Below are 442,827 nucleotides of genomic sequence, written 5' to 3' on the forward strand. Positions count from 1 at the left end.
GGCGAACCTGCAAGAGCTGCCTCGCTAGCTGTGACCCTGCTCCTTGACTGACAAGCTGCAAGACAAGGACCAAGAGTTCGGGCGCGAGCCTGCTGCGATGAGCGTCCGCGGCGCCGCAGTCTGGGCGATGGCCGCACAATACCTGTCGTTCGCAGTCCAGTTCGGGACGTCAGTCATCATTTCCCGCTTTTTCCTGACCCCGGCGGAAGTCGGCCTGTTCTCGATTGCCATGGCCGCTGCACTGGTGGTTTCCGTGCTGCAGGACTTCGGCCTGGCTCGCTACATTTCCGGCCTGCCCGTCATCGATAGCCACGAAGTGGAGCGTTGTGGATCGGTTGCGATCTTGTTCGCCTTGGCCATCGCCGGAACATTGGCGTCGGCCAGCATCCCCCTCGGCCACTTTTACAAGATGGCCGCGCTGGCCCCGGTGCTTCAGGTCATAGCCGTCAGCTATCTATTCGCTCCGCTTTCGATCGTGCCGTTGGCGCTGATGGCCCGCGCGATGCAATTCCGCGGACATTTTGTCGTCAACTTGTCAGGAGCCATCGCACAAGGAGCCGTTGCGCTCGGTCTCGCCGCGTCAGGATCGTCCTCCTTTGCGCTCGCCTGGGCGACCGTCGCTTCGACCCTCGCCCGCGGTATCACCGCACAGATCCTCCGCCCCACCTTGCCCCGCAGACTCCGTCTCGACGGCGTCAGCGGCGTTCTCGGCTTTGGCGCACGATCCACGCTCCTCTACCTATCGGGTGCTTTGGGGACGAGGACGCCCGATCTTATCGTCGGCAAGGCTCTCGGAGCTTTCGCGGTAGGCCTGTTCAGTCGCGCGGCAAGTCTATCCGATCAGTTCCGCATGCTGATCTCTGGTGCGATCGGCAGCGTCTTCTACCCTGCCTTCGCACGCATTCGTGACCGCGGGGATTCGCTCGGGCCTGCCTATCTTCGCGTATGCGCCGGGTATTCCGGCGTGGTCTGGCCGGGAATGGCCGGCCTTGCGCTCGGTTCCGAACCTTTAATTCGTGCTCTTTACGGTCCAGCCTGGGCTGCCACGGCGATGCCTTTGACCATGATCGCCTTGACCGAGATCCTGCTCGTGGCCCTGCCACTGCACATCGATCTTCCGATCCTCGCCGGGAAGCTCAACCCGCTTCTGGCTCGAAACCTCGTCGATACGGCGATGTCGATCGGGTTGCTGGCGATCGGCTGCCATTGGGGCATCGCTGGCGCTGCCGCTTCTCGCCTGGTTTACGGGCTGGCGTGGCTGCTGCTCTACTTCGGCTTCATGCGCAGGATTATCGGCTTCGACGTCAATGCACTTTTCGTGATCTATCTGCGAAGCGCAGCAACGACCGTCGCAGCCTTGGCACCACTTGCGCTTGGCTATGTGCTGTGGCTGCCCCCTTCGCAGATGACATTCTTTGGTCTCGCCCTGTGCTCAGTGGCAGGTGCCTTTACGTGGCTCGGCGCTCTTGCGTTAGTCCGACATCCCGCGCTGCAGGAGATCATCGCGATCGCATCGCATGTACCCCTGCTGGCGCGCCTCACCGCTCGGATCCGATCGTAGACCAAGCACACACAAACCGCATGGCCTTGCGGTGTCCCGAGGCGTATGCTCCCAAGCGGAGAAGGATGCCATGAGCCCACGACCGCACATTGCGGCGGGGTTGTACCTGGTGCTGGTGGCTATTGCCTCAGCCAGCGCACTGGCGCAGCCATTGCCGCCTGCAGATGCCGCGCGAACCGAGACGATCGAACTCGGACGAGACGCAAACCATCGCATGACAATTCCTGTGCGGATCGGAGCAGCGGGTCCTTATGACTTTCTCGTCGACACAGGTGCCGAAAGGACAGTCCTCGCCCGGGACATAGCCACGCGGCTCGGACTCGGGCCTGCGGGAACCGCGCGGATGGTCGGGGTGGCTGGCGTGCAGGATGTCGACCTGGTCGAGGTCGAGGAAATCGGCCTCGGCTCGCGCAGTTTCTATGGGTTGTCCGCGCCGTTGCTGGATGGCGGAAACATTGGTGCTGACGGAATCGTCGGGCTCGACAGCCTTCAAGGCCAGCGCGTCCTGCTGGATTTCGACCGCAACCGCATGGCGGTCGGCGAGGCAGAGGATCTCGGCGGAAACAAGGGGTTCGAGATCACCGTCACTGCAAGGCGAAAATCCGGACAGTTGATCATGACAGACGCCGTACTGGATGGCGTGCGCACGGCCGTTGTGATCGACACCGGCTCGGACGCTTCGATTGGCAATCGCGCCTTGCAAAAGGCGTTGGCGAAGAGACGCCAAGCAGAGCAAACGCGCCTGTTTTCGGTCACCGGGCAAACGATCTTCGCCGACGTGGGCTTTGCCCGCAGGCTCGAGCTCGGACGGTTGGTGCTGGGTAACACCGCGCTCGTATTCGCCGACGCGCCGCCGTTCGATCATCTCGGCTTGGGCCGCAAGCCCGCATTGCTGCTCGGCATGAACCAGTTGCGGCTCTTTCATCGCGTTGCGATAGATTTTGCAGCGCGCCGGATCCTGTTCGACATGCCCGATGGCCTTCGGCCGCTGGACCCGTTGTTCATGCCGCCAGCCTAGCTTGGCTGCATCGGGACTGGCACCGGCGCAGAAACCGCCTATTTGAAGGGCGATGCCACCCGAAACAACCACCGACAGCAACGCCCGCCACGATGGCTGGCGCACGCTGCAGCGCTTTCTCCCGTATCTATGGCCGAGAGACAATCCGGCTCTGCGCTGGCGCATCCTGGTGGCGTGCGGGCTGATCCTCGTTTCAACCGGCGTCCAGCTTGCCTTGCCCTATGCGCTCAAGTGGGCGGTTGACGCCATGAACACCACGGGGCCGCGGGCAATCCAGTTCGTGATGCTGACGGTGCTGGCTTATGGCGCTGGCCGATTTGCCGGCGTCGCGTTCGATAACTTGCGCAACATCGTGTTCGAACGCGTGGGCCAGGATGCGACCAGGCATCTGGCCGAGAACGTATTTGCACGCCTGCACCGGCTTTCGATGCGCTTTCACCTTGCCCGGCGCACCGGCGAGGTGACCAAGGTGATCGAGCGCGGAACCAAGAGCATCGACACGATGCTCTATTTCATGCTGTTCAATATAGCGCCGACCGTACTTCAACTGGTGGTCGTCGCGGTGATCTTCCAGCTGAACTTCGGCTGGGGCCTCGTCGCAGCTACCGGGCTCGCGGTTGTCGCCTATATCTGGGTGACCCGCACGATCACCGAATGGCGCACGCACCTTCGCGAACGCATGAACAAGCTCGACGGGCAGGCGCTTTCGCGCGCAGTCGATTCGCTGTTGAACTACGAAACGGTGAAGTACTTCGGCGCCGAAGCGCGCGAGGAAGCGCGCTATGCCGCCGCCACCCGCGCCTATGCCGACGCGGCGGTGAAGAGCGAGAACAGCCTCGGCCTGCTCAACATCGCGCAGGCGCTGGTGGTGAACCTGTTGATGGCCGGAGCGTTGGCCTATACCGTTTGGGGCTGGGCCAAGGGTCAGTACACGGCCGGCCAACTGGTGTTCGTCCAGACATACCTTACCCAGCTGTTTCGCCCGCTCGACATGCTTGGCATGGTCTACCGCACCATCCGCCAAGGTCTGATCGACATGGCCGAGATGTTCCGCTTGATCGACACCGAAGTCGAGGTTGCCGACGCGCCGGGTGCACCGGCGTTGATCGTGCGCCGTCCTTCCGTGACCTTCGACAACGTCGTGTTCGGCTATGAGCCCGACCGGACGATCCTTCACGGCCTGTCGTTCGAAGTGCCCGCGGGCAGCCGCGTTGCCATCGTCGGCCCCTCGGGCGCGGGCAAGAGCACGATCGCACGGCTGCTGTTCCGCTTCTACGATCCGCAGAGCGGCCGAATCCTCATCGACGGGCAGGATATCCGCCAGGCGACGCAGGCGAGTGTGCGTGCTGCCATCGGCATCGTTCCACAGGATTCGGTGCTGTTCAACGACACGATCGGCTACAACATCGGCTATGGCCGTGAAGGCTCGAGCCAGGGCGAGATCGAGACGGCGGCGCGGAGCGCTGCGATCAGCGACCTGATCGACCGCCTGCCACAAGGCTTCGACACCGAGGTCGGCGAGCGCGGGCTCAAGCTCTCGGGTGGCGAAAAGCAGCGCGTGGCGATTGCGCGCACCCTGCTCAAGAACCCTCCGATCCTGCTGTTCGACGAAGCCACCAGTGCGCTTGATACCCGTACCGAGCAGGAAATCCTGGGCACCATGCGTGACGTCGCGCGCGACCGCACTACCATCTCGATCGCGCACCGCCTGTCCACGATCGCGGATTCGGATGTCATCCTCGTGCTCGATCAGGGCCGCCTTGCCGAACAGGGAAGCCATGCCGAACTGCTGCGCCGGGGCGGTCTCTACGCCGAGATGTGGGCGCGCCAGGCCGCCGAGAGCGACGAGATCAGCGAAGCGGCGGAGTAGGCGGAGTTCACTTCACCACGTCGGCCTCGTGCCACACCACCGCTTGTGCCACCTTCACGCAGTCCATTCCGCCGTCGTAGGTAATCGAGGGGGAGCCATAGAGTCGCCAACCCTGCGCCAGCGCCTCGGACACGCGTTCGCAGAAGGCGCGGTCGTCCTTGCCGGTCAGCAAGCGGTAGATCGGCCGGTCCTCGGGAGTTTGGTAGGTCATTGCACTAGTTCCTGTTGGCGATGATCCGCACTTAGGCGATAGTGCCTCCTACCGCCACGGGGGACTCATCGATGCGCGCGCTTGCCGGACTTGTCATTCTCGCGCTGGCTTCGAGCGCGAGCACCGCAGCGCAGGCAGGAGACCGGCTCGATGCAGCGGCGAGCGCACTCGCCGCCCGGGGCTTCACTGGCGAAGTGCTGTCGGGGACGGGCGAGCGCCACGTCATTGGCGTCAAGGTGCCTAAGCGCTGGGTCCTGGGCTCGGTGACCAAACAGATGGTCTCGGTCGCCGCGGCCAAGCTGGTCGAGGAGGGCAAGACCAGCTGGAACGACACGCTCGCCGCGCGTCTGCCCGCCTTTGCGGGCCATCCTTCGGGTTCGGTCACGCTCAAGGAGCTGTTCCGGCACACCTCGGGCCTTGCGTCTCCGCAAGACGGCGTGGCCGACGATGCCATTCCCCCTTATCTTGCGCGCGGGCGCACAAGCAACGTTCTCGCCCCATGCCTCGCCCCCCCGACAGGCGAACGGGGGCGCTTCCGCTACAACAATTGCGACACGATCGTTGCCGGAGCGATGTTAGAGGCTGCGAGCGGTGAGAGCATCTCCGCTCTGTTGAAACGCACCGTCTTTCGACCGGCTGGCATGACGCACACCCGCTTCGCCCGGCCTGGCGAAATCGTCGCCTACTCGGCCTCGAAGGACAAGATCGACGTCGCCGGCTATGGTGCATCGGGCGGACTGCTCGGGACGGCCTACGACATCATCAGCTTCGACAAGGCGCTGATGGGCGGCAAGCTGGTGGACGAAGCGCAGCGCAAGCTGCTCTGGCAGAGCGAACCATCGCTCGGTTATGTCGCACTTGGCGTCTGGAGCTTCCCGGCGACACTGAAGGGCTGCAAGGGCGAAGTCGCGCTGGTCGAACGGCGCGGCGATGTCGACGGCACGCAAGTGCGCAACATCATCGCACCGGCGCTGGGTCGCTCGCTGGTGATGCTGACGCCCAATCCCGACTTCGACTACGGCGAAATCTGGCAGGGTAGCGGCGCAAGCTTCGAAATGGCCTCCGCCGCCTTCTGCGGATAGACGCGACAAAGCGCTTGCCCAACGCGCCCGTCCCGCTGCACGCTTGCTCGCAGATTGGTGACCGGGGGGAAACCGATGACAGACCAGACGGCTGGCGCAGCGCGGCGATTTTCTCGGCCATCCGCCGGGCCTGTGGGTCCTTGCCGGCACCGAATTCTGGGACCGCATCTCGTTCGCCGGGATGCAGACCATGCTGGTCCTCTACATGACCGGCGACCTGCTGCCGGATGCGCAGCGGACGAGCCGTGTGCTAGGCTTCGCTTTTTACCGTTCGGTCCTCGAGACGATGACCGGGCATCTGAGCGATACTGCCATCGCCACCCAGACTTTCGGGCTATACATGGCGATGGCCACCGGCTTGCCGCTGGTCGGGGGCTGGCTCGGCGACCGGCTGATCGGCCGCAAGATCGCGGTCGGCGCGGGCGCCCTGCTGATGACGTCGGGCCACCTCGCTCTCGCGTTTGATCGACTGTTCCTGCTCGCGCTCGTGCTTCTTGTGGCCGGCGCGGGCCTGCTGCGCGGCAATCTCTCGGCGCAGATCAAGGCGCTCTATGCGGCGGGAGATCGGCGGGAGGAGGCTGCGTTTCAGTACTACTACGTTGCTGTGAATACAGGACTTTTCGTCGCTCCGCTCGTCAGCGGCACGGTAGCGGCGATCTGGGGATAGCATGCAGGCTTCGCCGTCGCGGGACTTGGAATGCTGGTCGGCCTTTTGGTCTATCTTGCCGGCGCACGTCTTCTTCCTGACGAAACCCCTCGCACCCCGAACGGAATTAGCAAAAGCCGCCTCGCAGCGCCCGGGGACCGCCGCAAGGTCGTCGGGCTCCTCTGCGTCTGGCCCTTCATCGCATTGTTCTGGGCGACACAGGCGCAGATCTGGAATGTCTACAGCGTTTGGGTCCGCGATCACGTGGATCTTGAAGTCGGCAGGCTCACCGTCCCCATACCGTGGTTTCAATCGCTCGATGGACTGACCGGTGTCGTCTTCGTGCCCCTGGTCCTCGCCATCTGGCGATGGCAGTCAGCGCGCGGCTTCGAACCCGATCCGCTCGGCAAGATCGCTACGGGTTGCCTGATATTCGGCGCCAGCGTGGTGCTCCTTGCCAGCGGGCCACTGTTCGGTCGCCCGCATGGACTTGCGCCGATCCCTCTGCCAGTCGCCTTCCACTTGAGCAGCGCGATCGGCTACCTCTACGCCGCTCCGGTCAGCATGGCGCTTTTCGCGTCGCGTGCGCCGGCAGCATGGCGCGGCACGCTAATCGGAATCAACGCGCTCGCGATCTCGACCGGCAGCCTGATCAGCGGGCGCATGGGCGGCCTCTACGAGACCTTGCCCGCCCCCCGTTTCTGGCTGCTCGTTGCCGGCATCTGCATCGCGGCGGGACTGGCCCTGCTCGCTGTCGCACCGCGCATCCGCCGCCTGCTCGGCCCGGAAACCGACTAAAGAATGTACTTCGACAGATCCGCGTTCGCTGCAAGGCCGTCGAGCCGCGCGGCGACGTAGGCCTCGTCGACGGTCACCGTCTCGCCCTTGCGGTCTTCCGCGTCGAAGCTCACTTCCTCGAGCAGCTTTTCCATGACCGTCTGCAGCCGCCGCGCGCCGATGTTCTCGACGCTTTCGTTGACCTGCGCCGCCGTGCGCGCGACCGCGCGGATCGCTTCGGGGGTAAAGTCGAGCGTGACCTCCTCGGTCGCGATCAGCGCGCGGTACTGTTCGACGAGGTTGGCGCGCGTTTCCGACAGGATTCGCACGAAGTCGTCTTCGGACAGTGCCTGCAGTTCGACCCGGATCGGCAGGCGGCCCTGCAGTTCGGGCAGCATGTCGCTGGGCTTGGCGACATGGAACGCGCCACTGGCGATGAACAGCACATGGTCGGTCTTCATCGGGCCGTACTTGGTCGCGACCGTGGTGCCCTCGATCAGCGGCAGCAGGTCGCGCTGCACCCCCTCGCGGCTGACCGAGCCACCACGCACATCCGAAACCGCGATCTTGTCGATCTCGTCGATGAACACGATGCCGTTGGTCTCGGCGTTCTGCAGCGCGACGCGCGCCACATCGTCCTGGTCCATGCGCTTCTCGGCCTCTTCGTCGACCAGCTTGTCCCAGGCATCGGCGACGCGCATCTTGCGGCGCTTCATCGCCTGCCGCCCGAAGGCCTTGCCCATCATGTCGGACAGGTTGATCATGCCGATGTTGCCGCCCATGCCGGGGATCTCCATCGGCATCGACGGCGCGTCCTCGACCTCGATTTCCACTTCGACATCGTTCATCGAACCGTCCGAGAGACGCTGCTTGAAGCTCTCGCGCGTCGCCTCGCTGGCGCCATCGCCGACCAGCGCCTTGAGCAGCCGGTCCATCGCCGCCTTGCTGGCCGCCTCGCGCACCGCCTCACGGCGGCGCTCCTTCTCCAGCCGGATCGCCTCCTCGACCAGATCACGTGCGATCTGCTCGACATCGCGGCCGACATAGCCGACCTCGGTGAACTTGGTCGCCTCGACCTTCACGAAGGGCGCGTCGGCGAGCTTTGCCAGACGCCGGCTGATCTCGGTCTTGCCGCAGCCCGTCGGCCCGATCATCAGGATGTTCTTGGGCGAAACCTCGTCGCGCAGGTCGGCGGATAGACGCTGACGCCGCCAGCGGTTACGCAAGGCCACGGCCACGGCCTTCTTGGCGTCGGTCTGACCAACGATATGCTCGTCGAGCGCACGCACGATGGCCTTTGGGGTCAGGGTATCGGTCATTTGATCAGACTTCCTCGACCGTCACGCGGTCGTTGGTGAATACGCAGACTTCGGCAGCAACCTGCATGGCGCGGCGCGCGATCTTTTCAGCGTCGTCTTCGTAATCGGTCAGGGCACGCGCCGCAGCGAGGGCGTAGTTTCCACCCGAACCGATTGCAGCAATCCCGCCTTCAGGTTCAAGCACGTCGCCGTTGCCGGTCAGAACCAGCATGGTTTCCGTATCCGCGACGATCATCAGCGCTTCAAGATTGCGAAGATACTTGTCCGTTCGCCAGTCCTTGGCCAGCTCCACAGCAGCGCGCATCAGCTGGCCGCGATGTTGTTCAAGCTTGCGCTCGAGCCTTTCGAACAAGGTGAAAGCATCGGCCGTGGCTCCAGCAAATCCGGCGACGACCTTGCCGTCACCAATGCGGCGCACCTTGCGGGCGTTCGGCTTCATCACCGTGTTGCCCATCGATACCTGGCCATCGCCGGCGATGACCGTGCGACCGTTCTTCTTCACCCCGATGATGGTGGTGCCGTGCCACTGGATCAGGCCGTGGCTCGCCCTGCTGTCGTCCATGCGTCGCGATATGTGACGCATGGACACGAATTCAAGCGCGCGTCAGCTTCCGTTGGGACCAGACCCGTTCGGGCCGCTGGTGCTGCCAGCCGTGCCGCCCGGAAGAGCGCCAACGGCACCGATGTTGCCGAAAAGGTCCTCGAAGAAGCTGCGATCGCGGCCGAGCGTGGGCGTCTTGTCGCCGTTCGGCTCGATCCGGACGACCTTTTCCATCCCGCCGCGCTGGACACTGGCGACGTTGCCGGCCGGATCGAAATCGATCTTGATGATCTTCTCGTCCCGGGTCCTCGGCCGCATGAACGGAGCCTGCCTCGTATCGATCGACACGTAGTACCAGCTTTGCTTGCCGAACTGGCTTTTGAAGGTCGGCTGGCCAAGCGCGCGTTCGACCGAAAGGCGATTGTCGATGCCCGGCTGGACGGATTCGGTCAGCGCGGGGTCGACCAGGTAGCCGCGATGATCTTTGATGCTCGCACAACCCGAGGCAAGCGCCGCAAGGCCGATAACTGCCACGGCGCGCAAACTGACCTCGGTATTCCGCATTCGTTGCTCCGATCCACTGATCCGGGTGTACACCCGGACAATTGCCATGCGCCCCCGGGTCCCTATATCGCGGCAAGCCTTAGGGCCCAAACGGCATTACCGCAATGGCAGGCTTTCCTGCCAAATGTGGTCTTCGCCCGTTAGACTGCCAGCTTGAATTGGCCCTGAACGGCCGCCTGCCATTGGAAAGGTTTTAGTCCATGTCGCTGCTCGCCCGCCTGTTCGGCCAGACGCAGGACGACCGCGCCGTTGCCCGCCCGCTGTGGCACAAGGTTGTCGAGATCGCCCGCGAGAAGGAGTGGTATCGCGATTGCGGGATTGCCGACAACGTAGCCGGGCGCTTCGACGCGATCACGTTGGTTCTGAGCGTCGTGCTGCTGCGCATGGAAAGGGACAAGGAGCTTATCGAGCCGTCCGTTCGCCTCACCGAGCTGTTCGTCGAGGACATGGATGGGCAACTTCGTGAAAGCGGCGTGGGGGATCTCATGGTTGGCAAGCATGTCGGCAAGCTGATGAGCACGCTGGGCGGTCGCCTCGGCGCCTACAGGGAAGCACTGGCGGCGGGCGAGCAGCCGCTCGCCCAAGCGGTGTCGCGCAATGTCACCTTAGTAGAAGGCGCGGATCCGCTGTTGGTTGCCCAGCGCATCCGTGCCTTCGCAGCAGGTCTGGCGCTTGTCCCGGCGCACCGGGTTCTTTCCGCGGAGATCGGGAAGTGAGCGCGCCTGCCACAGAGTTCAGCCGGGTAATCGATCTGCGCCAGGTTACCGACGCGCCGATCGTGCTGGAGCCTGACGCAGACGAGCGGCGCCGTCTTGCCGCACGCTTCACTATCAGCGCCGTTGATTCGCTGCACGCTGAACTCGTGCTGGTCCGGGAAGGCGAAAACGTTCTCGCTTCCGGCCTTCTTGTGGCCGACATCGTTCAGGCTTGCGCGATTTCCGGTGAGGATTTCAACGTCCACGTCGAAGAGCCGGTGAATCTTCGCTTCGTGCCCCCCGGCCACCATGCGCCCGACGAAGAGCTCGAGATAACTGCGAACGAATGCGATGAGATCGAGTTCGAGGGCCTGACGATTGATCTTGGCGAAGCGATCGCCCAGAGCCTTGCGCTGGCGATCGATCCTTTCGCCGAAGGGCCCGAAGCGGACCGCGCGCGGATCCAGCATAATCTGGCCGGCGATCCATCCAGCGGCCCCTTTGCGGCGCTGGCTGCACTGACCAGAAAGGGCTGACCCTATGGACGCCCCGGCAGCCACTCCCGTTCGCGCCGGGCATCGAGACCTGACGCGCGGCCCCATTCTGCGCACCCTCATCGCATTTTCGGCTCCCACGCTGCTTTCGAACGTGCTGCAGTCGCTCAATGGCTCGGTCAACGCGATCTGGGTGGGCAGGTTGCTGGGTGAAAATGCCCTTGCCGCCACGGCCAACGCCAATGTGATCATGTTCCTGGTGTTTGCCGGCGTGTTCGGCTTCGGGATGGCCGCCACGATCAAGGTCGGTCAGGCCTTTGGTGCCGGGAACATCGATGCGGCGCGCCGCACTTTCGGCAGTGCGTTGGGACTATGCGTCGGCTTGGCGATCATCGTGGCATCGGCGGGCTGGATGCTGGCACCTTCACTTTTGCGCGCGATGGCTACACCGCCGGAGGTCTTTCACTACGCGCTTGATTACCTGCGCGTGATCTTCATCTCGATGCCGGCATCGATGATCACGCTGATGATCGGAATGGGCCTGCGCGGTGCAGGAGACGCCCAAACGTCGCTGCGCTTCATGATACTTTCGGTCGCGCTGGACGTGGGGCTCAATCCCCTTCTGATAGGCGGAATCGGGCCATTTCCAAAGCTTGGAATCGCGGGATCAGCGGTCGCAACGACGATTGCGTCGATCGTGTCGATGGTGTCGCTCCTTGTCTATGTCTACGCGCGCAACCTGCCGTTGCGGTTGCGACAAGCCGAGATCGGCTATCTGATCCCTCAGCCGAGCGAGTTACGCTACATCATCGGGAAAGGCCTGCCGATGGGCGCCCAGATGCTGATCATTTCGGTGGCGGGGATCGTCATGGTCGGCCTGGTGAATCGCGAGGGAGCCACTTTCAGCGCGGCGTATGGAGCGTCGCTGCAATTGTGGAATTACGTGCAGATGCCAGCCATGGCGATTTCGGCCGCCGTATCGGCCATGGCAGCGCAGACCATCGGTGCGGGGCTTACCCAGCGGCTCGGGAAAATCACCAGGGCAGGAATCGTCCTCAACCTTGCAATGACCGGCACGCTGACGGCCCTTATCCTGCTCTTCGATCGCCCCGTTCTGGGCCTGTTTCTCGGCGCGAGCAGCCCGGCTGTGGAACTGGCACGGCACATCCAGTACCTGGCGATCTGGACCTACATCCTGTTCGGCGTCACGATCGTGCTTTTCGGAACCATGCGAGCAGGCGGGGTGGTTTTCGCACCGCTCATCATTCTGACGATCAGCATGTACCCGGTACGGCTCGGTTTCTATGCACTGGCCCGCGGTGCGTTGGGATCGGATGCCTTGTGGCTGTCCTTCACGGTGGGATCCACAATATCGATGATCCTTGCCTTCATCGCTTATCGGCGATCTGGCTGGCGAGCGCAGGCAAGAGCGGTTGCCCCGGAAAAATGCGCCGAGGAAACCCACGTCGATGGCGACAGCGCCGGGCGGATGGCTCCAGCGGTCTAGGTCTTTGTTATCGGGACTGTGCGCGCCAGCGCTGAACTGTCCGCTCGACCGAGGCCTCCTCGCCACCGCTCTTGCACCAGAGCTGTGCGAACGACGGATCATCCGATGCTGGCCGCAGCGGTGCATCGAGTTCGTCGAAAGTGACGCGGACAGGGATCGAGACGCCCTCGCCGCAGATGATGCATTCCCGATTCTTCAACGCGGGAATGGAATCGAGGAATCCGCGCGCCCCTTCGGGCATGGCGGCGCGCACGAAAGCCTGATCTCGCTCGTTGTTGAGGCGCATAGCGATGATCGTGCCGCACTGGGAAAGCACGCCCTCGGCCAGGTCGGATGGTCGCTGGGTTATCAGCCCCAGGCTGACGCCGTACTTGCGGCCCTCCTTGGCGATGCGGGAGAGGATCCGACCGACGGAAGAACCGTCTGCATTCTTCTCGTTGGGCACATAGCGGTGCGCTTCTTCGCAAACCAGCAGCACCGGCCTCGTCTCTTCGTCCCGCGACCAGATTGCGTAGTCGAAGACAAGCCGGCTAAGGACCGCCACGACCGTCGACACAATGTCGCTGGGCACGCCGGAAACGTCGATGATCGAAATGGGACGACCATCGGCTGGAAGGCGGAAGACACGCGAGATGAACTCGCTCATCGTGTCTCCCACAAGCATGCCGGAGAACATGAACTGGTAGCGCGGGTCGTTCTTGATCTCGTCCAGCTTGGACTTGATCCGCATGTAGGGGATCGAATTCGTGCCCTTGTCCAGCTTGCCCATCTCGTTGGACAAGATCTGGGCCAGGTCCGACAGCAGGTAGGGAATCGGGCTGTCGACGGTGATCTTGCCGATCTGTTCGGCAAGGCGATTGCGCTGGCGTGCGGCCAGAAGGCACTTCCCCAGAATGTCCGCATCGATTTGCCGGTCCGCGCCGCTCGTGGTGAGGAATATCTCGCAATGCTCCTCGAAGTTCATCAACCAGTACGGCATTTGCAGGTTCGACACGTCAAGCAGCTGCCCGATGCCGCGAAATGCTTGCCCGTATTCGCCGTGCGGGTCGATCATCACGACATGGCCCTGCGGGGCAGTCTCACAGATGCGATGAAGGATGAGCGATGCGCTCGTCGATTTGCCCGTACCGGTCGAACCCAGCAACGCGAAGTGCTTGCCGAGCAGGGCATCGACGTAAAGCCCGGCGCGGATGTCACGACTAGGAAAAACCGTCCCGATCGACACGTTGGCCCGGCCATCACTGGCGTAGATCTGACGCAAGTCCGCACTGGTGGCGGGATAGACCAGAGAGCCTGGGATCGGATAGCGGGTCACGCCACGACGGAAAGCAAAGATCCGCCCCGTCAGGCGCTCTTCCTCGCCCTCCCCAAGGAAATCGACCCGCGCAACGATGCAGTCGCTCATGCCACTTTCGTGACGCTGCGTCCGGACGCTGGCCAGAAGCCACGAATTTCCGACCCGGATCTTGATCTGGCTGCCCACTTGGCCAGAAATCGACACCGAAGGATCGGCGTCTGCCATGCATTCCTCAAGACGCTTCAAATCTAACGCAATTTGGCTGCCGGACCCGGCGACATCGATCACCGAACCGATTGGCTGGCGGGCATTGTCCTCGCTCGCGGCTGTGGCAGTGAAGCCCTGCACGATCATCTCGGTCATTGGTAAGCCCTGCCCCTTGCGCGCGCAGGCACGCTGTTACCGGCCTAGGCTAGTCCAAGCAGGGTTAACAACCGGCTAAATTTGCCCCTCGCACCCGGTCAGACCAGCGCGAACAATCGTCCCGCGAGCCATCCCATTCCGACAGACAGCAGGACCGCAAATAGCCCGTATATCAGTCCGTTGTTCTCCGCGTTCAGGGCCACGAAGCGCTCGAACCCCTCCTTCTTCACCTCGACCCGGGTTATGGCGGACGCCACCACCTTCCCGTTCCGTATGGCGAAGGTTTCGGCGGTGTATGTTCCGGTCTGCACGCTGGATGGCAGAGATATACGCGCCTGATACAGCACGTCGCCGCTGGTGTGCACGGCGCCATCGTCTTCCTGATAAAGCCCCTGCCGCCGCATCAGGTCCACCAAACCAGCCGCAAAACGCTGCTGTTCGCTGGGATCAATTACGCCAATCGGCGAAAGCTGGAGCCACTTGAGCCCCAGTTCGTAGATTGCCGCAGTCTTGTCATCTACGATCTGCGAAATTGGCCGGGTTGCTGCAACCGCAAAGAACGTCGGAGCTGAGCGGAACTCGGTGCTGTCGGCGTTGACCCAGATGCCCGCAACCTTCTGCTTTTCACGCAATACGATGGAGCGGGCCGGCCCCTCGAGCACGACGACGATATCCGTCCCTTGTGCGGCACGGGTGCCTTCTGGCGACAGAATGGCGCCGAAGAGCAAAAGGTCTGCGCCCGTAAAGCCTTGCCTGACTTGTATCTCGTGCTGGGATATCTCGGGTACGAGCACAGGTTCTCGCGCTCCACCGAGCAGGACAAGGATCAGCAGCAGGAATGCGCACCGCATCACAGCGGCACCAGCGTGTAGATTTCATCCGGCCGATAACCGAGCCCAAGCGCCATGCGGACTGCAACGCCCAGGACAATGATCGCCAGGATCAACCGAAGCTGTTCTGGCTTCGCCTTCTGCGCAAATTGAGCGCCGATCTGCGCCCCGGACACCGAACCGAGCAGGAGAAGCGAGGCGAGAACGATGTCGACAGCCCGCGTCGTCAGGGCGTGCATCATCGTCGTTGCCATCGTGACGAACAGGATCTGGAATAGTGACGTGCCGACGACAACGCTTGCCCCCATGCCGAGAATATAGAGCATGGCTGGCACGAGGATGAAGCCGCCGCCTATGCCCATCAGCATCGTCAAAATGCCGGTGGCCATGCCCAGCAGCAGCGGCGCGAGAGGCGATATGTACAGGCCGGAACGGTAGAACCGCCAACGTAGCGGCAGGCTCGCCACAAGCGGATGATGACGCCGCTTTCTTGCTGGCACCGGAACGCCGAGTCGCTGCGCACGGAGCGCGGCAACGCTTTCATGGGCCATCAGTCCCCCGATTCCACCCAGCAGCAGGACGTAAAGGATATTGATGACCGTATCGATTTGGCCAAGTGCCTGCAACAAACGGAAGAGCAGGGCACCGAAGCCGGTTCCGATCACGCCGCCCGCAACAAGCACCGCGCCCATCTGGTAGTCGATGCCGCCGCGCCTGGCGTGGGCAAATGCGCCCGAAACGCTGGCCCCTGTCACCTGGCTGGCTGCCGATGCTGCAGCGACCGTGGGTGGAACGCCGTAGAAAATGAGGAGGGGCGTCGTTAGAAAGCCGCCCCCGACACCGAACATGCCGGAAAGCAGGCCGGTCAGCGCGCCCAGCCCGATAATCACCAGGCCATTGACGGCAAGGTTGGCGATGGGAAGGTAGACATCCATCTCCCCCCTTCGCTAGCGCAGCCGGGCGTCCAAGGAAACGCCGGAGCCGGTTCTTTTTCGCACCCGCCGGCCTAGAACCCGGTCGAAAGCGTCAAGGCGAGGCCGGATCCGGGCCGCGCATCGCCTGCCACTCGAAACCGCCAATCGAGTGCCGCCTGAAGTGGCACGCCAGCGACTCTCGATCTGAGCGCAGCCCTCGGCCCAATATCGAGCCGCGCCGCGCCGCGCTGCCCGCCGGTCCAGACACCGCCCCCCAGGCGCAACTCAGTATCCTTCGCGTCGAGCGGAAAAGGCTTTTCCACGTTGGCCTGCGCGTCGAAGAAGGGGGTTGCATTTCGACCGCCGACCCAACCACCCTGTGCGTAGATCGTCGCCTCCAATCCGAGCGGCATCCCGACGGGCGGAATCTCGCTCACCGCTGCCAGTGCGGGTCTCACGCGGGAGGCATCTTGCTCCTTCTGCAGGCGCGCCTCTGCCAGGAAAGCTATGGGCAACCCAGCCGAAGGCCGAAGACCAAGACCTGCTGCAGCCTGGCCATCTTCACCTGTCGTGGCACCTGCGATGCGCAAATAAGCAAAGGCAGCACCACGAGGTCCAGGGCCGAAGCTTCGGCGAACAACCACGCCGAACTGACTTGCACCGTAAGAGGGCAGAAGAGATGCCAATGCCCCTTCACGACCACCGCCACCTCGAAGGAAAAGCCACGCATCGCCAGACCATCTTTGGCCGGACGCGGATGCGCTGCCAGCGAGCTTCGGCCAAATGTCGCCAACGCGTTCGCAATTGGCCGGCGTGTCGCTGCGGCAAGTCCCATCTCCGATCAAGGCTGATCGGGGCCCGGTTTCGGTCTCTGCGGCTACGGACGAAGAATTGGCAAGCTTTGGTGGCAGTTCGAAAATGGTCGCCGATGGTGTTCTCTGCCTTTCCCGGAAATGCGTCGATCCAGGCGCATGGCCCTCGAGGTGATGGATGTCGCTCAGCATTGCGGCAGGCGGCCGTCGAACACTTGGCGCACTTCGGCGCTCGAAACCTCGCTTAGGCAAAAAACCGGCCTCCTCGGCGCTGGAAGCAATGAGGACAGCGCGCATTCCCACCCAAAGCGCGATGATCGCCAGCAGCGCCAGCAAGGGCTGCCCCCGTCGTCGCGATGGACTGACCGCGATCGTTGCAATCACTGCGCGGAAACCGACGAGATCGAAGGGTGACCGATGTGGGTGGTATGGTCCCACGTGACCGCCCCACTTCGCAGCGTAGCGACGTAGGCCGATAGGGCCCGTCGCCCCGCCATGATCGCCACGACGTTTGCGAGCGGCATCCGCAAGATGGCGCAGAGCCCCTCATGCAAGCCGTATTCCCGAGTCGTGAAGGCAACCCGCATTCCCACTCGCCAAGCGAGAGCGGCAAAGTTGAAAATGAGAAGGGCTCGGATGGCTGGATCAACCGGAGGTGGCGTCCACAGGCCGCTCCACGCTGCCAGCATTGTCACCGGCGCAAGGACGCAAAGCAGATAGCCGACGGCGAGCACCATAGCCGTCAGCGGCCCGCGCCGATCGCGCAATCGCATCCACAACTCAAGCGGCCGTGCGCTCCATCCCAGTCTTTCCCATCCCTGATAGGCTATGCCGTGAAGCCAGCGGGTCTTCTGACGCACGGCGCTGACCAATGTCCCGGGAAAGAACTCACGCGTCGCAACAAGCGCACCGTCGGCATCGCGCAGACGCAAGAACTTTGCTCGCTTCCCGATTTCACCGACAAGGAGACCGAATTCGTAATCTTCGGTGAGGCATTCGGCAGCAAAAGGTTCAGCTGCTCCGCGCCGGGTTGCAATCGCTTCAATGGCGTCGCGCCTGAAGGCACAGCCAACGCCAGCTGCCGGAAGGCCAACTCCAAGCCAGTCGCGGACCACCATGCCCTTGCCGTGGCTTTCTGCAAACTCGTCACAATAGTGACCCGCGATCCATCGCGATCCAGCCTGCGGTTCGGGCCGAACGGGCAACTGCGCAAAGTCGGCTGTGTCCAAGGCCCTGTCCAGTGCAACGAGTGCATCCGGATGGACCATGTCCTCGGCATCATGAAGGATGACGCTTCGAACGTTTGGAGCGCCCCGCGCCTCGTCCTCGCGCATGGCGGCATACAGCCGGTTCAGGCAATCGGCCTTGGTCGTCGGACCATCCTGATCGTGCACTACAATGCGCAGGCGGGGATCGTGCCCGACGTTGACAATGGCCATCACCGTCTCGGCATCGTTGCGATAGCATCCGGCGTAGATCACCAGTTCTCGCTGGGGCCAGACGGCGAGGCAATGCGACAACATCGCGCCGACAACATTGGATTCATGCCACGCGGGCACTAGCACGGCAGCTACTCCGCGCAGTGGCGCACTGCTCGGCTCGCGTACCCTTCCCGTTCCGACCCGCCCCGTCAGCCGAAGCCAGAGCCAAAGTATATCCACGCCCCATTCATCGATGGCGCCCACGGCAAACCAGACGCCAGCAAAAAGCAGCAGCTCATGCTGGATCCTGCCCAGCAAGTCGAAGGCCATGGTCAACGGCGTCATTTCGTGGGCCCCTGCCGTTTGACGACATTCGTACAAGCCTGCAAGTATGCCCGCAGATGGCGCAATGACAACGCAAGCTTAACGAGGATTTGGTTCGAATATGGCAGAAAACCAAAAGTCTCGAAGCGGGATGGAAATAATTTTGGCAAGCGAGGCAGCTCCCGGCCTCGTTCTGATGGCATGCGCAGCCATTGCGCTCGGTCTCGCCAACTCGCCCCTGTCCCATGAATGGCACGAGTTGCTGCATCATGCCCTGCCTTGGACGCCCATCGCAAAGCTCAACACCATCCATCTTTGGATCAACGATGCTTTGATGGCCGTGTTTTTTTTCGTGGTGGGGCTCGAAATCAAGCGTGAGGTCATCACTGGCGCCTTGGCAAACCCACAGCGGCGGCGCCTCCCGGTGATTGCTGCCATTGCCGGCATGGCTGTGCCGGCGCTGGTCTATCTGACCGTGACCTACGACCGACCCGACCTGCACGCCGGATGGGCCATCCCGGCTGCAACGGATATTGCCTTTGCAATGGGCGTCCTCGCGCTCGTCGGAAAGCGTATCCCGCCTTCCGTGCGCCTATTCCTGCTGACGGTCGCCATCGTCGATGACCTTGGCGCGGTTGCAGTCATCGCCTTGTTCTATACCGCCAAGATCAGCCTTATCTGGCTGGGCTGGGCAGCCGTGGTGCTGATGGCCTTGATCGCCCTGAATCGTTCAGGGGTGCGTCGAACTTGGCCCTTCATTGTGCTTGCCGTTGTTCTTTGGTTTGCTGTGCTCCATTCGGGCATCCACGCAACGGTTGCCGGAGTGCTTGCCGCACTGACCGTACCAATGGCCTTGAATGCGGAGCATGACAGTCCGCTCCTGCGCCTGGAGCACGCATTGGTCGCTCCGAACGGCTTCATCATCGTCCCGCTGTTCGGGCTCGCAAACGCAGGCGTTTCCCTGATCGGTGCGGGTGCTGGATCTGCGCTGGCCCCTCTGCCGCTGGGCATCGCCGCAGGCCTGTTCATCGGCAAGCAGGTTGGCGTGCTGATGGCGTTGCTGGTCTCGGAAAAGCTGGGCATCGCCTCTCGGCCGGCCGGAACCAGCCTTATGCACCTTTGGGGCATGGCCGTTCTGTGCGGCATAGGGTTCACGATGAGCCTGTTTATCGCCGGACTAGCATTCCCGGAACATCCAGACCTCGCAGAAGAGGCAAAAATCGGGATTCTGGCCGGATCCGTTTTGTCGGCAGCTATGGGAGCCTTGCTCCTGAGGATTGCTAAACCTGTTCCCTGATTGAAACTGCCGATCAGTGCCATCCGCCATTTGCATGAAACCTTTCTGCGCCGACGGCGTATAACCGGCCGACCACAGCAAGGCCCAATCATGCAAAGGGGATTATCATGCCGGGTGACAATGCCAAGAAGGCCCTGATCGACAGCCTCAACGGGCTGCTGGCCGACTATTTCGCGCTCTATCTGAAGACGAAGAACTATCATTGGCATGTCGCCGGCCCACAGTTTCGCGACCTGCATCTCTTGTTCGACGAGCAGTCGGCCGAGCTGTTCGGCCTGACCGACATCATCGGCGAGCGCGTCCGCAAGAACGGCGGGACGACCCTGACCTCGATCGGCGCAATTGCCGACAAGACCGTGATCAAGGATGACGATCGCGCCAAGGTCGATGCACTCGCGATGGTCAAGTCGCTGCGCGACGACAATGCCACGCTCGTCGAGCGCATTCGCGCCGTGAAAGCAGCCGCCGGTGAGGCGGGCGACAATGCGACCGAAGGTATGGCCGACGACTGGACCGACCAGGCAGAAAAGCGCGTCTGGTTCCTGACAGAGATTGCGAGCTGATATAGCGCTAGAATTTGCCGCTCGCCCGCATCACCATATCGGTCGAACCGGGGCGAGCGGCAAAGCCGCTCTTGGCCAGCTGCGCTTGGACTTCTCCCGATATCCCTGCAACAGCCAAGTCGCCCTGCCACCGGCCATCAGGCAAGATTCGCAGATCAAGTCGCTCCATTCCGCCTGCGCCGCGCAGCGGAATGACAAGGTCCCTTCCCGAACAGTGCGCGCTACCTGACAGATCAAGCTTTGTGCTGCCGGGGATGGCAACCGAAATTGAGAGCATGCCGCCAGCGCGTTGACATCCGTTCGCGTCGAACACGGCGCCAAATTCCGAGAACGAGGCGCTGTCGATCGGCAGCCCTGAAAGTCCGCCTGCCAGCGGAAGCGTGCCGTCGAGGTCGGCGAGCCCTGTTGGTCCGACCTTTCCCTTGAACGCCCAGGATGCTTCGAGACTGCGAGTTGCGATAGCAAGCTCCAGCTTTCCAGCGAGGAGCGGGAGCGGTCGCAAGTGAACTTCGAGCGTATCCGCCGCGAATGGTCCAATCCGAGCTTCGCGAAGAACGCCGTGCCACACGCTGCCTTCCGCTTCGCGCGCGGAAAGACCCGGCACCGCCCCCGCGACAAGCCGGAGCGGCAGCGCGAGGACGAGAGAGAAAGCGACCAGGACCGCGATCCCTGCCACTGCGCCGCGCGGCATGCGTCGATCCAGCAAGACAACAAGGCGCCCGATCATGGTCGATCGATAACAAGATCAAGCACGACCGTACCATCGTTGGCAGGTCGTACTGCAAGATTGACGATTCGAAGCCCGTCGCCATCCAATCGAACCAGCCATGACAGCGCCATCGCCGAATTTGCCCCGACAAGGCTGGCGTGTACCTGCCCGCTGCCCTGTCTGTCATTGGATTGGATCATCAGCCCTGCAGCCTGTGCCGACCGAGACAGAGCCTGATCAAGATTTGGCGCGCCGCGCTGCAATCTGTGGGGCTTTCGATCGATCGCATCGACCTCCTCGAGGAGCTTCGCGCTCCTGCGAACCGCATCGGTGTGCCGCGTCGCTGCTGCGTCGAAGCCTGCGCCAACGGGAAGCACGATGCCATAAACCAGCACGACTAGCGCCGTGAGTGCCACCGCGAAGTCGATCAGCCGCTGCTCGCGCCGCGTAAGCTGCGACCTCCATTGCCTGACTCCTGCCAGCATCATTCCGCCCTCAGTGTGATTGCGGCCACTGTTGCGCCCGTGGGATCCGGCGCCAGACTGGGCGGCACGGTGACCTTCCAGCCCTGATGCTGCAACGTCCGGAGCACCGTGTTGATATCCTCCGCCCTTGCTGCTGCCGCCGTAAATCTGAGCGATCCGAGCCCATCGAATGCGATATCGCGGACCGCCACACCCGGCACAGTGGAAATGGCTGACAACAACGCCGCCATCGGCGCCGAAAAACTTTGGGCTCCCGCGCCCTGCCGCGCCGAAGCAGCGGTCACCAGCCGCTCGGCCGTGTCCAGATTGACTGCCGATGGAAAGCGCTGCTGCACTTTCGCAACGGCCTGCTGCTCCCGTGCCGATGCATCAAGGTCAAGACGGACGATGATCGTCAACATTGCCAGCAGCGCCAGAAGCGCAGCGTTGGCGGCCAGCCTGGCTAGAGGCAGCCAGTCAGCGACCGTGAAGTAGGAAACACGCCGGGGGGCGTAACGCCCTTGCCGCAAGTCCAGCGCGGGTGAAGCGTGTAGTGCGAGAAGCGCGGCCTCGATCTCGTTGGCGGACATGGCACGCAGCTGATCCGCCAGGGCGTCGATGAGCGCAGCTTCTCCTGTAAAAGCAGCGTGCGGTGTTCGAACAAGGGTCTGACCGCCCAGTTCCGCGATGAGCGCTCCTTCGTCGGGGCGCGGCAAGCAAAGTGCGGCAGGGACAATCGCTCTGGGCGCGAGACCGCTCGCGATCAGGGTGGCGAGCCAGCCGTCCATGAGATCCGGGCTCGTGACGGCAGTCAGAAGCCGCCCGTCTTGTGCGGCCACCGCGACATGTCGATCCTCTTCTAGCTCACCCCTTCCGGCAGAAATGCGGGCTGCAGCCAGAGCCTGCGCAACGGGCAAGTCCGGCAACTGGCTATCGGTGACCGGCGCCATCTCCGCCGGAACCAGTGCTGTGGCCTGGGTTCCCCCTTCCCACGGCACGTCCTCACCTGGGGCCCACTGACGCTCTTCGCCCAGTGCGCCTGCTGCGACGGCACACCAATGCCAGGGCGCCCCGGGCACCGCAGGCAGCAGGACGATCACGCCATCAGGAGCGGGCACGGGAATTGTGTCAGTCCTTCCTTGCGGTCACGTCGGCGTCGAGCCCGGATCCTCCAGGCTGACCATCAGCGCCAAGCGAAAAGACTTCGAACGGCCGGCCTTCTTCACCAGGCACCTTGTACTGGTAAGGGTGCCCCCAGGGATCGTTGGGCAAGTCCTTGATGTAGCCCCCACTGCGATAATCCTGAGGGCTTGCGAGCCCTGCCGGCGGTTGACGCAATGCGGCCAGTCCCTCTCCCTGCGAAGGATACGTACCGAGGTCGAGTCGATACATCTCGAGCGACTGGTCGAGCGTGGCGATGTCTGCACGGGCGGCAACGACCTTCGCCTTGTCGCCCACCGGGATCACGTTGTACGCAACCACAGCGGCCAGCAGCGCCATGATGAACAGGACGACCATCAGTTCAACAAGGCTGAATCCCTGCTCGCTGCTCATATGCGCTGAAGCTTGAGCAGCGGACTCTCTGCGATTGACTGGCAGTTTCGCTGTGGCGGCGTCAGTTCGTGCGTACATGATCATAGTCCGGTAAGGTTCTGGAGCTGCAGGATCGGCAGCAGGATCGCAAGAATGATGAGCGCGACGACGACCCCCATGACGACAATGATCGCAGGTTCCAGCAGCGCCATGGCGGTTGCCGTAAAACTTTCGAACTCCCGTTCGAGGTAATCGGCGGCACGCTCGAGCATCAGCGCGAGTTGTCCGGCAGACTCTCCGCTCGCTGCAAGATATACCATCAAGGGGGGAAAGGTCCCTGCCTCGCGCAAGGCTGTCGAAAGGGCCCCGCCGGCCCGCACTTTTTCGGTGATGATCCCGAGTGCATTTCGCTGAACCGTGTTGGAAGCCGTGCGCGTTGCCAATCGCAAACCGTCGACCAGCGGCAGGCGCGCCTCGATCATCGTGGCGAGTGTTCGCGCAAGTCCGGCTGCGTGCACGTCGCGGACCAAGCGGCCGACAAAGGGCAAGCCCAACACGGCGGCATCGACCCGAAGCCGGAAGCCTGGCTGCTGCAAGCCCCGCAGAAAGCCGGCGCCACCAACGGCCAAAGCGAGCAACATGGCCCACCACCAGTTGGCCATCGCTTGCGAAAGCGCGATGACGGTTTGCGTCAGCAAAGGCAGCTGCCGGCTGGCGTTGTCGAACTGCTCGACCACCCGCGGCACGACCGAGATCATCAGGCCGGAAACCACCGCGATAGCGACGAGAGAAAGCACCAATGGATAGGCAAGTGCCGCCACGATCTTCGCACGTACCGTTGCCTGCCGCTCCAGCATATCTGCCAGCCGCATCGCGATCGATGGCAGACTGCCCGAGCTTTCTCCCGCTGCGATCATCGCGCGATAGACCGGGGGGAAACTCGGCTCCTCGCGCCGCAGCGCTTCGGCCAAAGGCAAGCCTTCGACGATACCGGCATGGACGTTGCCGAGTATGAAGCGAGCTTTCTCCTTCTCGGTCTGCCGCGCAATGGTCCTCAGCGATTCCTCGAGCGGAGCCACCAGCATCAGCGAAGCAAATTGGCGCGTAAACAGAGCCAGCTGCTTCGCAGAGAGGCGACGCGCCAACCAGCGAGAACCGTTCGTGCGCGATGAGGCGTCGTGGACGTAGGATGCCGTATCGGCCCTGATGGAAAGAACATGCCATTGCCGCTGGCCCAGCTTGGCAATGGCGCCGGGCTCGTCCTGAGCGTCGACCGCTCCGCGGCGCTCTTGTCCTTTCACATCGATGGCGTGATAGGCAAAGCGCGCCATCACCCCTCCTGCCGCAGGATGCGGGCAGCTTCGGCCGGGCTGGTCAGCCCTTCTTTGACGAGCCGCCGGGCCGACTTGGCGAGCTTTGGCGCGTCCGCGAAAACGTGACGCGAGATGGCTTGCTCGCTTTCTCCCGCCAGGATCATGCGGCGCAGTTGGTCGTCAACCCGCAGAGCTTCGAACACGCCGATTCGCCCGGAAAATCCGGTGTTGTCGCAGGCGTCGCAGCCGACGGCATCGCGTACCAGGCGGCCTTCCTTCAGCCCCAGCAAGTTTGCAAGACTTGGATCGAGTGGACGCTCGCAGCTGCAATGATGACAGAGCCTGCGCACAAGTCTTTGCGCCAAGACGGCGCGAAGTGTCGATGCGAGCAGAAACGCTTCAACCCCCATGTCCCGCATCCGGGTGACCGCGCCCACCGCATCGTTGGTATGAACGGTCGACAGCACCAGATGGCCCGTGAGGGCTGCCTGAACTGCAATTTCCGCCGTTTCGCGATCGCGGATTTCCCCGACCATGACCACATCAGGATCCTGTCGGAGTATTGCGCGCAAACCTGCTGCGAACGTCAGGCCGACTTTTCCGTTCACTTGCGTTTGCCCAACGCCATCGACGGCATATTCGACCGGGTCTTCCACCGTAAGGATGTTGCGCGCACCATCGTTCAGCAGACGCAGGGCGGCATAAAGGGTGGTTGTCTTGCCCGACCCGGTCGGGCCGGTGACGAGAATGACGCCATTGGGCTCGGCAAGAGCGCGGGTCAGGACGTCGCGACTGTGCCCATCGAGTCCGAGATGCGCGAGATCGAAACCTGCGTTTTCCTTGTCGAGAAGCCGTAGGACCACCCGTTCGCCAGCGCGGCTGGGCAACGTCGAAACGCGCACATCGATCAGCCGGCCACCGAGAGAGAGGGAAATGCGCCCGTCCTGCGGCACGCGCCGTTCAGCAATGTCGAGCCGGGCCATGACCTTGATACGGCTGACGAGAACCGGTGCGACATGCGCAGGCATGCGCAGCTTTTCAGCCAGAACACCGTCCATCCGCATGCGCACGACGAGCGCCTGTTCATAGGGTTCGACATGGATATCCGAGACCCCCTGCCTTAAGGCTTCCGCGATGAGCCCGTTAATGAGGCGGATTGCGGGCGCATCATCGGCACTGTCGAGCAGATCCTCCGCACTGGGGAGGTCGAGAGCGGCGCTGTCCCGGCCGATCCCGAGATCGCCAGCCATTGCTGCCGCGGTTCCGTCCACGGCATAGACAGTTGCCAGCAACTTCTCGAATTCGGCCAAGGAAACCTGACGAACGGACAGCGGTCGCCCCAGAACCCGCCGAAGCTCGAGCAGAGGTAGCGGATCGGTGCCTTCGAGACGCACCACGTGGGCAAAAGCATCGTCGCCGCCTTCTACAAGCAACCCTCGATCCCGAGCGAAGGCATAAGGCACCGACGGTATGGCTGGAGACACGGCGATATCGAGCCCAGTGGCTAACGACAGGCCCGGCGCAATCTCGGTCAGATCGGCCATCTCCGACTCCATGGCGTCAGGGCTTGCCCGCACCGGGCGCAATGACAGCATCCCCCGGTGCAGATGTCGGGACGGCGGGCAGCGCAGCGCCCATGTAGTCGACGATCAGTTCATCGATGTTGGGCTCGCGCTTGGGATCGAAGGTGCTTTGGGCATTGCGGATCACCCCGTACCGCCGGGCGGTGAGTGCCGCGCGGTCCGCACCATTGCGCATGATTGTTGGGCGGATGAAGACCATCAGGTTGGTCTTCACGTGGCTCTTGCCGCGTGACTTGAACAGTTCGCCCAGAAGAGGGACATCGCCCAGCAACGGAACCTTCTCGATCGTGCGGCGCTCATTGTCGTCAAGCAGACCACCAAGCACGACGATCTCACGGTCGCCGACAGTTACTGTCGTCTTGATCTCGCGCTTGTTGATGATCAGTTCGCTGTTGGACGACGAGACCGGCCCCGCAATCGAACTTACCTGCTGGCGCAAGTCCAGCCGGATCTGGTTTCCAGCGTTGATCTGCGGGGTGACGTCGAGTTCGATGCCCACGTTCTGGCGCTGGATGGTCCGGAAAGTGTTGCTGTAGTTTGCACTCGACAGCGCCTCGCCGGTGGCCACCGGGATCTCCTTGCCGAACAGGATCGAGGCGGGCACGTTATTGTTGGTCGTTATGTGCGGCGTCGAGAGAATGTTCGAATTCGTGTCGGACTGAACTGCGTTGATCAGTGCGCCCAGGACGCCATCCTTGCCAAGATCGGTCACGAACCCGCCGAAACCGCCTTGCGCGCCCAGGATCGCATTGGCTGCGTTCTGGCGAAGCAGATCACCGGTCGTCGAATTGGTCGTGGTGGTAACGGTGCTCCCATTGATCACCGTGGTGGTGGAATCGAGCTTGTCCGCGTAAAGTCCGCCGGCGATGTCGATGATGTTCGGCGACACGTTCGAGTAGTTCGTGACCGCAAATGGCATGTTCTTGCCACCAAGCAGCATCTGAACGCCCAGTTGCCTTGCCACGTCGTTCGAAATCTCGACGATGATCGCCTCGACCAGCACCTGTTCTTGCGGCACGTCGAGCTGGCGGACCAGCTCGGTCAGTCGGCGTTGTTCATCCGCAGGCGCAGCGATGATCACGGCGTTCGCGCCGGGATACCGGGTGATCGTCGCGGTTCCGCGGCCACCTTCCAGCTTGATCGGACCGGAACCCAGCCCGCCGGTCGTTCCACCGGTGGGGTTCACGCCTTGCGCGCCTGCAGCCTGTCCACCCGCGGGGGTTGTCGAACCTTGCGTTCCCCCCGTCGACGTGCTGGATCCGCCGACGCCGCCCAATGACACCGGTGCCTGCGAGCCCGATGCGACTTCACTACCGCCCGTGCCACCCACCAGGCGCTCCAGGACCGGAACGAGCACGGCCGCATCAGCATAGTCGAGCCACAGAACCTTGATTTCGCCGCCATGTGCGGCCCGGGCGTCAAGCTGCCGGGCCATCGCTTCAAGGCGACCAATGGTGGCCGCATCCCCGCGCAGAAGCAGTGCGTTGGAACTGTCGACAGCAACCACGCTCGCCAATGACCTGCCCCCTTCGCCCCCCGCGGGAACAAGCTGGGCCAGCGCGGTGGCAATTTCGCGAGCACCGGCGTGATCGAGCATTACCGTGCGTGTCGATGACTGATCGCGATCGATCGAACGGACAAGCGCGCGGATCCGCGCGATGTTATCGGCGTAATCGACCACCACCAGCGAGTTACCAGCCTTGTTGGCCGTGATCGAACCGTCCTTGCTGACGAGTGGTCGCAACGTCTCCACCGCCTGCGGTGCATCGATCGTCGACAGGCGGACAATCTCGGTCACCATCTGGTTCCGCGCGGCACCACGGCTGCCGATGCGCATCGGCTGGCTCGCCGCGCCCTCCACCGGCTGAATCCGGAAAGCGCCATTGCCGGTGGGCACTGCGACCAGGCTGTTGGCCCGCAGGGTCGAAAGGAAGACCTCGAAATACTCCGATCGCGATAGCGGCCGGTCGCTGACCACGCTGACCTTGCCCTGCACGCGCGCGTCGACGATGAAAGTACGACCGGTGACTTCGGCAGCATCTGCGATGAAGGCGCGAATGTCCGCCTCACGTACGTTGAGGGTGTATTGCGCGCACGCGACGCCCGGGACGAGCAAGGCGCTTGCCGAAAGGGCGATGAAGAAATGTCGCAGGTTCATTGTCTGAGCTTGATCGCAAGGGGAAGCTGGCGGCCGCCGCGCTGAACGGTGATCGTCACTGTCGAACCGGGCTGCAGCGCGCCGACCAGCAGGGCAGTGTCTCCAGCACCCCGGACAGGCTGACCGTTTACCGCCGTGACCAGATCGCCGGGTTGGAATCCCGCAGTCCGGAACACATTGCCATCACCTTGTGGCATCACTTCAAGGCCCACGACGCGGCCACCGGCGGCGCGCGGACCGAAGCCGATCCCGCTACGCACGCTCTGCACCGTGATCGGAGCGCCGGCAGCATCCGCCTGCTGCATGCCCGTCGCCTTCACCGGATTGGCCGCAACCACTGCAGTCGCGGTGGGAGCAGATCCAGACTGGTCGAGATACAGCATTTCGCGTGCACCATTGTGGGTGAGGATTACGTGGTCGAAGGCCACCGCAACTAGCTTGATCCCAGGTTGCACTTCGGTTCCCACTTGGACCACCGTCTGCACACCGTCGCTGCCAGCGAGAATCGCGCTACCGCCTCCGCCCGGCATTGCGCGTGTCGCATAAAGCGTCAGAGCAAGGCTTGTCACCGCAGCAGTGTCAGATCCGACCGCAGCGTTCGTGGTCCGATTGAATGGATCGACGGTTGCAAAAAGTGCGGCCCGTTCCGCCAGCGAAGGCATGCGTACCGCGGACGGACGCCATTGCCCGACTGGCGAAAGCGGAGTGATCAAGGTCCAGAAGAGGATCGCGCCGAACAGCGCATTTAGTGAAACCAGCAACCACCACAGAAGATCGCGCAAGGCTGGCGGGCGAAGCCGCGCAACCTTTATCGTGCGTACAACGCGTACGATGCTTGCCGCCTGCGCCAAGCTGCCTGTTCCCCGCTCGTGGCGGCACACCTGCACCGCCCCTCCACACCTCAAGCCATAACGGGGCGGAACGGAATTACAAACGCTGGCTTATGCTTGCAGCCCGTCAGGAGCGCGAAACTGTGTCCGGCTCAAAACATTCGCCAAGCCGCTTCTCGAGCAGAGCCTGCGCATCTGCGGGACTGGCGCTGCTGACAATCTGCCGTGCCAACGCCTCGGTTGCGCTTTCGAAGCGAGCCGCGAACGAGGGCTGGGACGTTCGTGCCAGCCAGTTGCGTGCGCGTGAACGGAACAACGCTGCGTCTTCGCGATCGGCCGAACTCGCGTCTGCAGAGGTCTCGAGCATTGCAGCCAGAACCTCGTTGGAGGCAGCGCAGCGCAGGGCCTGCTCGTCGGAGGGCCGGGCCTCGGCGCGCTGCTTGGGCTGGGCGGGCGACGAAACGATGATCGTGGCGGCAAGGAGCGACGTGATGAGCATGACAAGACCTTGTGCGGGCGCACGCTGCGCGTCGAGGACGTTAACCAATCGAAAACCATGATGTTTCGTGCCGGCACAGACTTGTGTCGAGCCCGCGTACAGCACAGGGTTGCCCATGCTCTCTCGCCTTCCCGCACCGCTACACAGGCTGCTCCTGCGCATGGCACAGCCGCTGCGTCTGCGGATATGGGGGATGCTCAAGCTCAGAGTTCGCGGGGCCAGCGTGCTCGTGTTCGATTCGGCTGGCCGGGTACTCCTCGTCCGGCACAGCTACCATCGGCCCGACTGGTGGATGCTGCCGGGTGGAGGGATAGGGCGCGGTCAGGATCCTGAACAGGCCGCAAGGCGCGAGCTGCAGGAGGAAACCGGCTGCGTGCTCGAGAATGCCATATGGTTCGGCACGCACCCGAATCTGACAGCGCAGGGGTGGACCAATGTGACGGAGCTCGTCGCCGGGACCACAGCCGATGCCCCACAGATTGATGACAGAGAATTGAAGGAGGCGCGATTCTTTGCGCTCGATGCTCTGCCTGAACGCACTTGTGAAGGGCCACTCCACTATATCGGTATGTGGCACGCTTGGCGTTCGGATCAGAACGGAAGCTCAGCCTGAGGCGAGCTCGGAACTGGCGCTGCTGCCGATCCGCCAACCTCATCCGCATCTTCCGCTCCCTCCAATGCGGAGAGTGTCAGCCCCATCAGCCGGATCGGCTGGGGCAGTGGCAACATCGAGTCCAATATGGCGCGAGCCATCTGCGCAAACTCAGCCTTTTCGGCCACTGCATGCGCGGCCGAACGTGCACGGGTCATCGATTGAAAGTCGACGAACTTGACCTTGAGCGTGACTGTCCGCCCCCGCGCCCCGCTGCGTTCGATGCGATCCCAGACGATATCGATGATTGTCTCGAGCGTTTCTCGGAGCACGGTCCCCGACGACAGATCGCGGTCGAACGTCCTTTCTCCGCCCACAGACTTGCGTGGACGGTCCGCGCGCACAGTCCGCAAGTCGATCCCTCGCGCGGCGCGATAGAGATAATCGGCAAAGCTGCCGAAATGACCGCGCAGCGTGGCTAAATCGAATGCCAGCAGGTCGGCACCAGTCTGGATCCCCAGGCGCTCCATCTTTTCGGCTCCACGCGGGCCCACTCCGTGAAAGCGTTTGACAGGAAGCGCCGCAGCGAACGCAGCGCCCTCTCCCGGCCTGATGACGCATAGGCCGTCCGGCTTGTTCTGATCGCTGGCCAGTTTCGCCAGGAACTTGTTGTAGGAGACACCAGCGCTGGCAGTAAGGCCGGTGTCCGTGCGGATCCGCGCTCGAATGAGTTCGGCTATCCTCGTCGCCGACCCGACGCCCTTCAGGTCTTCCGTCACGTCCAGATAAGCTTCGTCCAGCGAGAGTGGTTCGACGTGCGGCGTGTAATCGAGAAAAATCGAACGGATCTGCTGGCTGACGGCGCGGTAGACATCGAATCGCGGCTTGCAGAATATCAGGTCCGGACAAAGGCGAACTGCGCGAACCGAGGGCATGGCCGAGCGGACGCCGAACTTCCGCGCCTCATAGCTTGCGGCCGCAACCACTCCACGGCCAGACGATCCCCCCACCGCGACGGGCTTGCCTCTCAATGACGGATCATCGCGTTGCTCGACACTGGCGTAGAATGCATCCATGTCCACGTGGATGATCTTGCGCAGTCCGCTGGCCTCTGCCTCGCGCTGGGAATCACCGATATCGCCATCGCTAACTTCGGCCATGCGCTTACATACAGCAGGTCGCGGTGCAGCATAAGGGCTTGGCTTGGCGAGAGTTCGCTGATTAAGGCCTGGCCAATGCTCATGCAGAATCACAATGGAGCCTCGGCAAGAAGCGCGATGGGCTATCGCGAATTCATCGCCATGATGGCCATGATGATGGCTCTGCAGGCGCTCGCCATCGATACGATGTTGCCTTCGCTTGGCCAGATTGCCGCCGATCTCCACGTAAGCGATCCAAATCGCCGGCAGTTGATTGTCGGCAGCTATCTTCTTTCGACGGGGATCGGGTCTCTTGTGCCCGGAGCACTGGCCGATCGATTCGGACGCCGGGCTGTGGCGCTTGTCTGCCTGGCCATCTATGTCGTGCTCTCCGTGGCTTGCGCTCTGGTCACGGATTTTACAGCGCTATTGGTATTGCGCGTGCTTCACGGCTTTGCATGCGCCGGCCTTACCGTCGTTCCGAGTGCGATCATCCGCGACCGGCACGATGGAGATCGCATGGCGCGCATGCTGTCTACCGTCTCGATGGTCTTCATGATCGTGCCGATCCTTGCACCGTTGCTGGGTCAGACCATTCTGCTGTTTGCAGGTTGGCGCTTCATCTTTGCGACACTGGCAGTGCTGTCGAGCATTATGGGTGTGTGGGTGTGGCTGCGGCTTGAGGAAACGCTTCACAGCGAGTTCCGCCAACCGATCCAGCCCAGGACTATTGCTGCCAATATGAGCCGCGCTGCGACCACGCGGGCTTCAATCGGATACGTGCTCGGATCCAGCCTCGTGCTGGCTGGCATGTTCGGCTACGTCAATTCGGTCCAGCAACTCGTCGGCGAGCACTTCGGCGCGGGGGATATGATGCCAATCTGCTTCGGCATCACCGGCACTGCCCTGGCGTTTGCAAACTTCTCCAATTCGCGAATTGTCGAACGGTTTGGCGCACGGCGGGTCTCCCACACAGCGCTTCTGGCGTTCATCGTCACGGCCAGTCTGCAGGTCTGGCTGGCGCTTCAACCTGACGAAACTCTTTGGCAGTTCCTGCCCGTGATGGCTCTGAACGTCTGCCTGATGGGCTTCATCGGGGCAAACTTCAGTTCGATCGCCCTTCAGCCCTTCGCCGACATGGCTGGCGCGGCCAGCTCAGTTCAGGCCTTCTTGCGCATGGCGATCGCCTCATTCGTCGGCATGCTGGTCGGGCAAGCCTACGACGGAACCGCTGTGCCGCTGGCCCTGTCCCTGCTTGTGGGAGGCTCGTTGTCTTTGGTTCTGGTGCTGTGGAGCGAGCACGGGCGACTGTTCCGGCGCGTACTTCCAACCGGCTCTCCACGCGAGACGGTCATCGACTTCCATTGACCAAGCCGGGTCCGTTCAGGCCACCTCGCGCCGGGTAACCGCCAACGCTTCGGAAATCGTGGCCGGGCGACCGAAATGATACCCCTGCATCAGCCGAATGCCGAGCGCGCGAGCGGCAGCGACTTGCTCTTCGCTCTCTACGCTCTCGAGAATGCAGTCTATTCCCAGTTGCCAGGACAATGACACGATCATTCCGACAATGGCACACGCGCCAGGATCGGAAGGCAACGCCGCCGTGAGAGCACGGTCGAGCTTCACCATGTCGAGCGGAAGATCGCGCAGCTGCGAAAGGCTGGACCAACCCGCCCCAAAGTCATCCAGCGCGATGCGGAAGCCGAAATCGCGAAACGCACGCAACTGCAAGGCTGCACGCCGCGGATCCGCCAGAATCGCCCGCTCGGTAACCTCCAGCGTTACACTTTGCGGTGACGCACCCGCGTTCCTGACGATCGCGGCGATGTTCGCAGCAACGCCTTCGCGCACGACATCGCGCGGGGAGAGGTTGACCGATATGCCGACCCCCGTCTCCGCCGGGCGGCATTCCTCGAGAGCGCGCGCCAGCACAAGCCGGGTCAGCTCCCCGGTTCGCCGCGTCGCTTCGGCAATCGCCAGGAAAGTGGCGGGGCTTTGCCATGTCACACCATCTGGCGACCAACGCGCGAAAGCCTCAACCGCGACGATGCGTCCATCCGGCACGTCGAAGATCGGCTGGTAAAGCAACTTCAGCCGGTCCTCGAGCGCGCAGTCGTTGAACCTGCGCGTTGCATCGATCCTTGCCTGCAAGGCCGCTTCATCCTCAGGCCCGAACAGCATGACGGAACCGTCTCCACGATCCTTCGCCTTGTAGAGCGCGGCATCTGCCCGCTCTAGCGCACCGCTGACCCCTTCATGGCTCAGACGATGAAGGCCAACCGATGCGCTAAGGCGAAGACTTGCGCCATTGTGCGGAATCTCGGTCCGTATCGTGCCCACGAGGCCGCAAGCTGCCTCTGCGACATCCGGCCCTTCGAGTCCGGAATCGAAGATCACGGCGAACTCGTCACCGCCTAGACGTCCATGAGCGAGGATGAACGGCAGTTCGCCGATACGCCGCGAAATCGTCTTCAACGCCTCATCGCCAGCAGCGTGGCCGTACGTATCGTTGACGTGCTTGAAGCCATCCAGGTCAATCAGGGCAAGCCAAGGCCTGGCCTCGCCGGACTTTGAATGAGACGCTTCCCGGTCAAGTCGATCGAGAATGGCACGGCGATTGAGGCCGCCCGTCAGCGGATCGATTGTCGCCAGCATATGAGCCTCGCTGGCGAGCGCCGCCGTCTGGCGTTCGCGGCGCATGAGTTGTTGGCGCGACAGTTCAAGCCGGACGAAATCACGATGGTGGCCGTAGGTCACGGAAAGCAGGATGACCGTCACCATGACCTGCACCAACGAAACATAGACAGCGTTGGGGTGCCCGGCGAGCAGGAAGAACAGGCTGCTTGGCACAACGATCGAAAGTGCGATTCGCAGCGCGGTCTGCGGCGCATGGGCGAGGCCGAGGACACCCGATATGGTCGTGACCGCAAGCAGGTAGTGAATCAGGCTTCGGGCGTTGCTGTCTCCGTAGGGATAGAGCGAAAGCCCCCATCCTACAAACAGAAGACCAGCGAAGCCGCCGATCCGCCCCATGCGGGCCAAGTCGTGGCGGAGCTGCTCGATTGTGCGGCGGCCGACGCGGTTCGGCATCCAATAGATTGCCCGCGACGCGCCAAACACACCAAGCGCTGGCCCGAACGCGGTCAGCACTAGCGGGGCACGATCGTAGAATCGCCAAGCTAGAAGCGCCAGATCGATGACCACCACCAAGTACAGCAGTGGTAACCGGCGAGACAGCGACAACGCGTAGGCACGCGTGAACGCGTCTCCCTGGTGCTGACGAAAAGAAATGCGCAGACGGTTCAGAAGACGGCGCAAATCAACGCGCCGAGCCGCAGCCACGGACTGCCTCCGGCTTGCCTCCTTCTCCTTATACGCCTCGTCCATATGGCGTGATTAGGACCATCTAGGTTAACGGCAAGTCAAGAATTGACTTCAATTTGTCGCAGGGATCGGGTGGATCAAGCGGCTGACAAAGCTTCGATAAGGGCTTTGACCTTCTTTTGCCGCCATTGTGGCAGGGGTGCGACAAGCCAGTACCCCTTGCGGCTGGCTTCCGAATGGCCTGTCGCAACAACCCGACCCGAGTCGATTGCTCCCTGGGCAAGTAGCAAAGGAACACGAGCGCGCCCAAGGCCCGCAGCGGCCGCGCTTATCGCGGTGCCGGCGTCACCGACCGAGAACTGGACATCACGCGCTTCGCCGTCCGGTGCGGGATCACCCGGCCAGCCGATCCAGGGCGCGTCGGCTGAAGCGTCATGCGCGCTGACGACAACCGTGTCGGAGACTCCCAAGGGTATACCCTCGAGTTCCCCCGGCCCCTCTGCCCAGCGCACCGCCAGATCCAGATTGGCTTCCGTGAAATCGACGTCTCCATCCCCGCCGACGAGGAAGAAACGCAGTTGCGGGTGTTCGACACGGAACGCAGCGAGGCGCGGCGAAAGCCACGCTGCAAAGAAATCCCGTGGGCAAGCGATCGTGTAGACGTGGCTGGATTGCCCAGCCTGCATCGCCTGCACGCCCTCTTCGAAGCGCAGGAAGCCCTCCCGAATGGCGTCGAGGCCGGCTGCGGCTTCGTCGGTCAGCTCAAGCCCCTTGGATGTGCGCCGAAAAAGCACCACCCCAAGAAGGTCCTCCAAGGCTCGGATCTGCTGTCCTACGGCTGCGGGCGTCACGGCAAGCTCGTCCGCGGCGCGGGTGAACGACAGATGACGCGCTGCTGCATCGAGCACGCGAAGGCCATTGAGAGGCAGATGCGTCCGCTTCATGGCGCCTCCCTTCCGGTGCCGCGCCGTGCTTGTCAATCCGTCAGGCGCAGGTCCGTTGCAGCACGATCAACTGGCCGTAGCCGGAGCTGCCAGCGGAAAGAACGGAATGGCGACTTCCAGCAATGTCCCATCGGCACGCTGCATCGTGTAATGGCCCTGCATGCTGCCCTGCGGCGTGCCGAGCGGGCAACCGGACACATAGTCGTGCGATTGTCCCGGGCGAAGCAAGGGCTGCTCACCCACCACGCCGTCCCCATCGACGAAGTTGACGAGACCGCGCCCATCGGTGATGCGCCAATGCCGGGTCAACAGCTGGATCGGTTGGTCGCCATCATTCTCGATACGGATGTGGTAAACCCAGAACCACTTTCCCGCATCGACGCGCGACTGCTCGGGAAGGAAGTTTACCGCGACCCGCACGATTACCCCTTCCGTCACCGCGGCATGCTGGAAAAGCTGTTTCATGGCTGCCAAACTACTCCACAAGGCCCCGCGTTCCAAAGACATAAATTGTCGGGCTTGCCACCGTTCCCGATCAAACGCACAGCGGTGCAATGAACCTTCGCGCCCTTGCGATCTTGTGTTCGGTGCGCGCGCATGGCGAGCATGGGGCAATTGTACGGCTTCTTACCTCCGAGCAAGGCTTGCAGGCGGCATATATACCCGGCGCGAAGGGACGAGACCTGCGCCCGGTGCTGATCCCCGGAAATATCGTCGATGTCGAGATACGAACCAGAGCGGCCAGCCAACTTCCAACAGCGCGGCTCGAGCTTGTCACGAGCCGCGGCCCCTGGCTAGGCGAACCGCTGGCGAGCGGCGGGATCAGCTGGGCCACCGCCCTAACCGCTGCCGCCCTGCCCGAGGGGCACCCTTATGCTGCGTTGTATGAAGCGCTTGCCGCGTTGCTCGATGCGATTTGCCATGCTCCCTCGGCACGGGGCTGGGCCCGCGCTCTCGTTGGGTATGAAGCCCTGCTCCTGCGCGAGGTCGGGTACGGCCTTGCCGGCATGCCGCCGACAGAAGAATCGTGGTCTCAACTAATCGAGCGGCTTGATCGACAAGGCAGGGCGATCGGGAACCGGCTTCTTGCCGATCGAACCGGCGATGTTATGGGGCTGCGCACGATTCTGCTCGATCGCCTGAGGCGCATCGAGCGCTAGCGAGGGGTTTTTCCATGAAGGTTGCGGTTCTGCCAGGCGACGGCATCGGTCCCGAAGTCACGCGGGAAGCGGTTCGGGTGATCGAAGCGTTGGACCTTGGCATTTCGCTTCAGGAAGCTCCTGTCGGGGGCGCTGCCTACAAGGCGCATGGTCACCCGCTTCCTTCGGCCACGCTCGACATTGCACGGGATTCGGATGGCATCCTGTTCGGCGCCGTAGGGGATCCAGACTGTGACGCGCTTGAACGTCACTTGCGGCCGGAGCAGGCCATCCTGGGCCTGCGCAAGGAGCTGACCCTTTTCGCCAATCTGCGACCGGCAAAGGTGTTCAAGGGACTGGAAGACCACTCCGCGCTTCGGCCCGAAGTGGCCTCGGCAATCGACCTGCTGATCGTGCGCGAACTCAACGGCGACGTCTATTTTGGCGAGAAGGGCTTTCGCACCGCGCCGGACGGTTCGCGCGAAGGCTATGACATCATGTCCTACAGCGAAAGCGAAGTGCGCCGGATCGCCCACGTCGCCTTCCGCGCCGCACAGGGTCGAGGCAAGCGTCTCTGCTCGGTCGACAAGGCCAATGTCCTCGAGACGAGCCAGCTTTGGCGCGATGTCGTGATCGAAACGGCCGCGGACTATCCGGATGTGACGCTGACGCACATGTATGTCGACAACGCCGCGATGCAGCTGGTGCGCAATCCCGGACAGTTTGACGTGGTTGTGACTGGCAACCTCTTCGGCGATATTCTTTCGGACCAAGCAAGCATGTGCGTCGGTTCGATCGGCATGCTCGCCTCGGCATCCCTCGGCGAACGGCAGACGGCTCACGGAACTTTCGGCTTGTACGAGCCGATCCACGGATCTGCCCCGGACATCGCCGGCAAGGGCTTCGCCAACCCGATGGCTACCATCCTCTCTGCGGCTATGTTGCTGCGCCATTCGCTCGGCAAGTCAGCGGAGGCAGACCGAATCGAGACTGCTGTCGGCAAGGCGCTCGAAGACGGCGTCCTGGGACGGGACCTCGGCGGTTCGGCCGGAACGACGGAAATTGGTGACGCGGTGCTCGAACGCCTGTAAGCGCGCGCGTCATGCTGCAACTCGCCGTCATTTTGCCGACCTACAACGAGCGCAAGAACATCGCGCTCATGGTCGAACGCCTCGATTCCGCGCTCGCCGGCATTGTCTGGGAAGCGATCTTCGTCGACGATCACAGCCCCGATGGCACCGCGGACGAGGCACGGCGCTTGTCGCTGACTGATCCCCGCATCCGCGTTATCGAGCGCATTGGTCGCCGTGGCCTCGCGTCTGCCGCCATCGAGGGCATGTGCGCGACGGCGGCGCCCGTGGTGGCGGTGATGGACGCCGACGGACAGCACGATCCCAAGCTGCTGCCCGAGATGCTTGCCGCCGTCACCGGCGGTGATTGGGACGTCGCCTATGCGAGCCGCTTTGCAGAGGGCGCCAGCACCGAAGCTTGGGGCCGCCCCGATCGGGTCAAGGCGTCGGGCATGGCCAATCGGCTTGCACGACGGGTCACCGGTGTCCAGCTGTCTGACCCGATGAGCGGCTTCTTCATGCTGCGCGCCGAGACGTTGCGCGCGGACGCACACCGCCTTTCGGGTGTGGGCTTCAAGATCCTTCTCGATATTCTCGCCACCGTCGATGCGCCGCTGCGCGTGAAGGAATTCCCGCTCAACTTCGCTGCACGAATGGAAGGCGAGTCTAAGCTCGATCGCACCGTCGTCTTCGAATTCCTGATCGGCCTTTACGACAAGTGGCTTGGCCGGATCATTCCCACCCGGTTTGCCCTTTTCGGCACGGTCGGCGCACTGGGCGTCGCCGTCCAGATGGGCATGCTCTACCTGCTCCTGCGCGTTCTGCTGGGCGAGAGGTTCGTTTATGGTCACTGGTCCGGCGAGACCACGTTCAACATCGCTAATACCCTTGCCGCCATCGTGGCGATGACCTTCAATTTCGTGCTCAACAACGAGCTGACCTATTCGGACAAGCGCTTGCGCGGCTTTGCTCCACTCATGCGCGGCTGGGCCAAGTTCGCCATGACGTGCTCGCTCGGGCTTCTGACGAATGTCGGATCCGCCGCAGCACTGAAGGCAATGGGTTTCCACGATTTCGTTGCCGTGATCATCGGCATCGTGCTCGGGTCGGTCTGGAACTTCGCACTTTCCAGCAAGTTCGTCTGGGGCAAGTACGGTTGATGATCTTCCCCTTCCGATGACCTATCGCCAGCTCTTCAACCAGGCGTAGTCGACATATGAGTTGGCGCGCGGAAGGGCTCCGGCGGACAGGATCGGGTAGAAGCCTATAAAAAGTGCGAACGCGAGGCCGGCCCCGAGGTAGGCCGGCCACCGTCGGCCCGCTTCCCACCACTCTGCCAGCACAATGGACAGCGCAGCGACCAGGAACACGCTGGCCAAGGCATAGTGATAATAGAATTGTACGGGCTTGCCGTTCAGCGCCCAGAACACCAACGCAAGTATGTATAGCAGGACGATGCCGCGCCGCAGGCGATCGCCGCGCATTCCATCCCAGGCGCAGAATGCCAGCGCAGGCAATCCGGCGAGCATCGTGAACGGATTACCCAGCATCAGCACGCCACGCTGCGCGCCGTCGACGTTTTCGTAAAGAAACCAGATCGGCCGAATATTGAACACCCATTGCCACCACCGGCTCATGTAGGTGTGCGGCTTCACCACGCTGTCCTGAAGCTGCAGCATATAACCCTGCCACGGGATCAGACCCCCCAGCGTCAAGGGCTGCACCTTGTAGAAGAACGCGGGCGCGAAGGTCGCCAGGTACACGACAGCAGGAAGCAGGCCGAGCCAAAGCCCCGCCTCAAGCAACGAAACGCCGAACACCGGTCCCGCCTTTGGGGCCGTTAGAAAATACCGGCGCTCAGATCCCTTCAGCGCCTGCCAGCGCTCCCAGGCGAACAGCAAGCCCGGCGCAACAAGCAAGGGCGCGCCGTTCCACTTGGCCCCGAGAGAAAGGCCAAGGAAAACGCCGCACAGGATCAGATGAAGCCGTCCATTCGTGCGCTGGTCATTTCGAAACGCGAGCGCCCACTGCCAGAATGCCAGCGCCATCATCGCCAGCATCGTCATGTCCAGCATCGCGATACGGCTGAGGATGAACCAGATGAAGTTTGTTGCCAGAAGGATCGCGAACAGAATTGTCGCACTACGCGACCGGCTCGCCCACCACATCGCGCGCGTCGCTGCAAACAGGCCGATGGTGCCCAGCACAGCGTTCGGGAAGCGCCAGCCAAAGGCATTGTCGCCAAAGGCACGGATACCAAGCGAAATCATTTCCTTGGCCAGCAGCGGATGTTCCGGATTGTACCTGCGCGTCAGGTCGATCAGGCGTCGAGCCGCCGGGAGGTAGTGAATTTCATCGAACATTGTCTTGGACGGAATCGCGATGCGATGCAGCGCCAGCGCGAAAAAGGCCACGGTGATCGCCAGAAGCCACGGCAGGGGATCGCGCTGCTGCGCCGATTTGGGGGAAACCGTCATGTTGTTGGGCAGATAGGCGATGACCGTACCACGGCGCAATCCCGCCCGCTTGGCGTCAGGTTCTCGCGCGCTTGCGCGCGGGGTCGCGCGAAACTAAGGCACAGATCATGAAGCGCACCACAGGTCAGGACAGATCGATCACCGCCAGTTGGCGTCCCGCAACCCAGGCGATACGCGCAGGAACGTGGCGTTCGGAGATGGGCGAAACGAGCGAGGCGCTGTTCCTGACGTCTGGCTACACATATGACGATGCTGCCACCGTCGCCGCGCGGTTTGCAGGTGAAGAGGACGGGATGACCTACTCCCGCCTGCAAAATCCGACCGTGCAAATGCTCGAAGAGCGGATCGCCATCCTCGAAGGGGCGGAAGCATGCCGTGCGCAGGCGAGCGGCATGGCGGCGATGACCACCGCGCTCCTCTGCCAGCTTTCCGCCGGTGACCATGTTGTGGCCGCCAAGGCTGCGTTCGGCTCGTGCCGCTGGCTCGTCGACAACCTGCTGCCCCGCTTCGGCATTTCGGGAACAACCATCCACGCGAGCGACAACGCTGCCTGGGAAGCTGCGATCAAGCCGAACACCAAGGTGTTCTTCTTTGAAAGCCCGGCCAACCCCACAATGGATGTGGTGGATCTCGAATTCGTCTGCGCGCTTGCCCGCAAGCACGGTATCATCACCTTGGTCGACAACGCCTTTGCCACCAGCGCGCTGCAACGCCCGCTCGACTTCGGCGCAGACGTCGTAGCCTACTCGGCGACCAAGATGATGGACGGCCAGGGCCGCGTTCTCGCCGGGGCGGTCTGCGGTTCGCAGGACTTCATCGACAACGTGCTGCTGCCGTTCCAGCGCAACACGGGCCCAAACTGCGCGCCGTTCAACGCTTGGGTCGTGCTCAAGGGGCTCGAAACACTGGATCTGCGCATCCACCGCCAGAGCGAGAATGCGCTGAAAGTGGCGACTTTCCTCGAGGCTCGCGTGCCGCGCGTCCTCTACCCCTTCCTCGAAAGCCATCCGCAGTTTGCACTGGCCAAGAAGCAGATGAAGGCTGGCGGCGGAATCCTGTCCATCGAACTCGACGGTGGTCGCAAGCAGGCTCACGCACTTCTCGATGCGTTGCAGCTCGTTGATATCTCGAACAATATCGGGGATTCGCGTTCGCTGATGTGCCATCCGGCCTCGAGCACGCACCATGGCGTGGGGGCCGAAACCCGTGCTGACATGGGCGTGGGCGAAGGCATGCTGCGGCTCAACGTCGGGCTTGAAGATCCCGAAGATGTGATCGCGGACCTGGATCAGGCGCTCGCTGCCGTTGGGCTTTAACAATCTGGCAAATAAGTATTATTTAAAACATTGCATCGCCCCCGCCGCAGCGTAGACTGCGTGCGGGCGGGGTTGATTGGAGCACGCGCATTGCTGGCGGAAGCTCATCTTTCGGCGATCGTCCAGTCTTCCGACGACGCCATCATCAGCATGCAGCTGGATGGAACCGTCATCAGCTGGAATCCGGCTGCAACCATCATCTTTGGCTGGGCCGAAGACGAGATGATCGGGCAGTCCATCCGCAGAATTATTCCTCCGGATCGCGAGGGAGAAGAGAACGACATTCTGGCACGGATCGCTCGCGGCGAGCGGGTCCGCAGCTTCGAGACGATCCGCATGCGCAAGGATGGCACGGTGCTCGAAGTTTCATTGACGGTTTCGCCCATCCTGGCACCCGATGGGCAGATCATTGGCGCCAGCAAGATCGCGCGCGACGTGACCGATCGGCACCGGGTCGAAGCCGCGCGCGACGAAAGCGAACTCAAGTTCCGCATGCTTGCGGACAATATCTCGCAGCTGGCATGGATCGCCGAACCCGATGGAAGCCTGATCTGGTATAATCGCCGCTGGTACGATTACACTGGCACCACATTCCAGCAGATGAAGGGCTGGGGCTGGACTGCCGTGCACCACCCTGATCACGTTGGGCGCGTGCGCGAACATTTCAGCACCTGCATCGGCCTGGGCAAGACTTGGGAAGACACCTTCCCGCTGCGCGGCGCCGATGGCCAATTCCGCTGGTTTCTCTCTCGAGCAAAGCCGATCCACGACAACAATGGCGACATCGTCAACTGGTTTGGCACGAACACCGACGTGACGGAGATGCTCGAGAAGGAAGAGCAGATCCGTGTCCTGCTGATGGAGGTCAATCACCGCTCCAAGAACATGCTGTCAGTCGTTCAGGCGCTCGCCAGGCGGTCGGGTGCCGGAGACGGCACGTTTCTGGAGCGGTTTGAGAACCGCCTTGCCTCGCTTTCGGCAAATCAGGACCTTCTGGTCAAACGTGGTTGGGCAACGATCCCTATTGCCGATCTAGTGGACGCCCAATTGGCGATCCTTGGGCGCGAGAGCCGCAGCTTCGTGAAGACATGCGGAGCCGACTTCGACCTTTCCCCGCGCAGCGCGGAAATTATCGGCATGGCGCTGCACGAACTTGCCACGAACGCTCTGAAATACGGCGCCTTGTCGCAGCTGGGCGGCGAAGTCTGGCTATCGTGGGAGCGGACCGACAATGATCGGCTCTGGATCGAATGGCGGGAAACCGGCGGACCAGCCGTCGATAGCGCGCCCGAAGGGTCGGGATTTGGCACCACGCTGATCCGGCACATCCCCATGCGGAGCCTGAAGGCGGATGTGTCGATGAATTACGAGCCGAGCGGGCTCGTCTGGCGGCTGGAGTGTGATGGCGCCATCGCTCGTTCCTTGTCGAGCTGAGAAGACAACTTGCTGCAAAAAGGTCCCACCAGAGCGATTTGCGATCGCGCTCGATCAAGGCATACCTATCGGCCCTGCCCCAAGGTCTAAACACGCGACCGGGGCCTCCAGCACATGAGGAGACCCCTACCTTCCGCCGATCGAGATATTTCCCGCCTGCGCGGATGGCCGAACCTTCAGCCTACCGCCGTGTCGCTCGCGCTCTCGGCAGGGTCCGATGAAGCCGCGGCACCTTCCAGCTTGGCAAGACGCTCCTTCAGCGTCTCTACTTCCTCACGAGCCGTCGCCGCCATCTCCTTCACAGCGTCGAACTCTTCGCGACTGATGAAGTCAAGGCCGCCCATGGCCTCCCGCAGCTTCTCGCGCGCGGTCGCGCCTGCTTCGCGGCTCATCCCGGCAAAGGTCCCGGCCGCACCGTTCAGCAACTTGACGAAATCGGCGATCAGCGGGTTATCGCTCTGCATTCTCTTGCCCTTCGCAACGTTCTCGGCCGTGCCAAAAGCTGGCGCAGCGCTTTCGCTTCCTTAAATGGTCTCGTGCCCCTGCATCCGCAAGACGCTCAGAGCTCGACGCGGACCGCCGCCCCCGAATTCTTTATCTGCTCGGAGTCGGGATTGAGCACCACGAACTGCCAGTTGAGAAAGGCAGCAAAGCATATCCAAGCGAGATAAGGCGCCAGCAGCAGCCCAGCGATCGGCCGGATGCGGAAGAAGATGAAGAGTGTCGCCAGCACCAGCGGAATCATGGCGAGGATGATCCACAGGGCAAGCGTCGTCTGGTGCAGGCCGAAGAACACAGGGCTCCACGAAAGATTGAGCAGCAACTGCACAGCGAAGAAGATGATCGCGACAGTCCGGCCGCGTGCACCCCACGCCGAGATGATCATCGCCAGGGCCACCCCCATCAGAACATAGAGGACGCTCCACACGATCCCGAACGTTGCCGGCGGGGGATAGAGCACTGGCTTGTTCAGCACCGCGAACCACGCGTTGGCAGGACCACTCCCGGCCGCGATGCCCGAAAGCATGCCAAGCCCGAGTACCAGCGGAACGGTGAACAGCGACCAGCGCAGAAGGCTGGCGCGCAACTGCGCAGGAGAAGCGAGATATCTCATGGTACCCGAACTGCGACCCCCAATCGATTCGTAGGTTCGAGCCGGCCGACGCTGGCGCAGCTCCATTCACCGCACAATTCCGCCGACAATCCGCGCAAAGTCAATCGTGCGTCGCAGAAATCAGGAACTCGACGTTGCCTTCCGGTCCGGTGATCGGGCTTTCGACGACCCCCTGCACCGCCCAGCCCTCTTCCTGCAGCCATTCCCGCACTTCGTTGCAAACGCGGGTGTGCAATGCAGGGTCGCGTACGACTCCGCCCTTGCCGACCTCGCTTCGCCCGACTTCGAACTGGGGCTTGATCAGGGCCACGAGCTGCGTCGGACGTGTCGCCAACGCCAGCGGCACCTCGAGCACCTTGCGCAGGCTTATGAAACTTGCATCGCAAACCACCCAGCTTGCCGCTTGATCGATGTGCGCGGCGGTAAGGATGCGCGCGCTGGTCTGCTCAAGCACCGTCACCCGCGCGTCCTGCCGCAGTTTCCAGGCGAGCTGGTTTGTCCCGGAGTCCACCGCGAACACATGGCTGGCGCCCTTCTGCAGCAGGACGTCGGTGAATCCGCCCGTCGAGCTGCCGATATCCATCGCCACGATACCGTCGGGATCGAGACCGAAATGATCGATCGCGTGGGCAAGCTTGATTCCGCCGCGCGAAACCCATGGATGGTCCCGCCCACGCACTTCAAGCGGTGCCTCGGCGGAAACTGGCTGCCCCGCCTTGGCGATCTTGGTTTCCCCCGAAAACACGACGCCGGCCAGGATCAGAGCCTGCGCGCGGGTGCGGCTTTCAGCCAGCCCTCTGTCAACCAGCATCTGGTCGACGCGCTGCTTCGCTCCGGCTGGGCTCTTCGGGGGACGGGTTGAGGTCACCCGGTCTCTCTTCCATAAGCCGGGCATGAAGATCAACCGCACAGGCCTGCCGCTGCTCCTTTCCGTCGCATTGGCGGGATGCGTCGCCGCGCCCGTCCCGCCTCCCCCGGCAGCACCGGCGCCAAAACCGACTCAAGCGCCGCCTCCCTCTAAAATCGCAGAAAGAGCCGCTCCGAAGGATTGGCGTGATGCTGTCCAGACGCCCGGTGATTGGGTCTATGCTCCGCTCGGAAACGGCAGCGAGGCTCGGTTCGTCTCGAACGGGGGCGCGACGCTGGCGTTGCTGCGCTGCGATCGGCCTAATGCAACGGTGACCTTTTATCGCAACGGTTCGGCCTCGGCCCCCGTCCCCGCGTCGATCGCCACCTCAAGCGAGACGCGCAATACAAGCGCCGTGCCGGTCAGCGGCGGCGCCGTGCCGATGCTGGCGATCGCAATTGCAAGGAATGATCGACTGCTTGATGCTTTCGCCTTCAGCCGTGGCCGCTTTGCAATCGATATCAACGGCTTGCCCACGCTGTACCTGCCTGCCTGGGCAGAGATCGGGCGGGTCGTCGAAGATTGTCGAAAAGCGTGAGGAGAGGCCATCTGGCCATCGGCGCGAAGCGGCTATCCTGACGGCAAAATAATTTCACGCAAGACTTGTTGTTGGCGACTGGATGAATCACATTGAGTTCAAGATCGAGGCGATGACGTGGTGCTTCGATCCAGCCGCGAGAGCGGCGACTTTGGCTCAACAGCGCGAAAGGAGGTGATCCGATGTCTCATGGTTCAGCAGAGAGGTCGGTACAGTCCCGCGCGAGGCATTATCGCTGAGTTTCGATTAAGCGATAAAGGCTTCGTGGGCGGCACTTCCGGCCGCTGACCATGCGAAGGGCCGCTCCGGATTGACCGGCGCGGCCCTTCACATTTATTACATTATGCTTGCGTCTTGCGCAATAATCGTTCACGGAGCGCGCTCCATTACGATTCCAGCAAGGACATCCGAGCGATGGCGACCGACGCCGAAACCAGCCAGACCTTCACGCGCCACCCGCATCCCGCCCCGCTTGCGGTGGATGCGCGGACTGCCGTGCTGGCGGACCCGGGGTTCGGTCGCGCCTTCACCGACCACATGGTCGAGATCGACTATACCGAAGGGCGCGGCTGGCACGACGCCCGGATCGTGCCCTATGGTCCGATCCCGCTCGATCCTGCCGCTGCCGTGCTGCACTATGCGCAGGAGATCTTCGAAGGGCTGAAGGCCTACCGCCTGGCCGACGGCGGCATCGCGCTTTTCCGCCCCGAAGCCAATGCCGCTCGCTTCAATGCCTCGGCCCGGCGCCTGGCCATGCCAGAGCTGCCGGAAGACCTGTTCGTCGAAGCCGTCCGCCAGCAGGTGCTTGTCGACAAGGACTGGTTCCCGACTGTCGATGGCGGCTCGCTTTATCTGCGCCCGTTCATGTTCGCATCCGAAGCCTTCCTCGGCGTGCGGCCGTCGAAGCAGTACAAGTTTCTCGTCATCGCAAGCCCGGCTGGCAACTACTTCAAGTCAGGCGCGCCAGCAGTCTCGATCTGGGTTTCGGACTATACCCGCGCGGCCCCTGGCGGAACCGGGGCGGCCAAGTGCGGCGGCAACTACGCGGCAAGCCTCGTCCCCACCGCCGAAGCTTTCGAGCGTGGCCATGATCAAGTTCTGTTCCTCGATGCTGCCGAGCACAAGTGGGTCGAGGAACTGGGCGGGATGAACCTGTTCTTCGTGTTCGACGACGGCTCGGTGCTGACCCCGGAGCTGACCGGCACCATCCTGCCCGGCATCACGCGGGAAAGCCTGCTCAAGTTGGCTGCCGAGGAAGGCCTGACCGTTCGCGAGGGCCGCTACAGCCTCGACCAGTGGAAGGCGGATGCCGCATCGGGCAAGCTGCTCGAAACCTTCGCCTGCGGCACGGCCGCGGTGGTGACCCCGGTCGGAAAGGTTGCCAGCCGCGATGGCGAATTCGTCATCGGCTCGGGCGGACCCGGCCAGCTCACGCAGAAGCTGCGCCAGCGCCTCGTCTCGATCCAGCGGGGCGAAGCGGCCGACACGCACGGGTGGGTCAAGCGTATCGCCTGATCCGCCCGGCGCACAGGTTCAGTAATTCCACTGGATCTGGGTGCGCAGGACGTTGCCCTCGGCCCGGCCAAGGCGGCGTTCGTCAGCCTCGGAGCGCCTCATCCGTGCGTAAGCGAGGGTGAGTTCGAGCGCCTTCATCGCCTGCCATTCGAGGCCGACCTCGATCTCGTCGGTCTCGACTCTCGGCGCGTTGAGCGCGACCTTCCAGCCGCCGCGATAGTGTTGCCAGCGGGCATAGGGCCACAGCGTGCTGCCGCCTTCGGTGGCAAAGCGTCCCATCACTTGAACGTAGCCGCCGTTCAGCTTCTTTTCCTTGATCGTCCCGCTGGCGCGGTCGAATTCGGGGCCCTTGCCCCAGTTCCATTCGGCCTGCACGCCGATCGGGCGGGGATAGAGCATGGCGTGCACGCCGATGCGGTCGTCAGCATAGCCCTTCGCGCTGACGCCGCCGCTGCGCAGTTCGGGGCGGAAGTGGTTGCGCATAGCCGACGCGCCAACCTCTAAGATCTGGTCGCCAACGCGGAACGGCAGCGAGACCAGTGCCACCTGCATCAGGGCGTTGTCCTGCTCGGTCTTGTTAGTGCCCTGCCCGTTCATCAGGCCGATACCGAAAGCGCCATAGTTGCCGAAGGTCTTCTGCCCCTCCTTGGTGAGCTCGTCCCAGATCTTCTGCATGGTGCGCGGCGTGAAATAGGCAATCACGCCAAGATCGCGCTCGCCGGGCACCGCGCTGTTGATACCGTCGCTGCGATCGAGCGTCAGGCGATTGGACGAGGACTGCATGTTCTCCCAGCCGTATGGCACCTTCGACTGGCCGAGGCGGACCTTGAACGTCTTGTGCCGGTCGAGGAATACATCGGCATAGGCATCGCGCAGCTGGCCGAAGCCTTCGCGCCGCTCGCCCGCCTGCTGCCCCATGACCGCGCTGGCGAAGTCGTGCTGGAGATAGAGCGAGACGCGGTCGGATATCTCGCCCTGCAGGACGACGCGGACGCGGCGCAGCGAAAAATTACTGCGATCGGAGATCGAACCGTCGTGCACCGAACGCAGGCGCGACTGGCCGGCGGGCGCGGTCTTGTCTCCCGATATGATCTCGTTGAAACGCAGCTGGGTATAGCCGCGCAACTGCAGGCGATCGTACCAGGCCTTTGGCTTGGGCTTGTCCGCAGCGGTCGGCGAGGTCCCACTCGACCCACCCAGCGCCGCCAACGCGAGCGGTGCGGGCTGCGGCGTCGGGGCGGCAACCAGTGGCGAAGTCGCCGGCACCGGATTTGTGGCGCTCGCCAGCTTCCCCTGCAGTGCTTCGATCTGCTGCTGCATGGCCAGCATCGCTGCCATCTGCCCCCGCATTTGCTCCTGCATCTGGGCAATCTGCAATTGCAGCGTGGCAAGATCTTCGCCCTGCGCATGGGCAGGGTTTGTCCATCCCAGCGATACGGCAAGGGCAATGACAGAAAGACGCTTGGCAGCCATGGTGGTCGGTCCCCTCGAATGACCGGGCTGCGCTATGAAGGTATTGTTACACGTTTTTGACTTTCGACTGACGGTATTGTGACGTTTTATTGCCGCCGCTGGGGCGTTGCCTTGCACGGCGCTTCATGGCACCGCCCAAGCAGGGATCGCGCCTTTCGCCGCCCATCAGACAGGAGCCCATCGATGACCATTTCGTTCGAAGGCCGCGTGGCAATCGTCACCGGCGCTGGCGGAGGTCTCGGCCGCGACTACGCGCTGGAACTGGCGCGCCGCGGGGCACGGGTCGTCGTCAACGATCTGGGCGGCACGCGCGATGGTACGGGCCATTCCGATGCCGCGTTGAAAGTAGTCCAGGAGATCGAGGAGATGGGCGGCCAGGCCATGGCCAACGGCGGCTCCGTGACCGAGATCGAGCAGATGGTGGAAATGGTCGCGCGCGCGAAGGAAAAGTGGGGCGGCGTCCACATCCTGATCAACAACGCCGGGATCCTGCGCGACAAGAGCTTCGCCAAGATGGACGCTGCGGACTTCGAAACGGTGGTCAAGGTCCACCTCACCGGCTCCGCCTTTGCCACCAAGGCCGTGTGGGATACGATGCGCGAGCAGGGGTATGGCCGCATCCTCATGACGTCCTCGTCGACGGGCCTGTTCGGCAATTTCGGGCAGACCAACTACGGCGGCGCAAAACTCGGCGTCGCGGGCATGACCAAGACGCTCTACCTGGAAGGCGCGAAGTATAATATCCGCGTCAACACGCTGGCTCCCGTCGCTGCAACGCGTCTGACCGAGGACATTTTCCCCGAAGCCGCCTTCGCTGCCTTCTCGCCGGAGAAGGTCGTCCCGGCAGCGCTGTATCTCGTCTCCGAAGATGCGCCGAGCAACGCCATCGTCGGTGCTGGCGGCGGGGCATTTCATTGCTCGTGGGTCACGATGAACCCGCCAGTGGTGCTTTCCGAAGAGGAGCAGACATTGGAAGGCTTTGCCGCCGCATGGGACCGCATTTCTGACCGCACCGGAGACTTCGTGCCACAGTCCGGAGGCGAGCAGTCTGCAGTGATCCTCAATGCCCTCGCCGCAACGCTGAAAGCCTGAGCGCGCGCCCTTTCATTTGGCTAGTCCTTGCCGTTCATCAGAACGTGCCTAAGCTGTGGCGCAATAGAACGGGCGGGAGAATACCGGATGGCTGACGAACCTGCAGCGCCGCAGCAGGCCCGACTCGAAAAGCTTGCCAGCCGGCTGCAATGGCTGCTGCCCCTGTTCGGCGGATCGCTTGCCCTGGTTGTCCTGTGCGACCGACTGGGCCTTGCCGATCCGCAGCGGGCTTCTCGCCCCGCCCTGGCCGCGAGCGTCGCAATTGCGCTCGTGCAGTTGGCCTCTGCCCTGCTTTGCGTAATTATCTCGGCGATGTGGCTGCACCGGGCGAGCGCAAACCTTGCCGAACGCGGCCTCCCCATGCGCCATTCGCCGACCGGTGCCTGGGGCTGGTACTTCCTGCCGATCGCCAATCTGTTCAAGCCTTTGGGCGCGATGAAGGAAATCTGGGCCGCAAGCATCGGAACGGAGGGAAGCGTTGGAACCACGACCGATCCGCTGCTGGTGCGCTGGTGGAGCGCCTGGATCGTCGGCAACATCGCGTTGTCGATGTCCGCCAGGACGGAATCCATCGGCGGTACCAGCATGGCGATCGTGCTCGATGTCGTCGGGGTCGTTGCGCTTTTTGCCGCAGGGTTGTTCTTCGCCCGGATCGTCGACGCAGTCACCAGTTCGCAAGGTGGCGCAAGCACCGCCGCTACTTTCGCCTGAGCGTATCCTTGGCCGCGTCACAGGTGCCGGGCGTTGCCGCCGCCAGTTGCATCGACTTCAGCCGCCGCGACATCTCGCTTGCCGTGATCGCTTTTGCCGCACCGCTTGCCGGATCGATCAGCAGCGGTGTCGCGCAATCGCTCGGCACCGGCGGATCACCGGGCTTGGCCGGCAACGTCACCAGCATCAGCACCTTGTCATCACGATAGAGCACACGCAGGACTTTGCGCCCCGCATGCTCGGCCTTGCCCGGCTGGACAGGGCTGGAGCAGGCAGACACATCCGCCAATGCGACAACGGCCATGATTGGCGCAATCCAACGAATGCTCAGTCCTCGACGACCTTGAGCAGCTTGCGCTCGAGGGGCGAAAGCACGCTGGCCAGATCGTGCCCGCGCTTGAGCACCTGCCCCGCTTCGCCATAAAGCGCCCACATGCCCTGGCGCTGACGCAGCGCGGGACGCTTCTCGATCCGGGCGGTCGCGCGCTCGGCACTCCGGCGATAGGCCGAAAAGCTCGCAGCATCGCGGTCGAAGTTGAGCGCGTAGTCCTTCCACAAGCCTGCGGCGACCATGCGGCCATAAAGGTCGAGGATGCGCATGAGCTCTGCACGATCGAAGCCGACCTGCTGAACGGGCCGGGCAATCGGAAGAGGCACGACATTGGCCGCGCCACCTGCGGAATCGGGCGCGTTTGCGCTCAGCTGCGGCTCCTCCGCCGGGGTGTCGTGCTGGTAGGCTCAGGCTCGGGCGTTTCGCGCGCGAGCAAGGCTGCTACCTGGGCCTTGAGCAGCGCAACCTCGGCCTCGAGCTCCTCGACGCGGCTTCCGCCGGAGCCGCCAACCGGCTCGCACGGCTCCTTGCAGGGCGTGCCGTAAGGGATGAAGTCCTTGAGCCAGGTTTCCACCGGCACCAGTGTCGAACGCGCCTTCAAACCGATCATCGTTGCGCCTTCGGGCACGTCATCGGTCACCACCGCGTTCGCGCCGACGCGCGCGCGAGCGCCCACCGTGATCGGCCCCAGCACTTGCGCGCCCGACCCGAGGATCACGTTGTCGCACAACGTGGGATGCCGCTTGCCCGGAACGCCATTAGCCGGATTGGTGCCGCCCAGCGTAACACACTGATAGATCGTGACATTGTCACCGATCTCGGCTGTTTCGCCGATCACGGTAAAGCCATGGTCGATGAACAGATGTCGCCCGATCTTGGCGCCGGGATGGATGTCGATCCCGGTCAGAAAGCGGGAGAAGTGGTTGATGAGGCGAGCCATGAAATAGAGCTCTGCTTCAAACAGCCAATGCGCGACGCGATGAAGCCCGACTGCCCATAGCCCTGGATAAAGCAGGATTTCCCAGCGCGAACGCGGTGCCGGGTCGCGCGCGCGGATCGAATCCAGATAGGCGATCAAGCTGTCGAACATGGCGCCGCAATCCTTCCCTGTTTCGTTCTGCAAGGCAAGCGCAGCGCGGCTTGCCCTTTTCCCCTTACAGCAAGCGCGGCTGGAATTCGCCCCCGACCGCGCCATGCACGCGCTCTGCCAAGGCGTCGCGCGCAAGGGATATGGTGACGGGCGCCTTGCGCTCAAGGGAGAGCCTGTCGATTGTCTGCACCAGAGCCTCTGCCGCAGCATGGCTGCGCTCGATGCGCGGCAAAAGCCAGGCAAGCACGCCCTCGCCAAGGACAAGCCCTCGTCGCATCGCATGCTCTTCGATCAGGCCGCGAAGCAGCAGGTCGTCCGGCGTCGCGATTTCGAGCAACAGGGCAGCGCCGATGCGCGAGGCAAGGTCCGGCAACGCGATGCGCCATTCGCCGGGCGCGCGGCTGCTGACAAGCAGCAGGGCCCGGCCATCCGCCTGCGCCCTGTTCCAGCGATGAAACAGAGCGTTTTCGTCAAGATCGTCGGCATCGTCGATGGCATCGCCCACCCCGCTGTCGGCAAACCACCGCGCCAGAAGGCTCTTGCCCGACCGCGCCGGGCCCGCGAGCACGGCGGTATGGAATGGCCAATCCGCACTCGACTGAAGCGCCCAGATGACCGGTTCAAGCGAAGGCCCCGTCACGATCCGGCCCGCGCCAGATAGGGTAGTCAGAGGAAGAGCGATCTGGCTCATGCTGATGCAACTTCGGCGTGGTCTGGTTCGGCCGCCGCTACTTGCGAATCACGATCGCGCCCGCACCCTGCGTGACCTTCCAGCCCTGGGCCTTCAACCCGGCGGAAAGCGCTTCGAGATCGCCTGCGTAAGTCGCACGGATGACCGACATGCCGCCTATGGCGAGCGAGGAGACCGTTGCCCCCTGCACGCCCGCCACCGCGCGCACGGCGGCGAGGCCCGCATCGAGCGCGGCCGCGTCCGGCGTCGAGAACTGCACGGTAAAGGTTTGGGTCTGCGATGCCGTCGTGGCAGCGGCGACCGGCGCGCTTTCGACGCCCGCCACGGGCCCGGCTGCCACGGGGCCCGATTTGGCCAGCACTTCGTCAACCAGCTTAGGATCGATCTGCGGCTGGACCACCAGCGTGGCATCGGGCGTCAGCTTTCCGGCCGCCAGCGCTGCGGCATAAAGGCCATCGATCCGCTTGACCGCTTCGTTCAGCATCGCCGGCAGCTTGTCCTCGCTCACTGCTGTCATTTCGAAGCTGCCGAGATACCGGTTGTCCGGACCATAGCGGGCGCTGAAAGTCCCGTGGACTGGTCCTCCCGGGAATTCGCGCTGCAACCGGGCTATCGGGATCACCACATCTGCCGCACCGAATTCGTCGAGAATCATGCGCCACCAGTTGCGGCTGCGACGCGTGATCTGGCCTTCGGTCAACAACAGCGAATCGGCGCCCGAACCCGTCGGGCGGACGTAATCAATCACGCTTTCGCCAGTGCGGAACTCGGCCCAGGCTTTCTGCCAGGGGGTACGCGTCTCGAACACCGATCCGACCCCGCCCTGGTACAGCACCGGGATCACCAGCATCGGCGCCGAGCGTGCCACCTGGCCCTGCATGCCGAGGTAGCCGCCGGTGCGGGCACGGTCGAAGATGACGCCCAGCGTCGCGATATAACGGTGCGGTCCGATCTGCTCGTTCTCGACCACGATCGCCGAGACCATGCCGTCGAGCGTTCCGGCGTCGAGCGCAGGCGCGGTGCCGCCGCCCAAGCCGTTCTTGGCCCAGAGCTGCTCCCACGCCTTGCGCTGCGCCTCGCGCCAGCCAGCGGCGCGGGCGGCTTCGGCATTGTCGCCGGTCGCATTGACCTCGATTCCCGAGATCTCGAAATCGCCGGTGCTGGCGATCGGGGGTATCCCGCGATCGCCTTCGATCTGGGCATAAAGCCCGGCGCCTGCCAGCGCGAGCGCCACGCCGCCGCCCAGCACGAGCAGCGCCTTGCGCGGGCGAAATGCTCGATTCGGCAGGGTGAAGACGGCCAAGGGAACTCCGCGATGCGCAAGGGTGCCGAAACGAAGTTTCCTCCCGGCTCCCGATGAGATGGGCGCTTTTGCCCAAAGGCAAGTGGAAATCCAAGCAGGAAAGCGCTAGGCGGCTGCGCCATGGCATCCGACGACCCCAAGCAGCAGTCCTATTCCTACGAACAGGCAGGCGTGAACATCGCCGCCGGCAACGCGCTGGTGAAGGCGATCGGCCCTCTGGCCAAGGCGACAGCCCGTCCCGGTGCCGACGCCGAGCTGGGCGGCTTCGGCGGCTTTTTCGACCTCAAGGCTGCAGGATACAAGGACCCCTTGCTGGTGGCCGGAAACGACGGCGTCGGCACCAAGGTCAAGCTCGCCATCGACCATGATCGCCATGACGCCATCGGCATCGATCTGGTCGCGATGTGCGTCAACGACCTGATCGTGCAGGGTGCCGAGCCGCTGTTCTTCCTCGATTACTTCGCCACCGGCCGCCTCGACAACGGCGTGGCTGAGCGCGTCGTCGCCGGGATCGCCGAAGGCTGCAAGCTCGCCGGGTGTGCCCTGATCGGTGGCGAAACCGCCGAAATGCCGGGCATGTACGCCGACGGCGACTATGACCTCGCCGGGTTCTGCGTCGGCGCGGTGGAGCGCGGCGAACAGCTGACCGGCGATCGCGTGGCCGAAGGCGACGTACTGCTCGGCCTCGCCTCCTCGGGCGTCCACTCGAACGGCTATTCGCTGGTCCGCCGCCTTGCCGCCGACAAGGGCTGGAAGATGGATCGTCCGGCCCTGTTCGACAACGAACGGCTGCTTATCGAACATCTTATCGAACCCACCCGGATCTATGTGAAGAGCCTGCTGCCCTTCATCCGTTCGGGTCGCATCCACGCACTGGCCCACATCACCGGCGGCGGTCTGCTCGAAAACGTGCCCCGGGTGCTTCCGGCGGGCCTCCACGCGCGGATTGATGCGGACGCGTGGGAGCAGCCACGGCTCATGGCGTTCCTGCAGGCGCAGGGCAATATCGAGCCCAAGGAAATGGCGCGGACCTTCAATTGCGGGATCGGCATGGTTCTGGCGGTCGCGCCGGATGAAGCCGATGCCTTGGCACGCGATCTGGGCCACGCGGGCGAGACGGTGTTCCGCATCGGCGAGATCGTCGCGGGCGACAAGGGCTGCACCGTGTTCGGCAGCGCCGAGGCGTGGTCCGCGCGCGAGCCGTGGGAAGCGGTCCACCTTGGCTGAAGGCAAGGCAGCGAAGGCCAAGGTCGCCGTCCTCATTTCGGGCAGCGGCACCAACATGGCCGCGCTGCTCTATGCCAGCCGCCTGCCCGGCTCCCCATACGAAATCGTACTCGTCGCCTCTAACCGGCCGGAAGCAGCGGGGCTTGCACTGGCCGCTGCCGAAGGCATTCCGACGTTTGCACTGCCACACAAGGGGATGACCCGCGACGCGCACGATGCTGCGATGGAGGCCGCCGTGGTCGAACACGGCGCGCGGTTCATCGCGCTTGCGGGCTACATGCGCATCCTGTCGGAAGATTTCGTGGCGCGCTGGGAGGGGCGGATGCTCAATATCCATCCCTCGCTGCTGCCCAAATATACCGGCCTCGACACCCATGCCCGCGCCATCGCGGCCGGCGATACGCATGGCGGCTGCACCGTCCATCTGGTGACCGCCAATCTGGACGAAGGTCCTGTGCTCGGACAGCTGCCGGTGGCCATCCGTCCCGGCGAAAGCGCCGAAGCGCTCGCCGCACGTGTGCTCTTTGCCGAACACCAGCTCTATCCACGCTGCCTTGCGGAGCTGGTGGGACGAGAGACGTCCCCCGTCTGGCTGACCGAACAGGTTCGCCAGCGCGCCCTTGCCCTGCCCGCGGCGGAAGAAACCGTCAGCCACGGGATGGCCTGCTTCGGCATTGCCAAGGGCAGGAAGTTTGCGTGGGTTTCGAACGACCACCACGGCGACGGTCGCGTCGCGCTGTTGGTCAAGGTCAGCGGCGCCGACGAGCAGGAACAACTGATCGAAAGCGATCCCGCGCGCTTCTACAGCCCTGCCTATTTTGGCAGCGACTGGATCGCGATGCGGCTCGATCTGGGCGATGTCGACTGGGACGACATCGCGGAGTGGTTGCGCCGCAGCTGGAGCGCGATCGCCCCGCGCAAGCTGACGGCGATGCTGGAGTTCTGATCGCTCAGACCTGATCCTCGCTCACCACCGGACGGCTTTCGCGTGTGCCGCGATATCGCACCAGCGGATCGTTCGCATCGCCCGATATGACGACGTGATCGTCATGCACTTCGAGCAGGGTACCCACGAAAGGCATGCCGTCCAGGCTCCCGCCGCCAATCCGATAGCTGACCACGTCGCCCACCTTGAATGTGGCTGCGTCGAAGTTGAATTCGAACGGGCATTCGCCCTCGCCCATACCTATCATCGCTTTCTCCTCGGTCCCCGCTCGATAGCGGCCGCAAACGTTGCTGGGAAGCGCGACACGTCCGGGCGACGATCCAATGTCGTTAATTCGACAATTTCCCAGCCGATCAGCCGCACATTTTACAACTTTAGTTGGTTAACGACGCCTATGATTAAATCCTTATAACACTTAGGGTTTTGTTAGCCACGATGGGGTCAGTTGCAACCATTCGCGTCGCCTGAGCTGCGACCCAATGGTTAAAAAGGTCGGCCTCGATGATACAGGTTTACACGTGGACCCGGCACGCGGCCAGTTGGACGCGACAGGTGCTGATGCGCCTCGCACTCGAAAACACCGGGTCAATCCTGCCACTCTCGGTCGCCGCGATCTTCGTTCTCGCTGCAATGGCTGGCGGTGCGGTCGATGCAAGCGGCGTCTATAAGGCGCGCAACCGTCTGCAGTATGCCTGCGATGCCGGCACGCTGGCCGGTCGCCGCGCAATTACCACCAATGGCTACGACCAGACGGCCAAGGACAAGGCGAGCAACTATTTCCTCGCCAACTACGACTTCAACCGCAATCAGTCCCAGACGCCGACCTTCACCACGTCGTCGCCGGACAGCGGCAATTCCGTCGTCGGCACGGCATCGGTGACAGTGCCGATGAAGGTCATGCAGATTTTCGGCATGACCAACATCTCGGTTTCGGTGAACTGCTCGGCCACGATGGGCGTCGGCAACGCCGATGTGGTCATGGTGCTCGATACCACCGGCTCGATGCTGCAGACGGCCTCCGGCAGCACCCCAAGTGGCACGCAAACCAGCAAGCTGCAGGACCTGCGCGCCGCGATGAAGAGCTTCTACACCACGCTTGCCACGGCCAGCGCCGGAACCAATGCGCGCCTGCGCTATGGCTTCGTGCCCTATACGCAGACCGTGAATGTCGGCAGACTCATCCAGAGCCTCAACCCCGATTACCTTGCGGACAGCCGCACCATCCAGTCGCGCCAATGGTCGTCTTCGGTCGGATCGCCCACGACCACGTACTCGACTGCGTCGACATCGAACTCGAAGCTGTATGCGAACACGGCCTACACATCGAGCGGGTGCAGCAGCGCCATCACATCGCTGCCGTACACCAGCTGGACCGATACCGGCACGTCGACTTCGAGCACGACCAACAGCACCAGCGGCTATCAATACCTTAGCACGAATACGGTAACCCAGCCGCAGACCCTCAACACCTACACCTGCAACAAGAGCGGTAACAGCTACTACATCTATTACACCGTCTCTACGCGGAACAAGTATACTGCCACCACCACCACCAGCCAGTTCACTTACAAGGCGGTGACTTACGACACGAGCCAGTTCAAGAACTTCACCTCGGTGACCACGCAGACCGGGGACGGTGGCACGAACATCACGACGACCTGGGATGGCTGCATTGTCGAACGTTCGACCACGGCGTCCGCAACGTTCAGCTATTCGTCGCTGCTCGGCATCACGCCCACGGCATCCGACCTCGACATCGACACGGCACCCGATCCTTCGACCCCGTCGACGCAGTGGGCTCCGCTGTGGAAGGAAGTGGCCTATTACCGCACCAATTCGACCGGCTCGAGCCTGACATCCAACGCGACCTCGTTCTACGGAGACAGCGCGGCCTACGGGTGCCCCTACCAGGCGCAGAACCTGTCCACGATGACGCAGACCAGCTTCAACGCCTATGCCGACTCGCTCGTCGCCGGTGGCGCGACCTATCACGACATCGGCATGACCTGGGGCGCGCGCCTGAGCTCGCCCGACGGCATCTTTGCCGACATCGTCAACGATCCGCCCAACAACGGCGGCAAGGTCTCGCGCCATATCATCTTCATGACCGACGGCATCACCGATACCGGCAATTCGCTCGACAGCGCCTGGGGCATCGAATGGCACGACCGGCGCGTGACGTCGGATGGCTCGAAGTCGCAGAGCGATGCCCGCCACATCCAGCGCTTCCGCGCCCTGTGCGATGCGGTCAAGGCCAAGGGCATCCGCGTCTGGATGATCGCCTTCGGCACATCGCTGACCACGGACATGAGCTACTGCGCATCTGACCAGAGCGCCTACACCGCGGCCAACTCCACCCAGCTCAACGCCGCGTTCCAGGATATCGCCAAGCAGGTCGGCGAGCTCAGGATCTACCAATGACCGCCCGCACACTGCAGCGCCTGCTCGCCGATACCGAAGGCGCATACATCCTGGAATTCGGGATCATTGCGCCCGTCTTCGTGCTGATGATCTTCAGCCTGATCGACCTTGGCCAGCTGGTCTACGGCAAGGTCCTGCTAGAAGGCGCGGTCGAAGCCGCGGCGCGCGATTCATCGCTCGAAACGGCCGATACCACGGCATCCGACGCCATGGTTGCGGCCACGGTCAAGAACATCCTGCCGGGCGCGCAGGTCACATCGACCCGCACCAACTACTATGACTTTGCCGACATCGCGCGTCCCGAAAAATGGAACGACACGAACAGCGACGGCACATGCTCGGGGGGCGAGACCTACATCGACGAGAACCGCAATGGCCGTTGGGATGCCAATATCGGCCAGTCGGGCAACGGTGGCGCCTACGACGTCGTTATCTACACGACGACCGTCAAGTACGACCCGCTGATCAAGTTGCCTTTCGTGCCGGGCTTCACCGGAACGCAGACGCTCGTGTCCAAGACCGTGCGCAAGAACCAGCCTTTCGCAACGCAAACGAAGTATGGTTCATCGAGTGGGACATGCGCATGATCGCGCGCCCTTCCATATCCCCGCGCGCGCGCCGTCTGGCGCGCCGCCTCGCCGCAAACCGCAGCGGGATTGCGCTGATCGAATTTGCGATTGCCCTTCCCGTGCTGATCTCGTTCGGCATGTTCGCCACCGAGGTTGCCAACCTCACGGCGATCGACATGCAGCTGAGCGAAATCGCGCTCGCGGTCGGCGACAATGCCTCCCGTCTGGGGCAGGCAGACAACAGCTCGGTTACCCCGACCATCGCCGAAACGGACGTCGATTCGGTGATGAAGGGTGCGGGCGAAGCGGGGAAGTCGATCAGCCTGTCGACCAATGGCCGCGTCATCCTGACCAGCCTTGAGAAGGATACTTCGACCGGAAAGCAGTACATCCACTGGCAGCGCTGCTACGGCAGCCTGGTCAAGACGTCCGCCTATGGCAACGACAGCACCCAGAACGGGCTCAACGGTGCGACCATCACGGGCGTCAACATGGGCCAGGCCACGCTGACCGCCGACACCGGCAGCGCCGTGATGATTGCCGAGGTCTATTACCAGTACACGGGCCTGTTCGGCAGCTTCTTCTTCTCGCCCTTCACGATCCGCCAGCAGGCGGCCTTCATCATTCGCGACCAGCGCAATCTCTCGGCAGGCCTCACCGGCACAGGCGGCACGTCGAAGTGCACCTGAAACGCGAAGGGCCACCGGGACGCGATGTCCCGGTGGCCCTTGCGTTGTTCCGAATGGGACGGTCTGATCAGCCGACGATTTCTTCCGGCTTGAAGAAGAAGGCGATTTCGGTCGCCGCGTTCTCTTCCGAGTCCGAACCGTGGACCGAGTTCGCCTCGATCGATTCGGCGTAGGTCTTGCGGATGGTGCCTTCGTCGGCGTTGGCCGGGTTGGTCGCGCCCATCACGTCACGGTTGCGCTTTACCGCGTCTTCGCCTTCGAGCACCTGGACCACGACCGGGCCCGAAATCATGAACTCGACGAGATCGTTGAAGAACGGGCGTTCCTTGTGGACCGCATAGAAGCCTTCGGCCTGCTCGCGGCTCATGTGGATGCGCTTCGACGCGACGACGCGCAGGCCGGCTTCCTCGAGCATCTTGGTGACGCCGCCGGTCAGGTTGCGACGGGTCGCGTCGGGCTTGATGATCGAGAAGGTGCGGGTAACCGCCATGGGACGTTCCTTGCGAATTGTGGGGTTTTCTGGTTGCGCGCGCCCCTAGCCGGGTTTGTGCTGCGCCGCAAGGCAGCGTACCTGTGCACGTCAACGCCCCGGCTTGACCTCTTCCCAGCCACGCTCGCCCTGCCGCCAGTACCGCAAGTCTGCCCCTTCGCGCGCGCGCAGCGCCTTCCAGGTCGCACGGGCATCGTCGACCTGCTCGGGCGGGAACAGCAGGAATGCGCGCTCCATCCCGTGCATTTCGCGAAACTGCCCGTCAGCGCAGGCAAGATACGTCGCCGCATTCGCCGGCTCGGGCGCGTCTGAAAGCAGGATAGGCTGTCGCGCATCGTGCGCACCCCCGGCGCGGCCGTGCGCGAGGAAGGTTTCGGGAAGGCGCGTCCACAACGCCTCGTCGATCCGCGTCAGCTGCGCTTCGTCCGACGACACCACCAGCAGACGCGCGCCGGCGCCGAGCGTCGCCCGCGCAATCAGCGGCACGACCAGCTCGGCCGGATCGCGGGTCAGCTGGTAGAAGTCGACGCGCATCGGCTCAGATCGGGTCTTCGAGCGAACGGGCGAGTGGCGTGAACGCCTTTGGCCCTGCCGCAGTCATCACCCAGCAGTCTTCGAGCCGCACGCCGAACGCGCCCGGAATGTAGAGCCCCGGCTCGTTGGAAAAGCACATGCCGGGCTCAAGCGCGGTCTGGTCGCTCCCCACAAGATAGGGCGATTCGTGCCCATCCATGCCGATGCCATGCCCGGCCCGGTGCGACAGGCCGGGCAGCGCAAACGCAGGACCCCAGCCCTCTTTCTCGTAAAACCGGCGGACCGCCGCATCGAGCGCGGCGACCGGCACGCCCGGGCGGGCCGCTTCGAACACCACGTCCTGCCCGCGCCGTACCGTCTGCCACACCTTGCGCTGCCTTGCGCTCGGCTCTCCGAACACCCACGTGCGCGAGATATCGGACTGGTAATCCTCGACCGTGCAGCCGCAGTCCATCAGGATGACCGACCCCTCGCGCACCACCTCTGGCGTGCGCGAACCGTGCGGATAGGCGCTGGCTTCGTTGAGCAGCACCATCGCGAATTCGCTCGCCCCGCCGAGCCGGGCCGTCGCCGCCTCCATCATCGCGGAGATGTCCTTGGCCGTCATGCCCTGCCGCACGCCCGCGTGAACCTCGCGCAGCGCCGCCAGCGTGATGTCGTTGGCGATCTGCATCAGTTCGATCTCGGCCGGAGACTTGAACCGCCGGCACGCATCGACCAGCGCCGCACCGGACACCACCTTGAACGTGCCCTCACGCTGCAGGCCGTCGACGATGAATTCGCGCGTGGTCTGCTCCACCGCGATGGGCCCGGCATTGCCGCCGCCCCGCAGCGTGCTGGCGATCAGCGCGAACGGGCTTTCGTCCTCGTTCCAGGTGCGAATGTCGGCGGGGACGGCCAGCGTCTCGCGCACCGATGGCGCCTCGAAGAACGGCGTCACGATCACCGGCTGTCCCTTCGCCGGGATCACCGCGGCGGTCACCCGCTCGGAACGCCACCAGCGGACACCGGTGAAATAGACGAGGCTGCTGCCGCTTTCGACCAGCAACGCCGCCACGCCGGCGCGCTGCATCAGATCCTGCACCTTGGCGATGCGGGCAAGGCGCTCCTCGCGGCTGATCGGCCGAGCCTTGGCACCCGGCCGCGCCCCGGAAAGGACCGCTGGCGCCGGCGCCGCACGGAGCGCCGACGCAGCGAAGGTCACCGCGCCGCCCGCCAGCATCGCGCGTCGCGACCAGCCGGCCATCACGACGCCTGCGGCGTTGCGGCGCTGCGATTGCCGCGACAACGTTCAGAGCAGAACTTCACGTTTTCCCAGTCCCGTTCCCACTTCTTGCGCCACGTGAACGGCAGGCCGCATGCGGCGCAGGTCTTGGTCGGCAGGTCCGACTTGCGCCGCATCTTGGGCATGTGCCGCGCTTATGCCTCCAGCACGTTGCGGACGTAGCGATCGAGCAGGCGCACGCCGAAGCCGGTCGCGCCCTTGTCGTGCGTCGCCCCGGCCTTGTCGACCCAGACGGTGCCGGCGATGTCGAGGTGCGCCCACGCGACGCCCTTGTCGATGTAGCGCTGCAGGAACTGCGCCGCAGTGATCGAGCCACCATAACGCGGGCCGACGTTCTTCATGTCCGCGATCGGGCTGTCGATCAGCTTGTCGTACGCCGCCCCCAGCGGGAAGCGCCACAGGCTGTCGCCGCTCGCCTTGCCCGCGGCGTCGAGTTGGCTGGCGAGCAGGTCGTCGTTGCTGAACATGCCGGCGTGTTCATGGCCGAGCGAGATGATCATCGCGCCGGTCAGCGTGGCAAGGTCGACGATCGTCGCCGGGCTGTATTCCTTCTGCACCCAGGTCAGCGCATCGCACAGCACCAGGCGCCCTTCGGCGTCAGTGTTGATGACCTCTACCGTCTGGCCCGACATCGATGTGACCACGTCACCCGGGCGCTGCGCGTTGCCGTCGGGCATGTTCTCCACCAGCCCGCACACGCCGATGACGTCGGCCTGCGCCTTGCGCTTGGCGAGCGCGAGCATGGTGCCCGCAACCGCGCCGGCGCCGCCCATGTCCCACTTCATGTCTTCCATGCCCGCGGCGGGCTTGATCGAGATGCCGCCGGTATCGAAGGTCACACCCTTGCCGACGAACGCGGTGGGACGGGCGCCCGCCTTGCCCTTCCAGCGCATCGCCAGCAGGCGCGGCTCGCGCACAGAACCCTGCGCCACGCCCAGCAGCGCGCCCATGCCGAGCGCGGTCATCTGCGCCTTGTCCAGCACCAGGATCTCGATTCCCGTGCCTTCGAGCCGGGCGCGGCAGCGCTCGACGAAGCTTTCGGGGTAGATCACGTTGGCGGGCTCGGTCACCAGTTCGCGGGTGAACTCGACGCCTTCGGCGATCGCGCTTTCGATCTCCCAGGCAGCATCGGTTCCGTCCGGGGCATTGATCGCAACGATCGTGCCAAGGCTCGGCTTCTGTTCGTCTTTCAGCTTTGTGCGATAGACATCGTGGCGCCAGCCGCGCAGCCGCGCGCCCAGCAGCACGGCGGCCGCTTCGTCCGCCGTAAGACCGCTACCGCCAAAGTCGATCGCAACCGCCGCTTCGCCAGAGGTCAGGTACTTGGCGGTCAGCGCACCGCCGGCCTTTTCAAGCGCGGCAATCCGCCCAGCGGCCGATGCATCGCCAATGCCCACCAGCGCATGGCGCGCGATGGCGTCGCCAGCGCCCGCGGCGAAGTACTCGAAAACCTGGCCGGTCTTCCCGGAAAAGCGCTGCGCCTCGGCCGCGCCACGGGTCACGGCGTCGAGATCGGCGGGAAGCGCGCCGTCGGCCACCAGACGGGCGACGAGGCGGGGGCGTTCTGCGCCGGTCTTGCCGAATTCTACGATCATCGTCTGAAAGCTCCTGTCGGATCGGGCGCTTCCGGGCGCGGCACGAAGGCAACACACGGCAGGAAGCGCAAATGTTGGTTTGCAGTTAGGGCTCGCCGATGCGATAGGCAAGCGCATGCAACCCGCCGCGCGGCCGCTGCCGCAAGCCTTTTCCCGACGCTTGCGCACGCGCCGCTTGGCCGCAAGCACTTCTCTTCACGCGCTGTTTGCCGCCGGCTTGTTCGCCCTGCCCGGTGGGGCAAGCGCGCAGGATGCCGCCGCCCCGGCCGCATCCGCCAGCGCGCCTGCCCCACAGCAGGAAGAACAAGTCCGCTTCGAGGCCGACAAGGTCCAGTACAACAACGATTCGGATCAGGTGATCGCCACCGGCAGCGTCGTGCTGCGGCGCGAGGACCAGACGGTGCGCGCCAATGTCGTCACCTGGGACCGCAAGACTGGCAAGATCGAAGCCAACGGCAACATCCGCTTCGTCGATCAGGACGGCAACGTCCTCTATACCGACAAGGTCGAACTGACCGAGGAGCTCAAGGCCGGCGCGATCGAGGATATGCTTCTGGTGCTGCGCGAAGGCGGGCGCCTTGCCGCCCGCAGCGGCGAGCGCGACGAAAAGGGCAACATCACCCTGCACGACGCGGCCTTCTCCGGCTGCGCGGTAGAGGACGACGATGGCTGCCCCAAGAAGCCGAGCTGGGAAATCACCGCCGTCCAGGTCTACTTCGACGCCGCCGACAAGCGCGTGAAGTACAAGGGTGCGAAGCTGCGCATGTTCGGCGTGTCGCTGCTGCCGCTCCCCGGTCTTGGCCACACCAGCGACTTCCGCGCCGAAACCGGCCTGCTGATCCCCGACCTGCGGCTTGGCGCCACCAACGGGGTGGAACTGTCGGATACCTGGTACTGGCGCATCGCCGATAACAAGGACCTGGCGCTCACCGGCTACGTCTACACCGGCGCGCTGCCGATGGTCTCGGCCCGCTACCGCCAGCTTACCGACATCGGCGCCTTCCAGGTGACCGGCTACCTGACGCGAAGCGCGGTCATCCCGACGAACGCGACGACCGCGCCTGTGCCCGGCAACCAGCAGTTCCGCGGCTACATCGAAGCGAACGGGCGCCTCCAGTTCTCGCCGACCTGGAGCCTGACCGCCTACGGCCGCTACGCCAGCGACCGTACCTTCCTGCGCCGCTACGACATCAGCCGCGATGACCGACTGCGTTCGTCGATCAACCTCGAACGGATCGACAACGACAGCTATTTCAGCCTCGCCGGCTGGGCGATCCAGACCTTGCGCCTCGGCGATACGCAAGGCCAGATGCCGATCGCGCTGCCGAGCCTCGAATACCGCCGCCGCGTCCAGGCGCCCCTCGGCAAGTTCGAGTTCGAGGTGAACACGCTCGCCATCACCCGCACGCAGGGCCAGGACACGCAGCGCGCCTTCGCCCGTGCGCAATGGGACCTGCGCACGATCACCGGGCTTGGCCAGGAAGTGACGTTCACCGTGCTCGGCCGGGGCGATGTCTACCACAGCGCGCAGAACGATCTGACCTCGACGATCATCTATCGCGGCACGCCCGGCTGGCAGGCGCGCGCCATCGGGACGGCCGCGGTCGACGTGAAGTGGCCGCTGATCGGCGCCGCCTTCGGCGGTACGCAGGTCATCACGCCGCGCTTCCAGATCGTCGCCACGCCGCACGTCAAGAACCTGTCGATTCCCAACGAGGATTCGCGCGCGACCGATCTTGAGGATTCGAACCTTTTCTCGCTCAACCGCTTCCCCGGCTACGACCGGATCGAGGACGGGCTGCGCTTCACTTACGGCTTCGATTACCAGCTGACCCGTCCGGGCTGGCGCTTCTCGACAACGATCGGGCAGAGCTATCGCCTCTCGAACGACCGGACGCTGCTGCCCGAAGGCACCGGCCTGTCGAACCGCATGTCCGACATCGTCGGCCGCACCGACATCCGCTTCCGCGACATCGTTCAGCTGACGCATCGCTTCCGTCTCGACAAGTCGACCTTTGCCCTGCGCCGCAACGAATTCGACGCGACGATCGGCAGCCACCGCACCTATGTCGAGGTCGGCTACCTCAAGCTAAACCGCAACATCGACACCAGCTTCGAGGACTTGCGCGATCGCGAGGAACTGCGCGTTGCCGGCCGTGTCGCCTTTGCCAAGTACTGGTCCGCGTTCGTATCGTCGGTCATCAACCTGACCGACAAGAGCGAAGACCCCACCCAGTCGTCCGACGGTTTCCAGATCCTGCGCCACCGGATCGGCGTTGCCTATACCGACGATTGCCTCGACCTCGCCTTCACCTGGCGGCGCGACTACATCACCACCGGCGACGCGACGAAGGGCAACAGCTACCTGATCAGCCTGTCGTTCAAGAATCTCGGCGTGAAATGAACGGCCGGGCCCAGGGCCCGGTTATCCGGCGGTTTGGCTTTGCAGGTCGTTGCAAACGGGGTATCGGGCCGTCTATCCGGGCTCTCCACTCAGCTTGGGTTCAGCAGACGGAGCCGATCTGCGGGCGAAACGGTCGAGCAAGGGGAACCCTTCGCTCCTTCGACAGGATGTTGCGATTGCCATGAAGCGTAGTTCCCGCATTGAGCACCGGAGCGGTTCGAGCCGTTTCGGCAGGTCCGTTGTCCTGCTCGGCCTTGTCGCCACCGTGGCGGCGCCGATCGCCACGAGCGTGGCCCATGCCCAGACGGCCGACGCCAGCGGTGCGCTCAACATCCCGGACAACCCGCGCATCTTCGGCAAGACCGATCCGAACGTCCGTCGCGCCACGGCGGTGGTCAATGGCGAGATCATCACCGGCACCGACATCGACCAGCGCCTTGCGCTGATCATCAATGCCAATGGCGGCAAGGTGAATCCGGAAGAGATGGACCGCTTGCGCCTGCAGGTGCTGCGCAACCTGATCGATGAAACGCTGCAGATCCAGGAAGCCAAGGCCGCCGACATCGACATCACCGATGACGAGGTGATGGAAACCTATACCCGCGTCGCCTCGCAGAACTTCGGCAAGGACGTCGCCGCGCTCGACAAGTATCTCGCCGGCATCGGCTCTTCGTCGGCGTCGCTGAAGCGCCAGATCAAGGGCGAACTCGCCTGGCAGCGCCTGCTGCGCCGCAACGTCCAGCCGTTCATCAACGTGTCGGATGAAGAAGTGAAGGAGGTCATGGACCGCCTCAACGCGGCCAAGGGCACCGAGGAATATCGCATCGGCGAAATCTACCTCTCGGCCAACGACCAGAACCGCGCGCAGGTAGAAGCCAACGCGCAGAAGATCGTCGATCAGCTGAAGCAGGGCGGCAGTTTCGTCGCCTACGCGCGCCAGTATTCCGAAGCCTCGACCGCGGCGGTAGGCGGCGATCTCGGCTGGATCAAGCTGGCCCAGCTGCCCAACGAACTCGCTGCGGCCGCTGCCACGATGGCCGCTGGCCAGTTGACCGGCCCGGTTCCGGTCAGCGGCGGTTTCTCGATCATCTACCTGATCGACAAGCGTCAGGTGCTGACCGCCGATCCGCGCGATGCCGTGCTGGCGCTCAAGCAGATCTCGATCAGCTTCCCCAAGGGCATCGCCGAAAAGGACGCTACCGCCCGCGCCGCCACGTTCGCCGCGGCGGTCAAGGAAATCCACGGCTGCGGCGAAGCGGAAGGCGCGGCTTCGAAGCTCGGCGCCACGATCGTCGCCAACGACCAGATCAAGGCGCGCGACCTGCCTCCCGCGCTGCAGGACATGCTGCTCAAGCTGTCGGTCGGCGAAGCGACCGCGCCGTTCGGTTCGATCGAGGACGGCGTGCGCGTGCTGCTGCTGTGCGGCCGCGACGATCCGAAGCAGGCCGCAGGACCCAACTTCGACCAGCTGCAGGCGCAGATGGAGGACGAACGCGTCAACAAGCGCGCCCAGACCTACCTGCGCGACCTGCGGCGCGATGCGGTGATCGAATACGACTGATCGCGCTCTTTCCGCGCCAGCCGAACGCGGCTAGGCGGAAACCATGATCCAGCCGTCCAGCCCGCATCCGCTGGCCCTCAGCATCGGTGACCCTGCCGGGGTCGGCCCCGAACTTGCCTGCGCGGCCTGGGCGCTCAGCGGGACAGCCGCGCTGCCGCCGTTCTTCGTGGTCGGTTCCAAGCGCGTGCTGGAAAAGGCGGCGCGGCGGCGCGGCCTGCACCTGAAGGTGCGCGCGATCACCGCCCCGCACGAAGCCGCCGCGATCTTCCCGAACGCGCTTCCGGTGCTCGACCTTGGCGAGGCGGACTATACGCCCGGGGTGCCAGACGACCAGGGTGCCGCGCTTGCACTGGCCGCGCTCACCGAAGCGACCCGGCTCGTCCGCGAAGGCGAAGCGGGTGCGCTCGTCACCGGCCCGATCGCCAAGAGCCGCCTTGCCCGCGTGGGCTTCGATCATCCCGGCCAGACCGAATTCGTCGCCGCGGCCTGCGGCGTCGCGGCGGACGATGCGGTGATGATGCTCGCCGGGCCATCGTTGCGGGTCGTGCCCATCACCGTGCACGTGGCGCTGTCCAGCGTGCCGAGCCTGCTCTCGGCCGAGCGGATCGAACGCCGCAGCGCTATCGCGGCCGAAGCGCTGGTGCGCGATTTCGGCATTTCGGCGCCCCGCCTCGCAGTCGCAGGGCTCAATCCGCACGCGGGCGAGGACGGGCGCATGGGATCGGAAGACGCCGCCGTCGTCGCGCCCGCCGTTGCCGCGCTGAAATCGCGCGGCATCGATGCGCTTGGTCCCTTGCCCGCCGACACAATGTTCCATGCAGCAGCGCGCGCAACCTACGATGTCGCCATCTGCATGTACCACGATCAGGCGCTGATCCCGATCAAGGCGCTCGATTTCGACGAAGGCGTCAACGTCACGCTCGGCCTGCCGATCGTGCGCACTTCGCCCGATCACGGCACCGCCTTCGCCATCGCCGGCACCAGCACGGCACGCCCCGGCGCGACCGTGGCCGCCATCCGCATGGCCGGCGAATGCGCCGCGCGGAGGCATGGGGCGTGAGCGATCTTCCCAGCCTTCCGCCCTTGCGCGATGTGGTCAACCGCCACGGCCTGATCGCGTCCAAGGCGCTCGGCCAGAACTTCCTGTTCGATGAACAACTGCTCGACCGGATCGCCACGGTGCCGGGCAAGCTCGCCGGGCAGAACGTGCTCGAAGTCGGCCCCGGCCCCGGCGGCCTCACCCGCGCGCTGTTGCGCGCCGGCGCCAACGTCACCGCGATCGAGATGGACAAGCGCTGCCTGCCCGCGCTTGCCGAACTCGCCGAAGCCTTCCCGGGGCAGCTGCGCGTGATCGAAGGCGATGCCACCAAGATCGATCCGGCAACCCTGTTCGACGGTCCGTGGCACGTCGCGGCGAACCTTCCCTACAATATCGGCACAATGCTGTTCACCGGCTGGCTGTCGGGGCAGAACTGGCCACCGCAATGGCGCTCGCTGACGCTGATGTTCCAGCTGGAAGTGGCGGAGCGGATCATCGCCCGTCCCGGCACCGATGCCTACGGCCGGCTCGCGGTCCTGGCGCAGTGGCGCGCGACCCCCCGCATCGCGATGAAAGTACACCGCAGCGCCTTCACCCCGCCGCCCAAGGTGATGTCGGCGATCATCCACGTCGAACCCGCCGCGATGCCCGAAGGCGTCTCGGCGCGCATGCTCGAACGCGTGACGGAAGCCGCCTTCGGCCAGCGCCGCAAGATGCTGCGCCAATCGCTCAAGGGACTGCCGGGCGCGCTCGAAGCGCTGGAGACGCTGGCCATCGACCCGCAACGCCGCGCCGAAACGCTCGACGTCGACGAATTCGTCGCCATCGCAAGGGTGCTGACGAAGTAAGCCGGGGGGCAAGCCGCAGTCTGCCCCCGCCTTAACTCACGCCGGTTCGGCCACCTTCGCCGCCGCCTTCTTCTTCAGGCGCCAGGCGTGCAGCAGCGGCTCGGTATAGCCGTTGGGCTGCTCCACGCCCTTGAACACCAGATCGCAGGCCGCGCGGAAGGCAAAGCTCGTGTCCCAGTTGCCGGCCATCGGCTCGTACAGCGCATCGCCCTCGTTCTGCGCATCGACCTTGGCCGCCATGCGCTTTAGGCTGTCCATCACCTGGCCTTCGCTGGCCACGCCATGCAGCAGCCAGTTGGCGATGTGCTGGCTCGAAATGCGCAGCGTCGCCCGGTCTTCCATCAGGCCCACGTCGTTGATGTCGGGCACCTTGGAGCAGCCGACGCCCTGGTCGATCCAGCGCACGACGTAGCCCAGCAACCCTTGCGCGTTGTTGTCCAGCTCCTCGGCGACTTCCGCTTCCGACCAGTTGGTTCCTTCGGCCAGCGGAATCGCCAGCAGCGCATCGAGCCCCGGCGTCGGCTCCTGCGCGATGTCCCCGCGCAGGCCGAACACGTCGACCTGGTGGTAGTGCGTCGCATGGAGCGTCGCCGCCGTCGGCGAAGGCACCCAGGCGGTGTTGGCACCGGTCTTGGGATGCCCGATCTTCTGTTCCATCATGTCGCGCATCATGTCGGGCGCGGCCCACATGCCCTTGCCGATCTGCGCCTTGCCCGACAGGCCGTGCGCCAGCCCGATCGAAACGTTGCGCTTCTCGTAGGCGGCGATCCAGCCCGAGCCCTTGATCGCGCCCTTGCGGATCATCGCCCCTGCGCGCATCGAGGTGTGGATCTCGTCGCCCGTCCGGTCGAGGAAGCCCGTGTTGATGAACACGATGCGGTCCTTCACCGCCGCGATGCAGGCGGCGAGGTTGGCGCTGGTACGGCGCTCCTCGTCCATCACGCCAACCTTGACCGTGTGGCGCTCCAGCCCCAGCAGGTCCTCGACCGCATCGAACAGGTCATTGGCAAAGGCCGCTTCTTCCGGCCCGTGCATCTTGGGTTTCACGATATAGATGCTGCCCGCGCGGCTGTTGCGATAGCGGCCCAGCCCCTTGAGGTCGTGCATGGCGATCGCCGAGGTGATCACCGCGTCCATGATTCCTTCGGGGATTTCCGAACCATCGGCCAGCAGGATCGCCGGGTTGGTCATCAGGTGGCCGACATTGCGCACGAACAGCAGCGAACGCCCCGGCAGGGTCAGGCGCGTGCCGTCTTCGCCCGTCCAGGTGCGATCGGCATCGAGCGTGCGCGTCATCGTCCGCCCGCCCTTCTGGAAGCTTGCTTCCAGATCGCCGCGCATCAGGCCGAGCCAGTTGGTATAGGCCGCGACCTTGTCCTCGGCGTCCACTGCCGCGACCGAATCCTCCAGATCGACGATGGTCGTCAGCGCCGCTTCGAGCACGATATCGGCAATGCCCGCCTTGTCGGTGCGGCCGACGTTGTGATCGCGGTCGATCACCAGTTCGATGTGCAAGCCGTTGTGTCGGAACAGCAGCCCGCCAGCACGACGCGCGACGAACGCCGCAGGATCGGCAAGCGGCGGAAGGTCGCCGCCATCCCAGTCGGCCCAGCTGCCTTGGGCGAGCGGGATCGCCCCGTCGAGGAAACGGCGGCCTGCCGCGATCACCGCCGCACCGCGCACCTCGTCATAGCCGCCCGGCCGCGCGGGGGCCGCATCGAGCGCGTCGGTGCCGTAGAACGCATCGTACAGGCTGCCCCACCGCGCATTGGCGGCATTGAGCACGAAGCGGTCGTTCAGCACCGGCACGACCAGCTGCGGCCCCGCCATCGTGGCGATTTCGGGATCGACGTTCTGTGTGCCGATCAGGAAGTCCTCGGGCTCGGGCACGAGGTAGCCGATTTCTTCGAGGAAGGCGCGGTATTCGGCCGCATCGAGCGGCTTTCCGGCGCGCGCGGTGTGCCACGCATCAATCTGTTCCTGCAGGTGATCCCGCTTTGCCAGAAGCGCGCGATTAACCGGGACAAGGCGATCGCACAGCGCGGCGAAACCCGCCCAGAACGCGGCGGAGTCGAGCCCCAGCGGCCCAAGCACGCGATGGTCGACGAAATCCGCAAGCAGGCGATCAACCTGGAGGCCGCTCAGCGTGACGCGATCGTTCATGACAGTCCAACTTCCCATTCGCTTCGAACAATAACCATGGCGAGACGCCAACGCATGGCGCGCCATTTCGGAATCGACGATCCTGGGGAGGACGGATACAGCCTATGGCCGAAGCCGCCTGTCGATGCAACCCGACCTTCGCCGGATGGGGTTCACCCGATCCGGTTCCCGCGCTAGACGGTTGCGGATGAAACAGCTTTCGCGCGCCGAGCAGGCCCTTCTCGACCGGATCGACGCCGCTGCCATGCTGCCGCAAGTCGAACGCTGGTGCGCGATCAACACCGGCACGCGCAATCTCGATGGCCTTGCCACGCAATCGGCCATGCTGGGCGATGCTTTCGCCGCGCTCCCAGGCACGCTCACGCTGATCGAACCCGCCCCGGTCGAAGCCATCGCGCCAGATGGCACGCGGCTCGCGCTCGACCATGGCCGCCACCTCGTCCTCTCGGTCCGCCCGCAGGCCAGCCGCCGCTACCTGCTCACCGGGCACATGGACACCGTCTACCCCGTCGATCATCCGTTCCAGACGCTGACCTGGCTGGAGGACGGCGTGCTCGGCGGCCCCGGCGTTGCCGACATGAAGGGCGGCATCGCCGTGATCCTCGCCGCGCTCGCCGCGTTCGAGCACAGCCCTGCCGCGCGTGATGTCGGCTATGACGTGATGATCAATTCGGACGAGGAAACCGGCAGCCTGTCCTCGGCCCCGCTGATCGCGCAGCTGGCCGCGGGGAAAGCCGCCGCGCTGACCTACGAACCCTCCGCCATGCCCGATGGCACGCTCGCCGGCGCACGTCCCGGTAGCGGCAACTACAGCGCGATCGTCACCGGCCGCAGCGCGCATGCCGGTCGCAACCCGCAGGACGGCCGCAACGCCATCCTCGCCGCCGCGGCGCTCGCGCTCGAACTCGGCAAGACGGTCCGCGACGGTCTGTCGATCAACCCCGCGCGCATCGACGGGGGCAGCGCCAACAACGTCGTGCCCGACCACGCCATCCTGCGCTTCAACGTGCGGCCCCGCACCCCTGAACTGGCCGAGGAATTCGCCCGCGACCTCGCCCGCATGATCGCCAGGATCGAAGCCACGCACGAAGTCTCGATCCACCTGCATGGCGCCGTCACCCGACCGCCCAAGCCGCTGGACGAAAAGGCCGAGGCGCTGTTCGGCCTGGTGCGCGAATGCGGCGCGGCATTGGGCGAGTCGATCCGCTGGCAGGCGGCGGGCGGGGTGTGCGATGGCAACAACATCGCCGCGCTGGGCGTGCCGGTGGTGGATACGATGGGCGTGCGCGGCGGCGCGATCCATTCGCCCGCCGAATACCTGATCACGGCCTCGCTGGCCGAACGCGCGGCGCTTTCGGCGCTCGTGCTGCACCGACTTTCCGGAGGGGAATGACAAGACAATGACGCACCGCATCCGCGCCGCGCGGCCCGAAGACCTGCAGCATCTCTACGAAATGGCCAAACTGACCGGCGGCGGCTTCACCAACCTGCCCCCCGATCGCAAGGCATTGACCGCCAAGCTCGAACGCTCGGCCCAGGCCTACGCCAATCTGGAGGAAGGCGACCCCAAGTCGGAACGCGACGAACTGTTCGTGCTGGTTCTGGAAGACGTCGCCACCGGCGAAGTGCGCGGCACCTCGCAGATCTTCACCCGCGTTGGCCAGCAATGGCCGTTCTATTCCTATCGCATCGCCACGCTGACGCAGCATTCCAAAGAACTGAACCGCACCTTCCGCGCAGAGATGCTCAATCTCGTGACCGATCTCGAAGGGTCGAGCGAAGTCGGCGGCCTGTTCCTGCACCCGTCCGAACGCGCCGGCGGCCTTGGCATGCTGCTCGCGCGCAGTCGCTACCTGTTCATCGCGATGCACCGCAAGCGCTTCTCCGACCGCATCCTGGCTGAACTGCGCGGCGTGATCGACGAACGCGGCGGCTCGCCCTTCTGGGACGGTGTGGCGGGTCGCTTCTTCGGGATGAACTTCCAGGAAGCCGACTACTTCAACGCCATCAACGGCCACCAGTTCATCGCCGACCTGATGCCCAAGCATCCGGTCTACATCGCCATGCTGCCCGAAACCGCGCGCAGCGCGATCGGCCTGCCCCACCCCTCCGGCCGCGCCGCGATGCGCATGCTGGAAGAGGAAGGCTTCGCCCACGAAGGCTATGTCGACATCTTCGACGGCGGCCCCACGATGACCGCCCGCACCGACCGGGTCGAATCGATCGCTTCGGCCAGGGCGGTTCCCATTGCCCACGTGCGCGCACCCGAAGGCAGCGGCCCTGCCGCCAAGGCGCTCGTCGCCACAGGGCGCCTGGCTGATTTCCGCTGCTGCTTTGCAGAGATCGGTGAAAGCGCCGAAGGCCTCGTCCTCGATCCGATCGCGGCCGCCAGCCTTGGCGTCGGCGAAGGCGACACCGTCTGGCACGTGCGCCGATAGGGCGTCCCGGATCGGGAGGGCGATCCGGCCGAGCGGAACGCCCTCCCCCGCCATCCGTTTCAGGGCCGCAAAGGCTGGTGACAACACGACCTGTCGCCCCGCCTTACAGTGAAAACGGTATTAACCAGCACTTGGGGCGGAAATCTGCATCTGGCATGAAGGTTGCGGATCGAGTCGCCAGCAAGAGGACAAAAAATGCTCGGCAAGATTGCACGCCTGTTCCTGATCAAGACGCGGTTCGAGGCCTTTGCAATCATCTATGCCCTCGCGCTCGGCGCGGTCGAGCGGGGCCATGTCTACCTCACCCAGTACCCGGGCTTTGGCGGCAAGCTGCTGTTCCTCGCCTGCACCGGCGCGGTGTTCATGGCCGGCGCCAAGATCCTCGATGCGCTGCGCTACGAACACGCGCAGCGCAACGCCTCTCCAGCACCCGCCGCTGCCGGCGGCTGAGCCCTTCCCGCCGCGCACGGGCAATCCATCGATTTGGGTAAGTAGGGCGATTCTGTTGCTAGGCTCGCCCCCAGCCCCCGGTTTCCGATTCTGTTACCCGGTTCGGTCCGAACCGTGCTCTAACTTTGTAAGATCAGGCCGTTAGGCCGTCAGATTACGCCGCGAGAGCAAGTGCTTCGTTGTCGTTGGCACTTGTGAGTTTTGAGCCTTGAACGGGTTACTCAGCCCGGGCAAAAACAGCGCTTTTCAACACACGTCGATCCTAGTTCGGCCCCATCAACACCCTTGCGACAACAAGGCCCGGCCTGTCTCAGCCGGTGGTGATGGTGGAGCCGCCGGGTACCGCCCCCGGGTCCGCTGTGCCTATTGCACGCCGCAGTTTATCACCATAGCCGGTCGAAACCGGCAGGGACCCATATAGGGCGGCGCGCTCAAATGAAAAGGGGCGGTCTTGGCCGCCCCTTCCCGTCCATCCACTGTCGGATCGATCGACTGGCCGATCAGCCCCGGGCCTTCAGTGCATCGCGGATCTCGGCCAGCAGTTCGACCTCGGTCGGGCCGGTGGGCGCGGCCGGCGCCTCGTCCTTGGGCTTTTCGAGAAGGCGGTTGGCCGCCTTGACGATCAGGAAAATGATGAAGGCCACGATCAGGAAGTTGACGCCCTGGGTGATGAAATCGCCATAGCCGATCATCGGCACGCCCGCGGCCTTCAGCTCGGCATAGTTGGTCGGATCGCCCTTGAACGTCGCCGGGATAGGCCCCAGCCGCACGAAGAAGCGCGTGAAATCCACGCCTCCGGTCACGAAGCCCACCACCGGCATGATCACGCTTTCGGTCAGCGAGGTGACGATCTTGCCGAACGCGCCGCCGATGATCACACCGACCGCCAGGTCGAGCACGTTGCCGCGTGCGATGAACGTCTTGAATTCCTGCATCATGCTCATGGTCGGTCGCTCCCCTTCCTCGTTGCGTCCCCTGCCGGTGCTTGCCATCAGCCCGGCTGGGCGACAAGCGGGATCAGGATGCAGATCGGACCTCGCCTTGCGACTGCATGACGTTTCGTGTCGTCCCTTGAACGCAACCCCCACCACGCTACATTGCCGCAACGATGCCGGTTTCGCCGGCGAACGAGAGGACATTTCAAAGCCATGGCCGCTTCCTTCCTGTCCCGCCTCACCCGTTTTGCTTTCGTCGCTGCTGCGGCTGCCGGTCTTTCGGCCTGCGGGGTCAACTCGATCCCCACTGCCGAGGAAAACGCGAAGGCCAAGTGGGCCGACGTGCAGAACCAGTACCAGCGCCGCGCAGACCTGATCCCTAACCTCGTCGCCACGGTGAAGGGCTACGCCAAGCAGGAACAGGACACCCTGACCAAGGTGACCGAAGCCCGCGCCAAGGCGACCAGCGTGCAGATTTCGGCCGCCGACGTCACCGATCCGGCCAAGATGGCGCAGTATCAGGCGGCGCAGGGCCAGCTTTCGGCCGGCCTCGGGCGCCTGCTCGCCTCGGTCGAAGCCTATCCCGACCTCAAGTCGAACCAGAACTTCCTTGCGCTGCAAAGCCAGCTCGAAGGGACCGAGAACCGCATCGCCGTCGCCCGCCGCGATTACAACGAAGCGGTTCAGGCCTACAACACCACCATCCGCACCTTCCCCGCCGTGATCGGCGCCAAGGTGATCTACGGCGCCAAGCCGATGGTGCCGTTCCAGGCGACGACGCCGGGTGCCGACACCGCCCCCACGGTCAGCTTCGACAGCCCGGCCGCGCCCGCCGCAGCCCCCGCGAACGATAACGCCGCCGCCCCGGCGAGCCAGGCGGCGGGCCAGTAAGCGGGCGCGCGGGGAGCGCCCCGGCGATGCTCAAGCGCCTGCTTGTCGTGCTCATGGCCGCGCTGGCGCTCGTCGCCAGCCCGGCCTTGGCGCAGACCTTCCCCAAGCTCACCGGCCGGGTGGTCGACGACGCGCACCTGCTCCAGCCCGATCAGGTCGCGGCGCTCGATGCCAAGCTCGCCGCGCTCGAACAGCAGTCGCAGCGCCAGCTCGTCGTGGTCACGCTGCCCAGCCTTCAGGGCTACGAGATCGAGGATTACGGCTACCGCCTGGGGCGCGCGTGGGGCATCGGTGACAAGGGGCGCAACGACGGCGCGCTGCTGATCGTTGCGCCCAACGAACGCAAGGTGCGGATCGAGGTCGGCTATGGCCTCGAAGGCATCATCACCGATGCGCTGTCCAGCGTAATCATCCAGCGCGAGATCGTGCCCCGCTTCAAGCAGAACGACTACGCCGGCGGGATCAACGCCGCCACCGACCAGCTGATCGCCCAGCTCAGGCTGCCCGATGACGAGGCGCGCAAGGTCGCCGCCAGCGCCGCGCAGCAGCAGAAGAAGGCCAGCGAACCGAAGTTCGATTTCGGCACGGTGGTGTTCCTGGTGATCTTCTTTTTCTTCTTCGTCCTGCCGTTCCTGCGCGCGATGCGCGGCGGCGGGCGCCGCTATGGCCGCAGCCCCGGCGTGATGATCTTCCCCACCGGCGGCTGGGGTGGTGGCTCCGATTGGGGCGGCGGCGGCGGTGGCGGCTGGGGTGGTGGCGGCGGCTTTTCGGGCGGCGGCGGCAGCTTCGGCGGCGGCGGATCGTCGGGGAGCTGGTGACATGACGCATCCTCTCACCGACACCGATCGCGCCCGCGTCGCCGCGGCGGTGACCCATGCCGAACTGTCCAGCGCGGGCGAGATCGTCACGATCATTACCCCGCGCTCGGACATCTATCGCGACGTGGCGCTGGGCTGGAGCGCGTTCGTTGCGCTGCTTGCGCTGGCCGCGCTCGAACTCGCGCCCGATTTCTACATCGCGCTGGTCGATCGCGTGCTCGGCCTGTGGGCCAGCGACTGGAGCCCGCGCGCCGTGCTCGGCCTTGCACTCACCGTCGCCACGCTCAAGTTCCTCGGCATGCTGGCGCTCATGGCGTGGTTTCCCTTGCGCCTGTGGCTTACCCCCGGCCCGGTCAAGGCCGCGCGCGTCCATGCCCGTGCGCTCACCTGCTTTCGCGTCGGCGCGCAAAGCCGCACCACCGGCCGCACCGGCATCCTGATCTATCTCTCGCTCGCCGAACACCGGGCAGAGATCATCGCCGACGAAGCGATCGCCGCCAAGGTTTCGCCCGAAGTCTGGGGCGATGCGATGCACGCCATGCTCGGCCACTTGCGCCAGGGCCACGTCGCCGACGGCATGATCGCCGCGGTCGAACAGGTCGGCGCGGTGCTGGCGCTGCACTTCCCCCGCGCCGACGACGACGTCAACGAACTGCCCGACCGCCTGATCGAGGTGTGAAAGGCGCGCCGTTGACTCCCCGCTGCCGTTTGTGTCGAACGGCGTCCACACACCCCGCGCAGCGATGGGACCATGCCCGTGAGCCTTGAAGACGAATTCCGCGACATTCCCGAAGAAGTGCGCTGGGAGGGTCGCTTCATCGTCACCAAGACGCGCGGCCGCTGGGAATACGTCGGCCGCACCCGCAACATCCGCGCGGCGGTGATCCTCGCTATCGACGAAGGCCACGTGATCCTTGTCGAACAGTTCCGCGTGCCGCTCGGCCGCCCCTCGATCGAAATGCCTGCCGGCCTGATCGGCGATCTGGAAGGCAGCGAAGGCGAGGATGCCGCCATCGCCGCCGCGCGCGAGCTGGAAGAGGAGACCGGCTATCGCGCAGGCCGCATGGAGGAGATCGGCGAATTCTTCTCCTCGCCCGGCATGGTCACCGAAGCCTTCACGATGTTCCGCGCGCACGATCTGGTGAAGGTCGGCGAAGGCGGCGGCACCGAAGGCGAAGGCATCACCGTCCACCGCGTGCCGCTGGACGGGTTCGATGCCTTCATCGCCGAAAAGCGCGCCGCGGGCTACGGCATCGATGTGCGCATGCTGATGCTGATCGGCGCCCGCATGCCCGAACTGCGATAAGAACGAACACGGAGAGGAAAAGACATGGCCAAGACAGAGCGTACCGGCAGGGTTGAAGGCAAGAAGGCGCTGGTCACCGGCGCCGCGCAGGGACTTGGTGCCGCGCACGCGTGGACGCTGGCGCGCGAAGGCGCGAAAGTGCTGCTGACAGACATCAACGGCGAAGGCGCTGCCGCGCAGGCCGCCGCGATCAATGCCGAACTTGGCGAAGGCACCGCCTTCGCCCTGCGCCACGATGTGACCAGCCCCGAAGACTGGGACGCGGCCATCGCCATGGCGGTCGCCAAGCTCGGCGGCCTGTCGGTGCTGGTCAACAACGCCGGCGTCGGCGTGCGCGGCAACATCGAGACAGCCACGCTCGAAGACTGGCGCCGCGGCTTTGCCATCAACGTCGATTCGGTCTTCCTCGGCTGCCAGAAGGCGCTGCCGGTGATGAAGGAGAACCAGCCCGGCTCGATCGTCAACATCAGCTCGATCGCCGGCCTGATCGCGTCCGACACGATGCCCGGCTACAACGCCAGCAAGGCGGCGGTGTGGATGCTGTCGAAGTCGGTCGCGCTCTACTGCGCCAAGCGCGGGTGGGACATCCGCTGCAATTCGGTCCACCCGACGTTCGTCGACACCCCGATCCTCGATGGCATCGCCACCAATGCCAATCTCGACAAGGACGTGGTGATGGGCAAGCTCGCCCGCCAGATCCCGCTCGGCCGCGTGGGCGAACCGCAGGACATCGCCAACGGCGTGCTCTACCTCGCCAGCGACGAAAGCCGCTTCATGACCGGGGCCGAACTCAAGCTCGACGGCGGCATCAGCGCTCTCTGACACACGCCCGCCCGGGCAAGCCGGCGGGGGTTGGCGCGCCCCCGCCGCTCGCCTATGAGCGCACCCGCAAGAGGGGAAATCCAGACGTCATGTCCGCGCCATTGATCCTGACCTTTTCGTGCGAGGACCGTCCCGGCATCGTCGCCAAGGTGACCGGCTGCCTGTTCCAGGCGGGCGCCAACATTCTCGAGGCGCAGCAGTTCGACGATATCGAATCCGGCCGCTTCTTCATGCGCGTCGTCTTTGCCGCCGATACCGGGCTCGAAGGCATGCGCGGCGCGATCGCGCCGATGGCCTCCAGCCTCGGCATGGACTGGTCGCTGCGCGATACCTCGATCAAGCGCCGCGTGGTGCTGATGGTCAGCAAGTTCGACCATTGCCTGGGCGATCTGCTCTACCGCACCCGCATCGGCGAACTGCCGATGGAGATCGTCGCGATCATCGGCAACCATCCCTTGGAAGCGCTCAACGTCTCGCTGTTCGGCGATCTGCCCTACCACCACCTGCCGATCACCAAGGACACCAAGCCGCAGCAGGAAGCGCAAGTGAAGCGCGTGGTCGAGGAAACCGGCGCCGAACTCGTCGTGCTCGCGCGCTACATGCAGATCCTGTCGGACGATCTCGCCAGCTTCCTCTCGGGCCGCTGCATCAACATCCACCACTCGTTCCTGCCCAGCTTCAAGGGCGCCAAGCCCTATCACCAGGCGCACGCGCGCGGGGTGAAGATGATCGGCGCCACCGCGCACTACGTCACCGCCGATCTCGACGAAGGCCCGATCATCCATCAGGACGTCGAGCCGGTCAGCCATGCCGACACGCCGGAGGATCTGGTGCGCAAGGGCCGCGACATCGAACGCCGCGTGCTGGCCGAAGCGGTGCGCCTGCACCTGGGCGACCGCGCTCTGCTCAACGGCAGCAAGACGGTGGTGTTCAAGAGCTGAAAGTTCAGTCGGGCGGAGTTCAGTCGGGCGGAGTTCAGTCGGGCAGGGCCTCGCGCCGGCCGGGCCGCGCGGCAAAGCCGTGCATGCCCATCCACCACTGAAAGGCGATGATCCCGCCCTTCGCCGGGCGCAGCAGCGCGATCAGCAGCACCAGCGCCATCGTGCCCACCAGCGCCATCATAGCGCCCAGCGAAAGGTCGGTCTTCAGCCCCAGCTCGATGATCACCGGCGCCATCACGTGGCCGGTGATCAGGATCGACAAATAGGCGGGAAAGTCGTCCGCCGCGTGCAGCGTCCAGTTCTGCCCGCACAGGCGGCAGCGTTCCACCGGCTTGACGAACCCTGCGAACAGATGCGTGCCGCCGCAGCGCGGACAGCGCCCCCGCGCGCCCCGCGCCAGCGCCGCGCCCAGCGAATGCGGCAGGGCAGCGGAAGGCAGCGGCAGCGCGGCATCGGGCATCGGCCTACTTCTTCGTCGCGAACGGGTTCTTGGGGCTGCGCAGCGTCAGCCGGATCGGCACCGCATCGAATCCCAGTTCGCGCCGGATGCCGTTGATCAGGTACCGGCGGTAGCTTTCGGGCAGTTCGTCCAGCCGCGTGCCGAACAGCACGAAGCCCGGCGGCCGGGTCTTGGCCTGCGTAATATAGCGCAGCTTGATCCGCTTGCCGCCCGGCGCCGGCGGCGGGTTGGCGGCCAGCGCATCGTCGAACCAGCGGTTCAGCGCGGCGGTCGGCACGCGCTTCGACCACGCCGCGCGGATCTCGAAGGCGGCTTTCAGCAGATCGTCGAGCCCCTTGCCGGTGCGGCCCGAAATCGCCAGCAGCGGCACGCCGCGCACTTGCGCAAGGCCATCGTCCAGCGCCTTGCGGATGCCCTGGAACAGGCCCGAAGGATCTTCGGCCACGTCCCACTTGTTGATCGCGATCATCAGCGCGCGACCTTCTTCGAGCACCATCGACGCGATCTTGAGGTCCTGGTGCTCAAGCCCGCGCGTCGCATCGAGCGTCAGCACGACGACTTCGGCGAAATCGATGGCGTGGCGCGCATCGGCCACCGACATCTTCTCGAGCTTTTCGGTCACCTGCGCCTTCTTGCGCATCCCCGCCGTGTCGATCAGGCGGACCGGTCGATAGCCTTCGCGCTCGGGATCGAACCACTGCCAGTCGATGGCGATCGAATCGCGGGTGATGCCTGCTTCCGGCCCGGTCAGCAGGCGGTTTTCGCCCAGCAGCTTGTTGATCAGCGTGGACTTGCCCGCGTTCGGGCGGCCGACGATGGCGAGCTTGAGGACCGATTCGGGATCGAACTCCTCCTCGTCCTCGCCCGCTTCGTCTGCATCCTCGTCCTCTTCGGCCTGCTTGGGCTCGAGATGCGGGCGCAGCGCTTCGAACAGGTCGGCCAGGCCCTGGCCATGCTCGGCGGAAAAAGCCACCGGCTCGCCGAAGCCTAGGGCAAATGCGTCATAGATGCCGGGATCGCCCGAACGGCCCTCGGCCTTGTTGGCCATCAGCACGATCGGCACGCGGCTCGATCGCAGGTATCGGGCGATTTCCTCGTCGAGCGGGGTGACGCCGGCACGCGCGTCGATCACGAACAGCGCCACGTCGGCACCGATCAGCGATGCCTCGGTCTGCTGGCGCATGCGGCCGGGCAGCGTTTCGGGATCGAGGTCTTCCCATCCGGCGGTGTCGACGATGGTGAAGTCGAGCCCCAGCAGGCTCGCATCGCCGAAGCGGCGGTCGCGCGTGACGCCCGGCTGGTCGTCGACAAGCGCCAGCTTCTTGCCCACGAGCCGGTTGAACAGCGTGGATTTGCCGACGTTGGGCCGGCCGATAATGATAACCTGGGGACGCATGGTCCTCCCGTGGCCCTTATGCGCGCCGAAGGCAAGCATACGGCGTTCTTACTCACTTTGGCTATAGAGCCGTTAACCATTGTGTGAAAGCCTTGCTCAACCACGGCAAGGCAGAAACATGCCCATGCGGAATTGGACTTGGACGGGCATCCCGCTCGCGATCATGCTGGCAACCGGCTTCGGCGCGACCGCGCTGGCGCGCGCCATCGATGCGCCGGTCGCGGGCTACGACGATGCTTCGGTCGGCGACGATGCCGATACCGGCCTTGAATGCGTGCCCTATGCCCGGCAGGTGTCTGGCATCGCGATCTATGGCGATGCCTGGCGCTGGTGGGACCAGGCCGAAGGCCAGTATGCGCGCGGCCGCCGGCCCAGGGTGGGCGCGGTGATGAGCTTTGCGCCCCACGGCGCGATGCGCCTTGGCCACGTTGCCGCCGTCAGCCGGATCATCGACCGCCGCACCGTCCTGCTGCGCCATGCCAACTGGTCGCCCATCGGCGGCCGCCGCGGCCAGATCGAGGACAACGTCCGCGCCATCGACGTCTCGCCCGACAACGACTGGAGCGAAGTGCGCGTGTGGTACGCCCCGCTCGGCGATCTCGGCACCACGCACTGGCCGGTCAATGGCTTCATCTACAACGAACCCGCAGACCCCGCCGCGCGGATGACCGGCAAGCCCGTCGTCCTCGCCTCGGCATCGCTGCCTGCCACGCTTGCCCGCGCGCCCTATCGCTCGCAGATCGGCGCGGACTTCCTCTCGGGCATCGCCACCGACACGCCGGCCCGCCCGCGCCCCGCCGCCAAGGCCGCCAGCGCCTCCTCGTCCCCTCTGTCGCCCGCGCCCGCGCGCCGGATGCTCGCCTACGCCGAACCGGTCGCGCAGACGAAAACGACCGCACCCCGGGGGGCGCGGTCGCTTGCCGACGATCCGATCGGCCGGATCATCGCCGCACGGATGCGGTAATCACCCGGCGCGTTACAGCGTGGTGAAGATCGCGCCGAAGTCCTTGCCGCCGTTGCCGGCTTCGACGAACGCTTCGTAGATCGCCTTGGCGTGCTCGCCCATGGGGACGGTCGCACCCGCGCTCTGCGCGCCTTCCATGGCGAGCTTCAGATCCTTGAGCATCAGCGCCGAGGCGAAGCCGCCGGCATAGCCGTTGTCCGCCGGGCTCGTCGCGCCAACGCCCGGTGCCGGGGTATAGTCGTTGAGCGACCAGCAGTAACCCGTCGACTTCGACGAGATCTCGTAGAACTTCTGCGGATCGAGCCCGGCCTTGCCGGCCAGCGCCAGCGCCTCGCACGTGCCGATCATGTGGATCGCCAGCAGCATGTTGTTGCACATCTTGGCAACCTGGCCTGCGCCCACCTCGCCGGCATGGATCACCGCCTTGGCCATCGGTTCAAGCACGGCCTTGGCCTTTTCGAACGTCGCGTCCGAAGCGCCGACCATGAACGTCAGCGTGCCGCCGTTGGCCGCCGCAATCCCGCCCGAAACCGGCGCATCGGCCATTTCGTATCCGGCATCGCTGGCCAGCGCCGCCACTTCGCGCGCCGTGGCAACGTCGATCGTCGAACAGTCAAGGAACAGCGCGCCCTTGGGCGCCTTGCCGATCACGTCGGCGGTATAGACGCTCTTCACGATGGCCCCGTTGGGCAGCATCGTAACCACCGCATCGACGTCGGCAACGGCGTCGGGCACGGCGGTAAAGGTCTGGCAGCCGCCCTCGCCGGCCTTGGTCAGCGCGTCTGCGGAAAGGTCGAAGGCGTGGACCTGGTGGCCCGCCTTGACCAGGTTCGCGGCCATGCCGCCGCCCATGTTGCCAAGGCCGATGAATGCGATCTTCATAGCGTTGCTCCTCAGCGGCCCTTGAACACGCCGGGGCGCTTTTCGATGAAGGCCTTCATGCCCTCGGCCTTGTCCTCGCTCGCGGTCAGGACCTGGAACACGCGGCGTTCGAACAGCAGGCCCTGGTCCAGCGTCGTTTCGAACGCGGCGTTGACCATTTCCTTGTTGGCGACAGCGGCCATCGGCGGCATCGCCGCGATCGTCTCGGCTGCCTTGAGCGCTTCGGCCAGCAGGTCGGCCAGCGGCACCACGCGGCTGACCAGGCCCGAACGCTCGGCCTCGGTCGCGTCCATCATGCGGCCCGTCAGGCACATGTCCATCGACTTGGCCTTGCCCACCGCGCGGGTCAGGCGCTGCGATCCGCCCATGCCGGGAGCCACGCCCAGCTTGATCTCGGGCTGGCCGAACTTGGCGTTTTCCGATGCGATGATGAAGTCGGCCATCATCGCCAGCTCGCACCCGCCGCCCAGCGCAAACCCGTTCACCGCCGCGATCCACGGCTTGCGCGTGGTCTTCACGATGTGGCTGGTCCACTTCGAGAAGAAGTCCTCGTTATAGAAATCCGCCGCCGGCTTGTCGGCCATTTCCTTGATGTCGGCGCCCGCGGCAAAGGCCTTCTCGCCCGATCCCGTCAGCACGGCGCAACGCTGCGAAGCATCGGCCTCGAACGCCGCGAAGGCCTCGATCAGTTCGCCCAGAACCTGCGAATTGAGCGCGTTGAGCGACTGCGGGCGGTTGAGCGTGATGAGGGTGACGGCACCCTTCTGTTCGACGAGGATCGTTTCAAAGGCCACGGTCATCTCCGCTGTTCTGATGGTTCTGGATGTTGTGAAGCAGGGTGGCGAGGTGATCCTCGCTGGCGTGCTGGTGCGCTTCGGCCGCATCGGTCAGCACGTTGTCATAAGGGATGGGTTCGTCGAACTGGTCGGCGGCAAGGTCCCAGTATCGGCCGTCGATCAGGTTATAGAAATGCGTGCCGCCCTTGGTCGCCGTCTTGACGATGTCCCCGCCGAAATGGCGCTGCACGGCCAGCGCCGTCACCGCGCACTGGTTGCGGCAGGGGTTGGCCGGATCGAACGCGTCGGGAATCGTCTGCGCCGACCAGCTGCGCTTCACCACATGGTACAGCGCGATCGGGTCGGCAAAGCTCACAGCGGTTTCCACTCATCCGCCGGATCGAGCGGGGCGAAGATGCCGTCGATCAGGGCATCGCTGACGCCCTCGGGCGTGGCCGGGTCCCACTTGGGGGCATTGTCCTTGTCGACGATCACCGCCCGCACGCCTTCGGCAAAGTCCGGGCGGGTCAGCACGCGGCTGGCGATGCGGTATTCCGTCGCCATGTTCGCGGCAAAGTCGGGCAAGGTCAGGCTGTCGGCTAGCTGGCGCAGCGCGACCTTGCAGGTCTGCGGGCTCTTGGTGGCAAGGCTCGCCAGCGTAGCGTTCGCGAAATCGCTGCATTCGGCCTTCAGCGCGGCAAGGATGTCTTCATAGACGTTGGAAGCGAACAGCCGCTCGATCTCGGCTGCATGAACGGCGATCTTCGCCTCGGGCGGCACCGCCGAAAGTTCGCGCAGGATCGTCGCGATCGCGCCCGGCTCGGCCGCGATCCGCGCCTTGGCCGCGGCCAGGTTCTCGGCCGGCAAGTAATGGGTGGCAAGGCCCGCCCAGACGCATTCCGCCCCGTCCAGCCGCGCGCCGGTCAGCGCAAGGTACTGGCCCAGCCGCCCCTTCAGCCGCGACAGGTACCAGCCGCCGCCCACATCGGGGAACAGGCCGATGCCGGTCTCGGGCATGGCCAGCCGCGTCGCCTCGGTCGCCACGCGGTACTGCGCCGGGCCCGAAATGCCCACGCCCCCGCCCATGGTGATCCCGTCCATGAACGCCACCACCGGCTTGGGGTAGGTCATGATCAGGTGGTTGAGCTGGTATTCGTCGTGGAAGAACTTGCGCCCCGAAGCGCCGCCATCGTTCAGCGCCGAATTGCGCAGGAAGGCGATGTCCCCCCCTGCGCAGAAGCCCCGGCCCTCGCTGTGGTCGATCAGCACCGCCTGCACCGCCTCGTCACCCTGCCAGCCCTGCATCGCCGCGACCATGGCATGCACCATGTCGAGGTTGAGCGCATGGATCGCCTTGGGCCGGTTGAGCGACAGCACGCCCACCGCCCCGTCGCGCTTCACCAGAAGGTCATCGGTCACTGAACAATCTCCGTTCACTTCAGGCGCAGCCCGAAAGCGTTCATTTCAGCAGGTCGCGGCCCACGATCATCCGCATCACCTCGTTGGTGCCTTCCAGGATGCGGTGGACGCGCAGGTCGCGCCAGAAGCGCTCGATCGGGTAGTCGCGCAGGTAGCCATAGCCGCCGAACATCTGCAGCGCCTTGTCGACGATTTCCGAGCCGTTGTCGGTCGAAAGCTTCTTCGCCATCGCCGAAAAGCGCGTCTTGTCGGGCGCGCCCTGCGTCACCTTGGCCGCCGCGAGGTAGAGCAGCGCGCGCGCCGCTTCCAGGTCGGTCGCCATGTCGGCCAGCACGAACTGGGTGTTCTGGAACTCGGCGATCGACTTGCCGAACTGCTTGCGATCCTTGACGTACTGGATCGCCTCGTCGAGGCAGCGCTGCGCCCCGCCCAGCGAGCACGCGCCGATGTTCAGGCGCCCGCCGTCCAGACCCGCCATCGCGAACTTGAAGCCATCGCCTTCCGCGCCGACGCGGTTGGCCACCGGCACCTTCACGTTGTCGAAGATCACCTGCGCGGTGGGCGACGCGTTCCAGCCGAGCTTCTTTTCCGGCGCGCCGAAGCTCACGCCGTCCATGTCCTTGTCGATCACCAGGCACGAAATGCCGCGCGCGCTGTCATCGCCCGTGCGCACCATCGTCACGTAGATATCGTTGACGCCGCCGCCCGAGATGAACTGCTTGGTGCCGTTGACGACGTAGTGGTCGCCTTCCAGCCGCGCCGTGGTCTTCAGCGCCGCCGCGTCAGAACCCGAACCCGGCTCGGTCAGGCAGTAGCTGGCGATCTTGTCCATGGTCACCAGCTGGGGAAGGTAGCGGCCCTTGATCTCGTCGCCGCCGAAGCAGTCGATCATCCACGACGCCATGTTGTGGATCGAGATGAACGCGCTCGTTGCCGGGCAGCCATAGGCCATGGCTTCCATGATCAGCGCCGCTTCCAGACGGCCAAGGCCGATGCCGCCCGATTCCTCGCTGACATAGATCGCGGCAAAGCCCAGCTCGGCCGCCGCCTTGATCGTTTCGCGCGGGAAGGTGTGCTCCTCGTCCCACTGCGCGGCGAACGGGGTGATCGCATCGGCGGTGAAACGGCGCGCCATGTCCTGGATGGCGATCTGGTCTTCGGTCAGCGCGAACTGATCGGTCATGTGTCTCATCCCCTTGGGCGCTTAATCGCCCGCTTGAATTGCCTGACCGGCGCCTAGACCCGGCGCTCCATGGCTGTCCAGTCTCACCCATGGGCCATGCCGGCAATCGGGCGGCGGAGCAGCAATTGCGTGCAAAGAGCCGGGCAATTTTATGCCCGGCTCCATGCCTTTCCCATCAGCCCATCGTCGGGATGACGAAGGCGTTGCCGCCGTCGGGCGAACCGTCGGGCCAGCGCTGGGTCACGGTCTTCACCTTGGTCCAGAACTTCACGCCTTCCATGCCGTGCTGGTTGGTGTCGCCGAACGCCGAACGCTTCCACCCGCCGAAGGTGTGGTAGGCGACCGGCACCGGGATCGGCACGTTGATGCCCACCATGCCGACATTGACGCGCGCGGCGAACTCGCGCGCGGCATGGCCGTTGCGCGTGAAGATGGCGACGCCATTGCCGTACTGGTGCTTGCTCGGCAGCTCGACCGCTTCCTCGAAGTTCTTGGCGCGCACGATCTGCAGCACGGGCCCGAAGATCTCGTTGTGGTAGCTGTCCATGTCCGGCGTCACGTGGTCGATCAGCGTCGGGCCGACGAAGAAGCCCTTTTCGTGGCCCTGCAGGGTAAAGCCGCGGCCGTCGATGACCAGCTCGCCGCCTTCTTCCACGCACTTGCCGATCCAGCCCTCGACCTTTTCCTTGTGCGCCTGGGTCACCACCGGACCATAATGCGCTTCGGGATCGGTCGATACGCCCACGCGCAGCGCGTTGATCGCGGGGATCAGCTTGGCGCGCAGCTTCTCGGCGGTTTCCTCGCCTACCGGCACGACCACGGGCAGCGCCATGCAGCGCTCGCCGGCCGAACCGAAGGCCGCGCCGCACAGATCGTTGACCACCTGGTCAAGGTCGGCGTCGGGCATGACGATGCCGTGGTTCTTCGCACCGCCCATGGCCTGCACGCGCTTGCCCGCCGCCACGCCGCGGTTGTAGACATAGTGCGCGATGTCGGACGATCCGACGAAGCTGATCGCGCCGATCGCCGGGTGATCCAGGATCGCGTCGACCATTTCCTTGTCGCCGTGGACCACCTGGCAGATGCCCTCGGGCAGGCCCGCTTCGATGAACAGCTCGGCCAGGCGCACCGGCACCGAAGGATCGCGTTCGCTGGGCTTGATGATGAAAGCGTTGCCCGTGGCGATGGCGATCGCGCTCATCCACAGCGGGATCATGCCGGGGAAGTTGAACGGCGTGATGCCCGCGCCGATGCCGATCGGCTGGCGCATCGAATAGACGTCGATGCCGGGGCCGGCGCCTTGGGTGTATTCGCCCTTGATCACGTGCGGCAGGCCGCAGGCGAACTCGACGACTTCAAGCCCGCGCTGGATGTCGCCCTTGGCATCGGCGATGACCTTGCCGTGCTCGGACGAAAGCGTGCGGGCGAGCTCCTCCATGTTCGCTTCGACCAGTTCCTTGAAGCGAAACATCACGCGGGCGCGGCGCTGCGGGTTGGTCGCGGCCCAGGCGGGCTGCGCCTTCAGCGCGGCCTGCACCGCGCGCTCGAGCGTTTCGGCCGTGCCGAGCGCCACTTGCGCCTGCACGCCGCCGTTGTTGGGGTCGAAGACGTCGCCCTTGCGGGCGGGCTCGCCGCCGGCACCGCCGACGATGAAATGGTCGATGAGGCGCATGGTAATCCTCTCAAACTGGATGGGCGACTGGACTTGGGCCGCGATGTGCACCCCCGCCCGGTTGCAAGCAAGGCGCGAAAATGCGAGGTTCACCTGCATTTATGCAGGTACCCGACTGGAACGACTTTCAGGCCTTCCTCGCCGTCGCGCGCAGCGGCCAGCTCGCGCGCGCCGCCGCCGCGATGGGCGTCGATGCCACCACCGTCGGCCGCCGCCTGCGCCGGCTCGAATCGCGCGTCGGCGCCACGCTGTTCGAACAGACGCGCGAAGGACAGGTCCTGACCGAAGCGGGCGAAGCCATGCTCGCCGAGGTCGAGGCGATGGAGCAGGCCGCCAGCCGCATCGCCGAACATGCCGCCACCGGCGGTGGCCCGGCCGGGCTCCTGCGCGTCAGTCTGTCCGAAGGCTTCGCCAGCTGGATCGTCGCGCCCGCGCTGCCCAGCTTCATCGATGCCAATCCGCGTCTGATGGTCGATCTGGTGGCGAACTCGGGCTTCCTCAGCCCGTCCAAGCGCGAAGCCGATCTTGCCGTCACGCTCTCCCGCCCCCGCGCGGGCCCGGTCATCGCGGGCAAGCTGTCGGACTATGCGCTCAGGCTCTACGCCACGCGCGGCTATCTCGCGCGCCGCGGCATGCCCGAACGCCCGGCAGACCTCGCGCAGGGCCATCGCCTCGTCGGCTACATCCCCGACCTGCTGTATGCGCCCGAACTGCGCTATCTGGCTGAAATCGAGGAGGATCTTTCCGCGACGGTGCGCTCCAGCTCGATCAACGCGCAGCACCGCCTGATCGCCGCCGGGGCCGGCATCGGCGTGCTGCCCTGCTTCATCGGCGATGCGGACAAGTGGCTGGTGCCCGTGCTGCCAGAGGCGCGCATCACGCGCAGCTTCTGGCTCGTGACGCACAAGGACACGCACAACCTCGCCCGCGTGCGCGCCTTCAAGGACTGGCTGACCGCGCTCGCCTTGCGCGAACGCGCCCGCCTGCTGCCCCGGTGACCGGAGAGCGAAGCCGCCGGGCCACGCGCCCGGCCGGCTTTCAGGCCTTGGCGACCGGCGCGCCCTCGCCCAGGTCCTCGTACCACGCCTCGACCGGACCGTTCAGCTTGAGCGTCAGCGGATTCCCCTTGCGATCCATGGTCTTGCCCGCCTGCACGCGGACCCAGCCCTCGGAAATGCAGTATTCCTCGACATTGGTGCGCACCGTGCCCTTGAAGCGGATGCCCACGCCACGGCGCAGCTTGTCCGCATCGAAGTACGGGCTGCGCGGATTGATGGCGAGGTGATCCGGCGGCACGTCGGGGCCGGAAGTCTGCGGAGTGGTTTCGTCGGTCATGGTGCGCGGCAAATATCTTGCCCACCCCACTTGTCAATCGCAGCCGCACGGGATAGAGGCGCGCCCCTGCCCCGGCTCCACGCCGGCGAGCGGGCGCGTAGCTCAGCGGTAGAGCACACCCTTCACACGGGTGGGGTCACAGGTTCAATCCCTGTCGCGCCCACCACTCAAACCCGCGGGGGTCCCTGCGGGTTTTTGTGTTTCTGGCCCGGGGCGCGGATTTGCGGAAGTTGTGCGCCCCACCCGATCCTCCCCTGCAAGTGGAGGGGGTACAGCGCGCGGCCCCAAAGAAGAGAACAGTCCTTCGACAAGCTCAGGACGGACGGAGTACGGAAGCCCCCAAAACGTCATCCCAGCGAAGGCTGGGATCGCTGGCCACCGAGCGCCTACCAACCGGTCCGCAAACCGCCAGCGATGCCAGCCTACGCTGGCATGACGGTTGAGTAATAAAGAGCCCCCACCCTAATCCGCCTGCCCTGAGACTGTCGAAGGGCCGCCCTTGTCCTTCAAGCGCAACAGGGAGATCGAACGCAACACCTCCCCACAGCGCAACCCTCGCGCCGGAAGACGTCCCGGGAGCGCGAGGGGGGCACCCCCTCGCATCTATCCTGTTCTTTGGCCTTCCCTGCCCAACCTTGACAAAACGTACCATATAGGTTATAGGCCACCCCACGGACCGGGAGCGGCATGGCCGGCTTGCTCTTCGCTCCTTCGGGCCAATCTCCACGATGGGAAAGGCCCGACGCGACCGGCGCGGGTCGGCGCTGCGGTAGGCCACTTCCTCGGAAGCGGTCAGCGAGGGCGTTAAGCCCCAGTCCCGGGCACACCCAACGCCACTGCAACGGACGGGCGGATGTGGTGCGGTGGTTCAACCGCGTGCATGCGCCTCCCTGAAGTCACAGTGCCCCATGACCTGCCAAGATGGCCCTAGCGCCGATCGAGGCCGTCCGGGCTGATCCTTCAGGGACTTTTCGCTACGGACCGGGCCGCCTTGCGAGCCGCCGCCCGGGTTTCGAGCCCCCGTCCGAATTCAGGCTGAGCCGATCCGGGATAGCCAACGCCCCGCCGGCCACTCGCCAGAGCGTTCCTCTTGCCCTCCACGCGCACGCGCCACGCATGGCGCCCGCGCCGGTCGCGCAGGTCCGTATCTTCCCCCACGGCGTTATCGTCCGGGCTCGCCGCCGGATAAGCCTCTGTGAACGCGAGGCAGGCCCTACTTCACCACCTCGCCGCCCTTCATCACGTGGGCGACGTTTTCCAGCACCGCGATGTCGGCCAGCGGATCGCCCGCCACCGCCACCATGTCGGCATAGTGGCCGGGGGACAGCGCGCCGACGTCCTTGCTGCGCCCCAGCAGCTCGGCGCTGACCGTGGTGGCCGACTGGATCGCCTGCATCGGCGTCATGCCGTAGCGCACCATGTACTTGAACTGCCGCGCGTTGAGCCCGTGGGGATAGACCCCGGCATCGGTGCCGAAGCTCAACTTCACGCCCGCCTTCACCGCCTTGCGAAAGCCCTGGCGCTGCGCCTCGGTGGTATCGTCGTTCTTGCGCAGCATGTCGGAAGGCCAGTGATCGCGGCGGCCCACGTCGGCGATCCAGTCGCCGTCGTATATATCCATGTCGAGCCACACGCCCTTCGCTTTCGCCAGCGCGATGCCTTCGTCGTCGATCAGGCTGGCGTGCTCGATCGCGCGCACGCCCGCGTTGATCGCCGCCTTGATGCCGCCTGCGCCGTGCGCGTGCGCGGTCACCCACGATCCGCGCTGGCGGGCTACGTCGACCGCCGCCTTCATGATCTCGGGCGAAAGCTCCAGCTGCCCCGGCTCGGTCCCCTGCGCCAGCACCGCGCCGGTGGCGATCAGCTTGATCGAATCGGCGCCGTTCTGGAACAGGCGGTTGACCACCAGCGTGGTGTCCGCCGCATCGCGCACCACGCCCGCGCGCATGTCGGCGGGCACGGTCACGTCGGGCGCGAAGCCGGTCACTTCGCCCCCGCCGCCGGGGATGGTGACATAGGCGCCCACCGCGCTCATCCGCGGCCCCGGCACGTCGCCGCGCTCGATCGCGTTGCGCAATTCGACGTCGGCATAGGCGCGGAACGATCCGACATCGTGCACCGTGGTGAAGCCCGCCAGCAGCGTCTTCTTCGCATTGCGCGCGCCGATGAAGGCGATTTCCATCGGCGAATGCAGCAGCGGTTCGGCCACGTTGTTCGACTGGTCGACGTCGGCCAGATGCACGTGGCAATCGATCAGGCCGGGCAGCACGGTGAGGTCCGACCAGTCGACCACCTTGGCGCCCGGTGGCACCGCGCCCGCGCCATCGGGCCCGACCGCGGCGACGCGTCCGTCCTCGACCCGCAGCACCTGGGCCGCCAGCACCCGCCCGCCCTCCGGATCGATCAGCCGCCCGGCGCGGACGTACAGCGTTTCCGCCTGCGCAGCGGCGGGCAGCAGGGCGAGCGAGGCAAGGAGCAGGCGCAGCATGGATCGCAGACTAGCGCGCGCCCCGCCCGGCGCCAGCCTCCATTCGCCGACTCTCTATTCGCCGATCAGGTGGGCCACCACCTGCCGCCGGTGGGCGGCACGGCGATGTTCGACAAGGTAGATCCCCTGCCACGTCCCCAGCGCCATCCGCCCGCCCAGCACCGGGATCGACAGCGTCACGCCCGTCAGCAGGGCTTTGAGGTGTGCGGGCATGTCGTCGGGCCCTTCGTCATCGTGGGCATAGCCGTCATTCTCGGGCGCCAGCCGGTCGAGCCAGCGCATGATGTCACCGCGTACTTCGCGCGCCGCGTTTTCCTGGATGCACAGCGAAGCCGAGGTGTGCCGGCACAGCAAGGTCAGCAGCCCCTTGCCGATCCCCTGCGCGCCGAGCCAGTCGGACACCACGCCGGTGATCTCGTGCAGGCCCCGGCCCGGAGTCTCGATCGTGAAGGTGGTGGTCGCCTGCTGCATCGTCCCCATATGGCAGAGATGCGCCCGCATCAGCCAGACTTGTTCGACGACAGCCCCCGCGCGCAAGTCGGAGCCCCACTGCCCGAAGGCATGGCGCTGCACCCCGGCATGGTCGATGGTGCGCAAGAAGCCGCGCTGATCGCCGGGATCGATGCCTCCCCGCTCACCCCGTTCGCATTCCAGGGGTGGCTGGGCAAGCGGCTGACCATGTCATGGGGCAGCGCCTACGACTACCAGCGTGGCACCGTCCTGCCCGCACCGCCGATCCCCGACTGGCTATTGCCCTTGCGCGCCCGAATGGCCGGCTGGGCAGAGGTCGATCCCGCCGCGCTCGTCCAGGCGCTCGCGATCCGCTACGATCCGGGCGCGGGGATCGGCTGGCATCGCGATCGTCCGCAATATGGGCTGGTGCTCGGCCTCTCGCTCGGCGCGCCCGACCGCTTCCGCCTGCGCCGCCGCCGCGCCAACGGCACCTTCGATCGGTGCGAGGTGCCGCTCACCCCGCGCGAGGCCTATCGCCTCGACGGACCCGCGCGCAGCGCATGGGAGCATTCGATCCTGCCCGCCACCGCCACGCGCTGGTCGCTCACCTTCAGGACATTACGCTAGCGCTGTCTTGAACAGCGCGAGCATCCGGCCCCATGCCTTTTCGGCCTGCGCCTGGTCATAGATCGGCGCATCGATCGTGCACCAGCCGTGCTGCGCGGGGTAGACTTCCACCTCGGCCGCACGCCCCGCCGCCTTGGCTGCCGCGCGCAGCGCGTCCTTGTCGCCGGGCGCGCGCTCGTCGTCGTTCTGGGCGATGGCGAAAAGGTAGCTCGCCTGCGTGCTCGCCAGCAGCTTGTGCGGGCTGTCGGGCGTTTCGTTGACGAGATTGGCGCCATGGAAGCTCGCCGCCGCGCCCACGCGCGCCGGGCTCGCCACGGCGGTGCGCACGGTGAACGGCCCGCCCATGCAATAGCCCGCCGAACCGATCTTGCGCTTGGTGTCGACTTCGGCCTGCCCGTCGAGCCAGGCGACGAAAGCCCCGGCATCGCTGGTCGTGCCCGCCGGCGTGATCGCCGCGATCATCGGCTTGAGCTTTTCCTGCCCCGCAGGCGTGCGCCATTCGGACAGGCTCGTCATGATCGGCGCAGGCGCCGAGCGATAATACTGGTTGACCACCAGCACGGCATAGCCTGCGCTGGCAAGGCGGGTGCCCATCGTGCGGTAGGCATCGCGAAGGCCCGCGATGTCGGGCCAGAGGATCACCGCCGCATGCCTGCCCGACTTGGGATAGACGAAGAAGGCGTCGGCCTTGCCATCGGGGGTGGTGATCGTCACCGCGCGGCTGGCGGTGGGCAGCGCACCGGCATCGGGCGCCGCGACGCAACCGGGCGCGACCGCCAGGACCGCCGCACCCGCGCCCAGCGCGGCAAAGCGCCGCCGGTCGACGGGATAGCCCTGGGCCGGATGTCCCTGGGCCGGATAAACTTGGGCAAGGAAGCGCTCGTTGTCGCTTTCGGTCAGTTCATCGCACATCGTGTCCGCTCCTTCGCCTGCCCGTCGCCCCGCACGATAGCGTGCTGGCGAAGCGGTGCAATGCTGCCCTTGGGCACACCCTAGGTTCCCCTTGCCGAGCGCCTGCAACCGATTTAACTGATGGATTAAACAAGCACCCTGAAAGGAATCCCGTGGCCGACCACATCGCCGGAAAGTCTATCGTCATCACCGGTGCGGGCGGCGGCTTCGGCAAGCTGGTCGCGGAAAAGGCGGCGGCGCGCGGGGCAAAGGTGACGCTGGGCGATATCAACGGCGAAGCGCTCGATGCCACGGTCGCCGAAATCCGTGGGCACGGCGGCACCGCGCAGGGGCTGGCGACCGATGTGACCGATCTTGCCGCGATGAAGGCGCTGGTCGACCTCGCCGTTCGTGGCCACGGCGGGATCGACGTGATGGTCAACAACGCTGGGATCATGCCGCTGGCGTTCTTTGCCGACCATGCCTCTGCCTATGACGCGTGGGTCCGCTGCATCGACATCAACTTCAAGGGCGTGCTCAACGGCATGGTCGCCGCCTACGATCCGATGATCGCTGCCGGCCGGGGCCAGGTGATCAACGTGTCGTCGATTTACGGCAATTTCCCGACCGTGGGCGCGGGCGTCTATGGCGCGACCAAGGCGGCCGTGAACATCCTGGGGGAATCGCTGCGGCTGGAATCGCGGGGCAAGATCAAGGTGACGACGGTCAAGCCGACGGGCGTTGCCGGCACCGGGCTGGCCGGAACGGTCGTCAACATGGATGGCCTTGCCGGCATCCTCGGGCTCAATGCTGCCGAGGCGAACGCCGTGTTCGCGCAGATGGCCGACGGTTCGATCGACCCGGCGCGGCTCAACCCCGAAAACATCGACTACGCCAATCTCGAACCGCGCTTCATCGCCGATGCCGTGCTCCACGCGATCGACCAGCCCTGGGGCGTTTCGATCGGGGAGATCACCGTGCGCGGCGCGGGCGATTACTACATGCTTTGAAACTGACGCGCACCCTGCCGGGGGTGCACGATGGGAAAGAACGTACCGGGCAAAAGCCCGGCGGATGGAGAGGATCCGACAATGCGCATGAAACAGCTTTCGGCCGTCGCGATTTCCACGGTGGCGCTGGCCATCGCCGCCTGCCAGATCGGCGGGGCGGACCCGGTCAAGGCCGGGGCCACGGCCGGGGTGACCGACGCGATGATCGCCGCGGCACCCGATGCCGAATGGCTGAGCTATGGCCGCGATTATGGCGAGCAGCGCTTTTCGCCGCTGACGCAGGTCAACGACCAGAACGTGGGCCAGCTCGGCCTTGCCTGGTACGCCGATCTCGACACCGCGCGCGGGCAGGAAGCGACCCCGCTGGTGCACGACGGGGTGATCTACGTTTCCACCGCATGGTCGATGGTCAAGGCCTACGACGCCCGGACCGGCCAGCCCAAGTGGGCCTATGACCCCAAGGTTCCGCGCGAAACGCTGGTCCGCGCGTGCTGCGATGCGGTCAACCGGGGCGTGGCGATCTATGGGGACAAGATCTACGTCGGCACGCTCGATGGCCGCCTCGTCGCGCTGGATGCCAAGACGGGCAAGGAAGTGTTCTCCAAGGTCGTCGTGCCCGATCAGCAGAACTACACCATCACCGGCGCCCCGCGCGTGGTGAAGGGCCGCATCCTGATCGGCGCGGGCGGCGGCGAATACCGGGCGCGCGGCTATCTCGCGGCCTATGATCCCAACACGGGCGCCGAAGTGTGGCGCTTCAACACCGTGCCCGGCAACCCGGCCGATGGCTTTGCCAAGGAAGGCCGCAACGCCAGGGCGATGGAAGCCGCGGCCAAGAGCTGGGCCGGCGACTGGTGGACCATCGGCGGCGGCGGCACGGTGTGGGATTCGATCACCTATGATCCCGCCACCAACCTCGTGCTGTTCGGCACCGGCAATGCCGAGCCTTGGAACCCGGCGGCGATGGGCCGCGAAGGCGATGCGCTCTACACCTCCTCGATCGTGGCGGTGAATGCCGAAACCGGCGAATATGCCTGGCACTTCCAGGAAACGCCGGAAGACCGCTGGGACTTCGATTCCGATGCGCAGATTACCATCGCCGACGTGATGGTGAACGGGCAGAAGCGCCACGTTGCCATCCACGCGCCCAAGAACGGCCATGTCTACGTGCTCGACGTGAAGACCGGCCAGTTCCTTTCGGGCACGCCGTGGGTTCCGGTGAACTGGACCACCGGGCTCGATCCCAAGACCGGCAAGGCGACGATCAATCCCGAAGCGCGCTATGACAAGACCGGCAAGCCCTGGGTGGGCCTGCCCGGCGCGATCGGCGCGCATTCGTGGCACGCGCAGAGCTTCAGCCCCAAGACCGGCCTGCTCTACATCCCCACCAACGTCGCCGCGCAGGGCTATGTCGCGGCCAAGGACTGGAAGCCGAGCGCGATCGGCTACCAGTTCGCGATCGACCCTTCGCAGACCTCGCTGCCCGCCGAAGGCCGCGCCGCCGCCAAGGCCGCGACGGTCGGCGCGCTGGTCGCCTGGGACGTTGCCGCCAAGAAGGAAGCCTGGCGCGTGCCGATGCCCACGCCGTGGAACGGCGGCGTGCTGTCGACCGCGGGCAACCTCGTGTTCCAGGGCAACGCCACCGGCCAGTTCGTCGCCTACAGCGCGGACAAGGGGCAGAAGCTGTGGTCCTATGGCACGCAGAGCGGCGTGATCGCCGCGCCGATGACCTATGCCATCGGCGGTGAACAGTATGTCGCCATCCTGGTCGGCTGGGGCGGCGTGTGGGATCTTTCGGCGGGCATCCTTGCCCACACCGGCGGCGCCTACAAGAACATCAGCCGCCTGATGGTATTCAAGCTGGGCGCCAAGGGCACGCTGCCCGCCGCGCCCAAGCCCGACAACCAGGCGGTGCTCGATCCGCCGCCGTTCACCGGCAAGCCCGAACAGGTCGCGCGCGGCAGCCAGCTCTATGGCCGCTACTGCACGGTCTGCCACGGCGACGCGGCGATCGCCGGCGGCCTTGTGCCCGACTTGCGCCATTCGGGCGCGCTCGGCTCGGACGAGGCGATCAAGTCGATCGTGATCGACGGCGTGCTGCACGAAAACGGCATGGTCTCGTTCAAGTCGGCGCTGAAGCCCGAGGATGCCGAGGACCTGCGCCAGTTCCTGATCAAGCGCGCCAACGACGACAAGGCTCTCGAAGAAAAGAAGGGCGGCTGATCCCGCCCGCTTGCGGATCACGGTCATGCCGGGCACCCTGCCGGGCATGACCGCCGTTTCCGCCAACGATCCCGAAGACATCCGCGCTTTCCATCGCCTGAGCGAGGAAATCACCACGTCGGGACGGCTGGAAGCGCACGATATCGACCGCCTGGCCGCGATCGGGGTGGCGCACGTGATCAACCTGGCGCTGGCCGACCATCCCGAGGCGCTGGCGGACGAAGCCGAGCGCTGCGCCGCCGCCGGGATCGGCTATACCCACATTCCGGTGCCGTTCGACGCGCCGGGCGAGGACCATCTCGCCGCGTTCGACACCGCGATGGAGGCAGCCGGCGGCCCGGTGCACGTGCACTGCATCATGAACTGGCGGGTTTCGGCCTTCTTCTACCGCCGCCACATCGCGCAAGGCATGGCCGAGCGCGAGGCGCGGGCGCTGATGGAGCGGCATTGGGTGCCCGAAACCAACAGCAATCCCCACGCCCCCGCCTGGGCGGCGTTCATTGCCCATCCCAGAAGTTGAGTTCCAGCAGCACGCCGTTGGGATCGAGCGTGAACACCTGGGTAAGGCCGATCGAATCGATCCGGTTGTGCTGGCAATCGCGCCCCATGTCCTTGAGCCGGGCGAGCACCACATCGGGTTCGCTGCAATTGAGCGCGACATGGTGGATCGCCCCGGTCTCTCCCCCGGCGACGGCGGCGCGATCGTAGGCGCGCGGGCAATCGACCGAATTGAGGTGGAGGATCGGCCGCCCTTGCCGGTCGTGCATCCACTGGATCTGGTCGGGCCGGGACGGCGGCGGCCCGTCGCGCCGTTCAAGGCCGAGCAGCGCGGCATAGAACGCGGCGCTGGCGTCAAGGTCGGCGCAGATGATGTTGACGTGATCGAGCGCGTTGACCTGCATCGGAAATCCCCTCGGAAGCTTTTGCCGCAGCTTGGGGGCATGGGCCGCGCGGCGCAACTGCCAGATCTGGCGAGGGGCCTTACACAGCGATTCACCGCTCACCAGCCGTTCATACAAGGTTTATTGAGACGCATTCTCAAATAGCTTGTCATTGCAAACGACTCGCAATAGTAGCCCCTGCAAGATCAAGGGGAAAAATCCATGCGTTCCAATGAATCGCGTGCCACCGGCGCGCTGCTCGGCTCGGTGCTTGCTGCTGCCCTGGTGGCGCCGGCAGGTGCGACCGCCCATGCCGAAGAAGCCGCCGACGCCGCCGACAGCAATGGCCGTCCGCAGATCGTGGTGCTGGGCCAGCGCGCCGAGGATGCCAATCCCAACGCGCAGGACGGCGCGCCGTACAAGGTCAACAAGTCGCAGAACGGCAAGTTCACCGAGCCGCTGCGCGATACCCCCAAGACGATCACCGCAATCCCCAAGGAAGTGATCGAAGACATCGGCGCGACATCGTTCCGCGAAGTGGTCCGTTCCACCCCCGGCGTGACGCTGGGCACGGGCGAAGGCGGCAACGCGTTCGGCGACCGCATCTTCATCCGCGGCTTCGAAGCGCGCAACGACGTCTATATCGACGGCCTGCGCGATCCGGGCGTGACCAGCCGCGAAGTGTTCGCGGTGGAACAGATCGAAGTGGTCAAGGGTCCGTCCGCCACCTACGGCGGGCGGGGCACGACCGGCGGGCTGGTTTCGGTGCAGTCCAAGCGCGCCGCCACCGACCGTTCGTTCCTGGTGGCCGATGCGGGGCTGGGCACCGACGATTACAAGCGCTTCACCATCGACGGCAATGCCAAGATCGCCGACGGCTGGGCGCTGCGGGTGAACGGCATGTTCCATGACGCGGATACGCCGGGCCGCGACCACGTGTGGCAGCGCCGCTGGGGCGTGGCCGCCGCGCTGACCGGCGAAGTGACCGACCGCCTGACGCTGCGTGCCGATTACTACCACACCCAGCTGGACGGCATGCCCGATTATGGCCACCCGTTCGACGCGACGATCCAGCAGCCGGCCAAGGTCGACCGCGACAACTTCTATGGCATCCTGGCGCGCGACTTCATCAAGAACGGCGCCGATGTCGGCACGCTGGCGGCGGACTGGGAGGCGACCGAGGGCCTCTCCATCCACGGCACCGTGCGCTATGGCGAAACCTACAACCGCTATATCGTCAGCGCGCCGGAAAACCCCAACCTTGCCGCCGGGACGGTGACCGCGAACCCCAAGAATTCCAACCGCGACAACCGCTATTACGCGGCGAGCCTTTATGCGGTGGCCGAAGTGCCGACCGGGCCGTTCCAGCACAAGATCGTGTTCGGCGGCGACTTTTCCGACGAGAAGGTGCGCAACCAGCCCTATACCATCACGTCGACATCGAACGGATCGGCAACCAACCCGGTCTACACCAGCCGCTTCGGCGTGGTGCTCGACCTGCAGAACCCGGACAACTATGTCCCGTTCGACTTCCCGGTGGGCCTGGGCGTGGTGTCGCACAACCGGGTGCGCTCGCTGGGTGCCTATGCCATCGACACGATCACGCTGGCCAAGGGCCTGACCGCGACGCTGGGCCTGCGCGGCGATACCTTCACGATCGACTACGACACCGAAGACGGCAATTCGGCCCTTGCCGGCAACCAGCCGCTGGCACTGCGCAGCGACACGGGCTTCCTCAACTGGCAGGGCGCGCTGACGTACAAGCCGGTCGAAGCGCTGACGATCTATGGCAGCTATGCCACCAGCTCGAACCCTTCGGGCGAGCAGATCGACGCGACCAGCGCCGGGTACGATGGCCTGGGCACCGCCAACGTCAACCTGCAGCCCGAGCGCAACAAGGCGTGGGAAGGCGGCGTGAAGTGGGAGACGGCGGGCGGCAAGCTGCTGCTTTCGGCCGCGGCATTCCGCATCACCAAGGAAAACGCGCGCGAGCTGCAGGGTGACGGCACCTACCAGCTGGTCGGCAAGCTGCGCTCGCAGGGCTTCGAGGCGAGCGTCAACGGCACGCTGTTCGAACGGCTGAACCTGTTCGGCGGCTATACCTATACCGATGCCAAGATCGTCGCGTCGTCCAATGCGGCCAACGTCGGCAAGATCTTCGCCAACATTCCCAAGCACAGCGCCAGCCTGCTGGCGACGCTGCTGGTAACCAGCAACTTCGAGTTCGGCGGGCAGGCGACGTATCGCAGCGAGCTGTTCGGCGGCACCGCCGCGGCGGGCACGGCGCGCGTGCCGGGCTACACCCGCTTCGACATCGTGGCGCGGTGGAAGCCGACGACGTGGCTGGAGACGCGGCTCAACGTCAACAACGTGACCGACAAGACCTACTACGATGCGATCTATCGTTCGGCGACGCCGTTCGCCTATGTTGCGCCCGGCCGGTCGGCCATGCTGACCTTCACCGTGCGCTACTGAGGCAGGAAGTCCCGTCCGATGCTGATTGTCGTCCCTCAGGTCCTGCCGCGCGAGGAGGCGCTTTCCCTCGGGCGCCGGATCGCTGCCGCGGACTGGGTGGACGGCAACGTGACGAGCGGGGCGCTGGCCGCGCTCGCCAAGCGCAACCGCCAGCTACCGGAAGAAAGCCAGGCCGCGGCGGCGGCGCGGGCCCGGGTGCAGCAGGCGCTGGCCGGATCGCCACTGTTCCTTTCGGCCGCGCTGCCCAAGGCGATCTATCCCCCGCTGTTCAACCGCTATGGCGTGGGCGAAGGCTTTGGCGACCACATCGACAACGCCATCCGGCTGGACCCGGCCAGTGGCACGCGGCTGCGCACCGATCTTTCGGCGACGCTGTTCCTGTCGGAGGATTACGACGGGGGCGAGCTGGTGATCGAGGGCGGCTTCGGCCGCGTTGCCTACAAATGCGCGGCGGGCGACATGGTGCTCTATCCCAGCACCAGCCTGCACCGCGTGACCGAGGTGACGCGCGGCGAGCGGATTGCGAGCTTCTTCTGGCTGGAATCGCTGGTGCGCGATGCCGATGCGCGCGAAATGCTGTTCGACCTCGACCAGTCAATCCAGCAGCTGACGATGGAGCGCGGGGGCGACGATGGCGAGGTGCTGCGCCTCGCCAAGGTCTACCACAACCTGATCCGGCGCTGGGCGGCCTGAACCCCTAGAGTTCTGCCGCCAGCGCCGGACCGGGCGATCAGAAGATCTCGAACAGGCCGGCCGCGCCCATGCCGCCGCCGACGCACATCGTGACGACCGCGTACTTCGCGCCACGGCGCTTGCCTTCGATCAGCGCGTGTGCGGTGCAGCGCGCGCCTGTCATGCCATAGGGGTGGCCGATCGAGATCGAGCCGCCGTTGACGTTGAGCAGATCGTTCGGGATGCCGAGCTTGTCGCGGCAGTAGAGCACCTGCACCGCGAACGCTTCGTTCAGTTCCCACAGGCCGATGTCACCGATCTTCAGGTCGAAGCGTTCGAGCAGCTTGGGGATCGCGTAGACCGGGCCGATGCCCATTTCGTCGGGTTCGGTGCCGGCAACCGCCATGCCGACATAGCGGCCGAGCGGGGTAAGGCCCTTGGCGGCGGCAAGGCCGGCTTCCATCACGACGACCGCGGCCGAACCATCGGACAGCTGGCTGGCATTGCCGGCGGTGACGATGCCGCCTTCGATCACGGGCTTGAGGCTCTGCAGCCCTTCGAGCGTGGTTTCGGGACGGTTGCCTTCGTCCTTCTTCAGCGTGATCTCCTTCATCGAGATCTCGCCGGTGGCCTTGTCCTGCACGCCCATCGTGGCGGTCACTTCGACGATTTCGTCATCGAACTTGCCGGCGGCCTGCGCGGCGGCGGTGCGCTGCTGCGACTGGAGGGCATATTCGTCGCAGGCTTCGCGGCTGATGCCATAGCGCTGGCCGACGATTTCGGCGGTCTGCAGCATGGGCATGTAGATTGCCTGATGCATCGCCTTGAGCGAAGGATCGGGCTGCACGCGCATTTCCTTGGTCTGCACCAGGCTGATCGAATCCTGCCCGCCCGCGGCGACGACGTTCATGCGATCGATCACCACCTGCTTGCTGGCGGTGGCGATCGACATCAGGCCCGACGAGCACTGGCGGTCCATGCTCATGCCCGACGTGGTGATGGGAAGACCGGCGCGCAGCGCGACCTGGCGGGCGATGTTGCCGGCCTGCGTGCCCTGCTGGAGTGCAGCGCCCCACAGCACGTCATCGACTTCGGCCCCTTCGATGCCGGCGCGCGCCACGGCGGCGGACAGCGAAAGCGCGCCGAGGGTGGCGCCGGGCGTGGCGTTGAACGCGCCCTTGTAGGCCCGCCCGATAGGGGTGCGGGCGACGGAAACGATGACGGCATCACGCATGGTATGTTCTCCTTTGGGGTGTTCCTGTGGTCAGGCTTTCCCGGGGAGGTTGAGGGAACGGGTGAAAACTCAGGCCTTTTCGTAACCTTGCGGCGCGATCGGGTTGCCGCCGAAGCGATCACGCAGTTCGCGCTTGAGCACCTTGCCGATCGGGCTGCGCGGCAGTTCGTCGACCACTTCTATGGCGGAAATGCGCTGCGTCTTGCCGAGCTTGCGGTTGGCTTCGGCCAGGATGGCGGCGGGATCGGCGGTCTTGTCGGCCAGCACCACCACGGCGAGCGGAGTTTCGCCCCAGGCATCGCTGGGCACGCCGACGACGGCGGCTTCGCGCACCTCCGGCTGGCGGGTAAGTTCACTTTCGAGGTCGGAGGGGTAGATGTTGAACCCGCCCGAGATGATCATGTCCTTGGCGCGGTCCATCAGGATGAGGAAGCCGTCCTCGTCGAACTTGCCGACGTCGCCGTGGCGGATGTAGCGCCGACCTTCGCTGTCATACCATTCGACCTCGCGGGTCTTGTCGTCCTTGCCGTGGTAGCCGTTCATCATGATGGGCGAATGGCCGACGATTTCGCCCACTTCGCCTTGGGGCAGTTCGTTGCCGTCCTCGTCGATGATCTTCATGATGTGGCCGGGGCTCGGCTGGCCGACGGTGTGCAGCTTGTCCGGGTGGGCGTGGGCGACGAGGATCGAGGTCGCGCCGCCTTCGGTCATGCCGTAGCCATCAGTCAGGCCGCCGGGCCAGCGCTTCAGCACATCGGCCTTGAGCCAGGCGGGAAACGGCGCGCTGGTGGAGGACTTGAGCTTGTAGGACGACAGGTCGAAGCGGTCGAAATCGGGCACTTCCATGATCCGGCGGTACTGCACCGGCACCAGCATGGCGTGGGTGACGCGTTCGCGTTCGGACAGGACGAGGAAGCCGCGCGCGTCAAACTTCTTCATCAGCACGACCTTGCCCCCGGCGGTGAGCGTCGGCAGGAAGCCGACCAGCGTGGTGTTCGAATAGAGCGGCGTGGAACAGATCACGCAGGTATCGTCGTCGTAGCCGCCGAGGATCGTGCGCCGGGCGTATTCGTGGCGCATCTTGTGGCTTTGCACGATGCCCTTGGGCGCGCCGGTGGTGCCCGAGGAATAGATGATGTTGAAGGGATCTTGCGGTTCGGGCAGGCGCTCTTCCGGCTTCGCGCCTTCCTCCGCCATCCATTGCGCAAAGGGCACGCCGTGGGCGCCGCCATCGAGCGCGATGCGCTTGACGCCTGCCGGGAAATCCAGCCCTTCGAGCCGCGCGGCGATGTCCGCATCTAGTAACAGCACGCGGCTGCCGCTGTCGACCAGCATGGCGAGGATCGTCTCGGCCGTGGCGGTGGAGGTGAGCGGGGCGGCGACCGCGCCGGCGCGGATCGCGCCGAGGAAGGCCATGGCGGTGGGGACCGCGTTCATCGCGGCGATGGCCACCGGCTCGTCCTTTTCCACCCCTTCGCGCTGCAGGGCGGCGGCGACGCGGTCGATCGTGGCGTCGAGATCGCGCCAGCTGACCTGGGTCTGTTCGTCAGCGAGTGCGATCGCCCCTCCCCTGCGCGCGGCGTGCGCGCGCAGGATCGTGGTCAGCGGCATGAATTCGGCTTCCGCGATTTCCTCGATGGTCACCGCCATGGCGCTTCTCCCGTCTTTAATTGAAGGTTTCCCCGGCCGCCGCCTTCTTCGCGAGCAGCGGGGCGACCGGCAGGCCGTGCTTTTCGAGGCCATCGACCACGGTCTTCAGGCCGATATGGTCGGCCCAGAACATCGGGCCGCCGGTCCACGCGGGCCAGCCGTAGCCGTTGAGCCAGACGGTATCGATGTCGCTGGCGCGCTGCGAGATGCCTTCCTCAAGGATCAGCGCGCCTTCGCTGATCATCGGGTAGAGCAGGCGTTCGCGGATCTCTTGCCTGTCGATGGACCGCTGCGGCTTGCCTTCCTTGGCGGCGAAATCGGCGATGATCGCCTTTACCTCATCCGAAGGGGTGCGCTGGCGGTTGTCGTCGTAGTCGTAGAAGCCCTTCTTCGTCTTCTGGCCCCAGCGGCCCACAGCGCAGAGCGCATCGCGCAAGCTTTCGATGCGGTTGGGATCGCGGTGCCAGCCGATGTCGACGCCGGCGAGGTCGGCCATCTGCCACGGGCCCATCGGGAAGCCGAATTCGAGCAGCGCTTCGTCCACGTCCCAGTAGTTCGCGCCTTCCATGATCAGCGCATGGGCCTGCGCCTGGCGGGGCGAGAGCATGCGGTTGCCGATGAAGCCATGGCACACGCCCGAGACGACCGGCACCTTGCCGATCTTCACCGACAGCGCCATCACCGTGGCGAGCTGCGCCTTGCCGGTAGCCTTGCCGCGGACGACTTCGAGCAGCTTCATCACGTTGGCGGGCGAGAAGAAGTGCATGCCGAGCACCGATTCCGGGCGACCGGTGGCCGAGGCAATCTCGTCGATGTCGAGATAGCTGGTGTTGCTGGCGAGGATGGCGCCGGGCTTGGCGATCTTGTCGATCCGGCCGAAGACCTCCTTCTTGACGTCCATGTTCTCGTAGACCGCCTCGATGATGAGATCGGCCTGCGCCAGTGCATCGAAATCGAGCGTGGGGTTGAGGCGACCCATCGCCGCCTCGGCAAGAGCGGCGTCCATCTTGCCGCGCTTGACGGTGTTTTCGTAGTTCGTACGCATCGTCGCGACGCCGCGGTCGAGCGCTTCCTGCGTCATTTCGACGATCGTCACCGGGATGCCGGCGGTGAGGAAGTTCATGGTGATGCCGCCGCCCATCGTGCCGGCGCCGATCACGCCGACGCGTTCGATCGGCAGCAGCTGGGTATCGGCGGGAATGTCGTCGATCGTGGCCGCGAGCGTGCGGGCGGCGTCGATGTGCTCCTTGGCACCGGGAATGGGGTCGGACATCGGATATTGGCTCCTGTTAGCTGAGGGCTGCTTTCGGAGGGGAGGACGAATGGCGGGTCAGGCGCGGCTGTCGGTCAGCGCGGCATAGATCAGCGTCTTCAACTGGCGGCGGATGGGGTAGGCCGACGAAGGCATCAGCTGGGTCATGAACACCATGTGCAGCTTTTCCACCGGATCGACGAAGAACGCGGTCGAGAAGATGCCGCCCCAGAAGAATTCGCCGGCCGAGCCCGGCACCAGCGCGCGGGTGGGGTCGATGGTGACGCCAAAGCCCAGGCCGAAGCCGGTCCCGGCGTTGTTCGCCTCGCTGAACAAGGAGCTGGACATCTGCGTGAGATCGGCGCCGCCGGGAAGGAAGTTGCTGGCCATCAGCGCCAGCGTCTTGGGGCTGACGAGACGGACCCCGTCAACCCCGCCGCCACCCACCAGCGCGCTGGCGAAGCGGTGATAATCGGCCACCGTGGAGAGCAGGCCGCCGCCGCCGCTTTCGAACTGCGGGGCGCGGACGAGGTTGCTGGTCTCGGCCTTGTCGATCAGGTGCGGCGCGCCGCCGGGCACATAGGCCCAGGCATCGGCAAGGCGGTGTAGCTTTTGGGGCGGGCAGGAGAAGCCGGTATCGACCATGCCCAGCGGATCGAAGATGCGCGCCTTGAAGAACTGCCCCAGGCTCATCCCCGAAAGCCGCGCGACGATGACGCCGCAGACGTCGGTGGAAACCGAATAGTTCCAGCCTTCCCCCGGCGCGAATTCCAGCGGCAGCTTGGCCAGTTCGGCGATGAAGTGATCGTTGCCGGCAAGGCTGGCATGGCCATCGAGCCGCGCCTTGCGGTAGGCGGCATCGACGTTGGTGCGGTTCTGGATGCCGTAGGTGAGGCCCGACATGTGGGTGAGCAAATCGACGATGCGCATGCCGTGCGCGGGGCGCCCCGGCATGAACGGCGCATCGCCGCCGCCGCCGGCATAGACCGCAAGCCCGGCGAATTCGGGCAAGACCTTGGTCACCGGATCTTCCAGCGCGATGGCGCCTTCTTCGACGAGCATCATCAGCGCGATCGAGGTCAACGGCTTGGTCATCGAGGCGATGCGGTAGATCGTGTCTTCGGCAACCGGCGTGCCATCGTCGCGCATTGCGCCGAGCGTGGCGCGATAGGCGGCCTGCCCATCGCGCGCGACGAGGACGTCGACGCCTTTGAGCTTGCCCTTCGACACATAGCGTTCGTCAAGCAGCGCCGCGATCCGCGCGAGGCGGGCGGCATCGAGGCCAAGGGCGGCTGGATCGGCAAGCTGGACGGTCATGCTGTCATTATCCTCTCCGGCCTTCGCGGGCCATTCAGCCGAATATCGCCACCGATTGCAGGCCGTGCATCACCTGCACGCCGTCGGTGTTCCACAGGCGCAGCGTCTCGCTGGAAAAGCCTGCCGCCATCGCGTTCGAGCTGGTTTCGAGCAGCCACCAGCCGTCGTCGGTTTCGGGCTTGTCGGTCAGCAGGGTCAGCGACCAGTTGATCGACGACAGCGGCCCCATGCGTTCCTGCGCGGTCATCGCGCCGGGCGGCAGGGTATCGCCGATGCCGATCAGCTCGCCCACCGGATCGAGTCCGGCGCGATCCTTCAGCCGCACCCAGCGGCGGATCGTGCCGACCGGCACTTCGCCCTTGGGCGCGGCGTGGCGCAGTTCCATGCGATGGGTGAAGAAGGCGGGATCCGGGTGCGACCTGGCCGGTACCGCCTGATCGTGGGGCACGAAGCTTTCGAGGCGGCGCTGCGGCACGCCGCCGTTATCGGGCCGGGCGCTGCCGAAGATCCAAAGCGCGCGTTGCAGCAGTTCGCCGCTTGCGCTGATCTCGGTTTCGACCTGGGCTACGCTCTTGCCGGCGCGCAGCACGCGGGCGGCGATTTCCACGTCCTCTCCCACCGGCGCGACGAAGCCGATCTGCGCCGCGCGCAAGGGCGGCAGGTCGGGAAAGGCGGCGCGTGCGGCGGTAAACGCGACGAACGAGGACGCGCCGCCGTACATCGTGCGGCCCTGCATCCAGCCGGCCGCGCCGTGCAGCACGAAGCGATCGCCCTGGCGTTCGATGGCAGCGGCGAGTTCGCCCAGCGAACGTGCGGTCTGGGTCATTCCGCGTGCTCCGGCAGCACCGGGCGCGGAAGGTTCGTCAGCATTTGCAGTCACTCTCCCATGGGGCATCGCATGCCCGTCTGGGACGCAGGAAAGAGCCGACCGGGCGCCGCGGTCAACCGAAAAAAGCACGCGTCCCTGCGGTTTTCGCGCCTTCCCCTACGGCATGGCGGACGTGGCGTGCGGGCCTTGCGACGAGGTGCGGGCGCGCGCTCGCGGCGCTCAGCCAGGTTCGGCGGGGACGTCGAGCGAAACGACCTCGCTCGCCAGCCGTTCGACTTCGTCCACGCGGTGGCTGACGAGCACCATCGGCAGGGCGAGCTGGTCGCGGATGCGCTCGATCACCACCATGATCTCTTCCCGCCGCGCGGCATCGAGCGAGGACAGCGGTTCATCGAGCAGGAGCAGGCGCGGCCCGCGCAGCAGCGCCCGACCGATGGCGACGCGCTGCGCCTCGCCCCCGGACAGCGTGCGCGGGCGGCGATCGAGCAGCGCGCCGATGCCGAGGAAGGCGCAGGCTTCGTCCAGCGACAGGAGCTGCGCGGCAGGATCGGCAAGGCGCTGACCATAGAGCAGGTTGTCGCGCACGGTGCGGTGGGGAAACAGGCGCAAGTCCTGAAAGACGACGCCGCAGTGGCGCTTTTCCGGCGCAAGGTCGATGCCGCGCGCGGCGTCGAACAGCACCTGGCCCCCCAGCGCGATGCGGCCGCGCGCGGGGCGGACCAGCCCGGCGATGGCATCGAGCACGCTGGTCTTGCCCGCGCCCGACGGGCCGAACAGCGTGGTGATCCCGGCGGTGGCGGCAAAGCGCGTCTCGATCAGCCGGTCGCCGCGCCGGACGGCGATATCGACGCTGAGCGCTGGGTCAGGCGACATGGCGCAGTCCCGTGCGGCGCGCGAGCGCTTCGGACGCGATCAGCGCGGCGAGCGAGAGCGCAACCGAGATCGCGGCGAGGCGGGCAACCTGCACATCGCCGCCCGGCAATTGCAGCGCCGAATAGATCGCCAGCGGCAGCGTCTGCGTTTCGCCCGGAATGTTCGAGACGAACGTGATCGTCGCGCCGAATTCGCCCAGCGACCGGGCAAGGCCGAGCACCGTCGCCGCGATCATGCCCGGCAGGGTGAGCGGCAGCGTGACCGTGGCGAAGGCGCGCCACGGCCCCGCGCCGAGCGTGCGCGCGGCGGATTCGAGCCGGGGATCGACTGCTTCCAGCGACAGGCGGATGGCGCGGACCATCAGCGGCAGCGCCATGACCGCGGCGGCCAGCGCCGCGCCCGTCCAGCGGAACATCACGCTGGTGCCGAACACGGCTTCCAGCGCGCGGCCGAACGGACCGGAAGCGCCGAAGCCCAGCAGCAGCAGCCAGCCCATCACCACCGGGGGCAGGACCAGCGGCAGGTGGACCACCGCATCGAGCACGATCCGCCCCGGAAACCGGGTGCGCGCCAGCACCCAGGCGAGTGAGAAGGCGACGGGCAGCGTCGCAGCAACGGCGACGACGCCCACCTTGAGCGAGAGCGCGACGATCGCCCAGTCGGCGGGGGACAGCAGCGCCATCGTGGCGGAGGCCGTCAGCGCGTACCGAAGCCGAAGCGGCGGAAGATCGCCTTGCCTTCGCCCGACAGCAGGAAGCGACGGAAGGGTTCGGCATCGGCGCTGCGCGCCTGGCGCAGGCGGGCGACGGGGTAGACGATCGGCGCGTGGCTCGAGGCGGGGAACGTGCCAACCACGCGCACGCATGGTTCGGCACGGGCATCGGTTGCGTAGACGATCCCGAGCGGCACTTCGCCGCGCGCGATCAGCGCCAGCGCGGCGCGGACGCTTTCGGCGCGCGCGACCTTGCCCGCCACCTGCGGCCAGACGCCAAGCCGGGTGAGCGCCTGCTTGCCGTAGATGCCGGCGGGGACGGCGTCCGGGTCGCCCATCGCCAAGCGCCCGTTGCCGAGCGCGCGGGCAAGCGGGAAGCCCGGGCGGATGGCGAGCGCGATCCGGCTGTTCGCCGGGGCCACGAGCACGAGCTGGTTGGTCAGCAGCGGCGCGCGGGTGCGGGCGGCAAGGAAGCCGGCGACGGCGACATGGTCCATCCACTGTTCGTCAGCCGAGACGAAGATATCGGCGGGTGCGCCGGCTTCGGCCTGCCGGGCCAGCGCGGAGGAGGCGGCGAAGGAGAGGACCGGGCGTTCGTGGCCCTTGGCCGTCCAGCGATCTGCGGCGGCGGTCATCGCTTCCTGCAGGCTGGCGGCCGCGAGCACAACCGGCGCGCGGGCCAGCACGGGCCCCGCGCCGAGCGCTGCCAGCAGGACGAGGAAAAGGGCGATCGCGCGCGACAGTCTAGCCATATACGGACGGATATAGCTTGATACCGCCGGGCGCAATCGCCCTGTCTGCCCTGTTAGGCGGTGGAGATCAGAGACCTTCGGTCAGGATCACGCGGTAGTCCGACGAAGCCTTCCGCAGCTTGGCGACTTCCTGGTAGGCATCGCCGAAGTACCAGGCCTTGGCTTCGTCCATCGTGTCGAACTTGACCATGACCACGCCTTCGGCCGGTTCGCCTTCGGGGGTTTCGCAGGGGTTGTAGACGACCAGCGGTTCAACCTTGTGGCCGGCCATCGTTCCGCCGGCCTTCTGGCCGTATTCGGCGAACGTGGCGGGGTCGCTGATCGAGTTGCGGATGAAGATCGCGTAAGCTGCCATGGTTCTCTCTCCTTTTTTAACCGATTAGCTAAAGAGCGATAGGCAAGCCAAGGGGGCTTGGCAATCCGCCGCGGACGAGGCAACCTGTCAAATGATAGGTTTGTGAGAGGATGCGCGGAGCAAGGCCGGCAAACGGCCGTTCCGCTCGGAAGGAACGCCCCATGCCGTTGTTGCGCCAGGTACCCCGCAGCGAGATCACCGACGAGGTGATTCTCGGTTACATGCAGCATCTGTTCGGGGACCGCGACCCCACCGTGGAGCCCGGCACGGCGACCGGCACGCCGGGCGACTGGTGGAGCGTCTTCGCGCTTTCGCCCGACATCTTCCGCCACGCGGTGAGCGGCTTTGCGCTCTACCGCAGCCCCGAGCGGCGCATCGACCCGATCCTGCGCGAGCTGGGCCAGACGCGCGCCGGCTGGGTGAAGGGCAGCCAGTTCGTGTTCTCGCAGCACTGCAAGAGCCTGCGCGGGCTTGGCTGTAGCGAGGAGAAGATCGCCGCGGTGCCGCACTGGGCCGTGGCCGATTGCTACAACGAGCAGGAACGCGCCGTGCTCGCGTATGCCGACTGCCTGTGCCAGGCCAATGGCCGCACGCCCAAGGCGGTGATCGACAAGCTCAAGACCTTCTGGGACGACCAGCAGATCTTCGAATTCACCTACATCACCTGCCTTTACGACATGCACGCCGTGATCACCCGCGCGCTGCGAATGGAATTCGACGATCGCGAGGAGCCGATCGTGGAAGTGGCCGCACCCGAAGGGTTCGACGCGGCAGACTTCCTTGGCGGGCGGCGCAAGCAGCAGCAGGAGAGCGAGGCATGAGCGGGAACACGGTGTTCGATATCCGCGGGGTCAACCACCTCGCGCTGGTCTGTCGCGACATGGCCAAGACGGTGGAATTCTACCGCGACGTGCTGGGCATGCCGCTGACCAAGACGATCGACCTGCCCGGCGGCATGGGCCAGCACTTCTTCTTCGACATCGGCAACGGCGATTCCATCGCCTTCTTCTGGTTTCCCGATGCGCCGCCCGCAGCGCCGGGCATCGCCGCGCCATCGGGCCTGCCCGCGATGGGCGACATGAAGAGCGCGCACGGATCGATGAACCACATCGCCTTCAACGTGCCCGCCGAAAAGTTCGACGAATACGTCGCGCGCCTGCACGAACGCGGGGTGCAGACATCGATGGTGCTGAACCACGACGATTCCGAATGGCAGGTCGCCCCGCAGATGCAGGACGGGGTGTTCGTGCGCTCGGTCTACTTCTTCGATCCCGATGGCGTCTGCCTGGAATTCGCGGCGTGGACCGCGCAACTGGGCGGCGATGCCCACGTGCGGCACGATCCGATGCGTGCCGACGGCACCAAGGCGGTGGGCATGATCGTGAAGGACGCGCTGCTACAATAGCGACGGATCGACGACGCGCCCTTCGCGCGCCGAGATCTGCGCCGCCTCGATCACGGCGTGGACCGCGAGCAGTTCGTCGATGCTGTTGGGCGGCGGCCCTTCGCCGCGCAGCGCTTGCGCCAGCGCGGCATAGAAGTGCTGCTGGCAGCCGCGCGGCGCGGGCAGCTGCGTTTCCGCTCCCGTGCCGTCGATCAGCTGCAGCGGATCGGGATCGATGCCCCAATCCGCGTCGCCCGGCCGCAACCCGGCGACCGACTGGCTTTCTTGCGGATCGAGGCTGCGCTTGATCAGCGTGCCTTGCGTGCCATGGATGATGAAGCGGGGCGAGCCGCCCGCCACGCACATCCCGGCGTGGAGAACCACGCGCCGATCGGGGTAGCGCAGCACGACATGCGCCCAATCATCGGCGGACGCGGCGCCGGTGCCATCGCGCAGGGCGGCGATATCGGCGCTGACGCCCAGCGGCATGCCGAACAGCGCAAGCGCCTGATCGACAAGGTGCGGGCCGAGATCGAACCAGACCCCTGCCCCCGGCCCCGCCTGTTCGCGCCAGCGATCGCGCACTTGCGGACGGAAGCGATCGAAGTGCGATTCGAAATGGACCACGCGGCCGATCCGCCCCGCTTCGATTCCCTGACGCACGGCAAGGAAATCGCTGTCCCAGCGGCGGTTGTGGAACGCGACGAGAAGCCGCTCCTGTTTCTGCGCGAGCCTTGCCAGGCCGCGCGCTTCGTCCAGCGACAGCGTCAGCGGCTTTTCCGCCACGACGTGCTTGCCCGCGCGCAGCGCCTGCGCGGCAAGCGCGGCGTGGGTATCGCTGGGCGTGGCGATGACGACCACGGCGATGGCGGGGTCAGCAAGAACGGCGGCGATGTCGCCGCGCCGTGCCGCCCCCGCCGGGATGACCGCGTCGGGCTGGCGGGCGACGACGGCGGCAAGGTGCAGCGACGGCGTCGCGGCGATGTAGGGGGCGTGAAACACGCGCGTCGCCATGCCGTTGCCGACGATCGCGACGTTGATGGGTGGAGTCTGCATGGGCCAGCCTTGTCCTATTGCGGATCGGCCACTGCCACGAAGCTGCGCTGGAAGCGAGTGACGCGAATCCTGGGAACCGGGAAACCGCGCTGGCGGATACGGGCGAGGATTTGCGGCGCCGACCATTCCTGCGGCCGGGTCCATTCGGCCCAGAACAGCGTGGGACAGCCCTTGGCGAGCCGGCGCGAGGCATCGTCTTCGAGCGCGAAGTGATAGCGGGCGGCCATCATGCGATAGGCGAAGGGAACGACCGCGCGGTTGTCATCGGGCGCCAGGTCCCGCACCTCGCGGTTCCACAGCGGATCGGTGTGGACAAGGCTGGCGGGACACGCCGCGACCAGCTGCCCGACCAGCGCCGCGCTCGGGCCCCAGTCGCTGTTCTGGCGCTTGGTGCTGGCCGCGTGCCAGGCGCTGGCCGCCGAAACCAGCGCGGCAAGGACGAGGACCGCCAGCGCTGGCTGCTGGCCAATGCGACGCAGCGCCTGCTCGCTGCCCAAGGCAAGGATCATCGCCATGACGGGCACCAGGCCGACAAGGTAGCGCTCGTAGATGAACGGGCGCCAGGCGTGAATTGCCAGGATGATCCCGATCGCCAGCATCCAGCCGATGCCGAGGAAGATCGCGGTTTCGAGCTGCGCATCCGCCGCTCGCCGGCGCATGAAGCCCACCGCCGCCGCAGCGAAGCCGCCCAAAGCGGCAACCAGTAGCACCGGGTTCGCCTGCGCCACCTCGACAACGAGCAGTTCGAGCGTCCAGCGCGCCACGTTCCAGCCTGCGGGCAGCCAGAACGCGGTGGTATTGGCCAGCCAGTGCTGCGCCTGCACCGCGGACACGGCCACGAACAGCAGTCCGCCGACCAGCGAGGGCAGCGCAAGGCGCCAGAAGCGCGCCAAGTCCCGCCGGACAAGATAGCGCAGCAGGAACGGGATCTGGATGGCGGAGGCGACGATCGTGGTGGTGATGTGGGTGTTGAGCGCCACGATCGCCACGCACCACAGCACCGCGCTGTCCCGCCGGCGCCAGCGCGACGCATCGGCGTGGAACGCCGCGAGCGCGAAGACCAGCAAGGCAATCGCGCTGACCGAGAGGAAGTAGGAGCGGTAATCGGCCGCGATCCGCACGACCACCCCCTGCGCGGCGAGCGAGATGGCCAGCAGCGCGGCCAGCCGGTGCAGTCCGGCGCGCGGGCGGGCAAGCACGAGCCCGCCGCCCAGCGCGGCCACGAACGGCACCAGATTGACCAGTCGCCTGTGCTCGATCGTGTCGCCGATCCACCAGAAGGCCCGCGCCAGCGCGTAATAGAGCGGCGGGTGATTATCGGTCAGCCAGTGATCGACCAGCGCTTCGCGCCAGGGGATGACCGGCCGCGCCACGTATGTCGTGAAGAATTCGTCGAACCAGGGGCCAAAGCCGTAGATCGTGGAAAGAATCGCCGCGACGAAGGCTGCCAGGGCAAATGCCGCAGCCGCTGTGACGACCAGCCCGTAAAGGCGCGCACGCTCCACTTTCACCCCCGCGCCCGAACCACCGCGCGGCAAACGTCACGCACCGCACGCGAGGGCCAGACTAGTAGGAGAAAGCCCCGCGCGCCAGCCGGATCAAGGGAAGAGCCAAGGCACAATGGTGGCGGAGACGGAGGGATTCGAACCCTCGGTACCGGATTTACCAGTACGACGGTTTAGCAAACCGTTGGTTTCAGCCACTCACCCACGTCTCCGGATCGCAGCGGCGAGGGCGCGCTATAGCGAGCGATTCCGGGGGCGGCAAGGCTGGTGCGGAAAAACTTCGCATCCGGCGTTTCCGCCCGCTTCGCGCGCGTCCGGGCGCAATTTCGACTCGGCTCATCGCCCGTTCATTGTGCGCGGGCAAGCATCGACAGCAGTGCTTTGGACTGGCTACCTTCGCGCGCAGGGCGTCGCTTGGGGGCGGACGACGGGATGGGACAAGCGAACATGAAACTGCACCGCACACTTCTGCTCGCGCTGGCCGGGCTCGCGCTCGTTCCCGGTGTCGGCGCGCAGGCACAAGTCCAGACGATCGATCCCAACCAGGCGATCGATTCGGATCTCAACCCGCGCGCGACAACGCCAGCTCCCACTCCGGCCGCCCGTATCGACCAGGCATCGCCCGTCGGGTCGGAGGCGCCCAAGCCGCTGCCCCCGCTCGCCGATCCGAATGCGCCGCTGCCATCGAGCACGGTGCCGCCCCCGGCGCAGATGACCAATATGGCCCCGCCGCCGCCCGCCGGATCGCAAGGCGCGCCTGCGGGCACGTACAAGGAAGACGACCTGATCGGCGCGGCCGAAGGCGTGTTCGGCAAGGGCGCGCGCGGTCTTGCGCTGATGATCAAGGACATCCTGAAGAAGCAGGGCGAACCGATCGGCTATATCACCGGTCGCGAAGCCGGTGGCGCGGTGGTCGTGGGCGTGCGCTATGGCTCGGGCACGCTGCACCACAAGATCGAGGGCGAACTTCCGGTGTATTGGACCGGGCCTTCGGTCGGCTTCGACCTGGGCGCGAACGCAGCCAACACGTTCGTGCTGGTGTACAACCTGCATGACACCGCCGAGCTGTTCCATCGCTATGGCGCGGGCGAAGGCCAGGCTTACCTCGTCGGCGGTTTCAACGTCAGTTACCTGCGCAGCCACGACGTGGTGCTGATCCCGGTGCGGATGGGCGCGGGCCTGCGCCTTGGCGTGAATGCCGGCTACATGAAGTTCAGCCGCACGCAGAAGTGGATGCCGTTCTGATCCGGCATCGCAGGACGGTAACGCAGCCGTAAAACCGGGACCCGCGCCAAATCAGGGGTTGCGGCGCGGGGCCTGCGGCGGCATGGCGCCCGCGAATTTTTCGCAATCCGGACAGGAGGGTCCGCCCATGCTCGAAAACCTTGCCGCCCAGCCCGCAGACGCGCTGCTTGCCCTGATCAAGCTCTACAACGCCGATCCGCGCGCCGACAAGATCGACCTGGGCGTGGGCGTCTATCGCACCGCCGAGGGCGCGACGCCGGTGTTCAAGGCGATCAAGGCGGCCGAGCAGAAGCTGCTCGCCGACCAGGATTCGAAGGCCTACCTCGGCCCCGAGGGCGACATGGGCTTCGTTCACGCGCTGATCCCCTATGTCTTCGGGCAGGACTTCGACCGTTCACGCGTCGAAGGCATGCAGTCGCCGGGCGGCACCGGCGCGGTGCGCCTTGCCATCGAAGTCGCCAAGCGTTCGGGCATCAAGCGGATCCTGATGGGCACGCCTTCTTGGCCGAACCATGCGCAGATCGTCGCGGCGGTCGGGCTTGAACTGGTGACGTTCAAGCACACCACCGTCGATGGCCTTGCCGATCTCGACGCGCTGCAGGCCGCGCTCGCGGCAGCCCAGCCGGGCGATGCCGTGCTGCTGCACGGCTGCTGCCACAACCCGACCGGGGTCGATTACACCGAGGCGCAGTGGGACGCGATCGCCGCGACGCTGTCCGACGGCAAGGTCCTGCCGATCATCGACCTTGCCTATCAGGGGCTGGGCGATGGCATGGAGGCCGATGCCTATGGCCTGCGCAAGGTGCTGGGCGCGGTGTCCGAAGCACTGGTCGCCTATTCGTGCGACAAGAACTTCGGTCTTTATCGCGACCGTGTCGGTGCGTTCTATGCCGTGACGTCGGATGCGACGGCGCTTGCCAACGCGATGGCCAATGGCGCCACCGTGGCGCGCGCTTCGTGGTCGATGCCGCCCGATCACGGCGCGGCTGCCGTCCGGCTGATCCTTTCGGACGCGGAGCTGACCAAGCTGTGGCTGGGCGAGCTCGACGAGATGCGCGACCGCATGGCGTGGGTGCGCGAACGCCTTGCCGCCGCGCAGCAGGTCGGCAGCGTGAACATGGCGCCGCTCGGCATCCAGAAGGGCCTGTTCTCGATGCTGCCGCTTTCGGGCGAGCAGATCCTGGCGCTGCGCGAAAAGCACGGCATCTACATGGCGGGTTCGGGCCGTATCAACGCGGCCGGCCTGACCACCGGCAACATCGACAAGTTCATCGCCGCGCTGGGCGACGTCGCGGGCTGATCACCAGCGACGCCTGCAAACAAGAAGGGCGGGCGCCGCGAGGGTCCGCCCTTTTTCGTGCCTGTGCGAAACAGTTCAGCCCTTGGCGGCGAGCGACTGCATCCGCTTGAGATAGCGTGCCAGCACGTCGATCTCGAGATTGACGGCATCGCCCACGGCGAGCGAGCCGATGGTGGTGACTTCGGCGGTGTGGGGTATGATGTTCAGCGCGAAATGGCAGGTGCCATCGTCCTGGTCAGCGACTTCGTTGACCGTGAGCGAGGTGCCATCGACGGTGATCGAACCCTTGGGCGCGATGTAGGGCGCAAGTTCGGCCGGAGCGGAAATGCCGACGCGCGTCGAGCCGCCTTCCGGGCACAGGCCGACGACGTGGCCCACGCCATCGACATGGCCCGTCACGATATGGCCGCCGAGTTCGTCGCCCAGCTTGAGCGCAGGTTCGAGGTTGAGCCTGGCGCCTTCCTGCCAATGTGCGGGCGCGGTGCACGAAATCGTCTCGCCGGACACGTCGACCGCGAACCAGGCGTCGCCGGCGGTACCACCGCGATCCACCACCGTCAGGCACACGCCCGAACACGCGATCGAGGCGCCGATGGCGATCCTGGCGGGATCCATCGCGCAGGCGATGGTCATGCGCTTGTCGCCGCGGTCCTCGATTCGGGTGATCGCGCCGATTTCGGTGACGATGCCGGTGAACATTGCTCTCTCTCCTTCAGCGCCTGCGCTCGTAGACGTCGAGCGTGTCACTGCCAAGCTGGCCACGGGACACATGGCTCCAGCGGCCGTGCGCTGCATCGAGCGTGGCGAGGCCGATATCGGCGATGCAAGGCTTTCCCCCGCCGATGACGATCGGTGCGCGGTAGATCATCAGCCGGTCGACCATGTCGGCGGCCAGGAACGTGACTGCAGCGCCCGCGCCGCCTTCGACATAGAGATACTGCAGATCGCCGAACGCATCGGGCGCGGTGATGTCGGCAATTGCGCGCCAGCCTTCGGGTGCAGGGGCGTGTGTAAGCACCCAGCGTTCCGGACTGCGCGCCTCGAGCCCGGGCAGGCGCACATCGAGCCGGGGCGAATCGGCGCGGAGCGTACCGCCGCCGACGAGGATGGCCTCCGCGCGCGCACGCTCTACGTGCACGTGAGCGCGCGATGCTTCGCCGGTGATCCAGCGGCTGGAGCCATCGGCAAGAGCGATGCAGCCGTCGAGCGAGGTCGCAAGCTTGAGCGTGACGTGCGGACGGCCGAGGCGGGCGCGGGTGAGATAGCCGGCAAGCGAGTGCTGCGCCGCGTGCGATGGCGTCGGGTCCACCTGGATCCCCGCGGCGCGCAGGCTTTCCATGCCGATGCCGGCCGTGCGCGGATCAGGGTCAGGACAACCGACCACCACGCGGGCAAGGCCGCTGGCGATTACCAGCGATGAGCACGAAGGCCCGCGCTCGCTCTGGTGTGCGCAGGGTTCGAGCGTGACATAGAGCGTCGCGCCGCGCGCGGCTTCGCCGGCCTGCGCCAGTGCCATGGCTTCGGCATGGGGGCGACCTCCGATCTGGGTGAACCCGCGCCCCACCACGCGGCCATCGCGCACGATGATCGCGCCTACTGCCGGGTTGGGGCGGCTGAACGGACGCCCGCGCGCCGCAAGCGCCGCCGCCGCGCTCAGCCAGTCCTGATCGCTGTGCCCCCCCATCGCCGGGCCTCAGGGCTTGGGCGGGGCGGGTACCGGCTTGCCGGTGATCTGGCGCAGCAGCGCCTCGTTCTTCTGCTGCTCGGCCTTGCGCTCGGCTTCGCGCTCGACGGTGCCTTCGTCGTACATCTTCTGGGTATCAATCCCCGTGGCCGCGCCGACCGCCTTGTACATCTTGCGGATGTCCTCGGCGCGGCGGTCTTCCTCGGCCTGCTCTTCGTCGAGCTTCTTCTGCGCGGCGATGTTGCCGGCAAGGATTTCCTTGTCGCTGCGGTCGGCACGCCAGCTTTCGATGTAGATCACCTTCGGCGGCCGCGGCAGACCACGCCCGCCCTGCTGGGTCATCAGGTAGAAGATACCGCCAGTGACGCAGGCGGCCAGCAGCAGCGCGCGCATCCGGTACTCGCTGGGCGCGCCGAGGACCTGCCAGAGGTCCTTGATCGCGCGCTTGGGCGAAACGTTGGAAAAGAAACCCTTCATCGTGTCCCCTAGATAGGGGCCTGTGCCCGTTTGCGCCAGTTGCGGTTACATTTCCTCGTCGAGGCTGAGCAGCGATGCGTTTCCGCCAGCGCTGGTGGTGTCGGTCGAAGTAACGCGCTCGACGCAGAAGCGGGCGAGGTAGTGCGGCCCGCCGGCTTTGGGGCCCGTGCCCGACAGACCTTCGCCGCCAAACGGCTGGCTGCCGACGACCGCGCCGATCATCGAACGGTTGACGTAGAGATTGCCGACCTTGGCCGCGCTCTCCACCGTCTCCGCCACGCGCGCGATGCGGCTGTGGAGGCCCATCGTCAGACCGAAGCCCTTGGCGTTGACCCGCGCGATCACGTCGTCGAGTTCGCCGGTCTTCCATGTGGCCACATGCAGCAGCGGGCCGAACCATTCGGCATCGAGCTGGTCGAGCGAATCGAGGCGGATGACGGTCGGCGGCACGAACAGGCCGCTGTCCGGCACGGCGACCGTCTTGACGATCCGCCCGGCGATCTCCGCGCGGCGCGCCATCAGCTTGTCATAGGCCGCCCGGTCGATCACCGGACCGACATCGGTGGCAGGATGCGCCGGATCGCCGACCACCAGCGCGTCCATCGCACCTGCCAGCATTTCGAGCGTGCGGTCGGCGATGTCTTCCTGCAGCAGCAGCAGGCGCAGCGCCGAGCAGCGCTGCCCGGCCGAACGGAAGGCGCTGGTGACGATATCACGGACCACCTGTTCGGGCAGCGCGGTCGAATCGACCACCATCGCGTTGATCCCGCCGGTTTCGGCAATGAGCGGGACGATCGGGCGGTCGTCGTCTGCCAGCAGCGCGCGGGCGATGCGCTTGGCGGTGGGGACCGAGCCGGTAAAGGCCACGCCCGCGACGCGGGGATCGGACACGAGTGCATGGCCGGCTTCGGCACCGCCGACGAGCAGCTGCAGCGCGCCTTCGGGAACACCGGCCTCACGCGCCAGCGCCACCGCCCACGCCGCGATCGCAGGAGTCTGCGGCGCGGGCTTGGCGACGACGGTGTTGCCGGTGACGAGCGCCGCGACGACCTGGCCGAGGAAGATCGCCAGCGGGAAGTTCCATGGGGCGACCGCCGCCCAGACGCCACGCGGCAGCATGCGCAGGACGTTGGTTTCGCCGGTCGGTCCCGGCAGGGGCACTGGCTGCATCAGATCACGCGCCTGACGCGCGTAATAGCGACAGAAGTCCGCCGCTTCGCGCACTTCGGCAAGCGCATCTGGCAGCGTCTTGCGCGCTTCGTGCACCAGCAGCGCGAAGGCTTCGTCGCGGCGCGCTTCGAGCAGGTCGGCCAGACGGTCGAGCACGTCGGCACGGGCATCGACGGACACCGACGCCCAGGCCGGAGCCGCAGCGGCGGCCGCGCCGATCAGCGCGCCGGCACTCATCTCGGCAGGCACGGCCAGAGCGGGTGCCCGCGCGATCTTCGCCGCAAGATCGGCCAGCACGGCGCGATCGTTGAGGTCTACGCCTGCGGAATTGCCGCGTACCGGCTCGAACAGATCGACGGGCATGGGGATCGAGGGGTGGGGCAGTCCGCCGCTTTCCTGCGCCTTCGCCACCGGATCGGCGAGCAGGTCCTCTTCCGACAGGTCCGCGTCGGCCAGCTGGTGTACGAAGCTGGTGTTCGCGCCGTTCTCCAGCAGGCGGCGGACGAGATAGGCCAGCAGATCGCGATGGCCCCCGACCGGGGCATAGATGCGGCAGCGATAGCCTTCATCGCGCACCAGCGCTTCGTAGAGCCCCTCGCCCATGCCGTGGAGGCGCTGGAATTCGAAGTCGGCGCCGGTCTTGCCCAACCCCTTCGACCATTCGACGATCGTGGCGACGGTGCGGGCATTATGGCTTGCGAACGCGGGCTCTACGTGCGGGCTCGCCAGCAGCTCGCGCGCGGCGGCGAGGTACGATACGTCGGTATGTGCCTTGCGCGTGAACAGCGGATAGTCGGGCAGGCCCTGTTCCTGCGTCGCCTTGATTTCACTGTCCCAGTACGCGCCCTTGACCAGCCGCACCTTGATCCGGCGCCCGGTCGCCTCGCCCAGGCCATTGGCCCAGCGGCAGACGCTGCGCGCCCGCTTGGAATAGGCCTGAACCGCCATGCCGAGCCCGTCCCAGCCCTTGAGCGCGGGATCGGCGGCAACAGCGGCGATGATGTCGAGCGAAAGGTCGAGCCGTTCGCTTTCCTCGGCATCGACCGTCAGCGGGATGCCGACCCTGGCCGCGCCGCGCGCCAGATCGAGCAGCATCGCGGTAAGTTCGGGGATCGCGGCGTCGGCCTGCGCCGCTTCGTAGCGGGGGTGGAGCGCCGAAAGCTTGACCGAGATCGAGTGCCCCTCGCCCGCAGCCTTGCCCACGGCGGCGATGGCGGCTTCGTAGCTTTCGAAATAGCGATGCGCATCGCCGAACGTGCGCGCGGCTTCGCCCAGCATGTCGAAGCTGGCGGTAAAGCCCCGGTTCTCGCCCTTGCGCATGCGCGCCATGGCTTCGTCGATGGTGCGGCCCATGACGAAGACCTCGCCCATCAGCTTCATGGCCGCGCCGACGGCCTGGCGCACGAACGGTTCGCCGCTGCGGGCGATCAGGCGGCGCAGCACGCCCGCCTGTGGCTCGACGCCGATCACCGCGCGCCCCAGCACCAGGCCCCATGTTGCGGAGTTCACCAGCATCGAAGAAGACTTGCCCGAATGCGCCCGCCAGTCCGCCTCGCCGATCTTGTCGGCGATGAGCAGGTCGGCGGTTTCCGGATCGGGCACGCGCAGGAACGCTTCGGCCAGGCTCAACAGGGCAAGGCCTTCGGCGCTGTCCATGCGGTATTCGGCCATGAAGCGGTTGACCCAGCCGCTCGCCTGTCCTTTGCGCAGTTCGGCGATCAGCGCCTTGCCGCGTGCCATGATCGCCGCTTCGCCCTCGCGCGGCAAGGCGGCGACCAGCGGGCGGACCACGTCGGGTTCGGCCAGGCGATGCAGGCGGCGCATTTCGGCGCGGGCGAGCGCCATGGCGGGGGTGAAGTCGAAGCGGCTGTCCATGCAGCGCCCCTAGCGCAAACCGGTTACACTTGCGACCGGATTTGCCAACATGCGTTCTGCCGTCAGCCGAACAGGCGGTAAAGCGCGCGCCCTTCGCGTTTGAGCCAGCGGTTGGCGTCCTCGATCCGCCCTTCGTAAAGCGCTGAAAGATGGGCGTGAAATGCGGGGCTGTGATCGAAGTGGGTCATATGCGCCACTTCATGCGCGACGACCGAGCGTCGTACGAAATCCGGCGCCATGACCAGTCGCCAGTTCATCCGGATCGAGCCGTCGGCGGCACAACTGCCCCAGCGGCGCTGCGCGCGCGACAGCGCCAGGCGCGGCACGGCCTTGCCAGCGCGGTCGCAGTAGTGCGCAAGATCCTCGGCCATCAGTCGCAGCGCTTCGCCTTCCAGCCAGCGGGCGAGCCGTCCCTGCAGCCCGTCCTGCGGGCCGCCGAGCACGATCATTCCATCGTCGAGCACCGGCTTGCGCGGTGCATCGGCCAGCCAGCGCACCTGCAGCGCCTCACCGCGGAATGGCACCATGCTGCCTGCGGTAATGCTCGCGCGCTCGGGCATGCGGCGCAGCTGCAGCGCAAGCCAGTCGGCGCGTTCGCGGGCGAAGGCTTCGGCATCGCCCACCCGGCCCCATCGCGGAATGGAGACGCGCACCTCGCCACCGTCGGGCGAGAGGCGCAGCGTCATGCGGCGGGCCTGCGCGAGCCGACGGATCACCAGCGGCATTTCGCGCCCGTCGATCGTCATCGTGCGCGGCGCGATCGGCTTGGGCGCGGCAGGCTCACGCAAGGGCCGGCGCAGCCAGTCGATCACAGGAAGAAGTCCTCGCCCCCGAGATCCTCGGGCTCAAGGATCACGTGGTCCTCCAGCGGGCCTGCCAGCACTTCGCTGATGACGCGGCCCTTGACCGACACGCCGGCGGCATGGACCGCCTCGCGATCCCCGCTGACCAGGTAGTGCCAATCGGGCAGCGGCTCGCCATCAGCGCGCAGGCGATAGGCGCAGGTGGGCGGCAACCAGGCGACTTCACGCACCAATCGTGGGGTCAGGCGCAGGCAATCGGGCACCAAGGCCTTGCGGTGCCGATAGTCACTGCAGCGCCCGCTGCGCGTGTCGAGCAGGCGGCAGGCGACATTGGTGCGATAGACCCGCCCCGTGTCCTCGTCCTCAAGCTTGTGCAGGCAGCACTGGCCACAGCCGTCGCACAGCGCTTCCCACTCATCGCGGGTCAGCGCCTCGATCGGCTTTTCCCAGAACCGCTCGCCCGGCGCTGCCACGTCAGTGCACCCACTTCGCCAGGTCCGCCGCGACGGCCGGCCCGTCCTTTTCGGCCGGCAGCAGCGCCAGCGGCTTGCCATCGGGCCCCATCAGGTAAGCGGCGCGGCTGTGGTCCATCAGATAGGCATCGGGCGAGGAGCCCTCGCGCTTCTGGTAATAGACCGCAAAGCTCTTGGCGACGGCGGCGATCTGCTGCGGCGTACCGGTCAGGCCGATCAGCTCGGGCCCGAAGTTCGCGGCGAACTTGCCGACGTTTTCGGGCGTGTCGCGCGCGGGATCGACGGTGATGAACATCGGCACGACCTTGGCCGCAAGCTCCGGGCTCGTCCTGGCGAAGGCGTGATAGCCCTGCATCAGGTGCTGGACGTCCAGCGGGCAGACGTCGGGGCAGAACGTGTAGCCGAAATAGACCACGCGGTACTTGCCGGCAAAGTCGGCGTACCGCACCGGCTTGCCGTCCTTGCCGGTCAGGGTGAAGTCACCGCCGATGCTGGCGCCTTCGAGCGGTGGACGCTCGGCAGGGCCGCTGCCCGAACAGGCAGAAAGCGCGAAGGCCAAAGCGCTGGCAAGCGTTAGGAATATCGGTCGGCGGAAGGATCGGCGCGGGGCTTGGTCGAGCATGGCGCGCCGGTTCATGCTCTGCTAACCAGCTGCTTGCAAGGGGCGATACCCGCCAAGGGGCGCCAACAGGAGGACGACGACGTGATCAGGTGGACCCGCTTTGCGCGGCGATATGCCAAGCTGGGCGCTGTGGCGCTCTCCGGACTTGCTCTGGGGATCGCTGTGCCTGCAGCGGCGCAGTTCTCGGACAGCTACAAGTTTCTCGAATCGGTGAAGAAGAAGGAAGCCGACAAGGTCACCGATGCGCTGAACGAGCCCGGCACCCAGATCGTCAACACCCGCGACATAACCACTGGCGAATCCGCGCTGCACATCGTCACCGCGCGGCGCGATCTGATGTGGATGCAGTTCCTCGTCGGCAAGGGCGCCAACGTCAACATCCGCGACAACAAGGGCACCACGCCGCTCGTCCTGGCCTGCAATCTGGGCTATCTCGAAGGCGTGGACTTCCTGATTTCGGCTGGCGCCCGCGTCGACGAGCCCAACAACACCGGCGAAACGCCGCTGATCAGCGCGGTCCACCGGCGCGATGTCGCGCTGGTGCGGGCGTTGCTGAAAGCCGGTGCCAATCCGGATCGCCCCGACAATTCGGGCCGGTCGGCACGGGATTACGCCGCGCTTGACGGCAAGGGCAGCACGATGCTGAACGAGCTGGAGAATGCCGCCAAGGCCAAGGCTGCCAATCCAGCCAAGAAGAGCTACGGCCCGACGTTCTGATCCGATTCCTCCAGCAGGTTGCGCCATGGACACCGAAACCGCCGATCACGCTTCGCTCGAAGACCTGCGCATGGACCTTGCGCCGCTCGTCGCGGAATCGGCGATGTTCGACGGATGGAGCAATGCTGCGGTCGATGCAGCCGCAGACATGGCCGGCGTCGACCGCGAAGCCGCGCGCTTTGCCTTCGAAGGCAAGCCGATGACGATGATTGCCGCGTGGATCCATGCAATCGACCGCGACATGGCGCGCGAGCTGCCCAACGAGCGCATCGGCAACCTGCCGATCCGCGAACGCATCCGCAGCCTTGTCCAGTTCCGCCTCGATGCGCTTGCCGGGCGCGAGGAAGCGCTGCGGCTGGCCTTGGTCGAGATGGCCAAGCCCTGGAACGCGGCCTCCGCCGCGCGGCTCGGCTGGGAAAGCGCCGATCGCATGTGGCGGCTCGCCGGCGATACCGCCACCGACTACAACCACTACACCAAGCGTGCGACGCTCGGCACCATCTACGCCGCGACGCTCACCTTCTTCGCCCAGGACAAGAGCGAGGACCACGACGAGACGCGCGCCTTCCTGTCGCGCCGTATCGATGACGTGATGAAGTTCGAGAAGGCCAAAGCCCGCGTCATGCGCCCGCGCGATGAAGGCCTCAGCCTGACGCGGCTGCTCGGTCGCCTGCGCTACCCGGCGACCTGACGGACAGCGTTCCAAATTGACCTCGATCAACTATTGCGAATGACTTGCAATTGTTGATCCGCTGTGGCAGCGCCGCAGGCGTGACACTCGACCAGCTCCCCCTTGGCATCAGCGCCCGCATCGCCGCGGTCGACTGGGACATGCTCGTGCCCGAGGAAGCCCAGCGCCTGCGCGCGCTGGGGATCGACGAAGGCGCGAAGGTGAAGCTTGCCTATCGCGGGGTGTTCCTCGGTCGCGACCCGCTGGCGATCGAGATCGGGCGCATGACCGTTGCCCTGCGCCGCGCCCACGCCCGCGCCATGACGGTCGATACCGTGCCCGAGACGCAGGCGGCCTGACACGATGAGCAGGCAGCCCTGCGTCGCCGCCCTTGTCGGCAATCCCAATGCGGGCAAGAGCGCGCTATTCAACGCGCTGACCGGCGCGCGCCAGAAGATCGCGAATTACCCTGGCGTCACCGTCGAACGGAAGGCCGGGCGCATGCTGCTGCCCAATGGCGAACCGGTCGAGCTGGTCGATCTGCCCGGCTCCTACGGCCTCCACGCCACCACCAGCCCCGACGAGGAAGTGACGCGCCGCGTGGTGATGGGCGAACAGCACGGGCAGGCGCAGCCCGACGTGCTGGTCATCGTGCTCGACAGCTCGAACCTCGAACAGCACCTTGTCTTCGCGCAGGAAGTGCTCGAACTCGGCCGGCCCACGGTGGTCGCGCTCAACATGGTCGATCTGGCCGAGCGCGATGGCCTGGTCCTCGATTCGGCGGCGCTTTCGGCCGCGTTGGGGGTTCCGGTGATCCCGACGGTCGCTGTGCGCCGTCGCGGGCTCGACGATCTTGCTGCAGCCGTCGCCGCCGCGCGCGATGCGGTGGCGGAGCAGCCGGTCGCCCGGGCGCATGTCACCTTGCCCGAACGACGCATGCTTGCGCACGAAATGGCGCAGGGGGCGATCCTTTCCGAAACCGCCAAGCACCGCATCCATGCGCGCATGGACAAGGTCCTGCTGCATCCCTGGGCCGGCCCGCCGATCCTGTTCGCGCTGCTGTTCGTGGTGTTCCAGGCGGTGTTCAGCTGGGCGACGCCCTTTGCCGACGGGATCGACGCCGCCTTTTCCGCAATCGGCGACTGGGTGCGAACCGAACTGCCGGCCAGTCTCGCACGCGATCTGCTTACCGACGGCGTGATTGCGGGCGTCGGTGCGGTGGTGGTGTTCCTGCCGCAGATCCTGATCCTGTTCTTCTTTATCCTGACGATGGAGGCGACCGGCTACATGGCGCGCGCCGCCTTCCTGATGGATCGCCTGATGGCCGGCGTCGGTCTTTCCGGTCGCAGCTTCATCCCGCTGCTGTCGAGCTTTGCCTGCGCGGTGCCCGGCATCATGTCCACGCGATCGATCACCGATCCAAAGGATCGGCTGACCACGATCCTGATCGCCCCGCTGATGACCTGCTCGGCACGCCTGCCGGTCTACGCGGTGATCATCGCTGCGTTCATTCCGAACCGCGCCGTCCTCCCCGGCGTCGGTCTGCAGGGGCTGGTGCTGTTCACGCTCTATGTCGTCGGCATCATCGGCGCGATGGTCGTCGCGCTCATCCTGCGCCGCTCGGTGACCAAGGGCGCGGCATCGGGCTTCATCATGGAGCTGCCCAAGTACCAGCTGCCCACGGTCAAGGATCTGGCGCTCGGCCTGTTCCAGCGCGCGTGGGTGTTCCTGCGCCGCGCCGGCACGATGATCTTCACCGTCACCGTCGCGCTGTGGCTGCTGCTCAACTTCCCGCGCGCCGAGCCGGGCCAAGACCAGGTCAACGCCTCGATCGCCGGGCATATCGCCAACGGCCTTGCCGTGGTGGTCGAACCGATCGGCTTCAACCGGGACATCGCGCTCGCACTGATCCCGGCCATGGCCGCGCGCGAGGTTGCCGTCAGCTCGCTCGCCACGACCTACGCCGTGGGCGCCACCGACGACGATCAGCAGGGCCGCCAGCTCGGCGACCAGCTCAAGGGCCGGTGGAGCCTCGCCACGGCGCTCGCCTTCCTCGCCTGGTTCGTGTTCGCGCCGCAGTGCATGTCGACCATTGCCGTGACTCGGCGCGAAACCAACGGCTGGAAGTGGCCGGGCTTCATGCTGGCCTACCTGTTCGGCCTCGCCTACGTCTTTGCCGGGGCGACCTACTGGATCGCGGTGGCCTTGGGCCTCGGCTGACGACTGTGGAGAAAAGTGGGCGTTGCCTTGGCCCACGCAAGCCCCATCTTCTACGCAGGCGGGCATTTCTCATTCGGGACACGATTCGATGGCAGGCAGCGTCAACAAGGTCATTCTGATCGGCAATCTCGGCGCCGATCCGGAAGTGAAGAGCTTCCAGAACGGCGGGCGCATCGCCAACCTGCGCATCGCCACCAGCGAAAACTGGAAGGACCGCGCCACCGGCGAGCGCAAGGAGCGCACCGAGTGGCATAGCGTGGTGATCAATTCCGAAGGTCTCGTCGGCGTGGTCGAACGCTTTCTGAAGAAGGGCAGCAAGGTCTACATCGAAGGCCAGTTGCGCACCCGCAAGTGGCAGGACCAGTCGGGCAACGACCGCTACACCACCGAAATCTCGGTCGGCGGCATGGGCGGGGTGCTGACCATGCTCGACGGCCCGCAGGGCGGTTCGGGCGGTGGCGGCATGGGCGGCGGTGGCCGTTCGTCCGGCGGCGGCTGGAACGATGGCGGTTCGTCGGGCGGTTCGCGCGGTGGTGGCTCGTCGGGCGGCAGCAGCTGGAACCAGGGCGGCGGCTCTTCGGGCGGCTTCGGCGACGATCTGGACGACGACATCCCTTTCTGATCGAGCCATTCTGATCGCAGGCGCGCAAGCGGCACCCAAGCGAAAGCTGGGGTCACTTCCGGCCCCAAGCCTCCTCAAGTCCCGCGCGTATCTCCGTACAGGTGAATATGCAGGCGGTCGGTAAACCGCCACCCGGCGTTGAGCGCCGCGTCCGACAGCCATTTCGAGCGATCGCGCAAGGTTGTGCTGTCGGTGCCCTCGGGCATCACGAACAACCGCTCGCCGGGCATGGCGTAGGCCTCCTGCAGCGCGGCCACTTCCTCCACATCGGCAGGCGTCGCCACCACGAACTTGAAATAGGCGCGCGGCTCGGCCGCCCAGGCAGCCAGCCGTTCCGGGATCAGCGCCAGCTCGGCCGGATTGCCCGAATGCGCAAGTTTGGGGCTGACATTGTACTGATCGACCAGCGCGTCCAGCGCCGCATGCGGCGCGACCGAACCGTTGGTTTCGATCTCGACGTGGAAGTCTGGCCGCACTTGCCGGACCGCCGCGACCATCCGCGCCAGCGCCGCTCCCTGCAGCAGCGGCTCGCCCCCGGTGATGACCAGCCGGTCGGGCAACAACGCCACGATCCGCGACGCCACCTCACCCTCGTCCAGCACCAGCTGGTTCGCGCTGCGTTCGAACGCCAGGTCGTCGCGGTGCGGCCGATTGTCGCCGGTAAAGCGCCACGTGTACGCCGTATCGCACCAGCGGCAGGCGAGGTTGCAGCGCGACAGGCGCACGAACGTGGAAGGCCGGCCCATCGAAGGCCCCTCGCCCTGCAGCGAGGCGAAGATCTCCGCCTCGCCCGGATTGACGGTAGCGAGCGTCAGCACCCCTATCCTCCCCCGCAAGGGGAGGGGGACCGCCGAAGGCGGTGGAGGGGTATTGCCCGCACGCTACCCCTCCGTCGACGCTGCGCGCCGCCACCTCCCCTGCAGGGGAGCATGGTGGGCCATGGCCTGATCACCCCAGCCGCTTGAGCGCAGCGGCCAGCCGCTCGGCTTCGGCCGCGTGCATGGCATGGTCGGCGCGCGCCTTCTCGACCGCTTCGGGCTTGGCGCGCTCGACGAACGAGGGGTTGGACAGACGCCCTTCCAGCGCCTTGGCTTCCTTCTGTGACACGGCCAGCGCCTTTTCCAGACGCGCCCTTTCCGCCGCAATGTCGATCACGCCGTCGAGCAGCACGATGATGTTGGCGTCACCCGCGCCGATCTGCATCGCAGCGCCTGCAGGCGCTGCTTCGAAACGGATCGCGTTGAGCCGCGCCAGTCGTTCGATCGCGGCCGGGTTGGCCTCGATAGTCGCGCGCGTCTGGGCCGAAGGTTCGGGCAAATAGGCATCGAGCCGCGCCCCGGGCGCAATGCCGAGCTCGTTCTTGGCCGTGCGCAGGTTGGAGACGAGCGCGATCAGCCACTCGACCTCGCGCTTGGCATCCGCGTCCGCCGGGACATCAGCCGAAGGCCACTGCGCCACGATCAGGTCGACCGACCGGTCGCCAAGCGCGTGCCACAGTTCTTCGGTGACGAAGGGCATGAACGGATGCAGCATGACCAGGATCTGATCGAGCACCCAGCCGGCAACGGCACGGGTCTCGTCATCGAAGCTGCCCTTGATCAGTTCGATGTACCAGTCGCAGAAGGTGTTCCAGGTGAACTGGTAAATCGCATTGGCCGCCGCGTCGAAGCGCAGGTCGGCCATCGCCTGATCGAGCGCGCGGACGGTTTCGCCCACTTCGCCCACGATCCACTTGTTGACCGCGCTGGTCGCCTGCGGAGCGGTCGCCGACGTGCTGCCGACGATGCCGTTGCTCTGGCAGAAGCGGGCCGCGTTCCACAGCTTGGTGGCGAAGTTGCGGTAACCCTCGACCCGCTTTTCATCCATCTTCACGTCGCGGCCCTGGCTTTCCATGGCGCACATGAAGAAGCGCAGCGCATCGGCCCCGTACTTGTCGATCAGGCCCAGCGGATCGACCACGTTGCCCTTGGACTTGGACATCTTCTGCCCGTCTGCCGCGCGGACGAGCCCGTGGAGATAGAGCTTCTTCCACGGCACCTGCCCCATGAACTCGATGCCCTGCATCGCCATGCGCGCATCCCAGAAGAACAGGATGTCGAAGCCCGACACCAGCAGGTCGTTGGGATAGTGCTTCTTGAGCAGCGGCGCGTCCTGATCGGGCCAGCCTAGCGTGGCGAAAGGCCACAGCGCGGAGGAGAACCACGTGTCGAGGACGTCCTCGTCGCGCGTCAGCTTCTTGTTGCCGGCCAGCGCTTGGGCCGCTTCCTCGGTTTCGGCGACGAAGACCGAACCATCCTCGGCATACCACGCCGGGATCCGATGGCCCCACCACAGCTGGCGGCTGACGCACCACGGCTGGATGTTCTCCATCCAGTTGAAGAAGGTCTTTTCCCACGTCTTCGGCACGATCTCGATCTTGCCCGAACGCACCGCCTCGATCGGGGCCTTCGCCAGCGTCTCTGCATCGACGTACCACTGGTCGGTCAGCCAGGGTTCGATCACCACGCCGCCGCGGTCGCCGAACGGCGTCTGGATCGTGCGCGGTTCGGCGTCGAGCAGGGTCTCGTTGCCCTCCTTGTCCTTCACCACGTGCGGGATCAGGAAGCCCGCTGCCTTCATGTCGGCAACGATGGCGTCGCGCGCGTCGAAGCGGTCCATCCCGAGGTACTTTTCGGGCACCAGGCCGTCGGCGGTCTGCACCACCTTGGCTTCGGCATCGAACATGTTGAGCATGTCGGCCGCCTTGATCCCGGCGCGCTTGCCCACTTCGAAGTCGTTGAAGTCATGCCCCGGCGTGATCTTCACCGCCCCAGACCCGAGCTCGGGATCGGCATGCTCGTCCGCCACGACCTTGAACCGGCGGCCGGTCAGCGGCTGCAGGATTTCCTTGCCGATCACCGACTTGTAGCGCTCGTCCTCAGGATGGACGGCCACGGCCATGTCGGCCAGCATCGTCTCGGGCCGCGTGGTCGCAACCTCGATGTAATCGAGCCCGTCGTCGCGCTTCACACCATCGGCTAGCGGATACTTGAAGTGCCAGAACCCGCCCTTGATCTCGTGCGTCTCGACCTCGAGGTCGGAGATCGCGGTCTTGAGCTTGGGATCCCAGTTCACCAGCCGCTTGTCGCGGTAGATCAGGCCCTTGTTGTAGAGGTCGACGAAGACCTTCACCACCGCGCGCGTGAAATGCGGGTCCATCGTGAACTGCTCTCTGGACCAGTCCATCGAGCAGCCCAGGCGCCGCAACTGGCGCGTGATGGTGCCGCCGCTCTCGGCCTTCCATTCCCACACCTTGTCGATGAAGGCCTCGCGCGAATAGTTCGTGCGCTTGTCCTGCCGCGCTTCCATCTGGCGCTCGACCACCATCTGGGTGGCGATGCCGGCGTGGTCGGTACCGACCACCCATAGCGCATCCTTGCCGCGCAGGCGTTCGTAGCGGATCACCACGTCCTGCAGCGTGTTGTCTAGCGCGTGGCCGATGTGCAGCGAACCGGTCACGTTCGGCGGCGGATTGACGATCGTGAACGGCTGCGCATCGGGGCGCTCGGGGCGGAACAGGCCGTTCGCTTCCCAGTGCGCATACCACTTCGCCTCGATGCCGGCAGGCTCGAACGTCTTGGCAAGCTCGGTCGCGATTTCGGGCACGGAATCCGTTGCAGGGGTCTGGTCGCTCATGCGCGGCGCTCTGCCACCCGGAGGGCCACGCTGCAAGCGCAACCCGGGACCCTACGGCCAGCTCCTGCGTTACGTCGCACGTGCTGCACTTGTCGCCTCGGAACTTTTCCCGCATGAAGCGGACACGATGCGGGCGCTGACCGACTTCACGATCGCGTCGGACGATCCTTCGTCCGGCACTAACGGCGGCGCCACCCTGGCGTTTTCCGGCCCGATGACCGTGGCATCGCTCGGCGCGATCGATGCGCGCATCCGCCACATTTCCGATCCGCTGTCCCAGATCGACATGACCGGGGTCACGCGCATCGACACGGTCGGCGCCTGGGTCGCCTGGCATCTTGCCCAGCGTACCGGCGCCCGGATCGTCAATTGCAAGCCTGAAGCGGAACGACTGATCGCCGCGATCAGCAAGGCCGACGATAACCGCGAATCCGTACGCGCCGACCGCCTGCCGCTGTTCGAACGCGTGCCTGCGGTGATCGGCGACACCGTGATCGGGCTCGCCAACGGCGGCCTGCAGGTGCTCGGATTTCTGGGTCTCTACGTCCAGGCCTGCTGGTCGCTGCTGCGCCGACCGTCCACCTTTCGGACCAAGGCGCTGATCCACCAGATGGAGCTCGTCGGAGTCAACGCGCTCGGCATCATCGCGCTGATGAGCTTCCTGGTCGGCATCGTCATCGCGCAGCAGGGCGCGGTGCAGCTGCGGCAGTTCGGGGCGGAGATCTACACCGTCAACCTCGTCGGCCGCCTTACCTTGCGCGAACTCGGCATCCTGATGACCGCGATCATGGTCGCGGGCCGCTCGGGTTCGGCGTTTGCCGCGCAACTGGGCACGATGAAGCTGACCGAAGAGGTCGACGCGATGCGCACGATCGGCGTCTCGCCGATGGAGGCGCTGGTCATCCCGCGCATCCTTGCCACGATGATCATGATGCCGCTGCTGGGCATCTACTCCTCGTTCCTCGGCATCATCGGCGGCGCGTTCCTGTCCTCGCTCACGCTCGGCATTCCCTTCTTCACCTTCCTCGCCCGCATCCAGGAAGTGGTTCCGCTGCACGATGTCTGGGTCGGGCTGGTCAAGGGCCCCGTGTTCGGCCTCATCGTCGCGGTTTCCGGCTGCTATCAGGGGCTGCAGGTGCGCAACAATGCCGAGGAAGTCGGCACCCGCACCACCGCGGCCGTCGTCATGGCGATCTTCATGGTCATCGTGCTCGACGCCTTCTTCGCGGTGTTCTTCACCGAGATCGGCTGGGGATGAGCGAGACTTCGGAATTCCCCATTCGCGTGCGCGGATTGAAGAACGTGTTCGGCGATCACGTCGTGCACGAAGGGCTCGATCTCGAAGTCCGCAAGGGCGAGATCATCGGCGTGGTGGGCGGCTCGGGCACCGGCAAGTCGGTGCTGATGCGTTCGATCATCGGCCTTCAGGTACCCGCCGAGGGCGAGATCGAAGTGCTGGGCAGCAGGATTACCGACGCCCGCGATGACGAGGATATCGACATACGCAGCCGCTGGGGCGTGCTCTTCCAGGGGGGCGCGCTGTTTTCCACGCTGACCGTCGCCGAAAATGTCGAAGTGCCGCTGCGCGAATTCTATCCCGAGATCAAGGACGAACTCCGCCACGAAATCGCGCGCTACAAGGTGCTGCTTTCAGGGCTTCCCGCCAACGCCACCGGCAAATACCCCAGCGAGCTTTCGGGCGGCATGAAGAAGCGCGCCGGCCTCGCCCGCGCACTCGCGCTCGATCCCGAACTGCTGTTCCTTGACGAGCCCACCGCCGGGCTCGATCCGATCGGCGCGGCAGCGTTCGACCAGCTGATCCTGGGCCTGCAGCAGACGCTCGACCTGACGGTCTTCCTGATCACCCACGATCTCGACACGCTGTACGAGATCTGTGACCGCGTGGCCGTGCTCGCCGACAGGAAAGTGATCGCCTGCGGGACGATCCCGGAACTGCTCGCGCTGGATCATCCCTGGATCCAGGAATACTTCAACGGCCCGCGTGGCCGGGCCGCGCAGTCGGCCAAGCATCGCAACGATACCAGGGCCGACGCCGCTGGCAGCAGCGCGCCTGCGCCCCTCGACGAGACGGCGCAGGAGCAGCAAGAGGGTTAACCATGGAAACGCGCTCGAACAACATCTGGGTCGGAGCCGTCACGCTGCTGCTGCTGGCGGGCTTTGCCGCGCTGGCGATCTGGATCGCCCGGATCAACCAGGGCGCGCAGAACGAATACGACATCTTCTTCAAACAGTCGGTCGATGGACTGGCCAAGGGTTCGGAAGTCTCGTTCTCGGGCGTGCCTTCGGGTCAGGTGAAGGACATCGAGCTGTGGGAGCGCGATCCCAGCCTCGTACGCGTGCGGATCAAGGTGGATAGCAAGGTGCCGATCCTGCAAGGCACCACCGCCAGCCTGCAGGGCAGCTTCACCGGCGTCACCACGATCCAGCTGCAAGGCGCGATGAAGGGCGCCCCGCCGATCGTCGAGCCCGGCCCCGAAGGCGCTCCCGTGATCCCGACCAAGCGCAGTGGCCTGGGCGAATTGCTGGCCAACGCGCCGCTGCTGCTCGAACGGCTGGCAACGCTGACCGAACGCCTCACGATGGTGCTTTCGGACAAGAACCAGAAGTCGATCGAGAACATCCTTGCCCATACCGACAAGCTGACCGGCAACCTCGCCGATGCCTCGCCCGACGTGAAGCGCACGCTCGCCGAATTGCAGGCCACCTTGCGCCAGGCGAACTACACCCTTGCCGCGTTCGAGAAGGTCGCCGGCAGCGCCGATTCCATGCTCAACGACGAAGGCAACGGCATCGCCAAGCAGCTGCGCACCACGCTGCAGTCGGTGCAGGGCGCGGCCGATGCGTTGCAGGCCACCGCCAAGGACGCGCGCCCCGGCGTGCAGCAGCTCAACGAACGGACGTTGCCCGCCGCCGAAGCCGCCATTCGCGAACTGCAGGCCACGACGCGTTCGTTGCGCGAAGTGACCGACCGCATCAACGATCGCGGCGTTTCCAGCATCGTCGGCAGCCCCAAGCTGCCCGATTACAAGCCCTGAGCCGGGAGAACCGATCCGATGAACAAGACCCTGCTCTCCTTGCTGCTGCTGCCGCTGGCGCTTGCCGGCTGCGTCTCGATCGGGGCGAAGCCGCCCTCAAGCCTGCTCAGCCTTACCGCCGAAGCCGCGCCGGCTGCAGGCGCCACGGCCAGCGGCAAGCTCAACGAAGCGCTGACCGTGCTCGAGCCGACCTCCGCAGCCAAGGTCGCGGTGCTGCGTGTGCCGGTGCAGATCGATGAAACGCGCGTCGCCTATCTCAAGAAGGCTATGTGGGTCGAACGCCCCTCGCGCCAGTTCCAGCATCTGCTGGCCGAAACGCTGCGCGCGCGCGGTGGCCGGCTGGTGACCGAAGGCGATGCCGGCACGCGCGGCCCCCGCCTTTCGGGCCGATTGCTCGACATGGGCTACGATGCGCGGACGAAGTCGGTGGTGGTTGCCTTCGAAGCAAACCGCGAAAGCCCCGGTGGCACGATCGACACCAAGCGCTTCGAAAGCCGCGTCAGCGGCATCGATCCCGACACGCAGGACGTCGCACCCGCCCTCAACCAGGCAGCCAACGACGTCGCCCGGCAGGTGGCGGACTGGGTCGGCTGACCGCCGACCCGCATCGCCTGTTCAGGCGGCCGGCATCTGCTGGCTGGAACAGTGGAATCCGCCCCCGCCCGCCAGCACCGCATCGGCCATCAGACCGATCGTGGCGCGGGTCGGAAACAGCTCCGCAATCGCGGCCACGCCGTCATCGTCGTGCGCCGTCCCGAAGATCGGCACGATCACCACGTTGCTGGCGATGACGAAGTTCATGTAGCTCGCAGGCTGCACCGTGCCACCCCACTCGACAAGGCCTGGCGAGGGGACTTCCACCACCTCGACGCCAGCATCCCGCGCCCGGGCGGCGGTGTCGGCATAGAGCGCGGCGTTGGGATCATCGGGCCCGGTTGCGCGCGGCACCGCCAGCCGGTTGGGCGCCACGAACCGGGCCAGGTTGTCGACATGCCCGTCGGTGTGGTCGTTGATCAGGCCATCGCCCAGCCACAGCACGCGGTCATAGCCCAGGTCGCGTTCGAGCCGCGCCTCAATCTCGCCGCGCGTCAGCTGCGGGTTGCGGTTGGGGTTTAGCAGGCACTGCTCGGTCGTGGCGACAAGCCCGGTGCCATCGCCATCGAGCGCGCCCCCTTCCAGGATCCAGTCGCACCGGTCGGCGGCAAGCCCGGCATCGGCCGCCAGCGTCGCGCCGATCTCCTGGTCTCCCGGCATGAGGTACTTCTCCCCCCAGCCGTTGAAGCCGAACAACCGCGCCCGCCGCGTGCCCGATGCATCGCGCACCACCAGCGGTCCGGTATCGCGCACCCACACGTCGCCATAAACGCGTCGTTCGAGCGTGACCGCCGCCGAAACCAGCGACCGTGCGCGCATCTCGTTGGCGGCATCGCGCACCAGCAGGCGCACCTGCTGGCCGCTGTCGGCAACGGCGCTGGCGAAGGCGGCGATCTGTTCCTGCGCGCGATCGATCACCCCCGACCATTCGTCGGCGATATGGGGGAAACCGATCCACAGCCAGTCCTGGGGATGCCATTCGGGGGGCATCCTCATCACTGCCTCGCTCATGCGTCTCGTCCTTACTTCTTGCCCGCGTCCGCCAGACTCTTGTCGCGGATCGCGCGGAATTCGTCCCCGGGGTGCCAGTTCGGCCAATCCTTGCCATCGGCAAGCCCCCGGCCGAGCCGGTAGAAGAGTTCGACTTCCTGCGCCATGCCCGACATGTCCCAGCTGTCCGAATATTCGTCGCTCGGCTGGTGGTAGCGGTTGACGGTGTAGTCTTCCGAAGCCGCCTCGCCCGCGGCGCGACCACCCTTTTCCAGATCCTCGCCCAGGCCGACGTCGAACATCGGCACGCCAAGCTTGGCGAAGCTGAAGTGGTCCGACCGGTAGTAATACCCGCGTTCGGGATGGCTCTCGGGCGTCTCGGACAGGTTCATGTCCTCTTCCACCCTGCGCAGCAGCGTGGTCAGTTCGGACTTGTCGCCTCCGGTCACGGTCACGTCGCGTGCCCGACCCGTCGGCGAAAGGCCGTCCATGTTCACCCCGCCAACCGTCCTGGCCAGCGGAAACACCGGGTTCGCGGCATAGTATTCCGATCCCAGCGTGCCCGATTCCTCAAGTGTAACAGCAAGGAACACCTGGCTGCGCGCCGCCGGCCCGGCGCGGCGGTTCATGTCCGCCAGCGCGGCCAGCGCGCCGACCCCGGTCGCGTTGTCGACCGCGCCATTGCAGATGTCGTCGCCGGTCTTGTCCGCCTCGCAACGGCCAAGATGGTCCCAGTGCGCGCTGTAGAGCACGTATTCGTGCGCGCGCGTCTTGCCCGGCAGCAGGCCGACCACGTTGTGCGACGTCGCCTTGCGGATCGCGTTGTCGAAAGAAAGGTCCATCGTGAGGCCCAGCGGCACCGCCTTGAACCCCTTCTGCTTGGCGGCGGCGGTCAGGGTGGTCAGATCCTGCCCGGCCGCCTTGAGGATGGCCTCGGCCACGCTCTTCTGCACCCAGGCGTTGGCCACGGTCTGGTCCATGCCGTCGTTGGCCGATTGGACGAAGTACTGCGCCCCCGTCCAGCTCGACTGCACCACGTTCCAGCCATAGGCGGCAGGGTACGTATCGTGGATGACGATCGCCGCAGTCGCGCCCTGGCGCGCCGCTTCCTCGAACTTGTAGGTCCAGCGCCCGTAGTAGGTCATCCGACGGCCCTTGAACGGCCCGTCCTCGCCCTGCATCTCGTAGTCTGGGTCGTTGACCAGGATGACCGCCGTCTTCCCCTTCATGTCGAGCCCGGCATAGTCGTTCCAGCCAAGCTCGGGCGCGTTGATGCCATAGCCCACGAACACCAGCTCGCTGTCCGCCACCTTGGTCTGCGGCACGAAGCGGTACGACCCGGCAACGAAGTCCTTGCCGATCGTGAAGCTCATCGGCGCAATGCCCTTGCCCTTCACCACCATCGGCGAAAACTGGCTCGCGGTGATCTCCACCGTCGGCACGTCCTGCAGCCACGACCCCTTGTTGCCGGGCTTCAGGCCCGCCGCCTTGAAGCGCGCGACGATCTCGTCGAGCACCTTGGGCTCTGCGGCGGTCGAGGGGGCGCGGCCCTCGAACTCGTCGGACGACAGCGTCTTGATCACCTGCCGCATCAGCGGAACGTTGACCGGGGGTACCTTCGCAGGCGCCGCCGGCGCGGCGGCGAAAGTTGCCGATGAAATCAGCGCGGCACAGGCAGCGCCCGCGACAAGCGCGGCGCGAAAGGCGCGATCGACCCGGTAAGGCATTGAATTTCCCTTCATGTTCTCAATTCACCGCAGCGCCGTGTCGGCGTCGCTGTGGACATGCCGCGACGTTGGCAGAGCGTGGCGAGCGACGCAACACCGCCCCGCCGGGCGCGCGCGACGCTTGCCTCGCCCGCCATGACCGGGCATCGCCGGGACATGACCGATTGGCAGAATGCGCTGACCCGCGCCCGCACCTGCTCGCCCTTTCTTGCCCGCGCGCTCGACCGGCAGGGCGCGCTTGAAGCGCTGCTCGCCCAAGGCCGGCTGGACGAAGCGCTGGCCTGGGCTGCCGGCGCCGGTGAAGGCACCGACGATGTTGCCGTGCAGCTGCGGCGCGAACGCCTGGCGCTCGCCACCGCCGCCGGCATCGCCGATCTGGCCGGCGCGATGCCGCTTGCCGCCGTGACCGGCGCGCTTTCCGCCTTCGCCGACCGCGCGCTCGACCTCGCCATCGCCGCCGCGATCCGCAAGCGGGTGCCGGATGCCGAACCGCAGGGCTTTGCCGCCATCGCGCTCGGCAAGCATGGCGCGGGCGAGCTCAACTATTCGTCCGACATCGACCCCATCCTGCTCTACGAACCCGATGTCCTGCCCCGGCGCGATCGCGACGATCCGGGCGAGGCGGCGCAGCGCGTGGCCCGCACCGTGGTCGAACTGCTCGGCAAGGTAACAGACGAAGGCTACGTCTTCCGCGTCGACCTGCGCCTGCGCCCGGCCTCGGAAGTCAGCCCGCTGGCGATCCCGTTCGAAGGCGCGATCACCCATTACGAATCGAGCGCACTCGCCTGGGAACGCGCCGCCTACATCCGCGCCCGCGCCGCCGCCGGCGACGTGCCGCGCGGGCAAGCCTTCCTCGATACGATCCGCCCGTTCGTGTGGCGCCGCAGCCTCGATTTCGGCGCGATTGACGAGATCGGCCGCCTCACCACCCGCATTCGCGACCATTACATCGGCGGGCAGGCGCTGGGTCCCGGTTACGACCTGAAGCGCGGGCGCGGCGGCATTCGCGAGGTGGAGTTCTTCGCCCAGACCCACCAGCTGATCCACGGCGGCCGCAACCCCGCGCTGCGCCTGCGCGGCACCCGGGCGAGCCTCGATGCGCTGGCCACCGCCGGGATCATCACGGCCGAGGACGCGCAAGTGCTGGGCACGAGCTACGACAGGCTGCGCACCATCGAACACCGCCTGCAGATGGTCGCCGACCAGCAGACGCATTCGCTCCCGGCCGATCCCGCCGCGCTCGACAATGTCGCCCGGCTCGATGGCCTTGCCGATGGCGCCGCGCTCGTGGCGGAGCTGGCGAGCATATCCGAAGCCGTCGGCACCCGCTTCGATGCACTGATCGCGACCTATGCGCCCACCGGCGCGGTACAGGTCGCCGAGCGGCCGCTGGTGCGCGAACTGGCGGAATGCGGCTTCGACGATTGTGAACAGCTCGCCGCGCGGGTCGAAGCCTGGGAAAACGGCCAGTTCCGCGCCCTGCGCAGCGACGAGGCGCGCGCCGCCTTCGCCCGTTTGCGCCCCCAGCTGCTGCGCGCGCTGTCCGAAGCGCCCGATCCCGATCGCGCGCTGCTGCGCTGGGAACAGCTGATCGGCGCGCTCCCTTCGGCGATCAACGTCTTCCGCCTGCTCGAAGCGCGCCCGGGCCTGCTCGCCGTCGTCATGCGCGTGCTGGCCCACGCGCCCACGCTGGCGGATGAACTCGCCCGCCGCGCCGATCTGCTCGACACACTGATCGACCGCTCCGCCTTCGACCTGCCCGGCAGCGTTGCCGAAATCGCGGGCGAGCTGCGCCGCAACGAAGCGGGCGACGATTACCAGCGCCTGCTCGATGCGGTGCGGCGCAAGGTCGGCGAACTGCGCTTTGCCCTGGGGGTCCAGCTGATCGAAGCGGGGCGCGATCCGCTGGAGATTGCCGCGGCCCTGTCCCGCGTCGCAGAGGCGGCCATCCTCGTCCTTGGCGAAGCCGCCTGCGCCGAATTCGAAAGCGTCCATGGCACCGTGCCCGACAGCCGCCTCGTCATCCTCGGCCTCGGCCGGCTCGGCGGTTCGGCGCTGACTCACGCCTCGGACCTCGATCTCGTGTTCCTGTTCAGCGGCGATCACATGGCGGAAAGCGACGGCCGCCGTCCGCTGGGCGGCACGCTCTACTACAACCGCCTCGCCCAGCGGGTGATCGCCGCGCTGTCGGTGCCGACCGCCGCCGGCGCGCTCTACGAAGTCGACACGCGCCTTCGTCCCTCCGGCGCACAGGGCCCGATCGCGGTCAGCCTCGACAGCTTCGAGCGCTACCAGCGGGAGGAAGCCTGGACCTGGGAGCACATGGCGCTGTGTCGCGCCCGCGCCCTGTTCGGCACCGCGCCCGACCGCGCCGCGCTCGACACGATCGTCGCCTGCGCGCTCCACGATCCGCGCGATCCTGCCAAGCTTCGCGCCGATGTCCTGTCGATGCGGGGCGAAATGCAGAAGCACAAGCCCGGCAAGGGGCCGCTCGATGTCAAGCTGCTGCGCGGCGGGCTCGTCGATATCGAATTCATGGTTCATTACCTCCAGTTGCGCGATCACGTCGCGCTCGAACCGGGTCTTGGCGATGCGGTTTCCGCGCTGGAGGATGCAGGGCTGTTGCCGCAGGGCCTGCGCGAAGCGCACGACCTGATGGCGCGGCTGCTGGTGGTGGTCCGCCTCGTTGCCCCCGATGGCGAATATCCCCCGCCCGCCAGCCGCGAGATCGTCGCGCGCGCCTGCGGCCTTGCCCGGTGGGGCGAGCTGCTTGACGCCATCGCCGCCATGCGGCAGCGCGTGGGGCAGGCATGGAACGCCGTTTTCGGCGAAAGGCTGGAGATCCTAGCATGAGCGAGCGTATCGGCGTCGGCGACGCCTTCCCCGACATTGCCATGACCACGCCGGATGGCGGCACCGTCAAGCCGTCCGACTTTGCCGGGCGCAAGCTGGTCGTGTTCTTCTATCCCAAGGACGATACGCCGGGCTGCACCACGGAAAACAAGGATTTCTCCGCGCTGGCCGACCAGTTCGCCGCGGCAGGCACCGCGCTTCTGGGCGTCAGCAAGGACCCGCCCAAGAAGCATCAGAAGTTCGCCGAGAAGCATGGCCTTGCCGCCCCGCTGGCCAGCGATGCCGAAGAAGGCGGCCTGTCCGATGCGCTCGGCATATGGACTGAAAAGTCGATGTACGGCCGCACCTACATGGGCATGGAGCGGACCACCTACCTTGTCGGCGCCGATGGTCGGATCGCGCAAGTGTGGAACAAGGTGAAGGTCAAAGGCCACGCCGAGGACGTGCTCGCCGCCGCCAAGGCGCTCTGAGCCGCGCGTGAACCTTTCGCCTTCTGAAATGCCGTCTTCCGCAACGCCATCGGTGGCGCACGCCATCCGTGCCGCCATGCTCACCGCCGATCCGGAGGCAAAGGCGATGGCAGCCCGCGCGGTCGCTCGGGACTGGCGCGCGGGCCGACTTGCCTTCGCGTTCGACGTGGCCATGCCCGATGCGCCGGCCCGGCCGAACGCGCCGCAGTTGCTGCCGCCCAACGCCATGCCCAAGCGCGGGCGCGGAGGCTCGGAACGCGGGCGGATTGCGCTGCTCCACGCGCTCTGCCACATCGAATTCGTCGCCATCGATCTTGCCCTCGATGCCGCCGGCCGCTTCGGCGCCGAACGCGGGCCGGCTTTCGTGTCCGACTGGCTGGATGTCGCCGCGGACGAAGCGATGCATTTCGCGCTGCTCGCCCGCCGCCTGCGCACCCTCGGGACGTTCTACGGCGACCTGCCGGCCCACGACGGACTGTGGGATGCCGCACGCGAAACCGCGCACGACATCGCTGCCCGCCTTGCGGTCGTGCCGATGGTGCTCGAAGCGCGTGGGCTGGATGTCACTCCGGTTACGATCGAACGGTTCGAAGCCGCTGGAGACCTGCGTTCGGCGCGCATCCTGCAACGAATCCTTGACGACGAAATCCGCCATGTGCGTTTCGGCACAACCCACTTCGCGAAGGTATGCCAGGAACGCGGTGAATCGCCACCGCAACTTTGGAAAAGCTTGGTCGAGAGGCACTTTCGCGGCGCTGTTAAGCCGCCGTTCAACGACTCGGCGCGCCGATCAGCCGGTCTATCGTGCGAAATGATGGCAGGGGTTGCGTGAACTGACGCCCTGCCGTTACCCCACCAATCAAGAGTTGGGCGGGGGGTTCCGATCCTTCTCAAAAAAATCTGCTCCGGTTCGTCGCGAACCGGGGTGGCACGCACTGGGGGTCAGCGCGTCTCCGTCGCCTGCTTGCGGGCTGCGGGTCAAAAAGAAGGTCGTTCGGGTCGTAATGTCGCAAAACACCAACTTTGTCCGCCAGTCGCTTGGCCGCAAGTCGTTCGCAGCCATCGCCGCCATCGCCTCGCTGGTCTCGGTTCCCGCTTTCGCCAACAGCGCCGCTTCGGCCGACATCGCTTCGCCGCTCCGCGCCGCTGAAGCTGCCCGCAGCGGGGCCGTCAGCACCGACAACGGCGACCAGCAGTTCCGCAATCTCTTCGCTTCGTGGCAGGCGCTAGATGGTGGCTCGGTTACCGGCACCGTCGCTCCGGCCCGCTCGGGCACCGTCTCGATCCCCTCGCTGATGCCCGTGAATTCCAGCCGCGCCATGTCGAGCGCCTTCGGCCTGCGCGTGCACCCCGTGCTCGGCGGCCTGCGCCAGCACAAGGGCATCGATCTTCCCGCCGCCACCGGCACCCCGATCTACGCTTCGGCGGATGGCGTTGTCGGCAAGGCCGACTGGTTCGGCGGCTACGGCCTGTGTGTCGAGCTCGAACATGGCGCCGCGCTCGAAACCCGCTACGGCCACATGTCGCGCATCGCGGTTGCCGAAGGCCAGCGCGTCCGCAAGGGCGACGTGATCGGCTATGTCGGCTCGACCGGCCGCTCGACCGGTCCGCACCTGCATTACGAAGTCCGCGTTGCCGGCGAAGCGGTCAATCCGCTTCCCTACATGCAGGGCTCTTCCACGCTTTATGCCGAAAACGACCCGACCGAAGGACGCGGCGGTCCGGAATAAGCCGCCCCGGTCGAACTAAGCCATCCTGGAGGGGATGCGGAAAGAGGCGGCCATCGCGCCGCCTTTTTCTTTGCCCGTTTCAAAATTGCTGAACGGCCAGCAACTTTTTTGCTGTGTGCGTTGCACAATGCAACGAATCCCTTTGCGCGATTTAATCATGCGGTTAAGGTCACGCGCGAAAGGCCCGGGGCCGTAAGGCCAAGGCCGAAAGCGAAGAGAGGAATCGCATGGACTTTCACCCGAGCGTGCACGCGCGGAACCATCCGGAAAAGCCCGCGGTCATCATGGCCGATGGGCGCAGCCTGACCTACCGCGAGCTTGACGAAGAGAGCAATCGCTTCGCCCAGTTGCTGCGTGCGCGGGGACTGCAGATCGGGGATACCGTGGCGATCAGCCTGGAAAACCGTCCCGAATACTTCTCGCTGGTGTGGGGCGCGCAGCGCGCAGGTCTCGTCTTCGTGGCCGTTTCCTGCCGTCTTGCCGCACCTGAAATCGCCTACATCGCGCAGGACAGCGGCGCCAAGCTTCTGGTGAGCTCGACCTACCTCAACAAGGTGCTCGACGAAGTCGCCGCGCTGGCCCCCTCCGTTCCGCAGCTGCGCCTTGGCGGCGTCGGCGTCCATGATCTCGAAGCCGAACTGGCCAAGATGCCTGCCACCGCCATTGCCGACGAGCGCGCCGGCGGCGATATGCTCTATTCCTCGGGCACCACGGGCAAGCCCAAGGGCGTGCGCGTGCCCATGCCCGAAGACCCTGCGATCGGCGCGCCGACCTCGCTGATGATGGTGGCCTCCGAAGTCTTCGGCTTCACCAAGGATTCGGTCTATCTCAGCCCCGCGCCGCTCTATCACGCCGCGCCGCTGCGCTGGTCGATGGGCGTTCATCGCCTTGGCGGCACTGTCGTGGTGATGGACAAGTTCGATCCGGAGCACGCGCTGCAGCTGATCGAAAAGTACAAGATCACCGACAGCCAGTGGGTGCCGACCCACTTCGTGCGGCTGCTCAAGCTGCCCGAGGATGTGCGCACGAAGTACGACATTTCCTCGCTCAAGTGCGCGATCCACGCCGCCGCGCCCTGCCCGATCCCGGTCAAGCACGCGATGATCGACTGGTGGGGTCCGATCCTCAAGGAATACTACGCCGGCACCGAAGGCAACGGCTTCACCTTCATCGGCAGCGAAGACTGGCTGACCCACCCGGGCTCGGTCGGTCGCGTCATCACCGGCGTGATCCACATCTGCGATGAAAACGGCGACGAAGTGCCCACCGGCACCGAAGGCCAGGTCTTCTTCGAAGGCGGCGGGGTGTTCGAATATCACAACGATCCGGCCAAGACGGCAGAGGCCACGAACAAGCATGGCTGGACCAGCCTTGGCGACATCGGCCGCGTCGATGAAGACGGCTTCCTCTACCTGACCGACCGCAAGAGCTTCATGATCATCTCGGGCGGCGTAAACATCTACCCGCAGGAAATCGAAAGCCTGCTCGTGACCCACCCCAAGGTCGCCGACGTCGCGGTGATCGGCGCCCCCGATCCCGACATGGGCGAACGCGTGGTGGCGATCGTCCAGCCGGCCAACCTTGCCGAAGCGGGCCCCGCGCTCGCCGCCGAGCTGACCGACTGGCTCAATCCGCAGCTTTCGCGCGTGAAGATGCCGCGCCAGATCGACTTCCGCGAGGAACTTCCCCGCGAACCCACCGGCAAGCTGTTCAAGCGCCTGTTGCGCGATGAATACAAGGCCGCCGCGGCTCTGGAGGCCTGACGCCATGGCAACCACTGCAGTGCCCGTCGCTTCGCCCGAAGACGCCATCGCCGTCATCGATCCCCGCTCCTATGCGGAGTGGGGCCCGCTGCTCGACCGCTTCGACCGCATCCGGGCCGAAACGCCCGTGGTGCGCATCGAAAGCGCGGAAGGCTTCCACGAACCCTTCTGGCTGCTGACCCGCCATGAAGACGTGATGCGCGTGTCGAAGGACAACCAGACCTTCCTCAACGCGCCGCGCCCCACCGTGTTCACCGGCAAGGACGGCGAAGCCTTCGCCCGCGCGGTCACCGGCGGCAGCCCGAACCTCGTCAACTCGCTCGTCTCGATCGACGCGCCCTCGCATCCCAAGCTGCGCCGCCTGACGCAGGAATGGTTCATGCCGAAGAACCTGCGCAAGATCGAGGAGGACATCCGCAAGCTGGCCGCGCACACCGTCGACCGGCTGATCGCGGCCGGCCCCGAAGCGGACTTCTGCACGCTCGTCTCGGCGCCCTACCCGCTCCACGTCGTCATGCAGATCCTCGGCGTGCCGGAGGAGGACGAGCCGCGCATGCTCTTCCTCACCCAGCAGATGTTCGGCGGGCAGGACGAAGACCTCAACAAGTCCGGCATGGCCGACCTTGCCCCCGAACAGGTCCTCCAGATCGTCATGGGCGCGGTCAGCGATTTCGAGGCCTATTTCTTCGCGCTCGCCGAAGAGCGCCGCAAGAACCCGACCAACGACGTCGCCAGCGTGCTCGCCAACGCCAACATCGACGGGCAACCGCTCTCGGCGCGCGATCTTGCCGGCTACTACATCATCGTTGCCGCAGCGGGGCACGACACCACCTCGGCCTCCACCGCCGGGGCGATGCTCGCTCTCGCGCAGGACCCGGACCAGTTCGCCCGCGTCAAGGCCGATCGCAGCCTGCTGCCCGGCGTTGTCGAGGAAGCGATCCGCTGGACCACGCCGGTGCAGCACTTCATGCGCACCAACACCACCGATGTCGAGATCGGCGGGGTGCAGATCCCGGCGGGCGACTGGCTGATGCTCAACTACGTCGCGGCCAACCACGATCCGGCGCAGTTCGACAACCCGCGCAAGTTCGATGCGGCGCGCGATGGCAACCGCCACATCGCGTTCGGCGCGGGCGCACACCAGTGCCTGGGTCTCCACCTCGCCCGGCTCGAAATGCGCATCCTGTTCGAAGCGCTGCTCGACCGGATCGACAGCCTCGAACTGGCGGGCGAGCCCAAGCGCGCCAAGAGCACCTTCGTCGGCGGGCTCAAGACCCTGCCGATCCGCTTCAAGGCCAGCTGACCGTCAAGCCTCGGGCGGCGTCAGGTCAGGCGAACTTGTCTGCCTTGCGCCGCCCGAAGCGCATGCCGCGCTCCAGATGCGCGCGCAGCTGGGTGTAATAAGCCTCCAGGAACGCGCGCTCGTCGCCCGCGCCTGCGCTCCAGCCGATCTTCCCACAGATCGTCGCCGCCACTTCGGCCATCGTATCCGCCCGGCCCTCGCGCAGCACGCGTTCCAGCGCCTGCAGCTCGTATTCGCCGTAGACGGAGAGTTCCTCCGGCCCGAAGCGATAGACCGCGCCCGTTGCCGCGCTCGGCCCCGCCGCCGCGCCGCCAAGCGATAGCGCCTGCCCCAGCTTGCGCTTCTGCGCCTCCACCACCCAGGTGCCCGCGATCATGTCGCCGCAGCGCAAGGCGTCGCGGTTGAGGAACGGCATCGCCATGAACAGCGCGAACCAGCCAAGGCCCGCCCAGCTCGCCAGGTCGGTGTCGCCCCCGCTCGATGCCGCGCCGCCGATGAACACCAGCGGCATGAACAGCTCGATGTCGCGCACCAGGTTGCGCGCGATCACCGCCTCGGTGGTCAGCCGCCCGCCATCGCGCGCGGCAACGCGAATGCCGAGCAGGCGCTTGCCCGGCGTCGCCCCGCGCGGTCCCAGCTCGAAGGCGAGAAACCAGGCATTGCGGGCAAGGAACATGACCACGAACCACACGATCGCCAGCGCCTGCAACGCATGGCCCGCCGGGCCCTTGGTGCTGGCGTTGAGCCCCAGCCCCTGCGCCATCCACAGCAGCGCCAGCGTGGTTGCCACCATCGCCGCGCCGACCAGGAACAGGTCGATTGCCAGCGCCGCCGCCCTTGCCCCGCGCGATGCCAGCACGAACGGCAGCGCCACGCCTTCGGGCGTCGTCAGCCAGCGCTTGCGCCGCTCGGCATCGGGCACGATGCGCCCCGTGGCCCCGCGCGCGCTCATTTACCGCGCCGCCACACGAACAGATACCCGATCCAGAACACCAGCATGAACGCGCCCACCACCAGCCGTGGCATCGTGGCATCGAGCAGTTGGCGCGCGAACGCTTCCAGCATGGCGGCAACGATCAGCATCAGCACCACGCCGGTCATCACCAGCGCCGCCCGCCGCCCCGCTTCTGCCGCCGCATCGAGCAGAGCGCGGTTGCCCGGAAACGCGATCGCCCGACCGACGTGGAGCCCCGCCGCCCCCGCCAGCAGGATCGCGAACAGTTCGGTCGTGCCGTGCACCGAAAGCCAGCCGACCAGTTCGAACGTCAGCCCCTGCCCGTGATAGAGCCACAGCAGCGCGCCCAGCATCGCCGTGTTGTGCACCAGCAGCAGCAGTGTCGGCACCCCGCAGGCAAAGCCGAGCGCAAAGGCCAGGATCGAAACTTGCGCGTTGTTGCTGAACAGCATCGCCGCGAACACCGAAAGGCCATCCTGCCCGGCATTGCCGAACAGCGTGCGCTCCAGCACCTCGCGGCTCGCGCCGGGCTGGCGCTCGTCGCCGCTGGGCATCAGGGCATAGAACCAGTCGGGATTGCTCGATACCAGCAGCCAGCCGACCACCGTGCCCACGACCATCGCCAGCAGCGCGATCAGGATATCGGGGCCGATGCTGCGCACCGCCCGGCCCCAGCCGCCGCCAAGGAAGCTACGCAACCACCGCCCCAGCCCGGCGCGCGGGCCATAGACGGCGAACCAGGCGCGCTGGGTCAGCGTCTCCAGCCAGTCGATCAGCGCCTGGTCGAGCGAGGTTTCGCGCGCGATCGACAGCGCGCTCGCGGTCATCCGGTACAGCCCCGGCAGCGCCAGCAGGTCCTCGTCCGACAGCCGCTTCAATCGCCCCCGCTCGATCTGGCCGACGATCTGCTCCAGCCGCTTCCAGTCGCCCTCGCGCTCCAGCCGGAACCGGTCCGAGCGCAGCGCCGCTTCCTCCACGCGCGCGGCATCCTCGGCCGCGCCGCGGCCAAGCCATCCTGCCAGCTTGTCGCCCAGCGCGCTCATCCGACCAGCCCCCGCCGCTTGACCGAAAGATAGGCGTCGAGCAGCCGCAGCCCGATCGTTTCGTGCGGCGCTTCCACCACGCGCACCCCCAGCCGGCGCAACCGCTGCAGCACCTGCTGGCGCTGGCGCAGCAGCGCATCGGCGGTCACCGCCTGCGCCACGTCGTCGAGGTCCTCGGGCATGGCCGTGGCGATCCCGGAAAGTTCGGCATCTTCCATCACCACGAACAGCACCACATGGCGTTCGACCAGCCGACCCACGTTCTCGATCATCAGCTCGGCGCTGGTCGGGTCGGTGAAGTCGGAAAACACCACCACCAGCGACCGCCGCTTCAACCGCGCGGCAAGCGTTGCCAGCGCCAACGTGAAGTTCGGCTCCTCTGCATGGTAGTCGAGGCTTGCCGCTGCATCCTGCAACCGGTGGAAATCGCGCGGCGCGGCAACGAAGGGCGTCGCCACCAGCGGCCTTGCGGCAAAGCCGAACAGCGCGATGCGGTCCTGCCCCTTCAGCGCGACCCATGCCGTGGTCAACGCGGCGGTGATCGCCCGGTCGATCCGCGCAAGGCCAGCCACCGGCTCGCACATCGTCTGCCCGCAATCGAGCGCGAACACGATCTGGGTGTTGCGCTCGGTCTCGTATTCGCGCGCCACGAGCCGCGCATGCCGGGCGGAAGATTTCCAGTCGATCCGCCGCCGGTCCATGCCGGGCTCGTAGTCGGCCAGCGCCTCGAACTCGGCCCCCGCCCCGCGAATCCGCCGCGCCACCTGGCCAAGGTCGGCATCGCGCAGAAACAGCTGCAATTCGCCTGATCGCACCGGCGAAAGATCCGGCCGCACCCGCACCATCAGGTCCAGCGGCCGCTGCGCGATTCGCTGGCCAAGCCCCAGCGGCCCGTTCCAGCGCAGCCATATCGCCGGAATCGCGCCGGGGCCGCGCCGCACCGGCACGATTTCGTTTGCGCCCTCCCAGGCGTCAGGCCCCTGCTTCAGCGTCAGCGCCAACCGCCCACCGTCGATCAGGCGCGGGTCGAGCGCCAGCGCCGCCTCGATCCGCCGCGCGGTGGTCCGCTCGAAGTCGGCAAGCACGGTCAGCCGCACCGCCTGCCCCACTTCGGCATCGGCGGGGGCGATCACCCGCACATCGGCCAGCCTGCCGGCAAACAGCGCATCGAGCGCCACCAGCACCAACAGCGCGCCGGCCAGCGCCGGTGCCAGCACCCAGGCCGCCGGCACGCGCGCGGCGATGACCAGCGCCAGCGGCGCTATTGCCAGCAGGGCCAGCACCGCGCGCGCCGTGGGCTGAAAGGGCGGCCCCTTGAGTTTCACGCCAGGCCTCACCTCGGACTTTCGGTCCGCGCGATCAGGTCGGCCACGATTGTCTCCGCCTGCCGGCCTTCGATTTCCGCCGCCGGGCTCAGGATCATGCGATGGCGCAGCACCGCCGGGGCCAGCGCCTTGACGTCGTCGGGCACCACGTAATCGCGCCCTTCCAGCGCCGCCCGCGCCCGCGCCGCGCCGCCCAGCAGCACCGCCGCGCGGGGCGATGCGCCGGCCACCAGATCGACGCTTTCGCGCGATGCGCGCACCAGCCGGACGATGTAGTCGACCACGCCCTCGGCCAGCTTCACCCCTGCCACCGCAGCAACCGCCCCGGCCAGCGCATCACGATCGGCCACTGCGCCCACGCCCAGTTCCATCGCTTTCGCCCCGGCGCGGGCATCGCCGTGCTGCGCCACGATGCGGCGCTCCTCGTCGATGTCGGGATAGGCGACCAGCACCTTGAACAGGAAGCGGTCGAGCTGCGCTTCGGGCAGCGGGTAGACGCCCTGGCTCTCGATCGGGTTCTGCGTCGCCACCACCATGAAACGGTCGGACAGCGCGTGCGCCTGCCCGTCCAGCGTCACGCGGCGTTCCTGCATCGCTTCCAGCAGTGCGGCCTGGGTCTTGGGCGGGGTGCGGTTGATTTCGTCGGCCAGCAGCAGTTCGTGGAAGATCGGGCCACGGGTCAGGGTGAAGGTGCTGGTCTGGAAGTTGAACAGGTTGGACCCCAGGATATCGCCCGGCATCAGGTCGGGCGTGAACTGGATGCGCCCGAAATCGAGCCCCAGCGCCGTGGCGAAGCTTTGCGCCAGCAGCGTCTTGGCCGTGCCGGGAGGGCCTTCGAGCAGGACGTGCCCGCCCGCGAACAGTGCGATCAGCAGGTGATCGACCGTCTGCTGCTGGCCGACCACGGCCTTGCCCACCTCGCTGCGGATGGCGTCGGCAAGCGCACGTACCTGGTCGAGAGTCATCGCAGAAGGTCCTTTTCGAATTGTTGGATGTCGCGCGCGGCGCGAACGATGTCGTCAGGGCGTCGCGCGGCGGAAAGACGGGCCGCGAGGGCCGCGAACGACGGCAAGCCCGGGCGGCGGGCTTGCGCACTGCGGTCGATCGCGGTGTCGGCGTCACTGGCGGCCCGGCCGCGCGGCAGGCCCAGTGCCAGCACCAGCCGTTCGCGCGCGGCAGCGCCATAAGGCGGCGCGATCAGGTGCAACCGGCCCGAACGGCGGACCAGCGCGGCGGCGTTGGCCACCAGCGCGCTCTTGCCGTGGGCCATCGCCCGCCCCGGCACCAGTCGCGGACCGAAGCCGGCAAGTGCGCGCCAGATTGCGGCGGCGGCGGCCAGGATCAGGCAGATCGTCGCGGCCAGGAACGGTGGCTCGAACGCCAGCGTCAGCAGGTTCTTGCTCGCACCCAGCCCGGCGAGCGACAGGTCGAAGGTCACCGGCCCGCCGCGCCCGTCCGCCGTGGCGACGATCAGATCGCGCGCCAGCAGCCCGGTTGCCTTGTCGGCCATGCCCCAGTTGTCCAGCAGGTCGGGCTCGAACACGAACACCAGCGGGTAGAGGTCGGGGTCGTTGCCGCCGATCGGCCCCGCCGTTCCGGCAAACTGTTCGAGCGCGGGGTAGCTGCCCGAATCGTTGACAAATGCCGCCAGAATGCGCCCGTCGCTCGCCCGCACCAGCGAAACCAGCGGCTTGCCGCTGCCCGACAGCACGTTGCGCGGATCGGGCAGGCGGCCCATCCGGCTGCCTGCCGCACTCCAGCCGCGCGCCGGGGCCAGCTTGACCGCCACGTCGTCGGCAAAGCCCGGCCATTCGGGCGGCGCAGTGCCGACGATCCTGGTCCAGCCCCGCTTCGCGCGGTCATCGCCTTCGATCGGCATGGCGAACCACTTGGGCGTGATCACCAGCGTCGGGCCGACATGGCGGTGGCGCACGACGATGTCATCGATATCGCTGCCCTTGGCATCGGCCGAAGGGGTCAGGATCAGCAGGCCCGGCCGGTCGGCGGGATCGTGGGCGCGGCTGCGGCTGACTTCGAACCCGTCGGCCTCCAGCATCGCAGCCAGCGCGGCAAAGCCGTTGAGCCCCCGCCCGCCGGCATGGCCGCCGCCGTTGTTGGCATCGGGCGCGGCATGGCCCAGGCTCCACAGCAGCGCGACGAAAGCAACCAGCCCGCCGAACAGCATGGCCACCAGCGTGCCCCGGGCGAAAGGCTGCCCGTTCATGCCGCCGCCCCGTCCAGCCGGACGCGGGCGAAAGCGGCATAGGCGGCGCGGGCCTCGTCCCAGTCCTCGCGGGCCAGCGGCCGCAGGGCATAGAGCGCGCGTTCGACCGCGCTGGCCATCGTGCCGAAAGCGGTGCGGGCGCCGGTCGGCAGGGCGGGCATCGCCGCGATGTCCCGCGCGGTGTCCGATGGCGAAAGCAGCGCCGGCCGCGCCGCCGCGATCTGCTGCACGGATCGGCGCAGCAGCAGGTGCGCGGCTTCGTCGAAGCGGCCTTCACCCGCCAGCCGGTCGGCATCGGCCAGCAGGATCGCCGCCTCGCCCGCATCCGGGGTCCAGTCCTCCGCCTCTGCCGGCCGCCTGGCGCGGTTGCGCAGGATCGGCAGCAGGAAGCTCGCCAGGATCCACAGCGCGCCGATCGCGGCGGCGATCAGCAGCAGGATCTCGATCGTGCCCCAGCCCTTCCCCAGCCAGCGACCGAGCGGTTCGAACAGCCGGGCAAGCCAGCGCATCAGCGCGGCCAGCCATTCGGGCGGAGGCGTTGGTGCCTTGGGCGGCAGCGGGGCGTACTGGATATCGGCCAGCCCGCGGGCCGCGCGCCAGGCACGTTCCCCGCTTTCGCCGGCGTCGATCGCTGCTGCTGCGGTTGCCCCCGTCACGCCGCCCTTGCTGGCACGGCGCAGCGCCGGCTGCAAGCCGCCGCTGGCGGTGTCAGCCGCGCTGGCGTTCGAGCGGGTAAGTGCCGAGCACGCGCAAGTCCTTGGCGAAGAAGGCCAGTTCCTCGAGCGCGCGGTCTACCGCCGGATCGCCCGGCGCGCCGACGATGTCGGCATAGAATTCCGTCGCGGCAAAGCTCGCCCCGCGCTGGTAGCTTTCCAGCTTGGTCATGTTGACGCCGTTGGTCGCAAACCCGCCCAGCGCCTTGTAGAGCGCGGCGGGGATGTTGCGCACTTCGAACACGAAGGTGGTGATCGCCTCGCCAACGATGCTGGCCGGGTCCAGCGGCTGCTTCGAAAGCAGGACGAAGCGCGTCGTGTTGTCGGGCGCATCCTCGACATTTTCGGCCACGATGTTGAGGCCATAGAGCTCCGCCGCGATCTTCGGCGCGAGCGCGGCCACCGACGGATCGCCGAGTTCGGCGACGAAGGCGGCAGCGCCGGCGGTATCGGCATAGCTCATCGGCACGATCCCGCGTTCGCGGAGATAGAAGCGCGATTGCCCGAGCGCCTGCGGATGGCTGTAGGCGGCAGTGAACGGGCCCTGGCCCAAGCCCATCAGGAAGGCCTCGATATCGAGGAAGTGTTCGCCGACGATCGACAACCCGGATTCGGGCAGCAGGAAATGGATGTCGGCGACGCGGCCGTTCTGCGAATTTTCGATCGGGATGATCGCGTGGGCGGCGCGGCCTTCCTTTACCGCATCGAGCGCGTCCTCGAACGAGAAGCAGGGCAGCGGCAGGCCATCGGGCAGCACTTCGAGCGCGGCGCGGTGCGAGTTGGCGCCCGGCGCACCCTGAAACGCCACGGCGCGCTGCGGATCGGCGGCGGCGGCGAGGCTCATCGATTCGACGAGGGCGAGCGCGGGGGCGGGATAGCTCTGCATGGCGATTGGGGCGCTTAAGCGCCGGACAGGGCCCCGGCAAGCGCGATTGCGCCTGTCCTTGTAGGTAGAGTGCGCGCCAAGGGTGCAATCGCTCTTGCACAGGCGCGGGGTGCTGACTAGAGCGGCCCCGAATAGACGCGCGGGGGCCGGCAGGGTGCCGGTATGCGCTGCATGGGGTACGGAATGGACGACCGTTTCAACACCATCGCCGGTTGGACGCTGTTCGGCGGCATCGTGGCTCTTGGTCTTTCGAGCCTGTCGGCACACTATTTCCTTGCCGACAAGCCCGAGCGTCCCGAGAAGATGGGCTACGCGATCGAGGGTGTCGAAGCCGAAGGCGGCGCTGGCGCTGCCGCGGTTCTGCCCATCGCCAACCGCCTTGCCACCGGCGACGTGGCCAAGGGCGAGGCGATCTTCGCCAAGTGCAAGGCTTGTCACACCATCGACCAGGGCGCGGCCAACGGCATCGGCCCGAACCTGTGGGCGACCGTGGGCGAAGGCATTGCCCAGGGCAAGGGCGGCTTCGCGTTCTCGGATTCGCTGAAGGCCAAGGGCGGCAAGTGGGACTTCGCCTCGCTCGACGAGTGGCTGACCAACCCTAAGAAGTTCGCCGACGGCACCAAGATGTCGTTCGCCGGCATCGCCAACCCGCAGGAACGCGCCGACGTGATCCTGTACCTGAATTCGAAGGGTTCGAACCTGCCCCTGCCGGCGCCCGAAGCGGTCCCGGCCGCCGGTGCCGCCCCGGCCGCTGGCGCTGCTGCCGCGGGCCCCGTGGTGGGCGACGCCGCTGCGGGCGAGAAGGTCTTCGCCAAGTGCAAGGCGTGCCACACCATCGAGCCCGGCCAGCCCAACGGCATCGGTCCGAACCTTGCCGGCATCGCCGGTGACAAGGTGGCCGAAGGCCGCGGCGGATTTGCCTTCTCGGACGCGCTGAAGGGCAAGGGCGGCGTTTGGGACGATGCCTCGCTCGACGCATGGCTGACCGCGCCTGCCAAGTACGCGCCGGGCACCAAGATGACCTTCGCGGGAATTGCCGACGCCAAGCAGCGCGCCGACGTGATCGCGTACCTGAAGACCAAGAAGTAAGCCCCGGCCGCAAGGCTTGGCAATGCAAGAGGGCGTCCCGTCGGGGCGCCCTTTTTCGTTGTCCGAACGGGCCCGGAAAATCGCCCGCTAAATCGTCCAAGTTGACGAAGTTGACAGACTTCTAAAGGCAAATGTCCACTTTGCCCCGGCCGGCACAGCCCGACGGCCGTCGCGACGGGGCAACACGGCGGAATTTCGGGACATTGAGGGGCAGAGGGGCGGTCCATGCAGACGAAGATAGGCTCGCATCGGCCTGTAGGACACCCATCCCGCACTGTTGCGGGCGCACCATGCATATGCAACCGGCGTTTTCGAGTGGCTTGGACAGCAAGAAGGGCGCCCTTGCGGACGCCCCCGATCGGCGACTTGGCGCCGGTTCCTGTCAGAGCCTTGTAAGGCTTGTCCGGAACGCTTGTTGAAGCGGCTTTCGCTCAGTCCACCATATCGCGGACGAGGCGGCGCAGTTCATCTCGGGAGAGCACGGGCGCCGGGCCGGAGATTGCCAGTTCCGGCCGGAAACGGCGGAGCATGGCGGCAGGAAAATTCGAAAGAGAATTGGTGTTCTTGATATCGTTCAGATGCATTTTCATTCCCGGTGCGTAGGCCGCACCTGTTTCAGTATGGCGACTCGCTTGCGCCTTAACGCCGACGAGCCGCTCCGGGTCCGCCGCCACCGATTTTTTCACGGTAGACGATTCGACCCTTGGTGAGATCGTAGGGGGTCATCTCGACGCGAACGCGGTCACCGACGATCGAGCGGATGCGGAACTTGCGCATCTTGCCCGCGGTGTAGGCGATGATCCGGTGGTCATTTTCCAGCCGGACTCCGAAACGTCCATCGGGCAGGATCTCGTCGATCTCGCCGTCGAGCGTCAAAAGTTCTTCCTTGGCCATCGAGCGGCTCCCCTCTTGCGAAGTGACAGGAACGTCGCCCGAAAGGCTGAGCCGAGCGAAACGCGAAATCTTCGCTCCGAAAACGGAGCGGGATGCGCAAGGCTCGGATGGAAAAAGGGAGCGGGAAAGCGGGACGTCTGCCCGGGGAACCGCCAGTATTTTCCGTCGCAGGCGACGTATGCTGGGGGCGATATGGGCGCAAACCCGCACAATTGCAAGAGGCCTGGCCCCAGTCGCCCGCTGCGGTGCCCGATTCAAGCCTTCTTTCGGCGCACCTGGGCCGCCGCGGCGACGTTGATCGTGCCCACTGGCCCTGCCAGATCGTGCAGGCGGCATTCGCCAACCGCGACCCCCGCTTCGCTGAGGTGGCCGGTCAATTCGTAGCCGAGCCATTCCCCCTGCGGCAGGCGGTGGAGGTAGGCGGTGAAGTCGGTGTTGACGAAATCGATGCCGAAGCGGCTCGAATGCGTCAGCGGACTGGCGAAATCGCCGGTGACCACAACCCGCATGAACGGCGAGAGCGCATGCCCCGCGACGATTTCGCCCAGCGGCTTGAGCCAGACCTGCCGTCGTTCCGGCGCGGAAATATCGCCCAGCACGGGCACGTTGCCGTGCGCGACATCGCCGCCCGGCGGGGCGTGACGCGCGATGCGGGCATGATCGGCGGGAATGGGGCGCGCATCCCAGCGGGTGAAGCGATGGAGCGTTGGCAGCGTATCGGGATGCGGCACGTCCCATGCGGGCGTCGACCAGATCGGATTTTCGGGCTGCTGCGTGGCGCGGATGAACTGGCAGGTGGCGCGGGTCACCAGCTTGCCGCCGCAGACGATGCGCGCTTCGATAAGTTTCAGGCGGTGGCCATCGTGGATCGCTTCGGTCGTCACCTCGAGCGGTTCGGACGGGGCCATGCGCAGCATGTCCACGCAGAAGCGCACCGGGATCAGGCCATCTTCACCAAAATCGCGTTCGATCACCCAGCCGGTCAAGGCCGCGACAGCCGAGCCGTTGAGCGTGCCTTCCTGCCAGTAGCCCCGGCCCGCGCGCGTCGGCACGAAGCGGTTTCCGTCCTGTTCGAACAGCGGCAGCGGCGCGTGGGGAGCGGATTGATCGGCAGCGGGGGAAGGCGTGGTCAAGCGAGGGTGCTCCAGGAAGGGCGACGGGCGGACGGGAGGATCAAATTAATTGCACGGTTAAATACGATTGCCAAGGCGAGGCTGCGCGCGATAGCATCGCGTGCCATATAACGGAGAGCATGCCGCCATGACCGATCTGCTTTTGCACCAGTACGACAGTTCGCCCTTTTCGGAAAAGGTGCGCGTGTGCCTTGGCATCAAGGGCCTGGCCTGGGCGGCGGTCGACCAGCCGGTGGTCATGCCCAAGCCCGAGCTGGTGCCGCTGACCGGCGGTTACCGCAAGATCCCGGTGCTGCAGGTGGGTGCCGACGTCTATTGCGACAGCGTGCTGATCGTGCGCGAACTGGAAGCGCGCCACCCGGCGCCTTCGCTGTTCCCGATCGGCAGCGGCGGGATTGCCTCCGCGCTATCGGAATGGACCGACCGGTCGTTCTTCCAGGCGGCGGTGGCGGTGATCTTCGCCCATGTCGGCGAGACGATCGGCGAGGAGTTCATCAAGGATCGCGAAAAGCTGTCGGGCGCGCCGTTCGACATCGCCGGCATGAAAGCCGCCTTCCCGCACATGGCGACGCAATTGCGCAGCCACGCCGCCAACGTCGCGCAGCAGCTGGCGGACGGGCGGGCGTTCCTGGAAGGGGAAAAGCCCGGCCTTGCTGATGCCAATGCGTTCTACAACCTGTGGTTTGCGGGATCGTTCTATCCGCCATCGAAGGCGCTGTTCGAGGACCTGCCCGGCCTTTCCGACTGGTATGCCCGCGTCGTCGCCATCGGCCACGGCCAGCGGCGCGAGGCAAGCCGGGCCGAGGCGCTGGACGCGGCGCGCAAGGCCGAACCGCTGGCAGCGCCGGTGCCGGCCGGCGAAGCCGCCGCCGCGCCGGGCGATGCCGCGCTGGTGGGGCAGAAGGTGGCGATCGCCGCCACCGACTATGGCCGCGATCCGATCACCGGCACGCTTGTCGGCGCATCGGCCCACCGGCTGGTGCTGCGCCGCGAGGATGCCGATCTGGGCGCGATCCAGGTCCACGTGCCGCGGCTGGGCTTTGCGCTGATGCCGGCGGCCTGATCGCCGGCCACGCGCCAGTACCCCCAAGCGAAAAGGGCGGGCCCTGCGCGATGCAGGACCCGCCCTTTCGTTTTGCCGTGCCCGCCCGGAGGCGGCGGCCAGCTTACATCGCGTAGGTCAGGCGCAGGTAACCGAACTGGCCCGGCACGTCGTAGGTGGTCGGGTCGTAGTTGTTCAGGCTGCAGCTGTAGCAAGCCGGCGGGTTGACGTCGAAGACGTTGTTCACGCCAAGCGTCAGCGCAAAGCGGCTGTCGGCAAAGCTCGGACGGAAGCGGATCTGCACATCGGTGTAGAAGCGGCTGTCGAGCTTCTTGGTGGTGTCCGACAGTTCCTTCACCGCGCTGATGTAGCGGCCGGTGAGCGTGGCGGTCACCGGGCCCATCGTCCAGTCGACCACCGAGGTCGACTTGAAGCGCGGGTAGGCCTGGTCGGGGCTGCCGCGTTCGTAGCCGAGGTACGAGGTGGTGGTGGTGCCGTTGGTGGCAGGCACGCTTTCCTGGTACTTGAACAGGAAGTTGGCGTTCACGCTGAGCCCGAAGGCGCCGGCGCCGGTTTCACCCGAGCGCAGGTTCAGCGTGGCATCGAGCCCGGTGGTGCGCAGCGTGCCGACGTTGAGCAGCACACCGTTGATCGACGAGATGAAGCCCGACTGCGTGCGCTTGATCGCGGAGCACGACAGCGGATCGCCGGTCAGCGCGCAGCGTTCGAGCAGGACGCCGGCATCGATCGACTGGATCGTGTTCTTCACCTTGATGTCGTAGTAGTTGACCTCGAGGCTGAACTTGCCGCCGGCCCAATCGGGGCTGTAGACGCCGCCGACCAGGATCGTGCGCGCGGTTTCAGGCTTGAGCGCCTTGTTGCCGCCGGTGAGCACCGGAAGCTGGCCGCCCTGGGGTTCCTGGTAGCTGCCGTTGGCGGGAACGCCGTTGGCGATGCAGTTGGTGCGCACGGTGGCCGAGCTCTGGTAGAGCGAGCCGGGCACGTTGGTGCACGGATCGGACAGCGCCGCATCGAAGCGCGACTGCGCGCCGTAGAGTTCGCCGATCGAAGGCGCGCGCAGGCTTTCGCCATACGAGCCGCGCAGCATGAAGTCGGGCACCGGCTTCCACTGCACGCCGCCAGTCAGCGTGGTGTTGCCGCCGAAGGTCGAATAGTCCGAATAGCGCGCCGCGCCGTTCAGTTCGAGCGAGTGGAAGAACGGCTTGTCCTTGAGCAGCGGCAGGCGGATTTCGCCGTAGACTTCGTCCACCTTGAAGCTGCCGCGCGCGGCCTGCGCCGGGATGTCCGCGCCGAGACCGGCCTGGATGACCGGATCGGGCGTGAAGTAGCCCTGCTGGACGCGGTGTTCGGCGCCGATGGCGATGCCGACCGGGCCACCAGGCAGATCGAACAGGTCGCCCGAGAGGTTGGCCTGGAAATCGTAGAGGTTCTGGCCGCTCGCCGCGCGTTCATCGAAACCGACGTAGTCGAGCATCGCCTGGGTGACCGAGCCGACGCCGCCGAAGATGTTGAAGGGTACGCAATCGCCGGTGCAGGCCGAGACCGGACCGAGCGCGCGGGCGAGCTTGGCGGCGTTGACGTTGCCGGTGAACAGCTGGCGCGCTTCGTTGCTGCCATAGACCGCGGTGACGTCCCAGTACCACTTCTTGCCGAAGACATCGAACTTGCCGTCGAAGCCGCCGCGCACGTAGAACGTATCGACATCCTGCGTGTAGGTGCGCTGGCCGGCTTCGACCAGGCGGCGGGCGATGAAGCTGTAGTTGCTCGAATCCAGCGTCACCCCGAACGGGTTGTAGGGGTTGGTGGCATCGATCGTGATGGTGTCGAGCAGGTTGCCGTTGCCGGCATCGGGCCCGACGAACAGCGGCAGGAACGCGGCCTTGTTCTGCGAATGGCGGTGGTTGTAGACGGCGGTGAGCTTGAGCTCGATCGCGTCGCTGAATTCCGCCTTGGCGTTCAGGAACCCGCCGTAGCGTTCGTTCGGCGTCTGGAAGTAGTTGTACGGCGCGAAGTTGAAGCGATCGGCCGAGGTGAACGGCTTGAAATCACCCGTGGTGAGGGTGGGATCGTAGACCGGATTGCGGCCGACCACCGGCCCGCGCAGGGTCATGTTCTGGCCGAACACGATGAAGCGGCCGAGCGGGGTTGCGCTCGAGCAGCCGCCGATCGGATCGGAGCATGCGGTCTGGCCGGGGTTGGGGAACTGCGAGATCGAGCGATCGCGCGCGCTGACCGAGCCCGAACGGACATAGTTCGCACCGACGACGAGCGAGACGCCGTCCTTGCCGGTGCCCCAGCTGGCCTGGTAGTTCTGGGTCTGGCCATCGCCCTTGCCCAGGTATTCGCCGTACTGGGCCGAAGCCTTGAAGCCCTGCTGCGACGACTTGGTGATGATGTTGACCACGCCCGCGATCGCATCCGAGCCGTAGAGCGGCGAAGCGGCCGACTGCAGCACTTCGATGCGTTCGATCATGCCATCAGGGATCGAGTTGATGTCGACCGAGGCGGGGATGCCGCTGGCCGAGGCGCCGTTCACGTAGCGCACGCCATCGACCAGCACGAGCGTGCGCTTGGCGCCGAGGTAGCGCAGGTCGATCGTGGCCGAACCGGCGCCGACGCCGCCGCCGTCGGGCGGATTGCCGAGGTTGCCCGAATTGTTGAACTTGCCGTTGAGGCCGCCCGCCGCGCTGGGCAGGCGCTGGAGGACGTCGGCGACCGAGGAAAGGCCGGTCTTGGCGATCGTTTCGGCATCGAGCGTGACGACCGGAGCGGGCTGGTCGAGCGGATCGCGGCGAATGCGCTAGCCGGTCACGATGATCGCGGTGCCTTCATCGGCGCTGGCGCCTTCGGCCGGTGCGCTCTGGGCGAAAGCCGGCGTCGCCGCACCCGTGCCGATGGCCACGAGCGCAACGCCCGCCAGCCACATGCTGCCAAATTTCTTCATCAGGTAAGCCCCCATGCTTGTAGCAAGACCGGGAGCGGTCAGTCCCATCCGCCCCCGGAATGGACAGAGGCTACGCCGCGGTTTTGCAGTGCGACAAGCAGAGGTGCTGCACGCGCGAAGGAATTTCGTCGCACTATTGCAAAAATGTATCACAATGTAACAGGTGGCTGGCGGATTCGTGCGTCTGCCCGAAACGCAACACCCTTCTTGCGGTGGGCCCCTCAGTGCACCGGCGGATCGACCGGCGGGACCGCGCCGATCGGCGCGACCGGTTCGCCCGGTTCGCGCGGGGGAAGCGCGTTTTCGGGCACGTCGTCGATCTGCATCGCGCGCGTGGGGATCATTTCGAGATTGCGCACCCGCACGCGCACGTCGCCATTTTCGAAGGTGAGTTCGTTGAAGCTGGGCGGTGTCGAGCGCACGCGCTTCGACAGGGTGCCTGCGCCGATCATCCGCACCGGCCCATTGGGCGTGGGATGGATCAGATCGAACGCATCGTGGACATGGCCCGACAGCACCGCGAGCACGTTGCGGCGGGCGAGTTCCGAAAGGGCACGCGCGCCCCCGCGGGTGAGCGCCTTGCCGCGCGTGCCGGCTTCGACCAGCGGATGGTGGCAGGCGACGACGGCGCGGGTGCCGGCGGGCAGCGCATCGATCCGCGCAAGCGTATCGGCCAGTGCGCCTGCGCCGACCACGCCCTTCGACCAGTTGAGCCGCCATTGCGCGCGCGCCGTGGTCTTGAGCGGGACGATCGCCGCGCCGGGCAACGGCACTTCACGTTCGACCACCGCCTCGATCGAGCGGAAGCGGCGGTAGGGATCGACGAAGCGTTCGACGAGATTGAAGTAGGGCAGATCGTGGTTGCCGACCTCAACCGTGACCGGCACGTCAAGCGCACTGATCCATTGGCACGCGGCGCGGAATTCGCGGTGGCGCGCCCGCATGGTGAGATCACCGGTGATGGCGATGGCATCGGGCCGTTCTTCGCGCACGCATTCGACCACCCAGTCGAGCGCGCGGGTATCTTCGAGGCCGAAGTGGATGTCGCTGATATGGAACACGCGGGTCATGCGCGCCTCACTCCCCCGGCGCGCCCGCGCGGTCAACCTCAGCCTGCCGCAGCCGACCCGAGAAACTGCACGGGCAGCGTCACGCTGGCGAAGGTTTCGCGGGTGGCGCCATCGAAGCGTTCGCCATCGATCATCAGCGCAATCGGTTCGTCGCTTTCGACCGTGACGCGCGGGCAGGTGCCGAGCTTGTCGTGCGGGCCGGCGCGGAAATCGCGCTTGACCAGCATCGCGACGCCTTGCGCGGCGACTTCGCCGATCCCTTCGGCATCATAGCCATCGAGCGTGAGATCGCCCTTCACCGCATCGACGCGCAAGGCACGATAGCCTTCGGGCTTGCCGACTACGGGTTCGACCACGCGCACCGGCGCGCCGCTGGCGGTGTTGCGCACCGCTTCGCCCAGGGCGCTGGCAATGGTCTGCAGATCGAGATCGCGCACCCCTTCGCGCACATCGGCCCAGGTTGCGCCGGGCCCGGCCAGCACTTCGATCAGCGCGGGCCCTTGCGAGGTTTCGACCGCCTGGAGCTGGCGCGGCGCGAGGCTGCCCGACGCGAGCGCGCCGACGATGGCTTCGACCGAGCAACCGGTGCCATGCAGCGTCTTGGCGAGCAGGTTCTGCGTACCGCCCGGCAGCACCAGAACCTGGCCGCCCCATTCCCCCAGCTTGCGGACCTGCGAATTGATCGTGCCGTCACCAGTGAAAATGGCGAGCGTTGCCACTCCGGCGGCATCGAGCGCGGCAGCATCGGGCAGATCATCGTCCGGAAAGCGCACGACGCGCGCCGGAGCATGGCCCGCCTCGGTCAGCCGCGCGACCAGATCGGCGCAGGAGTCTTCATTGTTGCTGCCGCTGGCGGCGTTGACCACCAGCCAGAGCGAAGCGGAAGATGCGGGAGCTGCTTGGTTCATCGCGCCCCAAACCACGCGCAGGCGCGGCGGTTCCCGTCAGACCCGGCGGGTGAGGATGAGCCAGCCGGCAAGCGCCCCCAGCGCGCTGTACCCGGCATAAGCCAGCGCCGCCCAGGCCGCGCCCTGCGCCGCCAGCAGCAGCGCGGCGACCAGCATCAGGAATTCGACACCGAGCGCAAGGCGCCGGTTCATCGCGTGATAGAACCACGGCATCTGTTCGATCAGCGGATGGCCGCTTTCGAACACGGCACGATGCAGCGCGAAATTGCCGATACCGAACAGGAAGATCACGAGAATCGCCATGCTGGGGACAGCCTAGGCCCCTGCCCGCACGCTGTCAGCACCTTCGTAGGCGGGCGTTCCCTGCCGTTCGCAGACCGGGAGATGCGGTTCGTCGGACGCGCGCGCCGTTGGTCGGCATGATTCGCGGGCCCATCGACCTTGCCGTGCGGGGCGCAGCGGGGGCCCCTAGGAAAAGGGCATGCGGCGGCGGTGAGGCAACCCCCCGAACCCTGCAACCGCCGCCGCAACCGTGAACCCAAGCATACCGTACCCGACCCGTACCCACGAATTGTCCCGAACCCATCGATCCAGGAGCACTGCCATGACCCGTTCGATCTTCCGCCCGCTCGCCACCGTTGCCGCTCTTGCCATCGCGGCCAGCGCCACCACCGCCTTTGCCCAGGGCGCCGACACGGTGACCCGCACCAAGGTCGTCAGCTTCTCGGACCTCGACCTTGCCAGCGCGCAGGGCCAGGCCCAGCTCGACGCCCGCCTGCGCCGCGCCGCGGGAGCGGTCTGCAATGTAGAGGCAGGTCCGCACCCGTTGGCCGAAAAGCGCGTCGAGACGCGCTGCTACAACGAAGCGCTGAAGTCGGCCCGCGCCAGCTACGCCATGGTCCGCCAGCAGCCGGCGATGGCCCGCTGAGCCAACGCCAGTTCCCGCCGCCTTCGCATCGGCAATGCCATTAGCGTCGTATCCAGCCAGTCCCACGGCGCGACGGGCATTCCGGGGCGAAGCGGACGAGAGGGGCAGGTTTCCGCCAAGACGGAGGCCTGCCCCGTTTCTTTGCGCGTTCCGACCAGCGCTTTCGGATCAGGTGGTGACGGCGCGCGGACGCGGCCGTTCGGCCTCGGCATCGACATCCGACCGCATGCGCCAGGCAAGGTCGTGCCCGCATACTTCGCGATCATCGTGCGCCCGGATCGAGATCGGCTTGATCGGACGGCCGTCGCGCTGGTCGCACAGCACCGGATCGGACGGCGCGCCGCCCCACTTTTCGCCCCACTGCCGCAGCGCGAGCATGGCGGGAAGCAGGTCGATGCCCTTGTCGGTCAGGCGATATTCGATGCGGCGGCGGTCATCGGCGCAATGTTCCCTTTTGAGAACACCGGCTTCCACCAGCCTTGACAGACGATTCGAAAGGATGTTGCGGGCGATGCCAAGCACATCGAGGAAATCCTCGAAATGGCGGACCCCGTTGAACGCGGCGCGCAGGATCATGAACGACCAGCGTTCGCCCATCGCCTCCAGCGCGACAGGCAGGCCACACAGGGCGAGATCGGCGAGGGGTTCCCTAAGCTTGTCCATGCCCATCGCTTACTCCATCTGTCACACGAGGTTAAGTTTCTAGTTGCAACTTAAAACCTACAGTGATAGGTAGTGATTCGCAACGGAAATCGCATCCTCTCCCACCAGCCGTTCTCCCCCCAGGGCCACGGCGCGCGAGATCCGCCGCTAAAAAGGGGAATGACCATGACTGTTCTTGCCAATGGCGCGCTGCGCCAGCTCCTTCCGGCCGTGCTCGCACTTGCCGGGACCGCCTTCAGCTTCGGCGTGACCGCCACCCCGTCGCACGCCGCAGCTTCATACTATTCGGTCACGCTGGCGAGCCCGCTGACCGCGCCCAAGCGCTTCATCAACGGCGAGACGCCGTGGGCCTGCGCCGGCACCGAGTGCAGCGCGCCGCGCGACACTTCGCGCGCCGAAGTGGTCTGCGCCCGCCTCGTCAAGAAGGTCGGCCCTGTTGCCCGCTTCGCCACGCCTGAAGGCGAGCTGGCGGCCGACGACCTGACCAAGTGCAACGGCGGGAAGTAAGCTCCGCCGCTTCACTTCGACCATCTCTCTCCAGCGCGGGCCCTGCCACCCTACCTTTGCCATGCGCTGGTCCTCAAAGGCCGCGAAGGGTTCCTGGCCCGTCGCGGCCTCCTTTTTTTGTTCATGACCGGTCGAGGTCGCGCACCTATAGCAGCGCGATGCGCTCGATTGCCCTTATTGCCGCCGCGGCGTCGCTGATCGCCGCCACGCCGCCCGCGCCAAAGCCCGACCTGTCGCGCCTGACCGCGACTCATCGGCAGGACCTGCAGTGCGCGGCGACGCTGGCGCTGGCGGCCCAGGCGCAGGCGCAGGGCGACGATGCCGTGCGCGATGCACCGCCGCTGGCCGTGCGGGGCAAGCGCTACTTCGCACAAGTGGGCCTGCGCGTGGCGCGCGAAGCGGGCCTGACGCCCGAACAGGTGCGCGACCTGCTGACCACGGACGTCATTGCCTTGCAGAAGGCCGCCGATCCCGACGCGGCGCTGCGCACCAGCCTGACGCCGTGCCTTGCGCGGCTGGAAGCCGAGGTGCCGCCGCTCAAGACGCCGGACCTGCTGCAGTGCACGGCGATCCTTGCCATCGCGTACGAAGAACTGCACGCCCGCGCCGGGCTGACCCCGGCGGCGCAGGACCTCAAGACGCTGGCTTCGGTGCTGTCGGCGCGCGAGCACGAGGCGTTGGTCGCTTCCGGCAAGAGCGGCGACGAGGCCGATGCGGCGATCGCGATGGCGCACGATGCCATGCTGCAGGAAGCGTTCGAGGGCGACGGGGTCGAAGCCTACGACATCGCGCACTGCTACGACCTCGCCAAGCCGGATCCCAAGTCGCACTATTGAGCATCGGCCCGGCGCCACCATATTGCGCGCCAGATCCCAGGAGATTTTGCATGGCCGACAAGCTGAACCTGACCGAAGCCGAATGGCGACAGCGCCTGACCCCCGAACAGTACCACGTGCTGCGCGAAGCCGGGACCGAGCGCGCCTTCACCGGCAAGTACGACAAGAACAAGGCCGAGGGCGAATACTTCTGCGCCGGCTGCGGCGCGCCGCTGTTCGAAAGCGAGTCCAAGTTCGACAGCGGCTGCGGCTGGCCCAGCTTTACCGCGCCGGTCGATGCGCAGGTGGTGGATGAACACGTCGACACCTCGCACGGAATGATTCGCACCGAGGTGCGCTGCGCGCGCTGCGACGGGCACCTGGGCCACGTGTTCCCCGATGGCCCGGCACCCACCGGCCTGCGCTATTGCATGAACAGCGCCGCGCTGGACTTCACCCCTCGCGACTGAGCCGGATGCGCCATCGCATATAAACGCAAAGTTCCGATTAACCCTGCGTTACAAATTGCCTATGCAGAGGCCCTGCGCAGCGCGCCGGTGACAGTGCGCCGCGCGGGGTCGCGCAACCGGACAACGAGGGAAGAACCGAACACCGATGGCGAGAAGGGATACGCCGCGCCGCCCGAACAACGACGGCGGACCGGAACGCACGCCGGATCGCCGTCGCGCGCCGCAGGGCCGCGAGGGTTCGTTCCTTGGCCGCATGGTCCGTCGCCTGATCGTCTGGGGCGGCGGCGTGGCGCTGCTGGGCGTGATCGGCGTGGCGGTGGCCGTGCTGATCACCGCGCGGTCGCTGCCGAGCTACGACCGGCTCAAGTCCAGCCAGGCCGGGCAGATGATCGTGGTGCGCGCCAACGACGGTTCGGAAATCGTCACCCTAGGGCCGAGCTACGGCAAGTGGGTGCCCTATTCCCGCATTCCCGAGGTGATGAAGGATGCGATGATATCGGTCGAGGACCGGCGCTTCCGCGAACACTGGGGCGTCGATCCGATCGGCATCGTGCGATCGGTGATGGTGCGCGTGCAGAGCGGGCACTGGCGGCAGGGCGGATCGACGATAACCCAGCAGCTGGCGCGCAACGTGTTCCTGAACAACAGCCGCACCTTTGACCGCAAGATCCGCGAGGCGGTGCTGGCGATGGCGCTGGAAAGCAAGTTCAGCAAGAACCAGATCCTCGAGCTGTACCTCAACAAGGTCTACTTCGGCGGCGGCGCCTATGGCGTCGATTCGGCCGCTCGCAAGTTCTTCGGCCACCCCGGCGACCAGCTGACGCTGGAAGAAGCCGCGATCATCGCGGGGCTGGTCAAGGCGCCTTCGCACTATTCGCCGACGGCCGATGCGCAGGCCGCCGTCGATCGCGCCAAGGTCGTCGTCGAGACGATGAAGGATGCCGGCAACCTGACCCCGGCCGCGGCAGCTTCCGCCAACTTCGACAACGTCCACCTGGCCGCCGAGCAGGGGCAGAATTCGGCCCGCTACTTCACCGACTGGGTGCTGCCGCAGCTCGACCTCGTCGTGCCCGAAGTCGACCAGCCGATCGAGGTATGGACCACGCTCGACCCGGTGGCCCAGCGCGCGGCGACATCGTCGTTGCAGGGCAACGTGCCAAACGGCGTGCAGGGCGCGCTGGTCAGCGTCGACCGCGATGGCGCGGTGCTGGCGATGGTCGGCGGCACCGATTACGTGACCAGCAACTACAACCGCGCGACCAATGCCGTGCGCCAGCCGGGTTCGGCGTGGAAGCTGTTCGTCTACCTCGCCGCGCTCGAGGCCGGGTACACGCCCGATGACCGCGTGGTGGACGAGCCGGTGACGATCCAGGGCTGGAGCCCGCGCAATTCGGGCGGTACCTATGCCGGGCCGATCGACGTGCGTACGGCCTTCGCCTATTCCAAGAACACCGTTGCCGCGCAGCTCGGCAACGAAGTGGGCTTTGGCGCGGTGGCCAACATGGCGCGGCGCTTTGGCATCACCACGCCGATCAACACCCAGCCTTCGATGGTGCTTGGCACCAGCGACGTACGCGTGATCGATATGGTGCGCGCCTTTGCCGAAGTGCAGGCCAAGGGCACGACGGTGGTGCCCTATGGCATCCGCAAGGTGACCACGACCGACGGCGAAGTGCTGTACAGCCATCGCCCCGAAACGCAGCAGCAGCTGGTGCCGAACTATGTGGCGGCGGCGATCACCGACCTGCTGCAGACCGCGGTCAGCACCGGGACGGGGCGTGCCGCGCAGATCGGGCGACCGGTCGCGGGCAAGACCGGTACCACCAGTTCGAACAAGGACGGCTGGTTCCTGGGCTTTTCGAGCGGGATCACCACCGGCGTGTGGATGGGCCGCGACGACGCGCGCCCGGTGCCCGGCCTGCAGGGCGGCACCGCGCCCGCCCGCGCCTTTGCCGCGTACATGAAGGTTGCCACCGCCAAGCGCCCGCCCGAGCCGTTCGAGACGCAGCTGAAGCTGCCGCAATGGCAGCTCGAACCCGATGACGAGGCGATGCAGGCCAATCCGGACGACTATTTCTACGTCGATCCGAACGGCAACGTGGTCAACCAGGACGGACGCCGCCAGGGCGATGGCTCAGGCGATGCCGACCAGCAGCCGGTGCCGCAGGACGAGAATGACGCCCCGCCGCCGGCGGCAGCCAACGACGATTTCCTCGACCGGGCGACCGGGCGACAGGATTCGGCGCGGCAGCGGCAGATGTCCGCCCCGGCGCAGCGCCCGCCGCGCCCCGGCGCGACGGCACGCCCGCTGAACCCGATCGGCAATCCGCCGCAATAGAATCCCGATCGCAAGACCCTGATTGCAAAGGGCGCGAACCAAACGCGCGCCGGTTCGTTAGTCGGGCAACGGGCATGACCCGTATCGCGACAGGAGACGAACATGGGACTGCTTCGACTGGCCGCCGCGGGTGCGGTGGGCTACTTCATCTGGAACAAGTTCAAGGGGCAGGAGAGTGAGCCCCAGCACGCGGCCTTTGCGCATGGCGAGCACACCGGCGACAATTTCGCCAAGGTGCGCAGCGCCGGGACCGAAGGCATGCGTTCGGACCCCAAGCGCTGGGACAAGGTTGACGAAGCCGCCGACGAAAGCTTCCCGGCCAGCGATCCGCCCTCGACCTACTGATCGGGCGATCCGCCCGATCCTGGCCGGTCGGACTATTTCACCAGTTCGACCGGCTGGAACTCTCCAAGACCGCAGGCACCGCGCGTCATCGGCGGATTGGTCTGGATCACGCGGATGATGTCGGTCGAACACAGCTGCGACAGCGATGTTTCGTAGGAAAAGGCGCGTTCGAAGCCGAGTCCGCTGCACGGATAGGGCAAGGTATTGCGATACCAGCGGTTGCCCGATGTGCGGAAGTCGATCGTCCGGTCATCGCGCACGCGGCTTTCCGAAATCTGGGCGATGGCTATGCAGCTCTGAGCGGGACCGGCGCTGCGCGCCACCGGCACATCCTTGCGCTGGGCCGTACCTGCGCCTTGCCCCATCGGGGCACAGGCAGCGAGGCCGAAGACGATCAGCGCGGCGATAGGTCCTGCTTTCATGGCTTGCTCTCCTTCTTGCCCCGCGGCTTTTTCGCGGCTTCGGGCTTGGCACCCTTTTCCAGCACTTTCGCCTTGTAGCTGCACAGGTCGACGACCGGGCAGCGCCAGCATTCGGGCGTTCGCGCCTTGCAAACATAGCGACCGTGCAGGATCAGCCAATGATGCGCCCCGACCCGGAACGGCTGTGGGACCTTCCTTTCGAGCTGCTTCTCGACCGCCAGCGGGGTCTTGCCCCGGGCAAGCCCGGTGCGATTGCCCACGCGGAAGATATGCGTATCGACCGCAAAGGTTTCCGCACCGAAAGCACAATTGAGCACCACGTTCGCCGTCTTGCGCCCGACGCCCGGCAGCAGAGTAAGCGCATCGCGGTCCGCCGGGACTTCGCCGCCATGATCGCGCACGAGGATTTCGGCCATGGCGATGACGTTCTTTGCCTTGGAATTGAACAGGCCGATCGTCTTGATGTGCGCCTTGAGCCCGTCTTCGCCGAGGGCCAGCATCTGCGCCGGGGTCTTCACTTCGGCGAACAGCTTTCGCGTGGCCTTGTTGACGCCGACGTCGGTCGACTGGGCCGAAAGCGTGACTGCGACAAGCAGCTGGTAGACGTTGCCGAATTCGAGCTCGGTCTCCGGCGAGGGATTGGCCTCTGCCAGGCGGCGGAAGAATTCGAAGATATCGTCCTTCTTCAAAGGTCGAGCACCTCGCCCATGGCGTAGCGGCCGGGCTTGCGGCCGATGATCCATTCGGCCGCGCGGATCGCCCCGCGCGCGAAGATGCCGCGATTTTCGGCAAGGTGCGAAAACGTCAGGCGTTCGTTATCGGCCAGGAAGTGGACCGAATGATCGCCCGCGACGCTGCCGCCGCGCAGGCTGGCGAAGCCGATCGTGCCCGCCTTGCGCCCACCGGTGATGCCGTCGCGGCCGCGCACCGCTTCTTCGTGCAGATCGACGCCGCGACCGCGCGCCGCCGCCTCGCCCAGAAGCAGCGCAGTGCCGGATGGCGCGTCGACCTTCATGCGGTGGTGCGTCTCGACGATCTCGATGTCCCAGTCCTCGCCCAGCCGCTGCGCCGCTTCGCGCACGAGGTGAGCGAGCAGCGTGACGCCGAGCGAGGTATTGCCCGTCTGGAGCACGGGGATCGATACGGCGGCGGCATCGACCAGCCAGTGATGGCGCTCTTCCAGCCCGGTGGTGCCGATCACCACCGGAATGCCGGCGTGGATCGCGGCATCGAGATTGTGTTCGAGCGCGGCGGGTGCGGAGAAATCGACCAGCACTTCGCTTGCCGCGGCGAGGGCCTGGACATCGCCGCCCTTGTCGATACCGCCGGCAAGTTCATGCCCCGCTGCCGTGACAGCCGCCTGCAGCGCCTGCCCCATGCGCCCTGCGCTGCCGATAATCCCGATTCTTGCCATGTCCCAGTTCCCGAGCCCTGATCGGGCGCTTCATGGGCGGGAATCGGGGATGGCGCAACCGTCAGGCGGCGAGCGGGCGCGCCACTGCGGAATCCCTCCCGCCTTCGCGCTGGCCGGTGCGGAAGCCGCCGATCAGCCGCGCGAGATAGCCCGCCTGTTCGGCCAGGTGCCGCGATGCCGCCGTGCTTTCTTCGACCATGGCCGCGTTCTGCTGGGTGAAGCTGTCCATCTGGCGCACCGTCTGGTTGACTTCGTTGACGCTGTTGAGCTGCTCCACCGCGGCACTGGCGATCGCGTCGGCAAGTTCGGAAATCTCCCCGATACGGCTGACCAGGCGTTCGAGCGCCTGGTCCATCTCGCCCACCAGCGACACCCCGGTGCGAACCTGGTCGGCGCTTGCGGTGATGCGCTGCTTGATATCGCGGGCGGCGTCGGACGAGCGCTGCGCCAGTGCACGCACTTCGCTGGCCACGACGGCAAAGCCCTTGCCCGCATCGTCCGCGCGGGCCGCCTCGACGCCGGCATTGAGCGCCAGCAGGTTGGTCTGGAACGCAATCCCGTCGATCACCGTGATGATCTGCGCAATTTCATCAGACCCGCGCTCGATCCCGCCCATCGCGTCGATCGCGCGGCGAATGACGGCCCCGCCGGCATCGATTTCGGCACGGAAGGCGGAAACCACGTCGCTGGTCTGGCGGGCGGACTGCGTGGTCTGTTCGACGCGTGCGGCGATTTCGCCGATGGCGACGGCCATTTCCTCGAGCCCCGACGCCTGCCGCTCGGTGCGCTGCGACAGGTCCTCGGACGCCGAGCGGATCTCGCCCGAACCGTTGGTGACAGTCGCCGCGCCCTGCGCCACGGCGGAAAATGCACCTTCAAGCTTTACCATGGCGGCGTTGAAATCGGCCTGGAGATTGGCGAAGGCGCCGTCGAAATGTCCTTCGAGCCGGGCCTGAAGGTCTCCGGCGGCAAGACGTTCAAGCGCGCCGGCAAGCGCACCGATCGCGGCGGCCTGCGCCTGTTCGACGTGCATCTTGGCGCGGGCGTTGGCGCGGAAGACGTCCACCGCATCGTGCATGCGCACGATTTCCAGCGCGTTTGCCGGCGCGCGCGGCAGTGGCTCGAGATGCCCCTGCGCAAGCGTCGCCATTTCCTCGGCCAAGGCATCGAGCGGTTTACCGACGACGGTGACCGCCGCGCGGCGGACGAGCCAGGCCAGACCCGCAATCATCACCAGCGCCGAAACCAGCAGCACGATTTCGATCGTGCGCGCCGTCGCCATGATGCCGCTGACCGGCAGATCGACGCGGACTGACCAGACCTGATCGAAGCCCGCGAAGCGGACCGGCCGCTCGACGCGCAAGACCTTGCCCAGCACCGGGTCGTCGACCTCGCTCATGTCGGGAACCGCGGCAGGTGCGGGCTTGCCGATCTGGCCCGCATTGGCGGTGTAGGCCTGAAGCCGGCCGGCGGAGAGCACGGTGATGCGCCCGCCATAGGGCACCTTCACCGCGCCCATCCACTTCTGCAGATCATCGAGCGCCAGATCGATCCCCACGACGCCAAGGCCACGTCCACCTTCGATGACTGGCAGGGCGATCGAAGTCATCAGCACGGTGCGGCCGCCGACCTTCTATTCGTAGGGTTCAAGCAGGACCGGCCGGCCGCTGTTGTGCGCCAGCAGATAATAGTCGCCGGCGCCCGACTTGTCGTAATCGGTGAGCGGTTCAAGGGCGATGTCCGTGCCCTCACGATGCCAATAAGGAACGAAGCGGCCGGTGGTGTCATGGCCCTGCGCGCCCCCGAACGCGGCGTCACGGCCGTCGAAGGCGTTGGGCTCCCATGCGGTCCAGGTGGCAAGAAGTTCGGGATTGCCCCGAAGCGTCGCCGACAGCAGGCCGTTATGGAAGGCCCGATCGCTGGCGCCTTGCCGGCGGGCCGCGACAAGAGCATCGCGCATTGCCGCAACGACACCCATCGGATGCTCGAACTGGCTGCGCACGTCGGCGACGGCCTGCGCCGCCGCGATCTGCCCTGCCTCTGTCGCCTGAACCTGCGCGGAACGTTCGCACAGGAACGCGGTCAGCAGCGAACAGGCCACGATCATGGCAGCGATCGCGAGCGCAGCGCGCGTGCTGAGCCGGGCGGCCAGCGTCTTCAGGCTATTCGAATCGTTCATCAAAACATTCCCCAGGATGCCGCCACCTTGCCCTCTGGCTGGGAACGTGGGCCTTTCTTCCTCATCGGGAAGATTGCGTAAGTTGCGCTTCCCCTTTTTGTACTCGCCTGCCCGCAAGGCCTGCGGCAGACTGGACGGATGACACGCAATATCGTGATCCTGACCGGCGCGGGAATTTCCGCCGAAAGCGGCATCGACACCTTTCGCGGCGGCGGGGGGCTGTGGGAGCAGCACCGGGTGGAGGACGTCGCCACGCCCGAGGCCTTTGCCCGCGATCCCGAGCTGGTGCTGCGCTTCTACGACATGCGGCGCGCGGCGACCCAGACCAAGGAACCCAACCCGGCACATCTGGCGCTGGCGCGGCTCGACCGGGAGTGGGCCAGACGCGTGCCCGGTGGCGAAGTGCTGATCGTCACGCAGAACGTGGACGACCTGCACGAACGCGGCGGGGCGGTGAATGTACTGCACATGCACGGGGAGCACCTGAACGCCTGGTGCACCGCCTGCGACACCCGCAGCCGCTGGACCGGGACGCTGATCGAGCGCCCGCCCTGTCCCGCGTGCGGCGAACCGGCGCTGCGGCCCGATGTAGTCTGGTTCGGCGAAGTGCCCTACCGCATGGAGGAGATCTACGACGCGCTGCGAGAAGCGGACCTGTTCGTTTCGATCGGCACGTCGGGCGCGGTCTATCCAGCGGCCGGGTTCGTCCGAGCCGCCCGCGATCTTGGCGCGCGGACGCTGGAACTCAATCTCGAACGCTCGCAAGGCTCCGCCTGGTTCGACGAGACGCGGCTTGGCCCGGCGAGCGAGATCGTCCCGGCCTGGGTGGACGAGATGCTATCCGCCTGAGCCTAGCGGGCTGAGCCGTTGCAACCCCGGCACTCGGGATCGTGCGCGATCTTCATCGAGCGCAGGCCGGGCTTGAGCCCATCGAGCACGTGGAGCTGGCCCCACTGCGGGTCACCCAGCGTGGCGACGCCTTCGAGCAGGACGCGCATCGCCGCCATGGCACCGAAAGCGCCGACCATGCCGACCATCGCGCCGAGCACGCCCTGATCGGCGCAGGTATCGCAATCCTCGGCATCGAAGGCATCGCCCACGAAGCAGCGGTAGCAGGCATGCCCTTCGCGGTGGCCGGCGAAGTTGGCGACCTGGCCCTGGAAGCGGCCAAGCGCGGCAGTTGTGAGCGGTATGCCGGAGGCAACGCACGCGTCCGACACGGCAAGGCGCGTGGCGAAGTTGTCGCAGCCATCGAGCACCACATCGGCCCCGGCGATCAGCGCGGCGGCGTTGTCGCGACCGATCCGGGCGACGTGCGCGGTGACGTCTAGCGCAGGGTCGAAGCGGCGGACCCAGTCGGCGGCGGCTTCGGCCTTGGCCTTGCCGATGTCGGCCGTGGTGTAGATCGTCTGGCGCTGGAGATTGCTCGCCTCCACCGCATCGTCGTCGATCAGGGTGAGCCGGCCGATGCCGGCGCCGGCCAGATACTGCAGCGCCGGGCTGCCGATGCCGCCCATGCCGACGAGCACGACGTGGGATTCGACCAGCCGCGCCTGACCCGCGCCACCGACTTCGGGCAGGACGATGTGGCGGGCGAAACGATCGAGGCGGTCTGGGGAAAGCGTCATGGCGCCTTGCCCTTACTGGCTTTGCCGGCCGTGCGAAAGCTGCGTGACAAGCGGGACCTGTGCGCGCAATCTGGTCGAAACAGACCAGAAAGAGGGATTGGAAGCATGGGCGAATTGGACGGCCGGATTGCGCTGGTGACCGGCGCATCGCGCGGGATCGGCGCGGCCACGGCGCGGGCGCTGGCAGCGGAAGGCGCAAATGTGGCAGTGACCGACCTTGCCGCCCCCGAGGCGCTCGCCGCAGAGATCGGCGGACTCGCCCGCGCGCAGGACGTGACAAGCGAGGACGATTGGGCGGCCACAGTCGACTGGTTGCGCGCCGAGGCCGGTGGGCTGGACATCCTGGTCAACAATGCCGGGTTGTTCCTGATGAAGCCGCTGCTCGAAACCACGCTGGCGGAGTGGCAGCGACTGCACCGCGTCAACGTCGAGGGCGTGTTCCTGGGCACCCGAGCGGCGATCCCGCTCTTGGCCGAGCGCGCCGGGCAATGGGCGGGTGGGGCGTCGGTGATCAACCTGTCGTCGATGGCGGGCCTTGTCGGATCGGCGGGCACGGCCTGCTACAACGCCAGCAAGGGCGCGGTGCGGCTGTTCACCAAGGGCGCAGCGCTGGAGCTTGCGCCGCAGAAGATCCGGGTGAACTCGGTGCATCCCGGCGTGATCGACACCAGCATGGGCGACGAGGTGGTCAACGGGCTTGCCGGACTGACCGGTCTCGGCGCGAACGAGGCGCGGGTGGCGGCCACCGCGATCCATCCGCTCGGCCACATGGGCCAGCCCCAGGACATTGCCAATGCCATCGTGTTCCTGGCGGGCGACAAGTCCGCGTTTATGACCGGCAGCGAACTGGTTGTCGATGGCGGCGTGACTGCCGGATAGCGAAAGGCGAAGCGCGTAATGACTCGGCAGGCATTCGCTGCTAGGGATGGGTCCATGCGCAGCATCCTGCCTTTCGTCACGACGACTACCACCACCCCGGCGCGCCGGGGGCGGGGTCGTTCGGGCTGAGCAGCCCAGCGATGTCGCCGCCCGGTTCGGGCAGGCGGCGTCACCTTCCCGGACCGTAGCTTCTCCCTGACGCCAGCCCTTCCGGCGCGCGCGGCGATGTGCCAAAGCGCGGCAAACGAGCAGAGAGTAACGATGTCCGAACTTCTCAAGATCACCCTGCCCGATGGTTCGCTGCGCGAAGTTGCGCCGGGCACCACGCCGGCGGACATCGCCGCGGCGATCGGGCCGGGCCTTGCCAAGGCGGCGATCGCCGCGCGCGTCGACGGCGAATTGCGCGACATCACCCGCCCGCTGACCGCCGACGCGCAACTGGCGCTGGTGACGGCGAAGGACGAAGCCGACGCGCTCGACCTTGCCCGCCACGACTTTGCCCACCTGCTGGCCGAAGCGGTGCAGGCGCTGTTCCCCGGCACGCAGATCACCTTCGGGCCGAGCACCGACGACGGCTTCTACTACGACTTCGCGCCCAAGGACCGGCCCTTCACCGACGAGGACCTGCCCGCGATCGAGGCGAAGATGCGCGAGCTGATCGCCGCCAACAAGCCACTGCGCCGCGAGGAGTGGAGCCGCGAACAGCTGATCAGCCGCTGGAAGCAGCAGGGCGAGACGTTCAAGGCCGAATGGGCCGCCGAACTGCCCGAGGGCGAGGCGCTGACGGTCTACTGGTCGGGCGACGACTGGCTCGACATGTGCCGGGGGCCGCACTTGGCCAGCACCGGCAAGCTCGATCCGCAGGCGTTCAAGCTGACGCGTGTGTCCGGCGCCTACTGGCGTGGCGACCAGAAGAACGCGATGCTGAGCCGCATCTATGGCACCGGCTGGCTCAACAAGAAGCAGCTCGATGCGCACCTGACGCGGCTTGAGGAAGCGGCGAAGCGCGATCACCGCAAGCTGGGCAACGAGATGGACCTGTTCCACCTCCAGGCCGAAGCGCACGGCAGCGTGTTCTGGCATCCCAAGGGCTACAAGGTGTGGCGCGAGCTGGAAGGCTACATGCGCCGCGCGATCGACGATGCGGGCTATCGCGAGGTGAAGACCCCGCAGGTGATGGACGCGCGCCAGTGGGAGCAATCGGGCCACTGGGGCAAGTATCGCGAGAACATGTTCGTCATCCCCGACGAAGTGCCCAACACCGAGGAAGAAGGCCCGCTCGTTTCCAACGATGCGGACTGGATGGCATTGAAGCCGATGAACTGCCCGGCGCACGTGCTGATCTTCCGCCAGGGCATCAAGTCGTACCGCGACCTGCCGCTGCGTCTCTATGAAAACGGCTGCTGTCACCGCAACGAGCCGCACGGCGCGCTGCACGGGCTGATGCGCGTGCGCCAGTTCACGCAGGACGATGCCCACATCTTCTGCCGCGAGGACCAGATCGTTTCGGAAGTGCAGGCGTTCTGCGAGCTGGCCGACCGCATCTACAAGGACTTCGGCTTTACCTATTCGATCAAGCTGGCGCTGCGCCCGGAAAAGCGCTTCGGCAGCGAAGAGATGTGGGACAAGGCGGAAAGCGAACTGCGCGACGCGGTGGTCCGCGCCGGCCTTGCCACTGAGCAATACGGCTGGGAGGAACTGCCCGGTGAAGGCGCGTTCTATGCGCCCAAGCTGGAATGGCACCTGACCGACGCAATCGGCCGCACCTGGCAGGTCGGCACGATCCAGTCGGACCGCGTGCTGCCCGAACGGCTGGATGCGAGCTACATCGGCGAGGACGGCGAAAAGCACCGCCCGGTGATGCTGCATCGCGCGATCTTCGGATCGTACGAGCGCTTCATCGGCATCCTGATCGAACACTTCGCAGGCAAGCTGCCGACCTGGCTGGCCCCGGTACAGGCGGTGGTGGCGACCATCGTGTCCGATGCAGACGACTATGCGCTCGATGCCGTGGCCAAGCTCAAGGCGGCGGGCATCCGCGTCGAGAGCGACCTGCGCAACGAGAAGATCAACTACAAGGTGCGCGAGCATTCGCTCCAGAAGGTCCCCTACCTTTTGGTGGTGGGCAAGCGCGAGGCCGAGGAAGGCACCGTCGCCATCCGCACGCTGGGCGAGCAGCAGCAGAAGTTCGTTTCGCTCGACGAGGCGATCGCACTGTTGAAGACCGAAGCGACGGCGCCGGACCTGCGGTAAGCCTGCTCGGAAGTCTTGGCCCGCCGGCGCTTGTGCGAACAGGTGCCGGTAGCGGCGCAGGACGTCTACTCCGTCGCGGCACTTGTGGGCATGACGCCCCGATGTGAAATTTACGCCTTGCCTATCACATTGCGATGTGAGACATCGTCGCCATGTCGACCGATCTCATCACCCGTCTGCGCCGCCTCGTCATCGAAGGAGGCATGTCCCGCTCCGGCCTCGCCCGTGCGGCTGGGCTCCATGCCAACACGTTGCGTGACATGACCGAGCCGGACTGGAACCCGACGGCCGACACGCTTGCCAAGCTCGAGCGCTTTCTCGACGACAGCGACGAAACGCCGGCGCTGGTACCGATCGAGGAAATCATCGAGGAAGCGCGCAACGGGCGGATGTTCATCCTCGTCGATGACGAGGACCGCGAGAACGAGGGCGACCTCGTCATCCCCGCGCAGATGGCCACGCCGGACGCGATCAACTTCATGGCCACCCATGGCCGCGGGCTGATCTGCCTGACGCTCACCCGCCGCCGCTGCGAGGAACTCGGTCTCGACCTGATGAGCCGCAACAACGGCACCCGTCACGAAACCGCCTTCACGGTCTCGATCGAGGCGCGCGAGGGCGTGACCACCGGGATTTCGGCCGGCGACCGCGCACGCACCGTCTCTGTCGCGATCGACGCCGGCAAGACCCGCGACGATATCGTCACCCCAGGCCATGTCTTCCCGCTGATCGCGCGCGATGGCGGCGTGCTGGTGCGCGCAGGGCATACCGAGGCGGCGGTCGACATTTCCCGCCTTGCCGGCCTCAATCCGTCCGGCGTGATCTGCGAGATCATGAAGGAAGACGGCACGATGGCGCGGATGGACGACCTGGTGCCGTTCGCCCGCAAGCACGGATTGAAGATCGGCACGATCCGCGACCTGATCGAATACCGCCGCCGCCACGATCATCTGGTCGAATGCATCGACCGTTCACCGTTCCATTCCGACTACGGTGGCGACTGGACGATCCATACCTATCGCAACAAGATCGACGGCACGATGCACCTCGTGCTGCAGAAGGGCGCGGTCGATCCCGCAGGCCCGACGCTGGTGCGCATGCACAGCCTGTCGATCCTGGCGGACGTGCTGGGCCAGCCCGGCCCGCGCAAGCGCACCCTGCAGCGTGCGATGGCCGAGATCGGCAACGTGGGCTCTGGCCTTGCGGTGTTGCTGATGGCGCCCAGCCAGGACCATCTCGCGGCCGAAGTCAGCGGCAAGCAGGAGGCGGCGATGGACTTGCGCAATTATGGCATCGGCGCACAGATCCTGGCCGACATGGGCGTGCACGACATGGTACTGCTGACCAATTCGCATGCCGCGCGCAACGTCGTCGCGATCGAGGGCTATGGCCTGAACATCGTCGGCCACCACGAAATTCCCGGAGAGTAAGCAAGCAATGGCACAGTTCCTGATTGTCGAGGCGCGGTTCTACGATCACCTCAACGACATGCTGATCGCGGGCGCGCGCGCCGCGCTCGAGGCGGCGGGGCATTCCGTCGAGGTGGTGACGGTGCCCGGCGCGCTGGAAGTGCCCGGCACGATTGCACTCGCCGACCAGACCGGGCGGTACGAAGGCTATGTCGCCATCGGCGTGGTGATCCGGGGCGAAACCTACCATTTCGAGATTGTCGCCGGCGAAAGCGCGCGTGGCATCATGGCCTTGACCATGGATGGCGTGGCCATCGGCAACGGCATTCTCACCGTGGAAAACGAGGCGCAGGCGATCGTCCGCGCCGACCCCGCGCAAAAGGACAAAGGCGGAGAAGCAGCCAAGGCTGCGCTTGCTCTTTACGAGCTGCGTCGCCGCTGGGGTTGACCCTCGGGTTTCGTGCCAAACACATCCTTAACCGTAGCTAAGGCATAACCCCGGCGACTTAAGACTGCCGGGGCCAGTGATGTCGCATCATTTTCGTGAAATCGCCGCGCGTGCGGTCGCCGATGGGGTGATCGATGCGCAGGAAGTGCTGGCGCTGCGCCAGGTCGTCTGGCCGGACGGGGTGATCTCTCCGGACGAGGCCGAAGCGATCCTGCTGCTCAACGATCACGTTCGCGAGCATACACCCGAATGGACCGACTTCGTGGTCGAGGCGGTGGGCGAGTTCGTGGTCAACGGCTGCGCACCGCGCGGCTACGTCGACGCCAGTACCGCCGACTGGCTGATCGCCCGGATCGACCACGACGGGCGGCTCGATTCGATGACCGAGCTGGAGCTGATCGTGCGCGTGCTGGAACGCGCGCTCAATTGCCCGGATCGGTTGAAGGCCTATGCCCTCGCGCAGATCGAGCGCGCAGTGGTGTTCGGCAGCGGACCGACGCGCGATGGCGGTTCGCTTTCGGCGGGTTCGGTGTCCACGAGCGAATGCGTGCTCCTGCGCCGGGTGATCTTTGCCGCAGGTGGCAGCGGACCGGCGCAGGTGTCCAAGCCCGAGGCGGAGATGTTGTTCCGGATCAAGGACGCGACGCTGGATGGCAACAACGCGCCCGATTGGGAGCGCCTGTTCGTCCAGGGCGTCGCGAACTTCCTTCAAGGGTGGAAGCGTCCCGAACAGCTGACGCGCGAACGCGCCGGTCAGCTCGAGGCGTTCATGGACGATCGCACCACGAACGTCGGCCGCTTTTTCAGCCGCATGGTCCAGACGGCGCCGAACGGCCTGCTTTCCAGCTTGCGGGGAACGGGGTTCGGGCGGCGCGGGACCGGGGCGCACTCCGTGGCGGAGGCGCGCGCCGATTTCGAGGTGACCGACAGCGAGCGGCTGTGGCTCGATGCCCAGATCGACGCGGACGACACGCTCGACCCGCTGGAGCAGGCGCTGCTGCGCTTCATCATGCAGGAAGAGGGCTGACAGCGGCTCACGCCGCAGGCTTGAGTTCCGGCGCGGGTTTGTACTTGGTGGCGTCGGTGGTGAACTCGGCATGGCCGAGGCTGCCAAGGTAGCCGCGCACCTTCCCCACCAGCCGCCGGTCGGCAAGATGGCGCACGATCGGCGTCTTTGCCGCAACGCCATAAGCCTGAACCTGCCCCATCAGGGTGAGGCCGACGGCGGCGGCGCGCATCTTGTCGATCGGACGGATCCTAACGCCGAAGCTCGCGGCTGTGCGTTCGCTGCCATCGCAGAAGTTCTGCATGAAATAGACCTTGGCGAAGGAGCGCTCGAGCCGATCGCGCACCTTGCCTGCGGGCGTGGAGGCATCGACCAGATCGGCTTCCATCGTGGCGCGCAGCAGGCCGCCGCAAGTCGCTTCATCGAAGCCGCTGCGCAGCGACAGCGCGCGGGCGTTCCAGGCATCGACGATGCCGCGTGGCGTGTCCGCGAGAAGGTCCTCGGGCAGGCCGAGCAGGAAGCAGCGATAGCGTGACAGCTCGATCTGCGCACGTTCTTCGGGCGTGAAGTGCTCGCGGCCTTCCTTGATCACCTTGGACGAAATGAGGAAGTCCGAGATCAGCCCGGCCGGCATCTGATCGACCTGCGGGATGGGGATGCCGTAGACCTTCTGGTCCCAGCGCCCGCGCGAAAGCACGTTGAAGCGCACCATCGAGTGCATCAACCGCACCATCGCGGCCGCCTTGAAGCCGGCCCCGAAGCGATGAAGCGCGCCCGGCAGCACCGAGGTGCCGAAGAAAGTGGCGGTTTCCTTGATGCGGCGGGCGGCGGTCTTGTTCGAAAGCGTGCCGGTCAGCGCCATCGGCAGCGCGGCGTACTTGTTCATGAACGTGGCGATGAAGGCCCCCCGGATCGCCCAAGGCGCGAAGTTGGCGAAGGCGACGCGCTGCAGCCGCGCACCTTCCTCTACCAGCTTCATGTCGACCCAGGCGGGCGTTGCCTCCATCGAGCGGATGAAGGTCACGAGTTCGGGCGGGGCGCCTTCCACCTTGTCGACGCCCTTGTCGCAAGCCTCGACGAGCATGTCGACGAGACGCTTGAAGCCGAGTTCGGGAATCAGCGCGGCATAGGGATCGGCCACGGAATCGCCCATCATGGTGTAGGCCGCCATGCGCTCCATCAGCTCGCGATTGTCGAGCAGGCGCGCCGCGACATCGGGGCATCCGCGCAGTTCGCTGCGGGCGATGTCGTCGGCGCTTTCACCCAGCAGGCGTTCGGGACGGATGGCGAAGTCGACGGAACCGTACATTGCCGGGTTGTCGGTCTTCTGCGCTTCGATCCTGCCGCGCAGCTCTGCAATCGGGGTTGGCATGGGAATATCGCTCCATCGGAACAGCCGTTGGAGTTAAAATACTATCTGTCGATAGAAATTCAAGTCCCTGCCCTAGAGGGCGTCGATCTCGGCATCGAGGGCGGCGGTAATCGCGGCGAGCGGGGGGCCGGCGATGTCGTCCCAGCCGAAAATGCGCAGTGCCACCGTACGCCCCGATTGGAAGGCGGTGAGGCTGGCGATCATCAGCATGGCACGGATGCGTGCCGGCTCATCGGCGGCATCGCGCCCCTGGATCCGCGCGATCATCGCCGCGATGAGGTCAATGCCGGGGGCGAACAGGCGTTCGAGCATGACGTCCAGAGCAGGGCCGGGGGCAAGCAGTTCGCGGCTGACGAAGGCACCCCACAGGCCCGCCGAATCCGCGCCGGTCATCGCGCGCGCAACGGCGGCCATCGTGCTCTTGAGCGCAGCGCGCAGGTCCGTTTCGCCCGCTAGAAGAGCCTGCGCGGCGACCTCCGCTGGGGCTTGCGTCATCGCGACGAAGCGCGCCGCGATCTCCTCGGCGCAGGCGCGGTAAAGCCCCTCCTTTCCGCCGAAATAATACTGAAGAGAGGGCAGCGTGGCGCCCGCGCCTTGAGCGATGGCCCGGGTGGTTGCCGCTGCGAACCCGACGCGGCCGAATTCAGCAATGGCCACTTCGAGAATGCGCTGGCGCGATTCCTCGCCCTTGCGGTAGCCGCCGCGACGTCCAGCCGCCGGCGCGCCGCCGGTCATCTGCGCAACCTCAGACAGTGAAGCTTTCCCCGCATCCGCAGGAGCCCTTGGCATTGGGGTTCTGGAACACGAAGCCGGCGGTAAAATCGTCTTCCTGCCAGTCCATCGTGCTGCCGATCAGGTAGAGCACCGAGGCGGCATCGATGAAGAACAGCCCGCCGGGCGTCTCGATCTTTTCATCGAGCGGGTTGGCCTGCGTCACGTAGTCGACCGAATAGGCAAGGCCCGAGCACCCGCGGCGGGGGGTCGACAGCTTTACGCCGATCGCACCTTCCGGTGCACTGGCCATCAGCGTGGCGACGCGCGCCTCTGCGCTGGGCGTCAGCACGACGGCGGCGGGGCGGGGGCGGCGAGCTGTGGTGGTGGCTTCGGTCATGGCAGGTCCAATATAGGGCGCGGGTTACAGCATTCCCAGTTCGAGCTTGGCTTCATCGCTCATCTTCTGCGGGTCCCACGGCGGATCCCACACGAGGTTGACCTCGGCATCGCGCACCCCGGGCACCGCCGAGACGCGCAGTTCGACTTCGCCGGGCATCGATTCGGCCACCGGACAATGCGGCGTGGTGAGCGTCATCGTGACGGCGACATGGCCGTCCTCTGCGACATCCACGCCGTAGATCAGGCCGAGATCGTAGATGTTGACCGGAATCTCCGGGTCGAAAATGTCGCGCAGCGCGGCGATCACGCCTTCATAGATCGCCCCGCCCGGCTCGCCCGCGGCAAGGCCCTGCGGCTTTTCGGCGAGGAAGCCTTCGAGATAGTCGCGCTTGCGCTCAAGCTTTTGGGCCGCAGTCTCCGAGGGCATTTCCTCGACCGCGTCCTCGACGAAGGCGCGGCGCGGCGCGGCCACGTCTTCCACTTCCTCGATCGCAAACTTGCGGGGTTCGTCGCTCATCCGAAGATCCTCATCGTCCTCTCGATGCCGCGTACGAGCGCGGCAATGTCGCTTTCATCGCTGTAGATGCCAAAGCTGGCGCGGGCGGTGGCCGGCACGCCGAGGTGCTCCATCAGCGGTTGCGCGCAGTGGTGGCCAGCGCGGATCGCCACGTTCTCCTCGTCGAGGATCGTGCCGAGATCGTGCGGATGCACGCCATCGATCGCGAAGCTGACGATGCCTGCGCTGTCGTCCGGACCGAACAGCCGCACCGAGTTGAACCGGCCGAGCTCTGCACGCGCCTGACGCACCAGCGCGGCTTCGTGCGCGTGGATGGCCTCAAGCCCGATCCCTGCGACGAACTCTGCCGCGACGCCGAAGCCGATCGCTTCGACGATGGCCGGCGTCCCCGCCTCGAAGCGTTGCGGCGCGGGTGCCCACGTCGTGCGTTCGAACGAGACGCGGTCGATCATCGAACCGCCGCCCTGCCAAGGCTGCATGCCATCGAGGATCTCGGCCTTGGCCCAGAGCGCGCCGATGCCGGTCGGGCCGTAGAGCTTGTGCGCCGAGAAAGCGTAGAAATCGCAGCCGAGCGAGGCGACATCGACCGGCAGGCGGGCTACCGCTTGGCAGCCGTCGAGCAGGATCTTCGCGCCGACGCCGTGGGCCAGCGCAACGGCGCGCTTCGCATCGAGCACGGAGCCGAGCACGTTGGACACGTGCGCCAGCGCGACGAGCTTGTGCGCCGGGGTCAGGGTGCGCTCCGCCGCGTCGAGGTCGATGCGGCCGTCCTCGGTCAGCGGGCATACGTCGATGGCAATGCCGGTGCGATCCTGTATCAGCTGCCAGGGCACGATGTTCGAATGGTGTTCGAGCTGCGAGAGCAGCACGCGATCGCCGTGCTTCAGGTTGGCGAGGCCCCAGCTCTGCGCGACGAGGTTGATCGCCTCGGTTGCGCCGCGGGTGAACACCAGCTCGTGCTCGGCGCCGCCGATCAACGCGGCGACGCGGCGGCGGGCGGCTTCGTAGCCGAGCGTCATCTCCGCCGAGCGGGTATAGACGCCGCGATGGACCGTGGCGTAGTCGGCACCCAGCGCGCGGGTCACCGCGTCGATCACGACCTTCGGCTTCTGCGCGGTGGCGGCGCTGTCGAGATAGTGCCAGCGCTGGCCGTCGGAATTGACGAGGCCGGGCCACTGGTCGAACCGTGTGAGCGTGGCGGCGGAGGTAGCGGCAGCGGTCACAACAGGCCCTCCAGCGCGGCGATCGCGGCCTGCGTCAGACGTTCTTCCTCGGCCGCGCCGACGAAGGCTTCGGCGATGAAGGCCTGCAGCATCAGCTTCTTGGCCTCGGCCGGGGGAAGCCCGCGCGATTGCAGATAGAACAGGCCCTCGGCACTGAGTTCGCCGACCGCGCAGCCGTGGGCACACTTGACGTCGTCGGCATAGATCTCGAGCTCGGGACGGGCGTTGGCCGTGGCGGTGCGGTCGAGCAGCATCGCGCGGATCGACTGTTCGCCATCGGTGCCGATCGCGCCGCGATCGACCACAACGCGGCCGAGGTAGGCGCCGGTGGAATGCCCCGCCAGCACCGAGCGCACGACCAGGTTCGAAGTCGCGTCCGGCTCAGCGTGGACCACTTCGGTAATGATCTCGAGCGTCTGGTCGCCGCCCGCCAGCTGCGCCGCGCCGAAATGGAAGTTTGCGCCCTTGCCCAGCGTGACCCGCAAGGCAACGCGGCCATAGGCGCGCGCTGCGTTGAGCACGCGCAGATCGTAGCTCGCGCCTTCGTCCAGCACGATCTCGATGTCGCGGGCCTGCGGTCCTGCCGCATCGACAACGATCGCCTTCGCGCCCTGTTCGCCCGCGCCGAGCACGATGCGTTCGGCGGGGAGCGGCCAGAGTGCTTCGAGCGCGGCAAGGTCGGCGTAGCGATACGCCTCGTCCTTGCGGGTGGGCAGGGTGGCCACGGTCATGCGACCACGGCCTCGTAGCCGTTCTCTTCGAGTTCGAGCGCAAGGTCGGCCCCGCCCGACCGCACGATGCGACCGCCCGCCAGCACGTGGACGAAGTCCGGCTTCACGTAATCGAGCAGGCGCTGATAGTGCGTGATCAGCAGGACGGCCTTGTCTGGCTTGCGCATGATCGCATTGATGCCTTCGCCGCAGATGCGCAGCGCATCGATGTCGAGCCCGGAATCGGTTTCGTCGAGGATGGCGAGGCGGGGATCGAGGATGCCCATCTGGACCATCTCGGCGCGCTTCTTCTCGCCGCCGGAAAAGCCCACGTTCACCGGGCGCTTGAGCATTTCCATGTCCATGCGCAGCAGGCCTGCCTTTTCCTTGGCGAGCTTGAGGAACTCGCCGCCAGAAAGCGGGGCCTCGCCCCGGCTCTTGCGCTGGGCGTTGAGCGCTTCGCGCAGGAACTGGACGTTGGATACGCCGGGGATCTCGACCGGGTACTGGAAGCCCAGGAACAGGCCGGCGGCGGCGCGTTCGTGCGGCTCCATAGCCAACAGGTCTGCGCCCTCGAAATCGACCGACCCACCGGTCACTTCGTAGCCCGGCCGCCCGCCAAGCGTATAGGCGAGAGTCGACTTGCCCGCGCCGTTCGGCCCCATGATCGCGTGGATCTCGCCCGCATTGATGGTCAGCGACAGACCCTTGAGAATGGGCTTGCCGGCGACTTCGTTGGCGAGGTTGTCAATTTTCAGCATTGCGTTTTCCGGTGGTGCAATTGGCAAGGTAATCGGCGCGGACCTCGTCGAAGAGGTCGCGCCAGCTCTTCTCGGTGGCACGCGCATCGTCGAGCAGCTTCTGCCGGGCATCGAGCTGCGCGAGAGCGGTGGTCGTCGTTGCTTGCCCACTGGCGCCCGAAGGCGTTGTGGAGAGCAGCGTTGCACGCTCCTGCGCGATGGCGCGCTGTTCGGCATAGGCGGCCGCGGCGAACTCGGTGCGGCGATGCGGCTCATCGCTGATCAGCGTCTTGATCTCGGCGCGGTTGCACGTCTTGACCGCCGTCAGCGCAGGCGCTGCATCGGGGACTTCCGCGCCGAGCATCAGGGTTGCGAGCAGGATCATGATCGGTCGGCCATCACACTTTCGACGCTCAGCGCCGCTGCGGTCTGGCGAAGGCGCGCGGGGCGCGAACGGGACGGGGCGGCCGGGTCAGTGCGGTGACCGCAGCGCGCACCTGTTCGATTACGGCAGCGACATCGGCCACAACCGCCTCGGGATCGAAGCGCAGAACGGTCAGCTTCTGCTCCGCCAGCTGGCGATCGGCGCGATCGGCCAAGGCGGGATCGGCATTGGCGGAATCGCTCGTCAGCATCAGCACGAGCGGGCGCTGGCGGCACTGGAAGTCGGCGATCACCGACCCCGCCACGGCCTTGCGCTTGAACAGCAGGGTCGGGAAAGCTTCGGCGAGCGCGGCGGCAAGAACCGTTTCCGCCTCTGACGGATAGCGGCGCTGCTCGCGCGCGAGATCATGGATCCGGTCGAGCCGGGATGCCGAAATCGCACGCTTGGAGCGCGTGGCCGAAGCGGGCGCCGAGCCGGCGGGGCGAAGGGAAAGGGTCGGTTTCATCAGGCGAGCTGCGGCAGATGCTGGCTGCCGCGTCCGCGCAGGACATCGACAACGTTTTTGACCATGCCAAGGCGGCGCCGGCCGCGGGCATGGTCCCTATACTGGGCAGGAAAAGTGCGCGGATCGAAAGCTTGTCCGGCGCGAGAGGCAAGATAGTCCTTGTCGGCCGGAAGATGGAGCATCGCCGCATCGATCGATTGGGAAAGCGGGGGGATCGGCGACAGCGTGCGCGCCGACCACCAGCGCTGCACCAGCCCCAACTCACCCGCATCGCGCAAGGGCAAGCCCCGCGCCGCAAGGCGCAGCAGCGCGCTGGTCACGACCATCTCGTCGCCGGTGTGGTGCGTGGTACCGAGCGCCGCGACATAGCCCGGCCAGATCTTCTCGATCTCCGCCGACAACTCGGCAAAGCGGGCCGGACTGCCGGCGATGAATTCTCCGCCGAACCAATGGCGGCTGCCCGCGGGCACCTCGAAGAGATCGAGATCGACGCCGATGCGGTCCTCGCCATAGGCCGGCGCGACGTGATGCCAGATGTCGTAGACGGTCAGCGCGTCGGGATCGGGCAATTCGAACTTGCGCTGCACGACCATGTCGAGATCGACCAGCGCAACCTGGTCGCCCAGCTCGCCGCTGGCGAACATCGACATCAGGTCGAGCTTATAATGAGCCGCCTGAAAAGGGATGCCGCCTGGAACATCGCGGGCGAAATCACCGGGCAGCACTGTGGCGGCGTCCTTGAGGCCCAGTCCGGAAAGCCGTGCCGCAACCCATTCGGCGGCGTTGCTGACGAGCGCAAAGGGCATGTCCGCCACCTTTGCCGACGCGGCGAGCGTAGCCGCGTTGCGCAAGTAGACATCGACCTTGAGCGCACCGGGCGATGCAGGATCGGTGGCGAGAACGGCAGGGTCCGCAACATGCATCAGTCCGTAAAGCCGCAACATCAGCCCACACTCCCTTCGAGGGAAATTCCCAGAAGCTTCTGTGCCTCAACCGCGAATTCCATCGGCAGCTGCTGCAGAACCTCACGCGCGAAACCATTGACGATCAGCGCCACCGCCTCTTCCTGCGCAAGTCCGCGCTGCATGGCATAGAACAACTGGTCGTCCGAAATCTTGCTGGTGGTCGCTTCGTGCTCAATCGTGGCGCTGGGATTGCGCACTTCGATGTACGGAACGGTGTGCGCGCCGCAGTCGGCCCCCAGCAGCAGCGAATCGCACTGGGTGAAGTTGCGCACACCTTCGGCCTGCGGCGCCACGCGGACAAGCCCGCGATAGGTGTTGTTGGACTTGCCGGCGCTGATCCCCTTGGACACGATGGTCGAACGCGACCCCTTGCCGTTGTGGATCATCTTCGTGCCGGTATCGGCCTGCTGGTGGTTGTTTGTGACCGCGACCGAGTAGAATTCTCCCACCGAATCCTCACCGTTGAGGACGCACGAGGGATACTTCCAGGTGATCGCGCTACCCGTTTCGACCTGCGTCCAGCTGACCTTGGAACGGGCGCCCTGGCACAGGGCGCGTTTGGTCACGAAGTTGTAGATGCCGCCCTTGCCCTCGGCATCGCCAGGATACCAGTTCTGGACTGTGGAATACTTGATCTCGGCATCGTCGAGCGCGACGAGTTCGACAACCGCGGCGTGAAGCTGGTTTTCATCGCGCTGTGGCGCGGTGCAGCCTTCGAGGTAGGAGACGTAGGCCCCCTTTTCGGCAACGATCAGCGTGCGTTCGAACTGTCCAGTATTTTCGGCATTGATTCGAAAATAGGTCGACAGCTCCATCGGGCAGCGCACGCCTTCGGGGATGTAGACGAAGGTGCCGTCCGAAAAGACCGCGCAGTTCAACGCAGCGAAATAGTTGTCGTGCATCGGCACGACCTTGCCCAGCCAGCGGCGGACAAGATCGGGATATTCGCGGATCGCCTCGCTGATCGAGCGGAAAATGACGCCCGCCGCTTCGAGCTCCTTGCGGAAGGTCGTGGCGACCGAGACGCTGTCGAACACGGCGTCGACGGCGACCTTGCGCACGCCGGCGAGGACCTTCTGCTCCTCGAGCGGGATGCCCAGCTTTTCGTAAACCCGCAGGATCTCGGGATCGACCTGGTCGAGGCTGTCGAGTTGCTTCTTCGCCTTGGGCGCAGCCCAGTAATAGGCTTCCTGGTAGTCGATCGGCGGGATCGACAGCTTGGCCCAGTCGGGCGTGGGCATGGTCAGCCAGTGGCGATAGGCCTTGAGCCGCCATTCGAGCATCCACTCCGGCTCGTTCTTCTTGGCCGAGATGAAGCGGACGGTGTCCTCGGACAGGCCCTTGGGCCCGTATTCCTGCTCGATGTCGGAGGCCCAGCCATGCTCGTATTCGGCGACGCGAGCCGCGGCTTCGCGGGCAGCCTGATCCTTAACCGGAACGGCATCGAGGGCGGAGGGAGAGATATCGGCGCTCATGAAGTCAACTCGGGCGAGGGCGAACCGGCGGGCCGCGAAAGCTGCACCAGCGAAATGCCGGCCAGGGCGCCACGCAGCGTTGCGTCGACGACAGGCCAGTGGGGACGGACGCTGCACGCGGATTCGAGCGTACAATCGCTGCGTCCATGCGTGGAACAGGTGGCAAGCGCGATTGGTCCTTCGACCGCCTCGACAATGTCGGCAAGGGTAATTGCCGCAGCGGGACGGGCAAGCTTGAGGCCACCACCCAAACCACGAACCGACTTCAACAATCCCGCGGCCGACAGCTTGCTGACAAGCTTCTGCACGGTGGGCAGCGGCAGGCCGGTCTCTTCAGCCAGCCGGGGTGCATTGATCCGCGCCTGGCCACAATGACGCGCGGCGGCACACATCGCCACGACGGCGTAGTCGGCCATGCTGGATAGACGCATCGTTCAGGCAATCCGCTGAGAATCGGACGGGCGGTCAAACTTGGACCAGATCGTTCCAGTTATGTAGTCCCCGCGCCCTTCAATGGCAAGCCGCGGCAGGCAAGATGCCCCCCTGCCCTTTGAGTCAGGCGCCGAAGCCGTCCGGCAAAGCCGCGAAGCTGGGGCTCACTTCCTGGAAATTGCGCAAGTCGAGCAGAGCCGAAAGGACGGGCGCGTCGGGCGCGCCCAACCGTGCGGGGGTACGCCCGGCAAAGAGGCGCAATTCCCGGATCATATGCGACTGGTCGTAGAACTGCTCTTCGACGGCGGCGATCTGATCCGGCGGCGTGTCAGGATGACCGAGCAGCGCTGCGGCTCGCAAGGCGCGATACTTTCGCGCAAGCTGCTTGGGCGGCAGTCCGAAATACTGGTCGACAAGGCGCTGAAGCTGCCGAGGCGAATATGGCGAGCGCGACGCCAGATCTTCCACCATCGGGGAAAGTGCACCACCCAGCCATTCAGCCACGATACCGATCAGCCGCACGTGCGCTGCCGGCACAGGTCGGAGCAACGGCTGAAGCACGGCGGACGCAAGCTCCGCCATCTCATCTCCAGAAAGCCCGGGCGTATCGCCGGTTGCATTGTAACGTGCGGCAAGGTCATGCGCGAATTTGGTCAGCGATGGATCGATCACGCTGCCGGCATCAAGCAGGCGGTTGGCGTGCTCGGCCGCCGAAAGGCCGGCGGTCAGCGCACCCCAGCCGAGCGGGCTGATTGCCGCGCCAAACACGTGCCAGGGACCGTCGACCAGGATCGGCGCGGCCGCCGAAAGCGGCGTGACGAGGCTTGCCGGATGGCTAGCGTCGATCGTCCCGTCGCGGACGAACAGTTCGCCATGCCCGCGCAGAAAGAAGATGAGCAGGCCGGCGCTCGCCGGACGCAGGTCCGAGATGAGCTGCTCATCGCAAGTGAAGTGGAAGAAGGTCGTAATGAACGGCGCCAGCGGTTCGGGCACCGGGATGTATTCAAGCTTGATAAGCGCAGCGCTGGTTAGCGGACGACGTGCCAATTCGGCTCGGCGCCGCTCGAAAGCCTCGGCCCGATCGCGCTCCTGATGGTCCATGGTTGTCGTATTGCGCCCCATTTGCGCGAACAAATCGGCAATACGAAGCGGCTGTCAAGCCAATGCCCGACAGGGAAAGGAAAAAAAGGCGGCCGCGCCAGGGGCACGGCCGCCCTAAAGTCGAGAACTCGATACATCGCTGCACCGAGCCCTTCGGGTCGCAGGGCCGTACTAAGGCAAGGACCGATTCGAGAATTGTACGGATTCGACAAAATCGGTTGCGCACGTGCAACAGGCTTCGCGAAATCTCGCAAGCCAAGACATTATGCACTCAAATGGCAACAAAACGGTCTTGGCGTGGTGCAGCGCAACAGCGATAGCGTCGAACACCTCTTCCAAGCTCGATGGATCCCGCTCAGGATGCTTTACCAAGCCGTCAGGCCGTTGCTTTTCCGCCTTCCCGCCGAGCCTGCGCATCGCCTGACAATTTCCGCGCTCAAGACATTGCCGATGGGCCGCCCTGCCCCGCCTGAGCCCGCGCTGGCGCAGCGCGTTGCGGGGCTCGTTTTTCCCAATCCGGTTGGTCTGGCACCCGGGTTCGACAAGAATGCCGAGGTCGCCGACGAATTGTTCGACCTCGGCTTCGGCTTCGTGGAGATCGGCACGGTTACGCCACGCCCGCAGGAAGGCAATCCCAAGCCGCGCCTGTTCCGCCTCGTCGAAGACCGCGCAGTGATCAATCGGATGGGCTTCAACAACGACGGTGCGCAAGCGGTCGCCGAACGCCTTGGGCGGCGCCAGGGGCGGCCCGGCATGCTCGGCGCAAACATTGGCGCCAACAAGGATTCACCCGACCGAGTGGCTGATTACGCGCAGATGACGCGGATCATGGCGCCGCTTGCCAACTATCTTACCGTCAACATCTCCTCGCCCAATACGCCGGGGCTTCGGGCGTTGCAGGACGAAAGCGCGCTTGGCGAACTGCTTGACGCAGTGATCGAGGCGCGTGCGGCGCATCCCACGCCCATCTTCCTGAAGCTCGCCCCCGATCTTGCCCGCAGCGACATCGATGCCATCTGCAGAATCGCGCTCGACAAGCGGCTGGATGCACTGATCGTTTCCAACACGACGATCACCCGTCCGGGCCTTCGCTCGCCGCTTGGCAGAGAGACCGGGGGGCTGTCCGGTGCTCCGCTCAAAGCGCTGGCCCTGGAACGCTTGCGTGACTTCCGCTTGGCGAGCGGCGGGCAAATCCCGCTGATTGGCGTGGGCGGAATAGCAACCGTGGAGGATGCCTGGGAACGCATCCGCGCAGGCGCCAGCCTGGTCCAGATCTACAGCGCGATGGTCTATGAAGGACCAGGCCTTGCCCGCAGGATCGTTCGCGGCCTGGCAGAAAGGGTGCGCGCCGAAGGCCTTACCAGCATTGCCGAGGCCGTCGGCAGCGCATAGCGTGCGCGCCATGACGCTTCGACTGCCCTATGCGTTCGCCCGGCTCGCGCCCCTAGCTGCAACCGCCGCCCTTGCCGCCTGCGCCATGCCGGCCCAATCGCCGTTCGAGCCGGTGGCGGCGCCTGCCGTCCCACCGGTGGCCGGCCAGGCAGACAGCGCGACGGTCGGAGAACGCGGCCTTGTCTCAGCTGCCGATCCGCGCGCGGCCGATGCTGGCGCGCAGATGCTGCGGCTTGGCGGATCTGCAACCGACGCGGCGATCGCCACCATGCTCGCGCTGACGGTGGTCGAACCGCAGAGTTCGGGCATCGGCGGAGGCGGCTTCCTCGTCTCTGGCGATGCAGCTGGCAATGTCGAAACGATCGATGGCCGTGAAGCCGCGCCAGCAGCTGCAAACCCCAAGTGGTTCTACGTCGGCGACAAGCCGCTCCCGATCGGCGAGGCAATTCCGGGCGGCCGCAGCGTGGGCGTGCCGGGGTCGCTCCGGCTCGTGGCGCTTGCGCACGAAAGGCACGGCTTGATCGCGTGGCGCACCCTGTTTCAGCCCGCGATCCGGCTGGCGCGCGAAGGTTTCGTCGTCACGCCGCGGCTGTATATGATGCTTTCGCGCTTTCCCGGCACCGGTGCGCTCGATCCCGCTGGAAAGGCGCTGTATTACGGCGAGGATGGCAAACCCAAGCCGGTCGGCACGCTGATCCGGAATCCCGCGCTTGCCGATTTCCTAGAGACCGTTTCCGCACGCGGCGCTTCCGCCTTCTATGCCGGTGACAATGCCACCACGATCGCGGCCAAGGTCGGCACGGCGCCACGCAACCCGGCACCGATGACGACCGCGGACATCGCCAGCTACCAAGCCGTAGCGCGTGCCCCGGTGTGCGGCCAGTATCGCGTCTGGCGCATCTGCGGCATGGGCCCGCCCTCTTCGGGCGCCACAACCGTCTATGCCGTGCTCAAGCAGCTCGAACGGTTCGATCTCAAGGCGCTGGGGCCAGACAATCCGGTCGCCTGGCACTTGCTCGCCGAATCGGAGCGTCTCGCCTATGCCGACCGCGACCGTTACCTCGCCGATCCCGGTTTCGTGTCGGTGCCGGTTCAGGGGTTGACCGATCCCACCTATCTTGCCCAGCGATCCGCGCTGATATCGGCTTCAGCAACAATCCCGTCCGTGGCGGCCGGCACACCGCCCCAGCCGACAGCGCGTCTTGCGCCGGCGCAGCCGCAAGAAGAACACGGCACCTCGCACTTCGTGGTCATCGACACCAAGGGCAATGCGATCAGCTACACCTCGACAATCGAGAGCGCGTTCGGCTCGGGCCTGGTGGTCAATGGCTACTTCCTCAACAACGAGCTCACCGACTTCAACATCGTGCCCGACAAGGACGGTCTGGCCACGGCCAATCGTGTAGAGGCGGGCAAGCGTCCGCGCAGCTCGATGGCACCGACACTGATCTATGGCCCCGATGGCAAGCTCGTGATGGCGGTTGGTGCCGCCGGGGGTGCGACGATTCCCGTCCAGGTGATCAAGACGATCGTCGGCGTGCTTGACTGGGGGTTGCCCGTAGGGCGCGCGATTGCCCTGCCGGTCCTGTTTGCCCCCGGTGGTGATACCGTGTTCGTCGAGAAGGGCTCCTCACTCGAACAGATGGTCCCCGCGCTACTCGCACTCGGCCACGTGAAGGTGTCTCCGATCGAAATGCCGCTGAAGACCAACGCCATCGTCCGCGTGGGCGATCGCTGGATGGGCGCAGCCGATCCGCGCAGCGAAGGAGCGGCCGTCGCGCAGTAGCGCGTCGCCTTCCTAGAGGCTGAGCGTGAGGTCCCAATACCCGTAAAGCGTGTTGCCGTTGGCACGCCCGTTCGGTGCGTCGCGCAGCAGGCGGCCCTTGAACAGGGCGACGGCACCCACTTCCGACTGCAGCAGGCCAGGAACGATCGCGTAGCGAACGCGACCTTCGATCTGCGTGGCGGCGTAGCGCCCAGAAGTTCCGCTCGCATCGCGCACGCCGGTCGTGGCAAACGTATCATGCACGTTCTCGGCCCAGGCAATCCGTGCTGCGGTCATCAGCTCGAGCCGCGCAAACGGGCTCGCCTCACCTCGCAAGCCGGGCGAAATGATGTTCGAGCGCTGCAGCGCGCCGAACAATCCGGTCGGCCCAAACTCCGAACGGCGCGCTCCGAACAGCGTGTCGAAACGGCGATATGCCCCGGCACGGCCCGAATCACCGCTCGCCGCATCAAACAGCCCGGACACGCGCGGCGACCATTTGCCTTCGAATGTGTAGCCCGCTTCCGCATGGACCAGCCAGGCCGACACTTTGAGGTCAGTGACATCGGAGATCGAAGTAGTGCGGCGCGCCTTGCCGCCCTGCCACGCCAGCTCGAAATCATGATCGAATCTGCCCTTGGCCGGCTTGGCAAAGAGCCTGGTGCCGATCGTCCAGAGGCGACGATTGCGGGTTGGCAGATCAGGACGATCTCGCTCGACGAGACGTAACGCATAGCCTTCGACCGAGCCGCCAAGCATTCCCGGGACGGTGACATCGCCGCCGAAGAACTGCAGGTCGGTTGATTCGCGATCGAGCCTGACCTTGTTGTCGGCGATTTCCGCCGCGGCATCGGGCAAGCGGATCTGGGGCATCGTCCAGAAGCCGATCGCGCGCACGCCACCTGCCGTGGTCCAATCGCCCTCGACGCCGGTGAAAGCATTGGTCGTGTTGCGAAAGCGATTGCGCGCAACGAGGCGACGACCACCGATGTCCATGGTGAAGCGACCAAGTGTCAGAAGTCCGTGCCCCGCCTTCGCACCCTTGCCGAAAGCGCCCGTACCATGGTCACCGAGTTCGAATCGCACGAAAGCCTGGACGGGTTCGAAAGTGTTGACTTCACCGGTTCCGGCCGTTGAGTTCGACCGCTGCAGGTAGGCCCGGCTATCGATGACCTCGGCTCCGAACCGCACAGGTCCAGCATCATATTCTGCAGCAACGTCCGTGCGGATCGAAAGCATCGAATCCGCATCCGGGCCGGCAGCGCGGAACTGGTTGTCGATGCCTTCAAGGCGGGTGCGGACCGAAGCGCTGACCTGAAGATCATCGGTCGCACCCAAAGCCTGCGCCAACGGCGCCTGCCTTGCTGAAGCGGGACTCGCGGTCAGGCCTGCCACGACGAGCGCGGACAGGACAACTCTGTTGGTCACAGTCGTTCTCCTGCAAAGGTGCGACACCCGGTCCCCGCGTGGGGTGCCGGTTCGGCGCCGCGCGGCGGCCTATGGCAGCTATATCCGCATGTGCAAAGGAGGACTTGCCGTCCGCTGGGACCTTGCCTATGGCCCTGTCCGTCACTTGGGGAGTAGCCATCCGCGCAGCCAGCGGATCCCGATGCGTCAACATGCTTGGCCGAGAGGCCATGGCGCAGGCAGAGCTCGCCGGACCTGCGGCAGGCTTTGGGCGAGACCAATGGCAACGGCGCTTTTCGTCCGGCCGGGCGGAAGGGCGCGGTTGTCGTTTGTCTCGACTGGTTCGCCCGGCCCCGTGGAAAGCCCATGATTCTCGAAGCCCTGACCACCTCGACCGCTGTCGTCGCACTCGCGGAAATCGGCGACAAGACGCAGCTGCTCGCAATCATTCTAGCCGCCCGCTTCCGCAAACCCTGGCCGATCGTAGCGGGCATCCTCGGCGCGACCATCGCCAATCATTTCCTTGCCGCACTTCTTGGCGAGACAGTCGCCGGGTTCATGGACGGGCCCGCCTTCCGCTATGCCGTCGCCGCCGGCTTCATCGCCATGGGGCTGTGGACGCTGGTGCCCGACAAGATGGACGATGACGAAAGCCCGAAGCCATCGCGCTTCGGTCCGTTTCTCACGACCCTTGTTGCCTTCTTCGTGGTTGAGATTGGCGACAAGACGCAGGTCGCTACTATTGCGCTGGGCGCGCAGTATCATGATGCGATTGCGGTCACGATGGGCACCACGCTCGGCATGATGCTGGCCAACGTACCGGCTGTGTTCCTCGGCGAGGCTTTGCTGCGTCGCGTGCCGCTCAAGGCCGTAAGGATCGTCGCCGCATTGCTGTTCGTGGGTCTTGGCCTGTGGCTGCTGGCGCGTACCGCCGGCATTCTCTGACCAAGCCTTACAGCCCTTCGCCCCAAGCGGCGCAGTGTGCATCCATCCCGACGAGCTGGCGGCGCAGCGATGCGCGCGCCAGCCGTTCCACCTCCGCCTTCCGCCGCGCCGCCGCCAGCGGCAGCGACGGTGCCGGTCGCACGATCTCCGCATCATAGCCATCACCGACGATCACTCCGCAGGCGTGGGGCAGGAACGCGGCGTCATCCAGGCACGCGCGATCGAGGTGGGGGGCGAGACCCCAGTAGAACCGGTCGCAATGCTCGAGATAGTCAGGCCATTTTGCATCCCCGAGGAGATCGGCTCGACTGACCTTGATCTCGACGATGACAATTCGCCCCTTCGCGTCGATTCCCATCAGGTCCGCGCGACGGCCTGACCGCAGCGGCATTTCAGTAAGGCACCAGATGTCATTGCGCGCGAACAACCGACAGATGCCTCGCGCGACCGAGCGGGCGTCCGCAAAGGTGTCCGATGCAGAGAGATCAAGCGCGACAAGTTCCGGTGATTCGGACATGGCGCCTAGCATAAGAACATAGAGCGAACGCGTAAAGCAGTCCCGCCATAAGCCTAGACACGGAAGTGTTCAGCCGAGTCGCTTCAAACCTTGCGGAGGTACAAGTTCGAGCAGCACCGCCCTTGCTGCAACGAACTCCTGCCATAGCGCATGGGCCGCCGGAGCAGCGGACAGGCCACGGGCGTGAACGGCGAGCAGGGCAGAAAGCCCCGGCTCCATCATCGCGGCGAGATCGTCGACCCCGCGACGGGCCTCGTCGTAGCGCCAGCCGCCGGCATCGCGGGCAAGAGCAGGAAAATTGCGAATCTCTGCCTTGCGGGCTTCGGGCGGGTGACCAGCAAGCGAGGCAACCACCGCCGCCGCGTCGTGAAGCGCCGCCCATTTCATCGAAAGCGCCGATCCGGCCCCGCTGCCAAAATCAGCCCGGCCAGAACCAGGCAGGCCTGCCGATCGTGCCGAAGCGTGGGCGGATGACCGCTCCTGCGAATGAAATGCGCTCGCCATGGCGGCATGGTACCAGAGGCCTGCCTTCCAAATAACTAAGCCTCAGCGCGTATAAGGATTCTGACGTGGATCATTGCAGAGAAACACGTGCGATGGGGCTGGCACCTTAATCGATCCGCTGCTAGTGGACCCCGACCAAGCACCCGTAGCTCAGCTGGATAGAGCGTTGCCCTCCGAAGGCAAAGGCCACAGGTTCGAATCCTGTCGGGTGCGCCACAACCCCTCAAAGATCATCGCAGCTCGGTCACCGCATCTGATGCGCAAGGCTCGGCAACTGCGCGAGCGTAAATCCTGTATCGGATTGCATCGTCGCCACACCTTTGCGAAGCGGTGTCGCAAGCATCAAGGCGAAGGCCCAATGGCCCAAGCCTTCATCCTGATCCCAACCGCCCAACGAAATGCGCCAGGGCACTCGTGATGCTGCTCCCGCAGCAGGATAGTCCATGGGTTTAGGCGGTCGGATTGTCACTTTGCAGGTGCAGCATTCTGCATAACTTTCGCCATGCCCAGGTGGCCGATACGCGGGTTCCGGCGCAGACGTTTTTCGTCAATGTGCCGCACTTGATGATCTGCCGGGCGTCTCAATCGGCCTATGGCTAGGTGGAGCCGATGACGATGCAGAAGCCGAAGCCGAAGAGGTTGGCATCCCGAATCTGGAGTGGGATGCTTCTTATCATTCCGTTACTCGTGATCTCGGTATCATGCGCAGCAATACTTTATTCAACTAGTCATGATTTTATTTCTCGAAATTTTACCAAGTCATCTGATGAATCCGAAATTCACCAGAGGTCTAAAAGCAAATTTACTTTTTGGGGCGGAGAAGATGCTACATCAACATCGCGGAGTCGCATCGTGGCATCTTTTAATGTGCGGACCACCGAAGAACTTACGTCTTCACTGTCCCAAGCAAAATCTGGCGATACAATTTATCTCGCCCCAGGAACGTATAGCGCGCTGACGATCGTCGGGAAAAATTTCGACAAATCGGTCACCATCACCTCTGCTGACAGCAGCAACAAAGCTGTGATCAATGCGTTGACGATTTCCAAGTCATCGGGCATCGTGATGTCAAATGTCGACCTGACGGCCACGAATTCATCCACTGACTACAATTTCAAGGTGACAAACTCCACGAATGTCACAATTGACAAGGTAAAGATCACCGGGAGAGACTTTGATCAGCAGACGATGATCGTGCGTGATAGCAACTCCGTCACAATTTCGAATTCAGAATTTACAAATTCTTACAATGCCTTGACGATCTTTACCAATAGAAACATGACGATCAAGGACAATTTGTTTCACTACATCCGCTGCGATGGCATCCACGGCAACCTCGTCAGCGGTTTAAATATTCTTCGCAATGTGTTTACTGACTTCCACCCAAGGGGTGACATAGGCAACACTGGCGATCATGCAGATGCCATTCAACTGTGGACAGATAATACGACTTCAATCGCCACAAATATAAATATCGACTCAAACGTGTTCATTCGAGGGAATGGCTCTAAAGTTCAGGGCATATGGCTTCGCGACAATTCAAATAAGCTTCCATTTACCGACGTCTCGATCACCAACAACGTGATATCCGGCGGAATGTGGAACGGCATTGGGGTTTTTTCTGCTCAGAACGTAAGCATAACTGGAAATTGGGTTGGTGGCTACAAAGATCAGATGTCCTGGATCAGGCTAAACAATGTATCGGGCGCTACCGTCGCGCGTAATACCTCGTCTGGCTATGTCTACGAACAGTCAGATGGCACAATACAGCAAAATAATATCAAGATCGATCTGGGCGCAACGGCTCCCGACTATGCAAAGCTTTTGAGCCTGACTCCTTCTCTGACGAAGGGGTGGAAGGATGCTCTTGCAGGAGTGTCGGTCAGCGCCGCCATTGATCCTGGAGCAACCGTCAAGGGAACATCCGGCGACGACACACTCAAAAGTGCGGCTTCGGGGCACGTGGACCTGATCGGCGGTGCTGGCAACGACACCTACTATGTCTATCATAACAACACCTCCATCATCGAAAATGCCAATAGCGGCCAAGACAAGGTATACGCCTCGGTCAGCTTCACCCTGCCGGGCAATGTCGAGGATCTCTACCTCCTCGCCCCCGGTGTCGTCGGCACCGGCAACGAACTCGACAATCGCATCGAGGGCGGGACTGGAAGCCAGGTGCTCTATGGCCTCGGCGGCAACGACCTGATTGTCGCCGGGGATGGCGATGACATGTTGAGTAGCGCTGAGGATTGACCCGGGATTATCACTGAGAATTGACCCGGGTGGGTGTGGGTTATGTGCTGCCCAAGAGGGGCACGGTCAAGAGTCGGGTTTATCCCTTTCTGGATTTGGGTGCGGCGGAGCTGGCCCTGAAGCGGAAGCTGTCATTGCCTGTCTCGAGGATGTGGCAATGATGGGTGAGGCGATCGAGCAAAGCTGTGGTCATCTTGGCATCGCCGAAGACGCCAGACCATTCGCTGAAGCTGAGGTTGGTTGTGATCACGACGCTGGTGCGCTCGTAGAGTTTGCTGAGCAGATGGAATAGCAGGGCGCCGCCTGACGGGCTGAACGGCAGATATCCCAGTTCATCCAGGATGATGAGATCGAGCTTGAGCAGCCGCTCGGCAATCTGGCCAGCCCTGTTGGCCGCCTTTTCCTGTTCAAGCGCATTGACCAGATCGACAGTGGCAAAGAAGCGCACTTTCCTGCGATGGTGCTCGACGGCCTGGACGCCAAGAGCGGTGGCCATGTGGCTCTTGCCGGTGCCAGGGCCGCCAATCAGCACAACATTGTCGGCACTGTCCATGAAGTCGCCGCGGTGGAGCTGACGTACCAATGCCTCATTGACCTCGCTGGCGGCAAAATCGAATCCGGCCAGGTCCTTGTATGCCGGGAAGCGAGCAGCCTTGATCTGATAGGCGATCGAGCGGACCTCGCGCTCGGCCATTTCTGCCTTGAGCAACTGGGACAGTGTCGGCACGGTCGCCTCGAACGCCGGGGCCCCTTGCTCGATCAGGTCGCTAACGGCTTGGGCCATGCCATACATCTTGAGGCCGCGGAGCATTACGACCACAGCAGCGCTGGCAGGATCATGACGCATGGCGCAACTCCCTCAGCGTGTCGTAGCGGCCAACATCGGCTTTGGGCTCCTTGCCGAGGCGCAAGGCTTGTGGAGCATCGATCGGGGGAGCCGGTGGTGCCTTCCCATCGATCAGGCGATGCAGGATATTGAGAACATGGGTTTTGGTTGCGACCCCGTCCTCGAGGGCAAGTTCAACAGCGCGCAGGACAGCCTGTTCGTCATGGTGCAGGACAAGGGACAGGATCTCGACCATTTCCTTGTCTCCGCCAGGCCGCTTGAGCAGCCTTACCTGTAGTTGCCGGAAGGCTTCGGGCATCTCCAGGAATGGGGCGCCATTGCGCAAGGCCCCCGGCTTGCGCTGAACAACGGCCAGATAGTGCCGCCAGTCATAGATCGTACGCCCGGACCTATGATGGGACCGATCAATGATCCGCTCGTGTTCACACAGGACCTGCCCTTCCGCGACAATGACGAGCCGTTCGGGGTACACACGCAGACTGACGGGCCGATTGGCGAAGGAGGCTGGCACGCTGTAACGATTGCGTTCGAAGGCAATCAGGCAAGTGGGTGACACACGCTTGGTTTGCTCGACGAAGCCATCAAAGGGTCGCCCCATGGGCATCAGGCTGGCCACCTCCTCGGCGTGTACATCTGCGATGGTGCCGGGCAGGCCGCCGTGATGGATGTTGGCCCACTGTGCGATGCATTGCTCTTCAAGCCAGACATTGAGTGTTGCGAGATCCGGGAAGTGAGGCATTGGCTGCCACAAGCGGTGGCGAGCGTCCTGGACGTTCTTCTCGACCTGCCCCTTCTCCCAGCCTGAGGCTGGATTGCAGAAATCCGTCTCGAACAGATAGTGGCTGGCAAGCGCGGCAAAGCGTGCGTTCACCTGTCGGGCCTTGCCGCGGCCAATCTTGTCGACTGCGGTTTTCATGTTGTCGAAGATCCCGCGCTGCGGCACGCCACCCAAAACTCGGAACGCCTGCGTCAGCGCATCGAACAACATCTCGTGGGTCTGCAGCAGATAAGCCCGAACGATGTACGCTCGGCTATGCGACAGCTTGGTATGAGCCACTTGCAGCTTGACCTGCTTGCCACCCAGAACCGCATAGTCCTCGCTCCAGTCGAACTGGAAGGCCTCACCGGGCTGAAATACCAGCGGCACGAATGTCCCGCGTCCGCTGGTCTGTTGCTCATATTGGCGCCCACGCTTCCATTCCCGCGCAAACGCCGCCACTCGAGCATATGAGCCGTCAAAGCCGAGTGCGACGAGATCGGCGTAAAGCTGCTTGGCCGTCCGCTTCTGTTTGCGCGACTTGCCAGCCTCCACCCGCAGCCACCCCGTCAACTTCTCAGCAAAGGGGTCCAGCTTGCTCGGTCTATCAGGAACCCTGAATACCGGCTCCACCGCCTCGGCGCGAAGATATTTGCGGATCGTGTTGCGCGATAACCCCGTTCGCCGCTTGATCTCGCGAATGGATATGCCTTGCCGAAAGTGCCAGCGGCGGATCACACTGAGTAGGTCCATGTCGATCACTCCGATGCCTCCCGACTGTCAGCCGGAGGCGAGGAAAGCATGGGTCAATTCTCAGTGATAATTTCTGGCCCTCCCGGGTCAATTCTCAGCGCTATTCAACACCCTGAGATCTGCATCTTCTGTTGACGATGACGAAAGGATGCATCCCAACGCTGGCGTGGCGAACGATGCGCCGCTTTCGATCAACTCTTCTGTATCGCGCCAACGAGTTCTCGACCCGCCAATGGCAGGCTCTGACGAATCCAACTCGGGAAACTTGCTTGAGAGATGCACCTGCTCAGGCATCGACGCGCTTTTGTGAGCAGGGGCACTCACGGCTGGCGCTGCAAGGAAGACAATCGGTCACTCCAAGGAGGTCCGTCGCGGACCATCGGAGTCCCCCACAGCCGGCCAACCCAAGATACGCGCGCGCCATCGATCCAACCTGTAATAGTAAGTACCGGACATGGCGGTTATCTAAAGATAACCTCAACCTTTAAACCTCGCCCGAATGTTCTTTCGAGAGCATTATTTGGCGATTTTCGCAAAACTCATCCAATACATCGGGAATTTCTGAAAGTTCAGCTTCAGTACGAAATCCGTCATCGTCCCGGTGCATTGCTGAGAGTGAAGTATAAGCTTATTCTCGTTCAAAAAGGTGTAGCCCTAAAGGCTATTTTTGCACCTGCGAGATGACCCTAGATCTTCTGCTTATTGGATCATCCCGTCACGGTGCTGCCATGCAACATGCGGGCAATATTTCTTCGAATTCATGTCACCTGGAGCGTGTGCCCAGTCACCGGCATCAAGTCCGTGGGCACCACTGCGGCCGACCGAGAAGACATCTCTCGGGTTGAAAGAGGTTAGCATGAGCGCTGAAGCAAACAGTCCTAATCTCGTTTCATGGCCGAGACTGCTCCCCGCGACCGACCTCGTCCCGCCCAGGGCTCTGGCGGCCCTGGCCCTGATCCTCATCGATCTTGTCGCTTTTTACGTCATGGCTGAACTGGTCAGTCGCAACTTCGGCTCGACAAACATCGCCGGCAAGTTCGCGTCGGCCTACTTCGCCTATGTCCCGCTCGCGCTTCTGAGCGGGGCATATTCCCCATCCGTCGTCACGAGTGGGCTGCGCGCCTTGCGTGCCGCCGCAATCGCATCGATCGGCGGCGCCATTATGCTGAGCCTGATCGGCTTCGGATTAGGCGAACGGTTCCTTGGAGAAACCCTTCTTCTTGCAGCGATGTGCCTCGGTTCGGCCGTGCTCGCCGCGCCCGCGCGCACCCTCGTGGCGCGCATGTCGACCGTTGCGGAATCGGACAAGGGTTATTTGCGGGCCATGGCTTACGATCGCTGGGTCGATTGCTCCCGATCGCCAAGGACCGGCACATTCCCGGTACGCTTCGATCCATCCTGCGCGACAGCCGAGGATTATGACCGCCTCGGCAGGGCGCTGGCTGGGATCGATCGGGTTCTGGTCAATTGCAGCGCCCCCCTGCGACCGCAATGGATCGACGCGCTCCGCGGGATGAATGTCGACATCGAGGTTCCCGTCGAGAATGTGGACCAGCTCGAATCGTGCCCGATGCGCCTGGTTGGCGGAAAGCCGGTCGTGGTGCTGTCGGGTGCGCCCTTCCCGCTTCGCAAGCGTATTCTCAAGCGCATCTTCGATGTCGCGTTCTCGCTGGCGGCGCTCCTGTTCCTCGCACCGCTGATGGCGCTGATCGCAATCGCGATTAAGGCTGAGAGCAAGGGTCCCGTCTTCTTCCGCCAGCCGCGGATCGGCCAGGGCAACCGCCTGTTCCACGTGCTGAAGTTCCGTTCGATGCGCGCTGAGGCCTGCGATACCCGTGGCGCCCAATCCACCTCGCGCTCTGACAACCGGATCACCCGGGTCGGAAACTTCATCCGCCGAACGAGCCTCGATGAACTGCCGCAGCTTCTCAACGTCCTGCTAGGCGACATGAGCGTGGTCGGCCCCAGGCCCCATGCCGTCTATTCAACTGCAGAGGGCAAGCTGTTCTGGGATGCAGACCAGCGGTACTGGCAGCGGCATTCGTCGAAGCCGGGCATCACGGGGCTGGCGCAAGTGAGCGGCTATCGCGGGGCGACCGACCGAGAGGTCGACATCATTAACCGCGTGACCAAGGACATTGAATACACCTCGAAATGGTCTCTGCGCGGGGACATCGGCATTATCCTGGCCACGGCCAAGGTGCTCGTCCACGATAACGCCTACTGAGCTTCGGTTCGCGGGCCGAGGACTGCCGCAGCCGCGGAGCACCTCGCCGATTTACATCCGGTAGCTGGGCGTGCCCCACCGCTCTACACCCGCATCCCCTTGAAGATTCGCCCGTTGCTGATGGCCGCCCTTGCATGGTCGCGCATCAGGCGTTCGGCGAGCACCGCATCCCCAGCGCAGATGGCATCGAACACGGCCAAGTGCTCCTCGTGCGCATGGCGCAGGTGCACGTATTCCGCACTGAGATCGTCCCAATCGAGCGCGAGGGCAGCCGCCGATGCGAACGGCAGATGGTTGTTCCGCTCGAGCGCCAGGGAAATCGACGGATTGCTGCTCAAGGCCAGCAGAAGCTCGTGAAAGTCGACATTGTAGCGATAGAACCGGTCGAGGTCCTCCGAGACGAAATGGCCTTTCTCGAAGATGGTGTTGCCGTAAGCCAGCACCTGCGCCAGCCGATCTCGCTCTTCGTCCTGCAAATGCCGCGCCGCCACATGCCGGGCGGCAAGGCCTTCGAGCACGCCGCGCACCTCGATCGCGCCGCGGATCGTTTCCGCGTTCACGGCTCGCGGGGTATAGCCTCGCGCACCCAACTTGACGACCAGCCCTTCATGCTCAAGCGCCCGAAGCGCCGTGCGCACCGGCATGCGCGATACGCCGAGCCTTTCGGCGGTCGCAATCTCGCCGATCCGCATACCGGGCTTGATCGTGCCGTCCGCGATCAACCGTCGCAGCGCGACCAGCACCTGCTGGCCGGGCTTGGCTGACCGCGTCACCCGCGTTGCCTCATCGCGACGCATGCGCGCGCCGGTTCAAACCAATTGGTGGAGCGTATCACGCTCACGCGCAATGGCCCGGTCGATCAGCAGGCGCGACCGCACGCCGCCTGCGTCTATGTTCAGCTTCATGAGCCTGCGATCGGGATGAGACGAAAGATTCTGTTGCTGTCGCTCCAGCATCTCGAGATCCTCGCCGAAGATCCTCCTCTGACCTTCGCGGATGGAGTCCGTCAATGCTGCATCGCCAACGGCGAACCGTCGCGCCATTCCCCAGAAGTAATGGTGCGACGTTGCGCTTTCGGGGGTGATGAAATCGACCACCGTGGCATAGACCCTGACCTCGTCCGGCGCATCGTATCCCCCACGTCCGGCAAGAGCCACGCCCACTTCGATCATCACGTGGCTGGGCAGGTGGAAGTGGCAGATCTGCCAGCGGTCGACCGGTTGGTCATCGGGCAATCCGGCCCCACGCAGCGCCATCTTCCAGAACGGTGGTGCCTCGACACCGTTCATGAAACGCCGCGTGATGACGCGCTCTCCCACGACGCGCGTTTCGACCGGCGCTTCGTCGATCTCCTTCTGGCCGATGCTGCTGCCGTGGACGTAAGTCTCATGGGTCAGATCCATAAGGTTGTCGATCATCAGGCGATAGTCGCTGGCGACGTGATAATATCCGCCCCCATAGGCCCATTGCGGGCTATCCGCCCACGCAAGCGGGTGGAGTTGATCAAGATCGGCGCTTTCGGCCGAACCTGGCCAGATCCAGATGAAGCTGCCGCGCTCGACAACGGCAAAGCGCCGCGCGCCGGCAAACTTCTCCACCGTCTGCCCGGGCATGCCCGAAACCATTCCGGTGCACCCCATCACGAGCCCATGGTAGCCGCAGACGAGTTCTCCGTCGCGCACGAACCCCAGCGATAGCGGAGCCCCCCGATGGGGGCAGAAATCGTCCAGCGCGACCGGATGCCCGTTCCTGTCACGGAAAAACACCACTCGCTGCCCGCAGATGGTCCGTGCCAGCGGGGTCGTGCCCAGCTCCTCGCTCATCGCGGCAACGTACCAGGCATGCAAAGACCAGGGCTGGAGCTGGCCGGATTGGGGAGTGTCGGGCGTGGGCATCTTCGATCCTGGTTGGTGTTATTGGATCCAATAATCGCACCCCGAGCGCTCAGGTCAAGAACTGATGAGGACCAGCGCCGGTAGCCCGCCTTCGATTCGCCACCCGTAGGGTCCGCCCTGATCGCAAGTGCCGGTGCGCCATGAGCGCGCGCGACAGGCCGGCCCGCCGCGCAGACGCCGAACATGGATGGTCAACCGGCACGGCAGAGCGATGACGGTCGCGACCGTGGCCATCTGCAGGCCGAACGCTCGGTGCGGCTATGCCTGCCGACAATCGATAGGAAATGGGCGGCGACCCCGGAGCGGGAGAGAAACTCTGCGCTCGATCTTGGGTTGAATGCTGAAGAGAAACTGGAGCGGGCGAAGTGGATCGTGCGCTACCACAATTTCTCAGAGCGGCAGTTTAGCGGCTGATATGGACCGGACGGGCATTCAGCAGCCGGCGCCGAACTGCACCGAGCCGCCGCCGGCATTCTTCACCTTTCCGGTCCAGCCGGTGAGGTCGCAAGCCTTGATGACCAGCTTGGCACCCTTCTCGGACTGGACCAGGGCACCGCCGCCGATCGCAACCAGCTTGTCGATGACGTAGCTGCCGCCGTTGCCGCTGATCCAGATATGCGCCCATCCGGGATTGACCGAAGTGAGCGTCGAGGCGGTGCCGGTGCCCCACAAGCGGAAGCTGCGGTGGCTGACGTTGCGTGCGGTGACGTTCTCAAGCCGCACGTTGGTCGCCTTGCAGTCAACCGCGCCGTCTGTGATGTCCTCGATCACAACGTCGCGGATCGTGACGTTGCGGACGCCGCGCTCGCAATCGATCCCGTCCGCATTCGGGTAACCGGAAGGCCGCGCGTTCTTGAAGCCAGCGATGTAGCCGCGCTCGATGAGGATGTCGTGCGGGGTTTCAGTGGCGCTCATCCCGAGCTGGATGCCCATGGGATAATCGTTCGTGTCGGTCGAGCCGACATAGCGGATGTCGAAGTCCCGGATGGTCCATCGGGCGCTATCACCGCGCACGAATATGCCGCGCTTGGTGACGTTCGCGGAGATCCGCTCGATCGTCACGTCGTTGATTGTCAGCGCTGCCGACTTCTTCGGGGTAGCGAACATGCGGCCTTTGTCGAGAACGATGTCGCTGATGATCACCCCGTTGGTCGACAGCGGGAACGCGTCCATGGCCTGCAGTGCGCGGACATTGCGCTTGCTGCCGTAAGCGATCTGGCCGTTGCCCCCGAAGTCCTTTGCCGGAGCAGTGACAATCGGGGGAGCGGGCACAGCGGCGGTCTGCGCTGCCAGCGGTGAAGCCAGCAGCGCGAGGAAAGCGAGGAAGTAGCGCATGGATTTAAGCCCTTTGGCGATGTTGCCGAAGCGACGCATCATGGCGTGACCGCCAAGCTCGACACGACATTGAAGTTCATGCGGGTAGCGTAAGCGACGACCCGCTTGATGGACCCTGCATACTTGAGCGCGGCATTGTCTGGACGCCCTCCCACGATCAGGCGATTGAGCGCGGTAGGGACCGATCCGGTGAAATTGCCGGTCCCGGCTGTCAAATGGTTGGTCGTGAACAGGATCGAAGGGCTGTTCGAGGTGCAGAAAACCGAGCAGACATTAGCGCCATCTGCAAGCGTAGGAGCATTGGCCGATGTGGTTTGCACGGTCGAGCCACCCACAAGCGCAACAGCCTGGATAGACCCTGCGGAGGTCAATTGCAGGCGAGCGGCGTTCGCAGTGTAGTTGATGCCGCCAGCGTCTAGATTGGCGATGATGCCTGTACCAGCAGACTTCAACGCTGTGTGATAGACCTGCACGCTCATCGTGCTTGACCCGCCGCCCGAGAGCGATCCAGCCAGATTGATCATGTGCAGCCCAAATGCCGGGTCCATAGTCGTTACCCGTGGGTCAGCCTCAAAGGCAGCCCGCGAGGTAAAGATGTCGTTCCCGACCTTGTAGACATTCAGGTTGTAGTTCAGGTCTACGACCGGCGCAAAACCGAACGGGACAAACGGCGAAGTCACCCGACCATCACCCGTCTTGAACGAGTAGCCCCACTGCGCAAACCGCTCGGTTGAACTAGCAGCGACACCCTTGAACATGATGAACGGGTAATAGGTCTGCGTCGGGTCCATGAACGAAACTGGGGTGCCACCGAAGTCGGCCACTTCCATCCCGCCCATGCTGATGACAACCATTCGCCCGGTCTTCACGAACCAGCGAATGCCGTAGTCCTTGTTGTACCTTGAGAAGTTGTAGCCCGTGCTGCCGTTGTCGGTCAGCGTACCGAAACCCGGACCAGGCGTGTCCATCGACGCGCGCACAGTGGCGCCGCCGAAGTTCTGCGTCCGATAAAGGTAGTTGGTCGAGCCATTTGGGTGGCTCTCAAGGTACATGCCGGGGTTCGCCAGAACGGTGTTGTCATTTACACGACTGAAACCGATAGCGAAGTGGCGTGAGTTATTGATGGTCGAGATCAGGTTCTCAACCCAGATATCGACATACTCGACGTTGTTGGGAATAAACCCGTCGCCAAACTCATAATAGGCTTCGCTGGCACCAAACGACACCGATTTCCCGTTTGACGCATAGGCCACCGTTGGAGCGCCCACCGATACAGGATAGAAGTTGGCGGGAACGGTGGTTGCAGTAGTATAGTCCGCCAGTCGAGAGGTGAGCGCCGCAGGGATTGCTGGCGTTAGTGGCGTGAAAGTCGCCTCACTTGCAGACTTGCTCGCCCAAGCCACGTTCAACGCGTTCTGCGTGTTATCACCCAAGCGGCCCTGTTCGACTGCGAATACGCGCCCATCACCAATGTCGATGATATTCGACAACGAGGCCAGCATTTCGTCGTAAGACCCAGCAGCACCGAGGTCGAACTGCTTGCGGCCTTGGGACGCTGCCCCTTTGCCCTTAAGGTCCATGAGATATTCGTACGACGTGCCCGAAACCGGGTTGGTGTAGAACGACGAAGTGACCCAGTTACCGAAGGCGGACAAGCCCTGCTGTGTCTGGCGGAATCCCACCGGCGCTGCTGGCACGGAATACTGGCCGTATGTTCCGGGCGGCGGCGTGCCATCCACAGCACGCCCAAGTTGACCGCCGCAGGGACCAAGATATGTCCAGCTTCCTTTGGGGTCATTTGTCCCCCACATGCCGGTTATGCTCTCAGCCCCGCCCCCGATCAGCGACCAGCCAACCCACGAATACGGTACGTCAAGACCGGGGTTGCGGAACCAACGGAGATAGCCAGTATGGTTTCCGGTGTCCGAATTAGAGCCATATTCAGGTGCGTTCGGGACAAGGAAAATGGCGGGGTTGAGTGTTGTCCAGCTTAGGCCGTTCGTAGAGGTTTGCCGGATCGACAACTGGCCCGTCCATCCTGAGATAATCCCGTTCCGAACCTGAGTTGTCATCATCCACGAACCATCATCGAGGATATTGACCCAAGGCGTTTCGTTGGATGCGTTGCCGCCGACGCCGCCGTAAAGGTAGATCGGGTTGCCCGCAGGCTTCGTGCCGGTCACATTTGCGAACCAGCCAGCGGCTAGCGCCTGATCATAGGTTTTCCAGTTTGCGGCTATGGTGGGATCGCCATAGCAGGCGATCAAATAAATGCCCCCATCTGCGCTGTCGTGGTCCGACGAGAAGTAGCAAAGATAATCAACCTTACCCGTGTACATCGGGTTGGTCCGCACATCGACCACGCAGGGGAAATACGGCCCCTTGGACGTGGTAGACATACCGAGCGCGCTGCGGGTGTAGAGCGCGGACGTGCTGATGCGCTGGAAGGTGTAAGCTGGCGCCAGGGCCGAGGCCGCAAACGTCACCGCGACCGTGCAAGACGTTGCCCCCGCCGCGCTGATCGTGAACGTCTGCGAACCCGCCGAAGCTGCGGTAAGGCCGACCGATACCTTCCAGCCTGCCGCCTCCGAACCAGAGATAACCAAGCGCCCATCGTTCGGGCTGATCACAGGCGTCTGACCCGTGGGCACGTTCGAAAGGTTCGCCACGAGCGTCCCGGGTGCTGCACTGGTCGAGACGGTCGCGGTCGAGGGCGAAGCGGCCATCGCGTACAGGCCGGTCAGCGTCACAGGGATGAGCACGCCCGCACCATCGGCCTGCGTGACGCGAGCAGTAGCGGCAACGCTGGCGCCCGCCGCAAGAGCGGATGCGATGGATGCGGTGAGCTGGCTACCAGACGCCGCAAAGGTAACGGCAGTCGAGCCGCTGTCCCTACCCACTGTAAGCGGGGGTGTAAGGTTGGTCGGCCAAGCGGCGACAACACCTGTTGCCCCTGCTGCCGCGTAGGCACTCCGCGCCTTGTGGGACGCGAACTTTCGCGCAGCCTTGATGGAATCGAGGAGGCTCATGCCGCCCTCCGCGTGAGGGTGGAACCATCGCCGGCACTGAATTTCAGGAAGCCGTAGCCCGTGAAGCTGTAGATCCCCGCGGCCGTGATCGTGGTGGAGCTGTTGCCAGCCTCGTCATAGGCGAGGCAATTCACGAAAGTGGTTCCGTCAAGACTGCGCTGCGGCTGATATGCCGTGCTCGGAGCGCCGACGAACTGGACCTCGACCGTGCCGAACAGCCGCGCGTCGAACGCGGTGGAAGGCGATGCCCACGCTTCCGGCCGCACCAGCGGCGGCGCAGTGACTTCGGCTAAGGTCCCGTCGTTCATGTCGCGGAACTTCTTGGCCATGCCAGGCCCGCCGATTGCAAAATTCACGTCAGCCATGATGCGTCCCTCCTGCGGACGAATGGAATTGCATCCGCAGCGCAGCCGCTGCGGATGACTCTGCATTTGATTGAGGGTATGTTCCGGCTCCGGCCCGAAGGCATATGTCTACCGGATGCCTTCCACCTCGGGGCCCTGCCATGCCTTCACGGCGGGGCCCTGCTTTTCAGTTAGGCAAAACGTCCGCCTGTCTTTCCACCCAGGAAATCAGTTCGTCGAGCTGGAGCGCAGTGGCGCTGCACTCGTACCGCTCGGCGAGAGAAAGTCCGTCCGCGCTGGCCGCTTCATCAGATCCAGCGGCGGGCGCGGGAATGCCGGGCATTGGCTTTGCACCGGCCGAACTTGCAGCACCGGCTCCGCCTTGCCCGCGCAGCCGGTCGTAGCGAGCGCGCAGATCAGCCATGCGGCGATCGTAATCTTCAAGGGCATGATCATTGATCCTTTCCTGTTCGGCACGGACGCGGGCAAGCCGCGCCTGGTCGAGCAGCCGGGCTTCGGCCATCGCGTTGCGGAAAACCTGCTTGGTCTGGCGGTGCGCGGCGACATTGCTGGCATTCAGGGCCGTCATGCGATCAAGCCTGGCGATCAGGCCGCCACCAAGCACCGGAAGGCCGAAGATCCACGCCGACAGCACAAGGCAGACAGCGCCGAGCGCCAGCGAGAGGGCACGCCAGCGATCGGCGAGGAGGAAGCCGATCATGCGTCTTTCAGGCACAAGGCCCGCTCCCTCTGCCGCCGGGCGGTCAGGCCCTTCACCGGCCGCAGCACGCCGGCAACGCGGGCCTTGTCCCACGCGAGCATGGCGTCGCAGCCCTCGCGGATGCGGCCGGCATTGATCCGCCGCGCCGCCGTGCTGCCGCAGTAGCCGGCAACGCCGATGTTGTAGGCAAGGCTGATCGCCGCGGCGCGCACGTTGTCGCGCCCGGGAATGTCGAGCGCCAGGCCGGGCGAGCAGGCCATCACGCCTTCGGCATGGCGCACCAGCTCGGCCTCGAGCAGCGCGGCGCATTGCGTTTCGGTATAGGTCTGCCCCATCCGGATCCCGGCGGTCAGCCCGTCACAGGCGGTCGGGATGCCAACCACGTCGCGATAGGCCTTCAGGTACTGCGGCCCGCTGACGTGTTCGACATGCGCGGTGCCGTCGATCGCGAAGTCGACCGTCACCGTGCGCCCGCTTTCCTCTTTCGGCACGCCCAGCAGCAACAGCGCCGCCGAACCAAGTCCGACGATCGCGGCGAGCGTGCCCTTGCGAAAACGCTGTGGCGCTGCAGTCGGGCCCTGCGTCATGCGTCACCGCCGATCCTGGTTTGCTTTGCCATACGGGTGCCGATCGCGGCTGCGCTGACGGCAATGCCAACCAGCGGGCGGGCCCACGGCGGCAGCAACTCGACCAGCTGGGCAAAGCCCTGCGGATCGCTGGCGGCCCAACCCGCCACCACGCCGGCCACGATCGCCAGGCGCACGGAAGCGAACCGCCAGGCCTGGCGGCATTCGTCGATCAGTTTCATGGATTCAGTCCTTTGCGTCGATCTCGGCCGCCAGCGCGGCAAGGTCGCCCGGTTGTGCCGACGGCACCGGGAAGGCCTTTTTCAGCGCGCTGCGCGCGCGCTTGAGCGAGGCCGAATTCGGGTCGAGCTTTTCCACGTCGGCGGCCAGCTCCATCGCCGCCTGCGCCACGATCATCAGCCGCGATGTCAGCGCTTCAACTTCGCGTTCCAGCTTGGCGATGCGCGCATCCTGCCGCCCGCCCGCCAGCGTCAGCAGCCAGCGCAGGAACATCCAGATCGCGCCGAGCGCGCCCGCGCTGCCGATGATCGAGCCGACATCGGCACCCGCGTGATCCATCAACTGTGCCCCCGTTGCCACGTTCAGGATTCCAGCGCGGCGATGCGCTGCTCTTGTGCCGCGATCAGAAACAGCGCGAGCTGCTCGATCCGCAACCCGAAGCGGTTACCTGCCGCCTGGACCAGCGTCTGCGTACCAGTTGGCCGCCGCTCGGTGGAATCCTGCATGATCTCGACCACGGTCTCGATCGGCTCGCCATCGCTGTTGACGATGTATTTCGAGCGGTGAACGACCTGCACCGGCACCTGAACGGTAACGGTCTCGTAATCGTCCTCATAGCGCGCCTGCCAAGTGTCGAAGCAGAGGAACGCCGTCCTGAAGCTGGGGCCACTTTCAACGTAAACGTCGGCGGCAATGCTATCGTCGAAAGCGTCCTCCAGACCCTCTTCGACCAGGATGCGCGCCACTTCCTGCGCCCGGGGGCCAAAGTGCCAGCGCGCGCCATCCGGGCCCTTTTCGGCCAGAGCATCGTTCCACTGATAGAACCCAAGTTCGCCGATGATCCGGCGCGCGGCATTCAGCTCCGCTGGCGACAGACCCAGATCAGATCGGAAAGTCTTGCTGCGCTCGTCAGACGTTGCAATCGTGCTGGTCGCCGCGTGAAGCTGCGACCAGCGCTTGCCCGCCGCACCGATAGTCTGGGTGTTATCCGCACCCGGCTGCACAGACCCATCAGAAGCGGCGACACGAAGCCGGGTTGAGGCGCCTGTCTCGTCATAGACCTGGAAATCGGCGGACGAGCCAGCACCGATGATCCACTTGCGCGAGGCGTTTTCGAACTGCTGCCAGACGTCGGACCCGTAGAGCGACAGCGTGCGCGAAGGTGACGTGTTGTCACCAATCCGCAGGTTGCCGGCAAGCGCGCTTGGCGCAGAGCCAGCTCCCAGAAACGCCCAGCGCCCTGTGCCGCTGGTCATCTCGGAACGAAACGCTGCGGTAAGCGGCGCGCCGGACGACATGTTGCCACAGTCGAACCCGAGCGCTGCCGTGGTGATGCGCGAGGCATGGCCCTGGTTGCCGCACTTGAACCCGACCATCGTTCCGATCGTGCCGGTGCCGTCGAGCAAGTCGACATCCTGCGCATAGAAATCGAAGGCCGTGGTGATGTTGCCGGTGCCTTCATTGGCGGTGTGCCATTCCACGCCGCGGCAGGTTATGACATCGCCCGTGGCCGAGCCTAAGCGGCCGAGCCGGTTGAAACCCTGCAGCCCGTACTGGAAGGTGAGCGTGCCTGCCGTATGCCGTGCTTCGCTCTGACCGCTCATCAGGCTGATCAGCGACGCGCTGTTCGCACCCGTCAGCTGCACCCCGAGCAGCATGGTGCGATAGTCGGTCGATCCGTCGCTCGCCCCGGTCAGGGTCGGGTAGACCTGCGCCGGCGTGGTCGTGCCGCTCGCTGCCGTGCCAACGTTGCGAGAGCCCCAGCTGCTGATGTGATCCTGGACGGTGCCGCCGCCCGACTTGCCGACCTGCGCTGCGCCGCCGGTTCCGGCCAAGCTCGACTGACTGGCATACTTACCATCGTTGTATGCTACCGTGCCGATCGTGCGCTGCGCGACCGCGCTGCCTGAACTGTTCAGATAGATCGTGACCGTGCCATCGCCGTTGTTGACCGCGAAGAACTTGCCGCTGGTGGTGGCGGCAATGCCCGCCGACGTGCTGGCATAGACTGGCCCGACCAGCCCTTCGGCCGCAGCCTGGCTTGCCGCCGCCGCAGCGGCAGCTGTGGTCGCGCGCTGTGCCTGCTGCGCCGCCAGCAGTGTATTGTCGCCCAGCATGATCAGGCGTGGCGTGGTGGACAGATCGACCATGGCTTCAGGCTTTCGCTAGAACGGTGAAGGCCCCGCCGATCAGCGCCATCTGCGTGCCGCCGGCAGGGGTGAACTTGATCATCATCGGGAAGGACTGGACGCCTTCGCCCACGGCATCGGCGGGGAAGACCGTGGTGTCGGCAATGGCCAGCGTCCACGTGGTGTAGTCGTTGACTGAATCGTAGCTCGGCCCGCTGACCGATGGCGTGGCGATCGGCGTTGCCGCGTCGACCGCAACGCTGATGCTGGCCACCAGCGTGCTGCCCGCCCAGTTGCCCGGCAGCGCGATCACCATGCCCCAGGGCAGGCCCCGCACGCCTTGCGGAATAACGTCGTCGCCAAGCGCGTCGCCGCCCTTCCGGCCTTCCGCCAACGCGGAAAGCCAGCTGTCGAAACTCGTTTTCATGGGTTCCCCCTACTTGGCGACCCAGCCCGAAGAGCCGGTGCCCGATTCCTTGACATAGAGCGTCGAGCCTGCGCCGCCGTCGCTGCGGGTGTAGAGCGAGCCCACCGGCGCGCTGACCACGCCCGCCGGGCTGCCGGTGCCGGTCAGCACGATTGCGCCGCCCGCCGACCAGTAGGGCAGGCTGTTCCACGCCGTGGTGCCGTTCCCCAGCTTGGCCTTGCCGGTGTCCGTTTCCACAACAAGCTCGCCCGCCAGCGGCACTTCGTTGACCGCGGCAAGGTTTGCCGCCGTGCCCCGGCGCAGCGTTAAGCGCAGCGCGATCGTGGTCACGGCGTCACCACCCCGCCGTCATAGACGGTATCGGTGGCGGGCGTGCTGTTGGCATCGGCCACATCGTCGCGCGCGGCGCCGCTTGCCCCCGCGACCGCCGCATTCGGCGCAACGCCGGTGACCGCCAGCGCCTGCGCGTGCTTGCCAGGCGTTTCGGTCTGCACCGTCACCTTGACCACCAGCGTCGCCGGATCGATCGACCGCTTCAGCACGATCACGTCACCGCTCAAGCCATAGCGCGGCAGGTCCAGCGTGTAGCACTCCCCGGGGCGCACCGTGCGCCATTGCGGCAGCAGCGGCAGTTCGATCGGCGCCTGTTCGCGGCTGTCGAGCACGCGATAGGCGGCAAGCTGCGCCGCCTGGTTGACCTGCTTCACGAAATTGAACGGCCATTCCTGCTTCTTTTCCTCGCCATCGGCCGTGACCAAGCTGGAAAAGGCCACCGGCCCCGCCGCCATCATTTCCCAGTTCGAATTCGAATCGATGTAGCGCGGCACGGCGGTGTTGAACCGCTCGGTGTAGGGCCGCATCCCCGGCACGCTGACAGTGCCCGGGCCAAGGTCGGCTTCGGTGATCGTGCCCAGCGAAACCGCCGGTGCCTGATATCGCACCGACAGCACCGCCCCGGAAAACGCCGGTTCGGCCCCGCCCGCTATCGCGATGTCGCGCAGGTTGCTGGCACGAATGCCGCTGTCGCCCGGTTCGAACAGGCGGCCGAAGATCGTCCAGCCATTGGCATCGCACACGTTGGCCCATGCCGAAATCTTGATCCAGTCGATCGCCGCCGATGGCAGGCCGATGCCGATCACCTTCTTGCCGTTCTGGTACCGGCCAAACGCATACATGCCGTAATGCAGCGCCGGGTTTTCCGACCATTCATAGGTCGATTCCACGCCCAGGCGATGCGCGCCCGACCCGCCCGGAAAGGTGCTGTCCTTGCGGGGATCGTACACCTTCACCCACTTGCCATAGGCGCCCATGACCGGGATGCCGCTGGCATAGCGCTTGCCCTTCTTCGAGAACTTGAAGTTCCACCCGATCGCTGCACAGCCCGAAAGCTTCGACGCGCTCGACCAGTTCGGCGCGCCCGACCAGAACGGCACCAGCGCCGCACTTTCCGGGCATTCGCCCAGCTTCGTCGCGGTGCCGAGATAGTCCGACGTGTAATAGCCGGTGTCGACAGCCGCGTAGTCGAAATAGGGCGCGATGCTGACGATCGGCCCGTGACCGCAATAGACTTCGACGATGTAGCGGTACGGGTTCTTGTCCGCGCCATAGCTGCGCTGGTAGCGCCGCACCCCGCCGACATAGCCTTCGCCCATCACGTAGGGCCTTCGCGCGTCGACCTCGATCACCACCTGGCTGGCCGAACCGCGCGCCGCCGGCGGCTGTGCCGTGATTGCCGCCGCCACGTTGGCCACGGCCGCAACGGCGGCGGCAATGGGCTGGATCGGCGAAGGAATCAGAGCGATCACGCCCGCGATCTTCCCGATCGTGCTGAACACGCTAGACACGGAACGCCCCCGTCACCGCGGCGGGATCATAATCGATCACCACCATTTCCGCCGTGTCTTCATGCCACCCGATCAACTTGTGCGGCCCCGCGCAGACGAGAATGCCTCCAAGCCCGTCCGGTCCGTCCGCCGTCGCAAGGTCGCCCGGCAGCATCGCCGCCGGCGGGATCTCGGGCAGCATGCTCGCCAGCATCGCGCGAACATCGGCCCAGCCTCGCGCGTCGAGCGCGCGCCGGGCCGCCAGCAGGCTGCGGATCGCGGGCAGCTTTTCCGGCCGGTGCCCCATCTTGCGCAGGTGGAACCGCGCCATGTGGACGCAGGTCGTTCCCCCGCGCCAGTCGAACGGCTTGGCGCGGTATTTCTCGAGCGTGGCGGCCAGCGCCTGCTGCCGCCGGATCAGGTCGGGCTTAGTGGTCACGAGCTGGCCACCTTGCGCGCCACCCCGCCCCACAGCGAAGCGCCGCTGGAAGACCCGCTTTCGGTGCCCCAGTAATCCATCACCAGCAGCCCGCTTGCATCGTCCATGCCGGTTTCACCGGGCCAGACCGACTTGTGGAAAGTGGGCGAAAGGCTGTTGCCCTCGCTCTTGTTCAGCAACCGCTCGGCCAGCGGCGTCAGCGTCACCTGCAGCTCGCGCGATTGCTCGCTGAAGGTCAGCACGGAACTGTCGAGCAGGCCGATGAACTGGATTTCGGGCGCTCCCACCACCGCGCCCGTTTCCGGATCATAGGCGGCGGTCCAGAACTGCACCGTTGCCGCCTGGTTGGCGGCGCTGTTGATCGCGGCCGGCGCTGCGCTATCCGGCGGCAGCAGCGTCATGCCCATCACCGGCATTTCCGAACCCACGCCTTCGGTCAGATCCTCGATCGCGCCGATCGCGCCATAGGTCGGGTCCTTTACGGCATAGGTTTCGCTGCCCCAGCGGATCACCCCGCCATCGCACAGCCGCACGGCACCGCCGGGCAGGTCCATGCGCATCAGCCCCACCAGCGAAAGCCGCCGCATCAGTTGGCTTCCTCGATCGCGATGGCGGGCGGCACGAACAGGCGATTGACGGGGATTTCCCACGCAACGTCGCTGGTCAGCACGCCTTCGATCTGCACCCCGGTCAGCTTGACGGTTGCGCTGTCGGCCAGCGCGCAGCGCAGCGGCGGCCACACCGCCAGCGTCGCCTTGCCATCACTGCCCGCGCGCACGGTCGCTTCGGCCACCTGGTGCAGGTAATGCACGCCGGCACCATCGATCACGTTGAGCCAGTACCCTTCCTTGGCGAGGTAACCCGGCGTCAGCCCTTTCAGCTTCAGCGTGGTGCCCGCGCTGTCCGTCCCGTCCACCTGCGGCGATCCGGGCGAACCCTGAACGGCGCCGACCAGCGGCCAAGCCACGCGGATGCCTTCGCTGCGCGCGCGGGCGAGCCGCCCCACCAGCAGCCGTCCGCTTTCGGGCGTCATCGCCGGCAGCGTGAATTCTGCGGCATAATGCATGCCCGGCCGATCGACACGCAGCGATGCGGCATTGCCCGCCGACTTCAGCACATAGCCCGGATCGACCAGCTGCGGCTTGACCGCCGACTGGCTGAAAGGCGCGGCCAGCACGATCACCAGCCAATCCTCCGCGACTGCGAACGCACCACCTTGCGATACCCCATTTCACCGCCCGCCCCGGCGATGGCCGGCGCCGCGCGCATCACACGCCCGTCGACCACCACGTCGAAGTATTGCGACGGCACGATCTGGATCCGCTGCGACCCGCTCCCGGGCCCCGTGCCATGCGGATAGACCTTGCTGCCGCGCGGCAGGTTCACCAGCTCGGGCCCGCGCTCGCCAACCATGGCCAGGCCACCCGGGTGGAAGTTCGTCCCATCGGCATAGCCCGGCACCTTTGCATTGATATCGGTTTGGATCTTCTTCCCGAAGGCACCGATGCTTCCCAGCTGCAGGCCAAGGCTCAGGACGCCAGACAGGATGTCCAAGAAGCCGCCACCCTTGATCGCACTGGCAAGGTTCTGGATTGCCCCGATGGTATCTTGCGCCATCTCCTTGAAGTTCTTGGCGATTGCGACGGTGGTCACCTCGGCCTTGGTCTTCATCCGGTCCATCACATCGCCCAGCTTCACGGCCTCGACATCGATCGGCCCAGCCATGATCGCCTGTGCCGCATCCATGTTCCCGCCGCGTCCCTCTGTCGCCAGACGGTTGCGTGCTTCGTTGGCCTGTGCCGGGGACAACATCCCGGCCTTCTGGCCCTTGTCGATTGTGGCCGCGTCCGAACGGTACTGGTTGAGCGCCGCAGCTTCCGGGAACAGCCGGTCGAGCAGCTGCTGCACGTCACCAGCCAGCGCCTTGAACGCCTCCTTGGTCGACTCGGTAGTCTTTTTGGCCTTGTCGACCATGACGCTGTCGAGCCGCAGCATCTGTGCCGCGATGCCATCGACCATGTCGGGAATGTAGGAGTGCCCGACAACGGCGTCATACAGGCCGAAGAACCCCCGCTTGACCGCGTCGATCTTGTTCAGCACGCCATTCCAGATCGCCGTCAGCTTTCCGCCGACCCATTCATCGATCCCGCGCACCATGCCCGACACGAAGCCGATCACCGCCTGAGCCATTCCGCCGAAGATGTTGCCGATCGCGTTGACGAAGTGGGTGGCCAGATCCTTGGTCGCGTTCATCGCGCCGCCGAAATCGCCGGACAACAGATCGACAATGATCCGCACTGCGTCGCTAATGACCTGGACAACCCCGGTGATCAGGCTCGCGAGCGCGCGCAATACGCCCGGCAGTGCGCCGCCCCACGCTTCGAGCAGCACCATGCCCAGCTTGCCCAGCGCGCCTACCAGTTCGCTCGATGCAATTTCGCTGAACGCCTTGTTGACCGCGTCCAGCATCGCCGCCGTTGCCGGCCCCAGCGCCTGCTGCATCGCAGCCCAGACCTGTTTCAGGATGGGCGCGACCTTGTCCCAGTTCGCATAGATTGCCGCACCGACCGCCGCGACCGCGCCGATCGCGAGCAACCACGGGCCGAATGCAGCCGTCAGGCCGACGATCGCGGCTTTTGCGACCAGCAACACGCCACCTTCGGCGAAGGCCACACTTAACGCCCCCAGGAAGGGCGCCATCGCGGTGACGACAGTGCCCAGCACAGTCAGCAGCGGCCCGAACACCGCCGCCAACCCCGCAGCAATGACTAGACCCTGCTGCATCGCTGGCGAGAGCGAATTGAATGCCGTCAACAGGTTCGTGATCGCAGCCGTGATCGGCGGCATCATCTGCAGCAGTTGCCCGCCTACGGCTTCCTGAAAATCATCGAAAGAATGCTTCAGCGCCGCCATCGGATTTGCCTTCGCGGCGGCTTCTGCCGATCCGGCAACCTGCTTTTCCAGCTCGGCAAGGATCAGCTTTTGCGCCCCCGCCGCATTACCCGCCGCCACCATGTCCTTGATCATGGCCTTCTGTTCGGCCGAAAAAGAAACACCAGCACGCGACAGGGCGCTGATCCCCTTCACCGGATCCTGCAGCGCCTTGCCCAGCATCATCGTGGCGCCCTGCAGGTCCATGCCGAATTTCGCGGCTAGATCTACCGCATCCTTCTGCGCCTGGTCGAACACCTGCCCGCGCACCGCGCCAAACGTCAGCAGGTTCGCCGTTACTTTCCGCAAGATCTCGTCGTCGTCGTACAGCGACTTGTGCATCAGGTCGCTGGCCATGATGCCCAGCTGCTCGGATGTGCGCCCGGCGGCGTTGCCCATCGACGCGATCGACGCTTCAACCTGCGCCATGGCATCCCTAGATTCCATCGCGGCCTTGACCGACGCATAGCCGAACGCGACGAGCGGGGTGGTGACGGCCAGTGACAGCTTCTGGCCGAGCGAGGTCATCGCCTTGCCCTGCGATTCGATCTCGCGCGACATCTTCGCCGCGCGCTTCTCGACCGCGCTGGCGCCCCTTTCGAAGGCAGCACTGTCCAGGCCAAGGGTGACGCGCAGCGCACCGATCAGCGATGACATCGGATCAACCTTTCTGCCGGGCCGCTCGGGCCGCCTTCATGATGCGAATGGTGTGGAACATGGAGCTGATGCGCGCGGCAGATCGATCGGGCCGTGCCTCGCCGGTCATGTCTTCCAAGTCAGGGAACGACTTGGGATCAGCATGGCCCAATCTGGCGATGTGCCAAGCCAACCACCCGCGCCGGCGATGGTAGGCGCGCCGGGCCAGATGGATTTGCCGCCATGTGGCAGACCAGAACTCCGGCAGGCTCAGCCCCGCCTCGAGCGCCCCGCCGAGGAGATCGTCCCAGTCGATTTCTTCCGGTTCGGACACGGCTTCCCGTTTCCCTCCGCACTCGGATCCGGCTTCGGTGCCGCCGCGTTCATGCCCAGGGACAGGGCTCGCTGCACATCGGGATCGCCGATCATGCGCGCGGCGTGATCGAGTGTGACGTCCGGATGCTGATGGCGAAGTCCCGCCTGGATTAGGAAAGCGAGTAGCGACAGCTTGGGCGGGTGCCCGAGGGGATCCTCCTGCGCCAGAGCGATGTGTCGCATCACCTGCAGGATCGAACAATCGGCCTCGCGCTCGAAAAACGCGATCGCCTTCATGTCAAAGCGCATCGTGTAGCGGTCGCCCCCGAAATCGAAGGCGACCGCGCCATCAGCAGGCGTCATGCGCTGGCCGCCTGCGTGTACGCACCGCTGACCTTGATCGTGAACGATGCAGTCTGCTTGCCGTCGATGGTCAGTTCATCGACGCCATAGGCGGTGACGAAGCCCGAAAATTCCATGTCTTCGGTGCCGGTCGCTGCCTTCACCACGATTTTGAAATGACGGATTACGCCATCGGTCACCGCCATGATGAACGCATCGTCACCTGCGCTGCCTGCGATGTAGTGGACCTGGCCGGAAACTTCGCCCGGATCGTAGATGCCGGCGGCGAGGAATTCCTGCGCGCCTGTGCTAGACAGCGTGGTGGCATCGATCGTCTCGCGCGACCGCTGCGGCGGAGTAAGCGACAGCAGCTCGGCGACTTCCGTCAACGCGCCACTCGATGCCCCCATGTGCAGCTCGGCGCCAAGCGAGGTTTTCGCGTTCATGATCAAAGCTCCTCGTGATAAAATTTTAGTTCGATCTGCTGGTGAAAAAGGTCACTGCCTCCGGCCAACTGGGGCTCCTCGATCGTTCGGTCTGCTTCGAGCATCCCGGGATGGAACCGCCACCCGTCGACGTCGGCCGGTGCCGTCATCGTCGCGATGACCGCGCGCTTGAGCGCAATCGCGCCCACGTCCGTCGCGGCGTAGCAATCGAACCGCACGCGCGGCCGATCGACACCATCGGGGCCGCCATGAGTCCAGGACTGGCCTGGCGAAATCTGCAGCAGCGTTAATGCCGGCAGCGGATCGCCTTCGGCCCGGCCAAACCAGCTGATCCGGTCATCGACCACGGCCGAAACCGCCGCAGCGGCCGAAAGCCGGGCGATCAATGCTTCTTCCATGCCCATGCGTCAGCCTCGCCGTGTCCGCGCCGCTTCGCGCTCGATGCCATCGCCCAGCGACTGGGCAATCTTTTCCAGCGCCCGCGCCCCGCCGTGCATATCCCACGCCGGCGTCAGCGATGGGTTGGCGGCCTGGTGCCGGTTGCCAAATTCTTCGGCAATGCCGGCAGGATCCGCCGTGCCGATGTGGATCTCAATCTCGCTCGGGCCCGGACGCGGGCTCAGCTTGCGTTGACGCTTGTTCAGGCGCGTGCCCATGTTCTCGTTGTTGACCAGCGTGCCCGTGGCGATCGTCGTCCGCGCCTTGTAATCGTCCAGGATCGGTTTGCCCCCATCGCGCAGCGCCTTGCGACCGATGCGCTTTGCCATCCCCGTCGACAGTTGCAGCAGCGCGTCTTCCAGATCCTTCAGGCCGGACAGCTTGAACGTGGTGTTCGCCATCAGCTGCGCGCCGCGGTCGCGGTGAATTCAATTTCGGTCGCCGAAGCCCCGCCGATCGGCGCCACGCCGGTGATGTCCCAGGCAAGCCCGTCGTGACTGATCCTGTCGCGTACGGTCACGGTTCGCACCGTGCTGTCGGCCAGCACGCGGAACGTGGCGGTCTGCACCGCCTGCTCCCCCGCCGCCGCGCGCCGCTCGGCGCTGGTGCCCCACGTCACGCTGGCAAACCGGCTGCACAGGTCCGACCAGGCCGGCGCCGCCTTGCCCCCCAGTGCCGATCGCGCAGCCCCGTTCCGCTGGAACGTCACCCGCTTGTCGCGCCGCCCCGCGGGTAACGTCATGCGAAGCCCCACGAACGGGTATAGCCATTCAGCATCGCCACAACGCCCGCAGGCAAGTCGCCACTCTCACGGTCGCGATACCAGGCCGAAACGGTGGTGATGATGGCCTTCTTGAGCAACGCGGGCACAGTCTGAAAGCCAGTCTGGAAATCGACAGTAACACCGCCGATCTGGCCGTCGGTCGCAGGCCACGCCGTCGCTGGCATGATCCGGCCCGGCACGGAGACCAGGTCGACGATATAGGCCGCGCTCGACAGCGTGCGGACGATGCCCGCGCTATCGCGATAAGTGATCGAGCTGACAGCCGTTACCGGCCCGCCTGGCAGCTGGACCACAGCCGGAAAGACATCGAGCGTCAGCCGCCAGGCTTGGCCGCAAATGCTCGAACCGGTGCGACGTTCGATCAGCTCGGTCGCCGCCGCGATGTCCGCCGTCAACAGCGCATCCCAATCGGCGCTTTCGATGCCCGCCTGCGCCTTGACTTCGGCCAACGTGACGGCGGTGGCGATCGGCCCGGTGACGAGTGTCAATCCCATGTCGAACGCTCCACCGTCAGCGCAGAAGGTTAGGCGTTGGCGCCAGGGTCGGCCTGATCAGCCGGCTTGGCGGCGGCCTGAAGCTGGATCGCAGTGGCGATTTCTTCGCCAGTGCTGCGCGCGGCATAGCCTTCCGGCGGATAGTTTTCTGCCAGATAGCCTTCGGCGATGAATTCCAGCACGGTCGGCCCGTCCTCGCGCAGGGGCTCGGGCTCCGATTCCGGGGCTTCGACGGTGGTCGGGACCTTGTCCTTCACGCGCTGCGCCTCGCGCGTTTCGATCATGGCGTCCGCGTCGAGGCCGAAGCGAGCTGCCGATTCCTCGGTCATCACGTCGCCAGACTTGAAACGCCGTTCGGCCGGCGCGGCCCACAGGATCTGCACCTTCATGGCTGTATCTTTCGAAAGGGAATGCCCCGCATTGCGGGCTGAAAGCGGGGCAGGCCTTTGGCCCACCCCGCCGCGTGTCGCGGTTCTGCGCCGCTTACGAAGCGGCGTTTGCCAGCAGCTTCACCGCTCCGCCGACGTCGATCAGGTTGCCGCCGGTGCGCATCCACGCAAGGAAGCCGACCTGGCCGAGCTTGGCATAGGCCGAGTCCGTGAAGCGGAACATGGTCACGTCCATCACATCGCGGATGTTGTAGAAGCTGAAGTCACCGAACGCGATCGACTTGGCGTTGGCCGCCATAGCAGCCATGTCCTGGTTGATCGTGATCGCCGAACCCAGCAAGGTGTCGGGAACGCCACCCGGCACGCCTGCTTCGTAACCGGGGACGAAGATCGGCCGGCTCTGACCGTCCTTCATCTGACGGATCTTCTTCAGCGTGCTGTCGTTGAACATCCATCCGCAGTTGCCAAGGGCGCGATAGGCGGGGTCGATCGAGTGCTGCAGCTCGACCAGCGAATCATACGTCACCGCGGTAACCTGCGACGTGCTGTTCGGGCAGGTGTACCCGGTCGCGGCGGCGGTAATAAGCCCGGTGGGCTGACCGCTGCCGGTGCCGACAGTGTACCCGGTGTTGGTGATGCGGCCGAGGCGCGTGGCGAGGCGGTTGCGCACGAAAGCTTCCACATCGATGCTGCTGTCCTGCAGCAGCTCGTACGGGATCGCGACCACCTTGGACGAAGCCTTGTAAACAGGCAGCCCGATCGTGCCGAAGGTCGGATCGGCGGCAGCGGCAGCAGCATTTTCCGCAACCCATTCGCCCGTTTCGGTGGTGCCGTCCGAAGTCGGGAACGACATAGGGTTGCCCTGTGCAGTCGACAGCACCGTGGCCACCGAACGCATCGCGCCGAAGGCCTTCATCGCATCGAGCAGCGAGGCCACGACTTCGGTCTGGACGGTATAGCCGCCTTGGTTGCCCGTGCCGACCGACATGGTGTTGAGGATTGCCTGGCGATCTTCCGGCGCCATGTTCTCGACGCCGAGCCGCAGGTACTTCGCATAGAGCGACATCGTCTTGCTGCCAGTGTCGCGGGCGATGCGCTCGGCGGCGATGATCGCGTTGGCGTCGATCGCGTCTTCGACCATGCGCTCGTTGGCACGCTGGATGTTGCTGATTCGCGCATCGATCGCGTCCAGTTCAGCCAGCCCCTGGTCGTAGATCGGCTGATCGACGGTGGCGTTCCATTCGGCCTTGGTGGCCAGTTCGTTCAGCGCCTTTGCCTTTGCCGCGCGCTGCTCGCGGAGAGCCTGGATGCTCATGTCTTGCTTCTCCATAAAAAAACCCCGCCGACATGGCGGGGCCGGTGTGCTGTCTGGCGCGGCGCGTCAGGCAGGTTGGCGTGACCGGAGCGCCGCGACGCGGCGGTTCCGTTCGATCTGGTCGTTAACGTTCGAGTTCGCGGCTTCCGCGGGCCCCTCGATCGTCAGATTTGGCTCGATGGCGGCCTCGGGATTGGGCTCACGCTGCACCATCGGCGCGACGGGCGCGTTGCTATAGGCCGAAAGGTCCCACCGCGCGCTCGCATTGGGCCCCGGATCGCCCGCCACTTCGTCGGCCAGCCCCAACGCGATCGCTTCCTCGCCGGTCAGCCAGGTTTCCGCCGCCATCAGCGCGGTGAAGTCGGCCGGGTCGATCCCGCGACGCCCGGCGGCGGCGGCATAAGTATCGGCGATGGTGCCGTCGATCTTGCCCAGCAGTTCGGCGCTGGCGCGGAAATCGTCGGCGTTGCCCATGGCGATGGTCCACGCCTTGTGCACCATGATCATGCCGCCCTGCGCCACCGCGACGTGATCGGCCACGGCGACCAAGAACGTCGCGGCCGAAGCAGCGTAGCCGTCGACATAAACAGTCACCTGGCCGGGATAATCGCGGATCGCCTGCGCCATCGCGCGGGCGGCGAACACGTCGCCGCCGGGACAGTTGATCCGCACCGACACGTCGCCCTGCATCCCGCGCAGCGACTGCACAAAGGTTTCCGCATCAACCCCGCCGAACCATTCCGCATCGGCCTTGCTCGAGACTATCACGTCGTAGAGGTAGATCGTGGCCCCGGCGTCGCCCGCCTCGGCGCGAAACTCGCCCCGGCGGGCGTTGGCCGCCAGCAGGTTAAGCAGCTTGTTGCGGTGCATTGGCTTGTCCTGTCGTCTGTTGACCGGTCGAAAGCGTGCCATCGGTCGGCGTGCGCTTCAGGTTTAGTTTCCGCCGCACTTCCTCCGGCGTCATGAAGCCGGGTTCGCCCGCGCGGCCGACGCCGATGCGGAACGATTCGAACAGCGTCTTCATGTCCGATTTCTCAAGCTCGAACGTGTCGAACTCGGCCACCTTGCCGGCGGTGCGGAAGAACTTGCGGTTGATCTCGGTCTGGAACTTGTGAAGGTGCTGGCGCAGCGTGAAGCGGACGAACCCAGCGCCCATCGATTCCACTCCACTGCCCCAGCTCGTCGTCTTCTCGGTGTGCCCAATCATGAAGGGCGGGACGCCATAGATCCGGGCGATTTCCTCGATCTGGAATTGCCGTGTTGCGAGCAGCTGCGCATCCTCGGCTGTCATGGTCAGCGGGATCGCTTTGAACCCTTGGCCCAGCACTGCGGGTTGATGCGCATTGGCATAGCCGGAATAGAGCTGGACCCAGCGCGCCTTGATCTGCTCGGCGGCCTCCTGATCGATCACCTGGTCGCTCGACAGCACTACGTCTGGCCGCGCCGAGTTGGTGAAGAACCGACCCGCGTATTCCTGCGTTGCCAGTGCGACGCCGCCGGGGATCGCCAGCACGTGGCGAAGCGGGGAAACGCCGCGATAGCCGTCGAAGCCGAACCCAGGCACATGCAGCATGTCGTCTTGGTCGAAAACGTCGTACTGCCCGTTCTCGCGCCAGACGGCATAGATAAGCCGCGTCCGGTCCGGCGAAAGCAGCACGTCGACCTTTTGTGGGTGCACCGGCTCGATGCCCACGATCTTCGATCCCTTGCGTACGATTGGCGCAAAGGCATCGCCATGGAACAGGAGCGAGCTGGTCAGGTACTCCCAACCCGTCGCTGCATTCCAGCGCGGAAGAAACTCTTCGTTCAACACCCAGCGCAGGTCATCGTTGAACACCTGGTCGCGCTCGCCATCAGGCGTTTCGCGATACAGATTGATCGGCAACGCCGATATTGCGCCTGCAATCAGGTTCACGCAGGCATAGGCGGCCGAGATCCGCAGGACGCTCTTTTCCGTGACTGCGGGCAGTCCGGGGAGCGGCGCGTAGAAGTCGGTCCACAGGGGATTATCCCGCACGATCTGCGGCAGCGGCGTCTGCGGCCGATCAGCGTTTTGCGCTGGTGTGGACTGCCCACCCCCTCGCATGCGCTTGTAATCGTCCGGGCTCATCACACGAACACCTGCAGCACCTTCGGTTTGTCTGCCGCCACCGGGCCGCGCGCCAGGCACGATGCCGCGTTCAGCATGGCGATCACGGGATCGATCTTCATCGATCCCGCCGCTTGCTTCGTCATCACCAGCGCACTCCCGGAATAGGTCACCTTGGCGTTGGACACGGCCCACGCCATCATCGGCCGCCCGCCATGCAGCGCGCGCCCGTCCTTCAGCATGCGCGGCAACGCCGCGATCACACCGTTCAGCATCCAGCCTTGCCCTTGGCCGACCAGCAGCGGCGGCACGATCCCGATCGAAGCCATCGCATCGACCAGCATCGGCGAACCGACGCGATCGACCGCGACGCCATTCTCTGCCGGGAACAGGCCTCGGTCTTTCACCCGCGCCAAGTATCCGGCCAGCTCGGCCATGTCCTGCGGCAGCGGCACTTCGATCGCCTCGCCCTTGGCCATCGCTTCGGCCAGCACCGCGGCATCAAGCCGGCTGTCCTCGTCGCAGATCGTCAGGTCGCCCGCTTCCTCGAACCCGCGCAGCACCGAAACGATATCCTTGCGCCGGTCGAGCACGTCGGGCCACGCCCACGCGTGGTGCCAGAACAGCCAGCGCTGCGTCATCCGTTCGCGCCCGGCCACGCACAGGCCGAGCAAGTCGTCCTCACCGCCGCCGTCCACCCCGGCCGTCACCACTTCGCAGCGGTCGAGCAGCGTGTCGAGCGACGCCAGCGCCGGATCGCCCGCCGCTTCCCAATGGTCCGCCCCCCGCCAGCGATCGCGCCGCAGCCGCAGCCCGATCTCCACGTTCAGGTGCTTTGCGAGGAAGATCTGCAGGCCCTCGCCTTCGCCCGTCTTTTCCTTGGTCAGCTCGCTCGCCAGCCATTCCTCGTCGACCGACTTGCCGAGGTTCGGGTTCGTCACATACCAGTTCGCCGGATCGAGGTAGGCTTCTTCCTCGATCATCTTTTCTGGCCATTCGAACAGCATGCCGAAACTGGTGTTATCCGCCACGTCGCCGTCGCGGACCGACCGGAAGTACTCGAGCTTTTCCTTGAACACGCCCGCCGGCGGCTCGTCGCTATGCGTCGTCAGATAGATGACGAAGCCTTCCTTGCGCGAAACCAGTCCCCCGGTCGCCTCGCGCAGCATGCCCTTGGCCTTGGCCTGCTTGCCGAACAGCCATAACTCGTCGACCAGGACGAACGCCGCCTTCTTGCCGCTAACCACGCCGCTGTCCGCCGCCACGATCTTCAGTTCGGCCTGCGTCACCCGATGCCGGATCAGACGCTGATTCTCGATCACATGGAACAGCTTGGCCAGTTCCGGGTCGGCCTCGATCATGCCCTTGGCCGGGCCGAAACTGTTGTTCGCCACTTCCATGGTCGGCGCCAGCACCAGCAGCTCCGACTGGTGCCGCCAGTTGCGGATCAGCGCCGTCAGCATGATGCCGGCGGCGATCGTCGACTTGCCGTTCTTCTTAGCGATCAACAGCAGGAAATCGCGGATCAACCGTCGCCCGCGCTTGTGGTCGTACGAGCCGAACACGGCGCGCACGAAATCGAACACGAACTCTTCGCAGACTTCGCCCAGCGTCGGCCAGGTGCCGTCTTCCTTGGCGGGAAGGTCGGTCATCTGCAGGCGCTTGAACACGCCCAGCGCCGCTTCGGCCTCATCCGGAAACAGCGGCGCGAACGGTACCAGGCTGCGCCCTTCTACGATCCGCTCTTCCCAGTCCGGGCAGGCGGTGCTCCACGTCATCCGCGTGCCTTACTGCAGCGAAGGGGGCGCCGGTGGCGCGAACATGCCGCCCACGCCGTGCGCGTTGATCTTCGCCTCTTCCTTCTTCCCAAGCTTCGCCGGCCGCGCCTCTCGCTTGGGCGTCGCCGCCATCTGCTGCGCCTGGGCGTTGATTCGCTCGTTATGAAGCATCGCCGCCAGCGCCTTCTCGGCTGCCACGTTACCCTTCTCGGCTTCGCGGTTCAGACGCTCAAGCTGGCGCGCCTTCATCATCAGGGGCGCAAGGCCCGCGCGGCTGATCTCGTTAAAATAATGCTTGTAGAACGTGGGTTTAGTGATGCCGAGCACCTTGGCGACGTCCATTGGCTTGTACCCGGCGGCAAACAACAGGCTGACTTTGCTGGAGTTTTCGGTGGTCCAGACGTGCGCGGGCCGGCCCCGCCCCCGTTCCGCCAGCAGCGGCAGACCGAACAGGTCCGTATCGCCGTCCGAAATTCCCGAACCCACGAAAAAAAATCTCCAAATGAGAGGGGCGGTGGTCGAAGCCGGTTCAGGCCGTCAGACTTTCACCCACCCCCCGGGGCCTCAGCTGATCCCCGACCGAGCGCGCTTCGACCTCGCTGTCTTCGCCTGGTGCTCGCTGTGCGTCAGCCATTGCGTGTTCTTGGGATCGAGATCAGCGCCGCCATCCTTACGCTCGACGATATGGTCGAGGATCAACCGCTCGTTTGGCTTGGCCCGAGCGCGAGCCTGCTGATAATCCCGATCGAGGCGACGTCTCACGACCAGCCTACGCCATTCGTTCGACTGGTAGAACGTGTCGGCCCGCTTGACCGGCAGCGGCACCGCCGCGCCCATGGTCGGCAGGCCGGGCTTCATGCTCGGCAGCTTCACATGACGATGTCCCGATGATTGAGGATCGACGAGACGCTGGTGCCCAGCGTGGCGGCCATAACAGCCCTGCCAAACGTCTCGCCGACTGTATCTATCAATAGGCCCCAAAGACCCCGGAAACGAACACCCTAAATTTTACCCCGGAAAGCGGAATGGTATTGACACGTTCCGGGGTATCAAATCCGCCATTCCGCTTCGCGCGCCACCCAAATTGCATCAGAATTCGACCCCGGAATTTTCCGCTTCGATTGCCGCCAGACGCCGCAGCGTGCGCTCGTACCGCATGCGAATGGTGTCCGTGGTCAGGCCCGATTCGCGCCCGCCCAGCACTTCCCACACCCGCTCCCAGCGAAAGCCACCTGCGCCAGGGCGCGCCTTCATCGCCAGCACCACCGCCACCAGTGGCCGGTTGTCCGGTGCGATCTCCATCGAGAGGCAATCATCGTCGACCCAAACGCGATCGCGCAGGCGAACCTCGCGCCGGTTGAGCTGCTGGCGCGGCCGCGCCTCTTCGTCGGCATAGTCCATGATCTTGTCGCGGATGATCGCCGGCCACGCCGATCGCGCCCCGCTGGCCAGCCAGCCCCGCTCCTGGTCGGGGCTGCGCATCAGCAGCTCCCATGCCTCGAGCAGCGTGTCTTCCATCGCCTCTATGCCTGCGTCTCGTCTTGCCATCCTTTGATCCCCTTACAGTTCAGAACAGATTTCATTTCTTCCGCGCGGGTGAGCGCGCAGGCACAGGGCAAATCAGGGCGCAAACTGTCTGACCTGTCGGCCCGCCCCGGAAATCAGGCATTCAGACTGTCAGCCCAACTGTCTGGCGACTGTTCGCCGAACCGTTCGCGCAGCCCCAAATGCCCCTGCGATCCTCGCTTCATTGCCCCGGCTGCATCGGGTTCCGAACAGTCGTCCCGACAGTTGACCGGACAGTTGGCCAGACAGTTGAAAGAGGTGCAGCATGCGGCGGTCAGTCGCCCGGCGCGCCGAACGGGTCGGCTCCAAGGTCGGGCATGTTCGCCCAGACATCGGCGTCAGCGCGGGCATGGCTGCCAGTGCGGCCGAGCTCGTCTCCGCGCTTCAGGCGGATGCCCACGCGGTCCTTCTTGCCCGTGGCATGGTTGGCGACCGAGTAGATCTGCGCATCGTTCAGCCGCAGGCCGAACGTGGTCTGCTTCATGATGTGCTCTTCCTTGTCACCGCGATCGATGCAGAACTGTCGGAAGTGGTTGTAGAGCGGCGTGGCTTCCTCGCGCGCGTCCGGATCGGTCAGGTCGCAGCAGCTTTCAATCCATTCGCCCAGCGCGCTACTGGTCGCCCAGAAGCTGGCGTTGGCGCGCTTGGCCATCTCTGGCTCGGGAACCTTGCGCTCGGCCAGCCAGGCGAGAGCGCCGGCGATCATCCAGTTGAGGATGCCCGAAGCCTCGCCATGCAGGCGCCGCTTGACCACGTCGCCAGGTTCATCGGGCACGCCCGGCGTTACGCCGAACTGCACCACCCACGGATAGAGCTTGAAGCGCCGGCGAAAGCCGCGATCGTCGCTGGGCGGCTTGGGCAGCGCGTTGCATTCGAAGATCAGCTGCCAGTGCGGCACGAAGCTCAATTCGGTGGTCGCATGCGCGCCGCGGGCGATCATCTCGCTGCCGGTCGCCTGTTTGATCCGCTGGCCGTCCCAGGTGCTGTTCTTCTTGGGCTCGTCGGCCACCACCAGGCGAATGTCGCCGGCAAGCCGCACGACGTCGCTCTGGTGCGCGCTGCCCGCCTGCGCCGGTCCTTCAAGGAACGTCTTCGGGTCGGCCTTGCGGGCATAGGGCCCATGCAGGTGGCAGATCACGTCATTGGTCAGGCTCTTGCCGTCCTGCCCCTTGCCCTGGAAGATGTAGAACGCCTGGTCGCTGATCAGCGCGGTCAGCGTCATGCCATAGATGCGCTGGATCGCTTCGCGCTGCACCGGATCGTGGTGCATCACCGCCATGCGCTCGATCCACGCCGTGGCCTGGGCATTCGCGTCATAGGCGACGTTGGCCACCTGCATGAACCGATCCGAGGGCCGGTGCCCCGCCTCGAATCGATGCTCCCATGCGCCCGGCGCCGTCTCGACGAAGCGCAGCGTCCCGTTCGAACAGTGATAGGCCATCGGGTCTGCATCGAAGTCGCGGGTCCAGGCCTGCGCCACGAACGGCGCATTGTCGTCCCAGTCGCCGCCCACCGGCGTGTCGTTGTCGCGCAGCCCTTTGAACTGGGACAGCATGCCGCTACACTTCGCACTGTCGCCCGATTTCATCGACCAGGCCCACAGCTGCTTGCAGCGCTCGTCGGCCATCTCGCGGGTGAACTTCGGCCCGTACACGCCAGACAGTTCATCCGCCTCGCAATCCCGCAACTCGGCAACCTCGTCGGCGATGCCCATGGCCGCTTTCTGCGCATAGGCGAGCGCGCGCGACGGACCCTCGTCGATCGACCAGCGCACGCCGTCGAACGCGATCCAGCACCCCTTGCCGCCGGCGCCATCGGCCAGCCACAGCAAACGGCCGTTGGCGGCCTCGAACACGCGCCGCGCATTGCCCAGGTCGTTCATCGGCAGCTTGGACCGCTCAAGCGTGGACAGCCGCTTCATACGCGCGCCGCCCCGGCATCGATCAGCGCGTGCATCGTCGCTCGGCGCTTCACCTGCGGGCTTGCGCCGCGCGGGGATCCATCGATCAGCTGCGGCAGCATCGCCTCGGTCATGGGACCGCGGATGCCCAGCACCCGGCGATAGAGCACGCGCTGCATCTCGTCTTCCTCGCGCTTGGCGGGGCCATGCTTCAGGTCTTCCTCGATGTCGCGCACCGCGGCGCCGATCGCCTTTTTCTGGAATCCTGCCAGCTCGGCCATTTTCAGGATGTCGGCGATTTCTTCGTTGATCGCGCGCCGTTCCTCGCGCTTGCGCAGCACCGCCCGCACCAGCGCGATAAGCCGCGCCGCGCTGTCGGACTCGCTTTCGGGGAAAACGTGCTCGCCGTCATCGGCGATCGTCACCGCGTGCAGGGGCTCGGCCTCGAGCAGCTGCGGCGCGGCCGAGATCTCGCGCTCGAACCGCGCCCGCCATACGCCCAGGTACTGCGCCCGGGTTTCACCATCGGCGATCTCGGCGGCCAGCGCGGCAAGTTCGGCCCACGCCCCGGCGCGCGTCTCGGGTTCGGCATCGGGCCCGATCGCGCCGGCGATGCTGTCGAACAGGAAGGCCTGCGCCGATCGCGCCTCCTCGATCCGCCCCTGGATTGTCTTCGCGCCCATCCCCGTGGCGTCCATGCGCAGCAGATCATCGGGGTCGCGGCCTTCGGGCAGCAGTGCCACCGCCAGCTCCTGCCCCGGGCCCAGCATCGGCAGCGCGGTGCGGCAGGCGCGCAGCGCGGCCTTGCGGCCGGCATCGTCGCCATCGAACAGCACGATCGGCCGATGGTGCAGGCGCCAGCATCGCTCCAGCTGCGCTTCGGTCAACGCCGTGCCCATCGGCGCCACGCAGGCGGCGAATCCCGCGCGCGCCAGGGCAACAACGTCGAAGTAGCCTTCCACTACCAGCAGCCGGTTTTCCGCCTGCGGCCGCGCTGCAGCTGCTGCGCGGTGCAGGTTGAACAGCGTGCGCCCCTTGTCGAACAGCGGCCCGTCAGGACTGTTGACGAACTTGGGCGTATCGCTGCGCCGGCCGGGCCACACCCGCGCGCCAAAACCGATGATGCGCCCGCGCGCATCGTGGATCGGGATGGTGATGCGATCGTGAAACAGCTCGCGGATCGTCCCGTCGTCGCGCGTGGTCAGCAAGCCTGCCGCCTGCCCCAGCTTCGCCCCGATGCCCGAACCGCGCAGCGAACCATCCTGCCCTCGCGCGTAGCCCAGGCCGAATGCCTCGATCTCGGCCGGGCCGATGCACCGCTGCGCCAGGTACTGCATCACCGCGCCCGCCTCGATCAGCTGCCGCGCGTAGATCGCTTGCGCCACGTCGAGCGCGCCGCGCACCGTCTCCACCCGCTCGGCGTGCTCGCGCGCCTGTGCCGAAGGTGCGGGCACTTCCATGCCGGCCAGCGCGGCCAGTTCCTTCACCGCTTCCACGAACGGCAACCCGTCGTGATCGGTCAGCCAGCGCATTGCATCGCCGTGCGCGCCGCAGCCGAAGCAGTGGTAGAATCCCTTTTCGTCGTTGATCGTGAAGCTGGGTGTTTTCTCGTGGTGGAACGGGCAGCACGCCTTGAACTCGCGCCCCGCCTTGGTGACTTTCACCGATCGGCCGATCAGGGCCGACAGCCGGGTTCGAGCGCGGATCTCGTCGAGGAAGGATGCCGGCAGCGCCATCGTCAGTCTGCCTGTTGCACGCCCAGGATCGCGCGGATCCGGTCGAGCTGCGCCATCGCGCGGGGAATGTTGCAAGCCGGGCCCTCGGCCGAAAGCTCGAGCGCCAGTTCAGCCAGTGTCACGACTTCGCGCGCCTGGGCATAGACCCGCCACCGCGGCATGGCGGTGGGGCCGATCTCCGATTGCACACCCATTTCAGGTTCCCCCGTTCGGCTCCGCCCGGTCAGACGTGGACCGGCATCACCACTTGCGTCAGCCGCGGCGCGTCTTGCGCGCTCGACGATGCTTCGAGCCGCACCGGCCCTGCAGCGTCATCGAAGCGCATCACCACGTCGTCGGCGCCGATCGCGCCCAGCGCCTCGCGCAGATACTTGCCGTCGAGCCCCAGCGTCACCGCATCGCCGTCATAGCTGCAGGGCAGTTCCTCGCTCGCCTCGCCGATATCCAGCGTCGAAGCGGTCACCCGGATCAGATCGGGCTCGATCTCGAATTTCAGCACCCGGCTTTTCGCATCGGCCAGCGCGCCCACCCGCTTGGCCACTTCGGCCAGGGTGTGGCGATTGACGCGCAGCTCGCGCGGGCTCGATGACGGGATCACCCGCTGATAATCGGGGTACGTTCCGTCGATCGCCTTGGCCGTCAGTTCGATCGATCCGCCATCGGCGGCCGGCATGCGCAGCGACAGCATCGAACCGGTCGGATTTGTCTCGATCTCGACCATCGCGCCTTCGTCGGCCTTCTCTGCCGCGCCCAGCAGCTTGTCGAGCACGCCGACCGATACCCGGCCGACGATCATCGCGGGCCAGGTGGCCGCCCCCACCGGCGCATCGAGCGCCAGGCGCGCAAGTCGCTTCCCGTCCGTCGTGGCAAGCCGCAGGTCGGAATCGACTGGATGCACGAACACCCCGTTCAGGTAATAGCGCGTCTCTTCCGTGCTGATCGCGTGCCCCACCCGGGCAAAGGCGTCGGCCAGCACGCTCGCCTTGATCTCGAACGAATGCTCCCAGTCGCTCGGGGTCAAGCGCGGAAAATCCGCCGTGGCCGCCGAATGCAGCCTGAACCGCGCGCGGCCCGCGCTGATCGTCACCCGCCCCGGCGCGCTGGCCGTGGCATCGTCCTCGGCCGCGATCGTCACCATCGCGTCGCCGTCAAGCTCGCCCAGCAGCGCCAGCAATGCCTTGGCCGGCAGGCACACCGCGAACGGCCGGATGCTTTCCAGCCATTCCTTTGACCCGGGCCCGTCACGATCGTCGGTCGCGCACTCGCGCACCGCCTGGACGTCAAGGTCCGTGCCCGTCAGCGTCAGCAGCCCGTCACCCGCGCTGATCAGCACGTTGGACAGGATCGGAATGGTGGTCTTCGCCTGCACCGCCGCGGCCACGTCCTTCACCGCGCCCAGCAGCGTCTTCGCCCGAATCCGCGTTTTCGGTGCACGCGTGTCCTTCGCCATCACCGCTCTCCCATTGCTGCGAGGGCTGCGGACACGGTGTTTTCGATCAGGGCCAATTCGCGCCGCCAGTCGTTCCCGATGATGCGAGCCTGCTTGATGCTGTGCTCAATTAGCCGAAGTGCCTCCACGGCCTGCGCCACAGGTTCGGCGGGGTGGGTGTAGGGTTGTACGAGCCAAGCATCTTCGTCCTCGGCATGGACGGCTTCGGCATCCTCCCTGCGGGCGTAGCGCGTGGCCTTATCGCGCTCTTTCGTCCAACGCGGGCCGACCTGGTCCCAAGTCCGCCACTGGTCGCCAGCGCCATTCGCAACAATCCATCCCGCCACAGGTTCGGCGTCCGGTGCGCGGTGGCGGGCGAGAACTTCTTGTTCGAAGCGGGCGAAGGCGTATGCCCAAACGCCTTGCACATGCCCCGCGCGGTAACTCTGAGCAAGTTTGCGCATCCCGACATGCTCGCCACAATCGTTCGGCCAGTAGGCTTCGATTAGATCGGCAGCAGCGTTGCAGTGATGCTGCGTCACGGTCACATCACTCGACATGGGTGTTCTCCAAGGCCATCGTCGCCTCGCCCTCGTGCAGGCCCTGCGCGATCATATCGATTTCAACCGCGATCTGGCTGGCCAGCGCGCTGGCATAGTCAGCATCGGCCGGACTGCGCGCCGCTACCGTCTGCGCGGCCTGCTGGCGCTTGCGAAGGAAGGCGATCAGGTCGGCCCGCTCCAGCGCCTTGCCGCGCTGCGCCGCATCGATCGGCGAAAGCTGGCCCAGCGCCACAAGGTTGACCAGGTCGGTCGTGGTCACCCGCGCCAGCTTGTCTACCCCCAGCGGATCGCGCGCCAGCACGTCGCCCACCAGCGAAGTCGCTGCGTTGTGGGCCCTTTCCAGTGCGCTCATGCGCCTACCCCCTCGTCGGCCGTCCACCGGCCGGTTTCCACGATCCGCACCCGGCGGAAGCTGCGGCCCGGGCCGCTCAACTTGATTTCGATCCGCCCCTGTTCGGCCAGCAGCCGCAGCCGGTACCGCGCCGCATCGGCATCCCGCAGCCCGGCGATCTCGGCCAGGGCGGCATTGCTCGGGCACGGCATCCCAAGGTTCGCCGCTCGTACCAGCGTCAGGAAGATCTTGCCGTCTGCCGTCTCGCGATAATCGTCGTCGACGGCGATGCGCTTCACCCCATCGCTGCGCACGTCGGGCCGGCACCGCTCGACCCAGTAGATCGATCCCGCCCCGCCATCGTCGCGGCGCTGCTTGGGGTTGACCTCGCCGGTCGCGATCCAGTCCCGCACCAGGCGCGGCACTTCGTGGCGCGGATCCAGCATCGGCCCGCGCGCATAAATCATCTGGTCCCCGGCCTTGGCCCGCGCGAACCATTCCTCGATCTGCGCCTTGGGCGCGTAAAGGGCGGTTTGCTGCGGTGCCATCAGTGCACCACTGCCGATCCGGCGGCTGACTGCGCTGAAACGATGCGCCGAAGCGAAGCATCGCACTCCACCAGCAGGGATTCGTGCGCGCACGTGGGCAAGCTGCTGATGACGCAGGACGTCAGATCGTTCAGCGTGGCGATCATTATCGCACTGCCACGGGCGATCGAAAGGCCTTTGGCCTGCGCGTAACGCCCTGCATCCGCCACCGCGTCCGCCATGGCGGCACGCAGCGTGTTTCGCATCGTCTCGGCGACTTCGTCTTCGCTCACTTGCCCCCCTCCACGATTTGCCGAAGCGCGCGGCGCAGCTTCGCGCTGGCGCGATCGTGATCATCCAGCCGCTGCAGGATCCTGTCGGCTTCAGCGGCATCCACATCGTTGTCGTCGGAAAGGCCGCGCTGCAGCTCGCCCGACACGTCGCCCAGCTCGCGCATTAGCTGCATCACCATGCCCGGCAGCGTGTCGTCGTCGGCCAGCGGATCGATGTTCGGCACGAACAATCCGCCCAGCTCGCGGCAATACGCGGCGGCGATCGGCGGCACCTTTCCTTCGGCCACCGCAATTTCGTCCAGCGCAAACGCGCAATCGAGCGACGGGAGCGCCCGATGGTTCAGCGCGTTCCAGTCCCCGGCAACCGACCTGCTGCGGTCGGCCGTCGCCGCCGCGCCATCGATGCCGCCGCACAGTGCGATAGCCGCGCGCACCCCGCGCTTGATCCTTCCCAGCGCCAGCGTCATGGTGCCAACTCGCCTCGTTCGCTGACGCTCAAGGAAAACCGCCAATGGCCGATGAAACCACCATGTTCCCGCACTCTGTCGAAGGTGGGGATTACGACCTTGGCGAGGGCGGGATTTGTCCCGGGCTTCGTTTCACCGACTTCGACGGTAACGTCATCAACGTCATTTTCAGTTCTGACGCGGCCGAGCAGCTTGTGCAGCTCGTGCGATCCATGGTCGACGAAGAAGAATGGCAGGAACCGAATTGACCATCGTGGCGCGAACTTGATGTCACGTTCAGGCATCACGCCACCGCTCCCGTTTCACCGGACAACGGCCCGCATTGTCCGGTCGGCGTAGCTTCCGCTTTGTCGGTATCAGGCAGCCCATGACGCGACAGCCAGACCTCCTCACACAGCACGCCGGCATCGAGCCGCCCGTCGGACATCGACTCGAGCATCAGCGAGACCCGCACCGTGGCAGAGTTTCGCCGCTCGACATCGTGCATCTGGCTCTTCGAGAGCCCGACGCGCTCGCCCATTTCGGCAAGCGTCAGGCCTAGTTCGGTGCGCAGATCGGCCACCGAAATTGTCGCGCGTGTCGTCGGGACTGCCTCAGGCGGCGCAGTCGATGGCGTGGTGCTCATGGCGTTCTGTTCGGATGATCCGAACGTTTTGTCAAACCCAAAAGTTCGGATGCATAGGAACGACGCGCACCGTCGAAGTTCGTATCATCCGGACATGGTCAGAAAGCGCCTGCCCACTACGTCCGTCGGCCCAGACTGGTTTCTGGTCGAATGGATGCAGTCGAAGAACATGAAGCAGGCTGAACTGGCGCGAAGAACCGGATGGTCCAAGGCCACCACGAACGACATCGTCAATGGACGCACCAGCTATTACCGCCAGATTCTGAATGAAGCGGCCGCGGCTTTACACGTCCAGCCCTGGGAACTTCTTATGTCGCCAGCTGACGCCAACGCCTTGCGCGGCATGCGCGAGGATGCGATTCGAATCGCCGGCGGAACGGTGACGGCCTGGACGCCAGCCTCCCTCGAAGATGAACGTAAGACCGGTACCGGATAGCTAGAACGCTGGCCGACCTTCTGCGATCTCGGCCAGGGCATCGCCGATCACCCCGCCAAAATAAGCTTCCTGCGATGCCACTACGCCATCGGCCGCAATAACCCGATCCACGAAGGGCCTGACCAGGCGCGCCAGACGTGCACCCGCCTCGTCCTGTTCCATGAAGCGCAGCGCAGCAACCGCATCTTCGAAATCAGGCGCGAGCATGGCTGCTGTCCGCACGGCCTGCGCCACGATTGCCTCGTCGCGATCGAACCGCAGCGCATAGCTGCCAGCTGCACTCTCGATCTCGTCTCTTTCGCTGGGATGGGCGCGACCGTCACACTTCATGATGAACACCAGCAGCGTCAGGATCTGCGCAAGACGTCGATCGCGAATCGGACCGCCCTCCGGAAGGTAGCTGATGATCGACGCCGCTTCGACAACTTCCCCCGTCGAGGCGATCACGCACTCTTCGATCCTGGACAGCTTGAAGCACCGAAGCGCCTTACGCTCGTGACATACGGCGTGCAGATTGCCCCGCTCCGGTTCGAACCGCTTGCAGGTGATCCGGCGCTGGCTGACCTTGCCGCTCGAATCTCGGTACACGATAAACAGGCCGAGAGGCGCGCCGGCGAACTCGTTTATCGGCGGCGCCTCTGCGATCTCTTCGGTTTCCGCATCAGCCTTGTCGATAATGACGATCAAACCGTCGGGCACGGGAGGAACCACGCCGTTGCGACCGAAACGCCCGATGAGTTCTCGCCATTTACCGCTCAACATGATGTCCCCATCGCTTGTCCGCAGCGATTGGTGCCGCGCAGTACGGCCACTTGCAATGTTGGATTTCGCTTGGGAAGGTCGGGCCGCGAAGGTCCGAATCAACGCGATTCGAACTTGGAAGACGCTGGTGTTCGGATAGTCCGAACTTTTGTATTTGACATTTTGTTCGGATGATCCGAACTATGCCGACCGTAACCACGGGAGGCATCCATGCTCGCAATTCCCATCGAATTCCCCGCCGCCGGCTCGATCGCGTTTCTCGCGCCGCATGCCGAACAAGTGCGGATCGTCCGTCACAACGATGACGGCACCACCCTAATCTCCCGCAAGCGCCCCGGCGCCAGCGGCAACACGTCCGTTCCCTTCGGGTCGCTCCATGGGGACGAAGCGGGCGCGATCGGCATCAAGCCCAAGGCTGGTCGCCGGCGCGCTCGCGCACGCCGTCAGGGCAGCCGCTGAAATGCCCCCCGTCCAGCAGCTGCCCCTGGGCCACCTTGCCGCCGCCGAATTCCGGCGGCGGCAGGTGCGCGCCATCGAGGTCGTCCGCAACGGCGGAATGATGCGCGGCGCTGCGGAACAGCTGCTGGCGCCCTGGGCGGCCGTCGCCATCCTGTGCGGCGCCGAAGTCACCGAACTGATGCAGGCGGTGGAAGCCCGCCGCGTGGGCGAAGGTCCTCGCATCAGCCTTGGCGAAGCGCGCTGGCTTGCGGCCGACGATATCTGCCCGCGCCCGGTATGGGTGCCGGTGATCGCCGCCGCGCGCGACGCTGCGCTGGCCCGCTTCGCTGCCGATCCCAGCGACACGAACACCGCTGCCGCCGTTGCAATCCAGCGGATCTGCATCGCCCTGCAGCACGATGTGAACGGTTGCCACATTCCCCACTATCGCGCGCCCCAGCCGGGCGATGGCACCGCAGCGCAGCAGGTGGCCGCGTGATCGCGCGCCTGCCCGGGCGTCGCATCCGCGCCACGCCGATCGACTGGCCGTCGATCGCCTACGGCTGCGTCATCGGCTTCCCGCTCGCCTACCTCGGGCTCGTGCTGGTCGAGGCTGCCACGCGATGAACCGTTTGCGCGCCTATCCCGACCTCGCAGTCTGCACCCTGATCATCATGGGCGCGCTGGTCGGCCGATTTCTCGCTCTGATCGGAGTTTGACCCGATGGTTTCGATGGACCTTGGCGGCATGCTCGCCGCGCTGATTTTCGGCTTTTGCCTTGGCTTCCTGTTCGGTTGCACCTGGCACGCGCACTTTGCCATGGTGACCCGCCGCGAAGCGGAAGCCGCTGCCATGGCTGAAGGCGATCGGCCATGAACGCGCCCGCCGCCATTGCGCCGGCCAGCGCCGGACACTTCACCCGCGTCACGCCCGGGCCCATGGTCGGCGTTCCGCCCAGCGTCGAACAGGTACCTGTCGATCGGCTTACGGTCGATCCGGCCTATCAGCGCGCAATCGACGGCGCAGCATCGCGGCGGATCATCGTCGGCATGGTCAGGCAGTGGGACTGGTCGCTCTGCCTGCCGCTCGTCGTCTCGCGCCGCCCCGATGGCAGTCTGCTGATCCTTGATGGTCAGCACCGCCACGCCGGCGCGGTCGAACGCGGCGACATTCCTTACCTGCCCTGCGTGATCCAGTCGTCGCTCGATGTTGCGGGCGAGGCACGCGTCTTCGTCGAGCTCAACACCAAGCGCCAGCGGTTGACCCAGGCCGAAATCTTCAACGGCATGCTGGCCGCTGGCGACGAACAGGCCAAGACCATCGCCGACATGATCGCGGCAACGGGCTGGAACGTTCGCCGCACCAGCAACACCGCCAATTACAAGCCGGGCGATCTGGAATGCGCGCCGATGCTGGTGCGCGCCCTTGCCAACAAGGCGATTGGCGAAAACGCGGTCCGCTTCGCGCTGACGGCCCTTCGCGCCGCTTATCCCGATGCACCGGTGCGCCACGCCGCCACGCTGCTGAAGGCGCTGTTCGAAGTGTTCGATGCCATGGCGGAAGCCGGCGTCGCCACGGCGGACCTGATCACGGCCATCGGCGCAGTTCCGTCCGACAACTGGTTGAGCCGCGGGATCCTGCATCGCAACCGCTATCCCGCCCTGTCGCACATCAACGCGATCGCCGCGACGATGATCGCTGCGGCCCAGGGCAAGGACGTGCCGACCGAGTCGCCGGTGACGACGCGGGCGGTGAACCAGCCCGAGCAATTTGCGGAAAATGCAAAGAAATCCCCGGCGCCGGCCGTCACCACGTCCACCAACGCCGTACGGCCTCTGCCGGTGCGTGTGTCCGTGCCCGCAAAGGCCAAGAGCCCGTTCGGCACCGCAGACAAGGGCTGGTGCGAACAGTGCGATCAGCTGCGCAGCAAGGCGGCGGCGGCCGCGTGCGCCAGTCGCTTCTGCAAGCTGCGCCCTTTCACCTGAAGCACTGCCAAAGGAGTACCCTGATGCTCATCACCAAGCTTGCCCGCTGGCGTGCCTTCCGCTCCGGCAACGGCCTTTCGGTCACCGGCACAGACACTCGCTCGGGCCGCATCCGCACCATCACCGGCATCAAGCTGATTGAACCGCGCGAAGGCCGCCTGCTCGCCATCGGGCCCGAGGCCGAGATCACCCTGAAGGCCTGAAGGCCGCCCCCAGCTCCACCACCCGAAAGGAAGCGCCAATGTCGCTGACTACCCTTCCGCTCGACTCCCTGATCCTGTCCAAGCTCAACGTCCGCCATACCGAACGCGATGCAGATATCGCCGCCCTGGCCGATGACATCGCCGCGCGGGGCCTGAAGCAGAACCTCGTCGTTATCCCAGCACACTTCACCACCGGCGAGGCTAAGGAAGGCTGGCAGGACAAGTGGGAAGTGATCGCCGGCGGCCGCCGCTTCCAGGCGATGCAGCTGCTGGTAGCCGATGGCCGTCTACCCGCCGATCACCCAGTCGCCTGCCTGCTCGAGGATCGCACCGAAGCCAGCGAAACCTCGCTGTCGGAAAACCTGCACAAGGTGGCGATGAACCCGGCCGACGAATTCGCCGCCTTTGCCAAGATCGTCGACAACTGCCTGCAGCGCGGTGAATCGCGCGACGAGGCGATCGCGTGGACCGCCAAGCGCTTTGGCGCCACCGTGAAGCATGTCGAAGGGCGCATGCGCCTCGCCAGCCTGTGCCCAGAAGTGCTCGACGCGCTGCGCGCCAACGTGATCGGCATCGATGCGGCAAAGGCCTACGCCACCACCGCCGACCACGATCTGCAGCGCAAGGTCTTCGCCCAGGTCGAAAAGGACAGCTGGCGCAGCCATGATCCCAAGGCGATCCGCAGCGAGATCCGCGGCAAGACGCTCCCGCTCGATGCGCCGCTGGTGCAGTTCGTCGGGCTGGTGACGTACCAGGCCGAAGGCGGCCGCATCGAAGCCGAAATGTTCATGGGCGCGCAAGAGCAGCAGCGCGTCGTCGACGTCCCCCTGCTGGAAAAGCTTGCCGCCAAGATCGCCGACGAAGCCATCCCGCCACTGGTCAAGGTGGAAGGCCTTAAAAGCGGCCTGCTCGCCAAGGGTGTCGGCCACGGCGCGAGTTGGCCGAAGGCCCCCGCCGGCTTCGAACGGGCCTGGGACTATGGCGAAGCACCCAGCAAGGCCAAGCTCAAGAAATCGATCGGCATCTACGCCATCAACCCTGATGGCACCGGCCTGATGCGTGTGGGCCGTTTCAAGCCGGTCGAGGCCCGGGAACAGGCGCCGCAGCGCGACTGGGAAGCCGAACGCAAGGAAGCTGCACGCATCAGATCTATTCAGACGATCGCTGCCCAGAGCGCCGCGCGCGCCGTCCTTGCGCAAGCGATCGATAGCCATGACGTCGCTGCCCTGCATTTCCCGGATGCTGACGACAGTTGGATCGACCTTGTCTGCGCTGATGACCAAAGCGAAGATCACGCCTTCGTGGCAGTGCAAATCCGTATCGCCCGCGCCGATGCCGCAGCCAACGTTGCTGATGCAGAACGTCAGTTTGATGCTGCTGCCGGCGATGATGCCGACGACGGCACCGACGAGCTCGTCACCGACGAAGCGGAGGGCTGATCGGTGGCAGATTCCATCCAGACCATTCGCGATCGCGTCATGCTTGACGGTGGCTTTCAGGCGGCATGCCAAAGCTATGCAAACTGCAACGGCACCAGCGGATCGATCGCGGCCGCAGCCATCATCGCGCTGGGCGGCAAGGTTCTGACCGATATCGCCTGCGAACGGCAACGCCAGATCGAAGCCGAAGGCTACGACCCTGCCCATGACGACAACCACGTGCATGGCGAGCTCGCCCGCCATGCCGCCGTGCTGGCCATCTATGCCGCGCTTCCTGATCTCGATCGAGCGCACGCGTCTACCTACGGTCCGAACCACTACGGCAGCCGGCTGCTTTGGCCGTGGGCCTACACGGCATTCAAGCTTGCCGATCGGCGGCGCGACCTGGTCAAGGCCGCCGCCCTGATCATCGCTGAAGTCCAACGCCTCGACCGGATCGAGGGCTGATCATGCCCGCCTGCTCCATGTGCGATGGCACCGGCTACAAGGACCATGCCGGCTTTGCGATGGACCCATGCGAGTGTCGCGGCGGTTCCATTGCCGAGCCGCAAGTGACCAGCCCCTTTGCTTCGCTCGCCGGCCAGCGTTTCCAGCTGCTCTACGCCGATCCGCCATGGCGCACCGTGCTGTGGTCGGGTGCGCAGCGCACACCCTCGCAGAAGGCCGGCGAGGATCACTATGACACGATGGCGCTCGAAGACCTGAAAGCGTTGCCCGTGGCCGATATCACGCACAGGCACGCCGTGCTCGCCATGTGGGCGATTGGCAGCCATCTCGATCAGGCGATCGAGCTCGGCCGCGCTTGGGGCTTCGAGTATGTCACCGACCTGTTTTACTGGGCCAAGCAGCGCCAGCTGCGCCCCAACCAGGTCGATCTCTTCACCGACGATGTCGAACCCTGCCCGATCGGCATGGGCAAGTACACGCGCAAGCAGGTTGAACCCTGCCTGCTGTTCAAGCGCGGCAAGGGCCTGCGCGTTCTCGACCACGGCATCGCCCAGCTGATCGTCGAACCCAAACGCGAACACAGCCGCAAGCCCGATCGCGTCTATGGCGATCTGGAAGCGCTGTTCGGCTTCTTTCCCCGCGTCGAACTGTTCACCCGCACCACGCGCGAAGGCTGGGCCAGCTGGGGCAACCAGGTCGGCAAGTTCGCCCCGGCGCCCAGGGACACGGTGGCGTCATGACCGTGCTCGACCAGCAATACCTTTTCACGGCCGAACGCCGCGCGATCGCGCAATACCTCGCCGATCTGCCCGAGCCGGCCGAATACCTGCGCGAACTGCCCCTGCCCGTGGTCGAGGCGCTGCACCGCGCCGTGCTCGGCCGTCAGGGCTGGACCGCCATGGCCGAAGACGTGCGCCTGCTGCGCTACTGGGGGCTGTGCGACTTCCCGACCAGCTCGTCGAACGGTCGCCAGCTGACCAACCTCGCCTGCGCCGTGCGGAAACTGCTGGCCGACTGATGGCTACCCGCGCGTCTCTCGATCCCGATATCGTCGAGCTGATCAAGGCGCTCGCCCGCGCCAACGTCGCGCGCGATATTGAATTGGCGCGGCAGCAGGCCAACAGTCAGGCCCCGGGCTCGATTCGCGCCCGAAGCTGACAGCAGGACCAATGCGCACCGTAATCTACGCCCGCTTTTCCAGCGCCCTGCAGAACGCCCGCTCGATCGAGGATCAGGTCGCCCTGTGCCGCGAACGCATCGCCCGCGAAGGCTGGGAGGAAGTCGGCGTCTTCACCGACTATGCGATCAGCGGCGCCGCCGGCATCGATGAAAGCGCGCGCCCCGGGCTGAACGCGATGCTCGCGCGTGTCGAATCGGGCGGCGTCGATCAGATCCTCGCCGAGGCCACCGACCGGATCGCGCGCCACCAGGGCGACGCCTTCGCTATCCGCGAACGCGTGCTGTTCGCCGGCGCGCGGATATTCACCCTGTCCGATGGCGAAGTGACCGAGATCACCGCCACCTTCCGCGGACTGATGGATGCGCAGTTCCGCAAGGATCTCGGCGCAAAGGTCAAGCGCGGCCAGCGCGGCACCATCGCCTCGGGGCGCAGTGCCGCCGGCATTGCCTATGGCTATCGCACCGCCAACCGGATCGACGATCGCGGCAAGCTGGTGCGCGGACTGCGCGTGATCGACGAGGATCAGGCCGATGTTGTGCGCAGGATCTTCGCCGAATACATCGCCGGCGCATCGCCGCGTGCGATTGCCGAAGGCCTGAACAATGATGGCATGCCGAGCCCCGGTGGACGCCTTGCCGGCCCGTCGTTCTGGCGCGCCTCGACGATTTATGGCGATCGAAAGCGCCGCAACGGCATCCTGCAGAACCGCCTCTACATCGGCGAGCTGGTGTTCAACCGCACGCGTAAGGTGGTGGATCCGCGCACCCGCAAGCCGGTGATCGTCGCGCAGCCGGAATCGGAATGGATTGTCGAGCCCGCCCCCCAGCTGCGCATCGTCGATGAAGCAACCTGGGCGGCGGCGCAGGCCATGCTCGAAAGCGGGCAGGCGAAGCGACCGGAGCTGTCGCGCCGGCCCAAGCACATGCTCTCCGGGATTGCCTGCTGTGGCACCTGTGGCGGCGCCTGGACGATTCGCGGGCCCGATCGCTGGGGTTGCTCGCGCAACAAGGAAGGCGGCGCGGCGGCGTGCGCCAACGGCCGCACCATTTCGACGAAGAAAATGGAAGCGCGCGTCCTGAACGGCCTGACCGAACAGATGCTCGATCCCGAAGCGGTCGAGATCTACGTGCGTGAATATCACCGCGAGCACGCCCGTCGCGCCGGCGATCTCGGTCGGGAGGGCGAAAAGCTGCGCAAGCGTCATCGCGAGCTGGCGACGAAGGTAGAGCGCCTGGTCGCCGCGATCGCCGATGGTGGGGCCGACTTCGTCGAGATCCGCGAGGCAATGGCCAAGGCAAAGACCGAGCGAGACCAGCTGGCCGACCAGATCGATCAACTCGAGCAGCTACCAGTGATCGCTCTGCATCCGACGATTGCCCGCGACTATCGCCAGGAAGTCATGCGTCTGAACGAAACGCTGGCCGCGAACCCGGCCGCCAGGGCCGAAGTCTTCCCTCGCATCCGCGCACTGGTCGAAAGCATCGTGATCTCGCCCGCAGCCGAGCCCGACCGCGGCGTCACGATAGCCGTCACCGGCCGTCTGAATGCCATGCTGGCACTAGCCGCCGGTCAACCGATGTCGGAGTTGTATGGTAACGCTGGAGCGGGCGAAGGGATTCGAACCCTCGACCCCAACCTTGGCAAGGTTGTGCTCTACCCCTGAGCTACGCCCGCTCGTGCGTTTCTGGCCGGTCGGTAATGCCCCGTCCGGCTGGGGTGTGGGGGCCTCTAACGGTGACTCGAACGCGGCGCAACCCCCCAAATGCACTTTCGCGCCGAATGGTCGCTGCCCTGCGCATGGCCCTTGCCGAACGGCCGTGCCATCCCACATGAAGGCGATACGACCTCGCACCCATCCGGAGAAGTTCATTGGCAAGCCTCGGCCTCAGTCTCGACGAACAGAAGGCGGTAGACCGCTTCCGCAAGACCGTCGTCGAACCGTCGATGACCAAGCTGGTGATCCTCGATTTCTGGGCGGAATGGTGCGGGCCCTGCAAGGCGTTGACGCCCGTGCTCGAAAAGGTCGCGGCCGAATATGCCGACAAGGGCGTGATACTCGCCAAGGTCAACGTCGATGAGGAGCAATTCATCGCCGCGCAGTTCCAGGTACGCTCGATCCCGACCGTCTATGCGCTGTTCCAAGGCCAGCCGGTTGCCGACCTGACCAACGCGCGCAGCGAATCGCAGCTCAAGCAGTACCTCGACCAGATTCTTTCGCAGATCCCGGTTCAGGCTGGAGACGAGCCGGCTCAGGATATCACGCCGTTGCTGGCAATGGGCGAGGATGTGCTGGCCGAAGGCGACGGGGAACGCGCCGCCGGTATCTTCTCGCAGATCGTCGAGATCGCGCCCGATAGCGCGGCTGCCCAATCGGGCCTGATCCGCGCCCTGCTCCTTGCCGGGCATCGCGAAGAGGCGGCAGAGATCCTAGCCGCGCTCGATCCCAAGCTGGCCGATGACCCGGCGCTCGCGCAGGCGAAATCCGCGCTGGCGCTGGCCGAGGACGCCCCGGAGGCGACCGAGCTCGCCGCGCTGCGCGCCGCAGCGGCGGAGCGTCCGGCGGACATGGAGGCGCAGCTTGCCTTCGCCAACGCGCTCTATGCCAGTGGCGATCGCGATGGCGCAGCCGAAAAGCTGCTGGCGATGGTCGCTGCCGACCGCGCCTGGAACGACGGCGCCGCGCGGGCGCGCCTGCTGCAGATCTTCGAGGCGATCGGGCTGGAGGATCCGTGGGTCGCGGCGACGCGGCGCAAGCTTTCCACCATCCTGTTCGGCTGACGCAGATGGGCATCACGCAGGATTCGGTGCGGCTGTCGATCTTTCCGCTCGGCGGGGTGATCCTGTTCCCCGGCCTGCAACTGCCGCTGCACATTTTCGAGCCACGCTACCGCGCGATGGTGGGAGATGCGCTGGCCCGCGACCGCAAGATCGCGATGATCCAGCCGCAGACCTCGATCGAGGGCGCGCCGCTGTTTCAGGTCGGCTGCGTGGGCAAGATCGTCGACGTGGAGGCCATGGAGGACGGACGCTTCAATCTCGTCCTCGAAGGGCAGTCGCGTTTCCGCCTGGTGCGCGAGCTCGACGTCACGACCCCGTTCCGGCAGGTCGAAGCGACTCTGATCGACGATCCCGAGAATCAGGTGCTGAGCGCGGTCGAGCGCGCGGGATTCGAGCGCGAGGCGCGCAGCTTTGCCAATGCGCAGGGCTATGCCGTCGATTGGGACTCGGTCGGCCGGCTCGATGACGAATCGCTGATCAACGGCGTGTCCCAGATCGCCCCGTTCGACGCGGCAGCGAAGCAGGCGCTGCTCGAAGCACCCGACCTTGCCACGCGCTGCGAACTCCTCGTCCAGCTGATGCAGTTCTTCGGCCGCCGCGAAGGCGACGACGACGGCCAGGTCACCCTGCAGTAGGGCGCAGGCTAACGCCCGTCCTCGTCCTCGTCCGCTCCGACACGGACACCGCGCCGCGCCAGCGCCTCGCGCAGCAGGCATTCGATCTCGGCATTGACCGAACGCAAATCCCGGGCCGCCGCGCGCTCGACCGCTGCGTGCAACGCAGGGTCGAGCCGCAGCGCGAAGGCCTTCTTGCCGGGCGAAGCCATTGCAGGCTTACTGGTAAAGCGTGCCGGTGTTGACGATCGGCTGCGTTTCCCGTTCGCCACAAAGCACGACCATCAGGTTGGAAACCATCGCCGCGCGGCGTTCGTCGTCGAGATGCACCACGTTCTTTTCCGACAGTTGCTGCAGCGCCATCTCGACCATGGTTACGGCGCCTTCGACCAGCTTTTTGCGCGCGGCGATCACCGCTTCGGCCTGCTGGCGGCGAAGCATCGCCCCGGCGATCTCGGGCGCATAGGCAAGGTGCGTCAGGCCGCATTCGTCGACGGTGATTCCCGCCAGCGAAAGCCGGGCGTTGAGTTCGTCGCGCAGTTCGGCATTGATCACCTCGTGATGGCCGCGCAGGGTCACTTCGTGGTGCTCGATATCGTCGTAGGGGTAGCGTGAGCCGATCGAGCGCACCGCCGATTCGATCTGGACGAGAACGAAGGCCTTGTAGTCGTCGACATCGAACAGCGCCTGCGCGGTGTCGGCCACGCGCCAGACCACGTTGGTCGCGATCTCGATCGGGTTGCCGCGCAGATCGTTGACCTTGAGCTTCTCGGAAACGACGTTGTTGGCGCGCACCGAAATGCGTGTCTTGCCCATCCACGGCCAGACCCAGCGCAGCCCCGCATTGCGATCGGTGCCGCGATACGAAGCAAACAGGGTGATCGCCGCCGCCTGATTCGGCTGGATCATGTAGAAGCCCTTGGCAATCACCACGAGCGAGATCGGCAGCAGGAAGATCGAGCCGAGGAACGTCGCCACCTCGCTGTCGGTCGGTTCTCCCCCGGCGAAGCTGGTCAGGCGCCACAGGAACAGCGCCGCAAGAATCAGGAACAGGACCAGCATGAGATAGCCGCTCGTGCTCCAGGCGGGGCGTTCGCGGGTGGTGGACATGGCAACAGGCGATTCGGACATCGCACTTCCCCTTAAAGTGATATCACTTCGATATCACATCATGCCAGCAACACAACATAACTTGATTGCCCGGCCGCGTGGCCTACCTTGGGTCTTGCGGTACCGGGCCCCTCTGGCGCGGCGCACAAGTCCAACGAGCCCCCCAGCCCCCGGCCCGGACTTGTCGCCACGTGATGTCGGACCGCATCGGGTCATGCCGATGCCGAAGGTCCGGAGCCTTGCCCCCGCTTCCCGGCCCAAGGCTCGGCAGACCCGATCGAACGCAACCGTTCTGATCGAGGAGCAATGCTAATGTCCAATCTCACCTTCCGCCTGCTCGAACGCCACCAGAAGCTCGATGCCGCGCTGCGCCTTGCGCAGACGCGCCGCTGGGTCGATCCGTTCGAGATCGCGCGGCTCAAGAAGCTGAAGCTGATGGTGAAGGACCGCCTGTCACGGCTGGCACGGCGTCCCCGCGCCAAGGCGAGCCTCAGTACTGGCGGATGACGCTCAGGAACGCCTCACCATAGGCGTCCAGCTTGCGCTGCCCGACCCCGCCGATCGCGCCGAGCTCGGCCCGGCTGGCGGGGCGGATGGCAGCCATCTCGCGCAGGACCGAGTCGTGGAACACGACGTAGGGCGGCACGCCCGCCTCCTGCGCCAGATCGCGCCGCAGCGCGCGCAGCGCATCGAACAGCGGATCGCCGACCGGATTGAGCGCGGCGCCATCGCTCCGCCCCCGTCGGCCGCGTCCACGCTCCACCTTGGGCGGCAGGATCACGTCGACGCTGGCCTCACCCTTCAGGATGGCGCGCGCATCGCCGCCGAGCGCCAGCCCGCCATGCTCGTTGGCGATCAGGCTGCCACGCGCCTGCAAGGCACGCGACAGCGCGCGCAGCAGCGGCGCGTCCTCGGCCGTGACGATCCCGAACACCGATAGCTGATCGTGCCCGCGCTGCAGCACGCGCTCGTCGGCAACGCCGGTCAGCACTTTCTCGAGATGGCCGAAGCCATAGCTCTGCCCGGTGCGATAGACGGCAGAGAGCAGCTTGCGCGCAAGCTCGGTCGCATCAGTCGATGAAGGCGGGGACAGGCAGTTGTCGCAATTGCCGCACGATGCCGGCGGGTCTTCGCCGAAGTGCCGCAGCAGCACCGCGCGGCGGCAACCGGCGGTTTCGACCAGTCCGGCGAGCGCATCGAGCCGCGCCCGCTCGCCCACGATGCGGCTTTCGTCCAGCTCGCCCAGCCGCTGCCGCGCCCGCACGAAATCGTCCGCCCCCCACAGCAGCACCGCCACCGACGGATCGCCATCGCGGCCGGCGCGGCCCGTTTCCTGGTAATAGCCTTCGATCGACTTGGGCAGCGCGGCGTGGGCGACGAAGCGCACGTCGGGCTTGTCGATGCCCATACCGAAGGCCACAGTCGCGACCATCACCATGTCTTCGCTCGCCACGAAAGCCGCCTGGTTGGCGGCGCGGACATCTGCCGCCAGACCCGCGTGATAGGGCAGCACACGCCGCCCCTGCGCGCCCAGTTGCTCGGCCAGCCGCTCGACTTGCGCGCGGGTCGGGGCGTAGACGATGCCCGGCCCCGGGTTTTCCGCCATGATCTGCTTCAGCTGGCGCAGCGGGTTGTCGCGCGGGGTGATCGCATAGCGGATGTTGGGCCGGTCGAACCCGGCAACGATCAGCCCGTCGGCCGGAATGCCCAGCTGTTCGAGGATGTCGGCGCGAGTGTGCCGGTCGGCCGTCGCCGTCAGCGCCAGACGCGGCACCTCGGGAAAGGCGTCCATCAGCGGGCGCAGCAGGCGATAGTCGGGGCGGAAGTCATGGCCCCATTCCGAAACGCAGTGCGCCTCGTCGATGGCGAAGAGCGAGATGCGCGCGCGGCTCAGCAGTTCGCGGAAATGTGGCTGGCTGGCACGTTCGGGCGCGACGTAGAGCAGGTCGAGCGCGCCGGCGCGGAACTTTGCCAGCGTCGCCTCGCGGTCGGTGTCGACGCTGGTCAGCGTCGCGGCGCGAATGCCGTTGGCCCTCGCCGAGCGCAACTGGTCGTGCATCAGCGCGATCAGCGGCGACACGACGACGCACGTGCCTTCGAGCATCACTGCGGGCAGCTGGTAGGTAAGCGACTTGCCCGCCCCGGTCGGCATCACTGCCAGTGTAGAACGCCGATCGAGTACCCGCGCCACGACCTGGTCCTGCACGCCGCGAAAGGCGTTGAAGCCGAACACCGCATGCAGCGCCTCGACCGGATCGGCGGGCACGTCCGGGCGCGGTTCGAATGCGAGGGCATCGGCCGGGTACAGGTCCTCGGGCCCCACCGGCTCATAGCCGGCGAAGTCGTCCTCGAAGGGGTAATCGGGTTCCTCGGGCCAGTCTTGCGCCATTGCCCTGCGGCCTATGGCAGAAGCGCCCGCCCGATCAAAACCTCATTCGCCCAATATCACGTGGAGACGGGTGATCCGCGAATTGACGATGCGCCAGGCGCCGGCGTCCTTGCGGTAGGTTTCGTGATAGTGCCCCATGCCGTGCAGCGTCAGCGTGGCGCCGGTTTCGTCCCAGATCTGGTCTTCCATCGCGATCACGCCCCGTGCCTCGGTGTCCGACAGGATCTCGATCTCGTGGCAATGGCCGTGATGGACGGTGCGCTGGGTACCGATCGCCGCCTGGATGAAGTCGACGATCACGTCGCCGCCCGAATAGACCCATTCGTTGCTTTCGGCCGCACGGCCGGATTCGCCATTGCCGTCGATCGACAGCGAGGCGCGGGCATCGAACACGGCATCGTCGGCGAAGACATCGCGCAACGGCCCCCACTGCTTGGAATCCATCAAGCGGAAATAGCGCGCCTTCAGCTGCTTGATCTCCTCGATGGCGATCAGGCGGGCGACAGGGTCGATCTGGGTCACGTGCGGTTGCCTCTCCAAGCGTGTTTGCAAGGCAGCCTAGTCGACGACGCCACGCTTTCGCCCTGTCACTTGTGCGAGACGGCCTGGTCCACGCGCTCCCAAAGGGTTCGGGGCGGATCACTTGGCGTGTCAGCCAGCGCCGCGAGCCAGGGCGGCGGCGCTCCGGTCCGCGCCCAGTCGAGCCCCCAGACCGCGATGGCCGCCACGAAGCCGAGCGACATGGCCGCCATCAGGCTCCAGTACCAGGGGCCATAGGCGGTCACCCGCCCTGGATCGGCAGGATCGTACCAGATGCGAAAGACCGAGGACGGCTTCCACGCGCGCGTCACCTGCCGGCCGACGATGGCGCGGCAGGATCGGCCATTTTCCGCCTCGAAGGCGACCTCGTCCTCGATCCAGCGCTTGCCTTCGCCATCGCGCCAGTCCCAGCCGCGCCGCGTGCCGAGCGAGGCTCCCATGCTCAGCAGATCGTCGAGCCGTTCGGCCTCGCTGTAGCCACCCCGCATGACGGTCGCCACGGCGGGACGCCAGCGGGCGAACAACGTGGCAGCCCGCCACACGCACCAGCACGTGCCGAGCATCAATGCGGCAATGGCAAGCGTGAGCAGGTCGAGCGCGGTCATGCCCCGCGCTTATAGGCAAAACTGCTTAATGAACCGTCGGCCTGGCGAGCCTTGCCAGCCGCGGACGGACCATCGGCGTAGTGAGCGCGGTGGAGCCGACCGCCATCAGCAGCAGCGCGGTGAACGTCTGCGCGGTGATCACCTCCCTGTCGAGCAGGACGTTGACGAAGATTATCATGATCAGCGCCTTGGTCTGCAGCATCCAGCCGATCACGCTCGCCTCGCCCTTTTGCCAGCCGAGCAGCCGCCCGGCGAGATGAACTCCCAGCAGCTTCCCTGCGACCGACGCGATCAGCAGCACCCCGGCCGCCGCGAAGACCATCGCACCGTTGACGCCGAAGCTGGTGCGCAGTCCGGTCGAAAGGAAGAACACCGGCATGATGGTCAGCAGCAGGAAGTTGCGCATCGCGTCGAGCCGCGCGGTATCGAACCAGCGCGCGTCGAGCACGGCGCCGGCCAGGAACGCGCCAACCATGAAGTGCAGGCCGGACCAGTCGGCGCCGAACGCCACCACCGCAAGCCAGACCAGCGCCACATACCATCGATCGTCCTGAGGCAGCCTCTGCGTCGCCTTGCGCATGACGAAGGCTGCGACAGCGAAGGCGGCAAGGAACAGACCTTGCCGGCCGAGCCGCGACCAATCGAGCAGGATCAGCGCCAGCACCCCCCAGATCGCCACGTCGTCCAGGCTGGCATAGCGCAGCAGCCGCTGCCCCAGCGGCTGGCGGAACAGCCCGAGCTTTTCCATCAGCAGCACCAGGATGGGCAACGCGGTAACCGCGCATGCCATGCCTACGCCCAGCACCGCCTGCGGATAGGTGCCTTTCGGGCCGATCCAGCCCGGCTGTGCCAGCAGGATCGCCGCCGCCGCGGCACCCAGCAGCAGCGGGGCAACCAGCGCGCATCCCGCGGTCAACGCCGTTTCGCCGCGGTGCCGCCATGCGTCGGCCAGGTCCAGCTCCAGCCCCGCCACGAACACGAACATCATCACCGCCCACCACGCGATGCCGTTGAGCGCGGCAATCACCTGCGGATTGAACACGAAGGCGTAATAGGCGGGATAGGCTGCGCCCAGCACCCCGGGCCCGAGCAGGATGCCGCCGATGATCTGCACCACCACCAGCGGCGCGAAGCGGTCGGTTCGCGCCAGCCGCCACACGGCGTAAGGCACCGCCAGGATGATCGTCAACGCGATCAAGTAGATCTCGGTCGTGCCCATCAAGCTTCCTGCCCCCTGCCCTCACCCAGCTTGCCCGTTTACCCGGGTCCGCAAGGGCCGTCCCTGATCGCCATGCCGATGCGCGACACAAGGGCGAATACGAATTCAGCCCGCTTCCGGCCAGTCCAAAGCCCCTGAGGGCGGTCGAGCCGGCGTGGTTGACGCGATCTTGCGTTATGCGACCGGTGCCGCCCTCTGGGTGTGCTTAAGGGCTGTGGCCGCACCTTCCTGTTAGCCCTGTGTCCTACGACATAAGGGAGACCGACCGATGGGCCATCACCTGCACGAGAACTTCAATGCGGCCGAGGAATGGAAGGCCGCGCGCCTGACCGAGATCGAATTCGAGGAAATGGCCCGGGCGTTGAAGGCCGTGGCAAAGGCCCACGACCGTTCGTTTGACGACCTGCTCGATACTTTCGCGCGCCAGGGCCTTGCCGCCGCGCTCAGCCTGCTGGCCGCCAGCGACGGCGCCAGCACCACGGCCGAATACTACAACTACCGGTCACCCGCCGCCTGACAAACCGCTTGCGGAACGCTCGTGCGCCCTGTCCATTGCCCCGATGATCTTGCCGTTGTCGGCAGGGACAAGGAGCACGAGCAGCACGATGGCCCGCAGCGAAACCGATTCGATTGGCGCGATCGACGTTCCCGATGACGCGTACTGGGGCGCACAGACCCAGCGCAGCATCGAAAACTTTCCCTTCGGCGCGATGGAGCGGATGCCGCTCGGGATCATCCACGCGCTGGCCTTGGTCAAGCAGGCGGCCGCGCGGGTCAACCGGGCGCACGGGCTCGACCCGGCGCTTGGCCAGGCCATCGAAGCCGCCGCGGCCGATGTCGCCGCCGGGCGCTTCGACGACCAGTTTCCGCTGGTGATCTGGCAGACCGGCAGCGGCACGCAGAGCAACATGAACGTCAACGAGGTGATCGCCGGGATCGCCAACGAACGCCTTTCCGGCCAGCGCGGCGGCAAGAGCCCGGTCCACCCCAACGACGACGTCAATCGCGGCCAGTCGAGCAACGACAGCTTCCCGACCGCGCTCCACGTCGCTGCCGTCATCGCCCTGCACCGCGACCTGCTCCCTGCACTCGACCGGCTTCACGCCGCCCTAGATGCCAAGGCGCGGGACTGGGCACACCTCGTCAAGATCGGCCGCACCCATCTGCAGGACGCAACGCCGCTGACGCTGGGGCAGGAATTTTCAGGTTACGTCCGCCAGCTCGCCGCCGCGCGCGAACGCCTGTCCGATGCCGAGCGGCACCTGCTGCAACTCGCGCAAGGGGGCACGGCCGTCGGCACGGGCCTCAACGCGCCCGAAGGCTTTGCCGATGCCATTGCCAACGAACTGGCGCAGTTGACCGGCCACGCCTTCGAGACCGCGCCCAACAAGTTCGAAGCGCTCGCCAGCAACGATGCGCTGGTCCAGTTCTCGGCCACGCTGGCGACGCTCGCCGTGGCGCTGACCAAGATCGCCAACGACATCCGCCTGCTCGGCTCCGGCCCGCGTTCGGGCCTTGGCGAGCTCGATCTTCCCGCCAACGAACCGGGAAGCTCGATCATGCCGGGCAAGGTGAACCCGACGCAGTGCGAAATGCTCACGATGGTTGCCGCGCAAGTCATCGGCAATCACCAGGCCGTCACTGTCGGCGGGCTGCAGGGCCACCTCGAACTGAACGTGTTCAAGCCGATGATCGGCGCCGCCGTCCTCCGCTCGGTCCATCTCCTGTCGGTCGGCATGGCGAGCTTTGCCGAACGCTGCGTCGAAGGGCTGGAAGCGAACAAGGCACGCATCGCCGAGCTGGTAGAACGCTCGCTGATGCTGGTGACCGCGCTTGCGCCCGAGATCGGCTACGACAACGCCGCGAAGATCGCCAAGACCGCGCATGCCGAAGGCCTCTCGCTGCGCGAGGCGGGCCTGAAGCTCGGGCTGGTCGATGCCGCCACCTTCGACCGCGTGGTGCGACCGCAGGATATGGTGTGACCGGTCAGCTGAGGTTCGGGCGCAGCCAGCGCTCGGCCACGGCGAGATCCATTCCGCGCCGCGCGGCGTAGTCTTCCAGCTGGTCGCGCCCGATCGTGGCGACGCCGAAGTACTGGCTTTCGGGGTGCGCGAAGTAGAAGCCGCTCACCGCCGCGGTCGGCAGCATCGCCTGGCTTTCGGTCAGCGTGATCCCGGCGTTGGCGGGGGCATCCAGCAGGTCGAACAGGATCGGCTTCAGGCTGTGGTCGGGGCATGCCGGGTATCCCGGAGCCGGGCGGATGCCGCGATACTGCTCGCGGATCAGCGCCTCGTTGGTCAGCTGCTCGCCCGGCGCATAGGCCCACAGCGTGGTGCGCACGTGCGCGTGCAGACGCTCGGCAAACGCTTCGGCAAAACGGTCGGCCAGCGCTTTCAGCAGGATGTCCTGGTAATCGTCATTGTCCGCCTTGAAGCGGGCGAGGTGCGGCTCGATGCCGTGGATGCCCACGGCAAAGCCGCCGATCCAGTCGCCCGCCGGATCGATGAAGTCGGCCAGGCAGAAGTTCGCGCGGCCGCGGCTCTTGGCGAACTGCTGGCGCAGGAACGGCAGGTGCAGCGGCGGCTGCGGCCCTTCCAGATGCAGCACCACGTCATCGCCGTGGCGGGCACAGGGCCAGAATCCCGCCACCCCTTTGGCCGTCAGCCACTTTTCGGCGACGATCCTGTCCAGCATTGCGCGCGCATCGGCATAAAGGCTCCGCGCACTTTCGCCGACGATCTCGTCATCGAGGATCGCCGGATAGGTGCCCGCCAGCTCCCAGGCGCGGAAGAACGGCGTCCAGTCGAAGTATTCGACCAGATCGGACAGGTCCCAGTCCGGAAACACATGCAGCCCGGGCTGCTCGGGCGGCGGCGCCTTCTCGGTGAAGTCGGGCGCATAGGCGTTGTCGCGCGCTTCCTCCAGTCGCAGCAGCTTGGATTCGCCCTTGCCCGCCCGCGCCTCGCGCACGTGCTGGTAATCGGCGGCGGTCGCCTTGACGAAAGGATCGCGCTGCGTGTCCGACAGCAGCTGGCTGGCAACGCCCACCGCGCGGCTGGCATCGAGCACGTGCACCACCGGCCCGTCGTAGGCGGGGTCGATGCGCAGTGCGGTGTGCACCTTGCTGGTGGTGGCCCCGCCGATCAACAACGGGATCGACAGCCCGGCGCGGCTCATTTCCTCGGCCACGGTCACCATTTCGTCGAGCGATGGAGTGATCAGGCCGGACAGGCCGATCATGTCGACGTCTTCCTTGATCGCCGTGTCGATGATCGTGGACCACGGCACCATCACGCCAAGGTCGATCACCTCGTAGCCGTTGCACTGCAGGACCACGCCGACGATGTTCTTGCCGATGTCGTGAACGTCGCCCTTCACGGTCGCCATGATGATCCGGCCCTTGGCCTTGGCGCCGGCCTCCTTTTCCGCCTCGATGAACGGGATCAGGTGCGCGACCGACTTCTTCATCACGCGGGCGGACTTGACCACCTGCGGCAGGAACATCTTGCCCGATCCGAACAGGTCGCCGACCGTGTTCATGCCTTCCATCAGCGGGCCTTCGATCACCTCGATCGGACGACCGCCGCGCGCCGCGATCATCGCGCGCGCTTCCTCGGTATCGTCGACCACGTGGGCGTCGATGCCCTTGACCAGCGCGTGTTCCAGCCGGCGCACGACGTCCCAGCCGCGCCATTCCTCGGCCGCCTTCTCGGCAACGGCGTCCTTGCCCTTGAAGCTTTCGGCCAGCGTGATGAGCCGTTCGGTCGCGCCTTCATCGCGGTTGAGGATCACGTCCTCGCAGGCTTCGCGCAGCGCGGGGTCGATCTGGTCGTAGATGTCGAGCTGCCCTGCATTGACGATCGCCATGTCCAGCCCCGCCGGGATGGCGTGGTACAGGAACACCGAATGCATCGCCCGGCGCACGGTCTCGTTGCCGCGGAACGAGAACGACAGGTTCGATAGCCCGCCCGAGAAGTGGACGTGCGGGCACGCCACGCGGATTTCCTTCACCGCCTCGATGAAGTCGACCGCGTAGTTGTTGTGCTCCTCGATCCCCGTAGCCACGGCGAAGACGTTGGGATCGAAGATGATGTCCTCGGGCGGAAAGCCGATCCCGGTCAGCAGCTTGTAGGCGCGGGTGCAGATCTCGACCTTGCGCTGCTTGGTATCCGCCTGGCCCTTCTCGTCGAAGGCCATGACCACCACCGCCGCGCCATAGTCCATGCACTTGCGCGCGTGGTGAAGGAACGGCTCTTCGCCTTCCTTCATCGAGATCGAGTTGACGATCGGCTTACCCGAAACACACTTCAGGCCCGCCTCGATCACCTCCCACTTCGAGCTGTCGATCATCACCGGCACCCGCGCGATGTCGGGCTCGGCGGCGAGCAGCTTGAGGTAGGTGGTCATCGCCTCGACCGCGTCGAGCAGACCCTCGTCCATGTTGACGTCGATCACCTGCGCGCCGTTTTCGACCTGCTGGCGCGCGACCTCGATCGCCTTGGTATAGTCACCGGCAAGGATCAGCTTCTTGAACGCCGCCGAACCGGTAACGTTGGTGCGTTCACCAACGTTGACGAAGCGGGCGCCCGAAGATGTGGCGGAGGTGGTGGTCTGGGTCACGTCAAAAACTTCCGTTGAAAACCGGGCGTTGCAAGATCAGGCAGGCATCAGGAAAGGTTCGAGCCCGGCCAGCCGCGTCACCGTCTCGACCTGCGGCAGCGCGCGCGGGGCAAGGCCCGCGACCGCCCTGGCCATCGCCGCGATGTGCGCCGGCGTCGAACCGCAGCAGCCGCCCAGCACGTTGACCTGCCCCTTGTCCGCCCATTCCTTGACCAGCCCCGCAGTCGTTTCCGGCAGTTCGTCATAGGCGCCCAGTTCGTTGGGCAGGCCGGCGTTGGGATAGACCATGATCAGCGTGTCGGCATTTTCCGCCAGCGTGCGCACGTGCGGGCGCAGCTGCGTGGCACCAAACGAACAGTTGAGCCCGATCGTCACGGGCCTCGCATGGCGCACCGCGTACCAGAACGCCTCGACCGTGTGACCCGACAGGTTGCGGCCCGAAAGATCGGTCAGCGTCATCGACAGCATGATCGGCACTTCGCGCCCGATCTCCTGCTCGAGCTGTTTCACCGCCATGATCCCAGCCTTGGCGTTGAGCGTGTCGAACACCGTCTCGATCAGGATGAAGTCCGCGCCGCCTTCGACCAGTGCGGCGGCCTGTTCCTTGTAGACATCGACCAGCGTGTCCCAGTCGATCTCGCGGAAGCCCGGATCGTTGACGTCGGGCGACAAAGACAGCGTCTTGTTGGTCGGCCCGATGGCGCCCGCGACGAAGCGTGGGCGTACAATACCGTTTTTGGCATCCTTAGCCTGATATTCATCCGCCAGCCGCCGCGCCAGCTTCGCGCTCTCGACGTTGATCTCGCGCACCAGATGCTCCGCGCCATAATCGGCCTGGCTGATGCGGTTGGCGGAAAAGGTGTTGGTTTCGGCGATGTCCGCCCCCGCCTCGAAATAGGCGCGATGGATCGCCTCGGGCACTTCCGGCTTGGTCAGCGCAAGGATGTCGTTGTTGCCCTTCTGGTCCTTCGACAGGCCCAGCGTGCCGGCATAATCCGCTTCGGCGAGCTTCCAGTTCTGGATCTCGGTGCCGAACGCGCCATCGGTGATCAGGATGCGCTGGGCGGCTTGCGCGAGGAAATCGGCGCGCGCTTGCGAAGGAGTCAGCATCAGGCGGTCTTTCCGGTGACGGGGCGCAGGCCGAGCAGGTGGCAGGTCGCATAGGACAGGTCGGCGCGGTTGAGCGTATAGAAGTGGAAGTCGCGCACGCCGCCCGCATAGAGCCGGCGGCACAAGTCGGCAGCCATCACCGCCGAAACGAGCCCGCGCGGGCCGGGGCGTTCGTCCAACCCCTCGAACATCGCTTCCATCCACGCCGGGATCTCGGTGTTGCCGCTCATCCGGCGGATCGCGGCGAAGTTGGTCACCGGCATGATGCCCGGCAGGATCGGCGCGGTGATCCCGGCCGCCAGCGCCTTCTCCTGGAAGCGGAACCAAGCGTCGGTCGAAAAGAAGAACTGGCTGATCGCGCGGGTCGCGCCCGCATCCAGCTTGCGCTTCAGGTTGTCGAGATCGGCCTCGAGGCTGACCGCATCGGGATGACCTTCAGGGTAGGCGGCCACCGAGATCTCGAAGTCGTGGCGCTTCTTCAGCCCTTCGACCAGCTCGGCGGCATTGCGATAGCCGTCTGGGTGCGGCGTGAAGCGCCCACCGTCCGACGGCGGCGGATCGCCGCGCAGCGCCACGATGTGGCGCACGCCCGCGTCCCAGTACTGGTCGGCAATCTCGTCGATCTCGGCCTTGCTCGCCGCAACGCAGGTAAGGTGCGCGGCGGGCACGAGGTCGGTCTCCTTCACCAGCCGCGCCACGGTCGCATGAGTGCGTTCGCGCGTGGTGCCGCCCGCGCCATAGGTCACCGAGACGAACTTGGGCGCAAGCGGGGCCAGCGTGACCACCGTTTCCCACAGCTGCGCGGCCATCGCCTCGCTCTTGGGCGGGAAGAATTCGAACGACACCGCGATATCGCCGGGGAGCCCCCCGAACAGCGGCTGGTCGAGCACCTGGTCCTTGGTCATCCTGTCCTCCGGAGCGGGGTCGCTCCTGCATCCTGTTCGCGCACGCCGATCCAGATCTTGACGATCAGTTCGTGCCCGGCGAGCGCGCGCTCGGCTTCCATGCGGTAGCCGGCCTCGTTGAAAAGGGTGTTCATCTGCGCATCGGAAAACCCGAGGCGCGCGTGGGCGTGACGTTCGCGCAAGTCCTCGCGACCGTGCGCGGCAAAGTCGACGATCGCCAGCCGTCCGCCGGGACAGGTCACGCGCGCGGCTTCCGCCAGCACCAGTTCGGGCGCCTGCGCATAATGCAGCACCTGGTGCAGCAGCACGGTATCGAAGCTCGCCCCATCGAACGGCAGGTCGGTGAAATCGCCACGTACCAGCTCGAACCGGTCGGTCGGCAGGTCCTGCAGGCGCGCGCGGGCAAGCCGCAGCATTTCGGGGCTGCGATCAAGGCCCGTCACCTTGGCGGCGCGATCGGCAAACAGTTCGGCCATGCGGCCCGTGCCGGTGCCGATGTCGAGCAGTCGGCCGAGGCTGTCGGCGCCCAGCAGTTCCGCCAGCGCCAGCTCGACCGGCCCATCGGCGATGTGCAGGCTGCGCAAGCTGTCCCATTCCTCGGCATGGGCGGCGAAGTAGTCCTCGGCGCTGGCCTGCCGCGCCGCGCGGATCGCGTCGAGGTGATGGCGATCGCCCGCACATTCGGCGGCGAAGGCAGGATCGCTCGCCTCGCCCACCGCGAGCAGGCCGGCAAGCGCCGACTTAAGGTTCGCCTGCCCCTCGCCCGATGCCGCGCGCAGGAATACCCAGCCGCCTTCGCGACGGCGTTCGGCAAGGCCGGCATCGCACAGGATCTTGACGTGGCGCGATACGCGCGGCTGGCTCTGGCCCAGCACTTGCGCGATTTCGCCCACGGCCAGTTCCATGCTGGCAAGCAGCCGCATGATCCGCAGGCGCGTCGGATCGGCAAGGGCGCGAAGGGAGTCCAGCAGGGTCACGCAAGGGGCATATAAAGCATTCTTTATATGGGTCAACAAACGGACGCTCCGCCCGTTGTCGTTTTTGGCGCGCGTCGTCCTTGTCCGCCGCATTTTTGTGGCCTTGATGGTGGCAGGGCGATAGAACCGGGCCCGAGCCGGCAAAAGGCCGGTCAAGTCCATGATTTCCTTCGAGAGGGACCCGATGAAGAAGTTCGCCATCACGGCTTTCGCTGCTGCCGCTGCGCTTTCGCTCGCCGCCTGCGGCAAGTCCGACGATGCCTCGCAGGAAGCCGCGCCCGACAACGTCGAAATGCCGGCTGACGATCTTCCGGCGGTTGAACCTTCCGCCGCCGCGCCTGCGCCGCAAAGGGAAGTCGCCCCCGCTGCCGATGCCTCGCAGGCTGCACAGAGCGCCGAGGATGCCGCCAAGAGCGCGGCCGACAGCGCAGTTTCGGCGGCCGAGGCTGCCCGTGCGGCCGCCGCCGCAGCGGAAACCGGCACCGACAAGCCCGCCGCTCCGCCGCAGCAGTAAGCGCGTCCGATGCGGGGGGCATTGGCTGCCGCGCTTCTGGTGCTGCCACTGGGGCTGGGCGCGTGTTCGAAAGACACCGACCCCGGCCCCGGCGGCACCACCGTGGGCGAAGCCAAGGCGCTCGACAAGGCGGCCGAGCGGCTCGAGGCGCGCCCGCGTCCCCCGCTCGACGAAGCGACCGTGCCCGCCGACCTCGCCGCGATTCCCGGCGTTGCGGCGAGCGATCAGCCCTGAGCGTCAGGGTTTTCGCATCAAGGCTTTGGCGTCAGGGCTTGAACGTCAGTCGAACGATACCTTGCCGCGTCCGGCCTTGATCGCGCCGCGCTTCTTCTTGCCTTCCAGCCGCGCCGTCTTGCCCACGCGGTTGAGCCGCGACTTGGCGCGCCTTGCCGGCAGGTTGCACGCTTCGCGCAGCAGGTCGGCCAGCCGCTTGCGCCCGTCCTCGCGGTTCTGTTCCTGCGTGCGATAGCTGCGCGCGGTCAGCACGATCTCGCCCTTGGCGGTCATCTTGGACCCGGCGAGGTCCTTCAGGCGATCGAACACCTCGGGCGGCAGGCGCAGCGCAAAGACGTCGAGCCGCAGCTGCGCCGCCGTCGCCACCTTGTTCACGTTCTGCCCGCCCGGTCCCGCCGCGGCGATGAAGCTCTCCTCGACCAGCGCCATGGCCCGGCCGACCAGGGCATCGGCATCGATCACAGCGTGAAACCGAGCGCCCTGAAATCGTCAGGGATCGGCGCGTCGGCCACGACCGGCGGCTTGCCGTCGCGCGGCACTTCGAGCCGCAGAGCGTGGAGCAGGGTTCGCCCGGTCCCGTCACCATCTCCATAGACCGGATCGCCGACCAGCGGCTGGCCCAGCCCTTCCAGCGCATGGACGCGGATCTGGTGGGTGCGGCCGGTTTCGGGCCGGAACTCGACCAGCGAAAGGCCATCGTGTTGGGCCAGCACCTTCCAGTGCGTGCGCGCGGGCTTGCCCTTCTTCGCCGCGATCATCCGCCAGCCGTTCGCCGCCGAGCTGATCTTGGACAGCGCCAGGTCGATCGTGCCGTGCTTCAGCTCGAACGTCCCCTGCACCACGCCGAGATAGACCTTGGTCACGCTGCGCGCCTCGAACGCCGCCGAAAAGCGCTTGAGCGCCTTGGGGTTGCGCGCCAGCAGCAGGCAGCCAGAAGTATCCCGGTCGAGCCGGTGCACCGGCGCCGGCGCACGCTGGAAGCCGAAGCGCAGTTCGTCGAGGTAATCGTCGAGGCTCACGCCCCCGGCGCGCGGGGTATCGAGCGGCAGGCCTGCCGGCTTGTCGATCACCAGCGCTTCGCCGTCTTCGAACAGGATCGGGAAATCGATCACGCCACCGCTCCTGCAATGCGCCGCAGCGCTTCATCGAGCCGCGCGTCGTCCGCGGCGAAGGAAATGCGAAAACCGTCGCGCCCGCCAAACGCCGAGGCCGGCACGATCGCGACGCCGTGTTCGAGCAGGTGCATCGCCAGCGCGTCGTCATCGCCGAAGCGGGCCATCAGGGGCGCGGCATCGACCATGCAATAGAACGCGCCGTCGGGCACCGGCGCCGCAAGGCCCGGAATCGCGTTGATCGCCGCCACCACCCGGTCGCGCCGCACGCGGAAACGCTCGCGCCAGTCGGCCAGGAAATCCTGCGGCCCGGCGAACGCGGCCACGGCGGCGGCCTGGCTGATCGAGGCGGGATTGCCCGAAGAATGCGACTGCAGCTTGGCCATCGCCTGGATCAGCCACAGCGGCCCTGCCGAAACGCCGATGCGGAAGCCGGTCATCGCGTGGCTCTTCGACACGCCCGAGACCGTCAGCACCCGTTCGGCCAGGTCCGGACATTCCACCGCCAGCGTGGCGTGCGCTCCTTCGACATAGCGCAGCGGGGCGTAGATATCGTCGCTCATCGCCAGCACGCGCGGATGGCGGCGCAGCACCTCGCCAATCGCTCGGATTTCCTCGGCGGAATAGGTCGCGCCGGTGGGATTGCCGGGGCTGTTGAGCAGCAGCCAGCGCGTGGCAGGCGTGATCGCCGCCTCGAGCTGCGCCGCGCTGATGCGAAAGCCGCTTGCCGCTGTCGTCGGCAGGTCCACCACCGTGGCGCCGGCAAAGCGCACGATCTCGGGATAGCTGACCCACCACGGGCTCGGCACCAGCACTTCGTCACCGGGATCGAGCGTCGCCAGCAGTGCGTGGAAGATCGCCTGCTTGCCCCCCGCGCTGACGATCACCTGCGCGGGCGGGACGACCAACCCCAGGTCCCGCTCGAAATGGAGCGCCGCCGCCTTCCTCAGCGCCGCCGTGCCGGCCACGGCGGTGTAGCGCGTGTCGCCGGCATCGAGCGCCTGCTTGGCCGCCTCGATCACGTGCGCGGGCGTGGCGAAGTCGGGCTCACCCACCGACAGCGAGATTACGTCCTTGCCCTCGGCGCGCAGCTCCATCGCGCGGTCGGTCATGGCCGTGGTGCGCGAAGGCGCAATGCGCGAAAGCGCGGCGGAAAGCGGATGGGACATGGTCTTGCGTTACTCGCCGTGGAACCGCGCCGGGCACAGCCCGCGCACGGCGTTGCCGACGAAGAACCCGCCGGAAAGATCTTCAAGGGTCAGGTCGGCCTCTTGCGCGCGGCCTTCTTCGATCAGGCTGCGCCGCAGGACACCCGGCAGCAGGCCCGACGCGGCGCGCGGCGTCAGCAGCCGGCCGTCGCGCTCCACGAACAGGTTGGTGAAGCTGCCTTCGGTGACAAGGCCGTCGTCGCGCACCAGCACGGCTTCGCCGGCCCCGGCGCGCCTGGCCACCTTGAGCGCCTCTTCGTAAAAGCCGCGATCGCTCGACTTGTGGCGCAAGCGCCAGTCGCCGCTGGAAACCGGCAGCGGCAGCGCGATGCAGCCGACCGGGCCGGCAAACGGCGCCGGCATGGCGCCCGCTTCCAGCGCGTACGCCCCGCCGCGCGCAATCACGAGCCGCACCTTCGACGGCGCTTCCAGATCGAAGCACAGCGCATGGATCGCGTTGCGCACGGCGTGTCGGTCGAACGTGAAGCCCAGCTCCGCCGCACTCGCCTTGAGCCGTTCGAGATGGAGTTCCAGCAGCGCGATCCCGGCGACGGGATCGAACGCCATGGTCTCGATCAGGTCGGCACTGCCCGCAGAAAGACGCAAGAAACTCCCCTTCACCACGCATTCGCGCCACTCGCGCGCTGGGGTTGAATCGGCCACGAGACCGGATCCGACCCCCATGGTGGCGCGACCCCCCTGGGCGCCCCCGTGATCGGGGACGAGACGTAGCGTCCGAATTGCCACATTGAACGCCGCATCGCCAGTGCTGTCCAAACGGCCCACCGCACCGCAGTAGTTTCCACGCGCGTCGCGCTCGACCGCGTCGATCAGCTCCATCGCGCGGATCTTGGGCGCGCCGGTGATCGATCCGCAGGGAAAGATTGCCCGCAGCAGGTCCGCCGCACTCCGGTCGGGCTGCAACTGCGCCCGCACCGTGGTCACCATCTGGTGGACCGTAGGATACGTCTCGACCGCGAAGGGTGCCTCCACCCGCACCGATCCCGGCTCTGCCACGCGCGACAGATCGTTGCGCATCAGGTCGACGATCATCAGGTTTTCGGCGCGGTCCTTGGGGTTGGCGGCCAGTTCCTCGCGCAGCGCTTCGTCTTCGGCCACATCGCGCCCGCGCCGCGCGGTGCCCTTCATCGGCCGCACGCTGACCGCGCCATCGCGCAGCTTGAAGAACAGCTCGGGCGAAAACGACAGGTGCCAGTGCGCCCCGTCCCAGATCAGCCCGCCATAGCCCGCGCGCGCATCGGCCCGGATCGCGGCGTAGATCGCCAGCGGATCGCCGCTCCACGTGCCGCCAAGCGGAAAGGTCAGGTTCGCCTGGTAGATGTCCCCGGCACGGATCGCCTGGGCGATCCGGTCGAACGCGGCCCCATAACCCCCCGGCGATACCTGCGGATCGAGCGGCCCGAGCCGGCCCGAGCCTGCCGATTCCTGCTTCAGCCAAACCTCAACTTCGCTTGAGGTCATCTCCAGCCACGTGGAAAACCGCGCAAACCACACCAGCGGCCCCGCCGCACCCGTGCGCCGTGCGGCCAGCGGCTGCAATCGCGGTTCGAGCGCGAGCCCCGCTTCATAGGCGATGAATCCCGCCCATTCGCCCGGCGTCGCGGCAATCCGCTCCAGCGCGGGCAGCACCTCGTCGGCACGGCGCGCGACGACGATCTCCTGCGCGCCGGTATAGAGCCGCGAAGGACTGGCGCCCTCGGTGCGGGCATCGTCGAGCAGGATGAAGGGTGCGCGCATGGAAACAGCCGCGCGCTTTAGCGGCTCGCGCGCACCGATGCAAAAGCGCGATCCGGCCGCTGCCCCAAGGGCCGGACAGGGACGTGCTGCCCGATCCGGCCCTTCTTCCCCGTTTGCAAACGCCCGCGCGCGACCTAAACCTCCATGGTGACGGCAGTGAAGGACTGGGACTGATGGGCGAGATCGTGATCGGGCTGGGCGCGGACGGACAGCAGCAGGTGCTGCGGCTCGATCGGGCGAACCGCCACGGGCTGGTGGCGGGCGCAACCGGCACGGGCAAGACGGTGACGTTGCAGGGCATCGCCGAACAGTTCAGCCGCGCCGGCGTGCCGGTGTTCCTGGCCGACGTGAAGGGCGATCTATCCGGCATCTCGATGCCCGGCAGCCCCACCTTCAAGAACGCCGACAAGCTGGAGGCGCGGGCCAAGGAAGTCGGCATCGCCGACTACGCCTATGCTGATAACCCGTCGGTGTTCTGGGACCTTTATGGCGAAGCCGGCCACCCGATCCGCACGACCATTTCGGAAATGGGCCCGGTGCTGCTCGCCCGCCTGCTCGGCCTCAACGAAACGCAGGAAGGCGTGCTCAACATCGCCTTCCGCTATGCCGATGATAACGGACTGCTGCTGATCGACCTTGCCGACCTGCAATCGGTGCTGGTCGCCTGCGCCGAAGCGGCAAGCGAGTTGGCGACGAAATACGGCAACGTATCCAAGGCCAGCGTCGGCACGATCCAGCGCCAGCTGCTCGCCTTCGAAAGCCAGGGCGCGGACCGCTTCTTTGGCGAACCCGCGTTCGAGATCAACGACTTCCTCAAGCTCGACGACCAGGGGCGCGGCATGGTCAACGTGCTCGCCGCCGAAAAGCTGATGCAGAGCCCCAAGCTCTACGCCACGTTCCTGCTCTGGCTGCTGTCCGAACTGTTCGAGGCGCTGCCCGAAGTCGGCGATCCCGAAAAGCCAAGCCTCGTGTTCTTCTTCGATGAAGCACACCTGCTGTTCGACGATGCCCCGCAGGCGCTGTTCGACAAGGTCGAGCAGGTCGTCCGCCTGATCCGGTCGAAGGGCGTGGGCGTCTACTTCGTCACGCAGAACCCGATCGACATTCCCGAAAAGATCGCAGGGCAACTCGGCAACCGCGTGCAGCATGCCCTGCGCGCGTTCACCCCGCGCGACCAGAAGGCGATCCGCGCGGCAGCGGAAACCTTCCGCATCAATCCCGATCTCGATGTCGAAAAGGTGATCACCGAGCTGAAGGTGGGCGAAGCGCTCGTTTCCACGCTCGATGCCGATGGCGCGCCGGGCGTGGTCCAGCGCACGCTGGTGGCGCCGCCGCGTTCGCGGCTTGGCCCGGTCACGCCCAAGGAGCGTGCGGTGATCCAGTCGGTCAGCCCGTTCGACGGCAAGTACGACACCGCCGTCAACCGCGAAAGCGCCGCCGAAGTGCTGGCGCAGAAGGCGGCCGATGCAGCGGCGGCGGCGAAGCAGGTGGAAGAACAGGGCGAAGTCGCCCAGCGCGGTGCCGCGCGCCAGAGCCCCAGCCTGTGGGGCAAGGCGGGCAAGGCCGCCGTCGGCGCGGTGGCAAGCTCGGCAGGCGCGGTGATCGCGGCCGAGATCATGGGCAAGAAATCGCGCGCCTCGCCGGTGTCCTCGGGCCTTACCGCGGTGGTCGGCACGGTCGCCACGCAGATCGGCGGCGCCGCCTTCGGCCGCTTCGCGCGCGGGCTGCTCGGCGGCTTGCTGCGGTAGATCGCGCTACGACAAAGGAAGCCGCAGTTCGGCGGTAAGCCCGGCAATCCGCCCGCTGCCGACCTGCCCGCCTTCGGGGCGGTTGATCAGCATCAGACTGCCGCCGTGCTGTTCGGCAATTGCGCGCGCCAGCGCAAGGCCCAGTCCCGCGCCGCCGGTGGCGCTGTTGCGCGATGCTTCCAGCCGGGTGAACGGCTCCATCATCCGCGCGATGTCGGGATCGGGAATGCCGGGGCCATCGTCCTCGATGCGCAGCACCGCATGGCGCCCGTCGCGCGCCAGCGAGACGCGCGCCCTGGTGCCATAGCGCAGCGCGTTGGAGACGAGGTTGCGCAGGCCCCGGCGCACCCAGGTGGGGCGCAGGCGCAGCACCATGCGCTCGGTCTCGCCCAGTTCGACGTCCTCGCCCATGTCCTCGTATTCGCCCACCACATCGGCGACGAGCGCGGACAGCTGCGTGCTTTCAACGGGATCGGTCGGGCGGCCGACGCGGGCGAGCGAGAGGATGTCGTCCAGCGAGCGGGTAATGTCCTCGATCGTTGCCGCCATCCGCGCGCGCTCGGCATCGTCGTCCACCGCCTCGATCCGCACGCGCAGCGCGGCGAGCGGGGTCTTCAGGTCATGGCCGATCGCGCCCAGCATCACGTCCTTTTCGTCGAGCAGCGAGACGATGCGATGTTCCATCGCGTTGTGCGCGTCGATCAGCCGCTGCACGTCCTCGGGCCCTTCGGGCGCCAGCTGCCCGTCGATCGAACGGTCCGCGGCGAAGCTTTCCACCCGGCGAGTCAGCGCCTTCAATGGCCGCGCGATGCGGCGCAGGATCAGGGCGGTGGCGCCAACCAGCGCGATGTAGATGAACACCGTCTGCAGCGCGATCGACATCAGGATGCGGCGTTCGTCGGCAGGGACCATCACGCGGGCCACCAACCAGCGGCCGTCGGACTGGCGCAGCGCAGCGATCGCCAGGCGTGGCGGATCTTCGCCGCTGTCGGCCAGCGGTCCTCGCCGGCTGCGCATGTACCACCGGCCGATGAGAGGATCGGCCCAAGGCCGGCGCTCCAGCACCACCACCTGCGGGGCCGTCACGCCTTGCGCTTCCAGCATGTCGTGCAGCAGGCTTTCGGCATCGCTGCGGCGGCGGTCGGTCGCGGCGGGGGCGAAGTTCGGCTCGACCGTCAGCCGCAGGCTGCGGGGCAGGCGAAACAGGTCGTTCGGCGGACGACGCAGGCGCGCCTCAGGATCGCCCGGCAGCGTCGGCGGGCCCGCCCGCCTTGCCCGGGGCGGTCCGGCGGGGGGGCCATCGAGCGGTCCTCTTCCATCGAGACCCGGTAGGCCTTCGGGCCGGGGGGCACCATCCGGAGGAGGAGGCCCTTCTGGCGGCGCCTGGCCGAGCAGGCGGAAGGCGAGCCCGCTGACCATGGCATTGATGTGCCGTTCGCGCTGCGCCCGCCAGATCAGCCCGGAGGAGAGGCCCTGCGCCACCAGCAGCGCCAGCGCGATGGCCAGCAGCATCTGGCCCTGCAGGCTGCGCGGCCAGATTGGCAGGGCACGCACCCGGCGCGCGACGTTTGAAGCAAGGCCGATCACGGGACGCGCGATCAGTCGGTCGCCGGGCGCTTGCGCACTTCGGCGGCCAGCATGTACCCCCCGCCCCAGACGGTCTGGACGAGCTGGGGATTGCGGCTGTCCACCTCGATCTTGCGGCGCAGGCGGCTGATCTGGTTGTCGATCGCGCGGTCGAACAGGTGCGCTTCGCGGCCCTGCACCATGTCGAGCAGGCGGTCGCGGTCGAGCACCTGGCGCGGATGGTCGAGGAAGGCGAGCAACAGGCGGAACTCGGCCGAGGAAATCGCCACGACGGCGCCTTCGGGATCGGTCAACCGGCGCTTGAGCGGATCGAGGCACCAGCCTTCGAACTCGTAGACGAAGGCGTCGCTGGTCTCGGCTGGCTGGCGCGAGGCGCGGCGCAGCACGCTGCGGATGCGGGCGACCAGTTCGCGCGGATCGAACGGCTTCACCACATAATCGTCGGCGCCGATCTCCAGCCCGACGATCCGGTCGGTCGCTTCGCCACGCGCGGTGATGAAGATGACCGGAAGGTGCCGCGCCTCCACCAGATGGCGGCAGAGCGAAAGGCCATCCTCGCCCGGCATCATGATGTCGAGCAGGGCGATGTCGGGCAGCCCCTCGGCCAGACGGCTGCGCGCTTCCGCCGCGGTGCCGGCCTGCGTCACGGCGAACCCCTGGCGGCCAAGATAGTCCGCCAGGGGTTCGCGCAGGGCCGGTTCATCGTCGACAAGCAGGACACTGATGGGCGTGGTATCGTTCATCGCACCGGCTTATCGCATTTCCCGCAGCAGATCACTCTCCCGGGGGCGGGGGCGGCATGTCGCCCATTCCGCCCATCGGTTCACCGTCGCGGGCGCGCGGACGCATCGCCTGGAAGGCGGCGCGGCGCTCCTCGCGCGTGATCTTGCCGTCGTGATTGGTATCGACCTTGTCGAAGTGCGCCTTCACCGCGGCATCGTATTCCGCCCGGGTGACGACGCCATCCTTGTTGGCATCGGCCATCATCGCCACCATCGGCCCACCCATCATGTCGCCGCCAGGACCGCCATGGCCGGGTCCGCGCATGCCGCGGTGGCCGCGCATCGGGCCATCGGGTCCGCCAGCCATCGGGCCACCGGCACCAGCAGGAGGTGGCGGCGGAGCCCCGGGTTCGCCGCGTCCGGGGCCATCCATCGGCCCCTTCATCGCGCGATGGTGGGCAACGAATTCGTCGCGGCTGATCGATCCGTCATGGTTGGTGTCGATCTCGTCGAACTTCTTGGCCAGCTTCGCGTCGCGATCGGCCTGGTCAAGCTTGCCGTCGCCGTTGACGTCGAGCTTCGTCCACATCTCGTCGGCCTTGGCCTTCGCTTCGGCCCAGGTCACTTCGCCATTGCCGTCGGCATCGGCGCGCATCGGGCGGGTCTTGCCATCGGGCGCGGCGGCATAGAGGGCACCAGCGCCCAGCAGCATCGCTGCGGCGGACAGGCCCAGGGCATATTTCTTCATGGTCATCGGCTTCGGTCCCCAAGGGAAGAGGGAGGAAGCTGCAGCAGGCGGCGCCGGGGCGGCGGCCGAAGGGGGAGTGTCCGCCTGCCCTACCGTACAGATGGGGGAGTGGGACCGACCGCTGCAGCTTCCTTGAAAACCGATATAAGCACCGCTTGTCGCGCAACTATGCCGCGAGCCCATCGATTTTGTCGCAGTTTGTCGCGCGATGCGGCGCGCCTTACCCCATGACGAAGGCGTTGAGCTTGTTGCCATCGGGATCGCGGAAGTAGGCGGCATAGAACCTGTCGCCATCGCCGCGCGGACCCGGAGCGCCCTCGCACGAGCCGCCGTTGGCGAGCGCGATGGCGTGAAGCCGGTCGACCTGCGCCTTGTCCTTCGCTTCGAGCGCGACCATCACGCCGTTGCCCACGCTGGCCGGCTGACCATCGTACGGCAGGGTCAGGCCGATCCCGGCGCCACCGTCGGGCGTGCCCCAGGCGATCGCGCCGGCCCATTCCATCATCCGCCCGGTGCCGAGCTCGGCGGCGATGGCGTCATAGAACACCGCACCGCGGGCAAGATCGCTGGTGCCGAGAGTAACGTATCCGATCATCGTGGTTCTCCCTCATGTCCGCCCGACTCGCTGCGGTGGACGCCATGATGGAGAACATATCACGAACATCTTCACTCGCAAGCCAGTTCAAAGCGGCGCGCAGGCCGCCTTCAGCCAATCGAGATCGGCGCCGGAAAGCTGCGGCGAGAGCAGTTCGAACGTGCGCGCGTGATAGGCATTCCACCAGTCGCGCTCCTCGCGCGTCAGCAGGCTTTGGTCCACCAGCGCGCGCTCGATCGGCACGTGGGTCAGCGTCTCGAAGCCATAGAATTCGCCCTCGGCGCCAGCGATCTCGCGCCGTTCGACCAAGATCAGGTTCTCGATGCGGATGCCGTATTCGCCGGTCTTGTAGTAGCCGGGCTCGTTCGACAGGATCATGCCGGGCACCAGGTCCTGCCCGGTGCCGGCCTGCCCGCCCGCTGCCTTGGCGATGCGCTGCGGCCCTTCGTGCACCGACAGGAAGCTGCCGACGCCGTGGCCGGTGCCGTGCGCGTAGTCGAGCCCCGCTTCCCACAGGAACTGGCGCGCAAAGGCGTCGAGCTGGCTGCCCGCGGTGCCCCGAGGGAACACCGCGCGGGCGAGCGCGATATGGCCCTTGAGCACGCGGGTGAAGCGGTCCTTCACCTCCGCCGGGGGTGCACCGGGGCCGATCCATACGGTGCGCGTGATGTCGGTGGTGCCATCGACGTACTGCCCGCCCGAATCGACCAGGTAGACGCTGTTGGGCTCGAGCGCGCGGTTGGTCTCCTCGCTGACGCGGTAGTGCACCACCGCCCCGTTCGGCCCCGCGCCCGAGATCGTGTCGAACGAAAGGTCGCGCAGCAGCCCGCCCTCGGCGCGGAACGCCTCCAGCTTGTCCGAGGCGGAAAGTTCGCTCACCCCGCCCTGTGGCGCGGTCGTCGTCACCCAGTGCAGGAAGCGGGCCACGGCAGCGCCATCGCGTTCCTGCGCCGCCTTGTGCCCGGCCTGTTCGACCGGGTTCTTGATCGCCTTGGGCAGCACGGTGGGATCGGTCACCGCCACCACGCTGGCGCCCGCGCGTTCCAGCGTCTCGAAGATCGCGGCCACCGCGCGCTCGGGATCGGCGGCCACCTTCTTGCCGGCCAGCGCCTGCAGCGCGGGCACGAAGGCATCGCGCGGGGCGATCCGCACGGCGTTGCCGAGGTGCGCGACAAGCTCCGGCGTCACCTTTTCGGGCGCGATGAACAAGTCGGCGGTGCCATCGGCATGGGCCAGCACGAACGAGAGCGCGACCGGCGTGCGCTCGACGTCGCTGCCGCGCACGTTGAGCAGCCAGGCGATCGAATCGAGCGCCGAGATCACCACCGCATCGACCTTGTTGTCGGCCAGCCATTCGGCCACGGCGGCGCGCTTTTCATTGCCCGATTGCCCGGCGTGGGCATCGGCATGGACCAGCGCGGGGGCGAGCGATGGCGCGGGCTGGTCTTCCCACACCGCGTCCACCGGATTGCCTTCGACCGCGACGAGCTTGCCGCCGTTCGCGCCGAGCGCCTTGGCCACGCCACCCGCCCAGCCCTTCGAATGGAGCCACGCGTCATACCCGATGGTCGCACCTTCGGGCGCGTTCTGCGCCAGCCACGCCGCCACCGAGGTCTGCGGCACCGACTGGTATTCCCAGAAGCGCCCGTCGACCTGATCGCGCACCTGCAGCGTATAGCGCCCGTCGACGAAGATCGCCGCCTTGTCCTTGAGGACCACGGCGGTCCCCGCCGAACCGCCGAAGCCGGTCAGCCAGGCGAGCCGCTGGGCATAGCCGCCGACATATTCGCTCATGTGTTCATCGGAAATCGGGATAACGAAGCCGTCGAGGCCGCGCGCCGCCAATTCCTTGCGCAGCGCATCGAGGCGGGCTTCGTGGGTGTGCATCAGCATGGGTCTTGTCCTGTGCGCAAATGTCGTTCGCCTTGCGGGCGTGATGCGGGGAACATAGATGCGAGGGATGGAACAAACCACCCCTGCAACTCCGCCGGCCACTCCGCCAATCGCGCCCAAGAAGCCGTCGAGCTTCACCCGCCACGGCATCACCGTGTCCGACGATTACGCTTGGCTGCGCGATCCGGGCTATCCCAAGGTCGAGGACGCGGAGGTGCTCGATCACCTCAAGGCGGAAAACGCCTGGTTCGAAGCGCGGATGCAGCCGCACCAGGGCACGATCGACGCGCTGTTCACCGAAATGCGCGCGCGCGTGAAGGAGGCCGACAAGTCCGTGCCGCAGAAGGACGGCGATTTCCTCTACTGGATCGAATTCGAGGAAGGCGCCGAATACAAGAAGTGGTGGCGCCGCCCGGTGGGCGCGGCGGACGATGGCAGCGCCGACGAACTGATCCTCGATGAAGTCGCGCTCGCCGCCGGCCACGACTATTTCCGCCTCGGCGCGATCTCGGTCTCCAACGATGGCAGCAAGCTTGCCTGGAGCGTCGACGACAACGGCTCCGAACGCTTCACCGCGCGAATCAAGGTGATCGCCACCGGCGAAGTCCTGCCCGACGTGATCGAAGGCACCAATTCGGGCCTGATCTGGGTCAAGGGCGACAGCGGCCTCGTCTATTCGCTCGCCAACGAGAACTGGCGCACCGACAACGTCCGCCTGCACTGGCTCGGCCAGCCGGTCGATCAGGATGTCGAACTCTATCACGAAGACGACGAAGGCTTCCGCGCCGGCGCCGCGCTGTCCGCCAACGAAAAGTGGCTGATCCTGTCGACCGGCGATCATGAAACCAGCGAAGTGCGGCTCGTCCCCGCCGACGATCCGCTGGCGCCGCTCAAACTGGTCAAGGCGCGGCAGGCAGGCGTGGAATACGATGTCGACGTGCGCGACGACACGCTGTTCGTCCACACCAACGACACCCACGAAAACTTCCGCCTCGCAACGGCACCGCTTGCCGCGCCCGGCGAATGGACCACGCTGATCGAAGGCAGCGACGATTTCTACCTGACCGGGTTCGACCTGTTCCGCGATTTCTACGTCGTCGAGGGCCGGGTGCGCGGGCTCGACCGGATCGAGGTGCGCTATTACGACGATCCCGCCCGGATCGAGCCGATCACCTTCCCCGAAGCGAGCTACGAGGCGAGCCTTGGCGACAATCCCGAATGGGCGGTCGAAAAGCTGCGGGTGAGCTATGAATCGATGGTCAGCCCGGCCTCGGTCTATGACTACCACGTCGCCGACAAGTCGCTCGAACTGCTCAAGGTGCAGGAAATCCCCAGCGGCTACGATGCCTCGCTCTATGAAACCGCGCGGCTCGAAATCACGGCGCGCGATGGCACGCGCGTGCCGGTCTCGGTGGTCTGGCGCAAGGATCGCGCAGAGGGTGGCCCGCTCCACCTCTATGGCTATGGCGCCTATGGCATCGCCATTGGCCCGGGCTTCTCGACCACGCGGCTCAGCCTCGTCGATCGCGGCTTTGCCTATGCCATCGCCCACATCCGCGGCGGCGACGACCTCGGCCGGCGCTGGTACAAGGACGGCAAGCTCGACAAGCGCACCAACACCTTCAACGATTTCGTCGACGTCGCGCGCGGCCTGATCGATCGCGGCTTCACGCAGGAAGGGCGCATCTCGATCTCGGGCGGCTCGGCCGGGGGCGAGCTGATGGGCGCGGTGATCAATTCCGATCCGCACCTGTTCGGCGCGGTGGTGGCGCACGTGCCTTTCGTCGACGTGCTCAACACCATGCTCGATGAAAGCCTGCCGCTCACGCCCGGCGAATGGCCCGAATGGGGCAACCCGATCGAGGATGCCGCCGCGTTCGAGCTGATCCGTGCCTATTCGCCCTACGACCAGGTCAAGCCGCAGGCCTACCCGCCGCTGCTGGTCACCGCCGGATTGAACGATCCGCGCGTTACCTACTGGGAGCCCGCCAAGTGGGTCGCGCGGCTGCGCGAACTGAAGACCGACGACAACGAGCTGCTGCTCAAGACCAACATGGGCGCCGGGCACGGCGGCAAATCGGGCCGCTTCGAAAGCCTGAAGGAAATGGCCGAGGAGTTCGCCTTCGTGCTGTGGCAGCTGGGCGTTCCGGCCTGACCGTAATGAGCAACCGCCACACCCTGACCTTCACCGCGTTGCCCGAACACATCGACGTGATGGGCCACGTCAACAACGCGGTGTGGGTGCAGTGGATGGAAGCGCTCGCCGTCGCCCATTGGGAGGCGGTGGCGCCGCCAGAGCACCAGGCCGCCTATGTCTGGGTCGTGACCCGGCACGAGATCGACTATCGCGGCAACATCGGCGAAGGCGAAAGCGTGACGGCTGAAACCTTCATCCCGCACGCGCCTTCGGGTGCGCGGTTCGATCGCTGCGTCGAATTCCGCGATGGCCGGGGCAAGGTGATCGTCGCGGCGAAGACCACCTGGGCGCTGCTCGACAGGGCCAGCGGCCGGCTGCTGCGCGTGCCGGCCGACGTCGCCGCACCGTTCCTGCCCGAGGCAAGCTAGCCGGCGGCGGCCGCAGCCATGGGCGCGGGCGGCACGAAGGCGATCATCCGTTCGCGCATCGTGCGATTGCGGCCGAGCCGTTTGGCTTCATAGAGCAGGCGGTCGCAATGCGCGTAGAGCGCGTCGAAATCAGCGGACAGGTTGCCGCGTGGATCGTGTTCGACCAGCCCCATGCTCGCCGTCACCACCCGGTCCAGCCCCGGCAGTTCGGCCGCGACGCGCGCGCTGATCGCGCGGCGGCGGCGCTCGGCGCGCTCGGCCGAATCGCTGCCGCGCAGCAACAGCATGAACTCCTCGCCCCCCAAGCGCACCGCGCGGGTATCGCCATCGCCCGAAAGCGCGGTTGCCGCCGCCTTGAGCACGGCATCGCCCATGGCATGGCCGTGCAGGTCGTTCACCGCCTTGAAGTGATCGAGATCGAGCACCGCCATCGTACGGAAACCGCTGGCGAACAGGTCGGCGAAGCGCTTCTCGATCGAACGACGGTTCCACAGCCCGGTCAGCGCATCACGACCGGCGACGCCCTCCATTTCCAGCGCCAGCGCAGTCGCGCGGTCACGCTGCAGGCGCAGGTCGAGCAGGCGGCTGAGGATGCCGAGCGAGCTGACCAGCACCTCTACCGCCAGCGCCAGCTGCTGTGCCGCCACCGAGTTGGTCGGCTGCGCATCGGGCGAGACATAGCGCGCGATGCGATAGACCGCGACGAGCAGCGCGGGCGTCCAGCCCACGATCTGGTACCACACCAGCGAGCTTCCCCGTCGCCAGGCCTCGATCATGCTGGCCATGATCAGCAGGATCGACAGCCCCATGCCGAGATAGAGCTGCATCGTCGAATAGGGTCGCAGCGCGTCCAGTGGCAGCGCGGCGACCAATCCGCAGCCAAGGGTGAGCAAGGCGCCCAGCCGGATGGCAAGGCCCACACGCGGCCCCAGCATGCCCGGCTCGACGAAGGTCGCGCTGAACATCAGCGCGCTCGCCCCCATCACGCTGTAGCACACGCACGATATCGCGCCTTCGACGAAGATCGGCAGCTCGCCCAGGATGTGGAAGAAGCCCGTGCCCATCAAGGCCTGCACCAGCATCGAGAAGATCAGCAGCGCGTGCCACACCACATAGGGCTGGCGCAACACCACCCAGTAGCCCCCAGCCATCAGCAACGGCACCGCCAGCATCCCGCAGATCGCGGCAACCGCCACGATCTCGCCCAGCGACCAGCCGGTCCCTGCGGGCAGCGTGTCGAGCCGAGCATCGCTCGCCAGCGTCTTCGACCAGGGCCCGACGATCCGCGCAACCACGAAGCGGCTGTCCGGGCCGACCGGCGGCAGCGCGGCGGCGATCATCGGCCCCACGCCCATGTGGTGCGTTTCGGCGGCGGTGTAGCGCAGCGCGCGACGGCTGCCGTCCGCGTCGACCACCCACAGGTCGATTCGCTCGAACGTGACCGCGTGGGAGACGAATCCTGCCGGCCGCGGTGCGGCCTGGTCAGGCTTCAGCCGGAAGCGGACGAAAATGACGTCGCTCGCAATGCTGTAGTGGTCGTCGGTGCAGATCCACCGGCTTTCCGCAAATGCTGCAAAGTCTTCGCCCAGCGCGGCATTGGCGTGGCAGATCTGCTCCACGGGAACCGTGGCGGCCTGCGCCGGCAAAGGCATGGTCAGCAGCGCGCAAAGCAGCACGATCGTGCAGGCGATGATGCGCCTCCACCCTCGTTCATCCCGCTTTGACTTCGATGCCATGGCGTCCTGATAGAACGCCAAGTCTTATTCCAAGTTAAATTACATAAGTAAATCTGCGTAGTGGGCGAAGTCGTAGCCGAGTTCGCGGGCCACTGCTTCGTACGTCACCTTGCCGCCATGGACATTCAGGCCCGCCGCCAGATGGGCATCGCGGCGCAGCGCTTCCTTCCAGCCGAGGTCGGCAATGCGCAGCGCGTGCGGCAGGGTCACGTTGTTGAGCGCGTAAGTGCTGGTGCGCGCGACCGCGCCCGGCATGTTGGCCACGCAATAATGGACGATGCCATCGACGATGTAGGTCGGATCGGCATGAGTCGTGGCGTGGCTCGTCTCGAAGCAGCCGCCCTGGTCGATGGCCACGTCGACCAGCACCGCGCCGGGCTTCATCGTGCCGAGCATTTCGCGCGTCACCAGCTTGGGCGCAGCGGCCCCGGGGATCAGCACCGCGCCGATCACCAGATCCGCCTCGGCCACGGCGGCGGCCAGGTTGGCGCGGTTGGAGAAGCGGGTCTTGGCGCGCGATTCGAAGTGGATGCCCAGCCGCTCCAGCACATCGGGATCGCGGTCGAGCACGGTCACGTCCGCGCCCAGGCCCGCCGCCATCTGCGCCGCGTTGAAGCCGACCACGCCGCCGCCGATCACCGCGACCTTGCCCGGCAGCACGCCCGGCACGCCGCCCAGCAGCACGCCGCGCCCGCCGTGCGCCTTTTCCAGCGCGGTGGCGCCCGCCTGGATCGACATGCGCCCGGCCACCTGGCTCATCGGCTTGAGCAGCGGCAGCGACCCGTTGGGGCCGGTCACCGTTTCATAGGCGATCGCGGTGACGCCCGACTTGACCAGATCGGCGGTCTGTTCCGGATCGGGCGCAAGGTGGAGGTAGGTATAGAGCACCTGGCCTTCGCGCAGCATCGCGCGCTCGACCGCCTGCGGCTCCTTGACCTTCACCACCATTTCGCAGCCATCGAACACGGTCTTCGCATCGGGCTGGATCTTGGCGCCGGCCGCTTCGTAGTCCGCATCGCTCGCGCCGATGCCAAGGCCCGCGCCCGTTTCGACCCACACCTCGTGCCCGTGCACCACCAGCTCGCGCGCGCTTTCGGGCGTCAGCCCGACGCGGTATTCGTGGTTCTTGATCTCGCGAACGGTGCCGACACGCATGGGTTCTTCTCCGCAAATCCTTCGTGCGGGAAGGATACGCGCAAGCCAGTGCAATGTTTCACCTCATTGGGGCTTGCCGAAGGGGCCAATCGGGAAATATCGTCGCACATCGACCCTCAATCGGGAAAAAAGTGCGTGGAGCGTGCCGACATTGCCTTGATCGAAGCGCTGCAGCGTGATTCGTCGCGTTCCATCGCCGATCTTGCCGAAGCCATCGCCCTGTCGCCCTCGGCGTGTCACCGCCGCATCCGCGCGCTGGAAGAAAAGGGCGTGATCGAAGGCTACGCCGCGCGGCTCGATCCACGCCGGCTGGGCCTCAGCGTCGAAGTGTTCGTCGAAATCACGCTGACCAGCCAGAGCCGCGAAGCGATGGACCGCTTCGAGCGCGCGGTCGGCGATTTCGACGATATCCTGGAATGCCACCTGATGAGCGGCAGCGCGGATTACCTGCTGCGCGTCGCCGCTGCCGATCTCGAACAGTACGATGCCATCCACCGCGATTGCCTCGCCCGCCTGCCCGGCGTGTCGGCCATGCGGTCGAGCTTCTCGCTGCGGCGGATCAAGCGCTTTTCCGGCTATCCGGTGCGGCGCGGCTGACGCCCGCGCGGCGCGGCGCCGTCTGCGTGCGCACGCGGGGGCGCGGCGTGCCGCCGCTGTCGAGCAGGCGCAGCGGCGATCCCGGCTCGTCCATCGCGTATTGCGCGGCAACCTGCTTCTTGAACGCCTCGATCGCGGCCTCGTCGTTCAGGTGGGTGACCGAAAAGCGGTGCAGCACCATGTCCTCGGACACGTCGACCAGCGTCAGCGTGCGTCCGCTGGCGGTTTCAGCCAGGCGGCTGACGTTGAAGCCGTCGGCCAGGTACCACGCCTCGCGGTCCCAGCTGACGATGCGGCGCTCGCAATAGCGGCAGGTGGAAAGGTGCGAACCGTCCTCGTCGTGCTCCATCCAGCGTTCGGGGCGGTGCGTGCGGGTGAACCAGCACTGGGTCAGGGCTTGCATGGCGCGGAAGGCTCCCGGGCTTGCTCTGGACAGGATGGATCGGCCCGCCGGCTGGAGACGGAGGAAGAACAGGACGCCGCCGCGCCGATCCATACCCAAGAACGGCGCGCCCCGGAGGTGGTTAAGGGCGGGGGTTAAGGCAAATTGGCGAGTTGAGGTTAAGGGCGGGTTGGCACTGCACCGAAGCCCGCGCCGCCCCCGTCACAGCGGATTGCCGTCCTTGTCGCGGTAGATGTCGCGGCGGCCGACGTGGTTGGCCGGGCCGACGAAGCCGTCGGCTTCCATGCGCTCGATCCATTTCGATGCGGTGTTGTAGCCCACGCCCATCTGGCGCTGGATCCAGCTGGCCGAAGCCTTCTGGCTTTCGAACACCAGCTGGCACACCTGCCGGTACTTGCGCTCTTCGGGATTGTCGCTGGCGGTCGCGTCGAGATCGTCGAAGCCGAAGCCGCCGTCTTCGGGCTCCTCGGTCACCGAGTCGACGTATTCCGGGCTGCCCTGCCCGCGCCAGTGGTTGGCCACCTTCTCCACCTCCTCGTCGCTGACGAAGGGGCCGTGGACGCGCTTGATCGGGTCGGTCGCGGGCTTGTAGAGCATGTCGCCCTTGCCCAGCAGCTGTTCGGCGCCCTGTTCGCCCAGGATCGTGCGGCTGTCGATGCGGCTGGTCACGGCAAAGCTGATGCGGGTGGGCAGGTTGGCCTTGATCACGCCGGTGATGACGTCGACCGACGGGCGCTGCGTCGCCATGATCAGGTGGATGCCCGCCGCGCGGCTCTTTTGCGAAAGCCGCTGGATCAGGACTTCGATTTCCTTGCCCACGGTCACCATCAGGTCGGCCAGCTCGTCGACGATGACCACGATCTGCGGCAGCACCTGGTAATCGAGCTGCTGTTCCTCGAACAGCTCCTCGCCGGTATCGGGATCGAAGCCCACCTGGATGCGGCGGCCCAGCGGCTTGCCCTTCGATGCCGCGGCTCGGACCTTCTCGTTGAACCCCGACAGGTTGCGCACGCCGATCGAGGACATCTGGCGATAGCGCCGCTCCATTTCCTCGACCGCCCACTTCAGCGCACGCACCGCCTTGGCGGGTTCGGTCACCACCGGCGAGAGCAGGTGCGGGATGTCGTCGTAGGATTTCAGCTCCAGCACCTTGGGATCGACCAGGATCAGGCGGCACTGCGCCGGGGTCAGGCGATAGAGCAGCGACAGCAGGATGCAATTGAGGCCCACCGACTTGCCCGAGCCGGTGGTGCCGGCGACGAGCAGGTGGGGCATCGTGGCAAGGTCGGCGACGATCGGATCGCCCGAAATGTCCTTGCCCAGGATGATCGGCAGCAGCGCCTTGGAGCTGGCGAACTTCTCGCATTCGACCAGCTCGCGGAACGAGACCATGTCGCGCACCGCGTTGGGCAGTTCGATGCCCATCACGGTGCGGCCGGGAATGGCCGAAACGCGCGCGGAAATCGCGCTCATGTTGCGGGCGATGTCGTCGGCAAGGCCGATCACGCGGCTCGCCTTGGTGCCGGGCGCGGGCTCCAGCTCGTACATGGTGATGACCGGGCCGGTGCGCACCGCGGTGATCTCGCCCTCGATCTTGAAGTCGCCGAGCACGTTTTCGAGCAGGCGCGCGTTCCTTTCGAGCGCGAGCTTGTCGATCTTGGGCTGGGCGCTGGGCGCGGGTTCTTCGAGCAGGCCGGTCGATGGCAGTTCGAACTTGTCGAACAGGTCGCCCTGGCGCAGCTTGGCCCCGCCGGCGAGCGGGGTGGGCGCGGCCGGGCGGCTGGGATCGGTGATCTCGGTCGGGCGGCGCGGCGCGGCATCGGCTTCGGGCGCGGCGAGGATCGCGGGCGCTTCGGCGGCCTTGGCCTTGCGCGGGCGGGCGGGCGTGGTCAGTCCCGCCTCGTCGGCGGGCACGACGCTGGCGGGCGCACGGCGCAGCAGCGACGGGATGGTGAGCAGGCGCTGCCATTCGAAGGCGAAGACGCGGCTGAGGAAGAACACCCCCACGCCGAACGCGGCGAGCGCCAAGGCGAGGATGATCCACCCTTCGACCGCGGGGACGAGGTGCGAGACGGTGCGGATCGCCGCGGCGCCGACAAGGCCGAGCAGCCCGCCGACGCCCGCCGGCAGGGTTCCCCCCGGCGCGGTGAAGGCGAGCGCGAGCGTGGTGCCGATCAGCGCCATCGCGATCGCGAGGTTGAGCGCAAGCCGCCACCACGCGGGCTCGGCCTCGAGCTCTTCGTCCTCGTCATCGACGCCATCGTCGATCAGGTCGCCCGCGGCATCCCACAGGCGGCGCGCATAGACATAGAGCAGCGGCAGCAGCAGCCCGCCGGGCAGGCCGAACAGCATCAGCACGCGTTCCGCCGCCCAGGCGCCGGGCAGGCCCATCCAGTTTTCGACCGGGCTGCCCGATGCGGTGCTGCCCGAAGGATCGGTCTGGGTATAGCTGGCGAGCGCCAGCGCCAGGAACACCATCGCCGCGAACAGGGTCGCCCCGCCGATCAGTTCGGCACTGCGGCGCAGGCTGCGGCGCAGGATCGAACGCCAGTCGCCGCGCGGGCCGGAGGAGCCCGATCCGCCGCGCGCGCGGGATGCCCCCGCAGGTGATAGTGCCCGGCTTGCCATTGCGATCCCTTCCGTCCCTTGCGGAACATAATGCGCCCGAAGCGGGGTCAGCGTCAAGAATCCAGCGGATTCCGCAAAAGATTCCAATACGGTTAGGGCGCGTCAGGCGAGCCCGTCGATCGCCGCCCAACCGTGGACGGCAAGCCGCTTCGCCCGCTGCCGCGTCATCCCGCCCAGCGCCAGCACCGGCAAGGGTGCAAGGCGCGCCAGCAGGCCGAAGCGCACCGGGCCGAGCACCAGGCCGCCGGGATGGGTGCGCGTGGGAAACACCGGCGAGAGCAGCACCGCATCCGCGCCGGCGCGCACCGCCTGCCCGATCTCGCGCAGCGAATGCACCGTGGCAAAGCGCAGGCCGCGCCGGGGCAGGGTGGGCGCTGCGCCATACGTCCCGTCGATCCGCCAGCCGCGCAAGGGGCGGCTCGCCAGCACGACGATGCCGCGCGCGCGGCATAGCCGGGCGAGCCGTTCGAACCGTGCGGCGCGTTCGCGCGGCGGCAGGTGATAATGGCGGAAGACGAACCCCGCCCCCCGGGGCAGGCGGGCAATCGCGCGTTCGAGCGCGGCATCGTTGCGCGCATCGGACAGCAGCAGCAGGCGCGGCGGATCGGCGGGAACGGGGTGGCGGGCGGCCATCGCTTCGCTATAGCACCGCGCCATGGACACGCCAGCAAGCTCGCCCGCCCTTTCGCCGCTCGACCCCATCTCTCCGCTTGATGACGTCCGCGCGCGCATCGCGCAAAGCTGCCGGATCGCCCGGCGCGCGCCCGAAGGCGTGACGCTAGTGGCGGTGTCGAAGACCAAGCCGGCCGAAGCGGTGCTCGACCTTGTCGCGCAAGGGCAGCGCGTGTTCGGTGAAAACCGCGTGCAGGAAGCACAGGCCAAGTTCCCCGCGATCCGCGAGGCGCACCCCGACGTTGCCGTCCACCTCGTCGGCCAGTTGCAGTCGAACAAGGCCGAGGACGCGGTGCGGCTGTTCGATGCGATCCATTCGCTCGACCGCCCTTCGCTGCTGACCGCGCTCGCCCGCGCGATGGACAAGGTGGGGCGGCAGGTGCCGCTGTTCGTGCAGGTCAACATCGGCGCCGAAGAGCAGAAGGGCGGCTGCGCGATTGCCGACCTGCCCGCGCTGCTCGATCAGGCGCGCGCCGCGCAGCTTCCGGTCGAAGGGCTGATGTGCGTGCCGCCCGCCGGGATCGAGGCAGCGCCGTTCTTCGCGCTGCTCGCCAAGCTTGCCGCCGACCACGGCCTTGCCGGCCTGTCGATGGGGATGAGCGACGATTTCGAGACCGCGGTGCTGCTGGGCGCCACCCATGTGCGGGTGGGGTCCGCATTGTTCGGCGCGCGCAACGGCTAGCCCGGCGGCGCGTGCCGTGGCCGACGGGATGGTTAGCGCCGGTTAAAGCGCCGACTCCGCATTGGTCGGGGCAATCGCTTAATCACCCTCTGGTCGTTTGCCGCTAGGTGCGAAGCAGGTCGACAAAGGATTTCCCCGAGGTGAGCACCATCCGCGCGCAGCAGGCGGCCAAGGAAGCCGTGCCCGAACTGTCGCACACGTGGCTGTTCGTCGTGCACTTCACGTCGGTCCTGCTCCTGGTGCTGTGCACGGGCGCGGTGGCCTACCACAACTACCAGGACAACGACGGCGCCTCGACCCTGCTCGCCTATTCCACGGTCGGGCTGACCCTGGCGCTGGCGCTCCAGTTCCTGCTGCACGTGCTGGCGATGCGGACACAGAAGCGCGAGAGCGCGAACCGGTCCGAGATCGCCGATTCGCGCTGGCAGACGGCCGAGCTGTTCGCGATGACCGACATGCTGCAGGCCGCCGAAACCTACGACGATGCCGGCGCCGTGCTGATGGCCACCGCGCGGCGGCTGCTGCCCAGCTACGGCACCGCGCTCTATGTCTTCAACAATTCGCGCGACCGGCTCGACCTGGCGCGGGCGTGGGACCTTCCCGAAGGCTATATCGCGCCCGAAACGCTAAGCCCGCACAACTGCTGGGCGCTGAAGCGCGGAAAGCCGCAGATCAACGTGCCCGCCAGCGGCACGCTGTGCTGCGCCCACCATGCGAGCCAGGCGGCCACCATCGAAATTCCGATGATGGCCTGCGGGCAGGTCCACGGCCTGCTGATCCTGCTGCCGACCGAGCAGGACGACGCCTTCGACCGGCTCGTTGGCGTGCGCCGCCTGGGCCGTGCGCTGGCCGATTCGATGTCGCTCGCGCTGTCGAACATCGCGCTGCGCGAAAAGCTGCGCACGCAGTCGCTGCGCGATCCGCTGACCGGCCTGTACAACCGCCGCTACATGGAAGACGCGCTGGAACGCTTCGTTTCGCTCGGCGCGCGTGGCGGTGGCAGCACCGCGGTGATCATGCTCGATCTCGACAACTTCAAGCATCTCAACGACGAACACGGCCATGCCAAGGGCGATGCCGTGCTGCGCGACGTCGCCGCGCAGATGGTCGGCGCGCTGCGCCCCACCGACGTGCTGTGCCGCTATGGCGGCGAGGAGCTGCTGGCGATCCTGCCCGACTGCAGCCTTGAAGATGCCGCCGACAAGGCCGAGCTGCTGCGCGAGCGGATCGAACTGTTGAGCGAAGTCCACGCCTGCGCGATCAGCGCCTCGCTCGGCGTGGCGGCGGTGCCCGAAGCGGCGACCACCGCGTCGGACGTGGTGCCGATCGCCGATGCGGCGCTCTATGCCGCGAAGAAATCGGGCAAGAACCGCGTCGTCTGCGCCGAACGCCGCGCCGGCCGCGAAGGCAACGCCACGCCGCGCCTTGCGGTGACCGGCGGGCGCTGAGGCCCGCCTCCCGCTAGGCTGCAGCGCGTCAGCTGCGGCGCTTCAATTCGTCGCCGGTCAGCGTCACCACGTGGAGCAGGTTGGTCGCGCCAGGCGTGCCGAAGGGGACACCGGCCAGCGTGATCAGGCGCGATCCCGCCGTGCCGAAGCCGTGGCGCAGCGCCATGCGCTTGCCCTTGGCGATCATCTCCTCGAAGCTGCCGATGTCGCGGGTGCGCACGGCATGCGCGCCCCACAGCAGGCCCACCTTGCGCGCGGTGCGCTCGGAGGGGGTGAGCACCAGCATCGGCACGCCCGGCCGTTCACGCGCCACGCGCCGCGCGGTCGAGCCCGAGCCCGTGAACACGATGATGCCCGAGATCGGCAGCGTCTTGGCGATCGAGGCGCAGGCTTCGGCCAGCGCGTCCGACGTCGTGGGATCGGGCTGCGTTTCGATGAAGTGGACGCGCGCGGCATAGCCCGGATCGGCTTCGACCTGCGCGGCGATGCGGTCCATGATCGTCACCGCCTCTTCGGGCCAGGCACCGGCGGCGGTTTCGGCCGAAAGCATGACCGCGTCGGCCCCGTCGTAGACCGCGTTGGCCACGTCGGACACTTCGGCGCGGGTCGGCGTCGGCGCCTCGATCATCGATTCGAGCATCTGCGTCGCCACGACCACCGGCTTGCCCTGGCGGCGTGCGGTTTCGACGATGCGCTTCTGCAGCGGCGGCACTTCTTCGGGGTTCAGCTCGACGCCCAGGTCCCCGCGGGCCACCATGATGCCGTCGGCCAGTTCGACGATCTCGTCCAGCCGGGTGATCGCGGCGGGCTTCTCGATCTTGGCCATCAGCGAACCGTAGCCGCCCATCAGGCGGCGCGCCTCGGCCACGTCCTCGGGCCGCTGCACGAACGACAGCGCGATCCAGTCGGCGCCGTGCTCCACCGCGAAGGCGAGGTCGCGGCGGTCCTTTTCGGTGAGCGCCGGCACCGGCACGACCGCATCGGGCACGTTCACGCCCTTGCGGTTGGAGATGACGCCGCCGACTTCGGCGCTGCACAGGATTTCGTTGTCGTCGGCGCGGATCACCCGCAGGCGCAGCTTGCCGTCGTCGATCAGCAGGCGCTGGCCCTTCTGCAGGATGCCGAACAGTTCGGGGTGCGGCAGGCAGACGCGGGTTTCATCACCCGGCTCGGGATTGCGGTCGAGCGTGAAGTGGCCCGAATGGCGGATCACCGCGCGGTCGTTCTTGAACGTGCCGACGCGCAGCTTCGGCCCCTGCAGGTCGCACAGGATGGTGATCGGCCGCGCGACCTTCTCCTCCAGCGCGCGGATCGACGCGATCGTTTCGGCGTGGGTCGCATGATCGCCGTGGCTCATGTTCACGCGGAAGGCATCGACGCCGGCGCGGTAGAGCTTCTCGAGCATGTCGGGCGCGCGGCTGGCGGGACCGACGGTGGCGAGGATCTTGACCTTGCGCTGGCGCAGGTCCTTTCCGGCCCTGGCGCTCTGGGAGGTGCGTGCGGGGGTTGCCGGCTGTGCCACGGGAATTCCTTGCCTTGGTTGCAGGCCGCCTATGGCCCAAACCCCCTTAAAACCCAAGTCGCGATGGTTTAAGGACCTTTTGCATGGATACGAATGCGTCTTACGACCTCGACACCCTGCCCGATGCCGTAGCGGCCAAGGCCTTCCGCAGGCTGGTGCGCCACCTGCAGTTGCGCCACGATGCGCAGAACATAGACCTGATGGGCCTTGCCGGTTTCTGCCGCAATTGCCTGGCCGACTGGATCATCGAAGCCGGTGCCCCGCTTGGCGTGACGCTGGACAAGGCCGCTGCGCGCGAACTGATCCACGGCATGCCGGCGGGCGAATGGAAGGCGACGCGCCAGAGCGAGGCCACCCCCGAGCAGATCGCGCGGATGGAGGAAAGCCTGAAGAAGAACTCGGCTTGACGAAGGTTGCGGAAGCCGCCCCGCACGCCGGGGCGGGCTTTCATTACAGGCCGGAGATCGATGGGCTACGCGCAATTGCGGTCCTGCCGGTGCTGCTGTTCCATGCCGGCAGCACCGTCTTCAGGGGCGGCTTCGTCGGGGTCGACGTTTTCTTCGCGATCAGCGGCTACCTGATCGCGGGGCTTCTGCTGGCAGAACTTGAACGCGGTACCTTTTCCATTGCCACATTCTACGAGCGGCGCGCCCGGCGGATACTGCCTGCGCTGTTCGTGGTCATGGCAGCGTGCATACCGTTCGCGTGGGCATGGCTGTGGCCGACGCAGCTCGACGAATTCGGCAAGAGCCTGGTCACGGTTGCGGCATTCGTGTCGAACGTCGAATTCTATCGCGAAGGAGGCTATTTCGCCAACGACGTGGCGCTCAAGCCGCTGCTTCACACGTGGAGCCTGGCGGTCGAGGAACAGTTCTACATCGTCTTTCCTGTTGTGCTTTGGGCGCTGTGGAGCTGGGACAGGCACCGGGGTTCGGATCGCAGATGGATGCTGCTGGCCCTGTCCGCGCTGGCGCTGGCCAGCCTTGGCCTGGCGCAGTGGTATGTCGTCCATGCACCCAACGCCGGGTTCTACCTTGCGCCGGGCCGCGCCTGGGAATTGCTAGCGGGGGCAATTGCAGCCCTGATGCCCGCGCCGACCCGGACGAGCCGATCGCGGTGGCGGCACCTGCCAGGCCTCGCGGGGCTCAGCCTGATCGGTGCATCGGCAATCGCGTTCAGCGACGAGAGCCCCTTTCCCGGCCTGATGGCACTGGTCCCGGTCGGTGGAGCCTTGCTCGTGCTGCGCGGCGGTACAGCGGACACACTTGGCGGACAGCTGCTTTCTCTCCGGTGGGTGCGCGGGATCGGCCTCATCAGCTACAGCGTCTATCTCTGGCACCAGCCACTGTTCGCGCTCGCCCGCGCCCAGTCCTCGGCGCCGCCCGGTGCCGCCGAAATGCTGGCGCTCTGTGTGCTGGCCGTGGTGGCGGGCGCCCTTTCATGGCGCTTTGTCGAACGGCCATTCCGCATGGCCGGGCAGCCGCTGCTGCGCCGCCGCCGTTCGGTGTTCCTGGCGGCGATGGCCGGGATGACGCTGCTCGGCGGTACCGGGATGGCACTGCACATCGCGCAAGGGTTTCCGCAGCGCGCTACCCCCGGCGGCACGATGGGCAGCATCGAGGACCGGCTGGCGCTCAACTTTGGCCTGGACGCGTCCTGTGACACGCCCTTCACGTTGTCGCCATTGTGCGCGACCGCTCGCCGGCCCGACACGCTGCTGTGGGGCGACAGCTTTGCCATGCACATTGCGGTAAGCCTGCGTGCCGGCCCGCACCCGCTCGCGTTGCGCCAGCATACCCTTTCAGACTGCGCCCCCTTGCAGGACATTGCCCTCACGGGCCGGGGGCGCGACTACGATCCGGCCGATGCTGCGCAGTGCATCGCCTTCAACCGGCACGTTCTCGCATGGCTGCGATCCCACCAGGACGTCCGGACCGTCGTGCTTGCCTCGCCTTTTTCGATGTATCGCGACATCGCATTGGGTCCGGACGGCAGCACGCAAGCAACCACGCCCGAAGCGGTTGCCCGGGCGCTCCTTCGCCTTGTAGCCGCGATCCGCGCGACGGGCGCGCATGTCGTGGTGATCGCACCGCCACCGAACAACGGGACGAACATCGGCCAATGCCTGGCTGCGACACTGCGCGATGGCATTGCTGGCAGCCCGTGCGATTTCCCCCGGTCGAGCGCACGACGGTATCCCGAAACGCTGCTGCGACTGCTGAACGGGCAGGTTCCGGTGATCCGGCTAGACAATATGCTCTGCCCCGGCGGCATCTGCCGCACGCGGGTGGGAGACACCATCGTCTATCGAGACGACCGGCACATCTCGATCGAAGGATCGCGCTGGCTCGGGCACCGGTTCGATCTCGCCGATCGTGTCCGCGCCGCGGCACGTTGAGAAGCCCTCACTGCCCGCCCGCCTTCCATCGCGCCAGCACGCGCTGTTCGACTTCGCGGAACAGCGCGTCGAGATCTTCGCGATCGACATCGAGCACTTCGTCCCAGCTTTCGAGCACGGCGTCGAGGTCCGCCGGTTCGTAGGTGCCCGCCCAGGTTCCGGGCGGCAGGGCGGGCGCGGGGTGCGGGCGGTGGGGCCAGGGATGGCCGGTCAGCGTGTTCCAGGCCCAGCCGGCAAGGATCAGCAGCAAGACGTTGGGCAGGAACGGCACCAGCAGCACGCCGAACGTCCAGCCGCTGGTCTTTGCGCCCAGCGCGCAGAGCAGCGCGCAGGCGCCGCCCGGCGGATGCAGGCAGCGCGCCAGCGTCATCACCGCGATGGCGAGGCCCACGGCGAGGCTCGCCGCCAGCCACGGCGCGCCGATGGCATGGCCCAGCGCAAGGCCGATCGCGGCGGAAATCATGTTGCCACCCAGCACCGACCAGGGCTGCGCCAGCGGGCTTGCCGGAACCGCGAAGACCAGCACCGCCGATGCGCCGATCGGCGCCACCAGCCACGGCGCGCTGCCTTCGGCGAGAAGTTTCGTCACCACCCCGGCCAGCGCGATCCCGATCAGCGCGCCCAGCGCGCCGCGCAGCCAGCCGAGCCGGCCGATGGGCCGTCCTTGCGCCGCAGCGGTGCCCTTGCGAAATATCGTCGGCAATCGGCCCTCCCCGGCCAGACCTTCCCGCGCCCCATGCGATTGATCGGGCGCAATACATCGCTCGCGCGTTGCTGCGACAAAGAAAACGATCTGGCCCAGCAAGATGGATGATTTGTCATGCCCGCAATCGCGACCCTGACGCTCAACCCGACGATCGACGTCGCCTACCAAGTCGACCGGATCGTGCCGACGCACAAGATCCGCACCACGCACGAATACTACAACCCCGGCGGCGGGGGCATCAACGTGGCGCGGGTGTTCGTGCGGCTGGGCGGCAATGCGCGGGTGATCTACATGTCGGGCGGGGCGACCGGGGCCGCGCTCGACGGGCTGATCGATCTGCACCAACTGGTCCGCACCCGCGTGCCGATCGCCGGGCCGACGCGCATCGCGCTCGATGCACTGGAACACGAAAGCGGCAAGGAATACCGCTTCACGCCCGCCGGCCCCACGGTGAGCGAGGCCGAATGGACCGCCTGCCTCGACGTGATCGACCGGACCCCGTGCGACTGGCTGGTGGCGAGCGGTTCGCTGCCGCCGGGCATGCCGGCGGACTTTTACGCAATGCTTGCCCGTCGCCTTGCCGCGCGCAGCATTCCGCTGGTGCTAGACACCTCGGGCGAGGCGCTGCGGGCCGGCCTTGCCGGGGGCCGCATCGCGCTCGCCAAGCCGAGCCGGGGCGAGCTGGAGGCGCTGGTCGGCCACAAGCTGGACAGCGTGGGCGCGGTGGCCGGGGCGGCGATGGGCATCGTGCAGGCCGGGCAGGCGCGTATCGTGGCGACGACGCTCGGCCACGAAGGCGCGGTGCTCAGCCACGAAGGCGGCAGCGTCTATGCACAGGCCCTGCCGATCGAGGCGCAGAGCGCGGTGGGCGCGGGCGACAGCTTCGTCGCCGGGATGGTCTATGCCTTGGCGACAGGCATGGCCGTCGAAGAAGCGTTCCGCCATGGCGTGGCCGCGGGCAGCGCCGCGGTGCTGCGCGCGGGCACCGACCTTGCCCGCCCGGCTGACATCGCGCGCCTGCTCGATCAGGTAAGGATCACCCGCCTGTAGCGCCCAAAAAAGAAAACGCCCGGCGTTGCGGCCGGGCGTTTCTTGTTCTGTCCGGTACTGGCGCCCAGTGAAGCGCCAGCCGAAACGCGATCAGCGCTTCGAGAACTGGAAGCTGCGGCGAGCCTTGGCGCGGCCGTACTTCTTGCGTTCGACGACGCGCGGGTCGCGGGTCAGGAAGCCGGCGGCCTTGACCGCGCTGCGCAGAGCAGGCTCGAACTTGGTCAGCGCCTGGGCGATGCCGTGCTTGACCGCGCCGGCCTGGCCCGAAAGACCGCCGCCCTTGACGGTGCAGACGATGTCGTACTGGCCTTCGCGACCGGCAACCTGGAACGGCTGGTTGATCACCAGACGCAGGGTCGGACGGGCGAAGTAGACTTCCTGGTCGCGGCCGTTGACGGTGACCTTGCCCGAGCCGGGCTTCAGCCACACGCGGGCGACGGCGTCCTTGCGGCGGCCGGTGGCGTACGAACGGCCCTGGGCGTCGACTTCACGATCGCGCAGCGGCGCGGTGGGCGCAGCCGGAACGACCGGAGCATCGACGTCGGCAGCAGCAGCGGCCGGAGCGGGAGCATTGGCGGTGAGGTTCTTCAGATCCGCCAGGCTCGAAACGGTATCGGTGTCGGACATGGCTTACGCACCCACCTTGTTCTTGCGGTTCAACGAAGCGACGTCGAACGCTTCGGGCTGGGTACCGGCATGCGGGTGTTCCGCGCCGGCATAGAGATGCAGCGCACGCATCTGCGCACGGCCGAGGGGGCCACGCGGGATCATGCGTTCCACGGCCTTTTCAAGCACGCGCTCGGGGAAGCGGCCTTCCAGCACCTTGGCTGCGGTCACTTCCTTGATGCCGCCGGCATAACCGGTGTGCTTGTAGTAGATCTTGTCCTTGAGCTTGTTGCCCGTGAACTTCACCTTGTCGGCGTTGATCACGACGACGTGATCGCCGCAATCGACGTGCGGGGTGAAGCTCGGCTTGTGCTTGCCGCGCAAAAGGTTGGCGACGATGACGGCCAGACGGCCGACCACCAGGCCTTCGGCATCGATCAGATGCCACTTCTTTTCCACCTCGGCCGGCTTGATCGACCGGGTGACCTTGCTGAGAGCCTTCATGGCTGGGTCCTTAAGATTCTGGTACGCCGCTTGGGGCAAGCTGCCCGGTGCGACGAGGAAGCGCGCCTTTGTTGCAAAGCGCGCCAGGAGTCAAGCTTGCGGGCCGGTTTCCGCAGAGGTAAAATGATACCGTCAGGCTTTTCGCGCCGCCTGCCGGCCCAGCGCGTGGGCGCCCCAGGTGGTGGCGACGAGCAGCAGCGCGCCGGTCAGCTGGTGCAGGACGGCGAGCGGAATGGCGACGGCACTCCACACCGTGGCGATGCCGAGCAGGACTTGCGTGCCGAAGGTCGAATGGATAGCGATCGAGGCGGCGCGGTCGGTCTTGCGCACCCGCCGGGCCAGCACGACCAGCACGGCGACCACCGCCCAGGCCCACCAGCGATGGATGAACGGCACCAGGAAGGGATCGGACAGCATGGCGTGGAGCGCGCCCTTCGCCCAGTCGATCCCGGCGGGCACGAACGATCCCTGCATCAGCGGCCAGGCGTCCCAGTTGAACCAGCCGGCGCCTGCCGTCACACCCGCGCGCAGGCCCGCCGTGAGCGCGCCCCACAGCAGCTGCAGCCCCAGCATGGCGAGCGCGAGCGCGGCAAAGCCCGTCAGGCGCGCGCGCGGCTCGCCCCGGCTGAGCGCCCGCAGGTCGAGCGCGGTCCAGACGAGGCCCGCAAGCGTGGTCAGCGCGACCAGCAGGTGGGTGGCGAGGCGAAAGTGGCTGACCTTCACGTCGTGGACGATGCCCGACTTGACCATCCACCAGCCGACCGCGCCCTGCAGCGCGCCCAGCGCCAGCAGCGCGAGCAGGCGCGGCTTGTATCCTTCAGGGATGCGGCCCTTCGCCCAGAACCACGCCAGCGGCAGCGCGAAGACCATGCCGATCGTGCGGGCGAGCAGGCGGTGGACCCATTCCCAGAAGAAGATGAACTTGTAGGTGGCGAGCGTCATTCCCGCCGGGCCGTTGACCAGGATGTACTGCGGCGTCTGGCGGTACTTGTCGAATTCGGCAGCCCACGCCGCCTCGGTCAGCGGCGGCAGCGTGCCCGACACGACATTCCATTCGGTGATCGAAACGCCCGATTCGGTCAGCCGGGTGATCCCGCCGACCACGACGATGGCCACGACCATCGCGGCGACGACGAAGAGCCAGCGGGAAAGCGAAAGCGGTGCGGATCGGTGGGCGCTGTCCATGGCGCCGCGCTCTGCGACTGCCTGCCGCGAATCGCAAGCGGTATCGGGGGGCAATGCATCGGACGGCGATGGCCCGCGAAGATCATTGCCCATGAAGACCCCGCCCACGAAGACCATTGCCCACGAAGACCATTGCGTGATGATACATTGTTACATATATCGGTCGGTGCAATGACCCAAGCCCTCCTCGCCCTGCGTGCCCGACTCGACCGGTTCGGCGTCGTCCTTTCGGGGCTGTGCCTGATCCACTGCCTGGCCGGGTTGTTCCTGGTCGGCGTGCTGGGCCTTGGCGGCGGGGTGCTGCTCGATCCTTCGATCCACCGCATCGGCCTGATCCTGGCGCTGGTCGTCGGGGCGAGCACGATCGGCCTTGGCGCGCTGCGTCACGGGCACCTGCTGCCGCTGGCGGTCGGCGGCACCGGTCTTGCGCTGATGCTGGGCGCGGTGCTGGTCGGCCATGGCAGCGCCGAAGCCGTGCTGACGATCATGGGCGTGCTGATGGTGGCAAGCGCCCACGTGATCAACATGCGGCGCGGGTGCTGAGCCGGGTTGCCGGGCGGCTGATCCTTTAGCGCACTTGCACGCGGGGCTTGCGACGCTACATCGGCGCGCATGGCCAGCTCTCCCTCCCCCGCCGCCCTGCTCTCGCTCACCGTCAACGGCGAACCGCGCCGCGCCGCGCCCGGATCGGTCGCAGACCTCGTCCGCAGCCTCGAGCTGGAGCCGACCAAGGTGGCGGTCGAGCGCAATGGCGAGATCGTGCCGCGATCGACGCTGGCCGATGTGGCGATCGCCGAGGGCGACGTGCTGGAGATCGTCCACTTCGTCGGCGGCGGGCAGGATGACGATACCTGGAGCGTCGCCGGGCGCACGTTCCGTTCGCGCCTGATCGTCGGCACCGGCAAGTACAAGGACTTCGCCCAGAACGCCGCCGCGGTCGAAGCCTCGGGCGCCGAGATCGTCACGGTAGCGGTGCGCCGCGTCAACGTCAGCGATCCCAAGGCGCCGATGCTGACCGACTACATCGACCCGAAGAAGATCACCTACCTGCCCAACACTGCCGGCTGCTTCACCGCCGAGGACGCCATCCGCACGCTGCGCCTGGCGCGCGAGGCGGGCGGCTGGGACCTGGTCAAGCTGGAAGTGCTGGGCGAGGCAAAGACGCTCTACCCCAACATGGTCGAAACCATCCGCGCCACCGAAGTGCTGGCGAAGGAAGGCTTCCTGCCGATGGTCTACTGCACCGACGATCCGATCGCGGCGAAGCAGCTTGAGGACGCGGGCGCCGTGGCGGTGATGCCGCTGGGCGCGCCGATCGGGTCGGGCCTGGGCATCCAGAACCGCGTGACCATCCGCCTGATCGTGGAAGGCGCCAAGGTGCCCGTGCTGGTCGATGCCGGCGTCGGCACGGCAAGCGATGCGGCGGTGGCGATGGAACTGGGCTGCGACGGCGTGCTGATGAACACCGCCATCGCCGAGGCGAAGGACCCGCTGTTGATGGCCCGCGCGATGAAGCTGTCGGTCGAAGCCGGCCGCGCCGCGTACCTCGCCGGGCGCATGGGCACGCGCAAGTACGCCGATCCCTCCAGCCCGCTTGCCGGACTGATCTGACACGCCGCCTTATCCGGAGGCGAGCCCGGACGATAACGCCGTTGGGAAGCGGTACGGACCTGCGCGACCGGCGCGGGCGCCATGCGTGGCGCTGCGCGTGGAGGGCAAGAGGAACGCTGTGGCGAGTGGCCGGCGGGGCGTTGGCTATCCCGGATCGGCTCAGCCTGAATTCGGACGGGGGCTCGAAACCCGGGCGGCGGCTCGCAAGGCGGCCCGGTCCGTAGCGATAAGTCCCTGAAGGATCAGCCCGGACGGCTTCGATCGGCGTGGAAGCGGATCTTCGGCAGGTCATGGGGCACTGTGACTTCAGGGAGGCGCATGCACGCGGTTGAACCACCGCACCACATCCGCCCGTCCGTTGCAGTGGCTTGGGTGTGCCCGGGACTGGGGCTTAACGCCCTCGCTGACCGCTTCCGAGGAAGCGGCCTCCCGCAGCGCCGACCCGCGCCGGTCGCGTCGGGCCTTTCCCTGCGTGGAGATTGGCCCGAAGGAGCGAAGAGCAAGCCGGCCATGCCGCTCCCGGTCCGTGGGCGGGCGTATAACCTATATGGTACGTTTTGTCAAGGTTGGGTTAGAGACTCCAAAGAACAGGACAGATGCGAGGGGGTCACCCCCTCGCGCTCCCGGGACGTCTTCCGGCGCTGGCCAAGCGCTGTGGGGTGGGGTTACGCCCTCTCTCGGTGTTGCGCTTGGGAGAACAAGGGCGGCCCTTCGACAGGCTCAGGGCAGGCGGTGTGGGGGTGTGGGGGTGTGGGGTGTTCGTTCCTCAAACGTCATGCCAGCGTAGGCTGGCATCGCTCTCCGTTTGCGAAACGGTTGGGAAGCGCTTGGCAGGGAGCGATCCCAGCCTTCGCTGGGATGACGTTAGGTGCGGGGACAGCCGCTGCACCTAGCCCCGCCCATCCTGAGCTTGTCGAAGGATCGTTCTTTCTTTTGCACGCGCGGTCGGCCGATTGACGGGCCGGCAGCCCGATTTAGGGTGGGGCCATGCAAGTCAGACGTTCGTCCTCCATCGCCGTTCTCGCCGCCACCGCCTTTGTGATGCCCGCGCGCGCGGCACCGCTGGTGCTTGCGCCGTCGAGCAAGTGGGACATGCATTATGCCGACGACAGCTGCCGGCTTGCGCGCGTTTATGGCGAGGGCAAGGACAAGGTCATCGTCTTCATGGACCGGTTCTCGCCTGCGGCCCGGGTCCACGTGACCATGATCGGAAAGCCGCTGTCCACAGGCTTCGATGTGCGGACGCCGGCCACCTTCTCGTTCGGACCGGGCCTTCCCGAAGGAAAGCGCAAGGACGCGCTGAAGGGATCTACCGGCGAAGACAAGCTCCCCACGCTGTTCATCGGGCCCAGCGATCTGTTGAACCGCGAGGGCGAAGACCTTTCCCCCCAGACCCCGGACGACGAAGCAAAGATCACGCAGTTCGCCCTGACGATCCGTCCGCGGCAGATCGTGTTCCAGTCGGGTTCGCTCAAGGCGCCGATGGCGGCCCTGCGGGCGTGCACCGACAGCCTGGTCAAGGAATGGGGACTCGATCCCGCCGTACAGGCCCGGCTTTCGCGGCCGGCGACGCCGCAGAGCAATCCAGGCAAGTGGCTGGTTTCGAGCGATTACCCGCGCGGGCCGCTGATGATGGGCGCAAGCGCCATCGTCTACTTCCGCCTGATGGTCGGCCCGGATGGCAATCCGACCGGTTGCCACATCCAGCAAGCGACCAACTCGCCCGAATTCACCGACTTCACCTGCAAGCTGCTGATGAAGCGCGCCCGCTTCGCGCCTGCGCTGGACGCCGTGGGCAACCCGACGGCCAGCTATTACACCAACTCGGTGCGCTGGCTGGCGAGCGCCCTCTGATCGAACGGACGACCGCGCGGATCAGCCCTGCAGCGCCAACGTCAGGCACTGGCTGAAATCGTCCACCACATAGTCGGCAAAGGCATCGCAGTTGGCAAAGCCGTGCTTGCGATAGAGGCCGAGCGCGGGTTCGAACGCCGGGCCGCGACCGGTTTCGAGGCTGACGCGGGCGTAGCCGCGCCCGCGCGCGACCGCGAGGAGGTGGCGCAGCATCGCTTCGCCCACGCCCTTGCCCAGCCATTCGGGGGCGACGCGCATCGACTTCAGTTCGCCGTGAGCGGGATCGAGCTGCTTGATCGCGCCCATCCCGGCCAGCGCATCGCCCACCCACGCCGAATAGAACGTGACGCCGGGCGCGCGCAGGCTGGCGATGGGCAGGGCGTGGACCTTGCAGGCGGGCGAATTGGCATGCATTCCCGAAAGATGGAAGGCGACGAGGGCCTGGATATCCTCGCCCGACAGGTCATCATCGACAATTCGCACATCGACCACGCAGTGTTCTCCTGACCGAACAGGTTTCATCTGCTATCGCCCCGACCATGACCGAGACAAGTCAAACAACCGCCAGGGATGAAGCCCGCTGGTCCATCGCCATTCACGGCGGGGCCGGATCGATGACGCCCGAAACCATGGACGCAAGCGCCGTCGCGCTGCACGAGGCGGCATTGTCCGCCGCGCTGGCGGCCGGAGAAGCCGTGCTGGCCGCCGGTGGCAGCGCGATCGATGCAGTGACCGCCGCCGTCGTCGCGCTGGAGGACGATCCGCTGTTCAACGCCGGACGCGGCGCGGTGTTCACCTATCACGGGACCAACGAGCTTGATGCCGCGGTGATGGACGGCGCGAGCCGCGGCGCGGGCGCGGTGGCGGGGGTGACCCACACGAAGAACCCGGTGAAGCTGGCGCGCAAGGTGATGGAAGCGGGCCCGCACGTGTTCCTTTCGGGCGCGGGGGCCGAGGAATTCGCCCGCGAACAGGGCGTGGAGCAGTGCGACGAGGACTGGTTCGCCACCGAGGAACGCTGGCGCCAGCTGCAGGAGCTGAAGGCAAGGAAGCTCGGCTGGTTTGACGATGGGCTGAAGTACGGCACCGTGGGCGCGGTGGCGCGCGATGCGGCGGGCCACGTGGCGGCGGCAACCTCCACCGGCGGCCTGACTGGCAAGCGCTGGAACCGCATCGGCGATTCGCCGGTGATCGGCGCGGGCACCTACGCCGACGACCGGGCGGGCGCGGTTTCGTGCACGGGCTCTGGCGAACAGTTCATCCGCGCCGGCGTGGCGCACGAAATCTGCGCGCGCATCCGCATGGCGGGCGAAAGCGCCCAAGGCGCGGCCGAGGCGGTGCTGGCCGAAGTCGGCGCTATGGGGGGCGTTGGCGGCGTGATCGTGGCGACGCCTTCGGGCGATACGGCCATGGCCTTCACCACCCCCGGCATGTTCCGCGCCCGCAGCGACAGCAGCGGCAAGCGTTCGGTGGGGATCTTCCGGCAGGATTGACGCCAGCCGCGTAAAGGCGCAGCTTTCCGCTGCCGAGGGGCCGAGACAGAACGAGGGTCGACCGACACCGGAGCGTCAACGGGGGCGTGGGGACCGCCCCACATTCGGAGACGTGATACCCATGAAGATCGTTCGTTTCGCGGCCGCTGCCGCCGCGCTTTCGCTTGCCTTCGCAATGCCTGCCCTTGCCCAGGAACTGCCGGTCAAGGCGGGCGAGCTGGTGGAAGTAGGCATGATCAAGGTAGATGACGGCCATTTCGCCGATTACGCCATGTTCCTGGGGGACCAGTGGCGCAAGGACCAGGACTATTCGGTCAAGCAGGGCTGGATTTCCAGCTACGAGATCCTGACCAACGAATTCCCGCGTGCGGGCGAACCCGACTTCTACCTGATCACGCGGTACCCTTCGATCCCGGACGCCGCCGAGCAGAAGAAGCGGCAGGACGCCTATCTCGCCTACATGCAGAGCACGATGCAGAAGATGGAGGCGGGTTCGGCCGACCGGGCGAAGTACCGCAAGGTGCTGGGCTCGATGCTGCTGCGCAAGTGGGTCTGGACCAAGTGACCTGACCGGGTGCCACGAAAAGGGCGCGGGGTGGACTGTGCCATCCCGCGCCCCGTTCAGCGCCAGAATTCAGCCTTAAGGCCGTTTAGTCGCGCTTGTCGGTCGATGCCGCACTGGTGGTGCTGGCGCCGGACCCGGTGGTCGTGCCGGTGCGGGCGGTCGCGGCAGTGTCGCGATCGCTGCCGAAGCCGAAGGCGCCACCCTGCGTACCGGTGCTGCTGCCGCTGCCGGTGCCTTCGACGCGCAGGTTGTTCTGCACGTGGCGCACGCCCGAGACGCGTTCGACGCATTCTTCGGCGCGGTGCTTTTCCTGGCGGTTGCCGACGGTACCGGTAAGCGTCACTTCGCCCTTTTCGACCGCCACGCTGATGCGGCGGGCATCGACGCGCCAGTCTTCGGTCAGGCGATCGTTGGCATCTTCGCGGATGCGTTCGTCCGAGCGGGTGTAGTCGGCAGGACCGCGCCCGCGATGGTCCTCGCGCGCATCCTGTTCGCGGCGGCGTGCCGCATCTTCATCGCCCCACCACGACATGACCTCGTCGGCGGCGCGATCGAGGAAGCCGCGATGCTGGTTTTCGCGTGCATAGCCTTCGCCCGGTTCATAGCCGCTGCCGCCCATCTGGCCGATGCGCCCCTGGCGCTGCGTGGCCTGGCCCGCGCCATAGCCGCCGCCTGCGCCACCACCATAGCCCGCCGGCCAGCGTTCGCCCGCATAGGTGTTGCGCGAGGCGCCGTAGCCGCGGTCCCAGTTGGAGGCATAGGCATGGCTGCCCGAACCGAAATCGCCGGGGCCGAAATAGTCGCCGGTCTGCGTCATCGGGCCATAGCCGCCGCCATAGCCACCGGCGAAGCCGCCGCTCTGGCGGGTGCGGCTGTCATCGCCCAGATCGTAATCGCCGTCGGCGCTGCGCCAGCCCTGGCCGGCGGCGCGACGGGAATCGCCGCGCGCGCGGTTGCGAAAGTCCTCGCCACGATAGTCGTCGCGATTGTCGTAGCCGTGGCCGTAGCGGTTGCCGGTGCCATAGCGATCGTCATCGCGGCTTTCATTGCCCCATTGCTGGCGCGAACCGCCGGACTGTTCGCCCGAATAGTCGTTGCTGCGGGTGCTGCGCGGATCGCGGTCGTGCTTGAGCGCGCGATCGCGCTCCCAATCGTAGCGGTCGTTCATGGCCAATCTCTCCTCAAGGGGTTGGACAGGCGCCGACGGACGGTCGCGCCCGTCGGATTCTGTTGTTGTCACAACGGTTTGCCAGCACGCCGGTGCCTTGCTCCGGTCGCAGGCGGACGGCGCTTCGTCGTGCCCCATGGCCATGGGTGCGGATCGGCGCGGCGTGCGTTAGGGTGACGACGATGAGCGAGGCGATGGACACGACGCGGCTGCCGCAGGTGATCGAGGACTGGTTCGCCGGCCGCGGCTGGCGCGTGCGGCGGCACCAGCGCGACATGCTGGCGGCAAGCCGCGCCGGGCTCCATGCGCTGCTGGTGGCCGATACCGGTGCGGGCAAGACGCTGGCCGGATTCCTGCCGACGCTGGCCGACTTCGCCGGGGATGCGCCCCCCGAGGACGGGCTGCACACGCTTTACGTCTCGCCGCTGAAGGCGCTGGCGCACGACGTGCAGCGCAACCTGCTCACGCCCGTCGAGGACATGGGCCTGCCGATCCGGGTGGAGACGCGCAGCGGCGATACGCCATCGGACCGCAAGGCGCGCCAGCGGGCCAAGCCGCCGCACGTGCTGCTGACCACGCCCGAATCGCTGTCTCTGCTGCTGAGCTATCCCGAGGCGGCGACCATGTTCGCCGGGTTGAAGCGGGTGGTGATCGACGAGGTCCATGCCTTCGCCACGGGCAAGCGGGGCGACCTGCTCGCGCTGTCGCTCGCCCGGTTGCAGGCGCTGGCGCCCGCGATGCGGCGCGTGGCGCTTTCGGCGACGGTGGCGGACCCGGAAGCGTTTCGCGCGTGGCTGGCGCCGTGGGGTGACATCGACAGCGTGGCGCTGGTGGAAGGCGAGGCGGGCGCGCCGGCCGAAGTGGAAATCCTGGTCCCCGAGGGCGAGCGCGTGCCGTGGGGCGGGCATGCCGCCGCCTGGGCAGTGCCGCAGCTGTATCAGGCGATCAAGGCGAACCGCACCACATTGATCTTCACCAACACGCGGTTCCTGGCCGAATATATCTTCCAGCTGCTGTGGGACGTGAACGAGGACAAGCTGCCGATCGGCATCCACCACGGATCGCTGTCCAAGGAAGCGCGGCGCAAGGTGGAAGGCGCGATGGCGCGGGGCGAGCTGCGCGCGCTGGTGGCCACGGCGAGCCTCGACCTCGGCGTGGACTGGGGCGATATCGACATGGTGGTGCAGATGGGCGCGCCCAAGGGATCATCGCGCCTGCTGCAGCGGATCGGGCGGGCCAACCACCGGCTTGACGCGCCGAGCCGCGCGCTGCTGGTGCCCGGCAACCGCTTCGAATTCCTGGAGGCGCTGGCGGCCAAGGATGCGGTCGACGAAGGACGGCGCGATGGCGAGGACTTCCGGCCCGGCGCGCTCGACGTGCTGGCGCAGCACGTGATGGGCTGCGCCTGTGCCGGGCCGTTCGAGGAAGCGGCCCTGCTGGCCGAAGTGCGATCGAGCCATGCCTATGCCTGGGTGGACGAGGCGGCGTGGGCCCGCGTGCTCGAATTCGTGGCAACGGGGGGCTATGCCCTGCGCGCCTATGACCGGTTCAAGCGCATCGTGCGCGGGCGCGACGGGATATGGCGGCTGACCCATCCCGAACACGCCGCGCGGCACCGGCTGAACGCAGGGATCATCGTCGATTCCGAAATGCTCGAGGTGCGCTTCCGCAACGGGCGCGCGCTGGGCAAGGTGGAGGAGAACTTCGGCGCGTCGCTGCGGCCGGGGGATACCTTCCGCTTTGCCGGGATGGATCTGGAAGTCGAATCCCTGCGCGATCTGGAGATCGTGGTGCGCGCGGCCAAGTCGGCCGGGCAGATTCCGAGCTACATGGGCGCGCGCCTGCCGCTGACCACGCATCTTGCCGACCGCGTGCAGGCGCTGCTCGCCGACCGGACGGGCTGGGCGCGGCTGCCCGACGACGTGCGCGAATGGCTGGAAGTGCAGGACTGGCGCAGCCGCCTGCCCGCGCCGGGCGAGCTGCTGGTCGAAAGCTTCCCCCACGGCGGTCGTGCCTACACCGTGTACTACACGTTCGAGGGGTGGAACGCGAACCAGTCGCTCGGCATGCTGATCACGCGGCGGATGGAGGATGCGGGGCTGGGGCCACTCGGCTTCGTCGCCAACGACTATGCGCTTGCGGTGTGGGGACTGAAGCCGGTCGAGGACCCGGCCGCGATGCTGAGCCCGGCGATCCTGACCCACGAATTCGTCGAATGGGTGCAGAATTCCTACCTGCTGCGCCGCGCCTTTCGCGAAGTGGCGGTGATCGGCGGGCTGGTCGAACGCCAGCATCCGGGCAAGCGCAAGTCCGGACGTCAGGTGACCTTTTCGACCGACCTGATCTACGACGTGCTGCGCAAGTACGAGCCCGACCACGTGCTGATCGAGGCCGCCTGGGCCGACGCGCGCACGCGGATGACCGATGTGGGGCGGCTCGCCGACCTGCTCGACCGGGCGGCGGGGCAGTTGGTGCATGTCGAGCTGGACCGGGTGACGCCGCTCGCCGTGCCGGTGCTGGTGATGATCGGGCGCGAGACGCTGCCGGCGGGGGCTGCCGACGACGAGTTGCTGGTAGAGGCCGAGAGCCTGGCGGCGGCTGCGATGCGCCCGACGCGGGGGTGAGGCGGCTTTCGCGTGCGTGGACTTTGCCGTGTGGGCCGATTGCGAAGAACAGGACGGTGCTTCGACAGGCTCAGCACGGGCGGGGTTAGGGTGAGGTAGATAGTGCGCGCGCAAAGGACGCAGCGTCCGCTCCCGTTTGCCCTCAGCTTGTCGAAGGGCTGCCCTTCCCTTCGACGCGGATGGCCAGATGCGCACCGCGCGCACGAAAAAGGGGGCGGATTGCTCCGCCCCCTCTTGGTGTTCGTGACCTCGTGGGGTCAGCCCGTCACTTCGAGAACGTTGCGAAGTTCTCGTTTCCGACGAAGCCGAACTTGCTCACCTTCGAATCGGTGATGATCTTCAGCACGTAGTTCGCCATCTCGTAGTTGGCGAAGGCATCGGGCTGGAACTGCAGTTCCGGCTCGGGCTTCATCGCCTTGGTCGCCTGGAGCAGCGACACCAGGTTGCTGCTCGTGATCGGCGAACCGTTCCACAGGATCTGGTTGGCCTGGGTGAGGATCAGCTTGTTCTTCACCGGGTCGACCTTAACGGGATTCTTCGGCGGCGTTGACTGCGGAAGATTCACGTTAACCGAGTGGGTGGCCACGGGGATGGTGATGATGAACATGATGAGGAGAACGAGCATGACGTCGATCAACGGCGTCGTGTTCATTTCCATCATCGGCGAGCCATCGTCCTTGCCGCCGCTCATTGCCATGGTGTGTACTCCTGTTCGCTCTCGGCTGACGGGAAGCCTTGCGGCCTCCGCGCCAGTTCAGCAGTCAGCTTAGCCGTTCGGATCGACCGGGGTCGAGATGAAGCCGACCTTCGGATAACCCGCGATCTGCACGTTGTAGATCGCACCGGCGACGCACTTCCAGGGGACGTGAACGTCACCACGGATGTGGACTTCGGGGATCTTGTCCGGGTCCATGTTGGCCGCGCCGCCTTCACGCTTCACGATCGCATCGAGACGATCGAAAGCCTGCTTGGCGAGTTCGGTGCTGTCCACCGGAGTCGTGTTGTTGATATAGACACGGCATTCGCCGACCGGCGAGGAGCCCGAGTAGCCGGGCTGCCCCGGAGCGCGACCCGCTTCGTCGGTCGAAACCACCGCGAGCAGCAGGTTCTCGACCTTGTCCTGAGTCTCTTCAGAGGCGAGGACGGGAACCTTCAGCTTCTCGATGGTCTGGATCGCGACCGGGACCGCGATGAGGAAGATGATCAGCAGCACGAGCATCACGTCCACGAGCGGCGTGGTATTGATGTCCGACATCGGGCGTTCTTCGCCGCCGCCGCCTACAGACATTGCCATTGGTTACATCCTATCCGTTCTGAGCCGCGGTTCTGCCGGGAGCCGGGGAAGCCCGAGCTCCCGGTGAAGATCCGCGTTTCCGGAAACCAGGCGCGACGGGGGAGTCCGCCGCACCAGGGACTACTGCTTACTTCTTGACCGGAGCGGCCGGAGCGGCCGGCTTGGCGGCAGCAACCGTGACGGCCGGCTTCACAACGCCCTTCGAGGCGATGTTGGCGAGGACGTCGGTGCTGAAGCCGGTCAGCATTTCGGCAATGCGCTTGTTGCGGCTCTGCAGATAGTTGTAGGCGAGCACCGCGGGAACCGCGACGAGCAGACCGAGCGCGGTCATGATCAGAGCTTCACCGACCGGACCCGCGACCTTGTCGATCGAGGCCGAACCGGCGAGACCGATCGCGATCAGCGCGCGGTAGATGCCGACCACGGTACCGAACAGACCGATGAACGGCGCGGTCGCACCGACGGTGGCGAGGAAGGGAAGGCCGCCAGCGAGCTTGGCGTTGATGGTGGCTTCCGAGCGGGCGAGCGAGCCGTGCAGCCAGTCGTGCGCTTCGGTGGCGTCCATCTTGGTCACCTGGTCTTCGGCGGCGATGCCGTCGTCGACGATCTGGCGCCAGGCCGAGTTCTTCTCGAGCTTGGCAGCGCCTTCCTTGATGGTGCCGGCGCGCCAGAAGTTGCCGACGTTGTTCTTGTACTGGTTCATGATCTTCGACTGTTCAAAGAACTTGGTGAACAGGATGAAGAACGAACCGAACGACATGATGCCGAGGATCACGACGGTGGCGTACGAGATGAAACCGCCGGCCTGGAGGGCTTCGACGAAGCCGAACTTGTTCTGCGGCGCAGCATTGGTCGCGGCCGCGGCGAGCGTCTGGATAAGCATTCGGATCTTCCTCTCAAGAATTCAAAGCTGCCCGAAGGCGATCAATGGGGGAATGGCCGGGGCCGGAGAGAAGGCCCCCGCCCAAATCGTCAGTCCTTCGGGATGACCCAGCGGACAGAGCTGCTGTACGATGCACCGACCGGCTGACCGTTCTGCGTGCCAGGCTTGAAGCGCGCGCGGCTCATCAGCTTGGAACACGTCGCCTCGTCGAGATCGGGGCTCCCGCTCGAACGGACGATAGTGCAATTGGTCGGCTTGCCCGTGGCGTCGTAGTCGAGCTTGAACCCGGTCACGCCTTCGCGCTCCTCGCGCAGGGCGCGCGAAGGATAGTCGTTGGTCGTCACCCACTCGCCCGGACGGCCCTTGGGAGTCCCAGGGGTCGGCGGAGGAGGCGCCGGCGGCGGGGCAGCCGGCGGCGGAGGCAGCACCACGACCGGCGGGGCCGGCGGCGGCGGAGTTGCCACAGTCTCAACCTGGTTAACCACCGGCGTGTTGAAGCTGACCGGCGGCGGCGGCGCCACGATCGGCGGCGGCGGCGGCGCATCCTTCGGCGGCGGCGGCGGCGGCGGCGGCGGAGTCTTCTCCGGGTCGATCTTGACCGCCGTGGTCACCTCTTTGATCTTCTTGAAGGCCGAGTACGCGAGGCCAGTGACCAGCGCGTAGCCGACGACGACATGAAGAAGAGCAACGACGATGAGCGCGGTGATCTTGTTACCGCTCATCTGTTGGTCAGCGTATGCCATTCAGCTCCATAACTCCTGATCTTCCACCCCACCCCAGATCCCTGGGTAACGGGACGGGGCAAAACGGAGCCGCGGGGGGAATCACCGTTCCCTCCGATCGGCCAATCCAGCGAAATCTATCCACCCTGCCGGCAAACCCGGTCATCCGGCATCGGGCGCAGGAGCCCGGCGACGGCATTTTCGGGCATTTATTATGTGTTGCCCGATTTCGGCGAGCTTTAACGCCGATGCAGGGGGTGCGCAAATGCTTTATCGGTTAAGACCTGATTCACGCTTGCCGGGCTTCGCTTCGGCACTTCCGCGCCGGGTTGGCACACGCGTCATCGGTGCCGCATTTCCATCGACAGGACACTTATGAACCGCCGCCTGCCCTTACCGATCGCCCTGCTCGCCGCCTTGGCGGCGCCATTGCCCGCATTGGCGCAGAACCTTGCGAATCCTTCGCAAACTGTCGCTTCGGCACCGGATGCGCTGCGCTATGCCGACCTTGTCGACCTCGTCCTGCCCGCCGATCTGGTCGCCCGGGCGCAAGTGCGCAAGGTGGCCAGGCTGAAGCCCGAACAGTCCCCTGGGCTCGCCGCCGGGAAAGTGCGTCTCTATATCGAGGCGCGTACGAGCGCGCTGCTCGCGGGGCCTGATCTTGGCGAATCGATCCGATTCCTGGCCGACGTTCCGCTCGATGCGCGGGGCCGCCCGCCCAAGCTGGCGAAGACCGACGTGCTGGTGATCGGGCACACCGTGGCCGGCCGCCCCGGCGAGCTGCTTCTGTCCGCGCCCGATGCGATGCTGGCCTGGTCGGCCACGCGCGAACAGGCGCTGCGCGCGATCCTGACCGAAAAGCTTTCCCCCGACGCGCCGCCCGCAGTGAAGGGCGTGCGCGAAGCGCTGCACGTTCCGGGCAACCTTGCCGGCGAGGGCGAGACGCAGGTGTTCCTGGCGACCGAGGGCGCGCGCCCGGCGGCGCTGTCGATCATCAGCCGTCCCGGCCAGCCGCGCACGTGGGGCGTGAGCTTCAGCGAGATCGTCGACCAGTCGGCCAAGCCGCCCGCCCCCGAAACGCTCGCCTGGTACCGGCTCGCCTGCTTCCTGCCGCAGACGCTGCCCGCGCGCGCCAACATTTCCGACGGCGACACCAGCCGGGCGGCCGCGGCGGACGACTATGCCTTCGCGCGGGCCGCGCTGGGCACGTGCGAGCGCGGCCGAACGCTGCAGCCATGACGGCCGCAAGCGGGGCGTTGCGGGGCCAGCGTGTGTCCCCTAAGGCGCGGGCTCGGGAATCCTAGCGCGCGGACGCGCCAGACGACGGGGTAACAATGAGCGAACCACTGCGCATCGCGCTTGCCGGCCTTGGCACCGTTGGCGGCGGGGTGATCCGGCTGATCGAGACCAATGCCGCGCTGATCGCGCGCCGCGCCGGCCGCCCGATCGCGATCACCGCGATCAGCGCCCGCAATCGCAGCAAGGATCGCGGCGTCGACCTGTCGCGCTATGCCTGGGAAGACGACATGGTCATCCTGGGCGAGCGCCCCGACGTGGACGTGGTGGTCGAACTGGTCGGCGGCGCCGACGGGCCGGCGCTGGCGCTGGCACGCACCACGTTCGAGGCGGGCAAGGCGCTGGTCACCGCCAACAAGGCGATGATCGCGCACCACGGGCTGGAGCTTGCGACGCGCGCCGAGGCCGCGAAAGTGGCGTTCAAGTTCGAGGCCGCCGTCGCAGGCGGCATCCCGGCGATCAAGGGCCTGCGCGAAGGGGCGGCCGCGAACCGTATCGAGCGAGTCTACGGCATTCTCAACGGCACCTGCAATTACATCCTCAGCACGATGGAGGACACCGGGCGCGACTTTGCCGACGTGCTGGCCGAAGCGCAGGCCAAGGGCTATGCCGAGGCCGACCCGACGTTCGACATCGACGGCATCGATGCCGCGCACAAGCTGTCGATCCTGTCGTCGATCGCATTCGGCACGGCGATCGACTTCCGCAACGTGACCGCCACCGGAATCCGCCGCGTGCTGGCCGCCGACATCGCGCAGGCCGATGCACTGGGCTATTACATCCGCCTGATCGGCATGGCCGAAACCGAGGTGGATGAAGCAGGCAACCGCCGGCTGTTCCAGCGCATCCATCCGCACCTGGTCCACCGCGACCACCCGCTGGCGCATGTCGACGGCGCGACCAACGCAGTGGTGGCCGAGGGCAACTTCGTCGGCCGGCTGCTGTTCCAGGGCGCGGGCGCGGGCGATGGGCCGACGGCCAGCGCGGTCGTCGCCGACCTGATCGACATCGCGCGCGGCGACGTGGGCGCGCCGTTCTCGATTCCGGTAAGCGAGCTCGACGCAGCGGCACCCGCCGACACCGGCCACCGGCGCGGCAAGGCATACCTGCGTTTCACCGTGGCGGACCGCCCCGGCGTGCTCGCCGAGATCACCGCAGCGATGCGCGATGCCGGCGTTTCGATCGAAAGCCTGATCCAGAAGGGCCGCGCGGGCGAGGACAGCGACCAGGTGCTGGTGGCGATGGTCACCCACGAAGGCCCCGAAAGCGCGATCGCCGAAGCAATGCGCCTGCTGGAAGGGTCGGCCAGCTTGTCGGCCCCGCCGCTGGTGATGCACATCCTGGAAGAATGAGGCGGCCTGCCGCACTCAGGGCGCCTTGATTTCCCCCTTGGCGATGCGGTCGGCGTCCGAACCGGCGGGCGGCGGGGGCAGCGCCTTGATATCGAAGAAATACATCGGCGTGGGCGCGCGGCCGAAGCCGATGCAGCCCTTGCTGCAATCGCGCAGGCCGCTGACGTTGGGCGCGCGGGGGGCGCCGTCGGCGGTCTTCCCGGCGCCCAGCGGGGCCACGCTGTCTAGCTTCTGCCGCGCGTTTTCGGGATTGTTGCCGCAGACCACGATCGCATCGCCGGCGCCCTTGTCGCAGCTTTCACGCCGCGTGGGCGTGAGCAACGATTGGGCTACGTCCGCGGGCGATCGCGATGCCTCGGGACTGTCACCATTGGCCGGTAGCTGCCACTTGCCCGCGTCCTGCGCCCGCGCCGGGCCGGCAAACACCGCCGCTACGGCAACAAGGAATGCCACAAGCCAGGGCCGCACCCTCGACAAACTGGGTGCGGTCAGTCTAGGGCACGCATACGTCTGCATACCCAAGTATGCACGTCGCCAGCCAACGGAGTCAACGTGACCGACACCACCACCAAGCCCGCCGCCTCGCAGGTCCTCGACCGTGTCCTCGTCCTCGAGATGGTCCGCGTGACCGAAGCGGCCGCGATCGGCGCATCGAAGCTGATCGGCCGTGGCGACGAGAAGGCGGCTGACGCTGCCGCCGTCGAAGCGATGCGCGCGGCGTTCAACGAACTGTGGATGGACGGCACCGTGGTGATCGGCGAGGGCGAGCGCGACGAAGCGCCGATGCTCTACATCGGCGAGAAGGTCGGCGCGGCACCGGGCACCGGGCCGAAGATCGACATCGCGCTCGATCCGCTGGAAGGCACCACCATCACCGCCAAGGCCGGCCCCAATGCGCTGGCCGTGCTGGCGGTGGCCGAAGAAGGCGGCCTGCTCAACGCGCCCGACGTCTACATGGACAAGCTGGCCGTCGGCCCGGGCTATCCCGACGGCATCATCAGCCTCGACAAGTCGCCAACCGAGAACGTCAAGGCCGTGGCCGCGGCCAAGGGCGTCGAACCGCACGAGATCATCGTCTGCGTGCTCGACCGTCCGCGCCATGCCGACCTGATCGCCGAGCTGCGCGGGATCGGCTGCGGCGTGGTGCTGATCGGCGACGGCGACGTGGCCGGCGTGATCGCGGTGACCAACGAGGAAACCACCATCGACCTGTACATGGGTTCGGGCGGCGCCCCCGAAGGCGTGCTGGCCGCGGCCGCGCTGCGCTGCGTGGGTGGGCAGTTCAACGGCCGCCTGCTGTTCCGCAACGACGACGAGCGCGCCCGCGCCGCCAAGTGGGGCATCACCGACCTCAACAAGATCTACACCCGCGACGAACTGGCCAAGGGCGACTGCATCTTTGCCGCCACCGGCGTGACCGACGGTTCGCTGCTGAAGGGCGTGAAGGTCCACAAGAACGGCGTGATGACCACCGAGAGCGTGGTGATGCGCGCCAGCTCGGGCACGGTGCGCTGGGTCAAGGGCGAACACCGCAAGCCGCGCTGATCTATCGCTTCGCTCTTGCCTCCCCTGCCCCGACAGGTAACCCTGTCGGGCAGAGGGAGAGAAGAGACATGAAGGGCGAAGCCGAATTCGAAGCCGCGCTGGCCGCGGCGAACCTGCCCGGCGCAGTCGCGCTGATCACCGACAGCAAGGACACGCGCTACTTGCGCGCCTTCGGCATGGCCGACGCCGTGGCCGGGGTGCCCATGCGCGAGGATTCGCTGTTCCAGATCGCATCGATGACCAAGGCGCTGACCAGCGCGGCGGTGCTGCAGCTGGTAGAGCGTGGCAAGCTCGATCTCGATGCGCCGGTGGGCGCGATCCTGCCTGAACTGGCCGATCCGCAAGTGCTCGACGGCTTCGATGAAGCGGGCGCGCCGATCCTGCGGCCCGCAAAATCGCCGGTGACGCTGCGCCACCTGCTGATGCACACGTCGGGCTGCGGCTACACCTTCATGAACGCCGACCTGCTGCGGCATGCCATGGCGACCGGGAACATGGCGCCCGGCACCCGCAAGAGCCTGGACCAGCCGCTGGCATTCGATCCGGGTACGCGCTGGGAATACGGCACCGGCATCGATTGGGCGGGACTTGCGGTCGAGGCCGTGACCGGGATGCGCCTTGGCGAATGGTTCGAACGGGAGCTGACCGGGCCGCTCGGCATGACGCAGACCCGCTTCCGCGACAGCTGGTCAGCCGACGACGCGCAGATCCACGTCCGCAGCGAATCGGGCGAGCTGACCACGCAGGCGATGGTCCTGGGCGCCGGCGAATACCACAACGGCGGGGGCGGGCTTTCGTCCACCGCGAGCGATTATGCGCGCTTCCTGCGCATGGTGCTGCGTGGCGGCGAACTGGACGGCGTGCGCGTGCTTTCGCCAGAATCGGCGCAGGCGGCGCGGACCGATGCGCTGGCGCCGCATCTTTCGGCGGGGGAAATGGCCACCGCGATGCCCGGCTTTGCCACCGCGTTCGATCCGTTGCCCGGCCAGCGCGGCGGCTGGACGATCGGCGGCTTCCTGGTCAACACCGAGACCGGCCCTGCCGGCCGATCCCCGGGCAGCCTGCACTGGGCGGGCATCTTCAACTGCTATTACTGGATCGACCCCGATCGCGATCTGGCCGGCGTTATCCTGACTCAGATGTCGCCCTTTGCCGAACCGGGCGCGCTGGACGCCTTTGCCGCGCTCGAGCGAATGGCCTGCGCCAACGCCTGAACGCGCGGCGAGTTAGCCGACCGCAAGCGCGAGCGGCACCGCGGGCGATGCGTCCTCCAGCGCAGAGTTGCGGCGGTGCTGCCCGGGCCGGGCGAGGACGGCGGGCCGCGATTCGGGGTCACGGGTGCGGAAGCTGGAGACGAGTGAGGACAGGCGTTCGGCTTCCGCCGAAAGGCTGCGCGTGGCGGCCGATGACTGTTCGACCATTGCAGCGTTTTGCTGGGTCATGCGGTCCATTTCGCCGACCGCGCCGTTCACGTGGGCGAGATTGGTGGCCTGCTCGTGCGCGGCCGAGGCAATGTCGCCGATCAGCGCGTTGATTTCGGTCACCCGGCCGACGATCGCTTCGAGCTTCGATCCGGTATCGCCGACAAGCGCGACGCCCTGCGCCACCTGATCGGCGCTGGTGGTGATCAGCGCCTTGATATCCTGTGCCGCATCGGCCGAGCGCTGGGCCAGCGCGCGCACTTCGTTGGCGACCACGGCAAAGCCCTTCCCGGCATCCCCGGCGCGGGCCGCTTCGACACCCGCATTGAGCGCCAGAAGATTGGTCTGGAAGGCGATGCCATCGATCACCGCGATGATCGTGCCGATTTCGCGGGCGGAGTTCTCGATCGCGGCCATGGCGGCAATGGCGCGCTGCACCACCTCGCCGCCTTCGCTCGCCTCGCGGTGGGCCTCGCTCATCGACGCCTGCAGCGCACCGGCGCCGGCAGCGGTTTCGCGCACGCTGGAGGTAATGGCGTCCATCGAATGCGCGGTATCGGCAAGGCGCGCGGCCTGCTGTTCGTTGCGCTGGGCAAGGTCTTCCGAGGCAGCGCGGATTTCGCCGATCGCGCTCGACACGCTGGTCGAGCCGACGCGGACTGAACGCATGGCTTCGGCGAGCGCGGCAACCGCGGCGTTGTAATCCAGCCGGATCGCGTCGTAGCCATCGGGCAGCGGCTCGGTCAGGCGGAATTCGAGATCCTTGCGCGCCAGATGCTCGAGCCCCGCCGTCAGGTGCGCGACGAGCGCTTCCTGCGCTTCCGACGCGCGCTGGCGGGCAAGGCCGTTTTCGCGGAACACGTCGATCGCCTGGGCCATCATGCCGATTTCGTCGTTGCGGGTGATCCCTTCGATCGGGCGGTCGTAATCCCCGTGCGCCATCGCGGTCATCACGTCGGCGGTTTCGACCAGCGGAGCGACGACGCGATGCTGGACCTGGCGCGCCGCCCAGAGCAGCACGGCCACCAGTCCGGCCGCAAGCAGGGCGAGGAAGCCGAGCGCGAGGCTGATCCGCACGTTGTCCCCATGCGCCATCTTCGCCTTGTAGTCGGCCGAAAGCTTGACCAGGGCCTGCACCTCTGCGTGCTGGCGCTGGTAAGCGGGGCCGAGTTCGTCGTGGAAGGCACGCGCCGCGCGGACCTGGTCTCCAGCATCGACCGCGGGAAGAAAATCGTTATCGACCGCCGCCCAGAACTTCTCCGCCGTCGCAATGGTGCGATCCATCGAGGGCCGCATCTCCGGCGGCAGGGGCGCTTCGCTCCAATACTTCTGGCGTTGCAGGAATTCGGCGTGTTCTTCCACCAGTTCCTGCTTCTGCGCGGGTGCGACCGAAGGATCGTTCACGATCAGCGCGGCGTGGAGATAGGATTCGACCACGAAGGCGGGTGGGGGGAGGATATCCGCCACCAGTTCGTCCTGAAGCGACACGCGCGCGGTGATCGGGCCACCCTGGCGGATGAACCACACCACGCCGGTGCTGACCAGAATCGCCACGAGCATCGCGGCGACAAGCGCCCGGGCACCGTTGCGGGCGAGACGGCTGATCATGCGAAAAACTCCAGTCGGTCCGATGGAACCTGCCGTTCTGCCTAGGGAGGGCGGGTGAAAAAGCCCCCTTTGCCAAGACAGGGGATTCTGCGGAGTTCGGATCGCGGGGCCGCGCACGAAAAACCCCGCCGGATCGCTCCGGCGGGGCCTTTCACGTTCAGTCGGACAAGCCGTTTCAGGCTTCGTCGTCACCCTGGATCAGGTAGTCGCCGGCGTCCGCGTCGGTGCCGTGGGTTTCACCCTCGATCACCGCCAGCGGATCGTCGCCGATCGCCGCTTCCGGGCCCTGCGCCAGTTCGGCGGCATGCTCTTCAGCAGCCGTGGCCGGTGCGATGAGCGATTCCTGCAGCTTGCGATAGGACGCGCGGAGCGCGGCATCGCGGCTGGTGGCGGCAACGCGCATCCGGTTCATGCCCGCGCCGGTGCCGGCGGGGATGAGACGGCCGACGATGACGTTCTCCTTGAGACCGATCAGTGAGTCCTTCTTGCCTTCCACGGCCGCCTGCGTGAGCACGCGGGTGGTTTCCTGGAACGACGCGGCCGAGATGAACGAACGCGTCTGCAGGCTGGCCTTGGTGATGCCGAGCAGCACCGGCTTGCCTTCGGCCGGGCGCAGGCCCGCTTCCAGCTTGCCGTTGATCTCGTTCATCTCCTCGACGTCGACCTGTTCGCCCGGCAGCAGGGTGGTGTCGCCACCGTCGGTGATCTCGACCTTCTGCAGCATCTGGCGAACGATCACCTCGATGTGCTTGTCGTTGATCTTCACGCCCTGCAAGCGGTAGACTTCCTGGATTTCCGCGACGAGGTACTCGGCCAGGGCTTCGACGCCCATGACTTCGAGAATGTCGTGCGGGTTGGGCGAACCCGAGATCAGGTTGTCGCCCTTCTTGACCCAGTCACCTTCCTGGACGTCGATCACCTTCGACTTCGGGATCAGGTACTCGACCGGTTCACCCTCTTCCGGGATGATCGCGATCTTGCGCTTGGCCTTGTAGTCGCGGACGAATTCGATGCGGCCCGAGATCTTCGCGATGATCGCGTTGTCCTTCGGGATGCGCGCTTCGAACAGTTCGGCAACGCGCGGCAGACCACCGGTGATGTCACGCGTCTTGGCAGCTTCGCGGCTGGCACGCGCCAGCACGTCGCCCGCCTTCACTTCCTGTCCGTCCTCGACCGAGAGGGTCGTGCCCGGCGCCATCATGTAGCGCGCGGCCTCGCCCGAGTTCTCGTCGAGCAGGGTCAGGCGCGGACGCAGGTCTTCCTTCTTGGCGCGGCCACCTGCGCGGTTTTCGGTCACCACACGCTGGGCGATACCGGTCGCATCGTCGACCTGTTCGGTGAGCGTGCGCCCGTCGATCAGGTCCTGATAGCGGACGATACCCGGCTTTTCGGTGATCACCGGCAGGGTGAACGGGTCCCATTCGGCCAGGCGATCGCCCTGCGCGATGGTGGCGCCGTTTTCGTGCAGCAGGTGGGTACCGTAAGGCACGCGGTGCATGGCGCGTTCGCGGCCTTCGGTATCGATCACCGCGATCTCGCCATTGCGGGCGAGCGACAGGCGACGACCGCGGCTGTCGATGATCGTCGGGATGTCGCGGTATTCGACGGTACCGTCGCAGATCGCTTCGAGGTTCGACTGTTCGTTGACCTGCGCCGCGCCACCGATGTGGAACGTACGCATGGTCAGCTGCGTGCCGGGCTCGCCGATCGACTGGGCGGCGATGACGCCGACCGCTTCACCGATGTTCACCGGCGTACCGCGCGCGAGGTCGCGGCCGTAGCAGGTGCCGCAAACGCCCTGCTGGGCTTCGCAGATCAGCGGCGAGCGGATGCGCGCCGACTGGACGCCGGCCGCTTCGATGCGGACGATGGCGGCTTCGTCGAGCAGCGTGCCCTTGGGGCAGATCACCACGCCGGTCTTCGCCTCGATCAGGTCTTCGGCCAGCGTACGGCCGAGGATGCGCTCGCCAAGCGAGGCGATCGTCGAACCGCCCTGCACGATCGCGCGCATTTCCAGCGCTCGCTCGGTACCGCAGTCGTCGATGGTGACGACGCAGTCCTGCGACACGTCGACCAGACGGCGGGTCAGGTAACCCGAGTTCGCCGTCTTGAGCGCGGTGTCAGCGAGGCCCTTGCGGGCGCCGTGGGTCGAGTTGAAGTATTCAAGGACGGTCAGGCCTTCCTTGAAGTTCGAGATGATCGGCGTTTCGATGATCTCGCCCGACGGCTTGGCCATGAGGCCGCGCATGCCGGCAAGCTGCTTCATCTGCGTCGGCGAACCACGCGCGCCCGAGTGGCTCATCATGTAGATCGAGTTGATCGGCTTCTGACGGCCCGTTTCGGGGTCGACCGGCGAGGCCTTGATCTCGTCCATCATGGCCGCGGCCACCTGGTCGCCGCAGCGGCTCCAGGCGTCGATGACCTTGTTGTACTTTTCCTGCTGGGTGATCAGGCCGTCCTGGTACTGCTGCTCGTAGTCGGCAACCAGTTCCTTGGTTTCGTTGACCAGCGCATCCTTGCTGTCGGGGATGATCATGTCGTCCTTGCCGAACGAGATGCCCGCCTTGAATGCGTTGCGGAAGCCCAGCGCCATGATCGCGTCGGCGAACAGCACCGTGTCCTTCTGGCCGGTGTGACGGTAGACCTGGTCGATGACGTCGCCGATTTCCTTCTTGGTCAGAACCTTGTTCACGACCTCGAAGGGAACCTTGTGGCTCTTGGGCAGGCATTCGCCGATCAGCATGCGACCCGGCGTGGTCTCGAAGCGCTTGAGGTACTGCTGACCGTTCTCGTCGGTCTGCGGCACGCGGGCCACGATCTTCGAGTGCATGGTCACCGCACCGGCGTGGAGTGCCTGGTGCACTTCGGCCATGTCGGCCAGCATCATGCCTTCGCCCGGCTCGCCCGAACGATCGAGCGAGAGGTAGTACAGGCCCAGCACCATGTCCTGCGAAGGCACGATGATCGGCTTGCCGTTGGCGGGCGAGAGGATGTTGTTGGTCGACATCATCAGCACGCGCGCTTCGAGCTGGGCTTCCAGCGAGAGCGGCACGTGGACGGCCATCTGGTCACCGTCGAAGTCGGCGTTGAACGCCGAGCAGACGAGCGGATGCAGCTGGATCGCCTTGCCTTCGATCAGGACGGGCTCGAACGCCTGGATGCCGAGACGGTGCAGCGTGGGCGCACGGTTCAGCATAACCGGGTGTTCGCGGATCACCTCGTCAAGGATGTCCCAGACTTCCTTGCGCTCCTTCTCGACCCACTTCTTGGCCTGCTTCAGGGTCATCGACAGACCCTTGGCATCGAGACGGGCGTAGATGAACGGCTTGAACAGTTCGAGCGCCATCTTCTTGGGCAGGCCGCACTGGTGCAGCTTGAGTTCGGGGCCGGTCACGATGACCGAACGGCCCGAATAGTCGACGCGCTTGCCGAGCAGGTTCTGGCGGAAGCGGCCCTGCTTGCCCTTGAGCATGTCGGACAGCGACTTCAGCGGACGCTTGTTGGCACCGGTGATGACACGGCCGCGGCGGCCGTTGTCGAACAGCGCGTCAACGGCTTCCTGCAGCATGCGCTTTTCGTTGCGGACGATGATGTCCGGCGCGCGCAGCTCGATCAGGCGCTTGAGGCGGTTGTTGCGGTTGATGACGCGGCGATAGAGGTCGTTGAGGTCCGAGGTCGCGAAGCGGCCACCATCTAGCGGCACCAGCGGGCGCAGTTCGGGCGGGATGACCGGCACGACGTCGAGGATCATCCATTCCGGACGATTGCCCGAATCGATGAACGATTCGACGACCTTGAGGCGCTTGATGATCTTCTTGGGCTTCAGCTCGCTCTTGGTGGTGGCGAGCTCCTCCATCAGGTCCTTGCGTTCCTGTTCGAGGTCGAGATCGATCAGCATCTGCTTGACCGCTTCGGCGCCGATGCCGGCGCTGAACGCGTCTTCGCCGTATTCGTCCTGCGCGTCGAGCAGTTCGTCCTCGGTCAGCAACTGGTAGCGTTCGAGCGGGGTGATGCCCGGCTCGATGACCACGTAGCTTTCGAAGTAGAGGATGCGCTCAAGCTGCTTGAGCTGCATGTCGAGCAGCAGGCCGATGCGCGAAGGCAGCGACTTGAGGAACCAGATGTGCGCGACCGGCGCGGCCAGTTCGATGTGGCCCATGCGCTCGCGGCGCACCTTGGTGACGGTGACTTCGACGCCGCACTTTTCGCAGACGACGCCCTTGTACTTCATGCGCTTGTATTTGCCGCACAGGCATTCGTAGTCCTTCACCGGACCGAAGATGCGCGCGCAGAACAGGCCGTCACGCTCGGGCTTGAACGTGCGATAGTTGATGGTTTCCGGCTTCTTGATCTCGCCGAAGGACCAGCTGCGGATGCGCTCGGGGCTCGCCAGACCGATCTGGATCTGGTCGAAGGTCTCGGGCTTGGCGAGCTGGTTGGTGAACTTGGTAAGGTCGTTCATTTTTGCCGTTCCCTTGCCTCATGCCGAGGCTCTGGACGTGAAATCTTTGATTGCGGCGGGACGGGCGGCCCGCGAAGGAGCCGCCCGGACCGGTTACTCCGCAGCCTGCGCCAGGCCGTCGTCGTCCTCGTCGTCGAGCGACGAGAGTTCGACGTTGAGACCCAGCGAGCGCATTTCCTTGACGAGCACGTTGAAGCTTTCGGGAATGCCGGCCTCGAAGGTGTCGTCGCCCTTGACGATCGCTTCGTAGACCTTGGTGCGGCCGACCACGTCGTCCGACTTCACCGTCAGCATTTCCTGCAGCGTGTACGCAGCACCGTAAGCCTGCAGCGCCCAGACCTCCATTTCGCCGAAGCGCTGGCCACCGAACTGCGCCTTGCCGCCCAGCGGCTGCTGGGTGACGAGCGAGTACGGCCCGATCGAACGCGCGTGGATCTTGTCGTCGACCAAGTGGTGCAGCTTGAGCACGTACTTCATGCCCACGGTCACCTTGCGGTCGAAGCGGTCACCGGTGCGCCCGTCGAACAGGTCGACCTGGCCCGATTCATCGAGCCCGGCGAGACGCAGCATGTCGGCCACGTCCTTTTCCACCGCGCCGTCGAACACCGGCGAGCCCATCGGCACGCCTGCGCGGACGGACTGCGCGAATTCGACGATCTGGTCATCGCTGCGGGCCGCGATCTCGTCGGCGTAGTTGTCGCCGTAGATCTCGGTCAGCAGTTCGCGCACGGCTTCGGGCGGCTGGCCGGCTTCGGGGTTCGGGTTCGCGGCGCGCCAGGCGTCGAGCGCCTCGCCCACCCGCTTGCCCAGGCCACGAGCAGCCCAGCCGAGGTGCGTTTCGAAGATCTGCCCGACGTTCATGCGCGAAGGCACGCCCAGCGGGTTGAGCACGAAGTCGACCGGCGTGCCGTCCTCGAGGAACGGCATGTCCTCCTGCGGCAGGATGCGGCTGATGATGCCCTTGTTGCCGTGACGGCCGGCCATCTTGTCGCCCGGCTGCAGCTTGCGCTTCACCGCGACGAAGACCTTGACCATCTTGAGCACGCCCGGAGCGAGGTCGTCGCCGCGCTCGAGCTTCTCCTTGCGATCCTCGAACTTCTCCTGGATCGCCTTGACGGTCTCGTCGTACTGGGCCTTCACCGCTTCGAGCTGGGCCTGGCGGGCATCGTCCGCCACCGCGAACTTCCACCATTCGTGACGCTCGACATCGCCGAGCACCTGCTCGTCGATCTCGGTGCCCTTCTTGATGCCCTTGGGCGCGGCCGTGGCGACCTGGCCCAGCAGCATTTCGCGCAGGCGGTTGAAGGTGGCGCGGTTGAGGATCGCGCGCTCGTCCTCGCGGTCCTTGGCGAGGCGTTCGATTTCCTCGTTCTGGATGGCGCGGGTACGGTCGTCGATCTCGATGCCGTGACGGTTGAAGACGCGAACGTCGACGATCGTGCCCGAAACGCCCGGCGGCAGGCGGAGCGAGGTGTCGCGCACGTCGCTGGCCTTTTCGCCGAAGATCGCGCGCAGCAGCTTTTCTTCCGGCGTCATCGGCGATTCACCCTTCGGGGTGATCTTGCCGACGAGGATGTCACCGGGGTGCACTTCGGCGCCGATGTAGACGATGCCCGCTTCGTCGAGGTTGCGGAGTGCTTCCTCGCCGACGTTCGGGATGTCGCGGGTGATGTCTTCGGGCCCGAGCTTGGTGTCGCGGGCCATGACCTCGAACTCGTCGATGTGGATCGAGGTGAAGACGTCTTCCTTCACGATCCGCTCGGAGATCAGGATCGAGTCCTCGTAGTTGTAGCCGTTCCACGGCATGAACGCGACGAGGACGTTGCGGCCGAGCGCCAGCTCGCCGAATTCGGTCGAAGGACCGTCGGCCAGGATGTCACCCTTTTCGACCAGATCGCCCACCTTCACCAGCGGACGCTGGTTGATGCAGGTCGACTGGTTCGAACGCTCGAACTTCTGCAGGCGGTAGATGTCGACGCCCGACTTGCCGGCTTCGATATCGCCGCTGGCGCGGATCACGATACGCGTGGCGTCGACCTGGTCGACCACGCCCGCGCGCAGCGCCGCGATCGCCGCGCCCGAATCGCGCGCGACGGTTTCTTCCATGCCGGTGCCGACGAACGGGGCGTCCGCCTTGAGCAGCGGAACGGCCTGGCGCTGCATGTTCGAGCCCATCAGCGCGCGGTTGGCGTCGTCGTTTTCCAGGAACGGAATGAGCGAGGCGGCCACCGAGACGAGCTGCTTGGGCGAAACGTCCATCAGCGTGATCTGGTCGCGCGGGCTCATCACGAATTCGCCGTTCTGGCGCGCCGAGACGAGTTCCTCGACGAACGAGCCGTCAGCCGTAAGCTCGGCCGAAGCCTGCGCCACGGTGTGCTTCTGCTCTTCCATCGCCGACAGGTAGATGACGTCCTTGGTCACCTTGCCATCGACCACCTTGCGGTACGGGGTTTCGATGAAGCCGTACTTGTTGACGCGGGCGAAGGTCGACAGCGAGTTGATCAGACCGATGTTCGGGCCTTCCGGCGTTTCGATCGGGCAGATGCGGCCATAGTGCGTCGGGTGGACGTCGCGGACTTCGAAGCCGGCGCGCTCGCGGGTGAGACCGCCCGGCCCGAGCGCCGAGACGCGACGCTTGTGCGTCACTTCCGACAGCGGGTTGGTCTGGTCCATGAACTGCGAGAGCTGCGAGGAACCGAAGAATTCGCGCACCGCGGCGACTGCGGGCTTCGCGTTGATCAGGTCGTTCGGCATGACGGTCGACACGTCGACCGAGCTCATGCGCTCCTTCACCGCGCGTTCCATGCGCAGCAGGCCAACGCGGTACTGGTTTTCCAGCAGCTCGCCCACCGAACGCACGCGACGGTTGCCGAGGTTGTCGATGTCGTCGACTTCGCCCTTGCCGTCCTTGAGGTTCACCAGCTCCTTGACCACGGCGAGGATATCCTCGGTGCGCAGCGTGGTGACCGTGTCCGGGCAATCGAGGCCGAGACGCATGTTGAGCTTGACGCGGCCAACGGCCGACAGGTCGTAGCGGTCGCCATCAAAGAACAGGCCATCGAACAGCGCTTCGGCGGTTTCGCGCGTCGGCGGCTCGCCGGGGCGCATCACGCGGTAGATGTCCGACAGCGCCTGGTCGCGATCCTCGGCCTTGTCGGCCTTCATCGTGTTGCGGATCCAGGGACCGGTGTTGACGTGGTCGATGTCGAGCAGTTCGAGCCGGTCGACGCCCGCCTTGTCGAGCAGGTCGAGGTTCTCGGGGCTGACTTCGTCGCCCGCCTCGATCCAGATGCGACCGGTCGATTCGTCGATCAGGTCCTTGGCCGAATAGCGGCCGAAGATTTCCTCGGTCGGGATCAGCAGCTCTTCAAGGCCATCCTTCGCGGCCTTGTTCGCGGCGCGCGGCGAGATCTTGGTGCCGGCCGGGAAGATCACTTCGCCCGACTTGCCATCGACGATGTCGAACTGCGGCTTCTGCCCGCGCCACTGGTCGAGCACGAAAGGCACCTTCCAGCCGCCTTCGCCACGCACCCAGGTGACCTTGTCGTAGAAATGATCGAGGATCTGTTCGCCGTTGAGGCCGAGGGCATAGAGCAGCGCCGTGACCGGCAGCTTGCGCTTGCGGTCGATGCGGACGTTGACGATGTCCTTGGCGTCGAATTCGAAGTCGAGCCACGAACCGCGGTAGGGGATCACGCGGGCGGCGAAGAGGTACTTGCCCGACGAGTGGGTCTTGCCGCGGTCATGGTCGAACAGGACGCCCGGCGAACGGTGCATCTGGCTGACGATCACGCGCTCGGTGCCGTTGATGAAGAACGTCCCGTTCTCGGTCATGAGCGGGATGTCGCCCATGTAGACGTCCTGCTCCTTGATATCGATGAGCGACTTGGTCTCGGTCTCGGCATCGACTTCGAAGGTCGCGAGCTTGAGCGTCACCTTCATCGGCGCGGCGTACGTGATGCCGCGCTGGCGGCACTCGGTCACGTCGTACTTCGGCGCCTCGAGGACGTAGCCGTCCTTTTCCTTGATATCGAGCGAAGCAGTGCCGGCGAAGTCCTGGATCGGGAAAACCGAGCGCAGGGTCTTTTCGAGACCCGAGACATAGCCCGTCTCGGGGTCCGAACGCAGGAACTGCTCGTACGATTCGCGCTGCACCTCGATGAGGTTGGGCATCTGCACGACTTCGTGAATGTCACCGAAGATCTTGCGGATGCGGCGCTTTACGCCGGGGCGTGCGCTGGGGGCCTTGGTCGCCATGGGGAGAGGGTGCCTCTTCGCTTCTTGAATGCCGGAAAACCGGCGTAAATCCGTGCCAAACGCGGCGTTGGCGCCACCAAACGCAAAAGGGCCGCACGGCGGACGATCTCCCGTTCAGGAGGCCAGTGCCTTGCAGCCTTTCGCGTCAGATGGATGCCCGCCGCTTCCTTCCCGAGCCGTCCCCCGCGCATGGGACGGCCTTGCTCGAAGCGGCGAACCGTTGATGACGATATAGGCGGCCCCTGTTGGAAAGTCAAAGGCGGCAACAGCTTGGCTCCGGAAGCGCCGCTTCATCCACAGTATCGAAATTCGATATTATCGATTGACGATATGTTCGACTCGCATTATTGAATATCGATATCGAGCATATCGGAGAACGTTAATGCCCCGCCTCCCCCATCCCAGAACCCGGCACGACCGCGAGACGGCGGGCTTGGTCATCGCCGCGCTACTGGCGCTGGCACTGTCGCTTCCCGCCATTGCCGTAGCGCCGCTGCCCGCAGCCGCTCCCCAAGCCCCCGAACTCGCCTGAACGCCCCGAACTCGCCTGAACGAAGGACCCTGCCCCATGAAACTCCGTCCCAAGGACCCCCTGCTCGCCGCCGCTAGCGGCATTGCCCTGCTTGGACAGGGCCTTTCAGTGGTCGTCGCCGGCGCGACGCTGATCGCCGCCCCCGTGCTGTTCTTCCTGCGCGACCAGGTTCTGACCGCGCTGTCGAGCGAAGCGGGCCATGCGATGCCCGGTTCGACCGTCGTGGCGATCGCGCTGATCCTGCTGCTCGTCGCGGCGATGGCGATCTGCGCCTTCGTCTTCCTGCGCCATCTGCGGCGGATCATCGACAGCGTGGGCCACGGCGACCCCTTCGCGCCCGTCAACGCCCGCCGCCTTGCCGCGATGGCCTGGCTGACGCTGGCGATCGAGGGCCTGTCGATCCCGGTTGGCGGCATTGGCCAATGGCTTGCCGCGACGATCAAGGATGCGACCTCGGACTTCGGCATATCGGTCGGCGGCGTCCTGCTGGCGCTGATCCTGTTCATCCTTGCCCGCGTGTTCCGCGAAGGCGCCCGGATGCGCGACGATCTGGAAGGGACCGTGTGATGGCACCGCAGACCCCCACTCCGGAAGCGCCGACGCGGATCGTGGTGAAGCTGGACGACCTGCTCTACCAGCGCCGCATGACGATGACCGAGCTGGCCGAGCGCATCGACCTGACGCTCGCCAACCTTTCCATCCTCAAGACGGGCAAGGCCAAGGCCATCCGCTTCTCGACGCTCGAGGCGATCTGTCGCGAGCTAGACTGCCAGCCGGGTGATGTCCTCGGCTACCGCACGGAGGGTTGATGACCCCATATCATCAATCTGCGCGGCGCCTCAGAACCTGAACAGTAAATTAACCCTCGATTGACGGCCGATGAACAGAATCACTCTGTTCATCGGCATATTTATTCGGCTCAACTTCTGGCCGCGTAAATGGGTTCGATCCATCGCATTCTTGGGGAACGGTGCAGTTGTGCCACATATTTACTTGGCATGACTAACACCGCCAACCGTTCGTCTTGTGCCAGTGCGGCGATTGCAGCCGTTCTCGCGCTCGTTTCCACCCCGGCCCTGGCGCAGGACGCCACGGCCAGCAGCGATCCGCTCAGCAGCACCGCCACCGCGCCAAGCGCAACGCCGGTGACCGTTTCGCCCACTCAGGCACCCGCCCAGACCGCGCCGCGGATCGTGATCCCCGAACCGGCCCAGGTGACGGCAACTACCGACGCTGCTCCTGCGACCGATGCTCCGGTCGTCCAGTCCAATCCGCAGGTAGCGACGACCGCCGCCTCGTCTTCGGCCGATAGCGCGTCCGAGACGGCCGCTGCGACACCTGCCCCAACGCCGCGTGCCCGTACCGCTTTGGCAACCGCGCGCACCAGCGCTGCCGTGACCGCGCCCGCCGTGGCTGCCACAGTCGCAGCGCCGAACATGGCAAGTCCCGCAACGCCCGCATCGCCGCTGGCGGCATCTAGCCAGCCCGCCGCCCCGCGTGCCGAAGCTTCGGCGCCGGCGCCTGCCGCCAACACATCGTCGCGGACCGTCGACTGGGCGCTTCCGGTCGGACTGATCGCACTGCTCGGCGTGGGTGGTGCGGCGGTGGTCGCGGCGCGTCGTCGCCCGGTCTATGCCGATGACGACAGCTATGAGACCAGCACCGTCGAGATGGTGCCGCCGCCTGCCCCTGCACGTCACGAGCCGATGATGGCGCGCGATGCATCCGACACGCTGGCTGCCGAACCCGCGATTCCGGCAGATGCGCCGGTCTACCGTCCGGCCATGGCGGCCACTACCGCGCCGATGCTCGATCCGGATGGGCCGGTTCCGCAGGGCGACGAGCGCCGTGCCCTGATCGACCGGATGGTGGCGGCAGCGCCCGACGAGGCCAACCCGTTCAAGTCGCCCAAGGGCCGTGCCCGCCGCGCGCGCCTGATCCTGCAGGCGCAGGAAAACCGCTGGAATGCGGCGCACGGGACGGTGGAAGCGCCGGTGGCTGCAGAAACCCGGCCGGCGATGGCCGAACCCGCCTATGCCCGGACCGCGCCGGCTCGCAAGCCGCAGGCACCGGCCTTCCCCACCCGGCCGCTCCGTCCCGCCTACAGCTGATCGACTGGATCGGCGGCCGGATAGCCGGCCAGATAGCCTGATCGTCGCGCGACCCCCTTCCCCTTGCGGGAGGGGGGTTGTTGCATATCGGGCCCCGCGCTTGACTCCGGCGGGCGATTGGGCCAATGGCGCGCCCCTGATCGGAGCGGCCGCGAGGCGCAGCGTCGGTCATCCGTCCGAGACCGTCGGTGCAGGTTTCCTGCTTAATTTCCGACCTAGGCGGGGAAAAGAGTTTCAAGGCCCGGTACGTTCCTGAAGGATCGTGTGGCCCCACGCGTCGCTTTGCGGCGCTTCTCCTTCCCTTGTCACGGACTCGCCGGTGGTCTTCGGGCCATCGACAAACGTAGCCGGCCGTCCGGGGTTCGCCCCGGCCGGTCACATGTGAAGGAGTAAGGCATGGATCGTTCGCAGAAAGCCGAATCGGTCGCATTCCTGAGCGGCGTCTTCAACGAGGCTGGTGCGGTGGTGATCACCCGCAACCTCGGCATGACGGTGGCCCAGTCCACCGACCTGCGCAACAAGATCCGCGAAGCGGGTGCGACCTACAAGGTTGCGAAGAACCGTCTTGCCAAGCTTGCCGTCGCAGGCACCGATTACGAAGGCATTGGTGATTTCTTCACCGGTCCGACCGCGATCGCTGCCTCGGTCGATCCCGTCGCCGCCGCCAAGGTGATCGTCGAGTTCGCCAAGACCACCGACAAGATCGAGATCGTCGGCGGTGCGATGGGTTCGCAGGTTCTCGACGAGAACGGCGTGAAGGCTCTTGCCTCGATGCCGTCGCTCGACGAACTGCGCGCCAAGCTCATCGGCCTCGTCCAGGCTCCGGCCACGAAGATCGCCCAGCTCGCGACCGCTCCGGCGGCCAAGCTGGCCCGCGTCTTCGGCGCCTACGCCAAGGAAGCCGCATAAGCGATTCCGGCAGGGCGGCGACGCCCTGCGCCAGGGATCGTGGCAAGCCAAACAGACTGTTCGATTTCCGGCCGGCGGCGCTGCCGCCGGGCGTCACACAATCAGGAGTGAATTATCATGGCCGATATCGCCAAGCTCGTTGAAGAACTTTCGAAGCTGACCGTCCTCGAAGCCGCCGACCTCGCCAAGGCCCTCGAAGAAGCCTGGGGCGTGAGCGCCGCTGCCGCTGTTGCGGTTGCTGCTCCGGCCGCTGGCGGCGCCGCTGCCGAAGCCGCTGAAGAAAAGACCGAATTCGACGTCATCCTGACCGGCGACGGCGGCAAGAAGATCCAGGTCATCAAGGAAGTCCGCGCGATCACCAACCTGGGCCTGACCGAAGCCAAGGCGCTGGTCGAAGGCGCTCCGAAGGCGATCAAGGAAGGCGTGTCGAAGGCTGAAGCCGAAGACATCAAGAAGAAGATCGAAGAAGCCGGCGGCACCGTCGAGCTCAAGTAATCTTCTTCGGCTTTCTTGCCGAGAAAATGGAAAGGGCGGCCCCGCCGGGGTCGCCCTTTTCGTTTGCGCTCAATCGAGCTGCACCTGCCGCAGCGGCGGCAGCGCCCACTGGAACAGCGCCGCGCCAAGCAGGCTGACGCCGGCAGCAAAGGCGAAGGCACCACCGAAGCCGCCGGTCGCATCGACGATCGCGCCGGTGACCAAGGGTCCGATCACCCCCGACAGGCTGCCGATCGCATTCTGCCAGCCGATCCAGCTGCCCGCGAGCCGTTCGCCGGCGAAGATCTGCCCGATGGCATAGGCCATCGTCGGCCCCGGCCCCATGGCGATGCCGGTAAACACCAGCCAGCCGAGCAGCGCCCCCTGTCCCTGCGACAGCGCGATGCCCGCGATGCCGATGGCGAGGCCGACCTGCCCCGCCACGCTGAAGGCACGGCGCACCTGATCCTCGCTGCGTCCGGCGCGCACCAGCGAGTCCGAGAAGTGCCCTGTGGCGAGCGAGGACAGCGCCTGCGCCCCGAAAGTCGCCGCAGCGAGCCAGGCCATCGTCGGGATCGGCAGGCCGCGCGTGCCCGTCAGGTACAGCGGCAGCCAGATCGAGACGAAGAAGAACGCATAGTTGGCGGTCACGTGGCAGGCGCCGGTGATCCACAGCGCCTTCTGTCGCAACAGTGCGCCATAGGAAAAAGTGGCGGGCGGGACCGTACGGCTTTTCACCGGCAAGGCGCGCACGACAAAAGCCCAGGGCACCAGCCACAGCAAGGTGACCGCGCCGAACGCGACGAAGACCGCCTCCCACCCCATCCGCGCGAGGATGGCCCCGCCTGCCAGCGTGCCGACGGCCGGGCCGAGCGCGAGGCCCACCGCCACCACCGCGTTGGCGATGCCGCGCCGCTCAGCCGGCACATGGCGGGCGATGATCTTGGAGACGCAAGGGAAGACGAAGCTTTCACCAAGGCCCAGCAGCAATCGCAAGACCACGAGCAGGGCAAGGCCGCGCACGAACCCGGTGAGTAGCGTGCTGAGCGACCACAGCGCCAGCGCGAAGGCCAGCGCGCGATAGACCGGCACGCGGTCGCTGATCCAGCCGACCAGCGGCTGCATCGCGCCATACGTCCAGAAGAAGGCCGACGCGGCAAGACCGAAGGTCGTCGCCGAAAGCCCCAGCTCCGCCTTCATCTTGGGTGCGGCGATGCCGATCGCGCCACGGTCCACGAAGTTGAGCAGTACGGCGAGCGCCAGCAGCGCGACCAGCGCCGTCGTTACCCCGCGTTGGCCTTGCCTGCCTGTCACCGTCATGCCCATTGAACTCCCCGATCCTCCGGTTGTGGCAAGGAAGCGGCGCGACGGCAATCGGGCTCGACAAGCCCTTGAAGTCCTTGCGCGATCGGCACCAGCGCCTATGCCCCGTGGGCATGATCGGGTTTCGCCGCATTTCGCACCACGCGCTGCGCGCACGCCTCGCCGCCCTGACCGGCGCGCTCGCGCTTGGCCTTGTGGCGGTGCTGTTTGCCCGGGCGGGCGAAGCGGCGCAGGCCCTGTTCGATGCAACGCTTGCCCATGCGCCCTATGCGACGCTGATCGTGACCCCGATCGCCTTTGCGCTCATCACCGGCGCCACGCGGCGCTGGTTTGCCGAGGCACGCGGTTCGGGCATCCCGCAGGTCATGGCGGCAGCATCGGGCCACGATCCCGATGCGCAGGCGCGGGGCCCCCTGCTTTCGCTGCGCAATGCGGTGGTCAAGATCGCCGGCACGCTCGGCATGCTGCTGGCAGGGGGCGCGGTCGGGCGCGAGGGGCCGACCGTGCAGGTGAGCGCGGCGATCATGGGCGCCTGCCACCGCTGGCTGCGCGTGCCTGCAACATCGGGCGTGATCATCGCGGGCGGTGCGGCGGGCGTGGCGGCGGCGTTCAACACGCCGCTGGCGGGGGTGGCCTTTGCCATCGAGGAACTGGCCGCCGCCTTCGAGCAGAAGCTTGCCCTCAACGTCATGCTCGCAGTGCTGGTGTCCGGCCTCGTCAGCCTGTCGCTGGCGGGGGACTACGTCTATTTCGGCGCCATGGCGCAGAGCCTGCCGATCGGCGCCGCGATCGGTGCCGCGCTGCTGGCAGGCGTTGCGGGCGGACTTGCCGGTGGCGCCTTTTCCAGGCTGCTGATCGCCTTTGCCGAAGCGCAGCACCCCGCGATCGCCGCGATCAAGCGGCGGCCCGTGCTGTTCGCCGCCGGGTGCGGGCTGGTGGTCGCCGCTGTGGGCGTTGCCTCGCACGGGCTGACCTGGGGGACGGGCTACGGCGCAACGCGCAAGCTGCTCGAGGGCGGCACGCAGAGCGGCTGGTTCGGCCCTGCACGCTTCGTCGCGACAGTGGCGACGGCGGTCAGCGGCGCGCCCGGTGGCATCTTCGCGCCATCGCTGTCGGTCGGCGCAGGGCTCGGCCAGATGCTGACGCCGCTGTTCCCGGGCGATTCCTCGGGCGCGATCGTGATGCTGGGGATGATCGCCTATTTTGCCGGGGTGACGCGCGCGCCGCTGACCGCCGTCATCATCGTGATGGAAATGACCGCCAACCGGGCGATGATCCTGCCGCTGTTCGGCGCGGCGATCGTCGCCGATGCGGTCAGCGCGTGGGTCTGCCCCGAAAAGCTGTACCACGCGCTCTCCCGTCCGTTCAGAACGCGAGGCTGAACGATCCCACCAGCCGCGCCTTGGCCTTGCGGCCGATGAAGGTGGCATCGGTATCGTGGTAGCGCACGGCGAGCGTCGCCCCCTTCATGACCGCATAGGAAACCCCCGCGTTCCACGTGGTGTAGTTGAACGCGTCGCGGACATCCTGGTGGCCCACGGCGGCAGATGCGGTCAGCTTGTCGGTCAAGGGGTAGCTGGCGCCAAGTTCGGCATAGACCGCATGGTGGTGCGACCCGAAGTAATTGCCGGTGTAGTAGCCCGCCGCCTTCAGCCCGAGCTTGCCGACGCTGGTCGAAAGCGCCGCCTTGGCTTCGAGCGTATCGATCTTCACCGGCGCATCGACATAGCCGTAGCGGACGAAGCCGATGTCGAGCTTGGCGGGACCGAGGTTGGCGACATACCCACCCCACAGGTCGTATTCCTGGCTGATCCCGGCAAAGCGCACGTTTTCGGTGCCGGCGCCGGCGTAGAGCCCCTTGTAGCCCAGCGAGACGGTGGCAAAGACGGCAGGCTTCTGGTCCGACTGGCTCACCCCTCGCCACACGTAATCGGTGGCGGCGCTGACCCCGAAACCGACTTTGAGATCGGACGGTGCTTCGGTGTGCACATTGGCGGCAGGCGCCTTGTCGACATAGGCGTGCTGGTCGGGCTTGGCATCTTCGGCGAACGCGCAAGCGGGGGCGACGCCCGCGGCAAGGGCCGCGGCGGCAAGCATGATCCTCATCTGGCAATCCTTCCCTGTTGTGTGGGCGCGCGCGGGCCTTGTCCGTGGCGCGTCACCCGGATCGAATGGTGTTTTTCGTCTTTTTGCTGGATCAGGTCCCGGAGCGCCTCGGGAGAGGGTGCTGGCGCTGCGCTCCGGGAACTGGCGACCCGTCGGGCCTCAAGGCCTCGACAAGTACCGTCTCGTCAGAAGAAGCCGAGCTTCTTCGGGCTGTAGCTCACGAGCATGTTCTTGGTCTGCTGGTAATGGTCGAGCATCATCTTGTGCGTTTCGCGCCCGATGCCCGATTGCTTGTACCCGCCGAACGCCGCGTGCGCGGGATAGGCGTGGTAGCAGTTGGTCCACACCCGCCCGGCCTGAATCGCGCGGCCGAAACGGTAGCAGGTGTTGGCATCGCGGCTCCACACGCCCGCGCCAAGGCCATAAGCGGTGTCGTTGGCGATCTGCAGCGCTTCTTCCGGTGTCGAGAACGTGGTGGTGGAAACCACCGGCCCGAAGATCTCTTCCTGGAAGATACGCATCTTGTTGTGGCCCTTGAACACGGTCGGTTGGATGTAGAAGCCGCCCGCCAGGTCGCCGCCCAGCTGTGCCACGCCGCCGCCGGTCAGAACCTGTGCGCCTTCATCCTTGCCGATCTGCAGGTAGCGCAGGATCTTGTCCTGCTGCTCCGCGCTCGCCTGCGCGCCGATCATCGTCGCGGGATCGAGCGGATTGCCCTGCACGATCTGCTGCACGCGGGCGATCGCGCGCTCCATGAAGCGGTCATAGATCGATTCGTGGATCAGCGCGCGGCTGGGGCAGGTGCAGACCTCGCCCTGGTTCAGGGCGAACATGACGAAGCCTTCGATCGCCTTGTCGAAGAAGTCGTCATCGTGCGCAGCAACGTCGGCGAAGAAGATGTTGGGGCTCTTGCCCCCCAGCTCCAGCGTCACCGGGATCAGGTTCTCGGAAGCGTACTGCATGATCAGGCGGCCGGTGCTGGTCTCGCCGGTGAACGCGATCTTGGCGATGCGCTTGGAGCTGGCGAGCGGCTTGCCTGCTTCCAGGCCGAAGCCGTTGACCACGTTGAGTACGCCCGGCGGCAACAGGTCGCCGATCAGGTCCATCAGCACGAGGATCGAGGCCGGGGTCTGCTCCGCGGGCTTCAGCACCACGCAGTTGCCCGCCGCCAGCGCAGGCGCAAGCTTCCACGCCGCCATCAGGATCGGGAAGTTCCACGGAATGATCTGGCCGACCACGCCCAGCGGTTCGTGGAAGTGATAGCCGATGGTGTCCTCGTCGATCTCTGCGATCGAGCCTTCCTGCGCCCGCACGCACCCCGCGAAATAGCGGAAGTGGTCGATGGCGAGCGGAATGTCGGCGGCCAGCGTCTCGCGGATCGGCTTGCCGTTGTCCCACGTTTCGGCCGTGGCGAGCAGGTCGAGGTTGGCTTCCATCACATCGGCGATGCGCAGCAGGGCCAGCGCGCGGTCGGCCGGGCTGGTGCGGCCCCAGGCGTCCTTGGCGGCGTGCGCAGCATCGAGCGCGAGCTCGATGTCGTCGGCGTCCGAGCGCGCGACGCGGCATACGACCTTGCCGTTGATAGGCGAGACATTGTCGAAATAGCGCCCGGCGCGCGGGGCCACCCACTTGCCGCCGATGAAGTTGTCGTAGGTGCTGGCGAAGGGAGCGACCTTCGCGGCCTTGTCGGCCAATGCCATGTCCATGGGTTCATCCTCTCGTTCGGGTTCTTGTGGAACGGCGCCTTCCCGCCGCTCCCCCGAACGATGCATCCCACCGAGGCCGATCTGGTGAAATCCCCCCGACGGTCATTCCCCGCCCGCCTGTCTCGCCGTTGAGACAGGCAGCGCTGCGTTCAGTGCAGGCCGGTGAGGCCCGCGCGTTCCATGCGGCGGTACATGGTGGCGCGGCCGATGCCGAGCAGGCGCGCAGCGGCCGCGACATTGCCGCCCGAACGCGCCAACGCCTGGCGCAACACGCTGCGTTCGCCGTCTTCGAAGCCGGCCGGCACCTGCTGCCCAAGCACATCGGCAAGCGGCTTGGGCGCCAGTTGGCGTGCCGGGCCAAGACCCAGCCGGCGGCGCGCGGCGCGGGTGGCGCCGATGACCAGATCGTCGCGATCGACCGCGAGCAGCGCCGAGCCGCGCCCCGGCGCATCGGGCGCATGGACGATGCGGGCGTCGGCGAAATGGCGGCAGAAGAATTCGCGCTCGATCTGGCGCGCGGCATCCTGGACCAGCGCCGCGACCATGGCCGCCATCGCCTCGCCATGGTCGGCGCGCACGCTCGATACGTCGAGCGCGGCGACGAGCTGGCCGCAAGGATCGAAGATCGGCGCGTCCATGCACGAAACACCGATGTTGCGGCTGGCGAAATGCTCGCCCTTCAGGATCGTCACCGCGCGTTCCTCGACAAGGCAGGTGCCGATGCCGTTCGTGCCCTCGGCCGCCTCGCTCCACTGTCCGCCGATCGTGAGGCCGACGGCATCGAACAACGCGGCATCGCCGGCGCCCGAACGCGCTTCGAGCACCACTCCGGTGGTGTCCGCCAGGATCACGCAGCACCCGGTGCGGCCGACGCTGCCGAACAGGCTGTCGAGCACCGGGGTAGCCGCATCGAGCAGCGCGCCATTGGCTTCGCGCAGGCGCGCAAGGTCGCTTCCTGAAACACGCGTCGCGGCGCGTCCCTGCGCAGGATCGAGGCCATGATGCAGCGCCGAGCGGCACCACGAGGCGGCAACGGCGGACGTGCCGGCGCTGTGCCCGGATTGGACCGTGCTGAGCACCAGGTCGCTATGCTTGCCCGACGTCTTGCGCATGTGCCTTCACCCTCTCGGCAGCACTGCGCCCTCGCGCTCTTTACGGCGCGACTTGCGGGCAGGCTGCTGGACGGCGATCGTTGGCGCTTTTGCGGCGAATGCAAGCCAATTCGGCAGGCGGGCCGCCGGCAATGTCCCGCCAGCGAGACACTGCCGGGCGATCATCGGTCACTTCAAGGTCTTGAGGTAGGCGATGATCGCCTTGCGCTTTTCCGGATCGGCCTGTCCGGCGTAGCTCATGCGGGTACCGGGCACGAGCTTCATCGGGTTTTCAAGCCACTTGTCGAGCGTCGCTTCGTCCCAGACGAGGCCAGACCCCTTCAGCGCCGGGCTGAACGAATAGCCGGCAACATCGCCCGCCTTGGTGCCGACAATACCGTAAAGGCTGGGCCCGATCACCGTCTTGCCCTTCTCCACCGCATGGCACGACTTGCAGATGCCGAACGCGGCCGGTGCCGCGTCGGCGACCGTCGTTTCCGCACCGGCTTGCGCGGCGGTGCCGTCATCTGTCTTTGCGCCACAGGCGGCAAGGGCGAGCGGGAGGGCGAAGGCGAGGCAGGCATGTACCGGCTTGGGCATGGGCGTGAGCTCCTAATCATCGGCGGCGCAGGCATCGACGGTGGCAGGGACGGCAGCGTGCCCGTCGGTGCGAGGCCCTTCCCTTGGGATCGCGCCGGCCCTATGCCCCGCCGCGCGATGTTTGAGAACCCTCCCCGAAGCTGGCTTGACGAATGGCGCAGCATGTTGCGCCTCGCCGCCCCGCTGGTGGGGGCAAACCTGCTGCAGATGGCGGTCTTCGCGATCGACGTCGTGTTCGTGGCGCGGCTGGGGCCAGAGGCGCTGGCCGCCTCGTCGCTGTCGGTCGCGCTGTTCGGCTTGCTGGTCTGGAGCATGACCGGCCTGGTCGGCGCGGCATCCCCGCTGATCGCGGCGGAGCTCGGTCGGCGCAAGCACGCCGTGCGCGAAGTGCGGCGCACCGTGCGCATGGCCGCCTGGGTGGGCCTGCTCGCTGCCGCGGTGGCCATCGGGGTCTGCCTGCTGGGCGGGCCGCTGATGCGCCTGACCGGGCAACAGCCCGGCGTCATCGCCAAGGCCGAGCCGTTTCTCCACATCCTGATGTGGGCGGCGATCCCGGCGGTTCTGGCAGCGCTGCTGCGCACCGTGGTTGCCACGCTGGGGCGCCCGGGCATCGGCACCGCGATCACGGCCATGGCGGTGGCGGTGAATGCGCTGGGCAACTGGATCTTCGTCTTCGGCCACTTCGGCGCGCCGCAGATGGGGCTGTCGGGCTCGGCCGTGTCCAGCGTGGTGACCAGCGGCGCGATGCTGGGTGCCTATGCGCTGGTGATCCGCTTCGATCGGCGCCTTCATCGCTACCGCCTGCTGGGGCGCTGGTGGGTGCCCGAATGGCGCCGCTTTCGCGACGTGCTCCGGATCGGCCTGCCGATCTGCGGCACGATCATTGCCGAAGCCGGCATGTTCAACGGCGCGGCCTTCGTCATGGGTCGCATCGGCGAGGCAGAGCTTGCCGCGCATACCGTGGCGCTGCAGTTCGCCGCGATCGCATTCCAGGTGCCCTTCGGCGTCGCGCAAGCGGCAACGATCCGCGTGGGCCTGTCGTTCGGCGCGGGCGACCGTCAAGCCATCCGGCGTGCGGGACAGGCGGCAACGCTGCTCGGCATGGGATTCATGGCGGTGTCAGCCAGTGTGATGCTGATCTTCCCGCATCAGTTGCTGTGGCTCTACATCGACCCAACCGCACCCGCCAACGCACGGGTGGTGGACCTTGCCATCCAGTACATGATCGTCGCGGCGGCGTTCCAGCTGTTCGATGGCGCGCAGGCCGTCGGCGCGGGCATGCTGCGCGGCCTGCAGGATACGCGCGTGCCAATGCTGATCGCGTTGTTCGGCTATTGGGTGCCGGGCGTGGGCACGGCGCTGTGGCTTGGGCTCTACACCCCGGTCGGCGGACTTGGCGTGTGGATCGGGCTGCTCGTCGGGCTGATCTTCGTGGCGGGGTTGCTGCACTGGCGCTGGCACCGTCGCGATCAGCTGGGGCTTCTGCCCGGCTGATCCCACGTCCACGTCATCGCGGCAGACTGGCGCGAAACGCAAAAAGATTCTTCGATCCGGGTCCTTGACGCTCTCTGCCCCCCCGCCCATATGCGCGGCGCTGGCACTCTCATCGCGAGAGTGCCAAGCAGAAATTCGTATCGCCAATTTGATTGGAAGAGGGAGCAACCCATGACTTTCCGTCCGCTGCACGACCGCGTGCTCGTGCGCCGCGTCGAAGCCGAGGAAAAGACCGCCGGCGGGATCATCATCCCCGACAGCGCCAAGGAAAAGCCCGCTGAAGGCGAAATCGTGGCCGTCGGCACCGGCGCCCGCGCCGAAAACGGCACGGTGACCCCGCTCGACGTCAAGGTCGGTGACCGCGTGCTGTTCGGCAAGTGGTCCGGCACCGAGGTCAAGGTCGCCAACGAAGACCTGCTGATCATGAAGGAATCGGACATCCTCGGCGTGATCGGCTGATCGACGCTGCTGTCCTGAAATCCACTCCAGACATTCGAAGGAAATCAACATGGCTGCCAAGGACGTACGCTTTTCGCGCGACGCTCGTGAGCGCATCCTGCGCGGCGTCGACATTCTTGCCGACGCGGTGAAGGTAACGCTGGGCCCCAAGGGCCGCAACGTCGTCATCGACAAGAGCTTCGGCGCCCCCCGCATCACCAAGGACGGTGTGTCGGTCGCCAAGGAAATCGAACTCAAGGACAAGTTCGAGAACATGGGCGCGCAGATGCTGCGCGAAGTCGCCAGCAAGGCCAACGACGCCGCTGGTGACGGCACCACCACCGCGACCGTTCTCGCCCAGGCGATCGTTCGCGAAGGCATGACCTCGGTTGCTGCCGGCATGAACCCGATGGACCTCAAGCGCGGCATCGACATCGCCGTGACCAAGGTCGTCGAAAACCTGAAGTCGCGTTCGACCCCGGTTTCGGGTTCGTCGGAAATCGCCCAGGTCGGCATCATCTCGGCCAACGGTGACACCGAAGTCGGCCAGAAGATCGCCGAAGCGATGGAAAAGGTCGGCAAGGAAGGCGTCATCACCGTGGAAGAGGCCAAGGGCCTCGAATTCGAGCTCGATGTCGTCGAAGGCATGCAGTTCGACCGCGGCTACCTGTCGCCCTACTTCATCACCAACCCGGAAAAGATGACGGTCGAGCTCGAGAACCCGTACATCCTGATCCACGAGAAGAAGCTGTCGTCGCTGCAGGCGATGCTGCCGGTTCTCGAAGCCGTGGTGCAGACCGGCCGTCCGCTGCTGATCATCGCCGAGGACATCGAAGGCGAAGCGCTGGCGACCCTCGTCGTCAACAAGCTGCGCGGCGGCCTGAAGGTTGCCGCGGTCAAGGCGCCGGGCTTCGGCGATCGCCGCAAGGCCATGCTGGGCGACATCGCCACGCTGACCAAGGGCGAGATGATCTCGGAAGACCTCGGCATCAAGCTCGAGAGCGTCACGCTTCCGATGCTCGGCCAGGCCAAGAAGGTCACCATCGACAAGGACAACACCACGATCGTCGACGGCGCCGGTTCGGCTGACGAAATCAAGGCCCGCGTCGAGCAGATCCGCGCCCAGATCGAAGTCACCACCAGCGACTACGACCGCGAGAAGCTCCAGGAGCGTCTTGCCAAGCTCGCTGGCGGCGTGGCCGTGATCAAGGTCGGCGGTGCGACCGAAGTCGAGGTGAAGGAGCGCAAGGACCGCGTCGACGACGCGCTGCACGCGACCCGCGCCGCGGTCGAGGAAGGCATCGTCCCCGGTGGCGGCACCGCGCTGCTCTATGCGACCAAGGCTCTCGAAGGCCTCAAGGGCGCCAACGACGACCAGACCAAGGGCATCGACATCGTTCGTCGCGCGATCCAGGCGCCGCTGCGCCAGATCGCTTCGAACGCGGGTCATGACGGTGCTGTCGTCGCGGGCAACCTGCTTCGCGAAAACGACGAGAACCAGGGCTTCAATGCCGCGACCGACACCTACGAGAACCTGAAGGCCGCCGGCGTCATCGACCCGACCAAGGTCGTGCGCACCGCGCTTCAGGATGCCGCGTCGGTTTCGGGCCTGCTGATCACCACCGAAGCGGCGATCAGCGAAAAGCCGGAAGACAAGCCCGCGATGCCGCCGATGGGCGGTGGCATGGGCGGCATGGGCGGCATGGACTTCTAAGCAGTCCACGCAGCACACGCTGACGGAAAAGGGCGGGGCCGGAAGGAAACTTCCGGCCCCGTTTCCTTTCCCGGGAACCGTTTCGCCCTCGTCGCGTTTGCGGCCCAATGGACATCCCGGCGCGCTCCCTGCCGCAATCGCCCAGCGACGCCGGTTTCGACGACGCTGGGCCGCCGATTTCGCTCGAGCTGTACCGCACGCTGTTCGAAAGCATGGATCAAGGCTATTGCGTGATCCGCTTTTTCGACGGCCCGCACGGACCGCTGAGCGACTATATCCATATTCTCGCCAACGCCGCTTACGAGCGGAATACCGGCATTCCCAATGTCGTGGGCCAGAAGTTGCGCGAAATGGTCCCCGACGAAGCCGATGCATGGGTCGCATTCTATGGACGTGTGCTGCACACGGGTGAGCCGATCCGCTTTCGCAACGAGCTTGTCGCCACGGGGCGACATCTGGAAGTTTCCTCGTTTCGCATCGGCCCCTTCGAGGATCGGCTGGTAGCCGTCCTGTTCAAGGACGTGACCGATCAGGTGCGCGCGGAAGAAGCGCTGCGCCAGCTGAACGAAACGCTGGAGGCCCGGGTCGTGGAGGCGCTGGCCGAACGAGAGGCCGCCGAAGCCGCCCTGCGGCAGGCGCAGAAGATGGAAGCGGTCGGCCAGCTGACCGGAGGCCTGGCGCACGACTTCAACAACCTGCTTGCCGGCATCCAGGGCGCGTTCGAACTGATCGAGCGTCGGCAGAAGCAGAACCCGGCGGCGGACATCTCCCGCTATCTGTCGGCGGGTCTCGGCGCGACCCGGCGCGCGGCCGCCCTGACTCACCGCCTGCTCGCCTTCTCCCGCCGCCAGACGCTTTCGCCGCGCGCGCTGGACATCAACACGCTGCTGCCCGAATTCGTCGAACTGGTGACGCGGACGGTCGGCCCGTCCTACGCGATCGTGCTGGACACGCAGGAGGGGCTTTGGCCGACGTCGGTCGATTCCAACCAGCTCGAAAATGCGCTGCTCAACCTGTGCATCAACGCGCGCGATGCCATGCCCGAAGGCGGGACGATCACGATCAACACCGAGAACGTGATGCTGCAGGGTTCGGCCGCGAGCGACCGCGGATTGCCACCCGGCGACTACGTCACGGTGATGGTGACCGATGGCGGGGTCGGCATCTCGCCCGAGGATCTGGAGCGGGTGTTCGATCCGTTCTTCACGACCAAGCCGATCGGTCGCGGTACCGGGCTTGGCCTTTCGATGGTGTACGGATTTGCGCGGCAGAGCCGTGGCATCGTCAGGATCCGCTCTGAACAGGACGTCGGAACGCGCGTGCGAATCTATCTTCCTCGCTTCCTGGGCGAGGTTGCTTCTCCGGTACCTTCATCGGGCGAACCTCTGGCTGCCCCGATGCTGCAGGGCACGGTCCTTGTCGTGGATGACGAGCCGAGCGTGCGCATGCTGCTCGTCGATGCACTGGCGGGCATGGGCTACGCCTGCCTGGAGGCGGGCGACGGCGCCGAGGCGCTGGCGGTGCTCGAGGCGACACCGGTTCTCGATCTGCTCGTCACCGACGTCGGTCTGCCCGGCGGGCTCAACGGACGCCAGGTTGCCGACGCGGCACGACGCACCCGCCCGATGCTAAAGGTCATGTTCGTGACGGGCTACGCTGAAAGCAGCGTGATCGATGGCAGCGCGATCGAATCCGGCATGGACATCCTGACCAAGCCGTTCACCGTCGAGGAATTGACCAACCGGATCACGATGCTGGTGACAGGCTGACTGCGTTCTTTTCGAGCAGGATGAGGGCCGCCCCGCCATCCTCCTCCCGATGTTCGCCATAGACGCTGAAGCCGACCTTCCTGGCCACGGCGATCGAAGCGAGGTTGATGTCGTTGATCATGCAGGCGACCCGCTTGCCCGGGTGCGCCGCGGCAAACCAGTCGAGCACCGCGGCTGCGGCTTCGCTGGCGATGCCCTGTCCCCACGTTTCCTCGGCGAAGATCCAGCCGATCTCGGGCGTATCGTCCATGCCCTTGCCGAACCCGCGCCACGAATGGAATACGCCGCAGATGCCCACGACCCTGTCTTCGCCGCGCGGGCGACAGGTGAGGATGCCATAGCCGTAGAGCGCCCAACTGCCCGCATTGCGCAGCAACCGGTTGAATTCCTCCACGACGCTGGTCGGGCGATTGCCCAGGTTTGCGCGCACCGCCTCAGGCGCCAGAAGCTCCACCAGCCCCTGATGATCGCGCGCGTGCGGTTGCCAGAGATCGAGCCGCGCCGTGCGCAAGAAGGGTTGGGGCTGGGTCATAGAGCGCCATCGATAGCGTGGATCGCCACGCCGACAAGCCCGCCCACCAGCGTGCCGTTGATGCGGATGAACTGGAGGTCGCGGCCGACCGCGCCTTCGATCCGGTCGGTGACGGTGCGTGCGTCCCAGCGACGCACCGTTTCGGACACCAGCCGCACGATCTGGCTGCCATAACGCGTCGCCACGCCGACCAGTGTGCGGCGGGCGAAGCGGTTGACCAGATGCTGCAGGCGCGGATCGTGCTGCAGGGCGCGACCCAACTCGGCGACACTGGTGCCGAGCTGGCCGGACAGCGCTCCATCAGGCTCTCGCACCGCGCGCAACAGGCGCGCTCGCGCACGCTCCCACAGGGCATCGAGCCAAGCGGCGAAGGCCGGGTTGGCCAGAATTTCGCCTTTCATCCGTTCCACGCGCGCACGCATTTCGGGGTCGTGGACAAGATCGTGGGCAAGCTGCTGCAAGCCCTCCTCGATCTTCACCCGCAGGGGATGGTCGGGAATCACCACGGTTTCCGCGAGCAGCTTGTACAGCCCGTCGAGGATCGTGTTGGCCAGCCGTTCATCGAGACGGGCGAACCGCATCAGCGCGTTGGCCCGTTCATGTATCATCGCGCGGATCATTTCCTCGTTTGCTTCGAGGATATGCGCCGCCTTCCTGATGCCGCTCTCGACCAGCGGCATGTGCCGGCCGTCGGCAACCATTGCGCCGAGCATCTGGCCCAGCAGCGGCGCCAGATCGAGCCGTTCGAACTGGGTACGCACCGCGCCCTTGGCCAGTCCGCCGAGCTTTTCCTGATCGAGCGATTCGAGCACGTCGGCCAGCAGGCTGGTGGCGCCATCGCGCAGCCGGCTTTCGGACCCGCGCGGATTGGCGAGGAATTGGCCCGCCAGCCTTGCCGCATCGAGCGTCTGCAGCCGCCGCGCCACGACTTGCGGCGTCAGGAAATTGTCGCGCAGGAACGCGGCCATCGTATCGGCGATGCGATCCTTGTTTTCAGGAATGATCGCGGTGTGCGGGATCGGCAGTCCCAGCGGGCGCCGGAACAGCGCGGTGACCGCGAACCAGTCGGCCAAGCCACCCACCATCGCCGCTTCGGCGAAGGCGCGCAAATAGCCCCAGCCAGGATGCAGCGGCACCAGTTGCCGCGAGAGCAGGAACAATCCCGCCATCGCGACGAGCAGACCGGTAGCGAGAAGTCGCATCCGGCGAGCCGGGTCGGTCAGCCGGAGCCCGGTTCGTTTGACGGCGGCAGAGGAAAGCTGGTTCACTCCGCCGGGAATGCCTCGCCGTGCGGCCGGTTCCCCGGAGCCTGGTTGCGCGGGTCATTGGGATCGTAGCTCAGCACCTTGCGGCCAAGCCACGGTCCCACGCGCTTTTCGAGGCCATCGGCCAGGCTGAAGCCTGCCGGGACGATCAGCAACGTGAGCAGCGTCGACATCGTCAGGCCGCCGATCACCGTGGTGCCCATCGGTGCACGCCAGCCGGCATCGCCCCCCAGCGAGATCGCGGTCGGCACCATGCCCGCGACCATGGCCACGGTGGTCATGATGATCGGCTGCGCGCGCTTGTGACCCGCCTCGATGATCGCTTCGAGCTTGGTCTTCCCGGTCCCCATCTCTTCGATGGCGAAGTCGATCAGCAGGATCGAGTTCTTCGCCACGATGCCGAACAGCATCAGGATGCCGATGAACACCGGCATCGACAGCGGCTGGCCAACGATCCCGAGCAGCAGCATGCCCCCCAGCGGCGCAAGGAACAGCGAGCCCATGTTGACCAGCGGGGAAACGAAGCGGTGGTACAGCAGCACCAGCACCGAGAACACCAGCAGCACGCCCGCGCAGACCGCGACGATGAAGTTGGTGATCATTTCCTGCTGCCAGCGGTCTTCGCCCGCCGGGGCGTTCGACACCCCTTGCGGGATGTTCTTCATGATCGGCAGCTTGTTGATCTCTGCCATCGCGGTGCCCTTGGCGACGCCGGCTGGCAGGTCCGCGCCGATGAACACGCGGCGGTTCTGGTTGTACCGCTGGATCGTCGTCGGCCCCGAACCGAAGCCGATCGTCGCCACGCGGGACAGCGGCACGGTGGTGCCCGAGGTGGTGGGCACAGGCAGATTCTCGATCGTCGAAAGGTCTCGACGCGAATCGGGCGGCAGCTTCACGCGGATCGGCACCTGACGGTCAGACAACGAGAACTTGGCGCTGTTCTGGTCGATCTCGCCTTGCGTCGCGATGCGGATGACCTGGCTCAGCGCCTGGGTGGTGACGCCAAGATTGGCTGCAAGGTCGAGATGCGGGGTGATGACGATCTCGGGCCGGCGCATGTCGGCGCTGACGCGGGGCGCGACCACCGTCTTGAGCTTGCTCATCTGGTCGACCAGCGTCTGCGCCGTGCGCTGCAGCAGCGCCGGATCGGAGCCAGACAGCATGATGCTGATCGGCCGCCCCGAACCCCCGCCGGGACCCCCACCGTTCGAGCTCATGAACGAGACACGGGCATCGGCGATCGTCTGCAGCCTGGGCGTCAGCGCGCGTTCGAACTCGACGCTGCCGCGAAGCCCGGAACCCTTCTTGAGCACCAGAAACACGCGGCCCTTGGCCTCCTCGATGCGCTCGAGCCCGGCTCCGACCTCGGGCTCGCCCTTGATCAGGTTGTATACCTCGTCGATCTTCCGCTCGGTCTGCTCGATCGTGGTGCCGGGCACCATCTCGATCGTGATGCGGCTGAAGTCCTCGTCGGTGTCGGGGAAGAACTGGCTCGGCACGATCACGAACAGCAGGCCGGTCAGCAGCAGCGCGCCGAAGCCCACGCCCATCATCCACAGCCGGTGATCGCGAAGGCGCGCGCGGAAGCGGCGCTTGGGGAACGCGGCGCGATAGGCCTGCGCCGCGCGTGTATCGAGCGACCAGCGCAGGATCTTCATGTAGCGATCCATCCACGGGCCGCCGCCATGTTCGGCATGGCCGTGCGCCTTGAGGAAATAAGCGGCGATCATCGGCGTGATCATGCGCGCGACGAGCAGCGAGAACAGCACTGCGACCACGACCGTCAGGCCGAAGTTCTTGAAGAACTGGCCCGAAACGCCGGGCATCAGCCCCACCGGGAAGAACACCGCGACGATCGAGAAGGTCGTCGCGACGACCGCGAGCCCGATCTCGTCGGCGGCATCGATCGAGGCCTGGTACGGCGTCTTGCCCATGCGCATGTGGCGCACGATGTTCTCGATCTCCACGATCGCGTCGTCGACGAGCACGCCCGCGACCAGACCCAGCGCCAGCAGCGACATCTGGTTGAGCGTGAAGCCCATCAGATCCATGACCCAGAAGGTGGGGATGGCCGAAAGCGGAATGGCGATCGCCGAAACGATCGTGGCGCGCCAGTCACGGAGGAAGAAGAACACCACGATGACCGCCAGCACGGCGCCTTCGACCATCGAGGACATCGAGCTGCGGTACTGGTCCTTCGTGTACTGCACCGAGTTGAACAGCTGGCGGAACTTGACCTTGCCACCCTGTTCGGTGGAGATCTTGTCCATCTCCTTGACCGCATCGTCGAACACGCTGACATCGGATTCGCCGCGCGCGCGGGCGATCGAGAAGGTCACCACCTGCTTGCCATTGAACTTGGCCAGCGAGGTGACTTCGCTGTAGCTGTCACGCACGTCGGCCACATCGGACAGGCGGATGGTCCGTCCGCTGGCCAGCGAGATCTGGGTCTGCGACAGATCGAACGCGGAAAGCGCGTTGCCGAGCACGCGCACGGCCTGGCGCGAACCCGCCACTTCCGCGCGCCCGCCCGCCGCGTTGAGGTTGACCTGGCGAAGCGCGGCGTTGATCTGGACTGCGGTAACGCCCTGCGCCTTCATCCGCATCGGATCGAGCGTGACCGCGATTTCGCGATCGACGCCGCCCGAACGCACGACTTCGGCCATGCCGGGCACGGTCAGCAGTCGCTTGGCGACCGTATCGTCGATGAACCACGACAGCTGTTCGAGCGTCATGTCGTCGGCTTCGACCGCGAAATAGGCGATCGGATCCGACGAGGTCTGCGCCTTGACCACCTGCGGCTCGAGAATCCCGTCGGGCAGGTTGCCGCGCGTCTGGTCGATGGCGTTCTTGACCTCGTTCACCGCCGCGTTGATGTCGGTGCCGATCTTGAACTGGATCATCGTCTGGCTGCTGCCTTCCGATGCCGTGGAGCTCATCGCCTCGATCCCCTGGATCGTGCGGACCGCGGATTCCACCCGCTGCGTGATCTGGTTCTCGATCTCGGTCGGCGCGGCGCCCGGCTGGCTGATCATCACGATCACCATCGGGAATTCGATGTCGGGCTGGTTCTGGACCTTCATGCCCATGAACGAGACCAGCCCTGCGAGCGTGAGCCCGAGGAACAGGACGATCGGCACGACCGGGTTGCGGATCGACCAGGCCGAGATGTTCTTGAAGTTCATCGGATCGACGCCCTCTGCGTCACTTGGTGCCGGCCGAAGCCATCACCGGATGGACGACGTCGCCCGGGTTGAGGAAGCCGCCGGCACGCAGGACCACGCGTTCGTTGCCCGAAAGGCCCGTGCGCACGACGATGCCCTGCGGGGTCACGTCGCCCGTGGTGACGGCACGCCGCTCGACCTTGTTGTTGCCGCCGACAACGTACACGAACGCGCCCGTCTGGTCGGACAGGATCGCGGATTCGGGCAGGACCGGCGCGGTCACCGTGCCGCTCTTGATCTGCGCGCTGGCAAAGCCGCCGGGGCGGAGCGCGGCATCGTAAGGCAGCGCGATGCGCGCAATGCCTTCGCGCGTGGTCGTGTCGATGGTCGGCGAGATCTGCCAGATGCGACCGGGGAAGGCCCGGCTGGTGCCCACCGGGGTGACGTCGGCCGCATCGCCCACCGCCAGCTTGGCAAGATCGTTTTCGGCGAGACGCGCCTGCATTTCGAGCTCGCCGTCCTTGGCCATGCGGAACAGCGTTCCCGACGCAGGACCGACGATCTGGCCGGGTTCGACGCTGCGGGTCAGGACGAAACCGGATTCAGGGGCGACCACGTTCAGGCGGGCAGTGCTCGCCTGCAACTGCCCCAGCGATGCGCGCGCGACACCGACCTGCGCCACCGCTGCATCGCGCGTGGCGGTCAGGCGATCGATGTCAGCCTTGGAGATGAAGCCCTTTTCGACGAGCTTGAGAGCGCGATCGAGGTTGGCCTGCGCCAGCCGGGCATTGGCGACCTGCACCGCAACGTTGGCCGACTGGCCAGCGATCTGCTGTGCCTGCACCGCGCGATCGACCACCGCGAGCACCTGGCCCTTGCGAACCCAGGTACCGGCATCGACCAGAACGCTGATCACGCGCCCACCTTCGCCGGCGATGCCCACCGGCATGTCGCGCCGCGCGGCGATCGCGCCGCTTGCGTTGATCACGCCTTGTACAGTGGTGCGCCCGGGCGCCACGACGGTGACGGTCTGCGCCTGCGCGCCGGCCTTGTCGGCATCGGCTGCAGCAGGATTCCGGTGCATCAGGTAATAGGCGAGCCCGAGAGCCAGAACGATGATCAGTCCGGCAATGAGCTTGCGGCGATCAGGGCGCGCAGGAGAAGCATCCTCATCGCCATGATCGACGATGAGCGGTTCAGCCCCGGCAGATGCAATCCTCGTCTCGTAATTCATGTTGTCCACGTGCCTTCGCCCCGCGCGGGCCAGTCCGGACCATGGTCCGGTTCATCCGGACGTCATGGTGTGTTATCGCAATGATACACCGGCCGCAAGCGACCCGCGCCGCCCCCCATGGCGTATGTTGTGGTTGCAATAGACTTCGATCCGACCAGTTGCAATTCCGCCTCGACGAAGGACTTGCGCGGAATTGGCAAGTGTTGCCCGGTTGCATCTGAAATCGTTGTGACCGACCCACGAAAAAGCGGAACGGCCGCTGCCCGGAAGGGTAGCGGCCGTCGATGCGATCACGAATTGAGGTCGAAGTGAAACCGTTGAGTCAGTACTTCAACTGGCGCTCGTAAAGATCGCGATAGTGCTGGATGCGCGTGACGCGCAGGCCCTGCATGCCCGAGCGATCGACCGCGCGCTGCCAGGATGCGAACTCCTCGAGCGTCAGTCCATAGCGCTGGCACACCTCGTCGATGGTCAGCAGGCCGCCATTCACGGCGGCGACGACTTCGGCCTTGCGGCGCACGACCCAGCGGGTGGTGCTCGGCGGCGGCAGGCTCTCGAGCGTCAAGGGCTCTCCGAGCGGTCCAATCACCTGCGAAGGCCTGATTTTCTGGTTCTCGATCATGGCTTTTCTCGTCGGGACGGGCTGTCAGTGGGCGATTTGCGACTTGTTACTGTATGGCTCCACGGTGTGCCGTCATCGTCTTTGCCATTTCCTGAAGGGGAAAGGTTAACCCCTTCTTCACGATCGGTCGTTCCGGGTGGTATCACGATGTCCCGAAGCAATTGTGCGGCAGGTCGATGGAAGCTTGCCGGAGCACCGCCCGTCACCATGGGCACGCCGGCCAGAGCCTGCACCTCCCGCCGCAAATCCTGCGCGGCGACGAGTCGGGCGCACAGATCCGACCAAGCCAGCGGCCGCAGCCCCTGCGCATCGGTCGGAGAATCGCCGCCCCAGACATCGTTGAATCCCAGATCCATGCGAGGGGCATAACCCCAAGACGGATAAGGCGAAGTAAATCCGGCATTTACCGGTGGTTAGTTTTTTCGCTTAGCCCCCGTTTACCCATGCGACGCAAGAATCCGCCTGCCATCGCGGGCAAAAGCGCCTAAGGCGCAGGGCATGTCCGGCCTCTCTCTCGCTACCGCGCCCGAAACCCTGTTCGACCTTGCCGGTCCCGCCTCTGCCCGCCGCATCGTCGTCGCGATGTCGGGTGGCGTGGACAGTTCGGTGGTGGCCGGAATCGCCGCGGCCAGCGGGGCGGAAGTGATCGGCATCACGCTGCAGCTCTACGACTATGGCGCGGCGACCGGCCGCAAGGGCGCCTGCTGCGCCGGGGACGACATCCGCGATGCGCGCGCCGTGGCCGACCGGCTCGGCATCGCGCACTACGTCTTCGACCACGAATCCAGCTTTCGCGAGGATGTGGTCGACCGTTTCGCCGACGATTACCTCGCCGGGCGCACGCCGATCCCGTGCATCCGCTGCAACATGGGGCCCAAGTTCACCGATCTGCTGGCCATGGCGCGTGACCTTGGCGCGGACTGCCTTGCAACCGGCCACTATGTCCGCCGCGTCACCGGCCCCGCCGGGCCCGAACTGCACCGTGCGCTCGATCCGGCGCGTGACCAGTCCTACTTCCTCTATGGCACGACCGAGGAACAACTCGCGTTCCTGCGCTTTCCGCTGGGCGGCCTGCCCAAGCCTGAGGTTCGCGGTCTTGCCGGCGAACTTGGCCTTTCCGTCGCGGCAAAGCCCGACAGCCAGGACATCTGCTTCGTGCCCGACGGCGACTATGCCAAGGTGGTCGCCAAGGTGCGGCCCGAAGGCATTGCCGGAGGCGATATCGTGCACGCGGCGACCGGTGAGGTGCTGGGGCATCACGCCGGCGTGATTCACTACACCGTCGGCCAGCGTCGCGGGCTCGAGATCGGTGGCCAGCCCGAGCCGCTTTATGTCGTCGCGCTCGATGCTCCGGCGCGGCGCGTGCTGGTGGGCCCGCGGGCGATGCTGGCGGTGGGGCAAGCCACTGTCACCGAAACGAATCGCATCGGCCCGCTGCCCGAAGGGCCGCTGACCGCGAAGGTGCGATCGCTGGCCAAGCCGGTGCCGGTCGAACTGGTCGGCCCCTTCGGCGGCGGCGCCACGACCACGCTGCGCTTTCTCCAGCCCGAATTCGGCGTCGCCCCCGGCCAGGCGGCGGTCGTCTATGCCGGCGACCGTGTTGTCGGTGGCGGGTGGATCGATGCTACGAAGCCTTGGGCGGCCTAGCTTACTTCCACGGCTGCAGCACGCAGCCCCAGCCTTCGCGATAAGTGGCGGTCTGCTTGGCGAGCAGCGGGAACCGCGCGGTGACGCTCTTCGCATCGTTGTCCTCGGACAGCGAAACGAGGCCCATGCCCGGTTCGAAATCCTTGCGGCAATCGCTGAGCGAGCGCCCTCCGGCATAGCGGCAGGAACAGCCGACCCGCGCACCGTACGAGGCCCCCGCAATCGCGTAGCCATGCAGCGGCTTCCAGAAAAAGCCGATCAGCGCGCCCGCGCACACGATCAGGGCCAGCGCGATGCGCGACGGCCGGAAGCTGCGGCGCGGCGGACGGGCATAGGCGGGATGTGGCGCGCTTGTGGGTGAACGTACTTCGACCATTGCCTTGCCGGTGCGATCGGGGAAGAAGGGCGGCGGCCATGTCCCGCCTCTCCCTTGCCCTTATCGCCCCGCTCGCACTGGGGCTAGCCCTGTCTGGCTGCAACCGCGCCGGTGAAGGCCCGCCGCCGCTGTCCGAACAGGCGCTGGCGGCGATCAACGATGCCCCCGGCGTGCCGCGCGAAAAGCTGGCACGCGCGGTCGATGCGCTGTTTGCGGAAGATTCTCCGGGCGAGACGCGGGCTGTTATCGTCATGCACGAAGGCCGGATCGTCGCCGAACGCTATGCCCCGGGGTATCACGAAAATACCCGCTTCGTGTCCTGGTCGATGGCCAAGACGATCACCGGCGTGATGATCGGCATGCTGGTTTCCGACGGCCGCCTGCGTCTTGCCGAATCCGCGCCCGTGCCGCAGTGGCAGCGCCCGGGCGACCCGCGCGGCGAAATCACGCTCAAGCAGCTTCTGCAGATGCGTTCGGGCCTTCGGCATGTCGAGGCGGGCGATCCTCCGTACGAATCGGACGAAGTGCGCATGCTGTTCCTCGATGGGCGCGACGACATGGCCCGCTATGCCGAGGACCAGCCGCTGGCGCACGAGCCGGGTTCGACTTTCCAGTATTCCACCGCCACCAGCGTGATCCTCGCCGATCTTGCCGCGCGCGTGCTGGCGAGCGAACCGACCCCGGAAGGGCGCCGCCACGCCGTGACCGATTATCTGCGCACGCGGCTGTTCGAACCGGTCGGCATGCGATCGATGGTGCCCGAATTCGATGCGGCCGGCACGCTGATCGGCGGCAGCCTGATCGATGGCACCGCGCGCGATTGGGCGAAGTTCGGCGAATTCCTGCGCAACAAGGGCGCAGTGCGCGGCAGCCAGCTGATCCCGCGCCAGTGGATCGAATTCATGACCACGCCCTCGCCGCGCGAAAAGGCCTATGGCGCGCAAGTCTGGCTCAACCGCACGCCGACCGCCAAGACCGAGCCGTTGTTCCCGGATCGCGGCCCGCGCGACCTTTTCGCGTGCGAGGGCCATCTCGGCCAGTACGTGCTCGTCTCTCCTAGCCGGAAGCTGGTGGTGGTGCGGCTTGGCAAGACCGAGGATTCGCAACTGCGCCCGGTGGTCGACCGCCTGGCCGATGTCGTCGCGCTTTACGCCAAGGGCTGAATTGCCGGGCCCTCGCCCGGCGCGCCCTGGACCAGCACCGCCGGGCTTTCCCCGTTGGGTCCCGGGGACAGCAGGTCCTGCGCGCCCATCGGCAGTTCGTCGACCAAGCCTTCGGGATCGGGGTGGATCAGCACCTCGACGCCGGGAAACTCGGCCATCAGCTTCTCCTCGATCTCGTCCATCACGCGGTGGGCTTCGGTCACGGTCATCCGTCCATCGACCCAGACGTGAAACTGCACGAAATCGCGATTGCCGCTGGTGCGGGTGCGCAAGTCGTGCAGGCCCTTGAGTTCGGGATGCTGGGCCACCACGGCCAGGAATCGCTCGCGCTTCTCGAGCGGCCATTCGTGGTCCATCAGCTGCTCGATCGCCTCCTGCGATGCGCCCCATGCCCCCCAGGCGAGCCACAGCGCGATGCCGAACGCGAAGGCCGCGTCGGCGCCCGGAATGCCGAAGTTCTTGTCCAGCAGCAGGGCTGCGATCACGGCGAGGTTGAGGAACAGGTCCGACTTGTAGTGCACATTGTCGGTGCTGATCGCGAGGCTGCCGGTCTTGCGGATCACGTGCCGCTGGTAGGCAAGCAGCGCCACCGTCGCCGCCATCGCAATCGCCGAGACGATTACGCCGCTTTCGGCCTCGGCCACCTGGCTTCCGGCCACGAACTGGTTGACCGCGCGAAAGGCGAGACCGATCGCCGAAATCGAGATCAGCACCACCTGGAACATCGCCGCCAGCGCTTCGGCCTTGCCATGGCCGAAGCGATGGTTGTGATCGTCGGGCATGGCGGCGACCCACACGCCGAGCAGCGTCGCCAGGCTGGCGACGAGATCGAGCGCGGTGTCGGCAAGGCTGCCGAGCATCGCCGAAGAGCCGGTCGAGATGACCGCCCAGACCTTCATCCCCGCCAGCAGCGTCGCCACCGCGATCGAGGCGAGCGCCGCCTTGCGGTTGAGATCGCCGTGGTTTGCGCTGGTGGTCATGTCCATGGGGCAGGCCTTACGGGTAGAGCAGGCTGGAGGTCCACCCGCCTTTGCCATCGGCAACAAAGCGGCGGCGTTCGTGCAGGCGATAATCGCGGTCCTGCCAGAACTCGATCGCCGTCGGCGACACCCGGTACCCCGACCAGTGCGCCGGGCGCGGCACGTTGCCGTCGGGATACTGCGCGCGCAGGGCAGCGACGCGATCGAGATAGACCTGCCGGTCGGGCAGCGGGCGTGACTGGTCCGATGCCGCGGATCCCAAGCGCGATTCGGGATGGCGGCTGGCGAAATAGGCGTCGGCTTCGGCCGGAGTCACTTCCGCGATCGGCCCTTCGATACGCACCTGGCGGCGCAGCGACTTCCAGTGGAAAAGCAGTGCGACGTGGGGATTGGCCGCCAGCTCACCGCCCTTGCGGCTGTGGAAGTTGGTGTAGAAGGCAAAGCCGTCGGGCCCGTGCCCTTTCAGCAGCACCATCCGCACCGAAGGCAGCGCGTCGCGGGTCGCGGTGGCGAGCGCCATGGCGTTGGGATCGTTGGGCTCGCTCTCCTTGGCCTGCGCGAACCAGGCCTCGAAGATGGCGAACGGATCGGCGTGGGGGATGGCGTCGGTGGTCTGTTCGTTCACGGCTGAAGTTCCTGGGTGCCAAAGATGCGAGATCGATGAAGCGGCCTTGGGTTCCCGCCATGATCGCCGCCATGACCGGCGTCAATGACAGGCAGATCGCGCCTGCGCCACAGGCCCATCAGGACATTGCACGATCAAACCGGTGGACCACGCGTCGCAAGGCTTGCGGCGTTCCGGCCACGATCCTAGCTAGAAAGCCATGGCAGACCCTTATTCCATCCTTGGCGTGGCCCGCAGCGCAAGCGAGAAGGACATCAAGTCCGCGTATCGCAAGCTCGCGAAGGAGCTTCACCCCGACCGCAACCAGGACAATCCCAAGGCGGCCGAACGCTTCGCCGAGGTGACGGGCGCCTACGACCTGCTGTCGGACAAGGACAAACGCGCGCGCTTCGACCGGGGCGAGATCGATGCCGCGGGCAATCCCACCGCACCGTTCGGGTTCGGCGGCGGCAGTGGCGGCGGCGCAGGATTTGGCGGGCGCGGCTTCGGCAACCAGAGCGGCTTTCGCCACGACGGCGGGTTCGAGGCGGGCGGCGCCGAAGGGATCGACCTGGGCGACATCTTCGAAGGCCTGTTCGGTGGCGGGCGCGGTGGCGGTGCCGCCGGCGGGTTCGGCGGTGGCGGCTTTTCCGGCGCACGGCGCGGCCCGGCGCCCAAGGGCGCTAACGTCACCTATCGGCTGCAGGTTCCGTTCATCGACGCCGCTGCGCGCAAGCCGCAGCGCATCACGCTTGCCGACGGCAAGCCGATCGACCTCAAACTGCCCGCCGGCGTAGAGGACGGCCAGCAGATGCGGCTTGGCGGCAAGGGCGAAGCGGGACCCGGCGGCTTTGGCGATGCGATCGTCACGATCGAGATCCAGCGCCACGCCTTCTTCGTGCGCGATGGCGACAACATCCGGCTGGACCTGCCGATCACGCTCGACGAGGCGGTCAACGGCGCGAAAGTGAAAGTGCCCACCGTGGAAGGCGCGGTGATGCTGACCGTGGCCCCAGGCAGCTCGAGCGGGCGTACGCTGCGGCTCAAGGGCAAGGGCTTCACGCGCAAGGATGGAGAACGCGGCGACCAGCTGGTAACGCTCCAGATCGATATTCCTGCAGATGATCAGGACCTTAAAGCCCGTCTCGCGGGTTGGAGCGACACGCGCAACCCGCGCGACCGCCTTGGAGGATGATCATTGCGCGAGGATCCCGTCACGGCTCCGGGGTCCATCCCGGATAGCGGCCCGGTGGCCGCGAGCGATACCGACGTGCCCGCCGATGCCTATCCGCTGGTCGAAGTGCCGGATCTTTCGCCCGAAGCCCGCCGGCGCGAAGCGCTGCGCTGGCGCGAAGGGCTGGCCGAAGCGCGCGCCGGTGCGCGCGAACATCTCGGGCCCGGCAGCCGCGCGTTCGAAGTGATCAAGCGCGTCTGGTCGGGCGTGATCAACGACGGCTTCATCCATGCCGGCAACTTCGCCTACATGGTGCTGATCGCGCTGTTCCCCTTCTTCATCACCGGCGCAGCGCTTTTTTCGATCGTCGGCGAATCGGGACAGCGCGCCGCGGCGATCAACACCGTGCTGATCGCACTGCCCCCCGTCGTGGCCAACGCGCTGGACCCGGTGGCGCGCGGCGTGATCGATGCGCGCAGCGGGGGCCTGCTCTGGCTGGGCGGGCTGGTCGGGCTGTGGACGGTCGGCAGCCTGGTCGAAACCATCCGCGACGTGCTGCGGCGCGCCTATGGCACGCGCTGGGAACATGCTTTCTGGCGCTACCGCCTGATGTCGACCGGCCTGATCATCGCCTCGGTCGTGCTGATCCTCGTCTCGATTGCGGCGCAAGTGCTGATCGGCGCCGTGCAGGAAGCGATCACCGCGTGGATGCCGCAATTCGGCGATCTGGTGAACGGCCTCGCGCTCACCCGGTTCGCGCCTGCGCTGGTGCTCTACGGCTCGCTCTGGCTGCTGTTCATCTCGCTGACGCCCGGCGCCTATCGCGGCAGGCAGTACCCGAAATGGCCGGGCGCACTGTTCGTCACGCTGTGGTGGATCCTGGTGACGACGATGCTGCCCAAGGCGTTGCGCCATCTTTTCGCCTACGATCTGACCTATGGCAGCCTTGCCGGGGTGATGATCGCGCTTTTCTTTTTCTGGCTGGTCGGCTTAGGGATGGTGGTAGGCGCCGAACTCAATGCCGCTCTTGCCGAAACGCCGGAAGAGCAGGACATGCTGGGCCAGGCCGACGATCGATTGAGGGCTGAGCGCGCGCGGGCGGATCGGACGCGCGGGCAAGCCGACGAACAAGGAGCGCAGGAAAGCGCATGACCGGATTGATGCAGGGTAAGCGCGGCCTGATCATGGGCCTCGCCAACGACAAGTCGCTGGCCTGGGGGATCGCCAAGCGACTGCGCGAACAGGGTGCGGAGCTCGCCTTTTCCTATCAGGGCGAAGCGCTGGAAAAGCGCGTGCGGCCGCTGGCGGCCAGCCTCGACAGCGACTTCCTGATCGATTGCGACGTGTCGGACATGGCCGCGCTCGATGTCGCGTTCGACACGTTGAAGGCGCGCTGGCCGACGATCGACTTCGTGGTCCACGCGATCGGCTATTCCGACAAGAACCAGCTTCGTGGCCGCTTCTACGACACCACGCTCGACAACTTCCTGATGACGATGAACATCAGCGCCTACAGCCTGGTGGCGGTGACGCAGCGCGCAATTCCGATGATGCCCGAAGGCGGATCGATCCTGACGTTGACGTACTACGGCGCGGAAAAGGTCGTGCCGCACTACAACGTCATGGGCGTGGCCAAGGCGGCGCTGGAAACCAGCGTGAAGTACCTTGCCAACGACTGCGGGCCGCAGGGCATCCGCGTCAACGCGATCTCGGCCGGCCCGATCAAGACGCTTGCCGCCAGCGGCATCGGCGATTTCCGCTACATCCTGAAGTGGAACGAGCTGAACAGCCCGCTGCGGCGGAACGTGACGATCGAGGACGTGGGCGGCGCGGGGCTATATTTCCTGTCGGACCTGTCCTCGGGCGTGACCGGCGAAGTCCACCATGTCGATGCGGGCTACCACACCGTGGGCATGAAGCAGGAAGATGCACCGGACATCGCGCTCGGCTGAACGAATCGGGGACCGGTTTCGCGCCTCCCCGATCACGCCGGCGCCCAGCCACAAAAAAGGCCGCCCGAAAGGCGGCCTTTTTCACGTCAGGCAAAGTCCCTGCCGATCAGCTGTCTGGGCCGATCAGCTGTCCGAGACGCTCAGCTGTCCGACAGGCCTTCGGCGCGGCGCGCCTCGAGCCAGGCCTGCGCCTCGGCTTCCTGCGCGGCTTCCGAAGCGGCGCGGCTCTGCGCTTCGCGCTCGGCGCGCAGCTCTTCGATCAGCGCATCGCGGTCCGAACCAAGGCGGATGTCGGCAACGCCGTCGTCTTCCTCGATGCCGGCACGCTTGGCCGCCTTGGCCACCAGCCCGTCGAGTTCGCGCTGCGAACACAGGCCCAGCGTGACCGGGTCCTTGGGGTTGATGTTGGCGATGTTCCAGTGGCTGCGATCGCGAATCGCGGCGATGGTGTTGCGCGTCGTGCCGATCAGCTTGCCGATCTGCGCGTCCGAGATTTCGGGGTGGTTGCGCAGGATCCAGGCGATGCCGTCGGGCTTGTCCTGGCGCTTGGACACCGGCGTATAGCGGGGGCCCTTGGTGCGGCTGACCGACAGCGGCGCCTTCTGCATGCGCAGCTTGTAGTTGGGATTCGCCTGGCCCCGGTCGATTTCGGCCTGGGTCAGTTCGCCCGAATGGACCGGATCGCGACCGGTGTACTTCTGGCCGGCGAGGTCGTCGGCCATGGCCTGGACCTCAAGGATGTGCAGGCCGCAGAATTCGGCGATCTGCTCGAAGGTCAGCGCGGTGTTGTCGACGAGCCAGGACGCCGTCGCGTGCGGCATCAGCGGGTACGTGGGCTGGGTGCTCACGGGACATTCTCCGGAAAGCGGAAACAATAAGGGCCGCCCCTCGCGGAGCGGCCGTCACCGCGACGATGTAGGCCACGCTGGGCTCAACGGCAAGGCAAAAGCGCGAAGAGCCGTGGCCGGCCCCCGCCTCGTTCGACTCCTGCCACGGCTTCGGGCCTGCCGCGAACCGCCGATGGGACCGGCGACTCAGCCCCGCGCGTCGAGCACGATCTTGCCGATATGGTCTCCCGCTTCCATCCGTGCATGGGCCGCGGCCGCATCGCTGAGCGCAAAGGCGCGATCCATCACCGGACGCAGTTCGCCCTCTTCGACCAGCGGCCAGGCCTGCGACAGGATTTCCTGCGCAAGCAGCGCCTTGAATTCGTTGGAGCGCGGCCGCAGCGTCGATCCGGTCAGCATCAGGCGGCGGCGCATGATCTCGGCCATGTTGAGTTCGGCCTTCACCCCGCCCTGCACCGCGATGGTCACGTGCCGGCCATCGTCGGCCAGGCACTTGAGGTTGCGCATGACATAGCTGCCCGCAACCATGTCGAGCACGAGGTCGACTCCGCGCCCTTGCGTGATGCGGGCAACTTCCTCGACGAAGTCGGTCGCCTTGTAGTCGATGGCATGAGCCGCGCCGATCTCGAGCGCCTTGGCGCACTTGTCGGCCCCGCCGCACGTGACGATCACGCTCAGCCCGAAAGCCTTGCCCAGCAGCGTCGCCATCGAGCCGATCCCGCTGGTGCCGCCATGGACCAAGATCGTTTCGCCTTCACGGGCAAAGCCGCGCTCAAACACGTTGTGCCACACGGTGAACAGCGTTTCGGGAAGCGCGGCCGCCTGATCGAGCGGCAGGCCGTCGGGCACGGGAAGGCAATGCGCCGCCTCGGCCAGGCAGTATTGCGCATAGCCGCCGCCCGACACCAGCGCACAGACCGCTTGCCCGGGCAGCACTTCGGTGACGCCATCGCCCAGCGCCATGACTTGCCCGGAAATCTCGAGCCCGGGAATCGGAGAAGCGCCGGGCGGCGGCGGATAGAACCCCTGGCGCTGCACCACGTCGGGACGATTGACGCCGGCAAAGGCCACCTTGACCAGAACCTGACCGGGGCCTGGGACGGGCACCGCGAGCGATTGGGGGACGAGCACTTCGGGGCCGCCGGGCGCTTCGAAACCGATGGCGGTCATCGTCGGTGGAACCGGCTGCATCGTACCCCTGAATCCCTTTGCCGCGACCTGCGTCTGCCCCTTTGTGAGCAGTACCCACGCACCCGGTTGACAGCAAGCCGGTTGACGCCACATTGTGCACCGCAATGGACGTTGACGAGCGCCCGCGCCCCAAGGGGGATCTGGCCAGCCAGCTGGCCACAGAAGCGCTCGACCCGTTGAGCCGCGACGAACTGGACGAACGCGTCCGCCTGCTCGAACGGGAAATCGCCCGCACCATCGCGCACCGCGACAAGGCCAGCGCGCATCGCGCCGCCGCCGACGCGCTGTTTCGATCACCGCCGGACGGATCGGCGCGATAATGGTGGCCGCCCTTCACCTTGCCGGGCGGCATCCCCATATCCCACAAGTAACGCCTTTTGCCTGCACGGCATCGGGTGCCGCACATGCCCCTGGTTTAGCTGCCGTTAAGCACAAGCATGTTCATCTCCCGCAAGGGAATTTCCCCGGAGGCCGGCCCGCCGGCACCCCCAGAAAGTAGGTCTATGCCAAGTTTCGCCCAGAGCCTTGAGAAGACGCTTCACGCCGCGCTCGGTAACGCTTCCGAGCGCAGCCACGAATACGCGACTCTCGAGCATCTTCTTCTCGCGCTGATCGACGATCCTGATGCGGCGCAGGTCATGCAGGCCTGCGGCGTGGATCTCGGCGACCTGGGCGATGTGGTGCGCCAGTACCTCGACCAGGAATACCAGTCGCTCAAGACCCAGGAAAAGGCCGATCCGCAGCCGACCGCCGGCTTTCAGCGCGTGATCCAGCGCGCCATCCTGCACGTGCAGTCGTCGGGCAAGGACACCGTCACCGGCGCCAACGTGCTGGTGGCGCTGTTCTCCGAACGCGACAGCTACGCCGTCTATTTCCTGCAGCAGCAGGACATGAGCCGGCTCGACGCGGTGAGCTACATCAGCCACGGCATCGGCAAGGGCGGCCGCCAGGTCGAAAACCGCAATCCCAAGGGGGCCGAGGAAGAGGCGCCCAAGCAGGAGGAAAAGGCCGAGGCCAAGGGCTCCAAGAAGGATTCCGCGCTCGACCAGTTCACCGTCAACCTCAACGAGAAGGCGCTGGGCGGCAAGGTCGATCCGCTGATCGGACGCGGGCCGGAGGTCGATCGCACGATCCAGATCCTGTGCCGCCGGTCGAAGAACAACCCGCTCTATGTGGGTGATCCGGGCGTGGGCAAGACCGCCATCGCCGAAGGCCTCGCGCGCAAAATCGTCGAAGGCGAAGTGCCCGAAGTGCTGAGCGAAGCGGTGATCTATTCGCTCGACATGGGCAGCCTGCTGGCCGGCACGCGCTATCGCGGCGATTTCGAGGAGCGGCTCAAGCAGGTCGTCTCGGAGCTCGAGAAGATGCCGCACGCGATCCTGTTCATCGACGAGATCCACACGGTGATCGGCGCCGGTGCCACCAGCGGCGGCGCGATGGATGCGTCCAACCTGCTCAAGCCCGCGCTTTCGGGCGGGACGATCCGCTGCATCGGCTCCACCACCTACAAGGAGTTCCGCAACCACTTCGAGAAGGACCGCGCGCTGCTGCGGCGCTTCCAGAAGATCGACGTGAACGAGCCGACCGTCGAGGACACGATCAAGATCCTGAAGGGTCTGCGCACCGCGTTCGAGGAACACCACAAGGTCAAGTACACGCCCGAGGCGATCAAGACCGCGGTCGAACTTTCCGCCCGCTACATCAACGACCGCAAGCTGCCGGACAAGGCGATCGACGTGATCGACGAAGTCGGCGCGATGCAGATGCTGGTGCCGCCTTCCAAGCGGAAGAAGACCATCACCGCGCGCGAGATCGAACAGGTCATCGCGACCATGGCGCGCATCCCGCCCAAGTCGGTTTCGAGCGACGACAAGAAGGTGCTCGAACACCTCGAACGCGACCTCAAGCGGCTCGTGTTCGGGCAGGACAAGGCGATCGAGGTGCTGTCCAGCGCCATGAAGCTCAGCCGCGCCGGCCTGCGCGATCCCGACAAGCCGATCGGCTCGTTCCTGTTCAGCGGCCCCACCGGCGTCGGCAAGACCGAAGTCGCACGCAGCCTTGCCCAGATCATGGGCATCCCGCTGCAGCGCTTCGACATGTCCGAATACATGGAGCGCCATTCGGTCAGCCGCCTGATCGGTGCGCCTCCGGGTTATGTCGGCTTCGACCAGGGCGGTCTGCTCACCGATGCCATCGACCAGCAGCCGCACTGCGTCCTGCTTCTCGATGAAATCGAAAAGGCGCACCCCGATCTGTTCAACATCCTGTTGCAGGTGATGGACAACGGGCGCCTGACCGACCACCACGGCAAGACGGTGGACTTCCGTAACGTGGTCCTGATCATGACCACCAATGCGGGCGCATCGGACATGGCGCGCCAGGGCATCGGCTTTGGCGATGTGTCGAAGGCCGACGCGGGCGACGAGGCGGTGAAGAAGATGTTCACCCCCGAATTCCGCAACCGTCTCGATGCGATCGTGCCGTTCGGCTACCTGCCGCCCGAAGTCGTCAGCCGGGTCGTGGACAAGTTCATCCTCCAGCTGGAACTGCAGCTGGCCGAACAGAACGTCCACATCCAGTTCGACAGCGACGCGCGCGCCTGGCTGGCCAAGCGCGGCTATGACAAGCTCTACGGGGCGCGGCCGATGGCCCGCGTCATCCAGGAACGGGTCAAGAAGCCGCTCGCCGAGGAACTGCTGTTCGGCAAGCTTGCCAACGGCGGCGAAGTCCACGTCAGCCTCAAGGGCGAGGACGAAGGCCTGTCGTTCGAACTGACGCCGGCGGCGCCCAAGCTCGTCAAGAAGAAGGCGCGCAAGGGCAAGGCGGGCGACGCCGCGGCCGAGGAGCCCAACGCTGACGAGGCGTAAGCTTCACCGACGCACGAAAATGAAGAGGGCGGCGCCGATGGTGCCGCCCTTTTTCGTTTGATCGCGCTACTTGCCGACCGGCGGTATCGGCGGATGCGGCGCGTCCCACTCCGCCCGGTCGATGAAGCCGTCGTCGTTGCGGTCCAGAAGCCCGAAGCGCGCATTCGCAAACGCCATCCATTCCGCCAGCGTCAGCTTCCCGTCGTGATCCGCATCGGCAATCGCCATCAGCTTGTCGGGCGTCAGCCCGTCGATATCCGCCAGGGCCGGCGCGGCAGCCTTCAACTCGTCCATGCTGAGATTGCCGTCGTGCTCCATATCGATCATCTCGAACAGCGCCTGCGCGGCCTGCGCGTGCTCGGCCGAGGAAATGCGCCCGTCGTGATCGCGGTCGAGCGTGTCGAACCCTGCCATGGGATGGGCATCGCCCGGAACCGCCGTCACCGCCGGCATCGGCGGCGCGACGACCGGCGCGGTCTCGCTGGCGCTGACGTCGGGGCCGGTCTGCTTCTGCTCGCCGCAACCCGCGAGCGAAAGGGCGCAGAGCGCAACGGAGAGTAGCGCGGCGGTTCGCATTGGGGGCATTGGTCGTCTCCGTGGCAGGCGGGATCGGCGGGGCGCACGATAGCCGCTGATCCTGAACGCGCCCTGTCCTTCCCCGATCCATGCATCCGTTTCGGGTCTTCGGGGAAAGGCCGGCGGGACTGCCGGTGGGGTCTGTCCCAAGGGTAGCTCCCGAACGGGTGGCTGGAACGAATCGCACCTTGCGGCCATTGCGTGCACATGGTTGCCGACTTCGCGTGGATCAGGCCCGAGCCCTATGGCATCCACGTGGTGCCGGCCGATGCATGGATCGATCCCGCCCGCCCGGTCGATACCGCCCTCGTTACCCACGGCCACGCCGACCATGCCCGCGGTGGCCACGGCCGCACCATTGCGACGCCCGAAACGCTTGCCATCATGCAGCTGCGCTATGGCGTCGAGGCGGAGAACGAAGTCCGTGCGGCGCCGGTGGCCTATGGCGAGACGCTGCGCCTGCCCGGCGGCGTCGATGCCACCTTCGTGCCCGCCGGCCATGTCCTGGGTTCGGCGCAGATCCTGCTCGAACATGCCGGCGAACGCGTGGTCGTAACCGGCGACTACAAGCGTCGGCCAGACCCCACCTGCCCCCCGTTCCAGCCGGTCGCCTGCGATGTGTTCATCACCGAGGCGACCTTCGGCCTGCCCGTCTTCCGCCATCCCCCGATCGCGGGCGAGATCGCGCGGCTGATCGATGCGCTGGTCGCCAATCCCGGGCGCTGCGTGCTCGTGGGCGCCTATGCCTTGGGCAAGGCGCAGCGGCTGATCGCCGAAGTGCGCGCGCATGGCTACGACGCGCCGATCTATCTGCATGGCGCGATGGAGCGGATGTGTCGGCTCTACGAAGAGCATGGCGTCGATCTGGGCGAGCTGCGCGCCGTGGCCGGCGTGCCCAAGGGCGCGCTCGAAGGGCAGATCGTGGTCTGCCCGCCGTCTGCACTCAACGATCGCTGGAGCCGGCGCCTGCCCGATCCGATCACCGCCATGGCATCGGGCTGGATGCGCGTGCGCCAGCGCGCCCGGCAGCGCAACGTGGAGCTGCCGCTGGTCATCTCCGATCACGCCGACTGGGACGAACTCACCGCCACGATCGCGGAAGTGAACCCCGCCGAAACCTGGATCACCCACGGGCGCGAGGAAGCGCTGCTGCGCTGGTGCCAGCTCAACCAGCGCCGCGCCCGCGCGCTGGCGCTTGTCGGCTACGAGGATGAGGACGACTGATGGAGCGCTTTGCCGCCCTGATCGATCAGCTCGTCTACACCCGCAGCCGCAACGGCAAACTGGCGCTCATCGCGCGCTATTTGCGCGAAACGCCGGACCCGGATCGCGGCTGGGCGCTGGCGGCCATGACCGACGGGCTGAACTTCCCCGCGGTCAAGGCGGGCACGGTGCGCGCGCTGATGGCCGAACGCGTCGACGAAGTGCTCTGGGCCCTCTCGCGCGATTACGTGGGCGACACGGCCGAGACCGCCAGCCTGCTCTGGCCCGAGCCCCCCAGCCCACCCGCGCCCCCGCCCAGCGTCGCCGAAGTGGTCGAAACGCTGCACCACGCCACCCGCGCCACCGCGCCTGCACTGCTGGCGGGCCTGCTCGACCGGCTTGACGCCAACGGCCGCTATGCACTGCTCAAGCTGGCGACCGGCGCCATGCGCATCGGCATTTCCGCGCGGCTCGCCAAGGTCGCCTTCGCGCAGGCCTTTGACGTCAGCGTCGACGAGGTGGAGGAATACTGGCACGGCCAGGTCGCACCCTATCTGCCGCTGTTCGACTGGGCGAGCGGCAAGGCCCCGCCGCCGCGCACCGACCTTCTGCCGCTGTTCCGGCCTTTCATGCTGGCCCACCCGCTGGAGGACGGCACTGACGTCAGCCTTGCCGACTATGCCGCCGAATGGAAATGGGACGGCATCCGCGTGCAGCTCGTCCACGTGAACGGGGAAACGCGCGTCTATTCGCGCGGCGGCGACGACATTTCGGGCAGCTTCCCTGAGATCGCCGCAGCGCTGCAGGTTCCCGCGGTGCTCGATGGCGAACTGCTGGTGCGCGGCACCCACCAGGGGGGCGAGGAAGGCGGCGCGGCGAGCTTCAACGCGCTGCAGCAGCGTCTTGGCCGCAAGGCACCATCGGCCCGGATGCAGGGCGACTATCCCGCCTTCGTCCGCCTCTACGACCTGCTGATCGACGAAGGCGAGGACTTGCGCGAGTGGGCCTGGGAACAGCGCCGCGCCCGGCTGGAGGCGCTCGTGCCAAGGCTCGATCCCGATCGCTTCGACCTGTCGCAGGTGATTGCCGCGAACGACATGGACGATCTTGCCGAGATCCGCGCCCGCGCCCGCGATGCCGCGATCGAGGGCGTCATGCTCAAGCGGCGCGATTCGCCCTATGTGGCGGGCCGGCGTACGGGCCTGTGGTACAAGTGGAAGCGCGATCCGCTGCTGGTGGACTGCGTGCTGATGTACGCGCAGCGCGGGTCGGGCAAGCGCTCCTCGTTCTATTCCGACTTCACCTTCGGTTGCTGGGACGGCGATCCCGATGCCGGGGCCGAACTGCTGCCCGTGGGCAAGGCCTACTTCGGCTTCACCGATGCCGAGCTGAAATGGCTCGATTCCTATGTTCGCAGCCACACCGTGGCGCGATTCGGCCCGGTGCGGGAAACCGACAAGTCGCTCGTCTTCGAAGTGGCATTCGATTCGATCCACGCCAGCAAGCGCCACAAGTCGGGCGTCGCCATGCGCTTTCCCCGCATCAGCCGCATCCGCGCCGACAAGCCCGCGCACGAAGCGGATCGCCTCGCCACGCTGAAGGCAATGATCGCCGATCCGGCCTGACCCGTCGGTTCTTGATCCAGATCAAACGCGCCCGGGCCCGCGCGCGATAGACCCGCGGGTCCGGAACGAAAGAGAGCGATGACCTTGAGCGAGACCGACACCGTGCCCGCCGATACCCGCAGCCCGTTCGAGCGGATCGGCGGCCATGCGGCGATGCAGGCGATCACCAACCGGTTCTACGATCTGATGGAAAACGATCCGGCCTTTGCCGAACTGCGCGCGATCCACGCCGAGGACCTTGCCCCGATGCGCGCCGCCCTGCCCTCTTTCCTCGCCGGCTGGGCCGGCGGGCCGCGCGACTGGTTCCAGTCCAATCCGGGCAAGTGCATGGTGTCGATGCACGCGGCCTTCCCGATCGACCGGCGCACTGCCGGCCAGTGGGCCGAAGCGATGCAGCGCGCGATCGCCGAAAGCGCGGTCGAAGATCGCCAGGTAGCCGATGCAATGGCCGACGTGCTCGCCAACATGGCGCGGGGCATGGCGCGGAGCTGACTCCGCAGGATCATCCCGCTGCGGATGACGGGCGCGCACGCGCGCGCTAGTCTGCCCTGCATGATCACGCATGACAGCGCCCGCCGCCGCTTTGCCATCGCGCTTGCCGCTCTGGCCGGGTTCGTCGACGCGGTCGCCTTCATCTCGGCCGGCGGCTATTTCGTGTCGTTCATGTCGGGCAACTCGACACGCCTTGCGGTCCTGCTGGCAACCGACCCCATGCGCGCCGCAACCCCGCTGCTGCTCATCGCCGGTTTCTTCGCCGGCGTGGTGCTGGGTGCCCTCGTCGCGCACCGCGCCGGACGCTGGCACAAGCCCGCCCTGCTCGCCCTGGTCGGTGGCCTGCTGGTCTGCGCCGCCGTTGCGCGAATGCTCGACCTGCCCGCCACGATGATGGGCGCGATGGCCATCGGCATGGGCGCGCTCAACGCCATGTTCCAGCGCGATGGCGAAGTTTCGGTCGGGCTGACCTACATGACCGGCGCCCTGGTCAAGCTGGGGCACGGCCTGGCCGGGCAACTGCTGGGCCAGCCGCGCAAGGGCTGGCCGGCCTGGGGCATGCTCTGGACAGGCCTGCTCGGCGGCGCTGTGCTTGGCGCGTGGCTGCAGGACCGCCTGCCCCTTGCCTGCCTGTGGATCGCGAGCGGCTGGGCGCTGGTGCTGCTCCCCGTCTCGCTGCGCTTTCCCGAAGGCGTGGATTAAAGGTGCATCCCGCCCGAAGCTTCGATCACCTGCCCCGTCACCCAGCCCGCATCCGGGCCTGCCAGCATCGCCACCACGCGCGCCACGTCCTCGGGTTGGCCCACGCGGCGCAGCGCGGCAAGACCGGCAAGTGTTTCGACCATGGCCGGATCGTTGAACAGGTCCGGCGCGAAGTCGGTGATCGTCGCCCCAGGTGCCACGGCGTTGACGGTGATGCCGAGCGCGCCCAATTCCCCGGCGAGCGATACGGTGAAGTGGTTCAGCGCCGCCTTGCTCATGGCGTAGGCCAGGCACGAGGCGTAGCCGACCTGCGCCACCATCGACGAGATGTTGATCACGCGCCCACCATCGCGCAGCCGCGGCAGGGCGGCGCGGGTCACGAAGAACGGACCCTTGGCATTGACCTGCATCTGGCGATCGAAACTGGCCTCGTCGGTTTCGCCGAGCGTGGCCATCGAGCCGATGCCGGCATTGTTGACCAGGATGTCGAGCCCGCCCGCCTTCGCATCGAATGCGGCAAACATCGCCTCGATCGCGGCCAGTTCGGACACGTCGGCGCGTAGCGCGAAGGCCGAACCGCCCGCCGCCACGATTTCGGCCACGGCCGATTCGGCAGCCGCCGCATCGCTGCGATAATTGATCGCGACTTGCGCGCCATCGGCAGCAAGTCGCAAGGCAATGGCGCGACCGATCCCGCGCGATCCTCCGGTCACGAGCGCGGTCTTCCCGGCGAGCGGCGCGGCGTGCGGATTGGTCATGGGCATCCTTTCGAGCAGGTCTTTGCCCGACGCTAGGCCGCCCCCGGCAGCGCGTAACCTCTTCAATCTGCGAAAGGCGCAATCCGCAGCAGCTTTTCGCGAGAAGTTGCGCCGCGCAACAATTCCACGTTCGACGGCGCAACTTCCAGCGCCGTCGCGACCAGCGCGAGTACGGCGGCGGTCGCCTTGCCGTCCTCGGGCCTGGCGCGCACCTTCACCGAGACGCGTCCATCGTCGATGGCAATGTCTTCCGCTCTGGCACCGGGCGTGACGCGCACGGCCAGCCGGCCTTCGGCGTCGATCAGCGCGCGCAGCATTGCGGCCGGCGGCAGGTCAGCCCTGGGCCGCGCCACCGTGTCGTTCCGGGCGATCGAGCCGATAAGTCACGTGGCGCAGCAGCGGATCGTCCGCCGCCAGCCGGGGATGATCGAAATCGAGCCCGGGCTGATACGCCATGCCCAGCCGTTCCATCACCGCGCGGCTGCGCGTGTTGCCGACGTGGGTGATCGCCCAGGCCGCATCGTCGCGCAGGTTGGCGAAGACCCAATCGACCGTCGCCCGCGCCGCTTCGCTGGCATAGCCATGGCCCCAGCAATCCGATGCCAGCCGCCAGCCGATCTCGGCCTTGCCCGCCACCGGCCCCGCCGTGCCGCGAATGACACCGCACCAGCCGATAAGCCGCGCGTCCTCGCGCCGTTCCATCGCCCAGAAGCAATGCCCGTCTTGCGCCTGCATCGCCATGCAGCGCTCCACGAGCGCTTGCGTTTCGGCCAGCGACATCACCGGGCCGAGCGTCGCCATGACAACCGGGTCCGCACAGATGGCGTGAAACGGCGTGACGTCACCCTCGCGCCACGGCCGCAGCAGCAGGCGCGGTGTCTCGATCATGCGCCCATCAGGCGCGCTGCGTGCAGCGCGTGGTAGGTCAGCACGCCCGAACAGCCAGCGCGCTTGAACGCCAGCAGCGTTTCCAGCACCATCGCATCCCGATCCGCCGCGCCCGCCGCGACGGCCGCCTCGATCATCGCGTATTCGCCGCTCACCTGATAGGCGAAGACCGGCACGCCGAACGCCTGCTTCACGCGGATGGCGATGTCGAGGTAGGGCAGCCCCGGCTTGACCATCACGCTATCCGCGCCTTCGGCCAGGTCCAGCTCGACTTCGCGCAGCGCTTCCTCGGCATTGCCGGGGTCCATCTGGTAGGTCTTCTTGTCGCCCTTCAGCAGCCCGCGCGATCCCACCGCATCACGGAACGGGCCATAGAAGGCAGAGGCATACTTGGCGGCATAGGACATGATCTGCACGTTGTGGTGGCTGTCGCCCTCCAGCGCCTCGCGGATCGCGGCGATGCGGCCATCCATCATGTCCGACGGGGCGATCACGTCGGCGCCAGCTGCCGCCTGGTTGAGGCTCTGCCCCACCAGCACCTCGACCGTGGCGTCGTTGAGGACATAGCCGCGTTCGTCGATCAGTCCGTCCTGGCCGTGGCTGGTATAGGGATCGAGCGCCACGTCGGTCAGCACGCCGATGTCATCGCCGCAGGCATCCTTGATCGCGCGCACCGCGCGGCACATCAGGTTGTCGGGATTGAGCGCCTCTCGCCCGTCCTCGCTTCGCCGGTGAGGCTGGGTGTAGGGAAACAGCGCAAGGCAGGGAATGCCCGCCGCCACCGCGTCCTTCGCCCGCGCGACGATCCCGTCGACCGACCAGCGCGAAACGCCCGGCAGCGACCCGATCGGGTCCTCGACACCGGTGCCTTCGGTCACGAACAGCGGCCAGATGAGGTCGGCCGGGGTCACCTGCACTTCGCGATGGAGCGCGCGGCTCCAGGCGGTGGCGCGGGTACGGCGAAGGCGGGTCATGGGGTAGGAGCTCATGCGCGCTGTCTAGGCCCCGCTGCCCCGCCCCGCAACCATGTCGCCTTGCGAAGTCCGGCGGGCACTTGCGCCCGCTGCAACTGTGCTCAGCGCAGATAGCCGTTGGGTGTGCCGGGCTTCAGCGCCGTCATCTGCGCCAGCCGCGCCTTGAACGCGGCGATCTGCCCCGGATCGACCGCCTGCCGCCGCGCGAGGAAGCGCACCGAGGCCGGATCGACCACCTGCCCGCCGCGATAGAGTTCGTAATGCAGGTGCGGCCCGGTCGAAAGCCCGGTCGAGCCGACATAGCCGATCACCTGCCCCCGGCGCACGGACATGCCCGGCGTCACCGCGATGCGGCTCATGTGGCCATAACCAGTGCCGATCCCGCCGCCGTGGTCGAGCCGGACGTAGTTGCCATGCCCGCCATGCCAACCGGCAAAGCTGACCCGGCCATCGGTGGCGGCATAGACCGGCGATCCCCAAGGCGCTGCAAAGTCTATGCCCGCATGCATCCGCACGAAGCCCAGGATGGGGTGCCGCCGCATGCCGAAGCCCGATGTCACGTGCCCCGCTACCGGCGTCAGCAGCGCGCCGTCGCTGGATTGCTGGCTGCCGGTCAGCGCGTCGAGCGTTTCGAAGCCGCCCTCGTTGCCCCAGCGCAGCAGCTGGAGGCGCGGTCGTCCATCGCGCAGGATCGCGGCGTATTGCAGATCGCCCGCCTCGCCCTGCCCGTCGGCGGCGCGTTTGTACGATACCACCAGGTCGAATTCGTCGGTGGGCAGGATGTCCTCGAAAGGCAGCACGTCGTCCACCGCGCGCAGGTAGTCCTGCACCGTGCCGGGAGGCGCACCGGCGGCACGCGCCGAGCGATAGAGGCTCCCGCCCACTACGCCTTGCAAGCGCAGCGGGCGCGTTTCCACCGCGATCGGGGCGCGGCGCAATCCCAGCACCCCGGCGGTCCGTTCGACCGAAAGCGCCAGGTCGAAGCGCGGGCGGACCTTGATCGCTTCCAGCGGGCGCGGCTGCGATGGGCTGGTGCGCGATCCCAGCACCAGATCGAAGCGCGTGCCCGCGGCAATCGCATCGAGCGGGACGGCCGAACCGATCAGCGATGCCGCCCGCGCGGCGTCACCCAGCCCCACGCCCGCGCGCTGCAGCATGCGCGGCACGCTGTCGTTTTCGCCCAGCGTCGCCGCAAGTTCCACCTGCGGACGTTCGGGCGCCGAATCGAGCCGCAGCACAAGGCCGGATTCGGCCGCAAAATGCCGGCCGCTCGTCGCTCCGCGCCGCTGCGCCGTCAGCGATTGCGCGGCGAATTCGCGTTGCGCTGCTTCATCGATCCGCACCAGCGGCGCGGCCTCGAGCGGCGCAAAGTCCGGCCAGAACGCGGCTGCCAGCAGCAGCAGCGACAGGAACGTGGCCAGGCCGCGAAACCAGCGGGCGCTGCCGACATCCTCGGCAAGATCGGGTGCAAGGTCGAGATGCCGGATCCGGCCTTCGATCGCCCGGCACAGCGCGCTCCAGCGTTGCACCAGCGGATGATTTGAAAGGCGAGGCACACCTTCGCGCGGCCGGATCGGGGCCTGCGCTTCGGCAGGAGCGGTCGCCATGCGCTGGCGCACGGGGTGCGAAGACGATCCGGCGCTGCCGCCCGACCGTGCGCGCCCGAACGTCGCCACGGCAACGGCAGGGCCCGATTGGTCTGCTGTCCCGAACACGCGCTCCACGCTCCTTCACGATCCCGTCGCGATCCCTCGCCTCTCCTGCCGAGACAAGGTTAATTCGGCGTAAAGAAAGACTTACCGCCCGCCGCAGGGATACCGCGCAACGAACAAATCCGCCACCGCGGTCGCCACGCTGGTCTGGGCGCGATGGGTGGGCGGATAGCTGCGCATCTGCGTCATGACGTCATCGCTGTTGAACGGTGCGCGGGCCGGAGGGCACGAACTGGGCCTGCCAGCCGCCTGTTCGCCCTTCAACCGCACGCGATAGGCTTGCGCCGCGCCGGTCACTTCGGCCTTCAGCAGCTTGTAGTCGCTGCTCATTAGCGCGAACGGCCCTTTGGCGCGCAGCGCATCCGCCTTGGCCAGGAACGTCGCCACCGACATCGCCCCGCCCTGTGCGTTCGCACCGACGGGAGCCAGCGCCAGCAGCATGGCAAAGCCAACCAGGCCAGATCGTTTCGTTCGCATCTTTTTCTCTCCCCTCCGTCGCACAGACGGTAGTCGTGCAGACCCCGCTTCGCTATGCCCCAAGCGTTACCCGGGGGGAATGGGCATGAGCGACGCACAGGCGATCGGCGACGTGGTGGAAGGGGCGCTGAAGGCCCGGGCGATCGAGCCGCAAGCCGGCGAGCACGACGCCGGCCACACGCACGAAACCGCCTGTCTCAACTGCGGCACCGCGTTGCTCGGCAGCCACTGCCACGCCTGCGGCCAGGCGGCGCACGTCCACCGCACGCTCGGTGCGTTTTTCCACGACCTTCTCCACGGAGTTTTCCACTTCGAGGGCAAGATCTGGCGGACCATCCCGATGCTGGTGTGGCGCCCCGGCGAACTGACCCGCCGCTACATCGAAGGCCAGCGCGCCCGCTTCGTCTCGCCGCTGGCGCTGTTCCTGTTCTGCGTGTTCCTTGCCTTTGCGGTCTATCACCAGACCGCATCCGAGACGACGTACCAGGGGATGTCCTCCCCGCAGGATGCGGCCAGGGCGGAGAAGGCGATCGAGGGCAAGATCGCCAGGCTGGAGGCCGAGCGCGCCGAGCTCAAGCGCAAGGGGCAGGACACCGAGCAGGTCGACGACAAGCTCGACGGACAGCGCACCGCGCTCGAAATCACGCGCGAGGTCCGCTCGAACGTCGACCGGCCGGACCAGAAGCTCAGCGACATTTCCGCGATCGACAACGCGGTGAAGAAATTCCGCGAGAACCCCGCCCTCACCGCCTACAAGGCGCAGAACTACGCTTACAAGTACAGCTGGGCGTTGATCCCGATCTCGGTGCCCTTCCTGTGGTTGCTGTTCCCGTTCAGCCGGCGCTTCCACCTCTACGATCACACCGTGTTCGTGACCTACTCGCTCAGCTTCATGACCCTGCTGAGCATCGCGGTCATGCTCGTGGCCCTGACCGACTATGACGGGCTCGTCGCGCTGCTGCTGCTTGCGCCGCCCGTTCACATGTACAAGCAGTTGCGCGGGGCCTACGGCACGTCGCGGCTTGGCGGGATCGTGCGCACGTTCGCACTGTCGATCTTCGCCTGCATCGCGCTGACGCTGTTCGTGATCTTCATCGCCGCGGAATCGGGCGCCTGATCAGGCGGGCAGACCCTCAGCAGTCGAGGACGAAAGGCCCTGCTTCGCGCGCTTCGAGCGCGGCATGGGCGGCAGCGGCCTGCGCCAGCGGATAGCGCCCGCCCAGCGACAGCGGCAGATCGCCCCGCGCCATCGCCGCGAACAGGCTTTGCGAAGCGGACAGCAGCTTGGCGCGAGGCTGGATGTAGGGCCACAGGAACGGGCGCGAAACCTTGGCAGACTTGGCGCCAAGACGCGAAAGATCGAACGGCGGGATCGGCCCCGACGCCTGCCCATAGTGAACGAGGTGACCCAGCGAGGCGAGGCTCGCCAGCGACCCTTCGAAGCTGTCCTTGCCCACCGCATCGAACGCGACGTTGACCCCGGCCCCGCCGGTGATCTCGGCCACGCGCGCGGCGACATCTTCCTCGCGGTAGAGGATCACGTGATCGCAGCCTGCCGCTTTCGCCACGGCGGCCTTCTCGGGCGAACCCACCGTGCCGATGACGGTCGCGCCGCGAAGGCTTGCCATGCGCGCGACAAGCTGGCCGACGCCCCCCGCCGCCGCCTGCGCCAGCACGATCATGCCAGCGCGCACCGGCTCGACTTCGTCGACCAGCGCCTGCGCGGTAAGGCCCTTCAGGAACCAGGCGGTCGCAACGCCCGGCTCCACGCCATCGGGCACCGGGGCGGCAAGCGCTGCATCGAGCACGCGGGCACCGGCATAGGCGCCATAGCTCTTGTCGATGTAGGCGACACGCTGTCCGACAGTCAGGTCGGTCACGCCCTCGCCCACGTCCTCGATCACGCCCACCGCCTCGAGGCCCGGGATCCCGGGCAAGGCCAGCGTCTTGTACGCGCCCGAACGGACGTAGACGTCGTGGAAGTTCACCGAAACCGCTTCCTGACGGATCAGGATCTGTCCCGGCCCCGGATCGGGAACCGGCACCGTTTCGGCAACCAGGACCTCCGGGCCGCCATAGGCACGGATCACGATCGCTTCACTCTTCCTCGCCACGTATCCCCCCGACGCTTTTGGTAGGACCTGCAGTAAGCCTGCGGTTCAGGCACCCAGCGGCTGCGTGCCGCCGGTCGATCCGGCGAAGCGACGGCCGGCCCGCGGCACGGCCGAACCCTGCGACGAAATCGGGCGAGCAGGCCCCTTCGGCGCGTCGGGACGATCGATCCGGCCTTCTTCGACTAGCGTCTTGATTTCGTCGCCGGTCAGCGTCTCGTATTCGAGCAGCGCCTGGGCCAGCAGGTGGAGCTTGTCCTCCTGCGTGCGCAGGATGTCGGTCGCCCGCGCATGCGCGCCATCGACCAGCCCGCGAATCTCGCTGTCGATCAGCTTGTTGGTCTCGTCCGACATCATCGTGCGGTTGGTGCTGCCCATGCCGAGGTAGCCGTCCTGGCTTTCCTCGTACATCAGCGGCCCCAGCTTGTCCGACATGCCCCACTTGGTCACCATGCTGCGCGCAAGGCTGGTGGCATACTGGATGTCCGAAGACGCGCCCGACGAAACCTTGTCGTGGCCGAAAATGATCTCCTCCGCCACGCGGCCGCCCATCGAAACCGACAGGTTCGCGTGCATCTTGTCGCGGTGGTAAGAGTAGCTGTCACGTTCGGGCAGGCGCATGACCATGCCGAGCGCGCGGCCGCGCGGGATGATCGTCGCCTTGTGAATCGGGTCGGACGCCGGCTCGTTGATCGAAACGATGGCATGGCCCGCCTCGTGATAGGCGGTCATCTTCTTCTCGTCCTCGGTCATGACCATGCTGCGGCGCTCGGCGCCCATCATGACCTTGTCCTTGGCGTCCTCGAATTCCTGCATGGCGACAAGGCGCTTGCTGCGGCGTGCGGCGAGCAGCGCGGCTTCATTGACGAGGTTGGCCAGATCCGCGCCCGAAAAGCCCGGCGTGCCCCGCGCGATGGTGCGCGGGTTGACGTCGGGCGCCAGCGGCACCTTCTTCATGTGCACCGACAGGATCTTCTCGCGGCCCTCGATATCCGGGATCGGCACCACCACCTGGCGGTCGAAGCGGCCTGGGCGCAGCAGCGCCGGATCGAGCACGTCGGGGCGGTTGGTCGCGGCGACGATGATGATGCCTTCGTTGGCCTCGAAGCCGTCCATTTCGACCAGCAGCTGGTTCAGCGTCTGCTCGCGCTCGTCGTTCGAATTGCCGAGGCCATGGCCGCGATGGCGACCCACAGCGTCGATTTCGTCGATGAACACGATGCACGGCGCGTTCTTCTTCGCCTGTTCGAACATGTCTCGCACGCGGCTCGCGCCCACGCCCACGAACATCTCGACGAAGTCCGAGCCGGAAATGGTGAAGAAGGGCACGCCCGCCTCACCCGCGATGGCGCGGGCGAGCAGGGTCTTGCCGGTGCCGGGGCTGCCGACGAGCAGCGCGCCCTTGGGGATCTGGCCGCCGAGCTTGGAAAAGCGGGTGGGATCGCGCAGGAATTCGACGATTTCCTGCAGTTCCTCGCGCGCTTCGTCGATGCCGGCAACGTCGTCGAAGGTGACGCGACCCGACCGTTCGGTCAGCAGCTTGGCCTTCGACTTGCCGAAGCCCATCGCACCCGATCCGCCGCCCTTCTGCACCTGGCGCAGCGCGAAGAAGGCCACGCCCAGGATCAGCAGGAACGGCAGCGACTGGGCAAGGATGTAGAGCAGCAGGTTGGGTTCTTCCTGCGCCTTGCCCGAATACTGCACGCCATTGTCCTGCAGCAGCTTGGGCAGGTCCGCATCGCCTTGCACGGGCACGGTCGAGAAGGTCTGGTCGTTCTTCAGCGTACCGGTGATCCGGTCGGGTCCGATCTGCACTTCCTTCACCGCGCCTTCGGCCACGCGGCTGCGGAAATCGGAATAGCGGATCATCGTGCCGGTGCTGTCGGTACGTGCGCCGAACATCGAAACCACGAGCAACAGGGCTAGGAAGATGCCGCCCCAGACGAGGAGGCTCTTGATCCAGGGGTTACCCTGCGGCTGGTCGTCGTTCATGCCATTGCTCTTTGTTGACAAGGCGGACTCGTCCCGCCTGTTTCCTGCAATGTAGGTGTCTGGGGGTGAATGGCAATATAACCGAAGGTGCGATTCCTTGCGTTTGTCTGATCGAAGGCCTCGCTCACCGCGCGCCCCGCGACATCAAGGCGGCACTCTGTCGGTTTACGTCCTGTGCGGCGGCGTCACCGCAAATCGCCATTCGCCGTCGCGGGACCAGCCCTTTACCCCCGCGAGCGTCGCCGTCCGGCCTTGCCGCAGCGCATCGTGCCAGTCGGCCAGTTCCCGCCCGCGCGGGGTCGATCGACCGATTTCGCCGACGATGGCCTCCAGCACGCGCAGCGCGATGGCGCGCGGCGCGTCCGGTCGCCACACCAGCACGCCCTCTTCCCGCCGGATGGCGGCGATGCACTGCGCCGTCGCCCATTCGATCGCCTCGTCCGCTTCGGCCAGATGCCGCGCGCTTTCGGCAATCGCGGTGCGGTCCAGCCAAGCGGCATCGCGCAGCGCCGATCGCACTCGCACCCGCTCGAATCGCGGATCTTCGTTTGAAGGATCGGCCACCGCGACAAGGCCCACCTCTGCCACCACTGCGGCGAGCTCCTCGCGCCGCCAGCCGAGCAGCGGTCGCAGCAGGGGCAGGTGCGGCGCGCCGGGCGTGGCGGATCGGGCGCGCATTGCCGCCAGCCCGCGCACCCCGGCACCCCGGTTGAGCCGCATCAGCACGGTTTCTGCCTGATCGTCGGCATGGTGGGCCACGACCAGCGCGCCCAACCCCTTGCGCCCCGCCCATTCGGCCAGCGCGGCATAGCGCGCGGCGCGGGCGCGTTCCTGCACGCCCGCTCCGGACGGCAACGACAGCGTCAGCGTGTCATGGGTGACGCCCAGATCCGCACAGACCCGTGCGACCAGCGCCGCTTCTGCCGCAGCTTCGGCGCGAAGGCCGTGATCGACCGTCGCCACCGCGAACGGTGCGCATCCGGCCGCGTGCATCAGCACCAGCAGGGCAAGGCTGTCCGGACCGCCCGAAACCGCGAGACCGACCGGCCCGTCAGACCCGCCCCACAGCGCGGCGAAATCGCGCGCAAACCGGGCGGTCAGCGCCTCAATTGCAGGTCACCGCCTTGTTGGCGGCTTCGTACTGCGCCTTCAGCCGCCCGGCGGCCTCGGTCGGATAGACGTTCTTGAATTCGGCATAGGCGACGCAGGCGCGCTTCGTTTCCTTCAGCTTCGCCATGGCGACGCCCAGGTAGAGCAGGCTGTCGGCAGCGCGTTCGCCCTGCTTGTCGGCCTGGTAGTTCTGCAGGAACCACTGCGCCGCGGTGCCCGGCTTGTCATCGTCGAGATAGGCGCGGCCCAGCAGGTTGCGGGCGAAGCTGATGCGCTTGCTCTTGGGATAGGCCTTGACGAACTTGCCCAGCTGCTGCTGCGCTTCGGGGAAGAACTTCGCCTCCCACAGCCGGTAGCCATAGGCGTATTCGTCCTCGGCGGCATCGCCGGTCGCGGGCTTCTCGATCGCTTCCACCGCGGCCACGCGATCGGCCGAGGGCGCGGCCGGCTTGGGCGCGGGGGCAGGCTTGGGCGCCGCCGTCGCAGGCGCCGGGGCAGGGACCTTGACCGGCGCCACGGCATCGGTGCTCGTCGATGTCGCTGCCGACGTCGCCGGGGCGGCCGTGGCCGGTGCCGGGGAAGATGCCGCAGCGGGCGCGGGCGCAGGTGCGGGCTCTAGTGCGGTCAGGCGCGCTTCCAGCTTGCCGATGCGATCCTGGCTTTCCTCGCTCGCCGCCGTCAGCCGCTGCAACTGCGCCTCGACCGCGTCCATCCGCGCCAGCAGATCGGCCACCGGGGTGCTAGCCGGGGTGCCCACCGGCTTGGCGGTCGATTGCGGGGCGGTGATTTCGGGCGCGAAAGTCTTGCCCGCGCCATCGGGGAAGACCTTGCGCTGCACCGCGCGCAGTTCGCTTTCCAGCCGGCGCAGCCGGGCCTCGGTCGTTTCGGGCACTTGCGACTGGGCCAGCGCCGGCGAAGGCATCGCCAGCGGCGCTGCCGTCGCGGCAAGGACAAGGGCCAGCGTCGCGCGGGCGAACGGACCGGGGAACGTGGTCTTCATGATAACTCCCATCAGGGCGCAGCGCGCGAGATCCGGCGCGCGCGGCACCGCTTGCCCTGCTTGCCGCAGGGCGCGCTTCTTGTCGAGATTGCGACTAGTTTGCCGTCGTGGATGACGTCAACGAAGGCGCAGGCGCAGGCGCAGGCACCGCGGCCTCCGGCGCCGGGGCGCGGACAGGCGTGCGCGCGCGCCTCGCAGCCGGGGCAGGGGACGACGCCGGCGCAGTGGCCGCCGCTGGAGCCATGGCAGGCGCCGGTACGGCCGGCCGCGCCAGCAGCGCCGCGCCGTCGACCGCGACGTTCTTCACGATGCCTTCCTTCTCGGCCAGCCGGGCAACCGCCTTTCCGCCCACGGTGATGGCCAGCGCGTCGGGCCGTCCGGTCCACAGCACCGGTCCCTTCGCTTCGGCGGGCACGGTATAGCTTTCGCCCTTGGCCATCTGCTTCTGCATCAGCTGCTGGCCGCTGGCATCGCTGAACTTCACCCAGATCCGGTCTTCCAGCGCGGTGAACACCACCGGGCCGGTGGCGGGCGCGGGCGCGGCGGCGGGAGCAGCAGGCTTTGCCGCCGGGGATGCCGGAGCAGACGAGGAAGGCCCGACCAGCGGCGGCAGCTCGGCCGCCGGCCAGTAATAGCTGCGCCACAGCCCGAAGCCCAGCACCACGACGCCAAGGCCGAGCAGCACCGCAAGCCAGGTGAGCAGGCGCGATGGCGTCTTGGCCGGATCGCCCACTTCGAACTGGTTGATCTTGCGCGGTTCGGGTTCGGGCGTGGCGGCGTCCAGCTCGCGCCGGATGGCGTCGGCAATGTCGCGCTCCTGCAGCCCCACCTCGCGCGCGTAGCTGCGGGCAAAGCCCAGCACATAGGGTCGGCCCGGCAGCGTGGCGAAATCGCTCGATTCGATCGCGGCGATATGGCGCGCGGTGATGCGCGTGCGACCGGCGATGTCCGCGATCGACAGGCCCTGTGCCTCGCGCGCGGCGCGCAAGCGGCTTCCGGCTGAGGCGAACGGCCCTGCGACCAGTTCGCCGCCTTCCGAAAGGCTTTCGTTTCCGCCGCCTTCTGCCACGGCGCGACTCCCGTTTGTCATGCTGTTCTTCTTGGCAACCCCGAAGATAACGCCCCCGCCGCAAACGATCCCACGAATGGAGCGGTTGTCAACGAATTATGGCGTCATATTCGGGGCAAGGACGACGAAGCGGGCAAGGAAGCAGGTGGCGGGCGGCACGAAGGCCCTCAGTCGCACTCGATTCCGCGATAGAACGCCCACTCCGCGATCGCCGAGCGCAGATCGCGCGGAGGTTCGGCAAGCCATTTGTCCATCGCCTCGCGAATCTCGCGAAGGTCGATCTTGCGGACCAGTTCCTTGACCGGGCCGACCGCGGCCGGGGTGATCGAAAGCCGCGTGATGCCAAGCCCCAGCAGCGCCAGAGCTTCCAGCCGCCGTCCGCCCATCTCTCCGCACACGGTCACGTCGGTGCCGTGCGGGGCCACGGTCTGCACCACCCGGCGCAGGAAGCGCAGGATCGCCGGGCTCAACCAGTCATAGCGTTCGGCAAGCTTGGGGTTCGCACGATCGGCCGCGAACAGGAACTGGGTCAGGTCGTTGGTGCCGACCGAAAGGAACGACAGCCGCGGCGCCAGCACGTCGAGGCATTCGGCCAGCGCCGGCACTTCCAGCATCGCGCCATAGCGGATCGCTTCGGGCAGCAGCTTCTTCTGCTGCTTCAGGAACGCGAGCTGGCTGTCGAACACCGCCTTGGCGGCATCGAATTCCCACGGTTCGGTCACCATCGGGAACATCACGTTGAGCGTGCGCCCCCCGGCGGCTTCCAGCAGCGCGCGAGCCTGGACCTTGAGCAATCCGTCGCGTTCCAGCGCAACGCGCAGCGCGCGCCAGCCCATCGCCGGGTTTTCCTCGGTCTCGCCATCGTTGTGCCGCAGGTAGGGCAGCACCTTGTCGCCGCCGATGTCCACGGTGCGGAACACCACCGGCTTGTCGCCCGCGGCCTCCAGCACGTCGCGATAGAGCCGGGTCTGGCGCTCGCGCGCGGGCAGCGTTGCCGAAACCAGGAACTGGAATTCTGTACGGAACAGGCCGATCCCGTCGGCGCCGGTCATGGCGAGCGCGGGCATGTCGTCGCGAAGCCCCGCGTTCATCAGCACCGCGATCCGCGTCCCGTCGCGCGTCACCGGCTCGACATCGCGCAGCGTGGCATAGTGCGCCTGGCGTTCGCGGTTCTTGGCAAAGCGCGTCTCGAACGCTTCGACCAGCGCCGGCGCGGGCCGCACGTCGATCACGCCCTGATCGCCATCGAGCAGCAGGATATCGCCGTCGCGCACCTTGCCGCGCAGGCTCTTCACCCGCCCGACCACCGGAATGCCCATCGCCCGCGCCACGATCACCACGTGCGCGGTCAGCGATCCTTCTTCCAGGATCACGCCCTTCAGCCGGCGCCGGTCGTATTCGAGCAGTTCGGCCGGCCCCAGGTTGCGCGCGATCAGGATCGCATCGCCTTTCAGCCCCATGCTCGCCGCCGTGCCGAGCTGGCCCGAAACGATGCGCAGCAACCGGTTGGACAGGTCTTCCAGATCGTGCATGCGATCGGCCAGCAGCGGATCGTCGATCTGGCGCATCCGCATGCGCGTGCGCTGCTGCACGCGTTCGATCGCGGCTTCGGCGGTCAGGCCGGAATCGATCGCGTCGTTGATCCGCCGCGTCCAGCCTTCGTCATAGGCGAACATGCGGTAGGTCTCGAGCACCTCCTCGTGCTCGCCCCCCACGCCGAATTCGGCCTGGCTCGCCATGCGGTCGATCTGTTCGCGCATCTTGTCGAAGGCGTGGATCACCCGCTGGCGCTCGGCCTCGGTATCTTCGGCAACGATGTGCTCGATGGTCACGCGCGGCTGGTGGAACACGGCAACGCCGCTCGCCAGCCCCTTGACCAGCGTCAGCCCTTTCAGCCGTTCGTGCCCGGTCAGGTGCGCGGGCACTCCCAGCACGTCCTCGTCGTCGATCAGTTCGGCATTGGCGATCAGTTCGGACAGCACCATCGCCACCGTCTGCAGCGCCTCGATCTCGACTTCCTCGTAGCGGCGCGGCTCGACATGCTGGACCGCGACGACGCCCACGGCGCGTTCGCGCCGCACGATCGGTACGCCGGCGAACGAATGGAAGCGCTCTTCACCGGTTTCGGGGCGGAAGGCGAAGTCGGGGTGGGCCGCCGCCTCGGCCAGGTTCAGCGTCTCGATATTGGCGGCGATCGTGCCGACCAGACCCTCGCCCACGGCCATGCGCGTCACGTGGACGGCGGCCTGGTTGAGCCCGCGCGTGGCGAACAGCTCGAGCATGCCCTCGCGCAGCAGGTAGATCGAGCAGACCTCGCTATCGAGCTTTTCGCCGATGACCTCGACGATCAGGTTGAGCTTGGCCTGGGCGCCGGCGCGTGAAGCCATCACCTCGTGCAACGAGGTCAGGATCGCGCGGGCGGATGCAACGGCAGAGAGCATGGCCATGGCCTAGCCTAGCGAGCATCCCATGCAAACGGCAAGCGTCGCCGAATATGCGGCAATCCTGTGCTGGCCGTACCGTAAAGGAAATTCGTATGTGGATGATGGTCCGGTTCGGTGGGACCAGGCACCCGGTGGACCGGCCCGATCAGGGGCCGGTCGCTCCGCAGGCGCATCAATGTCGCAGCGAGAGTTCTTCCTTGATCCGCAACTTCCGCTTCTTCAGTTCCATCACGAGCCCGCCGTTGGGGAACGGCCGCGCCATTTCTTCGGCGATCTTACGTTCAAGGCCGGCGTGCTTGGTCTGCAAGGCAGTGACATGCGATGTGTCCATACGGATACCTCCTGCTGGGGTGTTCCCGTCCATCCTGCGCAAGATGCGAAGTCCTTGCGCAGGGTTCCTTCGCGTCCGTCCCGACTCGAACCGGTCCGGTGCGGGCGCGTTGTCATGCTCCCACATTCGCCGTATCTTGCAAGCCGCACCGCGTCGGAACGCGGCGGCTGAGGGATGTACCGTAGGTGGTGCAGGAATCGGTTGCCCCGCCTGGGGTGCCACCTGGAGTGCCACCTGGAGTGATTGTGTGACCGAAGACGAAATGCGCAAGCGGCTCGAAGCGCTGCGGCTCGAGCACCGCGATCTCGACGCCGCGATCGACGCGCTGAGCGGTGCGGGCACCGTGGACCAGTTGCAGATCGCGCGATTGAAGAAGCGCAAGCTGCGTCTCAAGGACCAGATCGCCATGCTCGAGGATTACCTCATCCCCGATATTATCGCCTGATGCGAAAGGCTTGGGGCTGACACGGGCCTCGCGGTGCCGATCCTGCCGCTGCCGCGCTTGCGTATCGTAACGATACACAGCCGTGGATATCTCCAGCTTCGCCTCATCTCGCCTTGAGCAGGAGGCGAAAACGCCCCTATCGAGACGGGATGGCGCAGACGCACAGCATCAGCCCCCGCATTGTCGAGGCTCTCTATGCCGATGCGCTCGTGCTGGCCGATGCGGTGCGTTCGCGCTTCGAACGCCTGCGCAGCGATTCGGCCGGTGCCCGCGCTGGCGGCCACGCGGACGAGGATGATTGCGCGCGGGTGCTCTGCAATTGCGAGGCGCTGCGCACCACCACGCGGGTGATGCATTGCCTGGCCTGGCTGCTCAACCACCGTGCCTATTTCGCGGGCGAGATTTCCGAAGCGCAGCTGCGCCGCCACGGCGTGCTGGCCGCGCATTTCCCGGCGACCGATGCGGCTGCGCTGGCGCTGCTGCCGCGCGACGTGCAGGTGCTGGTGCGGGAAAGCGAGCGGCTCTACGACCGCGTGACGCGGATCGAACGATCGTGGCGCCGGCCGGCCGGCGCCAACGAAGCGGGCGAGATCAGCGCGATCGAGCGCCTGCGCCAGCGGCTGGGCGCCGCCTGACGGAATCGACGAAGCGGGCGTTGCAGGCCGGGCAGGTCATGCCGGCTTGCAACGCCCGCTTCGCAAAGGCTTTTCAGCGGTAGAAGATGTGGTTGTCGATGCGCGCCATGCGGGTCTTGCCCCAGCTGGGCGAAACGCGCGCGGCGTGGAAGAACATCGCGCCCTCGACCGGGCTTTTCCAGGCGCCAGTGTGGGCGATCACCGCCATCTTGACCGCTTCGATCCAGTCGCGGCTGGCGGTGTTGATGTTGGGCATCGCGTGGCCGCGAATGAACGAGAACTGCGAAGGCTGGTACACCACGCCGCAGTAGGACGCCGGGAAGCGGCCCGAATGCGACCGGGCGACGATGACGCGCCCGACGGCCAGCTGGCCGGCCATGGTTTCGCTCTTCGCTTCGAAGTAGATCGCGCCGGCAAGGCACTTGAGCTCGTCGGTGAGCTGGGCCGGAACCGCGGTTTCCTCGACCAGCGTCGCAAGCGAATCTGCCGGGAGGGGAGTGGCGCTTTCATCGCCAGCGGAATTGGGGCCGGAAGAAGCGGGTTCGGTCACTTCAGGCTGGGGCAGGACGCGTTCCACGGCGGGAACGATGGCGTCGGCCGAATTCCTGGTGATCGCGGAAGCCCCGGGGGCTTCGCTGGCCGGAACCAGGGCTGCGCCGATCTGGGCGGGCACCGGGCTTTGCGCGGCCGCGCCGGAACCTGCGGCGCTGAACAGGGTAGTTATGAAAGTCGCGGCAATGCTGATGGCACTGGCGATACGAAGTTGCTTACTCATCCAACGTCAAAACTGGGCGGTGGACGTCGGAACACGGCGCGGCAAAACCCGGCTGTCGTGAAAAAGCGATGCTTTCCCACGGACCCGGCATACCAGAAGGCCATGTCTTCCGCCCCCCGTCTGCGTGCTAGCAAGGTTAACGATCCCGTCCGAACCTTGCCGCCTGCGCGACTGCGGTGAGCTGCCTTTATTTTGCAATGCGGCAGAGTCAACCTGCGCGGGGCAGGCTCATCCACCGTTCAGGATGAGTCGTTCGCCTTCAGCGACGATCAGTTCGACTATCCACACATCGCTGTCCTGCCGCTTGCGACGGTCCAGATAGTCCTGAAATTCGCCTTTATTATCAGGATCTTGGACCTTTATTTGGGTCCATTTGCGCCGCCCGTCCAGTTGCGGCATGCGTTCATAAAGAACGCCAAGTCCTTGTTTGTCCTCGATAACTACAAGGATGGTTCCCGCGTCTGGCTCGCCCTTGTGCAGCACCGTGCCGAAGCCGCCGTGGGATTCGGTTGCGCGAATCATGCCGCTGACTTCCAGGCGCGCCGGAAGGCGGGTTTCGTCCATGCCGGCTATGGCCGGGGCGCGCCGGCGGCGTAGCCGGGAAGCGAGGAGAGCGGGATTCGCGACCGCTGGAACGTGCCTGTGCCCCGGCCCACTTCCTCGCCCTCTTCGTCGAGCAGCCGCGCTTCGGCGACCAGCACGCGGCGGCGGCCCGAAAGCCAGCGCCCTTCCGCGATCACCTTGCCGCCGTGGATCGGGCGGGTGAAGTGCAGGTTGAACGAAGTGGTCAGCAGGAAGCGGTCGGTCACCAGTGTGTTCGCGGCATAGAACGCCGCATCGTCGAGCATCTTGAAATAGATCGTGCCGTGCGCGGCCCCGGCGGCGTGGAACACTTGCGGGGTTACGTCGAAAATGATGCGCGCGTGGCCTTCCGCCAGCACTTCGAGCCTGCTTTCGAACAGCTGGTTGACCGGCGCCGAGGCATAGAGTCCTTCGAGCGCGCGCCAGTGGAAGCTGGCACCATCGGCGCTTGCCGGCGTCGTTCCCGCCACCGGCCCCGTCACCGTGGAATCAGGCTGCATCGCGATCGATGACGTTGACGAGCAGCGCATAGAGCGCATCGGCATCGGGGGCCGCGCTCAGCCGTTCGTGCATCCGTTCATCGCGCATCAGCCGCGAAATCGCCGCGAGCGCCTGGAGATGCGTGGCGCCGGCCTGTTCGGGCGAAAGCAGGCCGAACACGATGTCGACCGGCATGCCGTCGGCCGCCTCGAACGCCACCGGCTCTTCCAGACGGAAGAACGCCGCGACCGGGCGAACCAGCCCTTCGATGCGGGCATGGGGAATGGCGACCCCGCGACCGAAGCCGGTGCTGCCCAGCTTCTCGCGCTCCTCGATCCGTTCGAGCACATGATCGGAATCGAGCGCATAGACCCCGCCGAAACACTCGGCGAGCGCCCCCAGGATCTGGGGCTTGGACTCGGCGCGGATGATGCGCACTGCGAGGGGGTCGATCGAGAAAAGTGCCGTCATGGAGAACGAAATGCCGAATGGGGCGCATGCGCAGGTCCGCTGCCGCCCAGGTTGCGCGCGCCATGCTCTCGATTCCCCGGCGGCGCAAGGACCTAATCGCCTCCCGGTCTGCATGGGGACAGGCCGGGAGGCGGTCGGTTCAGCGAATCCGCGGATCAGCTGCGGGCAGGTTCGACCCAGCCGATCGATCCGTCGCCACGGCGATAGACCATGTTGTGCACGCCGGTGCCGGCGTTCTTGAACAGCAGCGCGTTGGTATTGCGCAGGTCGAGCATCATCACCGCGTCGGACACGGTCGCTTCGGGCACGTCGACGCGGGTTTCGGCGATCACCAGCGGCGCATCGGCGGGTTCGTCCTCGTGCTCGTCAACCTGGAACACGGTGTACGCGGCATCCTGCGAGAACGCCGCGTCCTCGGCCTTGCGGGCGTGATCGGCACCATCGGCGCGCGCCTTGATCCGGCGCTTGTAGCGGCGCAGCTGCTTGTCGATCTTTTCGGCCGACTGGTCGAGCGCGATGTGCGCTTCCTGCGCCACGGCGCTGCCTTTCAGGATCAGGCCGTGGGTGACGTGGGTGACGATATCGCACCGGAAACCGCCGTGCGGCGCCTTGCCGAGAGTGACCTGGCTGGACAGGGCCCGGGAGAAATACTTGTCGACGATTCCCGAAAGGCGGTCGGTGGCATGGGCCTCGAACGCGGCGCCGGTATCGACCTGGTGACCCGAAACGCGAATGTCCATCTTGTCTTCTCCTTCGACTGGGCGAGAACCGGCCGCGCTCAGCGCGACCAGATCGCCTCGCTGAAGCCCGCCATGAATTCGGCATGACGGGCCAGTTCCGCTGCGCTGGCCGCGTGCGGCCGGGGCGAACGGAATGGCTTGGTGGAAACGGACAGGCTGGCCGCCACCGCGACGGTCTGTCCGTCGCGTTCGACCACCAGCGCTTCGGCCGCGAGTTCGAGGCCGATCTGCCGTCCCCCCATGAGTTCGACGTAGAGTTGCGCGAGAAGTTCGGCATCGAGCAGCGCGCCGTGCTTGGTGCGGTGGCTGCGATCGATGCCATAGCGCGTGCACAGCGCATCGAGGCTGAGCTTGGCGCCGGGATGCTTGCGCCGCGCGATCGCCACGGTATCGACCATCCGCGCGCGATCGACCGGGTCCATCCCCAGCTTGGCCAGCTCTGCATTGAGGAAGCCGAAATCGAACCCGGCGTTGTGCGCCACCAGCGGCGCATCGCCGAGGAAGGCGATCAGTTCGCCCGCCTTTTCGCCGAACAGCGGCTTGTCCGCCAGAAACGCCGCCGACAGTCCGTGCACCGCTTCGGCTTCGGCCGGCATGTCGCGTTCGGGGTTGAAATAGCAGTGATAGACCGCGCCCGTCGGCACCCGGTTGACCATCTCGACACAGCCAATTTCAACCAGCCGGTCGCCGCCCTGAGGGTCGAGCCCGGTCGTCTCTGTATCGAAAACGATCTCACGCATTGGAAGCAATCTGGACCCGCGCCCAAGGGCTGGCAAGGGGAGTCAGCGCCGCCCGTCCCGGTTTTTTTGCCGTATGGTCGCGACGAGTTTCTTAACCTCGGCCTCGGTCTCGGCGAGCGTGACGCCGGTGTCGATGACATGGTCGGCGCGCGCCCGCTTGTCGGCATCGGGCACTTGCAGGTTCAGGATCTGGGCGAACTTTTCGGGCGTCATGCCCGGCCTTGCCAGCACGCGCTGGCGCTGCATCTCGGCAGGCGCGGAAACCACCGCGACCGCGTCCAGCCCCTCCCCATGGCCCTTTTCATAAAGCAGCGGGATGTCGAACACGACCAGCGGTTCGCCCGCATGTTCCAGCATGAACGCCTCGCGCAGGCGCGCCACCGCCGGATGGACGATGCCCTCCAGCGTCTTGAGTGCTTCCGGGTTGCCGAAGACTTGCGCGCCAAGCTCGGCCCGCTTGACCCCTTCCGGCCCGGTGGTGCCGGGAAAGGCGGCCTCGATCGCCGGCAAGAGCGGGCCGTTCGGGCCTTGCAACTGGTGCACGGCGGCATCGGCATCGAACACCGGCACGCCCAGTTCGCGCAGCATCAGCGCGACCGCCGACTTGCCCATGCCGATCGAGCCGGTCAGACCCAGAATGAAAGGGCGGCTCATTTGGTCAGTCTCTCCCGCAGTTCGATATCCGCCTCACCGCGCGGCGGCTGCGCACCGAAGAAGCGGCGGAAGGCGTGGTCCGCCTGCCCGATCAGCATCGACAGGCCATCGACGGTGCGGAATCCGCCTGCGCGCGCGGCTTTCAGGAAATCGGTGTCGAGCGGGCTGGTGACGATGTCGTAAAATATTGAGCCTGGCGGCGCATGGCTGATGTCGAACTTCAAGGGCGGCTGCCCGGTCATGCCCAGCGCCGAGGCATTGACCACCAGGTCTAGGCACCCCTCGCGATCGTCGAAGGCGAAGTCGGTCGCATCGGCGAAATGATCGAGCGGGGCGACATGATGTTCGCCCGTAGGGTCGAGCTCGTCGAGCAGGGCGCGCGCCTTGTCCGTGTTGCGCCCCGCCAGCACCAGCACCAGCTTTTCGGCGGCAAGGCCAACCACGATCGCCCGCGCCGCGCCGCCCGTGCCGAGCACGCGCGCCATGCGGAAATAGTGCGTTTCCGCGAGCAGCGGCTGCAAGGGTTCGAGGAAGCCCGGAACATCGGTGTTGTAGCCGACGAGCTGGCCGTGTTCGGGCACGATGGTGTTCACCGCGCCGACCTTGGCCGCCAGCGGATCGAGCCGGTCGAGCAGCGCAATCACCGCCTGCTTGTGCGGCATGGTCACGTTGCACCCGCGCCAGTCTGGATCGTTGCGGCGGCTTGCGATGAAATCAGCGAGGCCATCCCCGGTCACGTGGGTGGCGCGGTAGTCGGCATCGATCCCCAGCCGTTCGAGCCAGAAACCGTGGATCGCGGGCGACTTCGATTGCGCGATCGGATCGCCGATCACTTCGGCATAGGCCTGCCCTGAGCTCTGTCGAAGGGGCTTCGTCACGCGGCCAGCTCACCCTGTGTGCGCAGCGCGCCCAGCACGGCGAGCAGCGGCATGCCCAGAATGGTGAAGTGGTTGCCTTCCACGCTTTCGAACAGCTGCACCCCCAGCGCCTCCATCCGGAACACGCCGACGCAGCCGGAAACGGCGGGCCACTCCCTGTCGAGATAGCTGTCGATAAATTGGGGAGAAAGCGTGCGGACCCGCAGTTTTGCAAGCTCGCAGGTTTTCCATACGGTGGCCCCGTCGCGCATCAGCACGGCGGCCGAATGCAGGTGCATGTCCTTGCCGGAAAAGAATTCGAGATGCTCGACCGCCTGTTCGCGGGTCTTGGGCTTGTCGAACTGGCGGCCGCAGCATTCGACCAGCGAATCCCCGCCCAGCACCAGCCGTCCCGGCGCGCCGACCGAGACGCTGAACGCCTTGGCTTCGGCCAGGATTCCGGCGATCTCGCACCCGCCCACGCCGATCAGCTCGCGCTTGATCTCGGCTTCGTCGACATCGCCGCTGATCGCTTCGAACGGAACGCCGGCCGCTTCGAGCATCGCCTTGCGCGATGCGCTCTGGCTGGCGAGGATCACGGTCATATCGGCTTGGCTCCCGGCGTGGTGTCGCCGCCCGCGGCGCGGCGTTCGTTGTAGAGGTTGATCACGGCGGCGGCGGTTTCCTCGATCGAACGGCGCGACACGTCGATCACCGGCCAGCCGTTGTCGGCGAACATGCGCCGGGCATACTGCACTTCGCGCGTCACGTGCTCGGTATCGACATAGGCAGTCTCCGGCGCCTGGTTCAAGGACAGCAGCCGGTTGCGGCGGACCTGGATCAGCCGTTCCGGGCTGGTGGTAAGCCCGACGACCAGCGGCCGGCGCAGCGAGAACAGCATCGCCGGGGGCGGGCTTTCCACCACGATCGGGATGTTCGCCACCTTGTACCCGCGATTGGCGAGGTAGATCGAGGTGGGCGTCTTGGAACTGCGCGACACCCCGGCGAGGACGATGTCGGCTTCCTCCCAGTTTTCCCAGCCGACGCCGTCGTCGTGGGCGATGGTGAACTGGATGGCATCGACCCGGCGGAAATAGGCCTCGTCCATGATGTGCTGGCGACCGGGGCGGCCCTTGGCTTCCTGCCCCAGCTGCTGTTCCAGCGCATCGGTCACGGTATCGAGCGCGGCGACGCTCGGCAGGCCGAGCGCGGCGCAGCGCTGTTCCAGCCGGTCGCGCGTGTCGGTGTTGACCAGTGTATAGAGGACGAGGCCCGGATTGTTGGCGATTTCGCCCATAATCCGGTCGAGATGCTGCATCGAGCGGACCATCGGCCAGAAATGGCGCACCACATCGGCATCATCGAACTGCGCGAGCGCCGCCTTGGCGATCATTTCGAGCGTTTCGCCGGTGGAATCCGACAGAAGATGCAGGTGCAGCCGCTTCACGCGTCCCCCGATGGACCGGCCCCGGGACAGGGCTGTGGATAGAGCGCCGATAAACCACGGGACTGCGGCGGGGACAAGTTGCGAGCCCGATTCCACCCGCATCACGAGTCATTTTGCGGGTCGGTTGTGGACATGTCGAAAGCGTTACCCACAGCCTGTGGGAATCCCTGAGAACTTTTCCTTGCGCCTGATTCCGCGCAGAGTCGCACACCCGAAGTTTTTGTGGAGAGCACGGCACAAATCGGGCAGAGCCGCGCCGTCCCCGCTATCCACAGCCCAACAGACTCCATCAACCAGATTCAAAAGAATCTATTTTTGAAGATTGGACGAACGCATGCCCGGTCCCCTGCTCGAAACGCTGAAGGGTGCAAACCTTGCCCGGCGCCCGATCTGGCTGATGCGGCAAGCGGGACGCTATCTTCCCGAATACCGCGCGCTTCGGGCCGAAAAGGGCGGATTCCTGGCGCTCGTCTATGATTCCGAAGCCGCGGCGGAGATCACCGTGCAGCCGCTGCGCCGATTCCAGTTCGACGGCGCGATCCTGTTTTCCGACATCCTGATCGTGCCCTACGCGATGGGGCAGGACCTGCAGTTCCTGGCCGGCGAAGGCCCGCACTTGTCGCCCCGCCTGCTCGACAAGGGGCTGGAGAGCCTTGTCGCCGTCCCTGAGCGCCTGTCCGCGATCTATGCGACGGTGGCCCGGGTGAAGACCCTGATCAGCCCTGAAACGACGCTGCTGGGCTTTGCCGGTAGCCCGTGGACGGTGGCGACCTACATGGTGGCGGGCGAGGGCAGCCGCGACCATCACGATACCCGTGCGCTCGCCTATCGCGATTCCTCGGCGTTCCAGGCAATCATCGATGCGATCACCGATGTCACGATCGAATATCTTTCAGGGCAGGTCGAAGCCGGCGCCGAAGGGTTGCAGCTGTTCGATTCCTGGTCGGGCAGCCTGGCCCCTGCCGAATTCGAACGCTGGGTCATCGCCCCCAACGCGAAGATCGCCGCCGAGATGCAGCGCCGCTATCCCCACGTGCCGGTGATCGGCTTCCCCAAGGGCGCGGGCGAGAAGCTTGCCGCCTATGCCCGCGAAACCGGAGTCAACGCGGTGGGCGTCGATGAAACGATCGATCCGCTGTGGGCCGCGCGCGAACTTCCCGCAGGACTGCCGGTGCAGGGCAATCTCGATCCGCTGCTGCTGCTGGCGGGCGGGGCGGAGCTGGAGAAGCAGACGATCCGCGTACTGGAAGCCTTCGCCGACCGGCCGCACGTGTTCAACCTGGGCCACGGCATCGGCCAGCACACCCCGATCGAACATGTCGAGGCGCTGCTCGCCATCGTGCGCGGCTGGTCGCGGGGCTGAAGGCTCAGCGTTCCCCGAACAGGTCGCGCTGCGCCTTGTCCAGCTCTTCGGCATAGCGCCGGCGGACATAGCTTTCCGTCACCAGTCCGAGCACGTCGCCGGCATCGTCGATGACCGCGAGTTCGTCGCTGCCGATCTCGTCGAAGCGGGCGAGGACCTGCGCGATGTCTTGATCCGGGGACAGCGTGGCATCGCTGGCGCGGCAGATCGTGGCAACGCTTGCCGCTTCGTCGGCTCCTTCGGCAAAAGCCAGCGCCAGCGTTGCGATCCCGGCGTAGTGGCCGGCGGGATCGAGCACCACCACGCGGCTGGTCGAACCCAGCGGGAAGCGGCGACGCAGTTCGGCAATGGTGGCATCGCCGGCAATCGTGGCGGTGCCCTTGCGCATCATCCGCCCGGCGGTCAGCGTGCGCATCCAGCCAACGTCGCGCGCGCTGGTGATCGTTTCGCCGCGCAAGTGCAGGCGCCAGGTGGAGAAGGAATAGCCGAACAGTTCGCGCACCAGCGTCGATGACACCAGCGAGGCGGCAAGGACCGCGCCGGTGAGGCTGAAATTGCCCGTGGCTTCGAGCACCAGCATGGTCATCGTGAACGGTCCGCCGACCACCGCCACGGCCATCGCCGCCATGCCGACGAGCGAGGCGTTGCCCATGTTCAGCACCGGATGGCCGAAGCCGAGACCGAGCAAGCCCGCATAGATGTGGCCGATCAGCGTGCCCAGAAACAGCGAGGCGAAGAACAGGCCGCCGCGGAATCCGAACCCCAGCGAGACGATCGAGCCCGCGCTCTTGGCCAGCAGGATCAGCGCGATGAGCGCGAGCGGCACCGCTTCGGTCATGTCGATGTGCAGCGCGCTGTGCCCGGCCGAAAGCACTTGCGGGGTGAACAGCGCGAGCGGGATCATCAGCGCGCCCCCGACGATCGGCCGCACCGATCCCGCAAGCCAGCGGCGCGATGCGGTTTCGACCAGTGCGACGCTGCGCATCAGCACGATGCCGAGCATGGCGCAGATCGCCCCGAGCGTGCCGTAGGCCAGGTATCCGGTGGTGTGGATCGCGGGCCCCGGTTGCGCGCTGACGACATAGGGCACCACGCCAAGACGCTGGGCCACTTGCGCGCCGGCCAGTGCGGCGGCGACGACCGGGGCGATGGCGGCGGGGGTATAGGCGCCGATCACGATCTCGAAGGCATAGAAGGCGCCGGCCAGCGGGGCGCCGAACGCGGCGGCAATCGCGCTGCCTGCACCCGCGCCGACCAGCGTGCGGGCATCGGCGCGCCGCAGGTTGAGCAGCCGCGCGCCCCACGATCCGAACAATCCGCCGAACTGCGCATAGGCCGCTTCAAGCCCGACCGAAGCGCCAAAGCCGTTCGAGATCACCGTCTGCCCGACGACGACCGCGCTGTCGGGACCGGACATGCGCCCGCCGTGCAGCGCATTGGCCTCAACCGCGTCGACCAGCGCACGCTTGCGGGCGCGCACCGCCCAGTTGAACGCGACCAGGACGGCGCCGCCGACGGGAAGAGCGAACAGGATGGGCAGCGAAAGCCGCTCGGCGCCGCTCAGCCGCAATTCGGGGGGCAGGGCGAACAGGGTGTGCTGCAGCAGGCGCGCGGTCGCGCCGATCAGCACGGTGGCAAGGCCCCCGACCATCCCGACGACGATGGCAAGGGCCAGGAACAGCAGTTCGCTGGCGCGAACCTGGCGGCGCAGCCAGCGCAGCAGGGCAGGGAGCCGTTTCAACACGTCTGCTGTCCTAGAACGGCGCTGCGCAGGTTGGAATGTGGTTATCCCGCGCGCAGCGGCGTTTCGGGGACCGGGGTGACCGGCTGGCCCGTGGCGAACCAGCTTTGCAGGTTTTCGACCATCAGCGCGCCCATTGCCCGGCGCGTCACTTCGGACGCCGAGCCGAGGTGCGGCAGCAGCACGACGTTATCCATCGCGCGCAAGGCGTCGGGCACGTGGGGTTCGTTGTCGAACACGTCGAGTCCGGCGGCGAGGATCGTGCCCGTCTGCAAGGCGGCGACGAGTGCTTGCTGATCGACCACGCTGCCGCGCGCCACGTTGATCAGCACGCCCTGCGGCCCCAGCGCTTCGAGCACGGCGGCATCGACGATGTGCCGGGTGGCAGGCCCGCCGGGAAGGATCGCGATCAGCACGTCGCAGGCTTCGGCGAGCGCCTTGGGCGTGGGATACCAGGGATAGGGAACGTCAGCCTGTCGGTGGCGGCCGTGATAGGCGATGGGAACGGCAAAGCCTTCGAGCCGGCGTGCGATTGCCTTGCCGATGGCGCCGAGGCCGAGAATGCCGACGGTGCGGCCGCGCAGCGATGGCGAAAGCGGGAAGGGCCCTTGCGGCCAGCGCCCGGCGCGAACGAAGGCATCGGCCTGCGGCAGGCGGCGCAGCGTGGACAGGAGCAGGCCGAGCGCAAGGTCCGCCACTTCCTCGTCCAGCACGCCCGGGGTGTTGGTCACCACGATGCCGCGCGCGGCGGCGGCGGCAACGTCGATGTTGTCATAGCCGACGCCGAAGTTGGCGACGATTTCCAGCGCGGGCAGCCTGTCGAACAGCGCCGCGCCGACCGGTCCGGCCAGCGTGCTGGCCGCCATGCCGCGCACGCGGGCAAGCGCTTCGGCCGGCGGATCCTGCCACAGGCGATGCACGATGAAGGCCTGGTCGAGCGCTTCCATCGCCGAGGCGAGCACCGGGGCGGGCAGGAGGATTTCGGGACGATCCACGCCGGGCGCTTTTCCCGGCGCGATCACGGATACTTCAGCGTGATCCGGGTCGACAGGTTGGTCTTGCCGATGTGCAGGCGGACCGACCGGAAGGCGGGCAGGCTGGCGATGGTCGGCGGATCATTGGAAAAGCCGAAGCCTTCGGTCGGGATGCCGAGCATGCCGCTGCGGTTGATCGTCTGCGAGGAATCCTCGTCATGATAGACCGCGATCGCATAGACGCCGGGCTTTGGCACGAACAGGCACATCCGCGTTTCCGGCGCCGTCGCCGGCACGCGCCCGACGTACATCGAACCGTGCTTCACCAGGAAGCGCCGGGAATCGTCGGCATAGAGCGTGACCGCCATCAGCCCGTTGCCGTTGCGCACGTTGGTGACGGTGATGTTGATCCAGGTATCGCTGGCGGGACCGGCGCAATTGGGCGCAGCCTGCGCCGGCGCAGCGGCACACAGGGCGGAGGCGGCGGCGGCAAGTCCGATGAAATGACCCCCGGTCAGGGCACGAATGGTCTTCGACATGGCCATCAATATTGCAGTCCGGAATATCTCTGTCGACCCGTGCGTTGCGGTAATGACGTCACAGCCGAAATTGCTGACAGACAAGGAAAAAACACGTTTCCGATGCCGACCGTCTCCCTGGCGCAAGGCCGTTGAACCCCTGCTGAACCTGTCGCGGCCGCGGAAGATCCCGCCAGCGGGGCTGATTTCGGCGATCCGGCGCGGCGCGGACCGGCCGCTCCGTGTGGAAAACCATCGCATTCGCGCTTGTCCCCCGGGGAGTGCACCGGTAACGCCGAAGCGGCTGCCGCCCTTCGCGGCAACCACAGGCCATGCCCGAAAAGCGCCACCGTTCCGACTGGACTTGCCGACGATGACTGCCCCGCTGATCTCGCCTTCGATCCTTTCCGCCGACTTCGCCCGCCTGGGCGAGGAAGTGCGCGCGATTGACGCTGCCGGTGCGGACTGGATCCACGTCGACGTGATGGACGGCCATTTCGTGCCCAACATCACCATCGGCCCGGCCGTGGTGAAGGCGCTGCGCCCGCACACGGCAAAGCCGTTCGACGTGCACCTGATGATCTCGCCGGTGGACACCTACCTCGAAGCGTTCGCGGCGGCGGGGGCGGACATCATCACCGTCCATCCCGAAGCGGGACCGCACGTCCACCGCACGGTGCAGGCGATCAAGGGGCTGGGCAAGAAGGCGGGCATCTCGCTCAATCCGGCAACGCCCGCCAAGATGCTCGACTACCTGATCGACGAGATCGACCTGGTCCTGATCATGAGCGTGAATCCCGGCTTCGGCGGGCAGAGCTTCATTTCCAGCCAGCTTCGCAAGATCGAGGCGGTGCGCAAGATGATCGACAAGACCGGCCGGCCGATCCACCTCGAAGTCGATGGCGGGGTCGACGTGACGACCGCCAGGCTGTGCACCGATGCCGGCGCCGACGTGCTGGTGGCCGGCACCGCCAGCTTCAAGGGCGGGCCCGATTGCTACGCTGCGAACATCGCGGCGCTGAAGGGCCACGGCTGACGCGATGGACCGGGCGGACCTCTCCGGAGATGGTGGTTCGCCTGCCGCCTTCGACGAGGGGGCGCAGGACCCGTCGCGCCGGGCCATTCCGCTCGGCCGCCAGCGCGAAGCGAGCCCGACGCTGGTGAGCGACGACGAGGTCGAGACCCGGTTCGAGCCCGCCGTGATCGAACCCGGCCGCGCGCTGGCGCTTGCCGACTTCAGCCCGCCGGCGGTGGGCACGGGCGAACGTCTGGTCCGCTGGGCCTATCGCATGGGGTTGCCGCCGGGCGCGCTCAATCCGTTTCGCAAGCGCGGGCGCATTCGGCTGACCGCCACCGTCGACAACCCGCTTCCCGGCGATCCCGCCATCGGCAAGGCATTGCGGGCGGGGCATTTCCTGCTGTTCGGCGTGCGCACCGCGATTGCCGACACCGAGTTTACCGGCGCGCATCTTTCGCCCCCGATGGAGCGGCTGATCCACGGCTTCACCTGGCTCTCCGATCTCGAGGCGGCGGGCCCGCGCGCGCAATCGACCGCCGTGGCCGAGCGCATCCTTTCGGCCTGGCTCACCGCCAATCCCAGGCCCGCCAGCGGCCCTGCGTGGAATGTCGGGCATGTCGGCCACCGGCTGCTGGCATGGATGGTTCACGCCCCGCTGATCCTTTCGGGCACCGACCGCAAGTTCCGCGCCCGCGCACTGGCCGCCATGGCGGAAACCGCGCGCTGGCTCGATCGCCACGCGACCAAGGCCGACGACAAGCTGGACGAGGTCTGCGCCTGGACCGCGATCACCGCCGCCGGGCTGCTGTTCGAGGATGGCCATGCCCGCCGCCTGTTTGGCGAGGCGGGGCTGATCCGCGCGCTGGGCGATCTGGTGGGCGATGACGGCGGCCTGCTGTCGCGCAGCCCGCTGGGCCAGATCGAGGCGATCGAGCGGATCGTGCTGCTCAAGGCCTGCTACGCCGCGGTTCGCGCCGATCCGCCCGCGCAACTCGACACCATCCTGACGCTGCTCGTGCCGCCGCTGCTCGCCATGCTGCACGGCGATGGGGCGCTGGGATCGTGGCAGGGCGCCGGCGCGATCCCGGCGCCGCGCATCGAAACGCTGATCCGCGCGAGTGGCGTGCGCACCCGCCCGCTGCGCGATGCGCGCCAGTGGGGATACCAGCGCGTTTCGGCGATGAAGTCGATCCTGCAGTTCGACGCCGCGCCCCCGCCGCTGGCCCGCCACGCGCGCACCGGCTGCGCATCGACGCTGGCCTTCGAATTCAGCCATGCGGGCGAGCGGTTAATCGTCAACTGCGGCGGCGGTGCGATGGCGGGCGGGCTGATCCCGCTGCGCCTGGCCCAGGGCCTGCGCGCGAGCGCGGCGCATTCCACGCTGGTGCTGGACGACACCAATTCGACCGCGGTGCTGATCAACGGCACGCTGGGCGCGGGGGTCGGCACGGTCGAGGTCGACCGCCGCACGATGACGGCCGACAACGGTGCAGGGGCAACGCGGCTCGAAGCGAGCCACGATGGCTATGTCGCGCGCTATGGCCTGACGCACCGGCGCATCCTGATCCTGCGCGACGATGGCACCGAGCTGCGCGGCGAAGACCTGCTGATCGCCTCGGGCCGCAAGGGCAAGCGCGGCACGGTGGGCGTTGCCTTGCGCTTTCACCTCGGCCCGCATATCGAGCTCGCCCAAGGCGCGGATGGCCTTGGCGTGACGCTGTCGCTTCCCGATGGCAGCCTGTGGCAGTTCCGTTCCGGGCGCGATCCGGTGACGATCGAGGAAAGCCTGTGGGCCGATGGCCAGGGCAGACCGGTCGGCACCCGGCAACTGGTCGTCCAGGCCAAGATTCCCCGCAGCGGGGAGACGTTCTCCTGGCTGCTCAAGAAGATGCGATAGGATTCATCGACGTGACTGACGTTACCATCAAGCGGGCGCTGCTTTCGGTGTCCGACAAGACCGGCTTGGTCGATCTGGGCAAGGCGCTTGCCGCGCGCGGAGTCGAGCTGGTCTCGACCGGTGGCACCGCCAAGGCGCTGCGCGAGGCGGGGCTGGACGTGAAGGATGTGTCCGACCTCACCGGCTTTCCCGAAATGATGGACGGCCGCGTCAAGACGCTGCACCCCAAGGTCCACGGCGGCCTGCTGGCCGTGCGCGACAATGCCGAACACGCCGCCGCGATGGCGGAACACGAAATCGGCGCGATCGACCTCGTGGTCGTCAATCTCTACCCGTTCGAGGCGACCGTCGCCAAGGGCGCCGAGCGCGACGAGGTGATCGAGAACATCGACATCGGCGGCCCCTCGATGGTGCGTTCGGCGGCCAAGAACCACCAGTACGTGACCATCCTGACCGATGCGGCGGACTACGACGCCTTCCTTGCGGAGCTGGAACAGACCGGCGGCAAGAGCACGCTCGCCTTCCGCCGCGCCATGGCGGCGAAGGCCTATGCCGCGACGGCCGCCTATGATGCGGCGATCTCGCAGTGGTTCGCCCGCGTGGACCAGCAGCACCACTTCCCGCCGGTGCTTGCCTCGGCCCACCGCCTCGTCACCACGCTGCGCTATGGCGAGAACCCGCACCAGTCGGCCGCGCTCTACGTCGCGCGCAATCCGGATACGCCGGGCCTGCCCCAAGCCGCGCAGGTGCAGGGCAAGGAGTTGTCCTACAACAACTACAACGATGCCAACGCCGCGCTCGAACTCGTGGCCGAATTCGCGACCGACAGCGCGAAGCCCACGGTGGTGATCGTCAAGCACGCCAATCCCTGCGGCGTCGCCAGTGCGGACACGCTGCTCGATGCGTGGAATGCGGCGCTCGCCTGCGATTCGGTCTCGGCCTTCGGTGGCATCGTTGCCACCAACGTGCCGCTCGATGGCCCGACCGCCAATGCGATCTGCGAGATCTTCACCGAAGTCGTCGTCGCGCCCGGCGCGGACGATGCGGCCAAGCAGGCCTTCGCGCGCAAGAAGAACCTGCGCCTGCTGCTGGTCGATGCGCTGCCCGATGCGAACCGCGCGGGGCTGAACACCGTGCCGATCGCCGGCGGCCTGCTGGTGCAGGATCGCGATACCGGCAAGATCGGCCTGGACGATCTCAAGGTCGTCACCAAGCGCGCGCCGACGGAGCAGGAACTGGCCGACGCGCTGTTCGCCTGGACCGTGGCCAAGCACGTCAAGTCGAACGCCATCGTCTATGCCAAGGATGGCGTCACCGCCGGCATCGGCGCAGGCCAGATGAACCGCCGCGATTCCTCGCGCATCGCTGCGGCCAAGGCCAGGGAAGCGGCCGAGACGCACGGCTGGGCCGAGCCGCGCACCAACGGGTCGGCAGTCGCTTCGGATGCGTTCTTCCCCTTCGCCGACGGCCTGATGGCGGCAGTCGAAGCGGGTGCGACCTGCGTGATTCAGCCCGGCGGCTCGATCCGCGATGAAGACGTGATCAAGGCGGCGGACGAAGCCGGCCTCGCCATGGTCTTCACCGGCATGCGCCACTTCCGCCACTGACAAGCGCGCCGCCCCGTCCCACCCGGGATGGGGCGCGCCTCGCGTACACAGAGGGATATCCGGCGGCGAGCCCGGACGATGACGCCGTTGGGAAGTGTACGGACCTGCGCGACCGGCGCGGGCGCCATGCGTGGCGCTTGCGCGTGGAGGGCAAGAGGAACGCTGTGGCGAGTGGCCGGCGGGGCGTTGGCTATCCCGGATCGGCTCAGCCTGAATTCGGACGGGGGCTCGAAACCCGGGCGGCGGCTCGCAAGGCGGCCCGGTCCGTAGCGATAAGTCCCACGAGGATAAGTTCCGGGATTGGTCGCGGCCGCATGAAGGGGCCGGACCGGACTGGAACCGGACTCGCAAGGGAGCGCAGCCACGCGGTTGAACCACCGCACCACATCCGCCCGTCCGTTGCAGTGGCGTTGGGTTGCCCTGAGGGACTTGGGGCTTAACGCCCTCGCTGACCGCTTCCGAGGCAGCGGCCTCCCGCAGCGCCGACCCGCGCCGGTCGCGTCGGGCCTTTCCCATCGTGGAGATTGGCCCGAAGGAGCGAAGAGCAAGCCGGCCATGCCGCTCCCGGTCCGTGGGCGGGCGTATAACCTATATGGTACGTTTTGTCAAGGTTGAGTTAGTACAATGATAGATGCGAGGGGGTCACCCCCTCGCGCTTCCGGGACGTCTTCCGGCGCTGGCCAAGCACTGTGGGGTGGGGTTACGCCCTCTCTCGCTGTTGCGCTTCGAATAACAAGGGCGGCCCTTCGACAGGCTCAGGGCAGGCGGTTTGGGGGGAGGGGGGTTCTTGCTTCCAAGGCCGTCATGCCAGCGCAGGCTGGCATCGCTCTCGGTTTGCGGAACGGTTGGCGCGCTTGGTGGCCAGCGATCCCAGCCTTCGCTGGGATGACGTTAAATGGTGAGGGCATGTGCTGCCTTCCCAACCCTCGTCTGTCCTAAGCTTGTCGAAGGACTGCCTTTTTCTTATTGGCCCCCGCCGCGCTCGCAACCCTCCACCACCCTGCGGATGCGCAATGGGCTGGGGCCTTCTCTATTCCCCGCCCATTCCGGCGAAGCTTTGCGACAGGTGCCAGGGGGCGAGTTCCTCGGCGAGGGCGTGGGCGCGGGGGTCGTCGACGTCCATCCACCAGGCGTCGTCGATGTCCATGGTCGCGGCGCGGCCCTTGTCGGCGAGGATCTGCATGCCGTCGGACAGCGAGCCGGACTTGCCGGCGGCAATGGCTTCGCGGATCGCTTGGGCGAGTTCGGGCGTGGCGAGGAAGGCGCCGCAATCGACCGCATCATAGGGGGCGATGGTCTTGCCGATGGCAAGGATGCGACCATCGTCGTCCATGCGCACCCAGGTGGCATCGTCGGGATCGACCAGCGGGTTGTCGACGCGGCGGTCGATGGCGAGGGTGACTCCGCGATCGGGCGCGCCTTCGGCGAGCAGGCGGGCAAGGATGTCAGCTTCGAACATGTGGTCGGCCATCATCAGCAGATAATCGCCATCGCAGCGGGTGGCGCCGGCCATGACCGAGTGGCCGTTGGGCGTGGACCAGTCGGCAAGGCGCACCGGCACGACTTCGATGCCGAGTCTGAGCGAAATGTCGGCGAGGGCGGCTTCGACCATGTCGGCGCGGTGGCCGGTGACGACGACGACGCGGGTGACGCCGGCAATCATCGCCTGGCGGATGCCGATTTCGATCAGCGGCACGCCGCAGACCGGGGTGAGCGGCTTGGAGGGGGAGATTTCGGCCAGGCGGCTGCCATAGCCGGCGGCGATGATCAGGGCGTCCATCGGGCTTCCTTCAACGCGAAGCGGCGCCGGTCGGGTGACCGGCGCCGCTTCTGATACCAGACGACTGGGCCGGTGTTACTCGGCGGCCAGCGCGGTGTCGGAGATGAATTCCTCGACCATCTGCGCGGCGGTGTCGTCGTTGAACTGCTGCGGCGGGTGCTTGCAGAAGTAGGCCGACGGGCCGATCAGCGCACCACCTTCGCCGCGATCGAGCGCGACCTTGCAGCAACGGATCGCATCCATCACGCAAGCGGCCGAGTTCGGGCTGTCTTCCACCGAGAGGCGGAGTTCGAGGTTCATCGGCACGTTGCCCCACTGCGAACCTTCGAGGCGAAGGAAGCACAGCTTGTTGTCCTTCTGCCAGGGAACGTAGTCCGACGGGCCGACGTGGATGTTCTCGTCCTCGAGACGCTGGGCGAGCATGGCCTGCACCGCCTCGGTCTTCGATTCCTTCTTGCTGCCCAGACGCTGGCGGTCGAGCATGTTCATGAAGTCGGTGTTGCCGCCGGTGTTGAGCTGGTAGGTCTTTTCGACCTGCACGCCACGGGCGCCGAACAGGCTCGACAGCACGCGGTGCACGATCGTCGCACCGACCTGCGCCTTGATGTCGTCACCCACGATCGGGATGCGCTTGGCGCGGAACTTCGATTCCCATTCCGGCGTGGAGGCGATGAACACCGGCATGCAGTTGACCACCGCGACGCCCGCTTCGAGCGCGCATTCCATGTAGAATTCGGTGGCGGTCTGCGAACCGACGGGCAGGAAGTTGAGGAGCACTTCGGCGCCCGATTCCTTGAGCGCGGCGACGATGCTTTCGTGGGTCGCTTCGGGCTGGTCGGCGACGATGAAGCCGCGCTCGCCCATGCCGGTCATGTGATCGGCGACGCCATCGAGAATCTTGCCCATGATGACCTTGCCGCCGGTGGCGGGAACATCGGCATGGAAAACGGCGGTGCAGTTCGGTGCAGCGAAGATCGCTTCCGAAATGTCCTTGCCGACCTTGCGTGCATCGACATCGACGCCCAGCACGAACTCGACGTCACCGGCGCCATAGCCGCCGATGCGGTCGTGGATCAGGCCGTTGGTCGAGTTGTTGTTGCGGTAGAAGTAGACGCCTTGGACGAGCGAGCTGGCGCAGTTGCCGACCCCGATCACCGCGACCTTTATTGGCTTCATGTACTCATGTCCCTTCACACAGGCGCTGCTTGCCCGGTTGAGCCCCGCGCGCTGTCACTAAATTGCCTCAATCCGGAAATTGGCCGGCTATTGCAAGAAAATTTCCCGTCTGTCACGCTTCCACGATTCACCCCCGCGTGTCGTCTCTCGCCAGGCAGCGCGCTGCAACTGCGAGAGCAAAGGGGGACCGGATCGCGATCCATCCATGGATAACGCGCGCATTAGCGCAAATCCTTTGCCACCGCCATGCCCCCGCGATTGCGCGTGTGCAGCATTCCCCGGGGCGCGTCCTTGTGAATTTTTGCACGCGGGACATCGCCCGGTTCGTCACGGCATGCGCAGATGCGGGGGCAGCAGCCGGCCGGTCCGATCGGTTGCGATAAGCGGCGCGCACCAGCAGATCGCCGCGATCCACACGGCAAGGCCCCCGACGATCACCGGCGGCAACAGCGGGGCAAGACCGGCGAGGCAGGCAAGGCACCCGACCAGCACGTAGACATCGCGCTTGAACAGCCGTTCCGCGCCGAGCACCAGCTTCTGCAGCCGCCGGTGGCGGTGCAGCCGCTCGGTCAGCGCGGCGCGCAACACGTCGAAGCTGCCCTTGCGCGGCCCGAGGCGGAGCAGCGAGAGCATCAGCACGATGCCCGAGGCCAGCAGCATGACGATGGCGACGGCAAAGCTGATGTGTTCGGGCCCTTCGCTGCGGATCAGCCCCGTCATCAGGCCGATGGCAAAGCCGAAGTTGGCGATCATGTCGCATGCGGTGTCGAGCATCGCGCCACGGGCGGAGAAGCGAAAGCTGGCCCGCGCGATTTCCCCATCGACGCCATCGATCACCGAGACCGCCTGGTACAGCAGTCCGCCGAGCGCGAAGGCGGTCCAGCCACCCTGCACGAGGATTGCGACCATCAGCGCCGATAGACCGAGGGTGAACCAGGTGACCGGCATCGGCCCAACGCCGAACCGCAGCAGGACCATCGAGATGCGGTTCGAGATCGGGCGGTTGAGCCGGCGGCAGACCCAGCCGTCGGTGGGCTTGACCGTATCGGCAAGGATCGCGCGGGTGAGCGCGGCGGGATCGCGGCCGACGTGGAAGTGGCGCCCGGCGACCAGCGACCGGGCGCCTTCGTCGCGCAGCCAGGCGATGCCTTCGGGCGTGAGCAGCACGTCCCCCGGCACGCGCACTTCGCGCGCCCCGGAAGCGCCGTCATCGTGTTGGCGCACGATCTCGATCCGGGGCAGTGGGCGTCCACGATCGGCAAAGCTGGTCTGCCAGTCGCGTTCGACCGGCGCATCGGCCACGATCACGATGCGGTCGGCACCGGCGAGATCGGCGAGGATCAGGGTGCGGGCAAGGCCGCTGAGGCCCGCGACCCGCTGGCGCAGGAAGGCTGTCGCCTCGATCACGAAGGAAAGCGTGGACATCGCCTCTCCCAGAGCACGCCAATTGCCGCCGTCCCTTGCGGTGCGGCGCGTTCGGGCTATTCGAAGGAAACTATAGGAACGGATCGGCCAGCGACAAGGCGGTTGGTCGAACGCTCGTCAAGATGGACAGGGATTGCGAATGAACGGCGTGAGCAAGGCTGGAGACGGGCACGCTGCCGGGCCCAGACCGGTGCCGCAGCGCCCGCGCCGTCCGCGCGAACTGCAGGACGCGCTCAACCACTATGTCTATCATCCGCTGGCCTGGCAGCTTGCGCGGCGACTGGCGCCGACCCCGATCACCCCCAACATGGTCAGCGTGATCGGCGGCCTGTGCGTGGTGGCGGCAGGGTTCTGCTACTGGGGACTGGCCTGGCCGGCGGGCGCGTTCATCGGCATGGCGCTGCACATGACGTGGCACGTGGTCGATGGCGCCGACGGCGACCTTGCCCGGATCACCGGCAAGACCAGCCCGCTGGGCGAGCTGGTCGACGGCATCTGCGACTACGCCAGCCACATCGTGCTCTACGTCCTGCTCGCCTTCGTGCTGACGCGCGCGCTCGGCCCGGGCTGGGCATGGTTCTGGACGCTGGCCGCCGGGGCCAGCCACGTGGTGCAGTCGAACTTCGTCGAGGTGCAGCGCCGGTTCTACCAGTACTGGACCTATGGCGTGCCGTGGCTGAACAATTCGGCAAAGGATGACGGCGCGTTGTTCAAGGACAAGCGCGGCGTTTCGTGGATCCTGCGGGGCTTCGTGCGCGGCTACCTGCGCCTTGCTTCGGGCATGAGCCCTTGGGCGCTGCAGGTCGATGCGGCGGTGACCGCGGCGATGAAGGATGATCCGGCGCGCCTGGCGCAGATCCGCGCCGAAGTGCAGAAGGAACAGCGCCCGCTGCTGCTGCTGCTCAAGTTCCTGGGCCCCAACCCGCGCGCCATCGTGCTCGGGATCGGTATGATCGCGGGCAGCCCGCTGTACTACTTCATCTACCAGACGATCGTGCTCAACCTGCTGCTGGTCGTCGCGGTGCGGCTGCACAATGCCGCCGCGCGGCGCGTCGCCATGCGCATTGCCGCCGCCTGAGCGAAAGTTCAGCGTCGCCGTTCGGTTTCGGGGCTGTCCGGCTTGATCATGCCGAGGCCGATCGCCAGCACGCCCACCGCCAGCGCTTCGACCAGCGCCCAGGCGAGCCAGGCGGAGTGGTTGTAGAGGAACACCCCGATCGCCGGCGTGACGATGTAGGCCGATCCGTTGACGGCGGCGACGATCCCGGCCGATTGCCCCTGTTCCGCCCGCGTGACGGCAAGGCTGGCGCCCGAGGTGAAGCCGGGGCGGAACAGGCCGAAGCCCAGCGAGCAGATGGCAAAGCCGGTGGCGATGGTGTGCAGATCGCGACCCAGCGCCATCGGGATCACGCCCGCGCAGCACAGCCCCATGCCCCACAGCGTGGACGTGCGCGGGCCGAGACCGAGCGTGGGGATCAGGCCCCATTGCGCGAGCAGCGTGGCGACCGCGCCGCACATCAGCACCAGCCCGATCGAGCCGGCGGCAACGTCGGGCTGGTGGCGCAGGCCGAGCCGGTCGAGCAGGAGGAAACCGATCAGGCCGAGCAGGATCGACTGCGCCTGCCCGCCGAGCGTGCCGATCAGCAGCCACGCGCGAATCCGGCGATCGCCCCAGCGCAGCCGGCTGGCATCGGTGTGCCGGGGTTCGGCCTCGGGCAGCGAATCCGGCGATCCGTCGGGATCGTCATCGACCATGCGCGGGTTCGACGATGGGCTGAACGGCTCCTCCATGATCTCGCCCCGCCCGGCATAGCTCGGCGCATCGTCGGGGAGGCGCAGCCGCAGGGTGACCAGCACGCCGACCGCGAACAGCGCGAACAGCGCGAAAGGGCCGACCAGCCCCAGCCCCGGCAGGATCAGGAGCGGCGCAAGCGCCGGGCCGAGCACCGTGCCGAGGCCGAAGCTGGAGGAGACGAGGCTCAACGCCTTGGTCCGCTCTTCGCGGCTGGTGCGGCTGGCGACATAGGCCTGCACCGCCGGGGGTGCTGCCGAGCCGAAACCGCCGTAGAGCGAGCGGGCGAGCGCGAAGAGGAGGATCGTCGAAAGCCCGGTGAACATGCCACGCAGGCCGAAGAACAGGACCGTGCCGCACAGCGCGAACGACAGCGCGAAGGCGCCCATGCCAAGGCTCATCATCGCCTTGCGGCCGCGGCGGTCGGACCGGCGCGCCCAGAACGGGGCGAGCAGCATCCAAAGCAGCGCCGACCACGAATAGGCGAGGCTCACCCACACGTCGGCGATGCCAAGGTGCGTGCCGATCGAGGGCATGACCGATTGCATCGCGGTATTGCCCGCCGCCGTGGTCAGCATCACCGCGAAGAGCAGCGCCATGCGGCCGCGCGGCAGATGCTGGCTGGCGAGCGCGGCAGGGACGCCCGCTTCGGCGGCAGGGCCGTGGATACCGGTCTGATTCACGCGGTTTGCTCTCCCTTCGAACGTGACGGACTTCGAGATCCTGTCACATCCGGTTCATTCCTTCCTCGGTAGGATCGTCGCAGCGCGCTTGCAATGCGAAGACAAATTTGCGACGCGCTCGTGTCACGTTGATTTGAAGGGTGTTCCGCCACGATGACTTCCACGCAAGCTGCGCGTCGTCCCATTCTGCACCGGGCGAAGCGCAAGGCGGAACAGATGCTCGGGCCCGCCGGCATCTTCTTCAAGGGCTTCGTCAAGCACCCGGTGATGGTGGGGGCGATCGTCCCGTCGTCGCGCCGCACGATCGAACGCGTGCTGTCGCGTGTCGATTGGGACCAGTGCCGGCTGTTCGTCGAATATGGCCCCGGCGTGGGCACCTTCTGCCGTCCCGTGCTGGAAAAGCTGCGCCGCGATGGCCGGCTGATCGTGATCGACACCAACCCCGATTTCATCGCCTACCTGTCGCGCACGATCGGTGACAGCCGCTTCATCGCGGTCAACGGTTCGGCGGCCGATGTCGAGGAAATCGTGCGTGCGCACGGTTTCGATCATGCCGACTACGTCCTGTCGGGCCTGCCGTTCTCGACCCTGCCCGAAGGCGTGGGGCCGGCGATCATGGCGGCAACGCACCGCGTGCTGCGCCCGGGCGGGGCCTTCCTCGTCTATCAGTACACCGCCCGTGCGCGGACGCTGATGGGCAAGTATTTCCGCCACATCGACAAGGGGTTCGAGCCGGTGAACGTGCCGCCCTGCGTGATCAGCTGGGGCTGGAAGGAATAGGGCTTCGCAAGGCTGGCCGGAAAGGTCAGCCGAAGGTCGAGGCGGGCGTCGCGTCGGGGCCGGCCAGCTGTTCGTGGATCGCGGCGAGGATCGCCACGAAGTAGGTATAGGCCGCGGCAATCAGCACGCCCGAGATCGCCTCGGCCAGCACGCGCTGCGGCTCTCCCCCGCTGACCAGCACCAGCACCACGCCCACGACCATCATCACCAGGCCATAGACGACCAGGAACAGGAACCCGGCGAGCCCGATGAAGGCGAGCATCCGGCCGCTGTTGCCCCGCGTCAGGCGCATGCTTTCGCGGATCGCGGCGATGGGCGAGCGTTCCCGCCCGCTGGCCAGGATCGGGCCGATCAGCATCGTGCGCATCACCGGCCACAGCAGCACCGCCATGGCGATCGCCACCGCCAGCGCCGCGGGCAGGACCGCGCCTAGCAGGCCGACGATCAGCAGCACCGCCGGCGTCAGCGCCAGCGCGACGAGCAGCTGCCCGGCGAAGTAGGCGGGAAGGGCGCGGAAGCTGCGGCGGATGGCTTCGCCAATGGTCGGCCGGCTGGCATCGATCATCGCCACCAGCATCGTCAGCATCCCCGCCATGGGAATCAGCGACAGCAGGATCAGCAGCGGCAGCGAACCGGCGTAATAGGACTGCATCGCATCGATCATCTGCGCTTCGTTCATGCCGCTCTGCACCGCCGGGGCGGGCACGAAGATCGCGCCGATCAGGCCCGGCAGGAAGAAGAACACGCCCGCGATCGGCGCGAGCACGTCGCGGTTGGCCGCGACCATGCGCGTGGCGCTGGACCAGGCGGTGCTGCTGTCGAGTGTCGTCACGGGGGCGTCATATCCTTGGAAGCGGCCCGGTTCTAGCAGGCTCGCAGGGGGAGCGCACCCCCTTGCACTTTTACGGACGAAGCACCATCGCAGGCGGCATGGATCTTCCTTCCGATCTCGAAGTGCGGCGCGAGGCGCAACCGGTGCCCTATCGCGTCGCGCTCGACGCCATGGCGACGCGCAATGCCGAAATCGCCGAAGGCCGCGCGGGCGAGCTGATCTGGCTGCTGGAACATCCGCCCGTTTATACGGCCGGCACCAGCGCGGCGGCGGACGAGCTGCTCGATCCGCGATTCGAGGTGGTCGAGGCCGGGCGCGGCGGGCGCTATACCTATCACGGACCCGGGCAGCGCGTGGGCTATGTCCTGATCGACCTGCGCAAGCGCGCGCGCGACGTGCGCGGCTTCGTCCATGCGCTGGAAGGCTGGGTGATCGATACGCTGAGCGATTTCGGCGTCGAAAGCTGGCGTGCCGAAGGGCGCGTGGGCATCTGGACCAACGGGCGCGACGGCCGCGAAGCCAAGATCGGCGCGATCGGCGTGCGCATCCGGCGCTGGGTCACCATGCACGGGTTTTCGGTCAACCTGTCGCCCGATCTTGCCCACTTCGGCGGGATCGTGCCGTGCGGGATCGAGGAATTCGGGGTTACCAGCCTTGCCGATCTTGGCCTGACGGTTGCGCCGGAGGCCTTCGATGCGGCATTGCTGGCCCGCGCCGGGGCGTTCCTGGCCAAGCTAGACGTCGCCTGCCCTCCGGCATCATGACAGGATTTCGCACGATGCACCTGCCCGCCCGCCTTTTCCTATTCGCGCCGCTGGCGGTGCTGGCGCTTTCGGCCTGCGGCAAGAAGGACGACGGCAATGCCGCGCAGGCGGCCGGTGGCGAAGTCCTGCCCGGCACGGTCAGCGATTCGATGATCAACCTCGACACCTCGACATCCGAGCCGCCACTTCAGCCGGTGCAGCCGAGCGCCGGGGCGAAGACGGCCAAGGCTCCGGCGGACGATGCCAGCGGCGCCGCCGATGAACCCGAAGCGGAAGCGCCGGCGCCCGCCGCCGCTCCTGCTGCAGCATCGCCGCCGCCGCCCGCCAACTGAGGCCGCGCCTCAGTCGATCCCGAGCAGCGCCTTCGCCTGGCGCAGGTGCGGCTGGTCGATCATCCGCCCGTTGAGCTGCAGGGTTCCCGCGCCCGGATTGCCGGCAAAGGCTTCGACGATGGCGTGCGCTTCGTCCAGCTCCGCCTCGCTCGGCGCGAAGGCCGCGTTGATGATCGGGACTTGCGCGGGGTGGATCGCCAGCATGCCGGCAAACCCGTCGCCCTTGGCGGCCAGCGCGGCCTGGCGCAGGCCTTCCTCGTCGCGGAAATCGGCGTGCAGCGTGTCGATCGCCCAGACCCCGGCAGCGTGGGCCACCAACAGCGTCTGCGCCCGGACATAGCGGAAGGCATCGGTCCACAGGCCGGCGGCATCCCGCTTGCGCGAAGCGCCCAGTTCCGCGCCGAGATCCTCTGCCCCCCAGGTCAGGCCGGCCAGGCGCGGCATCGGGCTGGTGGCATAATCGGCGATGGTGATCGCCGCGCGCGGCGTTTCGCTGACCAGCGGCAGCACCTTGGTCTGGCCGTTGGGAATGCCGTTGCGCTGTTCCAGCTCGTAGATTTCGGCCGCGATCATGCGCACCTGTTCGGGCCCGTCGGCCTTGGGCACCATGATTCCGGCGGGCGCACCGGGCATCACGGCGCCAAGGTCGTCGCGCCAGAGCCCGGTGTCGACCGCGTTGATCCGCACCCAGTGGACCTGCTTGCGCATGGTCACCTGCCGCTTGTGTGCTTCGAGCCAGTTGCGCGTGACGCGCCGCGCCTCGGCCTTCGCCGAAGGCGCGACGGCATCTTCAAGATCGACGATCAGCGCGTGCGCGCCTGTTTCCGGGCCCTTGGCCAACTTCTTCTCGCTGTCGCCGGGGACGAACAGCCAGGACCGTGGAATGCGCACGCGTGATCTCTCCCTCTCGCTCCGTCAGGCAGCAGCCCCCGCGGCTTCCTGTTCGAGCGTCGGGTAGTCCGTATACCCTTCCTCGCTGGGATAGTACCACGTTTTGGGCGCGCCCTTGTTGGGGTTGAGCGTCGCGCCCTTGCGGATGCGCGTGGCAAGGTCGGGATTCGACAGGTAGAGCCGGCCCCAGCTCACCGCGTCGCAGCGGCCCGAGGCGACATCCTGCGCGGCAGCTTCGGCGGTGTAGTCGCTGTTGAGCACCAGCGGGCCCTTGTAGATCGAACGGATCACCGCGTCCTGCTGCGGCACGGTGGTCGAACCATAAGTGCCGTCCGGCCCCGGCTGGCGCAGTTCGAGGAACGCGGCGCCCGCATCCTGCACGACCTGCGCCGCGTGCGCGAACAGCGTTGCCGGATCCGGATCGTCCGCGCCCTGGCTGTCCCCGTTGGGCGAAAGGCGGACCGAAACATGCGGCGCGTCCCATGCCGACACGATGCCCTGCAGCACTTCGCGCAGCAGGCGCACGCGGTTTTCGGCCGGGCCGCCGTAATCGTCATCGCGCAGGTTGGTGCTCGAACGCAGGAACTGGTCGATCAGGTAGCCATTCGCGGCATGAAGCTGCACGCCATCGAAGCCGGCTTCGCGCGCGTTGCGCGTGGCAAGGGCATAGTCCTCGACGATCCGCGGCATTTCGTCGATGCGCAGGGGGCGCGCGGTTTCGTAGGGGAAGCGCCCCGCCGGGGTGTGCGCCATGCCTTCCTCCAGCCGGGTGGCCGAGGCCGAGACGGGCGGCTCGCCGCCAAGGAACCAGGGGTGGACGATGCGCCCCATGTGCCACAGCTGGCACACGATGCGGCCGCCCGCCTTGTGCACCGCTTCGGTGATCGGCTTCCACGCTTCGACCTGCGCTTGGTTCCAGATCCCCGGCGCACGGGCCGCGCCGAGCCCTTCGCGGCTGATGCCGGTCGCTTCGGTGATGATCAGCCCGGCATCGGCGCGCTGGGCGTAGTACTTCGCCATGATCTCGGTCGGCACGAAGTTGTCGTCGGCGCGCATGCGGGTGCAGGGCGCCATCAGGATGCGGTTTGGTGCGGCAATCGCGCCGAGCTGGATCGGCTGGAACAGGGAATCGTGCATGGACAAGACCTTCGCGGGATGAAATGACAAGGACGAGGACACGAGATTTCCCGTTTCCTTTTGCAACCTGTTTAGCGGGAAACCCGTCCCCCATGTCAACCCTCGGCAAGGGCCCTGGCGCCACTGCGATGTCTTCCGGTCAGCCGACCGCGCGCCATTTCCTGGCGCTGCTCGGTGGCAACGTGGCGCTGGCACTCGGCCCGTGGTCGGTGCGGCTGGCCGATACCGGGCCGGTTGCCTCGGGTTTCTGGCGTCTGGCGCTGGCCCTTCCCCTGCTCGCGCTTTTGGCCAACCGCAGCCGCCAGCCGTTGACCGGCATGGGCCGCGCGGCGTGGGTTGCAGTGGCGGCCGCCGGCGTGCTCTTCGCGCTCGACCTCGCAAGCTGGCATATCGGCATTGCTCGCACGCGCCTTGGCAACGCCTCGCTGTTCGGCAATTCAGGCAGCCTGATCCTGATGGCCTGGGGGGTGATCGCCGCGCGCCGGTCGCCCCGCCGCATGGAGGTGATCGCGATCGTTGCCGCGCTGGCCGGGTCGGCCATCCTGCTCGGCCGCTCGCTGGAGATCGACCATGCGACGCTGGTGGGCGACCTGTTCTGTATCCTGGCCGGGTTCTTCTACACCTTCTACATCCTGCTGCTGCAGCGCGGCCGCGAACGCTTCGGCAGCTGGGCGCTGCTGTTCCATTCTAGCCTTGCCGGGGCCCCCGTCCTGCTTGCCATCGCCCTGTCGCTGGGCGAGCGGGTCATGCCGCACAACTGGTGGCCGCTGATCGCGCTCACCCTTGGCAGCCAGATCGTGGGGCAGGGGCTGCTGGTCTATGCCCTGCGCCACTTCCCGCCGCTGGTCATCGGCTTGGCCCTGCTGACGCAACCTGCCGTTTCAGTGCTTGCCGGCTGGTTCGCGTTCGGCGAGACGCTGGGCGCGCTCGATGCGTTCGGCATGATGCTCGTGGCCGCGGCGCTGGTGCTGGCGCGGTTGGGCGACAGCCCCAAGAAAGCGGGCTAGCGGCAAGGGAGCTCGACTGGTAGCAGGTGCAACCAGTTTGACTGCCGGAGAGTCCTGCCGATGAAGTTCGTCGTTCCTGCTGCTGCGCTGCTTGCCCTTGCTACGCCCGCGCTGGCGCAGACTCACCCGACGCACGCGGCCATGGCCCAGAGCAGCGAGGACACCGCGTTCCGCGCGATCGCCGACCGCTATGTCGAAACGCTCGTCCGGCTCGAGCCCGTGACCGCCACTGCGCTGGGCGATCATCGCTACGACGGGCTGCTGTCCGACATCAGCGCCAAGGGCCGCGCCGCCGCCACCGCCGAATGGCGCGCCCTGCGGGAAGCGGCGCAGGCCACCGATCCGGCGCAGCTGTCGCGCGACAACCAGGTCGACCGGCTGCTGCTGATCAACGATCTCGACTATCGCCTGTGGCGGATCGAAAGCCTGCAAAGCTGGGCGTGGAACGCGCAGAACTACAACGAGGAAGCCGCCAACGCGCTCTACACGCTGGCTGCGCGCGACTTCGCGCCGTGGCCGCAGCGCCTCGCCTCGGCCACCGCGCGGATGGAGGCGCTGCCCGCCTATCTTGCCGAAAGCCGTCGCCAGCTGGTCGCAGGCCGCGTACCCGCGATTTATGCCGAGACCGTGTCGAAGCAGAACGCGGGCATCGTCGAGGTGGCCGAAACGATGCTTGCGCCCCATGCGGGCGAACTCGACCCCGCCGCCAAGGCCCGCTTCGACAAGGCGCTGGCAGCGCTCAAGATCGCGGTTGCCGAGCAGCAGACCTGGCTGGATACGGTGCTGGTACCGCAGGCCAAGGGCGACTTCCGCTTGGGGACGGCGCTTTATGACCGCCAGATGGCGTTCGAGCTGCAGTCGAGCATGACGCGCCCCGAGCTGAAGGCCAAGGCGGAGAAGGCCAAGGCCGATATCCGCAACGAGATGTATGCCCTGGCGCGCCAAGTGCTGAAGGACCGCGCCCTGCCGGAAAAGCCGACGGCCGATCAGCAGCAGGCCGCGATCGACGCGGCGCTGCAGCTGAGCTATGCCCAGCGTCCGCCGCGCAACGGGCTGGAGCAGGCGAGCCGCGATGCGCTGGCGCTGGCAACCGATTTCGTGCGCGAGAAGGGGTTCGTCGGCATGCCCGACGGCCCGGTGAAGGTGGTGACCATGCCCAAGTTCCGGCAGGGCAATTCGGTCGCTTATGACGATGCCCCCGGCCCGCTGGAGCGCGATGGCGCCAACTTCTTCGCGGTTTCGCCGATCCCCGACGACTGGACCGAGGCGCAGGCGACCTCGTTCCTGTCCGAATACAACCGCTACATGATTCACGACCTCGCCATTCACGAGGCGATGCCCGGCCACTACCTGCAGCTCGACCACGCGATCAAGGATCCGTCGGTGCTGCGCGCGGTGCTGGGATCGGGTCCTTTCGTCGAAGGCTGGGCGGTTTATGCCGAAGGGCTGATGAAGGAGCAGGGCTATCTGGGCGGTGATCCGCTGTTCCAGCTGACCGTGCTCAAGATGCGGCTGCGCTCGGTCACCAACACCCTGCTCGACATCGGCATCCATACCGAGGGGATGACCCGCGACCAGGCGATGGACCTGATGATGAAGGGCGCCTTCCAGCAGGAGCGCGAGGCCGCGGGCAAGTGGGTGCGCGCCAGCCTCTCCTCGGTCCAGCTGCTAAGCTACTTCACCGGCTACGAGGAACATCGCGCCCTGCGCGAGGAGGCGAAGCAGCGGTTCGCGGAGAAGTTCGATCTGCGAACCTATAACGACAACGTGCTCGGGCACGGCATGCCGCCGGTAAAGTTCGTGCGCGAACTGATGTTCGGACTGCCGATCAAGTGACCGCCCTTTTGCAAGTCGCTAATATGAAATTGTTATAGGCATCCGGAAAGACCCGGTTATACCTCGTCGCTGGTTTCAGTTGAAATGAGTCTCCGGTCGCTGCGGGGAGTTTCGACCTTCGCACCGACCGGTGGCCAAGATGCTGGCCTGCCGCATGCCGCGTTGGCGTGCGGAATAACGAGTCCGGGGACCAAGATGCCAACCAACACCACCAGGGCGAGCAGCGTGCTGTCCGCCAACCGCGAAGCCGACGCTTTCGAGCTGCTCGGCACACCTGTCGAGCTGGGGCTCGCATCGCTGACCGTAGCGACGCCGAGCGGGTTCAATCTCGACGACTATGCCGGCTACACCTGGGCCGGGAAGCCCATCATCGGGCTCGACGGGGTCAAGGCGCACATCGATTCAGGCACCACGCTGAAGGCGCCCAGCGGGGTCATCACCTATTCGTTCACCGACCTGTCGCACCTGACCGGGCTGTACAACAACCCGACCGCCGGTTTCACCTCGGGCTATGGCTTCTCGCCGTTCAGCGCGCAGCAGCGCACCGAAGCGCGCGCCTCGATCCAGCTGTGGGATGACCTGATCCCGCAGAAGTTCGTCGAAAAGAACGGCGTGGGCGCCGATATCCAGTTCGCCAATTCCTACGACCCGGCGCAGGCCTATGCCTACTATCCCGGCACCAAGGGCTACAAGTTCCAGTCCGACGTGTTCGTGGCCGATCCCGCTATCAACTGGACCAACGGCTGGTTCGGCTTCGGCGGCTATGGCAAGACGACGCTGGTGCACGAACTTGGCCACACGCTGGGCCTGTCGCACCCGGGCAACTACAATTACGACCCGAGCCTGCCGCTGAGCTACGGCAACTATGCCGAATATGCGCAGGACAGCACGCAGTACACGATCATGTCGTACTGGGATTCGAGCGAGACCGGGGCGAACATCATCGACTGGTCGACGGTGTTCTACGGCAATGCGCAGACCCCGCTGCTGCACGACATCCTGACCATCCAGTCGAAGTACGGCGCCGACACCACGACCCGTTCCGGCAACACCACCTACGGCTTCAACAGCAACGCCGGGAACGTGGTCTACGATTTCTCGAAGAACGCCTATCCCTACCTGTCGATCTACGATGCGGGCGGGGTGGATACGCTTGACCTGTCGGGCTTCAACGCCTCGCAGCAGATCGACCTGCACGCCGGATCGTTCAGCTCGGTAGGGCAGGCCGTGGCCGATGTCGCCACGGTCAACGCCAACCGCGCGGCGCTCAACGCGCTGGCGGGCGAGACGGTCGCGGGTAACGCCACGCAGAACGGCATCAACAACGTCGCCAACACCTTCATGACCGCCAATGCCAGTAACATCTTCTACGATACCGGCGTGTCGGGCGTGCGCGCGACCGAATACATGAACCTGTCGATCGCCTATGGCACCACGATCGAGAACGCGACCGGCGGCTCGGCGCGCGACGTGATCTGGGGCAACGAGGTGGCCAACGTGCTGAAGGGCATGGGCGGCGACGACGTGCTGAACGGCTTCGAGGGCAAGGACACGCTCTATGGCGGCGCCGGTGCGGACGTGTTCCAGTTCCACATCGCGGAAAAGGGCGACACCATTGCCGACTTCGTTTCCGGCACCGACAAGATCGACCTGACGCACATTGGCAGCACGGTCGATGGCACGGGGGCGGACCTCACGTGGATCGGCTCGGCCGCGTTCAGCGGCGTTGCCGGCCAGCTGCGCTTCGCCGGCGGCCACCTGATGGCCGACCTCAACGGCGACAAGGTTGCGGACTTCGACGTCACCGTCAGCAGCACCGTGCTGCAGAGCGACGTCCTGTTCATCTGACAGTCGCACGCTAAACGAAAGGGGCGACCTCTCGCGAGGCCGCCCCTTTTTTGCGCGCTTCAGATTGGCGTCAGGCGCCGAACGGCTTCGCGCCCAGATCGCCGAGTCCTACCGTGCCGCTCGCCATGTCGAGCATGCGGTCGAGGCTTTTCTTGGCGGCGAGGCGCAGGTCCTCGTCCATCTCGATGCGGGGCTGCAGGTCGCGCAGCGCGAGGTAGAGCTTCTCCATCGTGTTGAGCGCCATGTAGGGGCAGATGTTGCAGTTGCAGTTGCCGTCGGCCCCCGGTGCGCCGATGAACGTCTTCTCCGGCATCGCCAGCTCCATCTGGTGGATGATGTGCGGCTCGGTCGCGACGATCAGCGTGTCGCCGGGCATGGTCTTGGCATATTGCAGGATGCCGCTGGTAGATCCCACGTAATCGGCGTGGTCGACGATATGCGGCGGACATTCGGGGTGCGCGGCGATCGGCGCAGCGGGGTGCTGCGCCTTGAGCTTGAGCAGCTCGGTTTCCGAAAACGCTTCGTGCACGATGCACACGCCCGGCCACAGCAGCATGTCGCGCCCGAACTTGCGGTTGAGATAGCCGCCAAGGTGCCGGTCAGGGCCGAAGATGATCTTCTGGCTCTCAGGGATCTGGGCAAGGATCGTCTCGGCGCTCGACGACGTCACGATCACGTCAGACAGCGCCTTCACCTCGGTCGAACAGTTGATGTAGGTGAGGGCGATGTGATCGGGATGTGCTTCGCGGAACGCCTTGAACTTGTCCGGCGGACACGAATCCTCAAGGCTGCACCCGGCGTCGAGATCGGGCAGCACCACGATCTTGTCGGGGCTGAGGATCTTGGCGGTATCGGCCATGAACTTCACGCCGCAGAACGCGATGACATCCGCGTCGGTCGCCGCCGCCTTGCGCGACAGCTCGAGCGAATCGCCGACGAAATCGGCCAGGTCCTGGATTTCCGGGCGCTGGTAATAATGGGCGAGGATGACCGCATTGCGTTCCTTGCGGAGGCGGTCGATCTCTGCCCGAAGGTCGAGCCCGGAAAGATTGGTCGGCTGCGCGGTCATCGAAGGTTCCCAGCCGGGACGGGCAAGACGGACAACGTACAAGCGTACACAACGTACAAGCGTACAAGGGGCCGCCCCGGACAGGGAGGGACTTAGGGGGCCTATCCGCCTGCGGCAATAGCTTCGACGTGCGCAGCGAACGGCGCATAGGCGGCCAGCGCGAAGATTGCGGCCAGTTCCGCCACGATCACCGCCGGGCCGACCAGCGTTGCCGGATGCACGCGACCGATCGTGCGCAGGTCATGGCGCAGCGGGAACGCAAACAGCGCGATCTGGCAGGCACGCTCGACCCAGGGGCCTGCCGTACCCAGCAGCGGCATCGGCACAAGCCGTCCGAAACCCGGCTCGAGCACCAGGAGCACGGCGGCGAGCATGAGCCGCCGGTGCCAGGGTGCATTCTTGCGCATCAGCACGGCCGCGGCGAACACGCCCACGAACCCCGCGATGTCCACCCAGGTCAGCGCCACGAAATACGGATTGGTGAAGAACGGGGGCACGCGGCCCAGCTCCACCGCGCGATTTGCGGCGTTGATGGCGGCGAGTACGATCGCTGCGACGACGAGGCACGACAGCCATCCCAGCGTACGGTGCAACGCCATCGAGCGGGCGCGTCCGAGCCGGGTCTGCACGATGAACAGGCCCATCCAGCTCAGCATCAGCAATCCGTGGGCATGGACCCACCACGGGGCGCCGATCGGATGGCTCAGCCCGCGCAGCGCGAACTGGCCGAAGGCGAAGACGGTAAAGATCGCAAGGCCGATCGCCATGCGCACGTGGAAGTCGCGCTCGCGAAGGGCGAAGGAAGACGGAATATCGGGCGGTAAAGGTGCGGCCGTGGCCATTGGTCATTCTCCCCAGCAGTCCCGCGGCGCGATTACGCTCGTCAGGCACCGGTTCCAATGACGCCCGTCACATCGGAGTCGGCTCTCCGTCGAATGCTACCACAACCTTGACCTCGCCAAAGCCCGCAACTTGCAGCGGGATGGCAAGATTCTGGCGGATCGCATCCTTGGCGGCCCCGCGCGCCAGGTTCATCAGCACGGGATTGGCCGCCTGCTCCACCGCGAGTCGCTCGGCGAGGCGCGTGTTGTCGCGGGTCAGCTTGTCCTGCGCATCGCGGCTGATCCACACCCCTTCGCGCAGGTATTGCGCCCGCGCCTCGTCCAGGTTGGGACGGCCGACGACCAGCGCAGGCAGACGGACGGCCAGGGTCTTGGCCTGCGCGTTCCAGCGCATCCGGTCGCGGCCGATGCCGGAAAGATCGAGCGTGTAATCCACCCGCGCCGGGATCACTGCCACCTGCTTGGACTTGACCAGCCCGAACAGCCGCGCGTCGTCGCTCGACACCACCGGCGCTAGCTGGGCGCTGAACACCGTCAGCGTGTTCTGCTTTTCGAACGCGACGAGGCTGGTGGCGAGCGGATCACCGATGTCCGCCGGCCGCCACAGCTTCCACGCCAGAAACGCCGCAATCGCCAAGGCGGCGACGAACAGCAGCCAGGGAAGGGCAGAGGCGCGCGCCGGTGAGCGCGAGGCGGTGGTGGACTGAACGGGGCGGGGCGGGGTCAGGTCAGGCTCCATGTCTCCCCCGTAACCGCAACGCGGCCCTGTCGTTCCAGATCGACCAGATGGGCCAGGACCGATCGGCCTGCGGCGCCGGTCAGCCGGGGGTCGAGCCCCTTGTACATCGCAGCGACCATCGCCGGGATCTGGTTCGGCGCTTCTTCCAGCAGGCGCACGATCTGCCGCTCGCGCTGGCGGCGGTGCCCGATCATCCCGCGCACCAGCTGGCGCGGATTGTCGATCTGCGGCCCGTGCGCGGGGTAATAGACCTTGTCCTCGCGCTCCTGCAGCTTGAGCAGGGACGCCATGTAGGCGCTCATGTCGCCATCGGGCGGGGAAACCACGCTGGTCGACCAGCCCATCACGTGGTCGCCGGTGAACAGTGCGCCTGATTCCACCACGCCATAGCACAAGTGGTTGCTGGTATGGCCGGGCGTCGCCACGGCTTCGATCGTCCAGCCCTTACCTTCGAGCCGCTCGCCGTCTGCCAGCACGCGGTCGGGCTGGTACGTCGGATCGAACGCAGCATCGGCGCGCGGGCCATCGTCGGCCAGCACCAGCGGCGCGCAGCCGATGATCGGCGCGCCCGTGGCGGCCTTGAGGGGCAGCGCGGCCGGGCTGTGGTCGCGGTGGGTGTGGGTGCACAGGATCGCCACGATCCGGGCATCGCCCACCGCCTTGAGGATCGCCGCGACATGCCCTTCGCCGTTGGTGTCGGCATGACCCGCCACCCCGGTGCCATCGGGGCCCGGATCGATCACCGCCACTTCCCCGCCGTTGCCGACGAGGTAGGTCTGCGTGCCGGTGTAGGTGTAGGGGGAGGGATTGGGCGCAAGCACGCGCCGCACCAGCGGTTCGAGCTCGACCGCCAACCCGGTGTTCCACGTGGAACTATCGTCCAGGGAGAAATCGCTAGCCATCCATAAGGGTATGGGGACGCAATCCCCCGGAAGCAATATTGCATGGTCGGCGATTGCAGCGCAGGATGCCCGCCATGGAGCCGCCCTTCCTCTATGACCTTGCCGTGATCGGGGGCGGGGTGAACGGTGCGGCGATCGCCCGCGATGCCGCCGGGCGTGGCCTGTCGGTGCTTTTGCTCGAACGTGGCGATCTAGCGCAGGGAACGTCCTCGGCCTCGACCAAGCTGATCCATGGCGGCCTGCGATATCTGGAGCATCGCGAATTCGCTTTGGTGCGAGAGGCGCTGCGCGAACGCGAGGTGCTGTGGCGCATTGCGCCCCACATCGTCTGGCCGATGCGCTTCGTGCTGCCGCTGGTGAAGGACGGGCGCCCGGCGTGGATGCTGCGCGCCGGGCTCTGGCTCTACGACCACATCGGCGGGCGCGAGGCTCTGCCCCCCGCGACGCGCGTGGACCTGACCGGCGAGATGGGGCTGCGCGAAAGGATCCGCTCCGGGTTCGAATACTCCGATTGCTGGGTGGACGATGCGCGCCTTGTCGTCCTGCTGGCGCGCGATGCCGCCGATCGCGGCGCCGAAGTCGTCACCCGGTGCGAAGTGACCCGGCTGGCGCGCGAAGGCAGCGGCTGGCGGATCGAGACGGGCGGTCCGAATGGCGGCGAGCCGTTTCGCGCGGCCATGGTCGTCAATGCGGCCGGACCGCAGGTCGGCGGCGTGCTCGACCGCGCACACGAAGCGAAGCCGCGCCTGCTGCGCCGGGTGCGTGGTTCGCACATCGTGGTGCCGCGCCTGCATGACGATCCACGCGCGCTGTTCCTGCAACTGCCCGATGGCCGGATCTGCTTCGCCATCCCATACGAACACCGCTTCACCCTGATCGGCACCACCGATTCCGAAGAGGGTGCCGATGCCGATCCGCCGCGCGCAAGCGACGCTGAAATAGCCTACCTCTGTGATGCCGCTGCGCGCTATTTCAGACATGCGCCGACGCCGGCGGATGTCGTCTGGTCCTATGCCGGTGTCCGCCTTCTGGCTGACGACGGCAGCGGCAAGCCCGAGGCAGCGACCCGCGGCTACCAGTTCGATCTCGACCGTGGCCCCGATGCGCATTCCGCGCCGCTGCTTACCGTGCTGGGCGGCAAGATCACCACGCACCGCACGCTGGCCGAAGCCGCGCTCGAACGGCTGGGGATCGAGGCGAATGCCGGCTGGACGGCGACCGCGCCGCTTCCGGGCGGCGATTTCAAGCCGGACGGCCTCGATGAAGCCGACAATGTCCTGCCGATCGAACAGGAAATCGCGGCCATCGTGCGCAACCTGCCACCCGGCGCCGCGCACCGGCTGGCGCGGGCCTATGGCACCGAGGTGCTGCGCTTCGCGCGGGCCGAAATGGGCCGCGATCTGGGCCATGGGTTGACCGAGGCGGAGCTCGACCACCTCGTGACGCGCGAATGGGCGATGACGGCACAGGACGTGCTGTGGCGACGCTCGAAGCTCGGCCTGCGCTTCGATCGCCTCCAGGCCGACGGGCTGGCAGAGCGGCTGGGCGCGCTCGCCTGAACGCCTTCCCGAAAGTCGGGTCTTGCCAACCCTTCACCCAGCCCCGAAAGCCCCCATGTAACAGGGGCCAGCGGAACACCAACCGGACGGGTCCATATGCAGGTGCTGTCGATGCTCTATCTCTGGCTCAAGGCCGGCCACGTCATCTTCGTGATCTTCTGGATGGCGGGGCTGTTCATGCTGCCGCGCTATTTCGTCTATCATCAGGAAGACGGTCTTGCCGGGGCGATGCACGCCACGTGGTCCGATCGCGAGCGCAAGCTGCTCAAGATCATTCTCTGGCCTGCGCTAGTCGTGGTCTGGGTGCTGGGCCTCGCCCTTGCGATGACGATCGGTGCTTTTCAGCAGCCGTGGTTCCACGCCAAGCTGGCGCTGGTCCTGCTGCTTACGGCCTACCACTTCTGGCTTGCGGGCTATGCCCGGGCGCTGTGGCAGGGCCAGGCCAAGCTCACCGGGCGTCGCCTGCGCATGCTGAATGAGGTGCCAGGCGTGACCGCGGCCCTTATCGTGATCCTGGTGATCCTCAAGCCGTTCGGCTGACGGCGCGGGAGCGGGTCTCAGCCGCGCAAGCGGCGCAAGCCGTCCCGCATCGCGTCGCGCAGCAGGACGCGCGGGGAACGATGCAGGTATTTCCACTGCGATCCCCAGGCATGGGCGGGGGCGGGGCGCGCCTCAGGGCGAGGAAAGGCGGTCTTGCGCGGGGGCAGGTGAACGCTCATCGGGTATTTCTCTCTTGCTGCCGTTACGTGCTGGCGCGCCGCTCGACGCGCTTTTCGCACCTGATGGCAACGCCGTGGCCGCAGGCGGCGTTCCGCGCGATCGCTGCGGATTGACCTCTCGCCGGGCCCGGCTTATGGCAAACGCGCTTTCCGGCAATGGCGCTCTTCCGTTTGCGCCCACGTACAGGTCCGCTTTCTCCAAGCCCCAAGACCTTGCCGGTTCGGCCCATCCTTTTTCGGAAACCACGAAAATGCATCTGAAAGAACTCAAGAAGAAGACTCCCGCCGAACTGGTCGAAATGGCCGAAGAGCTCGGCGTCGAAGGCGCCAGCACGCTGCGCCGCCAGGACCTGATGTTCGCCATCCTCAAGGAAGTGGCCGAAGACGGGGAGGAAATCCTCGGCATCGGCACGATCGAGGTTCTGCCCGATGGCTTCGGCTTCCTGCGAAGCCCCGAGGCGAACTATCTCGCCGGCCCTGACGACATCTACGTCTCGCCCAATCAGGTCCGCAAATGGGGCCTGCGCACCGGCGATACCGTCGAAGGGGAAGTGCGCGCGCCCAAGGACGGCGAACGCTATTTCGCCATCACCCGCCTGATCAAGGTGAACTTCGATGAGCCGGAGGCCGTGCGCCACCGCGTCAACTTCGACAACCTCACCCCGCTCTACCCGAACGAGCGCCTGAAGCTCGATACGCTGGACCCCACGGTCAAAGACAAATCGGCCCGCGTGATCGACCTCGTCTCGCCGCAGGGCAAGGGCCAGCGCGCGCTGATCGTCGCGCCGCCGCGCACCGGCAAGACCGTGCTGCTCCAGAACATGGCCAAGGCCATCACCGACAACCACCCCGAGGTGTTCCTGATCGTCCTCCTGGTCGACGAACGGCCCGAGGAAGTCACCGACATGCAGCGCAGCGTGAAAGGCGAGGTGATCTCCTCGACCTTCGACGAACCCGCGACGCGGCACGTCCAGGTCGCCGAAATGGTCATCGAGAAGGCCAAGCGCCTCGTCGAGCACAAGCGCGACGTGGTCATTCTGCTCGATTCGATCACCCGTCTCGGCCGCGCCTACAACACCGTCGTGCCAAGCTCGGGCAAGGTGCTGACCGGCGGTGTCGACGCCAACGCCCTGCAGCGCCCCAAGCGCTTCTTCGGCGCGGCCCGCAACATCGAGGAAGGCGGCTCGCTCTCGATCATCGCCACCGCGCTGATCGATACCGGCAGCCGCATGGACGAGGTGATCTTCGAAGAGTTCAAGGGCACCGGCAACAGCGAAATCGTGCTCGACCGCAAGGTGGCCGACAAGCGCATCTTCCCCGCGCTCGACGTGGGCAAGAGCGGCACCCGCAAGGAAGAGCTGCTGGTCGAGAAGAACAACCTCACCAAGATGTGGGTCCTGCGCCGTATTCTCATGCAGATGGGCACGGTCGATGCGATGGAATTCCTTCTCGACAAGATGAAGGATTCGAAGACCAACGAAGATTTCTTCGCCACGATGAACCAGTAAAGGAAAAGGGGGCCGATCGGCCCCCTTTTTTGTTGGTAGCGATCGCTTCACATCTTCTGAAGCTGCGCGCCCATCTGTTCCCATACCTTGTTGATCGCCTTCAGCGGGCGGACCATGACCTTGAAATCGATGATCCGGCCTTCCAGGTCGAAGCGGATCATGTCGATGCCATTGATCTTGATCCCGTCGAGTTCGTTGACGAATTCGAGCACCACGTTCTCGCCATCGACGATCTCGCGCACATAGGCGAAGCTCTCGTTGCCGAGCACTTCACCGGCGGCGAGCAGATATTTCATCACGATCTCGCGCCCGGCCTGCGGCGTGTGCACCACCGGCGAATGGAACACCGCGTCGGGGTGGATCAGCTCTTCCAGCAGCGCCGGATCGCCGCTCTGCATGTAGCGGTGCCATGCACCCAGGCCCAGTTGCATCGTCCTTCTCCCTCTCCCTTGCATAAGCGACTGCGGGGACGCGTGCGCCCCCGCAGCCGTCCGTGTCGTCGTTACTTGAGATGCGCCGCCAGGAACGCCTCAGTGCGGCTGTCCGCCAGTTGCGCACCGGCTTCATCGCGGCGGTTGCCCAGCTCTGCGGCAAAGCCGTGGTCGAGTCCCTCGTAGTCGTGCAGCGTCACCTTCGGGTGCGCGTCCAACCCGTCGTGGATCGCCTTCTGCGCTTCCGGGCCGACGAAGTGGTCGGCGGTCGGGATGTGCAACAGGAGCGGGTTGGCGATCGCATGTGCTTCACCCAGCATCTGGTCGATCATTACGCCATAGTAGCCGACCGAGGCGTCGATGTCGGTGCGCGCAGCCGCCATGTAGGCGAGCCGGCCGCCAAGGCAGAATCCGACGAGGCCGACCTTGTCGACCGCTTGTTCATGGCGCAGCCAGCGGATCGCCGCCTCGATGTCCTTCACGCCATCGTCGGCGTCGTACTGCTGGAAATAACCGAACGCTTCCTGCATCTGCTCGGGCACATCCGGGCTCAGCTCCACGCCGGGGGCGAAGCGCCAGAAAATGTCCGGAGCGAGCGCGACATAGCCCTTGTTGGCCCAGTTTTCGCACTTCTGCCGGATGCCTTCGTTTACACCGAAGATTTCGGGCACCACGATGATCGCGGCTTCGCTCTGGCCCTCGGGCCGTGCGACGTAGACGGGAATCTCGCCCTCGCCGTGGAATTCGGGAATGGTCGTCTTCTCACCCATGGTCTTCATCCTGATTGCGTCATGCGTTGGTCGAACGCGAGCTTGGCCGCGCCGATGGACTTTGCCAAGCGCAAGTGACAGTCTTGCAAGGTCTTGAAACCCACTAGGGTTTCGAGGCGGTGATGGAGAGAAGCGCGCGATGAAAGTGAATGTCGAAATCGACTGCACCCCCGAAGAGGCGCGCCGCTTCCTCGGCCTGCCCGACGTGTCCAAGGCCAACGACGTATATGTCGATGCCATCGCCAACGCGATGAAAGGGGTCACCTCGATGGACCAGCTTTCGGGCATGGCCAAGCAGCTGGCACCAATGGGCGAGATCGGGATGAACCTGTTCAGGCAGTTCATGGAGCAAGGCGCGGGCGCGGCGATGGCCGGGTTCAAGGCGGCCAACCCGAAGAAGGATTGAGCCCGGGCGCGCCCGCTCGTAGGACGGCGGGCGACATGGCCATCGACACGATCTTCGCGCTGTCCTCGGGCGCACCGCCGGCTGCCATTGCCGTCGTCCGCATCAGCGGGCCTGCTGCCGCTAACGCACTCGTCGCGCTGGCTGGGCGCCTTCCGCACCCACGCCGTGCTAGCCTTGCCGTGCTGACCGACCCACAAAGCGGCGAGCTGCTGGATCACACGCTGGTGCTGTGGCTGCCTGGCCCCGCCACGGCGACCGGTGAGGACAGTGTCGAGCTTCACCTGCATGGCGGCCGCGCTGTGGTGGCGGCGGTGGAGGCCGCACTAGCCCGTATACCTGACTTGCGGCGCGCCGAGCCGGGCGAATTTACCCGCCGCGCCTTCGCCAACGGCCGCATTGATCTGGCCGAGGCGGAGGGCCTTGCCGACTTGCTCTCGGCCGAGACCGAACTGCAGCGTCGTGCGGCCCAGGCCATGGCCTCGGGCGTGCTGTCGCGTGCAGTAAACGATTGGCGAACAAGTCTTCTCTCGCTCTCGGCGCAGCTCGAGGCAGCGCTGGACTTCAGCGACGAGGACGATGTCGGCGATGGCATCGGGGCCCTGCCGGAAGGTTTTGCTGCAGGTTGCACCGCGCTGGCCAGCGAGATCGGCGCATGGCTTTCGCGCCCGCGCGCCGAACCCTTGCGCGAAGGCTTCCGCGTCGTACTCGCCGGGCCGCCCAATGCGGGCAAGTCCACCTTGTTCAACGCGCTGGTCGAAGCCGAGGCGGCGATCACCGCGCCCCAAGCGGGCACCACGCGCGATGTTCTGACCCGCAGCGTTGCACTCGATGGCGTCCCTTTCACTTTCGCCGACACCGCCGGCCTGCGCGACGATGGCGCAGGCGAGATCGAGCGGATCGGCATCGCGCGTGCGCTGGCCGAGGCGGCAAGCGCCGACCTGGTCTTGTGGCTGGGGCCCGAGGGCGAGGGGCCACAAGGTGCGCCGCTGTGGGAGATCGAGGCACAGGCCGACCGGGATGACACTTCGGCCAAGTCAGCGCCGGTGTGCCGCGTTTCGGCTTTGACCGGACAGGGCCTTGCCGCGTTGCGGAATGCTCTGGTTGCCCATGCGCGTTCCGCGCTGCCCAAGCCCGGCGAGGCGGCGCTCAATACGCGCCAGCATCGGCTGCTGTCCGATGTGGCCGCTGCGGTCTTGCTGGCGCCCGACGAGCGCGACCCGCTGCTTGCCGCGGAGCAGCTGCGGCTCGCACGGCGGGCGCTCGACGCGCTTGTCGGCCGCACCGGCACCGAAGACATGCTCGACGCGCTGTTCGGGCGCTTCTGCATCGGCAAATGAAAACGCCCCCCGACAAGTCGGGGGGCGCATCAGGATCGCAAACGATGTTCCACGTGGAACATCGCGACGATCTGGATCAGGGCTTCGGCTTCACCAGATCCGAATCGGCGTTCGGACTTGCCATGTACTTCACGCCCGCCTTGCCTTCAGGCGGCATCGTTCCCGATGGGATCGCGGCGATGGCCGCAGCGGGCTTGGCGCCCGGCGCGCTCACGCGCCAGATCACCCCGCCGGTATCGTCGCTGACCAGCAGCGCCCCGTCTTGGGCAAAGGCGACCCAGGTCGGTCGTCCCTTAGCCTTGCCGTCGGCCGTCAGGAAGCCGGTCAGCACCGGTATCGGCTGGTTGGGCAGGACATTGCCGCGATCGTCGAAGCCCACGAAGATGACGTCATAACCCGACAGCGGCTTACGGTTCCACGAGCCATGCCGTGCAATGAAGGCGCCGCTGGCGAACTGCGCTCCCATCACGTTGCCGCCGCGCGAGAACGCCAAGCCAAGCGGGGCAGTGTGGGCGCCCAGCGCGTAGTCGGGCTTGCGCACGTACTCCAACATGTAGTCGGGCATCGGCTCCTTCACGCGCCAATCGATGTTCTTCTTCCAATAGGCCCAGGGCCAACCGAACGTCGCGCCGAGCGGCACGCTGGCGAGATAATCGGGCACGAGGTCCGATCCGAGCATGTCGCGTTCGTTGACCACGGTCCACAGCTCGCCCGTGCGGGGATTGAAATCGAGCCCGTTAGGGTTGCGCAAGCCAGAGGCGTATTCGCGCTCGCTCTTCTTGGCGAAGTCGTACTCGTGAATCGCGGCGCGGCCGCGCTCCTGGTCGACGCCATTCTCGGCAATGTTCGAAGACGATCCCACCGTAACGTAAAGCTTCTGGCCATCGGGCGTCAGCGCCATGTTGCGCACCCAGTGCATCCCGCCTGCGGGCAGGTCCATCAGCTTTTCAGGCTTGCCCTGCAGCGATATCTGCCCGGCTACGAATGGCCAGGAAACTACCGCGTCGTTGTTGGCGACATAGAGGCGCCCTTCGCGAATGACCATGCCGAACGGCGAGTTGAGCGCTGGGTTCTCCATCACGATTTTCTGCTCGGCCTTGCCGTCGTGATTGGCATCGCGAAGGATCACGATCTTGTTGGGGGAGGGATCTCCCGCGCCGACCGTCTTGAACAGATAGTTCATCACCAGACCGGTCAGGCCGCCCGGACCGCGCGATGGCGGCGCATTGGTCTCGGCGACGAGCACGTCGCCGTTGGCCAGCACCACGACGCTGCGCGGATGGTCGAGCCCATCGGCAAAGCGCGTCACGACTAGCCCCTTGCCGGCCACCGGTGTTTCGTTGGCGCCCCAGCCGATCGGCTTGGCAAGGCCCAGAGTCGGGAAGGTCTGCGGGTCCGGCTCGGCCAGCTTGGGCTTGGGCCCGGTGGTGTCCGCCAGGGAATACTCTGCGGGACTGCCCCGAAGGACCCAGGCGACGAACAGGCCCAGCGCCACGAAGATGACGAGCAGGCCGAGGATGATCTTGCGGAAACGTGTCATAGCTTAGAACCTAGGAGCAGACGGGAAGCAATTCCACTGCGATCTCTGCTTCGGTCCATCGCCCTTCTCGGGCAGCCAATGCTCCACGTGGAACATATCGCCGCTTTGACCTGCCGAGCGACTTCGCGTATTCGGCCGCCATGCACCAGTTCGACATCATTGTTGTCGGCGGCGGGCACGCCGGCGTCGAGGCTGCGGCTGTCGCCGCACGGATGGGCGCGAGCACCGCGCTGGTGAGCTTCGATCCGGACACGATCGGGGCCATGAGCTGCAACCCGGCGATCGGCGGCCTCGGCAAGGGCCACCTCGTGCGCGAGGTCGATGCCTTCGACGGTTTGATCGCGCGTGCGGCCGATGCCGCCGCGATCCATTACCGCATGCTCAACCGCAGCAAGGGCAGTGCAGTGCAGGGGCCGCGCGTCCAGGCGGACCGCAAGTTGTTCAAGGCTGCGATCCAGACGATGATCGCAGCGCAGGGCGGTCTGACCGTGGTCGCGGGCGAAGTGGCTGCATTGCGGCTAGAAGGCGGCCGTGTGGTCGGTGCCGATCTCGCCGATGGCACGGCGCTCGCGGCCCGCGCGGTGGTGCTGTGTACCGGAACGTTTCTTGGCGGGCGGCTGTTTCGTGGGCAAGAGCGCATGGAGGGAGGGCGCATCGGCGAAAGCGCGGCGCACAGCCTTGCCGTTCAGTTGCGAGGGGCAGACCTGCCGATGGCGCGCCTCAAGACGGGAACGCCGCCGCGACTCGATGGTCGCACCGTTGATTGGGCGCGCCTGCCCGAACAGGAGAGCGACGTCGATCCGTGGACGATGTCGCCGCTGACCCGGTCGCGAACCGTGCCCCAGGTGTTCTGCGCGATTGCCCGCACCAACCACCGCACACACGATATCATTCGCGCTGGGCTCGATCGCTCGCCGCTGTTCACCGGCGCAATCGGCGCACAGGGGCCGCGCTACTGCCCGTCGATCGAGGACAAGATACATCGCTTCGGCGATCGCGACGGCCACCAGGTGTTTCTCGAGCCCGAAGGTCTGGATGACGCGACGATCTATCCAAACGGTGTTTCCACGTCGCTGCCCACCGATGTGCAATGGGCGATGATGCGCAGCATCGAAGGGCTTGAACGGGTCGAGATCACCGTGCCGGGCTACGCGGTCGAATACGATCACATAGACCCGCGAGCGCTCGATCGCGGGCTTCAGGTCAAGGCGATCCCGGGTCTCTATTGCGCCGGGCAGATCAACGGGACCACCGGCTATGAAGAGGCGGCGGCACAAGGGCTTGTCGCCGGGATGCATGCTGCGGCTGCCGCGCTGGGACGCGAAGGACCCGCGCTCGATCGCGCCAATTCCTACATGGCGGTTATGATCGACGATCTCACTCTGCATGGCGTCAGCGAACCTTACCGCATGCTCACCGCGCGCGCCGAATATCGCTTGCGGCTGCGGGCGAACAATGCCGCCACCCGGCTGACGCCGCTGGCGCTTGATCTCGGGTGCGTGGGGGCGGAGCGTCGGCAGTGGTGGCAGGCGCGCCAGCAGTCGCGCGACGAACTCGAAGCGCTGCTGGAGAAGGTGGTCAGTCCCAGCGAGATGGCGCGCGCAGGCATATCGGTGCGCGCCGACGGTGCGCGCCGATCGCTGATGGAATGGCTGCGCTTTCCCGAGGTCTCGCTCGATGGCTTGCAGCCATGGTTGGGAGAGGGAGAGTTCGATTCGCTCCTCGTCGAAGAGGTTGAAGAGGACGCGGCCTATGCGCCTTATCTCGGGCGGCAGGATGCGGAGCTGCGTGACTTACGCGCCAGCGATGCGGTGCCGCTTGGCACGGGCTTCCCCTATGGCGAAGTGCCCGGGCTATCGCGCGAGATGGTCGAACGGCTGGAGCGCGCGCAGCCGGACACGCTGGCGTCGGCCGGCAGGCTTGCCGGTATCACGCCGGCCGCGCTCGCCAGTCTTCTGGTTCACGCTCGGCGGCGGCAGGCGGCATGACGGTGATCGCGAACGAGGGCGAGGCGCAGGCTTGGTTGCGTGATGTGCTGGGCGTCGATGCTGCTGCGATGAAGCGGCTGGCGCGATTGGCAACTTTGCTGGCCGAAGAGAACGAACGCCAGAACTTGGTCGCCAAGGGGACATTGCCGCACTTCTGGCAACGGCATGTCGTGGATAGCGCGCAGCTGCTAGGCATTGTTCCACGTGGAACAATGCCGCAAGGGGCGTGGCTCGATCTGGGGACGGGTGCAGGTTTTCCAGGTCTGGCCATTGCCGCGCTGGAGCCGGCGCGCGCGGTGACGCTGGTGGATTCGCGCCGCTTGCGCACCGAATGGCTTGCGCGTGCTGCATCACAGCTCGGATTGCAGAACGTCACCGTCGTGCTGTCGCGCGTGGAGGATCTGCCCACGCAACTTTATTCGGTCATCTCGGCGCGCGCGTTCGCTCCGCTCGACAAGCTCCTGCACCTTTCCGCCCGCTTTTCCACACCGGAGACGCTTTGGCTGTTGCCGAAGGGGGCCAAGGCCGCGCATGAAGTCGAAGAGCTTCCCGCATCCTGGAATCACATGTTCCACGTGGAACAATCGCTCACCGACCCGCAAGCCGGCGTGATTGTCGGAACGCTCGTCGGACAGGACCGGGCCAAGACCAAATCTTCCATGCGTCACACGCGTGACCTTGGAGAAGTTCGAGGCGCCAAGCGATGATCACGATTGCCGTCGCCAACCAGAAAGGCGGAGTGGGCAAGACCACGACCGCGATCAACATCGCCACCGCGCTTGCAGCAACCGGGTGGAAGGTGCTGATGATTGACCTTGACCCGCAGGGCAATGCCTCGACCGGGATCGGCGTCGGTGCAGCGGAGCGCGAGTATTCGTCCTACGACTTGCTCATCGACCAGGCCAGCATCGCTTCCTGCGCGGTTCCCACGCGCATTCCGGGGCTCGACGTCGTTCCGGCAACGGTCGATCTGTCTGGCGCCGAAGTCGAGTTGGTCAGCGTCGACAACCGCACCGGGCGCCTGCGTTCGGCGATCGCTGCGGATGCAGGACATGACATTTGCCTGATCGATTGTCCGCCCTCGCTCGGTCTGCTGACGCTCAATGCTCTGACGGCGGCCGATGCGCTGCTGGTGCCGCTTCAGTGCGAGTTCTTCGCACTGGAAGGGCTCAGCCAGCTGCTTCAGACCGTCGAGCGCGTGCAAGAACGGTTCAATCCGGATCTTGGCATCCTGGGCATCGTGCTGACGATGTACGACCGTCGCAACCGCCTGACCGACCAGGTGGCCGAAGACGTACGGTCTTGCCTCCACGATCTGGTGTTCGAATCGGTCATTCCCCGCAATGTACGCCTTTCCGAAGCGCCGAGCCACGGCTTGCCGGCACTGATCTACGACCACGCCTGCGCCGGATCGCAGGCCTACATGAAGCTGGCGCGAGAGCTGATCGGTCGCCTGCCCGAACGGAGAAAGGCTGCATGAGCGGCGATGAAAGCACGGTGAAGGCCGCAGTCCCGAAGCGTGCGGCGCTGGGGCGCGGGCTTGGTGCCCTGCTTGGCGAGACTCGACGCGAGGAGTCGCTGGTCCGCAGCGCGACCTCCGGACCTGTAACCGGAAGTGAAGGGCCAGCCAACGGCATCGCCCTGCTGCCCATTGCCCAGATCGAGCCGCATCCCGATCAGCCGCGTCGCCATTTCGATGAAGAGGCGCTCGAGGACCTGGCGCGCTCGATCGCCGCGCGGGGCGTGATCCAGCCTGTGATCGTGCGACCCCTGGGCGGCAACCGCTACCAACTGGTGGCGGGCGAGCGTCGCTGGCGGGCGTCGCAGCGGGCCCGGGTGCACGAAATCCCGGCCATTGTCCGCCAGCTGGACGAACGTGACGTGACCGCGCTGGCTCTGATCGAAAACCTGCAGCGCGAGGACCTCAATCCGGTGGAGGAGGCGCGTGCATACCAGCGCCTGTCTGACAACGAGGGGCTGACGCAACAGGAGATCGCTACCTTCGTCGACAAGTCGCGCAGCCATGTCGCCAACCTGATGCGTCTGCTCGCTCTTCCTGACGAGGTGCTTGCGCTGGTGGAGCGAGACCAGCTGTCGATGGGACACGCCAAGGCACTTGCCGCGCTGCCCGATCCCCTGCCGATCGCGCGCGAAGTCGTTGCCAAGGGGCTGTCGGTGCGCGAGGCCGAGAAGCTGGCGAAGCGCGCTGGGCGCCCGGATTCGGCTCCGCGCAAGGCGCGCGCGACGCGGGATTCGTCTTTTTCTGCAGACATCGCCGCCGTCGAGCAGCACCTGCAGGAGATCCTAGGGCTTAAGGTCAGCATCCAGGCCGATGCCGATCCGAGTTCGGGTTTGGTCACGATCCGCTACAAGACGCTCGACCAGCTGGACCTCGTCTGCCAGCGGTTGTCGGGTGGGGTCATCTAATCGCATTCCCCAAGAGGCACTTAATCGAGTGATTAAATTGCGTTGACCCCGCGTTTTGGGGCGCGTATCCGACTATCAGAAGAGATAACCGGAGAGCCTGCGCCATGTCGCTCGATCTGATTCCGCGTACTGCCTACAACGAAGACCACGAAGCGTTCCGCCAGACCGTCCGGCGCTTCATGGAAACCGAGATCGCGCCCAATGCCAGCAAGTGGGCGGACGAAGGCCTTGTCCCAAAGTCCGTCTGGCCGAAGGCGGGCGAGCTTGGCCTGCTGTGCCCGACCGTGCCCGAGGCTTACGGCGGGCTGGGTCTCGATTTCGGCTACAACGCGATCATCGACGAAGAAGGCGCCTATTACGGCGGCGCATCGACCGGCTTTTCGCTGCAGTCGGATATCGTTGCCAACTATCTGATCTCCTACGGGTCCGAAGAGCAGAAGCAGAAGTGGCTGCCGAAGATGGTTTCGGGTGAGGTGGTCACTGCCATCGCCATGACCGAACCCGGCACCGGTTCTGACCTTCAGGGCATGCGCACGACCGCGAAGAAGGACGGTAACCATTACGTGATCAACGGGTCGAAGACCTACATCACCAATGGCCAGAATGCCGACCTGATCCTCGTTTGCTGCAAGACCGACACCGAGATCGAGCCCAAGTGGAAAGGCGTTTCGATCGTTCTGGTCGAATCCGATCGCGAAGGTTTCCAGCGTGGTCGCAACCTCGACAAGATCGGCCAGGACGAGGCCGATACCTCGGAGCTGTTCTTCAACGATGTGCGCGTTCCGATCACCAACTGCCTTGGTGAAGAGGGCAAGGGCTTCATCTATCTGATGAGCGAACTGCCGCAGGAGCGCCTGTCGATCGCTGTCAGCGCGCAGGCTGCTGCACAGAAGGCGTTCGACGATACCGTCGCCTTCACGCGTGATCGCAAGGCGTTCGGCAAGCCGATCCTCGACTTCCAGAACACCCGCTTCACTCTGGCTGACATCAAGGCGAAGCTGCAGGTGGGCTGGGCGCACCTCGACTGGGCGCTCGCCCGGCACCTCAAGAAGGAACTGACCCCGGAAGAGGGCGCTGCGGCCAAGCTGTGGCACACCGAACTGCAGTGGGAAGTCATGGACAAGTGCCTGCAGCTGCACGGCGGCGCCGGCTACATGAACGAATATGCCATCGCGCGCAGTTGGCGCGCCGCGCGTGTCACCCGCATCTTCGGCGGCACGAACGAAATCATGAAGGAACTCATCGGCCGCAAGCTGTAAGGCTTGCCCGATTGCAGATGGCAAAAAGGCCCCGCGGGTTATGCCTGCGGGGCCTTTTTCGTAGGTTGCCAGCTCATCTTGCAGTTCAGATGCGATCGGCGAGGATGGCTGCCAGCGCTTCGATCCCGGCCGCGTCGGCATCATCGAAGCGCGCCGGCGATGGGCTGTCGAGATCGATCACGGCAACCACGGCGCCGTTGCGCAACACTGGCACGACCAGTTCCGACCGGCTTGCGGCATCACAGGCGATATGGCCCGGGAAGGCGTGCACATCGGGCACCAGCTGCGCTTGGCCACTGGCCGCCGCCGCGCCGCATACACCCTTGCCGACCGCGATGCGGATGCAGGCCGGCTTGCCGATGAAGGGGCCGAGCACCAGTTCGCCGCCGACCATGCGGTAAAAGCCGGCCCAATTCAGATCGGGCAGGAATTCGGCCAGCAGAGCGGCGACGTTGGCCATGTTGGCAACCCCGTCGCTTTCGCCTTCGGTGAGCGCCCGCGCGGCTGCGACAAGATCGTTGTAGAGATCGGCCTTCGGCTGACCGTCCACCGGTTTGAAATCGTACATGCCTGGTCCTGTAGCGGAAACTGGAGTTGCGTGGCGCAACTTGGGAAATCAGACGGCGCGTCCGGCGCGTCCGGCGAGTTCGTTGACGTATTGCCACGCAACACGGCCCGACCGCCCGCCGCGACGCTTGCACCATTCGAGGGCATCGCCTTCATTCCAGGCGAGATCGAGATGCGCGGCATACCCGGCGATGATCGCGAGATAATCGTCCTGAGAACAGGCGTGAAAGCCGAGACTGAGCCCGAACCGGTCAGCCAGCGCCAGCTTGTCGTCGACCACATCACGCGGATTGATCGGGTCGTCCTGTTCGGCGGCATGGCGTTCGACGATCGCACGGCGGTTCGACGTCACCGCGAGGCGAACATTGGCAGGGCGCGCTTCTACACCGCCTTCCAGCCACGAACGGAGCTTGCGCGACCCGTCGGTATCGCCGGAATCGAACCCGAGATCGTCGATGAAGACAAGGAACTGGCGGGCAACGCCGCGCAATTCGGCGAACAGGTGCGTCAGGCCGGCATCGGGTGCGGCCTGGACCAGCGCCACCGAACCGGGAGCGGCTTCCTGCGCCGCACGCACCGCAGCGCGCAGCAAGGCCGACTTGCCCATGCCCCGCGAACCCCACAGCAGCATGTCATGCGCGGCGTGGCCTTGGGCCAAGCGGCGGACGTTTTCGACCACCGCTGCCTTCTGCTTGTCGATGCCGCGCATGACATCGAGCGACGGGGCCTCCAGAACCGCGACCGGACGCGCCTTTGCACCATCCCAGACGTAGGCCGGGTGGGCGCACCAGTCGATCGGCGGTGGCGGGGAGGGGACCATCCGATCCAGCGCATCGGCAATGCGCTCGAGAAGTCGTTCCACCGCCATCAGCCGACGAGCGCTGCGCTATCGAGTTCGTAGAGCAGTTCCTCGCCCGCCATGGCTGCCGCGCCGAGGCCGCGTGCTTCGGGGGCAATGGTCCGGTTGAAGAACTTGGTCACTGCGGTCTTCGCCGGATTGTTGCTGTGGCGGGTCTGTCGCGCCAGTTGCCAGCCAGCGACGGCAACGGCGCACATGGTCAGGAAGGGGACCGATCCGCCAAGCTTGTCGTCGAGCGAAGCGGTGGTGGTCATCCACTGTCCGATTGCGGCAGCGTCCTTCGCCAGCGCGGCGACTTCAGGAACGTCCTCCATCTCGGCCGCGATGTCGCCGAGCAGTGCCTGAAGCACGCCGCCGTTCTCGAATCCCAGCTTGCGCGTCACCAGGTCGGCCGCCTGGATGCCGTTGGTGCCTTCGTAGATCGGCGCGATGCGCGCGTCGCGATAATGTTGCGCGGCGCCGGTTTCCTCCACGAAGCCCATGCCGCCGTGGACCTGCACGCCAAGGCTGGCGACTTCGCAGCCGACATCGGTGCCCCATGCCTTGAGCAGCGGCACGAGCAGCTCCGCGCGCCTCGCCGCGGCTTCATCGCCCAGCGCGCCGCGATCGACCTGGCCCGCCGTGTAGTAGAGCAGGGCGCGCGCGCCTTCGGTCAGCGCACGCATGCGCAGGATCATGCGGCGCACGTCGGGATGCTCGATGATCGCCACCGGAGTCTTGTCGGTGCTGCTGGCCCGGGCAGACTGGATGCGGTCGCGCGCATAGGCTGCGGCCTGCTGCAGAGCGCGCTCCGCGATCTGTACGCCCTGACTGCCGACATTGATGCGCGCGGAGTTCATCATCGTGAACATTGCCGCGAGCCCGCCATTTTCCCGCCCGACCATCTCGCCGATACATTCGCCATTGTCGCCATAGGACATGACGCAAGTGGGCGAGACATTGATGCCGAGCTTGTGCTCGATCGATACGCAGCGCACGTCGTTGGCTTCGCCGAGCGAGCCATCTTCGTTCACGTGGATCTTCGGCACGATGAACAACGAAATGCCCCGCGAACCCGCAGGTGCGCCGGGGGTGCGTGCCAGGACCAGGTGGATGATGTTCTCGGCCGCGTCATGCTCGCCGAACGTGATGTAGATCTTGGTGCCGGCGATGCGATACTTTCCGGCGTGCGGGCCATCGGTGATCGGCGTGGCGGTGGTGCGCAGCGCGCCGACATCGGAGCCGGCCTGCGGTTCGGTCAGGTTCATCGTACCTGACCATTCGCCCGAAACGAGCATGGGCAGATACAGCGCCTTCTGCGCTTCGCTGCCGTGATGGTGGAGCGCCTCGATGGCGCCGACCGTCAACATCGGCAGGAGCGTGAAACCCATGTTGGCAGCGCCCAGCGTTTCAAGGACGCAGGTTGCAAGCGTGAAGGGCAACCCTTGGCCACCGAATTCTTCGGGGCCGGCGATCGAATTCCAGCCCTGTTCGACAAATGCCTGATAGGCCGCGCGATAGCCATCCGGGAGGGTGACGACGCCGTCCGCCCATTTCGCGCCGGCGGTATCCCCGATTCGATTGAGCGGTGCCCATTCGCCCGCTGCAAACGCGCCGATGCCCTCGACGATGGCCTCGACCGTGTCGGATGTAGCGGCGCCGTAGCGTTCGTGAGCGGCAAGCTCCTCGATCCCGGCACTTACCTTGATGGCCAGAAGCTGATCGGCGGTGGGCGGCGTGAAATCCATGCTTGTTTTCCTTGGCAGCGCTGCAGGGGCGCTATAGCGCCAAGCCATGGTTGCGACAAAGCCTCCCGTTCGGGTTCGGGCCGACGAATCCGGCATCGCCGCTGCGGCCGAGGTGATCGCGCGTGGCGGCACCGTCGCCGTTCCGACGGAAACGGTCTACGGACTTGCCGCGCGTGCCGACAGCGCCGACGCGGTGGCCGGCATCTACCGGGCGAAGGGGCGGCCAGACTTCAATCCCCTGATCGTCCACGTGCCCGACGTGGCGGCGGCCGAGCAACTGGCGACGTTCGATGCGCGGGCGCGCCTGCTTGCCGAAGCATTCTGGCCCGGCGCCCTGACGATGGTGCTGCCCCGCCGGGGCGATGCCGTGCTGGCTGCGGCGGTCAGTGCCGGCCTGCCGACGGTCGCACTGCGCTGCCCGGCGCATGGCGCGATGCAGGCCTTGCTTCGTGTCACCGGCCTTGCTCTGGCGGCGCCGTCCGCCAATCGCAGCGGTGGCGTCAGTCCGACGACCGCCGATCATGTCGCGGCCTCGCTCGGCGGGCGCGTCGATCTGATCATCGACGGCGGAGCGACCGAGCAGGGGCTCGAATCGACCATCGTCGGCCTGCGGGATGACGGGACCTGGGCGGTTCTGCGCCCCGGCCCGATCACCGCCGATGCCATCGCCAGGGTTCTGGGCGACGCTGTTGAGGCAATGACGTCAGACGCGCGCGGGATCGAGGCGCCGGGGCAACTCGCCAGCCACTATGCGCCGGGAAAGCCCGTGCGGCTCGGTGCGCAAGTGGCGGAGCCGGGTGAATTTCACATCGGGTTCGGAGCTGTGGCCGGCGACATTTCGCTATCAACTAGTGGTGATCTCGCCGAAGCGGCGGCGCGGCTCTATGCCTGTTTGCATGCTGCGGCCGATGCGGAAGACGCGCGGATTGCCGTGGCGCCGATCCCCGAGCAGGGCATCGGCATCGCGATCAACGACCGCCTGCGCCGCGCCGCGGCCTGAGGCTAACGACCTTCGTAGGGGATGGAAGCGCGCATGGCGTCCATCCGGCCATAGATCGACCGCGCCGCCTCGCAGGCATCCTCGTTGCCGCGTTCGCAATCATGGCGGGCACGATCATAATCGCGCGAAAGCCTGCCGTACTGCTCTTCCCGACGCCGAATCTCGCGGCCGCGCTTCTCGTCCCGCTCGGATTGGCTGACGGTGAGCTTGTCGTAGACGTCAGCTGTCGTGTCCACCGCGCGCGCGCCGGCGCGGACTGGCATCGTGGCCAAATCGAAGGCGCTCTTGGCCACGCAACCGGACAATATGGCGGCGCTTGAAACGAGGATGGGGCGGAAGAAGTGTTTGATCGACATGGGTTGTCTCCCTGGCATCAGGGTCCCATGGCCGCCCGGCCATTGCAAGGATGACCGGGCTCGAAACGGCGCGGAAATGACGGTTCAGGGTTCGCAGACGAGCCGGCCCGAGCCCATGGACGATACTTTGCAGGTGGCTCGGCCTTTCACGCGGACTTCGCCCGATCCCATGATGTTGGCCTTGACCTCACCATCCGAGGCGAAGCGGGTGCTGCCCGAGCCTGCTACGTCGATCTTGGCCGATTGCACGACCAGACCATCGAGTTCGGCATTACCGCTGCCGGCGATGGTCATCTCGAGCTTCCCGGTGTTGCCCGCGCCGCGAAGCTTGCCTGAGCCCACCACATCCACCTTGAGTTCCTTTGCGGTGATGCCCGCAGCGGCGATCGTGCCCGATCCCGCGATCGTCAGCTTCGCCGTTTCGCCTTCCAGCCCATCTATGTCGATCTGGCCGGAGCCCGCGAGGACCAGTTCCCGGGCTGCGGGGACGGTGACGTTGACGGTGGCGATGCCTTCGTCGCTGTCGCTGCTCTTCCACGAATCGCGCGCGATGCCGAGCTTGCCGTCCTTGAGGGTGAAGCGCAGCTTGTCCTTGATCGGCTGTTCCCCGTCGACAGTGATGGCGAGGCGATCGCCACGCGTGACGTGGACCTTGTCGGGGCCAAGCAGGGTGATTTCATCGGGAGCCTTGCCCGAAAGATCGAGCTGGGCAAGGGGCACACCCTTCGCACCATCGATGGTGACGCTGGCTGCGTCGCAACCCGAAAGCGCGGCGGCGAGCCCGACGAAGGCGACGCCCGCAAGCGTCTTGGCGAAGTCCTTGAGCATGACGATACTCTCCCACTTGGTGTGTTGCTGATCTAACGCACCTTGGCAGGACATGCCATGTCGTTCGCCGTTGCAGTTCAGCCGTCGGTGGAACGAGAAAGGCCGCCGGTTCGCACCGGCGGCCTTTGCTTTCGCGCGTGGCGGAAACAGTCAGACTGCTTCGTAGTACTTCGGCGCGTGCTCGTTGAGGATCGCGAGGATCTTCTTGAGCGCGGCCGGCTCGTCGGTCTTCTCCATCGCCGCCAGTTCGCGGGCGAGACGCGACGAAGCCGCTTCGAAGATCTGGCGTTCCGAGTAGGACTGCTCCGGCTGATCATCGGCGCGGAACAGGTCGCGTGTGACTTCAGCAATCGATACGAGATCGCCCGAGTTGATCTTCGCTTCGTATTCCTGTGCGCGGCGCGACCACATGGTGCGCTTGACCTTGGGCTTGCCCTTGAGCGTGTCGAGCGCTTCGCGCAGCGTCTTGTCCGACGACAGCTTGCGCATGCCGATCGCTTCGACCTTGTTGACGGGCACGCGGAGCGTCATGCGCTCCTTTTCGAACCGGAGCACATAAAGCTCCAGCTTCATTCCAGCGATTTCTTCTTGCTGCAGTTCGACCACCCGGCCGACACCATGCTTCGGATAGACGACGTAATCCCCAACATCGAAGGCAAGAGCCTTGGCTGCCATTGCTTATCCTTTCGACGCAGGCAGGAGAAAAGGCGACGTCGGATGGATCACCCATCCTCCAGCACAAGGTCCGGGCCCTTTGGGGAAGAGGTCCGGCAAACGACCGTCAACTTTTTCGGTCGGCGATCCCTTTGCGATACGTTTGCCGCCTGTCCTGCCTTTTCGTGGTGAAAAGGCGCTGGAACGAGCATTGCCCCGCCCAGCGCGTGCACCGTATATAGCACCGCTGTAATAAAATTGCCAGACCCAGACGCGTTAAATCGCCGTCATCCTGCGGGAAAGGCCGCGGGATCCCGCCAATACGACTGGCAGACGCGCGATGCGAGCATCACGATGCCGTTGAACCGCCGGCACAAGCGATCAGCGAATCACCGATCGCGTGCGGTTCAATGGCGCAGGCGGTCAGTCGCCTTCGCCGGGTTCGGCCGAGAAGTACTTGTCGAACTTGCCTTCTTCGCCCTTGTGCTCGTCGGCGTCCGCCGGGGCGTCCTTCTTGGCGGTGATGTTGGGCCATTCGGCCGAGTACTTGGCGTTCAGCTCAAGCCACTGCTCCAGCCCGGATTCGGTATCGGGCAGGATGGCTTCGGCCGGGCATTCAGGTTCGCACACGCCGCAGTCGATACATTCGCTGGGATTGATCACCAGCATGTTCTCGCCCTCGTAGAAGCAATCGACGGGGCAAACTTCGACGCAATCCATGAACTTGCAGCGGATGCAGGCGTCGGTGACGACATAGGTCATGGCGGTGATTTTCCCTCAGGCGTTGATCGTTTCCCGTCGTGCTAGAGGCGTTTGGCGGCGGGCGTCAAGCGTCCGTTGGGACTGTCGCGGGTATGGCCGGTTCGATTTGGCGATAACATGCTTGTGCTTCGGGCGCGGGGCCGCGCCGGGTAGGCAGGGCCACGACCTCGATCACCTGCACGCCGGTGACCGTGGGAAGCACCAGAACGTCGCCGGGGCGGACGGCCGCACTCGGCCGCTCGATCCGCCGACCGTTCAGACGAATGTGCCCTTCGAGAGCCCAGTCGTGGGCGTGGGTGCGCGTCGATGCAAGCCGCAGGAACCAGAGCAGCTTGTCGATCCGCATCAGCGGATCAGCTCGGCAAGCGCGGCAAATGCGCCATTGCCGGCCACTACGGACGGTCTGGCTGTCTCTGCTGGCCGTGGACGCGGGGGCCGCCAGTCCCACAAAGGGGGCGAGGGGGGGCCGAAAGCACCTTCCCCCAAGGCCCGCCCGGTGGCTACACGGAAACCCGCCTGACGCAGCAGCAAGGCGTAACTTGCTGTAGAGAGGCCCATGGAGCGGGCGAGCGCCGGATCGAGATAGTAGCGCTTTGCGCGCGCGCCCATGCGCGATCCGTGCGCCGCCTGGAGGAGCTTTTCCACCAGATCGACGCGTAGGGCCTGAACCCCGAAGCGGCGATATCCAAGCGGCGCAAGCTTCCCTGCGATTACTGGCGGCATGTCGGAAGGCACAGGCGGATGCGGCAGGCCGCGAACGTCTGCGGCCATCGCCCAGAGCGCGAGCGCGCGTGGTTTCAGGAAGGCAGGAACGAACAGGTCGAAGGTCCCGACGCGAATACCAAGCTTTCGCAGGCTCTCACGCTGCCCGGCATCGAGCCGCTCCAGCTTTGCTTCATCGCGTGGCAGGACTCCGCCTGCCTCGATCAGATGCAGCAGCAATGCCCGGAGGGCGGGCCCCGATTCGCAGGCTGATCCTGCCGCTTCCAGCTTGCGCAGCGGAGCGAGCGGGCTCGCGAGTTTACGGACGAGCCAATCGGAAAGAGCCCTCTCCACTTTGCCACGTGCGAGCGGAGGGAGCGCCGCGAGCGCAGGCTCCAGCGACAGCCTGGGGGTGAGCAGCGTCTTGCCGCGATCGAGCCGTGCCACCGTCTCCTCGTGCCAGCGGATGCGCCCGGCATCGAGATGGAGGGCTTTCGCCTGTTCCGCAGCGTCCAACCTTGCATCGCCAGCCAGAGCTTCGGCGCGCCGATCGAGGAGGGCCGGCAGGTGTCGTTCCGCCGCAGCGAGCAACAGCTTGCGATCGCTGGCGCGCGCAAGCGGATCGACGATAAACCGGAAGCCTTCGAGATGGCCGATCGGCTCGTCATCGACGAGCACGGTGCCTGCATCGGACAGTCGCACGGGCAGCAATCCCGCATCGCCGCCCACCTTGCGCATCAGCACCGTGGTTCGGCGATTGACAAAGCGTTCGGTCAAGCGACCATGCAGCGCGTCCGACAGGCGGGTTTCGACGGCGCGGGCCCGTGCGGCCATTTCGTCTCGCGCCAGCACCCAGTCCGGACGCTGCGCGATGTATGACCACGAGCGGATCGCCGCGATGCGGCCCTGCAATGTGTCGATATCGCCCGAAGGATTGTCGAGATGCGCGATCGCCTGAGCGACATAATCCGCCCCGAGGTACCCGCGCCGCAGATCCTGCCATAACCTGGCGACAAAGCGGGCATGCGTTTCCACGCCCTGCTGGCGAAAGTCCGGAAGCGAACACGCTTGCCAGAAGCGCTGGACCGATCCGCGCCCGCGGACTGTGTCGGCGATGTCCGGATCTTCGGCGAGGCGCTTCAGGACGGCGAGGTCAATGGCCTTGGGCGGGGTTGCGAGCTCGGGGCGAAAGGGCGGGCTTTCAAGATCCTCGATCAGGATCTTGAGAGAATCGAAGCGCGGCTCGGCCTCGCGCCAGAACAGCCGGGTCAGCGGGGGAAAGCGATGTTCCTCGATCGCGTATACTTCTTCGGGCGCGAATTCGGGATCGTGGCCGCCCATCCCGGCGAGCGCGCCGAATGTGCCGTCCTTGTGATGGCGCCCAGCACGTCCGGCGATCTGCGCCATTTCCGCCGTGGTGAGCCGGCGATGGCGGTGCCCGTCGTATTTAGAAAGTCCGGCGAAGGCGACATGATTGACGTCGAGGTTGAGGCCCATGCCGATGGCGTCGGTGGCGACGAGGTAATCGACTTCGCCCGACTGATACATTGCCACCTGCGCGTTGCGCGTCTGCGGGGACAGCGCGCCCATGACCACGGCCGCGCCGCCGCGAAAACGGCGCAGCATTTCCGCCATGGCATAGACCTGCTCGGCACTGAAGGCGACGATCGCGCTGCGTGGCGGGATGCGCGACAGCTTCTTGGGCTCGGTATGGGTGAGCGTGGAAAAGCGCGGCCTGGTGACGATCTCGGCCTCGGGGACCAAGGCCTTGACCATCGGTTCGAGCGTGGCCGAGCCGAGCAGCATCGTCTCCTCGCGTCCGCGCGTGTTCAGCAGGCGATCGGTAAAGACATGGCCGCGTTCCGGGTCTGCAGCGAGCTGCGCTTCATCGAGAGCGACGAAGGCAAGGTCGGGCCGGCTGGGCATGGCTTCCACCGTGCACAGATGCCAGCGGGCATTCTTCGGCTCGATCCGCTCCTCGCCAGTGATCAGGGCGACGTTCTGCGCGCCCTTGATCGCGCAGACCCGGTCATAGACTTCGCGGGCCAGAAGCCGCAGCGGGAAGCCGATCGCGCCCGAGGAATGCGCGCAGAGCCGTTCGATGGCGAGGTGGGTCTTGCCGGTGTTGGTAGGGCCGAGCACCGCCTTGACCGTCTTGCGGTCGCCTCGCGCATGCGGGTGCAGGGGGCCGGCCATGAAGAGAATGTGGCGAGCGTGGCGGGCACACGCAAGAAGGCGCCGGGATTTTATCCACGGCGCCTTCTGCTGAAATTACAATGTTACGTCTTGCCGGAATCAGCCGTCGTAGTCGGCGCCCAGCGAAGTGTTGCGCACCGGCGCCGCTGCCGTGATGCGCAGCGCCTCGGCCGATTGCGACAGCGAGCCGATTTCGTCGATCTCGTCATCGTCTTCCGGCAACACGCGCTGCAGCGACTGGATCAGGTTTTCCTTGAGCACGGTGGGGCGCACGGTCTCATCCGCGATCTCGCGCAGGGCGACCACGGGGTTCTTGTCGCGGTCCCGGTCGACGGTAAGTTCCGCGCCGCCCGAAATCGCGCGTGCGCGCTCGGCGGCGAGCAGGACCAGATCGAAACGGTTGGGGACCTTGTCGACGCAATCTTCGACGGTAACGCGCGCCATAAGGGCACTCCGATTAAAATCAGGATGGAAGGAAAGAGCGCCAGCTAGGCTGAGGGTGTGGAAAAGTCAAGAAAACGCTGGCCGCCTTGCTATTCGTCGTTGCCGTAGGCGGCACGCAGGTCATCCGATGCAAGATCGCTGAACCGGGTAATCCGCGATTCAAAGCGGAGGCGGACCTTGCCGGTGGAACCGTGGCGCTGCTTGGCGACGATCAGTTCGGCAAGGCCATAGACCCGCTCCATTTCCGCCTGCCACGCCGCGTGCGCTTCCTGCACCTTGGGATCGTCGTTGCCCTGCGGAACCTTGGGCTCCTTGGCGGCGACGTAGTAGTCTTCGCGAAACACGAACCAGACCATGTCGGCGTCCTGTTCGATCGAGCCCGATTCGCGCAGGTCCGAGAGCATCGGGCGCTTGTCGTCGCGCTGTTCGACCGCGCGGCTCAGCTGCGAGAGCGCGATCACCGGCACCGACAGCTCCTTGGCGAGGGTCTTGAGACCGCGCGAAATTTCCGAGATTTCGTTCACGCGGTTGTCGCTGCGCCCCGAGCCCTGCAGCAGCTGCAGGTAGTCGACAATGATCAGGCCGATATCGTGGCGGCGCTTGAGCCGGCGGGCGCGGGCGCGCAGTGACCCGATGGTGAGCGCCGGCGTATCGTCGATGTAAAGCGGCAGTTCGGCAAGACGCTGGCTGGCAAAGGACAGCTGCTGGAATTCATCCCGGCTGATCCGGCCCATGCGCAATGCTTCCGAGCTGATCCCCGATTGTTCGGCCAGAATGCGCGTGGCGAGCTGGTCGGCACTCATTTCGAGGCTGAAGAAGGCGACGGCCGCGCCGACCGAATCTTTCAGCGCGATTCCATCTGCCTGATCGCGGCGCAGGCGATCTGCGGCGTTGAAGGCGATATTGGTGACGAGCGAGGTCTTTCCCATGCCCGGACGCCCGGCGAGGATGATCAGGTCCGAATCGTGCAGGCCGCCGATCTTTTCGTTGACCGAAGTGAGGCCCGTGGTCTTGCCCGAGATGTGGCCGCCCGAAAGCAGCGCCTTTTCGATCATCTCCAGCGACGTACGGGTCGCCTGGCCGAAGCTCTGCGCCTCGCTGCCCGTCTGCGCGCCTTCGGCAACTTTGTAGAGCGAGGCTTCGGCCAGTTCGATCTGCTGCAGCGGCGCGACCGATTCGCTGGTGTCCATCGCCCCTTCGACAAGGCCACGCCCCACCGTGATCAGCTCGCGAAGCAGCGCGAGATCATAGATCTGTTCGGCAAGCTCGCGCGGGTTGAGCAGGCCCTGACCATCGGCAGTGAGCCGCGCCAGATAGGCGGTGCCGCCCAGTTCCTTGAGCCCTTCGTCGCTTTCGAAATAGGGCTTGAGCGTCACCGGAGTGACCACCGCCTTGCGGTCGATCAGGGCCTGGATCCGCTCGAACACGCGGCCATGGACGGCGGCGTAGAAGTGCTCTGCCTTCAAGGGGCAGGTCAGTTCCTCGAGGATGCGGTTGTCGATCAGAACCGCGCCGAGGAAGGCGGCCTCGGCTTCGACGTTGGAGGGGACGGTGCGCGTCTCTTCGGGTTCGCGCATGAGGATCACTTCGCTGGCTGCCATCGCTCCTTTGTGCCCGAGCGGGACGGCCGTCACAAGGCGACAGCCCTGTGGATAGCGGGGAGGGCTTGCGGGCGCCCTTCGCGTCTGCGAAATACGCTGCCCCATGGCGGACGCGCGCATTTCGCATATCGAGCTTGATGAGGCGACGATCATCTGGCGCAATGCCGATATCGAGCAGGAGCGTCGCATTGCGATCTTCGACCTGATCGAAGAGAACACCTTCAAGCCTCTCCGCGCGTTCGAAGCAGGCCATGAGGGCCCTTACCGCCTGCGGCTGTCTGTCGAGGACGGACGATTGGCGCTGGCCATTTCCGACGACGGTGGATCGCTGCTCGAGACGATCATCCTTGGGCTCGGCCGCTTCCGACGGCCGATCAAAGACTACTTCGCGATCTGCGATTCGTACTACCAGGCGATCCGGCGGGCGACCGCGCAGGAGATCGAGACGATCGACATGGCGCGACGTGGGGTCCACAACGGCGCAGCCGAGCTTCTGCTGGAACGCTTTGAAGGCAAGATCGACACCGACTTCGCCACGGCACGTCGGCTCTTTACCCTGATCTGCGTGCTGCATATCAGGGGCTGAAACTGACCGGATTCGGGGCGCACCTTTCTGCCATGACGAAAAAGCGAACCAAGGCGCGTCGGCGTCTGCTCGCGGCATTGCTGGTGCTGCTTCTGGCGGCTGGTGGCGCATTGTGGTGGCAGGCCCGCGCATGGCGGCCCGAGCGCGCGCGCTTTCCGGTACAGGGCGTATGGGTGGACCAGCATGACGGTGCCATCGACTGGCGGATGATCAAAGCGGATGGCGCTGACTTCGTCTACCTGACCGCCAGCGAAGGTCCGGATCGCCGTGATCCATCGTTCGGCGAGGGGATCGATGCGGTTCGCGCGGCAGGCATGCAGGCAGGTGCCGTTCACGTCTACGACCTTTGCGCGCCGGCCGATGCGCAAGCGGCCAATTTCGTCACGACAGTGCCGCGGGAAAAGGACCTGCTTCCCCCCGCCATCATGCTCGACATCGATTCACGCTCCTGTCCAGATGCACCTGGCGAAGCCGCGCTGCAGAGCGAACTGACCACCTTCCTCAACCAGGTGGAAAAGCATGTGGGCAAGGCGGCGATCCTGATGCCGACGCGAAGTATCGAGACACGCTATCATCTGGCTGCTGTTCTCGACCGCAATCTCTGGCTGGTTCAGGACTATCTCGCCCCCGGCTACGCCGGGCGGCCGTTCGTGATGTGGACAGCCTCGCGACGGGCGCGGGTCAGGGGAATCGAAGGACCTGCGCGATGGGTGGTGGTGGAACCATGACAAACCTGAACGAGGGCAGGGAGGCGCTGATTGCCGCAGCCCGCAGTGCTGTGAACAGCGCCTATGCCCCCTATTCGAACTTCCATGTGGGGGCCGCGCTGTTGTTCGAGGACGGCGCGATCGTGACCGGTGCCAATGTCGAGAACGCGAGCTACGGCCTTTCGCTGTGTGCCGAAACCGTTGCCTGCGCCATAGCATCGCACGCTGGGCGTCGGGGCGCCTTGGTGGCGGTTGCCGTTTTGGGCGGCCCCGGGGGACGCATCGATGCGCCGATCACGCCGTGCGGCCGGTGCCGGCAGGTGCTGAACGAGCTGGCCGCGCTTGGCAGCACCGATCCGGTCGTTCTCTGCATCGGTGCCAAGGAAGTGTTGGAAACGCGCCTTTCGGTGCTATTGCCCAACGCATTCGGTCCGGCTCAACTGGGCTGACGTCAACAGTTCCGGGGGCAGGCGTGGCCATTCTTTCCGACAAGTGGATTCGCGAAAAGGCGCTGGGCGAAGGCATGATCGAGCCTTTCGTCGAACGTCAGCAGCGTGACGGCTGCATCAGCTACGGCTTGTCGTCCTATGGTTACGACGCGCGCGTCGCGGACGATTTCAAGATCTTCACCAATGTCGATTCGGCAGTGGTGGATCCGAAGGACTTCGATTCCAACTCCTTCGTCGATCGCAAGACCGATGTCTGCGTGATTCCGCCCAACTCCTTCGCGCTGGCGCGCACGGTCGAATACTTTCGCGTGCCGCGCGATGTTCTGGTAATCTGCCTTGGCAAGAGCACGTACGCGCGCTGTGGCATCATCGTGAACGTGACACCGCTGGAGCCCGGCTGGGAGGGGCACGTGACGCTGGAGTTTTCGAACACCACGCCGCTTCCGGCCAAGATTTACGCCAACGAAGGCGCTTGCCAGTTCCTGTTCCTGCAAGGAAACGAACCGTGCGAGGTCAGCTATGCCGATCGTGCGGGCAAGTACATGGGCCAGCGCGGAGTGACACTGCCGCGGCTTTGAGTTGTGTTCAGCCGGCTTGGCGGTCCCTCTCTTCGGTCAGGATCTGCCAGCCGCACATGAACAGTGCCGCCACGATCGGCCCGGCTACGACACCGGTAATCCCCATCAGGGCTATCC

General features: G+C 66.2%; 443 protein-coding genes, 4 tRNA genes, 1 other RNA gene and 3 pseudogenes (2 of these 451 cut by a window edge). 181 read left to right on the forward strand and 270 right to left on the reverse strand.

Annotated features, from left to right (window positions below; all coding sequences use genetic code 11):
• The 4 genes from AACH40_RS15615 to AACH40_RS15630 all read left to right on the forward strand — a co-directional run.
• Positions 1–51 carry the final stretch of a glycosyltransferase family 2 protein gene (locus AACH40_RS15615; RefSeq protein WP_338643193.1) on the forward strand. The gene continues 948 nt to the left of window position 1, outside the view, so the window shows 51 of its 999 coding nt (coding positions 949–999); the start codon falls outside the window, past its left edge; it ends in the stop codon at positions 49–51.
• Positions 44–1,561: an oligosaccharide flippase family protein gene (locus AACH40_RS15620; protein WP_338643194.1), complete on the forward strand. Its 1,518-nt coding sequence runs from the start codon at positions 44–46 to the stop codon at positions 1,559–1,561. Before AACH40_RS15615 ends, AACH40_RS15620 begins: the two co-directional genes overlap by 8 nt.
• Positions 1,562–1,631: 70 nt before the next feature.
• Entirely contained in the window at positions 1,632–2,579 is a 948-nt protein-coding gene (locus tag AACH40_RS15625; RefSeq protein WP_338643195.1) for a retroviral-like aspartic protease family protein, read from the forward strand.
• A 52-nt stretch (positions 2,580–2,631) separates the two neighbouring features.
• Positions 2,632–4,449: an ABC transporter ATP-binding protein/permease gene (locus AACH40_RS15630; protein WP_338643196.1), complete on the forward strand. Its 1,818-nt coding sequence runs from the start codon at positions 2,632–2,634 to the stop codon at positions 4,447–4,449.
• Positions 4,450–4,456: 7 nt separating this feature from the next.
• Here the strand turns inward: AACH40_RS15630 and AACH40_RS15635 are convergent, their stop codons facing one another.
• The gene (locus tag AACH40_RS15635) at positions 4,457–4,660 is read right to left on the reverse strand and encodes a DUF1737 domain-containing protein (RefSeq protein ID WP_169491427.1); all 204 of its coding nucleotides are present in this window, start codon (positions 4,658–4,660) and stop codon (positions 4,457–4,459) included.
• 71 nt (positions 4,661–4,731) lie between these two features.
• Here AACH40_RS15635 and AACH40_RS15640 point away from each other — a divergent pair, with 71 nt between their 5' ends.
• From AACH40_RS15640 to AACH40_RS15650, 3 genes are all read left to right on the forward strand, one after another.
• The gene (locus AACH40_RS15640; protein ID WP_338643197.1) at positions 4,732–5,742 is read left to right on the forward strand and encodes a serine hydrolase domain-containing protein; all 1,011 of its coding nucleotides are present in this window, start codon (positions 4,732–4,734) and stop codon (positions 5,740–5,742) included.
• A 190-nt stretch (positions 5,743–5,932) separates the two neighbouring features.
• The gene (locus AACH40_RS15645) at positions 5,933–6,409 is read left to right on the forward strand and encodes a hypothetical protein (RefSeq protein WP_338643199.1); all 477 of its coding nucleotides are present in this window, start codon (positions 5,933–5,935) and stop codon (positions 6,407–6,409) included.
• A 30-nt stretch (positions 6,410–6,439) separates the two neighbouring features.
• Positions 6,440–7,186: a hypothetical protein gene (locus AACH40_RS15650; protein ID WP_338643200.1), complete on the forward strand. Its 747-nt coding sequence runs from the start codon at positions 6,440–6,442 to the stop codon at positions 7,184–7,186.
• Here the strand turns inward: AACH40_RS15650 and hslU are convergent.
• The 3 genes from hslU to AACH40_RS15665 are packed head-to-tail and all read right to left on the reverse strand — an operon-like array spanning position 7,183 to position 9,589.
• Positions 7,183–8,484 carry an ATP-dependent protease ATPase subunit HslU gene (gene hslU / locus AACH40_RS15655; RefSeq protein ID WP_338643201.1) on the reverse strand — a complete coding sequence of 434 codons (1,302 nt, stop codon included), beginning with the start codon at positions 8,482–8,484 and terminating at the stop codon, positions 7,183–7,185. The two genes, AACH40_RS15650 and hslU, sit on opposite strands and share 4 nt — an antisense overlap.
• A 4-nt stretch (positions 8,485–8,488) precedes the next feature.
• A complete protein-coding gene (gene hslV, locus AACH40_RS15660; RefSeq protein ID WP_338643202.1) occupies positions 8,489–9,046 on the reverse strand; it encodes an ATP-dependent protease subunit HslV in 558 nt (185 codons plus the stop codon).
• Positions 9,047–9,088: 42 nt separating this feature from the next.
• Positions 9,089–9,589 (reverse strand): outer membrane protein assembly factor BamE, encoded by a 501-nt coding sequence (locus AACH40_RS15665; protein WP_169491423.1) that lies wholly within the window; start codon positions 9,587–9,589, stop codon positions 9,089–9,091.
• Positions 9,590–9,789: 200 nt separating this feature from the next.
• Between AACH40_RS15665 and AACH40_RS15670 the strand changes: the two genes are divergently transcribed.
• Genes AACH40_RS15670 through AACH40_RS15680 form a run of 3 tightly spaced genes read left to right on the forward strand, consistent with a single transcriptional unit; the run spans position 9,790 to position 12,285 of the window.
• The gene (locus AACH40_RS15670) at positions 9,790–10,305 is read left to right on the forward strand and encodes a ubiquinol-cytochrome C chaperone family protein (RefSeq protein ID WP_338643203.1); all 516 of its coding nucleotides are present in this window, start codon (positions 9,790–9,792) and stop codon (positions 10,303–10,305) included.
• Positions 10,302–10,820 (forward strand): DUF177 domain-containing protein, encoded by a 519-nt coding sequence (locus AACH40_RS15675; protein ID WP_338643205.1) that lies wholly within the window; start codon positions 10,302–10,304, stop codon positions 10,818–10,820. Before AACH40_RS15670 ends, AACH40_RS15675 begins: the two co-directional genes overlap by 4 nt.
• Positions 10,821–10,824: 4 nt before the next feature.
• Positions 10,825–12,285, forward strand: a complete 1,461-nt coding sequence (locus AACH40_RS15680; protein ID WP_338643206.1) for an MATE family efflux transporter — start codon at positions 10,825–10,827, stop codon at positions 12,283–12,285.
• Positions 12,286–12,292: 7 nt separating this feature from the next.
• Here the strand turns inward: AACH40_RS15680 and AACH40_RS15685 are convergent, their stop codons facing one another.
• From AACH40_RS15685 to AACH40_RS15705, 5 genes are all read right to left on the reverse strand, one after another.
• Complete coding sequence (locus AACH40_RS15685) at positions 12,293–13,945, reverse strand: ATP-binding protein (RefSeq protein WP_422394861.1); 1,653 nt, start codon at positions 13,943–13,945, stop codon at positions 12,293–12,295.
• Positions 13,946–14,043: 98 nt separating this feature from the next.
• Positions 14,044–14,796: a TIGR02186 family protein gene (locus tag AACH40_RS15690; protein WP_338643207.1), complete on the reverse strand. Its 753-nt coding sequence runs from the start codon at positions 14,794–14,796 to the stop codon at positions 14,044–14,046.
• Entirely contained in the window at positions 14,796–15,710 is a 915-nt protein-coding gene (locus AACH40_RS15695) for a sulfite exporter TauE/SafE family protein (RefSeq protein ID WP_338643208.1), read from the reverse strand. Before AACH40_RS15695 ends, AACH40_RS15690 begins: the two co-directional genes overlap by 1 nt.
• Before the next feature lie 71 nt (positions 15,711–15,781).
• A complete protein-coding gene (locus tag AACH40_RS15700) occupies positions 15,782–16,837 on the reverse strand; it encodes a hypothetical protein (protein ID WP_338643209.1) in 1,056 nt (351 codons plus the stop codon).
• A gap of 44 nt (positions 16,838–16,881) precedes the next feature.
• Positions 16,882–18,267, reverse strand: a complete 1,386-nt coding sequence (locus AACH40_RS15705) for a glycosyl transferase family protein (protein ID WP_338643210.1) — start codon at positions 18,265–18,267, stop codon at positions 16,882–16,884.
• Positions 18,268–18,367: 100 nt separating this feature from the next.
• On the opposite strand from AACH40_RS15705, the gene nhaA reads away from it, so the two are divergent.
• On the forward strand, positions 18,368–19,543 hold the full coding sequence (nhaA, locus tag AACH40_RS15710) for a Na+/H+ antiporter NhaA (protein WP_338643211.1): 1,176 nt from the start codon (positions 18,368–18,370) through the stop codon (positions 19,541–19,543).
• 107 nt (positions 19,544–19,650) lie between these two features.
• A complete protein-coding gene (locus AACH40_RS15715) occupies positions 19,651–20,106 on the forward strand; it encodes a DNA starvation/stationary phase protection protein (protein WP_338643212.1) in 456 nt (151 codons plus the stop codon).
• A 7-nt stretch (positions 20,107–20,113) separates the two neighbouring features.
• On the opposite strand, the gene gspN is transcribed toward AACH40_RS15715, so the two are convergent.
• The 9 genes from gspN to AACH40_RS15760 form a co-directional block, all read right to left on the reverse strand.
• Entirely contained in the window at positions 20,114–20,797 is a 684-nt protein-coding gene (gene gspN, locus AACH40_RS15720; protein WP_338643214.1) for a type II secretion system protein N, read from the reverse strand.
• A gap of 32 nt (positions 20,798–20,829) precedes the next feature.
• Positions 20,830–21,303 (reverse strand): type II secretion system protein GspM, encoded by a 474-nt coding sequence (gene gspM, locus AACH40_RS15725; RefSeq protein ID WP_338643215.1) that lies wholly within the window; start codon positions 21,301–21,303, stop codon positions 20,830–20,832.
• On the reverse strand, positions 21,300–22,397 hold the full coding sequence (gene gspL, locus AACH40_RS15730) for a type II secretion system protein GspL (protein WP_338643216.1): 1,098 nt from the start codon (positions 22,395–22,397) through the stop codon (positions 21,300–21,302). Before gspL ends, gspM begins: the two co-directional genes overlap by 4 nt.
• 10 nt (positions 22,398–22,407) lie before the next feature.
• Positions 22,408–22,833 (reverse strand): type II secretion system major pseudopilin GspG, encoded by a 426-nt coding sequence (gspG, locus tag AACH40_RS15735; RefSeq protein WP_338643217.1) that lies wholly within the window; start codon positions 22,831–22,833, stop codon positions 22,408–22,410.
• Positions 22,834–22,913: 80 nt separating this feature from the next.
• Positions 22,914–24,143 carry a type II secretion system inner membrane protein GspF gene (gspF, locus tag AACH40_RS15740; RefSeq protein ID WP_338643218.1) on the reverse strand — a complete coding sequence of 410 codons (1,230 nt, stop codon included), beginning with the start codon at positions 24,141–24,143 and terminating at the stop codon, positions 22,914–22,916.
• Positions 24,143–25,669 carry a GspE/PulE family protein gene (locus AACH40_RS15745; protein ID WP_338643219.1) on the reverse strand — a complete coding sequence of 509 codons (1,527 nt, stop codon included), beginning with the start codon at positions 25,667–25,669 and terminating at the stop codon, positions 24,143–24,145. Before AACH40_RS15745 ends, gspF begins: the two co-directional genes overlap by 1 nt.
• 16 nt (positions 25,670–25,685) lie before the next feature.
• Complete coding sequence (gspD, locus tag AACH40_RS15750; RefSeq protein WP_169491407.1) at positions 25,686–27,866, reverse strand: type II secretion system secretin GspD; 2,181 nt, start codon at positions 27,864–27,866, stop codon at positions 25,686–25,688.
• Positions 27,863–28,717, reverse strand: coding sequence for a type II secretion system protein N (locus tag AACH40_RS15755; RefSeq protein ID WP_338643220.1), 855 nt, complete (start codon positions 28,715–28,717; stop codon positions 27,863–27,865). Before AACH40_RS15755 ends, gspD begins: the two co-directional genes overlap by 4 nt.
• Positions 28,718–28,823: 106 nt before the next feature.
• On the reverse strand, positions 28,824–29,312 hold the full coding sequence (locus AACH40_RS15760) for a hypothetical protein (protein WP_169491405.1): 489 nt from the start codon (positions 29,310–29,312) through the stop codon (positions 28,824–28,826).
• A 43-nt stretch (positions 29,313–29,355) separates the two neighbouring features.
• Between AACH40_RS15760 and AACH40_RS15765 the strand changes: the two genes are divergently transcribed.
• Positions 29,356–29,808, forward strand: coding sequence for an NUDIX domain-containing protein (locus AACH40_RS15765; protein WP_338643221.1), 453 nt, complete (start codon positions 29,356–29,358; stop codon positions 29,806–29,808).
• Here AACH40_RS15765 and dinB read toward each other — a convergent pair.
• Positions 29,787–30,947: a DNA polymerase IV gene (gene dinB / locus AACH40_RS15770; RefSeq protein ID WP_338643222.1), complete on the reverse strand. Its 1,161-nt coding sequence runs from the start codon at positions 30,945–30,947 to the stop codon at positions 29,787–29,789. The genes AACH40_RS15765 and dinB overlap by 22 nt on opposite strands.
• A 117-nt stretch (positions 30,948–31,064) precedes the next feature.
• Here dinB and AACH40_RS15775 point away from each other — a divergent pair, with 117 nt between their 5' ends.
• The gene (locus AACH40_RS15775; protein WP_338643223.1) at positions 31,065–32,294 is read left to right on the forward strand and encodes a multidrug effflux MFS transporter; all 1,230 of its coding nucleotides are present in this window, start codon (positions 31,065–31,067) and stop codon (positions 32,292–32,294) included.
• A 15-nt stretch (positions 32,295–32,309) separates the two neighbouring features.
• Here the strand turns inward: AACH40_RS15775 and AACH40_RS15780 are convergent, their stop codons facing one another.
• The 3 genes from AACH40_RS15780 to apaG all read right to left on the reverse strand — a co-directional run bounded on the left by AACH40_RS15780 (position 32,310) and on the right by apaG (position 35,659).
• Positions 32,310–34,268 (reverse strand): putative bifunctional diguanylate cyclase/phosphodiesterase, encoded by a 1,959-nt coding sequence (locus AACH40_RS15780; protein WP_338643224.1) that lies wholly within the window; start codon positions 34,266–34,268, stop codon positions 32,310–32,312.
• Between the two features lie 119 nt (positions 34,269–34,387).
• Positions 34,388–35,194, reverse strand: coding sequence for a LysR family transcriptional regulator (locus tag AACH40_RS15785; RefSeq protein ID WP_169491401.1), 807 nt, complete (start codon positions 35,192–35,194; stop codon positions 34,388–34,390).
• Between the two features lie 66 nt (positions 35,195–35,260).
• Positions 35,261–35,659: a Co2+/Mg2+ efflux protein ApaG gene (gene apaG / locus AACH40_RS15790; protein ID WP_169491400.1), complete on the reverse strand. Its 399-nt coding sequence runs from the start codon at positions 35,657–35,659 to the stop codon at positions 35,261–35,263.
• A gap of 89 nt (positions 35,660–35,748) precedes the next feature.
• Here apaG and AACH40_RS15795 point away from each other — a divergent pair, with 89 nt between their 5' ends.
• From AACH40_RS15795 to AACH40_RS15805, 3 genes are read left to right on the forward strand one after another with little or no spacing between them, the layout of a single operon-like run.
• The gene (locus AACH40_RS15795; protein ID WP_169491399.1) at positions 35,749–36,354 is read left to right on the forward strand and encodes a recombination protein O N-terminal domain-containing protein; all 606 of its coding nucleotides are present in this window, start codon (positions 35,749–35,751) and stop codon (positions 36,352–36,354) included.
• Between the two features lie 14 nt (positions 36,355–36,368).
• The gene (gene leuB / locus AACH40_RS15800; RefSeq protein ID WP_169491398.1) at positions 36,369–37,424 is read left to right on the forward strand and encodes a 3-isopropylmalate dehydrogenase; all 1,056 of its coding nucleotides are present in this window, start codon (positions 36,369–36,371) and stop codon (positions 37,422–37,424) included.
• An 11-nt stretch (positions 37,425–37,435) separates the two neighbouring features.
• On the forward strand, positions 37,436–38,563 hold the full coding sequence (locus AACH40_RS15805; RefSeq protein WP_338643226.1) for a glycosyltransferase family 2 protein: 1,128 nt from the start codon (positions 37,436–37,438) through the stop codon (positions 38,561–38,563).
• A gap of 21 nt (positions 38,564–38,584) precedes the next feature.
• Here the strand turns inward: AACH40_RS15805 and AACH40_RS15810 are convergent, their stop codons facing one another.
• Positions 38,585–39,919 carry a phospholipid carrier-dependent glycosyltransferase gene (locus AACH40_RS15810; protein WP_338643227.1) on the reverse strand — a complete coding sequence of 445 codons (1,335 nt, stop codon included), beginning with the start codon at positions 39,917–39,919 and terminating at the stop codon, positions 38,585–38,587.
• Between the two features lie 68 nt (positions 39,920–39,987).
• On the opposite strand from AACH40_RS15810, the gene AACH40_RS15815 reads away from it, so the two are divergent.
• Entirely contained in the window at positions 39,988–41,196 is a 1,209-nt protein-coding gene (locus AACH40_RS15815) for a trans-sulfuration enzyme family protein (RefSeq protein WP_338643228.1), read from the forward strand.
• A 90-nt stretch (positions 41,197–41,286) separates the two neighbouring features.
• Positions 41,287–42,630: a PAS domain S-box protein gene (locus tag AACH40_RS15820; RefSeq protein WP_338643229.1), complete on the forward strand. Its 1,344-nt coding sequence runs from the start codon at positions 41,287–41,289 to the stop codon at positions 42,628–42,630.
• Between the two features lie 176 nt (positions 42,631–42,806).
• On the opposite strand, the gene AACH40_RS15825 is transcribed toward AACH40_RS15820, so the two are convergent.
• The 3 genes from AACH40_RS15825 to AACH40_RS15835 all read right to left on the reverse strand — a co-directional run bounded on the left by AACH40_RS15825 (position 42,807) and on the right by AACH40_RS15835 (position 44,555).
• Positions 42,807–43,094: an accessory factor UbiK family protein gene (locus tag AACH40_RS15825; protein WP_169491393.1), complete on the reverse strand. Its 288-nt coding sequence runs from the start codon at positions 43,092–43,094 to the stop codon at positions 42,807–42,809.
• A gap of 95 nt (positions 43,095–43,189) precedes the next feature.
• Entirely contained in the window at positions 43,190–43,744 is a 555-nt protein-coding gene (locus tag AACH40_RS15830) for a TspO/MBR family protein (RefSeq protein ID WP_338643230.1), read from the reverse strand.
• A 100-nt stretch (positions 43,745–43,844) separates the two neighbouring features.
• Positions 43,845–44,555 carry a TlyA family RNA methyltransferase gene (locus tag AACH40_RS15835; protein ID WP_338646123.1) on the reverse strand — a complete coding sequence of 237 codons (711 nt, stop codon included), beginning with the start codon at positions 44,553–44,555 and terminating at the stop codon, positions 43,845–43,847.
• A gap of 82 nt (positions 44,556–44,637) precedes the next feature.
• Between AACH40_RS15835 and AACH40_RS15840 the strand changes: the two genes are divergently transcribed.
• Both AACH40_RS15840 and AACH40_RS15845 read left to right on the forward strand, forming a co-directional pair.
• A complete protein-coding gene (locus AACH40_RS15840; RefSeq protein WP_338643231.1) occupies positions 44,638–45,189 on the forward strand; it encodes a hypothetical protein in 552 nt (183 codons plus the stop codon).
• A gap of 414 nt (positions 45,190–45,603) precedes the next feature.
• The gene (locus tag AACH40_RS15845; protein WP_169491390.1) at positions 45,604–46,704 is read left to right on the forward strand and encodes a branched-chain amino acid aminotransferase; all 1,101 of its coding nucleotides are present in this window, start codon (positions 45,604–45,606) and stop codon (positions 46,702–46,704) included.
• Between the two features lie 18 nt (positions 46,705–46,722).
• Here the strand turns inward: AACH40_RS15845 and AACH40_RS15850 are convergent, their stop codons facing one another.
• Complete coding sequence (locus tag AACH40_RS15850) at positions 46,723–48,177, reverse strand: porin (RefSeq protein WP_338643232.1); 1,455 nt, start codon at positions 48,175–48,177, stop codon at positions 46,723–46,725.
• A gap of 183 nt (positions 48,178–48,360) precedes the next feature.
• Here AACH40_RS15850 and AACH40_RS15855 point away from each other — a divergent pair, with 183 nt between their 5' ends.
• Both AACH40_RS15855 and AACH40_RS15860 read left to right on the forward strand, forming a co-directional pair.
• Positions 48,361–49,269: an SDR family NAD(P)-dependent oxidoreductase gene (locus AACH40_RS15855; RefSeq protein WP_169491388.1), complete on the forward strand. Its 909-nt coding sequence runs from the start codon at positions 48,361–48,363 to the stop codon at positions 49,267–49,269.
• Between the two features lie 87 nt (positions 49,270–49,356).
• A complete protein-coding gene (locus AACH40_RS15860) occupies positions 49,357–49,980 on the forward strand; it encodes a DUF4328 domain-containing protein (RefSeq protein WP_338643233.1) in 624 nt (207 codons plus the stop codon).
• Here the strand turns inward: AACH40_RS15860 and AACH40_RS15865 are convergent.
• The 5 genes from AACH40_RS15865 to AACH40_RS15885 form a co-directional block, all read right to left on the reverse strand.
• Complete coding sequence (locus tag AACH40_RS15865) at positions 49,967–50,284, reverse strand: hypothetical protein (RefSeq protein WP_338643234.1); 318 nt, start codon at positions 50,282–50,284, stop codon at positions 49,967–49,969. The genes AACH40_RS15860 and AACH40_RS15865 overlap by 14 nt on opposite strands.
• Positions 50,285–50,307: 23 nt before the next feature.
• The gene (locus tag AACH40_RS15870) at positions 50,308–50,580 is read right to left on the reverse strand and encodes a DUF2794 domain-containing protein (RefSeq protein WP_240959290.1); all 273 of its coding nucleotides are present in this window, start codon (positions 50,578–50,580) and stop codon (positions 50,308–50,310) included.
• Positions 50,581–50,678: 98 nt separating this feature from the next.
• The gene (gene epsC / locus AACH40_RS15875; protein ID WP_169491385.1) at positions 50,679–51,401 is read right to left on the reverse strand and encodes a serine O-acetyltransferase EpsC; all 723 of its coding nucleotides are present in this window, start codon (positions 51,399–51,401) and stop codon (positions 50,679–50,681) included.
• Between the two features lie 64 nt (positions 51,402–51,465).
• Complete coding sequence (locus AACH40_RS15880; RefSeq protein ID WP_338643235.1) at positions 51,466–52,092, reverse strand: HdaA/DnaA family protein; 627 nt, start codon at positions 52,090–52,092, stop codon at positions 51,466–51,468.
• A gap of 37 nt (positions 52,093–52,129) precedes the next feature.
• Complete coding sequence (locus AACH40_RS15885; protein WP_338643236.1) at positions 52,130–53,395, reverse strand: heavy-metal-associated domain-containing protein; 1,266 nt, start codon at positions 53,393–53,395, stop codon at positions 52,130–52,132.
• Positions 53,396–53,515: 120 nt separating this feature from the next.
• Between AACH40_RS15885 and purM the strand changes: the two genes are divergently transcribed.
• Both purM and purN read left to right on the forward strand, forming a co-directional pair.
• A complete protein-coding gene (gene purM / locus AACH40_RS15890) occupies positions 53,516–54,622 on the forward strand; it encodes a phosphoribosylformylglycinamidine cyclo-ligase (protein ID WP_338643237.1) in 1,107 nt (368 codons plus the stop codon).
• A 55-nt stretch (positions 54,623–54,677) separates the two neighbouring features.
• On the forward strand, positions 54,678–55,568 hold the full coding sequence (gene purN, locus AACH40_RS15895; protein WP_338646127.1) for a phosphoribosylglycinamide formyltransferase: 891 nt from the start codon (positions 54,678–54,680) through the stop codon (positions 55,566–55,568).
• Positions 55,569–55,572: 4 nt separating this feature from the next.
• Here the strand turns inward: purN and AACH40_RS15900 are convergent, their stop codons facing one another.
• Entirely contained in the window at positions 55,573–55,815 is a 243-nt protein-coding gene (locus AACH40_RS15900) for a hypothetical protein (protein ID WP_169491381.1), read from the reverse strand.
• A 311-nt stretch (positions 55,816–56,126) separates the two neighbouring features.
• Here AACH40_RS15900 and AACH40_RS15905 point away from each other — a divergent pair, with 311 nt between their 5' ends.
• From AACH40_RS15905 to AACH40_RS15915, 3 genes are read left to right on the forward strand one after another with little or no spacing between them, the layout of a single operon-like run.
• Positions 56,127–57,989: a Tad domain-containing protein gene (locus tag AACH40_RS15905; protein ID WP_338643238.1), complete on the forward strand. Its 1,863-nt coding sequence runs from the start codon at positions 56,127–56,129 to the stop codon at positions 57,987–57,989.
• Positions 57,986–58,576, forward strand: coding sequence for a TadE/TadG family type IV pilus assembly protein (locus AACH40_RS15910; RefSeq protein ID WP_338643239.1), 591 nt, complete (start codon positions 57,986–57,988; stop codon positions 58,574–58,576). Before AACH40_RS15905 ends, AACH40_RS15910 begins: the two co-directional genes overlap by 4 nt.
• The gene (locus tag AACH40_RS15915) at positions 58,573–59,247 is read left to right on the forward strand and encodes a pilus assembly protein TadE (protein ID WP_338643240.1); all 675 of its coding nucleotides are present in this window, start codon (positions 58,573–58,575) and stop codon (positions 59,245–59,247) included. The genes AACH40_RS15910 and AACH40_RS15915 overlap by 4 nt, the downstream gene beginning before the upstream one ends.
• A 67-nt stretch (positions 59,248–59,314) precedes the next feature.
• Here AACH40_RS15915 and ndk read toward each other — a convergent pair whose 3' ends face one another.
• The 5 genes from ndk to AACH40_RS15940 all read right to left on the reverse strand — a co-directional run bounded on the left by ndk (position 59,315) and on the right by AACH40_RS15940 (position 63,151).
• The gene (gene ndk, locus AACH40_RS15920) at positions 59,315–59,737 is read right to left on the reverse strand and encodes a nucleoside-diphosphate kinase (RefSeq protein ID WP_169491378.1); all 423 of its coding nucleotides are present in this window, start codon (positions 59,735–59,737) and stop codon (positions 59,315–59,317) included.
• 90 nt (positions 59,738–59,827) lie between these two features.
• The gene (locus AACH40_RS15925) at positions 59,828–60,271 is read right to left on the reverse strand and encodes a DNA polymerase III subunit chi (protein ID WP_169491377.1); all 444 of its coding nucleotides are present in this window, start codon (positions 60,269–60,271) and stop codon (positions 59,828–59,830) included.
• A 4-nt stretch (positions 60,272–60,275) separates the two neighbouring features.
• Complete coding sequence (locus AACH40_RS15930; RefSeq protein ID WP_338643241.1) at positions 60,276–61,517, reverse strand: Xaa-Pro peptidase family protein; 1,242 nt, start codon at positions 61,515–61,517, stop codon at positions 60,276–60,278.
• Positions 61,517–61,681 (reverse strand): DUF2256 domain-containing protein, encoded by a 165-nt coding sequence (locus AACH40_RS15935; RefSeq protein WP_338643242.1) that lies wholly within the window; start codon positions 61,679–61,681, stop codon positions 61,517–61,519. The genes AACH40_RS15930 and AACH40_RS15935 overlap by 1 nt, the downstream gene beginning before the upstream one ends.
• Positions 61,682–61,690: 9 nt before the next feature.
• Entirely contained in the window at positions 61,691–63,151 is a 1,461-nt protein-coding gene (locus AACH40_RS15940; RefSeq protein ID WP_338643243.1) for a leucyl aminopeptidase, read from the reverse strand.
• Between the two features lie 115 nt (positions 63,152–63,266).
• On the opposite strand from AACH40_RS15940, the gene AACH40_RS15945 reads away from it, so the two are divergent.
• The 4 genes from AACH40_RS15945 to rsmA all read left to right on the forward strand — a co-directional run bounded on the left by AACH40_RS15945 (position 63,267) and on the right by rsmA (position 69,003).
• Positions 63,267–65,555, forward strand: coding sequence for an LPS-assembly protein LptD (locus tag AACH40_RS15945; protein ID WP_338643244.1), 2,289 nt, complete (start codon positions 63,267–63,269; stop codon positions 65,553–65,555).
• Between the two features lie 181 nt (positions 65,556–65,736).
• On the forward strand, positions 65,737–67,116 hold the full coding sequence (locus tag AACH40_RS15950; RefSeq protein WP_169491372.1) for a peptidylprolyl isomerase: 1,380 nt from the start codon (positions 65,737–65,739) through the stop codon (positions 67,114–67,116).
• A gap of 43 nt (positions 67,117–67,159) precedes the next feature.
• Positions 67,160–68,176 (forward strand): 4-hydroxythreonine-4-phosphate dehydrogenase PdxA, encoded by a 1,017-nt coding sequence (pdxA, locus tag AACH40_RS15955; RefSeq protein WP_338643245.1) that lies wholly within the window; start codon positions 67,160–67,162, stop codon positions 68,174–68,176.
• Positions 68,173–69,003: a 16S rRNA (adenine(1518)-N(6)/adenine(1519)-N(6))-dimethyltransferase RsmA gene (gene rsmA, locus AACH40_RS15960; protein ID WP_422394862.1), complete on the forward strand. Its 831-nt coding sequence runs from the start codon at positions 68,173–68,175 to the stop codon at positions 69,001–69,003. Before pdxA ends, rsmA begins: the two co-directional genes overlap by 4 nt.
• A gap of 36 nt (positions 69,004–69,039) precedes the next feature.
• Here the strand turns inward: rsmA and AACH40_RS15965 are convergent, their stop codons facing one another.
• Positions 69,040–71,166, reverse strand: coding sequence for a malate synthase G (locus AACH40_RS15965; RefSeq protein ID WP_338643247.1), 2,127 nt, complete (start codon positions 71,164–71,166; stop codon positions 69,040–69,042).
• Between the two features lie 187 nt (positions 71,167–71,353).
• Between AACH40_RS15965 and AACH40_RS15970 the strand changes: the two genes are divergently transcribed.
• The 3 genes from AACH40_RS15970 to AACH40_RS15980 all read left to right on the forward strand — a co-directional run bounded on the left by AACH40_RS15970 (position 71,354) and on the right by AACH40_RS15980 (position 74,054).
• Entirely contained in the window at positions 71,354–72,559 is a 1,206-nt protein-coding gene (locus AACH40_RS15970) for a hydrolase (RefSeq protein ID WP_338643249.1), read from the forward strand.
• 7 nt (positions 72,560–72,566) lie between these two features.
• The gene (locus AACH40_RS15975) at positions 72,567–73,604 is read left to right on the forward strand and encodes an arginine N-succinyltransferase (protein WP_338643250.1); all 1,038 of its coding nucleotides are present in this window, start codon (positions 72,567–72,569) and stop codon (positions 73,602–73,604) included.
• Positions 73,605–73,799: 195 nt separating this feature from the next.
• A complete protein-coding gene (locus AACH40_RS15980) occupies positions 73,800–74,054 on the forward strand; it encodes a hypothetical protein (RefSeq protein WP_338643251.1) in 255 nt (84 codons plus the stop codon).
• Between the two features lie 79 nt (positions 74,055–74,133).
• Here AACH40_RS15980 and ssrA read toward each other — a convergent pair.
• Positions 74,134–74,500, reverse strand: a transfer-messenger RNA (tmRNA) gene (gene ssrA, locus AACH40_RS15985).
• A gap of 54 nt (positions 74,501–74,554) precedes the next feature.
• Entirely contained in the window at positions 74,555–74,998 is a 444-nt protein-coding gene (mscL, locus tag AACH40_RS15990; RefSeq protein ID WP_338643252.1) for a large conductance mechanosensitive channel protein MscL, read from the reverse strand.
• 204 nt (positions 74,999–75,202) lie between these two features.
• Here mscL and AACH40_RS15995 point away from each other — a divergent pair, with 204 nt between their 5' ends.
• The 6 genes from AACH40_RS15995 (at position 75,203) to purU (ending at position 79,767) form a co-directional block, all read left to right on the forward strand.
• Complete coding sequence (locus AACH40_RS15995; RefSeq protein ID WP_169491364.1) at positions 75,203–75,880, forward strand: LemA family protein; 678 nt, start codon at positions 75,203–75,205, stop codon at positions 75,878–75,880.
• Positions 75,881–75,906: 26 nt separating this feature from the next.
• A complete protein-coding gene (locus AACH40_RS16000; RefSeq protein WP_169491363.1) occupies positions 75,907–76,698 on the forward strand; it encodes a TPM domain-containing protein in 792 nt (263 codons plus the stop codon).
• Between the two features lies 1 nt (position 76,699).
• Entirely contained in the window at positions 76,700–77,377 is a 678-nt protein-coding gene (locus AACH40_RS16005; RefSeq protein WP_338643253.1) for a TPM domain-containing protein, read from the forward strand.
• 78 nt (positions 77,378–77,455) lie between these two features.
• A complete protein-coding gene (locus AACH40_RS16010; RefSeq protein WP_338643254.1) occupies positions 77,456–78,004 on the forward strand; it encodes an NUDIX hydrolase in 549 nt (182 codons plus the stop codon).
• Positions 78,005–78,028: 24 nt separating this feature from the next.
• Positions 78,029–78,826, forward strand: coding sequence for an SDR family oxidoreductase (locus AACH40_RS16015; protein ID WP_169491360.1), 798 nt, complete (start codon positions 78,029–78,031; stop codon positions 78,824–78,826).
• Between the two features lie 89 nt (positions 78,827–78,915).
• On the forward strand, positions 78,916–79,767 hold the full coding sequence (purU, locus tag AACH40_RS16020; protein ID WP_338643255.1) for a formyltetrahydrofolate deformylase: 852 nt from the start codon (positions 78,916–78,918) through the stop codon (positions 79,765–79,767).
• Positions 79,768–79,801: 34 nt separating this feature from the next.
• Here the strand turns inward: purU and AACH40_RS16025 are convergent, their stop codons facing one another.
• Positions 79,802–80,227 carry a DUF983 domain-containing protein gene (locus tag AACH40_RS16025; RefSeq protein ID WP_338643256.1) on the reverse strand — a complete coding sequence of 142 codons (426 nt, stop codon included), beginning with the start codon at positions 80,225–80,227 and terminating at the stop codon, positions 79,802–79,804.
• Between the two features lie 4 nt (positions 80,228–80,231).
• The gene (der, locus tag AACH40_RS16030) at positions 80,232–81,623 is read right to left on the reverse strand and encodes a ribosome biogenesis GTPase Der (RefSeq protein WP_169491357.1); all 1,392 of its coding nucleotides are present in this window, start codon (positions 81,621–81,623) and stop codon (positions 80,232–80,234) included.
• Between the two features lie 124 nt (positions 81,624–81,747).
• Here der and AACH40_RS16035 point away from each other — a divergent pair, with 124 nt between their 5' ends.
• A complete protein-coding gene (locus tag AACH40_RS16035; protein ID WP_338643257.1) occupies positions 81,748–82,587 on the forward strand; it encodes a CHAP domain-containing protein in 840 nt (279 codons plus the stop codon).
• A gap of 12 nt (positions 82,588–82,599) precedes the next feature.
• Here AACH40_RS16035 and mmsB read toward each other — a convergent pair whose 3' ends face one another.
• From mmsB to AACH40_RS16065, 6 genes are all read right to left on the reverse strand, one after another.
• Positions 82,600–83,469 (reverse strand): 3-hydroxyisobutyrate dehydrogenase, encoded by an 870-nt coding sequence (gene mmsB / locus AACH40_RS16040; RefSeq protein ID WP_338643258.1) that lies wholly within the window; start codon positions 83,467–83,469, stop codon positions 82,600–82,602.
• A gap of 11 nt (positions 83,470–83,480) precedes the next feature.
• Positions 83,481–84,269 (reverse strand): enoyl-CoA hydratase-related protein, encoded by a 789-nt coding sequence (locus AACH40_RS16045; RefSeq protein WP_422394863.1) that lies wholly within the window; start codon positions 84,267–84,269, stop codon positions 83,481–83,483.
• Positions 84,253–84,621 carry a YunG family protein gene (locus AACH40_RS16050; protein ID WP_169491355.1) on the reverse strand — a complete coding sequence of 123 codons (369 nt, stop codon included), beginning with the start codon at positions 84,619–84,621 and terminating at the stop codon, positions 84,253–84,255. The genes AACH40_RS16045 and AACH40_RS16050 overlap by 17 nt, the downstream gene beginning before the upstream one ends.
• Complete coding sequence (locus AACH40_RS16055) at positions 84,618–85,664, reverse strand: enoyl-CoA hydratase/isomerase family protein (protein ID WP_338643259.1); 1,047 nt, start codon at positions 85,662–85,664, stop codon at positions 84,618–84,620. The genes AACH40_RS16050 and AACH40_RS16055 overlap by 4 nt, the downstream gene beginning before the upstream one ends.
• Positions 85,665–85,704: 40 nt before the next feature.
• The gene (locus tag AACH40_RS16060) at positions 85,705–86,847 is read right to left on the reverse strand and encodes an acyl-CoA dehydrogenase family protein (protein ID WP_338643260.1); all 1,143 of its coding nucleotides are present in this window, start codon (positions 86,845–86,847) and stop codon (positions 85,705–85,707) included.
• A 175-nt stretch (positions 86,848–87,022) separates the two neighbouring features.
• Complete coding sequence (locus AACH40_RS16065) at positions 87,023–88,519, reverse strand: CoA-acylating methylmalonate-semialdehyde dehydrogenase (protein ID WP_169491352.1); 1,497 nt, start codon at positions 88,517–88,519, stop codon at positions 87,023–87,025.
• Positions 88,520–88,620: 101 nt separating this feature from the next.
• Here AACH40_RS16065 and AACH40_RS16070 point away from each other — a divergent pair, with 101 nt between their 5' ends.
• Complete coding sequence (locus tag AACH40_RS16070; RefSeq protein WP_169491351.1) at positions 88,621–89,517, forward strand: LysR family transcriptional regulator; 897 nt, start codon at positions 88,621–88,623, stop codon at positions 89,515–89,517.
• 40 nt (positions 89,518–89,557) lie between these two features.
• On the opposite strand, the gene AACH40_RS16075 is transcribed toward AACH40_RS16070, so the two are convergent.
• The gene (locus AACH40_RS16075; protein WP_169491350.1) at positions 89,558–89,854 is read right to left on the reverse strand and encodes a DUF3297 family protein; all 297 of its coding nucleotides are present in this window, start codon (positions 89,852–89,854) and stop codon (positions 89,558–89,560) included.
• Between the two features lie 91 nt (positions 89,855–89,945).
• Between AACH40_RS16075 and AACH40_RS16080 the strand changes: the two genes are divergently transcribed.
• Positions 89,946–90,020: transfer RNA gene (locus AACH40_RS16080), tRNA-Val, on the forward strand.
• Positions 90,021–91,067: 1,047 nt separating this feature from the next.
• Here AACH40_RS16080 and AACH40_RS16085 read toward each other — a convergent pair.
• Together AACH40_RS16085 and AACH40_RS16090 are read right to left on the reverse strand one after the other, a co-directional pair.
• Positions 91,068–92,342: an amidohydrolase family protein gene (locus tag AACH40_RS16085; RefSeq protein ID WP_338643263.1), complete on the reverse strand. Its 1,275-nt coding sequence runs from the start codon at positions 92,340–92,342 to the stop codon at positions 91,068–91,070.
• A 54-nt stretch (positions 92,343–92,396) separates the two neighbouring features.
• Positions 92,397–92,813, reverse strand: coding sequence for a secondary thiamine-phosphate synthase enzyme YjbQ (locus AACH40_RS16090; RefSeq protein WP_338643264.1), 417 nt, complete (start codon positions 92,811–92,813; stop codon positions 92,397–92,399).
• 9 nt (positions 92,814–92,822) lie between these two features.
• Here AACH40_RS16090 and AACH40_RS16095 point away from each other — a divergent pair, with 9 nt between their 5' ends.
• A complete protein-coding gene (locus AACH40_RS16095) occupies positions 92,823–93,422 on the forward strand; it encodes an alpha-ketoglutarate-dependent dioxygenase AlkB (protein ID WP_338643265.1) in 600 nt (199 codons plus the stop codon).
• Here the strand turns inward: AACH40_RS16095 and AACH40_RS16100 are convergent.
• Positions 93,414–94,334 (reverse strand): dienelactone hydrolase family protein, encoded by a 921-nt coding sequence (locus AACH40_RS16100; protein ID WP_338643266.1) that lies wholly within the window; start codon positions 94,332–94,334, stop codon positions 93,414–93,416. The genes AACH40_RS16095 and AACH40_RS16100 overlap by 9 nt on opposite strands.
• A 152-nt stretch (positions 94,335–94,486) precedes the next feature.
• Here AACH40_RS16100 and AACH40_RS16105 point away from each other — a divergent pair, with 152 nt between their 5' ends.
• The 3 genes from AACH40_RS16105 (at position 94,487) to AACH40_RS16115 (ending at position 98,066) form a co-directional block, all read left to right on the forward strand.
• Entirely contained in the window at positions 94,487–95,323 is an 837-nt protein-coding gene (locus tag AACH40_RS16105; RefSeq protein WP_338643267.1) for an SDR family oxidoreductase, read from the forward strand.
• An 87-nt stretch (positions 95,324–95,410) separates the two neighbouring features.
• On the forward strand, positions 95,411–97,546 hold the full coding sequence (locus tag AACH40_RS16110; protein ID WP_338643268.1) for a PQQ-dependent dehydrogenase, methanol/ethanol family: 2,136 nt from the start codon (positions 95,411–95,413) through the stop codon (positions 97,544–97,546).
• 25 nt (positions 97,547–97,571) lie between these two features.
• Positions 97,572–98,066, forward strand: coding sequence for a protein tyrosine phosphatase family protein (locus AACH40_RS16115; RefSeq protein ID WP_338643269.1), 495 nt, complete (start codon positions 97,572–97,574; stop codon positions 98,064–98,066).
• Here the strand turns inward: AACH40_RS16115 and AACH40_RS16120 are convergent.
• Positions 98,044–98,448 carry a VOC family protein gene (locus AACH40_RS16120; protein ID WP_169495065.1) on the reverse strand — a complete coding sequence of 135 codons (405 nt, stop codon included), beginning with the start codon at positions 98,446–98,448 and terminating at the stop codon, positions 98,044–98,046. The genes AACH40_RS16115 and AACH40_RS16120 overlap by 23 nt on opposite strands.
• Positions 98,449–98,649: 201 nt before the next feature.
• Here AACH40_RS16120 and AACH40_RS16125 point away from each other — a divergent pair, with 201 nt between their 5' ends.
• Complete coding sequence (locus tag AACH40_RS16125) at positions 98,650–100,902, forward strand: TonB-dependent siderophore receptor (RefSeq protein ID WP_338643270.1); 2,253 nt, start codon at positions 98,650–98,652, stop codon at positions 100,900–100,902.
• 18 nt (positions 100,903–100,920) lie between these two features.
• Entirely contained in the window at positions 100,921–101,595 is a 675-nt protein-coding gene (locus tag AACH40_RS16130) for a Fe2+-dependent dioxygenase (protein ID WP_338643271.1), read from the forward strand.
• 37 nt (positions 101,596–101,632) lie between these two features.
• On the opposite strand, the gene AACH40_RS16135 is transcribed toward AACH40_RS16130, so the two are convergent.
• From AACH40_RS16135 to AACH40_RS16175, 9 genes and pseudogenes are all read right to left on the reverse strand, one after another.
• Positions 101,633–102,808, reverse strand: a complete 1,176-nt coding sequence (locus AACH40_RS16135) for an acetyl-CoA C-acyltransferase (RefSeq protein ID WP_338643272.1) — start codon at positions 102,806–102,808, stop codon at positions 101,633–101,635.
• 69 nt (positions 102,809–102,877) lie between these two features.
• Positions 102,878–104,452 (reverse strand): class I adenylate-forming enzyme family protein, encoded by a 1,575-nt coding sequence (locus AACH40_RS16140; RefSeq protein WP_338646131.1) that lies wholly within the window; start codon positions 104,450–104,452, stop codon positions 102,878–102,880.
• Positions 104,453–104,474: 22 nt separating this feature from the next.
• A pseudogene (locus AACH40_RS16145) lies at positions 104,475–105,710 on the reverse strand (3-hydroxyacyl-CoA dehydrogenase NAD-binding domain-containing protein); the annotation flags it as partial.
• A 78-nt stretch (positions 105,711–105,788) separates the two neighbouring features.
• A complete protein-coding gene (locus AACH40_RS16150) occupies positions 105,789–107,027 on the reverse strand; it encodes a serine hydrolase domain-containing protein (protein WP_338643273.1) in 1,239 nt (412 codons plus the stop codon).
• Between the two features lie 34 nt (positions 107,028–107,061).
• Entirely contained in the window at positions 107,062–107,853 is a 792-nt protein-coding gene (locus AACH40_RS16155; protein WP_338643274.1) for a thioesterase family protein, read from the reverse strand.
• Positions 107,854–108,075: 222 nt separating this feature from the next.
• Complete coding sequence (locus AACH40_RS16160) at positions 108,076–108,729, reverse strand: ATP-binding cassette domain-containing protein (protein WP_338643275.1); 654 nt, start codon at positions 108,727–108,729, stop codon at positions 108,076–108,078.
• Positions 108,719–109,411, reverse strand: a complete 693-nt coding sequence (gene modB / locus AACH40_RS16165) for a molybdate ABC transporter permease subunit (RefSeq protein ID WP_338643276.1) — start codon at positions 109,409–109,411, stop codon at positions 108,719–108,721. Before modB ends, AACH40_RS16160 begins: the two co-directional genes overlap by 11 nt.
• A 14-nt stretch (positions 109,412–109,425) precedes the next feature.
• Complete coding sequence (gene modA / locus AACH40_RS16170; RefSeq protein ID WP_338643277.1) at positions 109,426–110,193, reverse strand: molybdate ABC transporter substrate-binding protein; 768 nt, start codon at positions 110,191–110,193, stop codon at positions 109,426–109,428.
• Between the two features lie 67 nt (positions 110,194–110,260).
• Complete coding sequence (locus AACH40_RS16175) at positions 110,261–110,548, reverse strand: DUF1330 domain-containing protein (protein WP_338643278.1); 288 nt, start codon at positions 110,546–110,548, stop codon at positions 110,261–110,263.
• 161 nt (positions 110,549–110,709) lie between these two features.
• Between AACH40_RS16175 and AACH40_RS16180 the strand changes: the two genes are divergently transcribed.
• Positions 110,710–111,369 carry a carboxymuconolactone decarboxylase family protein gene (locus AACH40_RS16180; protein ID WP_169495055.1) on the forward strand — a complete coding sequence of 220 codons (660 nt, stop codon included), beginning with the start codon at positions 110,710–110,712 and terminating at the stop codon, positions 111,367–111,369.
• A complete protein-coding gene (locus AACH40_RS16185; protein WP_169495054.1) occupies positions 111,366–111,953 on the forward strand; it encodes a VOC family protein in 588 nt (195 codons plus the stop codon). Before AACH40_RS16180 ends, AACH40_RS16185 begins: the two co-directional genes overlap by 4 nt.
• On the opposite strand, the gene AACH40_RS16190 is transcribed toward AACH40_RS16185, so the two are convergent.
• From AACH40_RS16190 to AACH40_RS16200, 3 genes are all read right to left on the reverse strand, one after another.
• Complete coding sequence (locus AACH40_RS16190) at positions 111,945–112,988, reverse strand: oxidoreductase (protein WP_338643279.1); 1,044 nt, start codon at positions 112,986–112,988, stop codon at positions 111,945–111,947. The genes AACH40_RS16185 and AACH40_RS16190 overlap by 9 nt on opposite strands.
• A 14-nt stretch (positions 112,989–113,002) precedes the next feature.
• Positions 113,003–114,493: a hypothetical protein gene (locus AACH40_RS16195; RefSeq protein WP_338643280.1), complete on the reverse strand. Its 1,491-nt coding sequence runs from the start codon at positions 114,491–114,493 to the stop codon at positions 113,003–113,005.
• 119 nt (positions 114,494–114,612) lie between these two features.
• A tRNA-Ser gene (locus AACH40_RS16200) sits at positions 114,613–114,705 on the reverse strand.
• Between the two features lie 235 nt (positions 114,706–114,940).
• On the opposite strand from AACH40_RS16200, the gene AACH40_RS16205 reads away from it, so the two are divergent.
• Positions 114,941–115,738, forward strand: coding sequence for a DUF1134 domain-containing protein (locus AACH40_RS16205; RefSeq protein ID WP_338643281.1), 798 nt, complete (start codon positions 114,941–114,943; stop codon positions 115,736–115,738).
• A gap of 127 nt (positions 115,739–115,865) precedes the next feature.
• Positions 115,866–117,038, forward strand: coding sequence for an aromatic amino acid transaminase (locus AACH40_RS16210; RefSeq protein ID WP_338643282.1), 1,173 nt, complete (start codon positions 115,866–115,868; stop codon positions 117,036–117,038).
• A gap of 75 nt (positions 117,039–117,113) precedes the next feature.
• On the opposite strand, the gene AACH40_RS16215 is transcribed toward AACH40_RS16210, so the two are convergent.
• The 7 genes from AACH40_RS16215 to AACH40_RS16245 all read right to left on the reverse strand — a co-directional run bounded on the left by AACH40_RS16215 (position 117,114) and on the right by AACH40_RS16245 (position 124,142).
• Positions 117,114–117,737 carry a riboflavin synthase gene (locus AACH40_RS16215; protein ID WP_338643283.1) on the reverse strand — a complete coding sequence of 208 codons (624 nt, stop codon included), beginning with the start codon at positions 117,735–117,737 and terminating at the stop codon, positions 117,114–117,116.
• Positions 117,738–117,750: 13 nt separating this feature from the next.
• The gene (gene ribD, locus AACH40_RS16220; protein ID WP_338643284.1) at positions 117,751–118,722 is read right to left on the reverse strand and encodes a bifunctional diaminohydroxyphosphoribosylaminopyrimidine deaminase/5-amino-6-(5-phosphoribosylamino)uracil reductase RibD; all 972 of its coding nucleotides are present in this window, start codon (positions 118,720–118,722) and stop codon (positions 117,751–117,753) included.
• 9 nt (positions 118,723–118,731) lie between these two features.
• Positions 118,732–119,199 carry a hypothetical protein gene (locus AACH40_RS16225; RefSeq protein WP_338643285.1) on the reverse strand — a complete coding sequence of 156 codons (468 nt, stop codon included), beginning with the start codon at positions 119,197–119,199 and terminating at the stop codon, positions 118,732–118,734.
• 45 nt (positions 119,200–119,244) lie between these two features.
• Positions 119,245–122,244 carry an L-glutamate gamma-semialdehyde dehydrogenase gene (locus AACH40_RS16230; protein WP_338643286.1) on the reverse strand — a complete coding sequence of 1,000 codons (3,000 nt, stop codon included), beginning with the start codon at positions 122,242–122,244 and terminating at the stop codon, positions 119,245–119,247.
• A 62-nt stretch (positions 122,245–122,306) separates the two neighbouring features.
• On the reverse strand, positions 122,307–123,056 hold the full coding sequence (locus AACH40_RS16235; protein ID WP_338643287.1) for a SprT family zinc-dependent metalloprotease: 750 nt from the start codon (positions 123,054–123,056) through the stop codon (positions 122,307–122,309).
• Positions 123,053–123,520, reverse strand: a complete 468-nt coding sequence (locus AACH40_RS16240) for a YcgN family cysteine cluster protein (RefSeq protein ID WP_338114960.1) — start codon at positions 123,518–123,520, stop codon at positions 123,053–123,055. Before AACH40_RS16240 ends, AACH40_RS16235 begins: the two co-directional genes overlap by 4 nt.
• 1 nt (position 123,521) lies before the next feature.
• Entirely contained in the window at positions 123,522–124,142 is a 621-nt protein-coding gene (locus AACH40_RS16245; RefSeq protein ID WP_338643289.1) for an SCO family protein, read from the reverse strand.
• 120 nt (positions 124,143–124,262) lie between these two features.
• Here AACH40_RS16245 and AACH40_RS16250 point away from each other — a divergent pair, with 120 nt between their 5' ends.
• The 5 genes from AACH40_RS16250 (at position 124,263) to ssb (ending at position 128,371) form a co-directional block, all read left to right on the forward strand.
• Complete coding sequence (locus tag AACH40_RS16250) at positions 124,263–124,859, forward strand: ankyrin repeat domain-containing protein (protein ID WP_206069730.1); 597 nt, start codon at positions 124,263–124,265, stop codon at positions 124,857–124,859.
• A 25-nt stretch (positions 124,860–124,884) separates the two neighbouring features.
• The gene (locus AACH40_RS16255; protein ID WP_338643290.1) at positions 124,885–125,550 is read left to right on the forward strand and encodes a COQ9 family protein; all 666 of its coding nucleotides are present in this window, start codon (positions 124,885–124,887) and stop codon (positions 125,548–125,550) included.
• Between the two features lie 80 nt (positions 125,551–125,630).
• Positions 125,631–125,888, forward strand: coding sequence for a FeoA domain-containing protein (locus tag AACH40_RS16260; RefSeq protein WP_169495043.1), 258 nt, complete (start codon positions 125,631–125,633; stop codon positions 125,886–125,888).
• Between the two features lie 4 nt (positions 125,889–125,892).
• Positions 125,893–127,749, forward strand: a complete 1,857-nt coding sequence (feoB, locus tag AACH40_RS16265) for a ferrous iron transporter B (protein ID WP_338643291.1) — start codon at positions 125,893–125,895, stop codon at positions 127,747–127,749.
• 88 nt (positions 127,750–127,837) lie between these two features.
• The gene (gene ssb, locus AACH40_RS16270) at positions 127,838–128,371 is read left to right on the forward strand and encodes a single-stranded DNA-binding protein (protein WP_338643292.1); all 534 of its coding nucleotides are present in this window, start codon (positions 127,838–127,840) and stop codon (positions 128,369–128,371) included.
• A gap of 74 nt (positions 128,372–128,445) precedes the next feature.
• Here ssb and AACH40_RS16275 read toward each other — a convergent pair whose 3' ends face one another.
• Positions 128,446–129,189, reverse strand: coding sequence for a 7-carboxy-7-deazaguanine synthase QueE (locus AACH40_RS16275; RefSeq protein WP_338643293.1), 744 nt, complete (start codon positions 129,187–129,189; stop codon positions 128,446–128,448).
• 130 nt (positions 129,190–129,319) lie between these two features.
• On the reverse strand, positions 129,320–132,046 hold the full coding sequence (locus tag AACH40_RS16280) for a valine--tRNA ligase (protein ID WP_338643294.1): 2,727 nt from the start codon (positions 132,044–132,046) through the stop codon (positions 129,320–129,322).
• Between the two features lie 127 nt (positions 132,047–132,173).
• Here AACH40_RS16280 and AACH40_RS16285 point away from each other — a divergent pair, with 127 nt between their 5' ends.
• Genes AACH40_RS16285 through AACH40_RS16300 form a run of 4 tightly spaced genes read left to right on the forward strand, consistent with a single transcriptional unit; the run spans position 132,174 to position 135,696 of the window.
• Positions 132,174–133,304: an ABC transporter permease gene (locus tag AACH40_RS16285; RefSeq protein WP_338643295.1), complete on the forward strand. Its 1,131-nt coding sequence runs from the start codon at positions 132,174–132,176 to the stop codon at positions 133,302–133,304.
• Positions 133,301–134,161 (forward strand): ABC transporter ATP-binding protein, encoded by an 861-nt coding sequence (locus AACH40_RS16290; protein ID WP_338643296.1) that lies wholly within the window; start codon positions 133,301–133,303, stop codon positions 134,159–134,161. The genes AACH40_RS16285 and AACH40_RS16290 overlap by 4 nt, the downstream gene beginning before the upstream one ends.
• Positions 134,162–134,163: 2 nt before the next feature.
• Positions 134,164–135,102, forward strand: coding sequence for an MlaD family protein (locus AACH40_RS16295; RefSeq protein WP_338643297.1), 939 nt, complete (start codon positions 134,164–134,166; stop codon positions 135,100–135,102).
• A gap of 18 nt (positions 135,103–135,120) precedes the next feature.
• Entirely contained in the window at positions 135,121–135,696 is a 576-nt protein-coding gene (locus tag AACH40_RS16300) for an ABC-type transport auxiliary lipoprotein family protein (RefSeq protein ID WP_338643299.1), read from the forward strand.
• Positions 135,697–135,717: 21 nt separating this feature from the next.
• On the opposite strand, the gene AACH40_RS16305 is transcribed toward AACH40_RS16300, so the two are convergent.
• Both AACH40_RS16305 and AACH40_RS16310 read right to left on the reverse strand, forming a co-directional pair.
• A complete protein-coding gene (locus tag AACH40_RS16305) occupies positions 135,718–136,707 on the reverse strand; it encodes an agmatine deiminase family protein (RefSeq protein WP_338643300.1) in 990 nt (329 codons plus the stop codon).
• Positions 136,708–136,718: 11 nt separating this feature from the next.
• Positions 136,719–138,413 carry a M28 family metallopeptidase gene (locus AACH40_RS16310; protein WP_338643301.1) on the reverse strand — a complete coding sequence of 565 codons (1,695 nt, stop codon included), beginning with the start codon at positions 138,411–138,413 and terminating at the stop codon, positions 136,719–136,721.
• 156 nt (positions 138,414–138,569) lie between these two features.
• Between AACH40_RS16310 and glnE the strand changes: the two genes are divergently transcribed.
• The 6 genes from glnE (at position 138,570) to AACH40_RS16340 (ending at position 146,532) form a co-directional block, all read left to right on the forward strand.
• On the forward strand, positions 138,570–141,266 hold the full coding sequence (gene glnE / locus AACH40_RS16315) for a bifunctional [glutamate--ammonia ligase]-adenylyl-L-tyrosine phosphorylase/[glutamate--ammonia-ligase] adenylyltransferase (RefSeq protein ID WP_338643302.1): 2,697 nt from the start codon (positions 138,570–138,572) through the stop codon (positions 141,264–141,266).
• Positions 141,263–141,736, forward strand: coding sequence for a peroxiredoxin (locus tag AACH40_RS16320; protein WP_338643304.1), 474 nt, complete (start codon positions 141,263–141,265; stop codon positions 141,734–141,736). The genes glnE and AACH40_RS16320 overlap by 4 nt, the downstream gene beginning before the upstream one ends.
• Positions 141,737–141,764: 28 nt before the next feature.
• On the forward strand, positions 141,765–142,568 hold the full coding sequence (locus tag AACH40_RS16325; protein ID WP_338646134.1) for a ferritin-like domain-containing protein: 804 nt from the start codon (positions 141,765–141,767) through the stop codon (positions 142,566–142,568).
• Positions 142,569–142,740: 172 nt separating this feature from the next.
• On the forward strand, positions 142,741–143,466 hold the full coding sequence (locus tag AACH40_RS16330) for a M23 family metallopeptidase (protein WP_338643305.1): 726 nt from the start codon (positions 142,741–142,743) through the stop codon (positions 143,464–143,466).
• A gap of 227 nt (positions 143,467–143,693) precedes the next feature.
• Positions 143,694–145,229, forward strand: coding sequence for an acyl-CoA synthetase (locus AACH40_RS16335; RefSeq protein WP_338643306.1), 1,536 nt, complete (start codon positions 143,694–143,696; stop codon positions 145,227–145,229).
• 4 nt (positions 145,230–145,233) lie between these two features.
• The gene (locus AACH40_RS16340; protein ID WP_338643307.1) at positions 145,234–146,532 is read left to right on the forward strand and encodes a cytochrome P450; all 1,299 of its coding nucleotides are present in this window, start codon (positions 145,234–145,236) and stop codon (positions 146,530–146,532) included.
• A gap of 25 nt (positions 146,533–146,557) precedes the next feature.
• Here the strand turns inward: AACH40_RS16340 and AACH40_RS16345 are convergent, their stop codons facing one another.
• From AACH40_RS16345 to AACH40_RS16375, 7 genes are read right to left on the reverse strand one after another with little or no spacing between them, the layout of a single operon-like run.
• On the reverse strand, positions 146,558–147,484 hold the full coding sequence (locus AACH40_RS16345; RefSeq protein ID WP_338643308.1) for an RDD family protein: 927 nt from the start codon (positions 147,482–147,484) through the stop codon (positions 146,558–146,560).
• A complete protein-coding gene (locus AACH40_RS16350) occupies positions 147,481–148,530 on the reverse strand; it encodes a stage II sporulation protein M (RefSeq protein ID WP_338643309.1) in 1,050 nt (349 codons plus the stop codon). The genes AACH40_RS16345 and AACH40_RS16350 overlap by 4 nt, the downstream gene beginning before the upstream one ends.
• Positions 148,527–149,855, reverse strand: coding sequence for a DUF58 domain-containing protein (locus AACH40_RS16355; RefSeq protein WP_338643310.1), 1,329 nt, complete (start codon positions 149,853–149,855; stop codon positions 148,527–148,529). Before AACH40_RS16355 ends, AACH40_RS16350 begins: the two co-directional genes overlap by 4 nt.
• A gap of 8 nt (positions 149,856–149,863) precedes the next feature.
• Positions 149,864–150,820 carry a MoxR family ATPase gene (locus AACH40_RS16360; RefSeq protein ID WP_338643311.1) on the reverse strand — a complete coding sequence of 319 codons (957 nt, stop codon included), beginning with the start codon at positions 150,818–150,820 and terminating at the stop codon, positions 149,864–149,866.
• Positions 150,817–152,079: a DUF4350 domain-containing protein gene (locus AACH40_RS16365; protein WP_338643312.1), complete on the reverse strand. Its 1,263-nt coding sequence runs from the start codon at positions 152,077–152,079 to the stop codon at positions 150,817–150,819. The genes AACH40_RS16360 and AACH40_RS16365 overlap by 4 nt, the downstream gene beginning before the upstream one ends.
• Positions 152,076–152,735, reverse strand: coding sequence for a hypothetical protein (locus tag AACH40_RS16370; RefSeq protein ID WP_338643313.1), 660 nt, complete (start codon positions 152,733–152,735; stop codon positions 152,076–152,078). Before AACH40_RS16370 ends, AACH40_RS16365 begins: the two co-directional genes overlap by 4 nt.
• 52 nt (positions 152,736–152,787) lie before the next feature.
• Positions 152,788–153,678 (reverse strand): prephenate dehydratase, encoded by an 891-nt coding sequence (locus AACH40_RS16375; protein ID WP_338643314.1) that lies wholly within the window; start codon positions 153,676–153,678, stop codon positions 152,788–152,790.
• A 183-nt stretch (positions 153,679–153,861) separates the two neighbouring features.
• Between AACH40_RS16375 and AACH40_RS16380 the strand changes: the two genes are divergently transcribed.
• Positions 153,862–154,767 (forward strand): cytochrome c family protein, encoded by a 906-nt coding sequence (locus AACH40_RS16380; RefSeq protein ID WP_338643315.1) that lies wholly within the window; start codon positions 153,862–153,864, stop codon positions 154,765–154,767.
• A 431-nt stretch (positions 154,768–155,198) separates the two neighbouring features.
• On the opposite strand, the gene AACH40_RS16385 is transcribed toward AACH40_RS16380, so the two are convergent.
• From AACH40_RS16385 to AACH40_RS16395, 3 genes are all read right to left on the reverse strand, one after another.
• Positions 155,199–155,453 carry a hypothetical protein gene (locus AACH40_RS16385; RefSeq protein WP_338646235.1) on the reverse strand — a complete coding sequence of 85 codons (255 nt, stop codon included), beginning with the start codon at positions 155,451–155,453 and terminating at the stop codon, positions 155,199–155,201.
• Positions 155,407–155,661 carry a translation initiation factor IF-1 gene (gene infA / locus AACH40_RS16390; RefSeq protein WP_169495020.1) on the reverse strand — a complete coding sequence of 85 codons (255 nt, stop codon included), beginning with the start codon at positions 155,659–155,661 and terminating at the stop codon, positions 155,407–155,409. The genes AACH40_RS16385 and infA overlap by 47 nt, the downstream gene beginning before the upstream one ends.
• Before the next feature lie 254 nt (positions 155,662–155,915).
• A complete protein-coding gene (locus AACH40_RS16395) occupies positions 155,916–156,794 on the reverse strand; it encodes a thioesterase family protein (protein WP_338643316.1) in 879 nt (292 codons plus the stop codon).
• A 127-nt stretch (positions 156,795–156,921) separates the two neighbouring features.
• Here AACH40_RS16395 and AACH40_RS16400 point away from each other — a divergent pair, with 127 nt between their 5' ends.
• Entirely contained in the window at positions 156,922–157,857 is a 936-nt protein-coding gene (locus tag AACH40_RS16400; protein WP_338643317.1) for a glutathione S-transferase family protein, read from the forward strand.
• Positions 157,858–157,960: 103 nt separating this feature from the next.
• On the opposite strand, the gene AACH40_RS16405 is transcribed toward AACH40_RS16400, so the two are convergent.
• From AACH40_RS16405 to AACH40_RS16425, 5 genes are all read right to left on the reverse strand, one after another.
• Positions 157,961–160,654 (reverse strand): TonB-dependent receptor domain-containing protein, encoded by a 2,694-nt coding sequence (locus AACH40_RS16405; RefSeq protein WP_338646136.1) that lies wholly within the window; start codon positions 160,652–160,654, stop codon positions 157,961–157,963.
• Positions 160,655–160,657: 3 nt separating this feature from the next.
• Positions 160,658–160,801, reverse strand: coding sequence for a hypothetical protein (locus AACH40_RS16410; RefSeq protein WP_338643318.1), 144 nt, complete (start codon positions 160,799–160,801; stop codon positions 160,658–160,660).
• Between the two features lie 221 nt (positions 160,802–161,022).
• Positions 161,023–161,871 (reverse strand): metallophosphoesterase, encoded by an 849-nt coding sequence (locus AACH40_RS16415; RefSeq protein ID WP_338643319.1) that lies wholly within the window; start codon positions 161,869–161,871, stop codon positions 161,023–161,025.
• 38 nt (positions 161,872–161,909) lie between these two features.
• A complete protein-coding gene (locus AACH40_RS16420) occupies positions 161,910–162,779 on the reverse strand; it encodes a diacylglycerol kinase family protein (RefSeq protein WP_338643320.1) in 870 nt (289 codons plus the stop codon).
• A 36-nt stretch (positions 162,780–162,815) separates the two neighbouring features.
• Positions 162,816–163,082, reverse strand: coding sequence for a hypothetical protein (locus tag AACH40_RS16425; protein ID WP_338643321.1), 267 nt, complete (start codon positions 163,080–163,082; stop codon positions 162,816–162,818).
• Positions 163,083–163,383: 301 nt separating this feature from the next.
• Here AACH40_RS16425 and AACH40_RS16430 point away from each other — a divergent pair, with 301 nt between their 5' ends.
• Positions 163,384–163,707 carry a UrcA family protein gene (locus AACH40_RS16430; protein WP_169495013.1) on the forward strand — a complete coding sequence of 108 codons (324 nt, stop codon included), beginning with the start codon at positions 163,384–163,386 and terminating at the stop codon, positions 163,705–163,707.
• A 168-nt stretch (positions 163,708–163,875) separates the two neighbouring features.
• On the opposite strand, the gene AACH40_RS16435 is transcribed toward AACH40_RS16430, so the two are convergent.
• A complete protein-coding gene (locus AACH40_RS16435; RefSeq protein ID WP_206069723.1) occupies positions 163,876–164,370 on the reverse strand; it encodes a winged helix-turn-helix transcriptional regulator in 495 nt (164 codons plus the stop codon).
• 165 nt (positions 164,371–164,535) lie between these two features.
• On the opposite strand from AACH40_RS16435, the gene AACH40_RS16440 reads away from it, so the two are divergent.
• The 5 genes from AACH40_RS16440 to AACH40_RS16460 all read left to right on the forward strand — a co-directional run bounded on the left by AACH40_RS16440 (position 164,536) and on the right by AACH40_RS16460 (position 168,845).
• On the forward strand, positions 164,536–164,877 hold the full coding sequence (locus AACH40_RS16440) for a CC_3452 family protein (RefSeq protein WP_206069722.1): 342 nt from the start codon (positions 164,536–164,538) through the stop codon (positions 164,875–164,877).
• A 158-nt stretch (positions 164,878–165,035) separates the two neighbouring features.
• A complete protein-coding gene (locus AACH40_RS16445; RefSeq protein ID WP_338643322.1) occupies positions 165,036–165,713 on the forward strand; it encodes a hypothetical protein in 678 nt (225 codons plus the stop codon).
• 50 nt (positions 165,714–165,763) lie between these two features.
• Positions 165,764–166,162 (forward strand): peptide-methionine (R)-S-oxide reductase MsrB, encoded by a 399-nt coding sequence (gene msrB / locus AACH40_RS16450; protein WP_169495011.1) that lies wholly within the window; start codon positions 165,764–165,766, stop codon positions 166,160–166,162.
• Between the two features lie 145 nt (positions 166,163–166,307).
• Positions 166,308–168,500 (forward strand): transglycosylase domain-containing protein, encoded by a 2,193-nt coding sequence (locus tag AACH40_RS16455; protein ID WP_422394864.1) that lies wholly within the window; start codon positions 166,308–166,310, stop codon positions 168,498–168,500.
• Between the two features lie 102 nt (positions 168,501–168,602).
• On the forward strand, positions 168,603–168,845 hold the full coding sequence (locus AACH40_RS16460; RefSeq protein WP_169495009.1) for a hypothetical protein: 243 nt from the start codon (positions 168,603–168,605) through the stop codon (positions 168,843–168,845).
• 32 nt (positions 168,846–168,877) lie between these two features.
• Here AACH40_RS16460 and AACH40_RS16465 read toward each other — a convergent pair whose 3' ends face one another.
• The 5 genes from AACH40_RS16465 to AACH40_RS16485 all read right to left on the reverse strand — a co-directional run bounded on the left by AACH40_RS16465 (position 168,878) and on the right by AACH40_RS16485 (position 172,860).
• Complete coding sequence (locus AACH40_RS16465; RefSeq protein WP_338643323.1) at positions 168,878–169,267, reverse strand: DUF6491 family protein; 390 nt, start codon at positions 169,265–169,267, stop codon at positions 168,878–168,880.
• On the reverse strand, positions 169,264–169,956 hold the full coding sequence (nth, locus tag AACH40_RS16470; RefSeq protein WP_338643324.1) for an endonuclease III: 693 nt from the start codon (positions 169,954–169,956) through the stop codon (positions 169,264–169,266). The genes AACH40_RS16465 and nth overlap by 4 nt, the downstream gene beginning before the upstream one ends.
• Positions 169,953–170,681, reverse strand: coding sequence for a 4-hydroxy-tetrahydrodipicolinate reductase (dapB, locus tag AACH40_RS16475; RefSeq protein ID WP_338643325.1), 729 nt, complete (start codon positions 170,679–170,681; stop codon positions 169,953–169,955). Before dapB ends, nth begins: the two co-directional genes overlap by 4 nt.
• Before the next feature lie 61 nt (positions 170,682–170,742).
• Positions 170,743–172,290: a methyl-accepting chemotaxis protein gene (locus AACH40_RS16480; protein ID WP_338643326.1), complete on the reverse strand. Its 1,548-nt coding sequence runs from the start codon at positions 172,288–172,290 to the stop codon at positions 170,743–170,745.
• Between the two features lie 24 nt (positions 172,291–172,314).
• The gene (locus AACH40_RS16485) at positions 172,315–172,860 is read right to left on the reverse strand and encodes a cache domain-containing protein (protein WP_338643327.1); all 546 of its coding nucleotides are present in this window, start codon (positions 172,858–172,860) and stop codon (positions 172,315–172,317) included.
• 138 nt (positions 172,861–172,998) lie between these two features.
• Between AACH40_RS16485 and AACH40_RS16490 the strand changes: the two genes are divergently transcribed.
• A complete protein-coding gene (locus AACH40_RS16490; protein WP_338643328.1) occupies positions 172,999–173,709 on the forward strand; it encodes an NAD-dependent deacylase in 711 nt (236 codons plus the stop codon).
• Positions 173,710–173,711: 2 nt separating this feature from the next.
• Here the strand turns inward: AACH40_RS16490 and AACH40_RS16495 are convergent, their stop codons facing one another.
• Positions 173,712–174,488, reverse strand: a complete 777-nt coding sequence (locus tag AACH40_RS16495) for a HesA/MoeB/ThiF family protein (RefSeq protein ID WP_338643330.1) — start codon at positions 174,486–174,488, stop codon at positions 173,712–173,714.
• Positions 174,489–174,593: 105 nt separating this feature from the next.
• Between AACH40_RS16495 and AACH40_RS16500 the strand changes: the two genes are divergently transcribed.
• The 5 genes from AACH40_RS16500 to AACH40_RS16520 all read left to right on the forward strand — a co-directional run bounded on the left by AACH40_RS16500 (position 174,594) and on the right by AACH40_RS16520 (position 180,504).
• The gene (locus AACH40_RS16500) at positions 174,594–175,367 is read left to right on the forward strand and encodes a glucose 1-dehydrogenase (RefSeq protein WP_338643331.1); all 774 of its coding nucleotides are present in this window, start codon (positions 174,594–174,596) and stop codon (positions 175,365–175,367) included.
• A 261-nt stretch (positions 175,368–175,628) separates the two neighbouring features.
• Complete coding sequence (thrS, locus tag AACH40_RS16505; RefSeq protein WP_338643332.1) at positions 175,629–177,620, forward strand: threonine--tRNA ligase; 1,992 nt, start codon at positions 175,629–175,631, stop codon at positions 177,618–177,620.
• Positions 177,621–177,772: 152 nt separating this feature from the next.
• Entirely contained in the window at positions 177,773–179,050 is a 1,278-nt protein-coding gene (gene ribB / locus AACH40_RS16510; protein WP_338643333.1) for a 3,4-dihydroxy-2-butanone-4-phosphate synthase, read from the forward strand.
• Positions 179,051–179,057: 7 nt separating this feature from the next.
• On the forward strand, positions 179,058–179,477 hold the full coding sequence (gene ribH / locus AACH40_RS16515; protein WP_338643334.1) for a 6,7-dimethyl-8-ribityllumazine synthase: 420 nt from the start codon (positions 179,058–179,060) through the stop codon (positions 179,475–179,477).
• 79 nt (positions 179,478–179,556) lie between these two features.
• The gene (locus tag AACH40_RS16520) at positions 179,557–180,504 is read left to right on the forward strand and encodes a hypothetical protein (protein ID WP_338643335.1); all 948 of its coding nucleotides are present in this window, start codon (positions 179,557–179,559) and stop codon (positions 180,502–180,504) included.
• A 7-nt stretch (positions 180,505–180,511) separates the two neighbouring features.
• Here the strand turns inward: AACH40_RS16520 and AACH40_RS16525 are convergent, their stop codons facing one another.
• The 13 genes and pseudogenes from AACH40_RS16525 to AACH40_RS16585 all read right to left on the reverse strand — a co-directional run bounded on the left by AACH40_RS16525 (position 180,512) and on the right by AACH40_RS16585 (position 191,021).
• Positions 180,512–181,855, reverse strand: a complete 1,344-nt coding sequence (locus tag AACH40_RS16525) for an oxygenase MpaB family protein (RefSeq protein ID WP_338643336.1) — start codon at positions 181,853–181,855, stop codon at positions 180,512–180,514.
• Positions 181,856–181,927: 72 nt separating this feature from the next.
• Positions 181,928–182,590 carry a CerR family C-terminal domain-containing protein gene (locus AACH40_RS16530; protein WP_338643337.1) on the reverse strand — a complete coding sequence of 221 codons (663 nt, stop codon included), beginning with the start codon at positions 182,588–182,590 and terminating at the stop codon, positions 181,928–181,930.
• 10 nt (positions 182,591–182,600) lie between these two features.
• Positions 182,601–182,966, reverse strand: coding sequence for a HesB/IscA family protein (locus AACH40_RS16535; protein ID WP_169494996.1), 366 nt, complete (start codon positions 182,964–182,966; stop codon positions 182,601–182,603).
• Positions 182,967–182,990: 24 nt separating this feature from the next.
• Positions 182,991–183,485, reverse strand: a complete 495-nt coding sequence (locus AACH40_RS16540) for an SUF system Fe-S cluster assembly protein (RefSeq protein ID WP_338643338.1) — start codon at positions 183,483–183,485, stop codon at positions 182,991–182,993.
• Positions 183,482–184,708 (reverse strand): cysteine desulfurase, encoded by a 1,227-nt coding sequence (locus AACH40_RS16545; protein WP_338643339.1) that lies wholly within the window; start codon positions 184,706–184,708, stop codon positions 183,482–183,484. Before AACH40_RS16545 ends, AACH40_RS16540 begins: the two co-directional genes overlap by 4 nt.
• Positions 184,705–185,439, reverse strand: coding sequence for a SufD family Fe-S cluster assembly protein (locus AACH40_RS16550; protein WP_338643340.1), 735 nt, complete (start codon positions 185,437–185,439; stop codon positions 184,705–184,707). The genes AACH40_RS16545 and AACH40_RS16550 overlap by 4 nt, the downstream gene beginning before the upstream one ends.
• Positions 185,436–186,119 (reverse strand): annotated as a pseudogene (gene sufC, locus AACH40_RS16555) (Fe-S cluster assembly ATPase SufC); the annotation flags it as partial. The gene AACH40_RS16550 and the pseudogene sufC, both read right to left, overlap by 4 nt.
• Positions 186,120–186,165: 46 nt before the next feature.
• Positions 186,166–186,543, reverse strand: a complete 378-nt coding sequence (locus AACH40_RS16560; protein WP_206069721.1) for a hypothetical protein — start codon at positions 186,541–186,543, stop codon at positions 186,166–186,168.
• A gap of 28 nt (positions 186,544–186,571) precedes the next feature.
• Positions 186,572–187,048: a DUF559 domain-containing protein gene (locus tag AACH40_RS16565; protein WP_338643342.1), complete on the reverse strand. Its 477-nt coding sequence runs from the start codon at positions 187,046–187,048 to the stop codon at positions 186,572–186,574.
• Positions 187,048–187,992: a hypothetical protein gene (locus AACH40_RS16570; RefSeq protein WP_338643343.1), complete on the reverse strand. Its 945-nt coding sequence runs from the start codon at positions 187,990–187,992 to the stop codon at positions 187,048–187,050. Before AACH40_RS16570 ends, AACH40_RS16565 begins: the two co-directional genes overlap by 1 nt.
• A complete protein-coding gene (gene sufB, locus AACH40_RS16575) occupies positions 187,992–189,488 on the reverse strand; it encodes a Fe-S cluster assembly protein SufB (RefSeq protein WP_338643344.1) in 1,497 nt (498 codons plus the stop codon). Before sufB ends, AACH40_RS16570 begins: the two co-directional genes overlap by 1 nt.
• On the reverse strand, positions 189,485–189,919 hold the full coding sequence (locus AACH40_RS16580; protein WP_169494988.1) for an SUF system Fe-S cluster assembly regulator: 435 nt from the start codon (positions 189,917–189,919) through the stop codon (positions 189,485–189,487). The genes sufB and AACH40_RS16580 overlap by 4 nt, the downstream gene beginning before the upstream one ends.
• Positions 189,920–190,043: 124 nt before the next feature.
• Positions 190,044–191,021: a helix-turn-helix transcriptional regulator gene (locus AACH40_RS16585; RefSeq protein WP_169494987.1), complete on the reverse strand. Its 978-nt coding sequence runs from the start codon at positions 191,019–191,021 to the stop codon at positions 190,044–190,046.
• 360 nt (positions 191,022–191,381) lie between these two features.
• Here AACH40_RS16585 and AACH40_RS16590 point away from each other — a divergent pair, with 360 nt between their 5' ends.
• Positions 191,382–192,413 carry a quinone-dependent dihydroorotate dehydrogenase gene (locus AACH40_RS16590; RefSeq protein ID WP_338646140.1) on the forward strand — a complete coding sequence of 344 codons (1,032 nt, stop codon included), beginning with the start codon at positions 191,382–191,384 and terminating at the stop codon, positions 192,411–192,413.
• Between the two features lie 10 nt (positions 192,414–192,423).
• Positions 192,424–194,199, forward strand: a complete 1,776-nt coding sequence (gene ggt / locus AACH40_RS16595) for a gamma-glutamyltransferase (RefSeq protein ID WP_338643345.1) — start codon at positions 192,424–192,426, stop codon at positions 194,197–194,199.
• A 12-nt stretch (positions 194,200–194,211) separates the two neighbouring features.
• Here ggt and AACH40_RS16600 read toward each other — a convergent pair whose 3' ends face one another.
• Positions 194,212–195,606 carry an alginate export family protein gene (locus AACH40_RS16600; RefSeq protein ID WP_338643347.1) on the reverse strand — a complete coding sequence of 465 codons (1,395 nt, stop codon included), beginning with the start codon at positions 195,604–195,606 and terminating at the stop codon, positions 194,212–194,214.
• Positions 195,607–195,951: 345 nt separating this feature from the next.
• Between AACH40_RS16600 and AACH40_RS16605 the strand changes: the two genes are divergently transcribed.
• A complete protein-coding gene (locus AACH40_RS16605) occupies positions 195,952–196,530 on the forward strand; it encodes a TMEM165/GDT1 family protein (RefSeq protein WP_338643348.1) in 579 nt (192 codons plus the stop codon).
• Positions 196,531–196,537: 7 nt separating this feature from the next.
• On the opposite strand, the gene AACH40_RS16610 is transcribed toward AACH40_RS16605, so the two are convergent.
• On the reverse strand, positions 196,538–197,047 hold the full coding sequence (locus AACH40_RS16610) for an MmcB family DNA repair protein (protein WP_169494983.1): 510 nt from the start codon (positions 197,045–197,047) through the stop codon (positions 196,538–196,540).
• Between the two features lie 69 nt (positions 197,048–197,116).
• A complete protein-coding gene (locus AACH40_RS16615; protein ID WP_169494982.1) occupies positions 197,117–197,434 on the reverse strand; it encodes a hypothetical protein in 318 nt (105 codons plus the stop codon).
• Positions 197,435–197,690: 256 nt separating this feature from the next.
• On the opposite strand from AACH40_RS16615, the gene AACH40_RS16620 reads away from it, so the two are divergent.
• Positions 197,691–197,767 (forward strand) — tRNA-Arg (locus AACH40_RS16620).
• A gap of 393 nt (positions 197,768–198,160) precedes the next feature.
• Positions 198,161–199,807: a hypothetical protein gene (locus tag AACH40_RS16625; RefSeq protein ID WP_338643349.1), complete on the forward strand. Its 1,647-nt coding sequence runs from the start codon at positions 198,161–198,163 to the stop codon at positions 199,805–199,807.
• 79 nt (positions 199,808–199,886) lie between these two features.
• Here AACH40_RS16625 and istB read toward each other — a convergent pair whose 3' ends face one another.
• Positions 199,887–200,654 carry an IS21-like element helper ATPase IstB gene (gene istB, locus AACH40_RS16630; RefSeq protein WP_136955033.1) on the reverse strand — a complete coding sequence of 256 codons (768 nt, stop codon included), beginning with the start codon at positions 200,652–200,654 and terminating at the stop codon, positions 199,887–199,889.
• The gene (gene istA, locus AACH40_RS16635) at positions 200,644–202,164 is read right to left on the reverse strand and encodes an IS21 family transposase (protein ID WP_338645891.1); all 1,521 of its coding nucleotides are present in this window, start codon (positions 202,162–202,164) and stop codon (positions 200,644–200,646) included. Before istA ends, istB begins: the two co-directional genes overlap by 11 nt.
• 667 nt (positions 202,165–202,831) lie before the next feature.
• Between istA and AACH40_RS16640 the strand changes: the two genes are divergently transcribed.
• Complete coding sequence (locus tag AACH40_RS16640) at positions 202,832–204,391, forward strand: sugar transferase (RefSeq protein ID WP_338643350.1); 1,560 nt, start codon at positions 202,832–202,834, stop codon at positions 204,389–204,391.
• Between the two features lie 83 nt (positions 204,392–204,474).
• Here AACH40_RS16640 and AACH40_RS16645 read toward each other — a convergent pair whose 3' ends face one another.
• Positions 204,475–205,134 carry a GntR family transcriptional regulator gene (locus tag AACH40_RS16645; protein WP_338643351.1) on the reverse strand — a complete coding sequence of 220 codons (660 nt, stop codon included), beginning with the start codon at positions 205,132–205,134 and terminating at the stop codon, positions 204,475–204,477.
• 66 nt (positions 205,135–205,200) lie between these two features.
• Positions 205,201–206,286: an aromatic ring-hydroxylating dioxygenase subunit alpha gene (locus AACH40_RS16650; protein WP_338643353.1), complete on the reverse strand. Its 1,086-nt coding sequence runs from the start codon at positions 206,284–206,286 to the stop codon at positions 205,201–205,203.
• A 183-nt stretch (positions 206,287–206,469) separates the two neighbouring features.
• Between AACH40_RS16650 and AACH40_RS16655 the strand changes: the two genes are divergently transcribed.
• Positions 206,470–206,700, forward strand: coding sequence for a hypothetical protein (locus tag AACH40_RS16655; RefSeq protein WP_338643354.1), 231 nt, complete (start codon positions 206,470–206,472; stop codon positions 206,698–206,700).
• A gap of 18 nt (positions 206,701–206,718) precedes the next feature.
• On the opposite strand, the gene AACH40_RS16660 is transcribed toward AACH40_RS16655, so the two are convergent.
• The 39 genes from AACH40_RS16660 to AACH40_RS16850 all read right to left on the reverse strand — a co-directional run bounded on the left by AACH40_RS16660 (position 206,719) and on the right by AACH40_RS16850 (position 238,108).
• Positions 206,719–207,663: a hypothetical protein gene (locus AACH40_RS16660; protein ID WP_338643355.1), complete on the reverse strand. Its 945-nt coding sequence runs from the start codon at positions 207,661–207,663 to the stop codon at positions 206,719–206,721.
• Positions 207,660–210,650 carry a hypothetical protein gene (locus tag AACH40_RS16665; protein WP_338643356.1) on the reverse strand — a complete coding sequence of 997 codons (2,991 nt, stop codon included), beginning with the start codon at positions 210,648–210,650 and terminating at the stop codon, positions 207,660–207,662. Before AACH40_RS16665 ends, AACH40_RS16660 begins: the two co-directional genes overlap by 4 nt.
• Complete coding sequence (locus AACH40_RS16670; RefSeq protein ID WP_338643357.1) at positions 210,647–210,979, reverse strand: hypothetical protein; 333 nt, start codon at positions 210,977–210,979, stop codon at positions 210,647–210,649. The genes AACH40_RS16665 and AACH40_RS16670 overlap by 4 nt, the downstream gene beginning before the upstream one ends.
• Before the next feature lie 202 nt (positions 210,980–211,181).
• The gene (locus tag AACH40_RS16675; protein ID WP_338643358.1) at positions 211,182–211,715 is read right to left on the reverse strand and encodes a hypothetical protein; all 534 of its coding nucleotides are present in this window, start codon (positions 211,713–211,715) and stop codon (positions 211,182–211,184) included.
• Entirely contained in the window at positions 211,712–212,302 is a 591-nt protein-coding gene (locus AACH40_RS16680) for a lysozyme (RefSeq protein WP_338643359.1), read from the reverse strand. Before AACH40_RS16680 ends, AACH40_RS16675 begins: the two co-directional genes overlap by 4 nt.
• Positions 212,299–212,523 (reverse strand): hypothetical protein, encoded by a 225-nt coding sequence (locus AACH40_RS16685; RefSeq protein WP_338643360.1) that lies wholly within the window; start codon positions 212,521–212,523, stop codon positions 212,299–212,301. The genes AACH40_RS16680 and AACH40_RS16685 overlap by 4 nt, the downstream gene beginning before the upstream one ends.
• A 4-nt stretch (positions 212,524–212,527) precedes the next feature.
• Positions 212,528–212,860, reverse strand: a complete 333-nt coding sequence (locus AACH40_RS16690; protein WP_338643361.1) for a hypothetical protein — start codon at positions 212,858–212,860, stop codon at positions 212,528–212,530.
• A 23-nt stretch (positions 212,861–212,883) separates the two neighbouring features.
• The gene (locus AACH40_RS16695; protein ID WP_338643362.1) at positions 212,884–214,671 is read right to left on the reverse strand and encodes a tail fiber domain-containing protein; all 1,788 of its coding nucleotides are present in this window, start codon (positions 214,669–214,671) and stop codon (positions 212,884–212,886) included.
• 4 nt (positions 214,672–214,675) lie between these two features.
• A complete protein-coding gene (locus tag AACH40_RS16700; protein ID WP_338643364.1) occupies positions 214,676–215,077 on the reverse strand; it encodes a hypothetical protein in 402 nt (133 codons plus the stop codon).
• Positions 215,078–215,086: 9 nt separating this feature from the next.
• A complete protein-coding gene (locus AACH40_RS16705; RefSeq protein WP_338643365.1) occupies positions 215,087–215,407 on the reverse strand; it encodes a hypothetical protein in 321 nt (106 codons plus the stop codon).
• Complete coding sequence (locus AACH40_RS16710; RefSeq protein ID WP_338643366.1) at positions 215,404–216,921, reverse strand: hypothetical protein; 1,518 nt, start codon at positions 216,919–216,921, stop codon at positions 215,404–215,406. Before AACH40_RS16710 ends, AACH40_RS16705 begins: the two co-directional genes overlap by 4 nt.
• On the reverse strand, positions 216,914–217,339 hold the full coding sequence (locus tag AACH40_RS16715; protein ID WP_338643367.1) for a DUF6950 family protein: 426 nt from the start codon (positions 217,337–217,339) through the stop codon (positions 216,914–216,916). The genes AACH40_RS16710 and AACH40_RS16715 overlap by 8 nt, the downstream gene beginning before the upstream one ends.
• Entirely contained in the window at positions 217,336–217,926 is a 591-nt protein-coding gene (locus AACH40_RS16720; RefSeq protein ID WP_338643368.1) for a hypothetical protein, read from the reverse strand. The genes AACH40_RS16715 and AACH40_RS16720 overlap by 4 nt, the downstream gene beginning before the upstream one ends.
• The gene (locus AACH40_RS16725; protein ID WP_338643369.1) at positions 217,926–218,522 is read right to left on the reverse strand and encodes a hypothetical protein; all 597 of its coding nucleotides are present in this window, start codon (positions 218,520–218,522) and stop codon (positions 217,926–217,928) included. Before AACH40_RS16725 ends, AACH40_RS16720 begins: the two co-directional genes overlap by 1 nt.
• On the reverse strand, positions 218,519–220,927 hold the full coding sequence (locus AACH40_RS16730) for a phage tail length tape measure family protein (RefSeq protein ID WP_338643370.1): 2,409 nt from the start codon (positions 220,925–220,927) through the stop codon (positions 218,519–218,521). The genes AACH40_RS16725 and AACH40_RS16730 overlap by 4 nt, the downstream gene beginning before the upstream one ends.
• A 4-nt stretch (positions 220,928–220,931) precedes the next feature.
• Positions 220,932–221,240, reverse strand: coding sequence for a hypothetical protein (locus AACH40_RS16735; protein WP_338643371.1), 309 nt, complete (start codon positions 221,238–221,240; stop codon positions 220,932–220,934).
• Positions 221,177–221,584, reverse strand: coding sequence for a hypothetical protein (locus AACH40_RS16740; protein ID WP_338643372.1), 408 nt, complete (start codon positions 221,582–221,584; stop codon positions 221,177–221,179). Before AACH40_RS16740 ends, AACH40_RS16735 begins: the two co-directional genes overlap by 64 nt.
• Positions 221,581–222,009: a phage tail tube protein gene (locus AACH40_RS16745; protein ID WP_338643373.1), complete on the reverse strand. Its 429-nt coding sequence runs from the start codon at positions 222,007–222,009 to the stop codon at positions 221,581–221,583. The genes AACH40_RS16740 and AACH40_RS16745 overlap by 4 nt, the downstream gene beginning before the upstream one ends.
• Before the next feature lie 2 nt (positions 222,010–222,011).
• Positions 222,012–222,395, reverse strand: coding sequence for a DUF3168 domain-containing protein (locus AACH40_RS16750; protein WP_338643374.1), 384 nt, complete (start codon positions 222,393–222,395; stop codon positions 222,012–222,014).
• Positions 222,396–222,416: 21 nt separating this feature from the next.
• Positions 222,417–222,848, reverse strand: coding sequence for a hypothetical protein (locus AACH40_RS16755; RefSeq protein WP_338643375.1), 432 nt, complete (start codon positions 222,846–222,848; stop codon positions 222,417–222,419).
• Positions 222,848–223,189, reverse strand: coding sequence for a head-tail adaptor protein (locus AACH40_RS16760; protein WP_338643376.1), 342 nt, complete (start codon positions 223,187–223,189; stop codon positions 222,848–222,850). Before AACH40_RS16760 ends, AACH40_RS16755 begins: the two co-directional genes overlap by 1 nt.
• On the reverse strand, positions 223,186–223,725 hold the full coding sequence (locus AACH40_RS16765; protein WP_338643377.1) for a head-tail connector protein: 540 nt from the start codon (positions 223,723–223,725) through the stop codon (positions 223,186–223,188). The genes AACH40_RS16760 and AACH40_RS16765 overlap by 4 nt, the downstream gene beginning before the upstream one ends.
• 29 nt (positions 223,726–223,754) lie before the next feature.
• Positions 223,755–224,114 (reverse strand): hypothetical protein, encoded by a 360-nt coding sequence (locus AACH40_RS16770; protein ID WP_338643378.1) that lies wholly within the window; start codon positions 224,112–224,114, stop codon positions 223,755–223,757.
• 94 nt (positions 224,115–224,208) lie between these two features.
• Positions 224,209–225,429 carry a phage major capsid protein gene (locus AACH40_RS16775; RefSeq protein ID WP_338643380.1) on the reverse strand — a complete coding sequence of 407 codons (1,221 nt, stop codon included), beginning with the start codon at positions 225,427–225,429 and terminating at the stop codon, positions 224,209–224,211.
• Between the two features lie 66 nt (positions 225,430–225,495).
• Complete coding sequence (locus AACH40_RS16780) at positions 225,496–226,299, reverse strand: head maturation protease, ClpP-related (RefSeq protein WP_338643381.1); 804 nt, start codon at positions 226,297–226,299, stop codon at positions 225,496–225,498.
• Entirely contained in the window at positions 226,277–227,539 is a 1,263-nt protein-coding gene (locus AACH40_RS16785) for a phage portal protein (RefSeq protein ID WP_338643382.1), read from the reverse strand. Before AACH40_RS16785 ends, AACH40_RS16780 begins: the two co-directional genes overlap by 23 nt.
• A complete protein-coding gene (locus AACH40_RS16790) occupies positions 227,539–229,296 on the reverse strand; it encodes a terminase large subunit (protein ID WP_338643383.1) in 1,758 nt (585 codons plus the stop codon). Before AACH40_RS16790 ends, AACH40_RS16785 begins: the two co-directional genes overlap by 1 nt.
• A 9-nt stretch (positions 229,297–229,305) precedes the next feature.
• Positions 229,306–229,782 (reverse strand): hypothetical protein, encoded by a 477-nt coding sequence (locus AACH40_RS16795; protein ID WP_338643384.1) that lies wholly within the window; start codon positions 229,780–229,782, stop codon positions 229,306–229,308.
• 78 nt (positions 229,783–229,860) lie between these two features.
• Positions 229,861–230,169 (reverse strand): HNH endonuclease signature motif containing protein, encoded by a 309-nt coding sequence (locus AACH40_RS16800; RefSeq protein WP_338643385.1) that lies wholly within the window; start codon positions 230,167–230,169, stop codon positions 229,861–229,863.
• 216 nt (positions 230,170–230,385) lie between these two features.
• A complete protein-coding gene (locus AACH40_RS16805) occupies positions 230,386–230,844 on the reverse strand; it encodes a hypothetical protein (RefSeq protein WP_338643386.1) in 459 nt (152 codons plus the stop codon).
• Positions 230,845–231,136: 292 nt separating this feature from the next.
• Entirely contained in the window at positions 231,137–232,783 is a 1,647-nt protein-coding gene (locus AACH40_RS16810; RefSeq protein ID WP_338643387.1) for a phage/plasmid primase, P4 family, read from the reverse strand.
• Positions 232,780–234,498 (reverse strand): DNA primase, encoded by a 1,719-nt coding sequence (dnaG, locus tag AACH40_RS16815; RefSeq protein ID WP_338643388.1) that lies wholly within the window; start codon positions 234,496–234,498, stop codon positions 232,780–232,782. The genes AACH40_RS16810 and dnaG overlap by 4 nt, the downstream gene beginning before the upstream one ends.
• 2 nt (positions 234,499–234,500) lie before the next feature.
• Positions 234,501–234,692, reverse strand: coding sequence for a hypothetical protein (locus AACH40_RS16820; RefSeq protein ID WP_338643389.1), 192 nt, complete (start codon positions 234,690–234,692; stop codon positions 234,501–234,503).
• Between the two features lie 29 nt (positions 234,693–234,721).
• Positions 234,722–235,948 carry a DNA polymerase III subunit beta gene (gene dnaN, locus AACH40_RS16825; protein ID WP_338643390.1) on the reverse strand — a complete coding sequence of 409 codons (1,227 nt, stop codon included), beginning with the start codon at positions 235,946–235,948 and terminating at the stop codon, positions 234,722–234,724.
• Positions 235,948–236,487, reverse strand: coding sequence for a hypothetical protein (locus AACH40_RS16830; protein ID WP_338643391.1), 540 nt, complete (start codon positions 236,485–236,487; stop codon positions 235,948–235,950). The genes dnaN and AACH40_RS16830 overlap by 1 nt, the downstream gene beginning before the upstream one ends.
• Positions 236,477–236,842, reverse strand: a complete 366-nt coding sequence (locus tag AACH40_RS16835; RefSeq protein WP_338643392.1) for a hypothetical protein — start codon at positions 236,840–236,842, stop codon at positions 236,477–236,479. The genes AACH40_RS16830 and AACH40_RS16835 overlap by 11 nt, the downstream gene beginning before the upstream one ends.
• Entirely contained in the window at positions 236,839–237,369 is a 531-nt protein-coding gene (locus tag AACH40_RS16840; protein ID WP_338643393.1) for a hypothetical protein, read from the reverse strand. Before AACH40_RS16840 ends, AACH40_RS16835 begins: the two co-directional genes overlap by 4 nt.
• The gene (locus AACH40_RS16845; RefSeq protein ID WP_338643394.1) at positions 237,369–237,641 is read right to left on the reverse strand and encodes a hypothetical protein; all 273 of its coding nucleotides are present in this window, start codon (positions 237,639–237,641) and stop codon (positions 237,369–237,371) included. The genes AACH40_RS16840 and AACH40_RS16845 overlap by 1 nt, the downstream gene beginning before the upstream one ends.
• The gene (locus tag AACH40_RS16850; protein WP_338643395.1) at positions 237,638–238,108 is read right to left on the reverse strand and encodes a phage regulatory CII family protein; all 471 of its coding nucleotides are present in this window, start codon (positions 238,106–238,108) and stop codon (positions 237,638–237,640) included. The genes AACH40_RS16845 and AACH40_RS16850 overlap by 4 nt, the downstream gene beginning before the upstream one ends.
• A 44-nt stretch (positions 238,109–238,152) precedes the next feature.
• On the opposite strand from AACH40_RS16850, the gene AACH40_RS16855 reads away from it, so the two are divergent.
• Complete coding sequence (locus tag AACH40_RS16855; protein WP_338643396.1) at positions 238,153–238,356, forward strand: hypothetical protein; 204 nt, start codon at positions 238,153–238,155, stop codon at positions 238,354–238,356.
• Positions 238,357–238,391: 35 nt separating this feature from the next.
• On the opposite strand, the gene AACH40_RS16860 is transcribed toward AACH40_RS16855, so the two are convergent.
• On the reverse strand, positions 238,392–238,733 hold the full coding sequence (locus tag AACH40_RS16860) for a helix-turn-helix transcriptional regulator (protein ID WP_338643397.1): 342 nt from the start codon (positions 238,731–238,733) through the stop codon (positions 238,392–238,394).
• 94 nt (positions 238,734–238,827) lie between these two features.
• Here AACH40_RS16860 and AACH40_RS16865 point away from each other — a divergent pair, with 94 nt between their 5' ends.
• Positions 238,828–239,169, forward strand: a complete 342-nt coding sequence (locus tag AACH40_RS16865; RefSeq protein ID WP_338643398.1) for a helix-turn-helix transcriptional regulator — start codon at positions 238,828–238,830, stop codon at positions 239,167–239,169.
• Here AACH40_RS16865 and AACH40_RS16870 read toward each other — a convergent pair whose 3' ends face one another.
• The gene (locus AACH40_RS16870; protein ID WP_338643399.1) at positions 239,170–239,931 is read right to left on the reverse strand and encodes a hypothetical protein; all 762 of its coding nucleotides are present in this window, start codon (positions 239,929–239,931) and stop codon (positions 239,170–239,172) included.
• Positions 239,932–240,141: 210 nt separating this feature from the next.
• On the opposite strand from AACH40_RS16870, the gene AACH40_RS16875 reads away from it, so the two are divergent.
• From AACH40_RS16875 to AACH40_RS16930, 12 genes and pseudogenes are all read left to right on the forward strand, one after another.
• A complete protein-coding gene (locus tag AACH40_RS16875; protein WP_338643400.1) occupies positions 240,142–240,390 on the forward strand; it encodes a hypothetical protein in 249 nt (82 codons plus the stop codon).
• Between the two features lies 1 nt (position 240,391).
• Positions 240,392–240,868 carry a hypothetical protein gene (locus tag AACH40_RS16880; RefSeq protein ID WP_338643401.1) on the forward strand — a complete coding sequence of 159 codons (477 nt, stop codon included), beginning with the start codon at positions 240,392–240,394 and terminating at the stop codon, positions 240,866–240,868.
• Positions 240,865–240,996 (forward strand): hypothetical protein, encoded by a 132-nt coding sequence (locus tag AACH40_RS16885; RefSeq protein ID WP_338643402.1) that lies wholly within the window; start codon positions 240,865–240,867, stop codon positions 240,994–240,996. Before AACH40_RS16880 ends, AACH40_RS16885 begins: the two co-directional genes overlap by 4 nt.
• A gap of 96 nt (positions 240,997–241,092) precedes the next feature.
• Positions 241,093–241,245: a hypothetical protein gene (locus AACH40_RS16890; protein ID WP_338643403.1), complete on the forward strand. Its 153-nt coding sequence runs from the start codon at positions 241,093–241,095 to the stop codon at positions 241,243–241,245.
• Complete coding sequence (locus AACH40_RS16895) at positions 241,242–242,354, forward strand: hypothetical protein (RefSeq protein ID WP_338643404.1); 1,113 nt, start codon at positions 241,242–241,244, stop codon at positions 242,352–242,354. The genes AACH40_RS16890 and AACH40_RS16895 overlap by 4 nt, the downstream gene beginning before the upstream one ends.
• A gap of 23 nt (positions 242,355–242,377) precedes the next feature.
• Positions 242,378–242,557, forward strand: a complete 180-nt coding sequence (locus AACH40_RS16900; RefSeq protein WP_338643405.1) for a hypothetical protein — start codon at positions 242,378–242,380, stop codon at positions 242,555–242,557.
• A 38-nt stretch (positions 242,558–242,595) separates the two neighbouring features.
• On the forward strand, positions 242,596–243,996 hold the full coding sequence (locus AACH40_RS16905) for a ParB/RepB/Spo0J family partition protein (protein ID WP_338643406.1): 1,401 nt from the start codon (positions 242,596–242,598) through the stop codon (positions 243,994–243,996).
• Positions 243,997–243,999: 3 nt separating this feature from the next.
• Positions 244,000–244,443 (forward strand): hypothetical protein, encoded by a 444-nt coding sequence (locus AACH40_RS16910; RefSeq protein ID WP_338643407.1) that lies wholly within the window; start codon positions 244,000–244,002, stop codon positions 244,441–244,443.
• Between the two features lie 2 nt (positions 244,444–244,445).
• Complete coding sequence (locus AACH40_RS16915) at positions 244,446–245,183, forward strand: MT-A70 family methyltransferase (RefSeq protein ID WP_338643408.1); 738 nt, start codon at positions 244,446–244,448, stop codon at positions 245,181–245,183.
• Positions 245,180–245,461: a hypothetical protein gene (locus AACH40_RS16920; protein WP_338643409.1), complete on the forward strand. Its 282-nt coding sequence runs from the start codon at positions 245,180–245,182 to the stop codon at positions 245,459–245,461. Before AACH40_RS16915 ends, AACH40_RS16920 begins: the two co-directional genes overlap by 4 nt.
• Positions 245,461–245,601: a hypothetical protein gene (locus AACH40_RS16925; protein ID WP_338643410.1), complete on the forward strand. Its 141-nt coding sequence runs from the start codon at positions 245,461–245,463 to the stop codon at positions 245,599–245,601. Before AACH40_RS16920 ends, AACH40_RS16925 begins: the two co-directional genes overlap by 1 nt.
• A gap of 11 nt (positions 245,602–245,612) precedes the next feature.
• Positions 245,613–246,647, forward strand: a pseudogene (locus AACH40_RS16930) (recombinase family protein); the annotation flags it as partial.
• Positions 246,648–247,222: 575 nt separating this feature from the next.
• On the opposite strand, the gene AACH40_RS16935 reads toward AACH40_RS16930, so the two are convergent.
• Positions 247,223–247,297 (reverse strand) — tRNA-Gly (locus tag AACH40_RS16935).
• Between the two features lie 195 nt (positions 247,298–247,492).
• Between AACH40_RS16935 and AACH40_RS16940 the strand changes: the two genes are divergently transcribed.
• Positions 247,493–248,401 (forward strand): tetratricopeptide repeat protein, encoded by a 909-nt coding sequence (locus AACH40_RS16940; protein WP_338643411.1) that lies wholly within the window; start codon positions 247,493–247,495, stop codon positions 248,399–248,401.
• 5 nt (positions 248,402–248,406) lie between these two features.
• Positions 248,407–249,036: an LON peptidase substrate-binding domain-containing protein gene (locus AACH40_RS16945; RefSeq protein ID WP_206069759.1), complete on the forward strand. Its 630-nt coding sequence runs from the start codon at positions 248,407–248,409 to the stop codon at positions 249,034–249,036.
• A gap of 8 nt (positions 249,037–249,044) precedes the next feature.
• On the opposite strand, the gene AACH40_RS16950 is transcribed toward AACH40_RS16945, so the two are convergent.
• Positions 249,045–249,227 carry a toxin-antitoxin system HicB family antitoxin gene (locus AACH40_RS16950; protein WP_338643412.1) on the reverse strand — a complete coding sequence of 61 codons (183 nt, stop codon included), beginning with the start codon at positions 249,225–249,227 and terminating at the stop codon, positions 249,045–249,047.
• Between the two features lie 7 nt (positions 249,228–249,234).
• Positions 249,235–250,146, reverse strand: coding sequence for an SPFH domain-containing protein (locus AACH40_RS16955; protein ID WP_169495272.1), 912 nt, complete (start codon positions 250,144–250,146; stop codon positions 249,235–249,237).
• Between the two features lie 291 nt (positions 250,147–250,437).
• Between AACH40_RS16955 and AACH40_RS16960 the strand changes: the two genes are divergently transcribed.
• A complete protein-coding gene (locus AACH40_RS16960) occupies positions 250,438–250,632 on the forward strand; it encodes a YdcH family protein (protein WP_338643413.1) in 195 nt (64 codons plus the stop codon).
• Here the strand turns inward: AACH40_RS16960 and recQ are convergent.
• The 4 genes from recQ to AACH40_RS16980 form a co-directional block, all read right to left on the reverse strand.
• Complete coding sequence (gene recQ, locus AACH40_RS16965; protein ID WP_338643414.1) at positions 250,616–252,514, reverse strand: DNA helicase RecQ; 1,899 nt, start codon at positions 252,512–252,514, stop codon at positions 250,616–250,618. The two genes, AACH40_RS16960 and recQ, sit on opposite strands and share 17 nt — an antisense overlap.
• Before the next feature lie 42 nt (positions 252,515–252,556).
• Positions 252,557–253,036, reverse strand: a complete 480-nt coding sequence (locus AACH40_RS16970; RefSeq protein WP_338643415.1) for a nuclear transport factor 2 family protein — start codon at positions 253,034–253,036, stop codon at positions 252,557–252,559.
• Between the two features lie 65 nt (positions 253,037–253,101).
• Positions 253,102–253,659 carry a DUF3592 domain-containing protein gene (locus tag AACH40_RS16975; RefSeq protein ID WP_338643416.1) on the reverse strand — a complete coding sequence of 186 codons (558 nt, stop codon included), beginning with the start codon at positions 253,657–253,659 and terminating at the stop codon, positions 253,102–253,104.
• 25 nt (positions 253,660–253,684) lie between these two features.
• Complete coding sequence (locus AACH40_RS16980; RefSeq protein WP_338643417.1) at positions 253,685–254,878, reverse strand: cation:proton antiporter; 1,194 nt, start codon at positions 254,876–254,878, stop codon at positions 253,685–253,687.
• Positions 254,879–255,146: 268 nt separating this feature from the next.
• Here AACH40_RS16980 and AACH40_RS16985 point away from each other — a divergent pair, with 268 nt between their 5' ends.
• Complete coding sequence (locus tag AACH40_RS16985) at positions 255,147–255,395, forward strand: hypothetical protein (protein WP_169495267.1); 249 nt, start codon at positions 255,147–255,149, stop codon at positions 255,393–255,395.
• An 88-nt stretch (positions 255,396–255,483) separates the two neighbouring features.
• Positions 255,484–256,860 (forward strand): class II fumarate hydratase, encoded by a 1,377-nt coding sequence (fumC, locus tag AACH40_RS16990; RefSeq protein ID WP_338643418.1) that lies wholly within the window; start codon positions 255,484–255,486, stop codon positions 256,858–256,860.
• A gap of 4 nt (positions 256,861–256,864) precedes the next feature.
• Here the strand turns inward: fumC and metH are convergent, their stop codons facing one another.
• Genes metH through AACH40_RS17010 form a run of 4 tightly spaced genes read right to left on the reverse strand, consistent with a single transcriptional unit; the run spans position 256,865 to position 262,436 of the window.
• Positions 256,865–259,498, reverse strand: coding sequence for a methionine synthase (gene metH / locus AACH40_RS16995; protein WP_338643419.1), 2,634 nt, complete (start codon positions 259,496–259,498; stop codon positions 256,865–256,867).
• A 36-nt stretch (positions 259,499–259,534) separates the two neighbouring features.
• Positions 259,535–260,608: a homocysteine S-methyltransferase family protein gene (locus tag AACH40_RS17000; protein ID WP_338643420.1), complete on the reverse strand. Its 1,074-nt coding sequence runs from the start codon at positions 260,606–260,608 to the stop codon at positions 259,535–259,537.
• Positions 260,608–261,513 (reverse strand): methylenetetrahydrofolate reductase [NAD(P)H], encoded by a 906-nt coding sequence (gene metF, locus AACH40_RS17005; RefSeq protein ID WP_338643421.1) that lies wholly within the window; start codon positions 261,511–261,513, stop codon positions 260,608–260,610. Before metF ends, AACH40_RS17000 begins: the two co-directional genes overlap by 1 nt.
• Positions 261,510–262,436, reverse strand: a complete 927-nt coding sequence (locus AACH40_RS17010) for an ArsR/SmtB family transcription factor (protein ID WP_338646145.1) — start codon at positions 262,434–262,436, stop codon at positions 261,510–261,512. The genes metF and AACH40_RS17010 overlap by 4 nt, the downstream gene beginning before the upstream one ends.
• A gap of 238 nt (positions 262,437–262,674) precedes the next feature.
• Between AACH40_RS17010 and AACH40_RS17015 the strand changes: the two genes are divergently transcribed.
• Both AACH40_RS17015 and AACH40_RS17020 read left to right on the forward strand, forming a co-directional pair.
• Entirely contained in the window at positions 262,675–263,004 is a 330-nt protein-coding gene (locus tag AACH40_RS17015; protein WP_169495261.1) for a hypothetical protein, read from the forward strand.
• A 9-nt stretch (positions 263,005–263,013) separates the two neighbouring features.
• Positions 263,014–263,238 carry a hypothetical protein gene (locus AACH40_RS17020; RefSeq protein WP_338643422.1) on the forward strand — a complete coding sequence of 75 codons (225 nt, stop codon included), beginning with the start codon at positions 263,014–263,016 and terminating at the stop codon, positions 263,236–263,238.
• A gap of 45 nt (positions 263,239–263,283) precedes the next feature.
• Here the strand turns inward: AACH40_RS17020 and arfB are convergent, their stop codons facing one another.
• The 4 genes from arfB to pabB are packed head-to-tail and all read right to left on the reverse strand — an operon-like array spanning position 263,284 to position 267,316.
• Positions 263,284–263,667, reverse strand: coding sequence for an alternative ribosome rescue aminoacyl-tRNA hydrolase ArfB (gene arfB / locus AACH40_RS17025; RefSeq protein ID WP_422394912.1), 384 nt, complete (start codon positions 263,665–263,667; stop codon positions 263,284–263,286).
• 29 nt (positions 263,668–263,696) lie between these two features.
• On the reverse strand, positions 263,697–264,347 hold the full coding sequence (locus tag AACH40_RS17030) for an RluA family pseudouridine synthase (protein WP_422394913.1): 651 nt from the start codon (positions 264,345–264,347) through the stop codon (positions 263,697–263,699).
• Positions 264,347–265,519, reverse strand: a complete 1,173-nt coding sequence (locus tag AACH40_RS17035; protein WP_338643425.1) for a pyridoxal phosphate-dependent aminotransferase — start codon at positions 265,517–265,519, stop codon at positions 264,347–264,349. Before AACH40_RS17035 ends, AACH40_RS17030 begins: the two co-directional genes overlap by 1 nt.
• A gap of 9 nt (positions 265,520–265,528) precedes the next feature.
• Positions 265,529–267,316: an aminodeoxychorismate synthase component I gene (pabB, locus tag AACH40_RS17040; protein WP_338643426.1), complete on the reverse strand. Its 1,788-nt coding sequence runs from the start codon at positions 267,314–267,316 to the stop codon at positions 265,529–265,531.
• A gap of 173 nt (positions 267,317–267,489) precedes the next feature.
• On the opposite strand from pabB, the gene AACH40_RS17045 reads away from it, so the two are divergent.
• Positions 267,490–269,064 carry a helicase HerA-like domain-containing protein gene (locus AACH40_RS17045; protein WP_338643427.1) on the forward strand — a complete coding sequence of 525 codons (1,575 nt, stop codon included), beginning with the start codon at positions 267,490–267,492 and terminating at the stop codon, positions 269,062–269,064.
• 6 nt (positions 269,065–269,070) lie between these two features.
• On the opposite strand, the gene AACH40_RS17050 is transcribed toward AACH40_RS17045, so the two are convergent.
• The 5 genes from AACH40_RS17050 to AACH40_RS17070 all read right to left on the reverse strand — a co-directional run bounded on the left by AACH40_RS17050 (position 269,071) and on the right by AACH40_RS17070 (position 274,603).
• Entirely contained in the window at positions 269,071–270,576 is a 1,506-nt protein-coding gene (locus AACH40_RS17050) for a sensor histidine kinase (protein WP_338646147.1), read from the reverse strand.
• 86 nt (positions 270,577–270,662) lie between these two features.
• Positions 270,663–271,394 (reverse strand): response regulator, encoded by a 732-nt coding sequence (locus tag AACH40_RS17055; protein WP_169495255.1) that lies wholly within the window; start codon positions 271,392–271,394, stop codon positions 270,663–270,665.
• A 31-nt stretch (positions 271,395–271,425) separates the two neighbouring features.
• Positions 271,426–272,127 (reverse strand): EF-hand domain-containing protein, encoded by a 702-nt coding sequence (locus AACH40_RS17060; RefSeq protein WP_338643428.1) that lies wholly within the window; start codon positions 272,125–272,127, stop codon positions 271,426–271,428.
• 214 nt (positions 272,128–272,341) lie between these two features.
• Positions 272,342–272,716, reverse strand: coding sequence for a VOC family protein (locus tag AACH40_RS17065; RefSeq protein WP_338643429.1), 375 nt, complete (start codon positions 272,714–272,716; stop codon positions 272,342–272,344).
• 87 nt (positions 272,717–272,803) lie between these two features.
• Positions 272,804–274,603 carry an aminopeptidase P family protein gene (locus AACH40_RS17070; protein ID WP_338646149.1) on the reverse strand — a complete coding sequence of 600 codons (1,800 nt, stop codon included), beginning with the start codon at positions 274,601–274,603 and terminating at the stop codon, positions 272,804–272,806.
• A 73-nt stretch (positions 274,604–274,676) separates the two neighbouring features.
• Between AACH40_RS17070 and AACH40_RS17075 the strand changes: the two genes are divergently transcribed.
• Both AACH40_RS17075 and AACH40_RS17080 read left to right on the forward strand, forming a co-directional pair.
• Entirely contained in the window at positions 274,677–276,764 is a 2,088-nt protein-coding gene (locus AACH40_RS17075) for a S9 family peptidase (protein ID WP_338643430.1), read from the forward strand.
• Positions 276,765–276,769: 5 nt separating this feature from the next.
• Entirely contained in the window at positions 276,770–277,174 is a 405-nt protein-coding gene (locus tag AACH40_RS17080; RefSeq protein WP_338643431.1) for an acyl-CoA thioesterase, read from the forward strand.
• Here AACH40_RS17080 and AACH40_RS17085 read toward each other — a convergent pair.
• Positions 277,171–278,910: a diguanylate cyclase gene (locus AACH40_RS17085; RefSeq protein WP_338643432.1), complete on the reverse strand. Its 1,740-nt coding sequence runs from the start codon at positions 278,908–278,910 to the stop codon at positions 277,171–277,173. The genes AACH40_RS17080 and AACH40_RS17085 overlap by 4 nt on opposite strands.
• Positions 278,911–278,949: 39 nt before the next feature.
• Positions 278,950–280,065, reverse strand: coding sequence for an alanine dehydrogenase (ald, locus tag AACH40_RS17090; RefSeq protein ID WP_169495249.1), 1,116 nt, complete (start codon positions 280,063–280,065; stop codon positions 278,950–278,952).
• 135 nt (positions 280,066–280,200) lie between these two features.
• Here ald and AACH40_RS17095 point away from each other — a divergent pair, with 135 nt between their 5' ends.
• Positions 280,201–280,662 carry an Lrp/AsnC family transcriptional regulator gene (locus AACH40_RS17095; protein ID WP_169495248.1) on the forward strand — a complete coding sequence of 154 codons (462 nt, stop codon included), beginning with the start codon at positions 280,201–280,203 and terminating at the stop codon, positions 280,660–280,662.
• Here the strand turns inward: AACH40_RS17095 and AACH40_RS17100 are convergent.
• The 3 genes from AACH40_RS17100 to AACH40_RS17110 form a co-directional block, all read right to left on the reverse strand.
• The gene (locus tag AACH40_RS17100) at positions 280,625–281,065 is read right to left on the reverse strand and encodes a hypothetical protein (protein WP_338643434.1); all 441 of its coding nucleotides are present in this window, start codon (positions 281,063–281,065) and stop codon (positions 280,625–280,627) included. The two genes, AACH40_RS17095 and AACH40_RS17100, sit on opposite strands and share 38 nt — an antisense overlap.
• 201 nt (positions 281,066–281,266) lie before the next feature.
• Complete coding sequence (locus tag AACH40_RS17105; RefSeq protein WP_338643435.1) at positions 281,267–283,693, reverse strand: FtsK/SpoIIIE family DNA translocase; 2,427 nt, start codon at positions 283,691–283,693, stop codon at positions 281,267–281,269.
• Between the two features lie 102 nt (positions 283,694–283,795).
• Positions 283,796–284,350 (reverse strand): thiamine phosphate synthase, encoded by a 555-nt coding sequence (locus AACH40_RS17110; protein ID WP_338643436.1) that lies wholly within the window; start codon positions 284,348–284,350, stop codon positions 283,796–283,798.
• Between AACH40_RS17110 and AACH40_RS17115 the strand changes: the two genes are divergently transcribed.
• Together AACH40_RS17115 and AACH40_RS17120 are read left to right on the forward strand one after the other, a co-directional pair.
• Positions 284,349–285,047 carry a YggS family pyridoxal phosphate-dependent enzyme gene (locus AACH40_RS17115; RefSeq protein WP_338643437.1) on the forward strand — a complete coding sequence of 233 codons (699 nt, stop codon included), beginning with the start codon at positions 284,349–284,351 and terminating at the stop codon, positions 285,045–285,047. The two genes, AACH40_RS17110 and AACH40_RS17115, sit on opposite strands and share 2 nt — an antisense overlap.
• A 140-nt stretch (positions 285,048–285,187) precedes the next feature.
• Positions 285,188–286,495, forward strand: a complete 1,308-nt coding sequence (locus AACH40_RS17120) for a GGDEF domain-containing protein (protein WP_338643438.1) — start codon at positions 285,188–285,190, stop codon at positions 286,493–286,495.
• Between the two features lie 28 nt (positions 286,496–286,523).
• Here AACH40_RS17120 and pyk read toward each other — a convergent pair whose 3' ends face one another.
• Positions 286,524–288,017: a pyruvate kinase gene (gene pyk / locus AACH40_RS17125; RefSeq protein ID WP_422394865.1), complete on the reverse strand. Its 1,494-nt coding sequence runs from the start codon at positions 288,015–288,017 to the stop codon at positions 286,524–286,526.
• A gap of 83 nt (positions 288,018–288,100) precedes the next feature.
• Here pyk and AACH40_RS17130 point away from each other — a divergent pair, with 83 nt between their 5' ends.
• Positions 288,101–288,424 (forward strand): DUF1244 domain-containing protein, encoded by a 324-nt coding sequence (locus AACH40_RS17130; protein ID WP_169495243.1) that lies wholly within the window; start codon positions 288,101–288,103, stop codon positions 288,422–288,424.
• Complete coding sequence (locus AACH40_RS17135) at positions 288,421–290,415, forward strand: acyltransferase family protein (protein ID WP_338643439.1); 1,995 nt, start codon at positions 288,421–288,423, stop codon at positions 290,413–290,415. The genes AACH40_RS17130 and AACH40_RS17135 overlap by 4 nt, the downstream gene beginning before the upstream one ends.
• A 7-nt stretch (positions 290,416–290,422) precedes the next feature.
• On the opposite strand, the gene AACH40_RS17140 is transcribed toward AACH40_RS17135, so the two are convergent.
• The gene (locus tag AACH40_RS17140) at positions 290,423–291,118 is read right to left on the reverse strand and encodes an HPP family protein (RefSeq protein WP_338643440.1); all 696 of its coding nucleotides are present in this window, start codon (positions 291,116–291,118) and stop codon (positions 290,423–290,425) included.
• Positions 291,119–291,235: 117 nt separating this feature from the next.
• Here AACH40_RS17140 and AACH40_RS17145 point away from each other — a divergent pair, with 117 nt between their 5' ends.
• Entirely contained in the window at positions 291,236–292,171 is a 936-nt protein-coding gene (locus AACH40_RS17145) for a 1-phosphofructokinase family hexose kinase (RefSeq protein ID WP_338643441.1), read from the forward strand.
• Between the two features lie 90 nt (positions 292,172–292,261).
• Here the strand turns inward: AACH40_RS17145 and rpsI are convergent, their stop codons facing one another.
• From rpsI to AACH40_RS17160, 3 genes are all read right to left on the reverse strand, one after another.
• Positions 292,262–292,798, reverse strand: coding sequence for a 30S ribosomal protein S9 (gene rpsI / locus AACH40_RS17150; RefSeq protein ID WP_169495240.1), 537 nt, complete (start codon positions 292,796–292,798; stop codon positions 292,262–292,264).
• A 3-nt stretch (positions 292,799–292,801) separates the two neighbouring features.
• Positions 292,802–293,281 carry a 50S ribosomal protein L13 gene (gene rplM, locus AACH40_RS17155; protein WP_338643442.1) on the reverse strand — a complete coding sequence of 160 codons (480 nt, stop codon included), beginning with the start codon at positions 293,279–293,281 and terminating at the stop codon, positions 292,802–292,804.
• Between the two features lie 132 nt (positions 293,282–293,413).
• Complete coding sequence (locus tag AACH40_RS17160) at positions 293,414–294,466, reverse strand: COX15/CtaA family protein (protein ID WP_338643443.1); 1,053 nt, start codon at positions 294,464–294,466, stop codon at positions 293,414–293,416.
• Positions 294,467–294,637: 171 nt separating this feature from the next.
• Between AACH40_RS17160 and AACH40_RS17165 the strand changes: the two genes are divergently transcribed.
• From AACH40_RS17165 to AACH40_RS17175, 3 genes are all read left to right on the forward strand, one after another.
• Positions 294,638–295,009 carry a MerC domain-containing protein gene (locus AACH40_RS17165; RefSeq protein WP_169495237.1) on the forward strand — a complete coding sequence of 124 codons (372 nt, stop codon included), beginning with the start codon at positions 294,638–294,640 and terminating at the stop codon, positions 295,007–295,009.
• A gap of 69 nt (positions 295,010–295,078) precedes the next feature.
• On the forward strand, positions 295,079–296,077 hold the full coding sequence (gene thiS / locus AACH40_RS17170) for a sulfur carrier protein ThiS (protein WP_169495236.1): 999 nt from the start codon (positions 295,079–295,081) through the stop codon (positions 296,075–296,077).
• Positions 296,078–297,064: 987 nt separating this feature from the next.
• Entirely contained in the window at positions 297,065–297,931 is an 867-nt protein-coding gene (locus AACH40_RS17175; RefSeq protein ID WP_338643445.1) for an energy transducer TonB, read from the forward strand.
• A gap of 21 nt (positions 297,932–297,952) precedes the next feature.
• Here the strand turns inward: AACH40_RS17175 and AACH40_RS17180 are convergent, their stop codons facing one another.
• Complete coding sequence (locus tag AACH40_RS17180) at positions 297,953–298,453, reverse strand: GNAT family N-acetyltransferase (protein WP_338643446.1); 501 nt, start codon at positions 298,451–298,453, stop codon at positions 297,953–297,955.
• A 17-nt stretch (positions 298,454–298,470) separates the two neighbouring features.
• Here AACH40_RS17180 and AACH40_RS17185 point away from each other — a divergent pair, with 17 nt between their 5' ends.
• The gene (locus AACH40_RS17185) at positions 298,471–299,424 is read left to right on the forward strand and encodes an isoaspartyl peptidase/L-asparaginase (protein WP_338643447.1); all 954 of its coding nucleotides are present in this window, start codon (positions 298,471–298,473) and stop codon (positions 299,422–299,424) included.
• Between the two features lie 121 nt (positions 299,425–299,545).
• Positions 299,546–299,989, forward strand: coding sequence for a hypothetical protein (locus AACH40_RS17190; RefSeq protein WP_169493971.1), 444 nt, complete (start codon positions 299,546–299,548; stop codon positions 299,987–299,989).
• Between the two features lie 85 nt (positions 299,990–300,074).
• On the opposite strand, the gene AACH40_RS17195 is transcribed toward AACH40_RS17190, so the two are convergent.
• Positions 300,075–301,157, reverse strand: coding sequence for a BON domain-containing protein (locus AACH40_RS17195; RefSeq protein WP_338643449.1), 1,083 nt, complete (start codon positions 301,155–301,157; stop codon positions 300,075–300,077).
• Positions 301,158–301,339: 182 nt separating this feature from the next.
• Between AACH40_RS17195 and AACH40_RS17200 the strand changes: the two genes are divergently transcribed.
• Positions 301,340–303,781, forward strand: a complete 2,442-nt coding sequence (locus tag AACH40_RS17200; RefSeq protein ID WP_422394866.1) for a ligase-associated DNA damage response DEXH box helicase — start codon at positions 301,340–301,342, stop codon at positions 303,779–303,781.
• 265 nt (positions 303,782–304,046) lie between these two features.
• On the opposite strand, the gene AACH40_RS17205 is transcribed toward AACH40_RS17200, so the two are convergent.
• The 4 genes from AACH40_RS17205 to AACH40_RS17220 all read right to left on the reverse strand — a co-directional run bounded on the left by AACH40_RS17205 (position 304,047) and on the right by AACH40_RS17220 (position 306,701).
• The gene (locus AACH40_RS17205; RefSeq protein ID WP_338643450.1) at positions 304,047–304,478 is read right to left on the reverse strand and encodes a biopolymer transporter ExbD; all 432 of its coding nucleotides are present in this window, start codon (positions 304,476–304,478) and stop codon (positions 304,047–304,049) included.
• Positions 304,479–304,547: 69 nt separating this feature from the next.
• Positions 304,548–305,075 (reverse strand): ExbD/TolR family protein, encoded by a 528-nt coding sequence (locus AACH40_RS17210; protein WP_206069591.1) that lies wholly within the window; start codon positions 305,073–305,075, stop codon positions 304,548–304,550.
• Positions 305,076–305,202: 127 nt separating this feature from the next.
• Positions 305,203–305,958: a MotA/TolQ/ExbB proton channel family protein gene (locus AACH40_RS17215; protein ID WP_169493969.1), complete on the reverse strand. Its 756-nt coding sequence runs from the start codon at positions 305,956–305,958 to the stop codon at positions 305,203–305,205.
• Positions 305,959–306,047: 89 nt separating this feature from the next.
• Positions 306,048–306,701 carry an energy transducer TonB gene (locus AACH40_RS17220; RefSeq protein ID WP_169493968.1) on the reverse strand — a complete coding sequence of 218 codons (654 nt, stop codon included), beginning with the start codon at positions 306,699–306,701 and terminating at the stop codon, positions 306,048–306,050.
• A gap of 354 nt (positions 306,702–307,055) precedes the next feature.
• Between AACH40_RS17220 and AACH40_RS17225 the strand changes: the two genes are divergently transcribed.
• Positions 307,056–307,919, forward strand: a complete 864-nt coding sequence (locus AACH40_RS17225) for a hypothetical protein (protein ID WP_338643452.1) — start codon at positions 307,056–307,058, stop codon at positions 307,917–307,919.
• Between the two features lie 95 nt (positions 307,920–308,014).
• Positions 308,015–309,328 carry a homoserine dehydrogenase gene (locus AACH40_RS17230; RefSeq protein ID WP_169493966.1) on the forward strand — a complete coding sequence of 438 codons (1,314 nt, stop codon included), beginning with the start codon at positions 308,015–308,017 and terminating at the stop codon, positions 309,326–309,328.
• A 15-nt stretch (positions 309,329–309,343) separates the two neighbouring features.
• On the opposite strand, the gene AACH40_RS17235 is transcribed toward AACH40_RS17230, so the two are convergent.
• Positions 309,344–309,781, reverse strand: coding sequence for a hypothetical protein (locus tag AACH40_RS17235; RefSeq protein WP_169493965.1), 438 nt, complete (start codon positions 309,779–309,781; stop codon positions 309,344–309,346).
• 162 nt (positions 309,782–309,943) lie between these two features.
• Between AACH40_RS17235 and glpX the strand changes: the two genes are divergently transcribed.
• Positions 309,944–310,873, forward strand: a complete 930-nt coding sequence (gene glpX / locus AACH40_RS17240) for a class II fructose-bisphosphatase (RefSeq protein ID WP_240959805.1) — start codon at positions 309,944–309,946, stop codon at positions 310,871–310,873.
• Between the two features lie 68 nt (positions 310,874–310,941).
• Complete coding sequence (locus tag AACH40_RS17245) at positions 310,942–312,087, forward strand: serine hydrolase domain-containing protein (protein WP_169493963.1); 1,146 nt, start codon at positions 310,942–310,944, stop codon at positions 312,085–312,087.
• A 12-nt stretch (positions 312,088–312,099) separates the two neighbouring features.
• Here AACH40_RS17245 and AACH40_RS17250 read toward each other — a convergent pair whose 3' ends face one another.
• The 3 genes from AACH40_RS17250 to rpoB all read right to left on the reverse strand — a co-directional run bounded on the left by AACH40_RS17250 (position 312,100) and on the right by rpoB (position 322,621).
• The gene (locus tag AACH40_RS17250; protein ID WP_338643453.1) at positions 312,100–313,902 is read right to left on the reverse strand and encodes a HAMP domain-containing methyl-accepting chemotaxis protein; all 1,803 of its coding nucleotides are present in this window, start codon (positions 313,900–313,902) and stop codon (positions 312,100–312,102) included.
• 175 nt (positions 313,903–314,077) lie between these two features.
• Positions 314,078–318,364: a DNA-directed RNA polymerase subunit beta' gene (rpoC, locus tag AACH40_RS17255; protein WP_169493961.1), complete on the reverse strand. Its 4,287-nt coding sequence runs from the start codon at positions 318,362–318,364 to the stop codon at positions 314,078–314,080.
• Between the two features lie 93 nt (positions 318,365–318,457).
• A complete protein-coding gene (gene rpoB / locus AACH40_RS17260; RefSeq protein WP_338643454.1) occupies positions 318,458–322,621 on the reverse strand; it encodes a DNA-directed RNA polymerase subunit beta in 4,164 nt (1,387 codons plus the stop codon).
• A 382-nt stretch (positions 322,622–323,003) separates the two neighbouring features.
• Between rpoB and AACH40_RS17265 the strand changes: the two genes are divergently transcribed.
• From AACH40_RS17265 to rplL, 6 genes are all read left to right on the forward strand, one after another.
• Complete coding sequence (locus AACH40_RS17265) at positions 323,004–323,153, forward strand: hypothetical protein (protein ID WP_338643455.1); 150 nt, start codon at positions 323,004–323,006, stop codon at positions 323,151–323,153.
• Between the two features lie 36 nt (positions 323,154–323,189).
• The gene (locus AACH40_RS17270; protein WP_169493958.1) at positions 323,190–323,720 is read left to right on the forward strand and encodes a DUF2975 domain-containing protein; all 531 of its coding nucleotides are present in this window, start codon (positions 323,190–323,192) and stop codon (positions 323,718–323,720) included.
• Complete coding sequence (locus AACH40_RS17275; protein ID WP_169493957.1) at positions 323,720–323,962, forward strand: helix-turn-helix domain-containing protein; 243 nt, start codon at positions 323,720–323,722, stop codon at positions 323,960–323,962. Before AACH40_RS17270 ends, AACH40_RS17275 begins: the two co-directional genes overlap by 1 nt.
• A 189-nt stretch (positions 323,963–324,151) precedes the next feature.
• Positions 324,152–325,264, forward strand: a complete 1,113-nt coding sequence (locus tag AACH40_RS17280; RefSeq protein WP_338643456.1) for a hypothetical protein — start codon at positions 324,152–324,154, stop codon at positions 325,262–325,264.
• A gap of 396 nt (positions 325,265–325,660) precedes the next feature.
• Positions 325,661–326,173 (forward strand): 50S ribosomal protein L10, encoded by a 513-nt coding sequence (rplJ, locus tag AACH40_RS17285; RefSeq protein WP_169493955.1) that lies wholly within the window; start codon positions 325,661–325,663, stop codon positions 326,171–326,173.
• A gap of 117 nt (positions 326,174–326,290) precedes the next feature.
• Positions 326,291–326,668, forward strand: coding sequence for a 50S ribosomal protein L7/L12 (gene rplL, locus AACH40_RS17290; protein ID WP_169493954.1), 378 nt, complete (start codon positions 326,291–326,293; stop codon positions 326,666–326,668).
• 69 nt (positions 326,669–326,737) lie between these two features.
• Here the strand turns inward: rplL and AACH40_RS17295 are convergent, their stop codons facing one another.
• Positions 326,738–327,967: an MFS transporter gene (locus AACH40_RS17295; RefSeq protein ID WP_338643457.1), complete on the reverse strand. Its 1,230-nt coding sequence runs from the start codon at positions 327,965–327,967 to the stop codon at positions 326,738–326,740.
• 116 nt (positions 327,968–328,083) lie between these two features.
• Here AACH40_RS17295 and AACH40_RS17300 point away from each other — a divergent pair, with 116 nt between their 5' ends.
• A complete protein-coding gene (locus tag AACH40_RS17300) occupies positions 328,084–329,352 on the forward strand; it encodes a chloride channel protein (protein WP_338643458.1) in 1,269 nt (422 codons plus the stop codon).
• On the opposite strand, the gene AACH40_RS17305 is transcribed toward AACH40_RS17300, so the two are convergent.
• The 4 genes from AACH40_RS17305 to AACH40_RS17320 all read right to left on the reverse strand — a co-directional run bounded on the left by AACH40_RS17305 (position 329,336) and on the right by AACH40_RS17320 (position 333,473).
• A complete protein-coding gene (locus AACH40_RS17305; RefSeq protein WP_338643459.1) occupies positions 329,336–330,076 on the reverse strand; it encodes a TorF family putative porin in 741 nt (246 codons plus the stop codon). The two genes, AACH40_RS17300 and AACH40_RS17305, sit on opposite strands and share 17 nt — an antisense overlap.
• A gap of 185 nt (positions 330,077–330,261) precedes the next feature.
• Positions 330,262–331,782 (reverse strand): aldehyde dehydrogenase, encoded by a 1,521-nt coding sequence (gene adh / locus AACH40_RS17310; RefSeq protein ID WP_169493950.1) that lies wholly within the window; start codon positions 331,780–331,782, stop codon positions 330,262–330,264.
• Positions 331,783–331,931: 149 nt separating this feature from the next.
• On the reverse strand, positions 331,932–332,894 hold the full coding sequence (locus tag AACH40_RS17315; RefSeq protein WP_169493949.1) for a helix-turn-helix domain-containing protein: 963 nt from the start codon (positions 332,892–332,894) through the stop codon (positions 331,932–331,934).
• Between the two features lie 168 nt (positions 332,895–333,062).
• The gene (locus AACH40_RS17320; protein WP_169493948.1) at positions 333,063–333,473 is read right to left on the reverse strand and encodes a c-type cytochrome; all 411 of its coding nucleotides are present in this window, start codon (positions 333,471–333,473) and stop codon (positions 333,063–333,065) included.
• 117 nt (positions 333,474–333,590) lie between these two features.
• On the opposite strand from AACH40_RS17320, the gene AACH40_RS17325 reads away from it, so the two are divergent.
• The 4 genes from AACH40_RS17325 to AACH40_RS17340 all read left to right on the forward strand — a co-directional run bounded on the left by AACH40_RS17325 (position 333,591) and on the right by AACH40_RS17340 (position 338,888).
• Positions 333,591–334,967, forward strand: a complete 1,377-nt coding sequence (locus AACH40_RS17325; protein ID WP_338643460.1) for an MATE family efflux transporter — start codon at positions 333,591–333,593, stop codon at positions 334,965–334,967.
• Positions 334,968–335,138: 171 nt separating this feature from the next.
• Positions 335,139–335,426 (forward strand): co-chaperone GroES, encoded by a 288-nt coding sequence (gene groES, locus AACH40_RS17330; protein WP_338643461.1) that lies wholly within the window; start codon positions 335,139–335,141, stop codon positions 335,424–335,426.
• A gap of 49 nt (positions 335,427–335,475) precedes the next feature.
• Positions 335,476–337,119 (forward strand): chaperonin GroEL, encoded by a 1,644-nt coding sequence (groL, locus tag AACH40_RS17335; protein ID WP_169493945.1) that lies wholly within the window; start codon positions 335,476–335,478, stop codon positions 337,117–337,119.
• Positions 337,120–337,226: 107 nt separating this feature from the next.
• Complete coding sequence (locus tag AACH40_RS17340) at positions 337,227–338,888, forward strand: ATP-binding protein (RefSeq protein WP_338643462.1); 1,662 nt, start codon at positions 337,227–337,229, stop codon at positions 338,886–338,888.
• Here AACH40_RS17340 and AACH40_RS17345 read toward each other — a convergent pair.
• From AACH40_RS17345 to AACH40_RS17370, 6 genes are all read right to left on the reverse strand, one after another.
• Positions 338,866–339,420 carry a GNAT family protein gene (locus AACH40_RS17345; RefSeq protein WP_338643463.1) on the reverse strand — a complete coding sequence of 185 codons (555 nt, stop codon included), beginning with the start codon at positions 339,418–339,420 and terminating at the stop codon, positions 338,866–338,868. The two genes, AACH40_RS17340 and AACH40_RS17345, sit on opposite strands and share 23 nt — an antisense overlap.
• Complete coding sequence (locus AACH40_RS17350) at positions 339,417–340,622, reverse strand: DUF445 domain-containing protein (RefSeq protein WP_338646156.1); 1,206 nt, start codon at positions 340,620–340,622, stop codon at positions 339,417–339,419. The genes AACH40_RS17345 and AACH40_RS17350 overlap by 4 nt, the downstream gene beginning before the upstream one ends.
• A 62-nt stretch (positions 340,623–340,684) precedes the next feature.
• A complete protein-coding gene (locus AACH40_RS17355) occupies positions 340,685–343,870 on the reverse strand; it encodes an efflux RND transporter permease subunit (protein ID WP_338643464.1) in 3,186 nt (1,061 codons plus the stop codon).
• 19 nt (positions 343,871–343,889) lie between these two features.
• Positions 343,890–345,083, reverse strand: coding sequence for an efflux RND transporter periplasmic adaptor subunit (locus tag AACH40_RS17360; protein WP_169494012.1), 1,194 nt, complete (start codon positions 345,081–345,083; stop codon positions 343,890–343,892).
• Between the two features lie 322 nt (positions 345,084–345,405).
• On the reverse strand, positions 345,406–345,705 hold the full coding sequence (locus AACH40_RS17365; RefSeq protein ID WP_169493941.1) for a DUF1153 domain-containing protein: 300 nt from the start codon (positions 345,703–345,705) through the stop codon (positions 345,406–345,408).
• Positions 345,702–346,061, reverse strand: a complete 360-nt coding sequence (locus AACH40_RS17370) for a hypothetical protein (RefSeq protein ID WP_169493940.1) — start codon at positions 346,059–346,061, stop codon at positions 345,702–345,704. The genes AACH40_RS17365 and AACH40_RS17370 overlap by 4 nt, the downstream gene beginning before the upstream one ends.
• A 142-nt stretch (positions 346,062–346,203) precedes the next feature.
• Here AACH40_RS17370 and mnmA point away from each other — a divergent pair, with 142 nt between their 5' ends.
• Complete coding sequence (mnmA, locus tag AACH40_RS17375) at positions 346,204–347,352, forward strand: tRNA 2-thiouridine(34) synthase MnmA (RefSeq protein ID WP_169493939.1); 1,149 nt, start codon at positions 346,204–346,206, stop codon at positions 347,350–347,352.
• Position 347,353: 1 nt separating this feature from the next.
• Here the strand turns inward: mnmA and AACH40_RS17380 are convergent, their stop codons facing one another.
• Positions 347,354–347,728: a hypothetical protein gene (locus AACH40_RS17380; protein WP_240959758.1), complete on the reverse strand. Its 375-nt coding sequence runs from the start codon at positions 347,726–347,728 to the stop codon at positions 347,354–347,356.
• 38 nt (positions 347,729–347,766) lie between these two features.
• On the opposite strand from AACH40_RS17380, the gene AACH40_RS17385 reads away from it, so the two are divergent.
• A complete protein-coding gene (locus tag AACH40_RS17385; RefSeq protein ID WP_338643465.1) occupies positions 347,767–348,891 on the forward strand; it encodes a serine hydrolase in 1,125 nt (374 codons plus the stop codon).
• Here AACH40_RS17385 and AACH40_RS17390 read toward each other — a convergent pair.
• Positions 348,876–349,877, reverse strand: a complete 1,002-nt coding sequence (locus tag AACH40_RS17390) for a cation diffusion facilitator family transporter (protein ID WP_169493937.1) — start codon at positions 349,875–349,877, stop codon at positions 348,876–348,878. The two genes, AACH40_RS17385 and AACH40_RS17390, sit on opposite strands and share 16 nt — an antisense overlap.
• Before the next feature lie 10 nt (positions 349,878–349,887).
• Positions 349,888–350,496, reverse strand: a complete 609-nt coding sequence (gene pdxH / locus AACH40_RS17395; RefSeq protein WP_338643466.1) for a pyridoxamine 5'-phosphate oxidase — start codon at positions 350,494–350,496, stop codon at positions 349,888–349,890.
• 199 nt (positions 350,497–350,695) lie between these two features.
• Between pdxH and AACH40_RS17400 the strand changes: the two genes are divergently transcribed.
• From AACH40_RS17400 to fabI, 3 genes are read left to right on the forward strand one after another with little or no spacing between them, the layout of a single operon-like run.
• A complete protein-coding gene (locus AACH40_RS17400; RefSeq protein ID WP_338643467.1) occupies positions 350,696–351,670 on the forward strand; it encodes a DnaJ C-terminal domain-containing protein in 975 nt (324 codons plus the stop codon).
• A 3-nt stretch (positions 351,671–351,673) separates the two neighbouring features.
• Positions 351,674–352,801, forward strand: coding sequence for a YihY/virulence factor BrkB family protein (locus AACH40_RS17405; protein ID WP_169493934.1), 1,128 nt, complete (start codon positions 351,674–351,676; stop codon positions 352,799–352,801).
• Positions 352,798–353,601 carry an enoyl-ACP reductase FabI gene (gene fabI / locus AACH40_RS17410; RefSeq protein ID WP_169493933.1) on the forward strand — a complete coding sequence of 268 codons (804 nt, stop codon included), beginning with the start codon at positions 352,798–352,800 and terminating at the stop codon, positions 353,599–353,601. Before AACH40_RS17405 ends, fabI begins: the two co-directional genes overlap by 4 nt.
• Before the next feature lie 140 nt (positions 353,602–353,741).
• Here fabI and AACH40_RS17415 read toward each other — a convergent pair whose 3' ends face one another.
• Positions 353,742–354,449 (reverse strand): cell cycle transcriptional regulator TrcR, encoded by a 708-nt coding sequence (locus AACH40_RS17415; protein WP_169493932.1) that lies wholly within the window; start codon positions 354,447–354,449, stop codon positions 353,742–353,744.
• A 186-nt stretch (positions 354,450–354,635) separates the two neighbouring features.
• Complete coding sequence (locus AACH40_RS17420) at positions 354,636–355,640, reverse strand: NAD(P)H-quinone oxidoreductase (RefSeq protein ID WP_338643468.1); 1,005 nt, start codon at positions 355,638–355,640, stop codon at positions 354,636–354,638.
• A 104-nt stretch (positions 355,641–355,744) separates the two neighbouring features.
• On the opposite strand from AACH40_RS17420, the gene AACH40_RS17425 reads away from it, so the two are divergent.
• Positions 355,745–355,960: a DUF1192 family protein gene (locus tag AACH40_RS17425; protein ID WP_338643469.1), complete on the forward strand. Its 216-nt coding sequence runs from the start codon at positions 355,745–355,747 to the stop codon at positions 355,958–355,960.
• A gap of 183 nt (positions 355,961–356,143) precedes the next feature.
• Positions 356,144–358,507 (forward strand): ATP-dependent Clp protease ATP-binding subunit ClpA, encoded by a 2,364-nt coding sequence (gene clpA / locus AACH40_RS17430; RefSeq protein WP_169493930.1) that lies wholly within the window; start codon positions 356,144–356,146, stop codon positions 358,505–358,507.
• A gap of 66 nt (positions 358,508–358,573) precedes the next feature.
• Here clpA and AACH40_RS17435 read toward each other — a convergent pair whose 3' ends face one another.
• The gene (locus tag AACH40_RS17435; protein ID WP_338643470.1) at positions 358,574–359,083 is read right to left on the reverse strand and encodes an EF-hand domain-containing protein; all 510 of its coding nucleotides are present in this window, start codon (positions 359,081–359,083) and stop codon (positions 358,574–358,576) included.
• Between the two features lie 207 nt (positions 359,084–359,290).
• Here AACH40_RS17435 and AACH40_RS17440 point away from each other — a divergent pair, with 207 nt between their 5' ends.
• From AACH40_RS17440 to AACH40_RS17455, 4 genes are all read left to right on the forward strand, one after another.
• Positions 359,291–360,307: a ligase-associated DNA damage response exonuclease gene (locus AACH40_RS17440; RefSeq protein ID WP_338646160.1), complete on the forward strand. Its 1,017-nt coding sequence runs from the start codon at positions 359,291–359,293 to the stop codon at positions 360,305–360,307.
• On the forward strand, positions 360,307–361,911 hold the full coding sequence (locus AACH40_RS17445) for a cisplatin damage response ATP-dependent DNA ligase (RefSeq protein WP_338643471.1): 1,605 nt from the start codon (positions 360,307–360,309) through the stop codon (positions 361,909–361,911). The genes AACH40_RS17440 and AACH40_RS17445 overlap by 1 nt, the downstream gene beginning before the upstream one ends.
• Positions 361,912–361,989: 78 nt before the next feature.
• A complete protein-coding gene (locus AACH40_RS17450; RefSeq protein ID WP_169493926.1) occupies positions 361,990–362,403 on the forward strand; it encodes a globin in 414 nt (137 codons plus the stop codon).
• A gap of 60 nt (positions 362,404–362,463) precedes the next feature.
• Positions 362,464–363,105, forward strand: a complete 642-nt coding sequence (locus AACH40_RS17455; RefSeq protein ID WP_169493925.1) for a YoaK family protein — start codon at positions 362,464–362,466, stop codon at positions 363,103–363,105.
• Here the strand turns inward: AACH40_RS17455 and AACH40_RS17460 are convergent.
• The 6 genes from AACH40_RS17460 to AACH40_RS17485 form a co-directional block, all read right to left on the reverse strand.
• Positions 363,102–363,863, reverse strand: a complete 762-nt coding sequence (locus AACH40_RS17460) for an SDR family NAD(P)-dependent oxidoreductase (protein WP_338643472.1) — start codon at positions 363,861–363,863, stop codon at positions 363,102–363,104. The two genes, AACH40_RS17455 and AACH40_RS17460, sit on opposite strands and share 4 nt — an antisense overlap.
• A 62-nt stretch (positions 363,864–363,925) precedes the next feature.
• The gene (locus AACH40_RS17465; RefSeq protein ID WP_338643473.1) at positions 363,926–364,216 is read right to left on the reverse strand and encodes a DUF167 domain-containing protein; all 291 of its coding nucleotides are present in this window, start codon (positions 364,214–364,216) and stop codon (positions 363,926–363,928) included.
• Positions 364,197–364,751: a GNAT family N-acetyltransferase gene (locus AACH40_RS17470; RefSeq protein WP_338643474.1), complete on the reverse strand. Its 555-nt coding sequence runs from the start codon at positions 364,749–364,751 to the stop codon at positions 364,197–364,199. Before AACH40_RS17470 ends, AACH40_RS17465 begins: the two co-directional genes overlap by 20 nt.
• Positions 364,748–365,740, reverse strand: coding sequence for a porphobilinogen synthase (gene hemB, locus AACH40_RS17475; protein WP_338643475.1), 993 nt, complete (start codon positions 365,738–365,740; stop codon positions 364,748–364,750). Before hemB ends, AACH40_RS17470 begins: the two co-directional genes overlap by 4 nt.
• Positions 365,741–365,826: 86 nt before the next feature.
• Positions 365,827–367,440 carry a M23 family metallopeptidase gene (locus AACH40_RS17480; protein ID WP_338643476.1) on the reverse strand — a complete coding sequence of 538 codons (1,614 nt, stop codon included), beginning with the start codon at positions 367,438–367,440 and terminating at the stop codon, positions 365,827–365,829.
• A gap of 81 nt (positions 367,441–367,521) precedes the next feature.
• Complete coding sequence (locus AACH40_RS17485) at positions 367,522–367,914, reverse strand: hypothetical protein (RefSeq protein WP_338643477.1); 393 nt, start codon at positions 367,912–367,914, stop codon at positions 367,522–367,524.
• A gap of 85 nt (positions 367,915–367,999) precedes the next feature.
• On the opposite strand from AACH40_RS17485, the gene AACH40_RS17490 reads away from it, so the two are divergent.
• The gene (locus AACH40_RS17490; RefSeq protein WP_338643478.1) at positions 368,000–369,031 is read left to right on the forward strand and encodes a DUF3667 domain-containing protein; all 1,032 of its coding nucleotides are present in this window, start codon (positions 368,000–368,002) and stop codon (positions 369,029–369,031) included.
• Between the two features lie 16 nt (positions 369,032–369,047).
• On the opposite strand, the gene AACH40_RS17495 is transcribed toward AACH40_RS17490, so the two are convergent.
• The 7 genes from AACH40_RS17495 to AACH40_RS17525 form a co-directional block, all read right to left on the reverse strand.
• Complete coding sequence (locus AACH40_RS17495; protein WP_338643479.1) at positions 369,048–370,028, reverse strand: quinone oxidoreductase; 981 nt, start codon at positions 370,026–370,028, stop codon at positions 369,048–369,050.
• 45 nt (positions 370,029–370,073) lie between these two features.
• Entirely contained in the window at positions 370,074–372,017 is a 1,944-nt protein-coding gene (ftsH, locus tag AACH40_RS17500) for an ATP-dependent zinc metalloprotease FtsH (RefSeq protein WP_169493919.1), read from the reverse strand.
• A gap of 165 nt (positions 372,018–372,182) precedes the next feature.
• Positions 372,183–373,010 carry a tRNA lysidine(34) synthetase TilS gene (gene tilS, locus AACH40_RS17505; RefSeq protein WP_338646162.1) on the reverse strand — a complete coding sequence of 276 codons (828 nt, stop codon included), beginning with the start codon at positions 373,008–373,010 and terminating at the stop codon, positions 372,183–372,185.
• A gap of 112 nt (positions 373,011–373,122) precedes the next feature.
• On the reverse strand, positions 373,123–374,127 hold the full coding sequence (locus AACH40_RS17510; RefSeq protein WP_338643480.1) for a tetratricopeptide repeat protein: 1,005 nt from the start codon (positions 374,125–374,127) through the stop codon (positions 373,123–373,125).
• 94 nt (positions 374,128–374,221) lie between these two features.
• Positions 374,222–375,217 carry a helix-turn-helix domain-containing protein gene (locus tag AACH40_RS17515; RefSeq protein WP_338643481.1) on the reverse strand — a complete coding sequence of 332 codons (996 nt, stop codon included), beginning with the start codon at positions 375,215–375,217 and terminating at the stop codon, positions 374,222–374,224.
• A gap of 146 nt (positions 375,218–375,363) precedes the next feature.
• Complete coding sequence (gene ptsP / locus AACH40_RS17520) at positions 375,364–377,643, reverse strand: phosphoenolpyruvate--protein phosphotransferase (protein WP_422394867.1); 2,280 nt, start codon at positions 377,641–377,643, stop codon at positions 375,364–375,366.
• A gap of 169 nt (positions 377,644–377,812) precedes the next feature.
• Positions 377,813–377,971, reverse strand: a complete 159-nt coding sequence (locus AACH40_RS17525) for a YdcH family protein (protein WP_169493916.1) — start codon at positions 377,969–377,971, stop codon at positions 377,813–377,815.
• Between the two features lie 247 nt (positions 377,972–378,218).
• Between AACH40_RS17525 and AACH40_RS17530 the strand changes: the two genes are divergently transcribed.
• Both AACH40_RS17530 and AACH40_RS17535 read left to right on the forward strand, forming a co-directional pair.
• Positions 378,219–378,416, forward strand: a complete 198-nt coding sequence (locus tag AACH40_RS17530) for a DUF465 domain-containing protein (RefSeq protein ID WP_169493915.1) — start codon at positions 378,219–378,221, stop codon at positions 378,414–378,416.
• Positions 378,417–378,565: 149 nt separating this feature from the next.
• Positions 378,566–379,051, forward strand: a complete 486-nt coding sequence (locus tag AACH40_RS17535; protein WP_338643483.1) for a DUF1465 family protein — start codon at positions 378,566–378,568, stop codon at positions 379,049–379,051.
• Positions 379,052–379,124: 73 nt separating this feature from the next.
• Here the strand turns inward: AACH40_RS17535 and AACH40_RS17540 are convergent, their stop codons facing one another.
• The 10 genes from AACH40_RS17540 to AACH40_RS17585 form a co-directional block, all read right to left on the reverse strand.
• On the reverse strand, positions 379,125–379,826 hold the full coding sequence (locus AACH40_RS17540) for a cell wall hydrolase (RefSeq protein WP_338643484.1): 702 nt from the start codon (positions 379,824–379,826) through the stop codon (positions 379,125–379,127).
• Between the two features lie 228 nt (positions 379,827–380,054).
• The gene (locus AACH40_RS17545) at positions 380,055–380,390 is read right to left on the reverse strand and encodes a DUF1491 family protein (RefSeq protein WP_169493912.1); all 336 of its coding nucleotides are present in this window, start codon (positions 380,388–380,390) and stop codon (positions 380,055–380,057) included.
• A gap of 5 nt (positions 380,391–380,395) precedes the next feature.
• The gene (locus AACH40_RS17550; RefSeq protein WP_338643486.1) at positions 380,396–380,908 is read right to left on the reverse strand and encodes a PaaI family thioesterase; all 513 of its coding nucleotides are present in this window, start codon (positions 380,906–380,908) and stop codon (positions 380,396–380,398) included.
• Positions 380,898–381,359, reverse strand: a complete 462-nt coding sequence (locus tag AACH40_RS17555) for a PTS sugar transporter subunit IIA (RefSeq protein ID WP_169493910.1) — start codon at positions 381,357–381,359, stop codon at positions 380,898–380,900. The genes AACH40_RS17550 and AACH40_RS17555 overlap by 11 nt, the downstream gene beginning before the upstream one ends.
• Before the next feature lie 155 nt (positions 381,360–381,514).
• Positions 381,515–382,099, reverse strand: a complete 585-nt coding sequence (gene hpf / locus AACH40_RS17560) for a ribosome hibernation-promoting factor, HPF/YfiA family (RefSeq protein WP_169493909.1) — start codon at positions 382,097–382,099, stop codon at positions 381,515–381,517.
• Positions 382,100–382,137: 38 nt separating this feature from the next.
• Positions 382,138–382,839 (reverse strand): DNA polymerase III subunit epsilon, encoded by a 702-nt coding sequence (gene dnaQ / locus AACH40_RS17565; RefSeq protein ID WP_338643487.1) that lies wholly within the window; start codon positions 382,837–382,839, stop codon positions 382,138–382,140.
• 42 nt (positions 382,840–382,881) lie between these two features.
• Complete coding sequence (gene coaE, locus AACH40_RS17570) at positions 382,882–383,493, reverse strand: dephospho-CoA kinase (protein ID WP_338643488.1); 612 nt, start codon at positions 383,491–383,493, stop codon at positions 382,882–382,884.
• Complete coding sequence (locus AACH40_RS17575) at positions 383,490–384,371, reverse strand: shikimate dehydrogenase (RefSeq protein ID WP_338643489.1); 882 nt, start codon at positions 384,369–384,371, stop codon at positions 383,490–383,492. Before AACH40_RS17575 ends, coaE begins: the two co-directional genes overlap by 4 nt.
• Positions 384,368–384,955: a nucleoside triphosphate pyrophosphatase gene (locus AACH40_RS17580; protein WP_338643490.1), complete on the reverse strand. Its 588-nt coding sequence runs from the start codon at positions 384,953–384,955 to the stop codon at positions 384,368–384,370. The genes AACH40_RS17575 and AACH40_RS17580 overlap by 4 nt, the downstream gene beginning before the upstream one ends.
• Positions 384,952–385,797 (reverse strand): pyruvate, phosphate dikinase/phosphoenolpyruvate synthase regulator, encoded by an 846-nt coding sequence (locus AACH40_RS17585; protein WP_169493905.1) that lies wholly within the window; start codon positions 385,795–385,797, stop codon positions 384,952–384,954. The genes AACH40_RS17580 and AACH40_RS17585 overlap by 4 nt, the downstream gene beginning before the upstream one ends.
• Positions 385,798–386,131: 334 nt before the next feature.
• Here AACH40_RS17585 and hemE point away from each other — a divergent pair, with 334 nt between their 5' ends.
• Complete coding sequence (gene hemE / locus AACH40_RS17590; protein WP_169493904.1) at positions 386,132–387,160, forward strand: uroporphyrinogen decarboxylase; 1,029 nt, start codon at positions 386,132–386,134, stop codon at positions 387,158–387,160.
• 4 nt (positions 387,161–387,164) lie between these two features.
• Here the strand turns inward: hemE and AACH40_RS17595 are convergent, their stop codons facing one another.
• From AACH40_RS17595 to AACH40_RS17605, 3 genes are read right to left on the reverse strand one after another with little or no spacing between them, the layout of a single operon-like run.
• Positions 387,165–388,904 (reverse strand): chloride channel protein, encoded by a 1,740-nt coding sequence (locus AACH40_RS17595; RefSeq protein WP_338114900.1) that lies wholly within the window; start codon positions 388,902–388,904, stop codon positions 387,165–387,167.
• A 41-nt stretch (positions 388,905–388,945) separates the two neighbouring features.
• Positions 388,946–389,896 (reverse strand): 2-hydroxyacid dehydrogenase, encoded by a 951-nt coding sequence (locus AACH40_RS17600; protein WP_338643491.1) that lies wholly within the window; start codon positions 389,894–389,896, stop codon positions 388,946–388,948.
• A gap of 23 nt (positions 389,897–389,919) precedes the next feature.
• Positions 389,920–390,414, reverse strand: coding sequence for a DUF2141 domain-containing protein (locus AACH40_RS17605; protein WP_338643492.1), 495 nt, complete (start codon positions 390,412–390,414; stop codon positions 389,920–389,922).
• A gap of 352 nt (positions 390,415–390,766) precedes the next feature.
• Between AACH40_RS17605 and rpe the strand changes: the two genes are divergently transcribed.
• Genes rpe through purH form a run of 3 tightly spaced genes read left to right on the forward strand, consistent with a single transcriptional unit; the run spans position 390,767 to position 394,915 of the window.
• The gene (rpe, locus tag AACH40_RS17610; RefSeq protein WP_169493902.1) at positions 390,767–391,429 is read left to right on the forward strand and encodes a ribulose-phosphate 3-epimerase; all 663 of its coding nucleotides are present in this window, start codon (positions 390,767–390,769) and stop codon (positions 391,427–391,429) included.
• A 4-nt stretch (positions 391,430–391,433) separates the two neighbouring features.
• The gene (locus AACH40_RS17615) at positions 391,434–393,308 is read left to right on the forward strand and encodes a heparinase II/III family protein (RefSeq protein ID WP_338643493.1); all 1,875 of its coding nucleotides are present in this window, start codon (positions 391,434–391,436) and stop codon (positions 393,306–393,308) included.
• Positions 393,309–393,319: 11 nt separating this feature from the next.
• A complete protein-coding gene (purH, locus tag AACH40_RS17620) occupies positions 393,320–394,915 on the forward strand; it encodes a bifunctional phosphoribosylaminoimidazolecarboxamide formyltransferase/IMP cyclohydrolase (protein ID WP_338643494.1) in 1,596 nt (531 codons plus the stop codon).
• 1,030 nt (positions 394,916–395,945) lie between these two features.
• Here the strand turns inward: purH and AACH40_RS17625 are convergent.
• The 3 genes from AACH40_RS17625 to AACH40_RS17635 form a co-directional block, all read right to left on the reverse strand.
• Entirely contained in the window at positions 395,946–396,695 is a 750-nt protein-coding gene (locus tag AACH40_RS17625; protein WP_338643495.1) for an NTP transferase domain-containing protein, read from the reverse strand.
• Positions 396,696–396,770: 75 nt separating this feature from the next.
• Positions 396,771–397,871, reverse strand: coding sequence for an inositol-3-phosphate synthase (locus AACH40_RS17630; protein WP_169493898.1), 1,101 nt, complete (start codon positions 397,869–397,871; stop codon positions 396,771–396,773).
• Between the two features lie 327 nt (positions 397,872–398,198).
• The gene (locus AACH40_RS17635; protein WP_338643496.1) at positions 398,199–399,296 is read right to left on the reverse strand and encodes a CDP-alcohol phosphatidyltransferase family protein; all 1,098 of its coding nucleotides are present in this window, start codon (positions 399,294–399,296) and stop codon (positions 398,199–398,201) included.
• 139 nt (positions 399,297–399,435) lie between these two features.
• On the opposite strand from AACH40_RS17635, the gene AACH40_RS17640 reads away from it, so the two are divergent.
• Positions 399,436–400,374, forward strand: a complete 939-nt coding sequence (locus tag AACH40_RS17640) for a CDP-alcohol phosphatidyltransferase family protein (RefSeq protein ID WP_338643497.1) — start codon at positions 399,436–399,438, stop codon at positions 400,372–400,374.
• An 8-nt stretch (positions 400,375–400,382) separates the two neighbouring features.
• On the opposite strand, the gene AACH40_RS17645 is transcribed toward AACH40_RS17640, so the two are convergent.
• Positions 400,383–401,687 carry an MFS transporter gene (locus tag AACH40_RS17645; protein ID WP_338646165.1) on the reverse strand — a complete coding sequence of 435 codons (1,305 nt, stop codon included), beginning with the start codon at positions 401,685–401,687 and terminating at the stop codon, positions 400,383–400,385.
• 237 nt (positions 401,688–401,924) lie between these two features.
• Here AACH40_RS17645 and AACH40_RS17650 point away from each other — a divergent pair, with 237 nt between their 5' ends.
• Positions 401,925–402,551, forward strand: a complete 627-nt coding sequence (locus tag AACH40_RS17650; protein WP_169493895.1) for a class I SAM-dependent methyltransferase — start codon at positions 401,925–401,927, stop codon at positions 402,549–402,551.
• 25 nt (positions 402,552–402,576) lie between these two features.
• Here the strand turns inward: AACH40_RS17650 and AACH40_RS17655 are convergent, their stop codons facing one another.
• The gene (locus tag AACH40_RS17655) at positions 402,577–403,383 is read right to left on the reverse strand and encodes a hypothetical protein (RefSeq protein WP_338643498.1); all 807 of its coding nucleotides are present in this window, start codon (positions 403,381–403,383) and stop codon (positions 402,577–402,579) included.
• Positions 403,384–403,481: 98 nt separating this feature from the next.
• Between AACH40_RS17655 and lipB the strand changes: the two genes are divergently transcribed.
• Entirely contained in the window at positions 403,482–404,147 is a 666-nt protein-coding gene (gene lipB / locus AACH40_RS17660) for a lipoyl(octanoyl) transferase LipB (RefSeq protein ID WP_338643499.1), read from the forward strand.
• A 14-nt stretch (positions 404,148–404,161) separates the two neighbouring features.
• Positions 404,162–404,479, forward strand: a complete 318-nt coding sequence (locus AACH40_RS17665; RefSeq protein ID WP_338643500.1) for a hypothetical protein — start codon at positions 404,162–404,164, stop codon at positions 404,477–404,479.
• A 9-nt stretch (positions 404,480–404,488) separates the two neighbouring features.
• Here AACH40_RS17665 and AACH40_RS17670 read toward each other — a convergent pair whose 3' ends face one another.
• Both AACH40_RS17670 and AACH40_RS17675 read right to left on the reverse strand, forming a co-directional pair.
• Positions 404,489–405,370, reverse strand: a complete 882-nt coding sequence (locus tag AACH40_RS17670; protein ID WP_169493891.1) for an aldolase/citrate lyase family protein — start codon at positions 405,368–405,370, stop codon at positions 404,489–404,491.
• 24 nt (positions 405,371–405,394) lie between these two features.
• Positions 405,395–406,507, reverse strand: a complete 1,113-nt coding sequence (locus AACH40_RS17675; protein ID WP_338643501.1) for an alkene reductase — start codon at positions 406,505–406,507, stop codon at positions 405,395–405,397.
• 92 nt (positions 406,508–406,599) lie between these two features.
• Between AACH40_RS17675 and AACH40_RS17680 the strand changes: the two genes are divergently transcribed.
• The 3 genes from AACH40_RS17680 (at position 406,600) to AACH40_RS17690 (ending at position 411,198) form a co-directional block, all read left to right on the forward strand.
• Positions 406,600–407,514, forward strand: coding sequence for a DMT family transporter (locus AACH40_RS17680; protein WP_338643502.1), 915 nt, complete (start codon positions 406,600–406,602; stop codon positions 407,512–407,514).
• A 60-nt stretch (positions 407,515–407,574) separates the two neighbouring features.
• Positions 407,575–409,350, forward strand: coding sequence for a DUF885 domain-containing protein (locus AACH40_RS17685; protein ID WP_338643503.1), 1,776 nt, complete (start codon positions 407,575–407,577; stop codon positions 409,348–409,350).
• A gap of 195 nt (positions 409,351–409,545) precedes the next feature.
• Complete coding sequence (locus tag AACH40_RS17690) at positions 409,546–411,198, forward strand: M10 family metallopeptidase C-terminal domain-containing protein (RefSeq protein WP_338643504.1); 1,653 nt, start codon at positions 409,546–409,548, stop codon at positions 411,196–411,198.
• 70 nt (positions 411,199–411,268) lie between these two features.
• Here AACH40_RS17690 and nadA read toward each other — a convergent pair whose 3' ends face one another.
• The 4 genes from nadA to AACH40_RS17710 form a co-directional block, all read right to left on the reverse strand.
• Positions 411,269–412,267, reverse strand: a complete 999-nt coding sequence (gene nadA, locus AACH40_RS17695; RefSeq protein WP_338643505.1) for a quinolinate synthase NadA — start codon at positions 412,265–412,267, stop codon at positions 411,269–411,271.
• Between the two features lie 101 nt (positions 412,268–412,368).
• Positions 412,369–413,109, reverse strand: a complete 741-nt coding sequence (locus tag AACH40_RS17700) for an adenylate cyclase (RefSeq protein ID WP_338643506.1) — start codon at positions 413,107–413,109, stop codon at positions 412,369–412,371.
• 67 nt (positions 413,110–413,176) lie between these two features.
• Positions 413,177–413,848, reverse strand: a complete 672-nt coding sequence (locus tag AACH40_RS17705) for a DUF4230 domain-containing protein (RefSeq protein ID WP_338643507.1) — start codon at positions 413,846–413,848, stop codon at positions 413,177–413,179.
• Positions 413,833–414,750, reverse strand: coding sequence for an MBL fold metallo-hydrolase (locus AACH40_RS17710; RefSeq protein WP_338643508.1), 918 nt, complete (start codon positions 414,748–414,750; stop codon positions 413,833–413,835). The genes AACH40_RS17705 and AACH40_RS17710 overlap by 16 nt, the downstream gene beginning before the upstream one ends.
• Before the next feature lie 74 nt (positions 414,751–414,824).
• Between AACH40_RS17710 and AACH40_RS17715 the strand changes: the two genes are divergently transcribed.
• On the forward strand, positions 414,825–416,309 hold the full coding sequence (locus tag AACH40_RS17715) for a glycerol-3-phosphate dehydrogenase (RefSeq protein WP_338643509.1): 1,485 nt from the start codon (positions 414,825–414,827) through the stop codon (positions 416,307–416,309).
• 96 nt (positions 416,310–416,405) lie between these two features.
• Positions 416,406–416,849 carry a CopD family protein gene (locus AACH40_RS17720; protein WP_169493882.1) on the forward strand — a complete coding sequence of 148 codons (444 nt, stop codon included), beginning with the start codon at positions 416,406–416,408 and terminating at the stop codon, positions 416,847–416,849.
• Positions 416,850–416,866: 17 nt separating this feature from the next.
• Here the strand turns inward: AACH40_RS17720 and AACH40_RS17725 are convergent, their stop codons facing one another.
• Complete coding sequence (locus AACH40_RS17725) at positions 416,867–417,028, reverse strand: hypothetical protein (protein WP_338643510.1); 162 nt, start codon at positions 417,026–417,028, stop codon at positions 416,867–416,869.
• A gap of 251 nt (positions 417,029–417,279) precedes the next feature.
• Here AACH40_RS17725 and rho point away from each other — a divergent pair, with 251 nt between their 5' ends.
• The gene (gene rho, locus AACH40_RS17730; protein ID WP_169493880.1) at positions 417,280–418,536 is read left to right on the forward strand and encodes a transcription termination factor Rho; all 1,257 of its coding nucleotides are present in this window, start codon (positions 417,280–417,282) and stop codon (positions 418,534–418,536) included.
• A 47-nt stretch (positions 418,537–418,583) separates the two neighbouring features.
• Here the strand turns inward: rho and AACH40_RS17735 are convergent, their stop codons facing one another.
• The gene (locus AACH40_RS17735; RefSeq protein WP_169493879.1) at positions 418,584–418,967 is read right to left on the reverse strand and encodes a nuclear transport factor 2 family protein; all 384 of its coding nucleotides are present in this window, start codon (positions 418,965–418,967) and stop codon (positions 418,584–418,586) included.
• Between the two features lie 71 nt (positions 418,968–419,038).
• Positions 419,039–419,737: a dienelactone hydrolase family protein gene (locus AACH40_RS17740; protein ID WP_338643511.1), complete on the reverse strand. Its 699-nt coding sequence runs from the start codon at positions 419,735–419,737 to the stop codon at positions 419,039–419,041.
• Positions 419,738–419,876: 139 nt separating this feature from the next.
• Here AACH40_RS17740 and AACH40_RS17745 point away from each other — a divergent pair, with 139 nt between their 5' ends.
• Positions 419,877–420,143 carry a DUF6489 family protein gene (locus AACH40_RS17745; protein WP_206069588.1) on the forward strand — a complete coding sequence of 89 codons (267 nt, stop codon included), beginning with the start codon at positions 419,877–419,879 and terminating at the stop codon, positions 420,141–420,143.
• Positions 420,144–420,178: 35 nt separating this feature from the next.
• The gene (gene mnmE, locus AACH40_RS17750) at positions 420,179–421,480 is read left to right on the forward strand and encodes a tRNA uridine-5-carboxymethylaminomethyl(34) synthesis GTPase MnmE (RefSeq protein WP_338643512.1); all 1,302 of its coding nucleotides are present in this window, start codon (positions 420,179–420,181) and stop codon (positions 421,478–421,480) included.
• Between the two features lie 76 nt (positions 421,481–421,556).
• On the opposite strand, the gene AACH40_RS17755 is transcribed toward mnmE, so the two are convergent.
• Positions 421,557–423,020 (reverse strand): sorbosone dehydrogenase family protein, encoded by a 1,464-nt coding sequence (locus AACH40_RS17755; RefSeq protein ID WP_338643513.1) that lies wholly within the window; start codon positions 423,018–423,020, stop codon positions 421,557–421,559.
• Positions 423,021–423,160: 140 nt separating this feature from the next.
• Between AACH40_RS17755 and mnmG the strand changes: the two genes are divergently transcribed.
• The 5 genes from mnmG to AACH40_RS17780 all read left to right on the forward strand — a co-directional run bounded on the left by mnmG (position 423,161) and on the right by AACH40_RS17780 (position 428,694).
• On the forward strand, positions 423,161–425,008 hold the full coding sequence (gene mnmG, locus AACH40_RS17760) for a tRNA uridine-5-carboxymethylaminomethyl(34) synthesis enzyme MnmG (RefSeq protein WP_338643515.1): 1,848 nt from the start codon (positions 423,161–423,163) through the stop codon (positions 425,006–425,008).
• The gene (gene rsmG, locus AACH40_RS17765; protein WP_338643516.1) at positions 425,005–425,715 is read left to right on the forward strand and encodes a 16S rRNA (guanine(527)-N(7))-methyltransferase RsmG; all 711 of its coding nucleotides are present in this window, start codon (positions 425,005–425,007) and stop codon (positions 425,713–425,715) included. The genes mnmG and rsmG overlap by 4 nt, the downstream gene beginning before the upstream one ends.
• The gene (locus AACH40_RS17770) at positions 425,712–426,488 is read left to right on the forward strand and encodes an AAA family ATPase (protein ID WP_338643518.1); all 777 of its coding nucleotides are present in this window, start codon (positions 425,712–425,714) and stop codon (positions 426,486–426,488) included. Before rsmG ends, AACH40_RS17770 begins: the two co-directional genes overlap by 4 nt.
• A complete protein-coding gene (locus AACH40_RS17775; protein WP_338643519.1) occupies positions 426,485–427,435 on the forward strand; it encodes a ParB/RepB/Spo0J family partition protein in 951 nt (316 codons plus the stop codon). Before AACH40_RS17770 ends, AACH40_RS17775 begins: the two co-directional genes overlap by 4 nt.
• Positions 427,436–427,539: 104 nt before the next feature.
• The gene (locus tag AACH40_RS17780) at positions 427,540–428,694 is read left to right on the forward strand and encodes an acyl-CoA dehydrogenase family protein (RefSeq protein ID WP_169493871.1); all 1,155 of its coding nucleotides are present in this window, start codon (positions 427,540–427,542) and stop codon (positions 428,692–428,694) included.
• 85 nt (positions 428,695–428,779) lie between these two features.
• Here the strand turns inward: AACH40_RS17780 and AACH40_RS17785 are convergent, their stop codons facing one another.
• The 3 genes from AACH40_RS17785 to AACH40_RS17795 are packed head-to-tail and all read right to left on the reverse strand — an operon-like array spanning position 428,780 to position 431,847.
• The gene (locus AACH40_RS17785; protein WP_338643520.1) at positions 428,780–429,262 is read right to left on the reverse strand and encodes a GAF domain-containing protein; all 483 of its coding nucleotides are present in this window, start codon (positions 429,260–429,262) and stop codon (positions 428,780–428,782) included.
• A gap of 48 nt (positions 429,263–429,310) precedes the next feature.
• Entirely contained in the window at positions 429,311–430,129 is an 819-nt protein-coding gene (locus AACH40_RS17790; RefSeq protein WP_338643521.1) for a DUF815 domain-containing protein, read from the reverse strand.
• On the reverse strand, positions 430,129–431,847 hold the full coding sequence (locus AACH40_RS17795; RefSeq protein WP_338643522.1) for an acyl-CoA dehydrogenase family protein: 1,719 nt from the start codon (positions 431,845–431,847) through the stop codon (positions 430,129–430,131). The genes AACH40_RS17790 and AACH40_RS17795 overlap by 1 nt, the downstream gene beginning before the upstream one ends.
• A gap of 46 nt (positions 431,848–431,893) precedes the next feature.
• On the opposite strand from AACH40_RS17795, the gene AACH40_RS17800 reads away from it, so the two are divergent.
• Positions 431,894–432,847: an L-threonylcarbamoyladenylate synthase gene (locus AACH40_RS17800; protein WP_169493867.1), complete on the forward strand. Its 954-nt coding sequence runs from the start codon at positions 431,894–431,896 to the stop codon at positions 432,845–432,847.
• Positions 432,848–432,849: 2 nt separating this feature from the next.
• On the opposite strand, the gene AACH40_RS17805 is transcribed toward AACH40_RS17800, so the two are convergent.
• The 8 genes from AACH40_RS17805 to AACH40_RS17840 form a co-directional block, all read right to left on the reverse strand.
• Positions 432,850–433,203 (reverse strand): hypothetical protein, encoded by a 354-nt coding sequence (locus AACH40_RS17805; RefSeq protein ID WP_338643524.1) that lies wholly within the window; start codon positions 433,201–433,203, stop codon positions 432,850–432,852.
• An 84-nt stretch (positions 433,204–433,287) separates the two neighbouring features.
• On the reverse strand, positions 433,288–434,031 hold the full coding sequence (locus AACH40_RS17810) for a head GIN domain-containing protein (RefSeq protein ID WP_169493865.1): 744 nt from the start codon (positions 434,029–434,031) through the stop codon (positions 433,288–433,290).
• Between the two features lie 150 nt (positions 434,032–434,181).
• The gene (locus AACH40_RS17815; RefSeq protein ID WP_169493864.1) at positions 434,182–434,706 is read right to left on the reverse strand and encodes a CarD family transcriptional regulator; all 525 of its coding nucleotides are present in this window, start codon (positions 434,704–434,706) and stop codon (positions 434,182–434,184) included.
• A 402-nt stretch (positions 434,707–435,108) separates the two neighbouring features.
• Positions 435,109–435,447 carry a ferredoxin FdxA gene (fdxA, locus tag AACH40_RS17820; protein WP_011443786.1) on the reverse strand — a complete coding sequence of 113 codons (339 nt, stop codon included), beginning with the start codon at positions 435,445–435,447 and terminating at the stop codon, positions 435,109–435,111.
• A 64-nt stretch (positions 435,448–435,511) separates the two neighbouring features.
• Positions 435,512–435,793: an RNA-binding S4 domain-containing protein gene (locus tag AACH40_RS17825; protein ID WP_338643527.1), complete on the reverse strand. Its 282-nt coding sequence runs from the start codon at positions 435,791–435,793 to the stop codon at positions 435,512–435,514.
• Positions 435,793–438,345: a helicase-related protein gene (locus tag AACH40_RS17830; protein WP_338643528.1), complete on the reverse strand. Its 2,553-nt coding sequence runs from the start codon at positions 438,343–438,345 to the stop codon at positions 435,793–435,795. Before AACH40_RS17830 ends, AACH40_RS17825 begins: the two co-directional genes overlap by 1 nt.
• 99 nt (positions 438,346–438,444) lie before the next feature.
• Positions 438,445–438,789, reverse strand: coding sequence for a DNA-directed RNA polymerase subunit omega (gene rpoZ, locus AACH40_RS17835; RefSeq protein WP_169493860.1), 345 nt, complete (start codon positions 438,787–438,789; stop codon positions 438,445–438,447).
• An 89-nt stretch (positions 438,790–438,878) separates the two neighbouring features.
• The gene (locus AACH40_RS17840; protein ID WP_169493859.1) at positions 438,879–440,390 is read right to left on the reverse strand and encodes a replicative DNA helicase; all 1,512 of its coding nucleotides are present in this window, start codon (positions 440,388–440,390) and stop codon (positions 438,879–438,881) included.
• A 103-nt stretch (positions 440,391–440,493) separates the two neighbouring features.
• Here AACH40_RS17840 and AACH40_RS17845 point away from each other — a divergent pair, with 103 nt between their 5' ends.
• The 4 genes from AACH40_RS17845 (at position 440,494) to dcd (ending at position 442,710) form a co-directional block, all read left to right on the forward strand.
• Positions 440,494–440,976: a UPF0262 family protein gene (locus AACH40_RS17845; RefSeq protein ID WP_169493858.1), complete on the forward strand. Its 483-nt coding sequence runs from the start codon at positions 440,494–440,496 to the stop codon at positions 440,974–440,976.
• Between the two features lie 83 nt (positions 440,977–441,059).
• Entirely contained in the window at positions 441,060–441,704 is a 645-nt protein-coding gene (locus AACH40_RS17850; protein ID WP_338646168.1) for a glycoside hydrolase family 25 protein, read from the forward strand.
• Positions 441,701–442,132: a cytidine deaminase gene (locus AACH40_RS17855; RefSeq protein ID WP_338643530.1), complete on the forward strand. Its 432-nt coding sequence runs from the start codon at positions 441,701–441,703 to the stop codon at positions 442,130–442,132. Before AACH40_RS17850 ends, AACH40_RS17855 begins: the two co-directional genes overlap by 4 nt.
• 23 nt (positions 442,133–442,155) lie before the next feature.
• A complete protein-coding gene (gene dcd, locus AACH40_RS17860; RefSeq protein WP_338643531.1) occupies positions 442,156–442,710 on the forward strand; it encodes a dCTP deaminase in 555 nt (184 codons plus the stop codon).
• Between the two features lie 7 nt (positions 442,711–442,717).
• Here the strand turns inward: dcd and AACH40_RS17865 are convergent, their stop codons facing one another.
• Positions 442,718–442,827 carry the end of an AI-2E family transporter gene (locus AACH40_RS17865; protein ID WP_338643532.1) on the reverse strand. The gene runs 952 nt beyond the window's last position, so the window shows 110 of its 1,062 coding nt (coding positions 953–1,062); the start codon falls outside the window, past its right edge; it ends in the stop codon at positions 442,718–442,720.

The sequence above is a fragment of the Novosphingobium olei genome (genome assembly GCF_037076535.1).
GTDB lineage: Bacteria > Pseudomonadota > Alphaproteobacteria > Sphingomonadales > Sphingomonadaceae > Novosphingobium > Novosphingobium olei.

What these genes read in the sequence shown, in the direction of transcription:
- AACH40_RS15625 (WP_338643195.1), top strand. Translation starts at nt 1,632, where the DNA reads ATGAGCCCACGACCGCACATTGCGGCGGGGTTGTACCTGGTGCTGGTG.
- AACH40_RS15630 (WP_338643196.1), top strand. Translation starts at nt 2,632, where the DNA reads ATGCCACCCGAAACAACCACCGACAGCAACGCCCGCCACGATGGCTGG.
- AACH40_RS15635 (WP_169491427.1), bottom strand. Translation starts at nt 4,660, where the DNA reads ATGACCTACCAAACTCCCGAGGACCGGCCGATCTACCGCTTGCTGACC.
- AACH40_RS15640 (WP_338643197.1), top strand. Translation starts at nt 4,732, where the DNA reads ATGCGCGCGCTTGCCGGACTTGTCATTCTCGCGCTGGCTTCGAGCGCG.
- AACH40_RS15645 (WP_338643199.1), top strand. Translation starts at nt 5,933, where the DNA reads ATGCTGGTCCTCTACATGACCGGCGACCTGCTGCCGGATGCGCAGCGG.
- AACH40_RS15650 (WP_338643200.1), top strand. Translation starts at nt 6,440, where the DNA reads ATGCTGGTCGGCCTTTTGGTCTATCTTGCCGGCGCACGTCTTCTTCCT.
- hslU (WP_338643201.1), bottom strand. Translation starts at nt 8,484, where the DNA reads ATGACCGATACCCTGACCCCAAAGGCCATCGTGCGTGCGCTCGACGAG.
- hslV (WP_338643202.1), bottom strand. Translation starts at nt 9,046, where the DNA reads ATGGACGACAGCAGGGCGAGCCACGGCCTGATCCAGTGGCACGGCACC.
- AACH40_RS15665 (WP_169491423.1), bottom strand. Translation starts at nt 9,589, where the DNA reads ATGCGGAATACCGAGGTCAGTTTGCGCGCCGTGGCAGTTATCGGCCTT.
- AACH40_RS15670 (WP_338643203.1), top strand. Translation starts at nt 9,790, where the DNA reads ATGTCGCTGCTCGCCCGCCTGTTCGGCCAGACGCAGGACGACCGCGCC.
- AACH40_RS15680 (WP_338643206.1), top strand. Translation starts at nt 10,825, where the DNA reads ATGGACGCCCCGGCAGCCACTCCCGTTCGCGCCGGGCATCGAGACCTG.
- AACH40_RS15685 (WP_422394861.1), bottom strand. Translation starts at nt 13,945, where the DNA reads ATGACCGAGATGATCGTGCAGGGCTTCACTGCCACAGCCGCGAGCGAG.
- AACH40_RS15690 (WP_338643207.1), bottom strand. Translation starts at nt 14,796, where the DNA reads ATGCGGTGCGCATTCCTGCTGCTGATCCTTGTCCTGCTCGGTGGAGCG.
- AACH40_RS15695 (WP_338643208.1), bottom strand. Translation starts at nt 15,710, where the DNA reads ATGGATGTCTACCTTCCCATCGCCAACCTTGCCGTCAATGGCCTGGTG.
- AACH40_RS15705 (WP_338643210.1), bottom strand. Translation starts at nt 18,267, where the DNA reads ATGACGCCGTTGACCATGGCCTTCGACTTGCTGGGCAGGATCCAGCAT.
- nhaA (WP_338643211.1), top strand. Translation starts at nt 18,368, where the DNA reads ATGGCAGAAAACCAAAAGTCTCGAAGCGGGATGGAAATAATTTTGGCA.
- AACH40_RS15715 (WP_338643212.1), top strand. Translation starts at nt 19,651, where the DNA reads ATGCCGGGTGACAATGCCAAGAAGGCCCTGATCGACAGCCTCAACGGG.
- gspN (WP_338643214.1), bottom strand. Translation starts at nt 20,797, where the DNA reads ATGCCGCGCGGCGCAGTGGCAGGGATCGCGGTCCTGGTCGCTTTCTCT.
- gspM (WP_338643215.1), bottom strand. Translation starts at nt 21,303, where the DNA reads ATGATGCTGGCAGGAGTCAGGCAATGGAGGTCGCAGCTTACGCGGCGC.
- gspG (WP_338643217.1), bottom strand. Translation starts at nt 22,833, where the DNA reads ATGAGCAGCGAGCAGGGATTCAGCCTTGTTGAACTGATGGTCGTCCTG.
- gspF (WP_338643218.1), bottom strand. Translation starts at nt 24,143, where the DNA reads ATGGCGCGCTTTGCCTATCACGCCATCGATGTGAAAGGACAAGAGCGC.
- AACH40_RS15745 (WP_338643219.1), bottom strand. Translation starts at nt 25,669, where the DNA reads ATGGCCGATCTGACCGAGATTGCGCCGGGCCTGTCGTTAGCCACTGGG.
- gspD (WP_169491407.1), bottom strand. Translation starts at nt 27,866, where the DNA reads ATGAACCTGCGACATTTCTTCATCGCCCTTTCGGCAAGCGCCTTGCTC.
- AACH40_RS15760 (WP_169491405.1), bottom strand. Translation starts at nt 29,312, where the DNA reads ATGGGCAACCCTGTGCTGTACGCGGGCTCGACACAAGTCTGTGCCGGC.
- AACH40_RS15765 (WP_338643221.1), top strand. Translation starts at nt 29,356, where the DNA reads ATGGCACAGCCGCTGCGTCTGCGGATATGGGGGATGCTCAAGCTCAGA.
- dinB (WP_338643222.1), bottom strand. Translation starts at nt 30,947, where the DNA reads ATGGCCGAAGTTAGCGATGGCGATATCGGTGATTCCCAGCGCGAGGCA.
- AACH40_RS15775 (WP_338643223.1), top strand. Translation starts at nt 31,065, where the DNA reads ATGGGCTATCGCGAATTCATCGCCATGATGGCCATGATGATGGCTCTG.
- AACH40_RS15785 (WP_169491401.1), bottom strand. Translation starts at nt 35,194, where the DNA reads ATGAAGCGGACGCATCTGCCTCTCAATGGCCTTCGCGTGCTCGATGCA.
- apaG (WP_169491400.1), bottom strand. Translation starts at nt 35,659, where the DNA reads ATGAAACAGCTTTTCCAGCATGCCGCGGTGACGGAAGGGGTAATCGTG.
- AACH40_RS15795 (WP_169491399.1), top strand. Translation starts at nt 35,749, where the DNA reads ATGAACCTTCGCGCCCTTGCGATCTTGTGTTCGGTGCGCGCGCATGGC.
- leuB (WP_169491398.1), top strand. Translation starts at nt 36,369, where the DNA reads ATGAAGGTTGCGGTTCTGCCAGGCGACGGCATCGGTCCCGAAGTCACG.
- AACH40_RS15805 (WP_338643226.1), top strand. Translation starts at nt 37,436, where the DNA reads ATGCTGCAACTCGCCGTCATTTTGCCGACCTACAACGAGCGCAAGAAC.
- AACH40_RS15815 (WP_338643228.1), top strand. Translation starts at nt 39,988, where the DNA reads ATGAAGCGCACCACAGGTCAGGACAGATCGATCACCGCCAGTTGGCGT.
- AACH40_RS15825 (WP_169491393.1), bottom strand. Translation starts at nt 43,094, where the DNA reads ATGCAGAGCGATAACCCGCTGATCGCCGATTTCGTCAAGTTGCTGAAC.
- AACH40_RS15830 (WP_338643230.1), bottom strand. Translation starts at nt 43,744, where the DNA reads ATGAGATATCTCGCTTCTCCTGCGCAGTTGCGCGCCAGCCTTCTGCGC.
- AACH40_RS15835 (WP_338646123.1), bottom strand. Translation starts at nt 44,555, where the DNA reads ATGCTGGTTGACAGAGGGCTGGCTGAAAGCCGCACCCGCGCGCAGGCT.
- AACH40_RS15840 (WP_338643231.1), top strand. Translation starts at nt 44,638, where the DNA reads ATGAAGATCAACCGCACAGGCCTGCCGCTGCTCCTTTCCGTCGCATTG.
- AACH40_RS15845 (WP_169491390.1), top strand. Translation starts at nt 45,604, where the DNA reads ATGGCGACCGACGCCGAAACCAGCCAGACCTTCACGCGCCACCCGCAT.
- AACH40_RS15850 (WP_338643232.1), bottom strand. Translation starts at nt 48,177, where the DNA reads ATGGCTGCCAAGCGTCTTTCTGTCATTGCCCTTGCCGTATCGCTGGGA.
- AACH40_RS15855 (WP_169491388.1), top strand. Translation starts at nt 48,361, where the DNA reads ATGACCATTTCGTTCGAAGGCCGCGTGGCAATCGTCACCGGCGCTGGC.
- AACH40_RS15860 (WP_338643233.1), top strand. Translation starts at nt 49,357, where the DNA reads ATGGCTGACGAACCTGCAGCGCCGCAGCAGGCCCGACTCGAAAAGCTT.
- AACH40_RS15865 (WP_338643234.1), bottom strand. Translation starts at nt 50,284, where the DNA reads ATGGCCGTTGTCGCATTGGCGGATGTGTCTGCCTGCTCCAGCCCTGTC.
- AACH40_RS15870 (WP_240959290.1), bottom strand. Translation starts at nt 50,580, where the DNA reads ATGCGCATCCTCGACCTTTATGGCCGCATGGTCGCCGCAGGCTTGTGG.
- epsC (WP_169491385.1), bottom strand. Translation starts at nt 51,401, where the DNA reads ATGTTCGACAGCTTGATCGCCTATCTGGATTCGATCCGCGCGCGCGAC.
- AACH40_RS15880 (WP_338643235.1), bottom strand. Translation starts at nt 52,092, where the DNA reads ATGAGCCAGATCGCTCTTCCTCTGACTACCCTATCTGGCGCGGGCCGG.
- purM (WP_338643237.1), top strand. Translation starts at nt 53,516, where the DNA reads ATGGCATCCGACGACCCCAAGCAGCAGTCCTATTCCTACGAACAGGCA.
- purN (WP_338646127.1), top strand. Translation starts at nt 54,678, where the DNA reads ATGGCCGCGCTGCTCTATGCCAGCCGCCTGCCCGGCTCCCCATACGAA.
- AACH40_RS15900 (WP_169491381.1), bottom strand. Translation starts at nt 55,815, where the DNA reads ATGATAGGTATGGGCGAGGGCGAATGCCCGTTCGAATTCAACTTCGAC.
- AACH40_RS15905 (WP_338643238.1), top strand. Translation starts at nt 56,127, where the DNA reads ATGCGCCTCGCACTCGAAAACACCGGGTCAATCCTGCCACTCTCGGTC.
- AACH40_RS15910 (WP_338643239.1), top strand. Translation starts at nt 57,986, where the DNA reads ATGACCGCCCGCACACTGCAGCGCCTGCTCGCCGATACCGAAGGCGCA.
- AACH40_RS15915 (WP_338643240.1), top strand. Translation starts at nt 58,573, where the DNA reads ATGATCGCGCGCCCTTCCATATCCCCGCGCGCGCGCCGTCTGGCGCGC.
- ndk (WP_169491378.1), bottom strand. Translation starts at nt 59,737, where the DNA reads ATGGCGGTTACCCGCACCTTCTCGATCATCAAGCCCGACGCGACCCGT.
- AACH40_RS15925 (WP_169491377.1), bottom strand. Translation starts at nt 60,271, where the DNA reads ATGCGCGTCGACTTCTACCAGCTGACCCGCGATCCGGCCGAGCTGGTC.
- AACH40_RS15930 (WP_338643241.1), bottom strand. Translation starts at nt 61,517, where the DNA reads ATGGCCGGCTGGTCGCGACGCGCGATGCTGGCGGGCGGCGCGGTGACC.
- AACH40_RS15935 (WP_338643242.1), bottom strand. Translation starts at nt 61,681, where the DNA reads ATGCCCAAGATGCGGCGCAAGTCGGACCTGCCGACCAAGACCTGCGCC.
- AACH40_RS15940 (WP_338643243.1), bottom strand. Translation starts at nt 63,151, where the DNA reads ATGATCGTAGAATTCGGCAAGACCGGCGCAGAACGCCCCCGCCTCGTC.
- AACH40_RS15945 (WP_338643244.1), top strand. Translation starts at nt 63,267, where the DNA reads ATGCAACCCGCCGCGCGGCCGCTGCCGCAAGCCTTTTCCCGACGCTTG.
- AACH40_RS15950 (WP_169491372.1), top strand. Translation starts at nt 65,737, where the DNA reads ATGAAGCGTAGTTCCCGCATTGAGCACCGGAGCGGTTCGAGCCGTTTC.
- pdxA (WP_338643245.1), top strand. Translation starts at nt 67,160, where the DNA reads ATGATCCAGCCGTCCAGCCCGCATCCGCTGGCCCTCAGCATCGGTGAC.
- AACH40_RS15965 (WP_338643247.1), bottom strand. Translation starts at nt 71,166, where the DNA reads ATGAACGATCGCGTCACGCTGAGCGGCCTCCAGGTTGATCGCCTGCTT.
- AACH40_RS15970 (WP_338643249.1), top strand. Translation starts at nt 71,354, where the DNA reads ATGAAACAGCTTTCGCGCGCCGAGCAGGCCCTTCTCGACCGGATCGAC.
- AACH40_RS15975 (WP_338643250.1), top strand. Translation starts at nt 72,567, where the DNA reads ATGACGCACCGCATCCGCGCCGCGCGGCCCGAAGACCTGCAGCATCTC.
- AACH40_RS15980 (WP_338643251.1), top strand. Translation starts at nt 73,800, where the DNA reads ATGCTCGGCAAGATTGCACGCCTGTTCCTGATCAAGACGCGGTTCGAG.
- mscL (WP_338643252.1), bottom strand. Translation starts at nt 74,998, where the DNA reads ATGAGCATGATGCAGGAATTCAAGACGTTCATCGCACGCGGCAACGTG.
- AACH40_RS15995 (WP_169491364.1), top strand. Translation starts at nt 75,203, where the DNA reads ATGGCCGCTTCCTTCCTGTCCCGCCTCACCCGTTTTGCTTTCGTCGCT.
- AACH40_RS16000 (WP_169491363.1), top strand. Translation starts at nt 75,907, where the DNA reads ATGCTCAAGCGCCTGCTTGTCGTGCTCATGGCCGCGCTGGCGCTCGTC.
- AACH40_RS16005 (WP_338643253.1), top strand. Translation starts at nt 76,700, where the DNA reads ATGACGCATCCTCTCACCGACACCGATCGCGCCCGCGTCGCCGCGGCG.
- AACH40_RS16015 (WP_169491360.1), top strand. Translation starts at nt 78,029, where the DNA reads ATGGCCAAGACAGAGCGTACCGGCAGGGTTGAAGGCAAGAAGGCGCTG.
- purU (WP_338643255.1), top strand. Translation starts at nt 78,916, where the DNA reads ATGTCCGCGCCATTGATCCTGACCTTTTCGTGCGAGGACCGTCCCGGC.
- AACH40_RS16025 (WP_338643256.1), bottom strand. Translation starts at nt 80,227, where the DNA reads ATGCCCGATGCCGCGCTGCCGCTGCCTTCCGCTGCCCTGCCGCATTCG.
- der (WP_169491357.1), bottom strand. Translation starts at nt 81,623, where the DNA reads ATGCGTCCCCAGGTTATCATTATCGGCCGGCCCAACGTCGGCAAATCC.
- AACH40_RS16035 (WP_338643257.1), top strand. Translation starts at nt 81,748, where the DNA reads ATGCGGAATTGGACTTGGACGGGCATCCCGCTCGCGATCATGCTGGCA.
- mmsB (WP_338643258.1), bottom strand. Translation starts at nt 83,469, where the DNA reads ATGAAGATCGCATTCATCGGCCTTGGCAACATGGGCGGCGGCATGGCC.
- AACH40_RS16045 (WP_422394863.1), bottom strand. Translation starts at nt 84,269, where the DNA reads ATGACCGTGGCCTTTGAAACGATCCTCGTCGAACAGAAGGGTGCCGTC.
- AACH40_RS16060 (WP_338643260.1), bottom strand. Translation starts at nt 86,847, where the DNA reads ATGACCGATCAGTTCGCGCTGACCGAAGACCAGATCGCCATCCAGGAC.
- AACH40_RS16065 (WP_169491352.1), bottom strand. Translation starts at nt 88,519, where the DNA reads ATGCGCCTCATCGACCATTTCATCGTCGGCGGTGCCGGCGGCGAGCCC.
- AACH40_RS16070 (WP_169491351.1), top strand. Translation starts at nt 88,621, where the DNA reads ATGCAGGTACCCGACTGGAACGACTTTCAGGCCTTCCTCGCCGTCGCG.
- AACH40_RS16075 (WP_169491350.1), bottom strand. Translation starts at nt 89,854, where the DNA reads ATGACCGACGAAACCACTCCGCAGACTTCCGGCCCCGACGTGCCGCCG.
- AACH40_RS16085 (WP_338643263.1), bottom strand. Translation starts at nt 92,342, where the DNA reads ATGCTGCGCCTGCTCCTTGCCTCGCTCGCCCTGCTGCCCGCCGCTGCG.
- AACH40_RS16090 (WP_338643264.1), bottom strand. Translation starts at nt 92,813, where the DNA reads ATGCAGCAGGCGACCACCACCTTCACGATCGAGACTCCGGGCCGGGGC.
- AACH40_RS16095 (WP_338643265.1), top strand. Translation starts at nt 92,823, where the DNA reads ATGGCAGAGATGCGCCCGCATCAGCCAGACTTGTTCGACGACAGCCCC.
- AACH40_RS16100 (WP_338643266.1), bottom strand. Translation starts at nt 94,334, where the DNA reads ATGTGCGATGAACTGACCGAAAGCGACAACGAGCGCTTCCTTGCCCAA.
- AACH40_RS16110 (WP_338643268.1), top strand. Translation starts at nt 95,411, where the DNA reads ATGAAACAGCTTTCGGCCGTCGCGATTTCCACGGTGGCGCTGGCCATC.
- AACH40_RS16115 (WP_338643269.1), top strand. Translation starts at nt 97,572, where the DNA reads ATGCCGGGCACCCTGCCGGGCATGACCGCCGTTTCCGCCAACGATCCC.
- AACH40_RS16120 (WP_169495065.1), bottom strand. Translation starts at nt 98,448, where the DNA reads ATGCAGGTCAACGCGCTCGATCACGTCAACATCATCTGCGCCGACCTT.
- AACH40_RS16125 (WP_338643270.1), top strand. Translation starts at nt 98,650, where the DNA reads ATGCGTTCCAATGAATCGCGTGCCACCGGCGCGCTGCTCGGCTCGGTG.
- AACH40_RS16130 (WP_338643271.1), top strand. Translation starts at nt 100,921, where the DNA reads ATGCTGATTGTCGTCCCTCAGGTCCTGCCGCGCGAGGAGGCGCTTTCC.
- AACH40_RS16135 (WP_338643272.1), bottom strand. Translation starts at nt 102,808, where the DNA reads ATGCGTGATGCCGTCATCGTTTCCGTCGCCCGCACCCCTATCGGGCGG.
- AACH40_RS16150 (WP_338643273.1), bottom strand. Translation starts at nt 107,027, where the DNA reads ATGACCGTCCAGCTTGCCGATCCAGCCGCCCTTGGCCTCGATGCCGCC.
- AACH40_RS16155 (WP_338643274.1), bottom strand. Translation starts at nt 107,853, where the DNA reads ATGACCCAGACCGCACGTTCGCTGGGCGAACTCGCCGCTGCCATCGAA.
- AACH40_RS16160 (WP_338643275.1), bottom strand. Translation starts at nt 108,729, where the DNA reads ATGTCGCCTGACCCAGCGCTCAGCGTCGATATCGCCGTCCGGCGCGGC.
- modB (WP_338643276.1), bottom strand. Translation starts at nt 109,411, where the DNA reads ATGGCGCTGCTGTCCCCCGCCGACTGGGCGATCGTCGCGCTCTCGCTC.
- modA (WP_338643277.1), bottom strand. Translation starts at nt 110,193, where the DNA reads ATGGCTAGACTGTCGCGCGCGATCGCCCTTTTCCTCGTCCTGCTGGCA.
- AACH40_RS16175 (WP_338643278.1), bottom strand. Translation starts at nt 110,548, where the DNA reads ATGGCAGCTTACGCGATCTTCATCCGCAACTCGATCAGCGACCCCGCC.
- AACH40_RS16180 (WP_169495055.1), top strand. Translation starts at nt 110,710, where the DNA reads ATGCCGTTGTTGCGCCAGGTACCCCGCAGCGAGATCACCGACGAGGTG.
- AACH40_RS16185 (WP_169495054.1), top strand. Translation starts at nt 111,366, where the DNA reads ATGAGCGGGAACACGGTGTTCGATATCCGCGGGGTCAACCACCTCGCG.
- AACH40_RS16190 (WP_338643279.1), bottom strand. Translation starts at nt 112,988, where the DNA reads ATGCAGACTCCACCCATCAACGTCGCGATCGTCGGCAACGGCATGGCG.
- AACH40_RS16205 (WP_338643281.1), top strand. Translation starts at nt 114,941, where the DNA reads ATGAAACTGCACCGCACACTTCTGCTCGCGCTGGCCGGGCTCGCGCTC.
- AACH40_RS16210 (WP_338643282.1), top strand. Translation starts at nt 115,866, where the DNA reads ATGCTCGAAAACCTTGCCGCCCAGCCCGCAGACGCGCTGCTTGCCCTG.
- AACH40_RS16215 (WP_338643283.1), bottom strand. Translation starts at nt 117,737, where the DNA reads ATGTTCACCGGCATCGTCACCGAAATCGGCGCGATCACCCGAATCGAG.
- ribD (WP_338643284.1), bottom strand. Translation starts at nt 118,722, where the DNA reads ATGGGGGGGCACAGCGATCAGGACTGGCTGAGCGCGGCGGCGGCGCTT.
- AACH40_RS16225 (WP_338643285.1), bottom strand. Translation starts at nt 119,199, where the DNA reads ATGAAGGGTTTCTTTTCCAACGTTTCGCCCAAGCGCGCGATCAAGGAC.
- AACH40_RS16230 (WP_338643286.1), bottom strand. Translation starts at nt 122,244, where the DNA reads ATGGACAGCCGCTTCGACTTCACCCCCGCCATGGCGCTCGCCCGCGCC.
- AACH40_RS16245 (WP_338643289.1), bottom strand. Translation starts at nt 124,142, where the DNA reads ATGCTCGACCAAGCCCCGCGCCGATCCTTCCGCCGACCGATATTCCTA.
- AACH40_RS16255 (WP_338643290.1), top strand. Translation starts at nt 124,885, where the DNA reads ATGGACACCGAAACCGCCGATCACGCTTCGCTCGAAGACCTGCGCATG.
- feoB (WP_338643291.1), top strand. Translation starts at nt 125,893, where the DNA reads ATGAGCAGGCAGCCCTGCGTCGCCGCCCTTGTCGGCAATCCCAATGCG.
- ssb (WP_338643292.1), top strand. Translation starts at nt 127,838, where the DNA reads ATGGCAGGCAGCGTCAACAAGGTCATTCTGATCGGCAATCTCGGCGCC.
- AACH40_RS16280 (WP_338643294.1), bottom strand. Translation starts at nt 132,046, where the DNA reads ATGAGCGACCAGACCCCTGCAACGGATTCCGTGCCCGAAATCGCGACC.
- AACH40_RS16285 (WP_338643295.1), top strand. Translation starts at nt 132,174, where the DNA reads ATGCGGGCGCTGACCGACTTCACGATCGCGTCGGACGATCCTTCGTCC.
- AACH40_RS16290 (WP_338643296.1), top strand. Translation starts at nt 133,301, where the DNA reads ATGAGCGAGACTTCGGAATTCCCCATTCGCGTGCGCGGATTGAAGAAC.
- AACH40_RS16295 (WP_338643297.1), top strand. Translation starts at nt 134,164, where the DNA reads ATGGAAACGCGCTCGAACAACATCTGGGTCGGAGCCGTCACGCTGCTG.
- AACH40_RS16300 (WP_338643299.1), top strand. Translation starts at nt 135,121, where the DNA reads ATGAACAAGACCCTGCTCTCCTTGCTGCTGCTGCCGCTGGCGCTTGCC.
- AACH40_RS16305 (WP_338643300.1), bottom strand. Translation starts at nt 136,707, where the DNA reads ATGAGCGAGGCAGTGATGAGGATGCCCCCCGAATGGCATCCCCAGGAC.
- AACH40_RS16310 (WP_338643301.1), bottom strand. Translation starts at nt 138,413, where the DNA reads ATGCCTTACCGGGTCGATCGCGCCTTTCGCGCCGCGCTTGTCGCGGGC.
- glnE (WP_338643302.1), top strand. Translation starts at nt 138,570, where the DNA reads ATGACCGATTGGCAGAATGCGCTGACCCGCGCCCGCACCTGCTCGCCC.
- AACH40_RS16320 (WP_338643304.1), top strand. Translation starts at nt 141,263, where the DNA reads ATGAGCGAGCGTATCGGCGTCGGCGACGCCTTCCCCGACATTGCCATG.
- AACH40_RS16325 (WP_338646134.1), top strand. Translation starts at nt 141,765, where the DNA reads ATGCCGTCTTCCGCAACGCCATCGGTGGCGCACGCCATCCGTGCCGCC.
- AACH40_RS16330 (WP_338643305.1), top strand. Translation starts at nt 142,741, where the DNA reads ATGTCGCAAAACACCAACTTTGTCCGCCAGTCGCTTGGCCGCAAGTCG.
- AACH40_RS16335 (WP_338643306.1), top strand. Translation starts at nt 143,694, where the DNA reads ATGGACTTTCACCCGAGCGTGCACGCGCGGAACCATCCGGAAAAGCCC.
- AACH40_RS16340 (WP_338643307.1), top strand. Translation starts at nt 145,234, where the DNA reads ATGGCAACCACTGCAGTGCCCGTCGCTTCGCCCGAAGACGCCATCGCC.
- AACH40_RS16345 (WP_338643308.1), bottom strand. Translation starts at nt 147,484, where the DNA reads ATGAGCGCGCGCGGGGCCACGGGGCGCATCGTGCCCGATGCCGAGCGG.
- AACH40_RS16350 (WP_338643309.1), bottom strand. Translation starts at nt 148,530, where the DNA reads ATGAGCGCGCTGGGCGACAAGCTGGCAGGATGGCTTGGCCGCGGCGCG.
- AACH40_RS16360 (WP_338643311.1), bottom strand. Translation starts at nt 150,820, where the DNA reads ATGACTCTCGACCAGGTACGTGCGCTTGCCGACGCCATCCGCAGCGAG.
- AACH40_RS16365 (WP_338643312.1), bottom strand. Translation starts at nt 152,079, where the DNA reads ATGAACGGGCAGCCTTTCGCCCGGGGCACGCTGGTGGCCATGCTGTTC.
- AACH40_RS16375 (WP_338643314.1), bottom strand. Translation starts at nt 153,678, where the DNA reads ATGCAGAGCTATCCCGCCCCCGCGCTCGCCCTCGTCGAATCGATGAGC.
- AACH40_RS16380 (WP_338643315.1), top strand. Translation starts at nt 153,862, where the DNA reads ATGGACGACCGTTTCAACACCATCGCCGGTTGGACGCTGTTCGGCGGC.
- infA (WP_169495020.1), bottom strand. Translation starts at nt 155,661, where the DNA reads ATGGCCAAGGAAGAACTTTTGACGCTCGACGGCGAGATCGACGAGATC.
- AACH40_RS16400 (WP_338643317.1), top strand. Translation starts at nt 156,922, where the DNA reads ATGACCGATCTGCTTTTGCACCAGTACGACAGTTCGCCCTTTTCGGAA.
- AACH40_RS16410 (WP_338643318.1), bottom strand. Translation starts at nt 160,801, where the DNA reads ATGAAGAAATTTGGCAGCATGTGGCTGGCGGGCGTTGCGCTCGTGGCC.
- AACH40_RS16415 (WP_338643319.1), bottom strand. Translation starts at nt 161,871, where the DNA reads ATGACCCGCGTGTTCCATATCAGCGACATCCACTTCGGCCTCGAAGAT.
- AACH40_RS16420 (WP_338643320.1), bottom strand. Translation starts at nt 162,779, where the DNA reads ATGAACCAAGCAGCTCCCGCATCTTCCGCTTCGCTCTGGCTGGTGGTC.
- AACH40_RS16425 (WP_338643321.1), bottom strand. Translation starts at nt 163,082, where the DNA reads ATGGCGATTCTCGTGATCTTCCTGTTCGGTATCGGCAATTTCGCGCTG.
- AACH40_RS16430 (WP_169495013.1), top strand. Translation starts at nt 163,384, where the DNA reads ATGACCCGTTCGATCTTCCGCCCGCTCGCCACCGTTGCCGCTCTTGCC.
- AACH40_RS16435 (WP_206069723.1), bottom strand. Translation starts at nt 164,370, where the DNA reads ATGGACAAGCTTAGGGAACCCCTCGCCGATCTCGCCCTGTGTGGCCTG.
- AACH40_RS16440 (WP_206069722.1), top strand. Translation starts at nt 164,536, where the DNA reads ATGACTGTTCTTGCCAATGGCGCGCTGCGCCAGCTCCTTCCGGCCGTG.
- AACH40_RS16445 (WP_338643322.1), top strand. Translation starts at nt 165,036, where the DNA reads ATGCGCTCGATTGCCCTTATTGCCGCCGCGGCGTCGCTGATCGCCGCC.
- msrB (WP_169495011.1), top strand. Translation starts at nt 165,764, where the DNA reads ATGGCCGACAAGCTGAACCTGACCGAAGCCGAATGGCGACAGCGCCTG.
- AACH40_RS16455 (WP_422394864.1), top strand. Translation starts at nt 166,308, where the DNA reads ATGGCGAGAAGGGATACGCCGCGCCGCCCGAACAACGACGGCGGACCG.
- AACH40_RS16460 (WP_169495009.1), top strand. Translation starts at nt 168,603, where the DNA reads ATGGGACTGCTTCGACTGGCCGCCGCGGGTGCGGTGGGCTACTTCATC.
- AACH40_RS16465 (WP_338643323.1), bottom strand. Translation starts at nt 169,267, where the DNA reads ATGAAAGCAGGACCTATCGCCGCGCTGATCGTCTTCGGCCTCGCTGCC.
- dapB (WP_338643325.1), bottom strand. Translation starts at nt 170,681, where the DNA reads ATGGCAAGAATCGGGATTATCGGCAGCGCAGGGCGCATGGGGCAGGCG.
- AACH40_RS16480 (WP_338643326.1), bottom strand. Translation starts at nt 172,290, where the DNA reads ATGACTTCGATCGCCCTGCCAGTCATCGAAGGTGGACGTGGCCTTGGC.
- AACH40_RS16485 (WP_338643327.1), bottom strand. Translation starts at nt 172,860, where the DNA reads ATGAACGATTCGAATAGCCTGAAGACGCTGGCCGCCCGGCTCAGCACG.
- AACH40_RS16490 (WP_338643328.1), top strand. Translation starts at nt 172,999, where the DNA reads ATGACACGCAATATCGTGATCCTGACCGGCGCGGGAATTTCCGCCGAA.
- AACH40_RS16495 (WP_338643330.1), bottom strand. Translation starts at nt 174,488, where the DNA reads ATGACGCTTTCCCCAGACCGCCTCGATCGTTTCGCCCGCCACATCGTC.
- AACH40_RS16500 (WP_338643331.1), top strand. Translation starts at nt 174,594, where the DNA reads ATGGGCGAATTGGACGGCCGGATTGCGCTGGTGACCGGCGCATCGCGC.
- thrS (WP_338643332.1), top strand. Translation starts at nt 175,629, where the DNA reads ATGTCCGAACTTCTCAAGATCACCCTGCCCGATGGTTCGCTGCGCGAA.
- ribB (WP_338643333.1), top strand. Translation starts at nt 177,773, where the DNA reads ATGTCGACCGATCTCATCACCCGTCTGCGCCGCCTCGTCATCGAAGGA.
- ribH (WP_338643334.1), top strand. Translation starts at nt 179,058, where the DNA reads ATGGCACAGTTCCTGATTGTCGAGGCGCGGTTCTACGATCACCTCAAC.
- AACH40_RS16520 (WP_338643335.1), top strand. Translation starts at nt 179,557, where the DNA reads ATGTCGCATCATTTTCGTGAAATCGCCGCGCGTGCGGTCGCCGATGGG.
- AACH40_RS16525 (WP_338643336.1), bottom strand. Translation starts at nt 181,855, where the DNA reads ATGCCAACCCCGATTGCAGAGCTGCGCGGCAGGATCGAAGCGCAGAAG.
- AACH40_RS16530 (WP_338643337.1), bottom strand. Translation starts at nt 182,590, where the DNA reads ATGACCGGCGGCGCGCCGGCGGCTGGACGTCGCGGCGGCTACCGCAAG.
- AACH40_RS16535 (WP_169494996.1), bottom strand. Translation starts at nt 182,966, where the DNA reads ATGACCGAAGCCACCACCACAGCTCGCCGCCCCCGCCCCGCCGCCGTC.
- AACH40_RS16540 (WP_338643338.1), bottom strand. Translation starts at nt 183,485, where the DNA reads ATGAGCGACGAACCCCGCAAGTTTGCGATCGAGGAAGTGGAAGACGTG.
- AACH40_RS16550 (WP_338643340.1), bottom strand. Translation starts at nt 185,439, where the DNA reads ATGACCGTGGCCACCCTGCCCACCCGCAAGGACGAGGCGTATCGCTAC.
- AACH40_RS16560 (WP_206069721.1), bottom strand. Translation starts at nt 186,543, where the DNA reads ATGATCCTGCTCGCAACCCTGATGCTCGGCGCGGAAGTCCCCGATGCA.
- AACH40_RS16565 (WP_338643342.1), bottom strand. Translation starts at nt 187,048, where the DNA reads ATGAAACCGACCCTTTCCCTTCGCCCCGCCGGCTCGGCGCCCGCTTCG.
- AACH40_RS16570 (WP_338643343.1), bottom strand. Translation starts at nt 187,992, where the DNA reads ATGTTGCGGCTTTACGGACTGATGCATGTTGCGGACCCTGCCGTTCTC.
- sufB (WP_338643344.1), bottom strand. Translation starts at nt 189,488, where the DNA reads ATGAGCGCCGATATCTCTCCCTCCGCCCTCGATGCCGTTCCGGTTAAG.
- AACH40_RS16580 (WP_169494988.1), bottom strand. Translation starts at nt 189,919, where the DNA reads ATGCGTCTATCCAGCATGGCCGACTACGCCGTCGTGGCGATGTGTGCC.
- AACH40_RS16585 (WP_169494987.1), bottom strand. Translation starts at nt 191,021, where the DNA reads ATGGACCATCAGGAGCGCGATCGGGCCGAGGCTTTCGAGCGGCGCCGA.
- AACH40_RS16590 (WP_338646140.1), top strand. Translation starts at nt 191,382, where the DNA reads ATGCTTTACCAAGCCGTCAGGCCGTTGCTTTTCCGCCTTCCCGCCGAG.
- ggt (WP_338643345.1), top strand. Translation starts at nt 192,424, where the DNA reads ATGACGCTTCGACTGCCCTATGCGTTCGCCCGGCTCGCGCCCCTAGCT.
- AACH40_RS16605 (WP_338643348.1), top strand. Translation starts at nt 195,952, where the DNA reads ATGATTCTCGAAGCCCTGACCACCTCGACCGCTGTCGTCGCACTCGCG.
- AACH40_RS16610 (WP_169494983.1), bottom strand. Translation starts at nt 197,047, where the DNA reads ATGTCCGAATCACCGGAACTTGTCGCGCTTGATCTCTCTGCATCGGAC.
- AACH40_RS16615 (WP_169494982.1), bottom strand. Translation starts at nt 197,434, where the DNA reads ATGAAATGGGCGGCGCTTCACGACGCGGCGGCGGTGGTTGCCTCGCTT.
- AACH40_RS16625 (WP_338643349.1), top strand. Translation starts at nt 198,161, where the DNA reads ATGACGATGCAGAAGCCGAAGCCGAAGAGGTTGGCATCCCGAATCTGG.
- istB (WP_136955033.1), bottom strand. Translation starts at nt 200,654, where the DNA reads ATGCGTCATGATCCTGCCAGCGCTGCTGTGGTCGTAATGCTCCGCGGC.
- istA (WP_338645891.1), bottom strand. Translation starts at nt 202,164, where the DNA reads ATGGACCTACTCAGTGTGATCCGCCGCTGGCACTTTCGGCAAGGCATA.
- AACH40_RS16650 (WP_338643353.1), bottom strand. Translation starts at nt 206,286, where the DNA reads ATGCCCACGCCCGACACTCCCCAATCCGGCCAGCTCCAGCCCTGGTCT.
- AACH40_RS16655 (WP_338643354.1), top strand. Translation starts at nt 206,470, where the DNA reads ATGGATGGTCAACCGGCACGGCAGAGCGATGACGGTCGCGACCGTGGC.
- AACH40_RS16660 (WP_338643355.1), bottom strand. Translation starts at nt 207,663, where the DNA reads ATGATGCGTCGCTTCGGCAACATCGCCAAAGGGCTTAAATCCATGCGC.
- AACH40_RS16665 (WP_338643356.1), bottom strand. Translation starts at nt 210,650, where the DNA reads ATGAGCCTCCTCGATTCCATCAAGGCTGCGCGAAAGTTCGCGTCCCAC.
- AACH40_RS16670 (WP_338643357.1), bottom strand. Translation starts at nt 210,979, where the DNA reads ATGGCCAAGAAGTTCCGCGACATGAACGACGGGACCTTAGCCGAAGTC.
- AACH40_RS16675 (WP_338643358.1), bottom strand. Translation starts at nt 211,715, where the DNA reads ATGATCGGCTTCCTCCTCGCCGATCGCTGGCGTGCCCTCTCGCTGGCG.
- AACH40_RS16680 (WP_338643359.1), bottom strand. Translation starts at nt 212,302, where the DNA reads ATGACGCAGGGCCCGACTGCAGCGCCACAGCGTTTTCGCAAGGGCACG.
- AACH40_RS16685 (WP_338643360.1), bottom strand. Translation starts at nt 212,523, where the DNA reads ATGAAACTGATCGACGAATGCCGCCAGGCCTGGCGGTTCGCTTCCGTG.
- AACH40_RS16690 (WP_338643361.1), bottom strand. Translation starts at nt 212,860, where the DNA reads ATGGATCACGCGGGTGCCGATGTCGGCTCGATCATCGGCAGCGCGGGC.
- AACH40_RS16695 (WP_338643362.1), bottom strand. Translation starts at nt 214,671, where the DNA reads ATGGTCGATCTGTCCACCACGCCACGCCTGATCATGCTGGGCGACAAT.
- AACH40_RS16700 (WP_338643364.1), bottom strand. Translation starts at nt 215,077, where the DNA reads ATGAAAACGAGTTTCGACAGCTGGCTTTCCGCGTTGGCGGAAGGCCGG.
- AACH40_RS16720 (WP_338643368.1), bottom strand. Translation starts at nt 217,926, where the DNA reads ATGCGGCGGCTTTCGCTGGTGGGGCTGATGCGCATGGACCTGCCCGGC.
- AACH40_RS16730 (WP_338643370.1), bottom strand. Translation starts at nt 220,927, where the DNA reads ATGTCATCGCTGATCGGTGCGCTGCGCGTCACCCTTGGCCTGGACAGT.
- AACH40_RS16740 (WP_338643372.1), bottom strand. Translation starts at nt 221,584, where the DNA reads ATGACGCCTGCTGATGGCGCGGTCGCCTTCGATTTCGGGGGCGACCGC.
- AACH40_RS16745 (WP_338643373.1), bottom strand. Translation starts at nt 222,009, where the DNA reads ATGAACGCGAAAACCTCGCTTGGCGCCGAGCTGCACATGGGGGCATCG.
- AACH40_RS16755 (WP_338643375.1), bottom strand. Translation starts at nt 222,848, where the DNA reads ATGGCGAACACCACGTTCAAGCTGTCCGGCCTGAAGGATCTGGAAGAC.
- AACH40_RS16760 (WP_338643376.1), bottom strand. Translation starts at nt 223,189, where the DNA reads ATGACGTTACCCGCGGGGCGGCGCGACAAGCGGGTGACGTTCCAGCGG.
- AACH40_RS16765 (WP_338643377.1), bottom strand. Translation starts at nt 223,725, where the DNA reads ATGGGATTGACACTCGTCACCGGGCCGATCGCCACCGCCGTCACGTTG.
- AACH40_RS16770 (WP_338643378.1), bottom strand. Translation starts at nt 224,114, where the DNA reads ATGAAGGTGCAGATCCTGTGGGCCGCGCCGGCCGAACGGCGTTTCAAG.
- AACH40_RS16775 (WP_338643380.1), bottom strand. Translation starts at nt 225,429, where the DNA reads ATGAGCATCCAGGCTCTCCGCGAGCAGCGCGCGGCAAAGGCAAAGGCG.
- AACH40_RS16780 (WP_338643381.1), bottom strand. Translation starts at nt 226,299, where the DNA reads ATGCACCGCAACAAGCTGCTTAACCTGCTGGCGGCCAACGCCCGCCGG.
- AACH40_RS16785 (WP_338643382.1), bottom strand. Translation starts at nt 227,539, where the DNA reads ATGAGCCCGGACGATTACAAGCGCATGCGAGGGGGTGGGCAGTCCACA.
- AACH40_RS16790 (WP_338643383.1), bottom strand. Translation starts at nt 229,296, where the DNA reads ATGACGTGGAGCACCGCCTGCCCGGACTGGGAAGAGCGGATCGTAGAA.
- AACH40_RS16805 (WP_338643386.1), bottom strand. Translation starts at nt 230,844, where the DNA reads ATGGCAAGACGAGACGCAGGCATAGAGGCGATGGAAGACACGCTGCTC.
- AACH40_RS16810 (WP_338643387.1), bottom strand. Translation starts at nt 232,783, where the DNA reads ATGAAGCGGCTGTCCACGCTTGAGCGGTCCAAGCTGCCGATGAACGAC.
- dnaG (WP_338643388.1), bottom strand. Translation starts at nt 234,498, where the DNA reads ATGGCGCTGCCGGCATCCTTCCTCGACGAGATCCGCGCTCGAACCCGG.
- AACH40_RS16820 (WP_338643389.1), bottom strand. Translation starts at nt 234,692, where the DNA reads ATGGGTGTGCAATCGGAGATCGGCCCCACCGCCATGCCGCGGTGGCGG.
- dnaN (WP_338643390.1), bottom strand. Translation starts at nt 235,948, where the DNA reads ATGGCGAAGGACACGCGTGCACCGAAAACGCGGATTCGGGCGAAGACG.
- AACH40_RS16830 (WP_338643391.1), bottom strand. Translation starts at nt 236,487, where the DNA reads ATGTCGAGTGATGTGACCGTGACGCAGCATCACTGCAACGCTGCTGCC.
- AACH40_RS16835 (WP_338643392.1), bottom strand. Translation starts at nt 236,842, where the DNA reads ATGAGCGCACTGGAAAGGGCCCACAACGCAGCGACTTCGCTGGTGGGC.
- AACH40_RS16840 (WP_338643393.1), bottom strand. Translation starts at nt 237,369, where the DNA reads ATGGCACCGCAGCAAACCGCCCTTTACGCGCCCAAGGCGCAGATCGAG.
- AACH40_RS16850 (WP_338643395.1), bottom strand. Translation starts at nt 238,108, where the DNA reads ATGACGCTGGCGCTGGGAAGGATCAAGCGCGGGGTGCGCGCGGCTATC.
- AACH40_RS16855 (WP_338643396.1), top strand. Translation starts at nt 238,153, where the DNA reads ATGGCCGATGAAACCACCATGTTCCCGCACTCTGTCGAAGGTGGGGAT.
- AACH40_RS16860 (WP_338643397.1), bottom strand. Translation starts at nt 238,733, where the DNA reads ATGAGCACCACGCCATCGACTGCGCCGCCTGAGGCAGTCCCGACGACA.
- AACH40_RS16865 (WP_338643398.1), top strand. Translation starts at nt 238,828, where the DNA reads ATGGTCAGAAAGCGCCTGCCCACTACGTCCGTCGGCCCAGACTGGTTT.
- AACH40_RS16870 (WP_338643399.1), bottom strand. Translation starts at nt 239,931, where the DNA reads ATGTTGAGCGGTAAATGGCGAGAACTCATCGGGCGTTTCGGTCGCAAC.
- AACH40_RS16875 (WP_338643400.1), top strand. Translation starts at nt 240,142, where the DNA reads ATGCTCGCAATTCCCATCGAATTCCCCGCCGCCGGCTCGATCGCGTTT.
- AACH40_RS16880 (WP_338643401.1), top strand. Translation starts at nt 240,392, where the DNA reads ATGCCCCCCGTCCAGCAGCTGCCCCTGGGCCACCTTGCCGCCGCCGAA.
- AACH40_RS16890 (WP_338643403.1), top strand. Translation starts at nt 241,093, where the DNA reads ATGGTTTCGATGGACCTTGGCGGCATGCTCGCCGCGCTGATTTTCGGC.
- AACH40_RS16895 (WP_338643404.1), top strand. Translation starts at nt 241,242, where the DNA reads ATGAACGCGCCCGCCGCCATTGCGCCGGCCAGCGCCGGACACTTCACC.
- AACH40_RS16900 (WP_338643405.1), top strand. Translation starts at nt 242,378, where the DNA reads ATGCTCATCACCAAGCTTGCCCGCTGGCGTGCCTTCCGCTCCGGCAAC.
- AACH40_RS16905 (WP_338643406.1), top strand. Translation starts at nt 242,596, where the DNA reads ATGTCGCTGACTACCCTTCCGCTCGACTCCCTGATCCTGTCCAAGCTC.
- AACH40_RS16915 (WP_338643408.1), top strand. Translation starts at nt 244,446, where the DNA reads ATGCCCGCCTGCTCCATGTGCGATGGCACCGGCTACAAGGACCATGCC.
- AACH40_RS16920 (WP_338643409.1), top strand. Translation starts at nt 245,180, where the DNA reads ATGACCGTGCTCGACCAGCAATACCTTTTCACGGCCGAACGCCGCGCG.
- AACH40_RS16925 (WP_338643410.1), top strand. Translation starts at nt 245,461, where the DNA reads ATGGCTACCCGCGCGTCTCTCGATCCCGATATCGTCGAGCTGATCAAG.
- AACH40_RS16945 (WP_206069759.1), top strand. Translation starts at nt 248,407, where the DNA reads ATGGGCATCACGCAGGATTCGGTGCGGCTGTCGATCTTTCCGCTCGGC.
- AACH40_RS16950 (WP_338643412.1), bottom strand. Translation starts at nt 249,227, where the DNA reads ATGGCTTCGCCCGGCAAGAAGGCCTTCGCGCTGCGGCTCGACCCTGCG.
- AACH40_RS16955 (WP_169495272.1), bottom strand. Translation starts at nt 250,146, where the DNA reads ATGTCCGAATCGCCTGTTGCCATGTCCACCACCCGCGAACGCCCCGCC.
- AACH40_RS16960 (WP_338643413.1), top strand. Translation starts at nt 250,438, where the DNA reads ATGTCCAATCTCACCTTCCGCCTGCTCGAACGCCACCAGAAGCTCGAT.
- recQ (WP_338643414.1), bottom strand. Translation starts at nt 252,514, where the DNA reads ATGGCGCAAGACTGGCCCGAGGAACCCGATTACCCCTTCGAGGACGAC.
- AACH40_RS16975 (WP_338643416.1), bottom strand. Translation starts at nt 253,659, where the DNA reads ATGACCGCGCTCGACCTGCTCACGCTTGCCATTGCCGCATTGATGCTC.
- AACH40_RS16980 (WP_338643417.1), bottom strand. Translation starts at nt 254,878, where the DNA reads ATGGGCACGACCGAGATCTACTTGATCGCGTTGACGATCATCCTGGCG.
- AACH40_RS16985 (WP_169495267.1), top strand. Translation starts at nt 255,147, where the DNA reads ATGGGCCATCACCTGCACGAGAACTTCAATGCGGCCGAGGAATGGAAG.
- fumC (WP_338643418.1), top strand. Translation starts at nt 255,484, where the DNA reads ATGGCCCGCAGCGAAACCGATTCGATTGGCGCGATCGACGTTCCCGAT.
- AACH40_RS17000 (WP_338643420.1), bottom strand. Translation starts at nt 260,608, where the DNA reads ATGCTGACTCCTTCGCAAGCGCGCGCCGATTTCCTCGCGCAAGCCGCC.
- metF (WP_338643421.1), bottom strand. Translation starts at nt 261,513, where the DNA reads ATGACCAAGGACCAGGTGCTCGACCAGCCGCTGTTCGGGGGGCTCCCC.
- AACH40_RS17010 (WP_338646145.1), bottom strand. Translation starts at nt 262,436, where the DNA reads ATGCGGCTGCTTGCCAGCATGGAACTGGCCGTGGGCGAAATCGCGCAA.
- AACH40_RS17015 (WP_169495261.1), top strand. Translation starts at nt 262,675, where the DNA reads ATGAAGAAGTTCGCCATCACGGCTTTCGCTGCTGCCGCTGCGCTTTCG.
- AACH40_RS17020 (WP_338643422.1), top strand. Translation starts at nt 263,014, where the DNA reads ATGCGGGGGGCATTGGCTGCCGCGCTTCTGGTGCTGCCACTGGGGCTG.
- arfB (WP_422394912.1), bottom strand. Translation starts at nt 263,667, where the DNA reads ATGGCGCTGGTCGAGGAGAGCTTCATCGCCGCGGCGGGACCGGGCGGG.
- AACH40_RS17035 (WP_338643425.1), bottom strand. Translation starts at nt 265,519, where the DNA reads ATGTCCCATCCGCTTTCCGCCGCGCTTTCGCGCATTGCGCCTTCGCGC.
- pabB (WP_338643426.1), bottom strand. Translation starts at nt 267,316, where the DNA reads ATGCGCGCACCCTTCATCCTGCTCGACGATGCCCGCACCGAGGGCGCC.
- AACH40_RS17045 (WP_338643427.1), top strand. Translation starts at nt 267,490, where the DNA reads ATGGGCGAGATCGTGATCGGGCTGGGCGCGGACGGACAGCAGCAGGTG.
- AACH40_RS17050 (WP_338646147.1), bottom strand. Translation starts at nt 270,576, where the DNA reads ATGCTGCTGGCCATCGCGCTGGCGCTGCTGGTGGCGCAGGGCCTCTCC.
- AACH40_RS17055 (WP_169495255.1), bottom strand. Translation starts at nt 271,394, where the DNA reads ATGAACGATACCACGCCCATCAGTGTCCTGCTTGTCGACGATGAACCG.
- AACH40_RS17060 (WP_338643428.1), bottom strand. Translation starts at nt 272,127, where the DNA reads ATGACCATGAAGAAATATGCCCTGGGCCTGTCCGCCGCAGCGATGCTG.
- AACH40_RS17065 (WP_338643429.1), bottom strand. Translation starts at nt 272,716, where the DNA reads ATGATCGGATACGTTACTCTCGGCACCAGCGATCTTGCCCGCGGTGCG.
- AACH40_RS17070 (WP_338646149.1), bottom strand. Translation starts at nt 274,603, where the DNA reads ATGCACACCCACGAAGCCCGCCTCGATGCGCTGCGCAAGGAATTGGCG.
- AACH40_RS17075 (WP_338643430.1), top strand. Translation starts at nt 274,677, where the DNA reads ATGGAACAAACCACCCCTGCAACTCCGCCGGCCACTCCGCCAATCGCG.
- AACH40_RS17080 (WP_338643431.1), top strand. Translation starts at nt 276,770, where the DNA reads ATGAGCAACCGCCACACCCTGACCTTCACCGCGTTGCCCGAACACATC.
- AACH40_RS17085 (WP_338643432.1), bottom strand. Translation starts at nt 278,910, where the DNA reads ATGGCATCGAAGTCAAAGCGGGATGAACGAGGGTGGAGGCGCATCATC.
- ald (WP_169495249.1), bottom strand. Translation starts at nt 280,065, where the DNA reads ATGCGTGTCGGCACCGTTCGCGAGATCAAGAACCACGAATACCGCGTC.
- AACH40_RS17100 (WP_338643434.1), bottom strand. Translation starts at nt 281,065, where the DNA reads ATGCAAGCCCTGACCCAGTGCTGGTTCACCCGCACGCACCGCCCCGAA.
- AACH40_RS17105 (WP_338643435.1), bottom strand. Translation starts at nt 283,693, where the DNA reads ATGGCAAGCCGGGCACTATCACCTGCGGGGGCATCCCGCGCGCGCGGC.
- AACH40_RS17115 (WP_338643437.1), top strand. Translation starts at nt 284,349, where the DNA reads ATGGACACGCCAGCAAGCTCGCCCGCCCTTTCGCCGCTCGACCCCATC.
- AACH40_RS17110 (WP_338643436.1), bottom strand. Translation starts at nt 284,350, where the DNA reads ATGGCGCGGTGCTATAGCGAAGCGATGGCCGCCCGCCACCCCGTTCCC.
- AACH40_RS17130 (WP_169495243.1), top strand. Translation starts at nt 288,101, where the DNA reads ATGGATACGAATGCGTCTTACGACCTCGACACCCTGCCCGATGCCGTA.
- AACH40_RS17145 (WP_338643441.1), top strand. Translation starts at nt 291,236, where the DNA reads ATGCCCGCAATCGCGACCCTGACGCTCAACCCGACGATCGACGTCGCC.
- rpsI (WP_169495240.1), bottom strand. Translation starts at nt 292,798, where the DNA reads ATGTCCGACACCGATACCGTTTCGAGCCTGGCGGATCTGAAGAACCTC.
- rplM (WP_338643442.1), bottom strand. Translation starts at nt 293,281, where the DNA reads ATGAAGGCTCTCAGCAAGGTCACCCGGTCGATCAAGCCGGCCGAGGTG.
- AACH40_RS17160 (WP_338643443.1), bottom strand. Translation starts at nt 294,466, where the DNA reads ATGGACAGCGCCCACCGATCCGCACCGCTTTCGCTTTCCCGCTGGCTC.
- AACH40_RS17165 (WP_169495237.1), top strand. Translation starts at nt 294,638, where the DNA reads ATGACCCAAGCCCTCCTCGCCCTGCGTGCCCGACTCGACCGGTTCGGC.
- thiS (WP_169495236.1), top strand. Translation starts at nt 295,079, where the DNA reads ATGGCCAGCTCTCCCTCCCCCGCCGCCCTGCTCTCGCTCACCGTCAAC.
- AACH40_RS17175 (WP_338643445.1), top strand. Translation starts at nt 297,065, where the DNA reads ATGCAAGTCAGACGTTCGTCCTCCATCGCCGTTCTCGCCGCCACCGCC.
- AACH40_RS17180 (WP_338643446.1), bottom strand. Translation starts at nt 298,453, where the DNA reads ATGAAACCTGTTCGGTCAGGAGAACACTGCGTGGTCGATGTGCGAATT.
- AACH40_RS17185 (WP_338643447.1), top strand. Translation starts at nt 298,471, where the DNA reads ATGACCGAGACAAGTCAAACAACCGCCAGGGATGAAGCCCGCTGGTCC.
- AACH40_RS17190 (WP_169493971.1), top strand. Translation starts at nt 299,546, where the DNA reads ATGAAGATCGTTCGTTTCGCGGCCGCTGCCGCCGCGCTTTCGCTTGCC.
- AACH40_RS17195 (WP_338643449.1), bottom strand. Translation starts at nt 301,157, where the DNA reads ATGAACGACCGCTACGATTGGGAGCGCGATCGCGCGCTCAAGCACGAC.
- AACH40_RS17200 (WP_422394866.1), top strand. Translation starts at nt 301,340, where the DNA reads ATGAGCGAGGCGATGGACACGACGCGGCTGCCGCAGGTGATCGAGGAC.
- AACH40_RS17205 (WP_338643450.1), bottom strand. Translation starts at nt 304,478, where the DNA reads ATGGCAATGAGCGGCGGCAAGGACGATGGCTCGCCGATGATGGAAATG.
- AACH40_RS17210 (WP_206069591.1), bottom strand. Translation starts at nt 305,075, where the DNA reads ATGGCAATGTCTGTAGGCGGCGGCGGCGAAGAACGCCCGATGTCGGAC.
- AACH40_RS17215 (WP_169493969.1), bottom strand. Translation starts at nt 305,958, where the DNA reads ATGCTTATCCAGACGCTCGCCGCGGCCGCGACCAATGCTGCGCCGCAG.
- AACH40_RS17220 (WP_169493968.1), bottom strand. Translation starts at nt 306,701, where the DNA reads ATGGCATACGCTGACCAACAGATGAGCGGTAACAAGATCACCGCGCTC.
- AACH40_RS17225 (WP_338643452.1), top strand. Translation starts at nt 307,056, where the DNA reads ATGAACCGCCGCCTGCCCTTACCGATCGCCCTGCTCGCCGCCTTGGCG.
- AACH40_RS17230 (WP_169493966.1), top strand. Translation starts at nt 308,015, where the DNA reads ATGAGCGAACCACTGCGCATCGCGCTTGCCGGCCTTGGCACCGTTGGC.
- glpX (WP_240959805.1), top strand. Translation starts at nt 309,944, where the DNA reads ATGGTCCGCGTGACCGAAGCGGCCGCGATCGGCGCATCGAAGCTGATC.
- AACH40_RS17245 (WP_169493963.1), top strand. Translation starts at nt 310,942, where the DNA reads ATGAAGGGCGAAGCCGAATTCGAAGCCGCGCTGGCCGCGGCGAACCTG.
- AACH40_RS17250 (WP_338643453.1), bottom strand. Translation starts at nt 313,902, where the DNA reads ATGATCAGCCGTCTCGCCCGCAACGGTGCCCGGGCGCTTGTCGCCGCG.
- rpoC (WP_169493961.1), bottom strand. Translation starts at nt 318,364, where the DNA reads ATGAACGACCTTACCAAGTTCACCAACCAGCTCGCCAAGCCCGAGACC.
- rpoB (WP_338643454.1), bottom strand. Translation starts at nt 322,621, where the DNA reads ATGGCGACCAAGGCCCCCAGCGCACGCCCCGGCGTAAAGCGCCGCATC.
- AACH40_RS17265 (WP_338643455.1), top strand. Translation starts at nt 323,004, where the DNA reads ATGCCCCGCCTCCCCCATCCCAGAACCCGGCACGACCGCGAGACGGCG.
- AACH40_RS17270 (WP_169493958.1), top strand. Translation starts at nt 323,190, where the DNA reads ATGAAACTCCGTCCCAAGGACCCCCTGCTCGCCGCCGCTAGCGGCATT.
- AACH40_RS17275 (WP_169493957.1), top strand. Translation starts at nt 323,720, where the DNA reads ATGGCACCGCAGACCCCCACTCCGGAAGCGCCGACGCGGATCGTGGTG.
- AACH40_RS17280 (WP_338643456.1), top strand. Translation starts at nt 324,152, where the DNA reads ATGACTAACACCGCCAACCGTTCGTCTTGTGCCAGTGCGGCGATTGCA.
- rplJ (WP_169493955.1), top strand. Translation starts at nt 325,661, where the DNA reads ATGGATCGTTCGCAGAAAGCCGAATCGGTCGCATTCCTGAGCGGCGTC.
- rplL (WP_169493954.1), top strand. Translation starts at nt 326,291, where the DNA reads ATGGCCGATATCGCCAAGCTCGTTGAAGAACTTTCGAAGCTGACCGTC.
- AACH40_RS17295 (WP_338643457.1), bottom strand. Translation starts at nt 327,967, where the DNA reads ATGACGGTGACAGGCAGGCAAGGCCAACGCGGGGTAACGACGGCGCTG.
- AACH40_RS17300 (WP_338643458.1), top strand. Translation starts at nt 328,084, where the DNA reads ATGATCGGGTTTCGCCGCATTTCGCACCACGCGCTGCGCGCACGCCTC.
- AACH40_RS17305 (WP_338643459.1), bottom strand. Translation starts at nt 330,076, where the DNA reads ATGAGGATCATGCTTGCCGCCGCGGCCCTTGCCGCGGGCGTCGCCCCC.
- adh (WP_169493950.1), bottom strand. Translation starts at nt 331,782, where the DNA reads ATGGACATGGCATTGGCCGACAAGGCCGCGAAGGTCGCTCCCTTCGCC.
- AACH40_RS17315 (WP_169493949.1), bottom strand. Translation starts at nt 332,894, where the DNA reads ATGCGCAAGACGTCGGGCAAGCATAGCGACCTGGTGCTCAGCACGGTC.
- AACH40_RS17320 (WP_169493948.1), bottom strand. Translation starts at nt 333,473, where the DNA reads ATGCCCAAGCCGGTACATGCCTGCCTCGCCTTCGCCCTCCCGCTCGCC.
- AACH40_RS17325 (WP_338643460.1), top strand. Translation starts at nt 333,591, where the DNA reads ATGTTTGAGAACCCTCCCCGAAGCTGGCTTGACGAATGGCGCAGCATG.
- groES (WP_338643461.1), top strand. Translation starts at nt 335,139, where the DNA reads ATGACTTTCCGTCCGCTGCACGACCGCGTGCTCGTGCGCCGCGTCGAA.
- groL (WP_169493945.1), top strand. Translation starts at nt 335,476, where the DNA reads ATGGCTGCCAAGGACGTACGCTTTTCGCGCGACGCTCGTGAGCGCATC.
- AACH40_RS17340 (WP_338643462.1), top strand. Translation starts at nt 337,227, where the DNA reads ATGGACATCCCGGCGCGCTCCCTGCCGCAATCGCCCAGCGACGCCGGT.
- AACH40_RS17345 (WP_338643463.1), bottom strand. Translation starts at nt 339,420, where the DNA reads ATGACCCAGCCCCAACCCTTCTTGCGCACGGCGCGGCTCGATCTCTGG.
- AACH40_RS17350 (WP_338646156.1), bottom strand. Translation starts at nt 340,622, where the DNA reads ATGCGACTTCTCGCTACCGGTCTGCTCGTCGCGATGGCGGGATTGTTC.
- AACH40_RS17355 (WP_338643464.1), bottom strand. Translation starts at nt 343,870, where the DNA reads ATGAACTTCAAGAACATCTCGGCCTGGTCGATCCGCAACCCGGTCGTG.
- AACH40_RS17360 (WP_169494012.1), bottom strand. Translation starts at nt 345,083, where the DNA reads ATGAATTACGAGACGAGGATTGCATCTGCCGGGGCTGAACCGCTCATC.
- AACH40_RS17365 (WP_169493941.1), bottom strand. Translation starts at nt 345,705, where the DNA reads ATGATCGAGAACCAGAAAATCAGGCCTTCGCAGGTGATTGGACCGCTC.
- AACH40_RS17370 (WP_169493940.1), bottom strand. Translation starts at nt 346,061, where the DNA reads ATGGATCTGGGATTCAACGATGTCTGGGGCGGCGATTCTCCGACCGAT.
- mnmA (WP_169493939.1), top strand. Translation starts at nt 346,204, where the DNA reads ATGTCCGGCCTCTCTCTCGCTACCGCGCCCGAAACCCTGTTCGACCTT.
- AACH40_RS17380 (WP_240959758.1), bottom strand. Translation starts at nt 347,728, where the DNA reads ATGGTCGAAGTACGTTCACCCACAAGCGCGCCACATCCCGCCTATGCC.
- AACH40_RS17385 (WP_338643465.1), top strand. Translation starts at nt 347,767, where the DNA reads ATGTCCCGCCTCTCCCTTGCCCTTATCGCCCCGCTCGCACTGGGGCTA.
- AACH40_RS17390 (WP_169493937.1), bottom strand. Translation starts at nt 349,877, where the DNA reads ATGGACATGACCACCAGCGCAAACCACGGCGATCTCAACCGCAAGGCG.
- AACH40_RS17400 (WP_338643467.1), top strand. Translation starts at nt 350,696, where the DNA reads ATGGCAGACCCTTATTCCATCCTTGGCGTGGCCCGCAGCGCAAGCGAG.
- fabI (WP_169493933.1), top strand. Translation starts at nt 352,798, where the DNA reads ATGACCGGATTGATGCAGGGTAAGCGCGGCCTGATCATGGGCCTCGCC.
- AACH40_RS17420 (WP_338643468.1), bottom strand. Translation starts at nt 355,640, where the DNA reads ATGCAGCCGGTTCCACCGACGATGACCGCCATCGGTTTCGAAGCGCCC.
- AACH40_RS17425 (WP_338643469.1), top strand. Translation starts at nt 355,745, where the DNA reads ATGGACGTTGACGAGCGCCCGCGCCCCAAGGGGGATCTGGCCAGCCAG.
- clpA (WP_169493930.1), top strand. Translation starts at nt 356,144, where the DNA reads ATGCCAAGTTTCGCCCAGAGCCTTGAGAAGACGCTTCACGCCGCGCTC.
- AACH40_RS17435 (WP_338643470.1), bottom strand. Translation starts at nt 359,083, where the DNA reads ATGCGAACCGCCGCGCTACTCTCCGTTGCGCTCTGCGCCCTTTCGCTC.
- AACH40_RS17440 (WP_338646160.1), top strand. Translation starts at nt 359,291, where the DNA reads ATGGTTGCCGACTTCGCGTGGATCAGGCCCGAGCCCTATGGCATCCAC.
- AACH40_RS17445 (WP_338643471.1), top strand. Translation starts at nt 360,307, where the DNA reads ATGGAGCGCTTTGCCGCCCTGATCGATCAGCTCGTCTACACCCGCAGC.
- AACH40_RS17450 (WP_169493926.1), top strand. Translation starts at nt 361,990, where the DNA reads ATGACCTTGAGCGAGACCGACACCGTGCCCGCCGATACCCGCAGCCCG.
- AACH40_RS17455 (WP_169493925.1), top strand. Translation starts at nt 362,464, where the DNA reads ATGATCACGCATGACAGCGCCCGCCGCCGCTTTGCCATCGCGCTTGCC.
- AACH40_RS17460 (WP_338643472.1), bottom strand. Translation starts at nt 363,863, where the DNA reads ATGACCAATCCGCACGCCGCGCCGCTCGCCGGGAAGACCGCGCTCGTG.
- AACH40_RS17470 (WP_338643474.1), bottom strand. Translation starts at nt 364,751, where the DNA reads ATGATCGAGACACCGCGCCTGCTGCTGCGGCCGTGGCGCGAGGGTGAC.
- hemB (WP_338643475.1), bottom strand. Translation starts at nt 365,740, where the DNA reads ATGAGCTCCTACCCCATGACCCGCCTTCGCCGTACCCGCGCCACCGCC.
- AACH40_RS17485 (WP_338643477.1), bottom strand. Translation starts at nt 367,914, where the DNA reads ATGCGAACGAAACGATCTGGCCTGGTTGGCTTTGCCATGCTGCTGGCG.
- AACH40_RS17490 (WP_338643478.1), top strand. Translation starts at nt 368,000, where the DNA reads ATGAGCGACGCACAGGCGATCGGCGACGTGGTGGAAGGGGCGCTGAAG.
- ftsH (WP_169493919.1), bottom strand. Translation starts at nt 372,017, where the DNA reads ATGAACGACGACCAGCCGCAGGGTAACCCCTGGATCAAGAGCCTCCTC.
- tilS (WP_338646162.1), bottom strand. Translation starts at nt 373,010, where the DNA reads ATGCACGCGGCCGGATGCGCACCGTTCGCGGTGGCGACGGTCGATCAC.
- AACH40_RS17510 (WP_338643480.1), bottom strand. Translation starts at nt 374,127, where the DNA reads ATGAAGACCACGTTCCCCGGTCCGTTCGCCCGCGCGACGCTGGCCCTT.
- AACH40_RS17515 (WP_338643481.1), bottom strand. Translation starts at nt 375,217, where the DNA reads ATGACAAACGGGAGTCGCGCCGTGGCAGAAGGCGGCGGAAACGAAAGC.
- ptsP (WP_422394867.1), bottom strand. Translation starts at nt 377,643, where the DNA reads ATGGCCATGCTCTCTGCCGTTGCATCCGCCCGCGCGATCCTGACCTCG.
- AACH40_RS17525 (WP_169493916.1), bottom strand. Translation starts at nt 377,971, where the DNA reads ATGGACACATCGCATGTCACTGCCTTGCAGACCAAGCACGCCGGCCTT.
- AACH40_RS17535 (WP_338643483.1), top strand. Translation starts at nt 378,566, where the DNA reads ATGGCGCAGACGCACAGCATCAGCCCCCGCATTGTCGAGGCTCTCTAT.
- AACH40_RS17540 (WP_338643484.1), bottom strand. Translation starts at nt 379,826, where the DNA reads ATGAGTAAGCAACTTCGTATCGCCAGTGCCATCAGCATTGCCGCGACT.
- AACH40_RS17545 (WP_169493912.1), bottom strand. Translation starts at nt 380,390, where the DNA reads ATGGACGAAACCCGCCTTCCGGCGCGCCTGGAAGTCAGCGGCATGATT.
- AACH40_RS17550 (WP_338643486.1), bottom strand. Translation starts at nt 380,908, where the DNA reads ATGCAGCCTGATTCCACGGTGACGGGGCCGGTGGCGGGAACGACGCCG.
- AACH40_RS17555 (WP_169493910.1), bottom strand. Translation starts at nt 381,359, where the DNA reads ATGACGGCACTTTTCTCGATCGACCCCCTCGCAGTGCGCATCATCCGC.
- hpf (WP_169493909.1), bottom strand. Translation starts at nt 382,099, where the DNA reads ATGGACATTCGCGTTTCGGGTCACCAGGTCGATACCGGCGCCGCGTTC.
- dnaQ (WP_338643487.1), bottom strand. Translation starts at nt 382,839, where the DNA reads ATGCGTGAGATCGTTTTCGATACAGAGACGACCGGGCTCGACCCTCAG.
- coaE (WP_338643488.1), bottom strand. Translation starts at nt 383,493, where the DNA reads ATGAGCCGCCCTTTCATTCTGGGTCTGACCGGCTCGATCGGCATGGGC.
- AACH40_RS17580 (WP_338643490.1), bottom strand. Translation starts at nt 384,955, where the DNA reads ATGACCGTGATCCTCGCCAGCCAGAGCGCATCGCGCAAGGCGATGCTC.
- hemE (WP_169493904.1), top strand. Translation starts at nt 386,132, where the DNA reads ATGCCCGGTCCCCTGCTCGAAACGCTGAAGGGTGCAAACCTTGCCCGG.
- AACH40_RS17605 (WP_338643492.1), bottom strand. Translation starts at nt 390,414, where the DNA reads ATGTCGAAGACCATTCGTGCCCTGACCGGGGGTCATTTCATCGGACTT.
- rpe (WP_169493902.1), top strand. Translation starts at nt 390,767, where the DNA reads ATGACTGCCCCGCTGATCTCGCCTTCGATCCTTTCCGCCGACTTCGCC.
- AACH40_RS17615 (WP_338643493.1), top strand. Translation starts at nt 391,434, where the DNA reads ATGGACCGGGCGGACCTCTCCGGAGATGGTGGTTCGCCTGCCGCCTTC.
- AACH40_RS17625 (WP_338643495.1), bottom strand. Translation starts at nt 396,695, where the DNA reads ATGGACGCCCTGATCATCGCCGCCGGCTATGGCAGCCGCCTGGCCGAA.
- AACH40_RS17630 (WP_169493898.1), bottom strand. Translation starts at nt 397,871, where the DNA reads ATGAAGCCAATAAAGGTCGCGGTGATCGGGGTCGGCAACTGCGCCAGC.
- AACH40_RS17635 (WP_338643496.1), bottom strand. Translation starts at nt 399,296, where the DNA reads ATGTCCACGCTTTCCTTCGTGATCGAGGCGACAGCCTTCCTGCGCCAG.
- AACH40_RS17640 (WP_338643497.1), top strand. Translation starts at nt 399,436, where the DNA reads ATGAACGGCGTGAGCAAGGCTGGAGACGGGCACGCTGCCGGGCCCAGA.
- AACH40_RS17645 (WP_338646165.1), bottom strand. Translation starts at nt 401,687, where the DNA reads ATGGCGCTGCTCTTCGCGGTGATGCTGACCACGGCGGCGGGCAATACC.
- AACH40_RS17650 (WP_169493895.1), top strand. Translation starts at nt 401,925, where the DNA reads ATGACTTCCACGCAAGCTGCGCGTCGTCCCATTCTGCACCGGGCGAAG.
- lipB (WP_338643499.1), top strand. Translation starts at nt 403,482, where the DNA reads ATGGATCTTCCTTCCGATCTCGAAGTGCGGCGCGAGGCGCAACCGGTG.
- AACH40_RS17665 (WP_338643500.1), top strand. Translation starts at nt 404,162, where the DNA reads ATGCACCTGCCCGCCCGCCTTTTCCTATTCGCGCCGCTGGCGGTGCTG.
- AACH40_RS17675 (WP_338643501.1), bottom strand. Translation starts at nt 406,507, where the DNA reads ATGCACGATTCCCTGTTCCAGCCGATCCAGCTCGGCGCGATTGCCGCA.
- AACH40_RS17680 (WP_338643502.1), top strand. Translation starts at nt 406,600, where the DNA reads ATGTCAACCCTCGGCAAGGGCCCTGGCGCCACTGCGATGTCTTCCGGT.
- AACH40_RS17685 (WP_338643503.1), top strand. Translation starts at nt 407,575, where the DNA reads ATGAAGTTCGTCGTTCCTGCTGCTGCGCTGCTTGCCCTTGCTACGCCC.
- AACH40_RS17690 (WP_338643504.1), top strand. Translation starts at nt 409,546, where the DNA reads ATGCCAACCAACACCACCAGGGCGAGCAGCGTGCTGTCCGCCAACCGC.
- nadA (WP_338643505.1), bottom strand. Translation starts at nt 412,267, where the DNA reads ATGACCGCGCAGCCGACCAATCTTTCCGGGCTCGACCTTCGGGCAGAG.
- AACH40_RS17700 (WP_338643506.1), bottom strand. Translation starts at nt 413,109, where the DNA reads ATGGCCACGGCCGCACCTTTACCGCCCGATATTCCGTCTTCCTTCGCC.
- AACH40_RS17705 (WP_338643507.1), bottom strand. Translation starts at nt 413,848, where the DNA reads ATGGAGCCTGACCTGACCCCGCCCCGCCCCGTTCAGTCCACCACCGCC.
- AACH40_RS17710 (WP_338643508.1), bottom strand. Translation starts at nt 414,750, where the DNA reads ATGGCTAGCGATTTCTCCCTGGACGATAGTTCCACGTGGAACACCGGG.
- AACH40_RS17715 (WP_338643509.1), top strand. Translation starts at nt 414,825, where the DNA reads ATGGAGCCGCCCTTCCTCTATGACCTTGCCGTGATCGGGGGCGGGGTG.
- AACH40_RS17720 (WP_169493882.1), top strand. Translation starts at nt 416,406, where the DNA reads ATGCAGGTGCTGTCGATGCTCTATCTCTGGCTCAAGGCCGGCCACGTC.
- AACH40_RS17725 (WP_338643510.1), bottom strand. Translation starts at nt 417,028, where the DNA reads ATGAGCGTTCACCTGCCCCCGCGCAAGACCGCCTTTCCTCGCCCTGAG.
- rho (WP_169493880.1), top strand. Translation starts at nt 417,280, where the DNA reads ATGCATCTGAAAGAACTCAAGAAGAAGACTCCCGCCGAACTGGTCGAA.
- AACH40_RS17735 (WP_169493879.1), bottom strand. Translation starts at nt 418,967, where the DNA reads ATGCAACTGGGCCTGGGTGCATGGCACCGCTACATGCAGAGCGGCGAT.
- AACH40_RS17740 (WP_338643511.1), bottom strand. Translation starts at nt 419,737, where the DNA reads ATGGGTGAGAAGACGACCATTCCCGAATTCCACGGCGAGGGCGAGATT.
- AACH40_RS17745 (WP_206069588.1), top strand. Translation starts at nt 419,877, where the DNA reads ATGAAAGTGAATGTCGAAATCGACTGCACCCCCGAAGAGGCGCGCCGC.
- mnmE (WP_338643512.1), top strand. Translation starts at nt 420,179, where the DNA reads ATGGCCATCGACACGATCTTCGCGCTGTCCTCGGGCGCACCGCCGGCT.
- AACH40_RS17755 (WP_338643513.1), bottom strand. Translation starts at nt 423,020, where the DNA reads ATGACACGTTTCCGCAAGATCATCCTCGGCCTGCTCGTCATCTTCGTG.
- mnmG (WP_338643515.1), top strand. Translation starts at nt 423,161, where the DNA reads ATGCACCAGTTCGACATCATTGTTGTCGGCGGCGGGCACGCCGGCGTC.
- rsmG (WP_338643516.1), top strand. Translation starts at nt 425,005, where the DNA reads ATGACGGTGATCGCGAACGAGGGCGAGGCGCAGGCTTGGTTGCGTGAT.
- AACH40_RS17770 (WP_338643518.1), top strand. Translation starts at nt 425,712, where the DNA reads ATGATCACGATTGCCGTCGCCAACCAGAAAGGCGGAGTGGGCAAGACC.
- AACH40_RS17775 (WP_338643519.1), top strand. Translation starts at nt 426,485, where the DNA reads ATGAGCGGCGATGAAAGCACGGTGAAGGCCGCAGTCCCGAAGCGTGCG.
- AACH40_RS17780 (WP_169493871.1), top strand. Translation starts at nt 427,540, where the DNA reads ATGTCGCTCGATCTGATTCCGCGTACTGCCTACAACGAAGACCACGAA.
- AACH40_RS17785 (WP_338643520.1), bottom strand. Translation starts at nt 429,262, where the DNA reads ATGTACGATTTCAAACCGGTGGACGGTCAGCCGAAGGCCGATCTCTAC.
- AACH40_RS17790 (WP_338643521.1), bottom strand. Translation starts at nt 430,129, where the DNA reads ATGGCGGTGGAACGACTTCTCGAGCGCATTGCCGATGCGCTGGATCGG.
- AACH40_RS17795 (WP_338643522.1), bottom strand. Translation starts at nt 431,847, where the DNA reads ATGGATTTCACGCCGCCCACCGCCGATCAGCTTCTGGCCATCAAGGTA.
- AACH40_RS17800 (WP_169493867.1), top strand. Translation starts at nt 431,894, where the DNA reads ATGGTTGCGACAAAGCCTCCCGTTCGGGTTCGGGCCGACGAATCCGGC.
- AACH40_RS17805 (WP_338643524.1), bottom strand. Translation starts at nt 433,203, where the DNA reads ATGTCGATCAAACACTTCTTCCGCCCCATCCTCGTTTCAAGCGCCGCC.
- AACH40_RS17810 (WP_169493865.1), bottom strand. Translation starts at nt 434,031, where the DNA reads ATGCTCAAGGACTTCGCCAAGACGCTTGCGGGCGTCGCCTTCGTCGGG.
- AACH40_RS17815 (WP_169493864.1), bottom strand. Translation starts at nt 434,706, where the DNA reads ATGGCAGCCAAGGCTCTTGCCTTCGATGTTGGGGATTACGTCGTCTAT.
- fdxA (WP_011443786.1), bottom strand. Translation starts at nt 435,447, where the DNA reads ATGACCTATGTCGTCACCGACGCCTGCATCCGCTGCAAGTTCATGGAT.
- AACH40_RS17825 (WP_338643527.1), bottom strand. Translation starts at nt 435,793, where the DNA reads ATGCGGATCGACAAGCTGCTCTGGTTCCTGCGGCTTGCATCGACGCGC.
- AACH40_RS17830 (WP_338643528.1), bottom strand. Translation starts at nt 438,345, where the DNA reads ATGGCCGGCCCCCTGCACCCGCATGCGCGAGGCGACCGCAAGACGGTC.
- rpoZ (WP_169493860.1), bottom strand. Translation starts at nt 438,789, where the DNA reads ATGGCGCGCGTTACCGTCGAAGATTGCGTCGACAAGGTCCCCAACCGT.
- AACH40_RS17840 (WP_169493859.1), bottom strand. Translation starts at nt 440,390, where the DNA reads ATGGCAGCCAGCGAAGTGATCCTCATGCGCGAACCCGAAGAGACGCGC.
- AACH40_RS17845 (WP_169493858.1), top strand. Translation starts at nt 440,494, where the DNA reads ATGGCGGACGCGCGCATTTCGCATATCGAGCTTGATGAGGCGACGATC.
- AACH40_RS17855 (WP_338643530.1), top strand. Translation starts at nt 441,701, where the DNA reads ATGACAAACCTGAACGAGGGCAGGGAGGCGCTGATTGCCGCAGCCCGC.